426 protein-coding genes, 7 tRNA genes, 1 pseudogene and 1 riboswitch (2 of these 435 running past the window's edge) are annotated in these 461,373 nt (G+C 60.4%); of the genes and pseudogenes, 168 read left to right on the top strand and 266 right to left on the bottom strand.

Features of this window, described 5'->3' with window-relative positions:
* Nucleotides 1-422, bottom strand: partial view of a signal recognition particle protein gene (ffh, locus tag ATO7_RS03235; protein WP_083559466.1) — the 5' end (the start) only. Its footprint begins 940 nt before the window's first position; the window shows 422 of its 1,362 coding nt (coding positions 1-422); its start codon is at nt 420-422; its stop codon lies off the left edge, out of view.
* Between the two features lie 101 nt (nt 423-523).
* Between ffh and ATO7_RS03240 the strand changes: the two genes are divergently transcribed.
* Nucleotides 524-1,312, top strand: coding sequence for a cytochrome C assembly family protein (locus ATO7_RS03240; protein WP_158523018.1), 789 nt, complete (start codon nt 524-526; stop codon nt 1,310-1,312).
* 67 nt (nt 1,313-1,379) lie between these two features.
* Nucleotides 1,380-2,669 (top strand): HlyC/CorC family transporter, encoded by a 1,290-nt coding sequence (locus ATO7_RS03245; RefSeq protein ID WP_330395385.1) that lies wholly within the window; start codon nt 1,380-1,382, stop codon nt 2,667-2,669.
* Between the two features lie 14 nt (nt 2,670-2,683).
* Here the strand turns inward: ATO7_RS03245 and radA are convergent, their stop codons facing one another.
* Nucleotides 2,684-4,042 carry a DNA repair protein RadA gene (gene radA, locus ATO7_RS03250; protein WP_083560988.1) on the bottom strand — a complete coding sequence of 453 codons (1,359 nt, stop codon included), beginning with the start codon at nt 4,040-4,042 and terminating at the stop codon, nt 2,684-2,686.
* A gap of 33 nt (nt 4,043-4,075) precedes the next feature.
* Between radA and ATO7_RS03255 the strand changes: the two genes are divergently transcribed.
* Genes ATO7_RS03255 through ATO7_RS03265 form a run of 3 tightly spaced genes read left to right on the top strand, consistent with a single transcriptional unit; the run spans nt 4,076 to nt 8,301 of the window.
* Entirely contained in the window at nt 4,076-6,733 is a 2,658-nt protein-coding gene (locus tag ATO7_RS03255; protein WP_083559469.1) for a CHASE2 domain-containing serine/threonine-protein kinase, read from the top strand.
* A 3-nt stretch (nt 6,734-6,736) separates the two neighbouring features.
* Nucleotides 6,737-7,570, top strand: coding sequence for a Stp1/IreP family PP2C-type Ser/Thr phosphatase (locus ATO7_RS03260; RefSeq protein WP_083559471.1), 834 nt, complete (start codon nt 6,737-6,739; stop codon nt 7,568-7,570).
* The gene (locus ATO7_RS03265; RefSeq protein WP_083559473.1) at nt 7,567-8,301 is read left to right on the top strand and encodes an FHA domain-containing protein; all 735 of its coding nucleotides are present in this window, start codon (nt 7,567-7,569) and stop codon (nt 8,299-8,301) included. Before ATO7_RS03260 ends, ATO7_RS03265 begins: the two co-directional genes overlap by 4 nt.
* A 10-nt stretch (nt 8,302-8,311) precedes the next feature.
* On the opposite strand, the gene dnaB is transcribed toward ATO7_RS03265, so the two are convergent.
* The 7 genes from dnaB to rnr all read right to left on the bottom strand — a co-directional run bounded on the left by dnaB (nt 8,312) and on the right by rnr (nt 14,688).
* Nucleotides 8,312-9,676 carry a replicative DNA helicase gene (dnaB, locus tag ATO7_RS03270; RefSeq protein WP_083559475.1) on the bottom strand — a complete coding sequence of 455 codons (1,365 nt, stop codon included), beginning with the start codon at nt 9,674-9,676 and terminating at the stop codon, nt 8,312-8,314.
* A 113-nt stretch (nt 9,677-9,789) separates the two neighbouring features.
* Nucleotides 9,790-10,242: a 50S ribosomal protein L9 gene (gene rplI, locus ATO7_RS03275; protein WP_083559477.1), complete on the bottom strand. Its 453-nt coding sequence runs from the start codon at nt 10,240-10,242 to the stop codon at nt 9,790-9,792.
* A 10-nt stretch (nt 10,243-10,252) separates the two neighbouring features.
* Nucleotides 10,253-10,483 carry a 30S ribosomal protein S18 gene (rpsR, locus tag ATO7_RS03280; protein ID WP_083559479.1) on the bottom strand — a complete coding sequence of 77 codons (231 nt, stop codon included), beginning with the start codon at nt 10,481-10,483 and terminating at the stop codon, nt 10,253-10,255.
* Nucleotides 10,484-10,494: 11 nt separating this feature from the next.
* Nucleotides 10,495-10,914 (bottom strand): 30S ribosomal protein S6, encoded by a 420-nt coding sequence (gene rpsF / locus ATO7_RS03285; protein WP_083559481.1) that lies wholly within the window; start codon nt 10,912-10,914, stop codon nt 10,495-10,497.
* Between the two features lie 157 nt (nt 10,915-11,071).
* Complete coding sequence (gene rlmB / locus ATO7_RS03290) at nt 11,072-11,809, bottom strand: 23S rRNA (guanosine(2251)-2'-O)-methyltransferase RlmB (RefSeq protein WP_083559483.1); 738 nt, start codon at nt 11,807-11,809, stop codon at nt 11,072-11,074.
* A gap of 18 nt (nt 11,810-11,827) precedes the next feature.
* A complete protein-coding gene (locus ATO7_RS03295; protein WP_083559485.1) occupies nt 11,828-12,517 on the bottom strand; it encodes an OmpA family protein in 690 nt (229 codons plus the stop codon).
* Nucleotides 12,514-14,688, bottom strand: coding sequence for a ribonuclease R (gene rnr / locus ATO7_RS03300; protein ID WP_083559487.1), 2,175 nt, complete (start codon nt 14,686-14,688; stop codon nt 12,514-12,516). The genes ATO7_RS03295 and rnr overlap by 4 nt, the downstream gene beginning before the upstream one ends.
* A gap of 44 nt (nt 14,689-14,732) precedes the next feature.
* On the opposite strand from rnr, the gene ATO7_RS03305 reads away from it, so the two are divergent.
* Nucleotides 14,733-14,819 (top strand) — tRNA-Leu (locus ATO7_RS03305).
* A gap of 56 nt (nt 14,820-14,875) precedes the next feature.
* Here the strand turns inward: ATO7_RS03305 and ATO7_RS03310 are convergent.
* The 12 genes from ATO7_RS03310 to ATO7_RS03365 form a co-directional block, all read right to left on the bottom strand.
* Nucleotides 14,876-16,174 (bottom strand): adenylosuccinate synthase, encoded by a 1,299-nt coding sequence (locus tag ATO7_RS03310; RefSeq protein WP_083559489.1) that lies wholly within the window; start codon nt 16,172-16,174, stop codon nt 14,876-14,878.
* Between the two features lie 2 nt (nt 16,175-16,176).
* Nucleotides 16,177-17,163: an ATP phosphoribosyltransferase regulatory subunit gene (locus tag ATO7_RS03315; protein WP_083559491.1), complete on the bottom strand. Its 987-nt coding sequence runs from the start codon at nt 17,161-17,163 to the stop codon at nt 16,177-16,179.
* Nucleotides 17,163-17,351 (bottom strand): DUF2065 domain-containing protein, encoded by a 189-nt coding sequence (locus tag ATO7_RS03320; protein WP_083559493.1) that lies wholly within the window; start codon nt 17,349-17,351, stop codon nt 17,163-17,165. The genes ATO7_RS03315 and ATO7_RS03320 overlap by 1 nt, the downstream gene beginning before the upstream one ends.
* 39 nt (nt 17,352-17,390) lie before the next feature.
* Nucleotides 17,391-18,254, bottom strand: a complete 864-nt coding sequence (hflC, locus tag ATO7_RS03325; RefSeq protein ID WP_407938448.1) for a protease modulator HflC — start codon at nt 18,252-18,254, stop codon at nt 17,391-17,393.
* Nucleotides 18,254-19,393 carry an FtsH protease activity modulator HflK gene (gene hflK / locus ATO7_RS03330; RefSeq protein ID WP_083559495.1) on the bottom strand — a complete coding sequence of 380 codons (1,140 nt, stop codon included), beginning with the start codon at nt 19,391-19,393 and terminating at the stop codon, nt 18,254-18,256. The genes hflC and hflK overlap by 1 nt, the downstream gene beginning before the upstream one ends.
* 52 nt (nt 19,394-19,445) lie before the next feature.
* The gene (gene hflX, locus ATO7_RS03335) at nt 19,446-20,750 is read right to left on the bottom strand and encodes a ribosome rescue GTPase HflX (RefSeq protein ID WP_083559496.1); all 1,305 of its coding nucleotides are present in this window, start codon (nt 20,748-20,750) and stop codon (nt 19,446-19,448) included.
* Nucleotides 20,751-21,008, bottom strand: coding sequence for an RNA chaperone Hfq (hfq, locus tag ATO7_RS03340; protein ID WP_083559498.1), 258 nt, complete (start codon nt 21,006-21,008; stop codon nt 20,751-20,753).
* Between the two features lie 69 nt (nt 21,009-21,077).
* The gene (gene miaA, locus ATO7_RS03345) at nt 21,078-22,019 is read right to left on the bottom strand and encodes a tRNA (adenosine(37)-N6)-dimethylallyltransferase MiaA (protein ID WP_083559500.1); all 942 of its coding nucleotides are present in this window, start codon (nt 22,017-22,019) and stop codon (nt 21,078-21,080) included.
* Nucleotides 22,016-23,854 (bottom strand): DNA mismatch repair endonuclease MutL, encoded by a 1,839-nt coding sequence (gene mutL, locus ATO7_RS03350; RefSeq protein WP_083559503.1) that lies wholly within the window; start codon nt 23,852-23,854, stop codon nt 22,016-22,018. Before mutL ends, miaA begins: the two co-directional genes overlap by 4 nt.
* Nucleotides 23,855-23,988: 134 nt before the next feature.
* A complete protein-coding gene (locus ATO7_RS03355; RefSeq protein ID WP_083559505.1) occupies nt 23,989-25,119 on the bottom strand; it encodes an N-acetylmuramoyl-L-alanine amidase in 1,131 nt (376 codons plus the stop codon).
* 197 nt (nt 25,120-25,316) lie between these two features.
* Nucleotides 25,317-25,796, bottom strand: a complete 480-nt coding sequence (tsaE, locus tag ATO7_RS03360) for a tRNA (adenosine(37)-N6)-threonylcarbamoyltransferase complex ATPase subunit type 1 TsaE (RefSeq protein ID WP_169712857.1) — start codon at nt 25,794-25,796, stop codon at nt 25,317-25,319.
* Entirely contained in the window at nt 25,793-27,280 is a 1,488-nt protein-coding gene (locus ATO7_RS03365) for an NAD(P)H-hydrate dehydratase (protein WP_240499414.1), read from the bottom strand. The genes tsaE and ATO7_RS03365 overlap by 4 nt, the downstream gene beginning before the upstream one ends.
* Before the next feature lie 49 nt (nt 27,281-27,329).
* Between ATO7_RS03365 and queG the strand changes: the two genes are divergently transcribed.
* Nucleotides 27,330-28,409, top strand: a complete 1,080-nt coding sequence (gene queG, locus ATO7_RS03370) for a tRNA epoxyqueuosine(34) reductase QueG (protein WP_083559509.1) — start codon at nt 27,330-27,332, stop codon at nt 28,407-28,409.
* Nucleotides 28,410-28,420: 11 nt separating this feature from the next.
* On the opposite strand, the gene pgi is transcribed toward queG, so the two are convergent.
* The 17 genes from pgi to ATO7_RS03455 form a co-directional block, all read right to left on the bottom strand.
* Nucleotides 28,421-29,998 (bottom strand): glucose-6-phosphate isomerase, encoded by a 1,578-nt coding sequence (gene pgi, locus ATO7_RS03375; RefSeq protein WP_083559511.1) that lies wholly within the window; start codon nt 29,996-29,998, stop codon nt 28,421-28,423.
* A 30-nt stretch (nt 29,999-30,028) separates the two neighbouring features.
* On the bottom strand, nt 30,029-30,409 hold the full coding sequence (gene panD / locus ATO7_RS03380; RefSeq protein ID WP_083559514.1) for an aspartate 1-decarboxylase: 381 nt from the start codon (nt 30,407-30,409) through the stop codon (nt 30,029-30,031).
* 101 nt (nt 30,410-30,510) lie between these two features.
* The gene (panC, locus tag ATO7_RS03385) at nt 30,511-31,401 is read right to left on the bottom strand and encodes a pantoate--beta-alanine ligase (RefSeq protein ID WP_146680124.1); all 891 of its coding nucleotides are present in this window, start codon (nt 31,399-31,401) and stop codon (nt 30,511-30,513) included.
* Nucleotides 31,376-32,203 (bottom strand): 3-methyl-2-oxobutanoate hydroxymethyltransferase, encoded by an 828-nt coding sequence (gene panB, locus ATO7_RS03390; protein WP_083559516.1) that lies wholly within the window; start codon nt 32,201-32,203, stop codon nt 31,376-31,378. The genes panC and panB overlap by 26 nt, the downstream gene beginning before the upstream one ends.
* A gap of 50 nt (nt 32,204-32,253) precedes the next feature.
* The gene (gene folK, locus ATO7_RS03395) at nt 32,254-32,766 is read right to left on the bottom strand and encodes a 2-amino-4-hydroxy-6-hydroxymethyldihydropteridine diphosphokinase (protein WP_083560993.1); all 513 of its coding nucleotides are present in this window, start codon (nt 32,764-32,766) and stop codon (nt 32,254-32,256) included.
* A 1-nt stretch (nt 32,767) separates the two neighbouring features.
* Nucleotides 32,768-34,111, bottom strand: coding sequence for a polynucleotide adenylyltransferase PcnB (gene pcnB / locus ATO7_RS03400; RefSeq protein ID WP_240499415.1), 1,344 nt, complete (start codon nt 34,109-34,111; stop codon nt 32,768-32,770).
* A 116-nt stretch (nt 34,112-34,227) separates the two neighbouring features.
* Nucleotides 34,228-35,436 (bottom strand): methyl-accepting chemotaxis protein, encoded by a 1,209-nt coding sequence (locus tag ATO7_RS03405; RefSeq protein ID WP_206044776.1) that lies wholly within the window; start codon nt 35,434-35,436, stop codon nt 34,228-34,230.
* A gap of 8 nt (nt 35,437-35,444) precedes the next feature.
* Nucleotides 35,445-36,512, bottom strand: a complete 1,068-nt coding sequence (locus tag ATO7_RS03410) for a protein-glutamate methylesterase/protein-glutamine glutaminase (protein WP_083559520.1) — start codon at nt 36,510-36,512, stop codon at nt 35,445-35,447.
* Nucleotides 36,509-37,141, bottom strand: coding sequence for a chemoreceptor glutamine deamidase CheD (gene cheD, locus ATO7_RS03415; RefSeq protein ID WP_240499416.1), 633 nt, complete (start codon nt 37,139-37,141; stop codon nt 36,509-36,511). Before cheD ends, ATO7_RS03410 begins: the two co-directional genes overlap by 4 nt.
* Complete coding sequence (locus tag ATO7_RS03420; RefSeq protein ID WP_206044777.1) at nt 37,138-37,959, bottom strand: CheR family methyltransferase; 822 nt, start codon at nt 37,957-37,959, stop codon at nt 37,138-37,140. Before ATO7_RS03420 ends, cheD begins: the two co-directional genes overlap by 4 nt.
* Nucleotides 37,960-38,024: 65 nt before the next feature.
* On the bottom strand, nt 38,025-40,802 hold the full coding sequence (locus ATO7_RS17180) for a methyl-accepting chemotaxis protein (RefSeq protein WP_206044778.1): 2,778 nt from the start codon (nt 40,800-40,802) through the stop codon (nt 38,025-38,027).
* Nucleotides 40,803-40,816: 14 nt separating this feature from the next.
* Nucleotides 40,817-41,329, bottom strand: coding sequence for a chemotaxis protein CheW (locus ATO7_RS03430; protein ID WP_083559528.1), 513 nt, complete (start codon nt 41,327-41,329; stop codon nt 40,817-40,819).
* Between the two features lie 24 nt (nt 41,330-41,353).
* A complete protein-coding gene (locus tag ATO7_RS03435) occupies nt 41,354-43,345 on the bottom strand; it encodes a chemotaxis protein CheA (protein ID WP_083559530.1) in 1,992 nt (663 codons plus the stop codon).
* Between the two features lie 21 nt (nt 43,346-43,366).
* The gene (locus tag ATO7_RS03440; protein WP_083559532.1) at nt 43,367-43,729 is read right to left on the bottom strand and encodes a response regulator; all 363 of its coding nucleotides are present in this window, start codon (nt 43,727-43,729) and stop codon (nt 43,367-43,369) included.
* Nucleotides 43,730-43,731: 2 nt separating this feature from the next.
* Nucleotides 43,732-44,025, bottom strand: coding sequence for an STAS domain-containing protein (locus ATO7_RS03445; protein ID WP_083559533.1), 294 nt, complete (start codon nt 44,023-44,025; stop codon nt 43,732-43,734).
* Nucleotides 44,026-44,033: 8 nt separating this feature from the next.
* On the bottom strand, nt 44,034-44,489 hold the full coding sequence (locus tag ATO7_RS03450) for a DUF2802 domain-containing protein (RefSeq protein WP_083559535.1): 456 nt from the start codon (nt 44,487-44,489) through the stop codon (nt 44,034-44,036).
* A complete protein-coding gene (locus ATO7_RS03455) occupies nt 44,482-44,970 on the bottom strand; it encodes a chemotaxis protein CheW (protein WP_083559537.1) in 489 nt (162 codons plus the stop codon). The genes ATO7_RS03450 and ATO7_RS03455 overlap by 8 nt, the downstream gene beginning before the upstream one ends.
* A gap of 96 nt (nt 44,971-45,066) precedes the next feature.
* On the opposite strand from ATO7_RS03455, the gene ATO7_RS03460 reads away from it, so the two are divergent.
* Together ATO7_RS03460 and ATO7_RS03465 are read left to right on the top strand one after the other, a co-directional pair.
* Nucleotides 45,067-45,297, top strand: a complete 231-nt coding sequence (locus ATO7_RS03460) for a hypothetical protein (protein ID WP_083559538.1) — start codon at nt 45,067-45,069, stop codon at nt 45,295-45,297.
* Between the two features lie 39 nt (nt 45,298-45,336).
* The gene (locus ATO7_RS03465; RefSeq protein ID WP_083559540.1) at nt 45,337-46,509 is read left to right on the top strand and encodes an EAL domain-containing protein; all 1,173 of its coding nucleotides are present in this window, start codon (nt 45,337-45,339) and stop codon (nt 46,507-46,509) included.
* 31 nt (nt 46,510-46,540) lie between these two features.
* On the opposite strand, the gene ATO7_RS03470 is transcribed toward ATO7_RS03465, so the two are convergent.
* Both ATO7_RS03470 and ATO7_RS03475 read right to left on the bottom strand, forming a co-directional pair.
* The gene (locus ATO7_RS03470; RefSeq protein ID WP_083559542.1) at nt 46,541-47,245 is read right to left on the bottom strand and encodes a FecR family protein; all 705 of its coding nucleotides are present in this window, start codon (nt 47,243-47,245) and stop codon (nt 46,541-46,543) included.
* Nucleotides 47,246-47,256: 11 nt separating this feature from the next.
* Complete coding sequence (locus ATO7_RS03475) at nt 47,257-48,720, bottom strand: hypothetical protein (protein WP_146680126.1); 1,464 nt, start codon at nt 48,718-48,720, stop codon at nt 47,257-47,259.
* A gap of 218 nt (nt 48,721-48,938) precedes the next feature.
* On the opposite strand from ATO7_RS03475, the gene ATO7_RS03480 reads away from it, so the two are divergent.
* Nucleotides 48,939-49,502 carry an NnrU family protein gene (locus ATO7_RS03480; RefSeq protein ID WP_083559546.1) on the top strand — a complete coding sequence of 188 codons (564 nt, stop codon included), beginning with the start codon at nt 48,939-48,941 and terminating at the stop codon, nt 49,500-49,502.
* Nucleotides 49,503-49,531: 29 nt separating this feature from the next.
* Here ATO7_RS03480 and creC read toward each other — a convergent pair whose 3' ends face one another.
* A complete protein-coding gene (gene creC / locus ATO7_RS03485; RefSeq protein ID WP_083559548.1) occupies nt 49,532-50,980 on the bottom strand; it encodes a two-component system sensor histidine kinase CreC in 1,449 nt (482 codons plus the stop codon).
* A gap of 2 nt (nt 50,981-50,982) precedes the next feature.
* Nucleotides 50,983-51,663 (bottom strand): two-component system response regulator CreB, encoded by a 681-nt coding sequence (gene creB, locus ATO7_RS03490; protein ID WP_083559550.1) that lies wholly within the window; start codon nt 51,661-51,663, stop codon nt 50,983-50,985.
* 87 nt (nt 51,664-51,750) lie between these two features.
* Here creB and ATO7_RS03495 point away from each other — a divergent pair, with 87 nt between their 5' ends.
* The 3 genes from ATO7_RS03495 to ATO7_RS03505 all read left to right on the top strand — a co-directional run bounded on the left by ATO7_RS03495 (nt 51,751) and on the right by ATO7_RS03505 (nt 56,964).
* On the top strand, nt 51,751-53,790 hold the full coding sequence (locus ATO7_RS03495) for a marine proteobacterial sortase target protein (protein ID WP_083559552.1): 2,040 nt from the start codon (nt 51,751-51,753) through the stop codon (nt 53,788-53,790).
* Entirely contained in the window at nt 53,787-54,353 is a 567-nt protein-coding gene (locus ATO7_RS03500) for a class GN sortase (RefSeq protein WP_083559554.1), read from the top strand. The genes ATO7_RS03495 and ATO7_RS03500 overlap by 4 nt, the downstream gene beginning before the upstream one ends.
* A 103-nt stretch (nt 54,354-54,456) precedes the next feature.
* Nucleotides 54,457-56,964 (top strand): hypothetical protein, encoded by a 2,508-nt coding sequence (locus tag ATO7_RS03505; protein WP_083559556.1) that lies wholly within the window; start codon nt 54,457-54,459, stop codon nt 56,962-56,964.
* A 1-nt stretch (nt 56,965) separates the two neighbouring features.
* On the opposite strand, the gene ATO7_RS03510 is transcribed toward ATO7_RS03505, so the two are convergent.
* A complete protein-coding gene (locus ATO7_RS03510) occupies nt 56,966-57,562 on the bottom strand; it encodes a hypothetical protein (protein ID WP_146680127.1) in 597 nt (198 codons plus the stop codon).
* 28 nt (nt 57,563-57,590) lie between these two features.
* On the bottom strand, nt 57,591-59,366 hold the full coding sequence (locus tag ATO7_RS03515; protein ID WP_083559560.1) for an ABC transporter transmembrane domain-containing protein: 1,776 nt from the start codon (nt 59,364-59,366) through the stop codon (nt 57,591-57,593).
* Between the two features lie 123 nt (nt 59,367-59,489).
* Between ATO7_RS03515 and ATO7_RS03520 the strand changes: the two genes are divergently transcribed.
* Nucleotides 59,490-61,199 (top strand): L,D-transpeptidase family protein, encoded by a 1,710-nt coding sequence (locus tag ATO7_RS03520; protein WP_083559561.1) that lies wholly within the window; start codon nt 59,490-59,492, stop codon nt 61,197-61,199.
* Between the two features lie 13 nt (nt 61,200-61,212).
* Here the strand turns inward: ATO7_RS03520 and ATO7_RS03525 are convergent, their stop codons facing one another.
* Entirely contained in the window at nt 61,213-61,428 is a 216-nt protein-coding gene (locus ATO7_RS03525; RefSeq protein ID WP_083559563.1) for a hypothetical protein, read from the bottom strand.
* Between the two features lie 58 nt (nt 61,429-61,486).
* The gene (locus ATO7_RS03530; RefSeq protein ID WP_158523019.1) at nt 61,487-62,149 is read right to left on the bottom strand and encodes a LexA family protein; all 663 of its coding nucleotides are present in this window, start codon (nt 62,147-62,149) and stop codon (nt 61,487-61,489) included.
* 88 nt (nt 62,150-62,237) lie between these two features.
* On the opposite strand from ATO7_RS03530, the gene ATO7_RS03535 reads away from it, so the two are divergent.
* Nucleotides 62,238-63,761, top strand: a complete 1,524-nt coding sequence (locus tag ATO7_RS03535; protein WP_083559565.1) for a thioredoxin family protein — start codon at nt 62,238-62,240, stop codon at nt 63,759-63,761.
* A gap of 22 nt (nt 63,762-63,783) precedes the next feature.
* Here ATO7_RS03535 and ATO7_RS03540 read toward each other — a convergent pair whose 3' ends face one another.
* On the bottom strand, nt 63,784-64,170 hold the full coding sequence (locus ATO7_RS03540) for a steroid Delta-isomerase (protein ID WP_083559568.1): 387 nt from the start codon (nt 64,168-64,170) through the stop codon (nt 63,784-63,786).
* Between the two features lie 169 nt (nt 64,171-64,339).
* On the opposite strand from ATO7_RS03540, the gene ATO7_RS03545 reads away from it, so the two are divergent.
* The 10 genes from ATO7_RS03545 (at nt 64,340) to ATO7_RS03590 (ending at nt 78,333) form a co-directional block, all read left to right on the top strand.
* Complete coding sequence (locus ATO7_RS03545; protein WP_083559570.1) at nt 64,340-65,548, top strand: helix-turn-helix transcriptional regulator; 1,209 nt, start codon at nt 64,340-64,342, stop codon at nt 65,546-65,548.
* A gap of 170 nt (nt 65,549-65,718) precedes the next feature.
* Nucleotides 65,719-66,843 (top strand): efflux RND transporter periplasmic adaptor subunit, encoded by a 1,125-nt coding sequence (locus ATO7_RS03550; protein WP_083559571.1) that lies wholly within the window; start codon nt 65,719-65,721, stop codon nt 66,841-66,843.
* 10 nt (nt 66,844-66,853) lie between these two features.
* Complete coding sequence (locus ATO7_RS03555; RefSeq protein ID WP_083559573.1) at nt 66,854-69,982, top strand: efflux RND transporter permease subunit; 3,129 nt, start codon at nt 66,854-66,856, stop codon at nt 69,980-69,982.
* Entirely contained in the window at nt 69,982-72,492 is a 2,511-nt protein-coding gene (locus tag ATO7_RS03560; protein WP_083559575.1) for an efflux RND transporter permease subunit, read from the top strand. The genes ATO7_RS03555 and ATO7_RS03560 overlap by 1 nt, the downstream gene beginning before the upstream one ends.
* A 49-nt stretch (nt 72,493-72,541) precedes the next feature.
* Nucleotides 72,542-73,591 carry a branched-chain amino acid aminotransferase gene (locus tag ATO7_RS03565; protein WP_083559577.1) on the top strand — a complete coding sequence of 350 codons (1,050 nt, stop codon included), beginning with the start codon at nt 72,542-72,544 and terminating at the stop codon, nt 73,589-73,591.
* Nucleotides 73,592-73,685: 94 nt separating this feature from the next.
* The gene (locus ATO7_RS03570) at nt 73,686-74,180 is read left to right on the top strand and encodes a Csu type fimbrial protein (protein WP_083559579.1); all 495 of its coding nucleotides are present in this window, start codon (nt 73,686-73,688) and stop codon (nt 74,178-74,180) included.
* Complete coding sequence (locus tag ATO7_RS03575; protein WP_083559581.1) at nt 74,180-74,887, top strand: fimbrial biogenesis chaperone; 708 nt, start codon at nt 74,180-74,182, stop codon at nt 74,885-74,887. The genes ATO7_RS03570 and ATO7_RS03575 overlap by 1 nt, the downstream gene beginning before the upstream one ends.
* 4 nt (nt 74,888-74,891) lie before the next feature.
* Nucleotides 74,892-77,195, top strand: coding sequence for a fimbria/pilus outer membrane usher protein (locus tag ATO7_RS03580; protein WP_083559583.1), 2,304 nt, complete (start codon nt 74,892-74,894; stop codon nt 77,193-77,195).
* Nucleotides 77,183-77,680 (top strand): Csu type fimbrial protein, encoded by a 498-nt coding sequence (locus tag ATO7_RS03585; RefSeq protein WP_158523020.1) that lies wholly within the window; start codon nt 77,183-77,185, stop codon nt 77,678-77,680. Before ATO7_RS03580 ends, ATO7_RS03585 begins: the two co-directional genes overlap by 13 nt.
* 77 nt (nt 77,681-77,757) lie before the next feature.
* A complete protein-coding gene (locus ATO7_RS03590) occupies nt 77,758-78,333 on the top strand; it encodes a DUF2239 family protein (RefSeq protein WP_083559587.1) in 576 nt (191 codons plus the stop codon).
* A 16-nt stretch (nt 78,334-78,349) separates the two neighbouring features.
* Here the strand turns inward: ATO7_RS03590 and ATO7_RS03595 are convergent, their stop codons facing one another.
* From ATO7_RS03595 to ATO7_RS03610, 4 genes are all read right to left on the bottom strand, one after another.
* Nucleotides 78,350-79,999 (bottom strand): tetratricopeptide repeat-containing response regulator, encoded by a 1,650-nt coding sequence (locus tag ATO7_RS03595; RefSeq protein WP_083559589.1) that lies wholly within the window; start codon nt 79,997-79,999, stop codon nt 78,350-78,352.
* Between the two features lie 68 nt (nt 80,000-80,067).
* Entirely contained in the window at nt 80,068-82,146 is a 2,079-nt protein-coding gene (locus ATO7_RS03600; RefSeq protein WP_083559591.1) for a S8/S53 family peptidase, read from the bottom strand.
* An 87-nt stretch (nt 82,147-82,233) separates the two neighbouring features.
* A complete protein-coding gene (locus tag ATO7_RS03605; RefSeq protein ID WP_083559593.1) occupies nt 82,234-83,814 on the bottom strand; it encodes a protein adenylyltransferase SelO in 1,581 nt (526 codons plus the stop codon).
* A complete protein-coding gene (locus ATO7_RS03610) occupies nt 83,814-85,043 on the bottom strand; it encodes a DUF819 family protein (RefSeq protein ID WP_083559594.1) in 1,230 nt (409 codons plus the stop codon). Before ATO7_RS03610 ends, ATO7_RS03605 begins: the two co-directional genes overlap by 1 nt.
* Before the next feature lie 208 nt (nt 85,044-85,251).
* On the opposite strand from ATO7_RS03610, the gene ATO7_RS03615 reads away from it, so the two are divergent.
* Together ATO7_RS03615 and ATO7_RS03620 are read left to right on the top strand one after the other, a co-directional pair.
* Nucleotides 85,252-86,622: a DEAD/DEAH box helicase gene (locus ATO7_RS03615; protein ID WP_083559595.1), complete on the top strand. Its 1,371-nt coding sequence runs from the start codon at nt 85,252-85,254 to the stop codon at nt 86,620-86,622.
* Nucleotides 86,623-86,690: 68 nt separating this feature from the next.
* Nucleotides 86,691-87,416, top strand: coding sequence for an SIMPL domain-containing protein (locus tag ATO7_RS03620; protein ID WP_083559596.1), 726 nt, complete (start codon nt 86,691-86,693; stop codon nt 87,414-87,416).
* An 8-nt stretch (nt 87,417-87,424) separates the two neighbouring features.
* Here the strand turns inward: ATO7_RS03620 and ATO7_RS03625 are convergent, their stop codons facing one another.
* From ATO7_RS03625 to ATO7_RS03640, 4 genes are all read right to left on the bottom strand, one after another.
* Nucleotides 87,425-87,961, bottom strand: a complete 537-nt coding sequence (locus ATO7_RS03625) for a lytic transglycosylase domain-containing protein (protein WP_240499417.1) — start codon at nt 87,959-87,961, stop codon at nt 87,425-87,427.
* 131 nt (nt 87,962-88,092) lie between these two features.
* Nucleotides 88,093-88,659, bottom strand: a complete 567-nt coding sequence (locus tag ATO7_RS03630; protein ID WP_083559600.1) for an RNA polymerase sigma factor — start codon at nt 88,657-88,659, stop codon at nt 88,093-88,095.
* Nucleotides 88,656-89,432: a hypothetical protein gene (locus ATO7_RS03635; protein ID WP_083559602.1), complete on the bottom strand. Its 777-nt coding sequence runs from the start codon at nt 89,430-89,432 to the stop codon at nt 88,656-88,658. Before ATO7_RS03635 ends, ATO7_RS03630 begins: the two co-directional genes overlap by 4 nt.
* Nucleotides 89,432-91,138, bottom strand: a complete 1,707-nt coding sequence (locus ATO7_RS03640; protein WP_083559604.1) for a vWA domain-containing protein — start codon at nt 91,136-91,138, stop codon at nt 89,432-89,434. Before ATO7_RS03640 ends, ATO7_RS03635 begins: the two co-directional genes overlap by 1 nt.
* A 91-nt stretch (nt 91,139-91,229) precedes the next feature.
* Here ATO7_RS03640 and ATO7_RS03645 point away from each other — a divergent pair, with 91 nt between their 5' ends.
* Both ATO7_RS03645 and ATO7_RS03650 read left to right on the top strand, forming a co-directional pair.
* Nucleotides 91,230-92,408 (top strand): acyl-CoA dehydrogenase, encoded by a 1,179-nt coding sequence (locus ATO7_RS03645; RefSeq protein ID WP_083559606.1) that lies wholly within the window; start codon nt 91,230-91,232, stop codon nt 92,406-92,408.
* A 61-nt stretch (nt 92,409-92,469) separates the two neighbouring features.
* Complete coding sequence (locus tag ATO7_RS03650) at nt 92,470-92,886, top strand: MAPEG family protein (RefSeq protein ID WP_083559608.1); 417 nt, start codon at nt 92,470-92,472, stop codon at nt 92,884-92,886.
* 8 nt (nt 92,887-92,894) lie between these two features.
* Here ATO7_RS03650 and ATO7_RS03655 read toward each other — a convergent pair whose 3' ends face one another.
* The 4 genes from ATO7_RS03655 to ATO7_RS03670 all read right to left on the bottom strand — a co-directional run bounded on the left by ATO7_RS03655 (nt 92,895) and on the right by ATO7_RS03670 (nt 100,710).
* Nucleotides 92,895-93,788 carry a GGDEF domain-containing protein gene (locus tag ATO7_RS03655; RefSeq protein WP_083559610.1) on the bottom strand — a complete coding sequence of 298 codons (894 nt, stop codon included), beginning with the start codon at nt 93,786-93,788 and terminating at the stop codon, nt 92,895-92,897.
* 162 nt (nt 93,789-93,950) lie between these two features.
* Nucleotides 93,951-95,327 (bottom strand): cytochrome P450, encoded by a 1,377-nt coding sequence (locus ATO7_RS03660; RefSeq protein WP_206044779.1) that lies wholly within the window; start codon nt 95,325-95,327, stop codon nt 93,951-93,953.
* 172 nt (nt 95,328-95,499) lie between these two features.
* A complete protein-coding gene (locus tag ATO7_RS03665; RefSeq protein ID WP_206044780.1) occupies nt 95,500-98,481 on the bottom strand; it encodes a parallel beta-helix domain-containing protein in 2,982 nt (993 codons plus the stop codon).
* A gap of 78 nt (nt 98,482-98,559) precedes the next feature.
* Nucleotides 98,560-100,710, bottom strand: a complete 2,151-nt coding sequence (locus ATO7_RS03670; RefSeq protein ID WP_206044781.1) for an acetyl-CoA hydrolase/transferase C-terminal domain-containing protein — start codon at nt 100,708-100,710, stop codon at nt 98,560-98,562.
* A gap of 132 nt (nt 100,711-100,842) precedes the next feature.
* Here ATO7_RS03670 and ATO7_RS03675 point away from each other — a divergent pair, with 132 nt between their 5' ends.
* Nucleotides 100,843-102,294: a metallophosphoesterase gene (locus tag ATO7_RS03675; protein ID WP_083559615.1), complete on the top strand. Its 1,452-nt coding sequence runs from the start codon at nt 100,843-100,845 to the stop codon at nt 102,292-102,294.
* Nucleotides 102,295-102,335: 41 nt separating this feature from the next.
* Here the strand turns inward: ATO7_RS03675 and ATO7_RS03680 are convergent, their stop codons facing one another.
* The 4 genes from ATO7_RS03680 to ATO7_RS03695 form a co-directional block, all read right to left on the bottom strand.
* Complete coding sequence (locus ATO7_RS03680; protein WP_083559617.1) at nt 102,336-103,478, bottom strand: acyl-CoA dehydrogenase family protein; 1,143 nt, start codon at nt 103,476-103,478, stop codon at nt 102,336-102,338.
* Nucleotides 103,471-104,784 carry an MFS transporter gene (locus ATO7_RS03685; RefSeq protein WP_083559619.1) on the bottom strand — a complete coding sequence of 438 codons (1,314 nt, stop codon included), beginning with the start codon at nt 104,782-104,784 and terminating at the stop codon, nt 103,471-103,473. The genes ATO7_RS03680 and ATO7_RS03685 overlap by 8 nt, the downstream gene beginning before the upstream one ends.
* A gap of 71 nt (nt 104,785-104,855) precedes the next feature.
* Nucleotides 104,856-107,984: an efflux RND transporter permease subunit gene (locus tag ATO7_RS03690; RefSeq protein ID WP_083559620.1), complete on the bottom strand. Its 3,129-nt coding sequence runs from the start codon at nt 107,982-107,984 to the stop codon at nt 104,856-104,858.
* A complete protein-coding gene (locus ATO7_RS03695; RefSeq protein WP_083559622.1) occupies nt 107,977-109,209 on the bottom strand; it encodes an efflux RND transporter periplasmic adaptor subunit in 1,233 nt (410 codons plus the stop codon). The genes ATO7_RS03690 and ATO7_RS03695 overlap by 8 nt, the downstream gene beginning before the upstream one ends.
* Before the next feature lie 148 nt (nt 109,210-109,357).
* On the opposite strand from ATO7_RS03695, the gene ATO7_RS03700 reads away from it, so the two are divergent.
* Nucleotides 109,358-110,029 carry a TetR family transcriptional regulator gene (locus ATO7_RS03700; RefSeq protein WP_083559624.1) on the top strand — a complete coding sequence of 224 codons (672 nt, stop codon included), beginning with the start codon at nt 109,358-109,360 and terminating at the stop codon, nt 110,027-110,029.
* On the opposite strand, the gene ATO7_RS03705 is transcribed toward ATO7_RS03700, so the two are convergent.
* The 3 genes from ATO7_RS03705 to ATO7_RS16895 all read right to left on the bottom strand — a co-directional run bounded on the left by ATO7_RS03705 (nt 109,983) and on the right by ATO7_RS16895 (nt 114,164).
* Nucleotides 109,983-111,608 (bottom strand): S8 family serine peptidase, encoded by a 1,626-nt coding sequence (locus tag ATO7_RS03705; protein ID WP_146680128.1) that lies wholly within the window; start codon nt 111,606-111,608, stop codon nt 109,983-109,985. The two genes, ATO7_RS03700 and ATO7_RS03705, sit on opposite strands and share 47 nt — an antisense overlap.
* Nucleotides 111,609-111,723: 115 nt before the next feature.
* Complete coding sequence (gene rlmKL, locus ATO7_RS03710; RefSeq protein WP_083559628.1) at nt 111,724-113,853, bottom strand: bifunctional 23S rRNA (guanine(2069)-N(7))-methyltransferase RlmK/23S rRNA (guanine(2445)-N(2))-methyltransferase RlmL; 2,130 nt, start codon at nt 113,851-113,853, stop codon at nt 111,724-111,726.
* A gap of 35 nt (nt 113,854-113,888) precedes the next feature.
* Nucleotides 113,889-114,164 (bottom strand): hypothetical protein, encoded by a 276-nt coding sequence (locus ATO7_RS16895; protein ID WP_158523021.1) that lies wholly within the window; start codon nt 114,162-114,164, stop codon nt 113,889-113,891.
* Between the two features lie 37 nt (nt 114,165-114,201).
* Here ATO7_RS16895 and ATO7_RS03715 point away from each other — a divergent pair, with 37 nt between their 5' ends.
* Together ATO7_RS03715 and ATO7_RS03720 are read left to right on the top strand one after the other, a co-directional pair.
* Entirely contained in the window at nt 114,202-114,783 is a 582-nt protein-coding gene (locus ATO7_RS03715) for a DUF2946 family protein (RefSeq protein WP_158523022.1), read from the top strand.
* A 102-nt stretch (nt 114,784-114,885) separates the two neighbouring features.
* Nucleotides 114,886-115,629, top strand: coding sequence for an outer membrane beta-barrel protein (locus ATO7_RS03720; RefSeq protein WP_083559632.1), 744 nt, complete (start codon nt 114,886-114,888; stop codon nt 115,627-115,629).
* A gap of 51 nt (nt 115,630-115,680) precedes the next feature.
* On the opposite strand, the gene ATO7_RS16900 is transcribed toward ATO7_RS03720, so the two are convergent.
* The 4 genes from ATO7_RS16900 to ATO7_RS03735 are packed head-to-tail and all read right to left on the bottom strand — an operon-like array spanning nt 115,681 to nt 118,427.
* On the bottom strand, nt 115,681-115,845 hold the full coding sequence (locus tag ATO7_RS16900) for a hypothetical protein (protein ID WP_158523023.1): 165 nt from the start codon (nt 115,843-115,845) through the stop codon (nt 115,681-115,683).
* Nucleotides 115,842-116,330, bottom strand: coding sequence for an asparaginase (locus ATO7_RS03725; RefSeq protein ID WP_083559634.1), 489 nt, complete (start codon nt 116,328-116,330; stop codon nt 115,842-115,844). The genes ATO7_RS16900 and ATO7_RS03725 overlap by 4 nt, the downstream gene beginning before the upstream one ends.
* A gap of 19 nt (nt 116,331-116,349) precedes the next feature.
* Entirely contained in the window at nt 116,350-117,657 is a 1,308-nt protein-coding gene (locus tag ATO7_RS03730; RefSeq protein WP_083559635.1) for an adenylate/guanylate cyclase domain-containing protein, read from the bottom strand.
* Complete coding sequence (locus ATO7_RS03735; RefSeq protein ID WP_158523024.1) at nt 117,654-118,427, bottom strand: sensor histidine kinase; 774 nt, start codon at nt 118,425-118,427, stop codon at nt 117,654-117,656. The genes ATO7_RS03730 and ATO7_RS03735 overlap by 4 nt, the downstream gene beginning before the upstream one ends.
* Nucleotides 118,428-118,519: 92 nt before the next feature.
* Here ATO7_RS03735 and ATO7_RS03740 point away from each other — a divergent pair, with 92 nt between their 5' ends.
* From ATO7_RS03740 to ATO7_RS03760, 5 genes are all read left to right on the top strand, one after another.
* The gene (locus tag ATO7_RS03740) at nt 118,520-120,352 is read left to right on the top strand and encodes an AMP-dependent synthetase/ligase (protein WP_083559640.1); all 1,833 of its coding nucleotides are present in this window, start codon (nt 118,520-118,522) and stop codon (nt 120,350-120,352) included.
* On the top strand, nt 120,349-120,966 hold the full coding sequence (locus ATO7_RS03745) for a glycerol-3-phosphate acyltransferase (RefSeq protein WP_146680129.1): 618 nt from the start codon (nt 120,349-120,351) through the stop codon (nt 120,964-120,966). Before ATO7_RS03740 ends, ATO7_RS03745 begins: the two co-directional genes overlap by 4 nt.
* A complete protein-coding gene (locus ATO7_RS03750) occupies nt 120,963-121,931 on the top strand; it encodes a biotin--[acetyl-CoA-carboxylase] ligase (RefSeq protein WP_083559642.1) in 969 nt (322 codons plus the stop codon). Before ATO7_RS03745 ends, ATO7_RS03750 begins: the two co-directional genes overlap by 4 nt.
* Nucleotides 121,918-122,670 carry a type III pantothenate kinase gene (locus ATO7_RS03755; RefSeq protein WP_083559644.1) on the top strand — a complete coding sequence of 251 codons (753 nt, stop codon included), beginning with the start codon at nt 121,918-121,920 and terminating at the stop codon, nt 122,668-122,670. The genes ATO7_RS03750 and ATO7_RS03755 overlap by 14 nt, the downstream gene beginning before the upstream one ends.
* 38 nt (nt 122,671-122,708) lie before the next feature.
* Nucleotides 122,709-122,784 (top strand) — tRNA-Thr (locus ATO7_RS03760).
* 22 nt (nt 122,785-122,806) lie between these two features.
* On the opposite strand, the gene ATO7_RS03765 is transcribed toward ATO7_RS03760, so the two are convergent.
* The 47 genes from ATO7_RS03765 to ATO7_RS03995 all read right to left on the bottom strand — a co-directional run bounded on the left by ATO7_RS03765 (nt 122,807) and on the right by ATO7_RS03995 (nt 157,906).
* Nucleotides 122,807-123,379 carry a hypothetical protein gene (locus tag ATO7_RS03765; protein WP_146680130.1) on the bottom strand — a complete coding sequence of 191 codons (573 nt, stop codon included), beginning with the start codon at nt 123,377-123,379 and terminating at the stop codon, nt 122,807-122,809.
* A 73-nt stretch (nt 123,380-123,452) separates the two neighbouring features.
* A complete protein-coding gene (locus ATO7_RS03770) occupies nt 123,453-126,122 on the bottom strand; it encodes a DUF1302 domain-containing protein (protein ID WP_083559648.1) in 2,670 nt (889 codons plus the stop codon).
* A gap of 208 nt (nt 126,123-126,330) precedes the next feature.
* Entirely contained in the window at nt 126,331-126,717 is a 387-nt protein-coding gene (gene rplQ, locus ATO7_RS03775) for a 50S ribosomal protein L17 (RefSeq protein ID WP_083559650.1), read from the bottom strand.
* 12 nt (nt 126,718-126,729) lie between these two features.
* A complete protein-coding gene (locus tag ATO7_RS03780; protein ID WP_083559652.1) occupies nt 126,730-127,722 on the bottom strand; it encodes a DNA-directed RNA polymerase subunit alpha in 993 nt (330 codons plus the stop codon).
* A 40-nt stretch (nt 127,723-127,762) separates the two neighbouring features.
* Nucleotides 127,763-128,386 (bottom strand): 30S ribosomal protein S4, encoded by a 624-nt coding sequence (rpsD, locus tag ATO7_RS03785; RefSeq protein WP_083559654.1) that lies wholly within the window; start codon nt 128,384-128,386, stop codon nt 127,763-127,765.
* A gap of 9 nt (nt 128,387-128,395) precedes the next feature.
* Nucleotides 128,396-128,788, bottom strand: a complete 393-nt coding sequence (rpsK, locus tag ATO7_RS03790) for a 30S ribosomal protein S11 (RefSeq protein WP_083559656.1) — start codon at nt 128,786-128,788, stop codon at nt 128,396-128,398.
* Between the two features lie 17 nt (nt 128,789-128,805).
* Nucleotides 128,806-129,162, bottom strand: a complete 357-nt coding sequence (rpsM, locus tag ATO7_RS03795) for a 30S ribosomal protein S13 (RefSeq protein ID WP_083559658.1) — start codon at nt 129,160-129,162, stop codon at nt 128,806-128,808.
* A 70-nt stretch (nt 129,163-129,232) separates the two neighbouring features.
* Nucleotides 129,233-129,349: a 50S ribosomal protein L36 gene (rpmJ, locus tag ATO7_RS03800; RefSeq protein ID WP_083559659.1), complete on the bottom strand. Its 117-nt coding sequence runs from the start codon at nt 129,347-129,349 to the stop codon at nt 129,233-129,235.
* Between the two features lie 23 nt (nt 129,350-129,372).
* The gene (gene secY / locus ATO7_RS03805) at nt 129,373-130,695 is read right to left on the bottom strand and encodes a preprotein translocase subunit SecY (protein ID WP_083559660.1); all 1,323 of its coding nucleotides are present in this window, start codon (nt 130,693-130,695) and stop codon (nt 129,373-129,375) included.
* Nucleotides 130,696-130,703: 8 nt separating this feature from the next.
* Nucleotides 130,704-131,135 carry a 50S ribosomal protein L15 gene (gene rplO / locus ATO7_RS03810; RefSeq protein ID WP_083559661.1) on the bottom strand — a complete coding sequence of 144 codons (432 nt, stop codon included), beginning with the start codon at nt 131,133-131,135 and terminating at the stop codon, nt 130,704-130,706.
* An 18-nt stretch (nt 131,136-131,153) separates the two neighbouring features.
* A complete protein-coding gene (gene rpmD, locus ATO7_RS03815) occupies nt 131,154-131,348 on the bottom strand; it encodes a 50S ribosomal protein L30 (RefSeq protein ID WP_083559663.1) in 195 nt (64 codons plus the stop codon).
* Between the two features lie 11 nt (nt 131,349-131,359).
* Nucleotides 131,360-131,878 (bottom strand): 30S ribosomal protein S5, encoded by a 519-nt coding sequence (rpsE, locus tag ATO7_RS03820; RefSeq protein WP_083559665.1) that lies wholly within the window; start codon nt 131,876-131,878, stop codon nt 131,360-131,362.
* Nucleotides 131,879-131,890: 12 nt separating this feature from the next.
* Nucleotides 131,891-132,244, bottom strand: coding sequence for a 50S ribosomal protein L18 (gene rplR / locus ATO7_RS03825; RefSeq protein WP_083559667.1), 354 nt, complete (start codon nt 132,242-132,244; stop codon nt 131,891-131,893).
* Nucleotides 132,245-132,265: 21 nt separating this feature from the next.
* Complete coding sequence (gene rplF, locus ATO7_RS03830) at nt 132,266-132,796, bottom strand: 50S ribosomal protein L6 (protein ID WP_083559669.1); 531 nt, start codon at nt 132,794-132,796, stop codon at nt 132,266-132,268.
* Nucleotides 132,797-132,805: 9 nt separating this feature from the next.
* A complete protein-coding gene (gene rpsH, locus ATO7_RS03835; protein ID WP_083559671.1) occupies nt 132,806-133,201 on the bottom strand; it encodes a 30S ribosomal protein S8 in 396 nt (131 codons plus the stop codon).
* A gap of 26 nt (nt 133,202-133,227) precedes the next feature.
* Entirely contained in the window at nt 133,228-133,533 is a 306-nt protein-coding gene (gene rpsN, locus ATO7_RS03840) for a 30S ribosomal protein S14 (RefSeq protein WP_083559673.1), read from the bottom strand.
* Between the two features lie 9 nt (nt 133,534-133,542).
* Nucleotides 133,543-134,079: a 50S ribosomal protein L5 gene (gene rplE / locus ATO7_RS03845; RefSeq protein WP_083559675.1), complete on the bottom strand. Its 537-nt coding sequence runs from the start codon at nt 134,077-134,079 to the stop codon at nt 133,543-133,545.
* Nucleotides 134,080-134,082: 3 nt separating this feature from the next.
* A complete protein-coding gene (gene rplX, locus ATO7_RS03850; protein ID WP_083559677.1) occupies nt 134,083-134,397 on the bottom strand; it encodes a 50S ribosomal protein L24 in 315 nt (104 codons plus the stop codon).
* Nucleotides 134,397-134,762 (bottom strand): 50S ribosomal protein L14, encoded by a 366-nt coding sequence (rplN, locus tag ATO7_RS03855; RefSeq protein ID WP_083559679.1) that lies wholly within the window; start codon nt 134,760-134,762, stop codon nt 134,397-134,399. The genes rplX and rplN overlap by 1 nt, the downstream gene beginning before the upstream one ends.
* Nucleotides 134,763-134,768: 6 nt before the next feature.
* Nucleotides 134,769-135,035: a 30S ribosomal protein S17 gene (rpsQ, locus tag ATO7_RS03860; protein WP_083559681.1), complete on the bottom strand. Its 267-nt coding sequence runs from the start codon at nt 135,033-135,035 to the stop codon at nt 134,769-134,771.
* A complete protein-coding gene (gene rpmC / locus ATO7_RS03865; protein WP_083559683.1) occupies nt 135,032-135,226 on the bottom strand; it encodes a 50S ribosomal protein L29 in 195 nt (64 codons plus the stop codon). The genes rpsQ and rpmC overlap by 4 nt, the downstream gene beginning before the upstream one ends.
* Nucleotides 135,226-135,639: a 50S ribosomal protein L16 gene (rplP, locus tag ATO7_RS03870; RefSeq protein ID WP_083559685.1), complete on the bottom strand. Its 414-nt coding sequence runs from the start codon at nt 135,637-135,639 to the stop codon at nt 135,226-135,228. The genes rpmC and rplP overlap by 1 nt, the downstream gene beginning before the upstream one ends.
* Before the next feature lie 13 nt (nt 135,640-135,652).
* On the bottom strand, nt 135,653-136,318 hold the full coding sequence (gene rpsC / locus ATO7_RS03875) for a 30S ribosomal protein S3 (RefSeq protein ID WP_083559687.1): 666 nt from the start codon (nt 136,316-136,318) through the stop codon (nt 135,653-135,655).
* Nucleotides 136,319-136,327: 9 nt separating this feature from the next.
* Nucleotides 136,328-136,657 carry a 50S ribosomal protein L22 gene (rplV, locus tag ATO7_RS03880; protein ID WP_083559689.1) on the bottom strand — a complete coding sequence of 110 codons (330 nt, stop codon included), beginning with the start codon at nt 136,655-136,657 and terminating at the stop codon, nt 136,328-136,330.
* 13 nt (nt 136,658-136,670) lie between these two features.
* Nucleotides 136,671-136,940: a 30S ribosomal protein S19 gene (gene rpsS / locus ATO7_RS03885; protein WP_083559691.1), complete on the bottom strand. Its 270-nt coding sequence runs from the start codon at nt 136,938-136,940 to the stop codon at nt 136,671-136,673.
* A gap of 9 nt (nt 136,941-136,949) precedes the next feature.
* Nucleotides 136,950-137,777 carry a 50S ribosomal protein L2 gene (gene rplB, locus ATO7_RS03890; protein WP_083559693.1) on the bottom strand — a complete coding sequence of 276 codons (828 nt, stop codon included), beginning with the start codon at nt 137,775-137,777 and terminating at the stop codon, nt 136,950-136,952.
* Between the two features lie 28 nt (nt 137,778-137,805).
* On the bottom strand, nt 137,806-138,120 hold the full coding sequence (rplW, locus tag ATO7_RS03895) for a 50S ribosomal protein L23 (RefSeq protein ID WP_083559695.1): 315 nt from the start codon (nt 138,118-138,120) through the stop codon (nt 137,806-137,808).
* Nucleotides 138,117-138,722 (bottom strand): 50S ribosomal protein L4, encoded by a 606-nt coding sequence (gene rplD / locus ATO7_RS03900; RefSeq protein ID WP_083559697.1) that lies wholly within the window; start codon nt 138,720-138,722, stop codon nt 138,117-138,119. The genes rplW and rplD overlap by 4 nt, the downstream gene beginning before the upstream one ends.
* An 11-nt stretch (nt 138,723-138,733) precedes the next feature.
* On the bottom strand, nt 138,734-139,378 hold the full coding sequence (rplC, locus tag ATO7_RS03905; RefSeq protein WP_083559699.1) for a 50S ribosomal protein L3: 645 nt from the start codon (nt 139,376-139,378) through the stop codon (nt 138,734-138,736).
* Between the two features lie 120 nt (nt 139,379-139,498).
* Nucleotides 139,499-139,816, bottom strand: coding sequence for a 30S ribosomal protein S10 (gene rpsJ, locus ATO7_RS03910; protein WP_083559701.1), 318 nt, complete (start codon nt 139,814-139,816; stop codon nt 139,499-139,501).
* Nucleotides 139,817-139,882: 66 nt separating this feature from the next.
* Nucleotides 139,883-141,073, bottom strand: a complete 1,191-nt coding sequence (gene tuf, locus ATO7_RS03915; RefSeq protein WP_083559703.1) for an elongation factor Tu — start codon at nt 141,071-141,073, stop codon at nt 139,883-139,885.
* 30 nt (nt 141,074-141,103) lie between these two features.
* A complete protein-coding gene (fusA, locus tag ATO7_RS03920; protein WP_083559705.1) occupies nt 141,104-143,203 on the bottom strand; it encodes an elongation factor G in 2,100 nt (699 codons plus the stop codon).
* Between the two features lie 27 nt (nt 143,204-143,230).
* A complete protein-coding gene (rpsG, locus tag ATO7_RS03925) occupies nt 143,231-143,704 on the bottom strand; it encodes a 30S ribosomal protein S7 (RefSeq protein WP_083559707.1) in 474 nt (157 codons plus the stop codon).
* A gap of 42 nt (nt 143,705-143,746) precedes the next feature.
* Nucleotides 143,747-144,121 carry a 30S ribosomal protein S12 gene (gene rpsL / locus ATO7_RS03930; protein ID WP_083559709.1) on the bottom strand — a complete coding sequence of 125 codons (375 nt, stop codon included), beginning with the start codon at nt 144,119-144,121 and terminating at the stop codon, nt 143,747-143,749.
* 115 nt (nt 144,122-144,236) lie between these two features.
* Complete coding sequence (gene rpoC, locus ATO7_RS03935) at nt 144,237-148,445, bottom strand: DNA-directed RNA polymerase subunit beta' (protein WP_083559713.1); 4,209 nt, start codon at nt 148,443-148,445, stop codon at nt 144,237-144,239.
* Between the two features lie 57 nt (nt 148,446-148,502).
* Complete coding sequence (rpoB, locus tag ATO7_RS03940) at nt 148,503-152,588, bottom strand: DNA-directed RNA polymerase subunit beta (RefSeq protein ID WP_083559715.1); 4,086 nt, start codon at nt 152,586-152,588, stop codon at nt 148,503-148,505.
* 121 nt (nt 152,589-152,709) lie between these two features.
* Nucleotides 152,710-153,096, bottom strand: a complete 387-nt coding sequence (rplL, locus tag ATO7_RS03945; RefSeq protein WP_083559717.1) for a 50S ribosomal protein L7/L12 — start codon at nt 153,094-153,096, stop codon at nt 152,710-152,712.
* Between the two features lie 36 nt (nt 153,097-153,132).
* Nucleotides 153,133-153,660, bottom strand: a complete 528-nt coding sequence (rplJ, locus tag ATO7_RS03950) for a 50S ribosomal protein L10 (RefSeq protein ID WP_083559718.1) — start codon at nt 153,658-153,660, stop codon at nt 153,133-153,135.
* 232 nt (nt 153,661-153,892) lie between these two features.
* A complete protein-coding gene (gene rplA, locus ATO7_RS03955) occupies nt 153,893-154,588 on the bottom strand; it encodes a 50S ribosomal protein L1 (RefSeq protein WP_083559721.1) in 696 nt (231 codons plus the stop codon).
* A 3-nt stretch (nt 154,589-154,591) separates the two neighbouring features.
* Nucleotides 154,592-155,020: a 50S ribosomal protein L11 gene (rplK, locus tag ATO7_RS03960; protein WP_083559723.1), complete on the bottom strand. Its 429-nt coding sequence runs from the start codon at nt 155,018-155,020 to the stop codon at nt 154,592-154,594.
* Nucleotides 155,021-155,174: 154 nt separating this feature from the next.
* Nucleotides 155,175-155,708, bottom strand: coding sequence for a transcription termination/antitermination protein NusG (gene nusG, locus ATO7_RS03965; protein ID WP_083559725.1), 534 nt, complete (start codon nt 155,706-155,708; stop codon nt 155,175-155,177).
* 2 nt (nt 155,709-155,710) lie between these two features.
* On the bottom strand, nt 155,711-156,091 hold the full coding sequence (gene secE / locus ATO7_RS03970) for a preprotein translocase subunit SecE (protein ID WP_083559727.1): 381 nt from the start codon (nt 156,089-156,091) through the stop codon (nt 155,711-155,713).
* Nucleotides 156,092-156,138: 47 nt separating this feature from the next.
* Nucleotides 156,139-156,214: transfer RNA gene (locus ATO7_RS03975), tRNA-Trp, on the bottom strand.
* A 98-nt stretch (nt 156,215-156,312) separates the two neighbouring features.
* Nucleotides 156,313-157,503: an elongation factor Tu gene (gene tuf, locus ATO7_RS03980; protein WP_083559703.1), complete on the bottom strand. Its 1,191-nt coding sequence runs from the start codon at nt 157,501-157,503 to the stop codon at nt 156,313-156,315.
* Between the two features lie 44 nt (nt 157,504-157,547).
* Nucleotides 157,548-157,623: transfer RNA gene (locus ATO7_RS03985), tRNA-Thr, on the bottom strand.
* 104 nt (nt 157,624-157,727) lie between these two features.
* Nucleotides 157,728-157,801: transfer RNA gene (locus ATO7_RS03990), tRNA-Gly, on the bottom strand.
* A 20-nt stretch (nt 157,802-157,821) separates the two neighbouring features.
* A tRNA-Tyr gene (locus ATO7_RS03995) sits at nt 157,822-157,906 on the bottom strand.
* 107 nt (nt 157,907-158,013) lie between these two features.
* On the opposite strand from ATO7_RS03995, the gene ATO7_RS04000 reads away from it, so the two are divergent.
* Nucleotides 158,014-159,330 carry a TolC family outer membrane protein gene (locus tag ATO7_RS04000; RefSeq protein WP_146680131.1) on the top strand — a complete coding sequence of 439 codons (1,317 nt, stop codon included), beginning with the start codon at nt 158,014-158,016 and terminating at the stop codon, nt 159,328-159,330.
* Here the strand turns inward: ATO7_RS04000 and ATO7_RS04005 are convergent.
* From ATO7_RS04005 to ATO7_RS04020, 4 genes are all read right to left on the bottom strand, one after another.
* A complete protein-coding gene (locus ATO7_RS04005) occupies nt 159,323-160,591 on the bottom strand; it encodes a 3-deoxy-D-manno-octulosonic acid transferase (protein ID WP_146680132.1) in 1,269 nt (422 codons plus the stop codon). The two genes, ATO7_RS04000 and ATO7_RS04005, sit on opposite strands and share 8 nt — an antisense overlap.
* The gene (locus ATO7_RS04010) at nt 160,591-161,313 is read right to left on the bottom strand and encodes a 3-deoxy-D-manno-octulosonic acid kinase (protein ID WP_158523025.1); all 723 of its coding nucleotides are present in this window, start codon (nt 161,311-161,313) and stop codon (nt 160,591-160,593) included. The genes ATO7_RS04005 and ATO7_RS04010 overlap by 1 nt, the downstream gene beginning before the upstream one ends.
* Nucleotides 161,314-161,338: 25 nt before the next feature.
* Complete coding sequence (locus tag ATO7_RS04015) at nt 161,339-162,265, bottom strand: branched-chain amino acid transaminase (RefSeq protein WP_083559736.1); 927 nt, start codon at nt 162,263-162,265, stop codon at nt 161,339-161,341.
* Between the two features lie 92 nt (nt 162,266-162,357).
* Nucleotides 162,358-163,245, bottom strand: coding sequence for a glycosyltransferase family 2 protein (locus tag ATO7_RS04020; protein ID WP_146680133.1), 888 nt, complete (start codon nt 163,243-163,245; stop codon nt 162,358-162,360).
* A 241-nt stretch (nt 163,246-163,486) separates the two neighbouring features.
* On the opposite strand from ATO7_RS04020, the gene ATO7_RS04025 reads away from it, so the two are divergent.
* Nucleotides 163,487-164,386 carry a DUF6492 family protein gene (locus tag ATO7_RS04025; protein WP_158523026.1) on the top strand — a complete coding sequence of 300 codons (900 nt, stop codon included), beginning with the start codon at nt 163,487-163,489 and terminating at the stop codon, nt 164,384-164,386.
* On the opposite strand, the gene ATO7_RS16905 is transcribed toward ATO7_RS04025, so the two are convergent.
* The gene (locus ATO7_RS16905; protein ID WP_158523027.1) at nt 164,375-165,292 is read right to left on the bottom strand and encodes a glycosyltransferase family A protein; all 918 of its coding nucleotides are present in this window, start codon (nt 165,290-165,292) and stop codon (nt 164,375-164,377) included. The genes ATO7_RS04025 and ATO7_RS16905 overlap by 12 nt on opposite strands.
* A 93-nt stretch (nt 165,293-165,385) precedes the next feature.
* On the opposite strand from ATO7_RS16905, the gene ATO7_RS16910 reads away from it, so the two are divergent.
* The 6 genes from ATO7_RS16910 (at nt 165,386) to ATO7_RS04060 (ending at nt 171,218) form a co-directional block, all read left to right on the top strand.
* Nucleotides 165,386-166,195, top strand: a complete 810-nt coding sequence (locus tag ATO7_RS16910) for a sulfotransferase family protein (protein WP_158523028.1) — start codon at nt 165,386-165,388, stop codon at nt 166,193-166,195.
* Between the two features lie 12 nt (nt 166,196-166,207).
* A complete protein-coding gene (locus ATO7_RS04040; RefSeq protein WP_083559744.1) occupies nt 166,208-167,092 on the top strand; it encodes a glycosyltransferase in 885 nt (294 codons plus the stop codon).
* A complete protein-coding gene (locus tag ATO7_RS04045; RefSeq protein WP_083559746.1) occupies nt 167,089-167,904 on the top strand; it encodes an FkbM family methyltransferase in 816 nt (271 codons plus the stop codon). The genes ATO7_RS04040 and ATO7_RS04045 overlap by 4 nt, the downstream gene beginning before the upstream one ends.
* Nucleotides 167,901-168,902, top strand: a complete 1,002-nt coding sequence (locus ATO7_RS04050; protein ID WP_083559748.1) for an NAD-dependent epimerase — start codon at nt 167,901-167,903, stop codon at nt 168,900-168,902. Before ATO7_RS04045 ends, ATO7_RS04050 begins: the two co-directional genes overlap by 4 nt.
* Before the next feature lie 72 nt (nt 168,903-168,974).
* Nucleotides 168,975-169,874 (top strand): bile acid:sodium symporter family protein, encoded by a 900-nt coding sequence (locus ATO7_RS04055; protein WP_083559751.1) that lies wholly within the window; start codon nt 168,975-168,977, stop codon nt 169,872-169,874.
* A gap of 90 nt (nt 169,875-169,964) precedes the next feature.
* Nucleotides 169,965-171,218 carry a capsular polysaccharide export protein, LipB/KpsS family gene (locus ATO7_RS04060; protein WP_083559753.1) on the top strand — a complete coding sequence of 418 codons (1,254 nt, stop codon included), beginning with the start codon at nt 169,965-169,967 and terminating at the stop codon, nt 171,216-171,218.
* Here ATO7_RS04060 and glnE read toward each other — a convergent pair.
* Nucleotides 171,127-173,847 (bottom strand): bifunctional [glutamate--ammonia ligase]-adenylyl-L-tyrosine phosphorylase/[glutamate--ammonia-ligase] adenylyltransferase, encoded by a 2,721-nt coding sequence (gene glnE / locus ATO7_RS04065; protein ID WP_083559755.1) that lies wholly within the window; start codon nt 173,845-173,847, stop codon nt 171,127-171,129. The genes ATO7_RS04060 and glnE overlap by 92 nt on opposite strands.
* A 5-nt stretch (nt 173,848-173,852) precedes the next feature.
* Entirely contained in the window at nt 173,853-174,752 is a 900-nt protein-coding gene (locus tag ATO7_RS04070; protein WP_083559757.1) for an alpha/beta fold hydrolase, read from the bottom strand.
* A gap of 366 nt (nt 174,753-175,118) precedes the next feature.
* Between ATO7_RS04070 and ATO7_RS04075 the strand changes: the two genes are divergently transcribed.
* Complete coding sequence (locus ATO7_RS04075; RefSeq protein WP_083559759.1) at nt 175,119-176,249, top strand: GGDEF domain-containing protein; 1,131 nt, start codon at nt 175,119-175,121, stop codon at nt 176,247-176,249.
* Here ATO7_RS04075 and ATO7_RS04080 read toward each other — a convergent pair.
* A complete protein-coding gene (locus ATO7_RS04080) occupies nt 176,246-176,986 on the bottom strand; it encodes a sulfite exporter TauE/SafE family protein (RefSeq protein ID WP_083559761.1) in 741 nt (246 codons plus the stop codon). The genes ATO7_RS04075 and ATO7_RS04080 overlap by 4 nt on opposite strands.
* 32 nt (nt 176,987-177,018) lie before the next feature.
* Nucleotides 177,019-177,531 (bottom strand): ribosome biogenesis factor YjgA, encoded by a 513-nt coding sequence (gene yjgA / locus ATO7_RS04085; protein ID WP_083559763.1) that lies wholly within the window; start codon nt 177,529-177,531, stop codon nt 177,019-177,021.
* 205 nt (nt 177,532-177,736) lie between these two features.
* Here yjgA and ATO7_RS04090 point away from each other — a divergent pair, with 205 nt between their 5' ends.
* From ATO7_RS04090 to ATO7_RS04100, 3 genes are all read left to right on the top strand, one after another.
* A complete protein-coding gene (locus tag ATO7_RS04090; protein WP_083559765.1) occupies nt 177,737-178,435 on the top strand; it encodes an MBL fold metallo-hydrolase in 699 nt (232 codons plus the stop codon).
* 114 nt (nt 178,436-178,549) lie between these two features.
* Nucleotides 178,550-179,914 (top strand): lipase family protein, encoded by a 1,365-nt coding sequence (locus tag ATO7_RS04095; RefSeq protein WP_083559767.1) that lies wholly within the window; start codon nt 178,550-178,552, stop codon nt 179,912-179,914.
* Nucleotides 179,911-181,374 carry a M28 family peptidase gene (locus tag ATO7_RS04100; RefSeq protein WP_083559769.1) on the top strand — a complete coding sequence of 488 codons (1,464 nt, stop codon included), beginning with the start codon at nt 179,911-179,913 and terminating at the stop codon, nt 181,372-181,374. Before ATO7_RS04095 ends, ATO7_RS04100 begins: the two co-directional genes overlap by 4 nt.
* Here ATO7_RS04100 and ATO7_RS04105 read toward each other — a convergent pair.
* The 3 genes from ATO7_RS04105 to ATO7_RS04115 form a co-directional block, all read right to left on the bottom strand.
* Entirely contained in the window at nt 181,371-182,195 is an 825-nt protein-coding gene (locus ATO7_RS04105) for a helix-turn-helix domain-containing protein (protein ID WP_158523029.1), read from the bottom strand. The two genes, ATO7_RS04100 and ATO7_RS04105, sit on opposite strands and share 4 nt — an antisense overlap.
* 61 nt (nt 182,196-182,256) lie before the next feature.
* Nucleotides 182,257-183,072: an SDR family NAD(P)-dependent oxidoreductase gene (locus tag ATO7_RS04110; protein WP_083559773.1), complete on the bottom strand. Its 816-nt coding sequence runs from the start codon at nt 183,070-183,072 to the stop codon at nt 182,257-182,259.
* On the bottom strand, nt 183,069-184,367 hold the full coding sequence (locus ATO7_RS04115; protein WP_083559775.1) for a flavin-containing monooxygenase: 1,299 nt from the start codon (nt 184,365-184,367) through the stop codon (nt 183,069-183,071). The genes ATO7_RS04110 and ATO7_RS04115 overlap by 4 nt, the downstream gene beginning before the upstream one ends.
* A gap of 76 nt (nt 184,368-184,443) precedes the next feature.
* On the opposite strand from ATO7_RS04115, the gene ATO7_RS04120 reads away from it, so the two are divergent.
* Nucleotides 184,444-185,064: a TetR/AcrR family transcriptional regulator gene (locus ATO7_RS04120; RefSeq protein WP_083559777.1), complete on the top strand. Its 621-nt coding sequence runs from the start codon at nt 184,444-184,446 to the stop codon at nt 185,062-185,064.
* Here the strand turns inward: ATO7_RS04120 and ATO7_RS04125 are convergent.
* Entirely contained in the window at nt 185,047-185,814 is a 768-nt protein-coding gene (locus ATO7_RS04125; RefSeq protein ID WP_083559780.1) for a MauE/DoxX family redox-associated membrane protein, read from the bottom strand. The genes ATO7_RS04120 and ATO7_RS04125 overlap by 18 nt on opposite strands.
* A 72-nt stretch (nt 185,815-185,886) precedes the next feature.
* Here ATO7_RS04125 and ATO7_RS04130 point away from each other — a divergent pair, with 72 nt between their 5' ends.
* Nucleotides 185,887-186,267 (top strand): MerR family transcriptional regulator, encoded by a 381-nt coding sequence (locus tag ATO7_RS04130; protein ID WP_083559783.1) that lies wholly within the window; start codon nt 185,887-185,889, stop codon nt 186,265-186,267.
* Here ATO7_RS04130 and ATO7_RS04135 read toward each other — a convergent pair.
* Nucleotides 186,264-187,469 (bottom strand): winged helix-turn-helix domain-containing protein, encoded by a 1,206-nt coding sequence (locus ATO7_RS04135; protein ID WP_083559785.1) that lies wholly within the window; start codon nt 187,467-187,469, stop codon nt 186,264-186,266. The genes ATO7_RS04130 and ATO7_RS04135 overlap by 4 nt on opposite strands.
* 111 nt (nt 187,470-187,580) lie before the next feature.
* Here ATO7_RS04135 and ATO7_RS04140 point away from each other — a divergent pair, with 111 nt between their 5' ends.
* The gene (locus ATO7_RS04140; protein WP_083559787.1) at nt 187,581-190,907 is read left to right on the top strand and encodes an adenylate/guanylate cyclase domain-containing protein; all 3,327 of its coding nucleotides are present in this window, start codon (nt 187,581-187,583) and stop codon (nt 190,905-190,907) included.
* On the opposite strand, the gene ATO7_RS04145 is transcribed toward ATO7_RS04140, so the two are convergent.
* Nucleotides 190,829-191,338: a peroxiredoxin family protein gene (locus tag ATO7_RS04145; RefSeq protein ID WP_146680135.1), complete on the bottom strand. Its 510-nt coding sequence runs from the start codon at nt 191,336-191,338 to the stop codon at nt 190,829-190,831. The two genes, ATO7_RS04140 and ATO7_RS04145, sit on opposite strands and share 79 nt — an antisense overlap.
* Complete coding sequence (locus ATO7_RS04150; RefSeq protein ID WP_083559791.1) at nt 191,331-191,801, bottom strand: cytochrome P460 family protein; 471 nt, start codon at nt 191,799-191,801, stop codon at nt 191,331-191,333. The genes ATO7_RS04145 and ATO7_RS04150 overlap by 8 nt, the downstream gene beginning before the upstream one ends.
* Before the next feature lie 107 nt (nt 191,802-191,908).
* Here ATO7_RS04150 and ATO7_RS04155 point away from each other — a divergent pair, with 107 nt between their 5' ends.
* From ATO7_RS04155 to folE, 7 genes are all read left to right on the top strand, one after another.
* Nucleotides 191,909-192,235, top strand: a complete 327-nt coding sequence (locus ATO7_RS04155; protein WP_206044782.1) for a winged helix-turn-helix transcriptional regulator — start codon at nt 191,909-191,911, stop codon at nt 192,233-192,235.
* Nucleotides 192,236-192,296: 61 nt separating this feature from the next.
* Nucleotides 192,297-192,734: a MarR family winged helix-turn-helix transcriptional regulator gene (locus ATO7_RS04160; protein WP_083559795.1), complete on the top strand. Its 438-nt coding sequence runs from the start codon at nt 192,297-192,299 to the stop codon at nt 192,732-192,734.
* Between the two features lie 6 nt (nt 192,735-192,740).
* A complete protein-coding gene (locus tag ATO7_RS04165; protein WP_083559797.1) occupies nt 192,741-193,487 on the top strand; it encodes a siderophore-interacting protein in 747 nt (248 codons plus the stop codon).
* Nucleotides 193,488-193,567: 80 nt separating this feature from the next.
* Nucleotides 193,568-194,272 carry an RNA polymerase sigma factor gene (locus ATO7_RS04170; protein WP_083559799.1) on the top strand — a complete coding sequence of 235 codons (705 nt, stop codon included), beginning with the start codon at nt 193,568-193,570 and terminating at the stop codon, nt 194,270-194,272.
* 61 nt (nt 194,273-194,333) lie between these two features.
* A complete protein-coding gene (locus ATO7_RS04175) occupies nt 194,334-194,672 on the top strand; it encodes a hypothetical protein (RefSeq protein ID WP_083559801.1) in 339 nt (112 codons plus the stop codon).
* Nucleotides 194,673-194,675: 3 nt separating this feature from the next.
* Complete coding sequence (locus ATO7_RS04180) at nt 194,676-195,116, top strand: DUF2231 domain-containing protein (RefSeq protein WP_146680136.1); 441 nt, start codon at nt 194,676-194,678, stop codon at nt 195,114-195,116.
* Nucleotides 195,117-195,193: 77 nt separating this feature from the next.
* Nucleotides 195,194-195,832 carry a GTP cyclohydrolase I gene (folE, locus tag ATO7_RS04185; protein ID WP_240499418.1) on the top strand — a complete coding sequence of 213 codons (639 nt, stop codon included), beginning with the start codon at nt 195,194-195,196 and terminating at the stop codon, nt 195,830-195,832.
* On the opposite strand, the gene ATO7_RS04190 is transcribed toward folE, so the two are convergent.
* Together ATO7_RS04190 and ATO7_RS04195 are read right to left on the bottom strand one after the other, a co-directional pair.
* A complete protein-coding gene (locus ATO7_RS04190) occupies nt 195,813-196,259 on the bottom strand; it encodes a group II truncated hemoglobin (RefSeq protein WP_083559806.1) in 447 nt (148 codons plus the stop codon). The two genes, folE and ATO7_RS04190, sit on opposite strands and share 20 nt — an antisense overlap.
* 87 nt (nt 196,260-196,346) lie before the next feature.
* Nucleotides 196,347-197,924, bottom strand: coding sequence for a hypothetical protein (locus ATO7_RS04195; RefSeq protein WP_146680137.1), 1,578 nt, complete (start codon nt 197,922-197,924; stop codon nt 196,347-196,349).
* Nucleotides 197,925-198,051: 127 nt separating this feature from the next.
* Here ATO7_RS04195 and ATO7_RS04200 point away from each other — a divergent pair, with 127 nt between their 5' ends.
* Nucleotides 198,052-198,708: a DUF305 domain-containing protein gene (locus ATO7_RS04200; protein ID WP_083559810.1), complete on the top strand. Its 657-nt coding sequence runs from the start codon at nt 198,052-198,054 to the stop codon at nt 198,706-198,708.
* 56 nt (nt 198,709-198,764) lie between these two features.
* Nucleotides 198,765-200,186 (top strand): LVIVD repeat-containing protein, encoded by a 1,422-nt coding sequence (locus ATO7_RS04205; RefSeq protein ID WP_083559812.1) that lies wholly within the window; start codon nt 198,765-198,767, stop codon nt 200,184-200,186.
* Between the two features lie 9 nt (nt 200,187-200,195).
* Here ATO7_RS04205 and ATO7_RS04210 read toward each other — a convergent pair whose 3' ends face one another.
* Nucleotides 200,196-200,627, bottom strand: a complete 432-nt coding sequence (locus ATO7_RS04210) for a hotdog fold domain-containing protein (protein ID WP_206044783.1) — start codon at nt 200,625-200,627, stop codon at nt 200,196-200,198.
* A 122-nt stretch (nt 200,628-200,749) separates the two neighbouring features.
* Between ATO7_RS04210 and ATO7_RS04215 the strand changes: the two genes are divergently transcribed.
* Nucleotides 200,750-201,367 carry a TetR/AcrR family transcriptional regulator gene (locus ATO7_RS04215; protein WP_083559814.1) on the top strand — a complete coding sequence of 206 codons (618 nt, stop codon included), beginning with the start codon at nt 200,750-200,752 and terminating at the stop codon, nt 201,365-201,367.
* Between the two features lie 15 nt (nt 201,368-201,382).
* On the opposite strand, the gene ATO7_RS04220 is transcribed toward ATO7_RS04215, so the two are convergent.
* Nucleotides 201,383-201,793, bottom strand: coding sequence for a hypothetical protein (locus ATO7_RS04220; protein ID WP_083559816.1), 411 nt, complete (start codon nt 201,791-201,793; stop codon nt 201,383-201,385).
* A gap of 237 nt (nt 201,794-202,030) precedes the next feature.
* Between ATO7_RS04220 and ATO7_RS04225 the strand changes: the two genes are divergently transcribed.
* From ATO7_RS04225 to ATO7_RS04245, 5 genes are all read left to right on the top strand, one after another.
* Nucleotides 202,031-202,666: a TetR/AcrR family transcriptional regulator gene (locus ATO7_RS04225; protein ID WP_083559818.1), complete on the top strand. Its 636-nt coding sequence runs from the start codon at nt 202,031-202,033 to the stop codon at nt 202,664-202,666.
* On the top strand, nt 202,666-205,014 hold the full coding sequence (locus ATO7_RS04230) for an efflux RND transporter permease subunit (RefSeq protein WP_083559820.1): 2,349 nt from the start codon (nt 202,666-202,668) through the stop codon (nt 205,012-205,014). The genes ATO7_RS04225 and ATO7_RS04230 overlap by 1 nt, the downstream gene beginning before the upstream one ends.
* Nucleotides 204,995-205,786 (top strand): outer membrane lipoprotein-sorting protein, encoded by a 792-nt coding sequence (locus tag ATO7_RS04235; protein WP_083559822.1) that lies wholly within the window; start codon nt 204,995-204,997, stop codon nt 205,784-205,786. Before ATO7_RS04230 ends, ATO7_RS04235 begins: the two co-directional genes overlap by 20 nt.
* A 6-nt stretch (nt 205,787-205,792) precedes the next feature.
* Nucleotides 205,793-207,046 carry a hypothetical protein gene (locus ATO7_RS04240; RefSeq protein WP_083559824.1) on the top strand — a complete coding sequence of 418 codons (1,254 nt, stop codon included), beginning with the start codon at nt 205,793-205,795 and terminating at the stop codon, nt 207,044-207,046.
* An 85-nt stretch (nt 207,047-207,131) separates the two neighbouring features.
* Nucleotides 207,132-207,656 (top strand): GNAT family N-acetyltransferase, encoded by a 525-nt coding sequence (locus tag ATO7_RS04245; RefSeq protein WP_206044827.1) that lies wholly within the window; start codon nt 207,132-207,134, stop codon nt 207,654-207,656.
* Here ATO7_RS04245 and ATO7_RS04250 read toward each other — a convergent pair.
* From ATO7_RS04250 to ATO7_RS16725, 5 genes are all read right to left on the bottom strand, one after another.
* A complete protein-coding gene (locus tag ATO7_RS04250) occupies nt 207,653-209,080 on the bottom strand; it encodes a class I SAM-dependent methyltransferase (protein WP_206044784.1) in 1,428 nt (475 codons plus the stop codon). The genes ATO7_RS04245 and ATO7_RS04250 overlap by 4 nt on opposite strands.
* 312 nt (nt 209,081-209,392) lie before the next feature.
* A complete protein-coding gene (locus ATO7_RS04255) occupies nt 209,393-209,995 on the bottom strand; it encodes a hypothetical protein (RefSeq protein ID WP_146680138.1) in 603 nt (200 codons plus the stop codon).
* Between the two features lie 5 nt (nt 209,996-210,000).
* Entirely contained in the window at nt 210,001-213,936 is a 3,936-nt protein-coding gene (locus tag ATO7_RS04260; RefSeq protein ID WP_206044785.1) for a YadA-like family protein, read from the bottom strand.
* Nucleotides 213,937-214,253: 317 nt separating this feature from the next.
* Nucleotides 214,254-216,731 (bottom strand): TonB-dependent receptor domain-containing protein, encoded by a 2,478-nt coding sequence (locus tag ATO7_RS04265; protein ID WP_146680139.1) that lies wholly within the window; start codon nt 216,729-216,731, stop codon nt 214,254-214,256.
* A gap of 56 nt (nt 216,732-216,787) precedes the next feature.
* Nucleotides 216,788-217,504 (bottom strand): response regulator transcription factor, encoded by a 717-nt coding sequence (locus tag ATO7_RS16725; protein WP_158523032.1) that lies wholly within the window; start codon nt 217,502-217,504, stop codon nt 216,788-216,790.
* A 226-nt stretch (nt 217,505-217,730) separates the two neighbouring features.
* On the opposite strand from ATO7_RS16725, the gene ATO7_RS04280 reads away from it, so the two are divergent.
* The 4 genes from ATO7_RS04280 (at nt 217,731) to ATO7_RS04295 (ending at nt 220,653) form a co-directional block, all read left to right on the top strand.
* Nucleotides 217,731-218,510, top strand: coding sequence for a response regulator transcription factor (locus ATO7_RS04280; protein ID WP_083559834.1), 780 nt, complete (start codon nt 217,731-217,733; stop codon nt 218,508-218,510).
* A 313-nt stretch (nt 218,511-218,823) separates the two neighbouring features.
* On the top strand, nt 218,824-219,186 hold the full coding sequence (locus ATO7_RS04285) for a TonB family protein (RefSeq protein ID WP_158523033.1): 363 nt from the start codon (nt 218,824-218,826) through the stop codon (nt 219,184-219,186).
* On the top strand, nt 219,183-219,695 hold the full coding sequence (locus tag ATO7_RS04290; RefSeq protein ID WP_083559837.1) for an RNA polymerase sigma factor: 513 nt from the start codon (nt 219,183-219,185) through the stop codon (nt 219,693-219,695). The genes ATO7_RS04285 and ATO7_RS04290 overlap by 4 nt, the downstream gene beginning before the upstream one ends.
* 31 nt (nt 219,696-219,726) lie before the next feature.
* Nucleotides 219,727-220,653, top strand: a complete 927-nt coding sequence (locus ATO7_RS04295; RefSeq protein WP_083559839.1) for a FecR family protein — start codon at nt 219,727-219,729, stop codon at nt 220,651-220,653.
* Here the strand turns inward: ATO7_RS04295 and ATO7_RS04300 are convergent.
* A complete protein-coding gene (locus ATO7_RS04300; protein WP_083559841.1) occupies nt 220,643-221,215 on the bottom strand; it encodes a TMEM165/GDT1 family protein in 573 nt (190 codons plus the stop codon). The two genes, ATO7_RS04295 and ATO7_RS04300, sit on opposite strands and share 11 nt — an antisense overlap.
* A gap of 6 nt (nt 221,216-221,221) precedes the next feature.
* Nucleotides 221,222-221,392, bottom strand: a riboswitch (yybP-ykoY riboswitch).
* A 63-nt stretch (nt 221,393-221,455) separates the two neighbouring features.
* Here ATO7_RS04300 and mtgA point away from each other — a divergent pair.
* Nucleotides 221,456-222,193, top strand: a complete 738-nt coding sequence (gene mtgA / locus ATO7_RS04305) for a monofunctional biosynthetic peptidoglycan transglycosylase (protein WP_083561002.1) — start codon at nt 221,456-221,458, stop codon at nt 222,191-222,193.
* Between the two features lie 11 nt (nt 222,194-222,204).
* On the opposite strand, the gene ATO7_RS04310 is transcribed toward mtgA, so the two are convergent.
* Entirely contained in the window at nt 222,205-224,334 is a 2,130-nt protein-coding gene (locus tag ATO7_RS04310) for a prolyl oligopeptidase family serine peptidase (RefSeq protein WP_083559844.1), read from the bottom strand.
* A gap of 69 nt (nt 224,335-224,403) precedes the next feature.
* Nucleotides 224,404-226,854, bottom strand: a complete 2,451-nt coding sequence (gene hrpB, locus ATO7_RS04315) for an ATP-dependent helicase HrpB (protein ID WP_083559846.1) — start codon at nt 226,852-226,854, stop codon at nt 224,404-224,406.
* Nucleotides 226,855-226,899: 45 nt separating this feature from the next.
* Between hrpB and ATO7_RS04320 the strand changes: the two genes are divergently transcribed.
* Nucleotides 226,900-227,964, top strand: coding sequence for a 3-deoxy-7-phosphoheptulonate synthase (locus ATO7_RS04320; protein WP_083561003.1), 1,065 nt, complete (start codon nt 226,900-226,902; stop codon nt 227,962-227,964).
* Between the two features lie 3 nt (nt 227,965-227,967).
* Nucleotides 227,968-228,603 carry an NAD(P)H-binding protein gene (locus tag ATO7_RS04325; protein ID WP_083559848.1) on the top strand — a complete coding sequence of 212 codons (636 nt, stop codon included), beginning with the start codon at nt 227,968-227,970 and terminating at the stop codon, nt 228,601-228,603.
* On the opposite strand, the gene ATO7_RS04330 is transcribed toward ATO7_RS04325, so the two are convergent.
* Nucleotides 228,600-229,763: a PP2C family protein-serine/threonine phosphatase gene (locus ATO7_RS04330; protein ID WP_158523034.1), complete on the bottom strand. Its 1,164-nt coding sequence runs from the start codon at nt 229,761-229,763 to the stop codon at nt 228,600-228,602. The two genes, ATO7_RS04325 and ATO7_RS04330, sit on opposite strands and share 4 nt — an antisense overlap.
* Nucleotides 229,764-229,927: 164 nt before the next feature.
* Between ATO7_RS04330 and ATO7_RS04335 the strand changes: the two genes are divergently transcribed.
* Complete coding sequence (locus ATO7_RS04335; protein WP_083559852.1) at nt 229,928-230,842, top strand: SPFH domain-containing protein; 915 nt, start codon at nt 229,928-229,930, stop codon at nt 230,840-230,842.
* A gap of 3 nt (nt 230,843-230,845) precedes the next feature.
* On the top strand, nt 230,846-231,301 hold the full coding sequence (locus tag ATO7_RS04340; RefSeq protein ID WP_083559854.1) for an NfeD family protein: 456 nt from the start codon (nt 230,846-230,848) through the stop codon (nt 231,299-231,301).
* A 143-nt stretch (nt 231,302-231,444) separates the two neighbouring features.
* On the opposite strand, the gene ATO7_RS04345 is transcribed toward ATO7_RS04340, so the two are convergent.
* Complete coding sequence (locus ATO7_RS04345) at nt 231,445-231,846, bottom strand: SufE family protein (RefSeq protein WP_083561004.1); 402 nt, start codon at nt 231,844-231,846, stop codon at nt 231,445-231,447.
* Nucleotides 231,847-231,899: 53 nt separating this feature from the next.
* On the opposite strand from ATO7_RS04345, the gene msrP reads away from it, so the two are divergent.
* The 4 genes from msrP to ATO7_RS04365 all read left to right on the top strand — a co-directional run bounded on the left by msrP (nt 231,900) and on the right by ATO7_RS04365 (nt 237,525).
* Complete coding sequence (msrP, locus tag ATO7_RS04350; RefSeq protein ID WP_083559856.1) at nt 231,900-232,850, top strand: protein-methionine-sulfoxide reductase catalytic subunit MsrP; 951 nt, start codon at nt 231,900-231,902, stop codon at nt 232,848-232,850.
* Nucleotides 232,850-233,431 carry a protein-methionine-sulfoxide reductase heme-binding subunit MsrQ gene (locus ATO7_RS04355; protein ID WP_083559858.1) on the top strand — a complete coding sequence of 194 codons (582 nt, stop codon included), beginning with the start codon at nt 232,850-232,852 and terminating at the stop codon, nt 233,429-233,431. The genes msrP and ATO7_RS04355 overlap by 1 nt, the downstream gene beginning before the upstream one ends.
* 125 nt (nt 233,432-233,556) lie before the next feature.
* Nucleotides 233,557-235,695, top strand: coding sequence for an alpha/beta fold hydrolase (locus tag ATO7_RS04360; RefSeq protein ID WP_146680142.1), 2,139 nt, complete (start codon nt 233,557-233,559; stop codon nt 235,693-235,695).
* 15 nt (nt 235,696-235,710) lie between these two features.
* A complete protein-coding gene (locus ATO7_RS04365) occupies nt 235,711-237,525 on the top strand; it encodes a DUF1302 domain-containing protein (RefSeq protein ID WP_083559862.1) in 1,815 nt (604 codons plus the stop codon).
* Nucleotides 237,526-237,545: 20 nt separating this feature from the next.
* Here the strand turns inward: ATO7_RS04365 and ATO7_RS04370 are convergent, their stop codons facing one another.
* The gene (locus ATO7_RS04370; protein ID WP_083559863.1) at nt 237,546-238,346 is read right to left on the bottom strand and encodes an outer membrane lipoprotein-sorting protein; all 801 of its coding nucleotides are present in this window, start codon (nt 238,344-238,346) and stop codon (nt 237,546-237,548) included.
* Complete coding sequence (locus ATO7_RS04375; protein ID WP_083559865.1) at nt 238,343-239,761, bottom strand: mannose-1-phosphate guanylyltransferase/mannose-6-phosphate isomerase; 1,419 nt, start codon at nt 239,759-239,761, stop codon at nt 238,343-238,345. Before ATO7_RS04375 ends, ATO7_RS04370 begins: the two co-directional genes overlap by 4 nt.
* Before the next feature lie 332 nt (nt 239,762-240,093).
* Here ATO7_RS04375 and ATO7_RS04380 point away from each other — a divergent pair, with 332 nt between their 5' ends.
* From ATO7_RS04380 to ATO7_RS04410, 7 genes are all read left to right on the top strand, one after another.
* On the top strand, nt 240,094-242,994 hold the full coding sequence (locus ATO7_RS04380) for a ribonucleoside-diphosphate reductase subunit alpha (RefSeq protein WP_083559868.1): 2,901 nt from the start codon (nt 240,094-240,096) through the stop codon (nt 242,992-242,994).
* Nucleotides 242,995-243,062: 68 nt separating this feature from the next.
* Entirely contained in the window at nt 243,063-244,226 is a 1,164-nt protein-coding gene (locus ATO7_RS04385; RefSeq protein WP_083559870.1) for a ribonucleotide-diphosphate reductase subunit beta, read from the top strand.
* Nucleotides 244,227-244,487: 261 nt separating this feature from the next.
* Nucleotides 244,488-244,976: a GNAT family N-acetyltransferase gene (locus ATO7_RS04390; RefSeq protein ID WP_158523035.1), complete on the top strand. Its 489-nt coding sequence runs from the start codon at nt 244,488-244,490 to the stop codon at nt 244,974-244,976.
* A gap of 21 nt (nt 244,977-244,997) precedes the next feature.
* The gene (locus tag ATO7_RS04395; protein WP_083559873.1) at nt 244,998-245,333 is read left to right on the top strand and encodes a Qac family quaternary ammonium compound efflux SMR transporter; all 336 of its coding nucleotides are present in this window, start codon (nt 244,998-245,000) and stop codon (nt 245,331-245,333) included.
* 188 nt (nt 245,334-245,521) lie between these two features.
* Nucleotides 245,522-246,685 carry a porin family protein gene (locus ATO7_RS04400; protein ID WP_083559874.1) on the top strand — a complete coding sequence of 388 codons (1,164 nt, stop codon included), beginning with the start codon at nt 245,522-245,524 and terminating at the stop codon, nt 246,683-246,685.
* On the top strand, nt 246,663-247,202 hold the full coding sequence (locus ATO7_RS04405; protein WP_158523036.1) for an FMN-binding protein: 540 nt from the start codon (nt 246,663-246,665) through the stop codon (nt 247,200-247,202). Before ATO7_RS04400 ends, ATO7_RS04405 begins: the two co-directional genes overlap by 23 nt.
* On the top strand, nt 247,199-247,933 hold the full coding sequence (locus tag ATO7_RS04410) for a PepSY domain-containing protein (RefSeq protein WP_083559878.1): 735 nt from the start codon (nt 247,199-247,201) through the stop codon (nt 247,931-247,933). Before ATO7_RS04405 ends, ATO7_RS04410 begins: the two co-directional genes overlap by 4 nt.
* Here the strand turns inward: ATO7_RS04410 and ATO7_RS04415 are convergent.
* Both ATO7_RS04415 and ATO7_RS04420 read right to left on the bottom strand, forming a co-directional pair.
* Entirely contained in the window at nt 247,930-248,316 is a 387-nt protein-coding gene (locus ATO7_RS04415) for a hypothetical protein (protein WP_083559880.1), read from the bottom strand. The two genes, ATO7_RS04410 and ATO7_RS04415, sit on opposite strands and share 4 nt — an antisense overlap.
* Nucleotides 248,316-248,552, bottom strand: a complete 237-nt coding sequence (locus ATO7_RS04420; protein ID WP_083559882.1) for a hypothetical protein — start codon at nt 248,550-248,552, stop codon at nt 248,316-248,318. Before ATO7_RS04420 ends, ATO7_RS04415 begins: the two co-directional genes overlap by 1 nt.
* 86 nt (nt 248,553-248,638) lie before the next feature.
* Here ATO7_RS04420 and ATO7_RS04425 point away from each other — a divergent pair, with 86 nt between their 5' ends.
* From ATO7_RS04425 to ATO7_RS04435, 3 genes are all read left to right on the top strand, one after another.
* Entirely contained in the window at nt 248,639-249,586 is a 948-nt protein-coding gene (locus ATO7_RS04425) for an MBL fold metallo-hydrolase (RefSeq protein WP_083559883.1), read from the top strand.
* Nucleotides 249,587-249,591: 5 nt separating this feature from the next.
* Complete coding sequence (locus tag ATO7_RS04430; RefSeq protein ID WP_083561005.1) at nt 249,592-250,263, top strand: M15 family metallopeptidase; 672 nt, start codon at nt 249,592-249,594, stop codon at nt 250,261-250,263.
* Nucleotides 250,264-250,326: 63 nt separating this feature from the next.
* Nucleotides 250,327-251,073, top strand: coding sequence for an enoyl-CoA hydratase/isomerase family protein (locus ATO7_RS04435; protein ID WP_083559885.1), 747 nt, complete (start codon nt 250,327-250,329; stop codon nt 251,071-251,073).
* Here ATO7_RS04435 and ATO7_RS04440 read toward each other — a convergent pair whose 3' ends face one another.
* From ATO7_RS04440 to ATO7_RS04455, 4 genes are all read right to left on the bottom strand, one after another.
* Nucleotides 251,074-251,796 (bottom strand): dioxygenase family protein, encoded by a 723-nt coding sequence (locus ATO7_RS04440; RefSeq protein WP_158523037.1) that lies wholly within the window; start codon nt 251,794-251,796, stop codon nt 251,074-251,076. It abuts the gene before it with no gap.
* Between the two features lie 62 nt (nt 251,797-251,858).
* Nucleotides 251,859-252,323, bottom strand: coding sequence for a periplasmic heavy metal sensor (locus tag ATO7_RS04445; protein WP_083559889.1), 465 nt, complete (start codon nt 252,321-252,323; stop codon nt 251,859-251,861).
* Nucleotides 252,320-252,658: a hypothetical protein gene (locus tag ATO7_RS04450; RefSeq protein WP_206044787.1), complete on the bottom strand. Its 339-nt coding sequence runs from the start codon at nt 252,656-252,658 to the stop codon at nt 252,320-252,322. The genes ATO7_RS04445 and ATO7_RS04450 overlap by 4 nt, the downstream gene beginning before the upstream one ends.
* A complete protein-coding gene (locus ATO7_RS04455; protein ID WP_083559892.1) occupies nt 252,655-253,260 on the bottom strand; it encodes an RNA polymerase sigma factor in 606 nt (201 codons plus the stop codon). Before ATO7_RS04455 ends, ATO7_RS04450 begins: the two co-directional genes overlap by 4 nt.
* 98 nt (nt 253,261-253,358) lie before the next feature.
* On the opposite strand from ATO7_RS04455, the gene ATO7_RS04460 reads away from it, so the two are divergent.
* On the top strand, nt 253,359-254,000 hold the full coding sequence (locus ATO7_RS04460; RefSeq protein ID WP_083559893.1) for a glutathione S-transferase family protein: 642 nt from the start codon (nt 253,359-253,361) through the stop codon (nt 253,998-254,000).
* Nucleotide 254,001: 1 nt separating this feature from the next.
* Here ATO7_RS04460 and ATO7_RS04465 read toward each other — a convergent pair whose 3' ends face one another.
* Nucleotides 254,002-254,961 (bottom strand): beta-ketoacyl-ACP synthase III, encoded by a 960-nt coding sequence (locus ATO7_RS04465; RefSeq protein WP_083559894.1) that lies wholly within the window; start codon nt 254,959-254,961, stop codon nt 254,002-254,004.
* 67 nt (nt 254,962-255,028) lie between these two features.
* Between ATO7_RS04465 and ATO7_RS04470 the strand changes: the two genes are divergently transcribed.
* From ATO7_RS04470 to ATO7_RS04480, 3 genes are all read left to right on the top strand, one after another.
* A complete protein-coding gene (locus ATO7_RS04470) occupies nt 255,029-255,412 on the top strand; it encodes a hypothetical protein (RefSeq protein ID WP_146680143.1) in 384 nt (127 codons plus the stop codon).
* A 127-nt stretch (nt 255,413-255,539) separates the two neighbouring features.
* Nucleotides 255,540-255,821 (top strand): peptidylprolyl isomerase, encoded by a 282-nt coding sequence (locus tag ATO7_RS04475; RefSeq protein ID WP_083559898.1) that lies wholly within the window; start codon nt 255,540-255,542, stop codon nt 255,819-255,821.
* A gap of 17 nt (nt 255,822-255,838) precedes the next feature.
* Nucleotides 255,839-256,063: a SlyX family protein gene (locus ATO7_RS04480; protein WP_083559900.1), complete on the top strand. Its 225-nt coding sequence runs from the start codon at nt 255,839-255,841 to the stop codon at nt 256,061-256,063.
* A 15-nt stretch (nt 256,064-256,078) separates the two neighbouring features.
* Here ATO7_RS04480 and ATO7_RS04485 read toward each other — a convergent pair whose 3' ends face one another.
* Nucleotides 256,079-256,693 (bottom strand): DUF480 domain-containing protein, encoded by a 615-nt coding sequence (locus ATO7_RS04485; RefSeq protein ID WP_083559901.1) that lies wholly within the window; start codon nt 256,691-256,693, stop codon nt 256,079-256,081.
* On the bottom strand, nt 256,693-257,445 hold the full coding sequence (locus tag ATO7_RS04490; protein WP_083559903.1) for a DUF4412 domain-containing protein: 753 nt from the start codon (nt 257,443-257,445) through the stop codon (nt 256,693-256,695). Before ATO7_RS04490 ends, ATO7_RS04485 begins: the two co-directional genes overlap by 1 nt.
* 117 nt (nt 257,446-257,562) lie before the next feature.
* Here ATO7_RS04490 and ATO7_RS04495 point away from each other — a divergent pair, with 117 nt between their 5' ends.
* Nucleotides 257,563-260,208, top strand: a complete 2,646-nt coding sequence (locus ATO7_RS04495; RefSeq protein ID WP_083559905.1) for a serine/threonine-protein kinase — start codon at nt 257,563-257,565, stop codon at nt 260,206-260,208.
* Between the two features lie 13 nt (nt 260,209-260,221).
* On the opposite strand, the gene ATO7_RS04500 is transcribed toward ATO7_RS04495, so the two are convergent.
* On the bottom strand, nt 260,222-260,770 hold the full coding sequence (locus ATO7_RS04500; RefSeq protein ID WP_083559907.1) for an ECF-type sigma factor: 549 nt from the start codon (nt 260,768-260,770) through the stop codon (nt 260,222-260,224).
* 139 nt (nt 260,771-260,909) lie between these two features.
* On the opposite strand from ATO7_RS04500, the gene ATO7_RS04505 reads away from it, so the two are divergent.
* The gene (locus ATO7_RS04505; RefSeq protein WP_083559909.1) at nt 260,910-261,809 is read left to right on the top strand and encodes a recombination-associated protein RdgC; all 900 of its coding nucleotides are present in this window, start codon (nt 260,910-260,912) and stop codon (nt 261,807-261,809) included.
* 16 nt (nt 261,810-261,825) lie between these two features.
* On the top strand, nt 261,826-262,836 hold the full coding sequence (locus tag ATO7_RS04510; RefSeq protein WP_083559911.1) for a hypothetical protein: 1,011 nt from the start codon (nt 261,826-261,828) through the stop codon (nt 262,834-262,836).
* On the opposite strand, the gene ATO7_RS04515 is transcribed toward ATO7_RS04510, so the two are convergent.
* Genes ATO7_RS04515 through ATO7_RS04530 form a run of 4 tightly spaced genes read right to left on the bottom strand, consistent with a single transcriptional unit; the run spans nt 262,826 to nt 266,776 of the window.
* On the bottom strand, nt 262,826-263,809 hold the full coding sequence (locus ATO7_RS04515; protein WP_083559913.1) for a hydrolase: 984 nt from the start codon (nt 263,807-263,809) through the stop codon (nt 262,826-262,828). The two genes, ATO7_RS04510 and ATO7_RS04515, sit on opposite strands and share 11 nt — an antisense overlap.
* Nucleotides 263,806-264,357, bottom strand: a complete 552-nt coding sequence (gene ampD / locus ATO7_RS04520; protein WP_083559915.1) for a 1,6-anhydro-N-acetylmuramyl-L-alanine amidase AmpD — start codon at nt 264,355-264,357, stop codon at nt 263,806-263,808. The genes ATO7_RS04515 and ampD overlap by 4 nt, the downstream gene beginning before the upstream one ends.
* The gene (locus tag ATO7_RS04525; RefSeq protein WP_083559916.1) at nt 264,354-264,992 is read right to left on the bottom strand and encodes a 4'-phosphopantetheinyl transferase family protein; all 639 of its coding nucleotides are present in this window, start codon (nt 264,990-264,992) and stop codon (nt 264,354-264,356) included. The genes ampD and ATO7_RS04525 overlap by 4 nt, the downstream gene beginning before the upstream one ends.
* Complete coding sequence (locus tag ATO7_RS04530) at nt 264,992-266,776, bottom strand: Lnb N-terminal periplasmic domain-containing protein (protein WP_083559918.1); 1,785 nt, start codon at nt 266,774-266,776, stop codon at nt 264,992-264,994. The genes ATO7_RS04525 and ATO7_RS04530 overlap by 1 nt, the downstream gene beginning before the upstream one ends.
* Before the next feature lie 293 nt (nt 266,777-267,069).
* Here ATO7_RS04530 and ATO7_RS04535 point away from each other — a divergent pair, with 293 nt between their 5' ends.
* The 21 genes from ATO7_RS04535 (at nt 267,070) to ATO7_RS04635 (ending at nt 291,130) form a co-directional block, all read left to right on the top strand.
* Complete coding sequence (locus ATO7_RS04535; protein ID WP_083559919.1) at nt 267,070-267,546, top strand: DUF3015 domain-containing protein; 477 nt, start codon at nt 267,070-267,072, stop codon at nt 267,544-267,546.
* Nucleotides 267,547-267,677: 131 nt separating this feature from the next.
* Nucleotides 267,678-269,528 (top strand): Lnb N-terminal periplasmic domain-containing protein, encoded by a 1,851-nt coding sequence (locus ATO7_RS04540; protein ID WP_158523038.1) that lies wholly within the window; start codon nt 267,678-267,680, stop codon nt 269,526-269,528.
* On the top strand, nt 269,525-272,275 hold the full coding sequence (locus tag ATO7_RS04545; RefSeq protein WP_083559923.1) for a M16 family metallopeptidase: 2,751 nt from the start codon (nt 269,525-269,527) through the stop codon (nt 272,273-272,275). The genes ATO7_RS04540 and ATO7_RS04545 overlap by 4 nt, the downstream gene beginning before the upstream one ends.
* Nucleotides 272,276-272,277: 2 nt before the next feature.
* Nucleotides 272,278-272,613, top strand: a complete 336-nt coding sequence (locus ATO7_RS04550; protein WP_083559925.1) for a hypothetical protein — start codon at nt 272,278-272,280, stop codon at nt 272,611-272,613.
* Between the two features lie 3 nt (nt 272,614-272,616).
* Nucleotides 272,617-273,102: a tRNA (uridine(34)/cytosine(34)/5-carboxymethylaminomethyluridine(34)-2'-O)-methyltransferase TrmL gene (gene trmL, locus ATO7_RS04555; protein WP_083559927.1), complete on the top strand. Its 486-nt coding sequence runs from the start codon at nt 272,617-272,619 to the stop codon at nt 273,100-273,102.
* A gap of 86 nt (nt 273,103-273,188) precedes the next feature.
* Nucleotides 273,189-274,652, top strand: a complete 1,464-nt coding sequence (locus ATO7_RS04560; protein WP_083559929.1) for an RNA polymerase factor sigma-54 — start codon at nt 273,189-273,191, stop codon at nt 274,650-274,652.
* 78 nt (nt 274,653-274,730) lie between these two features.
* Entirely contained in the window at nt 274,731-275,060 is a 330-nt protein-coding gene (gene hpf / locus ATO7_RS04565) for a ribosome hibernation-promoting factor, HPF/YfiA family (RefSeq protein ID WP_083559931.1), read from the top strand.
* 118 nt (nt 275,061-275,178) lie between these two features.
* Nucleotides 275,179-275,637, top strand: a complete 459-nt coding sequence (ptsN, locus tag ATO7_RS04570; protein WP_083559933.1) for a PTS IIA-like nitrogen regulatory protein PtsN — start codon at nt 275,179-275,181, stop codon at nt 275,635-275,637.
* A 1-nt stretch (nt 275,638) separates the two neighbouring features.
* On the top strand, nt 275,639-276,142 hold the full coding sequence (locus ATO7_RS04575; protein ID WP_083559935.1) for a hypothetical protein: 504 nt from the start codon (nt 275,639-275,641) through the stop codon (nt 276,140-276,142).
* Nucleotides 276,142-277,017, top strand: coding sequence for an RNase adapter RapZ (rapZ, locus tag ATO7_RS04580; RefSeq protein WP_083559937.1), 876 nt, complete (start codon nt 276,142-276,144; stop codon nt 277,015-277,017). Before ATO7_RS04575 ends, rapZ begins: the two co-directional genes overlap by 1 nt.
* 2 nt (nt 277,018-277,019) lie before the next feature.
* Complete coding sequence (locus ATO7_RS04585) at nt 277,020-277,421, top strand: PTS sugar transporter subunit IIA (protein WP_083559939.1); 402 nt, start codon at nt 277,020-277,022, stop codon at nt 277,419-277,421.
* The gene (locus ATO7_RS04590) at nt 277,418-277,705 is read left to right on the top strand and encodes an HPr family phosphocarrier protein (protein WP_083559941.1); all 288 of its coding nucleotides are present in this window, start codon (nt 277,418-277,420) and stop codon (nt 277,703-277,705) included. The genes ATO7_RS04585 and ATO7_RS04590 overlap by 4 nt, the downstream gene beginning before the upstream one ends.
* Nucleotides 277,706-277,711: 6 nt before the next feature.
* The gene (ptsP, locus tag ATO7_RS04595; protein ID WP_083559943.1) at nt 277,712-279,472 is read left to right on the top strand and encodes a phosphoenolpyruvate--protein phosphotransferase; all 1,761 of its coding nucleotides are present in this window, start codon (nt 277,712-277,714) and stop codon (nt 279,470-279,472) included.
* A gap of 115 nt (nt 279,473-279,587) precedes the next feature.
* Complete coding sequence (locus ATO7_RS04600) at nt 279,588-281,279, top strand: AMP-binding protein (protein ID WP_083559945.1); 1,692 nt, start codon at nt 279,588-279,590, stop codon at nt 281,277-281,279.
* Between the two features lie 124 nt (nt 281,280-281,403).
* Nucleotides 281,404-283,839: a penicillin acylase family protein gene (locus ATO7_RS04605; protein WP_083559947.1), complete on the top strand. Its 2,436-nt coding sequence runs from the start codon at nt 281,404-281,406 to the stop codon at nt 283,837-283,839.
* A 185-nt stretch (nt 283,840-284,024) separates the two neighbouring features.
* Nucleotides 284,025-284,984: a FecR family protein gene (locus ATO7_RS16730; protein WP_146680144.1), complete on the top strand. Its 960-nt coding sequence runs from the start codon at nt 284,025-284,027 to the stop codon at nt 284,982-284,984.
* 31 nt (nt 284,985-285,015) lie between these two features.
* On the top strand, nt 285,016-286,227 hold the full coding sequence (locus tag ATO7_RS04615; RefSeq protein ID WP_083559949.1) for an outer membrane beta-barrel protein: 1,212 nt from the start codon (nt 285,016-285,018) through the stop codon (nt 286,225-286,227).
* Nucleotides 286,227-286,817 (top strand): polysaccharide biosynthesis/export family protein, encoded by a 591-nt coding sequence (locus tag ATO7_RS04620; RefSeq protein ID WP_083559951.1) that lies wholly within the window; start codon nt 286,227-286,229, stop codon nt 286,815-286,817. Before ATO7_RS04615 ends, ATO7_RS04620 begins: the two co-directional genes overlap by 1 nt.
* A gap of 59 nt (nt 286,818-286,876) precedes the next feature.
* Entirely contained in the window at nt 286,877-289,003 is a 2,127-nt protein-coding gene (locus ATO7_RS04625; RefSeq protein ID WP_276206676.1) for a GumC family protein, read from the top strand.
* Between the two features lie 67 nt (nt 289,004-289,070).
* Nucleotides 289,071-289,691 (top strand): hypothetical protein, encoded by a 621-nt coding sequence (locus ATO7_RS04630; protein ID WP_083559955.1) that lies wholly within the window; start codon nt 289,071-289,073, stop codon nt 289,689-289,691.
* Complete coding sequence (locus tag ATO7_RS04635; protein ID WP_158523039.1) at nt 289,688-291,130, top strand: O-antigen ligase family protein; 1,443 nt, start codon at nt 289,688-289,690, stop codon at nt 291,128-291,130. Before ATO7_RS04630 ends, ATO7_RS04635 begins: the two co-directional genes overlap by 4 nt.
* Here ATO7_RS04635 and ATO7_RS04640 read toward each other — a convergent pair.
* Complete coding sequence (locus ATO7_RS04640) at nt 291,059-292,486, bottom strand: undecaprenyl-phosphate glucose phosphotransferase (RefSeq protein WP_083559959.1); 1,428 nt, start codon at nt 292,484-292,486, stop codon at nt 291,059-291,061. The genes ATO7_RS04635 and ATO7_RS04640 overlap by 72 nt on opposite strands.
* Before the next feature lie 227 nt (nt 292,487-292,713).
* Here ATO7_RS04640 and ATO7_RS04645 point away from each other — a divergent pair, with 227 nt between their 5' ends.
* The 3 genes from ATO7_RS04645 to ATO7_RS04655 are packed head-to-tail and all read left to right on the top strand — an operon-like array spanning nt 292,714 to nt 295,096.
* Complete coding sequence (locus ATO7_RS04645; RefSeq protein ID WP_083559961.1) at nt 292,714-293,103, top strand: adenylyltransferase/cytidyltransferase family protein; 390 nt, start codon at nt 292,714-292,716, stop codon at nt 293,101-293,103.
* Nucleotides 293,103-294,299, top strand: a complete 1,197-nt coding sequence (locus tag ATO7_RS04650) for a glycosyltransferase family 4 protein (protein WP_083559964.1) — start codon at nt 293,103-293,105, stop codon at nt 294,297-294,299. The genes ATO7_RS04645 and ATO7_RS04650 overlap by 1 nt, the downstream gene beginning before the upstream one ends.
* On the top strand, nt 294,296-295,096 hold the full coding sequence (locus ATO7_RS04655; RefSeq protein WP_083559966.1) for a WecB/TagA/CpsF family glycosyltransferase: 801 nt from the start codon (nt 294,296-294,298) through the stop codon (nt 295,094-295,096). Before ATO7_RS04650 ends, ATO7_RS04655 begins: the two co-directional genes overlap by 4 nt.
* Nucleotides 295,097-295,109: 13 nt before the next feature.
* Here ATO7_RS04655 and ATO7_RS04660 read toward each other — a convergent pair whose 3' ends face one another.
* From ATO7_RS04660 to ATO7_RS04690, 7 genes are all read right to left on the bottom strand, one after another.
* Nucleotides 295,110-295,967: a sulfotransferase domain-containing protein gene (locus ATO7_RS04660; RefSeq protein ID WP_083559968.1), complete on the bottom strand. Its 858-nt coding sequence runs from the start codon at nt 295,965-295,967 to the stop codon at nt 295,110-295,112.
* A gap of 31 nt (nt 295,968-295,998) precedes the next feature.
* The gene (locus ATO7_RS04665; protein ID WP_146680145.1) at nt 295,999-296,958 is read right to left on the bottom strand and encodes a sulfotransferase family protein; all 960 of its coding nucleotides are present in this window, start codon (nt 296,956-296,958) and stop codon (nt 295,999-296,001) included.
* Nucleotides 296,955-298,349 carry a hypothetical protein gene (locus ATO7_RS04670; RefSeq protein ID WP_206044788.1) on the bottom strand — a complete coding sequence of 465 codons (1,395 nt, stop codon included), beginning with the start codon at nt 298,347-298,349 and terminating at the stop codon, nt 296,955-296,957. The genes ATO7_RS04665 and ATO7_RS04670 overlap by 4 nt, the downstream gene beginning before the upstream one ends.
* Complete coding sequence (locus ATO7_RS04675; protein ID WP_158523041.1) at nt 298,333-298,956, bottom strand: CDP-alcohol phosphatidyltransferase family protein; 624 nt, start codon at nt 298,954-298,956, stop codon at nt 298,333-298,335. The genes ATO7_RS04670 and ATO7_RS04675 overlap by 17 nt, the downstream gene beginning before the upstream one ends.
* 85 nt (nt 298,957-299,041) lie before the next feature.
* Complete coding sequence (locus ATO7_RS04680; RefSeq protein WP_083559975.1) at nt 299,042-299,950, bottom strand: glycosyltransferase family 2 protein; 909 nt, start codon at nt 299,948-299,950, stop codon at nt 299,042-299,044.
* Between the two features lie 2 nt (nt 299,951-299,952).
* Complete coding sequence (locus ATO7_RS04685; RefSeq protein WP_158523042.1) at nt 299,953-300,912, bottom strand: glycosyltransferase family 2 protein; 960 nt, start codon at nt 300,910-300,912, stop codon at nt 299,953-299,955.
* Nucleotides 300,902-302,140 (bottom strand): glycosyltransferase, encoded by a 1,239-nt coding sequence (locus ATO7_RS04690; protein WP_330395391.1) that lies wholly within the window; start codon nt 302,138-302,140, stop codon nt 300,902-300,904. Before ATO7_RS04690 ends, ATO7_RS04685 begins: the two co-directional genes overlap by 11 nt.
* 214 nt (nt 302,141-302,354) lie before the next feature.
* On the opposite strand from ATO7_RS04690, the gene ATO7_RS04695 reads away from it, so the two are divergent.
* The gene (locus tag ATO7_RS04695; protein WP_158523044.1) at nt 302,355-303,371 is read left to right on the top strand and encodes a glycosyltransferase family 4 protein; all 1,017 of its coding nucleotides are present in this window, start codon (nt 302,355-302,357) and stop codon (nt 303,369-303,371) included.
* Nucleotides 303,368-304,183: a glycosyltransferase family 2 protein gene (locus ATO7_RS04700; protein ID WP_083559984.1), complete on the top strand. Its 816-nt coding sequence runs from the start codon at nt 303,368-303,370 to the stop codon at nt 304,181-304,183. The genes ATO7_RS04695 and ATO7_RS04700 overlap by 4 nt, the downstream gene beginning before the upstream one ends.
* Nucleotides 304,184-304,248: 65 nt before the next feature.
* Here ATO7_RS04700 and ATO7_RS04705 read toward each other — a convergent pair whose 3' ends face one another.
* Entirely contained in the window at nt 304,249-306,303 is a 2,055-nt protein-coding gene (locus tag ATO7_RS04705) for a hypothetical protein (protein ID WP_146680147.1), read from the bottom strand.
* Nucleotides 306,304-306,577: 274 nt separating this feature from the next.
* Between ATO7_RS04705 and ATO7_RS04710 the strand changes: the two genes are divergently transcribed.
* Complete coding sequence (locus ATO7_RS04710) at nt 306,578-307,444, top strand: sulfotransferase domain-containing protein (RefSeq protein ID WP_240499419.1); 867 nt, start codon at nt 306,578-306,580, stop codon at nt 307,442-307,444.
* A gap of 28 nt (nt 307,445-307,472) precedes the next feature.
* Here the strand turns inward: ATO7_RS04710 and ATO7_RS04715 are convergent, their stop codons facing one another.
* A complete protein-coding gene (locus ATO7_RS04715; RefSeq protein ID WP_083559990.1) occupies nt 307,473-308,666 on the bottom strand; it encodes an acyltransferase family protein in 1,194 nt (397 codons plus the stop codon).
* 138 nt (nt 308,667-308,804) lie between these two features.
* Nucleotides 308,805-309,929, bottom strand: coding sequence for an acyltransferase family protein (locus ATO7_RS04720; RefSeq protein ID WP_158523046.1), 1,125 nt, complete (start codon nt 309,927-309,929; stop codon nt 308,805-308,807).
* 161 nt (nt 309,930-310,090) lie between these two features.
* Between ATO7_RS04720 and ATO7_RS04725 the strand changes: the two genes are divergently transcribed.
* A complete protein-coding gene (locus tag ATO7_RS04725; RefSeq protein WP_146680148.1) occupies nt 310,091-310,957 on the top strand; it encodes a class I SAM-dependent methyltransferase in 867 nt (288 codons plus the stop codon).
* Here the strand turns inward: ATO7_RS04725 and ATO7_RS04730 are convergent.
* Together ATO7_RS04730 and ATO7_RS04735 are read right to left on the bottom strand one after the other, a co-directional pair.
* Nucleotides 310,954-311,658, bottom strand: coding sequence for a class I SAM-dependent methyltransferase (locus ATO7_RS04730; protein ID WP_083559996.1), 705 nt, complete (start codon nt 311,656-311,658; stop codon nt 310,954-310,956). The genes ATO7_RS04725 and ATO7_RS04730 overlap by 4 nt on opposite strands.
* A 10-nt stretch (nt 311,659-311,668) precedes the next feature.
* The gene (locus tag ATO7_RS04735; protein ID WP_206044790.1) at nt 311,669-312,592 is read right to left on the bottom strand and encodes a glycosyltransferase family 8 protein; all 924 of its coding nucleotides are present in this window, start codon (nt 312,590-312,592) and stop codon (nt 311,669-311,671) included.
* 151 nt (nt 312,593-312,743) lie between these two features.
* Between ATO7_RS04735 and ATO7_RS04740 the strand changes: the two genes are divergently transcribed.
* The gene (locus ATO7_RS04740) at nt 312,744-313,781 is read left to right on the top strand and encodes a putative sugar O-methyltransferase (protein WP_083560000.1); all 1,038 of its coding nucleotides are present in this window, start codon (nt 312,744-312,746) and stop codon (nt 313,779-313,781) included.
* Nucleotides 313,782-313,796: 15 nt separating this feature from the next.
* On the opposite strand, the gene ATO7_RS04745 is transcribed toward ATO7_RS04740, so the two are convergent.
* The 8 genes from ATO7_RS04745 to gmd form a co-directional block, all read right to left on the bottom strand.
* Nucleotides 313,797-314,798: an STELLO glycosyltransferase family protein gene (locus ATO7_RS04745; RefSeq protein WP_083560002.1), complete on the bottom strand. Its 1,002-nt coding sequence runs from the start codon at nt 314,796-314,798 to the stop codon at nt 313,797-313,799.
* Nucleotides 314,795-315,652, bottom strand: coding sequence for an FkbM family methyltransferase (locus ATO7_RS04750; protein ID WP_083560004.1), 858 nt, complete (start codon nt 315,650-315,652; stop codon nt 314,795-314,797). The genes ATO7_RS04745 and ATO7_RS04750 overlap by 4 nt, the downstream gene beginning before the upstream one ends.
* The gene (locus ATO7_RS04755) at nt 315,652-316,395 is read right to left on the bottom strand and encodes a methyltransferase domain-containing protein (protein ID WP_083560006.1); all 744 of its coding nucleotides are present in this window, start codon (nt 316,393-316,395) and stop codon (nt 315,652-315,654) included. Before ATO7_RS04755 ends, ATO7_RS04750 begins: the two co-directional genes overlap by 1 nt.
* Before the next feature lie 4 nt (nt 316,396-316,399).
* On the bottom strand, nt 316,400-317,923 hold the full coding sequence (locus ATO7_RS04760) for a lipopolysaccharide biosynthesis protein (RefSeq protein ID WP_083560008.1): 1,524 nt from the start codon (nt 317,921-317,923) through the stop codon (nt 316,400-316,402).
* A gap of 12 nt (nt 317,924-317,935) precedes the next feature.
* Entirely contained in the window at nt 317,936-318,583 is a 648-nt protein-coding gene (locus tag ATO7_RS04765) for a TylF/MycF/NovP-related O-methyltransferase (protein ID WP_158523048.1), read from the bottom strand.
* Nucleotides 318,584-318,775: 192 nt separating this feature from the next.
* Nucleotides 318,776-319,759, bottom strand: coding sequence for a UDP-glucuronic acid decarboxylase family protein (locus ATO7_RS04770; protein WP_407938449.1), 984 nt, complete (start codon nt 319,757-319,759; stop codon nt 318,776-318,778).
* 9 nt (nt 319,760-319,768) lie between these two features.
* Nucleotides 319,769-320,710 (bottom strand): GDP-L-fucose synthase, encoded by a 942-nt coding sequence (gene fcl / locus ATO7_RS04775; RefSeq protein ID WP_083561007.1) that lies wholly within the window; start codon nt 320,708-320,710, stop codon nt 319,769-319,771.
* 8 nt (nt 320,711-320,718) lie between these two features.
* Nucleotides 320,719-321,828 (bottom strand): GDP-mannose 4,6-dehydratase, encoded by a 1,110-nt coding sequence (gmd, locus tag ATO7_RS04780; RefSeq protein ID WP_083560012.1) that lies wholly within the window; start codon nt 321,826-321,828, stop codon nt 320,719-320,721.
* Between the two features lie 84 nt (nt 321,829-321,912).
* On the opposite strand from gmd, the gene mgtE reads away from it, so the two are divergent.
* On the top strand, nt 321,913-323,244 hold the full coding sequence (mgtE, locus tag ATO7_RS04785; RefSeq protein ID WP_083560014.1) for a magnesium transporter: 1,332 nt from the start codon (nt 321,913-321,915) through the stop codon (nt 323,242-323,244).
* A 26-nt stretch (nt 323,245-323,270) separates the two neighbouring features.
* Here the strand turns inward: mgtE and ATO7_RS04790 are convergent, their stop codons facing one another.
* The 3 genes from ATO7_RS04790 to purD all read right to left on the bottom strand — a co-directional run bounded on the left by ATO7_RS04790 (nt 323,271) and on the right by purD (nt 327,201).
* A complete protein-coding gene (locus tag ATO7_RS04790) occupies nt 323,271-324,608 on the bottom strand; it encodes a S8 family peptidase (RefSeq protein WP_083560016.1) in 1,338 nt (445 codons plus the stop codon).
* Between the two features lie 76 nt (nt 324,609-324,684).
* A complete protein-coding gene (gene prpC / locus ATO7_RS04795) occupies nt 324,685-325,836 on the bottom strand; it encodes a bifunctional 2-methylcitrate synthase/citrate synthase (RefSeq protein WP_083560018.1) in 1,152 nt (383 codons plus the stop codon).
* Between the two features lie 78 nt (nt 325,837-325,914).
* Nucleotides 325,915-327,201, bottom strand: coding sequence for a phosphoribosylamine--glycine ligase (gene purD / locus ATO7_RS04800; RefSeq protein ID WP_083561008.1), 1,287 nt, complete (start codon nt 327,199-327,201; stop codon nt 325,915-325,917).
* A gap of 162 nt (nt 327,202-327,363) precedes the next feature.
* On the opposite strand from purD, the gene ATO7_RS04805 reads away from it, so the two are divergent.
* Nucleotides 327,364-328,182: a UDP-2,3-diacylglucosamine diphosphatase gene (locus ATO7_RS04805; RefSeq protein WP_083560020.1), complete on the top strand. Its 819-nt coding sequence runs from the start codon at nt 327,364-327,366 to the stop codon at nt 328,180-328,182.
* 28 nt (nt 328,183-328,210) lie between these two features.
* Here the strand turns inward: ATO7_RS04805 and ATO7_RS04810 are convergent, their stop codons facing one another.
* Together ATO7_RS04810 and acs are read right to left on the bottom strand one after the other, a co-directional pair.
* The gene (locus ATO7_RS04810; protein WP_083560022.1) at nt 328,211-328,618 is read right to left on the bottom strand and encodes a hypothetical protein; all 408 of its coding nucleotides are present in this window, start codon (nt 328,616-328,618) and stop codon (nt 328,211-328,213) included.
* Nucleotides 328,619-328,667: 49 nt separating this feature from the next.
* A complete protein-coding gene (acs, locus tag ATO7_RS04815; protein ID WP_083560024.1) occupies nt 328,668-330,632 on the bottom strand; it encodes an acetate--CoA ligase in 1,965 nt (654 codons plus the stop codon).
* 87 nt (nt 330,633-330,719) lie between these two features.
* Between acs and ATO7_RS04820 the strand changes: the two genes are divergently transcribed.
* The 5 genes from ATO7_RS04820 (at nt 330,720) to ATO7_RS04840 (ending at nt 335,315) form a co-directional block, all read left to right on the top strand.
* Nucleotides 330,720-331,253: an NUDIX hydrolase gene (locus ATO7_RS04820; protein ID WP_083560026.1), complete on the top strand. Its 534-nt coding sequence runs from the start codon at nt 330,720-330,722 to the stop codon at nt 331,251-331,253.
* Between the two features lie 91 nt (nt 331,254-331,344).
* Complete coding sequence (thiC, locus tag ATO7_RS04825; protein ID WP_083560028.1) at nt 331,345-333,237, top strand: phosphomethylpyrimidine synthase ThiC; 1,893 nt, start codon at nt 331,345-331,347, stop codon at nt 333,235-333,237.
* A complete protein-coding gene (locus ATO7_RS04830) occupies nt 333,234-333,512 on the top strand; it encodes a YcgL domain-containing protein (protein ID WP_206044791.1) in 279 nt (92 codons plus the stop codon). The genes thiC and ATO7_RS04830 overlap by 4 nt, the downstream gene beginning before the upstream one ends.
* Nucleotides 333,513-333,560: 48 nt before the next feature.
* On the top strand, nt 333,561-334,604 hold the full coding sequence (locus ATO7_RS04835) for a GGDEF domain-containing protein (protein WP_083560030.1): 1,044 nt from the start codon (nt 333,561-333,563) through the stop codon (nt 334,602-334,604).
* Nucleotides 334,605-334,664: 60 nt separating this feature from the next.
* Nucleotides 334,665-335,315: an MBL fold metallo-hydrolase gene (locus tag ATO7_RS04840; protein ID WP_083560031.1), complete on the top strand. Its 651-nt coding sequence runs from the start codon at nt 334,665-334,667 to the stop codon at nt 335,313-335,315.
* On the opposite strand, the gene ATO7_RS04845 is transcribed toward ATO7_RS04840, so the two are convergent.
* The 3 genes from ATO7_RS04845 to ATO7_RS04855 all read right to left on the bottom strand — a co-directional run bounded on the left by ATO7_RS04845 (nt 335,306) and on the right by ATO7_RS04855 (nt 336,718).
* Nucleotides 335,306-335,596, bottom strand: a complete 291-nt coding sequence (locus ATO7_RS04845; RefSeq protein WP_146680149.1) for a hypothetical protein — start codon at nt 335,594-335,596, stop codon at nt 335,306-335,308. The two genes, ATO7_RS04840 and ATO7_RS04845, sit on opposite strands and share 10 nt — an antisense overlap.
* Before the next feature lie 101 nt (nt 335,597-335,697).
* Nucleotides 335,698-336,414, bottom strand: a complete 717-nt coding sequence (locus tag ATO7_RS04850; protein ID WP_083560035.1) for a hypothetical protein — start codon at nt 336,412-336,414, stop codon at nt 335,698-335,700.
* A gap of 1 nt (nt 336,415) precedes the next feature.
* On the bottom strand, nt 336,416-336,718 hold the full coding sequence (locus ATO7_RS04855; protein WP_146680150.1) for a hypothetical protein: 303 nt from the start codon (nt 336,716-336,718) through the stop codon (nt 336,416-336,418).
* Between the two features lie 132 nt (nt 336,719-336,850).
* On the opposite strand from ATO7_RS04855, the gene ATO7_RS04860 reads away from it, so the two are divergent.
* The gene (locus tag ATO7_RS04860) at nt 336,851-338,215 is read left to right on the top strand and encodes an alpha/beta fold hydrolase (protein WP_083560039.1); all 1,365 of its coding nucleotides are present in this window, start codon (nt 336,851-336,853) and stop codon (nt 338,213-338,215) included.
* On the opposite strand, the gene ATO7_RS04865 is transcribed toward ATO7_RS04860, so the two are convergent.
* The 3 genes from ATO7_RS04865 to ATO7_RS04875 form a co-directional block, all read right to left on the bottom strand.
* Entirely contained in the window at nt 338,212-340,113 is a 1,902-nt protein-coding gene (locus ATO7_RS04865) for an ATP-binding cassette domain-containing protein (protein ID WP_083561010.1), read from the bottom strand. The two genes, ATO7_RS04860 and ATO7_RS04865, sit on opposite strands and share 4 nt — an antisense overlap.
* A 96-nt stretch (nt 340,114-340,209) precedes the next feature.
* Complete coding sequence (ppa, locus tag ATO7_RS04870; protein WP_083560041.1) at nt 340,210-340,740, bottom strand: inorganic diphosphatase; 531 nt, start codon at nt 340,738-340,740, stop codon at nt 340,210-340,212.
* A gap of 34 nt (nt 340,741-340,774) precedes the next feature.
* The gene (locus ATO7_RS04875; RefSeq protein WP_083560043.1) at nt 340,775-342,043 is read right to left on the bottom strand and encodes a 6-phosphofructokinase; all 1,269 of its coding nucleotides are present in this window, start codon (nt 342,041-342,043) and stop codon (nt 340,775-340,777) included.
* A gap of 189 nt (nt 342,044-342,232) precedes the next feature.
* On the opposite strand from ATO7_RS04875, the gene ATO7_RS04880 reads away from it, so the two are divergent.
* A complete protein-coding gene (locus ATO7_RS04880) occupies nt 342,233-342,877 on the top strand; it encodes an adenylate kinase (RefSeq protein ID WP_083560047.1) in 645 nt (214 codons plus the stop codon).
* Here the strand turns inward: ATO7_RS04880 and rnd are convergent, their stop codons facing one another.
* Nucleotides 342,878-343,945 carry a ribonuclease D gene (rnd, locus tag ATO7_RS04885; RefSeq protein WP_083560049.1) on the bottom strand — a complete coding sequence of 356 codons (1,068 nt, stop codon included), beginning with the start codon at nt 343,943-343,945 and terminating at the stop codon, nt 342,878-342,880.
* A gap of 30 nt (nt 343,946-343,975) precedes the next feature.
* On the opposite strand from rnd, the gene ATO7_RS04890 reads away from it, so the two are divergent.
* Genes ATO7_RS04890 through pmbA form a run of 3 tightly spaced genes read left to right on the top strand, consistent with a single transcriptional unit; the run spans nt 343,976 to nt 347,262 of the window.
* Nucleotides 343,976-344,533: a hypothetical protein gene (locus ATO7_RS04890; RefSeq protein ID WP_083560051.1), complete on the top strand. Its 558-nt coding sequence runs from the start codon at nt 343,976-343,978 to the stop codon at nt 344,531-344,533.
* A 3-nt stretch (nt 344,534-344,536) separates the two neighbouring features.
* On the top strand, nt 344,537-345,901 hold the full coding sequence (gene mpl, locus ATO7_RS04895) for a UDP-N-acetylmuramate:L-alanyl-gamma-D-glutamyl-meso-diaminopimelate ligase (RefSeq protein WP_083560052.1): 1,365 nt from the start codon (nt 344,537-344,539) through the stop codon (nt 345,899-345,901).
* Nucleotides 345,898-347,262 (top strand): metalloprotease PmbA, encoded by a 1,365-nt coding sequence (gene pmbA, locus ATO7_RS04900; protein WP_083560054.1) that lies wholly within the window; start codon nt 345,898-345,900, stop codon nt 347,260-347,262. The genes mpl and pmbA overlap by 4 nt, the downstream gene beginning before the upstream one ends.
* Here pmbA and ATO7_RS04905 read toward each other — a convergent pair whose 3' ends face one another.
* The 3 genes from ATO7_RS04905 to trxA all read right to left on the bottom strand — a co-directional run bounded on the left by ATO7_RS04905 (nt 347,263) and on the right by trxA (nt 351,005).
* A complete protein-coding gene (locus ATO7_RS04905; protein ID WP_146680151.1) occupies nt 347,263-348,858 on the bottom strand; it encodes a L,D-transpeptidase family protein in 1,596 nt (531 codons plus the stop codon).
* 81 nt (nt 348,859-348,939) lie between these two features.
* On the bottom strand, nt 348,940-350,199 hold the full coding sequence (gene rho, locus ATO7_RS04910; RefSeq protein WP_240499438.1) for a transcription termination factor Rho: 1,260 nt from the start codon (nt 350,197-350,199) through the stop codon (nt 348,940-348,942).
* Nucleotides 350,200-350,678: 479 nt separating this feature from the next.
* Nucleotides 350,679-351,005: a thioredoxin TrxA gene (gene trxA / locus ATO7_RS04915; protein WP_083561011.1), complete on the bottom strand. Its 327-nt coding sequence runs from the start codon at nt 351,003-351,005 to the stop codon at nt 350,679-350,681.
* A gap of 337 nt (nt 351,006-351,342) precedes the next feature.
* Here trxA and ATO7_RS04920 point away from each other — a divergent pair, with 337 nt between their 5' ends.
* The gene (locus tag ATO7_RS04920) at nt 351,343-352,641 is read left to right on the top strand and encodes a DEAD/DEAH box helicase (protein ID WP_083560060.1); all 1,299 of its coding nucleotides are present in this window, start codon (nt 351,343-351,345) and stop codon (nt 352,639-352,641) included.
* Between the two features lie 15 nt (nt 352,642-352,656).
* Here ATO7_RS04920 and yrfG read toward each other — a convergent pair whose 3' ends face one another.
* Complete coding sequence (yrfG, locus tag ATO7_RS04925) at nt 352,657-353,328, bottom strand: GMP/IMP nucleotidase (protein ID WP_083560062.1); 672 nt, start codon at nt 353,326-353,328, stop codon at nt 352,657-352,659.
* Nucleotides 353,329-353,456: 128 nt separating this feature from the next.
* On the opposite strand from yrfG, the gene cysQ reads away from it, so the two are divergent.
* The 3 genes from cysQ to ATO7_RS04940 are packed head-to-tail and all read left to right on the top strand — an operon-like array spanning nt 353,457 to nt 355,954.
* Nucleotides 353,457-354,242 carry a 3'(2'),5'-bisphosphate nucleotidase CysQ gene (cysQ, locus tag ATO7_RS04930; protein ID WP_083560064.1) on the top strand — a complete coding sequence of 262 codons (786 nt, stop codon included), beginning with the start codon at nt 353,457-353,459 and terminating at the stop codon, nt 354,240-354,242.
* A gap of 20 nt (nt 354,243-354,262) precedes the next feature.
* Nucleotides 354,263-355,060: a glutamate racemase gene (murI, locus tag ATO7_RS04935; RefSeq protein ID WP_158523049.1), complete on the top strand. Its 798-nt coding sequence runs from the start codon at nt 354,263-354,265 to the stop codon at nt 355,058-355,060.
* A 12-nt stretch (nt 355,061-355,072) separates the two neighbouring features.
* Entirely contained in the window at nt 355,073-355,954 is an 882-nt protein-coding gene (locus ATO7_RS04940) for a DUF4382 domain-containing protein (protein ID WP_083560068.1), read from the top strand.
* Between the two features lie 18 nt (nt 355,955-355,972).
* Here ATO7_RS04940 and ATO7_RS04945 read toward each other — a convergent pair whose 3' ends face one another.
* Nucleotides 355,973-357,259: an ABC1 kinase family protein gene (locus ATO7_RS04945; protein WP_083560070.1), complete on the bottom strand. Its 1,287-nt coding sequence runs from the start codon at nt 357,257-357,259 to the stop codon at nt 355,973-355,975.
* Nucleotides 357,260-357,365: 106 nt separating this feature from the next.
* Between ATO7_RS04945 and ATO7_RS04950 the strand changes: the two genes are divergently transcribed.
* The gene (locus ATO7_RS04950) at nt 357,366-357,794 is read left to right on the top strand and encodes a universal stress protein (RefSeq protein WP_083560072.1); all 429 of its coding nucleotides are present in this window, start codon (nt 357,366-357,368) and stop codon (nt 357,792-357,794) included.
* Here ATO7_RS04950 and ATO7_RS04955 read toward each other — a convergent pair.
* The 12 genes from ATO7_RS04955 to ATO7_RS05010 form a co-directional block, all read right to left on the bottom strand.
* Complete coding sequence (locus ATO7_RS04955; RefSeq protein WP_158523050.1) at nt 357,781-359,358, bottom strand: PAS domain S-box protein; 1,578 nt, start codon at nt 359,356-359,358, stop codon at nt 357,781-357,783. The two genes, ATO7_RS04950 and ATO7_RS04955, sit on opposite strands and share 14 nt — an antisense overlap.
* A gap of 112 nt (nt 359,359-359,470) precedes the next feature.
* On the bottom strand, nt 359,471-361,153 hold the full coding sequence (locus ATO7_RS04960) for a pilus assembly protein TadG-related protein (RefSeq protein ID WP_083560076.1): 1,683 nt from the start codon (nt 361,151-361,153) through the stop codon (nt 359,471-359,473).
* Between the two features lie 30 nt (nt 361,154-361,183).
* Nucleotides 361,184-361,426 carry a DUF3613 domain-containing protein gene (locus tag ATO7_RS17105; protein ID WP_158523051.1) on the bottom strand — a complete coding sequence of 81 codons (243 nt, stop codon included), beginning with the start codon at nt 361,424-361,426 and terminating at the stop codon, nt 361,184-361,186.
* Nucleotides 361,365-362,153, bottom strand: a complete 789-nt coding sequence (locus ATO7_RS04970) for a tetratricopeptide repeat protein (protein ID WP_083560081.1) — start codon at nt 362,151-362,153, stop codon at nt 361,365-361,367. The genes ATO7_RS17105 and ATO7_RS04970 overlap by 62 nt, the downstream gene beginning before the upstream one ends.
* Nucleotides 362,150-363,052, bottom strand: coding sequence for a type II secretion system F family protein (locus ATO7_RS04975; protein ID WP_083560083.1), 903 nt, complete (start codon nt 363,050-363,052; stop codon nt 362,150-362,152). Before ATO7_RS04975 ends, ATO7_RS04970 begins: the two co-directional genes overlap by 4 nt.
* Complete coding sequence (locus ATO7_RS04980) at nt 363,052-363,978, bottom strand: type II secretion system F family protein (protein WP_083560085.1); 927 nt, start codon at nt 363,976-363,978, stop codon at nt 363,052-363,054. Before ATO7_RS04980 ends, ATO7_RS04975 begins: the two co-directional genes overlap by 1 nt.
* Nucleotides 363,978-365,075, bottom strand: a complete 1,098-nt coding sequence (locus ATO7_RS04985) for a CpaF family protein (protein ID WP_206044793.1) — start codon at nt 365,073-365,075, stop codon at nt 363,978-363,980. Before ATO7_RS04985 ends, ATO7_RS04980 begins: the two co-directional genes overlap by 1 nt.
* A 95-nt stretch (nt 365,076-365,170) precedes the next feature.
* A complete protein-coding gene (locus ATO7_RS04990; protein WP_083560089.1) occupies nt 365,171-366,367 on the bottom strand; it encodes an AAA family ATPase in 1,197 nt (398 codons plus the stop codon).
* On the bottom strand, nt 366,364-367,737 hold the full coding sequence (locus tag ATO7_RS04995; protein WP_083560092.1) for a type II and III secretion system protein family protein: 1,374 nt from the start codon (nt 367,735-367,737) through the stop codon (nt 366,364-366,366). The genes ATO7_RS04990 and ATO7_RS04995 overlap by 4 nt, the downstream gene beginning before the upstream one ends.
* Nucleotides 367,737-368,672, bottom strand: a complete 936-nt coding sequence (cpaB, locus tag ATO7_RS05000; protein ID WP_083560095.1) for a Flp pilus assembly protein CpaB — start codon at nt 368,670-368,672, stop codon at nt 367,737-367,739. The genes ATO7_RS04995 and cpaB overlap by 1 nt, the downstream gene beginning before the upstream one ends.
* Nucleotides 368,673-368,784: 112 nt before the next feature.
* Nucleotides 368,785-369,303, bottom strand: a complete 519-nt coding sequence (locus ATO7_RS05005) for a TadE/TadG family type IV pilus assembly protein (RefSeq protein WP_083560097.1) — start codon at nt 369,301-369,303, stop codon at nt 368,785-368,787.
* Nucleotides 369,304-369,336: 33 nt separating this feature from the next.
* Nucleotides 369,337-369,534: a Flp family type IVb pilin gene (locus tag ATO7_RS05010; RefSeq protein WP_083560098.1), complete on the bottom strand. Its 198-nt coding sequence runs from the start codon at nt 369,532-369,534 to the stop codon at nt 369,337-369,339.
* Between the two features lie 134 nt (nt 369,535-369,668).
* Here ATO7_RS05010 and ATO7_RS05015 point away from each other — a divergent pair, with 134 nt between their 5' ends.
* Nucleotides 369,669-370,517: a symmetrical bis(5'-nucleosyl)-tetraphosphatase gene (locus tag ATO7_RS05015; RefSeq protein ID WP_083560100.1), complete on the top strand. Its 849-nt coding sequence runs from the start codon at nt 369,669-369,671 to the stop codon at nt 370,515-370,517.
* Nucleotides 370,518-370,548: 31 nt separating this feature from the next.
* Here ATO7_RS05015 and ATO7_RS05020 read toward each other — a convergent pair whose 3' ends face one another.
* The 5 genes from ATO7_RS05020 to rluD all read right to left on the bottom strand — a co-directional run bounded on the left by ATO7_RS05020 (nt 370,549) and on the right by rluD (nt 378,007).
* The gene (locus ATO7_RS05020) at nt 370,549-372,891 is read right to left on the bottom strand and encodes an efflux RND transporter permease subunit (RefSeq protein ID WP_083560103.1); all 2,343 of its coding nucleotides are present in this window, start codon (nt 372,889-372,891) and stop codon (nt 370,549-370,551) included.
* Between the two features lie 30 nt (nt 372,892-372,921).
* The gene (locus tag ATO7_RS05025) at nt 372,922-373,881 is read right to left on the bottom strand and encodes a WD40/YVTN/BNR-like repeat-containing protein (protein WP_158523054.1); all 960 of its coding nucleotides are present in this window, start codon (nt 373,879-373,881) and stop codon (nt 372,922-372,924) included.
* A gap of 44 nt (nt 373,882-373,925) precedes the next feature.
* Nucleotides 373,926-376,250, bottom strand: coding sequence for a DUF1302 domain-containing protein (locus tag ATO7_RS05030; protein ID WP_083560107.1), 2,325 nt, complete (start codon nt 376,248-376,250; stop codon nt 373,926-373,928).
* Nucleotides 376,251-376,368: 118 nt separating this feature from the next.
* On the bottom strand, nt 376,369-377,133 hold the full coding sequence (gene pgeF / locus ATO7_RS05035) for a peptidoglycan editing factor PgeF (protein WP_083560109.1): 765 nt from the start codon (nt 377,131-377,133) through the stop codon (nt 376,369-376,371).
* On the bottom strand, nt 377,114-378,007 hold the full coding sequence (rluD, locus tag ATO7_RS05040; RefSeq protein ID WP_083560110.1) for a 23S rRNA pseudouridine(1911/1915/1917) synthase RluD: 894 nt from the start codon (nt 378,005-378,007) through the stop codon (nt 377,114-377,116). Before rluD ends, pgeF begins: the two co-directional genes overlap by 20 nt.
* A 101-nt stretch (nt 378,008-378,108) precedes the next feature.
* Between rluD and ATO7_RS05045 the strand changes: the two genes are divergently transcribed.
* Nucleotides 378,109-379,164 carry an outer membrane protein assembly factor BamD gene (locus tag ATO7_RS05045; RefSeq protein WP_083560111.1) on the top strand — a complete coding sequence of 352 codons (1,056 nt, stop codon included), beginning with the start codon at nt 378,109-378,111 and terminating at the stop codon, nt 379,162-379,164.
* Between the two features lie 56 nt (nt 379,165-379,220).
* On the opposite strand, the gene ATO7_RS05050 is transcribed toward ATO7_RS05045, so the two are convergent.
* From ATO7_RS05050 to sucC, 3 genes are all read right to left on the bottom strand, one after another.
* The gene (locus tag ATO7_RS05050; RefSeq protein WP_083560114.1) at nt 379,221-380,819 is read right to left on the bottom strand and encodes an NAD+ synthase; all 1,599 of its coding nucleotides are present in this window, start codon (nt 380,817-380,819) and stop codon (nt 379,221-379,223) included.
* Between the two features lie 61 nt (nt 380,820-380,880).
* Nucleotides 380,881-381,753 (bottom strand): succinate--CoA ligase subunit alpha, encoded by an 873-nt coding sequence (gene sucD, locus ATO7_RS05055; protein ID WP_083560116.1) that lies wholly within the window; start codon nt 381,751-381,753, stop codon nt 380,881-380,883.
* 2 nt (nt 381,754-381,755) lie between these two features.
* Complete coding sequence (gene sucC / locus ATO7_RS05060) at nt 381,756-382,922, bottom strand: ADP-forming succinate--CoA ligase subunit beta (RefSeq protein ID WP_083560118.1); 1,167 nt, start codon at nt 382,920-382,922, stop codon at nt 381,756-381,758.
* A 151-nt stretch (nt 382,923-383,073) separates the two neighbouring features.
* On the opposite strand from sucC, the gene ATO7_RS17225 reads away from it, so the two are divergent.
* The 8 genes from ATO7_RS17225 to ATO7_RS05095 all read left to right on the top strand — a co-directional run bounded on the left by ATO7_RS17225 (nt 383,074) and on the right by ATO7_RS05095 (nt 391,718).
* Nucleotides 383,074-383,235 (top strand): hypothetical protein, encoded by a 162-nt coding sequence (locus ATO7_RS17225; protein ID WP_407938460.1) that lies wholly within the window; start codon nt 383,074-383,076, stop codon nt 383,233-383,235.
* Nucleotides 383,210-384,844 carry a sensor histidine kinase gene (locus tag ATO7_RS05065; protein ID WP_146680153.1) on the top strand — a complete coding sequence of 545 codons (1,635 nt, stop codon included), beginning with the start codon at nt 383,210-383,212 and terminating at the stop codon, nt 384,842-384,844. The genes ATO7_RS17225 and ATO7_RS05065 overlap by 26 nt, the downstream gene beginning before the upstream one ends.
* Nucleotides 384,845-384,920: 76 nt before the next feature.
* Nucleotides 384,921-385,148: a hypothetical protein gene (locus ATO7_RS05070; protein WP_083560122.1), complete on the top strand. Its 228-nt coding sequence runs from the start codon at nt 384,921-384,923 to the stop codon at nt 385,146-385,148.
* Nucleotides 385,149-385,212: 64 nt separating this feature from the next.
* Nucleotides 385,213-386,571, top strand: coding sequence for a sigma-54-dependent transcriptional regulator (locus tag ATO7_RS05075; RefSeq protein WP_083560124.1), 1,359 nt, complete (start codon nt 385,213-385,215; stop codon nt 386,569-386,571).
* Between the two features lie 159 nt (nt 386,572-386,730).
* On the top strand, nt 386,731-387,159 hold the full coding sequence (locus ATO7_RS05080) for a pilin (RefSeq protein ID WP_083560126.1): 429 nt from the start codon (nt 386,731-386,733) through the stop codon (nt 387,157-387,159).
* Between the two features lie 186 nt (nt 387,160-387,345).
* Nucleotides 387,346-387,783: a pilin gene (locus tag ATO7_RS05085; RefSeq protein WP_083560128.1), complete on the top strand. Its 438-nt coding sequence runs from the start codon at nt 387,346-387,348 to the stop codon at nt 387,781-387,783.
* Nucleotides 387,784-387,893: 110 nt separating this feature from the next.
* Nucleotides 387,894-389,819, top strand: a complete 1,926-nt coding sequence (locus ATO7_RS05090; RefSeq protein WP_083560130.1) for a hypothetical protein — start codon at nt 387,894-387,896, stop codon at nt 389,817-389,819.
* A 60-nt stretch (nt 389,820-389,879) separates the two neighbouring features.
* A complete protein-coding gene (locus ATO7_RS05095; protein WP_158523055.1) occupies nt 389,880-391,718 on the top strand; it encodes a tetratricopeptide repeat protein in 1,839 nt (612 codons plus the stop codon).
* A 32-nt stretch (nt 391,719-391,750) separates the two neighbouring features.
* Here ATO7_RS05095 and ATO7_RS05100 read toward each other — a convergent pair whose 3' ends face one another.
* From ATO7_RS05100 to ATO7_RS05120, 5 genes are all read right to left on the bottom strand, one after another.
* A complete protein-coding gene (locus ATO7_RS05100) occupies nt 391,751-392,695 on the bottom strand; it encodes a lysylphosphatidylglycerol synthase domain-containing protein (RefSeq protein ID WP_083560134.1) in 945 nt (314 codons plus the stop codon).
* Nucleotides 392,696-392,700: 5 nt separating this feature from the next.
* Nucleotides 392,701-394,344 (bottom strand): asparagine synthase-related protein, encoded by a 1,644-nt coding sequence (locus ATO7_RS05105; RefSeq protein ID WP_158523056.1) that lies wholly within the window; start codon nt 394,342-394,344, stop codon nt 392,701-392,703.
* A 103-nt stretch (nt 394,345-394,447) separates the two neighbouring features.
* Nucleotides 394,448-395,641: a polysaccharide pyruvyl transferase family protein gene (locus ATO7_RS05110; RefSeq protein WP_083560138.1), complete on the bottom strand. Its 1,194-nt coding sequence runs from the start codon at nt 395,639-395,641 to the stop codon at nt 394,448-394,450.
* Nucleotides 395,641-396,762, bottom strand: coding sequence for a glycosyltransferase (locus ATO7_RS05115; protein WP_083560140.1), 1,122 nt, complete (start codon nt 396,760-396,762; stop codon nt 395,641-395,643). The genes ATO7_RS05110 and ATO7_RS05115 overlap by 1 nt, the downstream gene beginning before the upstream one ends.
* Nucleotides 396,763-396,814: 52 nt before the next feature.
* Entirely contained in the window at nt 396,815-397,666 is an 852-nt protein-coding gene (locus tag ATO7_RS05120) for a glycosyltransferase family 2 protein (RefSeq protein ID WP_169712858.1), read from the bottom strand.
* Between the two features lie 124 nt (nt 397,667-397,790).
* Between ATO7_RS05120 and pilB the strand changes: the two genes are divergently transcribed.
* The 7 genes and pseudogenes from pilB (at nt 397,791) to ATO7_RS17115 (ending at nt 403,265) form a co-directional block, all read left to right on the top strand.
* Nucleotides 397,791-399,512 carry a type IV-A pilus assembly ATPase PilB gene (pilB, locus tag ATO7_RS05125; protein WP_206044794.1) on the top strand — a complete coding sequence of 574 codons (1,722 nt, stop codon included), beginning with the start codon at nt 397,791-397,793 and terminating at the stop codon, nt 399,510-399,512.
* A 45-nt stretch (nt 399,513-399,557) separates the two neighbouring features.
* The gene (locus ATO7_RS05130) at nt 399,558-400,775 is read left to right on the top strand and encodes a type II secretion system F family protein (protein ID WP_083560142.1); all 1,218 of its coding nucleotides are present in this window, start codon (nt 399,558-399,560) and stop codon (nt 400,773-400,775) included.
* Nucleotides 400,776-400,788: 13 nt separating this feature from the next.
* Nucleotides 400,789-401,655, top strand: coding sequence for a prepilin peptidase (locus ATO7_RS05135; protein ID WP_083560144.1), 867 nt, complete (start codon nt 400,789-400,791; stop codon nt 401,653-401,655).
* Nucleotides 401,652-402,260: a dephospho-CoA kinase gene (gene coaE / locus ATO7_RS05140; RefSeq protein WP_083560146.1), complete on the top strand. Its 609-nt coding sequence runs from the start codon at nt 401,652-401,654 to the stop codon at nt 402,258-402,260. Before ATO7_RS05135 ends, coaE begins: the two co-directional genes overlap by 4 nt.
* Nucleotides 402,261-402,315: 55 nt before the next feature.
* Entirely contained in the window at nt 402,316-403,086 is a 771-nt protein-coding gene (zapD, locus tag ATO7_RS05145) for a cell division protein ZapD (protein ID WP_083560147.1), read from the top strand.
* Nucleotides 403,074-403,163: pseudogene (gene yacG, locus ATO7_RS17110) on the top strand (DNA gyrase inhibitor YacG); the annotation flags it as partial. The gene zapD and the pseudogene yacG, both read left to right, overlap by 13 nt.
* On the top strand, nt 403,164-403,265 hold the full coding sequence (locus ATO7_RS17115; protein WP_240499442.1) for a DNA gyrase inhibitor YacG: 102 nt from the start codon (nt 403,164-403,166) through the stop codon (nt 403,263-403,265). It abuts the pseudogene before it with no gap.
* A 6-nt stretch (nt 403,266-403,271) separates the two neighbouring features.
* On the opposite strand, the gene ATO7_RS05155 is transcribed toward ATO7_RS17115, so the two are convergent.
* The 4 genes from ATO7_RS05155 to ATO7_RS05170 all read right to left on the bottom strand — a co-directional run bounded on the left by ATO7_RS05155 (nt 403,272) and on the right by ATO7_RS05170 (nt 409,299).
* A complete protein-coding gene (locus ATO7_RS05155; protein ID WP_158523058.1) occupies nt 403,272-404,234 on the bottom strand; it encodes a Nudix family hydrolase in 963 nt (320 codons plus the stop codon).
* A gap of 2 nt (nt 404,235-404,236) precedes the next feature.
* A complete protein-coding gene (gene argJ / locus ATO7_RS05160; protein ID WP_083560152.1) occupies nt 404,237-405,457 on the bottom strand; it encodes a bifunctional glutamate N-acetyltransferase/amino-acid acetyltransferase ArgJ in 1,221 nt (406 codons plus the stop codon).
* 4 nt (nt 405,458-405,461) lie between these two features.
* Nucleotides 405,462-408,230 carry a preprotein translocase subunit SecA gene (gene secA, locus ATO7_RS05165; protein ID WP_083560154.1) on the bottom strand — a complete coding sequence of 923 codons (2,769 nt, stop codon included), beginning with the start codon at nt 408,228-408,230 and terminating at the stop codon, nt 405,462-405,464.
* 154 nt (nt 408,231-408,384) lie between these two features.
* Nucleotides 408,385-409,299, bottom strand: a complete 915-nt coding sequence (locus tag ATO7_RS05170) for a M23 family metallopeptidase (RefSeq protein ID WP_083560157.1) — start codon at nt 409,297-409,299, stop codon at nt 408,385-408,387.
* 89 nt (nt 409,300-409,388) lie between these two features.
* Between ATO7_RS05170 and ATO7_RS17230 the strand changes: the two genes are divergently transcribed.
* Nucleotides 409,389-409,691 carry a DciA family protein gene (locus ATO7_RS17230; protein WP_083560160.1) on the top strand — a complete coding sequence of 101 codons (303 nt, stop codon included), beginning with the start codon at nt 409,389-409,391 and terminating at the stop codon, nt 409,689-409,691.
* Here the strand turns inward: ATO7_RS17230 and lpxC are convergent.
* From lpxC to mraZ, 17 genes are all read right to left on the bottom strand, one after another.
* Nucleotides 409,660-410,571, bottom strand: coding sequence for a UDP-3-O-acyl-N-acetylglucosamine deacetylase (lpxC, locus tag ATO7_RS05180; RefSeq protein ID WP_083560162.1), 912 nt, complete (start codon nt 410,569-410,571; stop codon nt 409,660-409,662). The genes ATO7_RS17230 and lpxC overlap by 32 nt on opposite strands.
* 313 nt (nt 410,572-410,884) lie before the next feature.
* Nucleotides 410,885-412,081 (bottom strand): cell division protein FtsZ, encoded by a 1,197-nt coding sequence (ftsZ, locus tag ATO7_RS05185; RefSeq protein WP_330395392.1) that lies wholly within the window; start codon nt 412,079-412,081, stop codon nt 410,885-410,887.
* Between the two features lie 34 nt (nt 412,082-412,115).
* Nucleotides 412,116-413,351 (bottom strand): cell division protein FtsA, encoded by a 1,236-nt coding sequence (ftsA, locus tag ATO7_RS05190; RefSeq protein ID WP_083560164.1) that lies wholly within the window; start codon nt 413,349-413,351, stop codon nt 412,116-412,118.
* On the bottom strand, nt 413,348-414,088 hold the full coding sequence (locus ATO7_RS05195; protein ID WP_083560166.1) for a cell division protein FtsQ/DivIB: 741 nt from the start codon (nt 414,086-414,088) through the stop codon (nt 413,348-413,350). Before ATO7_RS05195 ends, ftsA begins: the two co-directional genes overlap by 4 nt.
* Complete coding sequence (locus ATO7_RS05200) at nt 414,085-415,011, bottom strand: D-alanine--D-alanine ligase (protein WP_083560168.1); 927 nt, start codon at nt 415,009-415,011, stop codon at nt 414,085-414,087. The genes ATO7_RS05195 and ATO7_RS05200 overlap by 4 nt, the downstream gene beginning before the upstream one ends.
* Nucleotides 415,008-415,886 carry a UDP-N-acetylmuramate dehydrogenase gene (gene murB / locus ATO7_RS05205; protein ID WP_083560170.1) on the bottom strand — a complete coding sequence of 293 codons (879 nt, stop codon included), beginning with the start codon at nt 415,884-415,886 and terminating at the stop codon, nt 415,008-415,010. Before murB ends, ATO7_RS05200 begins: the two co-directional genes overlap by 4 nt.
* Nucleotides 415,883-417,322 carry a UDP-N-acetylmuramate--L-alanine ligase gene (murC, locus tag ATO7_RS05210; RefSeq protein WP_240499420.1) on the bottom strand — a complete coding sequence of 480 codons (1,440 nt, stop codon included), beginning with the start codon at nt 417,320-417,322 and terminating at the stop codon, nt 415,883-415,885. The genes murB and murC overlap by 4 nt, the downstream gene beginning before the upstream one ends.
* Complete coding sequence (murG, locus tag ATO7_RS05215; RefSeq protein ID WP_083560174.1) at nt 417,319-418,422, bottom strand: undecaprenyldiphospho-muramoylpentapeptide beta-N-acetylglucosaminyltransferase; 1,104 nt, start codon at nt 418,420-418,422, stop codon at nt 417,319-417,321. Before murG ends, murC begins: the two co-directional genes overlap by 4 nt.
* Nucleotides 418,419-419,570, bottom strand: coding sequence for a putative lipid II flippase FtsW (gene ftsW / locus ATO7_RS05220; protein ID WP_083561015.1), 1,152 nt, complete (start codon nt 419,568-419,570; stop codon nt 418,419-418,421). The genes murG and ftsW overlap by 4 nt, the downstream gene beginning before the upstream one ends.
* A complete protein-coding gene (murD, locus tag ATO7_RS05225; protein WP_083560176.1) occupies nt 419,567-420,886 on the bottom strand; it encodes a UDP-N-acetylmuramoyl-L-alanine--D-glutamate ligase in 1,320 nt (439 codons plus the stop codon). The genes ftsW and murD overlap by 4 nt, the downstream gene beginning before the upstream one ends.
* The gene (mraY, locus tag ATO7_RS05230) at nt 420,886-421,968 is read right to left on the bottom strand and encodes a phospho-N-acetylmuramoyl-pentapeptide-transferase (RefSeq protein WP_083560178.1); all 1,083 of its coding nucleotides are present in this window, start codon (nt 421,966-421,968) and stop codon (nt 420,886-420,888) included. The genes murD and mraY overlap by 1 nt, the downstream gene beginning before the upstream one ends.
* A complete protein-coding gene (locus ATO7_RS05235; RefSeq protein WP_083560180.1) occupies nt 421,968-423,320 on the bottom strand; it encodes a UDP-N-acetylmuramoyl-tripeptide--D-alanyl-D-alanine ligase in 1,353 nt (450 codons plus the stop codon). The genes mraY and ATO7_RS05235 overlap by 1 nt, the downstream gene beginning before the upstream one ends.
* Nucleotides 423,308-424,819, bottom strand: a complete 1,512-nt coding sequence (locus ATO7_RS05240) for a UDP-N-acetylmuramoyl-L-alanyl-D-glutamate--2,6-diaminopimelate ligase (protein WP_083560182.1) — start codon at nt 424,817-424,819, stop codon at nt 423,308-423,310. The genes ATO7_RS05235 and ATO7_RS05240 overlap by 13 nt, the downstream gene beginning before the upstream one ends.
* Nucleotides 424,816-426,567, bottom strand: a complete 1,752-nt coding sequence (locus tag ATO7_RS05245) for a peptidoglycan D,D-transpeptidase FtsI family protein (RefSeq protein ID WP_083560184.1) — start codon at nt 426,565-426,567, stop codon at nt 424,816-424,818. The genes ATO7_RS05240 and ATO7_RS05245 overlap by 4 nt, the downstream gene beginning before the upstream one ends.
* Nucleotides 426,536-426,844: a cell division protein FtsL gene (gene ftsL, locus ATO7_RS05250; protein WP_083560187.1), complete on the bottom strand. Its 309-nt coding sequence runs from the start codon at nt 426,842-426,844 to the stop codon at nt 426,536-426,538. The genes ATO7_RS05245 and ftsL overlap by 32 nt, the downstream gene beginning before the upstream one ends.
* Nucleotides 426,841-427,803: a 16S rRNA (cytosine(1402)-N(4))-methyltransferase RsmH gene (gene rsmH, locus ATO7_RS05255; protein ID WP_240499421.1), complete on the bottom strand. Its 963-nt coding sequence runs from the start codon at nt 427,801-427,803 to the stop codon at nt 426,841-426,843. Before rsmH ends, ftsL begins: the two co-directional genes overlap by 4 nt.
* Nucleotides 427,772-428,203, bottom strand: coding sequence for a division/cell wall cluster transcriptional repressor MraZ (gene mraZ / locus ATO7_RS05260; RefSeq protein ID WP_083560191.1), 432 nt, complete (start codon nt 428,201-428,203; stop codon nt 427,772-427,774). The genes rsmH and mraZ overlap by 32 nt, the downstream gene beginning before the upstream one ends.
* Before the next feature lie 366 nt (nt 428,204-428,569).
* On the opposite strand from mraZ, the gene ATO7_RS05265 reads away from it, so the two are divergent.
* Nucleotides 428,570-429,838 carry a GGDEF domain-containing protein gene (locus ATO7_RS05265; RefSeq protein WP_083560193.1) on the top strand — a complete coding sequence of 423 codons (1,269 nt, stop codon included), beginning with the start codon at nt 428,570-428,572 and terminating at the stop codon, nt 429,836-429,838.
* On the opposite strand, the gene ATO7_RS05270 is transcribed toward ATO7_RS05265, so the two are convergent.
* The 6 genes from ATO7_RS05270 to radC form a co-directional block, all read right to left on the bottom strand.
* Nucleotides 429,835-431,703, bottom strand: coding sequence for a CocE/NonD family hydrolase (locus ATO7_RS05270; RefSeq protein WP_206044795.1), 1,869 nt, complete (start codon nt 431,701-431,703; stop codon nt 429,835-429,837). The two genes, ATO7_RS05265 and ATO7_RS05270, sit on opposite strands and share 4 nt — an antisense overlap.
* Before the next feature lie 111 nt (nt 431,704-431,814).
* Nucleotides 431,815-432,309: a hypothetical protein gene (locus ATO7_RS05275; protein ID WP_083560197.1), complete on the bottom strand. Its 495-nt coding sequence runs from the start codon at nt 432,307-432,309 to the stop codon at nt 431,815-431,817.
* A 294-nt stretch (nt 432,310-432,603) separates the two neighbouring features.
* The gene (locus tag ATO7_RS05280) at nt 432,604-433,026 is read right to left on the bottom strand and encodes a GtrA family protein (RefSeq protein WP_083560198.1); all 423 of its coding nucleotides are present in this window, start codon (nt 433,024-433,026) and stop codon (nt 432,604-432,606) included.
* Between the two features lie 4 nt (nt 433,027-433,030).
* Nucleotides 433,031-433,729: a glycosyltransferase family 2 protein gene (locus ATO7_RS05285; RefSeq protein ID WP_083560200.1), complete on the bottom strand. Its 699-nt coding sequence runs from the start codon at nt 433,727-433,729 to the stop codon at nt 433,031-433,033.
* A complete protein-coding gene (locus ATO7_RS05290; RefSeq protein WP_146680155.1) occupies nt 433,726-435,111 on the bottom strand; it encodes an ArnT family glycosyltransferase in 1,386 nt (461 codons plus the stop codon). Before ATO7_RS05290 ends, ATO7_RS05285 begins: the two co-directional genes overlap by 4 nt.
* Nucleotides 435,112-435,571: 460 nt before the next feature.
* Complete coding sequence (gene radC / locus ATO7_RS05295) at nt 435,572-436,075, bottom strand: RadC family protein (protein ID WP_083560204.1); 504 nt, start codon at nt 436,073-436,075, stop codon at nt 435,572-435,574.
* A 302-nt stretch (nt 436,076-436,377) separates the two neighbouring features.
* Here radC and ATO7_RS05300 point away from each other — a divergent pair, with 302 nt between their 5' ends.
* From ATO7_RS05300 to ATO7_RS05320, 5 genes are read left to right on the top strand one after another with little or no spacing between them, the layout of a single operon-like run.
* The gene (locus ATO7_RS05300; RefSeq protein ID WP_083560206.1) at nt 436,378-436,578 is read left to right on the top strand and encodes a helix-turn-helix domain-containing protein; all 201 of its coding nucleotides are present in this window, start codon (nt 436,378-436,380) and stop codon (nt 436,576-436,578) included.
* Nucleotides 436,578-439,850, top strand: a complete 3,273-nt coding sequence (locus tag ATO7_RS05305) for a helicase-related protein (RefSeq protein ID WP_083560208.1) — start codon at nt 436,578-436,580, stop codon at nt 439,848-439,850. Before ATO7_RS05300 ends, ATO7_RS05305 begins: the two co-directional genes overlap by 1 nt.
* The gene (locus ATO7_RS05310; protein WP_083560210.1) at nt 439,850-440,596 is read left to right on the top strand and encodes a DUF4391 domain-containing protein; all 747 of its coding nucleotides are present in this window, start codon (nt 439,850-439,852) and stop codon (nt 440,594-440,596) included. Before ATO7_RS05305 ends, ATO7_RS05310 begins: the two co-directional genes overlap by 1 nt.
* Nucleotides 440,597-440,621: 25 nt before the next feature.
* Nucleotides 440,622-442,505, top strand: coding sequence for a site-specific DNA-methyltransferase (locus ATO7_RS05315; protein WP_083560212.1), 1,884 nt, complete (start codon nt 440,622-440,624; stop codon nt 442,503-442,505).
* Nucleotides 442,506-442,513: 8 nt separating this feature from the next.
* Entirely contained in the window at nt 442,514-445,603 is a 3,090-nt protein-coding gene (locus ATO7_RS05320; protein WP_083560214.1) for a type III restriction-modification system endonuclease, read from the top strand.
* A 23-nt stretch (nt 445,604-445,626) separates the two neighbouring features.
* On the opposite strand, the gene ATO7_RS05325 is transcribed toward ATO7_RS05320, so the two are convergent.
* The 13 genes from ATO7_RS05325 to alaS form a co-directional block, all read right to left on the bottom strand.
* Complete coding sequence (locus ATO7_RS05325; protein ID WP_083560216.1) at nt 445,627-447,561, bottom strand: ATP-dependent nuclease; 1,935 nt, start codon at nt 447,559-447,561, stop codon at nt 445,627-445,629.
* Entirely contained in the window at nt 447,558-450,182 is a 2,625-nt protein-coding gene (locus ATO7_RS05330) for an AAA family ATPase (protein ID WP_083560218.1), read from the bottom strand. Before ATO7_RS05330 ends, ATO7_RS05325 begins: the two co-directional genes overlap by 4 nt.
* Nucleotides 450,169-451,263, bottom strand: coding sequence for a metallophosphoesterase family protein (locus tag ATO7_RS05335; protein ID WP_083560220.1), 1,095 nt, complete (start codon nt 451,261-451,263; stop codon nt 450,169-450,171). Before ATO7_RS05335 ends, ATO7_RS05330 begins: the two co-directional genes overlap by 14 nt.
* 183 nt (nt 451,264-451,446) lie before the next feature.
* Entirely contained in the window at nt 451,447-451,776 is a 330-nt protein-coding gene (locus ATO7_RS05340; protein ID WP_083560222.1) for a hypothetical protein, read from the bottom strand.
* Between the two features lie 141 nt (nt 451,777-451,917).
* Nucleotides 451,918-454,698, bottom strand: a complete 2,781-nt coding sequence (gene mobF, locus ATO7_RS05345) for a MobF family relaxase (RefSeq protein WP_158523059.1) — start codon at nt 454,696-454,698, stop codon at nt 451,918-451,920.
* 1 nt (nt 454,699) lies between these two features.
* A complete protein-coding gene (locus tag ATO7_RS16735) occupies nt 454,700-455,008 on the bottom strand; it encodes a hypothetical protein (protein ID WP_146680156.1) in 309 nt (102 codons plus the stop codon).
* On the bottom strand, nt 455,005-455,241 hold the full coding sequence (locus ATO7_RS05355) for a hypothetical protein (protein ID WP_083560228.1): 237 nt from the start codon (nt 455,239-455,241) through the stop codon (nt 455,005-455,007). The genes ATO7_RS16735 and ATO7_RS05355 overlap by 4 nt, the downstream gene beginning before the upstream one ends.
* Before the next feature lie 208 nt (nt 455,242-455,449).
* Nucleotides 455,450-457,486 (bottom strand): type IV secretion system DNA-binding domain-containing protein, encoded by a 2,037-nt coding sequence (locus ATO7_RS05360; RefSeq protein WP_083560230.1) that lies wholly within the window; start codon nt 457,484-457,486, stop codon nt 455,450-455,452.
* Between the two features lie 254 nt (nt 457,487-457,740).
* On the bottom strand, nt 457,741-458,919 hold the full coding sequence (locus tag ATO7_RS05365; RefSeq protein WP_083560232.1) for a tyrosine-type recombinase/integrase: 1,179 nt from the start codon (nt 458,917-458,919) through the stop codon (nt 457,741-457,743).
* A 158-nt stretch (nt 458,920-459,077) separates the two neighbouring features.
* Nucleotides 459,078-459,170, bottom strand: a tRNA-Ser gene (locus tag ATO7_RS05370).
* Nucleotides 459,171-459,297: 127 nt separating this feature from the next.
* Entirely contained in the window at nt 459,298-459,489 is a 192-nt protein-coding gene (csrA, locus tag ATO7_RS05375; protein WP_083560234.1) for a carbon storage regulator CsrA, read from the bottom strand.
* A 105-nt stretch (nt 459,490-459,594) separates the two neighbouring features.
* Nucleotides 459,595-460,830, bottom strand: coding sequence for an aspartate kinase (locus tag ATO7_RS05380; RefSeq protein ID WP_083560236.1), 1,236 nt, complete (start codon nt 460,828-460,830; stop codon nt 459,595-459,597).
* Nucleotides 460,830-461,373, bottom strand: the final stretch of a protein-coding gene (gene alaS, locus ATO7_RS05385; protein ID WP_206044796.1) for an alanine--tRNA ligase. 2,060 nt of this gene lie beyond the right edge of the window; 544 of the gene's 2,604 nt are visible here — the last part of the coding sequence; its start codon lies beyond the right edge, outside the window; the stop codon is at nt 460,830-460,832. Before alaS ends, ATO7_RS05380 begins: the two co-directional genes overlap by 1 nt.

Here is a 461,373-nt window from a genome sequence, read left to right on the forward strand (position 1 = left end):
GGGCGATAAACGTCGCAACTCACCACCAGCACGCGCTTCTTCTGCTCCAGCAGATAACGCGCCAACTTACCGGTGCTGGTGGTTTTACCCGAACCCTGCAGGCCGGCCATGAGGATGACCGCCGGCGGCTGTGCACGCAGCTCCAGGCCCTGACTCGCGCCACCCAGCTCGGTGATCAGCTCCTCGCGGACAATGCTGATGAATTCCTGCCCCGGCGTGAGACTGGTCCGGACCTGCTCACCCAGCGCGCGTTCTTTCACTCGGTCGATGAAATCGCGCACCACATCCAAGGCCACATCGGCCTCGAGCAAGGCCCGCCGGACCTGGCGCAAAGCATCCTTGATGTTGTCCTCAGTCAGACGCCCCTGACCGCGCAGCTCTTTGAAGGTGGCTTGTAGGTTTTCGGAAAGGCTTTCGAACATCACGGATGCCGGTGCAAAACGAACAGTTTACCTGCCGGACACTCTCGACCCCAAGCGAACCGCCACACACCTCAAGCAAAAGGCGTGAGAAGATAGCGGCCATGCTCATTCTGCTCGACACCCTGGCCGCAACGCTCTACCTGTGGTGTGCCTGGCGCGTTCACAACGCTGCACAATCTGCCCGTGATCAGGGCCTGGTCATGGGCTTGGCCGCTGCTGTGGCCCTGCAGGGCTTGGCATTGGGCCTCGGCGACGCCCTGCAAGGGCAGTGGAAGCTGGGCATCGGTCAAGCGCTGGCGCTGTTTTTGTGGCTGTGCTGCGCCATGCATCTACTGATGTGTCTGCGCATGTCGCTGTGGCATCTGGGACGCTGGCTGTGGCCGGTCGCTGCACTGGCCGTGCCGCTGGCCTGGGTGCTGCCTCAGGGCGCAGCCAACACCGTCACCCTGTCCAGCACACTGAAACTGCACATCCTGGTGTCCATGCTGGCCTATGCCACGCTGACCCTGGCCGCGCTGCAGACGCTCAGTTACGCGTTACTCGACACCAGCCTGCACAAAGGTCAGCATCGCCGCAGCCTGCCACCACTGCAGGTCATGGAAGACCTGGTGTTCAAGCTGGTGCTAATCGGTTTCATCCTGCTGTGCATCAGCATCGGCAGTGGCTTTTTGTTCGTTGACAACGTGTTCGCCCAGCATCTGGCGCACAAGACCGCGCTTTCAATTATCGCTTGTGCCCTGTTCGGCGCTCTGACCGCCGGTCGCGCGCTGCGTGGCTGGCGCGGGCGAACGGCTATTCGCTGGGTCATGGGCGCCTACATCACCTTATTGTTGGCCTATTTCGGGTCCAAGCTGGTGCTCGAGCAATTCCTTGGTCGCAGCTGGACCTGACCCGCACTGACCTTGACAGCGATACTTTTGCCCCTACCTTAGTAGGTTCTGACGAAACTGGGGCGGTGTGTCCACCTTGGACGAATTCTCTATAGGCTTTCTGCTAAGCCTTTTGCTGGCGCTGATCGCGATGTCCGCGTTCTTTTCAGGGTCCGAAACCGCCCTGATGGCGCTCAACCGGTACCGCCTTCAGCACCGCGCAAACAGCGGTGACAAGAGCGCAAAACGGGTCGCAAAGTTGCTCGAACGACAGGATCGCCTGATCGGCATCATTCTGCTCGGCAACAACTTCGTCAATATCCTGGCCTCGGCCATCGCCACCATCATCGGCCTACGCCTATTTGGCGAGCCCGGCATCGCCATCGCCACTGGTGTGCTCACCCTGGTCATTCTGTTGTTCTCGGAAGTCACGCCGAAGACCCTGGCTGCGCTGGAGCCTGAGCGACTGGCCTACCCGGCGGCCTGGGTATACGTGCCTCTGATCAAGCTGCTTTATCCGCTGGTCTGGGGCGTCAGCGCGATCGCGCGCCTGCTGCTGCGCCTGCTTGGTGTCGATCCGGAGCACGCTGCACAACACAGCTTGTCAACCGAAGAACTGCGCACAGTTGTGGCGGAAACCGGGGCCATGATTCCACGTCGACATCAGGCCATGTTGCTGTCGATACTCGATCTGGAAAAGGCCACGGTCGAGGACATCATGGTTCCGCGCAACGAGATCGTGGGCGTGGATATCTCACGCGACTGGGCTGACATCCTGGAGCAAATCCAGTCCAGCCATCACACCCGGTTGCCGCTGTATGACGGCAGCATCGATGACATCCGCGGCATCATTCACCTGCGCCGCATCCTCGGCCTGCTGACCAACCAGTCCTTCAACAAGGACACGTTGCTGGAACAGGCCCGCGAGCCGTATTTCATTCCTGAAGGCACCGCCCTCAACCAGCAGCTGCTGAACTTCCAGAACCAGCGCCGCCGCATCGGCTTTGTGGTCGACGAATACGGTGACATCCAGGGTCTTGTCACCCTTGAGGACATCCTCGAAGAGATCGTCGGCGAGTTCACCACCGACCCCTCAACGCGCATGCGCCACGCCAAACCTAATGGCGATGGCTCCTACACTGTCAACGCCATGACCAATGTGCGCAGCCTCAACCGCGCCATGCAGTGGTCGCTGCCCAGTTCCAGCGCGCGCACGCTTAACGGCCTGATTCTGGAGCAGCTGGAAGATATTCCCGAACCCGGCACCCAGCTCAAATTGCTCGATTACCAGATCGAAATCGAGACCACCAAGGCCAATATGATTCAGCAGGTCAAACTGACCCCGCCCAAAACCAAGGCACGCAGCAAGCGCCGCTGAAGCCCGCAACCCGCTTAGCTAAAGGCGGCATCCAGCGCTTCGGAGAGACTGCGCACGGCCAGCACGTCGGTCTTGGCCGGGGATTTTCGCGGCTTGTTCGACTGCGGCACGATGATCCGCGAGAAACCTTGTTTGGCCGCCTCCGCAATGCGCTCTTCGCCGCCGCTCACGGGCCGCAGCTCACCCGACAGGCCGAGCTCGCCGAACACGGCCAGACCGCCCGGCAGAGCCCGATCGCGAAAGCTCGACACCGCGGCGAGCACCGTGGCCAAGTCAGCCGCGGTCTCGCGCACCTGCAAGCCGCCAACCACATTGATGAACACATCCTGATCCAGCAGGCCGATCTGCGCATGACGGTGCAGCACCGCCAGCAGCATGGCCAGACGATTGGCCTCAAGCCCCACCGCCACACGCCGTGGTGACGAACCACCCCGATCGACCAGGGCCTGAACCTCGACCAGCACCGAACGGCTGCCTTCGCGCGTGACCAGCACAACACTGCCCGCGGCTGGCTCTGCATCACGCGCCAGAAACAGGGCTGACGGATTGCGCACTTCCTTGAGCCCGCTGTCAGCCATGGCAAAAAAGCCGATTTCGTTAACCGCACCGAAACGATTCTTGGCCGCACGGATCATGCGCAAACGCCCGCCCGGATCGGCTTCGAAGTAGAGCACCGTATCGACCATGTGCTCCAGCACCCGCGGCCCGGCGATCACCCCTTCCTTGGTCACATGTCCGACCAGAAAGATCGCCACATTACGCTGCTTGGCAAACCGCACCAGCAAAGCGCAGCACTCGCGCAGCTGGGCAACAGAGCCAGGCGCCGAGCTTAGCTCCCGCGTGTACAGGGTCTGAATGGAGTCAATCACCAGTAGCGCCGGTGGCTCTTGTTCCAGCAAGGCGAGGATGCTCTCCACCTCGGTTTCCGCAACCACACCCAGCGCGGCGTCTTTCTCGCCCAGGCGCTGAGCGCGCATACGGACCTGCTGCAGCGATTCCTCGCCGGTCACATACACCATGCGCTGACGCGACTGCATGCGAATCAGCAGCTGCAACAACAATGTGGATTTGCCGATGCCGGGATCGCCGCCAAGCAGCACCACCGAGCCGGTCACGATGCCCCCACCAAGCACTCGATCGAGCTCCAGAAAGCCACTGTCGATGCGAACTTCGGACTCATCGCCAACATCTTTGAGCATGCGGATACGGTTCTCGCCAGCGTAGCCCCGCGCACCCCGTCCCGACGACTCGGGTGCCGCAGAACTCGCCGCCTCCAGCGAGTTCCAGCTGCCACAGGCCGTGCACTGCCCCGCCCACTGGCTGCTCACAGCACCACATTGCGTGCAACGAAATTGTTTTTTTGTCTTGCTCAACGGCATTGCCACTCATTGCGAATCGGCCATACTATGGCAAAACATCATTTGCGCTTGGGGGGCGGGGTGGCCACAAAAGGCAAGCTGTGGAGTCGGGACTGGTTTGCAGGCGCGGTGTTCTGCGGGCTATTTGTTGTCCTGGCCTATCTCATATTCCCCGGAAGCTCCGGCTCACTGGAACGCATCACCTACGACGCTGGCGTCGGAATCAACGACCGTAAACCCTCAGCCGACATCGCGGTCATCGCCATCGATGACCAGAGCATCGAGAACCTTGGGCGCTGGCCGTGGCCACGCAGCCTGCACGCCGACATGATCGACAAGCTCACCGAGGCGGGCGCCAAGGTGATTGGCAATACGATTTTTTATCTCGAAGCACAGACCGACCCGGGCCAGCTTGAACTTCAATCCCTGCTGCAACAGTTCGAAAGCTCAAGCCTGGCCAGCCAGGCTCGCGAGGAAAGCGTTGCCCTGGAAGCGCTGATGAGCGAGGCCGAACGCCGCCCCGGCAGCGGCCCCAGTGCAGTGGCGCTAGCCAATCTGACCCGGCAGTACCGCGACTCAGCGCTGTTCAACCGACTTCCCGAAGATCTGCAAAACCTCGAAAACGGTTTGCGCAGCGCCATCGCCCGGCTCGACGCCGATGCCCGGCTGGCCGAAGCCTACGCCGACAACGGCCGCGTCGCGCAGGCCTTCGCGATCAGCCCGGGCTATCTGCGCGGCCGCCCCGATGCAGTTCCACCGAGCCTGGCTCGCGCCCGCATCCCGCACGAGCAGGACATCGATGCGCTGCCCGCACAACGCATTTTCGCCACCATCGATACGCTGGCTGAACCGGCCGCGAGCCAGGGCCACCTGACCACTCTGCTGGATGTGGACGGCGTGCAACGCAGCGAAGCCTTGGTTATTCGATACTTTGACGAGTATTACCCGTCGCTGGCTCTGGCTATCGCCATGCAGGCGCTCAACCTCACCCCTGAAGACATCAGCATTGCGCCAGGCCGCCTCGACATGGGGGGGCTGAGCATCGGCACCAGCCCGGACCTGCGCATGCTTAATCACTACTATCAGGACAGCGACCTTCCAGCCTTTGATATCGACTCATTTTTTGACGTGCTGGTCGACAACATCCCCACCGACAAGTACCGCGGCAAGATTGTGATTCTTGGCGCAACTGCCACCGGCGTCGGCGATCACCTGCCTACCCCGTTGGGTGGCTCGACCGCCCCCGCAGAAGTGGTCGCCCACACCGTCGCCAGCATTCTGAGTGAAGACTTCTACATCAAACCGGCCTGGGCAGGACTGGCCACGCTGATCGCACTGCTGCTGGCCAGCCTGTGGATTTGCCTGGGCATCCCAGCGCTTGGCGCCGGCCTGGCAGCGCTGTTGTCGCTGGTCGGCGTTGCAACCTTCCTGTTGGTCAACATCGCACTGATCGCCGGCAGCGCCCTGTGGATTCCGCTGGCGACTCCGGCGCTGCTGATTGTGCTGGGGCATCTGTTCATGACCATCAAATCGCTGCGCGTGACCGAAGCCCTGCGGGCCAGCTCGGAGATGGAATCGGCGGAAAGCAACCGTATGCTGGGTATCGCCTTCCAGGGCCAGGGCCAGCTCGACATGGCGTTCGAGAAATTCCGCCGCTGCCCCCGCGATGAGCAGATCCTGGAGCCGATCTACAACCTGGGCCTGGATTTCGAACGCAAGCGGCAGTTCACCAAAGCGATCTCGGCCTACGAATACGTGCTCGACATCCAGGCCGATTTCAAAGACGCCAAGGCGCGCGCCGAGCGCGCCCGCAAGCTCAATGACACGGTTATGCTCGGCGGCAATGTGGGTGCCGGCACCCTGATGATGTCGGGCGAAGACATCGAAAAACCGATGCTCGGGCGCTACGAGGTCGAACGCGAACTCGGCAAAGGGGCAATGGGCGTGGTCTATCTGGGCAAAGACCCCAAGATTGGCCGCACCGTGGCCATCAAGACCATGGCCCTGTCGCAGGAGTTTGAAGAGGACGAGCTGGACGAGGTCAAGGAGCGCTTCTTCCGCGAAGCGGAAACCGCCGGGCGCCTGACCCACCCGAACATTGTCACCATCTACGATGCCGGCGAGGAACATGACCTGGCCTATATCGCGATGGAGTTCATCAAGGGCTATGACCTGACCGCGCACACCAAGCCCGGCAAGCTGCTGCCGCCCAAAGAGGTGCTGGCACTGATTGCCGATGCCGCCGATGCGCTGAACTACGCCCATTCCAACAATGTGATCCACCGCGACATCAAGCCGGCCAATCTCATGTGGCTACCGGATTCACATCAGGTCAAAGTCACCGATTTCGGCATCGCCCGACTGACCGATTCCAGCAAAACCAAGACCGGCATGGTGCTAGGCACGCCGTCGTATATGTCACCCGAGCAGCTGGCCGGCAAGAAAGTCGATGGACGCTCGGATCTGTTCTCGCTGGGGGTCACCCTGTACCAGATGCTGTCCGGCCGCCTGCCCTTCACCGGCGATTCCATGGCCACCCTGATGTTCAAGATCGCCAACGAACCGCATGCGCCGATCGGCGACAGCGTGGAAGGGATCGACCCGCGCATCGATAAAGTCATCAGCAACGCCTTGGCCAAAGACCGCGAGCGTCGCTACAAGCAGGGGGCTGATCTGGCCCGTCACCTGCGCATCCTGATGAAATAACTCATGGCTCTTCAAGGCAAGATCACAACCTCACTGCACACCGATCCCGGTCAGGTCCGCAAGAACAACGAGGACGCGATCGACGAAGATGACAAGATCGGTCTGCTCATCCTGGCCGACGGCATGGGCGGCTACAAAGCCGGCGAGATCGCCAGCGGCATGTGCGTGGCCACGGTCAAGGACATCATGGGCGGCCAGTGGCCCCTGCTCGACGGCGAGCAGCGCGATGACAAAAGCGGCATGTGCAAGGCCACGCTGATGCTGCGTGATGCGCTGAGCACTGCGCATCAGGCCATCCACGAGGTCTCGGCCAGCCAGCCGCAATGCGAAGGCATGGGCACCACGGCGGTGGCCGTACTGTTTTTCAACAACCGTGCTTCCATCGCCCATGTCGGCGACTCTCGGCTGTACCGCTTAAGAGCCAATCAGCTGGAGCAACTCACCACCGACCACTCGCTGGTCGAGGAGATGGTCGCGCGTGGACTGTATTCGCGTGAAGATGCCCTGAAGAACGTCAACAGCAACATCGTGACCCGGGCGCTCGGCATCGAACCCACCGTAGACATCGACATGCTGGAAGAACCCCTGCAACGCGATGACGTGTTGCTGCTGTGTTCGGACGGTCTCACCGACCTTGTCGACGACGAGCTCATTCGCTTAACGCTCACCCAAAATGTTGCTAACCTTCCTCAGGCGGGGGAGCGTCTCATCCAGCTCGCCAACGAGCGCGGCGGCAAAGACAATATTTCTGTAATTCTGGCAAGAATCGACGGCACGTTTGTGCATAAACCCAGCTGGTTCGACAGCTTGCGCAAGCGCCTTCAGGGGGAACCATGAGTCAACTCACCATTTCCATCGACGGCCGCAACCTGGACGAGATTGAACTCGAAAAGGAACGCGTCACCATCGGTCGTCATCCGGACAATGACATTGTGCTCAAGGACGATCGAGCCGTCAGCGGTCGCCACGCGGTGATCATCACGATCATGAACGACTCCTTCCTGGAGGATCTGGACAGCACCAACGGCACCATGGTCAATGGCCGACAGGTCGGCAAGCACCCGCTGTCCAACGGCGACGTGATCCAGGTTGGTCGGCACAGCCTGAAGTACACCGGCGCAGTCACCGACTACGACGACGATTTCGAAAAGACGATGATTCTCAAACCCAGCGAGATCATCGCCGCGACCAGCTCAGCGCAGGAAGCCAGCAAACCCGCCGCAAGCCCGGCCCCAGCTGCCAGCGCAGCACCAACGCCCGCTGCAGCCCCGGCCGCACCGAGCCGGCCGATGATGGGTAAGGTCATTGTCGACAGTGGCCCCAATGCAGGCAAAGAGCTCAAGCTGACCAAGGCCCTGACCACCCTGGGTAAGCCCGGTGTTCAGGTGGCTGCGATCACCCGCCGCGCAGACGCCTACTATGTGGTTCATGTCAGCCCGGCCGGCAGTGCCAATCGGCCCAAGGTCAACGGCGAGATGATCTCGGCCCAGGCTCGCAAGCTGGCCAGCGGCGACACCGTGGAAATCGCCGGCACAGCGATGAAGTTCGAGCTGTACAGCCCGGAATAGCGCCGCCGCGCTATTCCATGTCGTCATCCATGTATTCGGTGGCGAGATTCTCGAAGCGCGTGTACTGACCAATAAACGCCGCCCTGACCGTCCCGGTAGGGCCGTTACGCTGCTTGGCGATAATCACCTCGGCCACGCCCTTGTCGATCGAATCCGGGTTGTAGTACTCGTCGCGATAGATGAACACGATCAAGTCGGCGTCCTGCTCGATACCCCCGGACTCACGCAAATCCGACATACGCGGGCGTTTGTTATCGCGCTGTTCAACACTGCGGTTGAGCTGTGACAAAGCGATGATCGGCAGCTCCAGCTCCTTGGCCAGGGCCTTCATGCTGCGCGAAATTTCGGCAATTTCATTGGTCCGGTTTTCACGCGAGTTGGGCACCTGCATCAGCTGCAGGTAGTCGACCATGATCAGGCCGATGTCGTGCTCGCGTTTCATGCGCCGCGCCCGCGCCCTCAGCTCGGTCGGTGACAGCGCCGGCGTATCGTCGATGATGATCACCGACTCACGCAGGGTGGTGGCTGCCGAGTTGATGCGGCCCCACTCTTCCGGGCTGAGCTGCCCCTTGCGCAACGATTCCTGATTGATCCGCCCGTGTGAGGAAATCAGACGCTGGGCCAGCTGCAAGGCCGGCATTTCCATGCTGAACACGGCCGCTGGCACTTTCTTGATCATCGCCGCGTGCTCGACCCAGTTCATCGCCAGCGAGGTCTTACCCATGGCCGGGCGAGCCGCCAGAATGACCAGGTCACCAGCGTGCAGGCCAGTGGTACGGTCATCAAAACGGTTAAGACCCGTGGGCAAGCCAGCCGTCTCCAGGCCTTCACTGCGCCGCTGGATTTCCTCCACCGCGGCACCGACCAAGTCCGCAACCTGCACCCCAACTTTGTCATTGTGGCGACGGCGCTCGGCAATCTGGAACACCTCACGCTCGGCCTGGTCCAGCAGATCTCCGGTGTCCGTGCCGTCCTTGGCGTAACCCTGCTCGATGATCACCGCCCCAGCCCGGATGAGCTGGCGCCGTATCGAGTGCTCGCGCACGATATCCGCCCAGGCCAGAATATTGGACGCACCCGGAGTGTCCTGCACCAGACCGGCCAGATACGGCAAGCCACCGGTGTCGTCGATCTTGCCGTTGGCTTCCAGATGCTCGGATACCGTCACCGCATCGAGCGGCTGGTAACGCTTGGCCAGTTCGGACAAGGCCTCATAGATCAGGCGATGTTCGTGACGGTAGAAATCCTCGGGAATCAGGCGGTCGGCCAGGTCATCCCACACGTTGGAATCGTGCATGAGGCCACCGATCACGCTCTGCTCGGCAAGCAGACTGTGCGGTGGTACCTTGGTGCTGGACTCGAAATCTTTATCCATCAGCGATCGACGCAAGCGGGCCTGAAAAAGACAATAAAAAAGGCCGGGCGCGACAACCGCGACCGGCCCTGAAGCTTAACCAAATCCCGGCCTGATCACAGCCGGGCGCCACATTAAGCGGCTTTCTGCGCCTCGACCACCAGCTTGATGCGCGTCTGCACATCGGCGTGGAAATTGAGGGTGACTTCGTATTCGCCAACCTGGCGAATAACGTCGTCAGTGCTGATCTCGCTGGCGTTCAGGTCAATGCCGCGCTCCTGAGCAGCCTCGGCGATCTGGGCCGCGTGGATGGAGCCGTACAGCTTGCCCTCTTCCGAGGCCATAGCCACGATGCTCAGCTCGACGCCTTCACAGCCGTGCGCACGCAGTTTGGCTGCGTTGAGCGAATCTTCCGCCTGCTTGATCAGCTCAGCTTTACGGGCCTCAAACACAGCCATATTGGCTTCGTTAGCCGGCAGCGCCTTGCCCTGCGGGATCAGAAAGTTACGACCGAAGCCCGGCTTCACCTTGACCTTGTCGCCGAGGTCGCCGAGATTGCGGATGCGTTCCAGCAGAATCACTTCCATGTTGTTCTCCTCAGGACGAGTGACGATCGGTGTACGGCAGCAGCGCCAGGTAGCGTGCACGGCGGATAGCAACCGCCAGCTGGCGCTGATAGCGAGCCTTGGTACCGGTGATACGGCTGGGGACAATCTTGCCGTTCTCAGCGATGAACTGCTTCAACAGGGCAAGATCTTTGTAATCGATGGTCTCGATGCCTTCTGCAGTGAATTTGCAGAACTTACGGCGACGAAAATAGCGTGACATGAACTAACTCCTTAAGCCTGAGCGTCTTCGGTGACGTCGGCATCGGCGTCATCATCGCCGTCCGAACCGTCGGCATCATCATTCGCAGCCGGGCGCTTGGCCGGCTTGCTGTCTTCTTCCTTGGCCAGCGGTGAGGTTTCCGTCACCGGTCCGTCCATGCGAATGATCAGATGACGCAGAATCGCATCGTTGAAACGAAAGCCCTGCACCAGTTCTTCAACCACAGCCGCACTGGTTTCCACGTTAAGCATGGCGTAGTGGGCTTTGTGCAGCTTCTGGATCGGGTAAGCCAGCTGACGGCGGCCCCAGTCCTCAAAACGGTGAACCTTGCCACCATCCGCTTCGATGATCCCGCGGTAGCGCTCGACCATGGCGGGCACTTGTTCACTCTGGTCCGGATGAACCAGGAACACAATTTCGTAGTGTCGCATTGTTGTCCTTACGGTTGTTGTCCGGCCTCATTGCCGGACACAGTCCCCCGTCAAAACCCGATGGTCAGCGGTGGGACAAGGAATGTGCGGACCGCCTTGACGGACGCACAGGGCCGCGCATTCTAGAGAAACGCAGGCGCCACGGCAAGTCAGCGCCTCAGGTGGCTGCGCGCTGCCTGACCGCCTCGTACAGCGCCACGCCACAGGCCACCGACACGTTCAGGCTGGAAACGCTGCCGGCCATGGGCAAACTGACCACGGCATCGCAATGCTCCTGGGTCAGCTGACGCAAGCCACGTCCCTCGTTCCCCAGCACCAGGACCAGCGGTCCGGTCAGGTCCTCAGCGTAGAGGCTACGGTCATCGGCATCCGCCAACCCGACAATGAACAATCCCGCACGCTGCATTTCAAGCAAAGCCCGGGACAGGTTCGGCACCACCACCAGGGGCAGGTGCTCCGCCGCACCGGCGGCGGTCTTACGCGCCACATCGTTCAGACCTGCGGCACGGCGTTTGGGAATGACTACACAATCCGCCCCGGCCCCGTCCGCCACACGCAGACAGGCGCCGAGATTGCGTGGATCCTCAATCTCGTCCAGCACCACAACAAGCGGCGTGGACCGCCCTGCGATGCAATCCTGCCAGCGCTGTGCCGGGCCGGCCTGCGAGCTCACCGCAAGCTGGGCACTGACCCCTTGATGCTTGAGACCGTCATGACGCTGATCAAGCACAGTGCCGGCGACCCGACGAACCGGCACGCCATAGCGCTGAGCCTGCTGCTCCAACTGACGGGCCCGGCGATCATGCCGGGCCCGGTCCAGTTCGATGCATACCAGCGAAGCTGTTTTGAGGCGGGATTCCACCGCGTGGAACCCGCCAACCCATTGCTCGCTCAAAGCGTGTTGCCCACGTACTCAGCTACCCAGGTACGGCGGCGGCGCATAGGCCTGCTGCTCCTGACCTTCAACCACGGCCTTGATCACGATGTCGACCCGACGGTTCTGTGCTCGGCCGGCGCTGGTTTCGTTGCTCGCGATCGGCTCACGTTCACCACGCCCTTCGGTACGCACACGGTCATACAGCACCCCGTTCTGGGTGATATAGCTTTGCACCGAATTCGCACGGCGCTCCGACAGCCCCTGGTTGTGGCTGTCGCTGCCAGTGGAATCGGTATGGCCGACAACGTGGATCACGGTTTTGTCGTAGTCCTTGAGCACTTCGGCAATCTTGCCAAAGGTGGCCTGGGCGGTTGCGGTCAGATCTGAACGATCAACCCCGAAACTGGCATCCGACGCCACGCCGATCTTCAACGCATCGCCCGACAGGCGGGTGATACGCAACTCCTGGCGCGCAGCCTCTGCAGCCAGTTCGCGCTCCAGCTCAGCCTGTTGCTTGTCCATGTAGTTGCCAACGGCACCGCCGGCAATCGCACCAACCACGGCGCCGATGTAACGGCCTTTGTCACCGTCGACCTGATGACCGGCAACGGCGCCGATCAGGGCCCCGACCGCAGCCCCGGTCTTCGCCCGTCGATTGGGGTCATCGGTTGCGCACGCCACCAGGCTCAAACTCAACGCACCGACACCGAGAATTTTCCAGTTCATAGTTCCCTCCACTGATTTGCTTGTTGGTCACGGCCTTTGGCACCGATCCCACGGCTGTAGCCTATGAGCGGACGATGGGCCAAGGGTTCAAAGTCTATCTTACGTTCCTGGCTGTCGACGCGCGCCAGACGCACTTTCATGCGATCACCAAGGCGGAACATCTGCCCGCTGCGCTCACCGCGCAGGCGATGGAATTCCGGCTCGTGCTGGAAATAGTCACGCCCCAGACTGGAAATATGCACCAGTCCGGAAATGCGCACCGTATCGATTTCCACAAACAACCCGAAATTGGTCACTCCGACCACCTCGCCTTCAAAGGTTTCGCCAACACGTCCTTCGAGGTACTCGCATTTGAGCGCCTCGACCACGTTCCAGCCCGCCTGTTCGGCATTGCGCTCACGCTCCGAACAATGCACGCCAAGCACCTGCAAGGCCTCACCATCATCAGGCTCGACCGCGCCGGCACCCTCCTTCAACGCCCATTTGATCGTTCGGTGTACATTGAGGTCGGGATATCGCCGTATCGGCGACGTGAAATGCGCGTAATCATCCAGCGCAAGCCCGAAATGACCGTCGGTATCGGGTGAATACACCGCCTGACTCAGGGTACGCAGCAGCGCACCTTGCACCAGCACGGCCTCCGGTTTGCCGGCCACGCTGTCCAGCACTGCCTGATAGTGCTTGGGGCGGGGCTTGTTGCGCCCACCCAGCTTGAGCCCCCATTCCGCCAGGAACTTGCGGAAATCGTCCAGCGCATCGGCCGGCGGCGGCGGATGCACCCGGTTGAGGGCCTGCAACTTACGGTTGCGCAGGAACCGCGCCGCGGCCACGTTGGCCATGATCATGCATTCTTCGATCAGGCGATGGGCGCGGTTGCGTGTCACCGGACGAATCGCACGCAGATGCCCGTCATCACCAATGTCGAAGAACACCTCGCGGCCTTCGAAATCCAGCGCCCCGCGGACCTGCCGCGCCGCGTGCAAAGCCTCGAACAACGAAGACAGCGTCCGCAGTGTATTGATGTGCGGATGACGGCTGTCAGGCGCATCCAACTCGGCGGCAACATCATCGTAGATCAGGCGCGCGCGTGAGCGAATCAGCCCCGGATAGAAGCGACTGGAACGCAGCTGGCCCTCAGCACTGATAACCAGTTCGGCAATCAATGCGTAGCGATCTTCGTCCGGACGCAGGGAACACAGATCGTCCGACAGCACCGGCGGCAGCATCGGAATCACCCGCCCGGGGAAATACACCGAGGTGGCTCGGGCCTGCGCTTCACGATCCAGCGCCGTGCCTGGCCGCACGTAGCGTGACACGTCGGCAATCGCCACCCACAGCCGCCAGCCCTTGGGTGTGCGCCGTGCAAACACCGCGTCGTCGAAGTCCTTGGCGTCGGCGCCATCAATGGTTACGAACGGAATCTCGCGCATGTCGCGGCCATGCTTGTCGAGGCTCGGCCGTGGCAGATTTTCGACCTCACGCAGCACCGCCGCCGGAAACTCGCGCGGCAAACCGAAGTCGGTGATCGCAACATCGATTCGCGTGGCGACATCAAGTTCATCACCCAGCACACGTTCCACCGTGGCCAGCGGCTGGGCGTCACGTTCGGGCTGCCGCGTGATGCGCACCTGAACGATGTCGCCATTGTTGGCGCCATTGCGCTGATCTGGCGGAATCAGCACCTGCTGGCTGATCTGCGGATTCTCGGGCACCAGATAGCTGATCCCCGCATCGATCTTCAAACGCCCGGCCAGAGCCTCGGTGTTGCGCTCCAGCACCTCTACGATGCTGGCCTTCTCGCGACCGCGCCGATCATGCCCGCCCGGGCGGGCCAGCACGCGGTCGCCCGGAAACACCCGGGCCATCTGGCGCGGCGGCAGAAACCAATCCGGTCCTGGCCGCTCAGTTTTGAGAAACCCGTAGCCATCGCGATGGCCCAGCACCACACCACGCAGCAAATCCATCTGCTCGACCACGCCGTAGTCGCCATGACGATTGACCAGCACACGGCCTTCGTTCGCCAACGCCTCCAGCACACCAGTCAACTGACGCTTGTCAGACTTTTCAGTGATCTCCAGAGCGGCGCAAAGCGCGCGAAAACTCATGGGCTGGCCGGCTTGGCGTAACTGCTGAAACACGCGTTCGTAGGTCATTTTCACTGTTGTGCTCATTTGGGCTTGACAGATTCTTCTACATCCTTAGTATTCGCGGCCTTGCCGAGGTGGCGGAATTGGTAGACGCGCTAGATTCAGGTTCTAGTATGGGAAACCATGTGGAGGTTCAAGTCCTCTTCTCGGCACCATACAGGAGCCCGTGGTCACTGACCACGGGCTTTTTTTATGCCTGATTGCGGGGGCCTCAGGCGGCCCCGAACAAGTCCTTCAGCACGATCGTGTCACTGCGATCTGGCCCGGTGGAGATGATCTCGACCGGCGTCTGCAGCAACTCTTCCAGACGGCTCAAATAGGCCCGCGCATTGGCTGGCAGCGCGTCGTATTCACGCACCCCGACGGTCGACTCATCCCAGCCCGGCAGCTCTTCGTAAATCGGCTCTACGGCTTCCAGCGCCTCGGCACCAATCGGCAAGCGATCCGTCGGCTCACCGTTGACCGTGTAACCGGTGCACACGCGAATGCTCGGCAGACCATCCAGCACATCGAGCTTGGTGATGCATAGCCCGCTGATGCTGTTATTGAACACCGAACGGCGCAGGGTCACCGCATCGAACCAGCCGCATCGACGGGCACGGCCTGTCGTGGCCCCCACTTCGCCGCCCTTGGTAGCCAGATGCATGCCCATTTCGTCATGCAGCTCGGTTGGGAACGGGCCGGAGCCAACACGCGTGGTGTAGGCCTTGACGATGCCGAGCACGTGATCAAGACGCAGCGGCCCCACACCCGTGCCCGTGGCCGCGCCACCGGCGGTGGTGTTGCTGGAGGTCACATAGGGGTAGGTGCCATGGTCAACATCGAGCAGCGCGCCCTGGGCGCCCTCAAACAGCACATTGCCATCGCTGTCCTGGATATCACGCAGCAACTCGGTCACATCCGCCGTCATCGGCGCCAGCCACTCGGCATAGGCCAGGCACTGATCAAGAATTTCCTGGAAATCAACAATCTCGGTGCGGAAATAGTTCTGCAATACGAAGTTGTGGAAATCCAGCACCTCGCCGAGCTTGGCCGCGAGGCGCTCACGGTGGAACAGGTCGTCAACGCGCAACGCGCGACGCGCCACCTTGTCTTCATAGGCCGGGCCGATACCGCGCCCGGTGGTGCCGATCTTGGCCTCGCCACGGGCCAGCTCGCGCGCCCGGTCAAGCTTGACGTGATACGGCAAGATCAACGGACAGGCCGGCGAAATGCGCAAGCGCTCGCGCACCGGAATACCGTGGCTTTCCAGCCCCTGCATTTCTTCGAGCAGCGCTTCTGGTGACAACACCACACCGTTGCCGATCAAGCACTGCACGTTGTCACGCAAAATACCCGACGGAATCAGGTGCAGCACGGTTTTTTTGCCGTCGATCACCAGAGTATGGCCGGCGTTGTGCCCCCCCTGAAAACGCACCACGGCAGCACATTTATCGGTGAGCAAATCAACGATTTTGCCCTTGCCCTCATCGCCCCACTGGCTGCCAATAACGACCACACTCTTGGCCATGTTCAAGACTCCTTGAGTCCGTGCCCCAGGGACACCAGACGATTAAGATCGGCACTGAAGCCGGTCGCAGGGCGGTCGGCACCAAAGTTTGCGCCGACGCCGTTGTAACGCCCACCACGGGCCAATTCGCGCCCCTGCCCGGGGCGGTATGCCGCAAACATCACGCCGGTGTGATAGCGGTATCCATGCAGTTCAGCGAAATCCAGATGCACAGGCTGTTTCCAACCCTGTGATTTGAGCGCGGCGCACAGCGTGTCCAGCGTATCCACGGCCTGCATGACTTCAGGCTGCTGCGCGAAGCGCGCGCGCGCGCGTTCCAGCACCTCAGGCCCTCCATGCAAAGTGCACAGCGCAACCAGGTCGTCACTCTGCGCTGAGCTCAAACCCTGCGCGGCACACCAGGCCTGCAAATCTCCCACAGCCTTAAGCTGCAGCAGATCAAACAGCGTCTGTTCATCTTGCGCCTGCAAGCCCAGCTGCCCGGCCAGCGCCCGGAACACGCCGACATGGCCCAGATCCAGATGCACATCCTGCAGCTCGCACAACTGCAACATGGTCAGCATTACACCGATCACTTCGGCGTCAGCCTGCACGCTGTCATCACCAAACAATTCAGCCCCCAACTGCCGGTAACAGCGGGCGCCACCAGGCACATCAGGGCGCGTGCGCATCACGGTGCCGAGATAGCACACCCGCGCGATACCACTGGCCGCCAGGTGGCGCGCATCGATCCGCGCGGCCTGCGGGGTGATGTCAGCGCGCACGGCCAGCTGGCGGCCACTGAGCTGATCGGTGAGCCTAAAAGTCTGCAGATCCAGATCGGAACCAACCCCCGAGAGCAGTGCATCGGCATGCTCGACCAAGGGCGGCAGAATGAGCTCATAACCGCGCTGGCGAAACTCATCCAGCAAACGGCGGCGGATGTCTTCGAGCACCCAGCCGCCAGGCGGCAGGATTTCGTCGACCCCTTCAGGAAGTAACCATTGCATCAGTTTTTCAACAGTTGGAGTGCCACAACGCCCAGCCCGATACTGACCAGCCCGACCGCACGCAGACTGCGCTCATTCAAATGAGCCAGACGCAACATGGTCAGGCGCCAGCGACCGGGCGCGATAAACGGCCCGAGTCCCTCGATGACCAGCACCAGGGCCAAAGCCCGTCCTAATTCATCCCACATCGGGCTTATTCCTCGCGGGGCCCTGCGGCCCCGCTCGCTTTACTTGGCCTGCTTGAAGTAGCGGAACAGTTCCGAGTCAGGCTCCAGGACAAGCATATCGCCCTGCCCCGACAACGCATTGCGGTAGACCTCAAGGCTGCGATAGAAGCGGTAGAACTCTTCGTTCTTACCGAACGCACCGGCGTAGATCTCTGCCGACTCGGCATCCCCCGCACCGCGGGTTTCTTCGGCTTCACGGTAGGCGTTAGCCAGAATGACCTCACGCTCACGGTCAGCCTCGGCACGAATGCCCTCAGCCGCTTCAGCCCCGCGGGCGCGCAAATCTGCGGCGACACGCTGACGCTCCGCACGCATACGTGCGTAGACCGATTCACTCACTGTATCCGGCAGATCAATGCGCTTGACCCGCACATCGACCAGCTCGATACCAAGCTCGTCCACACTGTCCGAGGCCGTACGCACCAGCGCTTCAACGATCTCGCGACGCTCACCGGACACCGCTTCCTGCACCGTGCGCTTACCGAACTCGTTACGCAAGCCACGGTTCATGGTGTCTTCAAGGCGGTCCATGGCCACAGCTTCGATGCCACCGGTCGCACGGTAATAACGGCCTACGTCCTTGATCCGCCACTTCACGTAGAAGTCGACCACCACGTTTTTCTTCTCCGAGGTCAGAAAACGCTCGGAGGGACGGTCCAGCGGCAGAATGCGCCGATCAAAGTAACGTACGCTCTGAATCACCGGCACTTTGAAGTGCAAGCCCGGCTCATGATCCGAGCCCTTCATCTGGCCCAGCTGAAAGACGATAGCGTGCTGCCGCTCATCCACGATGAACACGGAGTCGGCCAGAATGCCGACGGCGACAATGGCGCCGATCAGCCACATCAATGCTTTATTGCTCATTAGCGACTCGCCCTCTCACGTGAACTGGATCGGGAGTTGCGGCTCGAACTTGAGCTGCTGCTGGAACTGGAGGAACCCGAGCTGCTCAGCCCACCACGCTCCATTGACGGCACGCTGGTTGCAGCGCGCCCGCCGCCCATCTTGTCAACCGGCAGGTACAACAAGGGGCTGGACTGCTCCACATCCAGCAACACCTTGTCGGTGTTGCTCATCACCTCATCCATGGTTTCCAGGTAAAGACGCTGACGCGTGACTTCCGGGGCACGCTCGTACTCAGCCAGCAGCTGACTGAAGCGGCTGGCCTCACCACTGGCCTCCTGCACCACGCGGGTCTGGTATGCGTTGGCTTCGGTGATACGGCGCACCGCCTCACCACGAGCCTGCGGCACCACCGAGTTGGCGTAGGCTTCGGCCTCGTTGATCAGGCGCTGTTCGTCCTCACGCGCTTTGATTGCATCGGCAAAAGCGCCCTGCACCGGCTCCGGCGGCTGGGCATCCTTGATGTTGACCTCATTAACCACCAAACCTGTGCGGTAGCTATCGAGGGTTTCCTGCAACAACAACTCGGTCTGTTGCGCGACTTCTTCACGCCCAGCGGTCAGAATGAAATCCATGGTGCTCTTACCCACCACCTCACGCACCGCACTTTTCAGCGCGTGACGCAGAGTCATGTCCGGGTCGCGCACACGGAAGACAAAATCTTCCGCCGAACTCACCCGGTACTGCACCGCCATGTCGACCACGACGATGTTCTCGTCCTTGGTCAGCATCATCTGGGTGTCGCTGACGTTGCGGATACCATCCACATTGACCTTCTCAACCGTCTGCACCGGCCACGGCACACGCCAGTGAGGCCCTTCGCCCACGGTTGAGAGGTACTGCCCAAACTGCAGCACCACGCCGCGTTCGGCGGGCTGCACAATATAGAAGCCGGAGAGCAGCCAGAGGATGCCGGCAATGATCGCAATCATGGTGATCATGCCTTTGGGCAAACCGCCAGAACTGCCACCGCTGCCGCGCTTTCCACCGCCGCCAAAACGACCGCGGAATTTCTTCAGCAGCTCGTCAAGATCGGGCGGACCACCATTGTTGTCCCAGGGGTCTTTATTGCCACCGGGTCCTGGTTCATTCCAGGCCATATCGCCTACCTAGTGATTTGTCGCGTGTGTCAGCCGCATATTATCGGCTGGGCTAAGAAATATCTCCATCCGCCACGGCTTCAGCCACGGTTTGATCAAGCCCGGCGAGTTCGATCAGACGTGTTAACTGCGCTTCTTCCATACGAATGTGCAACTGGGCGCTGCCATCATCATCAAACGCCTCGTCAATGACAGCTTCGAGACGAAAAAGCTCCGCCCGAAGACGACCTTGGTCTGCGGGCAGACGCACCCGCCAATGGCGCACCTGGGCGTATAACCGCTCACCGATCGCCTGGCGCAGCAAATCAAGGCCTGCACCAGTGGCCGCAGAGACCCATACCCTGACCGGCCGCCCATGTTCGTCACGATCAAGGCGCGGCTGGGTATCCTCCAGACTATCGATCTTGTTGTAAACATCCAGGCGCGGCACTTCATCGGCATCGATATCCTCGAGCACCGACTCTACCGCCTCACACTGCACATCCCGCTCTTCATCGGCGGCATCCTGGACATGCAACAGCAATGTGGCCGACGCGGTTTCTTCCAGCGTAGCCCGGAAAGCGGTCACCAGCGTGTGAGGCAGGTCGCGCACAAAACCCACTGTATCCGCCAGGATGACTGCCTCATGCGGCGGCAATGGCAGCTGCCGCAGCGTGGTATCCAGGGTTGCAAACAGCTGGTCGGCCACATAGGTGGCGTTGCCGGTCAGGGTTTCAAACAGGGTGGACTTACCCGCATTGGTGTAGCCCACCAGTGAAACCAGCGGAATATCGCGACGGCTGCGACGCTGACGATTGAGCGCACGGCTGCGCCGCACCTGCTCGATACGCCGGCGCACCTGGCGCATACGATCGTGAATCATGCGCCGGTCCATCTCGAGCTGGGATTCACCGGGGCCGCGCAGGCCAATCCCGCCTTTTTGCCGTTCCAGGTGAGACCAGCCGCGGACCAGCCGCGTGACCAGATGATTGAGCTGAGCCAGTTCGACCTGGAGTTTGCCCTCATGGGTGCGTGCACGCCGCGCGAAGATATCCAGAATCATCCCGGCACGATCAAGCACGCGCGCCTTGACCACCGCTTCCAGATTACGCTCCTGGGCGGGGCTCAAACCATGATTGAAAATCACGATGTCTGCATCGCAGACCGTGACTTGCTCTGCGATCTCTTCAGCCTTACCGCCACCCACGAAATAGCGGGGATCCGGCAGACGCCGGCTGCCTCCGACGAAACCGACAATCTCGGCACCGGTTGAGGCGGCCAGACGACGGAATTCCTCGCGCGCAGGCTCACCGCCTGCGCCGGGCATTTCCAGGGCTACGAGGAGGGCGCGGTTACCACCCTCGGGACGGTCAAACAATTAGGCAGCTGCTTCCGCGGCGTCGTCCTCAGCCGGCGCATCGGAATCAATGCGCACCGGACGCGTCGGTACGATGGTCGAAATGGCGTGCTTGTAAACCATCTGGCTCACAGCATTCTTGAGCAGGACGACGAATTGATCGAAAGACTCGATCTGACCTTGCAGCTTGATGCCGTTGACGAGATAAATCGCCACCGGAATGCGTTCCTTGCGGAGCTGGTTAAGGAAGGGTTCTTGTAGGGTTTGCCCTTTGGACATTTGAAACTCCTGTCTGTCTCTTGATGGACAGTGCGGATGGCACGTGATGACACGCGGCGGCGAAGAATATCACGTCGCCCGCTGGGCGAGAAATGCTTCAACCGCACGCCGAGCAGCCGCGGCACGCAGGTCCGGTAAATGTGGAAGTACCACCAAGCGCCGCTCTCGCCGCAACCAGGTGATCTGGCGTTTGGCGTACTGACGTGTGGCGATGATGCCTCGATTGACCGCATCTTCCAGCGCAAGTTCACCGTCCAGGTGTTGCCAAAGCTGGCGATAACCCACGCTGCGCATCGAAGGCAACGACAAATCAAGGTCATTGCGGGCACGCAAAAGCCGTACCTCTTCAAGAAATCCCTGCGCCATCATCTGCTTGAAGCGCACCGCAATCTCCTCGCGCAGGCTATCGCGCGTCGCCGGAACCAGCGCCAACTTCAGGGCCCGTCCGGCCCACACCGGCTGCCGCGGCGCCTGCCACAGCGCGCTGCGGTTGGCGCCACTGCCACGTGCCAGCTCCAGGGCGCGCTGAATGCGCTGCGCGTCATTGGGGTGAATCAGCGCGGCCGCCTGCGGGTCGCGCTCGACCAGTTCGCGGTGCAAGGCCGGCCAGCCGTGTTTGGCGGCTTCGCTTTCAATATCTTCGCGCAGCTGATGATCCGCAGCCGGCATGTCATGCAGGCCCTCAAGCAGCGCGCGCATGTATAAAAAGGTGCCCCCAACCACCACCGGCAGCGCGCCACGCCCCGCGATCTCATCGATCAGGCGCGCCGCATCCGCAGCGAACTCTGCCGCCGAGTAACGCTCGGCCGGATCACGGATATCCAGCAGGTGATGCGGGCACATGGCCTGCTGCTGCATATCCGGCTTGGCCGTGCCGATGTCCATGCCTCGGTAGATCTGGGCCGAATCCATGGTGATGATTTCCACCGGCCAGTGCGCTGCCAGATCCAGCGCCAGCGAAGATTTTCCGCTGGCCGTCGGCCCCAGAATGAAAACTGCGCGCGCGCTCATCGGCCGCGCAAAAACAGCCGGTCCAGCGCGTCCATGCTGAGCTCGACCCAGGTCGGGCGACCGTGATTGCACTGCCCCGATCGCGGAGTGCTTTCAATCTTGCGCAGCAACGCGTTCATTTCCGCCCGATCCAGCTTGCGTCCGGCTTTGACCGAACCGGATTTGCAAGCCATGTTGCCGAGCACGCGGTCGATCGCGAACTCCACGCGATGCAGATCGACCGCATCGGCGTGGCCCAGATCGCTGACCAGATCACGCACCAGTGCGACCGCATCGAAGTCAGCCAGCAAAGACGGTACGGCGCGAATCTCCAGCTGGGTATCGGATGCGCGACGCAGCTCCAGCCCCATGGTTTCAAGCATCGGCATGGCGTCCTCGGCCCGATCAGCCGCAGCAACCGAGACCTCCAGCGTTTGCGGCACCAGCAAGGGCTGACTGGGCTGGCGCTGACCATGCAGTCGCTTTTTCAGATCCTCCAGCACGATGCGCTCATGAGCCGCATGCATATCGACCAGCACCGCGCCTTTTTCGGTCTGACTGAGGATGTACACCCCGTGAATCTGGGCCAGCGCAAAACCCAGCGGCGGCGTTGCATCCACCCCGTCGCGCTCACCCATGGCCAGCTGCTGGGGTTGCACCGCAGCAGGTACAGCCGCGTCGGCATACAGTGCGCGGGCGCTGTCGCCCTGCAGGCGCACGCCGGACTCGGCCACACGCCATGCAGCAGGCGCATCCGGCGCTGCAGCGGCATACCCCGCGCGATCCGGCGGCGTTGCGGCTGCCGATGCCGGCGATGTATCAGGCGTTGCCGCAGGCGCGGCAGGCGTATACCCGGCCAGCGGCGCCGCAATGGCTTCCTGCACGCTGCGACGCAGGGTATCGAAAACCCGGCGCGAATCCCGAAAGCGTACCTCCTGCTTGGTCGGATGCACGTTCACATCAAGGCTGCCGGGATCCATGCTCAGAAACAGCAGATAGGCCGGATGACGGCTGTAATGCAGCACATCGGCGTAGGCAGCCTTGAGCGCGCTGATCAGCAGGCGGTCACGAATATAGCGACCATTGATAAAGGTGTGCTGCAGGTCGCCCTGAGCGCGGGAGAATGCCGGCCGAGCAATCCAGCCATGCAGCGAGATGCCCTGCGCTTGGTAGTCGATATGCACCGCGTGTTCGATGAAGTCCTCACCAACAAGCTGTGCAATACGTGCTTCTTCGCTGCGCTGGTCATGTGCCGCCGGAGCGTGCCACTGCTCGCGCCCATTGTGGGTCAAACGCATGCCGCGCTGCGGCACACTCAGGGCCAGGCGCCGGGCCAGCGTATCCAGATGCCCGAATTCGGTGCGTTCGGTGCGCAGAAAACGACGCCGCGCCGGAACCTGATGAAACAGGTTGTCGACGGTCACCCGGGTGCCCACCGGCATGGGCTGCGGGCGCGCCTCGGGCATCGGCTCGCCCGGCTTGAGCGAGAGCAGCCAGCCGTGATCTTCACCCGCAACCCGCGATGCCAGTTCGACATCAGCCACCGCCGCGATACTGGGCAAGGCCTCACCACGAAAACCCAGACTGGCGAGCGCTTCCAGATCATCCAGCTGGCGGATTTTTGAGGTCGCGTGGCGGGTCAGCGCCAGCGGCATTTCCGCCACCGGGATACCGCAGCCATCATCCACCACCTCAACCCGCTGCATGCCACCAGCCAGCAAATCAATGTGGATGCGCTGCGCTCCCGAATCGATGGCATTTTCCAGCAATTCCTTGAGCACCGAGGCCGGACGCTCGACGACCTCACCGGCCGCAATCTGGTTGATCAGGTGCGATGGCAGCTGTTGTATGGGCAAAGCAGTATCCGGTTAGCGCAGCGGCGCGCCCAGCCGCGAGCGTCAGGCCGCAGATCAGGCCACTGACGATGCGAAGACGCGCAAAACCCTCATTCTAGCGCGCCCGCAAAGCTAACCGGGCGCGCCGCCCTGCCTCACGGCTGGGCCTGAGCCACCACCCGTTGCGGACGATACGTCTCGAAGTAACTCATGATGCCGTCCCGCATGCTGCGAGCCAGCTTTTCCTGCTGGTTGGGATTGCGCAGGCGCGTTTCTTCATTGGGGTTTGAGATAAACGCCGTTTCGATCAGGATTGATGGCACATCCGGCGCCTTAAGCACGGCAAAACCGGCGCGCTGAACCGTGCGTTTGTGCAGCTTTCCCAAACCTCCGAGCTGACCCAGCATACGGTGCCCCAAATCCAGACTGGCTTCGATGGCCGCGCTTTGCGAGATATCCAGCAACACCGACGCCAGCATGTCGTCCTTGTCCTGGATTTCGATACCACCAACCAAGTCGGCCGCGTTCTCACGGCTGGCCAATACGCGCGCATGCTCGGAACTCGCGCCGCCCTGAGACAGGATGTACACCGAAGAACCATGCACCCGCCGGTCGCGGAATGCATCGGCGTGAATGGACACAAACAGATCCGCACGCTGCCGCTGAGCGATCTCGCGACGCTTGCCCAGCGCGACAAAGTAGTCGCCTTCGCGCGTCAATATGGCCTGCATGCCCGGCTCGGCGTCAATCAGGCGCTTCAGACGCTGGGCAATCTGCAGCGCCACCGTTTTTTCACGCACCCCGCTGGGGCCGATCGCCCCGGGATCCTCACCACCGTGCCCCGGATCTATCGCTACGACTATGTTCTTTTGCGTCAGCGACACAACCTTGCGTGGATTGCGCAGGGCATGCGGTAGCTCAACCACCAGGCGATAGCCAAAATCCCCTGAGGGCGCGAGCAGGTAGCTGCGCGGCTGCGAGGTTTCATTGAGGTCGAGCACCATGCGCAGCGCATCGCCACGCTCACCGAAACGAATCGCCTTGACCACGCCGGCCTGCTCCGGCTTGAGCGACGGCAGATTGCGAATCCCGCGAATATCCACCACCGCGCGGTTCGGGTTGTCCAGCGCAAAGCTGCTGTGTTTGACCGCATCGGAGATATCGAGCACCACACGTGTCTGCTCTGGCTCATCCCAGACGCGCACCTCGGTGATCGAAACCGCCGCTGCGGCCCCGCTGATCAACCATAAGGCGACAGCGAGACTGCTTTTGAGTCCGAATTGCATGTCGTTTCCCCCGCCTATCCACCCTGCCGGGCACTGCGGAACTCCATCTCCAGCCGCCCGCAAAACACGCTGCGGGTGACATCCCGAAATTAAGTTAACGCGGGAACACCAAAGAATGCAAGAATTTTTCTTTTGTTATTAGCAGTCTATAAATGATTATTTATGTAGCACCTGAATGACTGCGCGCAATCGGGTGATCAGAATGATGAATTCGCCCGCCACTTTTCCAGCACATCCACTGCCGACGCGCTGTAAGCCGTCACCGTGGCTGACCGGCCACCCTCAGGCTCGATGCTCAGTGCAATGTGCAGATCCGCTGGCGGCAAAGCCCCCTCGCCGCGCTGCGGCCATTCGGTAATCAGCGTCAACGGCTCAGCCAGCAGATCTCGGATACCGAGATACTCCAGCTCCTGCGCATCACCCAGGCGGTAAAGGTCCATGTGCACCACCCGATGGTTGGGCAATGCGTAGTCCTCCAGCAGGGTGTAGGTCGGACTGCGCACCGCGCCCTGCTCGCCCAAGGCCCGCAGCAGGGCCCGAACCGTGTGCGTCTTGCCTGCCCCCAGACTGCCCTGCAGCGCAATGTAGAAAAAATTCGACGGCAGCACCGCCGCCAACCCTTCGGCCCAGCGATCGGTGGTCGCCGGATCGGCCAGAAACCAGCTGTGCGCGATCACGGGTTCAACACCTCGGGCAAGGTGGCGAGCACGTCGCTCGGCAGCATCCCGCGCATACCGATTCGCCGGGCCACCCGATCGCCGGCGCGGGCATGCGCCACCACCGCCGCTCCAACGGTTTGCAGCAGCGGCTGATCCGGCGCCTGCGCAAGCAAGCCGGCCAGGGCTCCGGTAAGCACGTCGCCCATGCCGCCACAGGCCATACCCGGATTGCCCTGCTCGCACACCAGCATCTCGCCTTGCGGCCCCGCAATCAGGGTGCCGGCTCCCTTGAGCACCGTCACCGCGCCGCTGGCCTCGGCCAGCTGACGGGCTGCGCTAAAGCGGTCTGCCTGCACCTGCGCACTGCTTATCCCGAGCAAGCGGGCAGCCTCCCCCGGATGCGGGGTGATCACACAACGTGACGGCCAGCGCTGCGTCAGATCCATCAGATTCAGCGCGTCCGCATCCAGCACCACAACGCCATCGAACGCGCACGCCCGCTCCAGCCACGTGCGCCCCCAGACCTGGGTATCCAGCCCTGGCCCGATCGCCACCACCGTGGCACGCTCGGCCAGCACATCGAAGGCCTGCAGGTCTTTATCTTCAGCTGCACGCACCATCAACTCGGGCTGATAGCCGGCCACCTCGACACGACACTGCGGGTGAGTCAGCACGCTGACCAGACCAGCCCCACTGCGCAGCGCGGCCCCGGCGCACAGACGGATGGCTCCGCTGTAACCCGGCGCCCCGCCCACGGCCAGAACATGACCGTGATGGCCTTTGTGGCTGTTGCGCTGACGCGGCGGCATCCATGCCAGCGGGGCGTGCGCCGGCATCAGACAGGCTGACGGCTTCTCCTGCGCCGTCACATGGGGCGGCACATCCAGCGCCGAAAAATAAATCTGGCCGGCGTAATCCTTGGCATCGCCGGTGTACAAGCCCTGCTTGCGCCCGATGAAGCTCTCGGTCACATCCGCGCGCACCGCCAGCCCCATCACCGCACCACTGTCGGCGTGGATACCCGACGGCACATCTAGAGCCAGAACCGGCTTGTCACTGGCATTGATGCACGAAATGGCCTCGGCGAACGCTGCACCCACCGTGCGTGACAGCCCAGTGCCCAGCAGACCGTCAACAATCACATCGCAATCAGCCAGCCCTTCATCCAGAGGCCCGGTCTGCAAGCCGATATCGGCATCCGAAAAGCTCAGCCAGGCGCTCTGGGCCTCCGCCCTGAAGCGCGCCGGGTCGGCCAGCAACCAGACCCGCACGGCACAGCCCGCGCCTGCGGCCAGCCGGGCCAGCTCCAGCGCATCACCACCATTGTTGCCCGGCCCCACCAGCACACCCAGCGTGCGCACCTGGGGCCAGTGCTGTCGCAGCCGCAGCCAGGCACTGGCGGCGGCACGTTGCATCAGTTCATAGCCGTCAATGGCACAATCGCGGATGGCGCTGGCATCCAGGTTTCGAACCTGTTGCGCGCTGTACAGTGGCAAGCCCATATCCATCCGCCCATTATCGTCCAGACGCGTGCGTCATAGAACCGCCCGAATGAGTACCTCCTCCACACCCGACCCCGCGCATATCCTTCACGCGCTCAGCCAATGGGCAGGCGAACTGGGATTTTCCGGCCTGGCGGTGAGTCGGGCTGATCTTGAGAAGGACGAGCAGCTGATGCAGCGCTGGCTTGATGAGGGCTTGCACGGCGAGATGGACTATCTGGCACGCAACGCCGAAATGCGCCGAAATCCAGCCGCACTGGTACCCGAAACGCTGAGCGTGATCAGCGTGCGCATGCCCTACTGGCCACAAGCCGCCCCGGCACGCGAAATCCTGCGCAGCCCGCACAAGGCCTACATCAGTCGCTACGCCCTTGGCCGCGACTACCATAAGACCGTCCGCGGGCGCCTGCGCCAGCTGGCCCGACGCCTGCAGCAACAGATCGGACCGTTCGGCTTTCGCGCCTTCGCCGACAGCGCCCCGGTTCTGGAAAAAGCCCTGGCCCGCGATGCCAGCCTGGGCTGGATCGGCAAAAACACGCTGCTGATCGATAAGGACCAGGGCTCGTACTTCTTTCTTGGCGAGCTGTTCACCGACCTGGCCCTGCCCGCCAGTCAGGCCGCAGCTGTGGACAACGGTTGCGGCGCCTGCCAAGCCTGCATCCGCGCCTGCCCGACCGGCGCCATCCTGCCACAAGGCCAGCTGGATGCACGCCGCTGCATCTCCTACCTGACCATCGAGCTCAAAGGCGCCATCCCCGAAAACATGCGCGAGGCCATCGGCAATCGCATCTTCGGTTGTGACGACTGTCAGCTGGTGTGCCCCTGGAACCGCCACGCGCAAACCGCGGTAGATCCTGATTTCGCGGTCCGCCACGGCCTTGACGATGTGGATCTGATCGCACTGTTCGGGTGGACGGAGGAGACCTTTTTGCGCAACACCGAAGGCATGCCACTGCGACGCGCCGGCTACATCAGCTGGCTGCGCAACCTGGCCGTGGCGCTGGGCAATGGCCCGCCGACACGCGAAGCGATTGACGCGCTAAACACGCGGCGTGAGCATCCATCGGACATCGTGCGCGAGCACGTGAGCTGGGCACTTGAACGCCTGACCCAACCAGGAGCGCACTGAGGCGCCGTCGCTCAGGACTTGAGCGCTTGCGCCTGCCTGGCCAGCAATGGGTCGGGCCAGCTCTGGCTCGTGTCACTGAGCGCGGCATCTATCGCGCGAGCCAGCACCTTACCCAACTCAACCCCGAACTGATCAAAACTGTTCAGCCCCCACAGCCAGCCCTGCACGAAGCAGCGATGCTCGTACGCGGCCAGCAGAGCACCCAGTGCGTATGCATCCAGCGTCTCCAGCCAGATCAGACTGGAGGGCCGATTGCCTTCGAACTGACGCCAGGCCGCATGTGCGCCCTCGTAGCCACCGGCCACGCCCTCGCGCCCATGGCTCAGCGCCGCAGCCTGGGCCAGTGCATTGCCAAGCAGCTGGCCCTGCATGTGCGCCTCGCCTCCCGGCACCTCGCGCGGCAGTATGAAATCCACCGGATGGGCTTCGCTGCCCTGGTGCAACATCTGAAAAAACGCGTGCTGCACCGATGTACCCACCCCGCCCCATTGCACCGGACTGGTCGGGTGCGGCAAAGGTTTGCCATCGCGACCTACGGATTTCCCGTTGCTCTCCATCTCCAGCTGCTGCAGCCAGTTCGGCAGATCGGCCAGACGTTCGCTGTAAACCGCCGTGACCTGGCTGCTGGCGCGGAGAAAATTGCGATTCCAGATGCCAATCAGCCCCCAGATCACCGGCAGATTGGCATCCAGCGGCGTGCTGAAGAAGTGCTCATCCATGCTTGCCGCCCCCGCCAGTAGCTGCTCAAAGCGAGCCCAGCCTAGCGCCAGCGCAGCGGACAGCCCCACGCTGGACCACAGCGAGAAGCGGCCACCAACCCAGTCCCACATGGCATAGGTTTGCGCCGCGGCAATACCGAATTCGGCCGCCTTGTCCGGCGCGGCGGTCACCGCCAGACACTGCCGCGCCACATCACCACCACCGGCGGTCAACCAGCTGCGCACATGGCGTGCAACCAGTTGGGTTTCCAGCGTGGTAAAGGATTTTGAGGCGATCACACACAGACAACGACGCGGATCCAGGTCGCGCAGCCGAACATTCAGATCGGCCGCATCCGGATTGCCCAGAAAATGGGCGCGCAGGCCGTCCTGGGCTGGCTGCAAGCCGCTCAGGGCATTGACCACCAAACGCGGCCCCAGATCCGAACCACCGATCCCGATGTTGATGACATCCGTGTAGACCTGGCCTTGCACATTGCTCAGACGCCCGGTCTGAACATCCTCGACCAGCCGACGCATGCGTTGCTGCTCGGCCTGCACCTGCTCGCGCACCGCATCACCGCAACACGCACTGCGCAAGGCCGCGTGCAGGACAGCACGCCCTTCGCTGGCATTGAGTTCATCGCCGCGGCACATGGCCGCCATGGCCTGCGGCAGTTCGCAGACCTCGGCCAGAGCCACAAGATCGGAGACAACCGCTGCATCCAGGCGCTGGCGTGAAAAATCCAGCTGCAGCGGCCCGGCACTCAGGGTCAACTGGGCGCGCGCCTCGGCGTCGCCATCAATGACCTGGCCTAAATGAAGCTTTTCCCAGCGCGCAGCGTGCTCACGCAGAACCTGCGTCGTCGGCGTGTTGCCGACATGCAACATGATCGATCGATCAACCGCGCCGTACGCGGATCAGGCAGCTTGAACCGGAATCGTGTTGCGCGTGTGCGTGACGTGGTTGGTTTCGTCGAGATAAACCAGCTTGGGCTTATGCACCTCGGCCTCGGCATTACTCATGCCCACGTAGGCGCAGATGATCACACGATCACCCACGCGTGCCTTATGCGCCGCAGCACCGTTGACCGAGATGATGCGCGAACCGGCTTCAGCACGAATCGCATAGGTTTCGAAACGCTCGCCGTTGCCCAGGTTGTAGATCTGGATTTGCTCGTATTCGCGAATGCCGGCCGCATCGAGCAGATCACCATCAATCGCGCAGGAACCTTCGTAATCCAGTTCTGCGTGAGTCACACAGGCGCGATGGAGTTTGGCTTTCAACAAGGTGACTTGCATGACGAACCTCTAAAATTCTTTAAATTCAGTGACTTATGTCACATCATATGCGCCAGGGGCGCGAAACGAACCGGCGAGTTTAACGGCCCTTGCCAAGCCTATCAAGCCAAATTCAGGTCAACAGTAACATTGTCGATCAGACGGGTGCCGCCCAGCTTTGCCGCTGCCAGCACCACAAATTGCTGCGTCGCGTCATCCGGTGCTTCCAAATCAGCCTGACGCACCTGGAAAAATTGCGTTTTCAACCCAGCCTGGTCGATGCGATGACACCCGCGCGCCTCCAACGCTGCGATATCGCGGTGCCCCGCGCGCAGCGCATCTGCGGCCTCGCACAAACTGGCGTAAATCACTTCGGCCTGCGCGCGCTCATCCGCACTCAAGTAGATATTGCGCGAACTCATCGCCAGACCGCCGGGTTCTCGCAGGGTCGGCATACCGACAATCTCGACCGGCACGTGCAAGTCACGGACCATGCGCCGGATAATCGTGAGCTGTTGGTAATCTTTGAGCCCAAACACCGCACAATCCGGTTGAACCAGGTTGAACAGCAGGCTGACCACCGTGGTCACGCCTTCAAAGTGCCCGGCCCGGTATTCGCCGCAAAGCAAGCTCGACAACCCAGGCACAGCCACCTGGGTGAGATTGGCCCGACCGTATGGGTAAACCTCCGCTTCTTCTGGCGCAAACACCAGATCGACACCGCAACTCGCCAGCTTGGCGCAATCGGCCTCCAGTGTGCGTGGATACTTGTCCAGATCCTCACCTGCTGAAAACTGCAGCGGATTGACGAAGATACTCACCACCACACGGTCGCCATGCGCGCGGGCCGCCTCAACCAGCGACAAATGCCCGGCGTGCAGGCTGCCCATGGTCGGCACATAGCTGATGCGTTGGCCAGCCTGACGCCAGCCTTGAATGCAGCGACGCAGCTCATCAATGCGATGAACCACGCGCACGGCGCTGGAATCAGCCGCCGAAGGTGTGCTCGACATCGGGATAAGCCCCTGATTTCACAGCTTTAACGTATTCACGAATGGCGCCTTCGACATCACCGGCCTCGGCCAGAAAATCACGCACGAAACGCGGACGACGACCACGACTGACGCCCAAAATATCGTGAAGCACCAAAATCTGCCCATCCACATGCGCACCGGCGCCGATACCGATGACCGGCACGCCGGCGGCCTCGGTGATGGTTTTGGCCAGTGTGTTGGGCACGCATTCCAGCAGCAGCATGTCGGCCCCCGCCTCTTCCAGCACGCGGGCATCCTCAATCATCTCAGCCGCCACGGCCTCATCACGGCCCTGCACCTTGAAGCCGCCGAGCTTGTGGATCAGCTGCGGACGCAGGCCCAGATGCCCACATACCGGCACGCCGCGATCGGTCAGGAAACGCACGATCTCAGCCTGCACCGCACCGCCTTCCAGCTTGACCATCTTGGCAAAGCCTTCCTGCATCAAGCGGCGCGCGTTGAAAATCGCTTCATCCGTGGTGGAGAAGCTCAGGAAGGGCATGTCAGCGACGAGAAAACCACGCTGCAAACCATGCGCCGTGGCACGCGTGTGATAGACGATGTCGTCGATGGTGACGGCAACCGTGCTCGGCTGTCCGTGGATCACCATGCCCAGCGAATCACCAACCAGCACCAATTCAACGCCGGCGGTGTCCTCCAGCTTGGCGAAACTGGCGTCGTACGCGGTCAGGCAGGCGATTTTTTCGCCCTCTTCGCGCATTTTGGCGAAGTCCTGCAAGGTCAGCGGTCGGATGCTGTCGTCAGATGTGGAGGGATACATAGGAGTCTCCGTGAGGGGCGCCTATCATACTGATGTTGAGCGCCGGATTGTCATGCCTGCGATGCCCACAACGGTGGTGCTGGCACCCGCAACGCACGGCGACACGTGGCCACACGTCCCTGCCCCGGAATCATTACGGCGGCACCGATATCGTGCCAAGGCTGAAGCACGAACATGCGCCGCTGCAACTGCGGATGCGGCACGCTCAGCCCCGGCTGTTCAATAATCTGCGCGTCCAGGCACAGTAAATCCAGGTCGAGCACGCGCGCCTGCCAGCGCACCCCGACCTGACGTATCCGACCATGCTCACGCTCAATCGCCAGCAAGGCATCGAGCAGGGGCTCGGCAGCAAGCGCGGTCTGCACCGCAGCAACGGCATTGCAATAGTCTGGCTGCGGCGCGTCTTGCGGATCCGCGGTCAGTGCCGGCGTTCGGTAGAAGGCCGATAGCGCGACAAGCCGGGACTTCGGCAACTGATGCAACGCACATGCGGCAGAACGCAACAACGCAGCGGAATCACCGAGGTTGCTGCCCAAGCCAACCCAGGCGATTCGGGCTCGCATGTCAGCGGCGTTTGCGGCGACGGCGACGTCGACCAGAGCCTGCGCCACCTGGTCCACCAGGCGCTGCCTCCGACATCTGCTTGCGCTCTTCGTGGCTGACATCCTGGAACTGTGTCCACCAATCGACCAGTTCTTGGTCGACCTCCCCGGCCTGTGCACGCAGAGCCAGGAAATCATAGGCCGCGCGAAAACGCTTGTTTTCCAGCAACCGGAATGGTCGTTTGCCACGCCGGAACTCGAAGCGAACCTGCAGATGCCAGATATCGCCCTGCATGCCGGAAAAGCGCCGCGGTATGGCCACCGTGCGGCACTGCTGACCGATCACCTCACTGGCGCCCTGCGCCAAGGCAGGCGATGGCGGCACACCCTGTTCGCGCAAGGCCGCGGCAGCCGCCTGCGCCGGCGCCCACAGCATGGCGGCGAATACAAATGCCGGGGTAACCGGCTTATCGTCAGATATGCGCTGCGCGGTGCTGCGCAGGGCCAGACGAATAAGCGCTTCAACCCGACCACTTTGGTCTTCGTGCATGGCCCGGGCAACCTCGGGAAACAGCACATCGAAAAGGCCGAAATGCATTAAACCGTCGAAATTGCTTTCCGCTTTTTCCGACAGAAACAGTTTCAGCACCTCGTCGAACAGACGCGCGGGCGGCACATCTGTCAGCAAGCCGGTCAACGCCGGGATCGGCTCTGCTGCGGACTCATCGATGGTGAAATCCAGCTTGCTGGCAAAGCGTACGGCGCGCAGCATGCGCACCGGGTCTTCCCGGTAGCGGGTCACCGGATCGCCGATCAGGCGTACGCGGCGCTCGGACAAATCCTGCATGCCGCCCACATAATCGACCACCGCAAAATCGCGAATGTCGTAATACAGGGCGTTGATGGTGAAGTCGCGACGAAACGCATCCTGTTCCATCGAACCGTAGACGTTGTCTCGCAAAATTCGCCCGCTATCGTCGAGCATGTGGGCGGCCTCGTCGGCATCTGACTCATCGTCATCGGCCAACACAGCAGGGTCCACCTCCGCGTCGTCGGCATCACCCTCATCGGGACTTCGCGGCGCGGCGCGAAAGGTCGCAACCTCGATGATCTCACCGCCAAAGCGCACATGCGCGAGGCGGAAGCGCCGCCCGATCAGCCGGCAACGCCGAAACGTCTCCTGCACTTCCTCGGGGCGTGCATCCGTCGCGATATCAAAGTCTTTGGGATTCAGCCCCACGAGCAGATCGCGCACGCCACCACCTACCAGCAAAGCCTGATAGCCGGCGTCTTTGAGCCCATACAAGGTCTGCAGCGCCGCACGACTGAGACGCGAGCGCGAAATAGTGTGTTCCGGGCGTGGCACCCGAATGGGATCGCTAATGGAACTGCTCCGCAAACAAAAGAACCCCGGAACGGGGTTCAGAGGCTCTGATTATAGGGAAAGTCAGCGACTTTTCGCAGCGCGGATTGTGTTGTGCGTCAAAACAGCTCGACTGCCCCGGAGTCCATGGAAACCTGCTCAACCGGCTTATGTGGCTGTTGCTTCCACGCCTCTTGCTTGGGCTCGATACGCGCTCTTGCCTGAGACAGGTCCGCCACATTGACGCTGCCGGCGGATGCATCCCCCATACCACTCTGCAGCGAACGTGCTTCGCCTCCCATGTCGGCAAGACGATCAAGATGGGTATAAGCCGCATTCACGGCCTGGGTGGTGATGTCTCCGAACTGCAGTGAGCGCACCGCACGGTTCACTGCGGAGGCGATACGCTCGCCACAGGCCGAAACCTGACCGATGCCCTCAGCCAGCGCCCGGTTGATCCCTTCGGCCTGGCCAACCAGGGTTTCAACCCGGGTGCGAGCATCCTCGCTGGCGGCCATGTCACGCGCCGCCATGTCCTTGACCGCATTGCGCACCTTGGCCATCGCTTCGCGCGAATCGTGGACCCGTTTGCGAATCTGATCATTAAAACTGGTCGAGCGCTCCGAAAGGCTGCGCACTTCCTCGGCCACCACGGCGAAGCCGCGCCCAGCGTCACCTGCACGTGCCGCTTCGATGGCCGCATTCAAAGCCAGAAGGTTGGTCTGATCGGCAATCGATTTGACGTCTTCCAGCAACTCGAACACGGCATCCAGGTGGCCGGCCATGTCATCAATGCGCTCAACATTTTGGGCGCTGTGATTACTTTCTTGAGCCAGCACATCAACCAGCCGGCTCATCAACTCGCCAGCACGCGAGGCAAACCCGCGCAGATCCAGGGCACCGCTGTCATCGCCGGCCTCGACGATGCGCCGCATCTCGCCCTCCTGCGCATTGGAATGACGTTGAATTTCGTCAAAGCTGGAACTGATGTCCGATACGGCTTCAGCGACCAGATCATGAACCCGCTGCATCTCGGCGCGCAGCTGGGCAATCTCGCCCTCGGCCATGCTCTGGGTGTCTTTCAGCAGCTGGCGGTAGCGGGCAACCTCGACATTATCCCCCGGCTGGGCGATACCGCTCTGAATGCGAATACGCTGGTCGGCGACCGACCACAGCAAATACCCCCACGACGCGCCCATGGCGGCCATCACCATCCACAGCAAAGCCGGATGGACCGGAGCCAGTGCGCTGACGCACACGGCCAGCGTGGTCACCAGCGGCATCATCAAGGGTTTGTAGTCGGCTTTGATCATTGCAGTGTTCTCCATGATCCTAGTCATCGGCAGTTGTGTTTAAGTCTTGAGCCCTGACGGGCAAATTCACCGAGCAGCCCCGGAACCTCGGCCAAGCTGGCTTGTTGGCAAGCCGCATCCAGGCGGTGCGCCGCTCCCGGCATGCCCCACACCACGCTGCTGGCCTCGTCCTGAATGAGGGTGAAGGCTCCCTCGTCGCGCATCTGCTTGAGCCCGCGCGCGCCGTCGTCGCCCATGCCGGTCAGCAACACGCCACAGGCATTGGCGCCGCAATTGGCCGCAACCGAGCGGAACAACACATCAACACTGGGACGATGCCGATTCACTGGTTCTGCCTTGTTCAAGCGGCAGTACCAACGAGCGCCGCTGCGCGCGACTTCCAGATGGTCATCCCCTGGCGCCACATAGGCATGTCCAGGGCGAATTTCCTGCCCATCACTGGCTTGACACACCGCCAGCGCCGAAGCTTTGTTCAAACGCTCGGCAAACGATGCGCTAAAGGCTTCGGGAATATGCTGAGCGATGACGATCGCCGGCGAATCGGCGGATACATGCGCAAGCACTTCACGCACTGCTTCCGTGCCGCCCGTTGAGGCACCAATGGCGATCAGTCGATCCGTGGTCTCGTAACGAATCTGAGCTGCCGCAGGTGCCTGCACCGGCGGCGCATCACTGGCCATGCGCGGCCGGCTGATGGCAGCAATCTTGACCTTCTCGATCAACTCAGCGGCACTGGATTCCAACCCCTGGGCCACCCCCAAGGTGGGCTTGGCCACGAAATCCACAGCGCCCAGCGCCAAGGCGCTCAGTGTGGTTGTCGCGCCTTGCTGGGTCAGCGATGAAACCATGATCACCGGCATGGGGCGCAAGCGCATCAGGTTCTCAAGGAACTTGAGCCCATCCATGCGTGGCATTTCCACGTCCAGGGTCAGCACATCCGGGCTGAGATCCTTGATCTTTTCACGTGCAACAAAAGGGTCCTGCGCGGTACCCACCACCTCGATTTGCGGATCCTGGGTCAGCAGTTCGGTCAGCAGCTGCCGGACCAGCGCCGAATCATCCACGATCAGCACGCGTATCGGCCGGCTCATGTAAACAGCTCCACGCCGCCCTGAGGCTGGCCAACCCGACTCTCCAGGGCGCTTTCCGCCAGTTCGATATCCGGCACATCGGCAACAGCCAGTGTGCGCACCATGACCTGACCGGTCTGTGGAAAGAAATGAATGCGTCGCGGGCTGTCGCCACCCATATCCTGAGCGGTGACGCGAATCCGCTCGCGCTCCAGAAATGCCAGTACGAAATGTGCGTTTTGCTGACCGATCAAACTGCGGGTCATACGCCGGGCCACGTTGCCACCGCCAAAGACTTTGGCCTCGAGCGCCTCTCGGCGAGCCCCCAGCTGCAGCAGGCCGTTGATCAGCAGCTCCATGGCATGCACGCCATAGCGCGCCCCGGCCAGTCCGTCGTCCATACGATTCTGCGGCAGCAGAAAATGGTTCATACCACCGATGCGACGCTGCGGATCATGGATACACGCGGCCACGCAAGAGCCCAGCAAAGTCACGATCATGATGTCGCTGGCCGTGGCGTAGTACTCGCCCGGCAGCACCTTGATCGCCTCGCTGCGAAAATGTCGGTCGCGATACAGAAAATGGGCTGTGCCCACCCCCAGCATTTCGCTATCGCTGGGTATGTCACAGGCTCGCGACAACGCGCTCATGGCGCACGCCTCCGGTAGGTGGTGCGTTCCACCAGATCAAGCACATCTTCGCAATGAAACTGGCTTTCCGAGTGGCCCACGTACAAGTGCCCACCGGGTTTGAGCAACGCCGCAAAGCGACGCACCAGATCACGCTGGCTGGCCTTTTCAAAATAGATCATGACATTGCGGCAGAACACCACATCCAGCGGCGCCTCGATGGGCCAACGACCGGAGAGCAGGTTGAGCTGCTGGAATTGAACGCGCTTGAGCAGCGCCGGGCGCACCCGACAGCGCCCCAGCTTGGGCCCCTGCCCTTTCAGGAAAAAGCGCTGCCGCCGCGCCACACTCAGCCCCTCTATACGCTCAAGCTGATAAATCCCTTGGGCCGCCGTTTGCAAAACCTGGGTATCAATATCGGTGGCCATGATCTCCACCTTGCGCGGTCCCTGCTGACCAACTTCATCGACCACCATGGCGATCGACCATGGTTCCTCGCCGGTGGAGCTGGCACTGCACCAGATACGAAACAGGTCCTGGCCCTTGGCCAGACGTAGCTGCTGCGCCAGATGCTCAAAATGATGTGACTCGCGGAAAAACGCTGTCAGATTGGTGGTCAGCGCATTGGTGAAGTGCTGCCATTCATCCGATTGAGGATTGCCATCAAGCTGGTCCAGGTAGCTCGGCAGCGAGTCCACACGCAATGCGCGCAAGCGCTTGGCCAAACGGCCTTGCACCATGGCCTGCTTGCTGTCACCCAGGGCGATGCCAGCACGCTGGTGTATCAAACCGCGGACCCTCTCAAAGGTCTTGCGATCCAACTGCTGATCTGGGCTCATCATCCGCTCGTGGCGCCGTTGTCAGAGAGTGCGCGGCCGCCCCACGGCTGCCGCGCCTGTAGGTCTTAGAATTCAGTCCAGTGTTCGTCAGCATCTGCAGCTTTGGGCAGCGGGACGCTGGCGGGCGCGCGCTCCTCACGCGCAGCACGCTGACGCTGCACAACCTGCGGATGCGCCTTGGGTGTTTGCGCCGGCTTCTGAGCAACCGGTTTGGCCGGCTCGGAAACCACGATGGCGCGCTCGGCGTCTTCCATGCTGATGCGGAAACGAGCAACCTGACTGGCCAATTCGCCGCCCTGATCGAGCATGGATTTGGCCGATGCCGATGACTGCTCGACCAGCGCAGCATTCTGCTGGGTCGCATCGTCCATCTGGGCAATGGTCTGATTGATCTGCTCGATACCGCTGGACTGCTCCTGCGATGCAGCGGAAATTTCCGCCATGATGTCGGTCACCCGCTTCACCGCCGTAACGATTTCCTGCATCGTCACGCCGGCCTGCTCAACCAGCTTGGAGCCGTCTTCAATGCGCTCGACCGAATTGGAGATCAGCGCTTTGATTTCCTTGGCCGCACCGGACGAGCGCTGAGCCAGCGAACGCACCTCGCTGGCCACCACCGCGAAACCACGGCCTTGCTCGCCCGCGCGGGCGGCCTCCACCGCGGCGTTGAGCGCCAGGATATTGGTCTGGAACGCGATCCCTTCGATCACGCTGATGATGTCTTCGATCTTCTTCGAGGCCTCGGTGATCTCGGCCATGCGGGTCACCACATCGCCGACCACCGCACCACCTTTTGTGGCCACATCCGAGGCGCCAATGGCCAGCTGATTGGCCTGCTTGGCATTGTCCGCATTCTGTTTCACGGTGGAGGTCAACTCCTCCATGCTGGAAGCGGTTTCCTCCAGGCTCGCCGCCTGCTCTTCGGTCCGGCTGGAAAGATCTTCGCTGCCGGCAGAAATGTCAGATGCTGCGGAGTTGATGTCATCCGAAGCCGACTTGATCGACACCACCATGTCGCCCAGTGAATCGATGGTTTGATTCAGGTTGATCTTGAGTTCGGCGAAAGTGCCGCTGTATTCGGCATCCATGCGCTGGGTCAGATCACCCTGGGCCAGCGCGCTGAGTACGCGAATGACGTCGTTGAAGCCGACCTGGCAGGTATCCAGCAGCTGATTGATGCCTTTGGCCAGAGACTCGAAGAAGCCGGTTTTGCCATCCAGGCTGACCCGGTCATCGAACTCGCCGCGGCTGGAGGCCGCCACGATATTGCCGATTTCCTCTTCGACGGCCACTTCGGCGGTGCGGTCGATCCACTCCACAACGGTGCCCGCATGTTCACCGCTTTCGGTCATGATCGGACTGGCAATCAAGCCAAAGGACAGCGGCCCGACCTTGATCTGGGTGCGATAGGTTTCGCGCAGATTGGCCAACATACCGGCCTGATGGGCCGGGTTGCGATGGAACTGGTCAATCGAATTGCCCAGCAGGTTGTCGACATTGAAGCTAGGCAGAACTTTGCGTAACTCTTCCTGATTGCGCCGCATCATGCCCATCACGGCGGCATTCATGTAGGTGATGGTGCGCTCGGCGTTGGCGATCATCACATTACCACTGACATTGTCCAGCGCATTGCGGATCTGCATGTTCTCGGCCGCTACTTTGCGTTCCTGCTCGGCCTTGGCGTCGAGTTCGGATTGCATCTTCAGCTCAGCCGTGCGGTCCTGCCACTCAACCACTGTGCCCAGACGCGCACCATCCTGATCAATGACCGGGCTGGCGATCAAACCAAACGTGCGCCCGCCCAGACAGATGTTGGCACGATGCGGTTGTTTGAGAGCCTCCAGCATCTTGATCTGGTGTTCCGGGTTCTTGTGGAAGGCATCGATATTGCCTCCAAGCAAACCGTCCACACGGAAACCGGGCAACTCTTTCTGGATGTCCGATTCGGCCTCGCGCAGCATCGCCTGAACCGATTCGTTCATGTAGGTGATCTGGCGGCCGTTGTCGGCAATCATCACATTGGTGGTGACGTTATCCAGCGCGTTCTTGATACGCAGATTGGTCCGACCGACCTCTTCCATCTGACGTTGATTGGCGGCGATATCGTCCAGCATCTGATTGATGCCCTGACACAACTCGCTGATCGGGCCTTGTTTGCCGCTGGCATCAATACGCGCGGTCAGATCGCCAGCACGCGCCGCACTCACCACTGTGTTGGTCTGGTGCACCGCATCTTCGATCGCCGCATTGGCCAAAACCTGTGCGCTGATGTCGGTCGCGTACTTGACCACCTTGATCGGGTTGCCCGCACTGTCGAACACCGGGTTGTAGCTGGCCTGAATCCAGATTTCAGAACCATCCTTAGCAATACGGCGATACTGCCCTGCGTCGAACTGACCACGCCCCAGATTGCTCCAGAATGCGCTGTACTCAGGTGACGCAGCATCTGCCGGATCAACAAAAATACGATGATGTTGGCCGACGATTTCATCCAGGCGGTAACCCACCGCCGCCAGGAAGTTGTCGTTGGCATGGCGGATCGTGCCATCCAGTTCAAACTCAATCACGGCCTGCGAGCGGTTGATCGCGGCAACCTGACCTTCAAGATCGGCCAGATGCTCAGCAGTCACCGCCGGCTTCTGGCCTGCAGCTTGATGACGCAGGGCAACCACGCTGCCTGCTACGACCGCGGCCAGGGTCATGAAGGCCCAGACCACAAAGCCGGACAGCGGCATCTGGCCGCTGCCAAAAAGGCCGCCACCAACGGCCAGGGCAAGAGCCGCAAGCGTGGGCACAACAGCCCAGGCATTAAAGCTCGCAGGGGATTGATCGGATGATGTCATTGTGGGACTCCTGCCTAGGCGGCGTTTTCCAGAACGGTCATGTCGGATGCACTCATCAGGCATTCGATATCGACCAGGATCAGCATGCGGTCATCGATGGCTCCGAGACCGGTGATGTAGCGGGTGTCGAGCACACCGTTGAATTCGGGAGGCGGACGAATCTGCGATTCCGCCAGGGTGAGAACGTCCGACACACCGTCAACGATCATCCCGATGACCTTGTCGGCCATATTGAGAATGATCATCACCGTTTGCTGGTCGTATTCGGCCTGCTCAAGCTTGAGTTTGAGACGCAGATCCACAACCGGCACGATGGTCCCGCGCAGATTGATCACGCCTTTGATGTAAGCGGGTGCTTCCGGCAAACGGGTCACGCTGTCGTAACTGCGGATTTCCTGCACTTTGAGGATATCCACGCCGTACTCTTCGGCACCCAGGCGGAAGCTGAGAAACTCGCGGCGCTCACCTTCGAGCTGGCCGGCCTTGTCGTCCGCACTGCTAAGCGCCTGGTCTTGGTTTTCGTTCATGGCTTGTGCCTGTTGTTGGGGGCGCTACGCGGCTGCGGCCAATTGCCGGCTGCGTATGACTTCGCCCACATCGAGAATCAGGGCGACCCGTCCATCGCCCAGAATGGTGGCCCCGGAGATACCGCTGACACGGCGGTAGTTGCGCTCCAGACTCTTGATCACCACTTGCTGCTGCCCAACCAGTTCGTCGACGATCAGGGCAACCTGACGCCCTTCGGCCTCGGCAATCACCACAATGCCCTGATCCAACGGCAGGTCCTGTCCAGCCACGCCGAACAGCTCGCGCAACGACAACAGCGGCAGGAACTCGCCGCGCACCTGCATCAGGCGCGCACTGCCGGCCATGCTTTTGACGTCGCCAAGCTGTGGCTGCAGTGATTCGACCACGCTGTTAAGCGGCAGGATGTAGATCTCCTCGCCAACGCGCACCGACATGCCATCGAGTATCGCCAGAGTCAGTGGCAAACGGATGGTGACGCGGGTTCCGACGTCGGCCTGCGATTCGATATCCACAGTGCCTCCCAGCGACTGAATGTTCCGACGCACCACGTCCATGCCCACACCACGCCCAGAGATATCGGTCACCTCTGCAGCGGTCGACAAGCCGGGCGCGAAGATCAGCTGCCACACCTCGCTGTCGGGCAGATTGTCCGGCAGGTTCATGCCGGCATCGCGGGCCTTGCTCAGAATCTTGTCGCGATTCAGGCCCTTGCCATCGTCACTGACCTGGATGGCGATATGACCACCCTGATGCCAGGCACTCAGGCGAATGCTGGCTTGTGCAGGTTTACCTGCGGCCTCACGCTCGGCCGGCATTTCGATGCCGTGATCAATGGCGTTGCGAACGATGTGATTGAGCGGGTCAACAATTTTTTCGATGACCCCTTTGTCCAGTTCGGCACCCTCACCCGAGGTCTGCAACGCAACCTGCTTGCCCAGCCTGGTCGCGGTGTCGCGGACCACACGGGGGAAGCGGCTGAATACGAAATCAACCGGCAGCATGCGGGTCGACATCACCGCCTCCTGCAGATGCCGGGTGTTGCGCTCCAGCTCTGACAGGCCGCTCAGCAACAATTCGTTGGTGACCGGGTCCAGAGCTCGCGCGGTCTGCTCCAGCATCGACTGGGTGATGACCAGCTCGCCCACCAGATTGATCAGTTGATCGATTTTTTCCGTGGCCACACGAATCGACCCGCCATCCTTGCTGGCCGGCGCTGGACGCGCTGTCGCAGCGGCCTTGGGCGTGGTCGCGGGCGCTGTATCGCCCACAGCGACGTCGGGTTCAAGCTCGGTCTGAGCGGGCGCGCTGTCGGCGCAAGCCTCGATGCTCAGATCACATTCATCCTCAACCCAGGCAAACACCTCGCGGATGTCGTTCTCGCTGACCTCACCTTGCAGACTGACGGTCCAGCGCAGATAGCACTGCTCGGGGTCCACATCCGGGTAGTTGGGCAGCGCCTCGGCATCGACCTCGATCGTGGCTTCACCCAGACGCGCCAGCTCGCGCAATATGCGCAGTGGATCATTGCCGGTCAGCATGATATCGCGGTGCGGCTTGAAGTGGATGGTCCAGCCTGCTGGTGTCGCCTCATCCACCGTCGAAACCGGACGCTGAGCCAGCGCTGCATCCTGATTGAGCATGGTCTGAATTTCAGCTCGCACCGATGCGGCATTGGCGACCTCGTCATCACGCCCATCACGGGCACCTTCAAGCATGTCACGCAGCACATCCACACTGCGCAGGACCAGATCGGTCAGCGCACCATCCGGCACGCGCTGTCCGGCTCGTACCTGATCCAGCAGGGTTTCCAGATCATGCGTGAAGGTCGCGATTTCGGAGAAGCCAAAAGTGCCTGCACCACCTTTGATCGAATGGGCGGCACGAAAAATGGTGTTGACGGTCTCGCTGTCTGCCGTGTCGGGGTCGAGCGTCAACAAAGCGGCTTCCATGGCCTGCAAACCTTCAAAGCTTTCTTCGAAGAAGGTCTGATGGAACTGCTTCATGTCGATGCTCATGGCCGCCGGCTCCGTTTTTGATCAGCTCAGAACGCGATTGACGGTGGCAATCAGCTGTTCCGGGTCAAACGGCTTGACCAGCCAGCCGGTAGCACCGGCCGCTTTGCCTTCCATTTTCTTGTCCTGCCCCGATTCAGTGGTCAGGATCAACAGCGGAGTGAAGCGGTAATCCGGCAGCTGGCGCAGTTCGCGCACCAGGCTGATGCCGTCCATATTGGGCATGTTGACGTCAGCCAGGACCAGATTGAACGCCCCGCTACGCGCTTTACTCAGGGCATCCACGCCGTCTTCGGCTTCGGTCACATCAAAGCCGGCGGATTTGAGCGTGAACGCCACCATCTGGCGCATGGAGGGGGAATCATCAACGGCGAGGATACTGGCCATCGTTATGCCTCTTGATTCGGAAGTTGAAGTTGCAGGGCTTGTGCAAGACCCAGGCCGGCAGCGGCGTCACGCAAGGTTTCGCTTGCGGAATCCCAGTTCAACTCGATCTCCAAGGCCTTGCATTGGCGCACGAATGCGAGCAGCAACTGCAAGCCTGCGGCATCCACGCGCGAGACTTCGCCGCCATCCAGCAACAGGCTCTTCTCACCGCTGAGCGCCGTGTCGAGTGTGGTTTTCAACTGGGCGGCGTGGGCTATGTCCAAAGCCGCCTCCAGCCGCAGATTGTGATTGCTCATCCGCCGGCTCAGTGGGCGTTGACTTGCTGATGAATGCGCTGAAGCAACTCTGCTTCAGCCAGCGGCACGCCGCAGCGACGCGCCACATCGGTTGGCGGAATTCCGTCACGCACCAGTTGAACCGCCTCGTCAAAACCCCGACGCCGACTGAACTGCACCGCCATGTCGTCAAATTTGCGTTGTCGCTGATCAACCGTACGCATGCGCAGCTCCAGATTGGCCAGACAGGTGGCCAGGCCTTCAACGCTGGATTTGAGATCACTCATGGCCGCTTCGGTCGCACCTGCGAAGGCAAGCTCAGCTTGCTGGTGCGCCTGCATGCGCTCACGCATCTGGGCATCTCCGCTGTCCGATGTGCGCTGGCGGCGCAACAGGAGCACCAGCACGGTGGCAAGCACGCCAACCAAACCAAAAATCGCTGCGGTATAGCGATCAAGATCAAGAAAAAAATGGGGGTCAAACATGTGTGTTGTCCTCCAGCCGGCGAACCAGGTCGGCCGGACTCAGCAGAAACAGGGGACCTTGCGGGCGCGTCACCACACCTTCCAGTGGAATCGGCGTTTGATTCATGCGCGGCGTGGCTTCGATCTCTTCATCGGCGATATTGATCAGCTCAAGAACGCGGTCGACCTTGAGGGCCAGCATGGAATCGTCGTAATCGATGACCAGCAAACGGTTGGCCGCACTCGATTCGTCTTGTGCGAGGCCGAGCACCTGACGCAAATCCACCACCGAAACTATGTGCCCGCGCAAGTTGATCACGCCGAGACAGGCGCCAGGCGCACCGGGAACCCAGGCAACCTCGCATGGCCGCAGCACCTCGCGCACACCGCTCACGGCAACGCCGTAGCACTGTCCAGCCAGCATGAAGCAGACAAACCCCGTGCTTGGCCGGGGCTTGGCGCTGGCGGGCGGCTCCGCAGAAGGAAAGTGCAATTCAGTCATGCCCCGCCCGTGCAGGAATTGGGCCGCAAACGGGCGCTGTGGCAGACGGCGTGACTTTGGCGTTTAATAAGTTGGTCAGTAGATGGGAGACACAGCGTGACGCGAACAACAACCAGCATCCTGATCCTGATTGGCAGCAGCATGATCTTGAGCGCCTGTGGCAACCGCGACGGCGACACCAGCAGCAGTGCACAAGGCCGGGAAGAAACCCGCAACATTCGCAACACACAAGCGATTGGTTATTCTGGTGACGCAATCGCCGACAAACTTGATGCCGCGCTTGACGCCAACGATGCACGCAATGACCGTTTGCGTGAGGCCGACTGACAGCCTGCGAACGCCCATCCCTGATTCGGGAGATCGTGCATGGCCAATTCGAAGATCAACCTAGCGGCAAACGAGCTGTTGTTCCGTGAGGGCGAGGCCGGGCAGTTTGCCTACCTGATCGAGCGTGGGCGGATCGCGATTCTGCGAGACAGTGCCGGGGAGTATCAGCTGCTGTCCGAATTGGGCGCCGGTGAATGTCTCGGCGAAATGGCGCTGATCAGTCACGACCCACGTATGGCGTCAGCCATGGCACTGGAAGACACCACCCTCACCGTCATTACCCGCGACCACCTCAAGGAGCGCATGGCGCGATCCGATCCGTTGATCCGCCATCTGCTGCAACTCACGCTCAAGCGTTATCGGCAATCGCTGGGACAGACCTTCCCCGACACCTCCAGCACCCAGGATCTGGATTATCTGGAGGACGAGCAGCAGGCCATGCAACGCATGCGCACTGAGCACGACCTCAGCCATGCCCTGGACAAGCAGGAATTCATCCTCCATTACCAGCCCATCGTTCGGCTGGCTGACCGAATCACCACCGGCTTTGAGGCATTGCTGCGCTGGCGCCGCGACGACGGTCAACTGGTCTCGCCAGACCTTTTTATCGCGGTTGCCGAAGAATCTCAGATCATCGAAAAAATAGGCCACTGGATAATCGATGAAGCGAGTCAAGCCCGCACCCGACTGGCTTCTGCCTACAACGGCAAGTTGAGCGAAGACTTTTACGTCAGTATCAATCTGGCTGCACGTCAGTTCCCAGACCCCGAGCTACCCGGCGTGGTGCAGGAGGCGATTCGCCGGCATGGTTTGCTAGCGCAGCAGTTACAGATGGAGGTGACCGAGTCACAGATTCTGGAAAACCGCGAGCACGCCATAAGCGTGCTGCACAACCTGCAGTCCATGGGCTGTCGCATTGCATTGGACGACTTCGGCACGGGTTACAGTTCGCTGGCCTATCTCAACCGCCTGCCTGTTGATGCGCTCAAAATCGACAAGATGTTTCTCGACGACATGCTCAGCGATCAGGCCAGCCGCACTATTATCGCTGGCATGGCAAGGCTGGCTCGCGACCTGCAACTCAGCTTCATCGCCGAAGGCGCGGAAACCGAACAACAGGTCGAGGCCCTCAGCGCGCTTGGCGTCGAACACGTTCAGGGCTTTTTCTTCGGTCGCCCATTCGCCCTGGAGACAAAAAAAGAGCCGGCATAGCCGGCTCCTGAACACTGTCTGTCGGTGCGATTCACTCGCAGGTTTGCGGATCCTGCATCGGCATCGTGACCAGCACGCCCGGCATACCTGCCAGGGTGTAGAACGAAGTCCCGTTGGTCTGAACAAACTGTCCCGGATCAATATCCAGGGTCTGGCCGTTATTGAGGTTGGTGGCGGTAATACCGCCCTCGTACACCCCGATGACCACACTCGACATATCCTCAGAGCTACCCGGCCCCAGATCACCACATCGTCCGTCTGAGCAGTCCACGTAGACAGCATCGGTCCCGCGAATACCAATCGTCGCGACTGAGGTGCGCACCGCATAATTCTCCCGCCGGTTCTTGCCGATCAAGCCGGTGACGGCACGAAACCCGCCCTTGAGCAAGGAAAATACCGAGCGTCCGGAGTCCGCCTGCGCAACGCCTGCGCCACCGCGACTGCGCGGCCCGCCAGCCGGTGGACGGTAGGTGTAATCCTCGATCTTCAGCTGGGAATCAGGGCCAATCAGCGTGCGCCCTTCATCGGTGTACTCCACATTCACGTAGCTGTGGCGTTGGGTGGTGATGGTTTCTCCTGAATAAACCGCCCCACCGCGCCTGAGAATGCGCTGCGAGCCGTTGGCGTCTGTCACAGCCGCCTGCCCCACCACCAATACAGCGCGTCCGGCCTGGTCCTGAGCGGCCAATGGCAGGCTGACCAGGGTCAGCAGGCATGCAAAAACGAAATTTTTCATGGTCTGCCCCCTTAGAACTTGAAGATCAAAGACAAACGCAACATGTCGGCTTCATTGCCGTTATCGCCGCTTGCCATGGTGTAGCTCACGCTACCTTTGATGAAGCTGGTCACCACTTCGCCTGTGGTGTTCAACTTGCCGAAATTCACGCCGAACTCCTGTGCGTTGTCGGTAAACAGGTCATCGCCGGTGTAACGCGTGTCATTCACGTAGTACTCCACCACCAGATCATTGGCCAACAAGGAGCTTGGCCCGGAGAACAGGATGCCGTTGGTGATCACGGTGTTGGAGATTCCCGGATCGGACTCGTAATCCCCCAGGGTGATTTTCTGGGTCGAGTAGTTACCGATCATGTTGCCGATGTTCAGCGCCCAGCCGCCCAGATTCAGGGTGTAGCTGCTGGCCAGCGAGAACGAGGCCAATGCCGAAGCGCTGGCCAGATCTTCCGAACCGGCCGCCGAGTAACCCACACTCGGCGTCAGGCTCCAGGCCTTGGTGACCGGGTGGTTGTAGGCCAGGCCCAGCGCCACCTGATACGTCGAAGCGCCTTCAGTATCGATCAGGGAGATCGGCATGCGCACGATCACTCGTTTACGCGGGTCATTGTCGAACACCACGGTGTAGGACAGCGGCAGGCTGATCACGCTGGATTCGTGCTCCACCCCACCGTTACCAGCACTCCCGCTGACCTGCGCATAGTCCAGCCCCAGGGTCAGCTTGTTCTCGCCGCGCACGCGGTTGATGCGTGAAAAATAGTCATCGTAAAGACCGACCGCAGCCGCGTCGCTGGCCGGCCCGCCCAACTGCGCGAGCTCAACCGCCGGCATGCGGAAGTTCAGATCGGCCACATCGGTGACACAACCGAAACCGGCTTTGGCCAGCATCACTTTCTGCTCTGCACTGGCACTGGTGCCACAGCCCCAGACCTGCGAAACCTTCTGCGTGAAGGCCTGCTTGAAATCGGTGTCGGCCATACGCGACTGCATGCTCGCCGGATTGCCGGCCACCGGATCACTGGGGGACGAGCGCGCCAGCTCGGCGCTCAACTGTGAAGCGACGCCATCCTCATTGGTCTTGAGAAACTCGATGAGGTCATCGATGTTGCCTTCGCGGGTGTCCTGGTCACCAAAGACCCGCGTGAAATCAATGTCTGGAATCGAGAACAGCAGCGCCGGTGTGCCGACTTCGGTGAAATTGATCGTCATATCAACACCGCGGAAGTTGAGGTCTGCGGCAATGACCTCGTCACCGCTGAACTGTCCACCGGACTGCTGCGCAACCAGCCGCCTCAGATTGTCGCGTTCCAGTGTTTGAAACAGCTCTTCCGCATTGGAGGTGCCGAAAAGGATGTTGTAACCCGGCCCGTCCTGCTCGCTTATCGCCGCATCTATCGTGAAGACATCTGCGGCCTGCACGACACCCGCATACAGCGCGACCGCGCCGACGGCGATCGTCGCGTGGATTCGTCGCATCATGTTTTGCTCCCCAGCATACCGGTGAATATCGGCCACCTGCCCCGCGCCGATGACCCCATTCACCGCACAGATAAACACTTTGCGCCGCGCTGCCAGCGATAGCAAGCCCGCCAATGCGGGTAAAGCCCGCTTGCTGTGACCTGAGTCACGCGAATCGGAGCATTGATTCCCAACCCCTGGCACCGCAGACTTTGGCCACACGATGAGGAGTAATAAAAATGATTTTGGTACTGGGACTCTTGCTGTGGTCTTTTGCCCACCTGTTCGTGGCGGTCATGCCGGCTCAGCGCCAGCAATTATCCGAACGCCTGGGTGTGGGGCCCTATCGCGGTCTGTTTTCACTGGTGATTGTTGGCGCACTGGTGCTGATTGTTATGGGCTGGAAACAATTTCCGGCCGGCCAGCTGTACATTCCGCCAGCCGGCCTGCGGCACGCCACCATGAGCCTGATGCCGATCGCTCTGATCCTGTTCGTGGCCTCGCAGTTTCCCAGCGACATCCGGCGCATGATCCGTCACCCGCAAATGGTCGCGGTCAAGACCTGGGCCCTGGCCCACTTGCTGTCGAACGGTGAATGGCGTTCGGTCGTACTGTTCGGCGGTTTGATGGCCTGGGCAGTGGCCGAAACCATCTTCATCAATCGTCGCGATGGTGCGCGCGTCAAACCCGAACCCACTGGTGTCGGGCGTGTGCTCATCACGGTCGTTGTCGGTATCCTGCTCACCGGCGTGGTCATGTACATCCATCCGTGGATCGCCGGCATACCGCTTCTGCCGCACTGAGCGACGGCATGAAGCCGCTGCTGGCGGGCCTAGTCCGCCAGCAGCGGCAAGCTCAGGGTGGCACAAACGCCACCCTGTTCATGGTTCTTGAGCGTGATAGCACCGCCGTGCAGCTCGGCAATCTGCTTGACGAAGCTCAAACCCAGCCCTGTGCCCTTGCGCCCATCGGCGCGCGGCAAGGAATAGAACCGGTCAAACACCCGGTGCGCGGCGTAATCGGGTAAGCCGCTGCCGTAATCGCGCAGGCTCAGCTCCACCACGCAACCGCTGATGTGCATTTCGATATCGATGTGCCCGCCTTGCGGCGAAAAATCGATCGCATTGTCGAGCAGATTGACCAGCGCGCGATGCAGCAGAAAACGCTCGGCCCGGACCCGCGGTGAACGCTCGCCGCCATGCCGGACCTGCAAATCTTTCTGGTGCAGGCGCGGCGCTACGCTGTCCAGCGCCTCAGCCACCAGTTCGCGCAGGTTCAACACCTGGGCCGCCTTGAGCGCATCACGGTTTTCGATCTCGGCCAGGGCCAGCATACGTTCGACCAGGCGATTGAGCCGGGCCGCTTCGGTGCGGATGTTGTCCAGAAAGCGCGTGCGGTCCTCGGCGGGAATGTCTTCGCCAAGCAACTCAGCCGCACCCGCAATCGCCGCGGTCGGGCTTTTCAGCTCGTGGGTCAGGGTCTGCACATAGTCTTCGACGTAGGCCTTGCCATCCAGGGCCTCGCGCAGACGTGCCATGGCATCGCCAACCCGGCCGATCTCATTGTTGCCGAGTGCCGGCGGCGCAACCCGCGCCCCGGTCTGCAAATCCTCGGCATACTGCTCAAGCCGATAAAGCGGCCGTGTGACCCACCAGTACAGCCCTAGCGAAAGCAGCAGGGCCAAACCCAGCGTACCCATGGCCGCCATGAAAAACCGCGGCATGGCAGAGGCCACGAAGCGCTCCGCGTTGCGCGTGGTCTTGCCCACGCTGACCACACCGACAACCTCGCCGGCAGCCTGTATCGGCGCGGCCACATACATGGTCGAGCCTTCGGGAAAAAGCGGATCATCGGCGGTGCTGCGGGCGCCGTATTGACCGGCCAGCGTCCGCGCAACATCACGCCAGGCCGACATGTCGCGACCCTCGTCACGTCCGGGCTCGGAATCAAACAGCACGATGCCCGCGGCATCGGTCACGTACACGCGCAAATCCACGCTGGTCTTGAGCAGACCGTAAATCTGCGCCTCGAAATACTGGCCACGCAAAGCCTCGAATGCGGCACGCAGATCCCGCGTGTCGATACGCCACTGGCCGTTGTCCTGGCTCAAACCCGAGGTTTCGATCTGGTGCGCCAGCAGGTAGGCCGTGTCGACCATCAGATCTTCCTGCGCCTCCATGTAGCGCGGGCGCAGATCATCGCTCAGCCAGCTGAAAAACCCGTAGCCGCCCAATGCCGTGGCGAGCAGGAAAATCGCCAGAATGCGATTGCGGATCGACACGGCTACAGCCCCTGGGGATCGTAGGAATAGCCCAGCCCACGATGGGTGCGGATCGGATTGACCCGTTCGCCAGCCGCTTTCAGTTTCTGGCGCAAGGTTTTGATGTGCGTATCCACGGTGCGATCAAACGCAGCAGACGGGTCCGTCCAGATCATCTCCAGCAGCTGGTCGCGCGAATACACCCGGCCCGGCGCGCCATGCAGCACCGCCAGCAATCGGAATTCATAGCGTGTGAGATTGAGTTCGACCTCGTCCAGCCGGGCACTGTGACGCTGTTCATCCAGCGCCAGGCGCAGCGCCACCGGGTTCGCCGCCGGCGTGAAGTTGCGCAGCCGGGCGCGCACCCGGGCGGTCAGCTCGCGCGGGCTGAACGGCTTGACCACATAGTCGTCACCCCCAATTTCCAGCCCCACGACCTTGTCGATCTCGCTGTCCCGGGCGGTCAGGAAGATGATTGGCACGGCGGAATGTTGGCGCAGCTGACGACACAGATCGAAACCGCTGATGTCGGGCAGCCCGACGTCCAGCAACACCAGCGCCGGGGGATCGGTCTGGCAGGCGCTCAGGGCCTCGGCACCGGTGCGACACCAGTGCGGCGCAAACCCCTCGGTTTTCAGCGCAAACACGATGTTGTCGGCAATCGAAGGCTCGTCCTCCACAATCAGGATGCGCTGCGCGGACATGGTTATTTCATGGACTTCACACGGACTTCATTCTAAACCCATGTGTGAAGCCGACGCTGAACGCTCCTCAATCCCGGGAGTTCACCCATGCGTCTGTTCATCCACCTGCCCGCACTGTTGCTGTGCGCCCTGAGCCTCTCGCCGCTGCCAGCCAGCGCCAGCCTTGATGATGGCCTGACCCGGCTGTCCGACGTACGCCGTGGCGCCCTGATGTTCCGGGCGGAGGATGAAGCATCCAGCGCCGGCTTCCGGGAAGTGCCCAGCCTCAGCAGCGAGGTGCAGATTCAGGTCACCGGCCCAATTGCCCGCACCGTTGTGACCCAGCACTTTGTGAATCCGAACGAAACCTGGGCAGAAGCGCTGTATGCCTTCCCCCTGCCCGAGAATGCGGCCGTGGATCACCTGCGCATGCGCATAGGCGAGCGCATCATAGAGGGCGATATTCAGGAGAAAGCGCAGGCCCGCGCGACCTTCGAGCAGGCCAAACAGGACGGCAAGCGCACGGCATTGGTCGAACAGCATCGCCCCAATCTGTTCACCAGTGCAGTGGCCAACATTCCGCCTCATGGCGAAATCCGCATCGAGATCGAATACCAGCAGGAGTTGCTGTGGCGCGATGAGGCCTTTTCGCTGCGTTTTCCCATGGCGATCACACCCCGCTATCAGCCGGCCAGTGCAGAACCGATCGAAAATCACAGCCAAGTTGGTCACGGCTGGAGCCTGCTGCCGGGTGAGCTGCCTCAGGTAGCCGACACCAGCGATAGCGGCCGCGCCAGTCACAATCCGGTCAGCCTGACGGTGCAGCTGCAGCCCGGCTTTGAACTGGGCGAAGTGGTCAGCCCGTATCACGCCATCGCCCAGACCCGCGAGGCTGATGTCACCCGCATCACCCTGAGCCAAGGCCGCGTGCCCTCGGACCGCGACTTTGTGCTGCGCTGGCGTCCCAAGGACGGTCTCGGCGTGCAATCGGCATTCTTCACCCAACGCACCGACAACGGCGACTATGGCCTGCTCATGCTGATGCCGCCGCAGGCCGATTTTGCCGCCGGACATGAACGCGCACGCGAAATCATCTTCATCATCGACACCTCTGGCTCAATGGGCGGCGAACCCATCCGTGCGGCCCGCGCCGGACTGCTCGCAGGCCTGGATCAACTCGACCCCAGCGATCGCTTCAACCTGATCGAATTCAACTCCAGTACCCGCGCCCTGTTCGCCAACCCGGTGACGGCTGACGCCGGCCACCTTGATCAGGCCCGCCGCTGGACCCATGGCCTGAAGGCCAACGGCGGCACCGAGATGCGCCCGGCGCTGAAGCTGGGTCTGGGGCAGGCCCAGGATCCGGCCGTCGAACGCCTGCGGCAGATCGTGTTCATCACCGACGGCGCGGTTGGCAATGAAGCACAGCTGCTCAGCCTGATTCACCGCGAGCTGGGCCGCGCACGCCTGTTCACGGTTGGCATCGGCGCCGCGCCCAACGCACATTTCATGACCGAAGCCGCACAGTTCGGCCGCGGCAGCTTCAGCTATATCGCCCACGATGGTGAGGTTCAGCACGTCATGCAACGTCTGTTCGAGCGTCTTGATCACCCGGCCCTGACCGACCTCGACCTCAAGCTGGACCAGGCCAGTGACCGCCTGCCCAACCCGCTGCCCGACCTGTATGTGGGCGAACCGATCAGCGTGGTCATGAAACTGAATGGCCAGGCCGCCAGCGCCGAGTTGCAGGGTCAGCTTGGCAGCCGCCCATGGACGCACCGCCTGAGTCTCAACCAGGGCGCAGCCCAAAGTGGCATCGACGTGTTGTGGGCGCGGCGCAAGATCACCGACTGGTCCCGCCAGGGCCGGCGCGGCGCAAGCGCCGATCAGGTCCGCCAGGAAATCACCACGCTGGCACTGAAGCACCATCTGGTCAGTGAATTCACCAGCCTGGTGGCCGTCGACAAAACCCCGGTTCGAGCCCCCGACGAAAGCCTCGACACGCACGCCCTGAAAAGCAATCTGCCAGCCGGCATGAACACGGCCCAAGTTGGCCTGGCGCGTGGCTCGACACCCTCGCTGTGGCTACTGCTGATGGGTGGCCTGTTCACCGCAACCGGCGTGCTGATGGGGCGCCGCAAAGCATGAAGGGGCGTCGCCTGATCGCTCTGCTGCTCGTCGTCGGCGGTGTGCTGACGGCGAGCCAGGGCTTGTGGATACAGGCCAAGGCCGTGCTCGCCCAGCAACTGCTGGAGCACGCCTGGCGCAAAACCCTTGAGGATGGCGTGGCCCACAAACCCTGGCCATGGGCCGACCATTGGCCGGTCGCCCGCCTGACCCTGCCGGACCACCAGCGCAGCTACATCGTGCTGGAAGGCGACGCCGGCAACGTGCTGGCCTTTGCGCCGGGGCATAACCCGCAATCCGGGTTGTTGCAGGACAACCGCACCAGCGTGATCTCCGGCCACCGCGACACTCACTTCGCGATCCTGCGTGAGCTGGCCATTGGCCACCGTTTGCAATTGCAAACGGCCCAGACCAGCGCCGAGTACGTGGTCCGTGGACGCCGCATCGCCGACAGTCGCACCCAGCAAATCGCGATTCAGCCAGACCGCAATCTGGTGCTGGTGACCTGCTGGCCGTTCGACGCGCTGGCGCCGTCCGGACCCTTGCGTCTGGTGATTGACGCGCAGCGCGTAGTGACGCTGTAACACTGGACCGGACACCTGTGCGCAGGACGCCTGATATGCTGTGGGGATAAAGATAGGCCGGTGGATACCACCGGCAGCACCCCGGTGCGAACAGGAGACCCACATGATGCTGTACACCTCTGCGGCACGCCTCGCGCGTGTCGGCGTGCTGCTATTTGCAGCCTCCGGCCTGCTTGTCAGCGCCTGCCAGGGCGGGCGCGATGGCCACGCCAATCGCGCCACCGACAACGGCCCATCGGCGGCCCCGACCAGCGCCCCTGATGCGGCACTGCCGCCCCCTGCAGCAACGCTTCTGGGCTGCGACCCTCTCGACCCGGCACACTGCCTGCTGCCTTTCCCGAGCAATCATTTCACCCAGGCTGCGGCGCCCGGCAGCGTGCAATCGATCGAAGCGGGTGGGACCGGTTTGCAGGTGAATTTCCAGCTCTTGCAGATGCCGCGCAATATTCTCGGCAAACCCGTTTCGCCGGCCGAGTGGAACCGCAATGACGGCTTTTCGCCCGGCGCCATGCTCATCACCTATGTCCCGGGCCTGGCCGCCAATGACGATGGCACGATCCCCGGCGCCGTGTCGCTGGACCGCCTGAGCGATTATCTGGCCGAAGACGCCAAAGTTGTGGTCATCAATGCGCAAACCGGCGAGCGTCACCCGGTGTGGGCCGAAATCGACCTCAACGCCGGTTACTTCCAGCCCTCACCCGCGCTGGGCCAGCCGATCCCGTATCTGGATGGCCGCGAGCCCATGCCGGCCCTGATCATCCGCCCGGCACGCAACTTCGAGGAAGGCACCCGCTACATCGCCCTGCTGCGTCATTTGAGCGACGCGCAAGGCCAGGACATTGCGGCCTCGGACAGCTTCGCCGCCTGCCGTGACCAGGGCCCCGATGCGTCTGCGCGTTGTGCTGCACTGGAAAGCACGGTGTTTTCCGCCCTACCTGATGACATCGCACGCGAGGAGTTGTATCTGGCCTGGGACTTCACCATCGCCAGCCAGAACAGCTTGGCCGGTCGCCTGCTGCACCTGCGCGATGACGCCTTCGCCAGCCTCGGCGAGAGCATGGACAAGCTGCCCGGCAGTCCGGATTACCAGATCGGCGCCGCCCCTACTTTCAGCATCGAGCAGATCACCGAAAACCCGCGTGAGGGCATTGCCCGGCGCATCGAAGGTCATATCGAGATTCCCAGTTACGTCATCCCGGTTGACCCTTCCCCGCTGGAGGCCCAGCGCAACAATCTGGCCAGCATTTTCCAGCTGCTGCCCGATGTGCTGTCGCCCCTGTACGACGTCTGCCGCGACATCCTGCCACTGAGCGAGCCCTGCCTGGTGTTTCGTCCGGCCGAAGCGATCCGTTTCGCCAGCACGGTCAGTCTGCCGCCTAACCGCTTCTTCTATCGCCCGGACGATGGCCCGCACCCGCTTTACGGCGACAGCTTGCCGGATCGTCTGAGCGCCAACGCGACAATGACCAAACCGTTCACCTGCAACCTGCCCAGCGCGGCCAGCGCCGCTCAACCAACCCGCCCGGCGGTTTACGGGCACGGGCTGCTGGGCTCACGCTCGGAGGTCAACTCCAGCCATGTCACCAACATGGGCGCGCTGCACAACATGATGTTCTGCGCCATGGACTGGTTTGGGTTTTCCGAAGGCGATCTGGCCAACGTGCTGACCATGCTGCTGGATGTGAGCCTGTTCCCAACACTCGCCGATGGCGCGCAGCAGGGCATGCTCAACAAAATGTTCCTGGCTCGCCTGCTGGTCCACCCGCAAGGTTTTGCCGCGCATCCCGCCTTTCAGGATGAGCAGGGCCGCAGCCTGATCGACACCCGTGAAGCGTTTTATGACGGCAACAGCCAGGGCGGCATCATGGGTGGCCCGGTGGTGGCCCTGTCGCGCGACATCCACCGCGGCGTGCTGGGCGTGCCCGGCATGAACTACTCCACCCTGCTGCGACGCAGCGTCGACTTTGATCTGTACTCGGTGCCGATGTACGTCGCCTACCCGGATGATCTGGACCGCACCCTGGTGCTGGCCTTGATCGAAATGATGTGGGAGCGCGCTGAGAACAATGGCTACGCCCATCACATGAACACCGCTGGCACCGACAACACTCCACTGCCCGGCAGCCCGGACAACCAGCTGTTGCTGCATGTGGGCTTTTCCGATCATCAGGTCACCATGTGGAGCGCCGACGTCATGGCGCGCACCCTGCACGCGCCGCTGGACCGGGCCGCGCTCGATCGCAATCCGCTGGAAAGCCAGCCCGAAGGCGAGGACCGTCATCCCGATTTCGAGGAATACTTCGCCCTGGATGATCTGGCCATTGATGACGGCGCCCGCTTTGAAAACGGCGCCTACAACGGCTCCGTGCTCAGCATCTGGGACGAACCCTGGGATGCTGTTGAACCGGAAACACGCTGCTTTGAAGACAGCACAGCGGCCGCACCCATCGGCAATATCCCGCCACGAGACAGCGGCGACGATCCACATGAATGCGTACGCCGCGAACCAGGGGCGCGCTGCCAGAAATCACACTTCCTGCAGCGCAACGGTCAGGTCCTGGATGTGCGTCTGATCCGCAGCGATGCGGCCTGCCCACCCCTGAGGGATTGAATCAGGGGCCAGGGTTGTCGGCGGCCGGCGATTCAGGCTGTGGCGCGGGCACGCGCGGCTCGTACAGCCCGCTGAAGATGCGCTCCCAGGTGGCGCCGTTGTCGCGTGAGATGTCCCACTGCTGAACCACGGTGCCGTCCTCGTACGGAGTCCAGGTGATGCGGTCAAGCAAGGGCTTGTCACGCTCATCACGGCGGTTGTTGCCAGTCAGTACCATCTGCCCCTCGGCGTTGAGCCCCCCGGACAGCTGCAGCACGGTGCCGCTCACATCCACCCAGGTCTGACGCCATTGCATCAATTCCGGGTCGTACCAGTTCAGGCTCTCACCGCTGTAGCCTGAGCTGGTGTGATAGCGCTCCTGCAGCGCGCAACCCTGCATGATCGGAGTGATCGAGTTGTAAGCCTCATCACCCGATTCATCCCCGGCACGCAGCACATTCCATTCCCCCAGCCAGAAATCGAACTGGTGATAGGCCGCTTCGCTGCACGGCGGAACGATCTTGGGCTGGAACAGCGCGCAACCGCTCAGGGCGATCAGTCCAGCGAGCAGCAACAGATAACGCAAGCGTGGGAACATCATGGCAATGGCTTGGGACATGGTGTTGGCGATGATACGAGGCGCGTGCTCAGGCGTCACGAAACTGCAGCTTGGCCAAGCGCGCATACAAACCGCCCTGAGCGAGCAGTTCCTGATGCGTGCCGCTGGCCACCACCTGCCCCTGATCCATGACCACGATGCGATCGGCGCTGCGCACCGTGGCGAGACGATGGGCGATAACCAGACTGGTGCGCTCGCGCGTCAGCTCATCCAGGGCCTGCTGGACGGCCTGCTCGGATTCGGCATCCAGCGCACTGGTGGCCTCATCCAGCAACACCACCGCTGCGTTCTTGAGCAGCGCCCGGGCGATGGCGATACGTTGCTTCTGCCCGCCTGACAAACGCACCCCGCGCTCGCCGAGAAAACAGGCATAACCGTCCGGCTGCGCACGAATGAATGCATCGGCGGCCGCGTGTTGTGCGGCATGCTCGACCTCTTCATCGCTTGCATCCAGACGCCCATAACGGATGTTACTCATGGCCGTGTCGGCAAACAGCACAGGCTCTTGCGGCACGATGGACAGGCGCTCGCGAACCTCGCCCGGCAGACACTGCGCAATGTCCTGGCCATCCAGGCGGATTTGACCGCCCTGGATATCGTAGAAGCGCTGGAGCAGTTGAAACACCGTGCTCTTGCCGGCACCCGAAGGCCCGACCAAGGCAACGGTTTCGCCAGGCCTGATGTGCAGGCTGAAGTCACGCAAAACCTGACGCTGCGGTTGCGAGGGGTAGGCAAAATGCACAGCTTCAAACTGAATGTCACCGCCACAACGCGCCGGCAAAGCTTGCGGCTTCGCCGGCACCTGCAGGGCTAACGGCGTATCAAGCAATTCAATCAAGCGTTCCGTGGCGCCGGCCGCGCGCTGAATTTCGCCCCAGCTCTCACTCAACGCGGCCAGCGCACCACCGGTAAACAGTGCATACAACAGGAACTGCCCGAGCTCGCCAGGACTCATGCGCCCATCCATAACCGCCTGTGCGCCAAACCACAGCACCAGCACGATGGCTCCGAACATCAGCAAAATGGCCAGAAACGTCAGTATGGCGCGGCTGCGTATCCGTCGAAGGGCCGTCGTAAATGCGCTCTCGACCGCACGTGCGTAGCGCGCCGATTCGAAACCCTCGCGGTGAAAAGACTGCACCGTGTTCATCGCGCTGAACACCTCTTGCGCAGTCGAGCTGGTATCGGCCACACGGTCCTGACTGGCCCGCGATAGCTCTCGAACTTTGCGCCCGTAGACCAGAATCGGCACCAGCACGATAGGAATCAGCAGCAGAATCATCATGGTCAGCGGGGGGCTCGTGACCATCAGCATGAGCAAACCGCCGAAAAACAGCAGCACATTGCGCAGCACAATCGAAACACTGGAGCCAATAACCGTTTGGATCAGCGTGGTATCGGTGGTTAAGCGGGACAACACCTCGCCGGTCCGCGTCGTCTCAAAAAACACCGGGCTCATGCTCAGCACATGGGTGTAAACATCCTGACGCAGATCAGCAATCAGGCGTTCACCTATCCAGGTCACCCAGTAGTAGCGCAACGCGGTGGCCACCGCCATCACTGCGGCAACACCGAACATGGCCAGGAACGCAGCGTCGATACGCGCGCTGTGCTGGGCTGAAAAGCCAGCATCAATGAGATAGCGCAAGGCAACCGGCAGGGACAACGTGGCCGCTGCCGCAAAGAGCAAAGCCACGCTTGCGGCCAGCAAAACCCGCTTGTAACGCCACAACCACGGCCATAGACGCAGCAAGGGTTTGAGCCGATTTGTGGACTTGGTCACTTTTTGTGGCGGTTTCGTCACGAATGTCTACCCAGCGGTGACCGACTATTAAACCATCTGACCGACCAGTCAGCGGTTTGTAGCGATGACAATTTTTTGACGCTCTCTGGAAAACCATGTCTCCAACAACTCAGGGAGAGAACGATGGGTTTCCGCAATTTGGCCCGTTCCAACACGATCACTCGCAAGGCTATCAGCGGCCTGATTCTAGGCAGCCTGCTGTTGGCCGGCAGCGCCCAGGCCAGCAATAGCGACGCTCAGGCCAGCTTTGTAAGCCACATGCAGCTGAAAATTCAGGCACTGCGCTCTGGCAGCAGCACCCGCACGGCTGGCATGACCCTGCGCAATCGCCACACCCTGGTGCGCACATATGACCGGACCGGTTATGCAGCCATCTGGACCAGCCCGCAAGGGTGGCAGACCAACGGCCAACGCATGTTCGACTATCTCGCAGCCCTGCCCCGTCATGGACTGGACCCGTCGAACTACCACTACAACACCCTGAAAAGTCTGCGCGACGACGATTCGCTGGCCGGCCGTATCCATGGCGACCTGCTGCTGAGCGATGCCTTTATCTCACTGGTTTCTGACCTGGCGCGTGGTGCCGCTCGATCCAACAGCCTGGGCAGCCGCGCTCAATCTTTGCTGCTGCGGCTGAAGCCTACCGATGACCCAGCGCGCGAGTTTGACGGGCTTTTGCCACAACACCCCGAATACTGGTCGCTCAGCCAGGCCTTGCATCAGCTGCTGAGTAATGATGAAGGTGCTGAACAAGCACCACTGCAGGCCAACCGGATGATCAAACCCGGTGATCATCACCCCATGATTGCCGAGTTGCGCGAACGTCTGACTCGCAGCGGTGACTATCAGCCCACCCATACGAGTGAAACCGGCACGCAGCTGGGGCCGCGCTTGGCCGCCGCCGTGGCTCAATTCCAGGCCCGCAATGGCCTCGACGATGACGGCATCGTAGGCCCGTCAACGCTGGCTGCGCTGAATCGCAGCCGGGCTGACGTGATCGATACATTGAGCCTTAATCTGGAACGCTGGCGTCAGGCCCCGGCTAGCTTTGGCGACAGCCACGTGCGGGTCAATATCGCCGGCCAGAGCCTGGAATATCACCACGCCAACAAGCCATCTCTGCGCATGAAGGTCATCGTGGGCCGTCGCGATCGGCAAACGCCCACGACCAGCAGCGAAATCAACGAAGTCGTTTTCAACCCGGATTGGACTGTGCCTCAGCGTATTGCGGTGGTCGACAAACTGCCGCTGATCAAGCGTGATCCCAACTACCTGCTGGAGCGTGGGTACACGCTGAGTGCGGGCTGGAGCAGCGACGCCGCCAAGGTTGACCCCCTGAGCGTGGACTGGAGCCAAATCAACCGCAACAATTTTCCTTTTGTCCTGCGCCAGCAACCCGGTCCGAACAACGCTCTGGGCCAGGTCAAATTCCTGTTCCCCAATGACTATGCGGTGTACCTGCATGACACGCCGACGCGCAATCTGTTCGACCGTGGTGAGCGCTTGTTCAGTTCAGGCTGTGTGCGCCTGGATCAACCCATGGCCCTGGCCCAGGCGCTGCTGCGCGACCATGCCGATGGCGCATGGGCGGACTACGCCAACAGTGATCAGACCCGCCATGTTCGGCTGAGCAATCGCGTGCCGGTACACCTGCAGTACTGGACCGCCTGGGTTGACCGCGACGGCAGTCTGCAGTTGCGCAACGATGTGTATCAGCGCGATCGAGAGGTGCTCAACGCTTTACGCGATCGTGGCGCCTACAACTCAGCCACCCAGTTGGCCACGCTGTACCAAGGCGAGCAAACAACCCAACTGGCCTCACTGGGTGACTAACCAGCAGATCAAATCAGGCGGCTTGATCGGGCATTGAAACGGGTGACTCCTCGGTCCAGCCGCCCGGCATGCGCGGATCGCAGAACACGCGCGGCGACTCCAAACGCACGTGTGTGCGGTTGCGCAGCGGACGCAACAGGCGACTGGGCCGAACCGCAGCAGATTCGGCGGCACTGCGGGAAAGCGGGCGCGTGAGCACAGCCATGGGAGGACGGGTATTGAAATTCATAATGTGATCCTTGTGAAGTGATTTACTACATTTTCAAGGCAAAAAAACACCGCATGGCCTACAAAGCCATGCCTTTGAAGATGACCACACCACACAGGCGGTCATCTTCTTGCAGCTCCAGAATCGGCTCAGGCCAATTCGGATTGAGCGGCTTGAGGTAACGCCGGGCAACCGGCGTTTCCCCTTCCTGAATCAGTTGCTTGAATGTGGCGGATTGATCGGCCTCGCGACGCACGACCACACAGGATTTGTTTTCCGGCTGGCGCTGAGGATCGACGAAGATCAGGTCACCATCGCTGAAGCTCAAGCGCCCCAGCGGGTTGTACATGGACTCACCCCGCACCCGCAGCACGAAAGTGCTTTCAGAGTGACGGACGGGGCAAGACAACCATTCGGCGGCATCGTTACCACTGCCATCCGGTGTCTCCATGCCATGCCAACTGCCAGCGGCAACCCAGGACAACATCGGGCACAGACCCTGATCACGCGGTGAGGCAGATGTTTCAGCGGTCTGCTCGTGCCGATCCAGCCATCCGCGTGGCTTACGGCATTGCTGCTCAATCTGCCGCGCCACCCGATCACCAAAGCTGCCGACTCCGCGAACCAACTGCCCGACGTAGGACGGCGACTTGCCCAAACGCGCCGCAAACTCGGCTTGATGCCCATCCGCCTGCTCGTCGATCAGGCGCATCAAGTTTTGGCGGCGGCGTTCCTTGTACATGGTTAACCCGAGGAGTGATGTGAAGTAAAATGTAGCAAAACACTTTTTTTGCTGCAAGAGTGCGTTGTGCGCCCCGTATACTCGAAGCATGAAACACCACCTCGTCTGCTGCCTGACCCTTTGTTCCCTGCTCTTGTGCGCTTGCGGACGCAGCGACACTGGCGCGCCACAGGCCACAACAGCCCCCGCGACCAGCGCGGGCATCGAATGGTTTGAAGGTGGTGTCAGCGAGGCTTTTGCGCTAGCCAAAGAACGCGATCAGCCCTTGTTCTTGTACTGGGGTGCGGTGTGGTGCCCGCCGTGCAATCAGTTGCGCTCGACGGTCTTTCGCGACCCCGCTTTTGTCGAAATGACTAGGGCCTTTGTAGCGGTTTACCTGGATGGCGACAGCGAAGGCGCGCAACGCTGGGGTGAACATTTCGGCGCTGCCGGATACCCCACGCTGATCGTTTTTGGCCCCCAAGGTGAGGAGCGTACACGGTTAACCAGCGGCATGGCCCTGGAGCGCTACCCGCAGGCGTTGCAAGCCGCATTGGAGCAAAACGAAAGTATCGCTGCCGTGCTCGCCAGAGGGCTGGAAGAACCGCAGTCGCTGACTGATGATCACTGGCAACTGCTTGCACGCACCGCCTGGGATGCCGACGACGGACGCCTGCTCGGGCAGGAAGACCGCGCCAACACACTGAGCACCCTGGCCCAGCATTGCCCAGCCACCTCACAACCCCACTGCAGGCGATTGAAACTGCTGTCCAGCATCGCCAGCCTTGATCAGGAAAGCCCCCCCACCACGATCGAGAATCTGCAGCAGATTCTCGCCGACCCGCAGCTCACACATGACAATCTCAGCGAGTTGCAGTACCACGCAGTGGAACTAAGCCGGTCCGCACCAGCCGATGTTCGAGCAATCCTTTATGCGCGTCTGCAGACCCTGGCAGAGCGCAGCTTTGCGGATACCCGCTTGCCACTCAAGGCGCGCATGCTGGGAACCCGTTTGCACATGGATTTACGCCGCGACGAAAACGGGCAGTTGCCGCAGGATGATGCCGATTTGCAAGCGCTGGTGCGTGCGCGCGCGGCTTGGGCCGATGAGGCTGCGACCACGCCGGCTGAGCGACAGTCGCTGATCTACAACGCCGCCTGGTATCTGCATGAAGTCGGCCTCAGCGACGCGGCGGTTGAACTACTGCAAGCGGAACTGGGCAATGCCGTGGCGCCGTATTACTACATGTCCTATCTGGCGAGCATCGAGAAGGCTCGCAACAACGCAACGCGCGCACTGGGCTGGTCTGCCCGGGCCTGGCAACTGGCCACTGGACCGGCAACCCGGACCCAATGGGGCACACAACATGTGCTCAACCTGATCGAACTGGCGCCCGATCAGATTGACACGATCGAGACTGTTGCCAACCAGTTGCTTGACGGCGTCGCACAATCACAGGACGGCTATTACCAACGTACCCGTACGCGGATGCAGCGATTGCACGATACGCTCGCACAATGGTCGCAGGACAAGCCCAAACGCGAGGCTGCAGCCTCACGCCTGCGTCAGCGAATCGCTGCACTGTGCGCACAAAGCGCCACCGATTGCAGCGCGCTGACCGGCGCTCAGTAGAACCTGCGCCGGCGACCGTTCATCAGTCTGCGGGCTGGAACGCCATATCGCCAGGGCCCCAGTAGGCTCGCATGCTGGTGAATTTGCCTGCCTCATTGAACGTCATAACGTCGATCACACGAATCAGGCAGGGGCCTTGTTCAAGGGTGACCTGAACATCAAAAGCCATCGCTGCAGAGTTGGCATGCGATGTCCGAATTGGAGCGACCAGAGACAGCTCGGCCCCCAGTCCTACGGAATAACGATAAAACTCCGCGATCGCTTCAATCCCGACCTTGGGCTCTGTGCCCACGGGGTCTTCAACGCTGGCATCATCGGCGTACAAGGCGATAACAGCCTCGGCATCTCGGCGGTTAAAGGCGTCAATGTATTCCTGCATTGCCGCGCGCATTTGTTGTTCTGTACTCATCCGGCTAGTTTCCGCCGATAAATCATGGGTAGAATCATCCGTCCGGATGACAAGAAATCACAACAACCGGACACCACCAAAACTTGGAACACGATGAGGATGACAGACCACAACCGCCAGCCATACGGCATCGCCCCTACACAGAGCGCGCAGCAGCGCGTCTGATCGCATGCAAACGCTGGCATCTGCGCAAGCGTTTCAGGCCCGGCGGTCGAGCTTCGACTCGCTGGAACTGGACGATGGCGAATACCCCATAGGCCAAGCACAGCTTGATCGCCTGCTGGGCGCTATTTATGACGGTCTGAATGAATCCCCGCCGTGGCAGGGAGCACTGGAAATGTTGCGGGAAACCCTCAACGCCGCACACGTCACCTTGATGCTGCGCCCGCCGTCGCAAGAATCCACCGGCGTCATGATCAACACCGGCGTGGTCGATGACAGTGCTACCGAATCCTACGAGCAACGTTTCTTCGCCGTGGATCCGTTTGTTGGCCTGCCGCCCGGTGAGGTCGTCAGCGCCGATGAATTGATGGGCAAAGACCAATGGCGCAAAAGCACCATGTACCAGGAATATCTCAAGCCCCTGGACATCGGCTACCTGCTGGGTGCGGACATCACCACCAAAGACGGTATTGAGTGCCGCCTGCGCGTGACCCGGGCCCAGGACCAGCAAGGCTTCAGCGAAAACGACAAGATGATCTGTCGGGTGCTGCTGCCGCATATGGAGCGCGCCATTCGTCTGCACGCCCGCCTGGACACGCTGGAGTGCGAACGCCAGCTGTACTCCGGGGCGGTCAACCGGCTTCTGCTCGGCATTGCCTACTTCAACCATGAAGGCAGCATCGTGCACCTCAACGATGAGGCCCAGCGCATCCTCGCAGACCGCGACGGCGTCAGCCGCAGCGGCAAAGGGCTGGCAGCGTCCAGTCGCAGCGAGAATCAGGAATTGCAGCGTCTGATTACCGAGTCGATCAGCGGCAGCGTGACAGAAACCGGCCCCGGACTGGCCGAAGCCATGTCAGTAACACGCCCCTCCGGACGGAGCCAGATCGGGATCGTGGTGCGCTCAATTCCGTTTGGCGAGTTTTCAGAGAGCAAACACCGCCCTGCGGCGGTGGTATACCTGCGTGATCCGGACACCTCGCCGGCCCAGCCGTCACAGGAAGTCGTACGCCGTGTCTTCGGCCTGACCCGCATGGAGGCCAATCTGGCCATCCTGCTAGCAGAAGGCAACACCCTGGATGAGGCCGCCGAAAAGCTCAACGTGCGGCGCAACACCGCGCGCACCCATCTACGCTCCATCTTCGGCAAGACCGGCGTCACGCGCCAGACCATGCTCGTGCGCATGCTGCTCAACAGCGTGGTATCCCTGGCCTGAGCTCACACGCGGCTGTCATCAAACAGCCACCTTGCGCGCGTGAACTAATTGACTTTCTGGTGTCTGAGCAAGTCTGACCCGATAATGTGCCCTGCAACGTGCGTGCCGCAATCGCCGCCGCTGCGGGCTCTCACGCGTCAACAAGAAACAAATTCAGGGATAGAAACATCATGACCTTCAAGCGAATGCTCATCATGCTGGGCGCGTGCCTCATCGTTTTTGGCGGGGTTTTTGGCATGAAATTCATGGGCTCCAAAGCCATGAATGACTACTTTGACAACATGCCCACGCCGGCGGTGACAATCCTTAGCGCCACAGTTGAGCGTATGCAATGGTCACGCGATGTGCCTTCGGTGGGCTCCCTGGTCGCGGTGAATGGCACCGATATCACCAGCCAGGCTGGCGGCATTGTTGACACGATCCACTTCACCGCCGGCAGCCAGGTTGAGACCGGCGACCTGCTGGTCAGCCTGGAAACCAGCACGGAAAAAGCCGAACTGGCCCAGCTCAAAGCGCAAGCCGACATCGCCGAGGTCAACCTGCGCCGGGCCCGGGATCTGATCAAACGCAAGGTCTTGTCGCAGTCTGAATTCGACCAGACCAAGGCAGAAGCTGCAGCCGCTCGCGCCGCTGCTGATGCCCAACAGGCCCGCCTGGACCAGAAGGAAGTCCGCGCACCGTTTGCGGGTGTGCTCGGCATCCGCCAGATCAGCGTCGGTGAGTATCTGGCCGCCGGTGCGCCGATGGTCAGCCTGCAGTCGCTCGACCCGATGGAAATCGAATTTGCACTGCCCGAAGCACGCCTGTCCATGGTCGATGTGGGTTTGCCGATTTCGGTCAGCGTGGATGCATGGCCGGGTGAGTCATTCAGTGGTCAGGTCAGCGTGATCGAACCGCGCATCGACAACGCCACACGTAACTTCCGCGCCCGTGGCAGCGTGTCCAACCCCGAAGGTAAATTGCGCGCTGGCATGTTCGGTCGCATCACCATTCAGCGCCCGGGTACCGACTCGGTCCTGGCCATCCCGCGCACCTCAATCAGCTACGACTCTTTCGGCACCTCGGTCTTCGTCATTCAGAAAGCCGAAGACGATGCGGAAAAACAGGTCGTCAACCAGCGTTTCATCCGTATCGGCAAGGCGCGCGGTGATTTTGTCGAAGTGTTGGAAGGCTTGGAAGAAGGTGAACAAATTGCCTCGGGCGGATTGCTCAAACTGCGCAATGGGGCCCCGGTCATCATCGACAACTCGGTACCCACTGAACCGTCGCTGAACCCAGACGTGGCCGACACCTGAGGCCTGCTCAATGAAACTCACTGACATCTTTATTGACCGGCCGGTTCTGGCCACTGTCATCAGTCTGGTCATTCTGCTGCTCGGCATTCGCGCCGGGCTGGAATTGACCGTGCGCGAGTTCCCCGAACTCCAGAATGCCCAGGTCTCGGTTTCCGTGGCCTACCCCGGCGCCGATGCGGCCTTGATGGAGGGCTTTGTCACCACACCGCTGGAGCGTGAAATCGCCACTGCGGACGGTATCGATTTCCTCACCTCCAGCACCGGGCAGGGCATTGCATCGATCACCGCCAATCTGCGCCTGGACAAGGATCCGAACGAGGCGCTGACCGAGATCTCGGCCAAAGTGGCGGCATTGCGCAACCAGATGCCGGAAGGTTCGGAAGATGCTGTGGTGGCGATCGCCGAGGGCGGCGGTACCGCGGCAATGTATATGTCGTTCTACTCTCAGGTGTTGAGCGAAGCCCAGATCACCGACTACCTGACCCGTGTGGTGGTGCCCCAGCTGGATGCCATCGGCGGCGTCGAACAGGCACAGATTCTCGGTGCGCGGACCTACGCGATGCGCTTGTGGCTGAAACCCGACCGTCTGGTCGCCCACAATCTGACCGCCTCCGAAGTCCTGGCCCGGGTACGCCAGCAGAACGTGCTGTCGGCTGTGGGTGAATCCAAAGGCCAGTACGTGCGTATTGGCATGCGTGCCGACACCGACTTACGCAGCGAGCAGGAATTCCGCGACATGGTGGTGTCCGGCGAAGGCGATTCGGTGGTCCGTCTGGGTGACATCGCACGTGTGGAACTGGGCTCGGAAAGCTACGACTACGGCGCCGGCTGGGACGGCGAACCGGCGACCTTCATCGGCGTCAACACGCGCCCAGAAGCCAACGTGCTGGAGGTGATCAATGAGGTCAACAAACTGTGGCCGAGCATTGTGTCGGCCCTGCCTGAAGGGCTGGAAGGCGAAATCGGCTACGACAGCACGATCTATATTCGCGACGCCATCGCCGAGGTACGTGCAACGCTGATTGAAGCGGTGGTCATCGTGGTTGTGGTGATCTTCCTGTTCCTGGGCTCTGTCCGCAGTTCTTTGATTCCGGCAGTGACCGTGCCGTTGTCACTGGTGGGCGCCATGTTCCTGATGCTGACCATGGGCTTTTCCATCAACCTGCTGACCCTGCTGGCGATGGTGCTGGCCATCGGCATGGTTGTGGATGACGCCATCATCGTGCTCGAGAACATCCATCGTCATATCGAAGAAGGTATGGCCCCCTACGACGCTTCGATCAAAGGCGCGCGCGAGCTGGTCGGGCCGGTCATCGCCATGACCATCACCCTGATGGCGGTGTTTGCCCCGATCGGCTTCCTCTCGGGCATCACCGGCAAGCTGTTTAGCGAATTCGCCTTCACCCTGGCCGGCGCGGTGCTGATCTCCGGTGTCGTGGCGCTGACTCTGACCCCCATGATGTGCGCGAAAATTCTGCGAGCCGAGCACAGCGGTGGGTCGGAAGGCGGTTTCGCCGCCTGGCTAGACAGCCGTTTCGAAAGCTGGCGCGAGGCCTACAAACGCCGTCTGCACGGCGCTCTGGACACCAAGATTGTGATCGCCGTGTTCGGCGCGATCGTGTTCGCGTCGTGCTACTTCCTGTTCATCTCGACACCGGGTGAACTAGCACCGGAAGAAGACATCGGCTTTGCCTTCTCGATCAACGAAACCGACGGTTATTCCTCGCGCGAATACCTCGATCAATATTTCGCTGAAGCACAGAAGACCGCCCTGGCGCAGGACAACATCGACCATATCTTCACCTTCGCCTCGAATGAGGGTGGCAGCACCAACACCGGTTTCATGGGCCTGATCCTGCCGCCTTGGGATGACCGGTCTGCCACCACGGGACAGGTTGTGAATCAACTGTTGCCGGAGCTGGAGAAAGTTGCCGGCATCCGCCCCGCGGTGATCGTACCGCCGGCTTTGCCGACCCCGGGTCAGGGTTATCCGGTAGAGTTCGTCCTCAAGTCCACGGCTGATCCGGAAACCCTATATCAGGTGGGCAACGAGATCGTCGGCCGCGCCATGGCGTCCAAGAAGTTCATCTTCCTGGCCCCGCGTCTGCGCATTGACCGCCCGGAAGCGGTGATCGAAGTCGACCGCGACAAGGCCGCCGCCATGGGTGTGGACATGGGCCAGTTGTCGGCCGACCTGTCGGCCTTACTGGCCTCGGGCGAGGTTGGACGATTCGCCTATGAAGGTCGTTCCTACAAGGTGATTCCGCAGCTGCAGCGCAACGCACGTCTCAACCCGGAGCAGCTGGACTACTACTACACCCGCACCAACGATGGTCGTCTGGTGCTGATGTCCTCGGTCATCAATGTGACCCAGCGGGCCACGCCGCGCACGATCGAGCATGCCCAGCAGCTCAACTCCAACACCCTGATCGGGGTGCCGCGCCCGGGTATCCCGCAGGGCGAAGCGCTGGCCATACTTGAGGAGATCGCGCAGGAAGTGATGCCGGATGGTTTCCAGATCGACTTCGCCGGTGCGTCACGTCAGTTCAAGCAGGAAGGATCCGCCCTGCTGGCCACCTTCGGGTTTGCCCTGGTGATTATCTACCTGGTGCTGGCCGCACAGTTCGAGTCGTTCCGCGATCCGTTGATCATGCTGGTGACCGTGCCCATGTCGATCTGCGGCGCCTTGCTGGTGCTGAATATCTTCAATATGACCAACGGCATGCAGCTGTCCAATTTCCCCGGTATGACGCTGAACATCTACACACAGGTGGGTCTGGTGACGCTGATCGGGGTGATTTCCAAGCACGGCATTCTGATCGTGGAATTCGCCAATCAGCTGCAGCAAAAAGGCATGCCCAAGCGCGAAGCGATCGAAGAAGCGGCCTCCATCCGCATGCGCCCGGTACTGATGACCACCGCGGCTCTGGTGGTGGCGATGTTCCCGCTGCTGATGGCGGATGGTCCCGGGGCGGCATCACGCTTCTCCATGGGCCTGATCATCGCGGCCGGCATGACCATTGGTACGCTGTTTACCCTCTACGTGGTCCCGGCGGCGTACATGTACATCGGGCGCGATTACAACCGTGATCGCGCGACCGCCGCCCACACTGCCCCGCCCACACCCGTGCAAACCTGATGCTCAAATCACTCGCTGCGCTGTATGACCGCCTGACCCTGGAGCGGCGCTGGATAACCGGCGCCCTGTTGCTGGCCCTGGCGGCTGGCGCCGTGTGGTTTGCCCAGGATTTCCGTCTTGATGCCTCGGCCGATTCTCTGATCCTGGAGAATGACGAGGATCTGCGTTACTACCGCGAAATCGCCAAGCGCTACGGTGCGCAGGAGTCGGTGGTGGTGGCTTACACGCCACAGGGTGATCTGTTCTCCGACGAGGTGCTTGCCCGCATCAAGGCCCTGCGCGACGAGCTGGAAGCGCTGGAACCGGTCAGCGCGGTCACCAGCCTGCTCGACGTGCCGCTGCTCGACAGCCCACGCATGACGCTGTCTGAAGTGCAGGACGGCACTCGCACCCTGCTGGACCCGCAAACCGACCGCGCGCTGGCACGCCAGGAATTCGCAAACAGCCCGCTGTACAAGAACCTGCTCACCGACCCGGCCGGCGAAACCACTGGCATGCTGGTGTTGCTGAAGACCGACGAGCAAGCCCGCGAGCTGCTGACCCGGCGCGAAGATCTGCGCGAGAAAGCCTACAGCGAGACGCTCAGCGCCCCGGAACAGGCTGAGCTTGAGCGCGTCAGCGCGGCCTACCGCGAGATCAGCGGCGCCCAGCAGGACCGCCAGCAACAGACCATTGCGCAGATTCGCGAGGTCATTCGTCGGCACGAGGACAAGGCCAGCATCGTGCTCGGCGGCCTACCCATGATCGCCTCCGACATGATCGACTTCGTGCGCGCCGACATTCGCCTGTTCAGCGTGCTGGTGGGCGGTTTTCTGATCCTGCTGCTGGCGCTGGCCTTCCGTCAGCTGCGCTGGGTGGCTCTGCCGGTGTCGATCTGCGTGGCGGTCAGCGTGGTCATGCTCGGACAGCTCGGACTGATGCACTGGCCGGTCACCGTGGTGTCGTCCAACTTCACCTCGCTGACCCTGATCATCACCCTGTCACTGGTCGTGCATCTGGTCGTGCGCTATCGCGAACTGCAAGGTGAAAAACCCCAGGCCTCATCCGCCGAATTGGTGCGCGAAACCATTCGCAGCAAGCTCGCCCCGTCGATCTTCACCGCGGCCACCACCATGGTCTCGTTCGGTTCGCTGATCATTGCCGACATCCGTCCGGTCATCGACTTCGGCCAGATGATGGTGTGGAGCGTGGTGTGGGCTTTCGTGCTGACCTTCGTGATGTTCCCGTGGCTTTTGGCCGGCAGCAAACCCAAGGACGGCGGCGCCGGCAACAGCGATGTCAGCGCCCGCATCACCCAGGGGTTTGCCCTGAGCATCCGCAAGGCTGGTGGCCCGGTGCTGGCGCTCTACGCCGTGCTGATTGTCGTCGCCGTGGCTGGCATCGCTCGCCTGGGCGTGGAAAACCGCTTCATCGACTACTTCAAGGACAGCACCGAGATTTATCAGGGCATGGTCCTGATCGACAAGAAACTTGGTGGCACCACCCCGCTGGAAGTGATTCTCGACGCGCCGCCCTCGTTTTTCGAGCAGGATGAGGACGAAGTGGACGAATTCGCCGCCGATTTTGCCGATGACTTCGCCGACGACTTTGCCGACGAATACGCCAGCGACAACACCGGAATTACCGCATCCAGCTACTGGTACAACAGTTTTGCCCTGCAGGACGCCAAGCAGATTCACGCCTATCTGGAAAGCCTGCCGGAAACCGGAAAAGTGCTGTCCATGGCCACAACCATGGAACTGATCACCCTGCTCAACCACGGTGATGCACCCGACGATTTCACCCTCTCAATCATGCACGGCCGCCTGCCTCCGACCATCAAGGAACAACTCTTCGACCCGTACATGTCGGAGGATGGCAATCAGCTGCGCTTTTCCATCCGGGTGATCGATTCCGACCAGAACCTGCGCCGTGATGCCTTGCTCAAGAAGATCCGCAAGGACCTGATCGAGCAATTTGACCTCAAGCCCGAGCAAATTCATCTGGCCGGTGCTCTGGTGCTCTACAACAACGTGCTGCAAAGCTTGTTCGAGTCTCAGATACTGACCCTCTCGGCGGTGTTCGGCGCGATCGTGCTGATGCTGTGGTTCCTGTTCCGCTCGCCACGCCTGGCCCTGATCGGCGTGCTGCCCACGGTGTTCGCCGCCAGCATGATCCTGGGCCTGATGGGCTGGCTGAATATCCCGCTCGACATCATGACCATCACCATCGCTGCGATCACGATCGGTATCGGGGTTGATAACACCATCCACTACACCCACCGCTTCCAGGATGAAATCCACACCGGGGTTGAGCGCTGGCAGGCCATGATCAACACCCACGGCAGCGTCGGGCGTGCGATCTACCTGACCTCTGTGATCGTGACGCTGGGCTTCTCGATTCTGGCCTTGTCCAACTTCGTACCCATCGTGCTGTTCGGGCTGTTCACCGGCCTGGCCATGCTGCTGGCCCTGATCGCTAATCTGACCCTGCTGCCGCTGCTGCTGGTCAAGCTTGGGCCCAAGGCTTAATCGCAGTGCTGAATCCAGCTTTCAGAGCGCATCAAAATAAGAACCACGCATGAATCTTTCGCCCACACTGTCCACCGCTATCAGCAACTTCCAGCTCCCCGACCCGCTCGGTTTTGGCCGCGTCACCGGCCCCGTGATGTTCGTGGCCGACTACATCAACGGCGCTTGGCAGGCCGGCGAACTGATGACCTACGAGCCCATCGCGCTGAACCCCGCTGCCACCTCCTTACAGTTCGCCCAGCAGTGCTTTGAAGGGCTCAAGGCGTTCTGGGTCGAGCAGGATGAACCGGCGCTATTCCGCCCGGACGAGAACGCCAAACGCATGGCACGTTCGGCCGAGCGCCTGTGCATGCCCGAGGTGCCACACACGCTGTTTCTGGACGGGGTCAAAGCCGTGACTCAGGCGATGAAACCGCTGATTCCACGGCGCAGCGGTGAGTCGCTGTATCTGCGCCCGATGCTTTACGGCATGGACACCCAGTACCCCCTGGCCGGATCGGACAACTTCCGCTTTGCCATCGTGTGCAGCCCGTCAGCCGCCTACTTCGCCAAGCCGATCAGCGTGCTGGTCGAGCGCGATGCCTGTCGCGCCGCCGTCGGCGGCACCGGCGATGTCAAAGCCGGGGGTAACTATGCCGGATCGATCCAGGCCACCCGTCGTTGCATCGAACGTGGTTATGACCAGCCGCTGTGGCTGGACCCGGTCGAGCGCCGCCTGATCGAAGAACTATCAGCCATGAACATCTGCGCCATCATTGACGGCGCACTGTGTTCACCGGCCCTGAACGGCACCATCCTGCCGGGCATCACCCGCGCCACCCTGCTGACCCTGGCCGATGATCTGGGCATGCCAGCGCTGGAGCAGCCCATAGACATCAACAGCCTGCTCGACGACATCGACAGTGGCCGTTGCAGCGAGCTGTTCGCCTGCGGAACGGCGGCGATCGTCAATCCCATCGCCGTGCTGGCCGATGGCCAGCGTATCACCCGCTTGCAGCAGGTGGATGCGGAGGCGGCCCGCTTCAAGGCCGCGCTACTGGGCATTCAGGAAGGGCGTAGCGCCGATAGCCGTGGCTGGATGTTCAACAGCGCCGAATAGCTGACGAATGGCATCTTTGCGAGCGCTCGCTTTAACGTTTCTTTGACACGCGCTACGCCAATCTCAGGGCGAATTCCGCAAAAAGGATGTCGCCATGCGATCAAATCGATTCTCAACATCATCCAGGCTGTGGCTTGCTGGTCTGATCGCAGCGGCATCCGGTTCAGCTTTTGCTGCTGATGAAACCACCACTTTCGATGTGACCGCCACCGTCACCGCTGCATGTTCAGTGTCCGCAGCCGATCTGGCCTTTGGTAATTATGACCGCGTATTGGGCACGCTAGGCACGACCACGATCACCAGTAACTGCACGCTGGCCACGCCGTACACCCTTTCGCTGGATTTTGGCGGGGCGGCTAACGTCAGTAGCCGCGTCATGGACGGCCCCAATAGCGAAACCTTGAGCTACCAGCTGACTCAGGATGTCGCCGGCTTGATTCCGTGGGGCACGGTGGCCGATGGCGACGAGGTGTCTTTGCTCGGCACTGGATTGGATATTCCGACCGTGGTTTATGGTCAGATTCCTTCCGGACAGAACGTCGAAGCCGGCAGCTACAGTGACACCATCACCGTCACCCTGACCTACTGATGATCCTGCGCGCCCCCCTCGCGGTTGGCGCGGCCCTGCTGTTCAGCCTGCTGCTGGCCCCGACCGGCGCGCTGGCGCTTGGCCTGCAGGTTTCGCCGATCAAGCTGCACTTCGCGCCTGGCGTGCGGGTGCAGGAGCTGCGCCTGAGCAATGCTGGCGATGCCCCCGTAGTGGTCGAAATCAAGGTATTGCGCTGGTCTCAACGCGACAACCAGGAATTGCTGGTGGCCAGCCGCGATGTGCTGGTGACCCCACCGATCAGTGAGATTGCAGCCGGCCAGCGGCGCTCCGTCCGAGTGGGCATCAGACAGCGCGACGACACTGCCTGCGAAACCAGCTACCGCGTGGAGATCATGGAAGTGCCTTCACAGCACCGGACACCCGCAGCGCCGGTGAACTTCCTGACCCGCATGCTGCTGCCGGCCTTTGTCGAAAGCCGCCATGGCTGTCAGGGCCAGCTACAAGTCCAGGGCAATACCAATGAGTTGGTGTTGCACAACAGCGGCGACGCGCACCTGCAGTTGCACCAGGCCACGCTGGTCGACGGCGAGCAGCGCTGGCCCATCAGCCTGCCCAAAGTGGGCTATCTACTCGGCGGCAGTCAGTACCGCTGGCCCCTGCCAGCCGGGGTCAATCCGGCGGCGGCCCGCCTGATCATCAAGGATCACGCTGGCGAACAGCGCCAGCCCCTTACGCTGGCGCCATGACAGTATGCGCTGGTGCCGCCTTGTCACGGTGTTGCTAGGCATCGCCCTAGCGGTCGGTGCTCACGCGGCATCACCCGAATATGCCTGGGCGCAAGCTCATCTCAACGGACAGCAACGCGGCAGCGTGCTTATCGTGCGTATGCCGGAACGCGACGTGATCTGGCTGGAACAACGCACCTTGCAGGACTGGGGCTTGCTGGATCTCGCCAGCCAGGTGGTACGCGAATTCGACGGAACCGCATTCATCGCATTGACCAGCATCCGTGGCCTGAGCGCCGAGTGGCACGATGCCGAAGCGCGCCTTGATATAAAGATCGACGCCTCCGCACTGCCCTACCAGCAACTGCAGGTGGGCTCACGCCCTATAACGCCCGCGGTGGCCGCACGCAGCCTTGGCGCCCACCTCAACTATGACCTGCTGGGTGCCCACCAGAGCGGCGGAAAGACCAGTGCCAGTGCATTTTTTCACCTCACCGCATTCGGTGCATTCGGCAGCATTTCCAATGGACTCAGCTGGCGCGATGATGCGCTCAACGGACCGAGCTGGTTGCGCCTGGAAACTAGCTGGAATCACGATGTACTGGACCGCGCCTGGCGCATCAAGCTCGGTGACCTGACCAGCGCCAGCGATGCATTCGGCACCCGTTACCGGGTGGCCGGTGTGCAATGGAAAAAAGAGTTCTCCATCCGCCCCAACGAACTGACCTTTGCCCCCCCGGTGATCACCGGTCTGGCCGATGTGCCATCGCAGGTCGAGCTGTTCATCAACGGGGTCCGCCGCTCGCGTCTGCAGGCCCAGCCCGGCCCCTTCGAAATCAATGACGCACCGGTACTGACCGGCGCGGGCAGCGCCGAATTACGCCTGACCAACGTGCTCGGCGAGCAGGTAGTGCAGCAGATCAATTACTACGTCGACCCCAGCCTGCTGCGCCGTGGGCTATGGGATTTTGATCTGTCAGCCGGCTGGCGTCGTGAATCCTTCGGCGTAGAAAGCTTCGACTACGGTGCGGCGCAAGCACAGGCGCTGATCCGCCACGGCGTCACCGACCGGGCCACACTGGAAGCGCGTGCCGTGCTGGCCGAGCGGCAACACCAGGCGGAGCTGCGCTACGTGTTTCAGTTCCTCGACTGGCCGCTGACCGTCACCACCGGCGCGGGCGCTGCCCAACTGCAGTCCGGGGCATACGCGCCATTCGGTCGGTTCGGCCTGTCATGGCGCTGGCAACGGCTGTTTGCCGGCATTCAGGCCCTATCGGCTGACACCAACGCTGACGACAGCAGTCCGCTGCCACTGCAGCGGCAAGTTCTCGCCCGGGCCGGTTTCAATGTGGGCCTTTGGAGTGTGGCTCTCGACACGTTGTACCGGCGACGCAACGCAAGCGACCGTTTCGAACGTCGCAACCTGCGCCTGAGTCGCGCCTTTCGCACCAAGGCCGGACACTTCAGCGTGTACGCAGGCGCCTTCCGCAACAGCGACAGCCAGGCCGAGGACGAATCCGGGCTGCATGCCGGTCTGAGCTGGTCCCCCCAGCACACCCAGCGTGTGGCCATATCCGCTCGTGGCGGCGCCCAGAGTCAGACCTATTCCAGTTACCAGTATCGTTCGCCGCATGATCTGGGACACCAGGCCGAAATCCACAATCTCAACGATGGTGGCAAGGCGACCTGGGTGGGCCAATACACCGGACGTTACAGCCAGGCCCAGGTGCGAGCCAGAGCGCAGACCGACCACTTTGGCGAATCGTTACAGGCCGGCGCGCAAGGCGCGATCGGCCTGATCGAGGGCCGCTGGTTCAGCGCGCGTCCGCTGGGCGCAAGCTACGCTTTGGTCAGCGTGCAGGATCATCCTGGGGTCCCGATCTACATGCACAATCGTATGGTGGCCCGCACCAATGCCCGCGGTCTGGCCATCATGCCGGAATTGCTCGCCTACCAAAGCAACGAGGTCCGCGTTGACCCACTCGACCTGCCGCTGCAGAGCCTGATCGACGACACCGGGGTGCGCTTTACACCCAGCGCCTTTGCTGGCGTGCTGGTGGACATCCCGGTATCCACCGACACCGGTGTGGAGTTGCGCCTGATGCGTGATCCATTCAGCCCGGTGCCGGCCGGCGCGGTGATCTACCGTGACGGCGATGATGCACGCTTTTTTGTCGGCTCCGGGGGCGCAAGCTATGTTGAAGTGCGCCACGCCGAAGAGCACTTCAAGGCCTACTGGGAGGGCGGCCAATGTCGTTTCCAGATCTCCCGCAGCCAGCTGCGCCAAGAGTTGCAGCCCGATCTGGGGGCGCTGCCATGTCGACCTTGATACGCGCCATCGGTTTGCTGTCGATCGTATTCGTCCCGGGGTTGGCCCAGGCCTTCGCCACCTGCGGGGTGAGCGCCCTAGCCTTGAACTTTGGCAACTATGATCACCTGAACCCCTTCGCCAACTTCAGCCAGACCACAATCACGGTGAGCTGCCAGGAGAACGCCCTGATCGGACTCGGTGACACCGTGATTTACACCATCGGCCTGGACGGCGGATCGTCCGGCGACACCAGCAACCGCGCCTTGAGTCAAGGCGGCGACAACTTGCACTACAACCTATACAGCGAACCCACCCACACCCTGGTTTGGGGCGACGATAGCGGTAATCAGGTCGGCGGTGTGCTGGCGGTTCCGCTGTGCGTTCTCGGACTCGGCTGCGCCGTTGTTTCAGCCCCGCACACTGCATATGGACGCATACCAGCAGGCCAATCCGTCAGCCCAGGTTCTTACAGCGACACCATCACCGTGACGGTCACCTATTGATTATTACCCAGATTTAATTGACGACCTATTTTAACCCGGGTAATATTTTGCCACCTTCTTTCGTATGGCATTTCCTCATGGATTCCCACAGCAGCTTTATCCACCACGATCTGCTCATCTCCGGCACCGCGCTGGACAACGCACTGGCGATTAAACGCGCGCTCGCCGCAGACTCAAAAGCGCAAATCCTGAGTTTTGATAACCGCAGCGGAACACAGGTTGATTTTGATCTGCGTGGTAGCGAACAAGACATCGCTGCGCGGCTCGCAGTGGGCGATGCAACCTGCGAGACGAGCGCCAACACACCGCAAAAACGCGGTCGTGGCCGCCCCAAACTGGGGGTGGTGGCACGTGAGGTCACCCTGCTCCCACGTCATTGGGACTGGCTATCTGCCCAACCCGGCGGCGCCTCGGTGACCCTGCGCAAGCTGGTTGAAGAGGCCCGTCGCGCGACCAGCGGAACAGCGCTTAAGCGACAGTGTCAGGAGCGTGTCTACAATTTCATCAGCGCTATTGCTGGCAATCTTCCGGGTTACGAAGATGCCACCCGCGCCTTGTTCCAGGACGACCTGACGGGTTTGCAGACACAAATCGCCAACTGGCCGGCCGCCTTGCGCACGCACACCTTGGCCTTGCTTGAACCCAACCAATGAGGCCGCAGCGTTTTGCTCAGGCCGCCGCCTCAAGTTGTTGCTCCATGCGCTGCATTAAACGAATCAGCTTCTGAAAACGAGACTGTCCGCTGGCCCGCGCGCTGAGTTTCGCCAGCATACTTTGGGTCTGTCGCAGCACACGCCAATTGGCGCCCTCACGCTGCATCAATTGCAGCAGCGCCTGCACCGCGTTGAGATTGATAACGATGTTGTCCGGCATGGCCTGAGCTGCCTGCAAAAGCATCGACACAGCTGCTTTGAGATCACCCTGGCGCGACAATGCGACGGCCTGATTGTTCAGACGAATCACCTCGGCCCGTTCACCGTCAATAAGACGTGCACCTTCTTCACCCATATCAGCCCGGTCAAACAGCTCGCGCGCGCGCGTCAACATGGCTTCATCTTCATGGTGGCCGCGCACCACCTGGCGAATAAGATCGGAAGCAACTTCGGTATGCCCACAGCTCATGCAGTGCTCAGCCAGCATCATGCGCTGCTCTGCACTTAAGACCTGTGCGTGGTCCGTCAACAACTGCTCAGCTCGGGCCACTGCCGCAGCTTGCGCCTTGGTGTTACCTCGCGCTTGCTCAACGTCAGCCTCAACCACCGCCATCTGCAGGCGCGTGGCCGGGTCCGCCTGGGCGTACTCGCGTTGCATGCGCGCCATGGTTTGCCCGGCCCGATCTGTATCACCAGCGCACAGATGCACTCGGGCCAGCCCAGCGAAATCCTCAGGCCCCGAAAACTGCGAGTGCCGGCCTTCGCGGATGGCCTGACGGTAAGCCTGCTCGGCAACCTCCAGATTCTCATTGCCCAATGCCGCCTCAGCCAGAGCACGTTGGCGTCTGGGACTTTTCGGTGACAGCGCCACCGCCTGAGCCAGGGTGACCTCGGCGGCATCGCTTTGCCCCATTTTCTGCTGCACGCGCGCCAACAGATCGAAGGCTGCCACAAAATGCTCGCGCCCTTGAATCGCGGTCCGCAGCAGTGCGTGCGCTTCATCCAGCTGATCCTGGTAGAACAAGGCCTGGGCCAAGCCCAACTGAGCCCATGGCATCACTGTTTCGTTGAGCACCTCGCGGCAAACCGCCGCAGCCGCGGCGTAGTCTCCCAGCCGCGCTAATGCATCTGCTTTAAAACGCAGGAAATCAAGACGGTATCGGGGCACCCGAATGATGGCTTCATCGCACAACCGACAGGCTCGCGAATAGGCCCGGCGCTCCACCGCCAGGCCGACTTCACGAAAATGAGCCTTCTTTTTCTGCAGGCGCCGCAAACGATCCTGCAACACCTCGCGTGTAAAGGGCTTTGCCAGATAGGTGTCGGGCTCGTGTTCGACCGCCCCCATAACCCGGCGCAAGGTGTTCTCCGCCGATATCAGGATGAAGATGGTGGAATACGGAACCAGATCCTGCTCGCGCGCCTGCTCCAGCACCTGCTGACCGTCCTTGCCCTCGCCCAGGTCGTAACCGCAAAGAATGATGTCCGGGCGCTCGGCGGCCATCCATTCGAGAGCGCGCTCTGCGTCGCTCAATGATTCAATCGTGTCCGCACCACAGCGCGTCAACAACTCGCGCAGCATGGTGCGGACTTGCGGTAGCTCATCAATGATCAGAATGGATTGGCCCTGCAAACTCCACAGGGCCGGATGGCGATCAGAGGACACAACAAAGACCAGGACAGGAACATGCTGGTCATGCAGGTTTCATTCCCTGGTCGGAGTAACGAATGCACTCACTGCGGCGCCGTGATATCCGCGTATGCCTGGAGTGCTTGCACCACCGGGGGCAGGGTTTGCGGACACACATCAGCAAGGAAACTGCGGATCGGCCAGGCTGGGTCGGCTGCCGGTGCGTTGCTGCCATCAAAATACCCGTGACTCCAACTGCCCCACAGACTCTGGCGACACGCCGAGTCGGCAATCAGCCAGTTACGCTGTTCTTCGCTGAGTTCGACCAGCAGTGCGCCGCGCACGATATCGATGATGCGCTGAACATCGGCCTCATAGGTTTCGTCACCCAGATAGCGGCCGTAGTAGCTGCCATGCCCTTCTGATACGAACTCCAGTTCCGCGCTGTTGGCTGAATCCGGAATATCAGGCCCACCGATCTGATAGAGCAATGTCGTGCCGCCGGCGCTGTACTGTGCCCCCAGGAACAGTGCCTGCTGCAACTCATGTACGGTCAATTGCCCATCGGCCATGGCACATGCCGGGTTGGCGGCAGCGCAAGCAGCGGCGCCGGTGGCGATCACACCCTCCGACTGGCTGCGGCTTGGGCCGTCAAACAAACGCCGCAAGCGGTACAACACTTCCGAATACAGCCCGGCAATGACCGGCGTGGCATTGGACGTGCCGCTGAAATCGCCCTCGGCGGTCACCGCGTCACCACCACCGGTTGCCGAGGGATAATCCGTGCCCAGACTGGAAATATCCACCGGACGATTGTGTCCGACACTGGAACCTTCAGGTTCTATGGCGCCGACGGTGACAATCCAGTCCGGGCCCTTCTGACTGCTGAGCAAGGTCGAACTCGGCACGGTGAAGGCATTGGCCAGACCATTGCCCGCTGACTGGAACCAGGATTGACCGCGTTCCACGGCCACACGCTGAACCTCGGTGTTGCTTCCGGCATAAACATTGTCACGTACCGGGCCGCCGGTCACCGACAGCCCCCAGGAATTGGTTTGAACATCAATCCAGTCCTGAGCTGCGACCCATTCGTTGGCCCGTTCGGACGGGCCATGCACGTAAACCAGCACGCAATTCGGGCAGGTGCCATGTATGTTGCCGGTGCTGACACTGGCACTGCCGATACCGTGGCTTTCCGCAGCAAAGGTATCAACCGGTCCTGTGCTCGGACCTATCAGGGTGTCCACCAGATTGGAGCTTGTCGGCTCAACCAAGCCGAACGCGCTGCCAAACGCCACATGGCCGATGACCTTGGTACCCGGAATCCAGTACATGTGCACCGCATCGTTACTTGATCCCTCGGAGTACTGGATCTTCGACCACTCCGCGATATCCTGGTCATGCAGCTCGCTGGGCACCGCTTGCGGATCAGCCGCAGCAGCCACCACATCAAGATTCAAGGCCTCATAACTGGCAAAAGCCTGGGCTCCCGGATGCCCCGCGATCCAGGTCGCCGGATCACGTTGCAACGGCAGGTCATCCTGTGACCCGGCATTGTTGTGCTGGGGCATTTTCTCAGCCAGAAAATCCCAGTGATAGGGATTCATGCCGCTGTCGATCACCGCCACCACGACAACATCGTCGATACCTCGGCCCACGCCAGCACTCTCTTGCGGCAAAGGATCAACAGCGTCCTGAGCCGGATCAGAATCAGCGACGACCGTGGCGGTAAAACGACCGCTAAACGCGGTTTGTGCGCTGGTGTAACCGTATACGCGGATCTTGAAATCACCATCGCTGATACCGGACTCAATACTCAGCGATTCCGTGCTTGTTGAGCCCGTTTCCGCGCTGCCACCGCCGCCAGCCGGGAGAAGCACCTGCAAATCCAGGTCCGCGGGCACGGTCCAGCTCACCTCGAAATGAGCCGCTGAATAGGTGCAACCCGGCGGCAAACTCAAGGTCGTGAGATGTTCAGCTTCCGAGACTGCCGTTCCCGCCACAGCAAGACCAACCGTGCCTTCCCAGGTCTGCGTGTACTCGCCCAGGCTCAAAGCACACTCGGCACGTGATCCAACGTTCAGCAAAGGCCCCGACGCATCCGTTGTACGTCCGCCTTGCTGGCACGCCAGCAACATGACAGGCAGCAGCAGCGCTGTGCCCAATCGCCCCCAATTCCCCATGAGTTAACCCCAAATCATTCGAAAAATGCCCGCAGGCTTGGGACTAACGACGTAAAAGTACGGATGAGGGTTCCAATGGGGTAAGCCCTAGGAGCTGCAGGACAACGCAGAGCAGCCCGCCTTGTCACGCGCCCAGTCCGGCCTCCGCTGGGCATAGGCTTCGCAGCCGGGCTGAGCCTCATAGGGCTTGCTGAGGACCTGTTGCAAACGCGCCAGCGGCTCGGCATCGCCCGCACTCATGGCCTCGATGGCCTGATGGGCCAAATAGTTGCGCGGTACATACAGCGGGTTCACCGCCTGCATGCGCGCCTGCCGCGCCACAGCGTCGCCCGCATCCTGCTCGACCCGCGCGCGGTAATCTTTGAACCATGCCTGCCAGGCATCGCGGCTCTCGCCCTGCTGAGCCTGCGTGGTGTAAAACGCCGGCGCCATGACATCCAGGTAGTGCTGCAGCGCCTCACCCTCCGGCGCTTGCGCCAGCGGCAGCTCGGCGAGCAGACGGAAGCTCAGGCAGTAATCGGTTTCGTGTCGGGCCATGCAACGGAACAGGTCGAGCAGCAGCGGATCATCGTGAGTCAGGCTGTGCAGCCCCAGCTTGTCGGCAAACACCCGCCCGTATTCAGCGTGGAACACCTCACCGTAGTGATTGAGGCTTTGCTGCAGCACGTCCACCGCAACGCCAGCGTGGGTCAGCGCCTGGCCCAGCGCCGCCAGATTCCACTGCGCGATCCCGGGCTGCCGGCCAAAGGCATAGCGGCGCCCCTGAGCGTCGGTGGTGTTGGGCGTGAAATCCAGATCGTACGGTTCCAGCCAGCCATACGGCCCGTAATCGATGGTCAGCCCGTGGATGGACATGTTGTCGGTGTTCATCACGCCGTGCACGAAGCCCACGCGCATCCACGCCACCATCAGGCGTGCGGTGCGCGCACAAACTTCGCGATACCAGCCGGCAATGTCGATCGCATCGGCACTGGCAAAGGCGGGGTCATGGGTGCGCACGGTGTACTCGATCAGCGCCTGCAGTAAGCCCGTGTCGCCGCGTGAGGCCGGCAGCTCGAAACTGCCGAAACGCAGAAATGAGGGCGCCGCGCGACACACGATGGCGCCGGGCTCGGCCTCGGGATGACCGTCGTAGAACATGTCACGCATCACCTCCTCACCGGTGGCGATCAGCGACAGCGCGCGAGTTGTCGGCACGCCCAGCGCATGCATGGCTTCGCTGCACAGATACTCGCGCAAGGATGAGCGCAGCACCGCACGGCCATCCGCGCCGCGCGAATACGGTGTCATCCCGGCACCCTTGAGTTGCATCTCCCAATACTGGCCATCCGGCGCCACCCACTCGCCCAGGCCCAGGGCACGGCCATCGCCGAGCTGCCCGGCCCAGTTGCCGAACTGGTGACCGCCGTAGCACATGGCATAGCTGTACATGCCCGGTAGCAGGCGATTGCCGGCCAGGGCCTGAACCCACGGATCATCATCGGATGACGGTCGCTCGAGCCCCAGCACCTCCGCCATGGCCGATGACCAGGCCAGCAGGCGCGGTGCGTGCACCGGCGTCGCCGCCACGCGTGAACAGGCCGCGCCGTAGACCTGGCGCGGCAATGCCGCCGTCTGGGTATCGACCGGCAGCTGGCGCAGGAAACGGTTGTCGAAATGTGGTGCCATCACTGCCCCACCGTGATCCGCATAAGCTGTGCACACATCCATGCGGCGTAGGTTCCCACCGCATAGCCCAGAACCGCCAGCAGCACCCCGACGGGTGCCAGAGACGGATGAAAGGCACTGGCCACCACCGGTGCGCTGGCCGCCCCGCCAACATTGGCCTGGCTGCCAACCGCCAGATAGAAGGTCGGCGCCTTGATCAGCTTGGCGGTGATCAGGATGAAGGCCGCATGCACCAGCATCCAGGTCATGCCCACCCCGAACAGACCGGGGTTGCTGAAGATGCTGCGCAAATCCATGTGCAAGCCGATCGACGCAACCAGCACGTAGAGCATCACCGAACCCAGCTTGGACGCACCCGCCCCTTCGAACTGGCGCAGCCGGGTGAACGACAAGCCGAGACCAATGGTGGTGGCCAGCACGATCAGCCAGAAAAACGAACTGGTCAGGGAAAAGCGCTGGGCCCAGGCAAACTGCTCGAACCAGCTGGCCATGGGCGCCGCCAGAGCGTGCGACAGCGCGGTCACCCCGAATGCGATGCCCATCATGTACATCAGATCATTGAAGCTGGTGATGCGGGCATGCTCGGCCTCAAAGGCCTCAACCCGGCGGCGCAATGCGACCAGACCGGAGACATCAGCCCCGCGCGCCGCATCCAGCCGGTCAGCGCGTGCGGCCATCCACAGCAATGCGGCCATCCACAGATTGGCCACGATCACATCCACGGCGACCATCATGCCGAACAGGTTGCCATCAACCTGAAAAATTTCCTTCATCGACGCCATGTTGGCGCCGCCGCCAATCCAGCTGCCGGCCAGCGCACTCATGCCGCGCCACACATCCCCGGCAACCACCTCCGGCGCAAACAGGGACCACAGGCCGATCGCCACCGGACCACCGATCACAATGCCGGCGGTGCCGGCAAAGAACATGATGACCGCCTTGGGCCCGAGGCGCCGCACGGCGGGCAAGTCGATCGACAATGTGAGCAGCACCAAAGTGGCCGGAAGCAAGTAGCGTGAAGCCACGTAGTACACCTGCGAGGCATTGCCGTCGACCAGCCCGAGCGTGTTGTACAGGCCGGGAATGAAGTAGCACAACAGCAGCGGTGGCACCCAGCTGTAGAAGCGTTTGAACGGCGCATACGAGCTGCTGGCGGTGTAGAAGATCAGTGCCAGGGTCGCAGCCAGCAGGCCGAAAACCACCGCGTCGTTTTGAATCAGTGCATGCATGAGCTTGAAGTCCGGATGACAGGTAGCACAAGTCCGCGTAGAATTTGGGCGGTTGTGCCCGACATCCTCCGGTGATGTCCTGACAGTGACGCCGCCCACGCGGCCCAGCGACCAGTATCGGCACGACATCCCTTTACCGCAATGCGGAATCACCAAGCCTGAACCGGAATCAGGGCGCAAGACGCTCTGGAAGGCTTCAGGAGTAAACATGAATTTCCAGTCCCTGGAGCTGAATTCTCAGCTTCAAGACGCGCTTGCGCGCGCCGCCTACACCCAACCCACCCCGATTCAGGCTCAGGCTATTCCGGCCGTGCTCAGCGGGCGCGACGTGCTCGCCGCGGCGCAGACCGGCACCGGCAAGACCGCCGCCTTCACCCTGCCGATTCTGGAGCGCCTGTCGCGCCGCCAAGACCGCGCCACACGAGCGCGTGTTCTGATCCTGGCGCCCACGCGTGAGCTTGCCGCCCAGATCGGCGCCTCAATTGAAACTTACGGCGCCAGCCTGCCGCATCGCGCGGTGGTGATTTTCGGCGGGGTCAGCGCCCATGCCCAGATCAAAAATCTGCGCAAGCGTCATGACATCATCGTGGCCACCCCGGGCCGCCTGCTCGATCTGGCCGGCAGTGGCGATCTGAGCCTCGCCGATATCGACACCCTGGTTCTGGACGAAGCCGACCGCATGCTCGACATGGGCTTCATCCACGACATCAAGCGGGTCCTGAAGCTGCTCCCGCCGCAGCGCCAGAACCTGATGTTCTCGGCCACCTTCTCGCCGGAAATCCGCCAGCTTGCACAACGCATCGTCAACGACCCGGTCGAGATCGATGTTGCCCCGCGCAACTCTGCCGCACAGACCGTCAAACAGCACAAGATCCGTGTTCCCAAGGACCAGAAGCGCGAGTTGCTGGCGTGGATGATCGAACGCAATGACTGGTATCAGGTGCTGGTTTTCGCCCGCACCAAACACGGTGCCAACCGCCTGTGCAAACAGCTTGAGGCCGAAGGCCTGAGCGCCGCCGCGATTCATGGCAACAAGAGTCAGAACGCACGCACCCAGGCACTGGCCGGTTTCAAGGCGCGCAAGATTCGCGTGCTCGTGGCAACCGACATCGCCGCCCGTGGCATCGACATCAGTGAACTGCCGCATGTCATCAACTACGAGCTGCCGATGGTGGCCGAGGATTACGTGCATCGCATCGGTCGCACCGGCCGCGCCGGCTGTGAAGGCGAAGCCCTGTCGCTGTACTGCGGCGAAGAACTCAAGCAGCTCAAGGCGATCGAGAAGCTACTGGGGCGCGACATCCCGGTCCTGCAGATCGACGACTACCTGATCCGCGAAGACCGCAGCACGCCCGCCGATGCGCCCAAACCGCAACGCGGGCGACAGGCCCCGGGCGGCGGTGGCGGGCGCAACAAGGGTCAGGGCGGGCAACCCGGCGCGCGCAAGAGCGCCGATGGCGCGGCACCCGCAGGCCAACGGCGACGTCGCCGGCGTGGCGGCGGCGGTGGTGGCGCAGGCAGCGGCCCGAACGCACAAAATCGCTCGAACGGCGCAAATAAACCGCGCCGGCCACGCTAGCCCGAGCTCAAGCGGCAACTTGTTGGTCCGCCTGCTGTCTGTATCCCCAACCCATAAGGAGAAACAGCATGCGGACGGCAATCACTGGTCTTTTTCTGGTCGGCCTGGCCGCCACGTCCACGCTCGCCGTGGCCGATGAACAGCCACGCCGACAGATCAATGTTCAGGGCCAGGCCAGCCAGTTGGTCAGCCCTGATCAGGCTACCCTAAGCATCAGCGTTGAAGGACGCGACAAGGATGCCGACGGCGCGATGAGCGCGGCCGGCAGCAACGCCCAGAGCGTGGTCATCACCCTGGCGCGCTACACCGACAAGAACAACATCCGTGCGCTGCAGACGCAGGTGCGCTCGGTGGTCAAAGGCACCGATCGTAGCTGGCGCAAGGACAGCGGTGAACCGATGGAAATGCTCGCCAGCCGACAGATTCAGGTCGAACGTCTGGCCATCGACAAGCTGCCGGATGTGATGCGGGCGCTGGCCAAACAACCGCTGACACGCATCGATCAGGTCAGCCCCAGCGTATCCAACGCGCGTGAGATCGAAGACGAGATCCTGCTTCTGGCCATCGACGACGCCAAAGCACGCGCCGGGCGTGTGGCCAAACGGTTGGGCGTGGAACTGGGTTTACCGATTTCGGTGCATGTCCAGCAGAACTATGCTGCACAGCCCAAGTACGCCATGCGCGCAGTGGCCATGGAAGCGGTTGCCGCCGATGCCGGCGGTGGTTATGCCGCCACGGGCGAAAATGAAATCCAGGCCCAGGTGAACATTTCTTTCGAGCTGGAAGCGCCCTGAGCGAAAGCCTAGATGCGCCCGCCGTACATCTGGTACTGGCGGGCCACGCGCTTCACATAGGCCAGGGTTTCTTTGTAGGGCGGTACGCCGCGATGGCGATCGACCGCGCCCGGCCCGGCGTTGTAAGCGGCCAAAGCCAGTTCCTGATTGTTGTTGAAACGCTTGAGCATGCGCGCCAGATAGGCGGTGCCGCCACGAATGTTTTCCGCCGGGTCAAAGATGTCGCGCACACCCAGCTCCAGCGCCGTGCCTGGCATCAATTGCATCAGCCCCTTGGCGCCGGCGCGTGACACCGCATTGCGATCCAGACAGGATTCGACCCGCATGACCGCAGCCACCAGCAGCGGATCAACCGCGAACTCGCGCGCGTACTGGTCAATGTACGGCTGATAACGGGCGCGGCGCTGCGACATGATGTCGCTGCGATATCCCGCACACGACACACGGTAAGGCGCCCGGCCATAGTGCCCCAGGTACTTGTAACCGGTGTTGGGCCGCTGCTTCTGATCGGTGTACAGGCGGGTGCCATCAGGCTGCTTGTACATCAGGATCGACTCGGCACCGGCCACAGGCGCGGCGCACACACACGCGGCAACCAAAAAACCTCGAATAACTCCCCTCATAGGCGCAGAAATTTAGACGCGGACCGGTCGTGCTGCAAGGTCCATGCCGAAATTTACGACGACTCAAGACCCAGGCACGGCTCCAGATACTCGCGCAGGCGCTTGCGCGTCTGCGACAGAAACTCGCGCGTTGCGCCCGCACTGCGCCCGATCAGCTCAGCAATCTGGGTCGATTTAAGCCCATCCACCGCGGCCCACACGATGGCCTGACCGGCCTCCGGATAAGCCTCGGAAAAGCGCGCCAACTGACCATGAACGCAGTCCTGATAGTTGCTGGTGACGGCGACATCCGCCACCGCTGCGGCCTGCTCATGCGCGCCCTGCAACGGCTCTGTTGCAAGCCGCGAGACTCTCAGATTGTCCAGCCAGGCGGAGCGCGCCACGCGCCAGATCCAGGCTCGCCCCTGCCCCTGGGGCTGAAAGCCTGAAGCCTTTTGCAGCAAACGCACAAAAGCATCCTGCACCGCGTCCTCAGCCGCGGCATGATCCAGCCCGCGTCGGCGCAGGTAATTCATGAAGCGCCGCGCATAGCGCCGATGCAAAATCACGCTGGCCTCACGCGCCCGCTCAGGATCAGCCAGCGCCACAATCAAGACATCATCATCGCTGTGCAGATTCATTCGCGGGCCTCTAGGCGCAGGACCAGTGGCTGGCCCGGCACCAGCGACTGCTCCGCTTCACCCACGCCCTGCAGCCAGTCTTTCAAGGCCTGACAGGCCTGGCGATGAGCGCAGCGCAAGCGCAGGCGTTTCTGCGCATCATCACGCGACAGCGCATCCAGGCCCTCGTGCTTGTCGACCAGGCTGAGCAGCTCCTGCCAGCGTGCAGCGGGATTGTTCAGCCGCAGCACCACATCGGGCTCTGCTCGCGGTGCAGCGAAGGCTTCACGTCGTTCGGTCTGCGCCATAGCGCCCGCCATCGGCGCTGCAACATCAGCCGACGCGGGTGGCGCCGCGGCTGATTTGCGGGCCGACTCCGGGCTGAACGCGCGCGCCTGTGGCGCTTCGGCTGCGGGCGCTGGCGCACTTTGCGCGACGAGCTCCGCGGCGCTGTCATGCGCCTGGGTCGCAACGGTCTCAGCATCCTGAGACCTTAGCGGCGCTGCATCCGGCAGCACACCGCTGATCTGCACCACCACACCAACACACAACACGATGACGGCGGCCTGGGCCAGGCGCGGTGCCCGCCAGCGCGGCGCGGGCCTTACCGGCGCGAGCAGACCTTCGCGCTCAAGCCGGGCCAGCAAGCGCCTTTCGGCCAGGGCATCCGCAGCGCTGTCCTCCAGCTGAACCGCGGCCCGGCGCACCGCCTGCTGCAGAGCCGCATCCGCTGCATCAGCCGGTTCGGCGTGCCCGGCCAGGGCGTCAAACCATGTCTCATCGTCGCTGTGCATCACTGCCCCGGTGAAAATTGTCCCGGCTGATTCAAACCCAGCTGCGATTGTGACGCCACCTTGGCCTGACGAACCAGCCCGACAAATTCGCGGCGCAATGCATCGTCCCCGGCCTGGGCCTCCACCCGGCGCAGCAGGTCATCGTAGTTGGCCTGCGCGCGGTGCTCCGATCCGCGCAGCAGCATACCCAGTTCAGCCACCGCCGCAGCCCAGGCCAGGTTATCGCCCGCCCGCGCAGTGCTGGCAATCACCTGAGTCATCTCCACGCTGCGCTCAGCCTTGGCCGGCTTGTAACGCAACTTGATAAGCCCCAGCTCGGTGGCGTGGGCCGGGCGTGGACGCTGCTCCTGATAGCGCAGCGGCGCGGCTGTGGCGTTTGCGCCGCTGGCCGGGACAACCTCGTACAGCACGGTGATGCTGTGTCCGGCGCCGACATCCCCGGCATCCTTGCGGTCATCGACAAATTCTTCGGCATTGAGCAGCCGGTTCTCATAGCCAATCAAACGATATTCGGCCACCTGCTGCGGGTTCCACTCGAGCTGAATCTTGGCGTCCTTAGCCACCGTATACAGCGTGCCCTGGAGCTTGTCGCGAAACACCCGATCCGCCTCGCGATCGCTGTCGATATAGTGGTGGGTGCCGTTACCGTGACTCGACAACTGCTGCATCTTGGCTTCCTGGTAATTGCCGCTGCCAAAGCCCAGCACGCTGAGAAAGACGCCCTGATCTCGGCGCGATTCGATCAGGCGAATCAGATCGCCCTCGCTGCGCTGGCCGACATTGAAATCGCCGTCCGTGGCCAGGATCACGCGGTTGTTGGCCGCCTCGACGAACTGCTTGGCGGCAACCTCATAGGCCAGCTCCAGGCCCTGCGCACCGGCCGTGCTGCCGCCCGCGCTGAGCCGGTTTAGGGCGGCATAGATGGCCTCCTTGTGTGCCCCGGAGGTGGGCGGCAAAACCAGGCCGGCGCTGCCGGCATAGGTCACGATGGCCACGCTGTCCTGGGCGCGCAACTGCTCGATCAGAATCTGGAAGGAACGCTTGAGCAATGGCAGCTTGTTGGCGTTGCTCATGGAACCGGAGGTGTCGAGCAGGAACACCAGACGGTTGGGCGGGCGCTCGGCGGCATTCAGGTCGCGGGCCTTGACCCCGACCATGACCAGGCGGTGAGCCGGATTCCACGGCGCCGCTGCCGATTCGGTGCTGATCGACAAGGGATGCTCCGAGGCCGTGGCACTCAGTGGGTAATCGAAATAATTGATCAGTTCCTCGATGCGCACCGCATCCACCGGCGGCAGCTGGCCCTGGCTGAGAAAACGCCGCACATTGCTGTAGCTGGCGGTATCCACATCCAGACCGAAGGTCGACAACGGCGACAGAGCAACCTGCTGAAACCTGTTCTCCGCAAGCGGCGCATAGCCTTCACCCGCCGCATTGGCCGCAGGCATGGGCGGCACCGCGAGGCCCACCATCTTACCCATGCTCACCGCTTGATCAGCGAAGCGAGCCTCAGGCATGGCTTGCGCTTGCGCCATTGCTGCCCGTTCTGCGCGCTGCGGCTTGGGCGCCGGCAACACGGCGGCGTCCTGGGTCAGTTCATGCGCCGACGCTGACGATGGCGGCGGCACCGGGGTGCTGGTGTTGTCGCTGCGGGCACATGCGCTCAAGGCGGCGATACCCAGGAAAAACAGGATGTTTGGCTTCATGTCATGCTCTCGGTTTGATGGGGCCTGATGACTGAAACGCAGCAAATTGCAAAGTGTCAGGACGGTCTGCAAAAAATTTTCGGAGTACCGCGTGAGCAAGGCTTCTTTCGACTGGCAGGACCCTTTTCTGCTTGAACAGCAACTCAGTGATGGCGAGCGGCAGATCCGCGATGCCACGCGCGAGTACTGCCAGGAGCGGCTGATGCCACGGATCCAGCAGGCGTTTCGCGAGGAGCACTTTGCAGCGGAGCTGTTCCCCGAAATGGGCGCGCTGGGCCTGCTTGGCAGCACCCTGCCGGTGGAGTACGGCGGCGCCGGAGTCAATCACGTCAGTTATGGCCTGATCGCACGTGAAGTCGAACGTATCGACTCCGGCTACCGCTCGTGCATGAGCGTACAATCGTCACTGGTGATGTACCCGATCTGGGCTTTCGGCAGCGAGGCACAGCGCCAGCGTTACCTGCCGGCATTGGCCCGCGGTGAGTCGATCGGTTGCTTCGGGCTGACCGAAGCAGAATCCGGCTCCGACCCGGCCAGCATGCGCACCCGGGCCGAGCGTATTGACGGTGGCTACCGCCTCAATGGCGCCAAGATGTGGATCACCAATGCACCGGTGGCCGACGTGATGGTGGTGTGGGCCAAACTCGACGATGACATCCGCGGCTTCATCCTGGAGCGCGGTGACGCCGGCCTTAGCACCCCCAAGATCGACGGTAAATTCTCCTTGCGGGCGTCGATTACCGGCGAGCTGGTCCTGCGCGACGTGGACATCGATGAAGATCGACTGCTGCCAGGGGTGCGCGGTATCAAGGGGCCGTTCAGCTGCCTCAACAAGGCCCGCTACGGCATCGCCTGGGGCGCGCTGGGTGCGGCCGAGTTCTGCTGGCATGCCGCGCGCGACTACACCCTGCAGCGCCGCCAGTTTGGTCGCCCGCTGGCAGCCAACCAGCTGGTCCAACTCAAGCTGGCCAATATGCAAAGCGACATCGCGCTGGGTTTGCAGGGCTGCCTGCAGGCCGGGCGCCTGATGGACAACGATCAATGTGCGCCGGAGCTGGTCTCGCTGATCAAGCGCAACAGTTGCGGCAAAGCCCTCGAGATCGCCCGTCAGGCGCGTGACATGCACGGCGGCAACGGCATCGTCGATGATTACCACGTGATCCGTCATGTGCTGAACCTGGAGACGGTCAACACCTACGAAGGCACCCATGACATCCACGCCCTGATTCTGGGGCGCGCACAGACCGGGATCGCCGCGTTCGCCAATTAACCGTTCGGTAAGGCACAATCGGCTCGCTGTATAACCATCACAACAAAACGGGAGCACACACATGGCACCTTCGATTGCTGTACTTCTGGCCTTTACCGCCCTGACCTTCGTGCTGGTCGCGGTTTACGTCAACTACCGCGTTGCCCTGGTTTTCACCGGCAAAGCGCCGGCCAATTCCTGGACCCGCGGCGCGTCAACCTGGAATAACCCGTCCTGGACCACGCGCTTTGAGCACGCACACCTGAACTGTCTGGAAAATCTGCCGGTTTATGCAGCGGTGGTACTGGCAGCCTCACTGCTGGGCCAGCTCACCCTGATCGACCAACTGGCCTGGACCTACTTTGGCTTCCGCCTGGCCCAGTCGCTGGTTCATATCATCAGCACCAGCGCCACTTTCGTCTTTTTGCGCGCCCTGATGCTGACCGGCCAATGGGTGATTCTGGCCTACTGGCTGCTCAAGCTGAGCGGCTTGATCTGAGCGTTACCCTAAGCAGCCTGGGTGGGCGACTTTCCGGCCACCCAGTCTTTAATCTGGACCACACGTGGTGACAACTTAGCGCCTTCGGCCAGGACGCAATCGCGCCCACTCGCCTTGGCCAGATAGAGCGCTTCATCGGCACGGCGCAGCACCGCTGTAGGTTCGGCAACCTCGCCACGCCGCAGGTTGGCCACGCCGATGCTCGCGGTAACTTCGACACGACAAGGCGTGTCAGCGCCGGCACGTGTGGTGACATGCTTCTTAATCGCCTCACGCAAACGCTCGGCCTGCTGGGTGGCCTGATCCAGGCTGGTTTCAGGGCTGATAATGGCCAGTTCTTCGCCACCAAATCGCGCAACAATATCGGCGCTGCGTGACAGGCGCTGAACCAATTCGGCAATTTCCACCAGGACTTGATCTCCGACCTGGTGACCATGCGTGTCATTGACCGCCTTGAAGCGATCAATATCCAGCAACATCAATGACAACGGTTTGTTGTTGCGCACTGCTCGAGCATGTTCAATCAACAGTTGATGATCGAAAAAGCGGCGGTTATAGATGCCGGTCAAACCATCGGTGATGCACTCCCGCTCCAGGCGTACCAGACGGCGGGCATCATGAATGCCGGCGGCAGACAGCTGACTCACCATCAAGATAAACCAGCTGCCAAACAGCAAGATGGTCGGAATGATCAGCTCGTCCGCCAGCTTCACGCTGGTTTTGTGACCCAGCGCATAAGCCGAGTAGCAGCCAATCATCACAACAACCAGGGCGGCGAGCCAGTGCCAACCCCGACGGCTGGCGCCTTTGGGCAGTTCCGTAACCAGCCGGCGCACCGGCAGCAGAGCGGTCAGCAGCAAGCCTGCCGCAGCAATGATCATGGCTGATTTGAGCAGTTCCATCACAGCTCCCCTGAAAGTTATGGGGCCAGTTTTCACCAGCGACCGTCAACTTTCCGTTAACAGGTTCGGGTTTGCTGTGCGTGTGCAAAGCGCGTGCCGCCAAGTCCTCGGCGAGGACTCTGGCGCCATCACGTAAGGCCGAGCCAGGTCGACCGTGCAAGTTTAGTTGCGGTAGCCGTTGACCTTGAGCTTGTAACTCATGGCCGGGCCGGGCGTCGGCGCGGTCTTGGTCTTCAGCTGATAGTCCGGCGACTCCAGGGACAGATCCAGGCGATAGAACAGTCGGGCCATGGTCAGGGCCAGCTGCACCTCAGCCAGGGATTTGCCCAGACAGGTGTGCGGCCCGCGACCGTACGGCGAATACGCGCCGGTCTGGCGATGCTCTGCACGCGGCTTTTCGTAACGATCCACGTCGAAGGTGTAAGGGTCCGGGTACAGCTCTTCCATGAAGTGCGGCACGCAGGTGGCGATGTAGATCATCTCGCCTTCATGGAACTGGTGACCTTCGAACACGAAGTCCTTGTTGGCACAGCGCATTTGCGCCACCGCGATGGGATACAGACGCATGGTTTCCATGATCGCCGCCTGCAGCACCGGTATTTTCTTCATTAGGCCTGCTTCATCGATGTCGCCATCGGCAAACAAAGCGTCGACCTCCGCATGAATTCTGGCCAGCACATCGGGGTTCTTGAGCACCGTGTAGGTGATCGCTGCCGTGGTGTTGGCCACCGTATCCAACCCGGCCACATAGGGTGCAACCAGCTGCAGGCGCAAATTGTGGTCGGGCATGATGTGCGAGCCATTGAGGTTGGCCTGCATGATGTCGTCGATCAGATTGCGGTTTTCTTCGCTGCGCGCATCGGGATTGGCCAGGTACTCGGCGCGCATCTTGTCGCCCAGCTCAAACACGCGTTGCTTGGCCTTGCGATAGGCCGGATTCAGCAACAAAAACCGCGGACGCTGACGCGTGACCAGCACATTCAGAATGTTGAGAATGGTGACGCGGATATCTTCCACGTACTCCAGTGGAGCGCTGCCGGTCAGAATGGTGCCGAGCTGGTCTGTAACCATGAATTGGAAGGCCTGCAGCACCGGCACCTTGGTGCCCGGTTTCCAATCGCGCTCAATCGAGCCATCAGTAATCTTCAGCAGCTGGTTGTAACGGCCTTTGATCGCATCCTTGGAATAACCGTGGCGCAAGATTTCACGCATTTCCTTGTGGTCATCACCGTCGGCACCAGGCAGAGCCAGATGCGCGTCGAACTCCTTGACCAGGCCCTGCCAGAACTCTTTTGAACGCAAGCACTCCTTGCCCTCGCGCGTGCCCATGAAGGTGGCCGCTTCGACCCCGCCCATCACCTTGTATGGCTTGCCCAGAATGTTGATCTTGAACACCGGCCCGTGTTTGCGATAGCAATCGACAAAAAACTTGGCGGGATCCTTGGCCATGTCCAGGGTGTTCCCGATCAAAGGCAGGCCGGCAACCTTAGGCGTGGTTTTGGTCGCGATGTTGTCAGAAATCTCTGCGGTGGCGCTCACAATCAGTCCTTGTCGTTCAAGACGGCACAATTTAAGGAATATACCTCAATTCGTGAGGTGATTCGATCTTACTGAGTTCCCAGCGCAGCCGATTCGGCCATTAGGACTAAGGCCCCAGAGATAAAAAAACCCGCGCCTTAAGCGCGGGTTTTTGGTCATACCGGAATCGAAGCTAGCGCCCGAAAATGCCGCCGCCACCGCTGCTGCAGGCATCGGCATTGGGGTAGGTTTCATCGACCACGTCATTGATCCAGCGCGTGATCAATTCGAAGGCTTCTTCGTCGACCACACTGCGCGCCAACGGCGGCATCTTTTCGGTCAACTTATCGGCCTCGAAGCCAAGGCGGAAGGGCACGATGGAATCCGCGGCGCTTCCGGGCACGATGTCGTACTCATGTCCGCCACGGCCATCACTGCCGGTCGCTGTCGGGCCTTTGCAGATACCGTAGGTGTCGTTCACCGGACGGAATACATCCATGTAGAAACCGGTGTTCTGGGCCATGCCGCGCGGGTTGTGGCAATGCGCACAATTGACCTCCAGATAAGAGCGTACGCGCGCCTCGATATCCTCATCCGAATTGGCCGGATGGCCCGAGTCACCAGGCACATTGAAGATCGGGTTGCGTTCAACACTGGTCACATAGCCCGTCACCGGATTGAGGACGAGCTCCGGACAGTTGCCCATCAAGCCATTCTGGCACCAGTACATCAACTGATTCTGGCCCGCGACCGGATGGGCATCAACGCCATGAGCCAACGGCGATTCACTGGAGAACGGCAGGTTCAGGTTACGCGGCTTGGGACCGATCGGTGCGGCGCCTGTCTCCGCGTCATCGTTGGCATGGCAGGTCAGACACTGATTGGCGTTGGGTAGCAGGTAGCTGTCCGTCGAGCCGGTGTGACGCACACCACTGTGCACATCGGTGTAATCCCAGCTCACCGCCACACTGCCACCGCCCTGGGCCAGATGAGCCACGCGCTGACCATTTTCCTCGCTCCAGATGTACTCAAGACCGTCCCAGTAAACCTGGCCTCCGGAGGTTTTGCGCTTGATCAGCAAACGCGTTTCCGCAGCCACTTCGGTTTGTGCATCCTCATCGGCGAAAGAGAAGGTCTTGGCCAGGATGGTGCCCACCGGGAACAAAATGGTCGCATTGATGTTGTCCTGACCATCGCGGTACAGCGCCTTCTGGCCCTCCGGAATGTAGGCAACGCGATACTTGGTCGAGAAGTCCGAGAACAACTTGGAGTTGAGCACAAACGGAACACCACGTCCGTTGGGCAGGCTCATCGGATCCTGCGGATCACTGAACAGATGGTACTGATCCAGGGTCGGGCAATTGACTTCATAGGCGGCTGCATTGATCTGCCCTGCTGCAACCGTGGCCTCGCACAACTGCTTGACCAACTCGTCGCCAGGTGCCGGGTCGATCGTGCCGGACGGCACGAACGGCGGGATCACGATCGGATCCAGCGGCGGCAGATTTTCACCGTACTCGGCAACACAATCATGCGGTGACATGTCGGTGTCGGATGGGAAATTGGGCAAACTGGCAACGTTATCAAGCACCGCTGCGATCAGATTTGCCGGGTTACCCAGATCCAGGCCAAGCAACACTTCCAGACCATCAAGGCCGTGGAAGTTGGCATAGGTCAGGCTGTCGTCGGCGAATTCATTGTCGCCATCGATGCACGAGGACCACCACTTCGGTTTGATGCGCTCGCCCTGATCATCAAACTTGTAAGCGTTGTAGCGACATTCCGGGTTGGGGTACTGATTGCCCTGGATCGGTTTGCCGTCTTCGTCCTGCGGGATCGGCTGACCCTGATCATCCGTGGGGTACGGGCAATCGCTCAGATCATCGAGATAACCGTCCCAGATAATGTGGCCGCCACGGTACCCAGCCCCGCCGGTCAGGTTCTTAAGACCCACGATCATGGGGAAGGCCGAGGTCACCTGCGAACCGCCGCTGGCCAGAATCGTGGCCAGATCGGGTTGCGGCAAGTCATTGCCGTTGTCGCGGAAGGTGTTGCCCCAGATGTGCACACCCTCGGTGTACAGATCCAGACGCCGATCACCCGGCACGCCCAGCACTTCGTAACTGGTGTGCACGATGCCCGCCGTACCGTGGTTTTCGAACACATTGTCGAACACGTCGATCTTGTCGTAGGCCAAGGTGATCATGCCCACACCGCGCGGCACGTTGGACACGATGCTGCCCGGTTCGGCGAAGTTGTAGGTGTTGTTGTTGCGCGCATGGTTGCGGTACATCCGCGTACGCTGACCGTAGCGGGTCAAACCATCCAGGTCGTACACCAGGAAACCGCCGGTATTACACTCGGCCAGGTTGTCGACGTATTCGCCACCGCGCACGTTTTCGATTTCAAAACCGAATACGTTGAAGGCTGCACGGCTGTTGCGAATGATCGCGTTGTCGGTTTGACCGACATAAATACCGGCGTCGGAAGCGCCCACAGACTCACTGTATTCGACCAGGATGTTCTGCGAGTTGACCGGGTAGATCCCGTAACGGCCTGAAGCCACGCTGACCGTGTAGTCCGGCGAGGTGGTATCGGTTTCCAGCGGATTCGGGTTGGCCGGATTATGCCGCGCCGGATCGGTACAAGCGATGTTCATCTTCTCGCTGTAGTTATCCGCCGTAATGGTGTCTTCTTCATCGGTGTTACGCCCGCTGGACCACAAGGCGCGCACGCGGCGCAAGGTGCCGTGATCAACGCCCTGCAACTTGAAAGCGTCCCCGGGGGTGTCCAGCACGGTCAGATCTTCGACCGTGATACCGCGCACCGTCGAGGCCAGAAAACCCTCTTGAGAACCGCTGTTCTTGAACGACAGTACGGTCTTGTCCATACCCTGGCCACGCACCAGGATGTTTTCCGTACTCGAAATCTGCAGCCCGGTGGCCAGCTCGAAATACCCTTCGGCAAATTCGATGACATCCTTGGGTTTGACCTGGACCATGGCCTCAACCATGTCCGCCGTGGCGTTCACACCCGGCTCGATGACAAACACACGACCTTCGCCGCCCCCAACCGTGCCACCACCTGGCTCATCGCGACCGGCGCCATTGCAGGCGACCAGCAGCACAGCCATCAGGGCGGCAAAAATTCCCCGATACATCATTGTGATATTCACTCAGCAGTTCCCGTTGTCATTAAAGCGAAACGTCCGCCTGGTCTCAATCGTAATTTCTTGCGAGCAACACGCTGCGCCCTACTCCACACCGTCTTCACGCAGGCCATTGACCACCAGCCTACGGGTAACACGGCCAGTGAAGTCTGCGGGTTCCAGCAGGCGCAAACGCTGCAGGTACGGCTTCATGGCGTCACTGATCTGCACCCGCGTGAGCCCCGCCAGCAGCAGCCTCCACTTCGGCAACCGCGCGGCCTGCGCTTTGGCCGCTAGCAAGACACGGGCCAGCACCTGTTCCTGATCGGTAAAGTCACAACCCAGCGGGTATTCCGGAAAGCCGCCTTCGTCTCGGTATGGCATGAGCAACTGCTCAAGTCGCTGCGGGGTGTTGTAGCGGTATGACTCCGGTATGACATAGTCACGCTCAATTTTTCCAGCCTGCTTGGCCTGCTCAAGCAGCCCGTCCTGAAAACGTGAATCGGCGATATTGATCAGCGCCTTGGCCACCTGGGCATCGCTGCGCGAACGCAGGTCGGCAACCCCGTACTCGGTGATCACGATATCGCGCAGATGGCGCGGTATGGTGCAGTGGGCATAGTTGAAAACGATATTCGAAGTCACCGCGCCGTCGGCGCTTTCACGTGTTGCCCGGACCATCAGAATCGAGCGCCCGGTCGGCAACTGATGGGCCATGGCCACAAAGTTGTATTGTCCGCCCACCCCGGACACCACCCGCCCGTCGGCCAGGCCATCCGAAGCCACCGCACCGCTCAAGGTCACCAGCATGCCGGTGTTGATAAAACGGGCCTCGATACGTTGCGCCTTGTAAAGCGCCGGGTTGCGATCCAGCTGATTGATCTTGTCGACACCGGTCATGAAAAACAGACGGCGCTCCGCTTCCGGCATGCGCCTGAGGGTGTCGTAGAAATCGCGCGGCCCGAGAAAGAACCCGCCGTGCAACACCACGCCATTGCGCAGATGCGTGCCCAGACACTTGGCGGCGAGTCGTGCGCGTGACTCGGGAATCGCCAGATTGGCCATGATGCGCTCGCCATCCGGTGCGATCACATGCCCAAGCTCGTAGCGACAGTCGTCACGAAAAACACCGTGGTACTGAAGGATCTCGAACTCATGGGTGCGGATCACGCGCTCGCCTTCCGCCTCCATCAGGTCCAGCACCTGTGGCGTCAGCTGCTCGCTGATCTGCCCCCGGTTAAGCAAAGCCTGCAGATGCTCATCGTCATACACGCGGCGCTTGAGGATGCCGGCCTGGTAGAGCGACATGAAACCGTCGACAAACATCTCGGTCGCCCCGTACAGCCCACGCTCGAAAGCGTCGCGTCCGCCGATTCGCTCGATCAGATGCGCATGATCGCGCTCTGCGCCGGTGTCCTTGAGCAAGGCGCGATAGCGCGTATTGTCCTGATGGCGCAAGCGCAGGGCATGAACAATCGCATCGCCCAGCGCGCCGATGCCGATCTGCAAGGTGCCGCCATCGCGAACCAGGCTGCTGGCATGCACACCAACCAGATAATCCGGCGTGGTCACGGCCAGCTTGGGCGTGGAGAACAGGGTGCGGGTTTGGGCCGGGTGATCCAGCACCAGATCGAATTCGGCTGCCGCCACCTCCGCGTCCTGATACATGTAAGGCAGGTTCTGATTGACCTCGCCAACCACCACATGGGGGCGTCCACTTTCGCGCAGCAAGCGCAGCAGCTCCGGTGAGGTATCGGGATTAGCCGACAGGCTGTAACGTGTCGCCCCATCAACCTCGCGCTTGCTGACCTGCTGGGCCGCCACATTGCAGCCCTGCTCGAACACATCGCGGGCGGCATGGGTGTAGTTGGAACTGATGTAGTGCTGCTGCGCATGAGCATTGCCCATGCGACTGCCAGGCTTGAAGAAGAATTCGTAGACCTCGACATTGGGCGGCAAGCGCCCGGCGCTGAGATCGGCGGCATAGACCAGATCAGGGCAATCGGCGTAAACCCGCGCCACAAACGGCTCGAGAAAGGCCTTCTCCACCGCGCTGCTGCCACGTGGTTTTTCCAGCGTCAGCGCGGTGAGTATGCGCAAGGTGATGCTGGGGTCTTCACAGGCCCGAGCATACAACGCATTGATCAGAGCCGCCGGCTTACCCAAGCCCAACGGCATACCGATCGAGATGGTTTTGCCCACCCGGGCAATGATGTCGCCAACACATGCGTTGACGTCCTTGTGTAGCGTCGGCAAGAGCGCTCTCCTGCAAGCCAGATCGACTGCGCATTGCAGCACGTTCCCGACCTTGTCGCCACGCATGCGAGCGTCACACCAGTGTCATGCGCACGCCCTAAGCTGCCGGGTTGATTCCACAGGTCGCCCAACATGTCCGCATCCACCTCACTGACCCGCCGTCAAATGCTTCGCCGCCTCGGTCTGGGAGCCGGTGCCGGGCTGCTGCTTCCGGGCTGCAATGGTGGCCGCGGATTCGCCCCGCAGCGCAGTATCTCGCCGTTTCAGCCCCGCGGCCTGCACGTCAGTCTGCCGGGTGATGCGCACAGCTCACGCGCGGTGACCTGGTTTACCGATGGCGTCGAAGCCCCACAGTCCGTTGTCGAATATGACGTAGTCACGCCCGGCATGAGCGCCCAGGAGATTCAAACCGCGCCGCTGCGCCATCAGGTTGAGGCCGAGTCTGAACCCACAACAGGCATTGACGCCTACACCCATCGGGCACGTTTCGAGATCGACCCGGAGCTGCCGCTGCGCTATCGGGTGGGCTCCGCCGCGGGTTTCTCGCCGGTCAAGGTCGTGCAGACCACCCCAAGCGACACCTGGCGCTTTGTTCATTTTGGCGATCAGGGCGTCAACCATCGCGCGGAACAGCTGACCCAGGCGCTCAGCCAGGAAGACTACGATCTGCTGCTGATTGCCGGCGATCTGTCCTATGCCAATGGCGACCAGCCGATCTGGGACGACTGGTTTGAGCTGATGTCGCCGATCATGAGCGAGCGCGTGACCATGACCGCGCCCGGTAACCATGAACAAAAGGATTTTGGTGGCGATGCGTTCAAGAATCGCTTTACCCACCCCGGCACCCTAACCAGCGATCTTTTCGGTGCCGAGCCGCCCAACAGCTTCTACAGCTTCGACTACAACCGTGTGCACTTCCTGGTCACCACGGCCGGCGCCCTGATCGGCGATGGCACCCTGCCTGTCGAACTGGCCAATATCGAACTGGATCTGGCCAATGCCGCGTTGCGCCGGGCTGCCGGGCAGATCGATTTCATCGTGGTGATGCAGCATTTCACCATCTGGACCGACCAGGAAGGACGCTCACCGGCCAACCCCACCCTGGTTGCCCTGGAAGAGAATATTTTCCTGCGTTACGGGGTCGATGTAGCTTTGGTGGGCCACGACCACGTCTACCAGCGCTCCGTACCCATGATGCTGGGCCTGCCCAATCTGCTGGGTTACGTGCAGATGATGGTCGGCACAGGCGGCGCCTCGATCCGCCTGTTCGATGACAACGGCCCGCAGAGCTGGTCGGCCAAGGAGTTTGTCGGCATCGGCTATGCCAGCTACGAAGTCGACGGGGACACCATCCGCGGTGTTTTCAAAGGCGCCCCGCCGCTGGACATGAGCGAGGAAGGGCGCCAGTTTGCCGAGGAAGGCTTCCGCGTCATCGACGAATTCGAAATCAAGGCACGCGGTCGCATCCTGGCCCAGCGCTTCGTTCATAAGCCACGCCCGGCCGAGGTCTTACTCGCTGATTTCGATGCCATCGAGCGTCACACCCTGGAGCGCAACGCGCATGCGCTGAAGCACTGCGGCTAGCGCAGCTTGCTGCAAAAACCGTTCTGCCGGGCAGCGCCGGCTTAGCGCCCCAGCACCGAACGGGCGATCACTTCGAGCATGATTTCCGAAGTACCGCCGTAGATGCGCTGGATGCGCGCGTCAACAAAATCACGCGAGATCGGGTATTCGCTCATGTAGCCGTAGCCGCCGAACAGCTGCAGGCACTGGTCGACCACACGCCCTTCCAGTTCGGTGGTGGCGTACTTGATCATGGCCGCGGTCGGCACATCCATCTCGCCACGCTGGTACTTGCCGGAGCATTCGTTGACGTAGGCCTGATGGACCTCGATATCGGATTTCAGACGCGCCAGGGTAAAGCGCGTGTTCTGGAAGCTGGCGATGCTCTGCCCGAATGCCTTGCGCTCCTGCACATAGGCCACTGTGCGTTCCAATGCTCCGCGCGCGTGCGCCACGGCCATGGCGGCCAGCACCAGGCGCTCGCGCGGCAGTTCATCGATCAGATGACCGAAGCCGCCGCCGAGCCGACCCAGTACCTTGTCGGCGCCGACTTTCATGTCCTTGAAGAACAGTTCGGAGGTGTCAGCGGCATGCTGACCGATTTTTTCCAGGTTGCGCCCGCGTGAGAATCCGTCCTGATCGGTGTCGAGCAGAAACAGCGTGGTGCCCTTGGCACCGGCCGCCGGGTCGGTCTTGATCGCGGCAACCACCACACCGGCATTCTGCCCGTTGGTGATGAAGGTCTTGCCGCCATTGACCACATAACCGCCCTGACCATCAGCATCAGCGCGCGAGCGAATGCCCTGCAAATCCGAGCCCGCACCGGGTTCGGTCATGCCGATGGCGCCGATGCATTCGCCGCTGGCCATGCGCGGCAGGTAAAACTGCTTCTGCTCTTCGCTGCCCAGATGCAGGATGTACGGGGCGGCGATATCCGAATGCACGCTGAGATTGCTGGCCAGCGCCATAAACCCCATGCGCGCAGCTTCTTCCAGCACCACCACGGAGAACTCGAACGGCGCGCCGATGCCGCCATATTCTTCTGGTTGATCCACGCACAGCAAGCCGTTCTCACCCATCTTGCGGTAGAACGATTTGGGCACGATGCCGTCTTTCTCCCACTGTTCGTAGTGCGGCTGTGCCTCTTCTTCAAGAAAGCGGCGAACGTTGTCGCGGAAAAGTTCGAGTTCGGCTTGGTCAACCATGATCAGCGGGTTTCCAGTTGATGTTGCGGCAGTATGTTTCTTTCAGGGTGAGGCTGACCAGCAGCCCCATCAAGGCCAGCCCGGCGGAAAGATACAGCCCACGGCGGTAATCGATCCACTCGTACACACGCAGCTGATTGACCAGCTCACCCTGCCACAGCACGTCCATAGCCCACCCAAACAGCGGCTGGGCCACCGCCGCGCCGGCGAAAAGGCCGGTGTTGGCCACGGCGATCGACATGCCCGCAAACAGCGGGGGCGCGACTTCCTTGGCCACCGCGTAAGAGACCGTGCTGCCACCGGCACACAGACCCAGCAGGCCCAGCAACAGCCAGGCCGACCAGCCTGGCGTCCAGGGCAGAAACAGCAAGCCCAGCCAGCTGGCCAGCACGCCCAGCGCGCACACCACCACCATGGGGCGGCGACGCCCCAGCGCATCGGAGACCGTGCCGCCAAAGAACGAACCCACTGCGGTGGCAATCAGCATGACCGTGGCGCAATTGGCCGCGGCCGTGCGCGAGGCGCCGTGCACGTCCTGCATCATGGGCACGCACCACAGACCGACAAACGCCAGGGCGGTGCCGACCAGGCCGAACATGACCAGGAACACCGGCCACACGTGGCGATTGCTCAGCGCCCCGTACAGCTCGCGACTCCAGTGCCGGTGTGCCGGCGGATGCGGGGGCAAACCCTGCAGCGTCTGGATGTCGGGATAGCCGGCATCGCGCGGGTGGTTGCGCAGCAGCAGCAAGGTCGAGGCCGCCAGCAGTGCACCGACCACACCCACCCCAACGAACACCTCGCGCCAGGTTGCGACATTCAGCACCAGGGCCAGCGGCGTTGCGGCCAGCACCGCTCCGGCATTGCCGATCAGCAGCGTCAGTCCGGACACCACCCCGTAGCGATTCTCGGGAAACCACAGGGTGTTGAACTTCATCAGACCAACAAAGGTGAAGGAGACCCCCAAGCCCACCAGCATGCGCCCGATCGAGGCGGTGGTGAAATCCTCGGCCAGCCCGAACATCACGGTCCCCATGGCCGCAATCAGCCCGGCCAGGCCCACGGTGTAACGCGGCCCCAGGGTATCCGACAGGATGCCGGCAGGAATCTGCAGCAAGGTGTAGATGTAGTAATACACCGCCGCCAGAGTGCCCAGCGCAGCGGCTGAAATACTGAAGCTGGCCATCAGGTCGGGCGCCACCACACCCGGTGCGATGCGATGGAAAAAGCCAAGCACAAAGGTGACCGCCAGCAGCGTGAAGCCGGTCCAGCGATGACGGGCAAAACCAGGGGGAAGTGGGCGCATGAACGAAGCCGTTGAAAAAACGTGGGCCACCTTGGACGGTGGCCCACGCTCAGTTTACCGCGACAGTGGGGTCAACTGCCGGCGGTAACGGGCTGGGTCGTGGGGTTTCGACGGCCAGCCCAGCGGGTCACCAGGAGGTAGAACAGCGGGATGAAGAAAATGGCCAGAAAGGTTGCGGCCAACATCCCGCCAAACACCGCGGAGCCTATCGCCACACGGGCCGCGGCACCCGCGCCGGAGCTCAGCGCGAGCGGGGTTACCCCCAAGGTGAACGCCATCGAGGTCATCAGGATGGGGCGCAAGCGTATGCGTGCCGCCTCCAACACTGCTGACAACATATCTCTGCCCTGCTCCTGCAAATCGCGGGCGAATTCAACAATCAGAATGGCGTTCTTGGCCGCCAGACCGATCGTGGTCAGAATTCCGACCTGGAAAAACACGTCGTTGGTCAGATCGCGACTCAATGCCGCCAGCACCGCGCCCAACACACCCAGCGGCACCACCAGAATCACCGCGAACGGGATGCTCCAGCTTTCATACAGGGCGGCCAGCGACAGAAACACCACGATGATCGAGATCATGTACAGGTACGGCGCCATGGAACCTGATTGCTGCTGCTGCAACGACACCCCGGTCCACTCGAAACCGATGCCCGGCCCCAGCGAAGCCACCAGTGCTTCCATCTCCTGCATGGCCTGACCGGAGCTGTAGCCCTCAGCCGGCTCTCCCAGGATCTGCATCGCCGGCACCCCGTTGTAGCGCTCCAGTCGCGGCGAGCCGTAATCCCAGTGCCCGCTGGCAATGCTGCTGAACGGCACCATGTCGCCATGGCTGTTGCGCAGATACCAGTGACTGAAATCCTCGGGCAACATGCGGTACGGGGCATCACCCTGCAAATACACGCGTTTGACGCGGCCATTGTCGAGAAAATCATTGACGTAGCGTGATCCCCAGGCCACCGACAGCATCTGTCCGATCTCGGCCAGCGGGATGCTCAGCGCGCGTGCTTTTTGGTAGTCGATATCGATGCGGTATTGCGGTGTGTCTTCCTGACCGTTGGCCCGCACTTTGGACAATATGGGACTGTCATTGGCCTTTTTGATCAGGGTGTCGCGCGCCTCACTGAGCGCTTCATGCCCAATGCCACCGCGGTCCTGAAGCTGCAAATCAAAACCGGTGGCGTTGCCCAGGCCTCGCACCAGCGGCAGGTTGAACGCGAAGGCCATGCCGTCCTTGATCTTGGAAAATGGCTCATTGGTGCTATCCAGAATGGCCATGGCGCTTTCCGTCTGCGGATCTCGCTCTTCCCAGGGCTTCAGATTGACGAAGGCCAGGCCGACATTCTGGCCACGCCCGGCAAAGCCGAACCCGGCGATGGTGAAGGCGCCCTCGACACTGTCCAGCGCGGCGTAGTAATCACCCACCTCTCCGACGGTTTTCAGCGTGCGTTCCTGTGTTGCACCCTGTGGCAAAACCACCTGGGTCAGCAGCAGCCCCTGGTCTTCCTCGGGCAGGAACGCCGTCGGCAAGCGCATGAACAGAACCCCCAGTACCGCGATAATCGCGACATAAATCAGGGTGTAGCGGCCGGTGCGCTTTGCGATATGGCTGACCGACGCCTGATAGCCACGCGTGCCTTTGTCCATGCCACGATTGAACCAACCCAACCAGCGTTTCAACGGGCCGTGATCTTCCTCCTGCGGCGGCTTCAGCAAGGTTGCGCAAAGGGCCGGCGTGAACACCAGCGCCACCAGCACCGACAAGGACATGGCGGTGACAATGGTGAGGGAGAACTGACGATAGATCGCGCCGGTGGAACCTGGAAAGAAGGCCATTGGCACGAACACGGCCGAAAGGACCACGCCAATACCAATCAGGGCGCCGGTGATCTGGCCCATGGAACGGCGGGTCGCCTCCAGCGGCGGCAGGCCTTCCTCATGCATGACGCGCTCAACATTCTCAACCACCACAATGGCGTCATCGACCAGCAGACCAATGGCCAGCACCATGCCAAACATGGTCAGCATGTTGATCGAAAACCCGGCCACCGCCATGACGCCGAAGGTGCCGAGCAACACCACCGGCACGGCCAGCGTCGGAATCAGGGTTGCGCGCAGGTTCTGCAGGAACAGCAACATGACCAAAAAGACCAGCAGCACAGCCTCGAACAGAGTCTTGTAGACCTCATGGATGGCGGTGCTGACAAACGGCGTGGTGTCGTAGGGAAAACGCACCTCAACCCCTTCGGGGAAGTAGGCTTCCAGCTCGGCGATGCGCTCGCGCACACGCAGGGCGGTGTCCAGTGCATTGGCCCCCGGCGCCAGATTGATCCCCATGCCGGACGAAGGCTGGCCGGCATAGTAGGACTCGATGCTGTAGTCCTCGGCACCCAGCTCCACCCGGGCAATGTCGCCGAGAGTTACACGCGCGCCATCGCTGTCGGTCTTGATCAGAATGCGGCGGAACTGGTCTGCGGATTCCAGGCGGGTTTGCGCCGTGATGGTGGCATTGAGCTGCTGCCCTTGAATCGCCGGCAGACCACCCAGCTGGCCGACCGTGACCTGAGCGTTCTGCACTTCAATGGCCGAGATCACATCGCCCACGGTGAGCTCGTACTGGGTCAGCCGGGTGGGATTAAGCCAGATGCGCATGGCGTACTGAGCACCGAACAGCTGGGTGGTGCCAACGCCGGTCACACGTCCGATCGGGTCCTGCAGATCGGTGGCGATGAAATCAGCTAGGTCGGTGCGGTCGAGGCGACCGTCGGTTGAAATCAGCGCCAACACCATGAGGAAGTTGGAGTTGGCCTTGACCACCTGCACACCCTGGTCCTGCACGGCCTGCGGCAGACGTGGCTCGGCCAGCTGCAGCTTGTTCTGGACCTGGACCTGCGCGATGTCGGGGTCGGTGCCTGGCTCAAAGGTCAGCGTGATGCGGGCATTGCCGGTGGAATCACTGCTTGAGCCCATGTACAGCAGCCCGTCGACACCGGTCATTTGCTGCTCGATGACCTGGGTCACCGAATTGGTCAGGGTCTGCGCTGACGCCCCGGGGTACTGGGCCCGGACCTCCACCGATGGCGGCGCCACCGTGGGAAAACGCTCGACCGGCAACGAGCGCAAGGCCAGGGCCCCAGCGAGCATGATCACAATGGCGATAACCCAGGCAAAGATGGGCCTATCGATGAAAAAATTAACCATTGCTTGCCTCGGTGGCCGCGCTCAGGCGTGCGCCCTGCTCGCCGGCAGCGGCATACGGCTGAATGCCGGCATCCTCGGTAGTGACTTGATCGCCGGGGCTGACGCGCTGCAGCTGATTGACGATGACCTGATCGCCGGCGGACAGACCCTCGCTGATCAGCCAGAACTGGCCGATGGCTTTGTCGGCCTGCAGCACCCGCTTTTCCACCGAGCCGTCGGCGTTGACCCGCAAGGCCGTCGCCTGGCCCTGCCGATCACGGGTTACGCCCTGTTGCGGCACCAGCAAAGCCTGGGTTTGCACCCCTTCGGTGACACGAGCCTGCACGTACATGCCCGGCAGCAACTGATGATCCGGATTGGGGAAAATCGCACGCAGGGTCACGCTGCCGGTGTCGCGATCCACCGTGACATCAGAGAACTGCAGCTCACCGCTGTGGCTGTATTCCGAACCATCCTCCAGCATCAGTCGCACCTGGGTTCGCCCGGATTCGGCCTGCTGCAAACGCCCTTCGGCCAGCGCCTGACGCAACGCCAGCACCTCGGCCGAAGAGCGCGGAATGTCGACATAAATCGGGTCCAGCTGGGTAATCTGAGCCAGCTCGGCCGATTGATTGGCGGTGACCAGCGCACCTTCGGTGACGAAGGAACGCCCAATCCGGCCATCGATGGAGGCCGCAATGCGGGTGTATTCCAGATCTATGCGCGCCGTTTCCAGACGCGCCCTGGCCAGCTCCACGTCGGCCTTGGCTTCGGCCAGCCGCGCGCGTGCGTCGTCAAATTCCTGCTGACTGACGGCGCCGCTGCCAACCACCTCGCGAATGCGCCGGGTATTGGCTTCAACCGACTGTACCGTGGCCTGCGCCTTGTCCAGCTCCGCCTTGGCCTGCTCGACCTGAGCGCGATACACCTTGTCGTCCAGTTGATACAGCAGCTCACCGGCCTCAACCCGCGCACCCTCTTCAAAGCGCCGCTGCTGGATAACGCCGCCAACCTGCGGGCGCACCTGAGCCACCCGGTAAGGCGTGGTGCGCCCCGGCAGATCGGTGGTGACCTCAACCGCCTGGTTGCGCAGGGTGAACACCCCCACCTGCAACTCCGCCGACTCATCACTCGGCGGCGCTGACGAATCGCTGCAAGCGGTCACGCCGGCGACTGCCAGCAGCAGCAGTGCCGCAGGATGGATATGCGACCGAACGCGGCCACGCGCAATCGGAGAACAGGACATGGGCAAGCATCGGGGGGATCGGACGTGTTACTTTATATACATTCATGAATGTATACAAGCAAATTGACCTGCCCCCGAAGACACGCAACCATGTGGCGCCCGGCACGGTTCTCCCGGTCGGCCCCGGCCGCATGACAAAACACCAAAAATGGCCCGAAAAACCAAAGCCGAAGCGCTGGAAACCCGCAATCTGATTCTTGATACCGCCGAACAGGTGTTTCGCAAGCAAGGGGTGTCGCACACCTCCTTGAACGACATCGCGGCGGCCGCCGGCGTGACACGCGGGGCCATCTATGGCCATTTCCGCAACAAGGTGGATTTGTTCAATCAGATGCACGAACGCATCCACACGCCGATTCAGGCGCTGGCGGATGAGTCGGCCAATCCGGATGAACCGGATCCGCTAGGCCAGCTGCGCAATCTGCTAGTGACGGTGTTGCAGCACACCGTGAGCGATCCGCATCAACAGCGCGTGCTCGACGTGCTGTTCCTGCGTTGCGAACAGATCGAGTGCATGGGCCCGATCATCGAGCTGCACAATCAGTACTACCGGGATGGCGTTGCGCGCACCCAGAGAACTTTGGAAAACGCGATACGGCGCGGGCAATTGCCGAGTCAGCTCGACACTCGCACCGCATCACTGGCCGTGCATGCGTGGATACGCGGCCTGCTCACCAACTGGCTGTTCGCTCCCGACCTGTTCGACCTGGAAGCCCAGGCCGAACAGTTGGTTGACGGGTTTCTGGACAGCCTCAAGCTGAGCACTGCATTTCTCAAGCGCGACGACGGCGTCCCAGCAGTACAAAACCAGCCAGGCTGAACAGCCACAGGCCCAAAGCGCCACCACCGCGCACGCCAGCATCACCACGCGCACCACCGGACTGCGGCGGCTCATCGCTGTTGCCGTCGCCCGAGGCCTCATCCAGCATGCCCGGCGCCGCCAGCACCGCGGCCAGCGCATCAATACGACCGCTGCCGAAGACATTGCTCTTTTCGCCCTCGGCCGTGCCGCCACAGTTTTCTTCGGTCTGCAGCGGAATAGCAGTGCTTTCGATGATCTGACGGATCAGCGCAACCTGGCCGCGCAGCGACGGCTCGGCCGAAATCAGCAATGCCACCAGGCCTGCAACATGCGGCCCGGCCATGCTGGTTCCGGAATACGCGGCATATTCTCCATCGATGGTGGATGACAGCACCCCAACCCCGGGCGCCGTCACATCCGGCTTGGTGCGCATGGACAGATCCGACAGCACCGGACCGCGACTGGAAAAGCTCGCCATCTGGTCTTCGAAATCGCTCGCCCCGACGGTGAAGCTGCTCTCGTAGATGGCCAGCGGGAACAACAAGGTGTAGCAGCTCAGGTCTTCGCCCTGGCCATCGTTACCGGCGGAAACAACCTGCACGATGCCGGCCGCCTCGGTGGCTTCATTGGCAGCCTTGAGAATGTCAGGCGGGCAGGCCTCGACACAGCCCCAGGAATTGTTGATCACATCAGGCGCTTGGCTCGGGTCGGCCATGTCCGGCTCACCTGCCGGGTACGGCGCTACAAACCACTGCATGCAATCCAGATAGGTCGGCAACGTGCCCACCCCGACCACCGGATCAAGCAGCGAACGACAGGCCATCCATTGCGCTTCGGGCGCCATGCCGATGCGCATGCCGGCTCCATCATCCCCAACCATGGTGCCGGTGGTGTGGGTGCCATGGCCATGCGAATCGCAGGGCACCGCCGGATCACTGCAGAACGGATCCAGCGCACCGAACGCGTTGTGCCAGTTGTAGCTGTGGTCGGCATTCAGACCATCCCAACCACGGTACTGCCGGATCAGCGCCGGGTGCTCCCATTCCACGCCGATGTCGTGATCACCCACCACCACGCCCTGGCCACGAATACCCAGATCCCAGACCGCCGGAGCGCCAACCAGTTGAATCCCTGGTTCGATGCTCATCTCAAGCTCGTCTTCGTCCTTGGGCGTCATCGGCGCCGGCGCCTGACTGAAATCCGGCTTGGCCACGGCATGGATGGCAGCCACACCCGGCAATGCGGCGAGCTGACGCAGCACAGGCGCAGCCGCGTCCAAATGCACCACATTGGCCAGCCAGTACGACTGGTATGACACACCCGCGGCCTCGAGCACACTGCGAACCGGCGCCTGCGTGCTCTGCGCATGCGTCTTCAGGCGCGAGACCACGAACGCCCCCTTGGCCGCCTTATCGCGGATTGCGGCGGCGCCGGACAGATCGGCCTGATCACGCATTTCCACCACCACGCTGACCGCACCAGTGCTGGCGCGCTCAAGCAATTGCGGCGTCATTTTGTTGTCGTCTGCGGATGCTGCCCCTGCCCACACCAGAGCGCCGGCCAGCAGGGCTGCTCCCCACGGCATTGTTTTCGTCACGGTTTTCCCCAAAGTCTTGTCGTGATGCGCCGGTCATGGCGCGTGCTGACTACACGCAGCAATCCGCTGAAACGTTCCCTGCGCGGCGGTTGCAGATGGGGAGACCGCAGCGCACTCAGGCGCGCTGTATGCGATAGCAGTAGTGGATGCGCGGTCGCCGTTTGAAGTCCTCGGGCAAGGTGGCCGCCGTGATGTCACGGATGACCAGATCGCTCAGCGCCGCCTCGTCCAGCTTGAAACGGCGGAAATTGTTGGAGAAGAACAGCTCGCCTCCAGGCCGCAACAAGGTCACCGCCTGGCGGATCAGGCTCACATGATCGCGCTGGATATCGAGCGTATCCTGCATGCGCTTGGAGCGCGAAAAGGTCGGCGGATCCATGAAGATCAAACCATAGCGTTTGCTCGCCGGGTCCTTGGCCTGTTCGGCCAGCCAGTGCAGACAATCGGCCTGCACGAACTGGTGCTGATTGCCGTGCAGGCCGTTGAGCAGCAGATTGCGCTTGGCCCACGACAGATAGGTGCGCGACATGTCCACCGTGGTGCTCGACTTGGCCCCACCTGCAACCATGTGCAGCGTGGCAACACCGGTGTAGGCGAACAGGTTCAGCACGTGCCGGTCCGGGGCTTGGCGTCCGAGCTCCGCACGCACGCTGCGATGATCAAGAAACAGGCCGGTGTCGAGGTAATCGGTGAAGTTGACCAGCAACTTCAACCCGCCTTCCTGGACCACGTGGAAATCACCATCGCGCCCCAGCTTTTCATATTGCGCCTGACCACGCTGGCGTTGGCGCGTCTTCACCACCACACGCTGCGGCGGCAGGTCCAGCACCCGCCGCACACCATCAACGACCTGCTGCAAACGCTCGGCAGCAACCGCGTCAGGCAGCTTGGCCGGCGCCGCATATTCCTGGATGACGGCCCACAACGCATCGCCGTGATACAGATCGACTGCGGCCGCATATTCGGGCAAATCAGCATCGTAGAGGCGATAGCAATCGACCCCTTCGCGCAATGCCCAGCGACGCAGATGCTTGTGATTCTTGCCCAAGCGATTGATCAGATCGGGGGCCGGCTCGACGGTCGGCTCAGCAAGCGTTTCCGCCACGGGCTGGCGCGGCGCCGGCGACGCCGCGAGGGGTCGCGTATGCGTGCTCAGGTCGAACAGCTGAACCTGCATATAGCGTTTGCCGCGACTGACTTTCAGCACCTGCTGCGCCTTGCCACGCCAGGCCCGCCCCTGGGTTTCGCCGGACTCGCTGCGGTGTACCACCTGCCAACCCTCAAAACGGCTGCGCGCAGCATGCTCGACCGCGGCCTGCTGGGCACTGTCATCACGCGACGGGCAGACCAGCAAAACACCGCTGGCGGCTGGCGGCTTCATCTTCCAGGCGCCCTGATCATGCCACTGCACCCAGGCTTCAAGACCGAGGGCTTTGGCGTGTCGACGCGCCCGCCCCAAACGCTTGAGATCGGGCTCGTAGACATGGATGCGCGGATGCTGCTCATCCGGTGCGGCGTGCTGGGCCTGACGCGCCTCGTCGCACAGGCGCTGCCATCGCGCCGGTACATGGCCGAGCCAGCCAGCAAAACCGAAATCATGTTTGAGCAAGCCGGGCGCGGCCGCCGAGGCGCGCATTGCCGCCTGGGCGATGACATCCACATGGGCGGCTCCGGCGATCACCACGTCGGCCGGCCACTGCTTGAGCACGCCCAGCACCAGCGCCGCATCAATGCCATCGCCCACGGCGCCGGAAGGTGTTTCGGCCTTCCACACGCCGGTAAGGTCAGTGGCCAGCTGGACCGACTGACGGTGCACGAACAGATCAATGCGCAGATCCGGGCTGCGCATCCGAATCGACGGGCGCTGATCAAAGCGCGCGCGAAACTGATCAACAATGGCATCCTTGGCCCGCAAGGCCGCGAAATGCGGCTTGCCCAGCTCGGTGTCACGCAACTTGGCATCAATGCGCAGGGTACCGTCCACCGCCAGGTGCTCCGACCAGTCGACCTGCTGCACCCCGGCATACAGCTCATCCGGGGTGCGCGCCTGAAAACGCCCGAGTATCAGCAGCAAACGCTGATGCAACGCCGAATACAGGCACACCCGGTAAGCCACATCCGCCGCCGTACTGCTGAACGCCACACCACCACGGGTGGGCTGCGGATCATCCACACCCAGGCGCGCCAGCTCAGCCGCGAGCAGCTGCTCAGCACCACGTGGACAGGTTGCGAAATATTCAGACATGGCGCGCACAAAGCGGGGAACAGCGCCTAGTGTAGTCAACGGCACAGGCTATGGCTGAACGTCAGAGGTTGATTGCCACGTTGATAATAGAAATCCTGGCACCGGCACGCGGCCTGGCCACGCGCGTCAACCTCGCAATCGCTGGGGCAACGCATGAACTTCTCGCCACCCACACAGACAATTCTCAGCGGTGCAGGCGTTGGCCCGACAGGGGTGGCTGCGCCAGGCCGCCAGCGCCCGTCCGGCCACAGCAAGACCACCAGCACAAGTGCCGCAATGGCCATCCAGCGCAGCCCCCAGCGTATCTTCACGGTCTACAATACAAGGCCAGCACACAGCCCTCCGGTTATGGACGAACGCGTCAAACGCGCCCTGCAGCAATGGCCTAACGTACCCGATGTCTACGGCTGGCTCAGCCTGACCCGACGCGGCCAGTGGCTGCTGCGCAATGAATCTGTGACCAACCCCAACCTGATTGCGTTCATCAACCGCAATTACGGCCCGCTCGATGACGGTGGCTACGCCTTCCAGAATGGTCCGCAACGGGTGCATGTGGCTCTCGAAGCCACACCGTGGATTGCGCGCATCGCCCAGCCCGAGGCGGACAGACTAGCGTTGGAAGACCATACCGGGCAGCCGCTGGATGTCATTGAGCGCTTCTGGATCAGCGCAGATGGCGATGTCATCGCGCAAACTGCGCGCGGCCCTGCACTGGTTCACGATCAGGACCTGATGGCGCTGACCCGCTGGTTGCGCGACAAGGACGGCCACAGCCTCTCCGACGAAGCCCTGCCTGAGGTGCTGGACAAGCCTGAAAACGCAGGTCTGACGGTGCTTTTGGGCAAAGACCCTATTGCGGTGAAGCATCTGGGCAACACCACGTTGACCGCCCACTTCGGCTTTGAAGCGCAGCCACAAAAACCGGCCTGACCAACTTAGCCCCACGTACGTCAAGTGCAGTATTGCCAAGGTCACAGGACTGCCGCATAGTCAGCGGACCATTTCTCCTCCCAACCACAAACGGATTTGACCATGTTCAAACACACTGTGGCCGCCGCTGCATTGCTGGCGAGCGGCAGCGCACTGGCCGCCGATGACGCGATTCTGTTCAACAGCCTCAACGCCCGTTACATCGACTCCGAGCTGGGCAATTTGAGCGGTGACGGATACGGCATCGACCTCAACGTTGCTTTGACCGAATACCTGTTCGCAACGGTGGATTACTCCACCCGCACCTTTGACGACTCCACCGGCGATGCCGACCTGGAATTCTTCTCAGGCGGTCTGGGCATGAACTTTGCCCTTAACGAAGCGCGCACCGTGCAGCTCTACGCTGCTGCAACCTGGGAACAGATTGACCTCGACGTGGCCACCTCCGCCGGTGGCGGCGATGGCGGCGACGGTGGCGGTAACGCACTGTGCGACAGCCCGCTGGGCGGTTTGCTCGGTTTGCTGGGCATTTGCGACGCCATGGCCGGACAAACCACCTCCAAGGCCCTGGTCCTGCCGTCCAATGGCCGCACCGACGGCTACGGTCTGACCGGCGGCATCCGTGCCCTGGTCTTCGACAATCTCGAAGTCAACGCGCAATACAAGTACCGCGAATACGACAGCGACGAAGAGACCCTGTACGGCGCTGGCGTGGGCTACAACTTCGGTAACTGGGTCGTGTTGGCCCGCTACGAAAGCTACGAAGAACTGGATCTCGACGAGTGGAGCGTGGGTGTGGGCTACACCTTCGGCAAAACCGCCGGCGATTCCGGCAGCATCTGGTAAACCCCAAGACGTAAAAAAACCCCAGCCGGTTCAGCCCGCTGGGGTTTTTTCTTACCAGCGATCGCTGTCTTCGTCGTCATCATCCCAGCGTCGCAGTTTGGCCGGGTCAATGTCACGCTCACGCCGCGACAGTATCTGCAGCAGGCGGTAAGCGGTCACGAAGGTGCCGGCCAGGAACAGGCCGATCAGCAGCAAGACCAGCAAAAACGTGCTCACTGGCTTGCTTCGAAACGGCCCTCGGCCCGATTTTTGACGCTTTTGCGCGGGTCAAAAACCTGGCCGTTCATGGCCACATAAACGCCGGCCGGGTGGCTCATCGCCACGCCCAGCGCAAATCCGACATTGAAAACCGCATCGGTGATGCGAAAACGCGCCGGCTGCATGGCGCCGGTCAGCACCACGGTTTTATCCGCGCAATCGCCCAGAGCCAGAGCGGTATCGATCATGGTGTCGGTGCCGTGGGTAATCAGTATGCGCTGATGGCTATCCTGCTGGACTGCCTCACGAACTCGTGCACGGTCCTCGTCGGTCATTTCCAGACTGTCTTTGCGCAGCAGGGACTGGACCTCAAAACTCAAGGTCACACCGGCTTCCTGCAGTATCGGTTCGATCTGCGGATCGCCGATCTGAAAATCACTTTTGGCGTCGTAGTACACCTTGTCGATGGTGCCACCGGTGGTAAAAATCTTGATGTCGCTCATGCCTGGGCTCAATACGGGTTCACAAGGCGGGCAAAAGCCAGGTCTGGACCGGCTCTACAAAACCTTTCAGGCGCATCAGCTCGCCGCTGACAAAACGCCCCTGGTCCTCAACCTGGGCCAGTGTGTCGTCATCACACAGAATCTCGCCCGGCGCGGCATTCTGGCACAGCCGTGCCGCTAGATTGACCGCGCGACCTACCGCCACGTATTCCAGTCGCTGCTGTCCGATCACCCCGACGCTGACCTGCCCGCTGGCCACGCCGACGCCCAGCCCCAGGGCAATCCCGCGCTGTGCAAAAAGCTGTTCACAACGCCGACGGATACACGCCGCCATATGCAACGCCTGACGCGCATGCCCATCCACCGGCAGCGGGGCGCCGAGCAGCAACAACACGCCATCGCCTGCGTAATCCTTGATGGTAGCGCCGTGGGCCGCCGCTTCGATACCGACCTGATCATAGAAATCCTGCAGCACGGCGATCACTTCGGCGGAATCCCGATTGGACGCGAAATCGGTGTAACCACGCAGATCGCAGGCCACCGCGGCCACCGGCAGCTTCTGCTGCTGCATGGCCCGGACCAGCCCGTCACGACGCACCAGTTCGGCCACCGATGGCGACAGGAAGCGACGCAGAAACTGGCCACGCTGACCCTGCAGCACGTGGTACTGCACCGCCGCGATCAGAAACACCATCAAACCCAGCGCCGAACTGAACGACGCCAGCGGCGGCGGCAGCAACAAGCCGGCCGCGATCAGGGGAGCAGCCATGGCGATGCCGCCCAGCCGCACCACCTCAGCATGATCGGGCTTGCGATTGAGGGTGATCAGTGTGCCGTCAATCACGCACAGCACGGCCAGCACAAAGGGTGTGGCAAACAGCCAGAACTCGGGTTGGGCAACCCATCCCGGCCGGCCCAGAGCACCCAGAAAATACTCCGCACGCAAATCGTTAAACCACATACCCAACAGGGCATAGATCACGGCAAAAACCTGGGCCATACGGAATTGCAAGTCACCAAAGCGGGTACGCAAGGCACCGGCCGGCACGGTGCGTCGAATGCGCAATATCCATTCCGCACCAAAAATCATGCTCAAGGCGCTGGCGCAGGGCGCCAGATAAGACATCCAGGGCAAGTCTTGCGGCGCGTAAGGACGCACGAACGTCACATTCAGAAAGATCGCTGCGCCGATGCTGAGCAGAAACGCCGACAGCATGCGCGTGGTCAACGAGCGCGCATCGGCGACCAAAAAGGCCACCCCCATACCCAGTGCAATGATCACGCAGACCAGCGCGGAGCTGTCCACATTGACCAGCACGCCGCTCACGTCGCGGTGTCGCCCTGCCCGGCCGGCAGGGTGAAGCTGAAACAGGCGCCCTGCCCGGCACTGGACTGCACATCGATGGTCCCGCCATGCCGTTCGATAATGCGCTGGCAGGTGGCGAGACCAATACCGGTGCCCTCAATCTCATCACGCGCATGTAAACGACTGAACATCTGGAAGATGCGCTGCTGATGTTCCGGCGCAATCCCCATACCGTTGTCCTCGACACGGATACGCCACAGGCCAGCTTCACGCTGGGCGCTGATTTTCACCAGGGGCCGCTGATCCGAGCGGTATTTCAGTGCATTGGCGATAAGGTTCTGGAATACCCGGGCCATTTGCATCGCGTCAATCTGCGCCTGCGGCAGCGGCCCGACCTCGATTTCGGCATCGTTGTCGGCGATGAGTTGGGCCAGATTCTGCAGCGCCCGATCCACAGCCGGACGCAAACTCTGGACTTCGGCATCCAGCGCCTGCGCGCGTGAAAATTCCAGCAGGTTGTCGATCAACTGACGCATCCGCACAGTCGCATCCAGCGCCGTACTGAGGTAATCATGCGCCGCATCGTCGAGTTGCGCGCCATACCGGCGACGCAGCAACCCCAGGTAATTGGCCACGATGCGCAGCGGTTCCTTGAGATCATGCGAGGCTACGAAAGCGAACTGCTCCATCTCCTGGCGCTGACTTTCAGCCGCCAGCTTTTCGGCCGCCAACTGATCACGCAGCGCCTGAATTTGCGCCAGCAATTCGGTCTCGCGCGCGTCGTCGCCCAATCCTCGCTCCTGCACCTTTATCCCGTCAGCAACATTAGCAGAACCGGTGCGTGGACAGTTGTTACAATTCGCCATTCCGGCAGGCCCAGACTATGAGCGACAAACCCAAGCAGCTCGACATCTCCAAGATTCATACCCTGGTTGATCTGTTCCAGGCCCGGGTGGCGGCCTCACCAGGTCAACCCGCGTATCGGCAATATCTGCCGGGTTTGAATCGTTGGCACAGCTACACCTGGAATGATCTGGCCAGTCGGGTGAATGCCTGGTCGGCTTCGCTCGCCAACGAGCAGCTGGAACCCGGCGAGCGCATCGCCATCATGGCCAGCAACCGGCCGGATTGGATCGCCGCCGACATCGCCGCGCAAAGCTTGGGGCTGGTGGTGGTGGCGCTGTTCAGTGAAGACACCGCCGGCAGCGCCGGCTCCACGCTGGAGCATGCCGGGGCAAGCCTGCTGGTGGTCGAAGATCCGCAGTGGTGGCAGGCCATCAGCGCCAATCATGCGCTGCCTCAGATCAGGCGCGTGGTCGCGCTCAAACCGGCCTCCGGATACAACGACGATGAGCGCGTCATCGCGCTGTCCAACTGGCTGGACCAGACCGGCGCAGCACCGCGCAGCCGCCACCCGATCCAGGCCGACGATCTGGCCGTGATCTGCTACACCTCGGGGACCTCAGGCCAGCCCAAAGGCGTGATGCTCAGCCATCGCAACATACTCAGCAATGTCAAAGCCTGTCACCAGGTGATTCCCATGGTGGCCGGCGATATCGCGCTGTCTTTTCTGCCGCTGGCGCATATGTTTGAGCGCACAGCCGGCTACTACCATGCGATCCTGGCCGGCGCCGAGGTCGCCTTCAACCGCGATATCAAGCATCTGACCGACGATCTGCGCGAAGTGCGCCCGACCGTGCTGGTCTCGGTGCCACGCGTGTTCGAACGCTTCTACACCATGATCCAGCGTCGCGTGAAAAAACGCCCATGGTTGCTGCGCGTGATGTTCGATCTGGCCCGCGATGCGGGCTGGCGCCACTTTCTGTACGAACAGAAGCGCGGCCCGCGCCCGCCGCTGGATCACCTGGGGCAAATGCTGGCCCGTCAATTCGGAAAAAGCGTGCTCGATGCCCTGGGTGGCCGCGTGCGCCTGGCCGTATCCGGCGGCGCACCGCTGTCGCCGGAGATCGCCAAAACCTTTATCGGACTCGGCCTGCCTATCGTTCAGGGCTACGGTCTGACCGAAGCTTCACCGGTGGTCAGCACCAACCATCCCGACGACAACGATCCGGAAAGCGTGGGCCTACCGCTGCCCGGGGTGGAAACGCGGCGCGGCAGCAACGGCGAACTGCAGGTGCGCGGCCCCAACGTGATGCTTGGCTACTGGCACGATGACGAAGCCACGGCCGCCGTGCTCAGCGCCGACGGCTGGCTGAGTACCGGCGACAAAATCAGCCGCTTGCACAGCGACCGCCTTTATGTGGTCGGGCGTATCAAGGAGCTGATCGTCATGTCGAATGGCGAGAAAGCCGCACCGGCCCTGCTGGAGCAGGAACTGATGCTCGACGAACTGGTCGAGCAGGTGATTGTGATCGGCGAAGCGCGACCGTTCCTGACCGCCCTGATCGTGCCCAATCAGGTGGCCCTGGACGAGTTCTGTCAGACCCAGGGCATGCACCAGAATGATCCGGATCTTCTGCCCGCCCTGCTCGCCCGGCTCAAGCAGGATCTCGACAACCACCCGCGTTTTGCCCAGATTCATCGGGTGGCGCTGCTCGACGAGCCGTGGACCACCGACAACCACATGCTCACCCCAACCCACAAACCACGTCGGCGGCACATTCTGCAACGCTACGCCGAGCGCATCGATGCGCTGTATCGCGGCCACTTCTCGCCCGACGATACGGCGCTCAACTATCACGTGGATATCGGATGAGCGTGCTCGCACTGCTGCTCGCCGCCCTGCTCGGCAGCCTGCTCGGCGGGCAGATTGTCGGCCACCTGCGCGGCCTCGACCTACGCCGCAGCGGTAGCGGCAATCTGGGCGCCACCAACGCCCTGCGCAGCGGCGGCATCAAGATGGGGCTGATCGTGCTGCTCATAGACGCCGGCAAGGCCTGGCTGGCCGCGGCCGGCTTGCCGCAACTGGTCGAGCAGGCGCCGATCTGGCTGCCCTGGGCCTGCGGCAGCCTTGCCGTGCTCGGCCATATCTACTCACCGTGGGCCGGATTCAAAGGCGGCAAAGGCGTGGCCTGCGGCCTGGGTGCGTGCGCAGCCTTGCTCCCGATCGCCCTGCTATGGGGACTGGGCGGTTTTGTCATCGTGCTGGTGCTGAGCGGCTACGTCAGTCTCAGCGTGCTCACGGCGACGGTACTGATAACCCTCAAGGTAGCCTGTTTTTCTGCAGCAGGCCTATGGTCATTGCCGGGCGCATTTGCGCTGGGCATGCTGCTGCTGCTGAGCTGGACCCACCGCGAAAACCTGCAGCGCCTGCTGCGCGGCAACGAAAACCGCTTTGAAAAGGTCATGCTGATCAAACCCCGCTCATGACGCCAGATGATCCGCAACTGATCCTGCTGCACCAACTGGCCGATGGCGAGTGGGTCTCTGGCGCCGATCTGGCACAGACCCTGGGCATCAGCCGCGAAGCCGTCTCCAAACGCGTTCGGCGCCTGTCCGAGTGGCAGCTCGAGGTGGCCTCGCAAAGCGGGCGTGGCTACCAACTGGGCCCCGCCATTGAACTGCTCGACGGGGCAAACATACTTGCAGGCCTGAGAGCCGCCGGCCATGGGGCGTGCGACGTCCGTATTCTGACGAGTGTGGACTCCAGCAACCGCTGGCTGGCCGAGCACGGCGACAATCACATGCTGTGCCTGACCGAACATCAGAGCGCAGGCCGTGGCCGACGGGGCCGCCATTGGCACTCGCCCTTTGGGCAGAACCTGTATTTGTCGCTGCGTGTTGATTTCAATCAATGGCCTGAAAAATTGCCGGCCCTGGGTCTGGTGCTCGGTGTAGCGATCTGCGAGCGGCTGGCGCGATTCAACATCCCCATGCAGTTGAAGTGGCCCAACGACCTGTATCTGAGCGGCAAGAAATGTGGCGGCCTGCTGATCGAACAACGCGGCGAGCTGCACGGTACAGGCACCTTGATCATCGGGCTGGGCTTGAATGTCGCCATGCGCGACGAGCAGGCCATAGACCAGCATTGGACCAGCTTGGCACTGCAGGGCCATGCCATCAGTCGCAATGCTTTGGCGGTGGCCGTTGCCGATACGTTGCTGCACGAGTGCCGAGAACTCGACAACCAACGCATCAGCATGCGCCTGAGTCAATTTTCCGCGCACGACGTTTACCGCGATGCTGCAGTACAAATCGAAAGCGCCCAGGGCATCATTCCGGGTCAGACGCTGGGCATTGATGAATGGGGCCGACTCAGATTGCTCACCGATCGCGGCGAGCAGCTTTTCAGCGTCGGTGATGTCAGCCTGAGAGCTTCGCATGTTGCTGATTGATCTTGGTAATTCGCGCTTGAAGTGGCGCCAATGGGACGGCCAGACCCTGAGCCCAGTGGAGACCGTTCCCCATCAGGACGGCCAACTTGGCAGCGCCTTTGCAGTTCACCTGAGTGCGCTCTCCAATAGCCACAAAGCCAGCGTATCCTGCGTGGCCCGACCTCAATTGCGCGATGCACTCGAACGCGCACTTGACCATGCTGATATTGAATCCGAGTGGCCTGCTTCACCGGCTCACGGCCTGGGCCTGAGCAACAGCTACAGCCAACCCGAACGCCTCGGCGTCGACCGCTTTCTCGCACTGGCCGCGGCTTACTCGGTCGCGGGCAGCGCATGCTGCGTTATTGATGTGGGCACGGCAACCACGGTGGACTTATGCGACGATCAAGGCATCCACCAAGGCGGCCTGATTGCACCGGGCCCCGTGCCGCTCAGCCAGGCACTCAGCCAGCAAACCGCCCTGCCCAGAGCTGCCGATCAAATGCCCTCGCAACTCGGTTGGGCCACCAACACCGAGCAGGCCTTGCAACTCGGAGCTTTGCATACAGCCTGTGGTTTGATCGAACGCTCCTTCAAACTCGCGCAGATTCAATTGGGCTGTGAATATGCGTGGTTGACTGGTGGAGGCGCCGCTTGGTTGGCACCCTACCTCGACATCCCATTGAAACGCGATGATGATCTGGTTTTTCGAGGTCTCATCCTGCACCAGCAAGAGACACACGGCCTTGATCCGTTATAATGCCGCCCCGCGAGAACAGCGGGCCTGATTGAACATACGCCGGCATAGCACAATTGGTAGTGCAACTGTTTTGTAAACAGTAGGTTGGGGGTTCGAGTCCCTCTGCCGGCACCAGTTTCTGGTGCCGCCCGACCAGTCAGCTGTGAAAGTCGCCGGCAACCATGTGCCAGATTTCGTGCCCGACCACGACGGATTCCAGTTCGTCGTAGCTGACTGTCAGCCCCACCAGCCCAAGCAGGCGATCGGGCAAAACGACAGCGAGATTTGCCCATTCCTGGTAGCAACCACCGACAAACTGCTGACCGCAGTCGTCTACGTCTGCATCGTAATCAATCCGAACCAGCTCATCGAGAAAGATGCCATAGTGGCTTGGCAGGCTGAGCAATGTAGGCGCCCGGCCTGACAGGCATTGCGCCACTGCGTCGCCAATATGCTGAAAAACAGGTGCTTGGTCCGGCCAGATAGTGCCCGCCAACTCCGCCGCACCAGGCGGATAAATACCGATCACACAGGCACCGTCAAAGATTCCCGCATTCGCCAGATATCCGACATTCAGGATTTTGACTGAAAGCGCGCTCCAGCCTCTGTCCTGAGCAATATCCGCGATGGCGTCCGCGCTATTACCGCTGCCGCCGCATGCACACAGGCCGCAAACAAGCGCCACTGTTGCAAGCCATTGTCGTGAAATACCCATACCCGCGCGGTGCAAGCCACGGGCCGCAACATCTCAGCCAAAAATGAAAAGGCCCGCTCGTGCGGGCCTTGGATGCGTGTTCGCCTGTTTAGAACTGGTAGCGCACGTAGAACTGCGCCTGGTCCCTGTCGCGCATCAGGTTCTGCGAACCACCCCCTGTCCACCACGTGTAACCGGGGAAAAAGGCCCAATTATTCTTGTAGCGAATCTCGAAGTTGATCGAGAAGTTCTTGCGCCCCTCGACAAAATTCTCACCCGGACCGGGTGAAATCCCCTCAACATCGTGCGCCAGGATAATGAACGGCTGCAGACTGATACCCGGGGCAATCGATTCGTAACGCAGCAAACTGATGATGCGGTAACCCCAGGAGAAGTCGGATGCGTACTTGTTGGTTTCCTGCTGGGGATTAAAACGCAGACCATCGGTGCCCGCCACGCAAATGCCGGTCAAACAGCCCGGATGATCCTGACGGATCTGTTGCGGTGACAAACTGGTATCTGCCGGGTCCACCGTGTCGGTATCCACCACGCCGGCACTGGCATGGCGATGCGTGCCAGGTGCATCAATCTGATACAACCAGCGCTCGGGCGGGTTGAGAATCTGATTGGCCCCGACTTCAAAGAACAAAATAACCTGATCCGCACCGATCGGGTTGGCCGTTTTCCCCAGAATATAGGTCGCGCCCAGGTTGTACTGCAGGGACTTCACGTGTTCCCAACCGCGGATGTAGCCCCCAGGATCATTCTCCCCGACCGTGACACCACGATAACTGGTGATATACGACGGGAAAGACCGTTGTACCGAAGGCGCATCGCCCCCGTTGCCCGTTGTGGAGCCCGTCGCGGGAATTAGATTGAACGTATTCGGACCAGACTGAGACAACAGCCCGGTCGGGTCTGCACATGTCGCACCGGCATAATCCGGGTGCACGGCACGGTGACAACTCGTCAGCGTCGGGCCCAGTGCAGCAAATGTCAGATCTTCCAGATCCACCTGCACTGGCATATTGGGCCGATAGGCAATCTCACCCTGGAAGGACAAGTCACCCGCTGTGGTGTTGAAACTCATCCCGTAGACCTTGAGGTTCTCAGGATACTCCAGACCAAACTCTACCTCGTCCAGCGGAACGGCATCGGTGACAGGTCCGGTCCCAATCAGCTGCAACCCGTTGGATAAATCCACCGGCAAACCGAGCTGCTGTGTGACGTTGGTGATCGGCCCGAGCACACTGCCGGTCAGGTTCTGAATGACCCCGCCAACCGGATCGAGCAAAAGATTATCCAACCCCAGGGCATCCAACGGAATCAGAGCGCCCTGCCCGGCCAGAATTTGTTCCGCCAAAGGCAGATTCGGGCAGGCCAAAAGCAAGGTCGGCAAGTTGACCGCATCCACGCCAAGATTGGCGCCGGTGGGCTCGCCATTCGCCCCATCGTTGGGATGCGTCCGCGCACAGGACAAATCTGAACCCCAGAAGCTCGCATACGGCAGCTTCGAATGGTAGTTCATGAAATAGAAGCCGAAATCGGTACCGTTGTTGAAGTCCGACGCGTAGTACTTGAACGCGACACCAAACTGGCCGCTGTCCGACGGCGTATTGTCGGGCCGGCGCAAAATCGTGGTGCTGGAATCCGTCAGCGCAGACAGCGGGTTATTCAGCGGAGAACCGACCCGTGTTGGGTCCTCTGCCGGACCACCAAAACTGATGCTCGCGGTGTTGCCACCGGCATTCTCGGTGCCCGAATCCACCGTCGAATAAAAACCGCCCGGTGCCTGAGCAACCACCGTTTCCCACTCATACTGATAGTAGGCCTCAATCGACAGATTGTCGGTCAAGCCGGTACTCGCGTAGATCATGCCCACCGGGGTGAACACCTCCTCGGGTACGAAACCGGTGCGGAACAAATTGTTCGCGTTGACCGGGTTGGCCTGGTTGAGCGAATTGATAACCAAAATCGTGGATTCGCCCCAGGATATGCTCTGCCGCCCAACTTTGACGCTTAATTCGCGGTCCCCAATAAAGGGGAAATAGCCGTAGAAATACGCATCCATCAGTTGGAAATCGCTGCCGATCTGTTCAAGAACAGCCGAATCGGAGCGCTTTGAATAATGCGGCCCTGGTGCGCCACCGTAGGTATTGGAGGAAATCGGCAAGCCGGCAATCGCCGGCGGCTCCAGCCCAGGATCGCCCGGACGCAGTCGATTGGGATGGTACTCGTCAAAGTCGTTATTGACGAAATCATAGAAATACAGCCAACGACCAAAGAAACCATAGTCGTTGTAGGTCAAACTCAAATCCTGAGTGACCTTGAACGGCGCCTGAACCATATCGTATCGATCATAGTTCCAGTTGCCATCGTCGAAATTGGGCGAGAACTGGCCTATCCCACCAATGCCATCCAGCGGGCCCTGGCCAATATCGTCGGCAATACCGGACAAGGCCTGTGCCGGAAGAATATCGTTCTGATTGATACCCTGACAGGAATGAAAGTTGACCTCCTCGCCACGGGCAGCGACAAACCGGGTACCACACAAGCTTGGAAGTTGATTGGCTTTGCCGAGCAGATCGCTGGCCCGGTTCTGCATACGCCAGGCGGCACCAAGCGTAGCAGAGGTGTTCAACACGCCGCTCAGGCCATCGCCAATGTCGACTTCAAACTGCACCGCGTGCGCAGCGCCCAGCGGCCCCACCGCGAGCACTGCAAAAAGCGCAGCACGTCCCCATTGCCGCATCGCCAACGGCGCATTCGACATCTGCATATTGTCTCTCCCCAAATATTTTTACTGACCCGCTTACACGGTTATCAGGCGCACACCTCATTGTAATGAAAATTTTCAGCGTGCCAATCTACTTAATATTGCGCCAACTCTTTGAATTATTTAGCCCCCACCACCAGAGCGCTGGCGACGGACAAAAAAAAGCCCCGATCTAATCGGGGCTTTTCGTATTTATTAGCGAGCGCGAAGCTTACTCCGCTGCGGCCTCACCGCCTTCTACCGGGCGATCAACCAGCTCGACGTAAGCCATCGGAGCATTGTCACCACGACGGAAGCCAGCTTTAAGAATGCGCAGGTAACCGCCATTGCGATCCTTGTAGCGCGGGCCAAGTTCATTGAACAACTTACCCACCACTTCCTTGTTACGCAGACGCGAGAACACCAGGCGACGATTGGCCACGGAGTCTTCGCGGGCGCGGGTGATCAGCGGCTCGGCTACACGGCGCAACTCTTTTGCGCGCGGCAGAGTGGTTTTGATCAGTTCGTGCTCGACCAGCGAATTGGTCAGATTCTGCAGCATCGCTTTGCGATGCGATGATTCACGCCCGAGCTGACGGCCGGAATTACGATGACGCATGACGTTTAGTCCTCAAGCCTTGGCTTCGCTGCTCGGCGAAGTCCAGCTGTCCAGTTCCATGCCCAGGCTCAGACCTTGCTGCTCCAGGACATCCTTGATTTCATTGAGCGACTTCTTACCGAGGTTCGGCGTCTTCATCAACTCAACTTCAGTACGCTGGACCAAATCGCCCACGTAGTAGATGTTTTCCGCTTTCAGGCAGTTGGCCGAACGCACGGTCAACTCCAGCTCATCAATCGGCCGCATCAGCGCCGGATTGACTTCTTCACTGGGACCAGCTTCCGGCTGCGGTGCTGCAGCTTCTTCATCGAGATCAACGAATACGGTCAACTGATCGCGCAGAATGCCAGCGGCAACACGAACAGCCTCGCCCGGTGCGATGCCACCATTGGTGTGCACGTCGAGAATCAGCTTGTCCAGATTGGTCCGCTGTTCAACACGCGCTGCATCCACACTGTAGCTGACGCGACGAACCGGACTGTAGGAAGCGTCCAGACGCAGCCCACTGACCAAATCCGTTTCTTCTTCGCTCATGCTGGCACGGCTCGCCGCAGGAACATAACCACGACCACGTGTAACGGTCAGCGTCATGTCCAGGCTTCCACCGGTCAGATTGGCCAGATGCAGATCCGGATTGACGATCTCCACATCATGATCAAGCTGAATGTCGCCAGCCGTCACCGCACCATCGCCGGACTTCTTCAGCGTCAGCTTGGCTTCTTCACGCGCATTCATGCGCACAGCGACGTTCTTCAGGTTCAGCAGAATGTCGAGGACATCTTCCTGAACACCTTCAATGGTGGAGTACTCATGCACAACACCGTCAATTTCCACCTGGGTGATTGCCGCACCGGGGATCGACGACAGCATGATCCGGCGCAGGGCGTTGCCCAGGGTGTGACCGAAACCGCGTTCCAGCGGTTCCAGCACGATTTTCGCGCGGTTGGGGCCGAGTTCTTCGACTTCAACCAGGCGGGGTTTCAAAAGTTCGGAAACGCCACTCATGCGTTCACCTCTTGCTCTGCATCCAGGGAATTGTCAGCGTTTACTTGGAGTAAAGCTCGACAACAAGATTTTCGTTGATGTCTTCAAGGAACTGGTCACGATCCGGTATCGACTTGAACGTGCCTTCCAGTTTCTTTTCGTCGACTTCAACCCAATCCTTCAGACCAACCTGCGTGGCCACATCCAGCGCATCTTTAATGCGAATCTGGTTCTTAGCACGCTCACGCACGGACACGATGTCACCAGCGCTGACCTGATAGGACGGAATATTCACGGTCTGACCATTTACGCTGATGGCTTTGTGATTCACCAGCTGACGCGCCTCGGCACGCGTGGCGGCAAAGCCCATACGGTAAACGACGTTGTCAAGACGACGCTCAAGCATCTGCAGCAGCAACGCGCCGGTGGCGCCCTTCTGCTGGGCTGCTTTCTTGTAGTAGTTACGGAACTGACGCTCCAGCACGCCATACATCTGGCGCAGCTTCTGCTTCTCACGCAACTGCAAGCCGTAGTCAGACAGCCGGGCGCCACGACGCGCACCATGCTGACCCGGAGGAGCGTCAATGCGGCACTTGCCTTCCAGGCTACGACCGCGGCTCTTCAGAAACAGGTCGGTGCCAGCGCGACGCGCTTGCTTACACTTAGGACCGGTGTACTTCGCCATGATATTTCCTTAGACCCGACGACGCTTGGGCGGACGGCAACCGTTATGCGGAATCGGCGTCACGTCCGTGATGTTGGTGATACGAAAACCGTTGGCATTGAGCGAACGAATCGCGGATTCACGCCCCGGGCCAGGGCCCTTTACGCGAACTTCCAGATTTTTCACCCCATGTTCAGCGGCTACGGTGCCAGCCTTCTCGGCGGCGACCTGGGCAGCGAACGGCGTGCTCTTGCGCGAACCCTTGAACCCACTGCCACCACTGGTCGCCCAAGCCAAAGCATTGCCCTGACGATCGGTGATCATAATGATGGTGTTGTTGAAGGTTGCGTGAATATGCGCAATCCCTTCAGGGATGTTTTTCTTGACGCGTTTTTTAGTGCGCGCAGATTTTGGCTGAGCCATTCCTTATACCCTGTGAATCACTTACGAATCGGACGACGCGGACCCTTGCGGGTACGAGCATTCGTCTGAGTCTGCTGGCCGCGAACGGGCAGCCCACGACGATGACGCAGGCCGCGATAGCAACCCAGGTCCATCAATCGTTTGATGTTCATTGACACTTCCCGACGCAGATCACCTTCGACGTCGTACTGGCCTACGCCAGCGCGCAGCGCTTCCAGTTCTGCATCGGTCAGATCCTTGATCTTGGCCGACGGTGCAATGTTGCTGTCTGCACAGATCTTGGCAGCACGGGTCGCCCCAATACCGTAGATCGACTGCAGTGCAATCACCGTATGTTTGTTAGCCGGTACGTTTACACCCGCGATACGCGCCATCTTAAACCCTCCGAGCCGCGAAAACGCGAGAAATCAAACCAGACATTTTAACGTGAGTCATACTCTCAACTCAACCTTGACGTTGCTTGTGACGGGGGTCGGTGCTGCAGATCACGCGCACCGTGCCCTGGCGCCGAACTACTTTGCAGTTGCGGCACATCTTTTTGACTGAAGCACGAACTTTCATGTGTATTCTCCTGCAGGCCGCGACTAGCGCGGAACCCCTGCCTTGCCAGATCCTTTCAGATTGGCCTTTTTCAACAAGCCGTCATACTGGTGCGACATCATGTGCGCTTGCAGCTGCGCCATGAAATCCATCACCACCACGACGATGATCAGCAGCGACGTGCCGCCGAAATAAAACGGTACGTTCCACTCCAGAATCAGGAATTCCGGCAGCAGACATACAGCTGTGATGTACGCAGCACCGCTCACCGTCAAACGTGTCAACACCTTATCGATGTAGGACGCGGTCTGGCGACCGGGGCGTACGCCCGGTACAAATGCACCGGAACGCTTCAGGTTATCCGCGGTTTCCTTCGAATCGAAAACAATCGCGGTGTAAAAGAAGCAGAAAAACACGATCAGTAGCGCGTACAACAGCACGTACAACGGCTGACCAGGCGACAGCGTATTGGCCACGGTTTGAACCAGGCCGCCACCCTCTTCACCGAAGAAGCGAACCATCGAAGCCGGGAACAGAATCAGGCTCGAGGCAAAAATTGGAGGAATCACACCCGACATATTCAGCTTCAGAGGCAAATGCTGCGTCTGAGCCGAGTAGCCGCGGCGCCCCATCTGCCGGCGCGCATGGTGAATCGGGATACGCCGCTGGGCACGTTCTACATAAACCACGAACGCGGTCACCAGCAATGCGAGCACCAGAATCGCCAGAACCTGCCAGCCTTGAATCGAACCGTCACTCACCAGCTGGGCTGTACCGCCCAAGGCTGACGGCAGGCCGGCCACAATGCTGGCGAAGATGATGATCGAAATACCGTTGCCGATACCACGCTCAGAAATCTGCTCACCCAGCCACATCAGGAACATCGTGCCGGTGACCAGCGAAATCGTCGCGGTGAAGACGAAACCCGGCCCCGGGTTAATCGCAATGCCGTTCGACTGCAACGCAATCGTCGCCCCGATCGCCTGGAAGGTTGCCAAAGCAAGCGTGCCGTAGCGCGTGTACTTGGTGATGCGTCGACGACCCGCTTCACCCTCTTTACGCATTTCCTTGAGCTGAGGAATTACCGCGGTCATCAACTGCATAATGATCGATGCAGAGATGTACGGCATGATCCCCAGCGCAAACAGGGACAAACGCTCAAGCGCACCACCGGTGAACATGACACCGAGATCCAAAATGGTCCCGCGCTGCTGTTCAAACAGGGCTTCCAGCTGGACAGGGTCGATCCCCGGCACCGGAATAAACGTTCCGATCCGATAGACCAGCAGAGCACCAAGCACGAACAGAATGCGATTACGCAGTTCTTGCAGGCGTCCGAAATCTGGGAGTGGGCCCTGATTTGCCATGTGTCGTCCTAGTTGACCGAACCGCCAGCAGCTTCAATCGCCGCACGTGCGCCTGCCGTGGCGGGCACACCGTCGACCTTGACAGCCACGCTGATCTCACCGGCCTTGATGATCTTCACCAGGCTGGCTTTGTTACGAATCAAGCCGGCTTTCTTGAGGCTTTCCAGCGTTACCGCTTCATCACCGAAGCGAGCCAGGGCGTCAAGACGCACTTCATCACGCAGCTCGCGCGAAGCGGAGTTGAAACCGCGTTTCGGCAAGCGGCGCTGCAGCGGCATCTGGCCGCCTTCGAAACCGACTTTGTGGTAACCACCGGAGCGGGACTTCTGGCCCTTCACGCCACGACCACAGGTTTTACCCATGTCGGAGCCCGGACCACGACCTACACGCTTGGCGGTTTTTCTGGCCCCTTTGGAGGACCGCAGATCATTCAATCGCATCGTTTCTCGCATGCCGGCTTACGCCGACACTTCCTCTACGTTCAGCAGGTAACGAACCTTGTTCACCATGCCCATGTTTTCGGGCGTGGCTGCACGTTCAACACTGTGATGCATGCGGCGCAGACCGAGGCCACGTACGCAGTCTTTGTGAGACTGCAGACGACCGTTCAGGCTTTTGACCAGGGTGATACGCAGGGTTTTGGTTTCGCTCATGACACCAGTCCTCAGGCAGCGGAGGAGTCGCCAAGCAACTCAGCCACTTTCTTGCCGCGCTTGGCAGCGATGTACTCGGGGTCGTAGATCGAGGTCAGACCGTTGACCGTGGCACGCACCACGTTGATCGGGTTACGCGAACCGTAGGACTTGGCCAAGACGTTCTGAACGCCTGCCACTTCCATAACAGCACGCATCGCGCCGCCAGCAATAACACCGGTACCTTCAGACGCCGGGCGGATAACCACCTGAGTCGCGCCGTGACGGCCGATAACTTTGTGCTGGACCGTGTCGCCCTTCAGACGCACATCCACCATGTTGCGACGAGCTTTCTCCATCGCTTTCTGGATCGCCACCGGTACTTCGCGAGCTTTGCCGTAACCGTAACCAACACGGCCAGCGCCATCACCAACCACGGTCAGCGCGGTGAAACTGAAGATTCGGCCACCCTTGACCACTTTGGCCACACGGTTAACCGCAACCAGCTTTTCCTGCAGATCGCTTTGAGCTTCGTTGTCTGTCTTCGCCATAACTGTGATTCCTTAGAACTGAAGCCCGCCTTCGCGAGCGGCGTCAGCCAGTGCCTGAACACGGCCGTGGTAACGGAAACCGGAACGGTCAAAAGCGACCGATTCAACACCCAGTTCCTTGGCCTTAGCCGCAATCAACGCGCCCACTTTGCGTGCAGCTTCAACATTGCCGGTGTTCTTCAGGCCATCACGCACATCGTTCTGAAGCGTGGAGGCTGAAGCCAGCGTGCGACCGCTTTCCGGCTCAATCAGCTGGGCATAAATGTGACGCGGCGTGCGATGGATGCACAGGCGATGCATTTCCAACTCGTGAATCTTCGCACGTGCCTTGCGAGCACGGCGCTGACGAGCAATTTTCTTGTCCATGTCGACTCAATCCTTCCCGGACTATTTCTTCTTGGCTTCTTTACGGCGCACATACTCATCGGCGTAGCGCACACCCTTGCCCTTGTAAGGCTCCGGCGGACGGTAAGCACGAATTTCTGCAGCAGCCTGGCCAAGCACCTGCTTGTCCGAACCCTTGAGAATGATTTCGGTCTGGCTCGGCGTTTCGGCAGTGATGCCTTCCGGCAGTTCATAAACCACCGGATGCGAGAAACCCAGCGTCAGATTCAGGTTCTTGCCCTGAGCCTGCGCACGGTAGCCCACACCAACCAGCTCCAGCTTACGTTCAAAACCGGCACTGACGCCCTGCGTCATGTTAGCCAGTAGCGCGCGGGTCGTACCCGACATTGCGGCGTTGCGTTCGATGCTCGAATCCGCAATGCGCACCACGTTACCTTCAACTGCCAGTTCGATACCGTCATTCAGCGTCAGAGCCATCTGACCCTTGCTGCCTTTGACGGTGACTTCCTGACCATCGACTTTAATTTCGACGCCCTTGGGAAGTTCAATCGGATATTTTGCAATACGTGACATGTCGACTCCTTACGCCACGATGCACAGGACTTCACCGCCCTGGCCATTGGCGCGTGCCTGGCGATCCGCCATCACACCGGTGGAGGTGGAGACAATCGCCACACCGAGACCGCCCAGAACCTGGGGCAGCTCGTCACGGCTCTTGTAGATCCGCAGCGACGGCTTGCTCACACGTTGCAACAAATCGATGACCGGCTTGCCCTGGAAGTACTTGAGCTCAATGTTCAAAGTTTCCTTGGCGCCGTCCTTCTGACTATTGAAGGCACTGATATAGCCTTCGTCCAGAAGCACCTGTGCAATCGCTTTCTTAACTTTCGAGCTCGGCATGGAGACCGTGGTCAACCGCGCGGCCTGGCCGTTGCGGATGCGGGTCAGCATGTCCGAGATGGGATCAGTCATACTCATAATTTAGTTACCGATATCCCCGGTTGTTACCAACTGGATTTCTTCAGACCGGGGACTTCGCCCCGCATGGTGTGTTCACGCAGCTTGTTGCGCGCCAGGCCGAAGCGACGGTAATAACCGTGCGGACGACCGGTCAGCTCACAACGATTCTGGCCGCGTACCGGAGCGGAGTCGCGAGGCAGAGCCTGCAGCTCCTGAACCGCCTGATAACGGTCTTCAAAACTTGCATTCGGGTCTTTGATCCGTGCTTTGATCTCAGCCCGCTTCGCCGCGTACTTAGCGGCCAGCTTTGCGCGTTTGGTTTCGCGCGCCACCATGCTTTTCTTAGCCATATCTACGCCTTACTTGCGGAACGGGAACTTGAACGCATCAAGCAAAGCCCGCCCTTCTTCGTCGTTGCGTGCCGACGTGGTGATCGTGATGTCCATACCGCGCAGGCGGTCAACCTTGTCGTAATCGATCTCAGGAAAGATGATCTGCTCGGTCACGCCCAGGCTGTAGTTGCCATTGCCGTCAAATGACTTCGGATTCAAACCACGGAAGTCACGGATACGCGGCAGTGCGATCACAATCAGACGCTCGAGAAACTCGTACATCCGCTCGCGACGCAACGTGACACGTGCACCAACAGGCCAGCCGTCACGGATCTTGAAACCAGCGACCGACTTACGAGCCAGACGCACCTGCGGTTTCTGACCGGTAATCTTGGTCAGATCGGCCACGGCGTGCTCGATGATTTTCTTGTCGGCTACCGCTTCGCCCAGGCCCATGTTCACCGTGATTTTGGTGATGCGCGGGGTCGCCATGACCGGGCAGTCCAGCTTCTGCTGGATTTCCGTAGCGAGCTTGTCGCGATAAAGAGTCTGCAAATTCGACATATCTTAGCCCCCGACCACGTCGCCGGTGGAGCGATAAACACGCTGCTTCACCCCGTCAACAACCTTGTAGCTAACGCGGTCAGCTTTTTCGGTCTTGGGGTTGTACAGCATCACATTGGACACATGAATCGGAGCTTCCTGCTGGACGATACCGCCCTGCACACCCTGATTCGGATTCGGTTTGACATGCTTCTTGACGATATTCACGCCTTCAACCAGAAGACGCTCGTCGTCACGCACGCCGATCACCGTACCGCGACGACCTTTGTCACGACCGGCTGTGATGACAACGTCATCACCTTTACGGATACGGTTCATTACAAAACCTCCGGGGCCAGCGAGATGATGCGCATATACTTCTCGCGAAGCTCGCGGGTCACTGGGCCAAAAATACGCGTGCCAATCGGCTCCAGCTTGGAGCTCAACAGCACCGCTGCGTTGGTGTCGAAGCGGATCAACGAGCCATCCGGGCGACGTACACCATGACGGGTACGCACCACGACTGCGTTATGCACTTCACCTTTCTTGACCTTGCCACGCGGGATCGCGTCTTTGACGCTGACCTTGATGACATCGCCAACGTTGGCATAGCGCCGATGCGAACCGCCCAGCACCTTGATGCACTGAACTTTGCGCGCGCCGCTGTTATCCGCAGCCAGCAATACAGTTTCTGTCTGAATCATTTTCCGTTACTCCAGACCAGCACGCTCGACAATCTCGACCAGCTTCCAGGTCTTGGACTTGGACAGCGGGCGGCATTGCACGACCGTAACGCGATCGCCGATCTGGCAGTCATTGCTCTCATCATGCGCGTGCACTTTGTGCGAACGCGAGATGTACTTGCCATACAGCGCATGTTTTTCACGATGCTCAACCAGAACGGTGATGGTTTTATCCATCTTGTTGCTGGTGACCGTGCCCATCAAACGCGGGGCGCCTTTTTCACTCTGGCTCATGCCTGACGTCCTTTCTCATTCAGGATGGTTTTAACCCGCGCGATCTCGCGGCGGACTTCACGCACCCGATGGCTTTTCATGGACTGGCCAGTGGCCAGCTGCAGGCGCAGATTGAACTGCTCGCGGCGCAGAGCTACCAGCTCAGCGGCGAGATCTTCAGCGCCCTTGTCACGAAGTTCACTGGCCTTCATCACAGGATCGTCCGATTAACAAATACAGTCTTGATCGGCAGTTTGGCTGCTGCCAGGCGGAACGCCTCGCGTGCAACGTCTTCACCGACACCTTCCATTTCGTAAAGCATCTTGCCGGGCTGAATCTGGGCGACCCAGTACTCGACATTACCCTTACCTTTACCCATACGAACCTCGATCGGCTTTTTGCTGATCGGCTTGTCCGGGAAAATACGAATCCAGATCTTGCCGCCACGTTTGATGTGACGGGTCATGGCACGACGTGCGGCCTCGATCTGACGTGCGGTCACACGACCACGACCGACTGCCTTGAGTCCGTACTCGCCAAATGACACGGCGTTGCCATTCTGGGCCAGGCCACGGTTACGGCCTTTCTGCTGTTTGCGGAATTTCGTCCGCTTTGGCTGCATCATGACTTATGACTCCTTAGGCGGCCGCTTCGCGGGTGGTGTTTTCGCCCTGGCCTTCAAAGACCTCACCACGGAACACCCACACCTTGATTCCGATGATGCCGTAGGTGGTCTTGGCCTCAGCCAGACCATAATCGACATCGGCGCGCAGGGTATGCAGCGGCACACGGCCTTCGCGATACCATTCAGTACGCGCAATTTCAGCGCCGTTCAGGCGACCCGACACTTCGATCTTGATACCGCCGGCACCGAGACGCATCGCATTGGACACGGCGCGCTTCATGGCCCGACGGAACATGATGCGACGCTCGAGCTGCTGCGCGACCGATTCAGCCACCAGATAAGCATCAAGCTCGGGCTTGCGGATTTCCTCGACCGACAGCTTGACCGGCATACCGACCATGCCCTGCACAGCCTGGCGCAGCTTCTCAATGTCCTCGCCCTTCTTGCCGATCACGATCCCCGGGCGCGCGGTGTGCACGGTCACGGAAACCTTACCAGCCAGACGGTCGATCTGAACTCGGCTGACCGAAGCATTCTTGAGCTTGGCGCGAATAAAATCACGCAGCTTCAGATCTTCGTTCAGATTCTTGCGGTACTCACCCTTCTCGGCATACCAAACGGAGGACCATTCCGAGGTCACTCCCAGGCGAAAGCCTACGGGTTGGATTTTCTGACCCATTTGTCTTCCTTACTCCGCGACCCGGATGGTGATGTGGCTGGATCGCTTCATGATGCGGTCGGCGCGGCCCTTGGCTCGCGTTTTGATCCGTTTCAGAGGCGTCGCGCCGTCAACGAAGATCTCGGAGACCTTCAGCTCGTCAACATCCGCGCCGTCATTGTTTTCCGCATTAGCAATTGCCGAGTCCAACACCTTTTTGATGATGTCGGCGCCTTTCTTGCTGCTGAAGGTCAGCAGCTGCAGTGCTTTCTCAACCGGCATACCACGAATCTGATCAGCAACCAGACGCGCTTTCTGCGGCGAAATGCGGGCGTGTTTCAATTTAGCCTGTGTAGCCATCGCTTATTCCTTCTTAGGACTTGCGATCACCCGAGTGACCTTTAAAGGTCCTCGTCGGTGCAAATTCACCCAGCTTGTGACCGACCATCTGTTCGGACACATACACCGGCGTGTGCTGGCGACCGTTGTGCACGGAAATAGTCAGACCGACCATATCCGGCGTCACCATGGAACGGCGCGACCAAGTTTTGATCGGGCGCTTAACCCGGGCATCAGCGGCTTCCGCCACTTTCTTTGCCAGGTGCAGGTCAACAAACGGACCCTTACGAATCGAACGGGGCATGCTGACTCCTTACTTACGACGACGATCGCGAACGATCATGTTGTCGGTGCGCTTGTTCTTACGGGTGCGATAGCCTTTGGTCGGCATCGCCCACGGGCTGACCGGATGACGGCCACCGGAGGTACGACCCTCACCACCACCATGCGGATGGTCAACCGGGTTCATCGCCACACCGCGAACGGTCGGGCGAACACCACGCCAACGCTTGGCACCCGCTTTACCCAACGACTGCAAACTGTGCTCGCCGTTGCTGCACTCACCGATCACCGCACGGCACTCAACCGGCACCTTGCGCATTTCACCGGAGCGCAAACGCAGGGTGGCATGACCACCGTCGCGCGCAACCAACTGAACCGCGGCACCAGCGCTACGCGCCAACTGCGCACCCTTGCCCGGGCGCAGCTCGATGCAATGCACCACGCTACCCAGCGGGATGTTGGCCAGCGGCATGCAGTTGCCGGGCTTAATCGGCGCGCTGGAACCGGAACGAATCGCGTCACCAGCCTTCACGCCCTTGGGCGCGATGATGTAACGACGCTCACCGTCGGCATACTTCAGCAGTGCGATGTGGGCAGTACGGTTCGGATCGTATTCAATACGCTCGACAACGGCCGCAACCGCGTCCTTGTTACGCTTGAAATCGATCACACGATAACGCTGCTTGTGACCACCACCACGATGCCGGGTGGTGATACGGCCAGCGTTGTTACGACCGCCAGTTTTCGACTTTTTCTCGACCAATGCCTGGTGCGGCCGGCCCTTGTACAGGTCCTGGCCAACCACGCGAACGACGTGACGCCGCCCTGCTGAAGTCGGTTTGGCTTTTTGAGTGGCCATTATAGAGATTCCCTTTACGATCCGGGGCTTACTTGACGCCAGACGTGAAGTCGATTTCCTGGCCCTCGGCCAGCTTCACGTAAGCTTTTTTCCAGTCCGAGCGACGACCGAAGCTACGCCCGAAACGCTTGCTTTTGCCCTTGACATTAACCGTGGTCACGGCAGCGACCTTAACGTCAAAGAGACCTTCAACCGCGCGGCGAATTTCCGGCTTGCTCGCATCACGAGCAACCTCGAACACCACAACATTGCCCTCTTCAGCAACGCGCGAGGACTTTTCAGTCACCAGCGGCGCGAGGAGAACCTGGAAGGCACGTTCTTGTGCAGACTGCGCAGCATTCATGACAACGTCTCCGACAGAGCTTCAGCCGCACGCGCCGTCAGCACCACGTAATCGGCGCCAACCAACGCGGCCGGATTCAAACGCGCCGCTTCGCACAGTTCAACATTCCACAGATTGGACGCACCGCGCTGAAGCTCGGCACCCATCTCGGTATCCACAACCAGCACGCGACCTTCGGCAACACCAGACAGCCAGGCCAGCACGCTCTTGGTCCGATGGTCAGGCAGATTGATCTCCTTGACCACACGCAGACGCTCCTGACGGTTCAATTCAGACAGAATTGAACGCAAGCCGGCGCGCCACTGCTTCTTGTTGATTTTCTGAGAAAAATCACGCGGATGCAGAGCAAAGGCTTGACCACCGCCAACCCAGATGGGCGAGCGGATGGTACCTGCACGGGCACGGCCGGTACCTTTCTGACGCCACGGCTTACGACCGCCACCACTTACTGCAGCGCGGTTTTTGCCAGCCTTGGTTCCAGCGCGACCACCAGCCTGATAGGCCGTGACCAGCTGATGAATGAGATCCTGGTTGAAATCCGCGCCAAACACTTTGTCGCCGACCTCGACCGATCCGTCACCGATATGAAGATTCAACTGCATGATGATTTCGCCTACGCCGCGCCTTTGACCGCCGGACGAATGACCAGATCGCCACCCTTGGCACCCGGCACACCCCCCTTGATCAAAAGCAGGTTTTTCTCTGCATCGACACGCACAACTTCAAGGTTCTGCACCGTGCGACGCGCGTTACCCAGGTGGCCAGCCATCTTCTTGCCCGGGAACACGCGGCCCGGAGTCTGGTTCTGACCAATGGAACCCGGCGCGCGATGCGACAGCGAGTTACCATGAGACATACGCTGGCTGGAGAAGTTATGACGCTTGATGGCGCCCGCGAAACCTTTACCAATGCTGGTGCCGACGACGTCGACCAACTTGGCCTCCGCCAGCGCATCAACGGTAATTTCGCTACCCGCAGCCAGGTCATCGCCTTCGTTCTCGTCGAGGCGGAACTCCCAGAAACCACGACCCGCTTCGACACCGGCTTTGCGGAATTCACCCGCAAGCGGTTTGGTCAAGCGATTTGCCTTGATGTTTCCAGTGGTGACCTGAACAGCGCGGTAACCGTCAGTCTCAGCGGTCTTAACGCGCGTTACGCGGTTCGGCAGCACTTCGATCACGGTTACTGGCACAGATTCGCCAGCTTCCGTAAACACGCGCGTCATCCCGCACTTACGGCCTATCAATCCGATTGGCATGAGTACAACCTCTTGCTTGCCGCCACGTCAGGGCGGTAGTCCAAATGGTTTTTCCGGTCTGCGAATCCACAGACAACGGAAGTAATTTTAAATGGCCGACTTTACGGCCGCCTGTTTGTCTTACTGCAGTTTGATCTGCACATCGACACCCGCTGCCAGGTCCAGCTTGGACAGCGCGTCCACGGTCTTATCCGTGGGCTCAACGATGTCCAGCAGGCGCTTGTGCGTGCGGATTTCGTACTGGTCACGCGCGTCTTTGTTGACGTGCGGCGAAATCAGCACGGTATAGCGCTCCCTCCGGGTTGGCAGGGGAATCGGGCCGCGCACAATCGCGCCGGTGCGCTTGGCGGTATCAACGATCTCACGGACGGATTTGTCGATGAGACGATGATCAAACGCTTTGAGGCGAATGCGAATGGTCTGATTAGCTGTTGTCATTTTCTTTACCGAAAAAAACGAGGGTGCGGAAAACCGCACCCTCGCGTAGAGCCCGCTAGTATAACTTTAATCGAAGATCTTGGCAACAACGCCGGCGCCGACAGTACGGCCACCTTCGCGAATTGCGAAACGAAGACCTTCATCCATCGCGATCGGCGCGATCAACTCAACCTTCATGTTCACATTGTCACCAGGCATCACCATCTCGGTGCCTTCCGGCAATTCCACTGCGCCCGTCACGTCGGTCGTGCGGAAGTAGAACTGCGGACGGTAACCCTTGAAGAACGGCGTGTGACGACCACCCTCTTCCTTCTTCAGGATGTACACCTCAGATTCGAACTTGGTGTGCGGCTGGATGCTGCCCGGCTTGGCCAGAACCTGGCCGCGCTCGATTTCTTCGCGCTTGGTGCCGCGCAGCAGAATGCCAACGTTGTCACCCGCGCGACCTTCGTCGAGCAGCTTGCGGAACATCTCAACACCGGTCACCGTCGTCTTCGCGGTATCTTTGATACCCACGATTTCGATTTCTTCGCCAACCTTGATGATGCCGCGCTCAACACGACCCGTGGCCACAGTACCGCGACCCGAAATCGAGAACACGTCCTCAACCGGCATCAGGAAGGCACCGTCAATGGCGCGCTCCGGCTCCGGAATGTATTCGTCCAGCGCAGCAATCAGTTTGTCGATCGCCTGCGAGCCAATTTCCGACTCGTCGCCTTCCAGTGCTTTCAGCGCACTGCCGATGATCACCGGGGTGTCATCACCCGGGAAATCATAGGTGTCCAGCAGTTCGCGCACTTCCATTTCCACCAGCTCGAGCAGCTCGGCGTCATCGACCATGTCAGCCTTGTTCAGGAACACGACGATGTAAGGCACGCCAACCTGGCGGGCCAGCAGAATGTGCTCACGCGTCTGCGGCATCGGGCCATCAGCGGCCGAGCACACCAGAATCGCGCCGTCCATCTGCGCCGCACCGGTGATCATGTTCTTCACATAGTCAGCGTGTCCCGGGCAGTCCACGTGCGCGTAGTGACGCACGTCCGACTCGTATTCCACGTGAGCGGTCGAAATGGTAATACCGCGGGCTTTTTCTTCCGGGGCATTGTCAATCTGGTCGTAAGCTTTCGACTCACCACCGAACTTCTTACCCTGCACCACCGTCAGCGCTGCTGTCAGCGTCGTCTTACCGTGATCCACGTGTCCAATCGTACCCACGTTGACGTGGGGTTTCGTACGCTCAAATTTTTCCTTGGCCATGACTCTTAACCTTTTTCAAAAAACGGGCGCTCAGGACGCCTTCATCACTGCTTCAGCGACGCTCGAAGGCGCCTCGTTGTACTTACCAAACTGCATTGTGTAAGTCGCACGTCCCTGGCTCATTGAGCGCAGGTCTGTCGCGTAGCCGAACATTTCGGCCAGCGGAACTTCTGCACGGATGGTTTTACCCGTCGGGGTATCTTCCATGCCTTGGACAACGCCACGGCGGCGATTCAAATCGCCCATCACGTCGCCCATGTAATCTTCCGGCGTCACCACTTCAACATCCATGATCGGCTCAAGCAAAACCGCTTTGGCTTTGCGTGCGCCTTCCTTGAAACCCATCGAGCCGGCAATTTTGAAGGCCATCTCGTTGGAATCCACATCATGGTATGAACCGTCATACAGCGTGACCTTGACGTCAACCACCGGATAACCGCAAATCACACCGTTTTGCATCTGTTCCTGGATGCCCTTATCGACAGCCGGGATATATTCCTTGGGCACCACGCCACCCACGATGGCGTTAACAAATTCGTAGCCCTCACCAACCGGCATCGGCTCGATCTTCAGCCACACGTGACCGTATTGCCCACGCCCACCCGACTGACGAACAAACTTGCCTTCCTGCTCCACCGTCGCGCGAATGGTTTCACGGTAGGCCACCTGCGGCTTACCGACATTGGCCTCGACTTTGAACTCACGCTTCATGCGATCAACAATGATCTCAAGATGCAGCTCGCCCATACCGGAAATGATGGTCTGCCCGGACTCTTCGTCGGTATGCACGCGGAACGAAGGATCTTCCTGCGCCAGCTTCTGCAGCGCCAAACCCATCTTTTCCTGATCCGACTTGGTCTTCGGCTCAACCGCAACCGAAATAACCGGCTCCGGAAATTCCATGCGCTCCAGGATAACCGGCGCATCCGGTGAACACAGCGTGGTCCCGGTGGTGATGTTCTTCAGGCCGACACATGCGGCGATGTCGCCTGCGCGAACCTCTTTGATTTCTTCGCGCGTATTGGAATGCATCTGCAGAATGCGGCCGATGCGCTCTTTCTTGCCATCCGTAGAGTTGTAAACCGAATCACCCGCGGACAGCACGCCAGAGTAAACGCGCACGAAGGTCAGCGTACCAACGTAAGGGTCGGTAGCAATCTTGAATGCCAGCGCCGCAAAAGGCTCGTCATCCGACGATTTGCGCAGCATGGCTTTTTCAGGATCATCAGGATCCGTGCCCTTGATGGCCTTGACTTCCAAAGGTGACGGCATGAACTCGACAACTGCATCGAGCAGGGCTTGAACACCTTTGTTCTTGAAGGCCGTACCACACAGGGTGAGCACAACTTCGTTAGCCAGCACACGGGCACGCAGCCCCTGCTTGATCTCATCGACGGAAAGCTCGCCCTCTTCGAGGTACTTTTCCATCAACCCTTCATTGGCTTCAGCCGCCGCCTCGATCATCGCTTCGCGATATTCTTCAGCTTTGGCCTGCAGATCGGCCGGGATATCACGCTCTTCGAACGTCATACCCATGTCATCCTGGTTCCAGTGAATGGCCTTCATCCGGAACAGGTCGACCACACCCTCGAAATCTTCTTCCGCGCCGATCGACAGCTGTATCGGCACCGCATTGGCACCGAGGCGCTTGCGGATCATGTCGATACAGCGGTAATAGTCCGCACCCATTTTGTCCATCTTGTTGATGAACACCATGCGCGGCACTTCGTACTTGTCTGCCTGACGCCAGACCGTTTCAGTCTGCGGCTCTACACCTGCGTTGGCATCAAGCACACAGACAGCGCCATCAAGCACACGCAGGGACCGCTCAACTTCAATGGTGAAGTCGACGTGCCCCGGCGTGTCGATGATGTTGATGCGATATCGCTCCGGGAACTGCTGCTCCATCCCCTGCCAGAAGCAGGTTGTCGCAGCCGAGGTGATGGTGATCCCTCGTTCTTGCTCCTGCTCCATCCAGTCCATCGTGGCAGCGCCATCATGGACTTCACCCATCTTGTGCGACACACCGGTGTAATAAAGGATACGCTCGGTGGTTGTCGTCTTACCGGCATCAATATGGGCCATGATGCCAATATTGCGGTAATGCTCAATCGGGGTGGTACGGGCCACAGCAAGTTTCCTAGCAGCTCGCGCGCTTTACCAGCGGAAGTGGGAGAAAGCTTTGTTGGCTTCTGCCATACGGTGCGTATCTTCGCGCTTCTTGATCGCGCTACCACGCTGCTCGGACGCATCCATCACTTCACCAGCCAGACGCTCCGCCATGGTCTTTTCACCACGTGCACGAGCAGCGTCAATCAACCAACGCATGGCCAGCGTGGTGCGACGCACAGCGCGCACTTCAACCGGAACCTGGTAGGTGGCACCACCAACACGACGAGACTTCACCTCGACGACCGGACGGATGTTGTCCAGCGCTTCTTCCAGAATCGCCAACGGCTCTTCGGTGCTCTTGCGCTCAGCAATACGGTCCAGGGCACCGTAGACGATGCCTTCGGCGGTGGATTTCTTGCCAGAGTGCATGATCATGTTAATGAACTTAGCAAGCTGGACAGATTTGAATTTTGGATCGGGCAGCGGCTGACGCGGCTGTATCTCACGACGACGGGGCATTGTTTACTCTTCTCTTAACTGAAGGGCGCAAGACGAAGGGCGTTAGCCCTTGGGCCGCTTGGCACCGTATTTGGAACGGCCCTGACGGCGCTTCTCGACACCACTGGTATCCAGCGAGCCGCGCACGGTGTGGTAGCGCACACCCGGCAAATCCTTGACACGACCACCGCGGATCAGAACCACGGAGTGTTCCTGCAGGTTATGACCTTCACCACCGATGTAGCTGGTGACCTCAAAGCCATTGGTCAGACGCACACGGGCGACTTTACGCAACGCCGAGTTCGGTTTCTTCGGAGTGGTGGTGTACACGCGGGTGCAAACACCGCGTTTTTGAGGGCAGGCTTCCAGGGCAGGAACTTTGTTCTTGACCGGCTTGTCTTTGCGCCCTTTCCGTACGAGTTGATTGATCGTCGGCACGAAGCGAATCCTTGGATTTTCCGTAAAAAAATGACACGTCGGGCGGGCCGACGTGTCATGAAAGGCCGCGAATAGTAGCGATTTGACCTTAGAGTGTCAAGGTAAAATCGCTGCCTTATTCGCTCTCATTTTCTGGCCCGGCGGACGCGGTCTCTTCAACCACCTCCGGGACCATCGGGATATCCGCCAGCAACGCATTGCGACGGTTCTCACGACGTTGGTTGTGGAACGCCAGACCAGTACCGGCAGGTATCAGTCGGCCCACAATGACGTTCTCTTTCAGACCACGCAGATCGTCACGGGCGCCACGCACCGATGCTTCAGTCAGCACTCGGGTGGTTTCCTGGAACGATGCCGCGGAGATGAACGATTCAGTCGACAGCGACGCCTTGGTGATACCCAGCAGCAGGCGGTCAAACTTGGCCGGCACGCGGTTGTCCGCGACCAGGCGGTCGTTCTCAGCCTTTACGGTGGTGTACTCAAGCTGCTCACCACGCAGGAAGCTGGAATCACCGGTGTCAGTGATCTCGACCTTGCGCAGCATCTGACGGATGATCGTCTCAATGTGCTTGTCGTTGATCTTCACACCCTGCAGGCGGTAGACGTCCTGAATTTCCTTGACCAGATACGCAGCCAGCTCCGACACCCCTTTCAGACGCAGGATGTCATGTGCACTGGGCTCGCCCTCGGAAATGACTTCACCGCGCTCGACGTGCTCACCCTCGAACACACCGACCTGACGCCATTTCGGAATCAGCAATTCGGTTTCTTCGCCGCTGGACTCGACAATCTTGATGCGCTGCTTGCCCTTGGTCGCCTGGCCAAAGCCGATGGTGCCGCTGGCCTCAGCCAGAATAGCCGGCTCTTTCGGCTTACGCGCCTCGAACAGGTCAGCAACACGCGGCAGACCACCGGTGATGTCACGGGTCTTGGACGACTCGGTCGGAATACGTGCGAGCACGTCACCGACGACAATTTCACCGCCATCCTGCACGGTTACAACCGCCTTGCCCGGCAGCTGGTAGGCCGCAGGCATTTCGGTACCCGGGAACATCAGTTCCTTGCCGTTCTCATCAACCAGTTTCACGGTCGGGCGCAGGTCTTTACCGGCACCGGTACGCGCCTTGATGTCGAGCACCGCCAGCGTCGAAACGCCAGTGATTTCGTCGACTTCCTTGGCCACGGACACGCCTTCTTCGAAGTCCACCAGCTTCACGCGACCCGCCACCTCAGTGACGATCGGGTGGGTGTGCGGATCCCAGCGGGCGACCTGCTGGCCAGCTTCCACTTCTGCGCCGTCTTCCAGCGTGATCAGCGCACCATAAGGCAGCTTGTAGCGTTCCTTCTCCTGACCATGCGCATTGATCAAGCCGATTTCACCGGAACGCGAGACCGCGACCAGGTGACCATCCGGATGCTTCACAGTTTTGACATTGTGCAGCTTGATGGTACCGGCCGCCTTGACCGAAATACCGTCAGCAGCAGCAGAACGCGATGCCGCACCACCCACGTGGAAGGTACGCATGGTCAGCTGGGTACCCGGCTCACCAATCGACTGGGCCGCGATAACGCCCACAGCCTCACCGATGTTGACGCGGATACCACGCGCCAGATCACGGCCGTAACATGCCGCGCACACACCGTGCAGCACATCACAGGTGATCGGCGAACGCACCACCACTTCGTCTACGGAATGCGATTCCAGCAGATCGGCCGCAGCTTCATCAATCAGGCTGCCAGCCGGAAGCACCACTTCGTCGCTGCTGCCCGGCTTGAACACGTCCTGTGCGGCAACACGGCCAAGCACACGCTCACGCAGCGGCTCGACAACATCGCCACCTTCGACGATCGGGGCCATCAGCAGGCCCGCCTCGGTGCCGCAATCCACCTCGGTCACCACCACGTCCTGCGCCACGTCGACCAGACGGCGCGTCAGGTAACCCGAGTTTGCGGTCTTGAGTGCGGTATCGGCCAGACCCTTACGGGCACCGTGAGTGGAGATAAAGTACTGGTTTACGTCCAGCCCTTCGCGGAAGTTCGCAGTGATCGGCGTTTCAATGATCGAGCCGTCCGGCTTGGCCATCAGACCACGCATCCCGGCCAGCTGACGGATCTGTGCGGCGCTACCACGCGCCCCGGAATCCGCCATCATGAAGATCGAGTTGAACGAGGCTTGCTTGACCGTGTCGCCCTTGGCGTCGACCACATCTTCGGTGCTCAGGCGTTCCATCATCGCGCGTGCAATGCGGTCGTTGGCACGAGACCAGATATCGACAACCTTGTTGTAGCGCTCACCCTGGGTCACCAGGCCCGAGGTGTACTGATCTTCGATTTCCTTAACCTCGGCTTCGGCCGCATCAAGGATTTCGGCTTTCTCTTCCGGAATCACCATATCGTTGATGCCGATGGAGATACCCGCACGCGTCGAGTGGCGGAAACCGGTGTACATCAGCTGGTCAGCGAAGACCACGGTTTCTTTTGTACCCACGCGGCGGTAAGCCGCGTTGATCACGCCCGACACGGCCTTCTTGGTCAGCTCGCGGTTGATCAGCGAGAACGGCAGGCGATCCGGCAGGATTTCCGACAGGATGGCGCGCCCCACGGTGGTCTCAACCACATGCGTGTACGGCGTGCTGTCAGCAGCATCTTCGGTGTCGACCCAATCCTGGATACGCACCTTGATCTTGGCATGCAGATGCACCTGGCGGCTTTCATAGGCGCGGTGCACCTCTTCCACGTCGGTGAACACAGCCCCCTCACCCGGCGCGTTGACGCGCTCGCGCGACAGCCAGTACAGCCCCAGCACCACGTCCTGGGTCGGCACGATGATCGGATCACCATTGGCCGGCGACAGGATGTTGTTCGAGGACATCATCAGTACGCGCGCTTCAAGCTGAGCTTCCAGCGACAGCGGCACGTGCACGGCCATTTGGTCACCGTCAAAGTCAGCGTTGAACGCGGTGCACACCAGCGGATGCAGCTGGATGGCCTTACCTTCAATCAGCTGCGGCTCAAACGCCTGGATACCCAGACGATGCAGGGTCGGCGCACGGTTGAGCATGACCGGATGCTCGCGGATGCACTCTTCCAGCACATCCCAAACTTCCGGTTCTTCACGCTCGACCATCTTCTTGGCCGCCTTGATGGTGGAGGCCAGATTGAGGCGCTGCAGACGCGAGAACACGAACGGCTTGAACAGTTCCAGCGCCATCTTCTTGGGCAGACCGCACTGATGCAGGCGCAGCGTCGGCCCAACCACGATCACCGAACGACCGGAATAGTCGACGCGCTTACCCAGCAGGTTCTGACGGAAACGCCCCTGCTTGCCCTTGATCATGTCAGCCAGCGACTTGAGCGGCCGCTTGTTTGAACCGGTGATGGCACGGCCGCGACGACCGTTATCGATCAACGCATCCACCGACTCCTGCAACATGCGCTTTTCATTGCGCACGATGATTTCCGGTGCCGACAGCTCAAGCAACCGACGCAGACGGTTGTTACGGTTGATCACACGACGGTACAGATCATTCAGATCAGACGTCGCGAAACGGCCACCATCCAGCGGCACCAACGGACGCAGATCCGGCGGCAACACCGGCAGCACGGTCAGGATCATCCACTCCGGCTTGTTGCCCGAGCTGAGGAAATACTCAACCAGCTTGAGGCGTTTACCCAGACGCTTGATCTTGGTTTCCGAGCCGGTGTTGGCCATGTCTTCGCGCAACTGCACGGTTTCGCGCTGCATATCAATCGAGCGCAGCAGCTCGTAGATGGCTTCGGCGCCCATGCGCGCATCAAACTCATCGCCGTGCTGCTCGACCGCATCGAGGTAGTCCTCTTCGGTCAGCAACTGGCCACGCTCGAGCGGGGTCATGCCCGGCTCGATGACCACGTAACCTTCGAAGTACAGCACGCGCTCGATGGCACGCAACGGCATATCCAGCAGCAAGCCGATGCGTGACGGCAGCGATTTCATGAACCAGATATGCGCGGTCGGCGACGCCAGATCAATGTGGCCCATGCGCTCACGACGCACCTTGGCCAGGGTCACTTCTACGCCACATTTCTCACACACCACACCGCGGTGCTTGAGACGTTTGTACTTGCCGCACAGGCACTCGTAGTCCTTGACCGGGCCAAAAATCTTGGCGCAGAAAAGGCCGTCGCGCTCCGGCTTGAACGTGCGGTAGTTGATGGTTTCCGGCTTCTTGACCTCGCCATAAGACCAGGACCGGATGGTTTCAGGCGACGACAGGCCGATCTTGATGGCGTCAAAATCTTCCTGCGTGTCGCCTGCCTTAAGCAGATTGAGTAAATCTTTCATGTCAGCTCCGCCGACCTATTTAATTCGTAATACCAAGCAAACCCGTCAACAGCCGGATCAGTCGTCCGTATCCAGCTCAATGTTCAGGGCCAGGGAGCGAATTTCCTTGACCAGAACGTTGAAGGATTCCGGCATGCCCGCATCCATGTAGTGATCGCCATCGACAATCGACTTGTACATGCGGGTACGACCAGCGGTGTCATCAGACTTGACGGTGAGCATTTCCTGCAACGTGTAGGCGGCGCCATAAGCTTCCAGAGCCCAGACCTCCATCTCCCCGAAGCGCTGACCACCGTTCTGCGCCTTACCGCCCAGCGGCTGCTGGGTGACCAGCGAGTACGGCCCGGTGGAACGTGCATGCATCTTGTCATCCACAAGGTGGTTGAGCTTGAGCATGTACATGTAACCCACGGTGACATCGCGTTCAAACGGCTCGCCGGTGCGACCGTCAAACAGCGTGACCTGACCGGTTTCGCTCAATCCGGCTTCGCGGAACAAGTTGATGATGTCCTCTTCGCCAGCGCCATCAAAGACCGGTGTCGCCACGGGCAAACCGCCCTGCAGGTTCTTGGCCAGCTCGATGACTTCGTCATCCTGCATGGCTTCGATGCCGGCATCCGGCTTACCGTCACGTGCATAAACGGTCTCGGCCAGGTACTTGCGCAGCTTGCCGGCCTCAACCACGCGCTGCTCTTCCATCATGCGCTGCAGTTTCAGGCCGATGCCCTTGGCCGCATAGCCAAGATGGGTCTCAAGAACCTGCCCGATGTTCATACGCGAGGGTACGCCCAGCGGGTTGAGGACGATATCCACGGTGGTGCCATCGGCACTGTGCGGCATGTCTTCAACCGGAACGATCTGCGAAATCACGCCCTTGTTACCGTGGCGACCAGCCATCTTGTCACCCGGCTGGATGCGACGCTTGACCGCGAGGTACACCTTGACCATCTTGAGCACGCCCGGGGCCAGTTCGTCGCCCTGGGTGATTTTCTCTTTCTTGGTCTTGAAGCGCTGATCGAACTCTTCCCGTTGCTCTTTCAGCTGCTTGGCCATCGCTTCGAGCTGGGTCTGCGCCTCTTCTTCACGCAGGCGGATATCGAACCACTTGTCCTGGTCCAGATCATCCAGGTAGGCCTCTTCGATGGCCGCACCTGACTTCAGCTTCTTGGGACCACCATCAGCCACCGCGCCAATCAGCATGGTGCGGGTACGCGCGAAAATGTCATCTTCGAAGATACGCAGCTCGTCCTGCAGGTCCTTGCGAACCTGGGCCAGCTCCGATTCTTCGATAGCCAGGGCACGCGCATCCTTCTCTACCCCTTCACGGGTGAACACGCGCACATCAATGACCGTGCCTTCGATGGATGACGGCACGCGCAGCGACGTGTCCTTCACATCCGATGCTTTCTCACCGAAGATCGCCCGCAGCAGTTTTTCTTCCGGCGTCAGCTGGGTCTCGCCCTTGGGCGTGACTTTACCGACCAGAATATCGCCAGCCTTGACCTCGGCACCGATGTACACAACACCGGCGTCATCCAGCTTGCGCAGCGCGGATTCGTTGACATTGGGGATATCGTCGGAAATTTCTTCCGGCCCCAGCTTGGTTTCACGCGCGACGCAGGTCAGCTCTTCGATATGGATGGTGGTGAAGCGATCTTCTTCCACAACCCGCTCGGACACCAAAATGGAGTCCTCGAAGTTGTAACCGTTCCAGGGCATGAACGCGACCAGCATGTTCTGGCCCAGCGCAAGCTCACCCATGTCGGTGGACGGACCGTCCGCGATCACATCACCGGCGGCAATCACATCACCGGGTTTCACCAGCGGACGCTGGTTGATGCAGGTGTTCTGGTTGGAACGGGTGTACTTGATGAAGTTGTAGATATCCACGCCCGGCTCGCCCGGCACGGTTTCGTCATCATTCACACGAATCACGATACGCGCAGCGTCAACCTTGTCGACGCGGCCGCCGCGCTTGGCGGTCATGGCCACACCGGAGTCCACCGCCACACGGCGCTCCATGCCGGTACCGACCAGCGGCTTCTCGGCACGCAGACACGGCACAGCCTGGCGCTGCATGTTCGAGCCCATGAGCGCACGGTTGGCGTCATCATGCTCGAGGAACGGGATAATCGAAGCCGCAACCGACACGATCTGTTTCGGCGAAACATCCATGTACTGGATTTTTTCCGGCGACATGATCGTGAATTCGTTCATGTGGCGCACGGCGACCAGATCGTCGGTGAAGTTGCCGGCGTCATCCAGCTGGGCGTTAGCCTGCGCAATGACGTAACGACCTTCTTCAATAGCCGACAGATACTCAATGTCGCTGGTCACCTGGCCGTTCTCAACGCGGCGATACGGTGTTTCCAGGAAGCCGTATTCGTTGGTCCGCGCGTACACCGACAACGAGTTGATCAGGCCGATGTTCGGACCTTCAGGCGTCTCAATCGGGCAGATACGACCATAGTGAGTCGGATGCACGTCGCGCACTTCGAAGCCTGCGCGCTCGCGGGTCAGACCACCTGGGCCCAAAGCGGAGACGCGACGCTTATGCGTCACTTCCGACAGCGGGTTGTTCTGGTCCATGAACTGCGACAGCTGCGATGAACCGAAGAACTCCTTAACCGCAGCTGCAACCGGCTTGGCGTTGATCAGATCCTGCGGCATCAGGCCTTCGGATTCAGCCAGAGCCAGACGCTCGCGCACAGCACGCTCAACACGCACCAGACCGGTGCGGAAGGTGTTTTCGGCCATCTCGCCGACGCTGCGAACGCGGCGATTGCCCAGATGATCGATGTCATCAGTCTGGCCAATACCATTACGGATATTGATCAACTCCTGAATCACATCAAGGATGTCATCATGGGTCAGCACGCCCGGCCCGGTGACATCGTCACGGCCCAGACGGCGGTTGAACTTCATCCGGCCAACAGCCGACAGATCGTAACGTTCTTCGGCGAAGAACAGATTGTCGAACAGACCTTCGGCGGCTTCCTTGGTCGGCGGCTCACCCGGACGCATCATGCGGTAGATCTCAACCAACGCTTCCAGGCGGGTGCGCGTCGGATCAATACGCAGGGTCTCGGAGACGTACGGCCCCTTGTCCAGGTCATTGACGTAAAGCGTATCGATCTTTTCGATGCTGGCCTTACGCAGCTCAACAATGAGCTCTTCGGTCAACTGTGCGTTGGCCTCGGCAATCACCTCACCGGTATCGCCGTCAATGATCGACTTGGCCAGGCTCTTGCCCAGCAGGTAGCTGTCCGGCACTTCCAGGCTATCAAGACCGGCATCAGCCATCTTCTTGATATGACGCTGGGTGATACGACGACCTTCTTCAACCAGGATCTCGTCACCGGCTTTGATGTCGAACGCCGCCAGCTCGCCACGCAGACGCTCCGGAATCAATTCCAGACGTGCGCCCTCAGCGGAGAGGAAGAACGTGTTGGTTTCATGGAAGCGGGCGAGGATTTGCTCGTCGTCCATTTCCAACGCACGCAGCAGGATCGAAACCGGCAGCTTGCGCCGACGGTCGATACGCACGTACACCAGATCCTTGGGGTCGAACTCGAAGTCCAGCCACGAGCCGCGGTACGGAATGATGCGTGCGGAGTACAACAATTTACCCGACGAGTGGCTCTTGCCCTTGTCATGGTCAAAGAACACACCAGGGCTGCGATGCAGCTGCGACACCACGACACGCTCGGTGCCGTTGATGATGAAGGTGCCGTTGTCCGTCATCAGGGGCAGTTCGCCCATGTAGACTTCCTGCTCGCGCACGTCCTTGACGCGTTTCTCTTTGCTTTCCTTGTCATAAATGACCAGGCGCACTTTGACACGCAGGGGCGCAGAGTAGGTCATGCCACGTACGCGGCACTCTTTTTCATCAAACGTCGGCTCACCCAAACGGTAGCTGACGTATTCCAGCGCGGCGCTGCCAGAGTAGCTTTCCATCGGGAAAACCGAACTCAGGGCACCGTGCAGGCCGATGGCCTCGCGGGAGCGGGGTTTGGTATCCCGCTGCAGAAAATTCTTGTAGGACTCGATCTGAGTCGCCAGCAAAAACGGCACGTCGAGCGGCGCAATGCGCTTGCCAAAATCCTTGCGGACGCGCTTTTTCTCGGTGAACGAGTAGGCCATCTGTAACCTCAGTCTTCAGACTAGAATCGCGCGAACGCGCGAATAAACAGCAAAAGGCCGGTGGCTTTCGCCACCAGCCTTGTTACCGGTTTTAATGAAGAGAACCGGATTCAAGTCGGGCTTATTTCAGCTCGACTTTAGCGCCAGCTTCTTCCAGCTGCTTCTTGATGTCTTCGGCTTCGGCCTTAGCAACACCTTCCTTCAGAGTGGAGGGTGCACCTTCAACCGCTTCCTTAGCTTCCTTCAGACCCAGACCGGTAACACCACGGACGGCCTTAATGACCGCAACCTTGTTGTCGCCGAAGCTGGCCAGAACGACATCGAATTCGTCTTTTTCTTCTGCAGCGGCAGCATCACCACCAGCAGCAGCGCCACCAGCGGCAGCAACAGCCACCGGAGCAGCGGCAGAAACGCCGAATTTTTCTTCCATCATGGACACGAGTTCCACCACGTCCATCACGGACATTTCGGCGATCGCGTCGAGTACTTCTTCTTTAGACAGTGCCATTTTCAATAACTCCTAATATCGGTATCCAAACGAGGGTCACGCCGCCTGCTTCTGGTCGCGTACCGCAGCCACAACACGTGCGGTCTGTGCCACCGGCTCTTTGAGGGTACGGACGAACTTGCTGACCGGTGCCTGAATAACACCCATCAGTATCGCCAGTGCCTGCTCGCGAGTCGGCAGATCAGCCAGACGTGCAATGTCGGACGCCGGAAGCAGTTGGCCGCTGACGGATACCGCCGTGACCTTCAGTGCCTCGTTTTCCTTGCTGAAATCTTTGATGACGCGTGCTGCTGCGCCCGGATCTTCCATCGAAAACCCGAGAATCACCGGACCAACGAATGCATCGTTCATGCACTCGAATTCGGTACCGGCCACAGCACGTTTCGCCAACGAGTTCTTGACCACTTTCAAGAATGCACCACCGTCGCGTGCCTTGGCACGCAATGCAGTCATCTTTTCTGCGGACAGACCTCGATACTCCGCAACCACAGCTGAATGCGCTTCAGCCGCGACCGCGTTGATTTCGGCAACGAGGGCTTTCTTGTCTTCAAGCCTGAGAGCCATAATTCCCTCGGTGTGACAGTTGCAACAAAAATGTCAGTGACCGACCATGTGATCTGTCACCAACCCCTACGGCGTCCCGCTAGCGGGAGCACCATCTGCGCAGGCCGGGTATCACCCCATTTGTTCCCTTGCGGGTACCTGCGGTCTTTGACGGCGCAGCAGCAACTGCCACGTCGCAAAGTCCTTGAAACGCCATCCTGCTCGCGCAAGATGACGCTTTATCTATTACGCCTTAACCCAGCGCGCTGACATCAACAGCAACGCCCGGACCCATGGTCGTGGACAGCGTCACTTTCTGCATGTAGATGCCTTTGCTGGAACTCGGCTTGGCCTTCTTGAGATCAGCAATCACGGCGTTCAGGTTCTCGCTCAAAGCCTGGGGCTCGAAGCCGATCGAACCGATCGCGCAATGAATGATGCCGTTCTTGTCGGTGCGGTAGCGCGCCTGACCGGCCTTGAAGTTCTTGACCGCCGTTTCAACATCCGGCGTCACCGTGCCAACTTTCGGGTTCGGCATCAGGCCACGCGGCCCCAGCACTTTGCCCAGCTGACCGACGATGCGCATGGCATCCGGCGAAGCAATCACAACGTTGTAATCGAAATTGCCCGATTTGAACTCTTCCGCCAGTTCGTCCATGCCCACGGCATCGGCACCAGCAGCCTTGGCCTTTTCTGCGTTCTCACCCTGGGTGAACACAGCCACTTTCACGGCCTTACCGGTGCCATGCGGCAGCACGGTGGAACCACGCACAGCCTGATCCGATTTACGCGGATCCACGCCGAGGTTGACCGCCACGTCCACCGATTCGGTGAACTTGGCATTAGCGCATTCCTTGAGCAGGCTGATGGCCTCATCCAGGCTGCGCGGCTGATTGTTGTTGCCGACCTTTTCGCGGATCAGCTTCTGACGCTTGGTAAGCTTGGCCATGAATTAACCCTCCACCTCAAGACCCATTGCGCGGGCGCTGCCGGCAATGATGTTGACAGCTGCATCAAGCGAACCGGCATTGAGATCCGGCATCTTGACGTTGGCGATTTCTTCCAGCTGCGCACGCGTGACCTTGCCCACCTTCTTGGTGTTGGGGGTCGGGCTGCCGGACTTGATACCTGCGGCCTTCTTGAGCAGGATCGCCGCGGGCGGCGTCTTGGTGATGAAGGTGAAGCTGCGGTCGGCATACACGGTGATGACGACGGGCACCGGAAGCCCCGGCTCCATCGACTGGGTCTGCGCGTTGAACGCTTTGCAGAACTCCATGATGTTGACGCCGTGCTGACCCAGCGCCGGACCAACCGGCGGACTCGGGTTGGCCTGACCGGCCTTGACCTGCAGCTTGATATAAGCCTGTACTTTCTTTGCCATGCTAACTCCTTGGCGGGTAATAGCGGCCCTGGCCAGGCCTTCCCTTAATCAAAACGCAGCCGGACTCCTGTCCCGCTACCACGTTGTTGACGATCAATTCGCCAACCACCTGCGCCAAAGGCCCAGGCCAATGCATTGCTGCATTAAATTTATGTCAGGATTTTTCGACCTGCGAAAAATCCAGCTCAACCGGCGTCGAACGACCAAAAATCAGCACCGAGACGCGCAACTTGCTCTTCTCGTAATTGACCTCTTCGACCACACCGGAGAAGTCGGCAAACGGCCCGTCGAGCACACGCACAGACTCACCCGGCTCAAACAATGTTTTCGGCTTGGGCGCCTCAACACTCTCTTCGACCTGATTCAGAATCTTGTCCGCTTCAGCCTTGGTGATCGGCGCCGGGCGATCCGTCGTCCCACCAATGAATCCCATCACCTTGGGCACAGACTTAACCAGGTGCCAGGTGTCTTCGTTCATATCCATTTCCACCAGCACATAGCCGGGGAAAAACTTACGCTCGGTGGTCCGCTTACTGCCGTCCCGAATCTCGACGACCTCTTCTGTCGGAACCAGAATCTGACCGAACTGATCCTCCAGACCGGCGCGCACAATGCGCTCTTCCAGAGACTTCTTGACCTTTTTCTCGTACTGAGAATAGGCGTGGACCACGTACCAGCGCATGGCCATGATCAGCCCCCACGCCCGGTCAGTGCTTCCAGCGCAAGCAGCAGCAGGGAATCAATCCCCCACAACAACATGCCCAGAATCAACACCACGATCAAAATGATCGCCGTTGTCTGAATCGTCTCTGGGCGCGTCGGCCATACGACCTTGCGCAGCTCCGTGCGCGACTCGCGCACCACCAGCCACGCGGCCTTGCCAGGCACGGACTGCAATGCCACAACCACTGCCAACGCACCGCCCACGAGCATGCCCGCCACGCGCACCAGCGCATTGAACTGGGGCTCGAAGTAGTAAAAACCGAAAATGCTGGCGGCCAGGATTGCTACGGCTGCCCATAGCAAAACGGTGTCCAGCGCCGATCCGGTTGTTTCCGTCTGCGCACTCATTGCGTTGCGATAACTCCCCGCGGAACCGCGGCAGTTTCAGTAAGTTATGGCAGGCCAGGAGGGTCTCGAACCCCCAACCTGCGGTTTTGGAGACCGCCGCTCTACCAATTGAGCTACTGGCCTGTTGGGGCAAAAGGGCGCGTATTTTACAGCAGCGCCCCGAGAAATCAAGCGGATAAAACGAAGCCGGCGACCATCAGGTCGCCGGCATCCGCTGATTTTTAGTCGAAGATCTTGGCAACAACGCCGGCGCCGACAGTGCGGCCACCTTCGCGAATTGCGAAACGAAGACCTTCATCCATCGCGATCGGCGCGATCAACTCAACCTTCATGTTCACATTGTCACCAGGCATCACCATCTCGGTGCCTTCCGGCAATTCCACTGCGCCCGTCACGTCGGTCGTGCGGAAGTAGAACTGCGGACGGTAACCCTTGAAGAACGGGGTGTGACGACCACCTTCTTCTTTCTTCAGGATGTACACCTCAGATTCGAACTTGGTGTGCGGCTGGATGCTGCCCGGCTTGGCCAGAACCTGGCCGCGCTCGATTTCTTCGCGCTTGGTGCCGCGCAGCAGAATGCCAACGTTGTCACCCGCGCGACCTTCGTCGAGCAGCTTGCGGAACATCTCAACACCGGTCACCGTCGTCTTCGCGGTATCTTTGATACCCACGATTTCGATTTCTTCGCCAACCTTGATGATGCCGCGCTCAACACGACCCGTGGCCACAGTACCGCGACCCGAAATCGAGAACACGTCCTCAACCGGCATCAGGAAGGCACCGTCAATGGCGCGCTCCGGCTCCGGAATGTATTCGTCCAGCGCAGCAATCAGTTTGTCGATCGCCTGCGAGCCAATTTCCGACTCGTCGCCTTCCAGTGCTTTCAGCGCACTGCCGATGATCACCGGGGTGTCATCACCCGGGAAATCATAGGTGTCCAGCAGTTCGCGCACTTCCATTTCCACCAGCTCGAGCAGCTCGGCGTCATCGACCATGTCAGCCTTGTTCAGGAACACGACGATGTAAGGCACGCCAACCTGGCGGGCCAGAAGAATGTGCTCACGCGTCTGCGGCATCGGGCCGTCTGCGGCCGAGCACACCAGAATCGCGCCGTCCATCTGCGCCGCACCGGTGATCATGTTCTTCACATAGTCAGCGTGTCCCGGGCAGTCCACGTGCGCGTAGTGACGCACGTCCGACTCGTATTCCACGTGAGCGGTCGAAATGGTAATACCGCGGGCTTTTTCTTCCGGGGCATTGTCAATCTGGTCGTAAGCTTTCGACTCACCACCGAACTTCTTGCCCTGCACCACCGTCAGCGCTGCTGTCAGCGTCGTCTTGCCGTGGTCCACGTGTCCGATCGTGCCCACGTTTACGTGGGGTTTCGTACGCTCAAATTTCTCTTTAGCCATTTGTCGCGGTTTCCCTTATCAAGGCGAATTGCAAAGCATGAAAATGGTGCCCAAAGCCGGAATCGAACCGGCGACCTCTTCCTTACCAAGAAAGTGCTCTACCGACTGAGCTATTTGGGCGCTGACTTCTTTCTCGATCCAGCGTCAGCTCGCACTGCCGCCACATCGTCTTTACTAAATTGTGACCCGCCGATGCTGCTGGCGAGCTGGTTCCGGATTTCAGCTGGAGCGGGTGATGGGAATCGAACCCACATCATCAGCTTGGAAGGCTGAGGTTCTACCATTGAACTACACCCGCCTGCCGAAACCAGTAGAATTTGGTGGAGGGAGTAGGATTTGAACCTACGTAGGCATAGCCGGCAGATTTACAGTCTGCTCCCTTTGACCGCTCGGGCATCCCTCCGAAGAGCCGCGTATTGTTGGGATGGGCTAGGCGCTTGTCAACCAATACGGAACAATCCATCGATCTCGCGTTCATATAACGCTGTTTAGTTCAGGGAGAAGAACACTGTGAAGCACCCCCACCGACTCGGCCTGGTGCTGGCATTTGCCGCATTTTCCAGCTCGGCAAACATGCTGGAAGACCTCTACCAACAAGCGCTGGACTATGACGCTCAATACCAGAGCTCGCGCGCAGAATACCAAGCAAATCTGCAAAGTAAGGGCGCTTTGCGCGCTGCCATTCTCCCGCAGTTGACGGCTAGCGGCACTGCACAACGCCAGCGTGATGAAATTACTGCCAGCACAATTCCGCAGTACGTGGGGGAGTCCTACGCAACGTCCTATTCAGCTGCATTACGCCTGAGCCAACCGATCTTCAACTGGGCCGCGTTTGCGCAATACAAGCAGATCGGCGACCGCCTCGGCCAGGCCGAAACCGGGCTGGCAGCGGCCGACCAGGAACTGATTTTGCGCGTCACCAGCGCTTACTTTGACTGGCTGGCCGCAGAAGACAGCCTGCGCTTCGCCAAGGCTGAGAAAGAGGCCATTGGTCAGCAGCTGCAGCAGGCCAAGAGTCGCTACGAAGTTGGCTTGTCAGCGATCACCGACGTACAGGAAGCTCAGGCGCGCTTTGACGCGAGTCGCGCGCAGGAAATTGTGGCAGCTTCCAGGCTACGCTCCGCTCGCGAGGCCCTGCAGGTCATCACCGGGACCCGCCCTGACAGCCCGCAGCCGCTCAGAACGCCGCTAGAAGTTGCCCCGCCCGAGCCCGCCGCTCCAGAAGCCTGGGTTGACCAGGCCATGCAAAACAACCTCAACCTCAAGCAGTTCGAATTCAGCTCACGCATTGCGTATCAGCAAATCCGTGAGAAACAGTCTTCTCAGCTGCCTCAGTTGAATCTTTTCGCCGAACACCAAATCAACGATCAATCGGACACGCCACAAGGGCTGGAATCGGAAACCAGTGTTGTCGGTCTGCAACTGGAGATTCCGCTGTTCCGTGGCGGTGGCGCACTTGCCGCCGTGCGTGAATCACGCTTCCGTTACGAACAGTCCGAAGCCGACCTGCTGCGTGCCCGCCGCGAGACTGTGCAACTGGCCCGCGACGCCTACGATGGCGTGGTCACCGGCGAGGTTCAGGTGTCCGCACTGCGCCAGGCCGTGACATCGGCCGAGACTGCACTGGAAGCCATTGAAGCAGGCTTCAAGGTTGGTTCGCGCACCTCGGTCGATGTGCTCAACGCGCAGCGTGAGCTGTTCGGCGCGCAACGCGATCTGTCCCGTGCGCGCTACGATTACCTGCTCAGCGTACTGCGCCTGAAGCAGGCCGTTGGCGCCCTGGCTTACGCCGACCTGCAGCAGGTCGACGCGATGCTGATCAACTAGGCCCATCCACCAGCGGCGCCAGCAATTCCAGGCTGCGCGCCAAGGCCCCTCGGTTACGCCGGGCAAATGCCTGCCCGGCGTGGCCCATGCGCTGAAGCGCAGGCTCATCATCCAGACACTGCAGCACACGCGCCGCCAGAGTTTGCTCTGCATTCACACGCAGCAGCGCACCCTCCTGCTCCAGCGCTGCGGCGACATCGGCGCAACTGTCCACATAAGCCCCCGTGATCACCGGCGCACCCAGCGCGGCCGGCTCAAGCAGGTTGTGGCCACCAACAGGCACCAGACTGCCACCGACAAAAGCCACATCGCAGGCGGCATAGAACAGCATCAACTCGCCCAGCGTATCGACCAGATACACCGACGCAGCCTCGGGCGTGGCACTTTCACTGCGCAGGCGCCAGTCCTGCCCGGCACCCTGAAGCACAGCCTCCACCTCGGCGCGGCGGCGCGGATGACGCGGCGCCAGTACCAGTAATGCATCGGGATACACCGCACGCACCGCCTGATGCGCCTCCACCACCAGCTCTTCCTCACCCGCATGGGTGCTTGCAGCAAGCCACAGCGGGCGCTCACCGGCACAGTCGCGCCATTGTCGCGCGCGCTCGGTCAGGTCGGACGCAATGTTCAGATCAAATTTGAGTGAGCCGGTCACCTGCACGCGCTCGTCCGGCGCACCCAGGGCTTTGAAACGTTCGGCATCATCCGCGCTCTGCACACCCCACGCCTGGATGCCGGCAAAGGCACGATGCAATAGCGTCTGACCAAATAATTTGTGCATGCCGCTCACCGAGCTGGCGCGCAGACGCCCACTCAGCCAGATCACAGGAACATTGCGTCGGGCACAGGCCTCAAGCATATGCGGCCAGCATTCGGTCTCGAGCACGACCAGTGCGCGCGGCTTGAGCGTGTTCACGAAACGCGCCATGGCGCCCGGCAAGTCCAGCGGCAACAGGCTGACCCGCGCCGCCGGCACCAGCGTGCGCAAACGCGCCACACCGGTCGGGGTGAAGGCCGTGAGATACAGCGGACAGTGTGGCCAGCGTTGCTGCACCTCGGCCAGCAAGGAGGCTGCAGAATTGACCTCCCCCACCGACGCCGCGTGGATCCACAGCGGCGCCTGCTGCGCATCGGCTTGCGGCAGATTGCGCCCCCAGCGTTGCGCCCAGCCCTCACGCCAGGCCGGCTCCTTGCGCCCGCGCCACCACATGAACGCAAGTGCCAGCGGGGTCAGGAGATAGATCAGCAGGCGGTAACGCATCAGCCCGGCCCGCACAGCCCCACGTGCCAGGCCTCCACGAAATCACGCCATTGTTGGCGTGAATAGCGCAGTTCGCCAGCCGCACTCAGCTTGTCCAGCGAGCGCTTGAGCCGACGGATATTCTCGTAGCCCCAGGTCCCCGCCGTGCGCTTGCGCGCGCGGTCGAAATCGATCAACCACCACTGCCCGTCACGGCACAGCAGATTGCGTGCGTTGAGGTCCGCATGCCAGTAACCGGCCTGATGACAACGGGCAATCGCCATGGCCATGGCATCCCACAGCGCCGGCGTCATGCTGCCATCAGCCAGCTTGTCGGCCAGCGAATGCGCCCCGACGATGCGCTGCATGAGAATGTCACCGCTGTAGTTGAGCAGGCTGTGGCGATGAAGCCGCGCCGCCACCGGGCGCGGTACATTGACGCCATCGGCGTGCGCCTGAACCAACACCCGCCATTCACGGAAGGGGCGCGCACGCTCGCGGCCGGGATAGAAATATTTGTCCTTGAACAGCTTACCGGGCAAGCCACCGCGCCAGTAGTGGCGCAGCACCCAGGCTTGCTCCTCGTGCTCAATGAACCAGGCGCTGGAGCGCCCCTCGGCACTGCCCACCACCGCACGACCCCATGCCGCCGGATCGAACGACGCCGGGGTTGGCTCGACAATCAGACCGGGATCAAAAATGATCCAGTCATCGTCGACGGCGACGACACGCTCTTCAATCACGCGTCGTGCCGCCAGCCGAGCCGGTTCAATCGACGTAGGTCAGCCATTCCGGATGATCATCACGCTTGCCGCTGACGTGATCGAAGTACAGGGACTGCAACTTTTCGGTCAGCGGGCCGCGGCTGCCGCAGCCGATGGTGCGACCGTCAAGCTCACGAATCGGGGTCACTTCCGCAGCCGTGCCGGTAAAGAAGGCTTCATCGGCGACGTATAGCTCATCTCGGGTCATACGCCGCTCGACCACCTTGATGCCCAGCTCATCGGCCAGGGTGAAGATGGTCTTGCGGGTGATGCCATCCAGCGCCGACAACAGGGTCGGGGTATGCAGCTCACCATCAAACACCGCAAAGATGTTTTCACCTGACCCTTCGGCCACGTAGCCCTCGGTGTCCAGCAGCAGGGCTTCGTCGTAACCGTCACGCACCGCTTCCTGCAGGGCCAGCATGGAATTGATGTAGTTGCCGTTGGCCTTGGCCCGGCACATGGTCACGTTCACATGGTGGCGCGTGTAGGAGCTGGTGCGGATACGAATGCCGCGCTCCATGTTGTCCGCGCCCAGATAAGCGCCCCAGGTCCAGGCCGCCACGATCACGTGGGTCTTGAGGTTGTCGGCACGCAGCCCCATGCCCTCGGATCCGTAGAACACCATCGGCCGCATGTAAGCGGAAGCCAGTTTGTTCTCGCGCACCGCAGCGATCTGCGCCTGATTGATCTCCTCCACCGAGAACGGAATCGTCATGTTGAGGATACGGGCGGAGTTGAACAGCCGCTTGGTGTGTTCCTGCAGGCGAAAAATGGCCGTGCCACGGGGGGTTTCGTACGCGCGTACACCTTCGAAGACACCCATGCCGTAATGCAATGTATGCGTCAGTACGTGGGTGGTGGCGTCACGCCACGGCACCAACTCACCGTCATACCAGATCAGACCATCACGGTCGGCCATAGATGTCATAGATCGATCCTGCTGTTTTTGCCCAATTCGAGATGGGCGTTTATGGGTAACTGCGTATTGTATCCGCAGTTCCGGCGACGCGGTTAGTCGCGTCAGCCGCGCCCGCTCACGCGCTCGCGCCATTGCCGAAGACCACCGCGGATATGGGCTTGGGCACCGGCTTTGTAGCGTCCTTTTTCAGCGTGCCGGATACGGCATACGCCGGCCAGTTCGATTGGCACGCCCTGGGTCTGCAACAGCCAGCGGAAAATACGATCTTCGTGGCACTTGGCAAAGCTGTCTTCGGGACGCTGGAAGAACGGCGTATCGCGGCAGTAGCCGACCGCCCGGGCGACATCGCCATGGGTGATCTGCAACGGGCCGGTCGCGCGCGAGATATCGCGGCTGTAGAACTGGCTGGTGTCGACATCGCGCAGCGTCCACTGCGCATCTGCGCTGAGCAAAGGATCATCCGCGCGCAGCAGCGTGGTGACCTGCTCCTGACAGGGGAACACCAGAGCATCCCGCCGCCCCTGCAGCTCCTCAGCCAGTTGATCCAGACACCCCGGCGCAAAGACCAGGTCGCAGTCGGTGAACCAGACCCAGTCGGCCTGCGAAGCGAGGGCTGCCCTGTTGCGCCCGATCGAGCGTCGGAACAGTTCCTGCGGCGCCAGCGGCTGCCAGTTCCAGCTGACATTGGGCACGTCATGCTGCTGAATAAACGCCAGCAGCGCCGCCGTGTGCGCATCCTCCGGCGCGTAGAACACGGTCATCACGATGCGTGTGTCCTGCGGCGGGTGCAGGATCAGGGAACTGAGCTGGTAGACCAGCAAATGACTGTACTGCCAGCAATGGCTGACTATTTCGATTTGCAGGTGCCCGGTCATGGCAACCCGCTCGTCTTCGCTGGGCAGGCCGGGCGCAAACCAACGCGCAGGCACCAAGCCACTGGCGGCCAGTTTGTAGAACAGCAGAACGGCTTTATCCAGCAGCTTTTTCATGGGCAGAGAAACGGCGAAAACGTCAGCGCAAATTGGGCATCGCCGCGGATACGGCGTTTTGCAATGATACACTTTGCCCCACACGCAGGCGCCGCCGAGCCCGATGGGCCGGATGCCAATTGGTCATGTTCTGGATGCGCTTTTGAGCACAGCTTCTCGCCCATGCAAACCGCCCGCCAATGCTCCGAAACTGGAGTTGGTTACGGCCACCTGGCGGGGTGACCTGGCACCCTTCCAACTCATGCGCCAGGCATTGTCGTACTCCGCATTGCGTGACATTCCCCACCGCATCGGGGTGCACAGCGAAGATATCGAGCTGTTCGAGCATGCCTCCGGCAACGTGGTGCAAATCCTGCCAACCCGTACCATCCTTGCGGACGATCTCGACCAACAGCGTCAAATGGCCATTGTGCTCCAGCACCGCTACGGTCGAACGCTGACCAAATGGATGACCAGCACCACACGCTATGGCTGGCCGCAATGGGTCCGTGCCATGGGCTGGCAGATGCAGCAGATCACCAAACTCACCCTGGTCGCACAATCTCAGGCCGACCTGGTCGTGGTCATCGATTCAGACGTAATCACGACGCGTCACGCACGCGCTGAGGACTTCATCACGCCTGGCCAGGCCCTGACTTATCATCACCAAGTCAGCGCCGAAAGGCTGCGTGGCAAGACAGCGAAGTGGAATCGCACGGCCCATCGCCTGTTTTCCGAGAGCGGGGCCACCACGCCTTGCGACGATTACTTTGACACCCCGTTTCCGATGTCACCGCAACTGACCCGGGATATGTTCGCCTATCTCGAGTCTCGCTATCGTCAACCCTGGTGGCAGGTGCTGATGAATCAGCCGCCGCGGCGCTGGTCAGAATTCGCTTGCTATCGCGCGTTCGTGCACCACCACGTCACCGCAACACAGGTGTGCTGGCAAGCCCCGCAGCGGGTGCGCTACCTCTACCCCAAGAGCGAAGATCACGCAGCGCTGCAGGCCGGCGTGGCCGGTCACCTCAATGACCCGGGCTGTGCCTTCCTGACCGTGCATTCGCAAAGTACGGGGCGCCGTTTCATTTCACCAACGGATGCAGCCGATCTGATTCGGCCGCTGATCCAGGATCACTACCAGCCGACCTCAGCCGCCTAGGCGAGCCCGCCAGAAGCGCTCCAGCCTGTCCAGATGGCGCAGCCAATTCCGCCCTTGAAACGGATCGTAACGCCAGGGCTCAGGCAATCCGGGCTGACGCAAGCTCAGCCAAGCTTCGGCCTCCGGCAAGCAGGCCGGCTCGCGCGCCTTGAGCCGCACTGCATCCTCCTCGGACAGCGCATTGAACGGATGAAAACCGCATGCGCTCAAATGTTCAGCCCACTGCAGCGCCCGGGTACGCTGCCGCCCGCGATACACCGGCACTGACGGTAACCACATCGCAAAAGGCGCGAAAAGAAATTCCATCGGTGGGAACAGGGCGCGCGCCTGGGCTTCGTTGCCCGACTCGCGCGTCTGGAAGCGCCACCCCTTTTGCTCCAGGCGTCCGCCAAGGGACACCATCACATCCGCGTAGTAAACCCCCGCGCCACGCACTTCGGCTTTGCGAACGTAATACCCGGTGGTCGGATCAAAATGTGTCCTGGCCGCGTCACGCTGGCGATTGCTGCCCTTGAGAAAGCAAGGGTGCAAAAACGCAACATCTGGCCGCTGTACAAGATGCTCGCGCCACTGGGCGAGTTCATCCGGCTGAATCGTTCGGACAATCTGCATGTCATCCTGGATACAGCAGAACAATGCGCTATCAGGCACGGCGTCCACCGCTGCCTGCATATTCGCGTAGAGCCCACCATGGCGGCCGCTGTTGCCCCCCAGATCGCGTGCGCGCACCACCTCATGCTGCGCCTCCAGGCGCTCCAGCACATCACAGGTAGCCGGATCATCACTGTCGTCGTCGTAAATGCGAATACGTGCACCGGGCACATGCTCAGCAATAGAACGCACGCAGTTGTCGAGGAAACGGCCGCGGTTAAACGAAAAAACCAGAAAGTAAAAATTCTGCGACATGGATGCATTCATCAGCGGCGGAACTGCACACCGCGGCGCTGGAACTCAGCCCAGGCCCGCGAAGCGTCAGGTCATGCTATCGCGAACAGGAATATGAAGCGCGAATTGATCGTCGTTACTATATTTTCAAACATCTGCTGTTATTGCCTTGCGTTCACGATATTTCAAAACCACCGATTCGGTATGCAACGTCGCACTCATAAACTGATTTACAACAATTTGCTGGTCCCGCACCGGCCGTTCTATCGAAGCTTTCCCTATCGTGGCGGTGTTTCGGCCGCATCTGCGGATTCCCGTGGATGTGTCGATCTGGACCTGGGATTTTTCTTCAACCGCATTCCCAAAGCCGGCAACTCCACCGTGACGACCACGCTGGCGCGCCTGAAACTGGGTCACGATGTCCCCTCAAAACGCGCGAAAAAGGTTTTCAGCACCCCGGCCCAACTCAATCGGGCGCAACTCGGTGAACTCGATCAACTGTTTGCTTTTACTTTTGTCCGCAATCCTTACACACGGGTGCTCTCCGCCTATCTCGACAAGTTGGGCCGAGGGCAATCACGTGCCGACCAAGTGCGCGGCTTCAGCCACTTTATAAGGCGGCTCGAGACGGGCGCGCTGCACAAAAATGCGCACTGGGCTCCGCAAACCGACCTGCTGCTGTTGCCGCGCGAACGCTTCGATTTCATCGGCAAAACCGAATCGCTAAACCAGGACGTCAACAGCGTACTTAACCGCCTTGGCCGACAAAGCGACCAGGGCATCCAGCAGGTGCTGAGCAACGCAACCGGCGCCAGCAAAAAGCTTGAGCAGTTTTACCAAGGCAATTTGGCCCAGCGCGTTTTGCACCTGTATCGCGACGATTTCGCCAACTTCAATTACTCTCCCGCCTTTCCGCCGACTTAGCCCACCACGCGCATGCAACTGTCCGTCATTGCAACCACATACAATGCGACCGAATGGTTGCAAAAGCTTCTATGGGGCTATGCCGCGCAGACCTTTCGCGACTTTGAACTGATCATCGCAGACGATGGCTCAAAGCCCGAAACCGCCGCGCTCGTCCAGGAGCAAAGCCAGGCACTGGGCTTGAACGTGCAACACGTATGGCAAGAGGATGACGGTTTCCAGAAGTGCCGCATCCTGAACAAAGCCATCCTGCACGCGCGGCACGACTACCTGGTGTTCACCGACGGCGACTGCATACCGCGCGCTGACTTTCTTGAAGTTCATGCGCGCCGTGCGGCGCCGCGTACCTATCTCTCGGGGAGCTACTACAAGCTCCCGATGAGCACCAGCAAGCTGATCAACCGAGAGGACATCGATGCGGGCCGTTGTTTCGACTGGCACTGGCTACGCGATAACGGACTCCCCCGCTCGGCCAAACGTTCGAAGATCGATGCCGGCCCCACCATGGCACGCTGGCTCAATCGTCTGACACCGACCAAATGCAACCTCAAGGGCTCGAACGCTTCAGCCTGGCTTGAAGACGTGATCCGCGTTAATGGCTACGACGAGCGCATGCGCTACGGCGGCCTGGACCGAGAATTTGGCGTGCGCCTGGTCAATGCCGGTGTGCGCCCCGTCCACGTCCGCTACGACGCCATTGTGGTCCACCTTGACCACGCGCGCGGCTACCGCAACCCGGACGAAGTCGCCGCAAACAAAGCAATGCGCGTCGCCGTTGATCGTCAGGGGATCGTTCAAACACCGCACGGACTGAGCCAGCTGGTGCAGGATGGTTACCCCATTCCCTCTCACGCCGCCGCGCTCAAGTACCTGAATCAGACGCCCAGCACTTCATGAAAACCACCGAGCTCTCGCCTGATCTGGCCTTTGGACACTTTGCACCTCGCGGTTTCGCGGCCTGGATTCTGCGCGCCTGCCACAGACTGCCTCGCGACTGGCCAGGGGCACGCACACTCAACAAACTGTTGCGTGGACTGATCAAAAGACCCACCCGCCAGTTCGACATTGAGGTTGACCAGCTCAAGCTGCGCTTGCGCAGCAGCGGCAACTACTGCGAAAAACGCCAGCTCTTTGAACCGCAGTTTTTCGATGTGGATGAAATTCGCTGGCTGCGCGAGGCCCTCGCCGGTGGCGGCGTATTTCTGGATATCGGTGGCAATATTGGGCTGTACAGCCTGCACATCGGGCGCGCCTGCCCTGATGTGCGCATCATCACCGTGGAACCGGACGCCTCGCTGTCGCAGCGCATGCTGTTTAATGCGGCCAATAACAATATCCAGATTGATCTGGCGCCAGTGGCTCTGAGCGATTACAGCGGCACCGGTTATCTCGCCGTATCAGCCGAGCAGCGTGGTGAGAATGCACTGGCTTCAGAGCCCCAGCAAGGCGAGGAAGTCACGGTTTCAACCCTGCTTGATCTGTGCACAGCCAAACAGATCGAACGCATCTGCGCGATGAAAATCGACATCGAAGGTCACGAGCATCTCGTGCTCTCACATTTTTTCGCCAACGCGCCGCAATCCATGTGGCCGCGCTATATCGTGATCGAACATGTTCACGACGAGACCCACATCGTGTCGCGCCTGCAGGCGGAATACGGCTACACCATTGAGGCGCAGACCTCGCGCAACATACTGCTCTCCGCATGAAAGTTCTCGTCACCGGCGTAGCCGGATTCATCGGCGCCTTCGTGGCCAAGGCACTGCTTGAACGCGGCGACGAAGTGGTCGGCATCGACAACCTCAACGACTACTACGACCCTTCGCTCAAACGTGCGCGCCTGGACTGGCTCACGCCCTACCCCGGCTTTCGCTTTGCCGAGGTCGACATTCGTGATACCCAGGCTCTGCACAATGCAGCCGATGGTTGTCAGCGCATTTGCCACCTGGCTGCCCAGGCCGGGGTGCGCTACTCCTTCGCCAACCCACGCGCCTATGTGGAAAGCAATCTGGACGGTTTCTTCAACATTCTTGAGGTCACCGAAAAGCAGCGCATCGAGCATCTGGTGTTCGCCTCGACCAGTTCCGTGTACGGCGCCAACACGGCCGTGCCGTTTCGGGAAAGCGGACCCGCCGACCACCCGATGAGTTTCTACGCGGCAACCAAGAAAGCCAACGAGCTGATGGCCCATGCGTTTGCCCATCTGCATGGCCTGCCGATGACCGGGCTGCGCTTCTTTACCGTCTACGGCCCCTGGGGACGCCCGGACATGGCCCTGTTTCGCTTCACCCGCATGATGCTCGCTGGCGAATCCATCCCGGTTTACGGGCATGGTCGTCAATCGCGTGATTTCACCTACATCGATGACATCGTGGCGGGCGTCATCCGCACCATCGATCAGCCGGCCAGCACCAATCCACAGTGGAGCGGTGATGCGCCCGAACCCTCGAGTTCATCTGCGCCGTGGCGAATCTACAACATCGGCAACCAGGCGCCGGTGCCCTTGATGCGCTTCATAGAGGTGCTGCAAGAGTGCCTGGGCGTGACAGCCGCGCTCGACATGCAACCGATGGTGCCAGGTGATGTCCCAAACACATGGGCAGACACCAGCGCGCTGGATCACGCGGTCGGCTACCAGCCCGACACGCCGATTGAAACCGGCGTAGCACGCTTCGTCGAGTGGTATAGAAACTACTATCAAATCTGATCGCACCCGTTCGCTGACGCCTCAAAGCAAAACCACAGCGCAGCGAGCCGGTGTTTTACAACTGGGGGAGACATGTTCGATTTCTACATCGCGCACGAGTATTGGTTCGCAGCGGTTCAGCTGGCCCTGGCCATGCTGGGCATGGGCGCCACGCTGGCCTTGAGCGATTTCACCCGGGTTGCCACTGACCCGCGCGGCTTCAGTATCGGCATTGCGCTGCAACTGCTGCTGGTGCCGCTGATCGCCTGGGCGCTGATCAGCGTGTCGGATGCCAGCCCCGGCCTGGCCGTCGGTCTGGCCATCTGTGCGGCCATCCCCGGTGGTAGCGTATCCAACATTTTCACCTTCTTCGCCCGCGGCCACATCGCCCTGTCGATTGCCCTGACCTCGATCGCAACCCTGGCCTGTCTGGTTACCACACCGCTGATCCTGGACCTGCTGATCGCCCATCACCTGCCAGAGGGTTTCACCATGCCGGCCGGTCGCATCGCGATGGAAATCGGCCTGTGTCTGCTGCTGCCGCTGGTGCTGGGCATGCTCTACCTGCGCCTGTTTCCGAAAAGCGCGCCGGTGTTGTCGCGCTGGTGTATCCGCGGCTCGCTGTTTGTGATCGGCTTGATTGTGGTGGGCGCACTCGGCGCCGGTCGCCTCGACCTGGAAAGCTTTGGCGGCGACAACATCATCTGGGTTGTGGCCTTCATCGTGATTCTCAGCGCGGTGTCGTTCGTGCTGCCGCGGGTGCTCGGCGCCAACCGCGCCGATGTGGCCGCCATCAACATCGAGGTCACCGTGCGCAATACCAATCTTGGCCTGCTGATCAAGGCATCGCTGTTTCCGGCCGCGGTCGGGGTGAGCGATCCGATCGGCGACAACACCCTGTTCGCCATCCTGCTGTACGGCGCATTGATGCTGCTGGTCAGCAGCTTGATGATCCCGGCGCACCGGCGCGGTAACCCCGCATCGCCCGCCTGATCTGACGTCATGCAAACGTCACGCTGAATTCAAACCGCTGCAATACGTCGGGTTTTCAATCGCGCCCGCTCTCGCCCATCCGAACCCGCGATGACCCGACGTATTCTGTTGCTTCACAACACCCCCAAGGCCCGTCGCTACTTTCATACGCTGGCCAATCACATCGATGCTGTGGATATCCGCACCGATACCATCGGTTTGCGCGGCGGCCCCAGGCTGGCCGATCAACGCTACGCCGAAATGGCGCGCTACAGTATGGAGCGCAAGTGGCAGCGCCACCGCATTCCCGACTGGCGTCTGCGCCGCCTGCAGGGCCTGCACCAGCGCTTCGCCCATTGGCACTACCACGCGGCAGGCGCGGCCATCCGCCGCCATCAGCCGGATGCCATCGGCGTATGGGGTGGCCAATCGGTGGATACCCGCGCCGCACTGGCCGCCGCGCGCGACCATGCCCTGCCCAGCTACGTGTTCGAATGCGGTCTGCTGCCCGACACCACAACCTGCGATCCCCAGGGCGTCAATTTCGACAATGCCATACCGCGTTATCCGCGCTTTTACGCCGACTACGCGCGCAAGGCCGACACGGTTCTGCCGCAGAGCCTGATTGCGCGGCCCAGCCGCCACAGCGATGACGAGATCAGCCTGCCGGAGGACTATCTGTTCATTCCGTTCCAGGTTCGTCTGGACAGCCAAGTGCTGCTCTACTCACCGTGGATACGCGACATGACCCATTTGTTCGATGTGGTCGTTGAAGCGGCACGCCATGCACTGGGGGCCTGCCAGACCCAGCTGGTGTTCAAGCTGCATCCCAGCTGCCGGCAGCGCTACCGCACCCTGCAGGACATTGCCGCACGCGAGCCGCGTATCCATTTCGCCAACGGCAACAGCACCGATGAGCTGGTCCGCAAGGCGCGCGGCGTGATCACCATCAATTCCACGGTGGGCATCGAGGCACTGCTGCTCAACCGCCCGGTGCTGACCGTGGGTCAGGCCTGCTACGCGATACCCGGGGTGTGTGAATCAGCCAGCAGCGTGGCCATGATCAGCCGCTGGATGCAGCAGATCGACACTCAGCGTCCACCCAGCACGCCGCACCGCGAAGCGTTTCTGCACTACCTGGCCAGCGAATATTGCATCCCGCAATCGCACAAGCACCCCGGCGCGGCGCATTTTGCGGCGATGGCTGCGCGCCTGTCCGTGCACCCGCGCCAGAGCCGGGTCAATCCGGCACGCCGCGCAGAGGGCATCACGCTCAGCTCAGACGCGCTTGCAGCCGCTCAACCAGCGCCACCGTTTTCTCCGGTTCGAACGCCTGCAACAGCGTGGTCTGTGTCTGACCGGTAAGGAACTGCTGGTGGGTAATGCTGCGCAATTGACGGTAAGCCTCGGCCAGATGCTCTGCATCGGCGGTATCGATCAGTTCCAGTTGCGCCAGCTGCTCAAGAATCCGGATCACATCGGTGTACCAGCGCACCTGTGGCAGGCTGGAGGCGTGAGCCAGCACCGCGAACTGGCTCAGGAACTCGATGTCGACCATGCCCCCCGGGGATTGCTTGGGATGGAAACTGCCATCACGCGGGGCCAGTGATTCGCGCATCTTTTCGCGCATGTCGCGCACATCACCAAGTAGCTTGAGACGCTCACGCCGTGTGGCCAGAACCTCTCGACGCAAATCCTCGAACTGTTGACGCAGGGCCTCGCTGCCGACCACGGCGCGGGCCCGGATCAGGGCCTGATGCTCCCAGGTCCAGGCTTTTTCGCGTTGATAGCTGGCCAGGCCCTGAATGCTGGTGACCAGCAGTCCCGACTGCCCGGAGGGGCGCAGCCGCGTATCGATCTCGTAGGCGGTACCAGCCCCGGTCGGGGTGGCCAGGAAGTGGATCAGCTTCTGCGCCAGGCGGGTGTAGAACACCTGCGGGTCCAGCGGCAGATCGTCGCTGCCGCCATCGTAGACGAACACCACATCCAAATCCGAGGTGTAGCTGAGTTCCAGCCCGCCCAACTTGCCGTAGGCAATCACCGCAAAATTGGGTTCACCCAAATCGGGATAACGCTGACGCATCTGCGCCACCGCCTCACCCATCGCGGCATCGAGTATTTCTTCGGCCAGCTCCGACAGGCGATCACTGACCCGCATGATCGGCAACGCCGCAGCCACATCTGCAGCCGCAATACGCAGCATGGTGGCGTGACGGGTGCGCCGGATCACGTCCATGCGCGCTTCGATGTCGTCAGCCGGCAGGCTGTCCAGATTGTCACGCAATCGCTGACGCAGCACCGCACGCTCGTCGGGTGCGTAGAGCCGGATCGGATCAAGCAGCTCGGCCAGCACGGCAGGGTAAAGTCGCATCTCCTGGGCCAGCCACGGGCTGCGCTGGCACAGCTGGATCAGCTCGCGCCGGGCCACCGCGTTGTCGACCAGCAAGGTGACGTAGTTGGCGCGCCCGATCAGCGCCTCGAGAATGGCCAGCACCCGTTCGGTGGTTTCGGCCTCCTCCAGGTGCGGCACGATGAGGCCGAGCAGCTCGCCAAAGGCGTCGCGGTCTTCGTCGCGCTTGAACCAGCGTTCCGCCTTGTCGCGCATCTCACCCAGCTGACGCACACCGAATTCGGCCGGCGCGGTGTCGAAATCGCCGCGCCACCAGGCACGCCAGGATTCCCCCACCGACTCATCATCATTGTGATGCGCAAACAGCGCGGCAAACTGCGCATGAACCACGGCGCGGTCGCGCTGCAAACGCGCATCCAGCGCCTGCCAGCTGTCGTATCCCAGGGCGCAGGCCAGCGCCAGGCGCGGTTCTTCGTTGTCCGGCAGCACATGGCTTTGCTGGTCACGCTGGGCCTGCCAGCAATTTTCAACCCGGCGCAGGAACCAGTAAGCCTCGCGCAGGGCATCAACATCCTCAGCCGGGTGCAGCCCCAGCTTTTTCACCGCGGCCATGGCCTGCATCAGGCTGTTGCTGCGCAGCCCGGGTTCGGCCCCGCCGCGCACCAGCTGAAAGACCTGGACCACGAACTCCACCTCGCGGATGCCGCCCCAGCCGAGCTTGATGTCCTGTTCATGCCCGCGCTTGCGCACCTGCTCGTCGATCTGCGCCTTCATGTCGCGCAGCGCCGCAATCGAACCGAAATCCAGATAGCGGCGATAGACAAACGGTTGCAGGGTCTTGATCAGCTGCTCGGCGGTGTCACGATGACCGGCCACCGCACGTGCCTTGACCCAGGCGTAGCGTTCCCACTCGCGCCCGTGTGCTTCGTAGTATTCCTCCAGGCTGGCCAGCGAATGGGCCACCGGGCTTTGCTCGCCGAACGGGCGCAAGCGTAGATCCACCCGAAACACGAACCCGTGCTCGCTGCGGTCGTTGAGGCACGACACCACGCGCTGCCCCAAGCGCACGAAGTACTGCTCGTTGGCCAGCGGCTTTTCGCCATCCGACTCACCCAGACCGGTATAGGCGAAGATCACATCGACGTCTGAGGAATAGTTGAGCTCGCGCCCGCCCAGCTTACCCAGGGCGATCACCGCGAAGTGCGCACTCGAGCCGTCGCGCAAACGCGGCTGGCCGTGACGCCGCTGCATGGCCTTTTCGTGCCAGCTGACCGCCTGCTGCAGACACTCGTCGGCCAGATCACTGAGCGCACCTACGGTGTCCTGAGGCGTAACCAGATCGGCAATCTCCTGCCAGGCGATCCGCACCATGACCTGATTGCGGTAACGCCGCAATGCACGCTCGAAATCCGCCTGCTCGGCCTGTGGGTCAATCTCAGGGCGCCGGTCGGCGAGCATCGCCGCGATGTCCTGGGGGTGGCGCACGCACCACTCCCGCACGAAGGCGCTGGCGGCAAACACCCTCGGCCACTGCACGCGTGCATCGTCATCCAGCGCGTCCAACGCAGCCTGGATATCTGTGGCGGCGCGCTCGACCGCCGGGCGCAGCAAATCGGGCAACTGATCAAGTGTGGGAAACGCCATGAGAGTCAAACGGCTCCGGCGCTGATGTGATCCAGTATCAGTGCGGCCAGACGCGGATTCAGCGTCGGCGGAAAATCGTGGCCCCAACCCTTGATCACTTCCAGCCGGGCCAGCGGAATGGCGCGGGCCAGCGCGCGGCCACCGGACACATTGACCAGCGGGTCATCGCTGCCGTGTATGACCAGGGTCGGCAGGTTCAGCTTCTTCAGGCGCGGTTCGCGATTGGACGCATTCATCACCGCCTGGGACTGGCGCAAAAATCCGGGACCGTTGAGTCCCCGATCCACGCAGGCCTCGACCTGCCGGGTCAGTTCGGCCTCATCGGTGGGATAACCTGCCCCCTGCAAAAGGCTCCACTGTTTGACCAGATGCTTGACCAAAGAAGCACGATCCCGCCCGGCAGGCGGCTTGAACAGCGACTTCAGCACCGAGGCGCGGGCCTGGCCGACCGAACGTCGTCCCGAGGTGGTCATGATTAAGGTCTGGCTGGCGATGCGCTGCGGGTAATGCATGGCCAGTTCCTGGGTGATCATGCCGCCCATCGAGGCCCCCACCACATGGGCGCGCTCGATCTGCAGATGATCCAGCAAGGCCACCGCATCGGCCGCCATATCAACCAGCGTGTACGCCGAAGGCAGGCTTTTTCCCAGACGCCAACGCAGCAAATCCAGTGCGCCGTACTTGTACGGGCGTGGCGCATCATGCAAGCGCGACAGCCCCACATCTCGGTTGTCAAAACGCACCACCTGATAGCCACCGGCAGCGAGCATGTCGACCAGCGCATCAGGCCACTGGATGAACTGGCAACCCAGACCATGAATCAGCAAGACATCGCCACGTTTTTCGCCACGCGGTGGCGTCACGTGGTATTCCAGATCAACTTCAGTGGTGTGCAACTGCGGCATAGTTTTGCTCAAGATAGCGCGGCTCAACGCCCTAGCTTATCGCATGCCGAAAAGCATCCACAGAGCCTGTGGATAAACTTGTGAACGACGCGCTAACAGCGCAGCTAAGTGCTTGCCAGCACACACAAAAGAGCACCCTGATCAGAAAATGACCAAATGGAAATAACCCTTTGTTTTCATTCGCTTACAGAACACCCCCTGACACATGGAAGACGCTTGACAGACCTCACATCAGGCGGGTCCGAAAGCCGCCACTCAGTGAATAACCAAAAGCCCGTCTTTTGGCGATTTTTCAGACCAGAGTCCGGCTCGAACCCCATCGCGCACGCGCAGACACTAAGATAGCGGCTTCGCCATGGGGCTGTTATGACCAATTTTCCTCGCCAAGCGCTCAAAAGCTCGCTCAACAGCGGACTCTCCAGACGCCGCAAATTGCTCTCGCGCATCAGCTGGTTGAGCATCATGGTCTGGCCGGTACTGAGCTACATGGCCTACAAGACCCGGCCACTGGAGATTTACACCATCGCCGGGCTCGGGCTGATCAGTGCCTTTTCGGTGGTCGTTGTGGTGCTTCTGGCCTTCGGCAACGACAAGCACTTCTACCGCGACGCCCGTCTGTTTACCGGCGTCTACATGATCGCCACCGTGGCACAAACCGCCAATGTGCTGTTCGGCTCCACCGAACCGCTTTATCTGAACGGACAGCCACCCTTAATCATCGCCGGCTATCAGATCATCGCGGTGCTGGCCTATGTCACGCTCGACCGCACGTCGGCGATGCGCATGACCCGCGCCTTCACCCTGGCGCTTGCTGGCCTGATCATCGGGCATGCAATCGCACACTGGTCTCAGTTCACCAGCTACTACGCCTTGGCCCTGACCTTCTCCATGGGCTGCCTGCTTCTGCCCGGCACCCAGTTGCTGCTGCGCATTTACCTGGATCTTCACCTCGAGGCATTGAACGAAGCCCAGCAACGCGAAGCCGAACACCGCTCCGAGCTGGAGGCCAGCCATCGCCGCCAGCTTACCGATGGCACAACCGGCTTGCTCAATGAACAGGGCCTACAGGAACGCCTGCACGAATGGATGAACCACACCGAAGAGTTTGGTGTAATCGCGTTCAGGCTGGATGATGAACACACCGTTCGCGAGTTGCTCGGCGAGGCTGCCTACAACGAACTTCAGCGTGAAGCGGCAGCTGCACTGACCCACTGGATTGGACAGCCAGACCAGGTGGCACAGCGCGCTGCAGGCGAACTGCTGATGTGGACCACCAAGGCCGACAGCACAGACAATCTGGAACAGATAGCCCGCCAGTTGATCGAACAGCTGCACGCATTACCCTGCGTGAGCCGCCAGCACAAAGTCACGGTGCGTTTCCATGCTGCCGGCAGCCTCAGTCAGGGGCACCTGGATGTGAGTTTTCTACTCGAGGAAGTCAGCTTTCGACTGTTTATGGCTCGCCTTCGCGACAGCCGCACCTGCTTCGACGCCTAGTAACGCGCCCACAACCCGAGCCCGCCCGAGAAAGCCAGGCGCAGCGCCAGCACGATCAGCACCAGTTTGAACAACAGCGCAAACTGCTTGCGCGAAACCAGCCGCATCAGGCGGCGCCCAAAAAGCGTGCCCACGGCAACCGCGACCATCAACGGCACAGCCAGCGTCCATTGCGCCAGCAAGCCAAACCCGAGCATGCCGAAAGCTGCAATCTTGAGCATATGCCCCACGGTTTGGCACAGCGCCAGCGTGCCCACCGTGGTTTCCTTGCTCCAATTGCGATCAAGAAAGAACGGGCCGATGATCAGCCCGGTGGCGCCGATCACCATACCCACTGCGCCATTCAGTGCCCCCGCAACCAACATTTTGCGCCGGGTTGGCCATTGCGTATGCAGCGCGGAGGACACACCCGGCATTAAAGACAGCGCAATCGCCAGCGCCAGAATCAGCCGGATCACGTCGGCATCGGCACGTGCAATCAAGGGTGCCGTTAAGAACGGCAAAGGCAGGCAAGTGAGCGTGAACCAGGCCGCACTGGGCCAATCGATGTCGTGCCGATAGGCCAGTGCTCTGCTGGCGTTGGACACCGCTTGCACGGCCGCATGCAGGGGCACCGCAACGACCGGAGCCAGCCCGACTGCAAACATCACACCGATGAGCAAGGTGCCACCGCCCAGCCCTGCAATGGCCGACAACGTTGCCCCCACAAAGGCTGCAATCGAGAGTATCCAAACCATGGGCTTATCCCGCGCGCACCACCGCGATCAGATCAGGCTCCTGCAACAATGACCTGCCTCACAAACCGCAGCAGCTCACGCTGCGCCGGCGAGGGTTTGGTTGGGTCAGCTGTCTTGCTCGCCTTACGCAACATCTGCCGCAGCGGCTGAATCTCGACCTGCGGATACTGGTCCACAAATGCCGTCACCGCAGCATTGCCCTCGGCGATCAGCCGATCACACCAACGCTGCGCCGAATGTGTGGCCTGCATCGACAAGCTGCTGCTCGGATCGACTTTGTCCATGGCCAGAGCAACTGCATCCGCGTCGTGTTCGCGCAACAATTTGCCGATGCGTTTCACATGCCGCCGGCGCGCTTCATGTGAGGTGATGCGTTTGTACTCAATCAACGCATCTCGCAAATTTTCCTGCACCGGAAATGCCGCGATCTGAGCTTTGCTGAGGCCGGTCAAGCGCAGTCCAAGCGCCTGCAGCTCGGCATCTTCGCGCTTGAGTTGGCTTTTGCTAGGGCCGTCGTAGGAGGCCTGGTCTTCGGAGTCGGACACGCGTTAAGGCTTGGCAAAGGGGCTGTATTGTAAGGCCACCGGACCGCTTGGCATGGGATAAGCGTTTGCGCTGACCATGGAGAGTGAATAGACAGAAGCTAACGCGTCGTTTTGAACATTCAATTTCATTTTATTAGATCAATCTAATATTATTGATACATGGCATAAGCACACCGCTTCCACATTCCCTGAACAGGAGGACGTCATGATCTTTCGCCAGTTCTTCGAACCCGAATCAAGCACCTACACCTACCTGCTGGCATCCGGCAACGGCCGTGAAGCGCTGATCATCGATCCCGTCAAAGAGATGACCGCGCACTACCTGCAAGCCATCCACGAACTGGATCTCAAACTGGTCCGCGCGATCGACACGCACACCCATGCCGACCATGTCACAGCCCTGGGTGATCTGCGCGACCAAACCGGCTGCGTCACCATCATGGGCGAGTTCACCAACGCCCAGTGCGTGTCGGAGCACGTGCGCGAGGGTGACATCGTGGATATCGACGGCGCCCGCCTGCAGGCCATCTACACACCGGGCCACACCGACGAATCGTTCAGTTTTGTGCTCAACCCCACCGCCCCCGAGGCGGTGTTCACTGGCGACGTGTTGCTCATCCGCGGCACCGGGCGCACCGACTTCCAGAATGGTGATGCTGAAAAATCCTGGGATTCCATCACCAACAAACTGTTCGTGCTGCCCGACACCACCCTGGTCTACCCGGCACATGACTACAAGGGCTGGACAGCCTCGTCCATCGGCGAAGAGCGCCGTTACAACCCGCGCCTTGCTGGCAAGAGCCGCGAGGAATATATCGACATCATGCACAACCTGAACCTGCCGGATCCCAAACAGATGGATGTGGCGGTGCCCGCCAATCTGGCCTGCGGCCAGCCGGGCTGAGGAGACCCACAGCCGACACAAGTCCGTCACTTCATACTATGCCGCCGGGCGGCTCCGACCGTAACGTGTTGCGCCGATCACACAACAACACGAAATCCTCGGAGGAGACGCCCTGTGGTTTTCAAATTCTGCGTGCTGGCCCTGGCCAGCGCAGCGGCCGGCTTTGCCTGCAACGCCTCGGCGCAAAGCGTTCCTGACACCCCGCAAACTGCCGTGCCCCAGGTGCAGACCAGCAACTGGCAGGGTCTGGAACCCGGCGTGCTGGTGGAAACGCATCCTGCCGGGGCCACCAGCCAGGTCGACGGCGCAGCGCAAGCGCTGTTCGTGCGCTACACGACCCGCAATGTGCAAGGTGAGCCGGCGCTGGCCTCCGGCCTGGTGCTGTTGCCACAAAACCAGGCATACCCCGACGGCCAGTGGCCGCTGGTGGTTTACGGCCACATGACCACCGGTGTCGCCGACGCCTGCGCGCCGACTCATGGCAGCGAAGACTCCAGCGAGCTGCGCCGCATGCAGCAGGGCGACAGTCTGGCCAGCGAGCTGCTCGCGCGCGGCGTGGTGGTGGCCCGCCCTGACTACGAAGGTCTTGGCGAAGCCGGCCCACACCCCTACCTGCGAGGCGACTCGCTGGCTCGCGCTATGCGCGACATGGCGTCAGCCGTAGCCGCTCAGTGGCCGCAGATCGGCCCCAACTGGGCAGCCGCCGGACATTCCGAAGGCGGCGTGGCCGCACTGAACAGTGGCAACCGGCTGCACCCGCCGGCCCGCGGCCTGCATCTTGCGGCGGTGGCCGCGATCACGCCGGTGACCCAGCTGGAGAACCTCATCACTGCAGCTGAACCACTGCCGCTGACCGGTCCGGCCATCGACGTGGCGGTCGCTCTGGCTGCACTGGTGCTCAAAGGCATTGCCAGCGTGGACCCGGATTTCGAGCGTTTCCTGCTGCTCGAAGGTGGTCTGTCGGAGCAGGCCATCGCCCTGTGGCCCGACCTCGAACGCCTGTGCCTGCAGGATCTGGCCAGCGCTGAATCCTGGGGCGGCCTGTCGCCACATGCCCTGCAAGGGCCCAATGGCGATCAGGGCGTGGCCGAGATGCGCAGCGCTCTGCGCAAGGATGATGTGCGCCTGCTGCCCATGCGCCGCGATCTGCCGATCCGCATTGATGCAGGCCTGCTCGACAGCGTGGCCTTGATCCCGTTTACCGAACAGCTGGTGATGGAATACCGCCAGCGCGGCTATGACGTGACCTACGCGCGCTGGCCGGCCGAGCACTCGCCGACCGCCGACATGGCCGCCCCGGCGATCGCCCAGTGGCTGATGGAGCAGGCTTTCGACCCGGCCCGCATGGCCACGCCAGCTCACACCGACGCCCTCGCCTCGCGCGGTGGCGTCAGCAGCCCCTTGACCCTGTTCCTGCTCACGCTGACGGCCCTCGCCTCACGTCGCCGTCTGATCACGATTCGGAGGACCGGCGCATGACCCGGCACGCCAGCAAGACCTCACCCACCGCCCTTTCGCGCCGCCAACTGCTTGGCCGCCTATTCGCCGCCGGCGGCAGCCTGGCACTGCCCGGCCTGATCAGCGCCTGCCAGAGTCAGGGCGGACGCGAAGCCGCCATAAACGCACTGAGCGAAATCGACCCCATGTCACCGCAGCGCCTGCATCGCTGGGTCGAAGAGCTGTGCGGCTTTCAGCCCCGCTGGGCCGGCTATCCGGCCGAACGCCTGGCCGCCAACTGGCTGGCCGAGCGCCTGATGGCGGCCGGACTGGACACCCACATTGACGCCTACGCCTTTCGCAAATGGCAGCTTGATGAGTGGTCGGTCAGTCTGCTCGAGGACGCGCAAACGGTGGCGATGAAAAGTTTTCCGCTATGGTCCAGCCGCGCTGGCAGCGGCACCGCCGAACTGGTCGACGTGGGCTTTGGTTCCGAGCTGGAACTGCTGGCCCAGGATCTCACCGGCAAGGCCGTGGTGGTCACCGGCAAAGCCCTGCTCAACGTGTTCGCCACCTATCCCGACACCTACCATCGAGCCGCCGAACTCGGTGCCGTGGCCATGTTCGTGACCTCGGATGCACCGGACAATCTGATCCGTCCGACCAGCACCAGCCAGAACTACCTCGATGACAACCCGATCCCGGCCTTTCAGATGGGCGCCCGGGACCTCGCACGGCTGCGCCAGGCGGCGCGCAACGGCGGGCAGATTCAGTGGAACCTGCAGGCCCGGCACGAAGACGGCCTGACCCACGATGTGATCGGCCACCTGCCCGGCTCCGGCGCACAGGATGGCCACATCCTGATCTGCGCGCACTACGACGCCTGGTTTGCCGGGGCGCTGGACAACGCCACCGGTGTCTCCGGGCTGATCGGCCTGGCCGAACACTTCGCCGCGCTGCCGCAGAGCGAACGACCGCGCGACATGACCTTCCTGGGGGTCACCGGGCACGACGCCGGCTACCCACATGGCGGCATCACGCACTGGCTCAGCACCCACCAAACCCTGATCCCCGAACTTGATCTGTTCGTGAACCTCGATCATCTGGCCGCGCACGGCGAGGAGCACATTTCGCTGGGCGGCATCGTCGACATGCTGGGCCTGAGCCTGGAACGCCCCGGGGATGAAGAACGTGCGCTGTTCACCACGCAGCACCCGGCCTTGCTGCGCACCTTCAGCCCGTATCTGCTGCGCTACGGCCTGCTGGCCGTGCCCCTGCCCACCGTGCCGCAGGTCAATGCCAATGGCGACCTTGAAGGTGCCGTCGGGCTGCTTGATGTGCCCAGCGTGAACCTGACCATGGCCACACCGCACTATCACACCGAGCGCGACACGCCGGACCGCATACCGCCGGAACAGCTCTCACGCGCGGTCCAGGCGCACCGTGATTTCATCAGCGACATCATGCAGATGTCGCGTGCGCAAATCCGTTCGCCGCTTTAGCCAGGCGGGCCGCAGTTCACCAGCGTCACATACTTGGGGTCGACCACGGCCGAGGGGTTCATGCCGAAAAGCTCGTGGAATGCACGATCGGCATGAGCCAGATCATGGAAACCGGCACGGTGCGCCACTTCCGTCATGGTCAGACCACGCTTCCAGAAAAATGAGGCGCGCCAGACGGCGCGCCAACGCGCGTAGTCCGGGATGGTAAAGCCGGTCTGCTGACGGAAAATCTCGCGCAGCCGTGACGCTGACAAATGCACCTGCGCCGCCACCGCAGCCAGGCTGACCTCGTTCAACGGCATCTCGTCCAGCACCTCGAAGGCCTTGATCACGCGCGGGTCCGGTGTGGCCGGCTCGAAAGGCTGCTCGGTCAGCAATTCCATAACCTGGCGCACCAGCGCGTGGATACGCTCGGCCGGCAACACCTCGCGCATGGCCATACGCAGCTCGGGAATGACCGGTGCAAACCGCTCAACCGGCAGTTCCAGCAGTTCCTGATCAGCCAGCATGGCCCGCACCGCGGCGTACTCCGGGCGATCCAGCGGCAAATAGAACAGGGCTATTTCGCTGTCGATCGCGGCAATTCGTTTGCGCGGCGCTTTCGGCGCCACCAGCGACACCCGGGTGGTGATGCGGCGCCCTCCCACCTCAATCATGTAGGGCTTGGCACAACCGATGCGCAGGGTCGCGGCCAGCGGCCCGGTGGGACGATCCAGCAGCAGGGAGCGGGCCAGCAGCAACAGGCTGCAGGGCCAGTAATACAGGGTCATCCCGTGGGGTGCGGGGTGGGCCTGAAAGTTGTCCGGTCCAGGCGTCGTCATCGCCACCATGGCCGGGCACGCCACAGCGTGCGGGAGTCTCCGTGCATACGGAGATTCTAGCTCAGCGTGGGCGCTCCAGCGTGGCCAGATAGCGTTGCCGTCCGCGTTCGCCCAGTCTTTCCATCAGCGGCAGGATCAGCGGAATCAGCCACGGGAAACTGCCAACCAGACGACCCGACAGGCTGTCGCCCCAGGACGGATAGATCTCAACCTTGCGGCTGCGCAGCGCCTTGTCGAAAGCCTGGCCGATCTGCTGGACGGTTTGCGGGGTGCTGACGAAGTTCAGCGGACTGCCATTGTTGCGCGCTTCAAAGCGCAGCATCGGCGTATCCACTCCACTGGGATAAATGCCCGACACGTGCACGCCGTGGCTACGCAGCTCGTTGTGCAGGCTCATCAGAAAACCGCGCAAACCGAATTTGCTGGCCGCGTAACTGGCACTGCCTTTGAGCGCGATGATCCCGCCCATCGAGACCGTGGCGATGATGTGGCCACGCCGACGTGGCTGCATGTGACGGGCAAAAGCACGCAGCAGATGAATGGCGGCGCGCAGATTGACCTCCAGTTCCATGTCCAGCTGCGCCGGATCGGCGTCGACCAGCATGTTGGGAAAAACGATCCCGGCGTTGAACACCGCCACATCGTATGCTTGCGTATCCTGCTCGATGTCCTGGCACAGCTGGCCAAGCGCCGCGCGATCGCTCAGATCGAGCGCACGCAAGCTCGGCGCAGGCAGGAAATCCAGCGCTGCTGCGACGGCATCGACATCGCGATCCACCAGCTCCAGGGCGTAACCCTGGTCATGCAGGCGGCGCGCGATTTCCGGCCCGATCCCGCCACTGGCGCCGACCACGATGGCGCGGCGCATGGCCGTCATGCCGCAGCCCCGATCTCACGCTTCACCTGCCCCAGGACCTTGAGGTAAGCATCAACATCGACATAGTTGGCATGCCGCGGCGTGGCGATGTAGCGATGACCGCCGGTGAGATCAGGCTGATGGCTGCGCTTCTTTTCGCTCAGCTTGCTTGCCAGCGGGGCATCGCGCCCGGCCACCGCGTCGGCAACGATCAGCTCGGCCATGTGGTCGAAGTTGGTGTAGGCCGCCGAGGCGAACTCCAGAAAACCCAGCACCGCCAGATTGTCGTAGCGCTTGGAGAACATGCGCAGATACAGATCCGGACGACCATTCTTGTCGGCCCAGGCGTCGCCCGGCAGGAACGGGCTGGCGTGCTGGTAGCCGGTGGCGGTGATAACCAGATCGATACGCTCGCGCGAACCATCTGCAAACACCACCTCGTCGCCATCGAAGCGCTCCACCGCAGGTTTGGCGATGCAGTCGCCGTGGGTGATGTAATGCAGGATCTGGGTGTTGACCAACGGATGGGATTCGAACACCCGGTGGTCGGGCTCCGGCAGGCCGTATTTTTCCGGCTTGCCGTTGAGCAGGCGCAGGAGCAGACCGAACACCCATTGCTGCAGACGAAACGGCAATTTCGGGCCTTTGGTGGCAATCACGTCGGCGGGGATGCCCATCAGATGTTTGGGCACGAAGTGATAGCCACGCCGGGTGCTCAGAAAAGCCTGGTCGCTGGCAAAGGCCGCATCGCAGGCGATGTCCACGCCGGAGTTGCCACACCCGATCACGAGCACGCGTTTGCCGCGAAATTCCTGGGCCGAACGGTAGCTCACCGCGTGGCGAATCTCGCCGTTGAATTGCCCCGGCCAATTGACCAGATTGGGCTCCCAGGTCACTCCGTTGGCGCAGATCAGATAGCGCGCAGCGAGGCGACGACCGTCGCTCAGCTGCAGGGTCCACACACCGTTGTCATCGCAGCTGGCGCTGGACACCTCGGCATTGAATTGGATGTGCTGGCGCAGATCATGATGATCGGCATAGCTGCGGATATAGCGCAGCAACAGGCGATGACCGGGGTAGTCGGGGTAATCCTCCGGCATCGGAAAATCCGGGAAGCCCGAACAGGTGCGCGAGGAGATGAAATGAGCCGACTCGTACATCGGCGAGCCGGGCGCATCAATATCCCAGATACCCCCCACATCTTGGTGGCGCTCGAGTGTGACGAAGCGCACGCCAGCCTGCGCCAACCGCCGGGTCAGCAACAGGCCACCTGGTCCCGCGCCCACCACGATCACATCCAGCACGTCATCACTCATCGCTCACCCCAATACGTGACCAATAGTCACTTTCATAAAACGTGAGTGTTGGTCACGTTTGCGTTACTGTCAAGCCATGTCCAACGCCCCTCGCCAGACGCTGCGCCGCCAACCTGAACAGGCACGCGCGCGAAAAAACCTCAGCGCCATGCTGGATGCGGCCGCACAACTGATTAACGAATGTGGCACCGATGGTTTTTCCATGGCCGAACTGGCGCGCCGTGCCGGGGTTTCCAAACCGGCGCTGTACCGCTATTTCCCCAACAAACAAGCCGTGCTGCTGGCCCTGGCCCAGGCCAGCTTCGAACAGAATCACGCCCTGGTGCGCGACAGCCTCGAACGCAACCCGGGCGATCTCAACGCGGCCATGCGCGAAGCCATGCACCGCTATTGCGCGCTGCACCGCTCGGAACCTTTTCGTATCCATCTGCGCGCCGCCATGCATGCCGACCCGGAGCTTATGGCCCTGGACTTTGCCGATTCACGGCACAACGCCGGCCTGGTCGAAGAGGCGCTGCGCAGCCAATTCCCGAGCCTCGACGCCGTCGCGCTGCGCCACCATCTGATGCTGATCATGGGCTGCTCCGACGCCGTCGCCCTGATGACCATCCAGGTCGACGACGACGAAGCCGAGCAACTCATCGAGCGCTTTGTGCACATGAGCACCGCCAGCCTGCCGCTAGGCCAGCAGCTTTGAACCCATCCACACGGCCATCGCGATCATCATCAGATTCTCGGTCAGCGATACAAAGCCCAGCGGTACATTGCTGGAGCCGCCGACACAGGCGCATTTGAGGGCCCGCCGGTCGAGGTAAACCGCCTTGAACACCGACACCGCACCAATCGAACCAATACCCAGTGCCAGCGGCACGGACAGCCACATCAGCGCACCAGACAACATCAGCACACCGGCCAGACCTTCGGCAAAGGGATAGATGTAGGAGTAGCGCACCCAACGCTGAGCCAGCAGGTCGTAGTTGAGAAACATGGTTGCGAAGCGCTCCACGTTCTGCAGCTTGAGCAGCGCCAGCACCACCATGCTGAGGGAAACAAACCACTCCGCCGCGCGCACGGTCAGCGCGTTGCCGTACACCGCGAAGCTCAGGGCCAGGGCACTCAGCGCGGTCATGCTGAACAAGGCCACCACCGGGGTGTAGCTGGTCGCATCAGGATCGGCCGGTGCTCGTCCGAGAAAACGACGCAGATCCTCGTAGCCGCCGATGCGCTGCCCGTTGATGAAAACCTGCGGGGTGGTCTTGACCGCATGCTCGGCCTTGAACGCCTCAACCGCCTCGCGCGAACGCAAGGCACGATCATCGACCGTGTAACCGGCGCGCTTGAGCAGATCTCTGGATTTCAGGCCATACGGGCACAGATGCTGATCCATGACCATGCGATAGAGCACCGCATGGCGCGATTGCGACGACTCTGTTTTGCGTAACGACATAAGCACCTCCTGTGTGTGCGAGTGTTGTCCGCCATGCTAAGTTCCGTACCACAGTACGGAGTCAAGCCCAGCATGCTCTCAATCGGAAAATTCGCCACGGCAGGCGGCGTTGGCGTGGAAACGGTGCGCTACTACCAGCGCAAGGGCCTGCTCGCGGTGCCCGACGCGCGCGACGGCATACGCCGCTACGACGCCAACGCTCTGCGCCGCCTGCGGTTCATCCGCAAGGCCCAGGCGGCGGGCTTCACCCTGGCGGAGATCAGCGAACTGCTGGCTCTGGACGCCAGCCGCGATCGCAGCCGGGCGCGCCAGCTCGCCAGCACGCGGATCCGTGCACTGGATGACAAGATCGATGAGTTGCAACGCGCGCGTCGGGCCCTGACCCGCCTGGCCACAGAATGCGCCCAGGGCGATCACGGTCCCTGCCCGATCCTCGAAGCGTTTGAGGTCTAGGCGGTCTGCGCAAGCGCGTGCGCCAGCAGCTGACCGGCACGGTCCTGCGCCGCCGGCTGCCACACGACCTCATCACAGGCGTTGAAGCGCGCCACCTGCCACAGCTTGTCAGCCAGCTTGGCGATAAAGTCATCCAGCGTCTTGAGCGGCTGCTCCAGATGAAAGCTGCGCAGGATCAACTGCCGCTTTTGTCGATCAGCTTTGGGATCCAGCCGCCCCACAAGCTGCGTGCCATACACGATGGGCAGGCAGTAATAACCAAACTCACGCTTGCTGGCGGGCACAAAACACTCGATCTGGTAACGGCTGTCGAACAACTGCTGGATGCGCTTGCGCTGGATCACCGCATTGTCGAAAGGCGACAGCAAATGCACACCGCGGGCCACCCGGGCAGCCGCCAAACGTTCCAGCTGCGCTGGCAGCGCGTACCACACGCCCGGCCGCCCGGCGATGCTCAGGGCAAGCACTTCGCCGGCCTCACACATGCCCGCCAGCATCTGCGCAATCCCCTGCCGGGTGCCTTTGCGCAGGTAACCGAATTCCGGCTCCATGGCCACACCATGGGCGCGCAGCGCGCGTTCGATGAGATAGCGGTAGAAGGCATCGTCGCTGGGCAATGTGGTGTCCAGCCCGCTCGGCAGCAGGCGCTCGGGCAGATCGTAAACCTTGTTGAAGCCCTCACGGTGGCTGACCATCAGCTCGCCCTGGATGAACAGCTGTTCCAGGGCGATCTTGGCCGGCTTCCAGTTCCAGCCCCAGGCATCATTGGCGCGCTGTGCAGGGTGTTCAAAATCCTTGGCCTTGAGCGCGCCCTCGGCGCGTACCCGCGCAAGCACCGCATCCATGGCTTTGCGATCCGGACTGCGCCAGTGGCGCTGACCGCAGGCGATGGCATGCATGTAGCGCCGACAGTAGCGGTAATCCTGCATGGGCAGATAGGCCGCCGCATGGGCCCAGTACTCGAACACCCGGCGCTCGTGCTGAAGCTGATCCAGATGCGCGGACCGGTAGCTCGGCACGCGCGTCCACAAGCAGTGATGATGCGAGCGCTGAATCACCGAGATGGTGTCGATCTGTACGTAACTCAGCTGCTCGATGCAGCGATACACCGCCTCCTTGCCGCGCCCGAACGGCGCCCGCGCATGCAAGCCCTGGCTGACCAGCGCCAGACGCCGCGCATCATGTAACGACAGATTCAACATGGACCGCCCGCAAGCCGTGCATCAAGGCCATACGATACGTGTATCAGCCTGCCGATTGTTGCTAGTCTGAGGCTCGGCCAGGCTGGCCTGTGGCCACAACAAGGAGGGCGGATGCACTGCCCCGACTGCAAGCACGACAATCCCGCAGCATCCCGGTTTTGCAACAACTGCGGCAGCGCATTGCCACTTGCCTGCGCGCAGTGCGCACACCACAACCCGGCCACGGCGCGCTTCTGCAACCAGTGCGGGCATGATCTGTCAGCGCCGAAACAAGCGGACGCGCGCGCGCCCGGCAGCTACACCCCACGCCACCTGAGCGAGCGCATTCTGACCAGTCGCAGCGCCCTGCAAGGTGAGCGCAAACGCGTCACTGTGCTGTTCGCCGACGTCAAAGGTTCGACCGAGATCGCCGAAGCGGTGGGCGACGAGGAATGGCACGAAATTCTCGACCGCTTTTTCGCCATACTGAGCCACGGCGTGCACCGCTATGAAGGCACCGTCAATCAGTACACGGGCGACGGCATCATGGCGCTGTTCGGCGCCCCGATTGCGCACGAAGATCACGCCCTGCGCGCCTGCAAGGCTGCCCTCGACATGCAGGCCGAGCTGCGTCGCTACGCCGACGAGCTGCGCATCAGCAAGGGCCTGAACCTGTCGGTACGCACCGGCATCAACTCCGGTGAAGTGGTGGTCGGCAAGATCGGCGACGACCTGCGCATGGATTACACCGCCAAAGGCCAGACCGTGAATCTGGCCGCCCGCATGGAGCAGATCGCCGAGCCTGGGCGCATCTACCTGACCAGCTACACCGCCAGCCAGATCGCCGGTTATGTGCGCCTGCGTGATCTCGGCAGCCTGCCCATCAAGGGCCTGAGCGAACCCGTCAAGGTGTTCGAACTGGAAGGCCACGGCGCGGCCAAAACCCGCCTGGATGTCTCCCGTGCCCGCGGCCTGTCGCATCTGGTCGGGCGTACACGTGAACTCGAGCAGCTTGAACAGGCCCTGCAACAGGCGCTGGCTGGCCAGGGCCGCAGCATCGCCGTGGTGGGTGACGGCGGCATCGGCAAAAGTCGTCTGTGCTACGAACTGCTGGAACGGGCGCGCACACGCAATATTGCGGTCTACAGCGCCACCGGCGTGCCCTATGCCAACGCCGTGCCCCTGTATCCGGTGCTGGGTCTGCTGCGCAGCTTCTTCGCCATCGAGGAGCAGGACAGCGCCATTGAGCAGCGTCGCAAGATTGCCGGCACCCTGGCCCTGATGGGGCACGACTGTCGCGAAAGCCTGCAGTTGCTGTTCGAGTATCTGGACGTGGCCGAGGCCGACGCGACACCGTCTGCCGTGCCTGCCGAACAACGCCAGCAACACCTGTTCGAGATGATCTGTGAAACCCTGCCGGGGCAGACCAGCATCATCCTGATTGAAGACCTGCACTGGGCCGATGCCGCCAGCGAGGCTTTTGTGCAGGCGCTCAGCCAGGCCATCAGCAACAGCCGCAGTTTGCTGGTGCTGAACTACCGCCCCGACTACCAGGACGCCTGGCTGGCCGGCCAGGCGCATCAGCGCATCGCCCTGCAAGCCCTGGGAACGGCCGAAGTGGCCCAGCTGATCGACCAGTTGCTGGGCCCCGAAGCCGCCCTTGGTCCGGCCCGTGCACGGCTGTGCAAACAGGCGGCAGGCAACCCGTTCTTTGTCGAGGAAGCGGTTCGCAGCCTGGCCGAGCAAGGCTACCTGAGCGGCAGCAGCGGCGCTTACCAGCCCGGCCGCACGCTCGACAGCGTGGTCATCCCCGACAGCGTGCAAGGCCTGCTTGCTGCACGCATAGACCGGCTGGAAGACGCTGACAAAGACGTGCTGGCGCACGCCGCAGTGATCGGAAAATCCTTCAGCGCCACGCGCCTGCAACAGCTCATGTCGATCCCGGAAGAAGCACTGACCCGGAGCCTGCAGACCCTGCAATACGGCGACTTCATCCAGCCCGCCGAATGCCCCCAGGATTATGATTTCTACCATCCGCTGACTCAGGAAGTGGCCTACCGCAGCCAGCTGCGCGAGCGCCGCGCCGATATCCACGCACGTCTGGCCCAGGCCATCGAAGCCGAGCTCGACGGACGTGAGCATGATGAGCGCAGCGTGCTGCTGGCCCATCATTGGGAACGCGCCGGCGACCACGCCAAAGCCACCCAGTGGCAGTTGCAGGCGGCCTTGTTCGAGGGTGTGATGCGCGAGTCACGCGCCGCAGCGCAGCGCTACCGACACGCCATCCGCCTGGCCGACGGCATCGAGGACCCACAACAGCGCCTGCGCCTGTCGGTGCAGGCCCGCGCCGGCATCCTGCGCACGGCCGCCGTGTTCGACGTGCCCGAAGACGAAAGCCAGAGCGCCTACACCGAGGCGCGCGACATGCTGGCTGAACTTAACGATCCCCTGCTCGAGGCCGAGCTGCTGATCGCCCATGGCGGCCTGCAGCTGCAACAGGGCGATGCCGACGCGGCCGTGGCTCAGACCAGCAAGGCCATGGGTATTGCACGAAAGCTCAAACATGCCGGGCTGATCGCACGCTTTCGCATTCCCATTCTGCTCGCCTACTTCTCCGCCGGACGTCTGTCGGAGGGGCTGGAGGTTCTCAACGAGCCCGGCCAGACAGCCTGGTACGAAGGGCCCATCACCGAAAGCAATTTCCTCTCCCGGGCCTTTCGCGCCCTGATGCTGAACTACATGGGCCAACCTCAGGAAGCGCGCCGCCAGTTGCTTCAGGCCATCGCGGTTGAAGGCACCGCCGGACGCACGGTGAGCTGGATGCACGCCAATCTGGTTGATGTGGCGCGCGTGGGCGGCCGCTACGACATGGCCATGCGCGAGGCCCGCCACGCGGTCGAGCGCGTGGAACAGTTCGGCAGCCCGTTCTTCCGCGCAGTGGCCTACCGCGCCCTGGCGGTGGCGCATGGTCTGAATGGCAACTGGCAGGACAGCCGCAAGCTGCTTGAAACCTACCTGCCGGAGGTGCAACGCGGCGGCTCCGCACACCAGTTTGAGGCCGTGCACCTGGCCCACCTGGCTGAGGCCCATCTGCATCTGGGCGAGATCGACAAAGCCCGCGAGCGCGCCGAACAGGCCCTGCGCTCGGCCCTCAACTCGCACAGCCGCATCTGGGAATGTCAGGCCCGCTGGATACTGGCGCGCATCCTGCGCAGCAGCGGCGAACCCGAGCAGGCTCTGCAACATCTGGATGCACTGGATGCCCTGATCCAGACCACCGGCGCCATCAGCTTCCAGCCGTTCGCCCTGCGCGAGCGGGCCGCACTAAGCCACGACCCGGCCCAAAAGCGTGCACTGCTGACGCAAGCCGAGCAGCTGTTTCAGGCCATGGACGCGGATGTTTCGGTGCTGTGCTCACAAAGCAACGCACAGATGGCCGACGACACCGCCATATCTTGAACCGCGCCAAACCAGTGCTTACGCACTTGGCCGCGCCGATCAATCAGGATCAAACTTGGTGTGCCACGCAGCGCATACGCCTGCATGGTTAACGGAATCGGTCCGTGCGCAGCAGCCTGGTCGATTGCAACCGGAAAACTCACCGCATATTCGTGCAGGAACACGCGCAGCGCCTCGGGCGTCATCACCGCATGGTGCTCAAACACACTGTGCAGGCCGATCACCGCGACCTGAGCCGGGTCGAAATGATCAGCGATACGTTGCGCTTGCGGCAGGCCATGCCCGACGCAGCCTGGGCACAACATCTGGAACGCGTGCAGCACCACAACCTTGCCACGTAATGCCGGCAAACATGGTTCTGGCTGCCCAGGCGCAAGACCCAGCCATTGCGAGACTCGCCACACCGGCGCGTTGACGCCTTGCTCAGTCACGCCAACTGCTGAATACGAAATCATCCTGCTCACGCGCAGTGTGGCAGGCATAGCAGGCTTGCGCCGCCTTATCGCCCACCAGCGGCTTCTTCGGGTCTCCACCGGCATAAGCTTCAAACCCCCAGCCGCCGGTCTCGACAAAACGCTTGGAATCTTTCTTCATCAACCCCAGAACCTTGCGCTCACCCTCGATCACGCTGTGGCCGCCAGATTGCGCGGCAAGTAGATCAAAGGCGATGACTGAGCCTTCAGGAAATGTCCCACCACGGCGATAACCCTGCATGGCCGTCGCGTTGGCGTACAGGTGGTGCAAACCGCCAAAGGCTTCGTACAACGCATGGCCGGGTTCAATCAGCATGCTCTTCACATGCGTCCATTGACGGTAATCCGGCGGAAACGCCACATTCGTCTCGGCCTGGGCCGAACTCATCAGAAACAGACTCAGACATACCAAGATGCGCATGACGTACTCTCCAAGAGGTGTGTTCGGCGTACACTAGATCTTGGCCAAGACACTGAAAATACCGAACTTTTCAGTCAGCTACCTGACATTTTGGTAAGGATTGCGAGATGCCGGAGAAAAAACCCTGCCCCAATGCACACGCCATGGTCGAGTCGATCGTCGGCTGCAAGTGGTCGCTGCAGATTCTTGCGCAAATCCAGCACGGCACCCATCGCCCGGGCATGATCGAGAAATCGATAGCCGGGCTGTCCACCAAAGTCATGAATGAGCGCTTGGTCAAGCTTGCTCGTTTCGGCATCCTGCAGCGCCAGGTCTTCGCTGAGGTACCACCGCGGGTGGAGTACCGCTTCACCGATTTTGGCCAGCAGTTCCTTACGGTCCTGCGAGCCATAGACCAACTCGAGGCCCAACGCTCTGATGAATCAGGCGAATAGTTGATATTATCAACCAGTTCATTTAGGTTGACAATATCAACCAAATGCCCGCCGTCGCGCCATGCCCCAAACTCATCTGGACGATGCTTTGCATCAGCTCCTGCACGCCTACAAAAACCAGCTAAAAAAAGGTATCCGTGACCACGGGATTGACCTGCCTGTTACCCACATTCGTGTGCTTAAAGGCGTAGGGCGGCTGGATCACTGCACAGCGGGTCTGATTGCTCAGCGCATGGACCGGGACAAAGCACAGATCACGCGCATAGTGCATAGCCTGCTCGCTGCCGGGCTGATCGAGAAGCGTGACAACCCAGCCGACCAACGCAGTCAGTTATTGGCCCCCACTACCACGGGCCAAAAAATTCTCCACAGCCTGGAGCTCATCGAGGCCAATGCGGTGGCTCAGCTAACCTACAATCTGAGCGACCGCGACCTCGCGGCGTTTCGCCGCATCAGCACCATCATGATCAACAATGCCCCCACAGCGGCGAAGAGATAAGTGCCGATGTCACGCCAAGCCCCCAGAACATTGCAAGTGCTGCGCAGCCAGCTCATAACCCCGCACATGCGACGCATCACTCTCGGTGGCCACGCGATGGCGGAATTCCCCGCCCAACAGCAAAGCGCTTACGTCAAACTGATGTTTCCGCAGACGTCTGAGCAACGCCCCGTGTTGCGGACCTACACCATCCGGGCCCAACGCGAGGGTGAGATCGATATCGACTTTGCGCTGCACGAACGCTCTGGTCCAGCCACCCGCTGGGCTCGCCAGGCGCAAGCAGGTGATCGGATTCTGCTCGGCGGCCCTGGCCCCCGGAAACTGATCAACCCGGACGCTGACGCATTCCTGTTGATTGGCGATATGACCGCGCTTCCGGCAATCGCTGTGAATCTCGAACGTCTTGGAAACGACACCCGTGGTCACGCCATCATCGAGATTCCCAGTGATGCTGACATGCAACCCCTGCAGCATCCGCCGGGCCTGCAGCTGCATTGGGTTGTCAATCCAACCGCCGACCCCAGCGGAACAACCTTGGCCGCCCAACTCTCGCGCATTCCCTGGCCAACAGGGCGGGTTTCCGTTTGGGCTGCCTGCGAATTCAACAGCATGCTGCGCCTGCGCCAGGCACTCCGCCAATCTCATCAGATTCCACGAAGTCATCTGTACATTTCCAGCTACTGGCAGATCGGCCAATCAGAGGACGGGCACAAGTTGATCAAAGCCCAGGACAATGAAAAGCACGTCGCATAAAGGCGTCCAGCATCGACGGGAACGACCATGATCTTCGCGGCATCCAAGGTGTTAAGACTTGCTCGCCGCGCCAACGAATCATGCCCAATGGAACATCAGTAAATCGGGAGGTCAACGCCGATTGCGTGCTGGCCCAACGCATCGCGAACCAAGACCTGGCAGCGCTGGAATGCCTAATGCGTCACTACAACCAGCGCTTATTCCGCAGCGCCCGCAGCATTCTTAAGAACGATCAGGATGCGGAAGAAGCTGTGCAAGACGCCTATTTGAGCGCTTGGCTCAACATCAGCAGTTATCGCGCGGAATCACAGCTGTCGACCTGGTTGACGCGCATCGTGATCAATCAAGCACTGATGCGCAGACGCAAGCAGCAACGCCGTGCTGCAATCGTCCCCATCGTGCCCCAAACCGAGGCCGAGGAGGTGGAGCTCATGCCATACGACACCACCGACACACCCGAGCATCGGGTGGAGCGGGATGATGTTCGACACCTGATTGAACGCAATATTGACGATCTCCCAGATGGTTTTCGCCATGTTTTTGTCTTACGCGCACTTGAAGATCTGAGCGTGGAAGAAACCGCCCAGTGCCTGAATATTCCTGAGGCGACTGTGCGCTCGCGGTTCTTTCGCGCACGCGCACAACTGCGCGAAGCGCTTGCACGCGAGATGGACATGAATGTCTGCAACGCCTTCAGGTTTGATGGACAACGTTGCGACCGGATCGTAGTCAACGTGCTCGCGCGCATCCACAACCAGCTGCGGGAACGCGCGCAGATCTTGTGACATCCGATGTGTTGTGAGGCCTTGCACTCACGCCCTCTTCACAACCCTTCGGACTCATACCATGTTGATCTATGCGATTGGACTTTTCGCCGTTGCCGCCGCCGGCGGTGTGTTGCTGGCCACTAGTGTTCTGCGCAAGCGACTCGCGCCCTGGGCACTGTCGTTGCTTCATGCGCTGCTTGGTGCTGCCGGGCTGATCCTGCTGATCGCCCTGATCGTGCGCGGTGGCGCATCTTCTGCCCTGATCAGCGGCTTCGCTCTGCTGCTGGTGGCCGCGCTGGGAGGCTTCGTGCTAGCCGCCTTTCATGTGCGTCAGAAAGTCGCCCCTAAAGCTTTGGTGCTGACCCATGCCGGGGCTGCCATCATCGGGTTTTTCATACTTCTCAGCCTGACGTTTTGAAACGTGCGCCACCCCACGCATCCTGCCCTGGTGCATCTGCCAATAGCGTGCTGGGTTTTGGTACTGCCGTGTGATCTGGCCACATTCTGGTTCGGCTCAATCGCTTCAACCCTGGCCAGTCTGCTGCTCGCTATCGGCTGCAGCTTTGCACCGTTGGCGATGATCGCCGGGCTGCTCGACCTGGCCCGTATCGTCGAACGCCAAGCTCTACGCATCGCCTACCTCCACATGCTGTTAATGCTCATAACGAGCCTGATTTTCACGCTGCGTCTGGTTGTGGGCCTGGAGCAATGGCAGCCGCGCCCACCTGATCCACAGAGTCTGAGCCTCGACATCTTTGGACTGATCTGCCTGCTGCTAGGGGCATGGCTGGGCGGTGAACTGGTCTACCAACACGGTATCGGCACTGCGCAGCAACGCGACAAACAGGAAACCCACGCATGAACGCGAATGTTCAAATTCCAACACTCAACAAAGAGCACGAGCAACCGGACAGTACAGCTGCGCGCATTCGCGCGCGCTTGCTGGCTGCCGGTCAGCGTTTTCACGCCAATGACAACATTTCTGCTTTCCTGGAACCTGGTGAACGTGAGGCCATATGCAAAGAGGTCGAACACCATGTCCGCAAGACGCTGTGCGCACTGGTGATCGACGTTGATCACGATCACAACAGCCAAGACACTGCACGGCGCATCGCCAGCATGTATATCAACGAACTGTTCTCAGGGCGCTATGAAGCCCCGCCTGCGATGACACGCTTTCCCAACGCCAACGCCCTGGGCGAATTACAGATCATAGGCCCCATCGCAGTCCGCAGCACATGTTCTCACCATCTTTGCCCAATCATCGGTCAAGTTTGGATCGGACTCCTTCCTCAGCCAGACAGCACGCTGATTGGCTTGTCAAAGTACGCAAGGCTGACCCGTTGGATCATGCGGCGTCCGCAAATTCAGGAAGAAGCCGTGGTTCACCTGGCCGATGAACTCGAACAACAACTCAATCCAACCGGGCTGGCTGTCTTGATGCGCGCGCAGCACTACTGCATGCACTGGCGCGGCGTAAGAGATGAAAATGCCATGATGACAAACACGGTCATGCGTGGCGCACTGTTTGAAGACGCCACATTGCGCCACGAGTTTCTCACTCTGATTGGGTCTTGAGGCCCGCTTGCACAGCGCAGCGATCCGTAATCCGCTGGGCCGGCACAGCAAGCTGCTCACGCAAATAGGCGCGCAGTTCATCCGAATACGGTTGCTCGGCCAAAGCCTCGGCCATGCAGTTCAGCCACATGTCGCGCTCGGCGTTGGTAACCGGCAGATGGCCATGCACCTGCGGGATATTGATCGGGCCGTACTTCTCGCGGTAGCGCCGCGGCCCACCCATCCAGCCGCATAGAAACCGGGCCAGCTTGTCACGCGCCTCCGGCACGTTGCGGTGCCAGTGATAGATCCTCGCGTAGGCCGGGTTCTGCCCCATGATGGCGTAAAAGCTGTCGACCAGACGACGGATGCCGGCTTCGCCGCCGGCCGCCTGATAGGTGGCGTCCAAGGTTCCAAAAGCGGCTGCAGGGGGCTTTTGTTCAGACATTTAGTTGCTCCTACGCAATGTTCAGATGCGCTGAAACGCGCACCCTAACGCGCTTCAGCGCCACGCGCGAACGGCCTTAGCCTGAGATCACGGCAAATCAATCGGTGTTGGGCATGCGTAGCCAGGCAACTTTTGCAGCGCGGCGATCACATCGGCGGTCAGATTTCCCAATGCCAACGCACCGGTATCGGCCTCAAGCAAGGCTTCAATGGTGTTGCGAAAACCGAGTACGGCATCGTCCAGATACTCAACTGACAGACGCGTTTCGTCATCGCGCGGTGAATGGTGAAACCATCCGCCACCCGTCATACCAACCACTGGAATATGCATAGCGTAAGGGGCCTGGGATTCGCTGCCATTGAAAATACCTGCGCGCACGGTGCCAATCCCCTGATTGCTCATCAAGCGCTCAAATGCGTCGATCGCAAGGTTCTTCAGATAACGATTTTCCGACACCACTATCCAGCGCCGCATGGAGGGTTCGCCGGTATCAACGGCAACCCCGTTGTCCTCATGGTAACCACGACTGGCTAAGCCGGTGCCCAGATGCACGTAGGCGGTCACACGCTGCGCATCCAGACAGCGCAGCGCCCGCTCCAGACCAAAGCCCATGGTTTCGTGAGCGCCGGTTGCGACGAAGGCCAGAGTGACTGGCGGCGGCCCGAACCGGCGGGCTTGCTCGGCAAAGTAGCGCGCCAGATAAATCAATGCCCCGACACCGGGGCCGCGCTCGGAAGCGGCCTGAAACCACGCGTTCATAGGCGTGCCGATCACAATCATGCGTGAGTTGTCACGCCCGGGGATAAACGCGTAGGTGTTGTAGGAACGACTGGCCTGCACGCTGCCATCAACAATGAGGGTGGCCTGCTGACCTTCCATCGCCATCAGCTGCTCACGGTCCTGCCGCCCGACGATCAGGGTGGGTAACGCCTGCATTCCCAGCGCAGCGTCATAGTTCTGCGCGATGATGTCGTTGTCCGGTCCGGGCAAGGCATAGACCGCCCCCACAGCCCCGGCCCGCTGCAAGGCCGCAAGCTTTTGCTCCGCATTCTCTTCGCTGGCATGGATATGGCGCAGGGAACCGAGAATCGCAATTTTGCCGTCCAGCGAGCCAGCCAACGCGCGCTGCAGCAAAGAGCCATCGACCAGATTGACCAGACGGCCGCGAACACCTTGCGCGCCGGTCACGCCCTGGAAATGCCAGGGATAGGTCGCCGGCGCGAACACGCCACCCTGCCCGTCCTCTACGCTCAGTGCGTAATGCGCAGGTGCAAAGCGTGGCCAGTCAAAACTCTGCTGCTGAACATATTGCACACCCTCAATCTGCTGCAGTTGCCCCAGCATCCAGGCATGCACCGCTTCACCACTTCGGCTACCGGTACGTGCGCCGCTCAGGCACAAGTGAGGTTGGCGTCCAGGGTCAGACGTCAAACATTCGTCAAACCGCTGCGGGTCACGCACCACCGCCATATAGTCCTGCAAATGCGCGTATGCGGTTTTTCCCGGTTCATCCATCGGGTGACTGTAGGGCGGAGGATCCGAAAACCCGTGCTGCGGGTCGCCGCTGCGTCCGCCCTCTTGCTGGCAGGCCACGACTACGACGGCTGAAAACACCACCGCCACATGAAGCCGCCACGCGCCCATCCTTGGCACACAAGTGGTCATGAACAATTCATCAAAGTTATTAGTAGGTGGATTTTCTCACATGCTCATGACAGTTCGGATAGAGCAAAAACGCTGTACCTGACATCCGCCATACTGGCCCAGCCACCTGCAACCACCCACCGCCGCCATGAAACGTAGCTTTGCTGTATTTGCCACCGTGTCCGCGATCGCACTTGCGTTTGCTGTCGGCTGGCTTGGCCTGCAGTGGATATCACCCAAAGATCAGGACATGGCGCGCTCACATGCGATCGATATTGGCTTCGCGCAATTCATGAGCCGGCACCATCAACAGGCTATCGCCATGGCCCAGCTGATGCTGGATGGTCGCCCAAGCCCTTTGCGTCAGATGGCTCAGAACATTGCCTACACGCAACTGCTCGAGCTGGGTGAAATGCAAGCTTGGCTGAAGCTGTGGGGACAGCCTCTGCAACCCACGGGCACGAGCATGACCTGGATGCTGGCCGGCACAAATCCGCCAAGCCCTGAACTCAAGCGCTACCTGATTGAATGCGAACGCGCCCCCAGCGGTATGCCCGGCCTGGCCACGCTGGCGGAGCTGGAGCTGCTTCGTCATCTGGATGGGCTCGAGCGTGACGCACACTTTCTCGAACTGATGCTGGCCCATCATGAAGGTGGCTTGCCGATGGCGCGCTTCGCCGCGCAGTACGCAACCGAAAAAGTCGTCAGAGACCGGGCCAAAACGATCGCGCTCGAGCAGGCACAAGAGATGTATTTGATGCGTCGAACACTGGCCGCGATGCCAGCGCGTGCATCTCGCTCTTAGTCCTCGCGCAAATACGCCAGCGTATGATGACCCGGTGGAACTGGAGAGACAAAACAATGAACAACCACACTTGGACATGCTCACTCATCGCATGCGGCTGCATCCTGATTTCGGCCTGCAACGGCAACGGTGGTCGCGATAACAATGCAAGCATCGCCGATGGTCAGGCCACCCCCAAAGCGATCTGCGGCCCGGGCTCCAACCCGGAAACCGGCATGCAGGGCCGAGTCAGCCGCGAAGATCATGACAGTGGACGTGCCGCCCAAGGTTATACCTGCAACACCGAAGTCATCGGCAGCTACACCACTCCCAATGCCATAGGCACCGTGGGTGGCTTTAAGGTTGAGCGCTACGTCGACACGCAAGGTCGCGAGTGCGCCTACTACGACACCACATTGCTCTACCCAAGCAATGCGCTGGACGCCAATGCCGGCGTCAATGTGCTGGATATGAGCGACCCGACCAATCCGGTACTGACCGCGCGGCTGGTCACCCCGGCCATGCTCTCGCCGCATGAATCGCTGGTCGTTTCTCAGCAAGGTGGCGTGCTCGCCGCCGTTCTGGGTAATCCGGCCTTCTACCCGGGCATCGTCGACGTTTACGACCTGGCCGAAGACTGTCGCAATCCGGTTTTACGATCATCCGCACTGGTCGGCTTTCTCGGCCACGAAAGCGGCATGTCGCCGGATGGAAAAACCTTCTTCTCGGCCTCGCCCAGCACCCCGACGCTGACCGCTGTCGACATATCCCAACCCTTGTTGCCAAGGGTGTTGTGGTCGAGCAATTACACCTCTCACGGCCTATCGATCAGCGCCGACGGCAATCGCGCTTACCTCGCGTCCGGCAATGATCATGGCGTGCTGATACTGGACATCTCGGAGATTCAGGCGCGCCAAGCGAACCCGCAAGTGCGTGAAGTGTCATCGATATCCTGGGACAACCAGACCATTCCACAAAATGCCATACCGTTCACCCGTGACGGCAAACCCTTTCTGCTGGAAATCGATGAGTACTCCACCAATGGCGCAGGTGGCAGCGTGGCCTTCCACGGCACTACGGTAGGCGCCGGGCGGATCATCGACATCAGTGACGAAACCCAGCCCGTGGTGATTTCAGATTTGCGCCTGGAGGTCCACCAACCCGAAAACCGCGACGAAATCGCCAACGATCCCGGCGCACAACTGCCCATCCAGGGCTACGCGGGCCACTACTGCAACGTGCCCAGGCGGGTGGATCCGGATATTGCGGCCTGCAGCATGATCGTTTCAGGCCTACGCATTTTCGACATCCGAGATCCCTACAACCCACGCGAGGTGGCCTACTTCAACGCCCCGGTGAGCCCGCGCATCACGCCCATTTTTGAAGCCAGCAACTGGGCCATGTCCAGCCCCTCATTCGTTCCCGAGCGTAAGGAAATCTGGTACTCCGACGGCTACAGCGGGCTGTACGTGCTGCGCGTAACCAATGACGCCTGGTAACGCACAGCGCTATTTTTTAGCCGAGACCCACATGGCGATTTCCATACGCGCCACCGATACACCGTGAAGATCCTGAATATCGACATGCGCCACAAACTCGCCAGATTCAGGCCAGACCTCCGGCAGTTGGCCTGATGCCTTGGCGCTCAGATCGGTGGTGGCTTTTTTGAGGTATTCAACCTTCATCCCCTTGGGAATCCATCGGTGAGTCGTGGGTATGCTGACATCGGTCATCATGCCCCCGGCAAGCTCCGCCATATTGCACATGGCGATGGCATGCACGGTACCCAGGTGATTGAGCACAGCCCGATGTTTTTTGACCTGGACTTCAGCGGCCCCGGGCCGCAAGTCTGCCATCAGCGGCTTGATTGAACTGAAATAGGGCGCCTTGAAACACAGGGCCTTGCTGAACAGCTGCCGCCCCATAGGCAATGCACTCATTTTCTGGAACAGCGCGAGATTTGCTTGGATGTTATTGCTCATACTCATCAGTGAGGATTGCGAAACTTGCAATAGAATTTAGTTCTAGAACATTATTCTGTCAATGCTGAGGAGAGAATCAGGTGGAGCCAGCCTTTGAACGCGCATACCCCGGAGCCCGAAAAGCCACCAAACGCCAAGTACTGAGTTGTGCGCTGGAGTGCTTTGATGAGGCGGGGTTCGACGCGGTCACCATTGACGACATCCGGCAAAGGTCCGGCAGCAGCACGGGCACCATCTACCACCATTTTGGCAACAAGGAAGGTTTGGCGGCGGCCATTTATCTCGCCGCACTGGACGACCAGCAAGCCGGCTTCGAGAGTGCATTTGAAGCCGCAAACAGCGCACAGGAGGCCATCGCCGCGTGGATCCGGGTTTACATAAGCTGGATCGTGGACAACCCCCGCTTGGCACGTTTTATGTTCCAGTCGCGAAAGAACGTCGCGCAAGGCGGCTCAAAAAGCCACCTGAAAGACCGAAACGACAAGCGCTATGCGGCGCTGCAGGATTTCCTGCGCAGCGGTGTTGAATCCGGACTGATCCGCGCTCTACCGGCCGAAACCTACGCCTCGCTACTCATCGGGCAATCGGAGAACTACTGCCGCGCCTGGCTGTCCGGGCGGGTCAAAACATCACCCAACGAGCACGCAGGTATTTTTGCGGATGCCGCGTGGCGCTCCATCGCGGCTGGCCCGAACTGACTTCAGCCAGGGCCCTCAAACGTGCCGGCTGACGTGATAAACGGAGCCATACCAGGCGACCCAAGACGCCGGAACCGAAATCAGCCCGTATTGCCAGGAGACGCTGTTCAGGCTGCTTTCGAACAAATACATCTCCAAGCCCACGGCGACCAGCTGAACCAGCACAAAAAACAGCAGGAACGATGAAACCAGCCCCAGCTTCAGGAGCGCAACAACAGCCAGCATCAGCGCTCCGCCAGGCAGAGCCACCAGTGCGGCCACAATAAAACTCAGGCTCGCGATCAAAACCAGCTCAAACCCGATTGAACGGGCCGCAATCGCGACCAGCGCCGCGTGAGCTAATGCCGTAAATAAGGACGTCGCCAATGCCGCTGGAACCAGACGCTGGAAAAGGGATGATCTGTCTCGCATGCCATGCGCACTCATCGGTTCACTTTTAGGGTTGTGATCAAGCCAGCCCAAAATACCTCATTGCCCCCTCGTCCTGGTTCAATAGCTGCGCTTCGACCAAGCTGATTGGGCGACCAATGTGACCCGCTCCGCCGAATCCGCGGGCGATTGTCTCAGCCTTCAGGACCGTCGGCGCCATCTGCAGCACGGGCATCGGCAGGTGGCGATGCCAGGTGATTGAAACTGGCGCGATCAACATACATACTAGTCGGTATGGAATCATCGCAAAGCAGCAAACGTCAGCCCGATCAGACCCGCCAGCGCCTGCTGGAATCGGCCTTTGAAGAAATACACCGCAATGGTTTTCGTGGTGCCAGCCTGGAAACCATTCTCAAGGAAACCGGGGTCACCAAAGGCGCGCTTTACCATCACTTCGGCAGCAAATCCAAACTCGGACTGGCGGTGATTGATGAACTGATTCGCCCGTTCGTGGAAGAAAACTGGAAGCCGGTACTGGAAGCGGAAAATGTCATCGATGGCGCCATCGCGCTGACCCGCCGCCTGACCCACGAACGCAACGATCTGGCTCTGCAATTGGGCTGTCCGTTCAACAATCTGATCCAGGAAATGTCACCGATCGACGAGGACTTTCGTGCCTTGCTGAACGGCATTCTTCAGACCTGGCGCAAAGGTGTGGTCGACGCTATGACCCTGGGACAACAGCGTGGTCAGGTTCGCGATGATATCGACCCGGTCGCCACGGCCGATTTCCTGATCAGCGCTATAGAGGGTTGTGTGGGCCTGACCAAAGCCTCGCACAGCGACGCGTTTTACAAGAACGGCATGCAAGGGCTGGAGCAGTTTCTGGAACAGCTTCGCCCGGATCGCCCGCACAACGAGCACGACTGATGAGCAAAGCCCTGGATGCCTGGACCCAACGCTACGCGCAGACCGTACTTAAGCACCGCTATCTGGTGTTGATACTGTCACTTGCAGCCTGTGCGGCGATGATCGCCGGCGCGACCAAACTGACGTTCTCGGCCGACTATCGGGTGTATTTCGGCGCCGACAACCCGCAGCTGAACGCCTTCGAGGAAGTACAGAACGTCTATTCCAAGATCGACACCACGCTGTTTGTGATCCAGCCGCCGGGGGATGACGCTTTCAACCCCGACACGCTACAAATGGTGCGCGAGATGACCGAGCGCGCCTGGCAGATCCCCTATGTGATCCGGGTCGATTCGCTGAGCAATTTCCAGCACACCGAAGCGGTGGGCGATGATCTTCAGGTTGCCGATCTTGTCCCTGAATTCGACACCTTCTCGCCCGACGAACTGGCTCGCATCAAGCATATTGCCACCAGCGAGCCGTTGCTGCGCAATCGCCTGACCTCGCCCAGCGGCCATGTTCTGGCCCTGGCAGTCAATCATCAATTCTCCGACGATGCGGTCAGCGAAGTGACCGAGGCCGTGGCCGCCGAGCGTGCGCTGCGCGACGACATGCAGGCCAAATATCCCGGCCACAAAATCGGCATGAGCGGCTCCAACATGATGAGCAATGCCTTTGCCGAGGCCTCGCAGGATGATGCCGCCACGCTGTACCCGGCGATGTACGCGGTGTTGCTGCTGATCCTGTTCCTGCTGCTGCGCTCCGTCACCGCCACCCTGGTCACCCTGGGCGTGATCCTGCTTTCGGCCGGTGCCGCCATGGGCATGGCCGGCCATCTGGGTTTTGTACTGACCTCACCCTCGGTGATTGCACCGGTGGTCATCACCACCCTGGCCGTGGCCGGCTCGGTGCATATTCTGGTCTCGATGTTTGCCGAGATGCGCGAGGGCAAAGGCAAGAACGAAGCGATGACCGAAGCCCTGCGCCTGAACTTCATGCCGGTGCTGCTGACCTCGGTCACCACCGCATTGGGTCTGCTCTCGATCAACTTTGCCGACTCCCCGCCGCTGGCTGATCTGGGCAACATCTCAGCCATGGGCGCCATCATCGCCTGGCTGTTGTCGATCACCACGCTGCCCGCCCTGATCGCGATGTTTCCGGTCAAGGTGCCGCCGCAGCGCCGCGCCTGGCTGTCGGGCCGCATGCAACGCTTTGGCGAGCTGATGTGCAAACGCCCGATGACCCTGCTGGTGGTGTCATCGGTGGTTGCCCTGGGCATCACGGCCCTGGCCCCGCTCAACGTGGCTAACGACAAGTTCGTGCACTACTTCGACACCAGCGTGGATTTCCGCAACGATTCGGATTTCATGGCCGAGAACATCACCGGACTATATTCCATGGAGTTCTCGCTCAAAGCCCCCGACGGCGTGGCCGACCCGGACTATCTGGCCAAGCTGGATGCGTTCAAGCAGTGGTGGCTGACCCATGACGAAGTCATGCAGGTCTCCAGTGTGTCGGACATTTTCAAACGTCTGAACAAGAACATGCATGGCGATGATCCAAACTGGTATCGCCTGCCGGAAAATCGTGAGCTGGCCGCCCAGTATTTGCTGCTTTATGAATTCTCGCTGCCCTTCGGGCTGGACCTGACCAACACCATCAATCTGGACAAGACCGCCTCGCGTTTCATCGTGGTGTTCGAGCACCTGAAATCGGCTGAAACCCGTGCCCTGGTCGACGAGTCGCTGGCCTGGCTGGAGGCCAACGCGCCAGAAATGGACGGCCACCCGGTCTCACCGGCGGTGATGTTCGCATTCATTGCCGACCGCAATTTCAGCTCCATGGCGATCGGTATTCCGCTGGCCCTGCTGGGCATCTCCATATTGCTGATCTGGGCCCTGGGTAGCGTCAAGTTTGGCCTGATCAGCGTCATCCCCAATTTGCTGCCGATGGGCATGGCCTTCGGGTTGTGGGCGCTTTACAACGGCGAGATCAACTTCGCCATGTCCTTTTCCATGGGCGTGGTGCTGGGTGTGATCGTCGATGACACCATCCACTTCCTGAGCAAGTACCTGCGCGCCCGGCGCGAACTGGGCCTGTCCACCGAGCAGGCCATCGTGTATTCCTTCCGCACCGTCGGCACCGCCTTGCTGGTCACCTCGATCGTGCTGGCCGCCGGTTTCCTGGTTCTGACCACATCGGCCTTCTACCCCACGGTGTCGATGTCCATGATCACAGTCATGGCCATCGTCTGCGCCCTGGTCGCCGATTTCTTCCTGCTGCCGGCCGTGCTTATGCTGCTGGACCGCGACCCCCAACCGAAAAACACCCAAACCGAGGAGCCCTCCGATGACGCTGCTTACGCCTAAGACGCTGCTGGTCACCGCACTGACCGCCCTGCCCCTGCTGGCGCAGGCCCAGACACCGGAAGAACAAGGCCTGGCCATTGCGGTGGAAGCCGACCAGCGCGATGAAGGCTGGGGCGATTCCGAATCGACCATGACCATGGTTCTGCGCAACAAGCACGGCCAGGAAAGCGTGCGTGAAATGCGCAACCGTTCACTGGAAGTTGATGGTGATGGCGACAAGAGCCTGATCATTTTCGACCAGCCCAAAGACGTGCGCGGCACCGCGCTGCTGACCTTCAGCCACAAGGATGGCAATGATGATCAGTGGCTGTACCTGCCGGCCCTCAAGCGGGTCAAGCGCATCGCCTCGAACAACAAATCCGGGCCGTTCATGGGCTCGGAATTCGCCTACGAGGACATCTCCTCGCAGGAAGTCGAGAAGTACACCTACAAGTTCCTGCGTGAAGAGCCCTGCGGCGAGCTCAGCTGCTTCGTCATCGAACGCTATCCGGTGGACGAAAAATCCGGCTACACCAAGCAGATCTCATGGATCGACAGCAGCGAATACCGGGCCCAGAAGATCGACTTTTATGACCGCAAGAAAAGTCACCTCAAAACCCTGACCTTCCACGACTACAGCCAGTATCTGGACAAGCACTGGCGCCCAGCGCGCATGGAAATGGTCAATCTGCAGACCGGTAAATCGACCACCCTGACCTTCTCCGACTACGCTTTCCAGAACGGCCTCTCGGACAAGGACTTCGATCAGGCCAGTCTGGCCCGCGCACGCTGAGTCTTTATGCATCGCATCGCACACATTCTCGCCACCGGCTTGCTGGTGGCGAGCCACAGCGCCGCCGCTGAGTTCTACCAGCAGCTGGATACCGAATGGAGTCTGGAAGCGCGCGCCTTCCCCGACAATGCGGCTTTCGCCAGCCAGAGCGACGGCCAGCTTTCGGTATCCCTGCTGAGCGAGTGGTACGCCGAATGGAACCGCGATTTCAGCGTCACCATTGCCCCGTTCGCACGTTTCGATGCGCAGGACGACGAACGCAGCCATATCGACTTGCGTGAGTTCTACTGGCAAGGCGTGTTCGACCGTGTGGAGCTGCGCCTGGGCATCTCCAAGGTGTTCTGGGGCAAAACCGAACTGCTGCATCTGGTCGACATCATCAATCAGACCGATGCGGTCGAAAACATTGACGGTGAAGACAAACTCGGCCAGCCGATGGTGCGCCTGAACTGGGCGCTGGGCGGCGTCAGCCTGCAGGCCTATGCCCTGCCCTATTTCCGTGAGCGTCCGTTTGCCGGTGAAGACGGCCGCCTGCGCGCACCGCTGCCGGTGCTGCAGGACGATGCGCTGTACCAGTCCTCGGATGAGCAATCGCATCTCGATTATGCCGTGCGCGTGCAGGGCTACGCCGGTGCACTGGATTATGGCCTGGCCTGGTTCAGCGGCACCGCGCGCAATCCGCAACTGCTCGCCGCCAATATCGTAAACACCCCCAATGGTCCGCAACCCACGGCCTTGCAACCGTTCTATGGCTTGCTCGATCAGCTCAGCGTGGATGCCCAGTACACGGTCGGTTCGTGGTTGCTGAAACTGGAAGCCGTGTGGCGCGAACAAGGCCTGCTGGCGCAGCTGCCGGGACAAGCCCCGCAGTTGATTGAGGTCGACTACGGCGCAGCCACCGGCGGCTTTGAGTACACCCGCTATGGCGTGTTCGAAAGCGCCTGGGACATCGGCTATCTGGCCGAATATCTGTGGGACGAACGCAATGATGCGGCGGACAACGGCTTCCAGAACGATCTGTTCCTGGCCACCCGCCTGGCCGCCAATGACGTGCTCGACACCACCCTGCTGGCCGGCGTGGTCATGGACCTGGATCGTGGCAGTCGTTTCATCAGCGTGGAAGCCAGCCGGCGCCTGGACGGCAGCACCAAGTTGAGCCTGGAACTGCGCCTGTTTAGCAACATCGACGCGCGCGACACGCTGTTCTACCCTTTGCGCCAGGATGACTACATCCAGCTTGAGCTGACCCGCTACCTCTAGGGCCGAGGCAGTGAACGACCAGACACTGCGCATCGAGTCGCTGCGCGGCCAGGATATCGCGCGTCACCTTGATGCGCTGGCCGCCATGCGCTGCAGCGTGTTTCGTGAATGGCCGTATCTGTACGCAGGCAGTGCCGCGTACGAAGCCGACTACCTCAAGGTCTATGTGGACTGCCCGCGTGCCTTGTGCGTGCTGGTCTGGGACGGCCCGCACTGCGTGGGCGCCTCCACCGCCATCCCGCTGAGCGAGGCCCCGCGCGACATGCAGCAGCCGTTCATCGACGCCGGCATGGCGATAGCGCAGATCGATTACTTCGGCGAATCGGTGCTGCTGCCCGCATATCGCGGGCGCGGCCTGGGCGTGCGCTTCTTCGAGCTGCGCGAAGCCCACGCCCGCGAGCTGGGTTTGACCGAGTGCGCCTTTTGCGCGGTCGAACGCCCGCCAGCGCATCCACTCAAACCTGCAAACCATGTGCCCAACGACGCCTTCTGGCAGCGTCGTGGCTACCAACGCCAAGCCCGCTTGCGCACCAGCCTGTCATGGCCGGACATTGGCGAGAGCGCCTCCAGCGCCAAGCCGATGACGTTCTGGATGCGGACGCTGGCTTAGGGCGGGGGCATAACCCCCAAGCGCTGCCACAACGGCAGCGTCTGGCCCAGGAACTTCTCGCTGAGCGTCTGAGCGTGCTCAAAGGCCTCATCCGGCACGCTTAAAACCTTGCCGCTCTTGACCAAGTTGCGCCCAGAGGCTCGCAAGCTATCGACCAATGCTGCCGCCAATTGCTTGCTATTCTGCAGCGGTGCCTGGCGTACGATGCGATAGAACGCCATGTCAGTGTCGCTCGCACCCAGGGCTGTAGGGGTATGGGCGCCAACCAAGCAGGTGTATGGCACAAACTCATCAATAACCTGTTGGCTGACCACATCATTCAACGCCTCTACACGTGCTGCCGCCGAATGAGCCAAGGCCAGATAGCCTGCATGCAGCAACATCGTCACCACCTGAATCAGCTCATGCACAGGTTTTTCTGTCATCGGGGCCAGGCTGGCCACATGATCGAGGGTGCGCGGCTGATCTAGCACCGCGGCGTAAATAGCCTGGGCCAGTGTGAAGTCGATTGTCAGATGCCCAAAACTGGTACTGATGCGGCAGACCTCGGTCTCATCCAGAGGCCGCCCAGCCACCACAGAAAAAGCCCCGAGCTGCGCCATGGATCGACGCTGAAGACGTGGGCCACGGCAGTACAAATCACGCCTAAAAGATTGATTCAGCATCAGGTCAATGAGTTCCTGGCGCATCACGTATCCCTCAGCACCATTGACAACCTCAGCCTGTTCCTTGGCCAGCAAGCCCGGCAAGTAGTTCTCCGGCAGAGTCGCGCTGCCGACATAACTCAGCTTGGCGGCCGCCAACTCATCGTGGACCTGAGAAAACCACAACGGATGCCAGTTCTCGTGCAAGTATTCCTGCACCAGATAGGCGCTGCTCTGGGTTTTCAGACTGTCCAGCCTGGCCTTCAAAGGCGGCATGGCTTGAGCAACGCCAGCCCCGGCCTGCACCAGGTTGTCAAACAAAGCGGCTCCCTGCTGAATAATCTGCTCGCCGCTGACTGAGGAAGCCACCTGCAGGCGCCGCAGCATATGTTGCAGAGGGATCGCCGACGTCCAACCCGGCAGCGTGTTGTAAGACACGTAGACCAAGCCACCAGGCTGCAGGGCACGATTCAGCAGCGCCACCAATGCCGCACGGATCGGCTCTGGCACCCAAGAATAAATGCCATGCATCACGGCGTAGTCAAACGCACCGAAATCGGCAGGCCAGTCCTCAGCCAGGACCGAAAAATCGGCTTCCTCGAAACGGATATTGGTCAGACCCGCCGCCTCAGCCAGCCCGCGCGCATGGGCAATATGTTCCGGGTTGAAGTCCACTCCGATGAACTCGCCCTGCGGATAAACGGCGGCCAATGCACACAATCCAAAACCCTGACCTGTGCCCAATTCCAGATAGCGAAAACCGCCAGTCAGTTCCGGCACCCGATAGCCATGAAGTAAGGCACCGAAATTGAGCCAATGAGGCGCTAATTCGCGATAGAAACCATGTGTGTATCCGCTTGATACGTTGTATCCGTGTGACCAGGCCACTGCGCCTTCCTTGCTTGGCAATCTTAAGGCCTTGAATCTAGTTCACACCGCACAAGCCCTTTGTAACGTCAGTAGACATTTCCTCCGCTTGGGTGCGGCCGTTACACAAAAAGAACGCCCCACGGTGGGGTCGCGGGGCGTAAGAGAGCGGTACCATTGATTTCTTTGTGGCGGGAAGCTGGCACCGCCGAGGTTTGCGTTCAGCTAGAGGTTGCGAAAGAACTCAAACAGATGTCCTCCCCAGCTAAAATCACTCAGGACCCAGACCGACTTGCGGCGGTAGAAGTAGAACGTCCAGGGGATCGGCTGTCGCTCGCTGCGCTCTATGTAAGAGAGCCGCATCAACGACTCACTCGGCTGGGTGCTGGTGACGAACTCGAAACCAAGAGTTTGGCCATAACGTTGCACAAAAGCCTCACTCGCACGTTGTTTGGTTGCGTCCTGAAACAATCTGTTTAACTCGGCGGACGACAGCACGGTATGCGGCAACATGGCGCTGTAGGCGGCATGTACATCTGTCTGGCCAATAGCACGCATGACATGGTTGGCCAGCAAACGCACATGCTCATCTGTGTGCAGCACGGCGGGCGGTGCAGACGGCACATCGCGCTGTGGCCATGCCTGCGCAAGTTGAGCAGGCAAACCCAAAGCCCACAGCAACGCGATTGCAAGCGCCCCACACAGCACCCACAAAGCGATCCAGCGCACACGGTCCCTGGTCACGCGGTGCACCGTTTGCGGCAACAAGCCGCCCCCATCACCACCAGAGGCTGGCGATGGGGATGGCGTCATACGATCGTCGCTCACACGCGTCACCAACCAATCGTGAAACCGGCCCCCACCATGGACTCGCCACCCGGGGCATAGGCACCACCAATGCGTACAGCACTGCGCTCGTTAATCAGATGGCTGAAAGACGCACCAACCGCCTGTGTATCACGGTAATGCCCTACCCCCATGCTGAACTGTGTCGTACCACGGACATCATGGGTTGGCGTCGCCAGGTTAAGCGCTGCGCTCATCGCGCCCAAAGCGTTGATTCGTCGCCCCTGCTGATAGAACGCATAATCCAGATCTGCTGTAGCTTCCTTGAGCTGTCCCAGGTTGACGGCATCCGTATCATCAACACCTGGAGCAACATTGGTGATGCGCCGGCGGTTATCCACGCTGCCGACAGAAACTGTATTCGCCTGATCAGCAACCGATCCATTGCCCAACGCAACACTGTTGTTAGCCGTGGCGACAGCATTGTTACCCAGCGCCGTTGAATGGGTGGCGCTTGCCGTTGCGTCATTACCCAAAGCGACGCTCTTATTGCCACTGGCCTCTGCACGGTTACCCAAGGCAACTGCGAAATTGCCACTGGCAACAGCGTTGTCGCCCACTGCCGTCGTATTGGTCCCGGTAGCTTGCGCACCGGTCCCTACAGCAACCGATGATTGGGCCAGTGCGCCGGCTCCAATAGCGACTGAATTGGATTCAACCGCTGTCGCACTGTGCCCCAGCGCAATGCCGCCATCTGACATCGCTCTTGCGTCCGTGCCAATACCAATACCGTTGTCGGCGGTTACGTCATCCTGCGTGTTGTTACCGCAACGCACCGAGTTCTCGCCGGCCCCTTGGCTACAGAACGCGCGGCCGTCAGTCCCGCTAGCCAACGCCAGGGCTTCATCTGCAACCTCATTGAGCTGGCCCATATTGACGGCATCGCCGTCGTCGATACCGGCAGCGACATTGGAAATAACCTGGCCACCAGCATTGTTTCCAACACCACCTCCCGTACCCGGCTCACCCTGCGGCCCCGCGGGTCCCTGAGGACCGGTTGGACCGGCGGGGCCCTGCGGCCCACTCGGCCCTTGAGGGCCTGCAGGTCCTGCGGGCCCTTGCGGACCGGGTGTTAGCGAAATGTTGTCAATCTGATTCTGCAAGTTGTTCAAATCGAGATCGACGGCCGCCAGCGCGCTGCCCACATTGCCATAGGTCGCGCCTTGGATACTGTAGACCGGTGCTACGATGCCACCGCTGCCGTCAATACTCGCCCTACCACCAAATAGATCCACAGCCGCGCGAAGCTGAGATACGTTCACCGCGTCTGTAAGCCCTATCCCCGCTGCAACATTCACAATGCGACGCTCGCTACCCGAGCGACCGACCGAAATCGTGTCCGCTACGTCGGCAAGCGAGTTCGACCCCAGCGCCACCGAGTTGGCTGCCGTGACTGACGCTTTGGTCCCGATCACAACACTATCGGCCTCGGTGGCTCGGGTGCGGGCACCCAGTGCAATCGCCCGATCACCGCTGACCAGCGTATCGACCCCCACGCTGATCGCCTCCTCGCCGCTGGTACGTGCGCCTACAATGTCGCCGTCAGTGGAATCGGCTCCAATCGCAATGCTGTACTTGCCTTCCGCGAATGCGTGGTCGCCCAGAGCTATTGAACGCCCGCCGGAAGCCACTGCAGCATTACCAACCGCGGTGGAACGCGCGCCGGTCACGATTACATCGTTGCCAACCCCCACGGAACCTGCCCCCAGGACAGCAGCACCGCTACCCACTGCGGTTGCCGTGGCCGTTGTGTTGGTATCACCGGTGATGGCATCACCGGTCATAAGCAAGGTAACGCCGGCCGATGTTGTGGTGCCATTTTTTACATCTACGGGCGCCGCACCGGCCCCCATTGCCAACGCGTCATTACCCAAGGCCATGTCCCGCTGGCCATTGCCAATCGCCTGTGCGCCATTTCCAACTGCGACAGCCGAGTTACCGTTTTTGGCACTGGCCATACTGCCAACCGCAACACCACCATTGTTGGCTGAAGCGGATGCGTCTGCGCTACAGGTCAAATCGGCACCGCTGCCAGTGCACAAACCAGCCCCACCAGGTGCAGCATCCAGCGCTGCAAGCGCAGCACCAACAGAGGTGTAGTTCTTGCCGTCCACCGTAAAACTGGTGCCACTCAGTGAGCCCGTTGCATCGACACTGGTACCGCCGCCCAGGACGTTCGCCACACTGCTCATGCTGCCGAACAACTGTGCGCCGTTGATCGCTTCACTGCTGGTCGCGCTCACCATTCCCTGATGGAGATTGCTCAACAAGGTCCCACCGGTCACCCCACCGTCGGTGGTCACTGGCCCGGTGAAGGTCACCTGATCTTTGATCTTGCTGTCGTACAGCACACCGAGCGAGCTGCCGCTGCCGGCCAAGGCTTCAACCGCATCCAGTGCCGAACCCACATCGTTATAAATGTTGCCGTCGATGTCGTAGTTGGGTGCGATGATGTTGCCCGTGCCATCTATGCTGGCACCACCACCGAATACATTGACCGTATCTTTGAGCTGCGAAACGTTAACCGCATCAGTGGCATTGACCCCGCGCGCAACATAGATAATCTGCCGCTGTGCGCTCGCATTGCCAACCGCGACGCTGTCAGCGCGATCGGCCGTCGACCCGGCCCCCAAAGCCACAGCGCTGGTTGCACTGGCTGCAACAACAGCCGATTGGCCAATCGCTACACCCGCACCAGCACCTTCCTTGACATCACTGCTGTAACCCAAAGCCAGCGCGTTGATGTCACGCGCATCGGCGCCGGCACCAACGGCCACCGCGCCATCCTTGTACGCGCGTGCGTTAAAACCATAGGCTGCCGCGTTCTCACCCAAGGCCGCCGCATCACGACCAACTGCCACGGCACTGACTGCAGTGGCCGCAGCGCGCGCGCCCACGGCAACAGCGTTTTCAGCTGAGGCTTCTGTATTGGTACCCAAAGCCATGGAATAGCGCCCAGACGCCCGGGCTGAACTGGCTTTGGTCTGGCCATTGCCGATAGCGATCGCCTCATAGTCTGTCGCCGCCGCATTGGCCCCAATGGCAATCGCACGCTCGCCATCAATGTAGTTTCCCGAACCTACAGCAACGGAATCTTCACTACCGTCGCCAATGCCAGAGACCGCATTGGACACCGCGTTGCCATAGCCCACAACAGTACTGCGCACACCTTCCGTCTTGTTGCCATAACCTGCGGCCAAACTGTGTTCAGATGACACCTCATTCACGGCACCGACAGCCGAGCTATTGCCGGCAGAGACAGTGTTTTGAAAGCCCGCAGCCAAACTCTGGCTCGCCAGCGCCTTGTTTCGGGCACCAACCGCAACCGCTCGATCGCCGGTTACGTGGGTATCAACCCCCATGGCAATGGATTCCTGACCCACAGCATGTGCCCCGACGACACCGGTATCGGTGGAATCCGCACCGATAGCAATGCTGTACTTGCCCTGTGAGAAAGCATGATCGCCCAAAGCGATAGAACGCCCTCCCGAAGCGACTGCTGCGTTACCAACTGCAGTGGCCCGCGCACCGGTCACGGCCACGTCATTACCAATACCAACCGAGCCCGCACCGACCACCGTGGCGCGACCGCCGATAGCCGTCGCGGTAGCTGTGGTCGAGGTATCCGAGGTCACCGGATCACCCGCATTGAGTAGCGTAACACCGGCAGATTTGCTGGTGTCGTTGGACACTTCGGCAGCCACAGTGCCGCCGCCCATGGCCAGCGCTTGAGCACCGACGGCCACCGAGCTTTGACCGCTGCCAACCGCTTGCGCATTGCTACCGTAGGCGGTGGAGCTGAAGTTCCCCTCGTCAGCAACCGCATTGCTACCACAGGCGGTATTGATCTTTGCTCCGCCATCGCTGGCCGCCGCCGCATCATTAGTCTGAGTACAAACAGCTGCTTCAGCTGGCAGCCCCACCATTCCCCCCACAGAAATAGCAGTGACCAACGCTTTTGAGGGCCAAGACATGGCATCTGCATGATGCGGTCGGATCAAGGTTTTAACCGCACAGCGCAGCGGACTCATTGTTGGTGCACTTTGCACCTGCTCAGCACGCAGATGTTTATCCCGCATTTAGCTTCTCCCTGGTTCAGCTAAAGTCAGCCAGCCACAGGCGCCCGCCAGCGGCTAGCTGAATAGAAAGTGATTTTTAACCATCACTCTATGGGGGATCAGCTGGGTTTCTTGTAATGCGGCTTAGAGTTTTGAGCGCTTGTGTAATGCTTTATTAGCCGCTACCAACGCGCACGAACAGACACGCGGTAACGGCGGGGCTCGCCATACAGGTTGGAACCAAAATCGAACTCACGCGCAACGAAGTAATGGCGGTCCAATATATTTTCGACATTCATGCTCACCGACCACCCTCGTGACACCGCCCAATGAAGTCGACCGTCCACGCGTGCATAACCCGGCTGAGACATGGCCGTGCGGATAAGCTGACCTTCGGCTGACATTTGAAAAATATGAAATTGGTTCGATCGACTTTGAGCATGCAGCCCGACGCCGAGCTCCAGGGGCCAGCGCCTGGAAGACCAATTCAGCCAACTCTTAAAGAGATGTTTCGGCACGGACTTATTCGCCGTTGCTCCGTGTTCGTACACATCCGCACCGGCAAACCAATTGCGATTGAACTGATAGTTCGTGGCAATACGCCAACGTGACCCGAGGCGCCCAGCAAACTCAAAGTCCAGACCCTGACTTAAAATGCGGTAGTCAGCGCCGCTGTCGTAACAGCAACTGGGATCGTCCTGTGAACTGCCAATGTATCGGTGTGGGTGGTTCAATTCGACGCGGTACCAAGACAGCATGGCTTGAGCCCGATCATCCAAGGCGGCGAATTTCAGCCCGACATCGAAACTACGCCCGGTCGAGGGTTTGGGTATGTTGCCACTCTCCGTGTGCATGCCCATGTTCGAGCTGTAGACATCAGCAGTGGAGGCAAACGCGCTCCACTTTTGCGTCAATTCGGCATTCAACGCGACGTAAGACAATGCATCGTGGTGATCCTCATCGCGCTCGAAGCTCTGTTGCCCTAAGCCCCGAGCCGACGAGATCTTGTTCCAGCGCCACGCACTTGTCAGCTCAAACCGCGGCCATAGCTTGAGGCTCAGCGCCAGCGTGACGTTTTCACGGTTCAAGGTACTGGTGTACCGATCGACCAGCTGATCCACGCTTGGGCGTGGGATCTCGGACGGCTGGAATTCGAAAAGGTTGAAGGGCTCGCTGTATTCCCCATTGTCGGCGTACACCACATCTTCAAGCTGCTCACGACTGCGTCCTGAACTCAGCACCAGCGCATGCTCCAGCCCCCACAATTCAAACAGGCGTTTGACCTGAATTCGAACCAAGTTTTGTCGACGATCACCGATAATCTGCATGGGGTAGGCAAACTCGAGTCCGTCGCCGGATTCGCCATCCAAATAGCCCACCAGCGAGGCGCTAAGTTCGTCAGTGTCTGTGACAACCTGATCCGCTCTCAACTCGATAAACCACACATCGAGCAGATGCGCATCCAGCGCCGCGAACAAGGTCCTTGAATTCCGATCATCGAATTGCCAAGGAAGCGTGAGCGATTGCGCGCGCGATAACTCGGCCTGATCGAGCTCCTGCCCGCCAAACCCCTCATCGGGCCATGGCGTTGCCCTTTGTCGCAGCCATTGCACGCCGCTGCGCGCCAAGACACCTTGCGCAACATCGGCCTCGGCCACCAGATAGAGACTTTGACGGCTCAGATCGCTGGTCGCATAAAAATAGTCCTTGCTGGTCATAGACAGCACCGAACGACCACGCAAGCGCCGGCTTCGCGTCAAAGGTCCGGTGACGTCGATCGTGACATCTCGAAATGACCATGAGCCCATGCCAGCCTGTATCCCAAGCTGCGGGCTATCGAGGGGACGCTTACGAACCAGATTCAGAAGCCCTCCCGGACCCGCATATCCAATTCCAACGCCATCGGAACCTCGCAAAAGCTCGACCCGATCATAGGCACTAAGGTCGCCCTCCAGCAGGTTATCGAAGCTGTGCAGCAAACCTCCGCCGTCCAGTTGAATGTCTTCCAACGGAAACGCGCGACCATGAGCTATGGTGCGATCAAGCGTGCGCTCATCCAGACTCAAACCGGGCAAGCGGTCCAGCGCGTCAGCCACATCAACGATGTGCTGGTCGCGCATGCGTTGCTGAGTCATGACGCTTACGGCACGTGGAATATCCCGCAAGCGGGTGGCCCCGAAGCCACCCAGTGAAGCGCCAGGCGCGGCGTAATTCACCAACTGCTCTGTTGCGAGAATATCGCTGCTTGCACCAACGCCATCCAACACGCCGGCAACAATTTCCACGGTTCCAATCGCCGCTAGCGGTTCTGGCCCAGGCCCGATCCGCACAGTGTGATCGGCAATTTCAAACATCAAATCCGTGCCACTGAGCAGCTCAGTCAAGGCTTGCGACAAGGAATAGCGACCGGACAGCGCCAATACATCGTGGTTAGCCAACAGCCCAACATCCACGATCAATTGAACATCGGTCTGCGTGGCCAGCTCAATCAACGCGCTGTCCAATGCGCCGGCATCAATCCTCAAATCAAAGACTTGGGCAAAAGCGGCCGAACAAAGCAGCAGCATAAGCGTGGCCAAAGGTCCACGCAGCGCGTTAATCATGATGTGCAACCGCTTGCCAGAATTACCAGCATGGCATTCTTGCACGCCCGCAAGCACAAACGCGCAGGACGTTACCGAAGCGCACAAAACGACATCTAACAAGCGTTTAGGGTTTAAACCACCACGACCCGCCCTGTGAATACATAACCGATGCCCCGCGCCGCCATAACCGGCAAACTCACTGCGCCAGCTCTCGCGGCTTTACGGCGAAGACGCGAGATCACCATATCCAGGTTACGACTGAAAACACGGACATCCTGGCGATCCAGCACGCGCAACAACTCATCACGACGCACCGGCTCACCAGGCTGATCAAGCAGGCGCCCGAGCACAATGTATTCGGCCAGCGACAGCTGAATGCTCTCCCCGGCAGGCGGACATAATGTCCATTGGGCGGGGTCAAACACCCAATGTGCCGGCCGCTGCGGACCCTGATCACTGGCGCGATCAGAAGACGCGTCGCCAAGCATCTGTAAGCGACGCTGAAGATTATCGATCAGCATATCCAGCTCGCGCAGGTCCACTGGCCGGCTGATCACGTGGTCAGCGCCTACCGTGAGCGCGAGAAGCCGATCATCGCGATTGCTATCGGCGGCGATCAAAATGACACCTGCATGACTGTTCATGCGCACCCGAGCCGTAACCGAAAAGCCGTTGTCTTGCGGCAAATCCAACGCGCAAACGACCAGATCAAAGCGCTGCCCGGCCAACAGTGTGTCCAGATCCTCAGCCCCGGGCTGGGCTGACACGGCAGCACCACGCGAGAGCAAATGCTGACGCGTTTTTTCGCGACTCTCTGTGTCGCCATCGATAAGCAAAATCTGGCGCATACCCATAGCCGAGCACCATCCTGGTGATATCTGCTGTCCCTTCGTACCCAACCATAGTCGATGAGCAGGAGGAGCCGGGTAACAAATTTTGCGCTTTTGAGCGTTACAGCACGCCTTGTTTGTGCGTTTTATCGTCCATTTGTGGATTTCACTGCGCTGATTCGTTCTATCTGGGGAACGCCGCACAAAAAGATACGCGGCGGCATCTATCTTGAGGGGAAGAACAATGAATGTGTTGCTGGTTATGGACGACTCGGCACGCGAATCAACAATGCGGCAAATCTTTGGCAAAAGTGCCAATCTCATCATCCGTGTCGCGAGTGCACGCGCGCTCAACGTGGCGCTGGCCGACCACAAGTTTCATGTCGCCATCTGCGATGCACGCCTGAGCAGTGACAACGTCTACACACTCGCAACCCGCCTACGTTTGGCGCAAATCCCCGGCACCATCATGCTCAGCGCACACGCAAGCCGGGAGGAACGGTTGCTGTGCTTATCCATCGGTATTGATCATTGCCTGTGTGAGCCACTCGACACCGTGGAATTGGGCGCGTTAGTTCGCAATCTTTACGATCGCGCGTGCCGCGCACTGCCGCCGGCCTTGTCGTCGACCATCGGCACGCCATCAAGCCGCGAGCTCGCACACAATTCATGGACGCTGGATGTGCGAGGGTGGGTTCTGCGGGCTCCAAACAATCAGACCGCGCAGCTTTCCATGGCAGAGAATCTCGTACTCGGGCAACTCTTTGAGCATGCTGGCGAGGTGGTCTCACGTGAGCACTTAACCGGCCTTCTATCCAAGCACCAGGTTCGTGTCTACAGCCGCAACCTTGATGCCATGATCTCGCGCTTACGCCGCAAAGCGCGTCAGCTTGATGAACAACATCCCTTGATGATTCGCTCGGCCCGCAACGTGGGCTACGTATTCACAGGCAATGGCGCTATCCTCAACCACGACATGGACACGACTTCACCTGGAATGAAACAACGTGCGGGGGCACGCTGAGAGGCGCAGCGCGCGTTCCAAACGGTTAGCGCTGTGGGCACTCAGCGGCACGCTGCTGCTTCACTTGGCAGCGGGCTTATTGCTGCATACGCTGCGCTTTGGAAACACGCCTCAGAGCGCCATGCAAGCGCCGCGCGTGCAGTTTCATATTCGGCCTGCAGGTGGCGCACACGCGCCCAAGAGTGTTGACCACACCGAAGAAGTGTCAGCAGCCTCACCCGCAACGCAAAAAGCACAAACCCAGGTCAGCGAGCGCATAAAAAAAACCACCCGGCGAAGCTCAGGCTTCGTGCTCCCACCTGATATTTCGGCATTGAACGAAATTGATACAGAAGAACCATCAAGCACCATCGACGCCGATGCTGAGGCGATCTGGGAGTCGGCGGTGCTGGCCCATCTTCAACGCCACAAACACTATCCAACAAGTGCCCGGCTGGCCCGCATGGAAGATCGAATTCAAGTGGATTTGAGCGTAGATAGAAGCGGCCGCATTTTGAGTCATCGCATCCGTGCCTCGCAGGGATTCGCAGTGCTCAATCAAGCCGTCAATGATCTCCTGCTGCGTGCCTCGCCCGTGCCTGCACCACCACCCAGCGTCTCACACCAGCGCTTGCAGTTCAGTGTTGTCGTGGAATTCACAACACGGCGCACGCAACCACCCTCGCCCGCTCAATGAACGCGCCAGCCAAAGGCCTGGATCTTGTCGATGTTTTTTTGCGGCTACGCCCTCAGCTGCGTGCCGTTCTAATCGCCCGCCTTGGAGATGCTCAGGCGGCAGATGACCTCCTGCAGGATCTTTTTCTGCGACTTCCGCGTGTCAGTGAAAACTTGCGCAATGCCGAGCAGGCACAACGCTACATGATGCGTATGGCCCGCAACGCGTCGATCGACCTTGCGCGCGGAGAAAGCCGGCGGGCCGAGCTATTACTTGATGCCATTGAATTGTTTGATCATCGCGTCCCCACCCCCGAAGACTACGCGCTGAGCACTGAACAATTAGAAACATTGGATGAAGCCTTGCATGAGCTGCCTGGAAAAACCCGAGACATGCTGATCTTGAGTCGCCTTGATGGCCTGACACACGGGCAGATCGCCGAGCGCCTTGGTGTCTCGCGGAGCTTGGTCGAAAAGCGCCTCGTGCAAGCCGTTCTGCATTGCCGCGCCCGTATCCGTGAGGACGATTGATGAGCATGGCCACCGCAAACGTTTATCCACTATGAGCGCCAAAGCACCTGCATCCGACAACACCGGCCAGGACACTGTCATGAGCCAGGCTGCGACATGGTTGGTTCGCATGACCTCAGGCGAAACCAGTGCAGCTCAACGTCGTGAGTTCGCGCGTTGGCGGGCTGCAGCGCCCGAACATGAGGAGGCGCTGGGCGAACTCAAAGCGCTGTGGGGTGAGTTCGGCCCAGTACTGCAGGAGCAAGCGCCAGCACGCCCCAGACGCATCTGGGCCACATGGGCGATTGCGGCGTCCGTGCTCATCGGCTTAAGCCTGTCATTGGTAAGCTGGTGGCACCCCCCTTACGACGCCGTCACTTCTATCGGACAGCAATACGCTCTCCAGCTTGCTGACGGCAGCTCCGTTACCCTCAATAGCAACAGCGCAATTCGCACACGCTTCAGCGCCGACTCACGCGAGATTGAGCTGGACCGCGGAGAAGTCTACGTTCAGGTCACACCAGACACTTCTCGTCTGTTTCGCGTGCTCAGCGGCGAGAGCACCATTGAAGTGCTCGGCACACGGTTTTCGGTTCAACGCATTGAGGGCGGCTCGCACATAGTGGTCGACAGCGGCAACGTCCGAGTTCGCCACCAGGACGATACGGTCACCCTGCATGCAGGCCAAAGTGTGTTCGCGCACCGCAATGGGTTGGATGCCGTGATCGAAACGGACACAGCGCGCGCGCTGGCGTGGCGCCAAGGCCGACTGATTTTTAAGGACACCCCAGTACCCGAACTCATTGCCGAACTCGATCGATACACTTCAGATCGGCTTGTGGTGTGGGGGGATCATGCGCAAAGCGTGAGGCTCAGTGCAGTCGTGCACATCGAAGATTCCGCGCAGTGGCTGGACAGTCTTGATGGGACTCGAGATCTGCACGTTTCACGCATCGGGCCGCTTGTGATCATTCGTTAATTAACGCAAGCCGAAGCAGCGCCAGCACACCTAGCAGCGCAAAAATCACAGCCGCCAGCGCGTGCACCACGCGTGTGGGGATCTTGCCAGCAACCCGTTCACCGAAATACACCACCGGCGCATTGGCCAGCATCATGCCCAGGGTGGTGCCGGCCACAACCATAAGCGTAGCGTCGTACTGCGCCGCCAGCGCCACCGTGGCAACCTGGGTTTTGTCGCCGATTTCAGCCAGGAAGAAGGCCACCAGCGTGGTGCCAAAAACACCGAAACGGGTGTGGTGGGTGTCGCCGTCGTCGAGCTTGTCCGGGATCAACATCCAGCCGGCCATCAATATGAAGGACAGCCCCAGCAACACATGCAAAGCTTGCGGGCCGAGCAGGCTGGTCAGCCACACACCAAACGCTGCTGCAATGCCGTGATTGAGCAAGGTGGCGAGCAATATTCCAAGAACGATCGGCACCGGCTGACGAAAGCGGGCGGCCAGCAGCAGGGCCAACAACTGGGTCTTGTCACCAATTTCCGCCAGCGCAACCAGGCCGGTCGAGATGAGAAAGGCTTCCATGATCAAACTCCCTGGCCGAACGCACACCTTGACCACACCCTCCTCGGCCAGTCCGAAGTGGTGTAGTCAAAGGTCTTGCTAGGCCCGAGGGCTGCCTGCACCATGGCCTGTGGGCCAAGTCTGTTGACGCAGGCCCCGTCGCGATACGACGGGAAGCTACTCCCCAATGACGCGCGCAACCATAGTCAATCGCCTCAGACAGAGCAAGCCTGCAAGCGCTGATTGCCTACAATGGTCGACATGACCAGGACCACCGCACCCGGCATAGGCGAACTCCGCCCTGGCCGGCTGAAACCCCGACGACAGCTGCCGCCAGCGCCTGCCCGGCCACGAGGCAAACCCGGCCCGCTGCGCTGGGTGGTCTATGCCCTGCTGTTGCTGTGTCTGCCAGCCCTGGTGCTGCTGCCGATGCGCTGGCTGAACCCACCGATCACCAGCTACATGCTGCAGTCACAGGCGCCGCTGCAAAACCGTGACTGGCTGACCTATGCATCGCTTGGCCCCTATCTGCCACTGGCCGCGGTGGCTGCTGAGGACCAGAAATTCCCCCATCATTTCGGCTTTGATCTGCAGGCTCTGGCCGAGGTGATGAATGCGCCCGGTGCGCCGTCACGCGGGGCTAGCACCATCAGCCAGCAAACCAGCAAAAACCTGTTTCTGTGGCCTGGCGGCTACGTGCGCAAAGCGCTCGAAGCCTGGATTACGCTCTGGCTGGAAGCCCTTTGGCCGAAAACCCGCATTCTCGAGGTCTATCTCAATGTGGCCGAATTCGCACCCGGCGTTTATGGCGCCGAGGCTGGCGCCCGGCACCACTTCGGCGTTGCGCCGACACAACTCACACCAGACCAGGCCGGACGTCTTGTTGCGTTGCTACCCAGCCCGCGTCGTTACACCATCCACGACGCCCACGTTCAGGAGCGCAGCCGTTGGATAGTGCAACAAATGGAGCAGCTGGGTAACGCCCACCTGCCCCACTGAAGCTCGGCAGCTCAGCGCGCCACCAGCTTCTGCCAGGGGATCTTGGCCGCGCGCTGCAAGCCGCTATGAAACGCGGCAAAACTCATCTCGTCCGCGGCCTGCTCAATACGCATGTGCGTCGGCATGCCGGCGCCATGGCCGGCACGGGTCTGAATGCGGATGAGTTTCGGTGCGCTGCCCGGATCGGCGTGCTGAAGTGCCGCGGCGAACTTGAACGAATGGCCCGGCACGACGCGGTCGTCGTGATCTGCGGTGGTCACCATGGTGGCCGGGTAATCGTCACCACCGGGCACGTTGTGGTACGGCGAATAGTCGCGCAGCACCTTGAACATGTCCGCATCATCAGACGAGCCGTAGTCGCCGGTCCAGGCCCAGCCTATGGTGAATTTGTGAAAGCGCAGCATGTCCATCACACCCACGCCGGGCAGGGCTGCGGCGAACAGTTCAGGGCGCTGATTGCTGACTGCACCGACCAGCAAACCACCGTTGGAGCGACCTTCGATGGTCAACTGCTCGGGGCTGGTGATGCCAGTCTCGATGAGGCTTTCAGCCGCCGCGATGAAATCGTCGAATACGTTCTGTTTGTTATGCAAGGTGCCGGCCTTGTGCCAGGCCGCACCGTACTCGCCGCCACCTCGCAGGTTGGCCACCACGAAAACCCCACCCTGCTCCAGCCAGGCCAGGCGCTCCGGCTTGAACCACGGCGTCAGTGAAATCGAGAATCCGCCGTAGCCATACAGCCAGGTCGGGCGGGGACCGCCGGGATGGCCGCGCTTGCGCAGGATGAACATCGGCACCCGGGTGCCATCGCGCGAGCTGAAAAACACCTGCTCGGTCACGAAGTCCGACGTGTCGACGGGCAGGCGTGCCTGGTTGAGGGTGGTCACACGCAGGTCGCTCAAGTCGACCTCAAGCTGGCGTGCCGGACTGACGAAACTGGCATGGGTAAAGCTCACGCTGCGCCCATCCGGCGCAGCACGCAGCCCCGAAATACTGCCCAGTTCAGGCAGCACCACCGGGGTGGCCGATGAGCCATCCAGCGGGTAAACCAGCAGTTTGTTCACCGCATCACGCATGACCACGACAGCCAGATGCTGACCGGCCAGGCGCGCATCTTCGATCGGCCATTGGCCAGCCTCGACCACGGTCTTCTGGCGACCGGGGTGGCGCACATCCAGGCGCACGATACGCCCGTTCGGCGCCGCATCGGTGGTCAGTGCGTAGACGTAGGGGCCGTCCACGCCAATGACCTGATATTTGGCCGAAAAGTCATCCACCAGCTTGATCAACCGCCCGCGCACGAACGGGCGCTCGGCCTGATTGAGGTCCCTGACATACAGCGCGTTCTCCTCACGCGCGCCTTCGCGCAAACTGATCAGCAGATAACGGCCGTCGTCGCTGACCCGCGCGTACATATTGCGACGCGGATGTTCGGGATCCGACAGCACCAGCACATCCTGGGCCTGCGCCGAACCCAGCTTGTGGTAGTAGATCGCCTGGTTCTCCAGATCGCTGAACACACCATCAGAACCGGGGTAGCGCGAATAGAAGAAACCTGCGCTGTCGTGACTCCAGCTGATGTTGGAGAACTTGATGTGTTCGAGCACCTCGGCGCGATCCTGACCGGTGCGCAGATCACGCACGTGATAGCGATTCCAGTCGCTGCCGGCTTCGGCCACACCGTAGGCCAGATAACGTCCGTCCGGCGAAACTGCCCAGTCGGTCAGGGCCAGGGTGCCGTCCGCACTCAGGGTATTGGGATCGAGCACCACCTTGCGCTGACCCGCCTGCTCGCGCACCAGCACGCTCTGATCAAGCAGTCCATCGTTGTAGCGGTAGAACAGGGCGCCCGCGACACGCTTGGGCGCGCCGTATTTTTCGTAGTTCCACAGCTGCGCCAGCCGCGCTCGCCAGGCGGCTCGGTCGGGCAGTTGATCGAGGTGCGTACGGGTCAGCGCATTCTGTGCCGCAATCCACTTTTTGACCTGGGGCGCATCCACATCCTCAAGCCAGCGATAGGGATCGGCCACCTGTTCGCCGTGGTAGGTATCCACCACCGTGCCACGCGGTGTTTCGGGATAGTCCAACGCGTGGACAGCGGTGGCGCTCAGCAGCGCGCCAAGAGCGAGCAAAACTCTCATCGGTTCGGATCTCCCTGTGGTGTCTTCAAAGCGGCACCCGAGCCCCAAAACTCAGCACCACCGCCAGGTTTATGACCGACGCTGGTCCAAGACGTTCAGCGCCGCAGGCGCCGGTGCTTCCCAAGGGCGCTCCGGCCATTCATGTTTGGGATAACGCCCGCGCATCTGCTTGCGCACCTCGGGCCAGGCGTTGCGCCAGAAGCTGGCCAGATCGCGGGTCACGGCCAACGGCCGACGGGCCGGCGACAGCAGATGCAGCAGCACCGGTCGCCCCGCCACCTGCGGCGATGCATCCTGCCCGTACATGTCCTGCATGCGCACGGCCAGCACCGGGCCATCCTCGGCCGCATAATCCAGCTTGACCTGACGCCCGCTGGGCAGGCTCACCGCATCCGGCGCCTGCTCACGCACCCGCCGTTGCTGCTCCGCGCTGAGCCAGGCCCACAGCGCGTCGGCCAGCTTGGCCGGGGTAATCTCGGCCACACTGCGCAGACCAAACAACCACGGCCCCAGCCATTGATCGAGCGTGGCGCGCAGGCTGGCATCGTCCATGGTGGGCCAGCCCTCGCCCTGCAGACAGGCGATGCGGGCGCGCATGCGCGCAGCCGGGCCTGACCAGTCAAGCTGGCCAAAGCCTTTGTCCATGAGCCCCGCGACCAGCGCCTCGCAGACCACGCTGACATCCGGCTTGGGTAACGGCTGGCGACTCAGCACCAAACGCTGGAAAACCCGCTCGCGCTGACACTCGACCTGCCCGCTCGCAGGGTTGAAATGCACGCTGTCACGCCAGCTGATGTGCGCAGCAAACGCCGTTTCAAACGCCTCATCATCCAGCGCCGCCGCAAGCCGGATACGCGCCTCACGCTGACCGTCCAGATCGGCCACCACGAGCATGCGCTGAGCCCTCAACGGATCGTTGTCCGGCAGGCGTGCGCCACGCCCGTTGGCCAGCTGGTACTGCGCGCTACCCGGCTGACGCTGCAGCGCGATGCGATCAACAAAACCGTGCGCCAGCAGCAGGCCGGCATCGCGCTCCGCAATAGCATTGCCCACGCCCACACGTTTGCGCCAACGTCGGCTGTCGCGATCCAGAGCCTTGATCTGGCTTGCGCCAGCCCCGCCACGCCGCCAGGCCAGCCAGCGCTGATGGATGTCGACCAGCGTGCCGGCGCGCTCATCCGATTCAAGCAGCGCCGCCAGATCACAGGCCATGGCGCGCTCGGCATCATCACGCGCAGCCAGCAGCATGGCGCCGATACGCGGGTGGGCATGCCAGCCCGCCAGCTTGCGTCCGCGCGCATTGATGCGCCCTCGCGCATCGCTCAGATCCAGTGCCTGCAACACTTCCATAGCCTGGGCCCAGGGCCCCTCAGGCGGCGCTTCCAGCCACTGTGGTTCGCTGCCCCAGGCCGCCACATTGAGAGCCAGCGAAGACAGATCTTCGTGGCGTATGGCCGGTTCGCGGTGCGCAACCAGAACCTCTTCCGATGACCACAGGCGCACGCACACGCCGGGTGCCGTGCGTCCAGCGCGCCCGGCGCGTTGATCAGCGGCATCCCGGCTGACCCGGCGGGTGACCAGATGGGAAAACCCGGCATTGGGGTCGTACACCGGCACCCGCATCAGACCGGCATCCACGACCACGCGCACCCCGGCGATGGTGATGCTGGATTCGGCCACTGCGGTGGCCAGCACAATCTTGCGCTCAGCGTCGCCGGCCGGCGCGATAGCGGCCTGCTGAGCAGCACGCGGCAAACGCCCATACAGCGCATGCACCACGATGCCAGGGCCAAGCGCATCCAGCTTGCGCGCCACCGCGCGAATCTCGGCCTCGCCAGGCAGAAACACCAGGATGTCGCCCGGGTGTTCTTTCAAGGCAGCCCGCACGGCCGTCGCCACGCCCTCATCCAGTCGCGTGCTGCGCGGCTTGGCGTAGCGCACCTCCACCGGGTAGCTACGGCCCTGGGTTTGCACCACGCTGGCGTCCAGACGCGCGGCCAGATTGTCCTGCTCCAGCGTGGCCGACATCAGCAGCACGCGCAGATCGTCACGCAAACCGGCCTGCACATCGCGCACCAGGGCCAGCCCCAGATCGGCATGCAGACTGCGCTCGTGGAACTCATCGAAGATCACCACAGCGACATCCTCAAGCTCCGGCGCATGCTGGATGCGCCGCGTCAGCAACGCCTCGGTGAGAATTTCGATGCGTGTGGACGGACCCACCTGGGTGTCGTCACGCGTGCGCAGCCCGACCAGCTCGCCAAGCGGCTGACCGGACAACGATGCCATGCGCCAGGCCAGCGCGCGCGCGGCCAGGCGACGCGGCTCCAGGACCAGTATCTTGCGCCCCTGCACCCAGGCTTCGTCGAGCAAGGCCAGAGGCACAATGGTGCTTTTGCCCGCGCCCGGCGGCGCCACCAGCAGGCTGGTGTGGGCGCGGCTCAGGGCCTCGCGCAATGGCGCCAAAGCCTGCCAGATCGGAAGCTCGACCTGGTTCGCCTGTAATTCCGACAGATTCATCCCTTACAATATGGGGTTTTCTCAAGCACGGCTGTGCCCACCATCATGCAACGCACCGACAATCTGCGCATCGCCTCAATCACCGAAGTCTCCACACCGGACGTGGTTCGCAACGAAATCCCGCTGACCGACGCCGCTGCTGACACCGTCGATCAGGCCCGCAACGCCATCGCCAAGGTGCTCAACGGACAGGACGACCGCCTGGTCGCCATCGTCGGCCCCTGCTCGATTCATGACACCGCCGCGGCCAAGGAATATGCCAGCAAGCTGGCCCGTCTGCGCGAAGAACTGGCCGATGATATCGTCATCGTCATGCGCGTGTACTTTGAGAAACCGCGCACCACGGTCGGCTGGAAAGGCCTGATCAACGACCCGGATCTGGATGACAGCTTCCAGATCGACAAGGGCCTGCGCAGCGCGCGCAAACTGCTGCTCGAACTCAACGACAGCGGCATGCCGGCCGGTGTCGAATACCTCGACATTCTGACCCCGCAATACATTTCCGATCTGGTCAGCTGGGGCGCCATCGGTGCGCGCACCACGGAAAGCCAGTTGCATCGTGAAATGGGTTCCGGGTTGTCCTGCGCGGTCGGCTTCAAGAACGGCACGGAAGGCAACATCAAGGTCGCTGTGGATGCGATCCAGTCGGCGCGCAATCCGCACCGCTTCCTGTCGCTGACCACCGCCGGCGCCATCTCCATTTTCGAGACCACCGGCAACGACCAGACCCACGTGATCCTGCGCGGCGGCTCAAGCGGCCCGAACTACGAAGCCGAGCACATCGACGCCACCGCTGCGATGCTGGAAAAGGCCGGTCTGCCGAGCAAGATCATGGTCGACTGCAGCCACGCCAACAGCCAGAAAAAACACGAACGCCAGCTGCTGGTGGCTGAAGATCTGGGCAACCAGATCGCGGGCGGCGACAACCGCATCTTCGGTGTCATGGTCGAAAGCCATCTGGTCGCCGGGCGTCAGGACGTTGAACCCGGTGCCACCCCGACCTACGGCCAGAGCATCACCGACGCTTGCCTGGGCTGGGACGACACCGATGTGCTGCTGCGCAAGCTGGCAGAAACCGTGCGTACCCGCCGTCAGAAAAAGGCAGCCTGATCTATGCGCGTCGGCCTGATCGGCGCAACGGGTCTGGTTGGCAACGCCACCCTGAACCAGCTTCTCGCAGATGATGCGGTGAACGAAGTCCGGGTGTGGGCGCGACAGCCGGCGCCCTTTGCGCACCCGCGCCTGCACTGGAATGCAGTTGATTTCGATCAACTGCGCGGCCAGGCCCGCTGTGACGGGCTTGACGCCGTGCTGTGCTGCCTTGGCACCACCACGGGCAAAGCCGGCCGCGCCGGTCTGGTCAGGGTTGATCACGACTATGTCCTTGCCATCGCCACCGCCGCCAAGAGCGTCGCTGTGCCCTGCTTTGGGGTGATCAGCGCGCTCGGTGCCAGCGCCCGTTCACCCTCGCATTACAGCCGGGTCAAAGGGCGTATGGAAAACAGCCTGCAGGCCCTTGGTTTTCCCAGCCTGGAAATTTTGCGCCCCTCTTTGCTCCTCGGCGAGCGCACTGAAACGCGGTGTGCCGAAGATTTGGCACAGGCGTGCGCACCGGTGCTCAATGCCCTGCTGCCCGGCCCGCTCAAACGTTACCGTGCGATTGGTGCTGATCAGGTGGCCCGAGATCTCATCCGGGTTGCCAAGCAGGCCGAACCCGGCATCAACGTGCGCTTTCTGCCGCTAACCTAACGCGCTGCAGATTCAGCGCCGGTGTACTCGGCCAGCAGCAGGGTGATGTCGTCGGTCATGGGCTGGTCGCCACAAAAATCGTAGACATGTTCCAGCACCTGCATCAGCGCGTTGTCGACAGAAGCCGGGTCACTGTCACGCAGCGCGTTATCCAGGCGATCCCAACCGTACTCTTCGCCCTGCGCATTGCGCACCTCGGTCACTCCATCGGTATACAGCAGCACCCGATCACCCGGATTGAGCTGCAGTTCCTGCTGGGTGTACTCAACCCCGGGCAGATCGAACATGCCCAGGGCAAAGCCTCCGGCACGCAGATACTCCAAGGTCTCATGACCGCGCAGAATTATCGATGAGGGATGCCCGGCATGGGCAATCTGGCAGCGCCCGTTGGGGCTGATACGTGCTAGCACCGCAGTGAGGTACACGCCGCTGTCCTGCTCGCTCATCAAATGATTGAGCTCCGACAGAATCTGTGACGGCGTGCGCTCCAGGTTCATGGTTTTCAGTGCTGTGCGGGCCAGAACGGTCATGAAGCCCGCCGCAGCACCGTGCCCCATGGCGTCCCCCACCATCAGGAACAAATCACCATTGGCCCGCAGGTCGACGTGAAACATATCGCCGTTGACCTGATCACGGGCGAAGCTGTTGGCCGCCACGCGCACGTAGTCACAACGAGGCAACTCGGTTTGCATCGCACTTTGCGCCTGCGCCGCCGCTTGCAGGTCTTTCTCCAGCATCTGGCTGTAATTGGCCAGCGACTCCTGCAATTTGCTGCGCTCGCTGATTTCCGAACGCAAGGCTTCGGTGCGCTGCATAATCAGTCGTTGCAGGTGCTCGCGGTTTTCCGTCAGCTGCCGCTCAGCATCCTGCTTGCGTGCAAGCTGGCGATTCAAAATGCCGGTGATGCGCAGCACTTCCAGGCAGCCTACAAACAGCGCTGCAGCGAACAGAACACGTGAGGCACCAAGCATCATGTGCTGAGTGCTGTGCGACATGCCCAGGCTCATCACCGGCGCCAAAGCACCACCCAGAAGCACCGCCAGCACGAAATAGAAAGTCACGTTCTGCAAATGCCTGCGCAGCCTGAACAGCGCCCACAGCGCAGCGGCGCCGAATACGGCAACCAGCACGGCTTCTACGATGTGGAAAAGATCAGGCAAGTGACTGTCCGTTGCGAACATCTGTCATGGTCAGATGGTATAAGCCCTGAGCAGGCTGGCAACCCTTCGCATTTGACAAATAGTCTACACTCCGAAGCGCTTGGACATTCAGCCAACATCACATCAGTTGGGCACAACAAGCCCACATTCATAGGGGAACTTTCATGACCAGTTTCGTTATCGCCATGCTGGTGCTGGCCGTTGTCGGCGTCTTTCTTGGGGTCAAGGTCGTGCCGCAAGGCCATCGTTACACCGTTGAGCGCTTCGGCCGCTTCACCCGCACGCTGGAGCCGGGGCTGCATTTCATCATGCCGATCGTTGATCGCATCGGTCACAAGATCAACGTGATGGAACAGGTTATCGACATCCCCAGTCAGGATGTCATTACCCGCGATAACGCCCAGGTTAGCGTTGACGGCGTGGTTTACATTGTGGTCGCCGATGCCGCCCGCGCCGCCTACGAGGTGCGCGACCTGATGCGCGCGGTGGTCAACCTGGCGATGACCTCGATCCGTTCGGTGCTGGGCGAAATGGACCTGGACGAAGCACTGTCACGGCGTGACGAGATCAACATCAAGCTGCTCAAGATCATTGATGAGGCCTCCGAAGCCTGGGGCACGCAGGTCAAGCGCGTGGAGATCAAAGACATTTCTCCGCCCACAGATCTGGTCGATTCCATGGCTCGACAGATGAAGGCCGAGCGCGAGAAGCGCGCCAATATTCTGGAAGCCGAAGGTCTGCGTGAGGCCGAAATCAAAAAGGCTGAAGGCGAAAAGCGGGCCATGATTCTGGAGGCCGAAGGGCGTCTGGAAGCCGCCCAGCGCGACGCCGAAGCACGCGAGCGCCTGGCCCAGGCCGAAGCCAAGGCAACCCGTGATGTGTCGCTGGCCATCGCCGAAGGGGACGTCAACGCGATCAACTACTTCGTCGCCCAGAAGTACACCGAAGCGCTGCGCGACATCGGTGCGGCGCCCAATCAGAAGGTCATTCTGCTGCCGCTGGAAGCGAGCAATCTGATCGGTTCGCTGGGCGGGGTCAAAGAGCTGCTCGGCTCCATCAACGACAAGCCCAAGAGCTAAACCATGGAATTCGATGCCGACAGTGTGCACTGGTACTGGTTCAGCGCTGGCATCCTGCTGATTGCGCTGGAGGCCTTCGCGCCTGGCGCGGTGCTGCTGTGGTTCGGGGTTTCGGCCCTGGTGACCGGCTTTATCGCCCTGGGCAGCGATCTGGACCTGAACGCGCAGATGATCATCTTCAGCGTGCTGGCGGTGAGCTGCACGGTGGTCTTCAAGGTTTATCAGAAACGCAATCCGCCTTCACCGGAAGATGATGCGGCGAGCCAGCTCAATCACCCCGGCCAGCATCTGGTCGGTCGCAAGCTGCAGCTGGCCACGGCGATCCAGGATGGCGTGGGCCGGGTTAAGGTCGCCGACTCCACCTGGCGCTGCACCGGCCCGGATCTGCCACAGGGCAGCGTGGTCCAGGTGCTGGCGGTCAATGGCACGACATTGCAGGTAGAAGCGGTCGACGCCTGACACCTGTGTCAGGTGCGCTGCGCTGTGTCTTGTCAAACCCGCTCAAGTACGTCCGTGTATCGCTTGTCATCGGCCATCCAGGCCTCTGACAGTTTGCCAAGACACAGCGCAACACATCACATCACAAACGTCGCAAGCTGCGATCAGCTTGATTCGGCCATCTGCCCGACACGCTCGACCATGGCGTAAAAGCCATTGCGGCGATTGGCGCTGATGTGCTGCTCCAGCCCAAGCTCAGCAAACAGGCTCTTGATGTCGATCTGGCCGATTTCCTGCGGCGTCTTGCCCGAGTAGACCATCAGCAACACCGCGATCAGCCCCTTAACGATGTGCGCATCGGAATCACCACGGATCACGATGCGACCGTCAGGCTGGGTCTGCGAGATCATCCAGACTTGGCTCATGCAGCCCCGCACTTTGTTGGCCTCGACATAGGCATCTTGCGGCAACGGCTCAAGCTGGCGTCCGAGATCGATAATCAGTCCGTAGCGCTCTTCCCACGATCCCATCAGGGAAAAACTGGCTTTCAGGTCATCCAAAGTCATGCGCATAGTGTAAGTGATGAAACACAATCCCGAGTTGGCCGGTCTGTATCACCATGAGCTCAAAAATCCCCCAGCTGCCACGCAGCGCCATTACACCGGAAGCCCTGTTCTGGGATCGCCGCCGCTTCATGCAACTGGCCGCCGGATCGCTGGCCAGCCTGGCCGCACCGGCCTGTCTGAGCCGCGCGCCAGAGCCCGAGCCAACCGCAACAGCCAGCACCACGCGTGATGGTCGCGTCGACTATGCCGATGGCGAAGCCTTGAACAGCTTTGAGGACATCACCAGCTATAACAACTTCTACGAGTTCGGCACCGGCAAAAGCGATCCTGCGCGCTACGCACACACCCTCGAACTGAAGCCCTGGACCCTGCGTGTGGATGGTGAGTGTGAAGCCGGTGGTGACTTCGATCTGCATCAGCTGATTGCCACGCTGCCCAGTGAGGAGCGCATCTACCGCCTGCGCTGCGTGGAGGGCTGGTCGATGGTCATTCCCTGGCGCGGCTTCGAGCTTGGGCCTTTCCTGCAACGCTTCGCGCCCACCGACAAGGCTCGCTACGTAGCCTTCGAAACGGCGGTCAAACCCAAGCAGATGCGTCTTAACGCCTCCGGCATCGACTGGCCCTATCGCGAGGGCCTGCGCATGGATGAAGCCATGAACCCGCTGAGCTTCATGGCCACCGGTCTGTACGACAAACCGCTGCCGCGCCAGAACGGCGCGCCCATGCGCTTGGTCGTACCGTGGAAATATGGCTTCAAGAGCATCAAGTCGATTGTGCGTATCCGCTTCACCGCAAGCGAGCCGCAAACCACCTGGAACATGCTGCAACCCCGCGAATACGGCTTTTACGCCAATGTGAACCCCACGGTCGATCACCCACGCTGGTCACAGGCACGCGAGCGCCGCATTGGCGAGCTGTTCAAGCGCGACACCTTGATGTTCAACGGATACGCTGAACAGGTGGCCGGTCTTTACGACGGCATGGATCTGCGCAAGTACTACTGATGCCTGCGTGGCGCCCGTCAACCGGGCATATCCGCTTGCTTTGCTTTGCCCTGTGCGCCATTCCGCTAGGCCAGGCGGCGTGGTGGATCGCAAGCGCTCAACTGGGCGTGAACCCGATCGAAACCCTGACCCATCACAGCGGGCAATGGGCCCTGCGCCTGCTTCTGGTCACCCTGGCGATGAGTCCATTGCAGCGCCTCGCACGCTGGCGCTGGCCGCTACAAATCCGCCGCCAGCTCGGCTTGTGGAGCTTTTTCTACCTGCTCTGTCACTTTGCCGTGTATCTGGTCTTCGACCTGAGCCTGTCGCTGGCGCGCCTGGGTGAAGAAGTCCTTGAGCGGCCGTACATCACCGTGGGTTTTGCCGCCCTGCTGCTGCTGACGCCGCTGGCCGTAACCTCCACGCGCGGCTGGCAACGACGCCTCAGGCGCAACTGGAAGCGTTTGCATCGCCTGGTCTATCCAGCCGCCGTGCTGGCCTGCGTGCACTTCATCTGGAAGGTTAAGGTCAGCGAACCCGAACCGTTCATCTATCTGACCGTGCTTTTGGTCCTGTTTGCCGTTCGCCTGCGCCGAGCGTAGGATTTTTCCTGCGGCTTGACAGCCGTTTTTGTGACATACGACGAGGCTGCCTATTCATATTCTCTTCACGTCGACAACAAGACACTAAAACGTCGACGTACAACATCTCAGCATGGGGAGACACCATGAGAGCACTATTGGTTGCCGGCACGATGCTGGCTTTGGCTGCGTGCAGTCCGGACGACAACGGATTGCGTACTGACGAGGACTTCGGTCCAAAACCGTTGTTCGATCCGGTGGTTCTGCCCACCAACACCTCCGGCGCGATTCTCCCCGTACCCATCGATCTGCTGTTCGGCAGCGAAACCGGTCAGGACGACAACCCCGACAACAATGCCGATGGCACACTCTCGCCAGCCGGCTCGCTGGCCGCCATCCCGGGCTGGGGATTGGTTGATGGCTGGTCCACAACCGCCACCCTGTTCACCAACCTGCAAGGCAAGGTTGATGCCGCGCAAGCTGCGAATGGTGTTCGCATCTTCGACAGCGCGCGCGCACAGGAGCTGATTCCGGGTGAAGACTTTGAGATCACCCTGTCGCCCGTCTCCGTGCTCAGCCCCCGTTTGGTGGTGCACTGGCTCAAGCCGCTTCAGGAATCGACCCGCTATCTGGTCGGCCTGACCCGCGAAATTCGCAGTCCCGCCGGTGCACCGGCCATCCCCAATGAGCTGTTCGACACGCTCAACAGCGACACGCCGTTCAGTCAACAAACCACCAGCACCCTGCTGGCTGCGCTCAATCAGCAAGGCCGCACTGATCTGATTCCGGTGCTTGACCAACTGCAGTCAGCCTTTGTCGCACCGGTGGTCGGAGGCCTGCAACAGCTGTCGGCACTGGCTCCGAACTCACGCGGCGAAATCGCGCGCAAGGATCTGATCCTGGCCTGGTCGTTTACCACTCAGTCGACCACGCCTACGCTCAAGAGCATTGATGCCCAGGCCTCGGCGCAGCTGATTCAGGCCCAGCCCAGCGGACTGACCCTGGCCCAGATTCTGGGCAGCCCGAGCGAACCGCTGCCGCTGCCTGAGGCCAACAATCCGCTGGTTTATGTCGGCGCCTTCAATCTGCCCTATTACCACCAGCCGGGTGCGGAAAATATCAACACCTCGGTGTGGCAAAACGACGGCGTGATCAATGCCGGCGCGGTGCACCCGGGCACCGGCGCCCCGTGCGAGGCGCTGCTGCCGCCCAGCAGCACCACCTTGTGCTACCCGATGCCGGCCCAGCAGTCCGATGAGCTGGTCCCACTGATTCTGGCCCGCCCGCAGGGCATCGCACCTGACGGTGGCTGGCCCACTGTGGTGTTCCTGCACGGCATCACCGGCGACCGCTCACAAATGCTGGGTATCGCTGGCGCGCTGTCAGCCGCAGGCTTCGTCAGTGTCGCAATTGACCAACCTCTGCATGGCTTGCCGCCGGGTCATCCCCTGCGCGTGCCGGGTACCACCGAGCGCACCTTTGATGCCGATCTTGATGGCGATGGTACGGTCGATGCCTCCGGTGCCTACTTCATCAACCTGACCAGCCCGGTAACCTCGCGAGACAACATCCGGCAGTCGGTGTCTGACCAGATTCATCTGGTCCGCTCGCTGGGCAATCTGGTGCTCAGCGCCGATCCCAACGATGTGATCAACACTGACCGTATCCACTTCCTCGGGCATTCCTTGGGCGGTATTGTCGGCACCACCCTGCTCGGCGCCAACGACGACATCAAAGCCGCCAGCCTGGCCATGCCTGGCGGCGGTATTGGCAAACTTCTGGACGCCTCGGAAACATTCGGTCCGGTGGTCGCCGGCGGCCTGGAAGCGGCCGGTGTGGTCAAAGGTACCGATACCTACGAAATGTTCCTGCGCTTCGCCCAGCTTGCGGTTGATCCGGCCGACCCGGTCAACTGGGCCGCAGCCGCCGCCGATGGCCGCGCAGTCCACATGATCGAAGTGGTAGACGACAGCGTCGTGCCCAACACCGCGACAGAGAACGTCATCATTCCGGGGCTGCTGTCGGGCACCGAGCCACTGGCCCGCGTCATGGGTTTGAGCACCACCGACATCAGTCCGCCGGTCGACCCACCGACGGTACTGACCGGCGGACAGGAGCTGATTCGCATAAGCGGCGGCAACCACGGCAGCATTCTGCAGCCGACCACGGCCAACCCGGCCGATGACCCGGTGTTCGTGGAAATTCAGCGTCAAGTGGCCAACTTCCTGGCCAGCGACGGCGCCTGCCTGCCGTTGGGCGGCAACTGCCCGCAAGCTGCGAACTAAGACCGGAGATCCATCATGCACAAAATCAACCATCTGATGGCCGGCCTGATCGTGACCGGCATGAGCAGTTCCGCTGCACTGGCCGCGAGCTTTGACCTGGGCCCGATCAGCGGACGCCTTGATTCCACCGTTACGGCGGGCGCCGCGTGGCGTATCGAAGAGCAAAGCCGGCAAATCATTGGACGTTCCAATACCACCGCTGATGGCGCGTCTGGCCAAGCTTTCTCAACCAATGGGGACGACGGCAACCTGGCCTTCGACAAGGGCGACATGATCTCCGGCGGCCTCAAGCTAACCTCAACCATGTATTTGAACTGGGGTGACTTCGGCGCCCAGGTCCGCGGTAGCTATCTGTACGATATGGTCCTCAACGACCATGACTTCTTCGACGAAGAAGACTACGCCGGCCCACCCACGCGGCTGGCTGGGCCAGACGACCTGAATCGGCGCCGCAGCAAGCTGCACGAACGACTGGGTAACGACGCCGACCTGCTCGAAGGTTTCATTTTCGGCACCGTACAGCTGGGCCGCCGCTACCTCAGCTTCCGCGTTGGTCATCAGGTGCTCAACTGGGGCGAATCTGCGCTGGTTCTGAATGGCATCAACTCGATCATTGCCGCCGATGCCTCACAACTGCGTGTGCCTGGCGTGGACCTGTCGGAAGTCTTTATCCCGGCCGGCATGGTCTGGGCTTCGGCGGATTTGACCGACAACATCTCGATCGAAGGTTTCTACCAGTACGACTGGGTTGCCACCGAAGCTGATCCCTCGGGCAGTTTCTTTGCGACCAACGATTTCGCAGGCTACAGCGGTGAAACCGCAGAGATTGGTTTCGGGCGCTGTCCGGAACTGTCCGCACCGGGCACCTGTGCAGCCGCCGCTGGCGGCTCTGCGATTCCTCGCAAAGCGGATAACAAGCCCGATGAAGGCGGTCAGGGCGGCGTCGCTCTGCGCATCTTCACCCCGGCACTGGGCGGCATCGATCTAGGCCTGTATGCGGCCAACTATCACAGCCGTCTGCCGCTGGTCAGCGGCTATGCCGCACCGCTGGGCTTTGAAGGGGTGGCGCCAGCTGGCGGCTACTTCATCGAGTACCCGGAAGACATCTCCCTGTATGGCATCAGCTTCAATATGTCGCTGCCATTCGGTGGCCTGGCCCTGCAGGGCGAATACAGCCTCAAGCAGGATCAGCCACTGCAGCTGGAGGATGTTGAAGTCCTCCTGGCCGGGCTGCGCACCCCGCTGCCCTCGCAGATCGGCCCGTTCCAGCCGGGTGAGCAGATTCAAGGCTACCGCCGCCTGGATGTCAGCCAGTGGGACATTTCCACGACCAAAATCTTCGGCCCATCGAAATGGCTGAAAAACGATCAGGCGTTGCTGCTGGTCGAGGCCGCCGGCAGCCATATCCACGACCTGCCCGACAACGACGAGCTGCTGTTTGAAGGCCCGGGCAGCTACCTGCCCTACAACCCGATCGTATCGGCCGCTCTGGGCCTGGTTGATGGCAACGGACCACAAACGCAGAAAGGCGGCTATGCCACAGCCTTCTCCTGGGGCTACCGGGTGGCCACGCAGTTGACCTACAACAATGTACTCAACCGCTATGTGGTCTCACCCACCGTGGTGTTCGCTCATGACGTCAACGGCACCTCGGCCACGCCCATTCTCAACTTCGTGCAAGGCCGCAAGTCGTTGATCATGGGGGTCAAGGCCACCTACCTGAGCGTGTGGGAGCTTGGCCTGGGCTACCAGCGTTACTGGGGCGGCGGCAGCTTCAATCTGATCAAAGACCGCGACAACGTATCGATCTCGCTGGGCTACAGCTTCTGATCTGCCTGCGGCGGCGCTGCTTACTCTGGCGCCGCCGCACTGTTGCGATAGCGGTAAAACGAGCTGGGATGAAACGCCAGTGAGCGTATGTCCTCGTCGTACTCCGGCAAGCCCAGCTTGAGTACGGTCTGCGAACCTTTGTCCAGATCATCCATGGTGTAACGCAGCAGTAAGCGGCGCTCACCGATGTTGGTCACCGAGTCCACATCACCCAGCAACCGCTTGGTGACCCCGCGACCGGGCGATTCAAAATCCACGGCCAGCACCACGCAGCTGGACGCATCCAGATCGACAACCATGCGCTGGTAAGGCGATTCCTGCTCCGCCGCCGGAATCAACTCCATGCGCTGCGTGTCCTTGCCGGCAATCTTGCCCGTACCCAGCACCATCGCCTGCCCCTCGCGCAGCGCTCCGTAAATGTCACGGATGTCGCGGTAGCTGAAATCGGTGCCCAGAATGCCCTGGTTGGCCATCCCGCCGGTGATCGGGCGAACCCGCTGCAAAGCCGGCAGGTACATGCGCATATCTTCGCGCCCGGCATCGTTCTGCCGCAGCAACACAGCCGTCCCAGCAACGTCGTTTGGCGCGCTCACCACAATATTCAGGTTGATGCCGTCTGCATCACGCATACCAGCCAGCGCAGCGCCAATACGACGTTGTGCGGCCCCATCCTGCATGACTTCGAATTCCGCCGCTTGGACGAAGCTGTGCGCCGGCACATTGCGCGCGGCACACTCACGCAAGGTTTGCACTTCATCCGTTTGAGCCTGCAAGGGCGTCGCGCCCAGCGTCGCAAGCGCCGCCACCAGAACCCGCCTCATGTTTTGTTCCGCCCGTAATCGTCTTCAAATCGCACGATGTCGTCCTCCCCGAGATAAGACCCGGTCTGCACCTCAATCAACTCCAGCGGAATCGTGCCGGGATTTTCCAGACGATGCGTGGTGCCGATGGGAATGTAAGTGGATTCATCCTCGCCAAGCAGGAAGGTTTCGTCACCGCGGGTCACCCGCGCGGTGCCCTTGACCACGATCCAGTGTTCAGCGCGGTGGTGATGCATCTGCAAGGACAGCTTGGCGCCGGGTTGCACCACGATACGTTTGACCTGATGACGGGCGCCATCATCAACCCCCTCGTAAGAGCCCCATGGCCGGTAAACCCGCGGATGCAGCATCGCCTCCTGGCGTTGCTGGGTTTCCAGCTGTTTGACGATGGCCTTGACCTGCTGCACTTGGGCCGCATCGCTGACCAGCACCGCATCCTTGGTTTCAACGATCACCAGATCCTGCGTGCCGATCGCCGCCACCAGACGGTTCTGAGCCCGCACCCAGGTGTTCCTGGCGCCCTCGAACAAAACATCACCCTGCGCCACATTGCCATCCTGATCGCTCTCGCCCAGGGTGTTCAGATAGGTCCAGGACCCGACATCGTCCCAACCGCAGTCCAGCGGCACGACCACGGCGCCGCGGGTTTTTTCCATCACCGCGTAGTCGATGGAATCCTCCGGGCATGCACTGAAGGCTTCAGCCTGCAAACGCAGAAACTGGCCATCCTCGGCCGCCCCGGCGTGTGCGGCACGACACGCCGCAAGCATCTGCGGCGCATGTTGCGCCAGCTCATCCAGCAAGGTCTGGGCCCGAAACACGAACATGCCGCCATTCCAGAAATAGCCCCCGTCGGCCACATAGGCCTGGGCGGTCGCCAGATCCGGCTTTTCCACAAAGCGCTCCAGATCAAACGCACCCTCGCCTCGCGCGGCACCGACCTTGATATAGCCGTAACCGGTTTCAGGCCGCTCGGCACGAATCCCGAAGGTCACCATCACGCCGGGTTCAGCCGCCGCCGCCGCAATCGCCACGGCATCGGCAAAAGCCTGCACGTCGGTGATCACATGATCCGAGGGACACAGCATCATCAGGGTGTCCGGCCCATGCCGGGCTGCGACCTCCAGTGCCGCCACTGCAGCAGCCGGCGCGGTGTTGCGACCAACCGGCTCGAGCAGGATGCGTGCACCATCCTGGCCCATACGCCGCAGGTGCTCGGCGATGATGAAGCGATGGTCCTCACCGCCTATGGCCAGCACCGGCCCCACATCGGGTGCGCGCATGACGCGCATCACGGTGTTTTCCAGCAGCGACCGTTCGTCAGTCAGCCGCAAAAATTGCTTGGGATGCAATTTTCTGGAGAGCGGCCACAAACGGCTGCCGGAACCGCCGGCAAGCAGCACGGGAATCAACATTTTTAGAGGATTTTTCGTCGTCTTCGAGGGTCTCAGTGTACCGGGCCCCGGAACACTTTGGCGATGCCGGGGCAACTGCTTGTGCAAGCGCATTTTTTCCTGACACGCAGCGATTTTTTCAGGTCTTTCCAACAGCTTGCCCACACTTTTCTACAGGTTTTCCACACAGACTTATAAACACAACATATCGTGTTGACGATGCCGCGAAGCCACTATATGGTGTGTTCACCACGTCATCGAACATACTAAACGCCCTTCAAATAAGGGCGCACGATTGACGTGCAATCTGCTTAGTTTTTGTGCAGTCCTGCTGCACCACCCGGGGAGGGAAGATGGAAGCCCAGATCAGTGAAGCAGCGGAGCGCTCCAGCGCATCGTCTGCAAACCCAGAGACACAATCCGCTGACGTGAGCGCCTCCGCGCCCGGCGGTTTCAAAGTGATTCGCCGTAACGGCAAGGTCACGCCTTTTGATGCGAGCAAGATCAAGGTCGCCATGACCAAGGCCTTCCTCGCGGTTGAAGGTGGCGGCGCGGCGGAGTCCAAGCGCGTCCACGAAGTGGTCGCCAAGCTGACCAAGCAGGTCACCGAAAAAATCACCCGCAACATCGACGTGGGCGGCACCCTGCATATCGAAGACATTCAGGATCAGGTTGAACTGGCCCTGATGCGTGCCGGTGAACAGAAGGTCGCGCGCGACTACGTGCTCTACCGCGAGCGCCAGGCGGCCAAGCGCGAAGCCGAATCGGCGACCAAGAAGCCCAAGAAAGCCGAATCCGGCCTCAACGTCACAGCGGCTGACGGCAGCCGTCGTCCGCTGGATGAAGCGCGTCTGCGCAAGGTCATCGGTGAGGCCTGCGCAGGCATCGACAATGTCGATGAAGCTCTGGTGCTCAAAGACACCCTGCGCAACCTGTTCGATGGCATTGCCGAGAAGGATGTCGGTCAGGCCATGGCCATGAGCGCGCGCGTGCTGATCGAGCGCGAGCCGAACTACACCTATGTCGCCGCCCGCCTGCTGCTCGACACCCTGCGCAGCGAAGCCCTGAGCTTCATCGCCGGCATGCCGGATTCGGCCACGGCCGAACAGATGAGCGGCCGTTACGGCGAATACTTCAATGCATATATCCGTCGCGCCGCTGAGCTGGAGCTGGTCTCTGAAGAGCTGACCCGCTACGACCTCGCCCGTCTCGGCGCTGCGCTCAAACCCGAACGCGACCAGCAGTTCACCTACCTTGGCCTGCAGACGCTCTACGACCGTTACTTCATCCACAGCGAAGACGACCAGCGCTTTGAATTGCCGCAGGCCTTCTTCATGCGCGTGGCCATGGGCCTGGCGATCAACGAGATCGACCGCGAAGGCCGCGCCATCGAGTTCTACGAGCTGCTTTCCAGCTTCGATTTCATGAGCTCCACGCCGACGCTGTTCAACTCCGGCACCCTGCGCCCGCAGCTGTCCAGCTGCTATCTGACCACCGTTCCGGATGACCTCGACGGCATCTACAGCGCCATCAAGGACAACGCACTGCTGTCCAAATTTGCTGGCGGTCTGGGCAACGACTGGAGCGCCGTGCGTGGTCTTGGCGCCCACATCAAGGGCACCAACGGCAAGAGCCAGGGTGTTGTGCCGTTCCTCAAAGTCGCCAACGACACGGCGGTTGCGGTGAATCAGGGCGGCAAGCGCAAAGGTGCGGTCTGCGCCTACCTTGAAACCTGGCACATTGATGTCGAGGAGTTCATCGAGCTGCGCAAGAACACCGGCGACGACCGCCGCCGGACCCACGACATGAACACGGCGAACTGGATTCCCGACCTGTTCATGAAGCGCGTTGCACAGGAAGACAACTGGACGCTGTTCTCGCCCAACGAAACGCCGGACCTGCATGATCTGGTGGGCCAGGCCTTCGAGCAACGCTATGTGGCGTACGAAGAAAAGGCCGCGCGTGGCGAGATCAAGGTGTTTCGCACCATCAAGGCGGTGGATCTGTGGCGCAAGATGCTCGGCATGCTGTTCGAGACCGGCCACCCCTGGGTGACCTTCAAGGACCCGTGCAACCTGCGCTCGCCGCAGCAGCACATCGGCGTGGTTCACAGCTCCAACCTGTGCACCGAAATCACGCTGAACACCTCGGCCGATGAAATTGCCGTGTGCAACTTAGGTTCGATCAACCTGGCCCAGCACATCAACGAAAATGGTCTGGACACAGCCAAGCTCGAGCGCACCATCAGCACTGCGATGCGCATGCTCGACAACGTGATCGACTACAACTACTACAGCGTGCCGCAGGCGCGCCGCTCCAACATGCGCCATCGCCCGGTCGGCATCGGCATCATGGGCTTCCAGGATGCGCTGTACAAACAGCGTCTGCCCTACGCCAGCATGGAAGCGGTGGAGTTTGCCGACCGTTCCATGGAAGCGGTGTCGTACTACGCCCTGCAGGCCTCCAGTCAGCTGGCTCAGGAGCGCGGCAGCTACGCCACCTTTGATGGTTCGCTGTGGAGTCAGGGCATCCTGCCGATCGACTCCATCAGCAAGCTGGAAGAAGGCCGTGGCGGCTACCTGGAAGTGGATCGCAGCCAGACCCTCGACTGGGACAGCCTGCGCGTGCAGATCACGACCCACGGTCTGCGCAACTCCAACACCATGGCGATCGCCCCGACGGCAACCATCTCCAACATCTGTGGTGTGTCGCAATCGATCGAACCGACCTATCAGAACCTGTTCGTCAAATCGAACCTGTCTGGTGAGTTCACGGTCATCAACCCGTATCTGGTCAACGACCTCAAAGGGCGAGGCCTGTGGGATTCGGTGATGGTCAACGACCTGAAGTACTACGACGGCTCGGTGCAGGCCATCGACCGCGTGCCTGAAGACATCAAGGCTCTGTACGCCACCGCGTTCGAGATCGATTCTCGCTGGCTGATCGAAGCCGCATCCCGCCGTCAGAAGTGGATCGACCAGGCGCAGTCCCTGAACCTCTACATGGCACAGCCTTCCGGTCGCGCACTGGACAGCCTGTACAAGCTGGCCTGGGTGCGCGGTCTGAAAACCACCTACTACCTGCGCTCCATGGGTGCGACCCACGCTGGCAAATCCACCGAAGTGGAGCAGACAACGTCCAGCGCCGAGGATTACAGCGCGGCTGCAGTCACCACCGATGCCATGAGCTCAAAGAGCCAGGAAGGCCCCAAGGTCTGCTCCATTCTCGAGCCGGACTGCGAAGCCTGCCAGTAACAAGCCGAACGGCCGGCGCCGCACCGCGCCGGCCCTTTCAAGGCACCGAATTTTAAGGAAAGCAAACGATGTTGAACTGGGATGACCCCTTAAATTCCTCCCCGACGCCGTCACCCGCCTCCGCTCCGGCCGCCAAGCGCGAACCGTCCCCTGCTGAGGCCGCCGTGGCAAGAAGCGCGCTGGAATCTGCACAAACCAACCAGCCCATGCCGGAGTCGGTGATCAGCGCCAAACCGGTGCGCGCCGAGGACAAGCGCATTGTCAACGGCATGGCCGACATCAACCAGCTGGCACCGTTCAAGTATCCGTGGGCGTGGAAGTACTTCCTCAACGCCAACAAGAACCACTGGACGCCGCTGGACATCAACATGGCCCAGGACGTTCACGACTATCACCACAAGCTGACGGTCGAAGAACGCCACGTCTACACCAACGTGCTGGCCTACCTGACCACCGCCGACATCCTGGCCATGCGCAATGTCGCCATTGCGGTGATGGAAAAGATGTCCGCCCCGGAATTGCAGATCTATCAGGCGCGTCAGACCTACGAGGAAGCGTTGCACACCTGGACCTACCAGCATTGCATCGAAACCATCGGCCTGGATCAGAGCGAGATCTACAACCGCTATCGCGTGGTGCCGGAGATCAACGCCAAGATTCGCATGACCCAGCAGCGCCTGGATGCGGTGTGCAGCGCGGACATCGACCTCAAGGATCGTGAGCAGCTGCACACCTTCCTGATGTCCTACATCTTCTTTGCCGCCGTGTTTGAAGGCAGCTGGTTCTACAACGGCTTCAGCCCCATCTTCGCCCTGCAGCGCCGCGGCATGATGAAAGGCACGGCCGAACAGCTGCAATACATCATGCGCGACGAAGTCATGCACGCCAGCTTCGGCATTCGCGTGGCCAAAGCCTTGATGGAAGAGGAAAACATCCGCCCCGACCCGCAGGCTCTGCGCGAGATGTGGGACCAGGCTGAGGCGGCCGAAGCCGGCTACGCCAGCTACATCCTGCGCGACCCGATTCTGGGTTACTCGGCCGAGCAGCACGTCGAGCAGTTCCGCCATATCGCCAATACGCGCGCCGCGCAGCTGGGTGTAGAGAAACCCTTCCCCGGCGCCGAAGAAGCCCTGCCCTGGCTGGCTGAGCAAGCCAATCTGCGCAAGGAGAAAAACTTCTTCGAAACCCGCGTGACCGAGTATCAGACTGGTGGCGCACTGAACTGGGACTGATGCTTAAGGCCGCGCATAGCGTCAACACAAAAACAGCATCTGGTAAGCCGAATGCACTGGCACGCCGGATCTGACAAAGAGCAGCACTTGAACTGCCGGGTCTTTGACTGGCGGTTCTAATTGGCCCCTGACCTCTGGCCAACCCAAGGCTTTAGACATGAAGCCGTAAGGCGACCTCCGATTCATCGGATGTCGCCTTTTTTGTATCCAGCCACACCGGAGTCGTTGTTGATTCGTAACGCACACCCGCATGAGTTACACATGCTCGTCAGCATCGACGATCAAGCCAGCCTGCTCTACGCTCAGGCTGGGCTCCAACTCACATCAGAGCCCGACCATCCTTTCGTACAGGCTGAAGTCGCACGCTGGTCATTGGCAATTGAGCAACAACATGTTCATGTCGCCGTCGACGACAACAACACCCCTATCGGCTTCATCGTCTTGGGATATGTCGATCGTCAGCCGTATCTCGATCAAATCGCGGTGCACCCGCAACACATGCGACAAGGTATCGGCAGCAAACTGCTTGATGTGGCGCTGTGCTGGAGCGGCCGCCGCCGATTGTGGCTCACCACCTATGCGCACCTGCCTTGGAACAAGCCGTACTATGAACGCCATGGCTTCATCACCATCCCACCATCTGAGTGCGGCAGTGAACTCTGCGCGATCGTGCAAAATCAACGTTCTGCATTGCCCGCCCCGAACCAACGCATTGCCATGGTCCACAACCCTCAGGCCCCTGGCATTTAACAACCCGCCGGCAAAAACGACATGAAAAACTGGCTCTTTCTGGCTGTCGCCATCTGCGGTGAGGTCATTGCAACCTCAGCTTTGAAATCCAGTGATGGCTTTACCAAGCTCATGCCGTCAATCGTTGTGGTCAGCGGCTACGCAATTGCATTCTATTTCCTCGCGCTGGCCCTTAAATCCATCCCGGTGGGCATTGCCTACGCTGTCTGGGCGGGACTGGGCATCGTGCTGGTCGCCGCGATCGGCTGGCTGCTTTACGGTCAAAAACTCGACCTATGGGCTTTCGTCGGGATCGGCCTGATCATCAGCGGCGTGGCCGTGCTCAACCTGCTTTCCAAAGTCAGCGCACACGGATAGCGATCTTGGGCTAACGCCCCGATGGGGCAACTTCGGGTCAGGCGGCAAACGCCCACACCAAGCCCGGGCAACGCTTGGTAGTCATTCTCATTTCTATTAGTATTCTCTGATCAGTCACAGGAATGACTGATGAGCCATACGCGATGTATCGCATGGCCTTCCCCACACAAAAACGATGAGGTAAATCCATGATCCACGGTCGCGTGCGCGGAATCACGCTGGGCCTGATGCTGTCTGCCAGCTTCACGGCGGCAGCAAACGATGAGGCCACCCTTGCCGAGCTGCAGGCGCAAATCGAAGCCCAGCAGGCACAGATCGACGCGCTGGCGCAAATCGCGGACGCTCAGTCCAGCGCAAGCTCAAGCCAGAAAGTGCATTGGGGCGGTTATGGAGAACTGCACTACAACAATCTGAGCGCCGACGACAGCGCCAACGACCTCAAGGAAATGGATTTCCACCGCTTTGTCCTGTTCGCCAGCTACGCCTTCAGTGACAAGATTCGCTTCGTCTCCGAACTGGAGCTGGAGCACGCCCTGGCCGGCGACGGCGCCAATGGCGAAGTCGAGCTGGAGCAGGCGTATATCGAGTTCGACCTGAGCGACAACCTGATCGCGCGCGGCGGTCTGATGCTGCTGCCCATCGGCATTCTCAATGAAACCCACGAACCGCCGACCTTCTACGGGGTGGAACGCAACGATGTGGAAAACATCATCGTGCCGACCACTTGGTGGGGCGGCGCGGCCTCGCTGACCGCACGCCTGGCGCCCGGCCTGCAGTGGGATCTGGTGATCCACGAAGGCCTGCAGGTGCCCACCGCCGGCAGCAGCGCCTTCCGCATTCGCTCCGGCCGGCAGAAAACCTCCAACGCCAATGCCAAGGAACTGGCTTACACCACGCGCCTGCGCTATACCGGCGTAGCCGGACTGGAGCTGGCCGCCAGCGTGCAGTACCAGGGCGACATGAGCCAGGTGGCCAATGACGGTCTTGATGAAGGTCTGCTGTACACCGCTCACGCGGCCTGGACCAGCGGCCTGTTCTCCCTGCGCGCGCTGTACGGGGCCTGGGATCTGGCCGGCGATGCGGTCGAGGCGGCTGATGCCGACAGCCAGAACGGCTGGTATGTCGAGCCGAGCTGGAAACCGTGCTGGTGGCTGGGGCTGTACACCCGCTACGAAGATCTCGATGGTGCGCGCAGCCAGGACGAGTTCAGCCAGTGGGAATTCGGTGCCAACTTCTATCCGCATGAGCAGGTCGTGATCAAGGTCGACTACCGCATGCGCGAACACGAGCAGGCTGGCGACAGTGGCCGCGACTTCGATGGCTTCGATCTTGGCATCGGCTATCAGTTCTAAGCGCCCCTGGGCGCTGCTGTGCCTGATCCTGGCCTGTGCGTTTACGCCTTCAGCCTTTGCTGAAGGCGTTTACCTCAGCCAGGATCAGTTTCTCGCCGAATCCTTTGACGGCGAGCCGCCACCTGCGCAACTGATGTGGCTGACCGGCCCGCTGCGCGAGCAGGTCAGCGACATCCTCGGGCATGCGCCCCGAGCCGCGCGTGTGCGCTACTGGTCAGACGCCCAGCGCTCGGCCTGGGTGCTTGAGGAAATCGGCAAGGAACAGCCCATCACCATGGGCTTTGTGGTCGACAACGGCGAGCTGCATGCGACCCGGGTGCTGATCTACCGTGAGAGCCGTGGCTGGGAAATCCGCCATGACTTCTTCACCCGCCAGTTCGAGCGCCTGCGCCTGACCGAGCAACACCGCCTCAGCGGCCCGGTCGACAACATTTCCGGCGCCACCCTGTCGGTTTCGGCCGCGCGACGCATGGCCCGGGTGGCCTTGCTGCTCGATCGTCACCGCCCGCACTCATGAGCCACAGCCTGCGCGTGCGGGTGCGCCGCTGGCACCGCAGTGCCGGCGCCCTGGTCGGCCTCTTCGTGCTGTTGCTGGTGGCCACCGGCATCCTCATGAATCACGCGGCCACGCTGGGCCTGCACCAACGCTATGTGGCGGTCGATAGCATTCTTGATCTTTACGGCATCGACATCACGCCACCGCAGCAAGGCTGGACACTCGGTGGGCACTGGGTCAGCCATGCGGCCGGCCGGATTTATTTCAATGAGCGGGCGATCAGTCCCGCTGAGTCGCTGGTTGATGTGGCCTGGCTGCCCCCCATGATCGTGATGGCCAGCCGCAACACGATCCTGCTGACCACCGCCCAGGGCGAGATCATCGAAAAGCTCGACAGCACCGCCCTGCCCGGCCCGGTTTCGGCACTGCGCGCTCAGGGCCAGCAGCTGTGGCTGCGCAGCGGCCGCCAATGGTGGCTGAGCCGTGACGGCCTGCTCAGCTGGTCGCCCAGTGACGCCCCCGCGCTTGAGCATGCCGCCCCGGCGGCGCTGCCAGCCGAGCTGGGCGCGCGCATTGCACGGCATGCGCGCCACAATGAACTGACCTGGCAACGGGTCATCGCCGATCTTCACAGCGGGCGCATTGCCGGTCGCTGGGGCGTGCTGGTGATGGACATCGCCAGCGTCATTCTGGGCCTGCTCGCCGCGAGTGGGCTGTGGCTGTGGCTGCGCTCCGCGCCACGCAAGCGCTAGTCGTCAAGGATGTCCTGACGGCGCGAACGCAGACGCGGCTTGTCGATCAGCTGATCCAGCCGACTCGGCGTAGATGTCGGCGTGGCGGATTGCGCAGCTGGGCGCGATGACGGCGCCGGGGCGCGCTCCTGAGGCCCGCGCAGCATGCGGCTGAACTCCCAGAACACCCACAGCAAGGCCGCGTACACAATCAGGGTTTTGAGCAACAAGGCCAGCGCCGCCCATTGCGGATGGTGCTGATCTAAAAAACGCGCCACATCCTGATACTGCCAGGCCGTGATGAGCGCAAACAGCGCAGCGAACAGCATGCGAAACAGCTGGCTGCGGTAGCGTCGCAGCAGGCTCAGAATCGCGGTCAGGCGGGCAAAACGGTACAAGGACATCAGAACAGGCTCAGTCCCAGCAAGGCCAAGGTACCGAGCAAACCGGTCTGTTTGATGTCGGCGATGACGTCTTTCTCGGCATCAGCCAGCAGGTATTCCAGATCGTCTTCGCTCAGCTCGGCTTCATTCTTGCCATGCAGGATCAGATCCTTGCGCACCCGCCGCACCGCCGCCATGCGAATACGCCGGCGTATGACGCGATTGGGAAAATACCGACTGAGCTTGTCCAGTTCCACGTGTGTTGATCCTCCGCTGGAGAATGATTGTCGCATGATCCGCGAGCCCGCCCGCGCCCTTGCGTCAGCTGTGCAGGTGCGAAAAGATGCCTGCTTTGCAATCTTCGAGCCGTTTGATGATCGGTCTGCTGCGCTTTGTGTTCAAAACAGCCGTTGTGCTGATTCTGCTGGTGGCCGCCGGCTACTACCCGCTGGTCCTGCACAGCCCGCAACCTGAAGAGCCCGGTTATGACCTGGACATGAACGCGGTGCGTCAGGCTGCAGCCAGCCTGTCCGGCTCCAAAGTGCAAGACATCCGGGTTGAACAGGTGGCGGAGTTCAGCTTTGCCGAAGCCATGGTCATGGCCGGTGAAGCCTGGCGCGGCACCCCCATCCCGATTTACTCCTACAAGCTGGTGTTCCCCAAACGCAGCATCGTGGTGGATACCGCGATGAGCAGCGTCAAGGGCATCCCCGGCTTCATGGTCAACAGCTTTGATGAAGGCGCCTACCAGCGCATGCTCAAAGCCATGAACGATGCCGAGCACATCGTCATCACCCACGAGCATTTCGATCACATTGGCGGCATCGTCGACCATCCGCGGGTAGCCGAGCTGCTGCCCCGCATCCAGCTCACCGAAGAGCAATTCGCCCACCCCGACCGCATGATGCCGCTGCGTTATCCCGAGGGCGTGTTCGAAAATTATCAGCCTCTGCGCTATGACAGCCTGCATGCGCTGGCCCCCGGTGTGGTGCTGATCAAGGCGCCGGGACACACCCCTGGCAGCCAGATGGTCTACATCGAGCTGGCCGACGGACGCGAAGTGCTGCTGCTCGGAGATGTCAGCTGGCAGATGCGCAACATCCACGCGGTGCGCGAACGGCCGCTGTTCATCACCGCCATCGTGCGTGAAAACCGCACCCAGGTGATCGACCAGTTTCAGGCTCTGAACGCCCTGCAAAAGCGCGAGCCGGAGCTGGCCATGGTGCCCGGCCACGATGGCGAGGTGATGAAAACCATGCTGGAGCGTGGTGTCTTCAAAGCCGGGTTTTGAAGCTGTTGGACAAAAAAAACTGGCAAGCGATACCAATTCAGGACTGCGCGGAGCCGCTGGATACGCTGCCTGCGGAGATTGCCCGGGTGGAGCCTCACCCCTATCTGGCGCTGGGCGCCGCCTACCCCGACAGCACGCCACATTGTCTGCGACGGGGTGTCTTGCAGCGGCTGATCCGGGTGCATGAGGCGTTGCAGCGTCGACATCCCGGATGGCGACTGCGGGTGTTTGATGCCTACCGCCCCAACGCGGTTCAACAGTTCATGGTCGATCACACCTACGCCACGATGCGCGCGCAAACCCCGCATGCCAGCGAGGCGCAGATCTGGGAACGGGTCTACACCTTCTGGGCTCAGCCGAGTGACGATCCCGCGACACCACCGCCGCACAGCACCGGCGCGGCCATCGATCTGACCCTGGAAAACGCGGCCGGCGAAGAGCTGGACATGGGCACACCCATCGATGATTTCAGCGCTCGCGCGCATCCGGATTTTTTCCGCGACCAGCCGCAGCATGCCGACATACAAGCACGCAGGACGCTGCTTTTCGACCTGATGCACGCTGAAGGTTTCGTCCAGCATCCCGCCGAGTGGTGGCATTTCAGCTACGGTGATCAACTGTGGGCCTGGCGCCACGGTGCGGCGCAGGCCCACTACGGCCGCGCCGACCTCATCTGAAATGAGCAAGCCAGCACGCCCTGCACACGTTTAACTGCCCCCAACTTTCCATCTGGCCCGAGCATGATCGAACAGACCACCGACAACGACATCGTCACCCTCACCCTCAATCACGGCAAAGCCAATGCTGCGGATATCGAGATGCTTACCGCCCTGTCGCAAACGTTCGCCGAGTTGAGCGAAGCGCGCGCGGTGATTCTGACCTCGAGCGGCAGCATTTTCTCGGCCGGCGTGGACCTGGCGCGTCTGGTCAAGGGCGGCCGCGCCTATGCCGCCGAATTTGGCCCCCTGCTGGATCGCGTGATCCGCGAAATGTTTGCTTTCCCGGCCCCGCTGATCACCGCGGTCAATGGCCATGCCATCGCCGGCGGCTGCATGTTCGCCGTGGCCGGGGATTACCGCATCATGGCCCGTGGCAAAGGCCGCATTGGCGCACCCGAGCTGATGGTCAGCGTGCCGTTTCCAATGGCCCCGCTGGAACTCATGCGCTTTGCCATGCCGCGTCAGCATCTGCAGAAACACCTGTACAGCGGCGAAACCCTGCTGGCCGATGACGCCGTGAGCAAGGGTTTGATCGACGAGGCCTGCGAAGCGGATCAGCTGATGGAGCGGGCCCAGCGCATGGCCGCCAAACTGGGCGGCATCGATCGCAAGAACTTCCGCCTGACCAAAGCCATGCTGCGTGACGAAAGCCTGCAGCGCATGCACGACGCCGCCGAGCGCTTCAATCCTGAGGTGTTCGCACGCTGGGCCGAGCAAGACACCCTGGATGGCATCCAGCGCTACATGGACAAACTGGCCGGCGGCTGATCACAGCACGCTGAGGGCGGCGCTGAGCCGGCCAACATATCCGCCCGCGCCATCGTCTGCCAGGCTCAGGCGTTGGGCCTGATCACCATCGCCGAAAGCTTCGTCCTGCGTATGGTCGGTGGCCGGGGTTGCGGCACTGTCTTCATAGCTGACCCGCGAGGCGTACACCGCTTCGCTGGTGTCCTCGTCAAGCGCCAGCTGGGTGGTGAGCAGAACCTGATTGAGGCTGTCATCACGATAGACGCGCGCGTAGATGTGGGTGGCACGCCCGGCATGACGGCCGGGATAAATGGTGGCGAAGCTCAGGCGACCATCACCATCGCTGATCTGCACGCCACGCAGAAAGCTGGCACTGCGGTGATCGGCCTGATGCAGACCGGCATACGCGGAATAGGCACCGGCGGCATTGCAATGCCACACATACACGGCGGCGCCGACCAGCGGCGCGCAGCCGTCCGCATCGAGCAGCGTCAAATCCAGCTGTAGCGGTGCGCCATCCTGGGTGTTGTCGCCACCGAAATCGGAACGGATGTCGTGACGAAACACCGCCGCATTGGCCAGCACGTTGGCGCTGTCCGAGCCATCAGCCGGATAAGCGCCGGAAGATTCGCCGGGCACGATCAGACAGGCCCGCTGGTCCGGCTCCTCGTCGGTCGAGCCGCCCTCGGCGCTGGATGACGACGAGCCGCAACCGGCCATGAACAGGCCGCTCGAACCCAGCATAGCCAGCGCGGTCCGCCGGCTTACGCCAGGACCGCCCGCCCATCGAAACCTCTTCGCAACCGTCATGGCTGCATCGGTGGCGGCGGAAATCGCCCGGAAATCGGCCCCATGCGCCCGGCTCTGAAGCGGGCCAGATCAGCACGCTCTTCAGCCGTCAACTGTGACGCCAGCTCGGCGATACGCTGCTGGGCCCGGCGCGCCAGTTCGCTCTCGGCTTCACGCAAGGCATCAAACGCCTGCAGCAAGGCTGCCTTGTCAAAGGGCTCGGCGAGCATGGCCGCCTGCACCGCACTGCGGGCCTCACGCGCCGCGGCCATGGCTTCGCCGAGCGGCCCATAGGGCACCTTGCGCAGGGCTCGAAACAGTTCAACCGCTGGCGGTGGCAGCCGATCCTTCATGGGCGGTCCGAAAGGCATCTCCATCGGCGGCTGCGGTCGAATCCAGTGGCTGACCAAAGCCCCGACACAGAACACATTGATCATCAGCGAGGCGACAAGAAGCAGGGCAACAGGACGCTGGATAGTCATAACGCAAACTCCGTATTTTCGCTGAGCTGGCCCAGCTCCCACAGACTCAGGCTGTCACTGCTGAGCGCTGTGGACGCCGTTCCGGCGGGGGCCAGCAACGGCATGACCACCCCCAGGCACAGACTGAACGCCAGAGCCGGCGCAAGCACGCGCCAGCCGCCCAACGCCTGAACCAGCTCATGCAGTGCATGGCGCCAGCCGGGACGAATTTGACCCCGAATCCGGGCACGCAAAGCCGCCGATGCCGGTTCGACACGATAGCTCTCGAGGAGCTGATCCAGGACCTTGTCCGGGTCGTCTGGATCGGGACGATAATCAGGTGGATTCATGCTCATCGTTCACACTTGGAAAGAGTTTGATGCTCGGCCAGCAGGCGCTGGCGCAAACTGCGCCGGGCACGCCCGAGCAAGGATTCAACGGCCTCGACGCTGACTTCAAGGATTTCGGCGGACTCGATATTGCTCATGCCCTGATAATGACTCAGGACCATCGCAGCGCGCTGACGCTCAGGCAGTGTCGCCAGGGCCTGGCGCACCCGCGCGGCCTGCATGTCCGCATCCAGGGCATCGTCCGGTTGCGGCAGCGGGCTGACCAGATCGGCGGACAACTCATCGGTTTGCGGAGTAAAGCGGCGCCAGCGCTGGCGGCAGGCATTCAGCGCCACGGTGTGCAGCCAGGTCGCGAAACGCGCCTGCCCCGGACGCCAGCGACCGGCCCACTGCCAGGCCTTGAGAAACACCTCCTGGGCAACATCCTCGGCGTCTTCACGCGATCCCAGCATGCGCTGGGCGAAAGCCACGATGCGGTCGATGTGACGACTGACCAGACGATCAAAGGCCCGCGTGTCACCCACGGCGATACGCGCCAGCAGCGCCGCATCCGGATCGTCCACGCTGGTGGACGCAACGTCAGGCTGTGCGGAGTCAAGGTGAGACAAGGGCAAGGCTCGATTTCATCGGGTTTCGCGAGCTTTAATGCGGACCTGCGTCAATTCCGTCGCATAATCCGCATGCACCTGACCCAGGCTGATCTGCCATGACCACTCCCGCAACCGTCACCCTGTATGGCGACGTGTATTCCGGCAATTGCTACAAGCTGATTCTGTGCTGTCGGGCGCTCGACCTGCCGTTTGACTGGAAACGCATCGATATTCTCCGCGGCCAGAGCCGTACGGCCGAATTTCTGCATTTGAACCCCAATGGTCGTATCCCACTGCTGGTCACCGCGCAGCAGCAGACCCTGGCCGAATCGAATGCGATTCTTCACTATCTGGCGCGTGGCAGCGCCCTGCTGCCGCAGGATGACTGGGCCCACGCACAGATGCTGCAATGGCAGTTTTTCGAGCAGTACAGCCATGAACCGGCCATTGCCGTGGCCCGCTACATCCAGCGCTATCTGGGCTTGCCGGAGGCTGAGAAGGCCCGTCATGCCGCCTGCCTGCCCAAGGGTTACGCCGCCCTGGATGTGATGGAACAGCACCTGAGCACCCGCGACTTCTTCGTTGCCGAACACTTCAGCCTGGCCGACATCAGCCTCTACGCTTACACCCATGTTGCCGATGAGGGCGGCTTTTCGCTGGCCGACTACCCGCATATTCGGGCCTGGTTGGCACGCGTTCAGGCCCAGCCCGGTCACATCAGCATGGATCAAGCCGCGGGGCTGTACGAAGCGGTCTGATTCAGTAACGCAACAGCACCGCGCCCCAGGTCATACCACCACCAACGCCTTCCAGCATGACCTGATGCCCGCGCTGCACGCGTCCATCGCGCACTGCGGTGTCCAGGGCCAGCGGCACCGATGCGGCCGAGGTGTTGCCATGACGGTGAACCGTGGTCACCACTTTGTCGTCAGGCACGCCGAGCTTGTTGGCCATCGCCTTGATGATGCGCAAATTGGCCTGATGCGGAATGAACCAGTCGAGATCAGCCCCGCACATGTTGTTGTGGCCTAGGGCCTCGTTGGCGACATCGTGCAGCACCCTCACGGCCAGCTTGAACACCGCCTGACCGTCCATTTCCAGAAACGGGTGCCCGGTCAACTCGCCGCGTGACAAACTGGCCGACACGCGCAGGATGTCGCCCTGGCTGCCATCCGCATGCAAATGCGCCGACAGAATGCCCGGCTCCTCGCTGGCCTCCAGAATGACCGCCCCTGCGCCATCACCAAACAAGACGCAGGTGCGCCGATCATTCCAGTCCAGAATGCGGGAAAAAACCTCGGCCCCAACCACCAGGGCGCGACGATGCTGGCCGCAGCGAATCAGGGCATTGGCGGTGGACAGGGCGTAGATGAAACCGGTGCACACCGCCTGCACGTCAAACGCCGCACCCTGACGCACACCCAGTTTGTTCTGCAACAGGCAGGCGGTGGACGGAAAGACCATGTCCGGCGTGGTCGTGGCCACCACGATCAGGTCGATATCCTCAGCCTTGATCCCGCCCGCGGCCATGGCGGCGCGGGCTGCTTTTTCGGCCAGATCACTGGTCATTTCGTCATCGGCGGCGACATGACGCGCCTCTATGCCGGTGCGCGAGACGATCCATTCATCCGAGGTTTCAACCGTTGTCTTGAGATCGGCATTGCTGACCACGCGCGCGGGTAGGTAGCTGCCTGTCGCGACAATTTTCGAATACACCATCGCTTCACTTTTTGTTTGCCATCCGGCTGAGAGCATACCCGCGCATACACCGCATGGGAGGTCTGTCGTGATCGTAACTCACAGCACATTGGAAAAAGCGTTGCTGCGCATCTTCCGCGAGCAGCATATGACCCGCTATTCGTCGCTGCCGTTTCGCGAGCTGCAAGGCTTGTGGGCTTACACCGGATTGCGCCAGAGCGACCTGCGCGATGCCTTGCGCTACATGTTTGAGCAAAACGCCATCGATTTTCAGAACGACGGTCAGGGGTTGTCGGTTGTTGTGACCCCGCACGGGGCCAGCATGATGAACGACAGCGAACTGCATCTGGGCAGCGTGCTGCGCGACACCCGCGACAAGCTCAGCCTGCACAAGGCCAGCCAGCGCCAGGACTCTCGTATCGCCGGCGGCAGCACGCGGATGCGCGCTGAGGATCGTCCTTCAGCGCAGTAGCGCGATAAGCCGTGTGGTTGGCGCAGTGGACCAGGGCGCAGGCATAATCGCCGTCTCTTAATAGATGGAGACGGTTCCCAGCGGTGCCGTCATGCCCATGTTCAAAAACCTTTTCAGGAGAAAGCCCATGCCGACCGCAACGGCCCGTCACATCCTCGTTGCCAGCGAAGAGCAGTGCAACGACCTCAAACAGCGCATCGCCGGCGGCGAAGATTTCGCTGCGATCGCCAAAGAACATTCGACCTGCCCCTCCGGCCGTTCCGGTGGTGATCTGGGCAGCTTCAGCCAGGGCATGATGGTGCCGGAGTTCGACCAGGTGGTTTTCCGCGATGAGCTGAACACCGTGCACGGCCCGATCAAGACCCAGTTCGGCTATCACCTGCTGGAAATCACCAGCCGCAACGCCTGAAGGCCTGCGACACGCTGATGAATCAAGCCGATCTTTCAGACCAGCTGGTTGATCTGCAAGCCCGTGTCGCCCATCAGGACGACACGGTGCTGAAACTCAATGACATCGTCGCCAGCCAGCAGCACGAAATTACCGAACTGACCAAGGCGGTCAAGAAGCTCGCCCGCCAGCTTCAATCACTGCGTGATGTGGGTGGTGGCGGCGGTGGCGAAGCCGCCGACGAAAGGCCGCCGCACTACTGAGGCGGCCTGCGCACCTCAGTTCTCCAGCAGGCGCGCGATCTGCGCCTCCAGCTCGGCCACCCGAGCTTCCAGTGCATCCAGACGTGATGCACTGCCCTCACCACCTCGCCCGCCACTTGCGGCCGGCTCGACGATTGCATCCTCGCCGCACAGCAAATGGGCATAACGGGTGCCTTTGTGCCCGCCCTCACCCAAACGTTTGACCAGCGGCTGGCCGCGGTCCGCCAGATCTTCCAGCGCGGCCGCGATGGCCTCAGGCTCGAACGGCCCGCCCAGATTGGAGGTGTTGGAACGCAGTTCGGCAACGGTCTGAGGCCCACGCAACATCAGCGCGACCAGCACACCGAGGGTGGTTTCATTGAGCAAAAACTGATGTTTGAAACGATGCCGCCAGCGCGGCGCGCGCGCCCCGACCTCCTCGGCCACCAAGTCCAGTTCGAGCAGATCAAGCAAGGCCGAGCCGACTTCACCTTCACGCAGGCTCATCACCGGATGACGGCAATTTTTCTGATTGCACGCGGCCATCAGGCCGTTCACCGTCATCGGGTAGTACTGCGGCGTGCTCAGGGATTTCTCCACCAGCGCGCCGATCACCCGCGCCTGAACCGGCGTCAGTGTCAGTTCGCTCATCAATTCATCCCCGGGAACAGCGGTCGTTCGCTGTAGCCCTCTGGCAGACTCAGACGCGCAGCGTCCGGCGCTGCGGTGTCGACCTTGACCAGGGTGGCCTTGGCCTGCTGCGCGCCCGGCGCGCGATGTTCAACCGGCACACCATCCATCTGATCCAGCACCGCGGCCATGGAGCCAGCCCCGAACTGCGAGGCCATCGCGCTCATGGTTTCGCCCATGCGCTTAAGCAACTTGAGATCGGCGGCTTTAAGCCCCACCGCGCTGACATCGGCCAGACACAGCTCCTCGCTGGCCTTGTCGTTGTCATAAACGGTCACCGGCTGGCAGGTGTAATCGCCGACCTTACGGGTGCCCTGCGTTTTCTCAACGCGGAAGTTGCGTTTGGACATATCCGGCACCTGCGGCAGCATGCCTTTCATCATGTCGCGCTGTTCCGGCGGCAGCATGGCGAGCTGCTGCTCGATCTGTTTCTGCAACGCGGCAACCTGCTTGGCCAGGGCTTCAGCCGCCTGTTCGGTGACCCGGTTGTAGCTGCGCTGCGTGTCATCAACGATGTACAGAGTCTTGTCGGCATCCTGATACAGCAGCCACTGCGGCTGGCCCTGCTGTGACATGCGCACCGCACTGGCCCCGATCTCCAGCTGTTGATGCCCCTCATTTTCCGGGCTGGCATAGGACAGCGTACCGGCCGCGAGCGCCGTAGCGCTGGATGCCAGCAAGGCTGGCGCGAGCAAAAGACGGGACAGATTCATTCAGGTGCCTCCGGCGTGATTTCTGTTGTGGCGGCCAAGCATACGGTCGCCGCGCTGGCGCCGCTATGCACAGCGGCTACACTGAAGGCCTGAGACCCCGACAAGGCCCGCGCGTTCATGAGCACAGATGACGCCGCCCTGTGGCAAGAGATAGAAAGCCTGCTTGATGCGGCGCTGGACCGCGCAGCCTCGCAGCGCCAGGCGTATGTTCACGCGCGCACCGAGAACAATCCGGAACTGCGCAAGCGGGTGCTTGCCCTGCTCGCCGCCAGCGATGATGCCGGTGATTTCATGGAAACCGGCCCGGCAGATCAAGCCAGCACAACGCAAACCACGGCCAGCGAGGAAGCCAGCGGCCAGATTGGCCCCTGGCGCATTCTTGAACTGCTTGGCCGCGGCGGTATGGGCGAGGTCTACAAGGCGCAGCGCGATGACGGGGCATACCATCAGACTGTCGCGCTCAAACTGCTGCGTGGCGACCAGGATGCGATGCTGTCGCGCTTTGAAAGCGAAAGGCAGATCCTCGCCGACCTGCATCACCCCGGCATTGCGCGCCTCATTGACGGTGGCCTGACCCCAGACGGGCGGCCTTATATGGCCATGGAATACATCGATGGCCAACCGCTGGCGACCTGGTTGCACGAGACGCGGCCGAGCCTGGAACGTCGTCTGGCGGTGTTTCTGGAGCTGTGCCCAGCCGTCAGCTATGCCCACAGCCGCCTGGTAGTCCATCGCGATATCAAGCCGGACAACATCCTGGTCGATCGCGATGGTCGCCCTCACCTGCTCGATTTCGGGATTGCCAAGCTCAACCCCGAAGCCTTGAGCGCCAACGCCACACAGGCACTGGCCACGCCCAATTACGCCGCACCCGAACAGTTCAGCGGCGAGACCATCACCACCGCGACTGATGTCTACGGCCTCGGCGCCACCTTGTATTTTCTGCTGTGCGGCCGACCACCGGTGGATCTCGATGGCTTGAGCCTGCCGCGTATGCTCGACCGCATCTGTCATGCCCAACCCAAGCCACCCAGCATGCGGGTCAGCGGACCCGCCATGGCACCGCTGCGCGGCGATCTCGATGCGATTTGCGATAAAGCCCTGGCGCGCGATCCACAGCAACGCTACGCCAGCGCGCAGGCTTTAGCCGACGATCTGCGCCGTCATCTGAACAAGGAGCCGGTCCAGGCCCGGGCGCCCCGATTCAGCTACCGTGCCGGCCGCCTGCTGCGCCGCCACGCACTGGCTGCCAGCGCCGCCCTGGCCGTTCTGGCAAGCCTCGCCATCGGCCTTGCCGCAACCACCTGGCAAGCGCATCAGGCCGCGCTTGAGCGTGACATTGCACGCCGCGAAGCGGCACGCCTGTCGACCATGCGCGGCTCCATACTGCGCCTGTTCCGCAGCGCGGCCAGCGAGCTCGACACCGACCAGCTGACCGCGCGCGAACTGTTTGCCCAAAGCGCCGGCAACATCGAGCGCGACTTCGGCAATGATCCGGCCACCGCGGCTGCGCTGATGCAAATGCTCGGTGAACTGCAACTGTTCACCGAGGACTACGCCGGCGCCCGCGAACTGCTGCAGCGCGCCCAGGCCCTGCCGCAGGATCAGATCGACGCCGAGGTGCGCGCCAGCATCGACATCAATCTGGCCCATCTGGCCTACCGCGATGGTGATTACCTGCGTGCTCGACAGCTCTACGACCAGGCCGTCGCGGTGTGGCAGGTCGCGCCCCAGCGCTATCCCTCGGAGCTGATCTGGGCCGCCACACTGGCCTCACAGCTGGCCCGGGCTCAGGGGCATACCGCCGCCGCGGTTGAGCACTTGCGTGATGCCGCCGGGCGCGCGCGTGCCTACTGGGGTGAGGCGCATGAGGAAACCGGCATCGTGCTGATCAATCTGGCCGTGGCGTTGTACTACGACAACCGCCTGGCTGAGGCGCTTACGGCCTGTGCTGAAGCCTGGACCGTGTGGCAGGCCATCGGCAAGCAGAACTCCCCCGATGCGCTCAATCTGCTGGCCAACTGGGGTCTGTTCGCCCTGCGCCATGGCGACCCTTACGAAGGTGAGAAGCGATTGGCCGCGGCACTGGATTTGCGCACTGCGCTGTATGGCGCCTCGGCAGCCCAGGCCACGCTGATGAAGAATCTGGGCGTGGCTCACCGTATCAATGGTCTGCGTAACGCCGGCATGCGCCTGCTTGAACAGGGCGAATGGATGGCCGAAAAATACGCCGGTGCCGGCGGGCGCCTGCACGCCAGCGCGGTGTATGCGCTGGCCCGCGCCTTGAGCGAGGACGGCCTGATCGAGGAAGCACAACAGCGCCTGCGCGCATCTCTGACGCAGCAGACCACCACACCCACCAGCTGGCATCACCTCAACCGGGCTTTGCTAGCACGCCTCAGCCCCGATGCGGCCAGCGCCGAAGCGCTGTTCTCAACCGCTTTGCAGGGTCTTGCGGCCAGCGGCGATGCCGCGCTCAGCCAATATGCCGATGCCCTCGCGCTGCACGCGACCTGGCTGCAGGAACAGGGCGCAACGGCACAGGCTCTTGATGTGCTGGATCAGGCGATCACACACAAGACCCGGGCTCGCCATGCCGCCCATTACGAAGTGCTCAGCATGAACCGTCGCAAGGTCGATCTGCTGCGTGCGCAGGGTCTGGGCGATGCGGCGCAAACACTGTGGCAGCAAAGCCGTGAGCAGGCGCTGGGCCAACTCGGCCCGCAGCACCCGATCAGCGCGCTGTTCGCAGACCCTCTCTGAACCGCGCCGCCGTTCAGCTCATGGCGTCATACAGCCAGGCCTTGGCCTTGAGCCAGTCGCGCCGGACCGTACGCTCGGTCACATCCAGTGCTTCGGCCGTTTCGGCGTCGGTGTAACCGCTAAAGAAGCGGCATTCCACCACCTTGGCCAGCCGCGAGCTAAGCGCGGCAAGCTGTTCCAGATGCTGGTTCAACTCGAGCAGGAAGTCGGCCCCTTCAGATGGATCCGCCGGCATCAGGCCGAGCCCGGAATCATCCAGCGACAAAGGCTTCTGGCCGCTGCCACGCTTTTCCGCCAGGGTTGCCCGGGCACTGTCAACCAGAACCTGGCGCATGGCCGCCGCCGCGGTGTTCAGGAAATGCGCCCGACTGGCGTAATCCTGATTGCCCGCCGCGAGCTTGAAGAACGCTTCATTGACCAGCGCCGTGGTGACAAAGGTCTGGCCGGCCACCAGCTTGCGTCGCTCGCGATGCGCACGCGTCTTGAGCTCCTGATACAGCGCCTGATAAAGCGCACCTGCCCCCTGCCGGGTCAAATCCCCTGCATTGTGCTGTTGCTCCATGGATCTCCCCCGATATTCATGGAAGCTGCATTACACCACCAGGCGGGCGACAAACCAAGACGGCGGCCCTGCAACGCGACGATGCCCGGTTCGAGCCTGATATGATCCGCGACCGTTTTTTCAAAGCCCGTCCTACACCATGTGGTTCAAGAATCTGTGCCTGTTCCGTCTGGAAAAACCCTGGTCCATCACCCCGGCCGCCCTGGAGGAACAGCTGGCACGCAAGCCTTTGCTGCCGTGCACCGGCCAGGCTGCCCTGAGCCGCGGCTGGGTTGCACCCAAGGACGATGACGGCGCGCTGGTCGAGGCCCTGCTGCCACATCTGATGATCGCGCACGGCAGCGAGGAAAAGCTGCTGCCGGCCAGCGTGATCAACGAAGAAGCCAAGGACAAGGCGCGCGAATTCGAAGCTCAGCGCGGCTACAAGCCGGGGCGCAAGCAGATGCGTGATATCAAGGACGAGATCACGATGACCTTGCTGCCGCGAGCCTTTGTACGGCGCAAACGGGTGCGCGCCTGGATCGACTGCGAACAGGGCTGGCTGATCGTCGACACCTCGACCGCCGCCGCAGCGGAAAACCTGATCGAGCACCTGCGCGCCACGGTCGAAGACCTGCCGCCGGTCAAGCTGGTCGAACCCAATATGGCTCTGGCCGTGACCATGACCGAGTGGCTGGCCAAAAACGCCGCGCCGGGCGCTTTCCTGATCGAGGACGAATGCGAACTCAACGGCAGCGAGGAAACCAAATCCACGGTGCGTTACTTGCGTCATCCGCTCAACACCGAGGAAATCCGCAAGCACATCACCTCCGGCAAGCGGGTCAGCAAGCTGGGCATGTCGTGGGGTGACAAGCTGTCTTTCGTGCTCAACGACACCCTGCAGATCAAGAAGCTCAAGTTCCTCGACATGGACCGCGATGACGGCGCCGAAGGCAGCGACGTCGACGAAGAACAGCGTTTCGAAATCGACTTCACCCTGATGAGCAACGAATTGCGCATGATGCTGGGCGAGCTTTGCGCCATCATTGGTGCCGAATAGCACACGGAGACACCCCATGGATCAGGCCGACAAGCTGCTTGAGGCGCACATCGCCTTCGAACTCAAACGCTGGACATCAAGCAAGATGACCAAGGAGCTCGAACCGCTGCTCGACGGTCTCTGGGCGTGGCTTGAGAACACCCATGTGTCGGCCATGCTGGAGGCGGACACGGCGGTCGACACCGCCCTGCGCTGGCTCGACGACTGGTATCTGCCGGACACCCTGACCGTGCTGGTCGGTTCGATCGCCAAACGCTTGGTGCAGTTGCCGGTCAACACCGAAACCCGCATCGGCGATGTGGTTGACGATGAGCTGTATGAGGCCGGCGTTGAGCTGATCGTGGACATGGATCAGTTGCGTGAGAACCTGATCAAGCAGGCCACCGAAAGCCCGCTTTACGCCATGCTGATTTCCAACGTGCTGTACAGCGGCATCCGCGACTACCTGTCCTCCAGCAGCGGCGCCGTGCAGAAAGTGCCGGGCATGGGTTCGCTGCTGAGCAAGGGCAGCGCGGCGCTGAACAAGCGCATGCCCGGACTGGAATCCGCCATCGAGGACCGGCTGCGTAACTTCATCCGCGGCAACACCGAAAAGAGCATCCGCAACAGTCAGCAGTTTTTGCTCGACGCCCTGGGCCCCGAACAGATCCGCGAACTGTCGGACGAAATCTGGCGCGATGCCAAGGACGCCCGCCTGAGCGTGTCCGATATGGTCAGCGACGAAGACATCGACCGCCTGGCCAGCTTCGGGCTGCAGGTGTGGCACGAATTGCGCCAGACCGAATACATCCAGGAACTGGTGCGCGAAGGCATCCAGGGTTTCTACGAAGTCTATGGCAGCCAGTCGCTGGCCGAACTGCTCAAGCACCTGGGCCTGGATCGCGAGACCCTGGACACGGAAATCCGCACGCTGGCCCCGGACCTACTCAAGCACGCCCGCGACACCGGCTTGCTGGAAAGCGCCTTACGCCTGCAACTGGAGCCGTTTTATCGCTCCAGCGCCTGCACCAAGCTGCTCAAAGCCTAGAGCTCAGCCATGAGCTGATCCGGCGCTCCAGCCAGTAATCCAGAGCGCCTGCCGGGGTACGCGCCACAAAGCCCACATGACCACCGTAGCGGCTTAGCTCCAGCTCAACCTGTGGGGCGAGTTCCTGCGCCGTCGGAATAATCTGCGGCCGCATGAACGGATCGTCCTGGCTGTGCACGATCAGACAGGGTTTTTCGATCGCCTGCAGCAACGGGCCGCACTCGCAGCGCCGGTAATAATCCAGCGCATCCTCAAAGCCGTTGAGTGGCGCCGTCCAGGCATCATCAAAGGCAAAGAAATCCGCAGCGTTCATAGCTGAGGTCAGATCCACATCAGCGGGCAGGCGCACATGCGCAGCCTTGCGCTGAGCCATGGCCTTGAGATCACCGAGCAAACGCCGCTGATAAACCCGCGAGACACCCTCGCGCAGACGCTCGGCGCAAGGCTCCAGCTGAAACGGCACACTCACCGCCACGACCAGATCCGCCGGATGATCAGCCCCGCCCTCGGCTGCCGCCTTGAGCGTAATATTGCCGCCCAGCGACCAGCCAATGTTGGCCACCATGGCATCCGGATATTGGGCCCGCAGACGCCCAAGCAGTGCACGCAGATCCGCGGTATCGCCCTGATGGTAATTGCGCGCCAGCCGGTTGGGGGTATCGCCTGCACCGCGCAGCTGCAGGATCAAGCCCGCCCAGCCCCGCTGCATCAATTGCCGCGCCGTACCGCGCAGGTACTTGGATTCAAAGCCCCCGGTCAGGCCATGCACCAGCACCGCAAGCGGTTGGCCCGGCTGCGGGCGTGCAAACCAGCCGAGGTCGACAAAATCGCCGTCGTCCAGCTCCCAGCGCTCAACATCCAGCGTCAGGGTGGGCAGCGGACGCAGCAGCGTGGGAACAACCGTCTGTGCATGCGCATTGCGCAGCAACGGATGCGGCCTGAAGTCCGATTCGACAATACGTCCGTGGGTCATGCGCAGCGCAAGCCGGCGCGATAACGCGCCCAGTCGAAGCAGGGTCCGGGGTCGGTCTTGCGCCCCGGCGCGATATCGCTGTGCCCGGCAATGCGCTGGGCGGTAATCGCTGGCCAGCGCGCCTGAATCCGCCGGGTCAGGCGAATCAGCGCGCGGTATTGCGCGGCGGTGAAGGGATGACGATCCGTACCCTCCAGCTCGATACCAATGGAAAAATCGTTGCAGCGCTCGCGCCCGTCGAACTGCGACTGCCCGGCATGCCAGGCCCGTGCGATCAGTGGCACGAACTGCTGGATCTGCCCGGTTCGACGCACGAACAGATGGGCCGACACCCGCAGATCCTTGATCTTGTCAAAGAAAGGATGGGCCTGCGGATCCAGAGTGTTGCAGAACAGTTCACGCACATGCGGCCCACCAAAACAGTCCGGCGGCAGGCTGATGGCGTGAATCACCAGCAGGCTGATGTCATCCGGCGCCGGGCGCTCATCACAGTTGGGTGACACGCAGCGCCGCACCCCGGTCAACCAGCCATCAGACAAGATTCTCATGCGCGAAATTCTGCCACAGGGCACGGCAGCGTCGGCTCGAAACACCAGACCCCGTCTTGCGCACGCGCGCTCAGGCAGACCCAATCCAGCGCCTGGACGGCGCTGTGCATCAGATACACACTCACAACCATCTCATCCCACAGCAAAAATTGCTGCAGGCTGTCGGCGTGTCCGGCCGGCAGAGCCCAACGCCCGTCTTGCCAGCGCAGCGACGGGGCCCGCGCCATGCCCACCACGCCCTCGCCGCTGGCCTTGGCCCAGGCCTCCTTGGCCGTCCACAACGCCAGCGCTGCAGATGCGAAGCCCGATGCCGCCTGCGCCTCAAGCTGTGCACATTCGTCGGCATGGAACTGGCGCCGGGCCAGCGCCGCCCAGCGGGCCTTGCGCGCCCGCGGCTCGATGTCGATGCCGGCCGGCTGCTCGGCCAGCATCAGCGCCACCGCATCGCGGCTGTGACTCAGACTCATATGCCAGCCGCCGGGATGCAGCACCTGCGGCTTGCCGCGCGCGTCTGGCGCCCATCGACAATCCTCGCCCAGCACCTCTCCGAGCACGCGATCGCGCAGGGCATGAGCCAGCGGGCGCAAACGCCGCGGCGTCAGTTGCGGCACCCGACAAACCCAGATGCGACGCATCAGAAGTACCTCATCAGCTGAGCCTCGAGCACATCACGCCGGCTGCGGTGCTCGTGCGCAAACTGCACGCGCAGCCCCCAGCGCGGGTTGATCTGCCAGTGCTGGCCCACTCGCAACCAGGTTCGATCATCGCCATCACCCACAATCCGCCCCACCCGCCGCGTGTGCTGCACAGAAATCTGCCACGGCGCGTTGGCATGCCAGCGCTCTCGCAGCACCAGCTCGGCACCATACTCCAGGCCGCGCTGGCCGCCCTCACCCAGCACCGCTGCGGCCTGGCCCAGCAGCGACGCCGATACACCCAGCGTACGGCTCAAGCCCAAACCGCCAGCAAGGCGCCACAGGCCTTGCCCATCGGCCAGATCACGCCGATAGCCGGCCGCCACCTGCCACGACCAGGGGCTGAACCAGGCATCGCGCGGCGGCAGCGAACGCACATCAATCAGGCTCAGCCGCTGCAGCCGCCAAGTGCCACTTCGCACGCTCAACTGGGTGTCCAGAATCGCGATCTCACTGTCCGCGGCAAGCCCGTACGCCCCATCAAGCAGGTCATGCAAGGCCGGACGCCAGTCCAGCACGAGCTGCGAGACACCGTCCAGGGCCAGCCCCCCGGCGCCAAGACGCTGACTCAGATGACTCTGATCAGGCGCTGGCGGTGCTGGCGCAGGCAACCAGCCAGACGCTTGCTGCAACCCGCTGCGCGTACTCAACGCCTGCTCTTCAAGTGCCAGCCAGCGGGCTTTGCGGGCTGCATCCGGTCTGCGTCCCAGCACCCCGACAGCGCTGCGATAGCGGGCCAGATCAGCCACCACATCCAGCACACGCGGCTGCTCGGGCAGGACCGCGCCCGGGCTCTTCAATATGGCCTGCACGGCAGCCTGCTGTTCGGCGTCGAGCTGTTGCAGTCGCCCCTCCAGGGTGTCGCGCAGGGCCGGTCGGTAAGCCACCGCGTCGATCAGGCCATGGGCCTGCAGGCGCCGAATCGTATCCACCGGCGCGGCAAACAGATCAAACCCACGGGTCAGCGGCAACTCCGGCCGGCTGGCCTGAATCAGGGCGAGGAGTTGAAAACTGCAATTCTCGTCAAGAAAAAAATAATCGAAGCCGGCGTGCTGCAGCTCCCACAGGTGGGCAAGCAGGCGATCGAGCGCCGCCGCATCCAACTTGAGGGGGTATTCCCACAGGTTGCGCTGCTCCAGATAGGCGTATTCGGCCACCTTGTCGTAGTACGGCCCCAGGCTGAAGCGCCCGGTGTAGCCCCCGGCCAGCCCCTTGATGGCGTAGCTGGGGCCGGGCTGATCCTGGGTTTGCGCGGCAAAGTTGACGGCCCAGGCCAGCAGCGGGCTGCCGTCTGCATCCAGACGCAAGAAGGTGTGCCCGAAGGTCGACGAGGGATTGCCCAGATAGGCCGACGCCAGCACCAGGGTGACACCCCGGGTTCCAAGCCGTTCACGCCAGCGGGCGTAGTCGGCACATGCGTCAGGCGGCAGATCTGCCAATTGCGGCTCATGAGCCCGCATCAACTGCCAGCGTGCAGGGTAGCGACAGGCCAGCGCTGGATCATCCCGAAAGCCGTCCAGGGTGGCCTGCCACTCGGCCTGAGGATCACGCGCCCCCTCAGCGCTGATGAAGAAGCCCGCACTGTCGATACGACTGTGGCCATCCTGATCGGCATGCAGCAAGGCCAGCCAGGCTGCACTGGATGATGGTGCTGGCGTGGCTGCCACCGAGCACGGCAAAACGAATAGCGCGACAGCCAGCCAGCGGCGAGCGAAGTCCCGCACAAGGCCCGCTGCTGCCCCATGCCAATGTGTGAACTGGGTCACAGCTGCACCCGGCTTCCAAGGCCATCAGCAGCCTTCGCGGCAGCGCTCAAAGCCATGCTCATTAACGAAAGGCCGCCAGACAGCCCCGTAGAACCGGTACAAACGGCAACCGCAGCGCCCGCGCACCACCCCCAATCAGGGGGATCGCGATGCCCCGGCGCAACTTGCGAGCGCCAACACGGCGGGCATAGTATGGCGGCGGACCATTTTTCCGGTTCATTCACTGAATTTCAGTAGGGGAGTTGCAAAACATGAAGAAACTGATCACGGGTGCTGTACTTCTGGGTGCTGCCAGCACGGCTTCGGCTGTGGCACCGGGCGGCCCGAACTGCGGCTGGGGCAACATGCTGTTCGCTGGCCAGTCCGGCATTGTGTATCACTTCCTGGCGTCGACCACCAACGGCACCTCGGGTAACAACACCTTCGGCATGACCTCCGGCACCAACGGCTGTTCCACCGACGGCACCCTGACCTACGGCGGCAAGGCCATGGTCAGCGCCATGCTCGACGAGTTCTCCGAAGACGTGGCACGTGGTGAAGGCGACGCCCTGACCGCCGTGGCCGTGGCTTTCGGCATCGAAGCCGATGACCGCGCCACCTTCGCCCGCGTTGCTCACGACAACTTCGAAGTGATCTTCCCGAGCGCCGACGTCACCGCTGATCACGTCATTGCCAGCCTGGAAAGCCTGATCAAGGCTGATCCGCAGCTGGCCAAGTACGCCGCCTAATTCCTGCGTACAATCAGCGGCCGGCCAAAACCGGCTGATGTCAGGCCCGACATCCGCGTAGGATGCCGGGCCTTTTCATTTTCAACTTCCCGTGCCCCACCATGCGGACATTGACCCTTGCTGTTGGACTGATGCTGTCTTCTGCCCTGCTGGCACAGACACCCACGCTGGAGGACTACCTGCGTCAGGCCAAGGAGCAGGGTCTCGCGCATGAGCCGGTGTGGCTCAACCTGGTCCACTACGACCGCACCGGCCCAGCCGACACACCGCAGTACCGCAGTCAGGTCGATGACGACAAGTTCTTCCTTGCCGAAAACGGCCGCCGTGACAGCGTGGCAGAACTTGAAGCCACCCTGCGCGGCCTGTTCGCCGAGCAGCCGCAAGGCAACCAGCATGCCCGCTGCCGCTTCCCCGCCCGCGCCGCCTGGCTGCAGGCGCAGCTCGCCTTCGGCGCCGAGCAACTGCCCGAGCTCAGCTGCCCGGACTATGCCGAGTGGCGCAGCATCGTCAAAGCGGAGCGGGTCACCCTGATCTTCCCCTCCTACTACCTCAACAGCCCCTCCTCGATGTTCGGGCACACCTTGCTGCGTCTGGACCCGGCGGATGAAAGCCATTCCGAATGGCTCTCGTGGGCGGTCAATTTCGGTGCCGAGGTGGTGCCGGGTGACAACTCCATGTTCTACGCCTTCAAAGGGCTGACCGGCGGCTACCCGGGACGTTTCAATGTGGAGCAGTACTATCGCAAGATCCAGGAGTACAACCGCGACGAGAACCGCGACATCTGGGAGTACCCGCTCAACCTCAGTACGCAGGAAACCGAACGCATGGTGCTGCATCTGTGGGAGCTCAAAGAAATCGATTTCGATTACTACTTCTTCGACGAAAACTGCTCCTACCGGGTCATGGAACTGCTTGAGGTGGCCCGCCCCGGCCTGGAGCTGACCGAGCGCTTCGAAAACACCGCCATCCCCATCGACACCGTGCGTGGCGCGCTGGAAAACGGCCTGGGCAACAGTCGCGTTTACCGTCCATCCAAAGCCAGCGAATTGAAGGAACGGCTGCGTTACATCCCCGAATACCTGCACCCCAGGGTCATCGCCCTAAGCCACAGCACCGATGAAATGCAGCAGGACTGGTTTACCGCACTGGATGCACCAATGCAGGCGCGCGTGATCGAGGCCGCCTACAAATACCTGCGCTACCGTCAGGTCGGTCTTGAACGTGATCCTGCGGCAGCCAAGACCAGCTTCGCCCTGCTCGGCGCGCTGCGCCAGCATGCCCAGGCGCTGCCCCGCGAAGACACCATAGCCCCCGGCCCGCCGGATCTGGGCCATGGCAGTCGCCGTCTCAGCATCGGGCTGGGACAGGCTGAAAACCTGGACTACCTCAATTTTGGCCTGCGCCTGTCGCTGCACAGCCTGGAAGAACGTGGCTACGGTTTCCTGCAAGGCGCGCAGATCAATCTGGGCAATTTCCAGGGTCGCCTGGATGAAGATGGCCACTTGCGTATCGAGCGCATCGATCTGGTCGACATCTTTTCCCTGAGCCCGCGTGACCGATTCTTCAAACCGCTGTCATGGAAGGTCATCACCGGACTTGAGCGGGAATGGATCAATGGCCGCGAACGTCAGGTTGCACACGTCAATGGCGGCGCCGGATACGCCACCGAACTGGCGCCAGGCGTGCAAACTTTTGCCCTGGCCATGGCCCGTCTGGAGCACAACAGCCAGTTCTCCCACGATCTGGAACCCGCTGCTGGCGTGCTCACCGGTTTGCTGTGGCATTTCGAGCAGCACACGGCGCGTCTGGAACTTGGCGCGGAGAAATTTGCCAATGGTGTGTCGCGCCGACGCGCTGTCTACCGTCATGGCATCGCCCTGAGTGCCGCTCACGCCCTCTCGCTGGAGTTTGAGCGCCACTGGGGTGATGTCCATCACAGCACCCGGGCAACGCTGCGCTATCACTACTATTACGCCCCATGATTGCAAAAACCCTGATCCGTCTTGCCGGCCTCACCGCCGTGCTGAGTGTTTCGGCCTGTAGCCTGCTGCCAAGTGCAAACGCACCGGCCGAACTGCCGCTGCCCGACATCGACTACCAGACCTTCGTGCTCGACAACGGGCTGACCCTGATCGTGCACGAAGACCGAAAGACGCCGATTGTCGCGGTGAACGTGTGGTACCACGTTGGCTCCAAGAACGAGCAAGCCGGCCGCACCGGCTTCGCCCACCTGTTCGAACACCTCATGTTCAACGGCTCGGAGAACTACAACGATGAGTTCTTCCGCCCGCTGGAGAATGTCGGCGCCACCGGCCTCAACGGCACGACCAACGCGGATCGCACCAACTACTTTGCCAATGTGCCGACGCCCTCGCTCGACACCCTGCTGTGGCTGGAATCAGATCGCATGGGGCACCTGCTGGGCGCCATCGACCAGGCCAAGCTGGATGAGCAGCGTGGCGTGGTCCAGAACGAGAAACGCCAGCGTGAAAATCAGCCCTACGGCAAGATCTGGGATCTGATCCCGCAGTACAGCTATCCCGAAGGCCATCCCTATTCCTGGAGCGTGATTGGCTCGATGCAGGATCTCGACGCCGCCACGCTGGATGACGTCAAACACTGGTTCAAAACCTGGTACGGCGCGGCCAATGCGGTCATCGTGATCGCCGGTGATATCGACGCGCAGACGGCCAAGGCCAAGGTCGAGGCCTACTTCGGTGACATTCCGGCGGGGCCACGCCTGCAACGCGCCGAGAGCTGGCCCGCGCCGATGACCGATACCCGTGAAGTCACCGTGCAGGACGACGTGCCGCAGGCACGCAGCTACTTTGTCTGGAATGTGGCCCCCAACTTCAGCCGCGACCTGATTCACTTGCAGACCGCTGCCGATGCGCTGGCCAATGGCAAAACCAGCCGTCTGTATCGCAGCTTGGTGCACGAGCAGCAGCGCGCCACCGATGTCGGTGCCTTCGTGCTGCCGCGCGAGCTCGGCTCCCAGTTCATGGTCTGGGTCACCGCACGCCCTGGCGAGGACATTGCCGAGCTGGAGCAACACGTCATTGACGCGGTCGACACACTGATCGCTCAGGGCCCCAGCAGCGAAGAACTGGAACGCAGCCGCACCGGGCTGTATGTCGGCATGCTGCGCGGCATGCAGCAGGTCGGTGGCTTCGGCGGTAAATCCGATCTGCTGGCCAGCGCCGCCGTTATTGCAGGCGACCCGGGCGCCTGGAAAGACGAGCTCAGCTGGCTGCGCGAGGCGACCCCGCACAGCGTTCAGAACAGCCTGAAAACCTGGCTCGGCCAGGGCCACCTGCGCCTGCGGGTCGAACCCAGCACGCCCGGCCGCACCAGCGGCCAAGATGTCGACCGCAGTCGACTGCCCGAACCGGGCCAGGCCAAACCGCTGACCTTGCCGCCGATGCAGCGCGCGCGCCTGTCCAACGGTCTGGAAGTGGTCTTGCTGGAACGCCGCGAGTTACCGCTGGTCGAGGTGCGCCTGCTCAGCCGCGGCGGCTACGCGGCCGATCCCAAAGGCATGGAAGGCCTGGCTACGCTGAGCATGGGCATGCTCGACGAAGGCACCACCACGCGCAGCGCGCTGGACATCGCCAGTGAACTCGACAGCCTCGGGGCGAGCATCTCCAGCGGCGCCTCACTGGATCTGGCCAGCGTCAGCCTGTCGGCGGTCAGCACGCGCCTTGAACCCGCCCTCGACATCTACCGCGACATCATCCGCAACCCGACCTTCCCAGCGGCAGAGATCGAGCGTCTGCGCCCGCGCATACTCGCCGGCATCGCCCAGGAAAAAGCCAGCCCGTTCCAGGCCGCCTTGCGCATCCTGCCGCCGTTGCTCTACGGCGAAGATCACCCTTACGGTGTGCCCATGACCGGCAGCGGCTATGTGCACAGCGTTGAAGCCATCCAGCGCGACGATGTCGTGCGCTTCTACCAGCAGCGCATTGCACCGCAGAACAGTCAGCTGCTGGTGGTCGGCGACATCGATATGGCCCGCCTGCAACCGCTGCTGGAAGCGCGTTTTGGCGACTGGCGCAGCAGCCAGGCCAGCGCACCGCCCAACGCCACCACGCAGGCGCTAGCCTCCGGGCAACGCATCTATCTGGTCGACAAGCCCGGCGCACCACAAACCGTGATCCTGGCCGGCCATCTGGCGCCCTCGCCGCGTGATCCCGACGATCTCGCCATGCAGGCCGCCAACACCGCATTCGGCGGCATGTTCACCTCGCGTATCAACATGAATCTGCGCGAAGACAAACACTGGTCCTACGGGGCTGGCAGCGCGATCTTCAGCGCCCACGATCAACGCCCGTTCATCGTCTACAGCCGGGTTCAAGGTGACAAGACCGTGGCGGCGATGCGTGAAGTCCAGCGTGAACTGCGCGAGCTCACCGGCAAGCGCCCGATCCGTGCTGAAGAGCTGCGCGCGGTGGTCCGCAATGAGACCTTGTCGTTGCCCGGCCGCAATGAATCGCTGGGTCAGCTGGCCGGCTCTGCCTCCCGCATCCTCAGCCTCGACCTGCCCGACGACTACTACAACCAGCTGGTTGATCAGCTCAATGCCATGAGCCTGGACGAAGTGCGCGCCGGGGCGCGCAAACTGGTCCATCCGGATGCCCTGACCTGGGTCCTGATTGGCGATATGGCGGCCCACCGCGAGGCACTCGAATCGCTTGGTTGGGGTCCGGTGACCGAGTTGTCACTCGATTGACCATGGCTGTTGCGCTACTGCTTGCACTCGGCGCAGCCGCACTCAGCGGCCTGTGGGTCTGGCGCCAATGGCGCCAGCAACCCATGCGCATGGACGATGCGCGCATCTTTACCCACGGCGCCGCCGCCGCGCTGGTGCTGGGCCTGCTGGTGCTCGGCCTGGATCAGCACGAGCCGACTCATGGCGCAGGCCTGCTGGTGATCTTCCTCAGCCTGGCCACCGGCATGCTGCTGTTTCTCAAACGCCAGCGTCAGCAAGCCTTTCCCGGCGCCCTGATGCTGCTGCACGGCCTGCTCGGCAGCCTCGCCGTGGCGCTGGCTGCATGGGCGCTGGCCTGACCCATGGCCTGGCTTCACGTCATCCTGTTTCAGCCGGAAATTCCGCCCAACACCGGCAATGTCATCCGGCTGTGCGCCAACACCGGCGCGCGCCTGCATCTGATCGAACCGCTGGGTTTCGAGGTTGATGACAAACGCTTGCGCCGTGCCGGCCTGGACTATCACGAATTCGCCAGCCTGCAGCTGCACCCTGACCTAGAGCACTGCCTGCACGCCATCGAAACCGAACAGGGCCATCCGGCACGCCTGTTCGCCCTGACCACACGCGGCACGGCGAGCAGCCACGCCACCACCTATCAGCCGGGTGATGCGCTGTTGTTCGGCCCGGAAACCCGCGGCCTTGATCAGGCGCTGATCGACAGCCTGCCTGCGGGGCAGCGTCTGCGCATCCCGCTGCGCCCGGACAACCGCAGCCTCAATCTGTCCAATGCCGTGGCGGTGGTGGTCTACGAAGCGTGGCGACAGCAGGGCTTTTGCGGCAGCGCCTGAACCTGCGGTTTGTGCATACAAAAACCTTGCCAACCCGAGCCAGCTGCCCGGTAGAATAGGCTCATGTCCACTCATCTACTGCCTGCATGAAACACGCTCTGGGCCTGAAACTCAGCCAGGGTTTGAGTCTGACCCCGGCGTTGCAGCAAGCCATCAAGCTGCTACAGATGTCGACGCTGGATCTGCAACAGGAGATCCAGGATGCGTTGGAAGGCAATTTGATGCTCGAGCGCGAAGACGCTGATGGCGAGGTCGAAGTCGCGGTCAGCAATGAGGAGCGCGAAGAGCGCCCGAGCAGCGAAACGCGTGACAACGCCGAAGTCGGCGAAAGTGATCAAATCCCTGATGAGCTGCCCAACGACTTCGAGTGGGACGATGTCTACACCGGCTCCAGCAGCGGTGACCGCGAAGCCGATCAGGCCCTTTACGATTACCGTCAGGCCAATATTCACAGCGGCCCGGATCTCAAGACTCATCTGCAGGACCAGGTCGCGCTGGAAGATCTCAGCGACGCCGAAGCGCTGGCCATGGATCATCTGATTGATGCGCTGGATGAGCGCGGTTTTCTGTCCGGTGAAGACATCTCGCTGGACGACATCGCCACCCGCTGCGGTCTGAGCGAAGACGCCATGGATGCCCTGCTCGCGCGCCTGCAGGCTTGCGACCCCTCCGGCGTGGGCGCCCGCGACCTCAGCGAATGCCTGCTGATCCAGCTGGCCAGCCTGCCGGAGTCACCCAGCCGGGCGCTGGCGCGTTGCCTGGTGCGTGATCATCTGGATGCTCTGGGGCAGCCCAATCCTTACCAGCGCCTGCGTCATATCCTGCCCGGGCCGGAGGTCAGCGAAGAGGCGTTTGAACAGGCTCTGAGCCTGCTGCGCGGGCTGACCCTGGACCCGGGTGCCGGTTTTATTCCGCACGAGCAGCAGTATGTCGCGCCGGATGTCTATGTGCGCAAGATCGAAGGCCGCTGGCAGGCCAGCATCAACCCCGACATTGCGCCCAAACTGCGAATCAACGGCACCTATCAAGATCTGGTCAAACGTGCCGATAACAGTCCGGATCAGAAGCTGCTGAAACAGCATCTGCAGGAAGCCCGGTACTTTTTGCACAGTCTCAAGAGCCGCAACGAGACCCTGCTGAAAGTCGCACAGGAAATAGTTGATCGGCAGCGGGGTTTCCTGGAATATGGACCTGAGGCCATGCGCCCGCTGGTGCTGCGTGACATCGCCGGACAGCTCGGAATACACGAATCCACCGTGTCCCGGGCCACCGCGCACAAGTACATGCATACACCGCGTGGGTTGTATGAACTCAAGTACTTTTTCTCTAGCGCCGTGAGCACGGCAGAAGGAGGTAGCTGCTCGGCAACTGCGATCCAGGCCATGATCCGCAGGCTCGTCAATGAGGAAAATCCAGCCAAACCCTTGAGCGACAACCGTCTGACCCAAATATTGAAAGATGAGGGCATTCAGGTCGCTCGACGCACGGTCGCCAAGTACCGTGAAGGCATGAACATTCCTCCGTCGCACGAGCGCAAACGCATGGCCTAAACAGACCGCAGCCGGTTTCACCGGTTGAGCATGACCGGTACTGGTTGCGGAATCCGTCTCGTTACAGGAGAGCAACACATGAATCTGAATATCACCGGTCATCACGTCGATCTCACGCCGCCCATGCGCGAGTTTGTCGAGAACAAGCTGCAGCGCATCGAGCGACACTTCGAGAATATGATTGATGCCAACGTGATCCTCACCGTGGAGAGAGACCGCCACATCGCAGAAGCCACGCTTCATGCCCGCGGTGCCAACCTCCATGCCGAGGCAGAGTCGGACAACATGTACAAGGCCGTCGACAAGCTGATTGACAAGCTCGACCGCCAGACCTGTAAACACAAGGAAAAGCACACCGATCATCATCAGCGTGAAGGCCTGCGCGCCGCCGCTGGACAGCTGCAGTAAGCCGACGCTTTAAAGCGTCATCAAACCGCGACGGTGGACATGGCATCATGTCCACCGTTTTTTATTTCCGATGGCAGAATAAAGCCGTACACAAGATAGCCCGACCGAAGGATCCATCATGAATCTCGCCGAGTTTCTCAAGCCCAGTGCCGTGACTATCAATACGGACATCACCAGCAAGAAGCGCGCACTGGAAGAAGTCAGCCGCCTGCTCACCGCGCACGCCGAGCTGGTCTCGGAAAAGGACGTGCTGACCAGTCTGATCAATCGCGAAAAGCTGGGCAGCACCGGCCTGGGTGCCGGCGTGGCCATTCCGCACGGGCGCCTCAAGGGTCTGGAGTCGGCCGTGGCCGCCTTCGTCAAGCTGGGCCAGCCGATCGACTATGACGCCAACGACGAACAGCCCGTCGACCTGGTCTTTGGTCTGCTGGTGCCGCAGGAGGCGACGGCAGAGCACCTGCAGATTCTGGCCAAGATCGCGGAGATGTTTCGCGATGAAAACAATCTGGCCGCCATCCGTCAGGCCGGCGACAGCGAAACCGTGCACAAATTGTTGACCAGCCCGCAGGGCGCCTGACATGGCCAGCGGCCAGGTGCATGGCGTTCTCATTGAGGTGGACGGTTGCGGCGTGCTGATCAGCGGCCCGGCCGGCGCCGGAAAAAGCCAGCTGGGTCTGGAACTGATCAGCCGTGGGCACGCCTTTGTCGGCGACGATGCCGTGCAGGTCGAACGCGACGGTGAGCAGCTCAGCGGTCAGGGGCTTGAAGAATGCGCCGAATTTCTCGCCCTGCGTTGCGGTGTTGTGGTCAACGTAGCCCGCCAGTTTGGCCCTGAGCGTTTGCGCACGCAGGCCTGCATTGATCTGGTGGTAAGCCCCGGCCCGGCCCTGCTGCCGAGCGAGCCGATTCCGCAATACGACATCCTCGGCCTCAAACGCCCGCATCATTTTCTCGCCACCCTGCCCGGCTCGGCCGAAACGGTCGAAGCGCTGGTGCGCCACTGGCATGACGTGCAGGCCGGTTATGACGCGGCGGCCGACCTCGCCGCCCGCCAGGCCGCACGTCTCAACGCGACCCTCTGATGGTCGATCAACGCCAGGAACTGCTGATCGTCAGCGGCCTGTCGGGGGCGGGCAAGAGCATCGTGCTCGACATGCTTGAGGACCTCAACTACTACTGCATCGACAACCTGCCGCTGAGCATGCTCGGCACCCTGCATCCGCGCGCCCTGGCGCAGACCGATGTGCGCTGCAATCGCATGGCCATCGGTATCGATGCCCGCACCGGTGGACACATCGAACAGGTGCCGGATTTGCTCAGCAACCTGCGTGCGGCCAACCCCGGCTTCCACACCCGGGTGATGTTCCTGCATGCCGACACCGACGTGCTGCTGCGACGGTTCTCCGAAACCCGGCGCAAGCATCCGTTGACCAATGCCCAGACCAGCCTCGGTGATGCCTTGGCAGCGGAACGACAACTGCTTGAGCCGGTGGCGGAAATCGCTGACTTCACGCTGGACACCAGCCTGACCAACCTGCACGAGCTGCGCGAGCGTATCCGCACCACGCTGGCCAGCGACAGCGAAAGCCAGATGATGCTGCAACTGCAGTCCTTCGGCTTCAAATACGGCGTGCCCGACGGGGTCGATCTGGTGTTCGATGTGCGCTGTCTGCCCAACCCGCACTGGGAGCCTTCACTGCGCAAGCTGACCGGGCGTGATCCGGCCATTCGTCAGTGGCTCGAACAACAGGCCCCGGTTCAGGCCATGGCCCGCGACATTCTGGGTTTTCTGCAGAACTGGCTGCCGGCCTATCAGCAACAAAACCGCAATTACCTAACCGTGGCGATTGGCTGCACCGGTGGTCAGCACCGCTCGGTCTATCTGGTCGAACGACTGGCCAGCGAACTGGCCGATGCCGACCTCAAAATTCTCGTTCGCCACACCGAGATTCGATAACCATGGCTGTTGCCGTACTCCTGATCACCCATGGCCGCTTGAGCCAGAACCTGGTCGAAACCGTCACCGAAATGCTCGGCGGGCGCCTCAGCCTGGCCACCGATGTGCTCGAGGTGCGCACGGTTCAGGACCCGGAACTGCTGGTCAAGCAGGGCCTGCGCCTGACGGAGAAGCTCGATCAGGGTGATGGCGTGCTGCTGCTCACCGATGCGTTCGGCTCCACTCCCAGCAATATCGCCAACAAGGTCGCCCAGGCGGGCCGCTGCCGGGTCGTGGCGGGGGTCAACCTGCCGATGCTGATCCGCATCTACAACTACCCCAAACTCAAGCTGGACGCCCTTGCCCGGACCGCCGTCGAAGGCGGACAGCGCGGGGTCATGCTGTGCGAGGACCGGCACCAATGAGCAACCCTACCCCCGCCCTCAGCCGTGAACTGACCATCGTCAACAAGCTCGGGCTGCATGCCCGGGCTGCGGCCAAACTGGTCACCCTGGCCGGACAGTTTGATGCGGACGTGGTGCTGCGCCGCGGCGACCGTCAGGTCAACGGCAAAAGCATGATGGGCGTTCTGATGCTGGCCGCTGCTCAGGGCACTCAGGTTCAGGTCGACGCCCACGGCCCCGATGCCGAGCAGGCGCTCGACGCCATCGCCCAGCTGATCGCCGAGCGCTTCGGCGAAGAGGCCTGATCGCGCATGGGCGGCGGCAACGTGCATCTGCAGGGCATCGGCGTTTCGCGCGGGATTGCACTGGGCCGCGTGCACAAGCTGCATGGCGATGACTTCGATGTCCCCGAACGCCAGCTCACAGCGGCCGAGGTCGAGGATGAGTGCGAGCGCTACACCGCAGCCCGGCAGAAGGCCAAGCTGCAACTGCGCAACATCCGGGAGCGCATTCCGGCCGACACCCCGCGCGACATTGCCTCGTTCATCGACGCCCACCTTTTGATGCTGGATGACCGCACCTTGTCGGATGCGGTCACCGACATGATTCGCAGCGAGCACATCAACGCGGAATGCGCCCTCAACCGGCAGCGCGAAAATCTGGTCGCGGTGTTCGAGCAGATGGACGACGCCTACCTGCGCAGCCGCCGGGACGATGTCGAGCACGTGGTGGTGCGCATTCAGCGCATTCTGCTCAAGGGCGACAAAACCCTGGATGTGTCGACCCAGAACGAAGCCGCCGTGGTGGTGGCCGACGACATCACGCCGGCCGATGTCATTCTGCTCAACCAGCAGGGCGTGGCCGGCTTCGTCACCGAATATGGTGGTCCGCTGTCGCACACCGCGATTCTGGCCCGCAGCCTGGGGCTGCCGGCCATCGTCGGCGTCCACAATGCCCGCCGACAGGTCAACGACGGCGACGAGATCGTTATCGATGGCCAGCGCGGCGAAGCCATCGGCACACCCGGCGCCAGCGAACGCGCCGAGTACGAGGAGCGCCACCGCGCCGAAGCCCGCTTTCGGGCCATTTTGGAGCAGTTGCGTGACGTGCCCTCGGTGACCGCCGACGGTCACCCCATCGAGTTGCTGTGCAATATCGAACTGCCCGCCGACACCGCCCATGCGCACGGCGTCGGCGCCGCCGGCGTCGGCCTATACCGCACCGAGTTCCTGTACATGAACCGCGAGGACACGCCGGACGAGGACGAGCAGTATCAGGCTTACCTCAGCGTCATCCAGGCGGTGCAGGGTCCGATCACCATCCGTACCCTCGACCTGGGCGCCGACAAGCAGGTTGATTCGGGCCGCATCCAGGGCCCGACCCCCAACAATCCGGCATTGGGCTTGCGCGCCATTCGCCTGTGTCTCAAGGACGAGGAGTTGTTCCGGGTCCAGTTGCGCGCGCTGCTGCGGGCCTCGGCGCACGGCAAGGTCAAGGTCATGCTGCCGATGATCTCCAACCTCAATGAACTGCTGCGCGCACGCGCCCTGATCGACGAACTCAAGCAGGAACTGCGCAACGAAGGGCGGGCCTTTGACGAACAACTGCAGGTTGGCGCCATGATCGAGGTGCCGGCTGCGGCACTGGCGGCCAACATGCTGGCCCCACACGCCGATTTCTTTTCGATCGGGACCAATGACCTGATCCAGTACACCCTGGCCATCGACCGTGTGGATGATGAGGTCAACTATCTGTACGACCCGCTGCACCCGGCGGTGCTCAACCTGATCTACATGACCATTGCAGCCGGGCAGCGGCGCGGCATCGCGGTGTCAATGTGTGGCGAAATGGCCAGCGATACGCGCTACACGCGCCTGCTGCTGGCCCTGGGGCTGACCGAGTTTTCCATGCACCCCTCCAGCGTGCTGGAGGTCAAGAAGCTCATCCGCGAATCCAATCTGGCCGAGCTGCGTGCCGTCGGCCAACGCCTGATCGACACCCATGATCCGGATGAGGTGCAGGCGCTGATCGAGCAACTGGCCACGCTGCCAGAAACCACCGATGCGGCCTGAACAGTCCTGACATATGGACAACAACCGCAGCACCATGGCACTTTAGGCGGGTTTCAGTACACGCCGGCGTCACGGCATGTCTATCACTAATTAATATTCAATTCGGGGGATATCCATGGGCACAGCGCTGGAAAACCAGACGCCGCTGGCACGACTCTATCACTGGGAAAAAACCTCAGGCGACAAGGTCCATTTCACCCAACCGGTGGGCAATGGCCAGGTTGTCGAATACACCTGGAAAGAAGCCATGCGCCAGGTGCGCAGCATGGCCGCCTACCTGCAATCGCTGGATCTGCCGGCTGGCTCGCAGATTGCCCTGATCGGCAAGAATTCGGCGCACTGGATGATGGCCGACTGGGCCATCTGGATGGCCGGTCACTGCACCGTGCCGATCTATCCCACGCTGAACGCGGAAACCGTGGCCTACATTCTTGATCACAGCGAATCCAAACTGCTGTTTGTCGGCAAGCTGGATGACTGGGATCACATGAAACCCGGCGTGCCCGAGGGCATGCCGATGATCGACCTGCCGCTGGCACCGCCCAACAACGGTCAGTCCTGGGATGACATCGTCGCCGCCAACGCGCCGTTGCAGGGCGAGCCCGACCGGGGCATGGAAGAGTTGGCCACCATCGTCTACACCTCGGGCTCCACCGGTCAGCCCAAAGGGGTTATGCATAACTTCAACGCCTTGCGCGTGTGCGGCAGCAGCATGACCGACCTGATGGAAACCAAGGGCCTGCGCGTGGGTGAAGATGACCGCCTGCTGTCCTACCTGCCGCTGGCTCACGTGTTTGAACGCGTGTGCGTGGAGAATCTCTCCATCTACCGCGGCTGCCAGGTGTTCTTCGCCGAATCGCTGGACACCTTCGTGCAGGATTTGCAACGTGCCCGCCCGACCATCTTCTTCTCAGTGCCGCGCCTGTGGACCAAATTCCAGGCCGGCGTGTGCGCCAAACTGCCGCTGAAGAAACAGAAAGTGCTGTTCAAGATTCCGCTGCTCGGCAGCAAGGTCAAGAACAAGATCCTGACTCAGCTGGGTCTGCAGCATGTGCGCTTCGCCGGGACCGGCTCGGCCCCGCTGTCGGCCGATACCATCAACTGGTATCGCAGCCTGGGTCTGGAGCTGCTCGAAGGCTATGGCATGAGCGAAAACATGGCCTATTCGCACTTCAACAAACCGGGTGAGGCGCAGGTCGGCACGGTCGGCACCAACAACCCCGGCGTGGTCACCAAGATCGGCGACAACGGCGAGATTCTGATCAAGAGTCCAGCCGACATGGTCGGCTACTTCAAGGACGAGGAAAAAACCCGCGAGAGCTTCACCGACGACGGTTTCCTCAAGACCGGCGACATGGGTCAGATCGACGCCAGCGGTCGTCTCAAGATCACCGGCCGGGTCAAGGAACTGTTCAAGATCAGCAAGGGCAAGTACGTGGCTCCGGCACCGATCGAGAACAAGATCGTCAACCATCCGGCCATTGAGGCCGTGTGCGTGGCTGGGGCCAATCAACCGGCCACCTTTGCCCAGATCATGCTGTGCGAGGAAGCCCAGGCCCAGGCAACCAGCAGCGAAGGGCGCGCCGAGCTTGAACAGGAAATCTCGCAGCTGATCGATGAGGTCAACACCACGCTGGATCATCACGAACGCATGCAGTTCGCGGTGGTGGTGAAAGAGCAGTGGGGTATCGAGAACGGCTTCCTGACCCCGACCATGAAGATCAAGCGCAACGTGCTGGAGCAGCACTACGAGCCCAAGATCGAAACCTGGTACGCGGCCCGTCAAAAGGTCATCTGGGACCAGTAACCCAACCAACGCGCGCCGGGCGGATTCAGGCCTGACGCGCTGCTGCACACGTCGCAGCCCACCGGGCTGCGGCGCATTAAAGTACGCACAAGACCGACCACACAGAGTCGGACGCGAGGAGAACATGTCAAGGACGTCACACGCCGGCCGAGTGCTGGCCATTTCTGCTGTATTTACCCTCGGCCTGAGCGCCTGCAACGGTGGTCGTGATGACAGCGCCAGCAGCGGCGCTTACCACGCCAGCATCAAGCGCACCGAATACGGCATTCCACACATCACCGCGGATAACTTTGCCAGTTACGGCTACGGCTACGGCTATGTTCATGCCGAGGACAACCTGTGCGTCCTGGCCGAGGACCTGCTGACCATTCGTGGCCAACGTGCGCGTTACCTGGGCCGCGACGGCACCTACACGATTCCGGCCAACGGCAATACCAGCAGCAATGTCGAATCCGATTTCTTCTGGTCGCTGGTGGCCACCCCGGAGATCGTCGCCACCATTCGCGCTGAATCAGACCCGGAAGCCTTGCAGGCCACCCGAGGTTTCGTCGCAGGCTACAACCGCTACGTACGCGAATTGCGTGCAGGCCAACATCCGGGGCGCCACGCGAGTTGCCGGGATGCCGAATGGATAGGACCGATTAGCGAAGATGACATGTTCCGGCGTTTCTATCGCCTGGCGGTGCTAGCGTCCTCATCTGTATTTGTCAGCGAAATCGCCACGGCAGCCCCACCGGGACTGAACAACCTGCCGCTGGTGCCGGCCAGCGCAGAACAGATTGGCCAGCTTGACCCGGCCGATGTGCCGTTGGCCGGCGGCTTACCCATTGGCTCGAATATGTATGCGCTCGGGCCGGAAGCGACCCAGGATGGTTCATCCATGCTGTTCGGGAACCCGCACTTCCCGTGGCAGGGCACCGAGCGTCTGTATCTGGCACACGGCATCCTGCCCGAGACCAACATCATGGGTGCCGGCCTGTATGGCGTACCCGCCGCATTGATCGGCTTCAACGAACATTTTGCCTGGAGCCATACGGTCTCGACGGCTTATCGCTTCAGCTTTTACGAGCTCGATCTGAACCCGCTCAATCCGACACAATATTTCTACGATGGCGAACTTCGCGACATGCAGGCCAGCGAGATCAGCGTCGAGATTCTTGAAGACGATGGCAGTCTGAGCAGCGAAACCCGCACGCTGTACAGCTCGCACTACGGCCCGATGCTGGAAATGCAGGTCTCGGGACTACCGATCCTGGAATGGACCCCGCTCAAGGCCTATACCCTGCGCGACGCCAACGCTGAGAACTACCGCCTGATGAACCAGTTCTTCCGCTGGAACCGCGCCAAGAGCCTGGATGAGTTCATCGACCTGCATGCCTCAGTGCTCGGCGTACCCTGGGTCAATACTGTGGCGACTGGCCCGGGCCAGGGCGTGTACTACGGCGACGTCACCGTGGTTCCCAACGTGCCGGACAGCAAGGTCACAAGCTGCGGCGCGCAACCTCTGCAAACCGCACTCGGCCTGCTCATGCCGGGTTTGCCCATCCTGCAGGGTTCACGCTCAGCGTGTGAGTGGGACAACGACGACGACGCCCCCGTCCCGGGCATATTCGGCGCGGCCAATTTGCCCAAGCTCCAGCGCAACGACTGGGTTCACAACTGCAACGATTCTTACTGGTTGAGCAACCCCGAAGAACCCATCACAGGCTACGCGGCGATCATTGGTGATGAAGGCAGCGCCCGCTCAATGCGGACACGCCTGTGCATGCTGCAGGTCCAACGCAGGCTGGATGGCAGCGACGGACTGGATGACACTCCCGGTTTTACCTTTGACCTGCTCAAGGATGTGGTGCTCGACTCTCAGGTGTATACCGCCGAGCTGGGCCTGGATGCCGTACTTGCAACGTACTGCCCGCTAGGCTTTGCCCTGGGCACCAGCGGGCTGGTCAACATCAGCGCGGCATGTGACGTCCTGGCCAATTGGGATCGTAAGAACAATCTGGACTCGGTCGGCGGCCACATCTGGCGCGAATTCTGGCGCAACTCCGATATCCCCTTGCCGGTGGACCTGATCAGTCTTAAGTGGCTCACGCCGTTTAGTGCCAATGATCCGGTCAATACGCCGCGCACGCTCAATGTGCTCGACCCCTTCGTTGAAACGGCTTTCGCTGACGCGGTAGCCAGCGTCACAAACTCATCGTTTGCACTTGATGCACCGATGGGCGACATACAACGCTCCGGCGTCAACGGCCAGATCCCGATATTCGGGGGCGAAGGTTTTGAAGGTTCATTCACGATTGCCTCGTCAGGCGCGCTCGGCGACTCCGGTTATCCGGTGACCTACGGCAACAGCTACATCCAGGCTGTGACCTGGGATTTGCAAAGTGGCGCACCAAATGCCCAAGGCTTCGTCACCTACTCGCAATCAACCGACCCCGCCTCGCCCTACTACAACGACATGACCCAGGCCTATTCCGCCAAACAATGGGTGGACTACCCGTTCACCCCCGAGCAGATCGCCGGATCACGCGTGCTGGAAAGCTATGTTTTGAGCGAATAGCCGCAAGCCATTGATTGTGTCTATACTTAGAATACTTGTGCGAAAAGTCCGACAAAATCTTGAGGATGAGGACTACCGGCGCACAAGGTGCGCTCGCCATCCACAGGGGGAATAGCTAGCGCTGGCGAAGTACTACTGTTGCTGGGCCAAAGGCCTAAAGCAACACGGCGAACAGGAGAGGCGCCATGCGGAAATCGACCAAGCCCACACTGCTGGCTTTGGCCATGCTGGCTTTCAGCACCACAGCATTGGCAGAGATCGGCCAGATTCAAGACGTGTCAGGGTCCGCGACCACTGAACGGGGTGACCGGCTCATGAACAGCGTTGCTGGCATGGCTGTTCAAGTCGGCGATACGCTGACCACCGGAGAGCTCTCAGGCAAAGCACTGCGCCTAAACGACGGAGCCCTCTTCCGAATGAAAAGCGGCAGCATCTTGCGCATTAGTGAGTTCAACTATGTGCCAAGTGGCAGCGACACCGGTTTTGGACAACTTGTTATCGACCTCATTCAGGGCGGGATAAGTGTCATTTCCGGGGCGATAGGCAGTGTCAATCCAGCCAACTTCGTGATCAATACTCCCAGCGGCATGATCAACGCCATGCAGGGCGAGTTCAGCGTATTCGTTTTGAATGAAAGCCTGCCAGGAGGCGCAGAAGTCTCTGGCGCTGACATTGGCACCTACATCAATGTCGCCGGTGGCATTGTGCTGTTCTCAAACAGCTCTGGCACCCACCTGCTGGAACCCGGCGATATCGTTTTCATCCCAAATTCGTCAGCGCCGCCCACCACTGGCGGTACGATCCCGCCCGGCGTCGACATTGACGTCAACATCGATATCCGTGTCCCGGGCACCGGTATTCCTGACCCGGACCAACCCATCGGTGGCCCCACGGCCACACCGCCAGGTATTCCGGTGTCGCCTTCGCCAACTCCGGTGGCCACACCGACACCGACTCCCAGCGCGACACCTACCGCAACGGCTACAGCAACACCGTCACCCACTGTGACACCCAGCGCCTCACCCACGGCTACGCCTAGCGCAACGCCAACAGCTTCACCGCAACCGACAGCAAGCCCAACGCCGACACCCAGCGACCCACCTGACCCGTCACCGTCGCCCGACCCACCTGTAAGCCCGTCGTAACGCTCATTGACGTCTTAGGAGAATTATCACCATGTCACTGGAAAGAGCGTCTCGCTCGCAAGCTCTCGCATGGGCGAAATGTACCGCCGCTGCGTGTGCGGTTGGGGTGGCCCATATCTCCGGCGCCTCGGCTCAGGGCGCCAGTAACATTGAAATCAAACTGGGGCTGGAAGGCACTTACTCAGACAACTTTTATTACGAGTCGAGCAACGAACGTGCTGTCACAGGCGCCATTCTCAGCCCGACCGTCGAGTACACACGCGACTCCGCCACAACCACGATTGGCCTGACCGCCAAAGGTGAGTTCGCGGCCTACAATTACGGCAACGAAGACAACTACTCGGACGGTCTGGGTTCTGCCGCCATTAACTTCAAGCTGCCTCGAAACCTGGTGCTCGGTTTCACCGGGATAGCCGAGTACGGGCATGACCCGTTCGGCACGGCCCGCACCGAAGGCCAGCCGTCACAGAATCAGACCTTGGACGAGTGGTCGCAATACACAGGCTCCGTGGCCCTGGTTGGCGGACAAGCCGAGTCTTCGCATCTCGGGTTTGAACTGGAGTACGCATCACTGATGCGTGAGTATCAAACCAACGAGACCAGCACTCAGTTCCTTGATCGTCAATTCAACTCTGCCTCGGCGACTTTGCTCTACCACTTCAGTCCCAAGCTGTCCGTCCTGGCCCAGGGTACATTCCTGGAATTGGAATATGACCAAGTGCAAGCCGGCACTATTGATCGTTCTGGCGATGCCGCTGTAGGCCTGATTGGTGTCCGCTGGGCAGCAACCGCCAAAACATCCGGCGACATTCGAATCGGTCAAGGGAAGTGGATGCCGGACAGCTCAGCGGTACGCGATATCGATTCGAGTTACTACGACGCATCGATTACCTGGAGCCCGACCAAGCGCACAACCTTGAGCCTAGCCGGGTCTCGCGAGTATACGCCCACTTACCGGTTCGACGCGGTTTACATTGATGCGCAAACCTTTCGTCTGCAGTGGTCGGAAGTTTGGTCTTATCGGTGGAGCACCGCTCTCGTGCTCGCCTATTCCGAACGCGACTTTGTGGGCGCCACAGAGAAACATGATGTTGTCAGCGTGACTGGACGCCTTGCCTATCAATTGGACCGTGGCCTGAATATCTACGTGTCGTCACGTTATCTTGATCGTGATGCGGTTAACGTCAGCGAACAATTCGAAACCAACTCAGCAATGATTGGCTTGGAAGCCAAATTGAATTGATGCCCTTTAAAACCACGTCGCTGCTTGCGGCGCTGGCCTCTTGCGTCGCCTTGCTCGCAGGATGCGCCGGCACGCCGCCACCGCCCTCGCAAACCGCAACTTCTCAAGCTGCGCCCTCATCGTCCTTCCAGGCTGCGGTCTATCGACTCAACATTGGAGATCGCGTTCAGATCAAGGTTTTTCAGGAATCAGACCTGAGCGGCGACTTCACCATCGAATCAGATGGAAAAATCAACTATCCGTTGCTTGGCCGCGTACCGGTATCGGGCACCACCACTGCCGATTTGGAACGCAGCATCAAAAAAGGGCTAGCCCAAGGCTTTCTGGTATCTCCGGACGTTCGCGCCACGGTTGTGGCGTATAAGCCGATTTTTGTCGGTGGTGAAGTCAAATCGCCGGGCGAATATCCCTTTACGCCTGGCTTGACCGCACAGCAAGCCGCGACCGTAGCCGGTGGCCTGACCCGGTTTGCAGCGGAGAAATATTACATACAGCGCAACGCATCGGGGCCAGATCAGCGGTTCCGAGCAACTCCGGACACCTTCGTTTACCCGGGCGACATCGTCACTATTGAGGAGCGCTTGTTCTGAACTCACCCGCGCACGCCTCCGGACAGGTTGGCCACTCACTCTCCACCACCTCAAACCTGATCAGCGTTTCCGATGTGGTTTCGCTGATTCGTCAGAATCTGGTCGGTTTGATTTGTGTCCCGCTGGCTTTCGCATTAATCGGGCTGTATCTGGCACTCAGCCAAACCCCGATTTTTCGTGCCACTGCGTGGCTGCAACTGGACCCCAAACCCGTCAATACCGTCTCGGAAATTAATGAGGTCTATGATCCGGGGTACGGCAGCTACCAGTACTACGTGACCCAATCGCTGATACTCAAATCACGCAAGCTGGCGATCCGGTTGATTGACAGGCTCGAACTGGAGAATGTTGAAGAGTTCTCTGAGCGCGGTCCTAACCTTGCTTACACGCTGAAGACGTGGCTCGGCATGCTGCCGTTTATGCCCCCACCACCGCCATTGGACGCGGAAACCAGCGATGCTATTCGCGAACGGGTGCTGGCACGCGTACAAGAAGCCATTTCAGTTGAGCTGGCGACCTCATCAACACTTTTTCAGGTGCACTTTGATTCACGCGATCCGAAGCTCGCGGCCGATGCGGCCAATGCGCTGGCTGATCTCTATATCGAAGAGCTGCTTGAGGCCCGGCTGGAGATTTACCGTAAAGCCACCACGTGGCTGACCGAAAAGCTGGGCACAATCTCTGGCTCCCTGCGTGATGCCGAAGGCCAACTGCAGTCATTCCGTGACAGCGCAGACATCGTGAATGTCGGCGGCTCACGGGGCTTGCTCGAAGAGGAACTTCGCGACCTCAGCGAACGTTTGCGCGAAGCTCAACGCGAAACCACGTCGCTGGAAAGCACCTTCCGCGAAATTCGCAACGCCGGCGATGATCCAGATGCGCTGACGCGTATCAGCGCTTTGCTGCTCGACCCCGTGGTCAACGATGTCACCGAGCGTTTTCTCACCGAGCAAAACCGTCTGCAAACACTGGAAAAACGTTACGGCGCTCGCCACCCCAGCATGGCCGAAGCACGTGCCAGCCTGGAAACAGCACGTCAGTCGTACTTGGCCCAGTTACAGATCAAAGCGCGCAGTATCGAATCGCAATACAACATCGCGCGACGTAATCAACAACAGTTAGCGAACCAGGTGGCCTCCGTTCGCCAGCGGCTCAAAGAGCTGGATCGCAAGCAGTTCGAGATCGGGCAACTGCAGCGCGAAGTAACCAGCAATCAGCAGCTCTACGACTTGTTTCTTTCGCGCTTTAAAGAGGTCCAGAACAACAGTTCTAGCGCCGAGGTCAATGCACGTATCGCGGACCCAGCCTATCCGCCAACCAAGAAGCACAAACCAGAAACGGCCAAGATCGCGCTGATCGCCGGCGGCTTCGGGCTGATTTTCACCGTTCTGGCTGTATTGCTTAAAGAACTGCTGAACACCCGCATTGAAACGGTTGAAGACCTGGAAGCCTTTGGTCATCACCCCGTGGTTGGTGTGGTGCCGGCCATTCAACCCGCGAAAAAGCTCGACAAAGCGGCGCATTATTTTGCAGCTGATGCCAAGACTCCTTTCGCCGAGAGCGTGCGCAGCCTGAAAACGGCCGTTGCTCTGGGGGGATTTGGCGGCAAACTGCAGTGCATCGTAGTCACCTCCACCGAGCCGGGTGAAGGTAAGACCACACTATCGTCGGCACTTGCTGCAGCGTTCGCAACCAATGACCGCACGCTGATTATCGACACGGATATGCGCCGTTCACGCATTTCCGAGCAGTTCGGACACAAGCGTAACCGTGACCGTCAAGGCCTGACGCACGTGCTCAATCAAATGTGCTCGTTTGAGGACGCTGTGGTCCATGATGAGGTTTCGGGAGTGGACATCCTGCCGGCAGGCGCGGTCCCGGCGAACCCTGCTATGCTGCTCGACTCGGATGGTTTTGTGCAGCTGCTTGACAAAGCGCGCGCTGATTACCGCTATGTGGTCATTGACACCCCGCCTCTGGGGGCCTCCAGCGACGTGTTACACCTGTCTTCGCATGCCGATGCGTTTCTGCTGGTTGCGCGCTCTCATCGCACGCACAAAAGTGCCTTGCAAAGTGCCTTGCGCCAGCTCAACGTGGTCAAAGCACCGGTTCTGGGCTTCGTCCTTAACAGCATTTCCCTGAAGCGTGGTGGCTCTTACTATGGCTACTACGGCTACCGATACTAGACGCAAACAGGACTCTCAGGGCGGCTTCTCCAGCATCCAGTTCGGTCTTGGGCTCGTTGCTCTTGGGTTGGCCCTGGTGCAGATTCTTGGGCACGTGTTTCATCAGAACCTGCTGGACTGGTATCGACAAGACGCAGAACATGCTCGTCAACTCGGCGCCTCAGTCCCGGTCGCACTCGCCTTAGGTCAAGACGCGCTGGACACACGCGTCGCGCTCAGACGGGGTGAAAGTTTTGAAGCCATGCGTGACGCACACTTGGCACGTCTGGCGTTGAACCCCGCCAACGGGCGCTACTGGAGTCGTTATGCCGTTGATTTGCAACGCTACCGGCATCAAGGCGACGCGCTGGAACAGGCCGTTGCGCGCAGTCTTGCGCTGTACCCGCAATCGATTGAGAACGCGATTGAACAGTCCGTGATCGCTGCATACAACTGGTCCAGCGCATCAGAGGCAACGCGCCAATCGTGGAACGCGCACCTCACATTAGCGTTAAGCCACCCACGCTTGCTGGGTTACCACGCCAACCGCAGCGGTGTCGCGAAACCGTTGTGCTCAATCCCCCGCGTTCATGATGAACTCAAAGACTGGTGCGTTCGACTGCCTGCGTATGAAGCCGCATGCCACAGTGCCAACGCCAATGCGGACGTCCGCAAGTGGTGCCAGCAGGCGGGCTTTGCGACACCATGAGCACACGCCTCGCATCATGGATGTTTTACGCCGGACTGCTGATTACACCGATCTATCGCGGCGGCAATGCCGATGCCCCCCCAATGATCCTGCTGGTGTTTTGTGCGCTCAGCTTGATCTTGTCGTCACTGGGCAGCACCAACACCAAGCGCCCAGCGTTACCAACGATGGGCATTATTCTCTGGGCTGCTTGGCTCGGGTGGCTTGTATTCCAGCTTATTCCGCTACCACCTGACCTGCTGGCTCGGCTATCGCCTCAAGCGTTTGCCTACCACCAAGCGGTCGCGCAGGCAGGCGGACAAGCGCATTATTCGCTGTCATTGGTGCCGGCACGTGGCCTCGAGCTGGTCGTGCTGAGTGTGACTTACGCTATCGTCTACCTGACGACGCTCAGCATCGCCCACGACCAAACCAGCGTGCGTCGGGTACTCAGCGTTATCACACTCGCTGCCGCTCTAGAGGCGGTCTATGGCGCTCTGCATCTCTTGGCCGGAATAGGACACCCATTGCTCGACCCGGCCAATGCGCATCAAGGGGTCGCGACAGGAACATTCGCCAATCGCAATCATTTTGCCGCATTCCTATGTTTAGGCTTCTGCGCTGGCTTGGGACTGATTCTGGGACGCAAAAACGATCCCAATAGTGCAGGCAGCATGCGAGCACGGCTACGCGCATTGTTAGACCTGCTCACCAGCGAACTGGTGTTGTTTCGAGTCCTTCTGCTCGTGATTGTGGTCGGTGTCGTTCTCTCACAATCCCGAATGGGCAATGCGGCCCTCGCACTGGCGGTCACCGTGTACGCCTTGGCCTGGTTGCTCAGCACCCGGCGCGCGGCCAGCTTCGGCAAAGGTTTGTTGCTCTTTGTGTCGATTGCTGTCGCAGATGTGCTGCTGGTCAGCGAGCGGTATGGCTTGGAACGGGTGATGGAGCGCATCGAGCAGACGGACTATGAGTCCGAGGTGCGCTTTGTGGCGAACGATATGTCACATCAGCTGATCAACCGCTTCGGGCACATCGGAGCGGGCCTGGGCAGCTACCCTATCCTTCAGGAATCCGTCCGCCCCGAGGGCTTTGAGCGCAGCTTCCGCCACGCACATAACGACTATTACGAATTCTGGATTGAAGTCGGAATTCCGGGACTTGTGCTGCTCGGCGTACTGCTGCTCTATCACGCACTGCGAGCCGCTGCGGCACTGCGCGAACGACGCAGCTGGCGACGCGCAAGCGGTGCCGCTGTGCTGGCCGTCATCGCCGCCGGCCTGCTCCACGCCACCGTTGAGTTCAACTTTCGCATCCCCGCGTACGTGGCATATTTCGTCACGCTGTTGGCGCTAGCGACGCGCCTACAGGGACGTGGCAGCACGCGGTCAATAGGCCGTTGGCTGAAACCAAATCACAAACGCGGTATGAAACAGGATCTTGATATCCAGCGTCAGTGACCAGTTATCGATATAGAACAGGTCGTATTCAATGCGCTTCTCAAGCATCCGCACATCACTGGTTTCACCGCGCAACCCATGCACCTGAGCCCACCCGGTGATACCGGGCTTAACCCTGTGGCGCAGCGCATAGCGATCAATATCATCCCAATAAGTAATGTTCATATTGACCGGGTGAGGCCGGGGGCCAACCAGGGACATGTCGCCCATCAGCACATTAAATAGTTGTGGGAGCTCATCCAAACTGTAACGTCGTAACACCCGACCAACCGGTGTGATCCGTGGGTCATCGCGTGTGGCTTGGCGGTACTTTGGACCGTCGTCACCGCCCACATACATCGTGCGAAATTTCAAGGCGCTAAACGCCTTTCCATCCAGGCCGTGGCGTTGCTGTCGAAACAGCATGCCGCCTGGAGAGCTGAGATAAACCGCAAGCGCACACACCAACATGATCGGCGCGAAAGCCAACAGCGCCAGTATGGAACCAACAATGTCCATCAAACGCTTGAGCGCCAAGTCCAGCCCACGGTGAGGACTGGTGGTCAACCCGATGACAGGCAGACCAAGTACTTCATCGACATCGCGATTGACCAGGTCATACATGAAAATATCCGGAACCATGCGCACGTCTACCAAATGCTCACGCATGGTCCTCAGTACATTGTGAATTTGGCTTTCGCGGGTCACCGGCAAGGCCAGCCATACTTCATCAATGTCTTCTCGGGTCGAAATCACGCTCTCAACATCATCAAGACTGCCCAGACATGGCACATCCTCCGGCATCGACGAACGGTCTCCCTCACAGAGATAACCGATGACACGCAAGCCAGCCCAGGGGTTAACCTGCAAAGCTTTGGATGCGTGAGCGGCCAAAGAGCCGCTTCCGGCCAGCAAAATGCGCCGAACACCTTGACCTCGCTGATGCCGCGCATGGCGTACACGATGCATAACCCATGCTTCCAGCATGAGCAGCAGCCCGACACTGACAAACCAGCTGCCGACCCACAAACGCGAGAATTCAGCCCCACTCTTGGTTACGAACAACATAACCAGCAGCAGAACCACTGAGATCACCCAGGCACTCATGCGGCGACGAATCTGTGGCCACATCAAAGGCTCAAGCACCGGGCGATAAAAGCCCAAGAACTGCATCGTCACCGGATAGGCGAACGCCATGGTCCAAATCAGCACGCGCCACGACTCGGGCGGTGGCCACACGCCCGTTCGCCCGAAAAACGTTGCCAGGACCCACAGCGTTAGCATGCCGCTGCTCCACACAACGACACCGTCCACCAGCACCACTAAAGGCGTCCATGGCGACCAGATACGATTCAACCGCAACGGCCGACTCGTCATCGATTACCCCGAGATGTCATCCTTGTCTCCAGCCCCCGCTACCTCCTGCCCCAAGGGCAGCACCACTGATTCACAGCATGCTGCATAGACGCGGGTTGTGTCAGCATCATACGCGTTTTCGCCGCCTTCCAACCACTAGCAGCATCGCTCAACCGGCGGGCTGCTTGGCGCTGGTTTGCCGCAACCAAGCACGCTAAGCTCAAGGATTATTAAGCCGTGCTGTTTCCATGAAAACTGTCATTACGTTCGGAACTTTCGACGTGTTGCACGTGGGCCATTTACGCATCCTAGAACGGGCCCTCGCACTGGGCGACCGTCTGGTTGTTGGCGTTTCAACCGATGAGCTATCGGCGGAGAAGAAGCAGCGCACGCCCATTTACCCACTGCATGAGCGCATGCGCTTAATCAAAGCCTTGCGCATGGTTGACGACGTGTTCGTGGAAGAGTCGCTGGAGCGTAAGCGTGACTACATTCTCGAACATAGCGCCGCGGTTTTCGTGATTGGCGACGATTGGGCGGGAAAATTTGATGCGTTGCGGGATCTGTGCGAGGTCGTATACCTGCCCCGCACACCTGGCATATCCACCACCGCGACGATCGAAAAGATCCGCGACTAATGCACTCACCTCGCAAGCTGCGCGTCATGCTGGTTCACAGCGGCTATCGCCGCAGCAACCCCAGCGGTGAAAACCGGGTCGTTGAGATGGAACGACAGGTGCTCGCCGAGCAGGGTGTGGAGGTCTCAGAGTTCATCATTCAAGCCGACCAGCACAGCACCATTTCGCAATATTTGAGCGCTATGCTCGCGCCCTGGAATCCGCTGGTTGCGCGACGCTTTAAACGCCATGTCAGGACGCTCAAGCCCGACATCGTGCACGTCCACAATCTCTTTCCAAACATCAGCCCCAGCATACTGCCGCAGGCTCACGCCGCAGGCGCCAAAGTGGTTATGACCCTGCACAACTATCGCTGGTTTTGCAGCAACGCCACGGCGTTTCGTGAACATTCGCCGTGCTACCGCTGCCAGGCCGGGCAGCTCACTTGGGGGGTGCGCTTTCGCTGCTACCGCAAGAGCTTTATCGCGTCCTTGGTGGCAGCCGCCTTTGTGGCAAGCCTGCGACGCCAGAGCCAATTCATAGATCGCTTCCTGGCCTTATCACAGGCTCAATATGCAACCTTGTGCCAGGCCGGCATAGCGACGCAGCGCATGCGCATCAAGCCCAATTTCCGGCCGCCACCAACGCGCACACCTTTGCCCTGGCACGAGCGCACGCGTGATGCCATATTCATTGGACGACTTGATGAGGAAAAAGGCGTTCTCGCCTTGCTGAAAGCTTGGCAGAGCATGGGGGCGCAGGCGCCCTGTTTAGATGTCGTCGGCTCGGGCCCGTTAGAGCCGCAGCTCCACCAGTTGCTCAACACAGACCCGCAGCTGGCGCAGCGGGTGCGTCTGCATGGGCAGTTGGCACGCACCGACACTATGAACATGTTGAGCCAAGCGCGCCTGTTGCTGATGCCCTCTCTTTGGCGGGAAACCTTCGGCCTCTCAGTGCTCGAAGCTTTAAGCCATGGCGTGGGAGTTGTAACGTTTGCTGGCAGTGGCCCTGATGACATGGTCAAACCGCAACTCAACGGTTTGCGCTTGCAGCTCAACCCAGATCAGTGGGGCCCCACTCTGCTTGAGTTGTTTCAACCAACCAACCCGACCTTGGAGCGCTGGGGCGACCATGCCCCAAGCAGTGTTGACCAGCTCCACGAACCAAGACAAAACGCACGGGCACTCACCGCGCTCTATCAGGAGTTGCTGTCTTGAAGAACGCAATCCCGGCGCACAATCTGCTCGGCGTGAACGTTCACGCCTGCGAGCCCGAGCAAGCCATTCAGGCCGTTCTAGACAGCGCTCAGCAACAACAGTATCTAAGCGTTGCATGTCTGGCCAGTTACAGCCTGGTGGCGGCTATCAACAATCCAGACCACCAGAAACGACTGAACGCACTTTCGCTGAAAGTTTGTGACGGACAGCCGGTACGCTGGGCGCTTAACCACTTCTACAGAGTCCGGCTACAGCAACGTGTTTACGGCCCCAAACTGATGAGCGATCTCATCAGTCATGCGGAACAGTTGGGCCTGCCCTGCTACTTTTACGGTGGCAACCCACCAGCTCTTGAAGGCATGCTCGTGCAGCTCGCGGAACGTCACCCTGCGCTCAAGATCGCGGGCATGCACGCCGGGCGCTACGAAAGAATCTCAGCTGCCGAGCAAGCCCACATTGCACAAACCATCCGCGACAGCGGCGCACGTCTGGTCTTTGTCGGTCTGGGCACGCCCCGGCAAGACATCTGGCTGTACGAGCACAGAGACCTGATTCCAGCCCCATGCATTGCGGTTGGTGCCGCGTTCGACTACTACGCCAATCTGCTCACTCCGCCACCGGCCTGGATGGGGCGCTGGGGATTGCAGTGGCTCCATCGGTTGCTCCAAGATCCGCAGCGTTTGTGGCGACGCTATCTGCTCAACAACAGCCGCTATGTCTACGAAATGCTGCGTCAGCAGTTTCGCGGCCCAAGGGCACTACTCCACGGTGAAGCGCCTTATAGAGGAGACGCGTAAGCCACCCAAGGCCTTATAGCGAATATCCCAAGGCCGGGATGATCTTGCTCAACCGCTGGTTGACCTGCTCCAACGTCTGAGGTTTCAGGCCCAGAAACTGTCCAGGATTCCGGTTACGGATGTGGCTACCCTCGCCCTGCGCTGCCTGCCCCAATCCGGATAATGCCCACAAACCATCTCGCCGTTGCTGGGTCAGGGGAATATCCAGGACCTCGCTGAGTGAGCTCGCCCAAGTGTCAAAATCACTGAGCATGCGCTCGTACTGCAATACCCGAAAACCGTGCTGCTGCACCATACGTGCAAAACCGGCAAAGGTATCCTCAACTGTGTTCAGATAGTCGAGCGCGTAAGCATCCAATCCTAACGCCAACGCACGCTCACGAGCTGCAAAAAATCGCGCGCGCGCCCCGGACGCCGCCGGCGCAATATGACTTCGGCTGATCGAATGGTAGTGCGAGACCAGCACATCTCGCGGATCGCGGACGCAGACCAGGCCAGCCTGACCGAGCAACACCTCATCCGGCAGCTCGGACCGTATCGGGCAGTACACGTAGCCCTTTTGTGGATGGAAAATCGCAGGTGCATGTCGCCTCAGATACGGCGCAACCGGGGTTCCTTGCACATTCCACAGATAGCCCTCCAAATCCATGCAGCGAGCCGGATCCTCAACCAGGTAGCGAACCGCCCTGGACAAATACGTCGAGGCCGCTTTGTGGGCACAAAATACGAACGCGCCGGGCTGTTCACTGACCTGTGGGGCATAGCCCTGCAGGTGTCGATGCTCACGCCGATGCACAACCCGTTTGTATGCCCGTTTCAGACCTGGCCAGCGCTGACTTACGCGCTGGCGCCATCTATGCTGAGCGCTCATCTTGACTCAACCCCATAAGCGCATGGAGTACTCAAGACTGGGCCTCATCCAAGGAATGTGCCCATGCTGAGCAATCGAATTCAATCCGTTCTCGAAGTTCGTCAAGGTCGTCTCGCAAAACTTGTACGACCGACGCTGGCAACTCCACATGAGCATCACGCGAAGTATCATCGACAGGCTCGAGCAATTGGGTGCCCAGCGCGGCTTTCAACCGCTTCCTGAAGCCGGCCGCAGGCACGGCCGCCTTTACCCATTTTTTCAACATGTTGGGCTGATACAGCAAACGCGCAAGCAGACCATGCACGCGCGACTTGGGGCGTCCAGAGACATTGAATTTTGTTGACGTATTGAAACGCCAAGGTACCAGCCCCCAGCGCTCGCACAGCTGGTTGCAAATCTCACCAGCATCGGCGGTCAGCAAGTCGTACGGGAAAACCTCGACCGAATCGAAAACTTCTTGGTACGCACGCAACGCTGGCGCATAGGTGCTGACGCCCACGTAATCGAAGCTGAAGTGCCAATTTGCCTGCCGGCGTTTTGCCACCACCTGCGCATCCAACGCAGCTTCAAGAGACAAATTCTCGGTTCCGTTTCTCTGCTTCATACGGTAACTCGAACCTATACGCTTCACCGGATCTCGCAGCAGAACAACGATACGAACTTTATGAACATCGTTGCCAAGCACGCGTTTGAGACTGGCGATCACGTGTTCATAGTCATAGAGATACGCTGGGCAGGCTTCCAGACGAATGGGGGCCTCCGCCTGGGCTGCAAACATCCGAGAATAATCCGCTAGCCCTCGTAAGCATCGCTCACGGTTGGCCTGAGCAGCCCAAGAGTCTGCAGGCCGGTCATGCTGGGACAGCAAATACGTTTCCTTGAAGTAGCTGCCAACAATCTGTGGGTGCTGAGACAAGTAGTAGAACAGCGAGGACGTGCCGGCCTTTTCAGCCCCGATGATCAAAGCATTTGGCAGCAAATTTTCGCTCACCGCACCCGATTCCATTGCCGCCACCTCACTCCCAACGCTATCGCAATCGCGTACATCAAACAGCCGAACTCGTGACTCGGCGGCAAAAGAAAGGTCGATTGGGTAAGACAATAGGTCACCATCACCATGGCAATGACCCTGACCATCAAATGATCAAACCTGTCTGAAAGCTTCAAGGTGGACAAACGTGTGAACAGGGTTGCCATCACAATGCCCGCAACCCAGATTGCACCCAGCCAACCCAATCCGTAGACCAATTCGAAGAATGCGCTGTGCGCACTCCCGATTTTGCTGGGATTGAGGCTTTCCAGCATGAGCCCACGATATTCGCCGATCGACATTCCCTGAAAGTCATGACGAAACCCAGCAACAAAGCCATGCCCAACAAAGACCTCAGCATTGTCCGAAATCCAATCCCAGATCAGCGTTCTGCCACTTAACGTTGACAAGGCCTCTGGCTTGTCGCGCGTCAACGCAGAATAGATATCGTCATAGAAAAAGGCCGCGATCAGGACGCCCAAAACAGGTAGCAACACAGCCGCAGGCCCCAGCAGATTGGTTCTGTAGCCCGCCACCTGAGGCTCAGCAACGCCTCCACGCATACGCAGCGAAAAGAGCAGCATGGCCCCCACACCCAGTGCAGCTGCGGCGTAACCGATTCGCACATCAGGCAGACTCAATGCGATTGCCGCAAAGAAAACCAGCACACCTGACCACAAGACGCGCCCCGTGCGCATGAAGTGATAAGCCGCATATACGAAGGTCACTGCGCCCGCGAGCGACATATTGCCGATATCGTTGCCTTTGACCCGCCAACGCCCCTGACTGTAAACATTCACCGTTTCTGGTGAAACGATGTTCGCTACCAGCACCAACAGGATGAGGATCAGATTCACTTTAAAAAAAGCGGTCAACACAAATTCCAGGCGCAGCTTGTCGGTGCCGATGCACAAACCAACGAAAATCGCTGAACCGAGACCAATCGCAAACAGTGACGACATCACGATGGTCAAAAATGCCGATGGTGCGTTGATCGCCGACATCCACATCAGTGTGGGAATCGACAACAAACCAAGCACCCAAGGGGCGATTTGACGTGGCATCAAACGCTGATCACGCCATTTCAGAACATGCATGACCACAACTGCGGCAGCCAGGCCGTAGACGAGAAGCTGCAGCAACACGAAGACATCAACCCTGCCTGCGGCGCTGGCCCCGAGGCCACGAGAGCCATATGCCCGCCAAACCGGAGGGCCAAAAACCATCAGCAAACTGGGCATCAAGATGACCCACTCACTGGTCGTACCGCCCCACAAGCGCTGGCGACCCATGACCGGATGGCTCGCCTCTTCCTGCCCCCGGGCCGGCCCTAGACTATTGAGCACCGTCAAACCTACGCATTGCGATATACGCGCTGTGCGCCATTCCCAAAGCGCCCAATCCAAACAAAGCCACACTTAGCAGTGTCGTATTTTCACGCAACACGCAGACCAGCAAGGACACCGTCAGGGTATCCGTGAGTGAAACCGCCGAGCGACGCACAAGATGCAGCACACCCGCTGTGCGAAAGCGTTCCTTCGCGGCTTTGCGAAACATCGATGCGGTGAACAAATCCTGGCTACGCCCCACGACCATGACCAGCGCGCCAGCAATCAAAAGCAAAATCTGCTTCGGATCGGCTCCCGCTTCAACGTGGTACCACAGCACCGCGAACGGCACGATGCCAATCACCGCGTAGTCGCAGTAGACATCCAGCCAGCCACCACGCTCGCTGGCCGTTTGAGTGGCGCGAGCAACCTGACCATCTGCGCAATCAAGAAGGTAGGCAAAGGTGAGCAACAACCATGCAATGAACTGTGCCACAACGCCGGCTTCACCCAGCGCGAGAACCCCCGCGCCGGCCAAAGCCAGGGTCAAGGCGGCAAGCGTAACCTGGCTCGCACTAACACCCACGCGAACCGCTGCCCAGGCAATGACACCGGCAATTGGTTGGGCCACAACCCAAGTCGGTGGAGGACCACCAGCCGCATACTCACGATGCCAAAAACGGCCAAGCGACGGCGTGCCCATCAACCAGACCGCCTCAAGACTGGCGCTTGCGCCAACGGCGCTGAAACAAGGCGCTGAGCAGTGGTGCACCGACCACCAATGCCCAATGCCGTGCTCGCATGGGATCACACCTCAGGGCCCGGCATCCTTGTGCCGACGCCGCAACCCAATCGCCTTGCGTAGCCAGAAAACGCCCCAGCATGTAGTGCAGGTTTGACATCAGGTGACTGTCGCCCTGCGGGCGAAATTTGTCCACGAAAATCTGCAAATCGTGAACACGCCGAGATACATCCGCACCGATACCCTGTGGGCTGGGGTGAGAGATCACACCCAATTCCGGCGTGTATTCAACGGTATATGCCTGACTCACACGGAACATCAGGTCCCAGTCATCCCACACACGCAGAGTTTCATCAAATCCGCCGAGCGCGACCAAGCAATCTCGCCGCGCCAGCCAGGTTTGGGTAAATGCAAACAAATGTCTGGCCAGTGCGCACCGCGCATCAGCAGCAAGAGACAAGGCTTTCGGGGGAAACACGAACTGATCGTCGTGGCTGTTGTAACGCACCATCGCGCACGAAGTCAGAGCCAGATTTTTATCGACCGCGAAATACTTGAGCTGCGAGCTCAGACGATCGTACAGCCACTCATCATCGTCATCGTGAAACGCGACGAATTCGCCCGCCGCCGCCCTCAAACCCGTGTTACGAGTCGCCGCGGCGCCGCCATTGGTCTCCCGCCGTATGTACTTCACCCGCGTGTTGTTGGCATAGCGTGACATCACACGGGCTGTGTCGTCACTGGATGCATCGTCCACCACCAGCAGCTCGATATTCTCATGAGCCTGGTGGAGAACACTTTCGATCGCGCGCACGATCAGGTTCGCTCGATTGTAGGTCGGCATCACAACGCTAACCAGCGGCTCGCTTGATTGAATACTCACCCTTACCCTCGATGCGTTTTTGTCGACCAGTGCAGGCGCCTCAAGGCCTGCCGCCACTGGCGTAACTGGCGTACAGTGCTTTCGCCGCCGACCCGGGATGCAAGCAACAGCAAGCGCGCCGCCAACAATCCAGGACGGATTTGCAAGGCCTTTCGCAGCGCGTCATATCCGCGTTGTTTGTCGCCGCAGGTTAATTCGTAACGCCCGATCACGTAATGAAAATACGCCAAACTGGACGGCTGTGCAGCCCAGCGTGCGCCGTGTTTGTCCAAAATACGGCGCACGCCGGCAACCACGCGTTGCTCATTTCCAGCCATGCTTGTGACATGGCGCTGATCCTGGATAAACAGCGGCTCGGGCAGGTATACAAAGCGGCAAACATCACTCAAACGCAGCGCCAGTTCCCAGTCGTTGCGAGCAGGCATCAGCACGTCGAAGCCGCCCAACTCACGCACAAGTTGCGTGCGCACCAACCAAGCGGGCGTCGCGATAGCGCCCATCGAAATCAAACCACGCACTCGGCTGAAATCCACTTCTGCGAAATCCTGGTCGCGGAAGCAGTTGCGCAATCCTTGTGGCACCAGACGGATGTAACCCGCCAAGCACAGCCCCACATCATCAGCGGAGGCGTCCAAACAAGCGATCTGCTTGTCCAGCTTGTCCGGAAGCCAAATATCGTCATCGTCCTGAAACGCCAGCAATTCTGCACGGGCCAGGGCAATCGCCGCATTACGCGCCTCAGAGACTCCGCTGAACGTATCCAGACGCACGGTTCTAACCCGAGCATCACCGATCTGCGCAAGATACTCGCTGGTACCATCCGTGCATGCGTTGTCGATAACTAAAACTTCGATATCAGACACGGTTTGCGCCAACACGCTGGCCAAGGCTCGTTGAAACAGGGCCAGTCGGTTATGAGTGGGCAATACCACGCTCACGCGCGGGGGCGGATCAATGCTCATAGGCATGTTTCATAGCGACCAGCCCGGCATAGATTGACTGCAACCCATCAAGATGCTGGTTCACGGTGAAATTTCGCGCCACATGGTCGCGCCCATGAGCGGCCATCTCTGGCCATTTCGCGTGAGCATCAAGCAGTGCCACCAGCCCTTTATTGACGGCATCTTGATCATCACGCACCACGAAAGCCGATAAACCACTCGCCACCGTTTCGGGAATTCCGCCGTGCTGCGTCGTCAGTATCGGCAAACCACAGGCTTGTGCTTCCAGCAACACGATGCCCTGCCCTTCTTCATCCCCCAGATCCGATACGGTACAGGGAAATAAAAAAAGATGATTATCTGCCAACTGCTGTTTGACCACCTCTCGCGGCACGCCCCCGAGAAACTCAACACAGTGCTCAACGCCCTGTTCGCGGCACAAATTGAGCAGGTTTCGACGACACGGTCCATCACCGATGATGCGATAGCGCACCTCGATGCCCTGCTGCACCAGCGAAGCGACCGCAAGAATGGCGCGGTCCAACGCTTTTTGCGGAACCAGCCGCGCCACCGTCAGCAGATGCAGAGGCTGGCCGGGCATCCAATGCCGCGTTTGAAACACGAAATCTTCAAGCTCAATACCTAGCGGGAGGCGTTGAACCTGCGATGCCCCAAGCCCTATAGACTCGGCCTTGCTCTGCATGAATCCGGTGGTCACGATAACCCGGTCCGCCCCGCCTTTGAGATAGCGATAGTTCGGCATGCACCCGGCCGCAACACGCGTCAAATCATAACCATGCAATGACACAACCAAGGGCTGCTTGAGCAATCCCAGCAAACGCAAACGGGCCAGCAATTCGCCCTGGGGCCCGAAGTGGGCATGGTAGACGTCAGTGTGGCCACCGAGCTGTATCGCAGCCATCAACGGAACCAGTTCGCCGCGCAGATCATCAGCAAGGAGCTGCCAAGCCTGCTTTGGTCGCATACGCATAAGTGCCATGGCGTTGCGCACCCAACGACGCCAGCGCGGCTGCACCGGTTGCCAACTGGTGGGACTAAACTCACTTTCCAAGGCTTGCAGCTGATCCACTGCAGCGCCAGGCCGCCGGCGCAGAACTGTGACGCGGAAGCCACGCGCTTTAAGCCCCCGGACCTGATCGACGACAAAAGTCTCCGACAACTCCGGAAACTGATTGACCACCACCGTTATTGCTTGCTTCCCCAGATCATCCCCCGATCTCAAGCACACTTCCAACTGACGACCAACTTGCGGTTCTCAATCAGCCACCCGGTGGGTATTCTAAATCTTTTGCAGCCTGCGGCAGCCGATGTCCTTGTCATTTGACATGCCTGATTCAAATCGCGCATCAACCACACGCCCCAGGGTTCTGATGACTTGCTCAGCCGGCGTGGTCAACGACCCTCGCACTTGGTCAGGCACGCCGCACGCGCTTTTTGAGGCCATGAACGACACCGCCTTGATTGATGTCGTTCCTGCCGCACCGCCAACAAGCCGACTGCTCAAAAAACTGGCCCGAAAAGCCGACCGGCGACTGCAACAGAACCATCCCAGCATCGACGGCCCACTGAGCCGCCGAGTGCAATGGCAAAACGTACACGCCCAAGCACGCAGCGCCGCGTGCACCGCCACCTTGCATCTGGGCACTTACGATCTCCCCGCACGCCCACAATCTGGTATGCCGGCCTACCTGTATATCGACACCACGTACGATCTGTGGCGCCGGCAGTCGTCGCGGCGCGGAGAAATTTCTGCACGCCAGCAGCGTATTTTCTGGCAACTGGAACAGCGTGCTGTCAAAGCCACAAAGCATATCTTCGCGATTGGCCAGCACGTCGCGAACAACTTGATCAGCGCTTATGGCTTGGCTGAGTCGAAAATCACGGTCGTTGGCACCGGTCGAGGCAACATCGCCCCCTATGCTGGCCCCAAAGATTTTCAGAATGGTCGAATTCTGACCGTAGCCAAAGTACGCCCAGATGACAAAGGCATCCCTTTATTGCTTGATGCGTTTGCACACGCGCGACGACAAAACCCCCGATTGACGCTAACAGTTGTGGGTGGACAAAAAATACCTGGCATAGCGCAAATGGAAGGGGTTGAAGCGACCGGCTGGCTGACCGAAGAGCAGCTGCAATCCTTGTTCGAAAATGCCTCTTTATTCGTTATGCCAGCGCACTACGAACCTTGGGGCTTGGTCTACCTTGAAGCACTCAGCTGCCAAGTGCCGATCATGGGGCTACCACGCAACGCATTCCCCGAACTCAGCGCACATGGAGACCACGGCTTTGCTGCGCGCAGCAACACCAATGAACTGGCACAAGACATTCTAGACGCCCTCGCCGATTCGAAACGGCTGGCCGAAATGGGCCGTAAAGGCTTCGCCTTTGCAAGCCGATTCGATTGGGCGCACACCGGCAGGGCGATCGCCACAACCATTGCATTGGATCAAAACGCATGAAGCAAGCACCGGTTCAGTTCGCCGTTGTCAGCGCTGCACGCAACTGTGAAAGGTGGGTGAGCAAGAATGTCGGATCGGTCATCGAACAAAGCTACCCACATTGGCGAGCCGTGTTAATTGACGATGCTTCTCACGACAATACCTTCGACGTCGCACGCACCACGGCTGGCCAAGACCCCCGTTACACGGTGCTGCGCAACGAATCCCCGCATGGCGCCTTAGCGAACATCGTCCGTGCCAGTGCTCGCGCCGCACGAGCCCCTAACGATGTCATCGTCATTATTGACGGTGACGATTGGCTGGCCGATAGCTTCGCATTGGAACGTTTAGCCGAGCACTACGCCGATCCAAACCTCTGGTTAAGCTATGGCAGCCACAAATTGCTGCGAGGACGCCTGCGCGATCGTCTCCGCGGCCGCCCCAGCAGAGGGCAAGCGCGCCCAATACCTGAATCCGTATCGCGTCTCGGTCTTTACCGCTACCAAAATGGGCCCTGGTGTGCCAGCCATCTGCGCGCCTACCGCAAATTCCTATGGGACGAAGTCCGGGATGAAGACTTGCGTGATGACAACGGTGATTACTTCTGCTCTGCGGCAGACGTGGCCACCATGCTGCCGCTGCTGGAATTGGCTGGCCCCGAGCACATGCGCTACATCAACGATATTTTGTATGTGTACAACAACGACCACGCGCTGAGTGACAACCAGGAACCGGTGCCACCCTTTGAACGACAGCAGTACATCTGCTCGCTGAAAATCAGAGCGAAACCCCGCTATCACGCATTGTCGAATCCATCGGCAATCTCGGCCTGAAATAACAAAACCATAAAAAAAAGCCCGCGACATAGTCACGGGCTTTGATTCAAGATCAGGTTGCTTTAGCGCGGAACGATAACCACCGGCGACCGCGGCCCCTCGTAACCCCTACGGAATGAGTTGTAATAGGGGTAGCAGAACACTTCAGATTGCTGGTCGGCGATATCGCCAGAGGGTGACGGTTTGCAACCGAGCAAATCCTCCGGCGAAAAACGAATATTGGAGTCGTCGACATGCAGGAATTGCTCTGGCGTATCCATTAAATCGGCGATATGAGCCACATCAGCCCCACCATTCTTGAGCAACAACTCCTTACCCAGGAAGTAGTAACTGCCTCGATTGTCATAGCTGTTTCCATGGTCGCCAATATGCGTAGCCACCACCGTGTACAAACCGCCTGAAAACCCCGCGGGCAGATCCAGAACAAATTTATAGGTCACACCGTCGCCAAGCACGACCGGAGGCCGTAATTCAGGGTTGCTCGTAAACGTAAACGATTGCTGCCCCGAAACATCGTAGAACGACAGGATCAAATCATTCGGGCTCACCCCACCCGTTTCGTAGACATGATCCTGGTCAATCGACTGGTTTGTCTTGTAATCACGGTCCCCATCCAAATACGGCGTGACATTGGCGACGATACGACCATTGGCGTCCGGGATAAGGACCACCGCACCGGTGCCATCGACACTCAATTGTTCTTTTGGAAACTCGATCAAGCTGACAAACCCATCAGACTGGACCAAGGCAGCGGGCACTTGTGATGTAGGACTCCAGTCTTGCAAACGCTCGTTAAGGCTCAAATGGTTAATACGGATACCATCCACCCAGACCTCAGCCTGCGGGCTCTCTTGCACAAATCTGATGGTCGTAATCTGATAGTCGGGCCCCAGATCTTCCAAGGCGGCGGCATGCAGGTCTTCTCTGGTCGCATTCACAGCGCGGTCAAACATGATATGGCCGGGCGCCCATTCCGCTTTGCGACCGAGGTAGTTGAGTTCACGCCAGACACCTTGGCTGCATTGGCCTGTCCATTTGACGAAAGCATCCCTGGTCTGTGTTCCCGCGCTGTTGGACATGATCACCCAAAAGTACGGTGTACCAAGGCCTGCGCAGTTCCCGTTTCTGGGGTAGTAGTAGGCGGACAAGTTATCGAGGTCCGCGACCTGGAGGGCATCCTGAACGTAGTAACTGACCGACATCGCATCGGCCGTGTGATCTCCCGTGCGCGAACGTGGCGCATACTGAAGCGCCTCCCCACCTACAGGAGAGAACCGGTCCGGCAGGTTCCAGCGTACGTTTTTGGTTGATTGGAACCAACCGATACCCGTTCCACCACTGGCCGCGCCGGCGCTGAGCAAGTTGCTGACGTCGTCTTCTCCGAAGTTTGCATAGAAGCCGAAATCCTCAACCGCTTCACGTAAAACGGAGGCATTGACGTGGACATTGTCGATCCATGCATCCGGCCCAAAGCCGTTGTACCCCAAGAACTGAATTCGGATACCCCAGATTTTGTAATCGCTACCGAATTCCTGTTTCGCCCAACGGTGCGCATCGCCCCGCTTTGCGAACACTTGGCCATCGGTACTCGACCAATCCACCCAACTCTTGTTGACCAAATCAACCGCATTCCAACGACCTGCGGCACAACCAACACCGGCCTTGAGCGTGGTCCGAACGCGCGGCTGATCGCTGGCATTGCTGTTGATCAGTATTTCCGCGCGCACACTACCGCTCACACAGGCTCCTGCCGTCATCGGCAACAGATCAAACCCCATTTTTTCGAGCTTGCTGATCTGCAGATCGGACTGCGGAAAGTAGCTGATCGACACATAGTCATTGCTTGCATCCACGGCACGCTGTGTCGCGTCATAATGCAAAGCGGAAAGAGAAAGCGCATTCGCCACCGGTGGCTGGCCCCAATACGCGTTGTAGGATTCGAAATAGCCGGTCGGAAGAATACCTTCTGCTGAATTGAGCACGGCCGCGGTTACGGGCTGCAACGCGTCCGAAACAGGTTCCAGCAAATCGCCAAGCTCCCCAAGTTGAGCCTGGGCATTCCAACTTGCCACGCACAGCAAACCAGTGGCAGTCAGGCTGCCAAAAAAACGTCTCATCAAAATAACCCCCAAAAAAGAATGGCATGCACGTTTCTCTACCCTTTGCGAGTTTGCCCAACCATATGCAAAGTGTGAGAAATCTAATTTAAACGCCCATCACATAGCGCGATGGAAGTCAATATATATCACAACTGTGACACTACACGGTCAGTTAAACCTTTTGGTTCCTATAAAGACCACACGCCCGGCACAGAGGCTTGATCAATATCGAAAACACTCAATTGATCGACTACGATGTTCAACCATCAACAAGCTGAATGGATGTAAAGAAGTGCCATCGCATGTACATCGCCCCGACTTCTTGATCATTGGCGCCCAGAAAGCTGGGACGACCTCAGCACACCACGCGCTTTGCACACATCCATCCATCTGGATGCCATCAATAAAAGAGCTGCACGCCTTTGATTCGGGCGCTACGCATCTAAGCCCACAAGAGTTGGAGCGCTATTTCAGCATCTTTAGCGAAGCCCCTGCCGGCTCAACCCGGGGAGAAGCAACGCCGAGTTACCTATATGCGCCGCACGCCGCCGCAAGCATTCACGCGGCTCTCGGCTCACAGGTCAAACTCATCGTGTTGCTCAGAAATCCGGCTAAACGGGCCTACTCGCATTACCTTATGAATCTGCGAAAGGGCTACGAGAAAAAGAGCTTTGCAGACGCGCTGGAAGCCGAAGAGCGCCGTTTGGAACAGGGCACGCAATCCATGCTGCGCTATTCCTACATATCGCGTGGGTACTATCACGAGCAAATTTCCCGCTATCTCGAGTATTTCGACCATTCGATGATGCGGATCTACGTATTTGAGCAGGACATCATCCCGGCCTGGGAAAACGTGTGGACAGGTCTGTGCAGCTTTCTCGATTTACCGCATGACGCCACACCACCGCTGCAGCAATCGAACAGCGCACGTCAGATTCGCTCTCCGTTGGTGAGCTGGGCTATGCGCCAACCTGTTCTTAAGCGAATGAAGAACAAAGTGATCTCTCGAAACGCCAATCTCAAATTGCGCCATGCGCTGAGTCAGCGTGCACCTGCCGCTGACCCCGAGATGATTGCGGCACTAAACGATCGGTATTTCAAGAACGACATTAAAAAACTTGAAACGCTGCTCAATCGTCCGCTCAACGCCTGGCGCTAAAAGACAACGTTCAGCTCAACGCGCTCAATTACTTCTCCCCTGTAGAGAGCGGGTTGGCCTTTTCTGCGCTTTCACCAACCCCTGCCGTGTTGGGCATCCTGGGGGCAAAACGCCGCCCATACTTGATGCTCGGCAATTCAATTAGGCGATGGCACAAATCGGCAAGCAAAATAATCACTGGCAAATAGACCAGCGCAAGCAGCAGGGTGCCCAAAATTCGATGCCCGGTGAGATCATTCAGGGTTGGCAGCAAAGGCAAAAAAACGGCCAGGACAGGATAGTGCAAGAGGTAGCAAGGATAGGAGCGCTTGCCGAGATAATCGAGCACCCGATTGGAGAACAGCCGCCGGGTCTGATCATGATTGATAATCATGCAGATGAGCAGGAACAGGAACAGATTGACCACGGTATAACCCCAAATTGCTTGCCAACCGTGGGGCATATACAAAGGCCAACCCAAAGACAGGTACGGCCCACCTTCAAACATCGGCATGATGCCAATCCCATTCACCGCAACACCAAGCACAAACGCCGCAGCCGCATAGAGCAGCAAATGCACAGGCCTTGGACTCAGAGTTGTGAAATTGATCAAGGCGCCAATCGCGAAGGCATCCAGATAAGACCACGTTAATACATACATGGCGAGAGGCCGCCACGGCTGCGCGTCAGGGGCAATATCAAACGGCCAATTCAGCCAGGTCAACGCACGCAGAACCACACTTAAACCCACCAGCCCAATCAGTAGCCGTCGCAAATTGACCGCGCTGAACCAGTACAAAACAAAGGGCCAAACTAAATAGAACTGCTCCTCCACCGACATCGACCACAGATGATCAAACTGGAAAGAGTGCACCCTGTCCGCACGAAGCGTAAAAAAGTTATACAGATAGGCGAAGCCGTAGAGTAGATGCTCACGCTGTGGCTCATTCATCTCGGTGATCACCAACATCACCGCCAAGTAGCCGTAATACAACGGCAAAATTCGCCACAATCGTCGAATATAGAAGCGTTTAAGGTAGCTTCCGAAGGTCGGCGCTCGATCCCTGTCCATAAGCAGAACACGGGTAATCAAAAAGCCTGACAGGACAAAAAAGCTCTGCATCCCCACCCAACCGATATTGAGCAGGTACAGGTGCGCAATCACCACCATCAGCAAGGCGATTCCGCGCAAGCCATCCAACCCCTCAATATGAGCCTGACGCGCAGCTCCGCTTATAGACATCCCCGTCCCCTGTCATCATTCTTGCGAGGGTTAAGCCAAGCCGCTCTGGCCGCCCCTGTTGTCTGAACAGTTTGCGGTGAGCTCATGGGGCGGTCAAGGCTTTTAAATCAGTCCTTTACACCACAACACCGCACCCGTTCACGCGCGATCCATGCTCGAAAAATGGCGTTTGAGCTTGAGAAAACGAACTTCGAATAAATGATAGCTGAGCGCTGCAAGAGCCAAGGTTAATAAGATCGTGGCCAACCCTGACAGCAGGCTTGCCAGGTTGTAGCCCAGCACAGCCTTGAACGCCCCTAGCACTGGAACTTGAAAAAACTCGATGACGGCTATGTGGATTAAATACATCCCGTATGAGTATCGTCCCAGCGTTGTTAATGCCCGGTTGTGCAGCCACCAGGGCCTGAAATCACGGGTTACGATCAGATAGAGCCCCGCAGCGAACAGCACCGCAGCGGCGCTGGTAATCAGCGCAATGTTCAAACCGCCAGACAGACGCAGACCACCGTTGCTCAAGGCCAAAACAGCGAGCATTGCTAAAGCGGCGCACCCCAAAAACACCGCCGAGCTTGAACGTGGCGGTCTATCGCGCTGCACCAAGCAGGCAATCAATCCGCCAGCTGCTAGCGCGTCCATGCGTGCAGGCATGAACACATAGCCGGCCAGCGGCCAGTCGTGAAAAAGCAGCAAAGCCACTTTGACCATCCAGGCCAGCCCAATCAGGGTCAAACACGCATGTGCGAGCCGTCGCGCGGGTAACAACGCAACAACCACAGGCCAAAACAAGTAGAAGTGTTCCTCAATCGCCAAAGACCACAGGTGATCAAGTCCACGCCATGGCGTACCACTACCAAGCACCAACATATGGATATTCTGCAGGTACAAGGCGCTGGACAAGGCCCAACCGCGCAGCACATCACCATCGACACCTGAAACCGCATACGGCAACAACGCAAACGCGAGAATCAAATACAAGTAATAAGCGGGGAAGATGCGCAGTGCACGACGGGCATAAAAATTAACGAAATAACCACTGTGCTCACGCGTGGATATCAGAATCGAGGTAATCAAATAGCCCGATAGAACGAAGAACAAATCAACGCCCAACCAACCAGCCCGAGCAAATTCGTTGACCACCATGAGTACCTTGGAACCACCCGACTCAAAAGCCAGGCAGTGCACCATCAGCACCAGAAGGATGGCCCAACCCCGCACACTATCTAGAACGGGATTGTGAACAATCCCCCCCTCCGATCCGCTCATTCGATCTCCAGCAAACTCTACCCAGCCCGATACCTGCGACCTCGATGACAGGGACATTCACAGTCGTTTATGTGCTGGCTATAGTAACCAAGCTGTCACCGCCAAATGTGATCCATGCGCAGCCGTGCTGATCCAAAAAACTCAAGGTAGAAAAGCAGACAATGAGCACTCATAAACGCATCGCACGCGCCATCATACCCAGAGCCCTTCGCTCATTCCTCAAACGACTTGCCATCCAAACCGGCCTGATGGAGGATCCCGCACGCATGGATGCGCCCCTGGAGTATCCATTCCTGGGGCCGATGCAAGCCCCGACCCTTCGCCCCAACTACCGTTGGGGAATCCTCGCAGCTGCGCGCATGGCTCAGTCCTTGGGGTTACCCGCGATTTCGGTGGTCGAATTTGGCGTTGCTGGCGGCAACGGCTTGGTCGAGATGGAATCTTTGGCGCGGGAAGCCGCTCAGCGTTCCGGCGTGCGCATCGACGTTTACGGCTTTGACACCGGTACCGGCCTGCCTAAACCCGTCGACTATCGCGACCTGCCGCAAATGTGGCGCGAGGGCTTTTACGGCATGGATGTCGACGCCCTTAAAGCCCGCCTGTCGTCAGCCCAACTGCTGTTGGGCGAAGTCAGCGACACCGTACCGGAATTCATAAAGAGCGCTCCAGCGCCAATCGGCTTCATTGCCTTCGACATGGACCTCTACTCATCAACGGTTGCGGCCTTTCAATTGTTTGAAGACGCTCTCGAATTGGTGCTTCCGCGCGTGGTGTGTTACTTCGATGACATCATCGGATTCTCGCACTCAGACTTTACCGGCGAGCGCTTAGCGATCAGCGAATTCAATCAACGTCACGCCAAACGCAAGCTGTCAAAAATGTATGGCTTGCAGAAATTCTTGAAGCGCACTGATCCATGGCTCGACATGATGTACTTGTTTCACGCGTTCGAGCACCCGCTCTATGGCGAGCCGGATGGCTGGCACACGCTCAGTGAACTACCACTGGTCGACAGCTCCAGCCGTTAGGATGGTTTAGTCGCTCGCACCACGAAAATCATGGCGTCACGCGCGCGCCCCGAGTCCTTGTGCAGACGGTCAGTCCAGCCAATCAAAAGCTGACATAAGCCACACAGCGGCTTGCTGAGCCAGGTTGGCAACCGGGTCCGCACGGCATCCTGAAAAAGCTGAATCGACATTGGCAACAGGCCCATGACGCCGCGCACTTCATTGACCTCAAATCCCTGTTCGGCAACGGTGGCGCGCAGGCCATCTGCGGTCCAGCGCCACAAGTCCAGTGGGGAGGGGTGGTAGACCCATACACCGTGGGTTGAAAGCACCAGGGAACCGCCGGGCTTGAGCACACGCCATGCTTCGGCCAAGTACTTGGCCGGACTCGGCACATGCTCCAGAACCTGGGCAGAGAGCACGATGTCATAACGCTGCTGGTCCAAGGGAATTTCACCGTGTTCATTCAACACGATATCGGCATGTGTATTCCCCGGCATGTCTGCGGCAACGTAGTTTAAATCACACGCTTGAACCACCCCTTGATAGGCTCGATTGCCACATCCGTAGTCCAACACAGGCGCGCCTGACCCGGCCTTACAGGCGGTTAAAGCCTGAACCAGAGCAGCGCGCAGTTTGAAGATCGCCTGACGGTTCCAATACCACCAGGCAATCGACTCCTCAGCCGCATCCATTTCGGTGAAATCTTGCGCCGATGTCATGCCTGTACTCTCAATATTGGGTGGGCTTACGCTCAATTTGCGGCTGCGGAAAATGCTGTGCGTACCAATGATATAAACGGTATGGAAAATGCCGCAGAATGATGTTGCGCCAGAATTTGTTCTCTACTTTGGCCGCTCGCCAGGGTGTTTGACGTACGTGTGACCAATACAAACTGCGCAGCGGATGCCCGCAGGCGTCCATCCAGGGTTTTAGCAAACCGGAAAAATGCACGATGGACGGCTCGCGCCTTGCGTAACGCACGGTGTCGCGATCGAACGGCAACTGCGCCGCACGTAAATCAAACATTACGCTCTGGACATTGAACTGCGGCGGCAGACTCAACCATCGACCTTTAAGCACCGCATTCAGTACGTCCTGATCTGGATACAGAAAACCCTCGTGGTGCTCATCGGCAAACTTCAACAGATCAGCGCACAGCCCTTGGGCCCGCATCACTTCGAGATCCATCAACAAAACGCCGGAATTGAAATAGCGCTGTACTTGGTGAATACCTAGCGACGCCAATCGCTCAAGAGATTGGTGCGGGTAAAGGGGATTGACTACAGCCGCCACCCAGTGGCCATTCAGATCAAGCTTTACAAGCTCATCCAACGGCCTGCACACAATGGTGTCGCTGTCCAAATAGAGTACCCGCTTAACCTCAGGTAACAGCTCGGGCAGCAACATGCGCATCCATGCATGTGTGCCGAAAAATGGGTGTGGTTTAAGCCGCGCAAACTGCTGTGGAGGTACTGTGACCACATGGAACTGCCCGCCCATGGCCTCGACCATACCGCGCAGATCGTCCAGCCTGGGGGCAGCAACGTCGCTGCGCACCAAGTGCACACGTACACCACGCGGATGTTGCTGCAGCAATGAGTGCAACGTCGCCGCAGCGTGCTGCAGGTACTGTGGATCTGCAGCCAATGCCACATCGAACTGCGTATGACCACTTGGGTTCATAAGGCCACTAAAACCATTTTTCCTGAAGAATAAGCCAACTCATGGCCCCGAAATCCAGCGATAGTGGCACACTATAAACTTGCGAGGAGCCGCAGCGCACCAATCAAAAAGAAGCCACAGAATGACACCTGCACCGAACCGACTCAAACGCCTGGTCCGGCGTGCTTTCGCCAAAGCGGGCTTACGAATTTCCCGCATCGACCAGCAATCTGAAGCAGAGACAGCACGCCTCAAGGCGGCCAGCTTCAACGCGGAGCACCCGCTACCAGAAGGCACAGCCGATTATCTGAGGCACGACAATCCGCGGCTGATGGCCTTACGCGAGCGTTACAACGCACTCACCGTCGACGCTGCCGTGCACTCGTTGTGGAACCCACAACGCATGGACCGCCAACTCGAGCTGTCTCATTTTCGCGGCGACAATGTTTACGTCTGGCAACTGCGTAATGTGCGCGAGCAGGCGCGCCTTAAGTACTACCTGTTCATGACTTACGCTCAGGGTATCGACGACTTGGGCCTGCTCGGCAGCCTGACCGAAGACGGCCTGTTTGGCTGCTGGACGTTCGATTACCCGAATCACCCCACAATCAGTCGTGACCTGCTCGATTCCGTTAACGAAATCAATTTTCTGAACCGGCACTTGAATCTGAAACAACGCGACAGCTTCCGGGTGCTCGACATCGGCGCAGGCTATGGTCGCCTACCCCACCGCATGTTGCAGGCCTTGCCCAACATTGATCATTACTACTGCACTGATGCGGTCGCTGAGTCGACCTTTCTCAGCGAGTTTTACCTGAAGTTTCGCGGCTGCGCGGACAAGACCACGGTCCTGCCACTGGACGAGTTCATCACTGCGGCACCCGATCTGGATATCGATTTGGCCATCAATATCCACAGTTTTTCAGAGATGAGTATCGCCGCGATCAACTGGTGGTTTGCCCGCCTCGCTGAAATGCGCCCCAAACACCTGTTCATTATTCCTAACGATCAAGACCGCCTCCTCAGCGCCGAAAGCGACGGAAGCCGGGTCGAGTTCTCTGACCGCATCGCCGCCAGCGGCTACAAACTCATCGCCAACGAACCGATTTACCGCGACCCCTGCATACAGGAACTGATCGGCGTGGATGACCACTTCTTACTTTACAAACGGGTGGACTAAGCAAGGCCGGACGGACTACAAGCCCAGCCGGCTCAACTCATCCAACCAGCTCTTAACGAGAGGCACTTCAGCCGAGTCAACCAAGCCTTCGCCCACCAGGGCTTGGTAGCAACTCAGCAGATCCGTGTGCATATCCCCGCTCAGCGACAAAGCTGACAAGCGTTCACGGATGCGATCGTTGTGCAGGTAACCCGGCACCTCGTCGGCGAAGTCACGCATAAGATCATGCTCATTACGTTCCTGGCGGACAGACGGCGCGACGAAGGTCACCTGCAGCCCCTGAGCCCACAAGCAACGCTGCGCAACAAAGCTGCGCCAGATGTCGGTCATACGAAAACTGCAGTATGAGGGCAGATACATGAGTGGCGCCAAGCGCCGCTGCCACCAAGTGTTCTGACTGTTAAACGGACACCATACGTTCTCCGACAAAACCACGGCGGTCGCCTCCTCGGCAAATCTCACAGGCAGCGGACGGGTCAAACGAAACACCGCATCGACATCCGGGTTGTCCTGAGCAAGCCCCTGAACCAACACCGGCGCGTTGGATGCTTGATGCTCATCAACCTGATCGCAACCCAGCACACGATCCAGCGGCAAGCCACGCGGCCAAACCGGCGCAGTTGGTGCGAAATAGTCGTACACATTGAGCCATGCGTGGTCGTTTTTCGCGCTCAAAACACGGGCTGAGCCCGCTTCAGGGTGATCGAGGAAATTGCCCAAGGGGAAATTGTCGTCATCGGTCTCCACGATCCACTTGGCACCGTCGCGCAGCGCATGCAGGTAACCCACGTTCTTGCGCGCGTAGTGCCCCAGCGGCAGCTGCTGGCTGAACGCACCAAACGCCGTGTGTTGCGCCTCAATATCCATGTAGGTCGCGCCCGGCAGGCTGAAGTCCGTCGGACTCTTGCGATCGCCGACAATGACAAAATCGACCCCCGATTTCTGGCAAGCGCTTAATAGATCGCGCATGACGGGGTTGGGGGCATTAATGGTGGTGACAACCAGAGCGGTGCTCATGATTCAGTGCTCTCCTTCAGAGCCAGCGCCTGCGCCCAAACCTGGCGCAGTGGGGTCGAGGCCGGGCCCAACGCGGCAACATGAATGGCCAATGTGTCGTAGCCATACTCGAAAAATTCATAGCCACACGCACGCAGCAAATCGTGTGCAGCCTGCCGATCCGGAGCAGCCAAATGATGGTGCTCGTATAGCACGAGCTTGGGGCGAAGATGTTCCAGATCAAGGAGCTTGAGGATCTCATAATCATGCCCCTCGGTATCGGTTTGGACGATGTCGACGGCCTGAAAACCATGTCTCTGGCACAGATCGTTAACCGTCATACAGGGCACCATCCGCTCGACCAATCGGTCGTCGATGTCCGGAATGTGCTCCCGGTGCGAAAGCACGACATCTTTATGGAACGAACCCAAGGCGTGATACCACACGGGCAGTCCCGCGGCTGCCGGGTCGTTCTCGTGCGCCAGGTGGTAGAAAGGCTGCTCCCCCGAACGCGCACTAACCGCGACATTTTCAAGAATGATGCGCGGTGCCAGATGGCGGTAATTGCGCTGCAGCCGGGCAAAGATCTCTGGAACAGGCTCCACCATAATGCCGCGCCAGCGGCGTCGATGAATCTGGCGGCGCATTGGATCATACAAGGCGCCATCGTTGGCTCCAATCTGCAAAAAAACCGCCTGTGGAAACGCTTTGCCCATGGCATCCATGACCAGCGATACCGGCGTATCTGGCTGATTGCTCGGCAAATGACTACGCCACGATCGCAAACGTTGGCGTAACGCCCAATCTTTGGGAATCAACGGCCCCACCACGCGACCGATCGCGCTGACCATTCGTCCCGCAGTCAATTGCCCCATTATTGATGCTCCTGTTGCTGAGCTTGCTCTGCTAAAGGTTTGGCTGCGCAGAGCACGAAAACCAAGGCGTTAAGATTACGTCTTTCTCGGTCTATATAGGCATCAGCAAACCCGACCAACCATTGCATGAACATGGCGTAAGGGCGACGCAAACGGCGCCAGATGCGCCCATGCGTTGCATCCTGAAACAGCTGAAGACCACAGGATGCAAGCCCCATTGCCCCGCGAAAAGCGACAAGCTCGAAACCGGCCCGTTCAACCGCCGCTTTCAGGCCCTCGGACGTCCAACGCCAAAAATCGTGGGGATCTGGATGCCACACCATAATCCCGTGGGTGGATAAGACCAACCGCCCCCCTGGTTTAAGAACCCGATAGCATTCGTTTAGATATAAGGCTGGATCGGCGACATGCTCAAGGACCTGGGTCGATAGCACCAGATCAAACTCAGACGCACCGGTGGGTACACTGCCATCGCCATTAAGCTGCATTTGCGCCTGAGGATTGCCACCAAGATCCGCAGCGACCCATTCGCTGGCCTTGGGCAACAGTTCACGATACGGCGAATCGGCGGCGCCATAGTCGAGAACGCGCGGCGCACTGAGCGCATCAGAACTCAGACTCAACATCTGCCCGACGACACGCCGCAGCTGGATCGCAATATATCGGTATGGCTGCCCCCAAGCATCAGGCCGACGCTGATTGTGCCGGGTTTTGAATTGAGCTGACTGCTGTTTATTGTTCACACGGTCACCGTCGCCCCTGCATCGACTGGATGCGCTTAAAAACTGTCTCGGCCAAGGTCTGCATCAGCTGCCTTTGTCCGAACACAAACCAGGCCAACAACAGATATGCGGGACCGAACAGGGCCGTTGCACCAATCAGTTCTGCCCACATCGGCAAGCCCGTTAAACTGGAGAATGTCGCTTTGACCAGCACCGCCGCAACCAAGGCCGCTGCAACCGGTCGACTGGCGCGAAGCAACGCGACCGAAGTCCGCAAAGGCAAGTGACGGTACGCCGCAACAAGACAGGGCACGAGCAACACCCACTGGGTTCCGCTCCACGCCCAAGCCACCCCCAGCGGACCAAAACGCAATGCAACCAAAGCCGCGATTAACATTGCGCCCCAACCGATACAGCCCCAGATCAACATCCCGCGCATATCGCCACGCGCCATGTACAACCATCCGGTGGAGTACATCAACGGTTGCGCGATAAGACCAAAACACAGCACCTGAAAGATCTGTTCAGCCGCTTCCCACTGCTCACCTAGCAGGACGTGTATGACTTGGCTGCCATAAAGCACGCCCATGACCCCCAAGGGTGCTGCAGCCAGCATCATCACACCGGTCGCTTTGTCGTAAAAACGCACAAACCGCCGCGGCTCTGAAATCAGTCGGCTCAGCATAGGCAACGCGACCTTGCCAGCAGGCTCGTTTACATAGCCGCTGGCCATATTAGTCAGCATGTGCGCACGCGTGAACTGGCCCGCCGCGGCAAACCCCATATTGCGGCTAAGCAATAACAAATGAAGGTTTTGAGCAAAATGCCCAAGCACACGAAACATCAAAAAGCCACCGCCGAAATGCAGCAGCGAAGCAACGCCGGCGAAATTTTTGGGAATCCCGGGATGGTAGCGTGCGGCCGCCCAGCTGATAATCAAAGTCACAGCGTCAGCAACAACCATCATCAGCACCAGAGCCCACGGCCCGGCCCCTGCGACGGCAGCCATGACCGCACATGCCCCGCCAATCAACGTGCCACATACACTGGACAAGGCAATCGCACCAAAGCGCAACTCACGCTGCATCAACGCACGATGCTGCGCCGATGCGCTGGGAATCAACACCGCGACCAGCAGCACCTGGATTACGCCAACCGAATCTGGCGAGCGCAACCATGCGGCAATGTAAGGTGCAGACAATAGCCCCAGCCCGGCAACGCAACCGCCCAACAGCAGGTTGAGCCAGTACAGCGCATGAATTTGCGCCTCAGAGATATGCTTACGCTGCAGGGTCGCAGCGCTCAGCCCCATATCCTGAAGTAGCACCGCTAGGCCGGTAATCACCTGAACAGACGCTACCAAACCGTAATCTTGCGGGGCAAGAATACGCGCGAGCACAACCGTAAAAGCCAATCGAATGAACTGGGCAGCCAAACGTGCAGCGAGGAGTTTGGTGCCCCCGCTGATTGCGCGTGCGGCGTTGATTTCGCCCGCGACGGAAGCCCGATGATCGGCTTGCTCGCTCAGTGACCGCCCCCCGTCTGCCACATCACGCGCCGTTCACGGCTTGCGCTTGACGGCCAAGCGGCCGGTGTAGTCGATACGACTCAGCAACGGAGCGTGCGCTGGACCCAGCTCGGAAAAATACTCATCCACTGCCGTTGCGCAACCATCCCAATGACCGTAGTCGTCAATAATGACGACCCCGTGGAGACGCAGGCGCGGCCATAGATGAACAAGTTCATGACGGGTGGATTCGTACCAATCCGTGTCCAGCCGCAAGAACGCGACATGCTCGGGTGCCGCCTGCGGCAAAGTGTCTTCGACGCGCCCTTTCACGAAATGCAACCGCTCAGGCGGATATCCGGTCGCCAGCAACGCCTCTCGGACCAAATCTTCGTTGAAGAATTCGGCATCGAACAGCCCCTGCCAAGGGCGCTGCCCACGCCCGACACTCTCTTGCCAATGATCCATGGCTTCGCCGTCATAGCGCGAAACATCCTTGGCCGTCGGTGGCGTCATACCTTCAAAGGTATCGAACAGGTAGATATCGCGATCCGAGACACCCAACTGCTGCAAACGCAGAATCATGGCCAGCACCGACCCGCCTTTCCAAACGCCACATTCAACGAATGCCCCGTCGATCTGCGAGTGAATGGTGTAGCTTACGGCATCGACCACAGCCAGAAGACGCTCTTGGCTGGTCATCGTGAATGGCAAACACGCACGAAGTATTTCCGCCTCGTGCTGAGTACAACCCAATGCAACGTCCAAAGGATCGTCAACACGTTGCTGGGGATTTGCCCCTCCGAAAACACGTCGTTTGAGCCGCCGCAATACCCGAATCGGTCCTGGCGCTCTGGTCAGTTTCTTGGACATCTGTGTATTCCTGATACCGGACTAGTCAGCCCCGGCAAGCAAGTTCCTGAAATAACCGATGGTGTGCTCCAAGCCTTGATCCAGCGGCACTTTAGGAGCCCAACCCAACATCTCGCGCGCCAGCCCGATATCGGGCTGACGTTGGCGCGGATCATCCTGCGGCAAAGGTTTCTGCTGCAGCTCAGAGTCGCCTCCGACTTGCTGCAAGACCTTCTCAGCCAGCTGCCGCACGGTGAATTCGCCCGGGTTGCCCAAGTTGATCGGGTTTGGCGTTGTCGACGGAGAGTTCATCAAGCGAATCAAACCATCAACCAGATCATCGACATAACAAAACGAGCGTGTTTGCGAACCATCGCCGTATATCGTCAACGGCTTGCCGCTAAGCGCCTGCACAATGAAATTGGACACCACGCGCCCGTCGTCAGGCATCATGCGCGGACCGAAGGTATTGAAAATACGTGCCACCTTGATATCCAACCCATGCTGGCGCTGATAATCGAAGAACAAGGTTTCGGCGCACCGCTTGCCTTCGTCGTAGCAAGACCGGGGACCAATTGGATTGACGTTGCCCCAGTAGCCTTCGGTTTGCGGATGCACCGCCGGATCGCCGTAGACTTCACTGGTTGAGGCGAGAAGAATCTTAGCTTTGACCCGCTTGGCCAAACCGAGCATGTTGATCGCCCCCAGCACGCTCGTCTTGGTGGTCTGAACCGGGTCGTGCTGGTAGTGAATGGGTGAGGCCGGACACGCCAAGTTGTAAATTTCGTCGACTTCCACATACAGCGGAAAACAGACATCGTGGCGCATCAGCTCGAAATAAGGGCTCTGCATCAAGTGGACCACGTTGCGCTTTGCCCCGGTAAAGAAGTTATCCACGCAGATCACTTCGTTACCTTCGCGCAATAGGCGCTCACACAGGTGGGATCCGATAAAGCCCGCGCCACCCGTAATCAGTATCTTCTTCAATGTCCACTCCATGGCCGCCGTGAGGCGGGTGTTCTCCATCGAGCTCAGCTATAGCCGAGCCTCGGCACGATTTTTCTTATACCAGGCGTAGGTCTCAGCCAGCCCCTCGCCCAGGGTTATTTTGGGACGCCAGCCCAGGGCCGTCGCACGTGAAGTATCCAGCAGCTTGCGCGGCGTGCCATCGGGTTTACTGGCATCAAATTGCAAGAGGCCATCATACCCCACGACCTGCGCAACCGAATCAGCCAGATCGGCGATGGAAATATCCTCGCCCCAGCCGATGTTCACGGTCATCTCATCAGCATACTCGTGCATGAAAAACAGACACGCTTGCGCCAGGTCGTCCACGTGCAGGAACTCGCGCCGCGGGGTCCCGCTGCCCCACACCTCAACGCTGGCCTTATTATGCTCACACGCTTCATGAAACTTGCGTATCAGGGCTGGCAAGACATGCGAGTTGTGCAGGTCGAAATTGTCACCCGGCCCATACAAATTAGTCGGCATCAGGGAAATGGCGTCAAAACCATATTGGCGCCGGTAGGCCTGACACATCTTCAGCCCGGCGATCTTGGCAATCGCATACCACTCGTTGGTCGGCTCGAGCGCACCACTCAGCAGGTACTCCTCCTTGAGCGGCTGTGGCGCCAGTTTGGGATAGATGCATGACGACCCCAGAAACAGCAGCTTGCGCGCCGCGTGTCGCCATGCGGCGTCGATGACATTGGTCTGAATCAGCAGATTGTCGCGCAGGAAATCAGCGGGATACTCGTTGTTGGCGAGGATGCCACCGACCTTGGCCGCGGCCAAAAAGACGTACTCGGGCTTGTGCTGCTCGAACATCGCTTCCACCGCGGCACGCTCACGCAGATCCAGGGCTTGGCGATCGAGCAGCAACAAGTTGTCATAGCCTGCGGCGCGCAGCGCGCGAACGATGGCGGAACCGACCATGCCACGATGACCAGCGACAAAAATGCGACTGTCGGGCTGCATGGTGGTGCTCACTCGTGGTAGTCGAAGGCTTTGAAGCCCGCCGATTTGATCAGATGATCACGCTTGGCCAGGCTGAGGTCTTCATCCACCATTTCGTTGACCAATTCCTCGAAACTGGTGGTCGGCTCCCAGCCGAGCTTGGTCTTGGCCTTGCCCGGGTCGCCCAGCAAGGTGTCGACCTCGGTCGGACGGAAGTAGCGTGGATCCACCTCCACGATGCGATCACCGGCTCGCACTGCAGCCTGTTTGGGGGCCGCACTGACAACTGCATGCTCGGCACGGCCTTCACCATGCCACTCCAGTTCGATCTCCAGACGGCGCGCGGCGCGGCTGACAAAGTCACGCACGGTGTGCTGTTCCCCGGTGGCGATAACGAAATCCTCCGGCGCCTCCTGCTGCAGCATCATCCACTGCATGCGCACGTAGTCCCGGGCGTGACCCCAGTCCCGTTTGGACGACAGATTGCCCAGGTACAGACAGTCCTGCAGACCGAGAAAAATACGCGCCAGGGCCCGTGTGATCTTGCGCGTGACGAAGGTCTCGCCACGCACCGGCGATTCATGATTGAACAGAATCCCGTTGCAGGCATAAAGCCCGTAGGCCTCACGGTAGTTGACCGTGATCCAGTAGGCGTAGAGCTTGGCCACGGCATAAGGCGAACGCGGATAGAACGGCGTGTCCTCGGTCTGCGGTATCTGTTGCACCTTGCCGTACAACTCGGACGTGGAGGCCTGATAGAAGCGGGTCTTGTCTTCCAGGCCGAGGATGCGGATAGCCTCCAGCAGACGCAGGGTGCCCATGGCGTCCGAGTTGGCCGTGTATTCCGGGCTCTCGAACGAGACCGCCACGTGACTTTGCGCACCGAGGTTGTAGACCTCATCCGGTTGCACTTCCTGCACCACGCGAATCAGATTGGTCGCATCGGTGAGGTCACCGTAGTGCAATATGAAGCGCCGATCCTTGACGTGCGGCTCTTCATAAAGATGGTCGATACGATCGGTATTGAATGACGAAGAGCGGCGTTTGATGCCGTGTACCTCGTAGCCTTTCTCGAGCAGAAACTCGGACAGGTAGGCTCCATCCTGACCTGTGGTCCCGGTGATCAGCGCGCGCTTCATCTCTCCCCCGCCTCGCCAAATAGGCAACTATAGCGCAGCCCTCTACAATAGCGAGCACGCCGCCCACCCCATCGCTGAGGACTCATGACCGACCAAATCGACCATCTCCGACAAGCGCTGGACAGCGGTCGCCAGGGGCCGGTTCAGCGAGTGCTGTCCTCCCTGCACCCGGCGGAAATCGCGGTACTGATCGAATCGCTGCCCTTGGGCGAGCGCGAGATCGTGTGGAATCTGGTCAGCGATGAGGATCGCGGTGAAGTCCTGCTGCACCTCGGCGAGGAGCTGCGCGCCTGGCTGATCAAAGCCATGGACGTGGAAGCGGTCATTTCAGCCTCCGAAGGCCTGGAGATCGATGACCTCGCCGACTTCATCGATGACCTGCCGGAAACTCTGACCCAGCGGGTCATGAGTTCGATGGACGAGGCCCGACGCACCCGCGTCGAAGCGGTGATGTCGTACCCCTACGACACCGCCGGCGGCCTCATGAACACCGACCCGGTCAGTGTGCGGCCCAATGTGACACTGGAGGTGGTGCTGCGCTATCTGCGCATGCTCGGCGACCTGCCCAGCCACACCGACATGCTGTTCGTGGTCGACCGCTACGGTCACTTCCTCGGCATCCTGCCGATGAACAAGGTGGTCACCATGAATCCGGATGTCACGGTGAGTGACATCATGGACCGTGAATTCCAGGCCCTGTCGGTCGACCTGACCGCCGGCGAGGTGGCCAAGCGCTTCGAGGACCGCGACCTGATTTCAGCGCCGGTGGTGGATGAACGCAACATCCTGCTCGGCCGTATCACCATCGATGACGTGGTCGACGTCATCCGTGATGAAGCCGAGCACAGCCTGCTGGCCCCTGCCGGTCTGGACGAAGAAGACGATATCTTCGCGCCGGTGCGGCGCAGCGCACGGCGTCGCGCGGTGTGGCTGGGGGTCAATCTGATCACCGCCTTCATGGCCTCCGCCGTGGTCGGCATGTTTGAAGCCACGCTGGATCAGGTTGTCGCGCTGGCCGTACTCATGCCCATCGTCGCCAGCATGGGCGGTATTGGCGGCAGCCAGACACTGACCCTGATGATTCGCGGTCTGGCCCTGGGTCAGATCAGCACCGCCAACGCCGTCGCCCTGCTCAAGAAAGAGGTCGCCGTGGCCCTCATCAATGGCCTGCTGTGGGCGGTGGTGGTCTCGAGCATCGTACTGGCCTGGTTCCGCTCACCGATGCTGGCGCTGGTCATCGGCATGGCCCTGATCCTCAATCAGATGTGCGCCTCAGTGGCCGGGGTGGGCCTGCCCCTGCTGCTCAAGAAACTCGATATCGATCCGGCCCTGGCCGGCAGCGTGGTCTTGACCACGATCACCGATGTGGTCGGTTTCTTCGCCTTTCTCGGACTGGGCGCTGCGCTGCTGCTTTAGCCGCGCAGCACCCACAGTCGAACGCCTTAGCGCAGCAAACCACCCAGCGGAGACTTGGCCTTGGATTCGGCCGGCGGCGCGCTGTCTTCGCTGTCGTTGTCACCCTCGTCCGGAGCCTCGGCGGCTGCGGCATGCACCTGCAGCAGGCGGTTGGCGGAACCCTTCAAACCGGACAACTTGCCACTGGCGCTGCCTTCCAGCAGGGCTGCGGTGATCTCGGCCGGGCTGGCCTGCGGGTTAGCGGCCAGCAACAGCGCAGCCGCACCGGCGACATGCGGCGCGGCCATGGAGGTGCCCTGCAGCGACTTGCTGGCGCTGTCACCGGTGTGCCAGGCCGAATCAATTTCGGCACCTGGCGCAAGCAGATCAACGCACTCACCCCAGTTGGAGAAGTCGGCGCGCTGATCCTGACGCGTGCTTGCCCCCACGGTGATCGCGGCCTTGGTCCGCGCCGGTGAGGTCTTGCACGCATCACTGTCTTCGTTGCCAGCGGCCAGCACCATCACAATGCCCTGCTCGATGGCGTTCTCGACCGCTTCATCCAGAGAGCGACTGGCGCCACCGCCAAGACTGAGATTGGCCACCGCCGGTTTTTCGGCATGCTTGGCCACCCAGTCCACACCGGCAATCACGCCCGACATGGCGCCACCGCCATCGCAGCCGAGCACGCGCACCGGATGCACCGTGGCGCGCTTGGCCACGCCGTAGCGTGTGCCGGCAACCGTGCCGGCCACGTGGGTACCGTGGCCATTGCAATCGGCATAGTCGGGCTGATCGCTGTCGCCATCATCGTCGCCGCCACCGCCACCAAGCAGGCCGCCCACGATCTTGCCGACACCGCCGAGCAGACCGCCACCGGGTGCGCTGCCGCCTTCACCGGCAAAGTTGGCCCCTTCGCCGATGCGATCTCGAAACTCTTCGTGACTGACCCGCACGCCGGTGTCGACGATATAGGCGTGCACACCTTCGCCTTCATTCGGGTAGCTGTAGCGGCGATCCAGGGGCAGCGTCGCCTGATCAATCCGGTCCAGCCCCCATACCGCGCCGGCCTGCTCTCCGAACGGCATGACCTTGCCGTCCTGCTCGACGTAACGCACATTGGGGTTGGCGATCAGGGCGGCCACCTGATCCACCGAAAAGCGCCCGGCGAAGCCGTTGAACGCGGTGTCGTAGCGGTGCAGCAGCGTACCGCCGGTGGCCTGCACGATGCTGTCGACCACGCCGCCGGAGCGGCCTGGCTTGAGTGCCACGATGTATTGCCCCGGCAGGGCGTCACGCACGGTCTGCAAGGCTTCGGGCAGGGCGCCCTGCGCCAAGGCAGGGCTGCCCAACAGGATACTCAGGATGGCTACGATGTGTTTCATGTCATTCCCCTTTTCATTTCAGGTGGATTGAATGCGGGCCATCCGTGTCCCGTGAGTGGCTGTAATCAGGCCCCGATCAGGCGCGCTGATCCATGGGCACGAACTCAAGATTTTCCGGCCCGGTGTAGTTGGCGCTTGGGCGAATAATCTTGCCGTCCATACGCTGCTCGATGATGTGCGCACTCCAGCCAGCAGTGCGCGCGATCACGAACAGCGGCGTGAACATGGCCGTCGGCACGCCCATCATGTGATAACTGACCGCGCTGAACCAGTCGAGATTGGGGAACATCTTCTTGACGTCCATCATCACCGATTCAAGGCGTTCGGCAATGTCGTACATCTTCATGTTGTTCTGTTCCGCCGACAGGTCCTTGGCGACCTGCTTGATGACCTCGTTGCGCGGATCGGAGATGGTGTAAACCGGGTGACCGAAACCGATGATCACTTCCTTGTTGGCGACCCGCTCACGGATATCGGCTTCCGCCTCGTCCGGGCTGTCATAGCGCTTCTGAATCTCGAAGGCGACTTCGTTGGCACCGCCGTGCTTGGGCCCGCGCAGCGCACCGATGCCGCCGCAGATGGCCGAATAGATGTCAGAGCCGGTGCCGGTGACCACACGGGTGGTGAAGGTCGAGGCATTGAATTCGTGCTCGGCGTACAACACCAGCGAGGTGTGCATGGCCTTGACCCAGGATTCGCTGGGCGCCTTGCCGTGCAGCAGGTTGAGGAAATGGCCGCCAATCGAGTCATCGTCGGTTTCTACTTCAATACGACGACCGTTGTGGCTGAAGTGATACCAGTACAGCAGCATCGAACCCAGCGAGGCGAGCAGACGATCTGCGATGTCGCGCGCATCCGGATGGTTGTGATCATCCTTCTCCGGCAGCACAGTGCCGAGCACCGAAACGCCGGTGCGCATCACGTCCATCGGATGAGCATTGGCCGGGGTGGCTTCCAGCGCAACCTTGACCGCCGCGGGCAGACCGCGCAGAGCTTGCAGCTTGGTTTTGTACGCTGCCAGCTCGGCATCGGTCGGCAACTTGCCGTGGATCAGCAGATGAGCGACTTCCTCGAACTCGCAACTGGCCGCCAGATCCAGAATGTCGTAACCGCGGTAGTGCAGGTCATTGCCGCTACGGCCGACCGTGCACAGGGCGGTATTTCCTGCGGCAACACCGGACAGGGCAACCGATTTCTTGGGTTTGAACCCGGCTTTGTTCTCGGACATCTCACTCACTCCTTAACGTTCGGTTAATTGTTCATTGCACCACAGGTGGGTGCGAAGCCTATCACTCAAACGGACGGCTCAGGATGACGTACGCGCCAACCCCTTGGAGCCAATATCACGTCGATACTGCATCTGATCCCAGGAAATCGCCGGGATTGCGCGGTACACCTTGTCGCGTGCTTCAGCCAGATCCTGGCCCAGCCCGCACACGCACAGCACACGCCCGCCGGCGGTCTTGACCTGCCCGCCGTCCAGCACGGTACCAGCGTGGAAAACCTTGGTGTCGGCCTCGAACGGCGCGTCCAGGCCGGTGATGCTGTCGCCCTTGGCATAGCTGTCCGGATAGCCACCTGCGGCCAGCACCACGCCCACACTGCTGCGCGGGTCCCAATCCAGCTCGATCTGATCCAGACGCCCATCCAGAGCGGCTTCGATCACGTCCAGAAGGTCGGAGCGCAGGCGGAACATGATCGGCTGAGTTTCCGGGTCGCCCATGCGCACGTTGAACTCGACCACACGCGGTGCCCCCTGCTCGGAGATCATCAGTCCCGCATACAGGAAGCCGACGAAACGGCGCCCTTCGGCGGCCATGCCGCGCACCGTCGGCAACATGACCTGCTGCATCACGGTCTGGGCCACCGCATCGGTCAGCACCGGTGCCGGGGAATACGCCCCCATGCCGCCCGTGTTGGGTCCCTGATCACCATCGAAGATACGTTTGTGATCTTGCGACGAGGCCAGTGCCAGCACGTTCTCGCCATCAACCAGGGCGATGAAACTGGCCTCTTCACCATGCAGAAATTCCTCGATCACCACCCGGTGACCGGCATTACCAAAACGATTGCCCTGGAGCATGTCGCGCACCGCGGCTTCAGCCTCGGCGCGATCTTCGGTCACGATCACACCCTTGCCGGCGGCCAGACCGTCGGCCTTGATCACGAACGGTGCCTGCATGGTCGCCAGATAAGCCAGCGCCTCGTCCAGCTGGGTAAAGTTGCCGTAGGCCGCAGTGGGGATCTGATGACGGGCCAGAAAGTCCTTGGTGAAGGCTTTGGAAGCTTCCAGCTCGGCAGCCGCCTGACTCGGCCCGAAGGCACGAATGCCGTCAGCCTGAAGGCGATCGACCAGACCAGCCGCCAGCGGCGCCTCAGGCCCAACCACAACCAGATCGACGGCCTCATCACGAGCCAGCGCGCAGACCGCGTCAACATCTTCAGCAGCCACGGCCACGTTGCGGACCTTGACTTCGGTCGCGGTGCCGGCGTTGCCGGGTGCCACCAAGACCTCGGCCACACGCTGAGATTCGGCCAGCTTCCAGGCCAATGCATGCTCGCGGCCACCGCCGCCCACTACCAATACTTTCATCATCTTGTCTGTTGTTAACAGGGTGTCGCCAGCGCCGCAGCCGTGGCGAAAAAGCGCCATACGATAGCAAACCCCGCACCCCGGAGCGCTTCGGCGCTGCTGTCACATTGCCGTCATGCCACTGTCACAAACGCTTCACCGGGCCGGCGTAGGCTCAAAGCCATGAAAAAAGACAGCAAAAGCAAGAGCAAGCGGAAAGTGCGCAGCATCTGGGTCTCGGATGTGCATCTCGGCACGCCGGGCTGCCAGGCCGAAGCCCTGGCCGATTTTCTCGGCCAGCATGAGTGCGAGTATCTCTATCTGGTCGGCGACATCATCGACGGCTGGCAACTGCGCAAGAGTTTTTTCTGGCCGCAGGAACACACCAACGTCATACGCAAGGTGCTGACCCGCGCCAAGCGTGGCACCAAGGTCTTCTATGTGACCGGCAACCACGACGAGTTCCTGCGCAAATTCGTCGATTACAAGCTGGAGATCGGCAACATCCAGTTGACCAACGAAGTCATCCACACGACTGCGGACGGGCGTCGCCTGCTGGTGCTGCACGGCGACATGTTCGATGTGATCACGCGCTACCACCGCTGGGTCGCCCTGGCCGGGGATGTGGTCTACAACGGCATGATGAAAGCCAACCGGCATTTCAACAGCCTGCGCCGTCGCGCCGGCATGCCGTATTTCTCGCTGTCGGCCTACGCCAAACAGAAGGTCAAATCGGCGGTCAATATCGTCACCGAATTTGAAGAGTCCGTGGCCCGTGAGTGCGAGAAACGTGGACTCGACGGCGCGGTGTGCGGACACATTCATCATGCCGAAATCCGCGAAATCGGCGACGTGCTCTACCACAACTGCGGAGACTGGGTGGAATCCTGCTCAGCCCTGGTTGAGGACGACGACGGCCGCATCAGCATCATCCACTGGCCCAATGCCAACATTGGGCGCAACGAAAGCAAACTGATCGAATTTCAGCCCCGCGCGGCCTGAGCTCAGGCGCGACGCCGGGCACTGACTTCTAACTCGCCAGATTGCCGGCGCAGTGCCTGACCATAAGCTGTATGGCATCGTCTGCTGACTGAAAGCGACGATCGTCGCGCCCTGGTTCACGACACCAGATCGCCAGCGTGGTGTTGTACATGCCTTCCGGATGATCCCGATAGAACGACATCAAGTTTGAGCTGGCCGCGTTGGTGCGAAAGCTGATGGCGATCTCCGAGCCGTCACGCGCGATACTGAAATAACGCAGCTTGGGATTGTCCTTGAGCTTGCCACGCAACTGTGTGGCGGCGTCCAGCAATTGCTGCCACGCCGCGCGCAGCTTGGCCTCTTCCTCCGCGCGCTGCTTGGAGCGCCAGTCACGGTGCTCCTCGATCGCATTGATCGTGCTGTCGAGTTGCTGAAGGATGTCCTTTTCGGAAGACATGGCAGGATGAGGCTGATACCGGAAGGCGTAGTTTAACCGTTTGCAGCGCTCAGGAGTGACCCTGCAACTGGGCCACGATCGCCGGGTTTTCCAGTGTTGAGATGTCCTGCGTAATCTCTTCACCCTTGGCGATGGTCCGCAGCAGCCGGCGCATGATCTTGCCGGAGCGGGTCTTGGGCAGGTTGTCAGCAAAGCGGATGTCATCCGGCTTGGCAATGGCGCCGATTTCCTGCGCCACCCAGTCGCGCAGTTCGCGGGTCAAGGCCTCGGCCTCATCGCCGATCGGTCGCTCACCCTTGCAAGTCACATAGGCGCAGATCGACTCGCCCTTGGTCTCATGCGGACGCCCGACCACGGCCGCCTCCGCCACCCGCGGGTGGGCCACCAGGGCGGATTCGACCTCCATCGTACCCATGCGGTGACCGGACACGTTGAGCACGTCATCAATGCGCCCCATGATCCAAAAGTACCCATCGGCATCACGATGGGCCGAATCACCAGCCACGTAATAGCGGTTATCGAACTTGGCCCAGTAGGTGTCGATATAGCGCTCGTTGTCGCCCCATACCGTGCGCAGCATCGACGGCCATGGCTTGGTCACCACCAGGTAACCGCCAGCGTCGCGATCCTCGATCAATTGGCCTTCCTCGTCGACGATGGCCGCGGCGATGCCGGGCAGCGGTTTGGTGCACGAGCCCGGCTTGGTCGCGGTCACGCCGGGCACCGGCGACATCATGATGGCGCCGGTTTCGGTCTGCCACCAGGTGTCCACGATGGGGCAACGCTCCTGGCCAATTACCGTGTGGTACCACATCCAGGCTTCCGGATTGATCGGCTCGCCAACGCTACCGAGCAGGCGGATGGCGGACAGGTCGGACTGTGCCGGCCACTCGTCACCCTGCTTCATCAAGGCGCGAATCGCGGTCGGTGCGGTGTAGAAAATGCTGACCTTGTGCTCTTCACAGATACGCCAGAAACGTCCGGCATCGGGCACGGTCGGCGCGCCTTCATAGACCACGATGGTGCTGCCAGCCGCAAGCGGGCCGTAAGTCACATAGCTGTGCCCGGTAATCCAGCCCACATCCGCTGTGCACCAGAACACATCGCCATCCTTGAGATCGAACACCCAGCGGTTGGTGCATATGCCGTTGAGCAGGTAGCCGGCGCTGGCATGCTGGATACCCTTGGGTTTACCGGTCGAACCCGAGGTGTACAACAGGAACAGCGGATGCTCGGCCTCGACCCACTCCGGCGTGCAATCTTCCGGCTGTCCGGTCACCGCATCGTGCCACCAGATGTCACGCGCCGGATCCATGGCCACATCGTGGGCCGTACGCTGGAGCACCACCACGCGCTCCACCGAGCCGCCCGACTGGGCCAGCGCATCGTCGGCGGCCTGCTTGAGTTCGACGATGCCACCGCCGCGGCGGCCACCATCGGCGGTGATCAGGAAACGCGCCTGCGCGTCATCGATGCGATCGCGCAGCGAAGCCGCGGAAAAGCCACCAAACACAACGGAATGGACCGCCCCAATGCGCGCGCAGGCCTGCATCGCGATGACCGCCTCGGCCACCATCGGCATGTACACGATGATGCGGTCACCTTTGCGGGCGCCCAGTGCTTTGAGTGCGTTAGCAAACTGACAGACTTCGGCATGCAGCTGGCGATAACTCAGGTTGCGTGTGTCGCCTTGCTCACCTTCGAAGCGAATCGCGATCTGGTCACCGCGGCTGTCCAGATGGCGGTCAATGCAGTTGTAGGAGACATTCAGGCGCCCATCCGTGAACCAGCGGTAGTTGGGCGCATCGGTGGCGTCCAGGCCAACCGTAAACGGGGTGTGCCAGTCCAGCTCCTCGCGTGCCCGCGCAACCCAGAATGCTTCATTGTCCTCAGCCGCTTCGGCGTATAGCGCCTCGAGCTTGTCGGTGGGGTAGCAGGCCTGCTCGGCAAACGCCGACGGCGGCGCAAACAAACGGTTTTCCTTGAGGATGGATTCGATATCCTGATTGCTCATGGGTGGCCTCGTGGTCTGTCTTCTCGCAATAGCCACAAGGATACTCGCCAGACCATGTCCTTCATACCGCCATTCGGATCACCTGCTATGCCCCTGCCGCAAGACGCTGAAATCCTCCACACCGCACGCTTTCTTGAGCTGCGCCGCACGGGCCGCTGGGAATATGTGCAGCGCTGCAACACCGGCGGCGGCGCCGCCTTCATGATCGCCACCACCGCTGAACAGGAACTGGTGCTGGTCGAGCAGCTGCGCCCGGCGGTTAACCAGCGCGTGATCGAATTGCCGGCCGGAGTGGTCGGCGATGAGCATCACGGCGAAGCCCCGATCGAAGCGGCGAAACGCGAGCTGGAAGAGGAAACCGGCTTTCGCCCGGGGCGTGTTACGTGTCTGCATGACAGCCCCACCGCCGCCGGGCTGACCAGCGAATGGGCCTGGTATTTCCGCATGACCGAGCTGACCCGGGTCAGCGCCGGCGGGGGCGTGGATGGCGAAGACATCACCACCCATGTGGTCCCGCTGGGCGAGATCAACGCGTGGCTGAGCCAGCGCAAGACCGCAGGTTGCGCAGTTGACTGGCGCATCTTCGCTGCACTGCACTGGATCGAGCACGGCGAGCACTGAGCACTTTGGCGCACCGCGCTTGCGCCATGCGGATGCCCCGAGGCGGGCAGAGGCACTACACTAGGCGTTCAGATCACATCACGGATTCGTCATGAGCGCCGTCGCCAAGGACATCATCGACAAAACCCGCAGCCTGCGCAGCGAAGTCACCCAACCGTTCACCGCCTCCAAGCGGGTCTACGTGAAGGGTTCGCGCGACGACCTGCGCGTGCCCATGCGCGAGATTCAGCTGCAATCCACCCGCAGCACCAGCGGCCTGGAACGCAACCCGCCGGTCACCGTTTACGACACCGCCGGCCCCTACCAGGACCCGGACACCCAGATCGATCTGCTCAATGGCCTGACACCGCTGCGCCAGAGCTGGATCGAAGAGCGTCAGGACACCGAACATCTGAGCGGCCCGAGCTCGCGCTTTGGTCAGGACCGGGAGAGCGACCCGGCGCTTGCGCCGCTGCGCTTCGAACATATTCGCGCTCCGCGGCGCGCCCGCGCCGGGGCCAACGTGACCCAGATGCATTACGCCCGTCGCGGCATCATCACCCCGGAGATGGAATTCGTCGCGATCCGTGAAAACTGCCGCCTGCAGGAATTGCGCGAGACCTACGCCGGCGCCGGCTACCTGAAAAATCGCCACCCGGGCCAGAGCTTTGGCGCCATGCTGCCGGAGGAGGTCACTGCCGAGTTCGTGCGCCAGGAAATCGCAGCCGGGCGCGCCATCATCCCCAACAACATCAACCACCCGGAATCCGAACCGATGATCATCGGGCGCAATTTCCGGGTCAAAATCAATGCCAACATCGGCAATTCCGCGGTAACCAGCTCGATTGCCGAGGAAGTCGAGAAAATGGTCTGGTCGACCCGCTGGGGCGCCGACACCATCATGGACCTGTCGACCGGCAAGAACATCCATGAAACGCGTGAGTGGATCCTGCGCAATTCACCGGTACCGATCGGCACCGTGCCGATCTACCAGGCCCTGGAGAAAGTCGACGGCAAAGCCGAAGAGCTGACCTGGGAAATCTTCCGCGACACCCTGATCGAGCAGGCCGAACAGGGGGTGGACTACTTCACCATTCACGCGGGTGTGCGCCTGCAATACGTACCGCTGACCGCCGACCGCCTCACCGGCATCGTCTCGCGCGGCGGTTCGATCATGGCCAAATGGTGCCTGGCCCATCATCAGGAATCCTTCCTCTACACCCACTTCGAAGACATCTGCGAGATCATGAAGGCCTACGACGTGGCCTTTTCGCTGGGTGACGGCCTGCGCCCGGGCTGCCTGGCCGATGCCAACGATGCGGCCCAGTTCGGCGAACTGGAAACGCTGGGCGAGCTGACCCAGATCGCCTGGAAACACGATTGCCAGGTCATGATCGAAGGGCCGGGTCATGTGCCCATGCAGCTGATCAAGGAGAACATGGACAAGGAGCTGAAAGATTGCTTCGAAGCGCCGTTCTACACCCTGGGCCCGCTGACCACCGACATCGCCCCCGGTTACGACCACATCACCAGCGCGATCGGCGCAGCCCAGATCGGCTGGTACGGCACCGCCATGCTGTGCTACGTCACGCCCAAAGAGCACCTCGGCCTGCCCGACAAGGACGATGTGCGCGACGGTATCGTGACCTACAAGATCGCCGCCCATGCCGCCGACCTGGCCAAGGGACACCCCGGCGCCCAGGTACGCGATAACGCCCTGTCCAAAGCGCGTTTCGAATTCCGCTGGGAGGATCAGTTCAACCTGGCCCTGGACCCGGAGCGAGCCCGCGACTTCCATGATCAGACCCTGCCCAAGGAAGGCCATAAAGCGGCCCACTTCTGCTCCATGTGCGGTCCGAACTTCTGTTCCATGAAGATCACCCAGGACGTGCGCGACTACGCCGAACAGAAAAAGATCGACGCCGCTGACGCGCTGAACAAAGGCATGCAGGAAAAAGCCGCCGAGTTCCGCGATAAAGGCGCCGAGATCTATCACGAGTCGTGAGCACGGCGGTGGTGAAATGCCGCGTGCTGCGCTGCGCGCGTCAGGACGAGATGTACATCTACCTGCGCGATGACCTCAGCGAGGACGACATTCCGGAGGCGCTGCGCAAGCGCACCGGGCGACTTGAGGAGGTCATGCAGCTGGAACTCAGCGCCGCGCGCAAGCTGGCCCGGGTCAACGTGCTCGACGTGATGCAGAAGCTCGAATCCGACGGAGTGTTCCTGCAAATGCCACCCGACGGGCGCATCAACGCGCCCCTGCATTTCGGAGACTGACGGCACAACGCTTGCACGACTGCGCGGACACCCATCCGTGATGGTCCGATGGCGCAAGCTGCTCAATACAACAATCCGACGCTACTGCCGGCCCTGCAACCCGATTGCCCGGCAGTGCTCAACGCCATGTGCGAAATGACGCGAGTCGACAGTACCGAGCTGATGCGCAGGCGCTTCGCAGAAAATCTGGCGCACCTGTTCCCCATCGCCTCGATCAGCTTTCTCACGCCAGACAAGAACGGGCGCCTTAACGAACCACTGCGCTGCCAGGTACCCAACGCGCAACAACCGTCTACGCTGGAATGGGAAAATCGCCCACGCCGCGGCATCGTGCCCACCGGCGCACTGGCACGCTGCGTCAGTGAACAGCGTCACCAGTTTCCGGCGCACAGTCAGAATATTGACTATTTCCCGATCTCCGACGATACCCATCTGTTCGAGGTCATCGAGATCCACCGCCGCACACTGGATGCGTCGTGTCGCGACACGCTCAGTCGCATTCTGGCCATCTATGGCAATTTCGTTCGCATCCTGCACCAGCAGGAGCTCGATGCCCTGACCGGGGTGTACAACCGCGGCGCCTTCGACTCGCAGATTGCGATGGTCGCGCAGAGCGTACGCCAGGCCAAACCGGGCGACGAACACTGGTGGCTGATGATGCTGGACGTTGATCACTTCAAGCAGATCAACGATCGCTACGGACACCTGATCGGTGACGAGGTGCTGCTGCTGATCGCACGGGTGATCCGCAACACCCTGCGCACCCTGGATCGCATCTACCGTTACGGCGGCGAGGAATTCGCCGTGCTGCTCAGCCCCTGCCAGGCACACAATGCGCTGGCGCTGGCCGAGCGCATTCGCGGCAAAGTCGAGAGTTCGCATTTTCCGCAGGTCGAGCACATCACCTTAAGCGTTGGCCTGGCGCCGATCGATCGCTTTGATCACGTGGCCAATATTGTCGGGCGCGCCGATCAGGCGCTGTATCAGGCCAAACGCGGCGGGCGTAACCAGGTTCGTGAATATGTGGCCCGCCCAACTGGCCCGATCGGCCCCGGCTTGCAGGCCCCAGGCGCGCTGGAGCTGTTTTCCTGAGGTTTGCTGACCTGCAGGGCTGTGCGATGATCGGCGGCTGATTTTGTCGATTTTCCGCCCATGTCACTTGGCATCAAAATACTTCCGGTTACTCCGTTTCAGCAGAATTGCAGCCTGATCTGGGACAAGAACAGCATGCGCGGCGCGCTGGTTGATGCCGGCGGCGAACCCGAGCAGCTGCTCGCTGCCGTCGAAGCCGAAGGTGTCACGCTGGAAAAGCTGCTGGTGACCCACGGCCATCTTGATCATGTCGGGGTGGTCGCCGAGCTGGCCGAACGCCTAAACCTGCCCATTGAAGGCCCGCACAAGGACGACAAATTCTGGATCGACATGCTGCCGATGCAGGCCCAGCAGATGGGCTTCCCGGCCAGCCGCGCATTTACCCCTGACCGCTGGCTCGAAGATGGCGACACAGTGAGCGTCGGCGAGATCCACTTCGATGTCATCCATTGCCCCGGCCACACACCCGGGCATGTGGTGTTTCACCAGCCCGACTTGCAGCTGGCCCTGGTTGGCGATGTGATTTTCCAGGGCTCGATCGGGCGCACCGACTTCCCCCGCGGCAATCACGCCGATCTGGTCCGTTCGATACGCGAGAAACTGTTTCCGCTGGGTGACGAGGTGCAGTTCGTACCCGGCCACGGGCCGCTGTCACGCTTCGGCATCGAACGTGTCAGCAACCCGTTTGTGAGTGACAACGCCTACGGCTGAAACCCGCTCGCCTGCGGATACACCGTCGAGGCCTCGTTGAGCCGATTCAACTCATCGCATTGCGGGGTGGAATTCTCCTGGGCCTCAAGCACCTCGCAGCTGGTCTCGGCGATGCTTTTGAGACAGGCCAGCGAGGCGCGATAGCTCGGGTGCGTGGCATTAAACCCGGGAATCGTGTCGCTGCTGGGCAGATAGGCGCACATCGATTCCAGCCCCTGGGTGAACATGTCACGGTACTCTGGCGGCACATCCTGCATGTTACGCAGCGCGCAGCTTTTCATGCGTTCGCAGGCTGCTGCAGACACCGTGTCGTACGCATCCTGGGCTATAACAGTCGCACTCCAGGGCAACAGCGCCAGGGCTACAACACAGCGCCAGCGCCTCACTGACAGCCCTCGATCACGGCTTTGGCCAACTGCACGCTGTCCGCAATCACCTGAGGCTCCTCGTTGCTGCGCGTCATGCGCACCTGAAAAGCCATTCGGCCGGCGCGCACCGCCAGCTGCTTGAAGCGTCCCACCCCGCCCCAGGCGGCGGCATCGCCCACACCGTCGATCGCCTTATACTCGATGGCATTGACAAACTTGCTGGCCAGATCCGTGGCCATGTCCTTGTGCTGATCACCGACCTCGTTACGGGCCGCTTCAGCCGCAGTCTCGGCCAGACGGGCTTTTTCCTCGTCGCTACGCGTTCGATGCTGGGCCGCGAACATGTTGCTCGCGCGCTCCAGATCATCCGACAGCTCGCGGATGCCATTGAGTTCAACGGTGTCATCCACCGGCCCGGAGAATGTCATCGCGCCAGCCTTGATCTCCTGTTCACGGCCAGCACTCCAGGACGCGGTGCACGATACCTGCCCGCCATATTCCTGCGGGGTGAACGTCAGATCGTCCGGGTACAGGCCCTCAGCGCCAGCGTGCTGCAGCAATGTGCAAGGCTCAGGCATGGCCTTGCGCAGGCAAGCCTCCACCTTGCTCGATGCTTTGCTGGACGCTTGGGCCGCACCCCCGGATGACGCACTGTCATCACTTCCGAAACAACCACCAAGTCCACATGCCGCGAGCACAAGCGCGGCGCTGCTGATGCGCAATACAGTCATATCAATTCCCGAAAATCTTGTTGAAAACCTTGTCCATGGTTTTGTCCACGGCGCGATCCGAGGCCTGATCGGCCTCATTGTCCGCGCGCTGCCCGACGCGCTCTTTCTGGCGTTCGAGCTTGCGCCCGAACAGACCGGAAAGCCTTGAGGGTTTGCTGTCCTGGGACGCCGCAGGGGCATCACTGCGCATGCCTGCCAGCGTTGCGCTGACATCCTCATCAGCCGCCAGCGCGGGATTGGCCGCCACCACCGCTGACGCCATCGCCAGACCCAGCAAACTGTGCCGCAATCGGATTGAATCCATGCCCGCTCTCCCAGCCTCCGCAGATGCTTGTAAACCAGGCGAAAATAGTGCGGCGTGCGCTGCCTGTTGCCCATACCCCAGCTGGGGTATCGTGCGCCGTACACGTGACCCGCATCACATATTGACCAGGCCATGCCACGCGCCCCCGAGAACCCCAGCGATCTGCACCAGCTGATCGAGCTGTGTTATCGCAGCAGTCTGAGCAGCGACGGTTTCCCCGCGCTGATCGACGCGCTGCAGCAGGTTCTCGCCCATCCCGCCACACCGGCGCCGTGGAGCGATCTCATCGCCCAGCACCTGCGCGCCTGCAGCGACATCGCGCAGACGTTGCCGCAAGCCGCCCCTGCGCCGAAGCACGCACGTGAGTTAAGCGCCTACTGGACCCCCGCGCTGGAGCGCAGCCTACGCCTCAGCTTCGGCCTCAGTGCCAGCGAGCTGGCCATTCTTCAAGGGCTGGTTGACCGCCAGTCCAGCCAGGACATCGCGCGCGCACGACGTCGCTCGGTCCACACGGTACGCACCCAGATCAAGCAACTGCTGCACAAAACCCAGTGTCACAGCCAGACCGAACTGGTCCAGCTGGCAACCAGCGTGATGCTGCTGCCCGCAGCGCAGGCCGACAGCTGCACTAACGCGCCAGCAGCACCAACCGATGCAGTGCTGGGACATGTCGAATATGGCAGCGCCAGCGGCGAGCCGTGGGTGTTCCTGCACTCCGCGATTCTCGGCCCGCAGCTGCCGCCGGCCTTTGATCGCGCCCTGGCCAAGGCCGGCCTGCGCCTGCTTACGCCCGCGCGCCCCGGCTATCCGGGCAGCACCACCGCCCCGACACTGAACCAGCCGGATGAGCTCGCGCCGCTGCTGTGCCGCTGGCTCGACCAGCTTGGCCTGGATCAGGTCAAGCTGCTCGGATCGGTGGTCGGCGCCATGCATGCCCATGCCCTGGCTTATCGATGCCCACAACGTATTCAGAGACTGGTGCTGTGCGCCGGGACCCTGCCCCTGCCTCAGGCCGACAGCCTCAACGCGCTGCCCGCATCACGCCGCTTCTGGGCGGAACTGGCGCGCGACCGGCTCAATGTACTGACGCCGCTAAGCGCGCTGGGCGAACGCTTTTTTGCCGATGAACAGCGCGCCGGCACCTGGTTGAACCTGGCCTATCGCAAGCACCCGCGTGATCTGGCCAGCGTGCAGTCCAGCGCACTGAGGCCAACGCTGCTTCAGGCGGCTCGCTGCGCCATCAACGCCGGTGGGCCAAATTTCGTGCGCGAAGCGCACTGGCAGATGAGCGACTGGCACCACTATCTGGACCACGGTGTTGCGACCACCGTGCTGCATGGTGATGAGGACGACATCGTGCCCTACTCAGCGGTGCAGCAGTGCTATGCCGAGCATCATCATTGCCAGCTTGTACGGGTCGCCGAGGCAGGCCAGTTGCTGCTTTACCAGCACCCACAGACCGTGATCCAGCACATGCGCGGCGACAGCCCCGGCTAGTCGTCGCGGCTGGCCTGTTCCAGCGCTTCGGCCGCCTCCAGCCAGTCGGCCTCGGCCACCTCCAGCTGTTTGCGCAGACCGCCCTGTTCGCGCATCAAGGTGGCCGCCCGCTCCGGTTGCTCCTGATACAAGGCGGGATCGGCCAGCGCATCATCGAGCTTGGCCAGGGCCGCCTCCAGGCGCTCCATCTCGCGCTCGCAGCGTTTGAGCTCATCTCGCAAGGGCTTGAGGGCCGCACGGCGATCCGCGGCCGCACGACGCTGATCGCGGGCTGATACCCGGCCCGGCCCGGCGCTTTCGCTGACCACATCGTCGCGGCTGCGCTCGCGCAGCATGCGCGCGTAATCATCCAGATCACCATCAAACGCGGCACAGCGCCCCTGACCAATCACCAGCAACTGATCTGCACAACTGCTCAACAGGTGGCGGTCGTGCGAAACCATCACCACCGCACCCTCGAAGCCCTGCAAGGCGACTTCCAAGGCGTGGCGCATGTCCAGATCCAGATGGTTGGTCGGTTCGTCGAGCAGCAGCAGATTGGGTTTCTGCCAGACCAGCAGGGCCAGTGCCAGACGGGCTTTTTCCCCGCCCGAGAACGGCGCAATGGCTTCGAAGACGCGATCACCATGAAAGTCGAAGCCACCCAGGTAATCGCGCATCTCCTGCTCGCGCGCGTCGCGGCCGAGTTGTTTGCGCAGGCGCTCCATATGACCCATCGGGCTGTCATCCAGATGTAAGCTGTCGAGCTGATGCTGGGCAAAGTATCCGACGGTGAGATGGCGATCACGAAACTGATGCCCGCCCAGCGCCGGCTGTGCGCCGGCCAGGGTGCGCATCAAGGTCGACTTGCCGGCCCCGTTACGGCCCAGCAAGGCCACCCGGTCGCCGGGGGCCAGGGTCAGATTGACGCCGGACAGCACGGCCTGCCCGTCGTAACCGGCGCTCAGCTTTTCCATCTGCAGCAAGGGTGCGGGCAGCCGCGCGGGCTCGGCAAAGCTGAAATCAAACGGCGTGTCCCAGTGGGCCGGCGCCACCAGCTGCATCTTTTCCAGCTGTTTAACCCGGCTCTGGGCCTGACGCGCCTTCGAGGCCTTGGCCCGGAAACGATCGATGAACGACTGCACATGGGCCACTTTGCGCTGCTGCGCGGCAAACTGCGCAGCCTGCTGCTGCATCTGCTCGGCACGCTGCTTTTCGCTGGACGAATAGTTGCCGGTGTAGGCGCGCGCGCCGCCGCGCTCCAGATGCAGAATGTGGGTGGTCACCGCGTCCAGAAAATCGCGGTCATGCGAGATCACCAGCAAGGTTCCGGCGTAGCTGGTCAACCAGTCCTGCACCCACACCACCGCGTCCAGATCCAGGTGATTGGTCGGCTCATCGAGCAGCAACAGATCTGAGCGACACATCAAGGCCTGGGCCAGATTCAGACGCATACGCCAGCCGCCGGAGAACGTCGCCACGGCGCGGCTTTCATCCCCGCTGGAGAAGCCCAGACCGTTGAGCAAACGGGCCGCCCGCGCCGGGGTGGTGTAGCCGTCGATGCGGTGCATATGCTCGTGCAGGGCGGCGATGCGCTCACCCGCGCCGTCCGCTTCGGCCTGCGTCAGTGCGCCGCTGACCTCACGCCATTCGGCATCGCCATCGAGCACATAGTCGAGCGCGGAACACGCCAGCGCCGGCGTGTCCTGACGCACATACGCGATGACCAGATCAGCCGGCAGATTCAACTCGCCCTGATCCGGCGCCAGCTCACCACGCACCATCTCCAGCAAGCTGGATTTACCGGTGCCATTGCGCCCGGTGATGCCGGCGCGCTGGCCGGCATAGACCGTCCAGCTGAGGCCTTCGACCAGCACGCGGGGCCCGCGGCGCAGGGTGATGTCAGTGAAATTCAGCATGCCATGCACAGACGAAAAAGCCCTTCCATCAGGAAGGGCTTCAAATCATAGGGCGTCACGCTCGCTCGTGCGTGACGAACAATCCGCGGTTGCGGATCAGCCTTTGTAGGCGTCGATCGACTTCTGGATTTCTTCCTTGGCCTTGTCCACGCCAAACCAACCGGTGACCTTGACCCACTTGCCCTCTTCGTTGTCTTTGTAGCGCTCGAAGAAGTGGGTAATTTCGTTCTGCAGGCGCTCCGGCACATCGGCCAGATCCTGCATGTCCTTGTAATAGCCGGTGGAAACCTTGTCGGTCGGCACGGCCAGCACCTTGGCGTCCAGACCGGATTCGTCCTCGGTCATCAGCACGGCCACAGGGCGGCACTTGATCACGCAACCCGGCACGATCGGATACGGGGTCAGAACCAGCACATCGACCGGGTCGCCGTCGTCGTACAGGGTTTTGTTCACGAACCCATAGTTGGCCGGGTAATGCATCGACACGTTCATGAAACGATCGACATACAAGGTGTTGGAATCCTTGTCGACTTCGTACTTGACCGGATGACCGTGGGCGGCGATCTCGATCACCACGTGGATTTCGTCCGGGGCCTTGTCACCCGGGCCGATTGCTTCGTAACCCATTGAATACTCCTGATAGTTCATGCCCGACCTAAGGTCAGGCGACGGTAAACTCACGGCCGGTCTTTTTCTCGACCGGGGTATTTTCCAGCTGCACGTAGGCCGGCAGACCGTTGCGGTAAGGCGGATGATCCTCACCGGCGATCAGCGGCGCCAGATAGCGGCGGCAGGCTTCGGTGATGTGGAAGCCATCCTCGCTGATGAACTCGGCCGGCATTTTCTTTTCCACGTTGGCCACCTGATCCAGCGGCGCTTCGCCCACGGTCCAGGTGTAAGGCTCATCGGCCTGCCGTTCGATCGCGACCATCACGCCACCCTTGCCGGCCACGGCAAACTCGACGGCCGCCTCGCCCACCGCATAAGCCTGCTCGACGTCGGTCTTGGAGGCCACATGACGCGCTGCGCGCATCAGGTAATCGGCGATCGCATAGTGGTATTTCAGACCAAGCTTGGTCTTGATCATGGTCGCCAGGGTGCTGGCCACGCCGCCAAGCTGGGTGTGACCGAACGCATCCACGCTGCCCGCATCGGCCACGAATTTGCCTTCGGCATTCTTGATGCCTTCCGAGGCCACAATGGTGCAGTAGCCGTAGGTATCCACGCTGTGTTTGACCCGCGCCAGGAACTTGGCTTCGTCGAACACCACTTCCGGGAACAGGATGATGTGCGGATCGTCACCTTCGTTTTCCGCCGCCAGGCCGCCCGCAGCGGCGGTCCAGCCGGCATGCCGCCCCATCACTTCCAGAATGAACACCTTGGTCGAGGTCTTGCACATGGATTTGAGGTCAAAGCCGGCCTCTCGAATCGACACGGCGGTGTACTTGGCGACCGAACCAAAACCCGGGCAGCAATCGGTCAACGGCAGATCGTTGTCCATGGTCTTGGGAATGTGGATGGCCTGGATGGGGTAATCCATCTTTTCGCCCAGCTGACTGACTTTCAGGCAGGTGTCGGCCGAATCGCCGCCACCGTTGTAGAAAAAGTAGCCAATGTCATGCGCCTTGAACACTTCGATCAGGCGCTCGTATTCCGCCAGATTCTTGTCGAAACCCTTGAGCTTGTAGCGGCACGAACCGAAAGCACCGGCCGGCGTGTGCTTCAGCGCGGCAATCGCCGCAGGTGATTCGACCGAGGTATCGATCAGGTCTTCGGTCAGCGCGCCGATGATGCCGTCGCGGCCGGCATAGACCTTGCCGATTTTCTCAGGGTAACGTCGGGCCGTTTCAATCACCGCGGCGGCCGACACATTGATAACGGAGGTGACCCCGCCAGATTGCGCATAAAAGGCGTTTTTGGGGCTGGACATTGCCGCTCCCGATAATGTCGTGAAAAGGAGGGTTTATCTGGCCTTGGACGGCGCAGTAGGCGCGAAATTGTACTGAATTTACCCCGATTGCGCTGCCACCAGCCTGCGATCGTCTCATTGACGGCTCTGCCAGCAAAACGCTAGGGTTCGCGCTCCCGGCCCGCTTTCAGAGGCCAAACGGATAGATTCATGCGTATTGTTCTGCTCGGTGCGCCCGGCTCAGGCAAAGGCACCCAGGCGAAAAAGCTGATGGACGCTCATGGCGTCCCGCAAATTTCGACCGGTGATCTCTTGCGCGCCGCCGTGGCTGCCAACACTGAACTGGGCCAGAAAGCCAAGGCAGCAATGGATGCTGGCGAGCTGGTAGCCGATGAGATTGTGATCGGCATGATCCGCGAACGCCTGGGCGAGAGCGATACCACCAACGGCTTCATTCTGGATGGCTTCCCACGCAGCACCGCGCAGGCCGAAGCCCTGGACACCATGCTCAACGAGCTTGGTCAGCCGCTGCAAACGGCGCTGCTGATCAAGGTCGAGTTCGGCAACCTGGTCAAGCGTTTGACCGGTCGCCGCACCTGCAGCGCCTGCGGTCAGATGTACAACGTGTATTTCAGCCCGCCGCAGACCGACGGTGTCTGCGATCGCTGCGGTGGCACCGATCTGGCCCACCGCGCTGACGACAACGAAGAGACCATTTCCAATCGTCTCAACGTGTATCAGCAGCAGACGGAGCCTCTGGTCGCCTACTACGATACACAGGGCAAGCTGGCCAGCGTCGAAGGTGAAGGCCCGCTGGATGAGGTCTTTGCCCGCATCGAGACGGCCCTGGCCTGATCAGCCCAGAGCGGCGCGCAAAGGCGCGCCCACAAGCTCGCGACGCCAGCCCTGATCAATCCGCGCACTGCTGCCATCCAGCACCAGCGCGTTGAGATCTGCGCGGGTCGCAAGCAGGGTGGTATCCAGATTCAGCTCAGCGCCAATGCGCTTGAGCGCGCCTTGCAGCTGCTTGATTGCGGCCTTGTCCGGCATGCGCTGGTCCAAGGCAGGGATCGGCGCCGCACAACCGGCCTCTACCGCTTCCAGCAAGGCCTTGCCCTGGCGCTGAACCACGCCGTCCGGCACGCCTTCGACCTCAGCCAGCGCGCTCACCGAGCCGGGCTGAGCCTGCGCCAGCGCCAACAAGGCCTCGTCCGCCAGCACCCAGCGCCGTGGCCGGTTGCGTGACTGAGCGCGCTGCTCGCGCCAGGCGGCCAGCGCCTGCAACACCGCCAGCGCACGGCCCTGCAAATGGCCCTTGCCCTTGACCTTGAGCCAGGCATCCTCGGGCGCCACGTCCAGCGCAATGCGCTCCTGCTGACGCATGTCCTCGGCAAACCAGTCCTGGCGCCCCAAGGCCTGCAAACGCTCCAGCAACATCTCGCGCAGGGCCAGCAGGTAGCGCACATCATCGGCCGCGTAGGCCAACTGTTTGCCGCTCAGCGGGCGCCGCGTCCAGTCGGTACGGGTTGAGTCCTTGGGCAGCTCCACATCGCAGAACGCCTTGACCAGCGCCGCGTAGGACCATTGTGGCGGGTGCCCGCACAAGGCCGCCGCATGCTGGGTATCAAACAGCGGCGTGGCGGCGCATCCCAGCGCTGCAACCAGCACTTCCTGATCTTGCCGCGAGGCATGCAGAATCTTGTCTGCCGGCCCGCTCATCAGCGCGCGCAAAGGGCTTAAATCGATCTCCGCAAGAGGATCGATAAGCACGATCTGCTCGGGCAAAGCTGCCTGAATCAGGCACAATTCGGGATAATAGGTGCGCTCGCGCATGAATTCGGTATCCAGGGCCAGTGCCTCGGCACCGGCGGCCTGTTCGCACACATCAGCGAGCGCGTCGCTGCGGGTCAGCAGTTCAGTCATCAATTCATCATACGGACAAACCGCCGCTCCATGTTCAACGCCGTCGCCTCGCGCATCACCCAGATCATGCTGCTCAAGGCCGGTCCTCAGGACCTGCCCACCTCGCCCAGCTTGTTGCAGCTGGCCACCGCGCTGTTTCTGGCCACCGCCATTGCACGCCTGCTGCTGGTCAGCGACCTGACCGTAGCCCTGGTCCAGTCCGCGCTCAGCATTGTCATCCTGGCGGTTTTCGTACGGGCGCTGCTCAACTGGAAACGCACGCCAGAGCGTTTCGTGCAGACCATGACGGCGCTGTTCCTGACCAGCGCCGTCATCGGCCTGCTGCTGTTACTGCCGCTGGATGCCCTGCAGCCGCTGCTCAAGGCCCTGACCGAGAACCCCGACATCTCGCCGGAACAACTCGAAATCCCGGCCATGGCCATGTATGCCTGGGCCGGTCTGAGCATCTGGGGGCTGGTGATCAGCGCGCATATCTATCGCCACGCGCTGGACATCAGCTTCGGCTTTGGCGTGTGCGTGGCCCTGCTGTACGAGATCCTGCTGATCTTTATCGTCGGCTTCCTGTCCAGCCTGTTTGGCGGCGTCTAAGCCATGCACATTCACATACTCGGCATCTGCGGCACCTTCATGGCCGGCATTGCCGCACTGGCGCGCGAAGCCGGATATCGGGTCACCGGCTCGGATGCCGGTGCCTGGCCGCCCATGAGCACCCAGCTCGAAGCCCTGGGCATTGAGGTCATGCAGGGCTACAGTGCCGAACATCTGGAACCGGCGCCGGACATGGTCGTGGTCGGCAATGTCATCAGCCGGGGTAATCCGGCGATCGAGCACGTTCTGGACCGCGGCCTGCCCTATGTCTCCGGCCCGCAATGGTTGGCCGAGCACCTGTTGCGCGATCGCTGGGTGCTGGCGGTGGCCGGCACCCACGGCAAAACCACCACCAGCAGCATGCTGGCCTGGATACTGGAAGACGCCAAACTCGATCCGGGCTTTCTGATCGGCGGCTTGCCGGGCAACTTCCCGGTCTCGGCGCGCATGGGCAGTGCACCGTTTTTCGTCATCGAAGCCGACGAATACGACACCGCCTTCTTCGACAAGCGCTCCAAGTTCGTGCATTACCGCCCACGGACCGCGATTCTGAACAATCTGGAGTTCGATCACGCCGACATTTTTGAGGATCTGTCCGCCATCGAGCGGCAGTTCCATCATCTGGTGCGCACGATTCCCGCCAGCGGCCAGATCATTGCCCCGGCCCAGGATGCTGCTTTACAGCGCGTGCTTCAGCAAGGCTGCTGGTCGCAGACCCAGTTCACCGGCGCGGCCGACGGCTGGCAGGTCCTGGCGCTGGCTGCCGACTGGAGTGCCTTTCGTATCGTTCACGCCGGCGAGACCGTGGCCGAGGTGCACTGGTCGGTTCGCGGCGAACACAACGCCCACAACGCGCTTATGGCCTGTCTGGCCGCACGCCATGCCGGCGTCACCCCGGCGATCAGCGCCGAAGCATTGGGGCGCTTTGAAGGGGTCGCCCGTCGTCTCGATCTGAAGGGCGAGATTGATGGAATACGCATCTACGACGACTTTGCCCACCACCCCACGGCGATCGAAAAAACCATCGCGGCGATCCCGCCCGCTGCCCGCAGCGGACGCCTGATCGTGGCTCTGGAGCCGCGCAGCAACTCGATGCGCGCCGGCGCGCATGCCGCGGCCCTGGGGCCGTCGCTGGCAGGCGCCGACAGCATTCATGTGCTGGCCCGACCGGAACTGCCCTGGGACACCGCACGCCTGCATGAGGTGCTTGGTGACAAACTCCGCACACATGCCGATGTCAGCAGCCTGAGCGCTGCCCTGTGTCAGGATGCCCGCCCTGGCGATGTCATCGTCCTCATGAGCAACGGCAGCTTCGATGGCCTGCCCGCCAGCCTGCCCACCGCATTGAAAAAGGCCCGTCACGCATGACTCAAGCATTGTCCACCACTGCCCTGGACCAGGACCTGCCAGACGAACAAAGCCTGTATGAGCTAGGCCAGCAGGCCCTGGACCACGCCCGCGCCTGTGGCTCCAGCGATGCGGTTGTGGCACTTGGCAGCAACTGCGGGCTGACCACATCCCTGCGCAACCGCGAACTGGAGTCGGTTGAGTTCCAGCGCGACAATGATCTGGCGATCACCGTCTATTTCGGTCAGAAGCGCGGCCATGCCAACACCGGGGATCTGAAGCCCGGCTCCATCCGCGAGATTGTTGAAGCCGCCTGCACCATCGCGCGCCATACCCAGGATGACGATGCCGCGGGCCTGCCTGAGCCGGAGCATCTGGCCAGCACACCGATGGACCTGGCGCTGGATCATCCGGCTGCCCTGTCGGTCAGCGCCAGCCGCGACTGGGCGCTGGCCTGCGAGGACGCCGCCTTCGCCGTCGACCCTCGCATCAGCAATTCCGAAGGCGCCAGCGTCAACGCCCACCGCAGCCGCGATGTGCTGATGAACAGCATCGGTTTTGCCGGCTGCCGCACGGCCACCGACTACAGCCTGTCGCTGGCCATCATCGCCAAATCCGATAGCGACATGCAGCGCGACTACTGGTATGCCCGCGCCATGCAGGCCGATGCGCTGAGCCGCAGCGACGAAGTGGGCCGCACGGCGGCCGCACGCGCGCTCGGCCGGCTCGACCCACGCAAACTCAAAACCCAGCGTGCGCCGGTGGTGTTTCCGCCACAGCTAGCACGCGGCCTGATCGGCCACATGATCGGTGCAGCCAGTGGCAACGCGCTGTACCGCCGGGCCAGTTTCCTGCTGGAAAAACGCGACACCCAGCTGTTTCCCGACAACATCAGCATCGTGCAGAGACCGCATGTGCCAGGACGCTACGGCGCCGCCTGGTTTGATGCCGAAGGGGTGGCCACGCGCGAGCAGGCCATCATCCAAGACGGCTATCTGCGCAGCTGGCTACTGGGCAGCTACTCGGCACGCAAGCTCGGGCTGAGCACCACCGGCAATGCTGGCGGGGTCAAAACTCTGGAAGTGTCGCCGACCACGGATCAGGACCAGGACGCCCTGCTGCGTGAACTGGGCTCAGGACTGCTGGTTACCGAACTGATGGGGCAAGGCGTCAACGGCAGCACTGGCGATTACTCGCGCGGCGCCGCCGGCATCTGGTACGAAAACGGCGAACCCGCCTACCCGGTGGCCGGCATCACCATCGCCGGCAATCTGCTCGACATGTATCGCGCTGTCGGGGCCATCGGCAGCGACATCGACCCGGCGTCCGGCATTCTGTGCGGCTCAATCCTGGTGGACGGCATGACCATCGCCGGCGACTGATCAGTTCGGCGCCGGCTCGCGCAGTGCACGCAGCACACGCGCGTCGCGTTCATACACATCGGCGCGCTGATGCAGGCGCCCACCTTCATCCACCCAGGCGGTCCAGTACTGCAGATGCACCGGCACCGGCTTCGCCAGCGGCACCACCTTGTCCACCGGCTGCAGCGCGCTGTCTGGCCAGGCGGCATCCGTGCCGGTCAGCCAGGTGGCCAGATCGCGCGGCTTTTCCACCCGCACACAGCCTGAACTCAGGGTGCGACGTGCCTGGGCAAACAGCTCGGGCGCCGAGGTGTCATGCAGGTATACGGCAAAGTCGTTGGGGAACATGAATTTGACCCGCCCCAGCGCATTGCTCGGACCAGGCCGCTGACGCAGGCGGTAGCCAAAGGTTTTGGGGCTGTAACGCCGCCAATCGACCTGGTTCAGCGGAATCTGTTTGTGCTGCTCGCCCCAGCCCGATAACACTTCGAAGCCCATGCGCTCGGCAAGCCCCGGATCGGCCTGAAACTTGGGCAGCAAATCATTCACCACAATCTTGTGTGGCGCTTCCCAGTAGGGGTTCATCACCAGGTAACGGATACGGTCGCTGAATACCGGCGTGCGACGGTACTCGCGCCCGACGATGACACGCATGCGCAAGGCCTCGCCCGGGGCATCAAAGGCGACCAGTTCGAAAGCCGGGATATTGACCTCGACACGGCGTGCGGCCAGCGCTTGCGGCATCCAGCGCCAGCGCTCCATATTGACCTCCAGCCGCTCAATCACCTGCTGCGGTGTCTGATTGAGCATCTGGCGTGTTTGCGGCCCCACCACAGCATCTACGTTCAGCCCGTATTCGGCCTGGAACGCGCGCACGGCTTGCGCGGTGTGCTCATCAAAGATGGCCGGCTCCGGCGCCAGCCCCAAGCGCTGACGCAAGGCCGCTACCGCGGCGCCCTGCTGACCCAATTCCAGCCACCGCCCATCCGGTATCGGCGCCACTGCGGGGGCTGTGGCACGCTCACGCCATTGTGCCAGCGCCGTCCTGAGGCGCTGATAGCGTGCATCCTGGGGGGCAAGCTGCGCGTACGCGGCCACCAACCGCCCCTCACCCAGCGCTGCCGACAACGCCGCCACCACGTCCGTACCCCGCATCTCGGCAAACCATTCCGCATCAATCGATGCAGGATTGACCCGCCCGGCAACCAGATGACTGGCAAACAGCAATGCGCCATCGGCCAGCAGCAATTCCGTATCCACGGCCTGTCCCGGCTGACTCAGCGGTTGAGCCGTCAGCCGTGCAATCGCATCCAGGTGATAATCCTCGGCACGCAAACCGTGTGTGGTGGCACTGTCCAGCACCGCCAGCAGGTCGCGCCCGGCACGGCTCAGCCCGGCTCCGGACACCCACACCGGCTGGTACAGACGTTCAAGATAAAAGCGTTTGAGCGCCGCCGTGGCATGCAGCCGCTGGCCGCCTGCACTGGCCACGGCGCCCGGCGTCGAATTGACCAGACGCGCCCTCAGGCGCTGATCCAACCCCGCTTCTGCGGCCTGTACGCCCAGGTTGAACAGGATGCCGACGAGCGCCAGCAGCACTTGAATTCGGACGGACATGATCACCTCTCCTTGAGCTGGCGACTTTAGCACCAGCCACAAAAAAGCCCGGGCTAGCCGGGCTTTTTCACGCACAAGAGCTTAGTTGCGCTTCATCGCGGCGAAGAAATCGCCGTTGTTCTTGGTCTGCTTCATGCGATCCAGCAGCAGCTCGATCGCTGCAACCTCGTCCATGGAATGCAAAAGCTTGCGCAGAATCCACACACTTTGCAGTTCGGTCGGATCGGTGATGAGCTCTTCGCGGCGGGTGCCCGAACGATTGATGTTGATCGCCGGGAAGATGCGTTTTTCGGCGATACGGCGATCCAGGTGCAACTCCATGTTGCCGGTGCCCTTGAACTCCTCGTAGATCACTTCGTCCATGCGCGAACCGGTGTCGACCAACGCCGTGGCGATGATGGTCAGACTGCCGCCTTCCTCGATGTTGCGCGCCGCGCCGAAGAAACGCTTGGGTTTCTGCAAGGCATTGGCATCCACACCACCGGACAGCACCTTGCCCGAAGACGGCGCCACCGTGTTGTAGGCACGCGCCAGACGGGTGATGGAATCCAGCAGAATGACCACGTCACGCTTGTGCTCGACCAGACGTTTGGCTTTCTCGATGACCATTTCGGCCACCTGTACATGACGCTGGGCCGGCTGGTCGAAGGTTGAGGACAACACCTCGCCACGCACCGTGCGCTGCATGTCGGTGACTTCCTCGGGGCGCTCATCGATGAGCAACACCAGCAGGAAATGATCCGGGTAATTGCTCGCAATGCTCTGCGCGATGTTCTGCAGCAGCATGGTTTTACCCGCCTTGGGCGGCGCCACAATCAGGCCACGCTGACCACCGCCGATGGGCGAGCACAGGTCGACAATACGCGCGGTGATGTCTTCGGTCGAACCGTTGCCCTGCTCCATGCGAATGCGCTCATTCGGGAACAGCGGCGTGAGGTTTTCGAACGGCACCTTGCTGCGCGAATTCTCCGGCGGCTCGAAGTTGATCGAATCCACCTTGAGCAGCGCGAAGTAGCGCTCACCTTCCTTGGGCGGACGAATCGAGCCGGTGATGGTGTCGCCGGTACGCAGTGAGAAACGCCGGATCTGGCTCGGCGACACGTAGATGTCATCCGGGCCGGAATCGTAGGAATCATCCGTGTTGCGCAGGAAGCCGTAACCGTCGGACAGAATTTCCAGCACACCGGTGACATCGATCTGATGACCGACACGGGCAAAGCCTTTGAGCAGCTGGAAGACCAGATCCTGCTTCTTGATCCGCGAGATGTTCTCGATCTGCAGTTCATGCGCAATCGTCAGCAGTTCTTCGCCGCGCTTGCGCTTGAGCTCTACCAGATCGATAACCGGCAATTCTTCGTTGATGACATAACGCGGCTCGTTGCCGCCTCCGCCGCCACTGTTGCCGTTGCCATTGCCGTTACCACCACCGCCGCCACCGCGATTGTTGCGGTTGTTGCGACGATTGCGACCACGCTGACGATTACCGCGACTGTTGTTGCCCCGGTCGTTATCGCCATCGTTGGCATCACCGCCACCGGAAGCCTGATTGCGCCCCTCGTTGCCCCCCTGATCCTCGGAACCGGCCGACGACGACGTGCTGCCACTGTCCGACGCAGCCGGTGCGGAATCACCGCCAGATGCGGAAGACTCTTTGCTGGCAGCGTCGTCTGGCGCGGCTTGCTTGGGCTTACGCGGCTTGCGCGCAGCTTTGGGTTTGGGCGCATCCGCAGATGCGTTTTCCGACGCAGCGGAGCTTTCCGCCGGCGGCGCTGCCACCACGTCTTCAGGGGTTTCGTTCGACACCATCAAATCCTGCGTAATTAAATTGCGGAATCCACAAATTGTGCGAGTTGCGCTTTGGACACCGCGCCAACCTGAGTACCCGCAACTTCACCGCCCTTGAACAACAGCAGCGTGGGAATCCCGCGCACGCCGAATTCAGCGGTCTTGTCCTGGTTCTCATCGATGTTCAGCTTGCCGATCTTCAGCTTGCCGGCATATTCCGGCGCCAACTCTTCGAGGATCGGCGCGATCATGCGGCACGGGCCGCACCACTCCGCCCAGAAGTCCACCAGAACGGGGATCTCGGAGTTGACCACTTCCGCTTCAAAGTTTGCGTCAGTGAGTTTGACAATCTGGTCGCTCATGTTGCTCATCCTTGTCAATAAGAATCTTGATGAATCAATGGATTAAGAACCACGGCATGGCATAAGGCGTGACGTGGAACTCAGGGTTTCCCGACCTGCAAAAAAGGCCTGAGAGAGGTGGGAAAAGGAATCTCTTCAAGTCGATACCCGAACCTTCCATGCGGATTAAGCATCGGACGGAGAGGAACAGTGGTATCGCCTGCTATGATTGCGAATGGCTTCGATCCATGTGCTCTGTTCAAGCACCGGGCGCGGTCATGCACCTGAGGCATGCGCGACGCGATTCGCGTTTCGGCTATTGTCGACCCAAACTTCCAACAAATGCAAGCACCTGAAAATGACTAAACCGACCCATCTCACCGATGTCCGCCTAGACAGTCTCGACCTGCACCCGCAGCTCAAGTCTGGTCTGGCCGAGGTGGGCCTGGAATATTGCACCCCGATCCAGGCACAAACCCTGCCGATCGCGTTGTCGGGACGGAACGTCGCAGGTCAGGCTCAAACCGGTACGGGTAAGACCGCAGCCTTTCTCCTGGCGACCCTGAACCGCCTCATGCAAAGTCCGGGCCTTGAGGGACGCAAACCCAACCAGCCGCGCGCGCTGGTGGTCGCACCAACCCGTGAACTGGCCCAACAGATCGCCGCCGACGCCAAGCCGTTGTGCGAAAAAACCGGCATCAGTTACACCGTGGTTTACGGCGGCACCGCCTATAAATCGCAGCAGCAGGCGGTCATTGACGGCGTCGATTTGCTGATCGGCACACCGGGCCGATTGATCGATTACCACAAGCAGCACAACTACGATCTCAAAGCCCTGGAAGTGGCCGTACTGGATGAGGCCGATCGCATGTTCGACCTCGGCTTCATCAAAGACATCCGCTTTCTGTTCCGCCGCATGCCCGCACCGGACAAGCGCCTCAACCTGCTGTTCTCGGCAACCTTGTCGCAGAAAGTCATGGAACTGGCCTACGAGCATCTGGGCGAGCCCGAATGGATCAAGACCGAGAGCGACAGCGTGACTGCGGAAAAGGTGCGCGAACAGCTCTACCACGTCGAAAGCCGTGACAAGATCTGGCTGCTGCTGCATCTGCTCAAAACCCATGAGCCACACCGCACCATGCTGTTCGTCAACACCCGCCGCGCAGCCGAAGATGTCACCGACATGCTGGACCGCGCCGGCTACAAGGTTGGTGCGCTGTCAGGTGATGTACCGCAAAACAAGCGTGAGCGCCTGTTGCAGGATTTTCGCGACGACAAGCTGCCACTACTGGTGGCCACGGATGTGGCAGCGCGTGGCCTGCATGTGCCGCGAGTGAGTCATGTGATCAACTACGATCTGCCGCAGGATGCGGAGGATTACGTCCACCGTATTGGCCGTACCGCCCGTGCCGGCGAGGACGGTGACGCCATATCCTTCTGCTGCGAACGCTACGTCTATTCGCTGCCGGACATCGAGCAATACGTGGGCTACAAACTCAGCGCCGACCATCCGGAGCCAAGTTGGCTGACCCCGCAGGATCTGCCGCCCAGCAAGCGCAAAAAACGCTCCAGTGGCGGACCGGACAAATCTCGTTCAGGACGCGGCGGAGGACGTCATCGCTCTTCGGGCGGTCGCCGCAGATCAAGCAACTCCTGAATCAGCCACTGCGGCTCAACGCGTACTCACGCTGATGTCACCCAGGCCGTGCACATGCGGCCAGTCACCAAACGGCTGACGGGCCGGCGTGGACGTATCCGGCGCAAGGATGCCGCACACCTGACTCACGCCGCCCGCAACAGCGCCGCGCAGCACGGCCTCGCTGTCGTCGACAAACAGACTGCGGGACAGATCGACATCACAATCCTGCGCAAAATCGGTCCAAAAGCTGGCGTCTTCCTTGGGCCGCCCCCAGCTGTGGGAGCTGTGCAAGCCCTCAAAGTACTCGTGAATCGGGCACTGGGACTGTTTCAGTGCCAACGCATCCGGGTGAGCATTGGTCACCAGTAACAAGCGCCGCCCGCTGGCGCGCACCTGCTGCAGAAAGTCCTGGGCCCCAGGCAGAAACCGGATCATGTCACGACACTCCTGCTTGAGCGCCACAATGTCCATCTCGAGCAGCTCGCTCCAGTGATCCAGGCAATACCACAGCAAACTGCCGCGTAATCCAATGAAATGCGGCATCAATGCCTGCATGGCCTGATCTGGCGCAAGACCACGTGGTTTGCCCCAGGCCGCCGGCAAATGGGTCAGCCAGAAATAGTTGTCGAAGGCCAAATCCAGTACCGTGCCGTCCATATCCAGTAGCACGGTGTCGATACGAGCCCAATCAAGCGCGTTACTCATGCGCCTTATGCTACTCCGGCGGCCACAGCCCGTGCCATCTCGTCCCAATGGACCTATACGCAGTGGCAAGGTGTGAGAAGATCAGCGCCTTTCGCAACACAGTCACGCGCCGGCGGCGCGCAAAATATATGGATTATCCCAAGATCGAAACCCTGCTGACCCTGGCTGAGCGGGCCGGCGACGCCATCATGAAAATCTACAATGGCGCGATCGAGGTCGAAGAAAAAGACGACAAATCGCCGCTCACGCAGGCCGATCTGGCCGCCCACAAAGTGATCAGCGAGGGCCTGGCATCACTCACGCCCGATATTCCGGTGCTGTCCGAAGAAGGTGGTATCCCGGACTACGCTGTGCGCCAGGGCTGGCAGGCCTACTGGTTGGTGGATCCGCTCGACGGCACCAAAGAGTTCATCAAGCGTAACGGTGAGTTCACCGTGAATATCGCCCTGATCGAGAACGGCAAGGCCGTGCGCGCTGTGGTCCTGGCCCCGGCGCTGGGCACGGCCTACTGGGGCAGCAAAGACGGCGCGTTCAAGCGCGATGCTGAGGGTCAAGTGGAAGAAATCCGCTGCCGCCCGCTTCCTGAAGCCGATTGGAAAGTGCTGGTCAGTCGCAGCCACCGCGCCCCGGAAGTGGACGCCCTGCTCGACAAGATTCCGCCACACGAACCGGTTTCCGCCGGCAGCTCCCTGAAGTTCTGTCTGATCGCCGAGGGCAGCGCCGATTTCTATCCGCGCCTGGGTTTGACCTCCGAATGGGACACCGCCGCTGGACAGTGCGTGCTCGAAGCGGCGGGCGGCGCCGTCATCAAGACCGATGGCAAAGTTCTGCGCTACAACACCAAAGACGAATTGCTGAACCCGTATTTTCTGGCCGTCAGTACCGCCAAGTACGACTGGGTTAGCCTGCTCTAGGAGGCACGCGCTTGGCTTGCGTGGGCATATTTGATTCTGGCCTGGGCGGCCTGACGGTGTGGTCTGCGCTACGCCAGCACTTACCGCAGCTGCCCTGCCTGTACTTGGCCGATCAGGCCCACCTGCCCTACGGGCCGCGCAGCACTGACAACATCCAGGACTTGTGCGTAGCCGCCACACATGCGCTGCGTAGCCAGGGTGCCGAGCTGATCGTTGTCGCATGCAACACCGCCTCGGCAGCGGCGCTGGAGCATCTGCGTACGACCTTCCCTGACCTGGCTTTCGTGGGTATGGAGCCGGCGGTCAAGCCGGCTGCGCTGCAAACCCGCAGCGGGGTCGTCGGCCTCATGGCCACGCGCGGCACCTTGCAAGGTGCTTTGCTACGCAACACCGCCGCACGCTTTGCTGGCCACGTCGAAATCGTGGCCAGCGACTGCCCCGGCTTGGCCGAAGCCATCGAAACGGACGCCAAAGACCTGGATGCGCAGCTGCGCAAGCACCTGGAGCCGATGCTCGCGCGCGGCGCGGACACGGTGGTTCTGGGCTGCACCCATTACCCGCTGGCAATGACACTGATTCGACGTATCGTCGGGCCCGATGTGCACATCATCGATCCCTCTCCGGCGATCGCGCGGCAAGTGGGCCGGTTGTGGCAAGGGGCCAGTACGTCTATGGCAACGCGCTTTGCAACCACTGCCGAACCCACCCATCTGGGGAACTTTCTGCGCCAGCGCTTTCAAACCGACGTTGTGATTGAACACTGGCACTGGCGCAACCAGACGCTGGTCGCCCAGGATCACAACGCCCCTTCGAATTAAACTGTACCTATCATGCTCTTGCGCCCTCTGCGTCTTATCCCCGTTCTTGCCCTGCCTGCGCTGGCAGCCTGTGAAGGCGCTGTCACCATCGACATCAGCGCGACACCACCTGAGGATGTTGAATCCGCCATCCTGCGCATTCAGACCCTGCGCCTGAGTCGTGAAGATGGCACCACGCAAGACATTGATCTGGGCGATGACTTCGAAGTGGATACGCTCGACCTCAGCCAGGGCCGCACCCGCGCCTTGATCAGCAACGAAGAACTCAGCACTGGCAACTACACTGGCGCAACGCTGTTGTTGGAAGCCGAATCCGACACACTGGATTCGCGCTTGATTCTGGATGACAACAGCGAAGTGTCGCTGGTGCTGCGCTCGGGCAGCAGCCTGACCGCACAAAGCAACTTCAGCGTGAACGAGGACGACGACACCAACGTCACCCTGCACGTCGATTTACGCAGCTCGCTTCTGGTCGACGCAAACAGCGCCGGCGACCGCATCATCGCCCCGCGTATGCGCATGATCGAGAACAGTGCGGCGGGCAGCATTGCCGGCAATGTGGATGATCAGGTCCTGACCGATGGTGGTTGCGACAGCGACAACCAGCCGGATCTTGGCCGCGTGATGTACGTATTCTCCGGCGCCAATATTTCACCCGAAGAAATCGACGGCTCAGTGCCCGACCCGATTACAACAGCCTTGATCAACCGCGATGCCGTGAATGCCGACTACGTGGCGGCATTTTTGCCGGCCGGCGACTACACCTTGGCGCTGACCTGCAGCGCCGATCTGGACGACCCTCTGCGCTTCGACGGCATTCTGTTTGTAACCACGCGTAATGCCAGCGTCAGCGCCGGACAAACCACCACGGTCAATTTCAGCCTGACCGAATAAAACGCAGCGATCTGGGTATCAATGCATCAGCTGAATGCGTGAATCGTCAAATGGCGAGAGATTCGGCGCCAGCAACTGAATATAACGATCAAAGTACAAAAGCTGCTTGAGAAGTAGCGCAAACTCCTTGGGGAAGCGCACGCCATGCTTGCGCCCAAGATCGACAATGGCGAGCATGAAACGCTCGGCCTCGTCGGTGTCCATGTCTTGCTCCGCGGGCCCTTCGATCATGCTCTGCGCCGACTCGATCAAATCACGCAGATCACGCGCCAGATCGTTCACGTTGACGTTATCGGAGGTGACACCGATGGTCAGCATGCATTGCGCCATCAAGAGGTAGTTGCCGCTGGCTCGCCCTTGCATGAAATCGATCAGCGCCTGCCACGTCTCCTTGCGGATGTGTCCGACAATCCCGAAGTCGATAAACCCAACGCGGCCGTCTTCCAGCACCATCAGATTGCCGGCATGCACATCGGCATGGAAAAACTGGCAACGCACCAGAGAATCCATCCACGTGTTGAGCGCGTTGATCAGCGTGAACTCGGGCCGAGGTGAGTATTTGCGGATCGACTCCAGATCCGTGAACGGCACACCGTAGAAACGCTCCATGGTCAGCACCCGGCGCGTCGTAGCCTTGTGGTACACCTTGGGTGCAAGCGCGAACTGGTTTCCGGAATCACGCAGAAAGTCACGGAAAATCTCAATGTTGTTGGCTTCCGCCAGGAAGTCACACTCTTTGAGCATGGTGGCCTGCACGTCGCCGATCACGTCGCCCAGCGAGGCTCTGTCGACCCCTGGCACCAGGCGCTCAAGCACACGCGCCGAGGCGTACAGCACATTGAAATCGGTGGCCAGTACGGTCTCGACACCCGGCTTCTGCACCTTGATCACCACATCCTCGCCGCTGACCAATGTCGCCGCGTGCACCTGTGCTATTGAGGCCGACGCCAATGGCTGCTCTTCAATATGGCTGTAAATCTCGCTCAAAGGACGCTCAAACTCTTCTTCGAGTGTCCGGCGGATGTAATCAAAAGGCAGCGACGGGACGTCGTCCAGGCAGCCTTGGAACGCATCCACGTACTCACGCGGAAACAGTGACGGTGCGCTGGCAATGAACTGGCCAAGCTTGATGTAGGTAGCGCCAAGTTGTTCAAAGGTCTGGCGCATCAGCACCGGTGCCGGCGGACGCCGTCCGAGCAGCCAGTTGACCCCCGTACGCCCAACCACACTGGCGGTTTGCCCGATGCGCAGGCTGCTGCCGACAACATCACGGACCAATCTGACAGATTTATTGCGTTGCAACATTTTCGATCCCGAAAAAGACCGCCACGAAACACTCGGGCGGTCGTATAGCTGCGCTATTATAGTGCATGCGCCCTTGATGACACACCGCTGCGCCCGGAGGTGATTCGTGTATCAATCGATACTGTGCTTGGTAGCCTTGAACGAAAACAGTCGTCGCGTCGTCAAACAGGCCAAAGCGCTGTCTGAGCGTTTTGATGCCCAATTGCGACTACTGCATGTGGTGGAATACGTCCCCCTGACCGGCACCGAAGATGCGATGCTGACGGCCCCGATTCCAATCGCCGAAGAACTCGAATCGCAGGCCCGCGCATTTGTCACTCAACTGGCAGACGATTTCGCCCTCGCCCCGGGCAGCATCAGCGTGGTTAACGGCGATCTCACAACCGAACTGGAAACTCACATACAGCGCGACAAGATCGATCTGGTGGTTATCGGCAACCATTGCCGAAGTGGCTTGGCCGCACTGTTCAATCACGCCGAAGACACCGTACTGCACCGCTGCGCCTGCGACATGCTTGCGGTCAGTCTGGACTGATACGCTCGGAAACCACGGCCAGCAGAACTGGCGGTTCTTCGTCGGCCGAGTAAAACAGGCGCAGTCGCACCGCACGCGCCGTACCCGCAGTGTCACGCCACACGACATCACGCTCCAGACGCACAATATGGCCGTCACGCAAGGCCTTGATACCAGCCTCCAGATCTTCGCGGTGCGCCACCGGCAGCAAGTGCATCAACGTCATACGCCGTAAACGTTCAAGGTCGTGCCCGACCCAAGCACAGGCCTGAGCATTGGCCTGATTGATGTATAGCGTATCGGGGTCGATCTCCAGCCAGGCCGAGCCACCGTGTTCACGCAGGTAGTGCAGACGCAAAGCCAGATTGTCGCGCTCCAGACGCTCACTGCGGCTGCGAATCAGCAAGAGATAGGCATAGCTGTCATCGAACAGTTCGCGCACCTGCAGATCAACGGGCACGGTGCTCGCGTCCTTGCGCCATCCAACCACCGCCGGGGGGTGTTCCTCACGTCCCTCCACGTATTGCTGCAAGCTCACGTCCGGTTCGTTCAAAAAGGGCACCGGCAGCAGCTTGGCCACGGTCATACCGGTCAATTCGTCCGCGGCGTAGCCGAACATGTCACGCAAGGGTTGATTGCCCCAACGAATACGCCCAAAACGATCGCTCACAGCAACCCCGTCGTGGATGAAATCCAGGGTGCGACTGGCTAACTGGGCCTCGCGCTGCAAGCTGTTGAATTGCTGCCTCTCTCGTGCGATGTCGCGCAACAACAGCAGCATGGCGCCGGGTTCGCCGCTGCGCCGCGCCACCGGCAGGCGCTGCACTTCGACCCACACCCCGTCGGCATGACGCCCAGCCAAGCGCCATTCCTGCCGAGCCGGGCCGCGTGCATCGGCAAACCAGCTCTCCGAAACAGGCAGAGCCTTATCGGTGTTGTCGGGTCGCAATACCGACAAGGCTGGCAGATTGCGTGCATCAGCCCACGCCCAACCGGTCATGCGCTGGGCCGCAGGATTCATGTAAACCACCTGACCCTGCGCATTGAGCATGAGCACGCCCAGGTCCAGACCGTTGAGTGCTTCGCCCAAACGCAAGCCCAGGCGTTCCACCGTTCCAGGGCGTTCACGCAAGCTCGGCGCGATGCGCGTAACGGGCGCATCAAGCCGTCGACTGCGCGCCAGACTGATCAAAGCTGCTAGCGCCAGCAAGCTGGCGAGCACGTACAACCACCCCGCCACAGGCAAGCCCCACAAGCCGCGCAGCTGGTAGATCGTCAGCTCCCCCAGCATGTTGGCCTCGCCGCGTACAAGCGAGCGGCGGGGCTGGGTCAGCAGGTCCGTCAATGCGTCACGGGCCTGCTCCAGTGGCGGACTCAGAAAACCCCAGCTGTGTGACAGCGGACGCGGCCAAGTGGCAACCAACCGCCCGTCGCGATCGTGCAGCTGGACTCGCCAAGCCATCGTCGGCCGCTGATCACGCAGTAGATCGACATAGCCTGTCTGATCACCTCGCGCCAGTCGCGGCATCACGCTTTCAAGCAGAGCCTGCGTATCGCGCGTGCCAGAGTCCGCCCAGCTGCGCACGACGCCGGCCAAGCATAGGCACAATAAAAGCATCGCTGCGGCTACTGGCAGGGCCGTTCGCATCTAGTTTCCCAATGAGTGGTGCAAGCCCCGCGGGCTCACGGAAGCGTCGCTACTGGGTTGCGATCAGCGCAGGCGGAGGCATATAAACCTCGCGCACTACAACTTCACCACCCGCGACATCCAGCCCAATGATACCCAGCAGCGGGTCGAGAATGCTGTCGAGCACCCCTGTTACCGGCCCCAACACGCCCGACAGCACCAAAGAAAGCAGCGAGTCTTCGTTACCCAGCCCCAACAGGAACAGCAGTACATTGAGGCTCCCCAAGGGGCCACAGAGCTGGGGCGGATGCTGGATCACCAGATCGCTGAGCGCGTTGGACAGCCCAGCCCCCAGGGAGGTGGAAATCTCCTTCGGTTGCGGGTTATCCGGATCAAAAGGTCCGGTGAAGGTCAACGGCACTGACTCCCCTGAACCGACTTCGACGGCCCCCACCCAGCACACTTTGATCAAGCCCAGCACGTTGACCAGAGGGTCATTGGTGGGATTGTTCACCTCCAGTCGCGCAACCGATGTGGTCACACCAATGTCCACCTCATGATGCAGACGGTCGCGCCCCGCACAGCGAATCGCTTCCAGGTCGGCCTGCGCCCGGGCCAAATCCACATGCAGATTGACCGACGCCAGATTGCCCAGCAAGCCGCCCAGCAAAGGCACCTTGATCGAAGCATCAATCTGACCCTGCGCAGTGGACGCCGTGGTCATGTAATTTTGCAGCTCGTCACGAAACGCTGGACCTGCGCCCAGCTGCGGCGACTCACCAACGGTCAGTTCGATTTCCGTTTCCAGCACACCAGGAATGACAATTTCCGGCGTCAACGCCAACACCGGCTCCCCAAGCTGGAAGGCCACCGCACGCACCAGATCCAGAGCACCGATGGCAACGCTGCCGACGCTGCTGACAAATCCGGACGGGCTGCCTACGACATCCCCCAGAATAATGCTCTCGTCTGGGGCGATGGCCGCAATCGCGTCAATCGCTGAGGCCGCGAGCGTTTCACCGGTATCAAACAGCGCGTTGGCCACGGCGGTCAGCAGGCCGGGGGCACTGGTGGGTTCAGTCAACAACTGCTGCAGCGTAACCCCGAGCAGCTCATCGGCAACATCCAGCAGCTCCACCGAGGAACCGATCAACCCCTGGTAATGCAGCAAGTCCAGCGACAAAGGGCTGCCCAGCAAGCTTGAGAACAGCGCATTAAGCGCTGGCACATCCGAGGTATCCAGGCTGACCAGCGCTGAGCCAACATCAAACACCGCCGCTGGCGCCATCGTCGATGAGGCACGGGCCTGCATCACCGCGCCATCCGGATTGCCCGATGGCAAGGGCAAAAGCAACGGAGGCAGAGCCCGCTGCAGCGTCAGGTCAAAAGCGTAGGCCTGACCGATCTGCTCGACCATGGTCGATTGAAAATGGCGCACGTTATTGGCATCAACCGACACCTCGCCGAGCCTGACACTTCCCCCTTGCAGCCAGTCACTTTGCCCACCCAGGCGACCGATCGTGGACAAAGCCGTCATATTGGCCATGGCCTGACGGTCAAGTTCAGGAGCCAAACACCCACCGGCGGCTCGCGCCACATCCAAGGCCGCCAGATTCGCAGCATTCTGCAGCTGTCGCTTGGCCACGTAGAGTTGGGCCAGATCAATCGCGAATGCTGCGGCAATCAGCATCCCGATCATCCCGACCGCAGCAAAAATGGCCGCGGCGCCACGTTGGCGTGATCGCGGGTGCATCGGGCGCAGGGTCGTGTTCACCGTCGCCGCCTAGCGCAGGCTCGATTCGGTCTCAAACTGTTCCGGAACTTCCTTTTCGAAACTCTTGAGATAACGTTGATAGGTGCGCTTGGCGACATCGCCCTGCATCGGCCGATCATCGGCTGGCGCTTCTACGCCGGATTTTTGCAAGTCGATCCACTCCTGTGTCGTCGTGCCAACGCGGGGCGACTCAGCGAGTGTTGCTGTACAGACCAGGAATAGACTGGCGCTGAGCAGGGTCTTTGCGGTCATGCGACTTCTCCTTCGCCGCGGCCGAAGCGGCCAGCGGTTGTTCAAATTCATCGGCACGCTGTGCCATCAAGCGTTGGATAACCCGGCTTTCCGCCTCAAGCTGGCGAAAGTCGGCATCACTGATTCGGAAACTGCGCGCCAGCCTGCGCGCCCTGTCCTGCTGCGCTTCCAACAAGAAGCTGAGCACCAGGTTGTTTTGCGACTGAGCGTCATCGGTAACCAACTCCGTTGCGGTGGCCAGGTGATGGCGCGCTTCAGCCAAACGTCCGGCCAGCATCAGGGTGTAGCCCAGGTCGTTACGAATTTGCGGGTCTGTGGGACGTGCACTGACGGCGCGATTGAAATAGGTCACGGCCTCGCGCAAATTGCGCTGGGCTGCAATCAGCCCCAGGCCGTGCCAGGCCTGACCGGCATAGTCCGTCTCGGTCAACATACGGTAATTGTTTTCGGCGGCCTCCAACTCTTCGAGCTGGTACTGGGCCGAGGCGCGCAAAAGACGCAATTGATCCTTGTCGGTACGCCCTTCCCGCTCAAGCTCCTCAATGTGCGCCATCGCCGCATAATTACGCCCTTGAGCCAACATGCTGCTGATCAGCTCAGCATGCATCCGCGGCTGGTCCGGTCGCTCACGCAGTGCCGCTTCTTCCGCGCTATTCGGGATCGACGCGCATGCGCTCAGGCACAGCGCCGCGAGCGTACCGAGCAACGGTTTATGTTGCATGATCATGAGCCCAGTGCCCGCGCGATCGACAGAAACGCCGGCCCTGCGACAAAAATCAGCAATGCCGGGAAAAAGAACAACACCATCACGACCGTCATCCGACCAGACAAACCATTGACCTTCTCGCGCAGGCTTAGCTGGCGACGCTCTTCGACCACAGCCAACGCTTCCATCAACGGCTCACGCAATTCGCCGCCATAGCGGTCGACCTGTCGTAAAACACCAAGCACTGCGTTCAGCTCCGCCACATCCAGACTCTTGCCCATCGCATGCAGGGCTTCGGCCGGATCGGCCCCTGCTTCCAGCTGACGCAGGACCAGACGAATTTCCTGGCCGATCACCGGCAGCACACCGTGGCCTTCACGCACCAGGCTGGCCAAGGCCTGACGCAGACTCAGCCCGGCATCGAACAATAACGCCAGCAAGTGGATGAACATGGCCACTTCGCTTTTGACCTGAACCTGCCGCCGCCCGGCGCGCCGACGCAGCCAGATACGTGGCGCCAGCAGAAACCCACAGGCCACGCCGAAACCAAGAATGAAGCCCATCGGGCCTTCCAAGCGCCCGAGCAGAACCGCCACGATCACGACCGCTACACCACTGAGCGGCAGCAAGGCTTGCGTGGCGAAATAAGCACCGCGCTGCATCGCGCTGCGCAGCCCCGCCTGGACCAGCAGACGGTCGGTCTCACCGTTTTCGTCAAACCACGCATCAACGCGCTGGCCGGGTTCGGCAAACAAGGCCCACCAGCGATCATCGTCGTCACGCGGCGTATGCAGCACATCGGTTTTAACGCGCTGTGTAGCCCGCTGCGATTCGCGCACCGTGGCAATCCACCACCCGCCCAGAAACAGCGCCAGCACCGCAAGTGCGCTGGCCAGCCCCAACAAGATCGGCCCGGTCATCAGCCCTCCCGCTCGGCAACGCGCAACATGCGCCAGATCACCATCACGCCGCTGGCCTGTAGGAACACCGACAAAAGCAGCAATACTCGCCCGGTCGACTGGTTCCACATATCGACGTAGTAGTCCGGATTCTGGCTCAGGATGTACAGACTCAGGCCTATGGGAACGATGGCCAGGACCACGGCGGAAAAACGCGTTTCGGCCGTCAGCGCGCGCAGCTCACGGGCCGCAGCGTCGCGTTCGCGGATGGCCTGCACGAGACTTTTGAAAATGCGTCGCAAGCTACCACCGTAGCGACGATTCACACGGGCCGCCATGGCCATGACACGCACATCGTTCACATCATGGATCAGCGCGGCCTCATCAAGCACATCCTCGATTGGCGCGCCTAACCGCACCTGCCGAGCCACACTGAGGAACAGCCCTCGAATCGGTTGCTCCGCATCCGCGGTTGCACTGTAAAGGGCTTCCTCCAGACTGTTACCGGCGGCCAGTGCACGCACCATGTGCTCGACAAAATCCGGCAACTGCTCAAGAATTTTTGCGCGCCGCTTGCTGATGCGATTCATCAGCCACAACCACGCCCCGCAGCCCAGCAGAGCCAAGCTGACGACGCCGGGCAATACGCCGGCCGCCAGTGTGATGACAACAACCAAAACAGCGAATATGACCAGCCAGCGAACCGGGCCAGCCGCATCAGGGTCGAGGCCGGCGCGTTGCAGTTGGCGGGCATACCAACTGTCGGTAACGCCAAAGCGGCGTCCGCCGCTGTCGGCATCGGATTCGGGCACGGTGGAGCTGTCGCCAACAATGCGCGCCTGCCAGTCGATCTCGACCCTGCCGGCCTGACGGCTGCCCAACCAAAGGAAAACGGCGGCCAGCAAGAGCAAAGCCACAGCACTCAGCATGATGATGACTATGCCCATCACACGCGCTCGAAACTGTCGTTGTCTAGCACATGACGAAACAGCGGCCGCGTGGTCAGCTGGTCGTCCTCCATACGCAATTCACACACCTCAGTAACGCGACGCCGTCCGTCCGGCAGACGCGCCAGTTGCACCAGCAGATCCAAGGCGCTGCCGATCTGACGCCCCAGCATGCGCTGGTCGCCATTGAACCCGGCGAAACCAGCCAGCAACTCCAGGCGGTGCAAAGCATCTTTGGGGCTGTTGGCATGCAGCGTGGTCATCGAGCCTTCGTGCCCGGTATTCATGGCCTGCAACATGTCCAGCACCTCATCACCACGAACCTCGCCCAACACGATTCGGTCCGGCCGCATGCGCAGTGCATTGCGGACCAGATCGCGGGCGCTGACCTCACCGTGGCCTTCAAGGTTGGCGGGGCGCGTTTCCAGCCGCACCACATGCTCGTTTTCCAGGCGCAGTTCCGCCGCATCCTCAATGGTGATCACGCGCTCTGCGTGCGGAATCCATTGACTCAGAAGGTTCAGAAAGGTGGTCTTGCCCGAGCCCGTGCCACCGACCACGATCAAACTGCGGCGGTTTGCGACGGCTTCGCTGAGAAAATCGAGAATATCGCGGCTGACTGAACCGTAGCGAACCAGATCGTCCGCATTGAGCGGCTCGCGGCGAAATTTCCGGATCGATACGCATGGGCCGTCCAGCGCAACCGGTGGGATGATGGCGTTCACCCGGCTGCCATCGGGCAGACGCGCATCCACCATCGGGTTGGACTCATCAATACGCCGACCAATCGGCGCCAGAATGCGCTGCACAATACGCGTGACGTGAGCGTTGTCGGCGAAGCGCACCGGCGCTGCCGAGAGCCTGCCATCACGCTCAACAAAGACCTTGTTGGGCCCGTTGACAACTATGTCGGCAATGCTTTCATCGTCAACCAGCGACTGCAGCGGACCGAAGCCAATCAACTCATCTTCAACATCCTGCGCCAGCCCGCTGGCCTCGCGCGTGTTGACCGGCAACCGCTGCTCAACCACGTAGCGCCGCACATGTTCGTCAACGAACTGACGCAGTTTGGTGCGGGGCCAATCGGCGATTTGCAAGTCCCGCTCTTCGATCTGCCCGATTAGGTGGCGATGCAACCGACTTTTCAGTTGCAAATACTGATCAGAGAGTCGGAATCCGGTCTGGCCTTCCATCACGCGTCACCGAACATCCTTTGCAACAACCCACGCCGCTCGGTGTGCTGGCCCAGCGTTTTGACGTCCTGGCGTGCCAATCGTTTGGCCAAATCACGGATGGCGCTGCAGTACGCATCCTTGGGCGCCAGCTTGTACAGTGCATCGCCGGCATTCATCGCTTGCAGGCGGGTTTGATAGTTAACCGGCATCACCGCCCACAGGGGCAGCTCAACCAGCTGTGCCAGATTTTGTGCATCCAACCCGCGCGCGATACCGTCGCTGTCCACAACCAGCCCCAGACGATCCAGCGGGCAATCTTCCAGCTGCAGGGCTTTCAGCAAATGCTTGTTGGCCCGACTGTTGAGAATGCTGCCATCACTGATCATGAAACTGGCATGGGCGCGAGACAGGATGCCGGCCTGGGCACGCAGCGGCAGATTCGCCGCTGTACACAACACGATGCTGTGGAAATGACGGGCCAGCACATCAAGCAACGCCAGCAGATCCACATCATCCAGATGGGTCGGCTCGACCAGGTCTTCCGGCATGGTGAGCACGTTCAGACCTGATGCGTGTTTGGCAAACGCCGTGTCAATCAACGTCTGGTCGCAGCGATGCACATCGGCAACGGCATCGAGCAGGGAATACGTCTGGGCGATGTTCATGAACACCAGCGAGGCACCGTGCGGTGTGGCCAGATCAATGACCAGCACGCGCTCGCCGGCACGGCAATTTTCCTGCAAAGCCAGCGCCAGATGCTCGGCGGTCCAGGCCAGCGCAGGACCACCTGTAGCTGAGTGAATCGAATACAAACGGCCGCTGCGCTCAACCCCACCCTGCTGGGTTGCTGACTTGCGCATCAACTTACGTAGACGCTCGGCCAACTGCGAATCGTCGCGGCCCATGACAAAGAAATCACGCGCACCGGCGCGCATCGCTTCGATCACGGCCTCGGTTGGACTGTCGGCGCCGATCGCTACAACCAGCACGCCGGGCTGGGTATCGGTCAGTTCTTCCAGCAGATCGCTACCGATCTGCGGATCCGCTTCAACAAAAGCAATCTCCAGGCGCTCGATGCCCAGCAGCTGCGCTGTGACCGGCTCTGCGGAATCGTCCGGGCGAATCCAATGCAGCTCGACACTGGTGCCAAGCGTCTCTTTCAGCCAGGTGAGATATACCGGATCGGACGCAATAACCGCAGCCTGACTTTTCATCGGCTATACCCGGTCTTGAAACGGCCGGTTTCGCCGAAAATGAGATCGAAGGAATCCGGCTTGTAGTTGTCGTATTGCTGGCCCGGCAGATCCGGCACTTTGGCTCCGGCTTTGAGCGGCTCGACCAAATGCGGCGTGACGACCATGATCAATTCACGCTCATCGCGGTCATAGCGACTCGACTTGAAGAACGCACCGAGAAAGGGAATGGAGCCTAGGAAGGGCACCTTATCAACGCTGGTGATCATGTTGCGGCTGATCAACCCGCTGATCACGAAGCTCTCTCCGTTGCCCAGCTCAACCGTGGTGTCGGTGCGTCGCACCGTCAACGCCGGCACTGAGGTACCGCTGACCTGAACCCCCGCAGAGAAATCCAGTTCACTGACTTCGGGAGCCACTTTAAGGGCGATGCGGTTGCTACCCAGCACCGTGGGGGTCAGTGCCAGACGCACACCGAACTCTTTGTATTCGATGCTGATCCCCCCGGTTCCGCCCTGCGAGACGGGAATCGGAAATTCACCACCGGCCAGGAATGTGGCGGTCTGGCCGGTCATTGCGACCAGACTGGGTTGTGCCAGAGTCCGAACCAGGCCCTGGTTTTCGAGCATGCTCAAATACCCGAGCACGTTCTTGGTGGCGTTGCCCAGAACGATATTGAATGCATTGCTCAGCGGTAGGAACCCTGCCGCACTGGCCAACTCAACCGCGCTGGGCACAACATCACCATCGGAGTTGGTACTGGATGGTGTCAGCGTGGCCGAGTTGAGGGTGCCAGGGCGAGTCACCGCAATGGTGCCGTCCAGACGATTGAGCAAGAAATTGAACCCGAATTGACGCAGGGTACTGCGCGACAACTCGGCAATCTTGATTTCGGTCAGCACCTGCGTGCCAACGTTGACCGTGGAGCGGTCTGCGCTATCGTCGCCGGCCTGCTGCACCGCGCGGCTGTGCGCTTCCAGGTTCGGCAGCTCGCCCGACAACTGCCCCGGGTTGATCTGCGCCTGCCCCAGTTCAGCATCCTGTGGCTGCGGCCCGTTCAACGGATTTTCGATGTCCTTGATGACCAGACGATAAGCGCGCGTCTGCTTGGTTTCCTTGTACCAGACCAGCAGGCTGGTCACCCCGTTGCTCTTGCCGGTGATCAGCAACTCATTGCGGTTGATCACGTTGACATCGGCAACCGCCGGATCACCCACTGCAATCCGCGACACGCTCAAGCGTTCGCGCAGCAATTGGTGCGTGCCCATCTCGACGATGACCACATCTTTGGACGTCACCGCAGCCTGTGCCGATGGCACAAGCAAGGCCAGCACAGCAGCAGCCACCATGCGCCCCAGTCCCCAACGTCGGAGCATGATTTGAACGGTCATTATTCAGACACCTTTTGCATATCACTGCCGCGGAAGACCTGCACGGTGTAAGCCGGCGGTTTCGGGCGTGACGGTTTTTTCTCAGCCAGTCGGGTCAACTCTTGCAGGGTTATAGCCTGCTCGGCCGCCAGCCGCTCCTTGTCTGTTTGTGCGGGCGACGGCGTTGCCTCGGGTTGCGCCGGCGGCAGCAGACTGTCGCTGTCGGCGGGCTCAGAGCCTGCCAGCATCTGGCGATGCAGCGCCAGCCGGATTTCTCCCAGGCTCGCGCCGAGCATCACCTTGGTTGTTTGCTCATCGGGAATGGCCACCACTGCGGTCCGCGTACGCGCCCGCCGGTCATTGCGACCCTCTTCCTTGCTCAATCCCTGCGGGCGTTCAATGATGCGGTCCTCATAGGCCAGCACCAGCACACGTGGCAACAAAATGCGGCTCTGCGGGGGACCATCACTGCCGCGCACAAAGAGCAGCAGGTCAACCTCGTCGCCTGGCCGAACAAAACCGCCCACAGCTACGATGTCCGAAATTTCCAGCGACATGGCCTTGTGCCCGTCAGGTATCAGGCGAGCCAGCACATTGGAATCACGAAAATAGCGCGGCGTCACCGGAGCGCCCGCATCGATGTCAATCAAAGGCTCGCGCCCGACCACATCCTCAACCCGGCTGAAGTAACGCTCCGGAACAACCGCAACGGGCTTCAGTGCCACGTCGTCAACCCCGATGACCTGCGTTGCTGCAAGTGAGCGCAACGCCACAACCGCCAATGTGGTCTGCTCCTGTTCTACATCGTTGACCTGCTGCTGAGCAGCGATCTCAGCGCGCGCCTGCTCTCTCGCCTGATCGGTCATCGACATACTCATGCGCCATGCCAGCACCCCGAGCACGATGGCCAATACAACGGCGGCCAACGCCGCATATTTGAGCCCCTGATTTCCCATGCAATTCTTTCCTTTGCTTCGGCGGACCGACCGCTGCCTGCCGCAGTACCGATGTTATCAGGTCTACTGACGCAGCCGAGGCCCGGCATACCGACGGACCTCACGCTCGCGCCTAGGCCTCGCCGACCAATGCCGTGCCGGATCCGACCAGCGTCGTGGGCATGGGCGGCAAACTGCCGAGCAACGGGAAATCGAGCTTGGGGAATATGCCCTCAACCCGGAACCGCGCTGTCACCGTGACCACATTGGTGGCCTCGCACACACGCACCACGGTACCGATCTGCTCTTCTGGCGGCGGCTGAGTGGAACAGCTGACTTCAACCACAGCTGGTGAATTCACACCAAGATGAGAGCGCTGGCTGGTGGACAGCCACGCCAGTGCCTGCGGCAATCGGCCACTGACCTGGGTTGCCACGTCACTGTTGAAGTTCTCGTTGCCCACGGGGTTCACCCGATGAGCTGCCGCCGCGGCCTCCTGGGCCGCGTAGGTAATGCTCTCCTGCAAGACAAACAGGTAGGAATAAACCACCATGCTGTAGAACAGGATGAACAGCAGCGGGAACACCAGGGCAAATTCAATCGCCGTGGCGCCCCGCTGGTTTCGAGCTAGAACTTTACGAGCAGCATCCATGCGTCACGTATCTCGACAAGGTGATCTGCGAAATCAACCGCCATCCGAGCCAAAGTTACATTCCTGGCCGGTGATGCAGTTGCCGATTTCGGTAAACGCATTGGTAAACCCGCCAGACAGCAATGCAATTGCACCGATCAACATCGCCGCCAGCAGACCTGCAATCAACGCATACTCAATCGCCGTCGCGCCCTTCTGGTATTTCGCTTGAACCATTTGCATCCATTCCATGTTCAATCTCCTTTCAGATTGATGTTCGTCATCATTGGTCAGACAAACTGTATTTGCAAGTTGCCGACAAGCCTTTCAAATCGAAGATTTGGGCGGCTTAAAATACAGTTTTTCCGAACCTTCGTGAAAGAAGCGTGAACACTTTTGCCGTTGGCGATGTACAAGGTTGCGCAACCGAACTGGAACGGTTGCTGGACGCGGTTCAATTTGAGCCCGGCACGGATCGTCTGATCCTGCTTGGTGATCTGATCAATCGGGGACCACGCTCGCTCGATACCCTGCGTCTGGCGCGGAGTCTGGGCGACAGCTGCTTGGCCCTGTTGGGCAATCACGACCTGAGTGTCCTAGCACGCTTGAGCATGGCCGACCTTGGTCGCCCGCTCAATGCCACCGCGCAGGAGATCGCGGCGGCGCCGGACGCCGAAGCACTCCGCGATTGGCTACGCCAACTGCCCCTGGCCATTGACCACCCGCGCGCCTTGATGATTCACGCAGGCCTGCCCCCGCAATGGACTCGTACAGATGCGCTGCGTTTGGCCGGTGAGGTGGAACGCGCGCTACGCGGGCCCGATCACGCCGAGTTTCTGCGTCAGATGTACGGTGATGAACCAACCCGCTGGAGCGAGCAGCTGAGCGGCTTTGAGCGCTTACGCTTCATCACCAACTGCCTTACGCGACTGCGCTATTGTCGCGCCGATGGTCAACTGGCATTGAGCGAAAAATTGAGCCCACAGCAGACGATGCAAGGCGACTCCCAAGCCGCTCTGGTGCCGTGGTTTGCCATGCCGCAACGGGCCAGTGCGGGCGAACGCATCCTGTTTGGCCATTGGTCCACGCTGGGACAGGTTTACTGGCCCAGGCACCGGGTGTGGGGGCTGGACACAGGGTGCGTGTGGGGCGGACGCCTCACCGCCCTGCACTTAGAAACCTGGCGCCTGATCCAGGCCCCAAGCGACGGACACAAAAAACCGGGTGCCGGTTAGACCGACACCCGGTAACAATCAGGCTGGCCGCCTATTCGCTGGCGCGATGCGCGAAGGTTTCGTGCTTGACCAGATAACGGGCCAAAGCCGGCATCACTAGAATGGCGCCGAACATGTTCGCGGTGAACATGAACACCAGCAGAACCCCCATGTCGGCCTGGAACTGCAAGTCGGACATCAACCAGGTCGACACCGAACCACCCAGCGCGATACCGGTGAAAATCACCGCCTTACCGGTCTTGTGCAACGTGTCGTAGAACGCCTCTTCCAGACTGCGTCCCTTGCCCAGTCCATCCACAAGCGTGGAATAGATGTAGATCCCGTAGTCGACACCGATACCGACCGCCAGCGCCACCACAGGCAGGGTCGCCACTTTGAGGCCGATGCCCATGACCGCCATGACGGCGTAAGCCAACGAGGACACCAGCGACAGCGGCAACACCACACAGAGCACGCCACAGACGCTGCGGAACGACAGCCACATGAAGACCAGAATCACCAGGTAGACATAACCGACAACCTGCAACTCCTGAGCTTTGACCACCTCGTTGGTTGCCGCCATAACCCCGACGTTGCCAGTGGCCAGCGCGTAGTTCACGTGCTGTGCATCCTGCTCATTGAATGCCTTGACCCGCTCAACAATCCGGCTGATGGTCTCGGCCCGGTGATCTTCGGTGAAGATCAGCACCGCCATCGCCGAGCAGTCCGGATTGAGCAAGCCCGAGGACGTCGGGATCGGGGTGATCGCCTGCACCAGAATGAACTGATTGCGTTGCAGCACCTGGAACTTGGGTGTGCCTTCGTTGAACTGCCCGTTAACCACTTTAGCCACCTGCGGCAGCGATATGGTCGAGTTCACACCATCCGTATTCGCCATATGCCAGGAGAAGCGATCGATCTCTTCCATCACCTCGTACTGGATGCACGACTCCGGCGGCGCTTCGGCAATCACCTTGAGAATGTCCACGCCAATACTGAAGTTGCTGACAATGGCATGCGAGTCACGGTTGTAGCGCGAATCCGGACGCAGCTCCGGCACACCTTCTTGCGAATCACCAACCTGCAGATCGCCGTACTTCCACAAGGACCAGCCAAGCAGCAACGCGCAGATAATCAGCGTGACCATGGCCGGCACCGGGCGGGTGATCTTGGCCAGGAAACGCCACAAACCATCACCGGCATGCTCGCGCCGCAATTGCTTCTCGCGGAACGATTCAATGTCTTTGATCCGGATATAGGTCAACCAGATCGGGGCCAACACCTTGTTAGTGATGATGATCGCCAGCATGCCGAACGCGGCATTGATCGACATTTCACGGATGATATCGATCGGGATCAGATAGATCGTCGCAAAACCGGCCACGTCGGTGATCAGTGCGGTGGTCCCCGGAATGGCCAGGCGACGGAAGGTTTCCAGCGACGCCTCAAACGGCTCCGCCCCCTTGTCGACTTCCCCCACCCAGGCGTTGACGTACTGCACGCCATGACTGGTCGAGACAGATAACACCAGGAACGGAATCAGGATGGCGAATGGATCGAGACCGAAGCCCGCCACAGTCAGCAAGCCGAACTCCCAGATCACGGCGACCAGCGAACACACCAGCACCACCATGGACAGCTTGAACGACGCGGTGTACACCCAAAGCAGCACGGCCGTCATCAGCAAGGCCAGCGCAAAGAAGAACACCACCTCGGCCGCGGCATCGGTGACATCACCGATAACCTTGGCAAAGCCGACAATGTGGATGTTGATGTTCTCGGTCTCGAACTGCTGTCGAATCTGCTCCAGATTCTTGGCCACTTCGCGGTAGTCGAGCTTCTCACCGGTGACCGGGTCGGTCTCCAGCAACTCAGCAAAGACCATCGCACCGGACTGGTCGTTGGTCACGTAACGCCCAATGATCCCGGCCTTGCCCACATTCTGGCGGACCAGATTGAACATTTCCTCGGTCGGCGCATATTCAGCAGGAATGACGTTACCGCCGGCAAACCCGCCCTCGACCACTTCGGTGAAGCGCACATCCGGCGTGAACAGCGAGCTGACCCGTGAGCGATCCACCCCCGGCAGGAAGAACACCTCATCGGTGACTTGCTTCAGGGCCCCCAGGAATTCACCGTTGTAGATGTCGCCGTTTTCCTGAATCAACGCCACCAGGACGGTATTACCGCCGCCGAAATCGCCCTGGTACTGCTTGAGCGTTTTCATATACGGGTGTTCCAGCGGAATCGATTTATCGAACCCCGCGTCGACCTGCGTCTGTGACGCTTTCCAACCAAAAAATACGGTCAGGGCCAGCAGCACCAACAGCGCGACAACACGCTGCCCATATACGATAGGTTCGACAACCTTAAGAATTCTATCCGTTGCAGTCATGTCACTCCTGCACCTTGCGGCGCCGCCCCCTTAATTGTTTTGAATCAGTTGTGCGCCCGCTTCACCAACGACCACCAGACCACCCTTGACCGGCTCGACGCTGGCCAGCGTGATACCGGCAGGATTGGCCCGCCGTTGCACATCACTGGCGCCGTTGATGGATTCGAAAATGATGCCGTTAATGCCAACCATGACCGCTTCGCCATTGGGCAAGCTGGCAGCACCAATCAGCGAGTTTTCGCTGTCCAGATTCAGTTGCCGCCAGTTGAGATCATCCGCATCCGCAGCAACATAGGCATTGCCTCGCAGGCCAACGATCAAAACCCCCTTCTCGCCCACCGGCACCACATCGAACATGGTGCTTTCATAGGGTGATTCGAGACTTTCCCAGCTCGCACCGTTGTCCCGCGACATGGCCAGCGTGCCAGCCTCACCAGCGATGAACAGATAGCCGTTATTCAACTTGGTAATGGCGTTGAAATGCCAACCGTCTTCCGTGATCGGCGTGTCGACGGCCTCCCAGCTGTCACCCCCATCGCGGGTTTCGTAAATCAGCGCATAAGCGCCAACCGCGAAACCGTGCTGCGCATTCAGGAACAGTACGTCAAGAAACGGTTGCTCCAGTTCCGGCTCGAAATTCTGCAACACCCAACTGCGTCCGCCGTCACGGGTGCGGATGATCACCGCGTCATGACCAACGGCCCAGCCATTTTCGGTATCGGCAAATGTTACGGCTGTCAGCGCCGCGCGCGTGGGCGTCGGCACCTGAACCCAGCTCTGACCATCTAAAGAGCCGATCACATGACCACGCGCGCCGACGGCAATCAGACGTTTACCGGTGTCGGCAACGTCCAGCAACATCGAATGGCCAGCGGCCAGCGGCATCATTTCAGCTGACTGCGGCTGAATCTCGTCGGTGTTCAAACCCTGAGCCATGGCCAAAACAGGCAACAGCATCCCCGCCAGCGCGGTAAGTCGACGTGTTCTCATTCCAGTACTCCGGTGTGCCCGGCCATTGCGACCGGGCCCTGCCATCAAAACGTGTATGACACGGTGAACGACAACGTGTCGCGGTCTTTAAGCGGGTTGTAGGTCCCGCCTTCAAATGAGTAACGCAACTCGGTCAACCATTGGTTGAGGTAGCTGAAACGCAAACCGACCAGACCGCTCAACTTACCTTCCTGGAAGTTCTGGCCCAGGCCCGGAGCAATCCCGTCAATGTCGTAGAACAACGCCACCACCGGGAGGAAATTCCAACCGCGGAAGAAATCGTTGTAGGTGATCTGAGACACCACGCGAACACCGTAGGCCAAATCATCGCCGAACTGGTCGGGATCCTGCGCCGTCGGGTTCTGGCGGCAAGGCTCAGCTTCCGCACCGTCAATCGTCGAGTAGGTCTGTCGTACACAGCGCGCATCGCCATCACCATTGGTATCCGCACCACTGGTCAAGGCGGAGCTGTCGGCGATGCCATTGGTCGTACCATCGGCCCCGCTGCTGGCGTGCGTATTGGTTTCCGCACCCTGGAACTGAATCTCGTTCAGGCTGGGCATGTCGATGATGTGGGTCAGACCAAACTCTGCCAAGAGCAGAATCTGATCCGCCTTGACCGGATTCTCGGTCGCACCGAAGGTGCGCAACAAGGACGTCACCAACTGACCTTGCTTGAGCTCCTCATAACCACGGATATACATGCCCGGGGTTACTTCTTCCTTGCGGTAGACGCTCTGCACATAGTCCGGCACCGCCATACGGCGCCCCGGCAGCACTGTGGCTGGCACACCCAGTCCAAGCAGCGGCTCGACCAAGCCGGACAGACCGGCTGCAATCAGATCGGCCGCCGGCGGCACACCGATATTGATGTTGTTGCGCGGGAAGGCCGGCTGCAGAGCGGCGAAGATCAGGTCAACGGTGTGAATCTGCACCGGATGGTTGGGTCGGAAGGTGTACTCACCGGCCCAAGCCCAGTTGCCCACGGTGGTGTTGAAGCTGACCCCGAACAAATGGCGGTTTTCCGGATATTCGACAAACAACCGTGCCGTATCGATAGGCAGCGGCTCATCGATCAAGCGCAAGGTGCCAATGTCACCGACAAGCGCGCCGCAACCCGCCAGCAATCCAACGATATTGGTGGCGTCAGCAGCGCAGCTCTCCTGTGCGGCCAGGAAGCTGACCAACGGCAGGCGTGAATGGGTGTTGTGGTAGTAAAAACCGAACTCGGTGCCGTTGTTGAAGTTCTCAGCAAAGTACTTCAGGGCCAAACCGAACTGACCGCCATCGCGCGGCTTGCGGTCCGGCAAGCGATAGATGGTGCGTCCGCCAGCAGAGCCCAATGAAAACGGATCTTCAGAGTTGTCCTGCGAGGAGTAGATGTTGCCCGGATCTTCAGGTGCCTTGCCGAACGACAGCATGGCGTGCTGACCACCGGCATCGTCGCCGCCCAGAATGTCGCTTACCGAGAAAAAGGTCCCAGGTGCATCGATACGGGCCGGCAGCCACTCGTACTGATAGAACGCTTCGGCATACAGATTGAGCGACAGATCCACCCCGGCATAGACCATACCCAGCGGCTGGAACAACTCAGCCAGGTCAAAACCGGCGGTACGCTGACGCACCAGATCCGGCGGGTTGACGGTGTTCACGCTGTTCAGCGGCAGCGCGCTGGCTTCGCCCCAGACAAAACCCTGGCGACCCACGCGCAGATTTACGTTCTTGCCCAGCAGCGGGAAGTTGGTCGACACAAAGGCATCTTGCAGCTCGAAGTGTGAGCCAAACTGGTTCATCGCTTCGCCGCTGAGACTTGAACTCGGGCGCTGCAGCGTCGTATCCGGATGGCTCTGATCGAAATCCAGATAAGTGTTGTTGAACAGCCAGATACCGCTGGTCTGGAAATTCAGATTCTTCCAGCTGAATTTGAGCTTGGTGTTCATTTTGAACGCCGCTGACACCATGTCGCCGCGATCAAAGTTGAGGTTCCCGTCGTCGCCGTTGATGTTGTACGAACCCGGCGAGTTGACGTAAGCGAGGTTCAGTGCCGGATCGCTGGTGTTGTTACAGGTACCGCCGATCAGCCCACGATCTTCGTATTCCTGCGCATCCGCGTATGTGATCGGCTGACTGAAATCCGGATTGTCGGTGTAATTGGTAAGGGTACACAGGCCAGGCTGCAAGTTGATCTTCGCGACGAGGTCATCCGCGCGCTCTTCCATGCGCCAGGCTGCACCGACCGAAATCGTGCTGTCCCAGGAACCGTAAATTTCACCAAAATCGAATTGCAGCGCCAGGGCCTGCGGCACAACCAAAAATGAGCCAGCCGTCACCAATCCTGACAGCCCCCTGACTACTGAAGTCTTCAGCACAACATTCTCCCCAAGTTATCTCACACCCGCAGCCCGCTGCTGATCCATTCTACGTCGGCAACTTCTTGTCGCCTGTTTGCGGGTTCCAACAGACGAGTTTGTAACAGACGGCCTGTTCTCAGGCAAGCGAAGAAGGCTTGTCGGAGGTCCGCCAGATCAGTGCGGCCATCCGCCCGGTAACCGAATCCCGTCTATAGGAGAAAAAACTCTGTGCGTCGCTGTGTGTGCACCAGCGCCCTCCCCAGATCTCGTCCACACCGCATTGCGCAAGCTGAATACGCGCCAATCGTGGCAAATCGGCAAACCAGCGCCCTTCACCCTTGGCGACAAAGGCCTCCTGGCTATGCGCCCAGCGCTGAATAAATGCTGCGCGCACGTCCGGCCCGACTTCAAAGGCTGCAGGCCCGATACACGGCCCAAGCCAGGCCTGCCAACGCGCGCCGCCATGTGATTGCGCCAGCATCTGCAAACTCTGCTCGATGATGCCAGCGGCCAGCCCGCGCCAGCCGGCGTGGATGGCGGCCACGCACTGGCCCGTGGTGTCACGCAACAGCACCGGCAGGCAGTCGGCCACCATGACCGCGCAGACCCGGCCGGGTTGCCGCGTCCAGATCGCATCGGCGCGCGGCACCTGCCAGCTTGCCGTGGCCTCGACCATGCGCGTGCCGTGCACCTGTTCCAACCAGCACGGCTCAGCGGGCAGGCTCAGACGTTCGCATACACGTCGGCGGTTCGCGTGCACGTGCGCAGGGTCGTCGCCGACATGCGCGCCCAGATTCAGGCTGTCCCAGGGCGCCTGACTGACCCCACCTCGGCGCAGCGTAAAGGCGGCGCGCACCCCCGGCAGCGCCGGCCAGTCGGGCTCAAGCCAAGTGCTCGTCATCACGCCACTGCTCGACCACGGCCTGCATATCTGCAGGCAGCGGCGCCTGGAAAACCATGCGTTCGCCGCTGGCCGGATGGGTCAGAGCCAAACTCTGCGCATGCAAAGCCTGGCGCCCCAGGGTGTGGCGGTAGGGATCGCCTCGCCGCCCGTACAGCGCATCCCCGATCAGCGGATAGCCGGCATGCTGCATATGCACCCGAATCTGGTGGGTACGCCCGGTTTCCAGACGCACCTGCAGCACGCTGTGCTTGGCAAACTTCTCGCTCACCCGGTAGTGGGTGACGGCCTCGCGCCCACCGGCGCTGACGGCGAAGCGCAGACGCTCGCGCGGATGCCGCGCCAAAGGCGCATCAACGGTGGCTCCGGCCACCGGCACACCCCACACCAAAGCGCAATATTCACGCTCGATCTCGCGCGCTTGCAGCTCCCGAACCAGATGAGTCTGGGCCTGCGGCGTCGCAGCCACCACCATCAAACCGGTGGTGTCTTTATCAAGCCGGTGGACGATGCCGGCACGTGCCACCGCCGCAAGCGCGGGGCGGTAATGCAGCAAGCCATTTTGCAGCGTGCCGTCACGCTGCCCCGCCCCGGGGTGCACCGTGAGTCCGGCCGGTTTGTTGATGACCAGCAGTTCGTCGTCCTCATAAACCACCTCGAAATCGATGGCCTGCGCGACAACCTCGCTGTCCAGCGTTTCCACCAGCGGCCACACGTCGATGCGGCTGCCGCCCTGAATCTTGGCCTTGGGCGCCAAGATCTCACCATCCACACGCACACGCTGCTGGCGAATCCAGTCCTGCAGACGTCCGCGTGAATGCTCGGGCATCAGCCCGGCCAGCAACTTGTCCAGACGCTGTCCGGCATCGGCCATGGAAACTTCAAAGCTCAGACTTGTCTCATCCGCGCCGGGGGCGCATTCGGATGCGTGGTCTGGCTTCGCTATACTAGGTGGTTCGCTCAAGGGAATAACTCATGTCTCGGCTGCAATTCCGAATCCTACCGCTGGGTGCATTGTGCACGGCAGTGCTGCTCGCGTCCTGTGCCAGCAACAACGAACCCGGCATAGGCTCTCTGCGCGACGACCCTCTGACCCCCGGCTCACTGGACGAACAGCGCGTCGCGCGGCTCAACGCAACGCAGCTCTACGATTCCGCTCGTGAGGCCCTGGACTCCTCCGACTACGCCACCGCGATGCAGCTCTATGATCGCCTGGATGCGCAATACCCGTTCTCGGAGTTCGCCACCCAGGCGCGCCTGGAAAGCATTTATGCGCAGTATCGTTCCTACCAGCCGGAACTGGCCCTGAGCGCAGCGGACCGCTTCATGCGCTCTAACCCGCGCCACCCGGATCTGGACTACGTGCTCTATCTGCGCGGGCTGATCAACTTCGACCGTGGCGCATCCGACATTCTGGACGCCCTGGACATCGATTCCTCGACCCGCGACCCGATCAATGCGCGCCGCGCCTTCGAAGATTTTGGCCGCCTGGTCCAGCGCTTCCCCAACAGCATCTACGCCCCGGACGCACGGCAGCGCATGGTCTACCTGCGCGAGCGCATCGCGCGGCACGAAATGGCCATTGCGCGTTTCTATGAAACGCGTCGCGCCTGGGTGGCAGTGAGCCGTCGTACGCAAGACATCATTGCCAAGTATCAGGGCAGCGCAGTGATCCCCGAAGCACTGGCCATGCTGGAGCGAGCCTACGCCGAGCTGGACCTGCCCGACCGCGCCATGCAGGTGATGGCGGTGCGTGAAGCCAGCTTCCCGGCCGACATGCAGCTTGCCGAGCCGCCCAAGCCTCAGGCAGCCGTCGCCGAGTCCAAGCCGCCCAAGAAAGACAAGCGCAAGGAAAGCGACGCGCCGGCCCCAACGGCAGCACCAGCGGCCACTCCGACGCAGCCGGCAGCCCTCGAAACCAGCCCTGCTCCCACGCTAGCACCAGCTGCCACGCCGGCGCCTGCACGCTCTGAGGAGCCAAGCTTTGGTGAGGACGGCGTGCTGATGCCGCAGCTGCCCGAAGGTTTCTGAGCTGCGTCTGAATCACGCTTTCGGGCTGCGGCAGCCAAGCCACAGCCCGAAAGATCTCACAGCTCGCCGTATTGCGCCGTCAGCGGATAACGCCGCTCACGCCCGAAGGCGCAAGACGAGACTTTAGGCCCGGGCGCGGCCTGACGCCGCTTGTACTCCGACAACCGCACCAGCCGCACCACCCGATCAACATCGGCCTTGGCGAAACCCTGCGCGTACAGCTCGCCAACCGACGCCTCGTGCTCGATGTAAGCCTTGAGCATGGCATCAAGCTGATCGTAGGGCGGCAATGACTGATCATCACGCTGATCCGGGCGCAGCTCGGCCGATGGCGGCCGCGTGATAACCCGCTCCGGAATCACCGCAGAGCACTGGTTGCGATAACGGGCCAGGGCATAGACCTGCATTTTGTAGACATCCTTGAGTGGCGCAAAGCCACCGCACATGTCGCCATACAGGGTGCAATAACCCACCGCCATCTCGCTCTTGTTGCCGGTGGTCAGCACCACGGCGGAAAACTTGTTGGCCAGAGCCATAAGCAGCGCACCACGAATGCGTGCCTGCAAATTCTCTTCTGCGGTATCCGGCTGGGTCCCGGCAAACGCATTCGCCAGCATCTGCTCATAGGCCTGCATGGCGGGCTCTATCGCGATGCTCTCGCATGCCACCCCCATGGCATGCGCCTGTTCAAGGGCATCATCCCGACTCATGGCCGCACTGTAGGGCGACGGCATGGCCACGCCACGCACCCGCTGCGCGCCCAGCGCATCCACTGCCAGGGCCAGCGTCACCGCCGAATCAATCCCGCCCGACAGGCCGATGTAGGCCAGGGGAAAACCGTTGCGATCAACATAATCGCGTAGCGCCCGCACCAGCGCCTGATACAGCACCGCCACCCCCTCGGGGTCAGCGAAGTCAGGATGCCCCTCAATGCCAAACACGCCCTCAACAAAGGCCGGTGCGCGCAGCACCCGATGTCCGCTGCTGTCCCAACACTGCGAGTCGCCATCGAACACCACATCATCCTGCCCGCCGACCGCGTTGACATAGGCGATCGCCAGTCCGGTCTCGGCCACCCGCTGACGGATCACTTCGGCGCGCTGTGCACGCTTGTGCTGGTCGAACGGCGAAGCATTGATATTGAGCAGCACCTGAGCACCCTGCGCTGCAGCCTGCGCCGCAACATCCGGCGACCACAGATCCTCGCAGATGCTCAGCCCATAACGTGTGCCATCAACCTCGAAGATGCAGGGCGCAGTGCCGGCGCGAAAATGGCGCAGCTCGTCAAACACCCCGTAGTTGGGCAGTTTCTGCTTGCGGTAGGTGTGTCGCACCACACCCTGGTGCAACACCGCTGCGGCGTTGTAACAGGTCTGGCCGGTGAATTCCGGGTAGCCGACCACCACGTGGATATCGCCCACCTCGGCAGCCAGCTCGAGCAGGCTGCGCTCGATCAGCTGCGGCAAGCTGCGCCGCTGCAGCAGGTCATCCGGCGGGTAACCCAGCAGGGCCAGCTCCGGGCACAACAGGATGCGCGCACCGGCGGCACACGCCTCACGCGCGGCCTCGGCGATACGCCGTACATTGCCGGCCACATCGCCCACATGCACCGGCAGTTGAGCCAGCGCGATTGTATTCAGATTGACTGAGGTCATAACCAAAAAGGGCCCGGCGCAAACCGGGCCCTTGAGAGCATGCGTTGAAAGATCGCGAGCTTTAGCCCAGCGCCTCACTCATGGCTTTGCCCAGATGGGCCGGCGAACGCACCGTTGACACCCCGGCGGCTTCAAGCGCGGCGAACTTGTCATCCGCGGTGCCCTTGCCACCGGCGATGATCGCGCCCGCGTGGCCCATGCGCTTGCCAGGAGGCGCGGTCACACCGGCAATGTAGGCCACGACCGGCTTGGACACATTGGCCTTGATGAACTCGGCGGCCTCTTCTTCCTTGCTGCCACCGATCTCGCCAACCATGATGATGCCTTCGGTCTGCGGGTCCTTTTCGAAACGCTCGATCACGTCGATAAAGCCCAGGCCATGCACCGGGTCGCCACCGATGCCGACGCAGGTCGACTGACCCAGGCCGTTGTTGGTGGTCTGGAACACGGCTTCGTAGGTCAGGGTGCCGGAACGCGACACGATGCCGACCTTGCCCGGCTTGTGAATGTGGCCCGGCATGATGCCGATCTTGCATTCGCCCGGCGTGATGGTGCCCGGGCAGTTGGGGCCGATCAACACGGCGCTGGGATAATCCTTCAGTGCTGCCTTGACCTTGACCATGTCGGCCACCGGGATGTGTTCGGTGATGCACACGATCACTTCGATGCCCGCATCGGCCGCTTCCAGAATGGCGTCAGCTGCAAACGGCGCCGGCACGTAGATCATGGACGCGGTTGCGCCGGTTTCGGCGACCGCGTCATGGCAGGTGTTGAACACCGGACGGTCCAGATGCGACTCACCCACACGCCCCGGCGTGACACCACCAACCAGCTGGGTGCCGTAGGCAATCGCCTGCTCGGAATGAAAGGTGCCTTGCTTGCCGGTGAAACCCTGGCAGATGACCTTGGTGTCTTTGTTGATCAGAATGCTCACGCTCAGGCTCCTTTGGCCGCGGCGACAACGCGCTCGGCAGCATCGGTGAGGTCAGTGGCGGCGATGATGTCAAAGCCGCTGTTGGCGAGAATTTCGCGCCCTTTTTCCACATTGGTGCCTTCCAGACGGGCCACCACGGGAATGTTCAGACCGACTTCCTTGACCGCAGAGACAATCCCCTCGGCAATCAGGTCGCAGCGCACGATGCCGCCGAAGATATTGACCAATATCGCCTTGACGTCGGCGCCGGAGGTGATCAGCTTGAAAGCCTCGGCCACGCGCTCCTTGGTGGTGCCTCCGCCAACGTCCAGGAAGTTGGCCGGCTGACCGCCGTGCAACTTGATGATGTCCATGGTCGCCATAGCCAGACCCGCACCGTTGACCATGCAGCCAATGTCGCCATCCAGGGTCACGTAGTTCAGACCGTGAGCGGCCGCTGCACGCTCCTTCTCATCTTCCTGCGAAGGATCACGCAGCTCGGCGATGGCCTTCTGACGGAACAGGGCGTTGTCATCCATGTTGACCTTGCCATCGAGCGGCAGCAGATTGCCGGACTCGGTCACGATCAACGGATTGATTTCCACCAGCGAGGCATCGCACTCCATGAAAATGCGATACAGACCGTTGAGAATTTTGAAGAACTCACCGATCTGACCTTTGTCCAGGCCCAGGAAGAAACCGACTTCGCGGGCGTGGTAGCCCTGCAGGCCGGCCGCCGGATTGATGTAAACGGTCTTGATCCGTTCCGGCGTTTCTTCGGCCACCTCCTCGATGCTCATGCCGCCGTCCGGCGACGCGATGATGGCAACACGCTCGGTCGCACGATCCACCAGCATCGACAGGTACAGTTCGCGCGCGATCGGTTGCGGCGACTCCACGTAGACCGAGTTGACCGGCAGACCTTCCGGCCCGGTCTGAATCGTAGCCAGATGCGTTCCGAGCATGGCCTCAGCGGCTTCTTCCACCGCCTCGATCGAATCAACCAACTTGACCCCGCCGGCCTTGCCGCGGGCGCCAGCATGAATCTGGGCCTTGACCACCCAGCGGTTGCCGCCCAGCGACTTGGCCTTTTGCCGGGCCTCATCAATCGAACTTGCCAGTTCGCCTGTCGGCACAGGAATGCCGTAACGGGCAAACAGGTCTTTAGCCTGATACTCGTGTAAATTCATCAGTGGTGTTCCCAGGATTGAGGCCCCGCGGGCCGGTATGTGCGGCGCAGTACACTAGCTCATCCGCCATGGCGGGGCAAAAACGCAACGTTACGTGACGATGATACTACTGCGCATACTGCTTCTGGGTGGGATTGTCTGGCTGGTCTGGATGGCGTGGCGGCAGCTGCGCCCCTCACAGCCCGAACCGCCGTCCGACGCATTTGAGCCTATGCTCAAGTGCTGTATTTGCGAGGCTCACGTGCCTCGCGCTCAGGCCATTGATATTGAAGGTAAAACATATTGCCGTGAGCACGCCCCGACAGGAACCTGAGCGGCCCATACAACGCTCGCGCATCTCCGGCATCGACCCATGGCGAACACTTGAGGCCCTGAGTTTTTACCGCGCGGCCCTGTGTGTCGCCCTGCTTGCACTAAGCGCAAGCGATTATCGACCACCTTATTTTGATGGCCCACAGGCAGAAATGCTTGATGGCCTGCTGTACGTTTATCTGTTCCTGTCTGCGCTGCTTTTGATCATCGTTCGGGGCCAACAGCCGACGGCAAAATGGCAAGCTGCCGTGCACATAGGCAGCGATCTCGGCATCCTCATTGCCCTGGTGTTTTTCAGCCAGGGGGTCGCCAGCGGAATCGGGGCCCTGCTGGTAACACCAGTGGCCGCAGGCGGACTACTGCTCAGCCGCCGCTTTTCCGTCGTCCCGCCAGCGATCGCCACCATTGCCCTGCTGGGCACCGAGATTTACCTCAACTGGAAATTCCCGGTTTACGCCGAGAACTACACCCAGACCGGAATGCTCGGCGCCGGCTTGTTCATCATCGCCATAACCGGCAACGCCCTGGCACGCCGCGCGCGCGAGTCCGAAGCACGTGCAAACCGCGCCCAGAGCGACATCGCCAAGCTGGCCATGTTGAGCGAGAACGTGATCCAGAAGTTGCAAGCCGGCGTTTTGGTCGTCAACGCCGACGGGCAAATCGAACTGCTGAACAGAGCGGCGCGCAATTTGCTGGGGGCTGGCGCGGCGTCCGGACGCCACCTGTCAGCCTGCGCACCGACCGTGTGGCAACGCTTAAATCATTGGCGCCAAGACCCCAGCGCACTGACCAATACAGCATTGTCACTGAGCAACCATCAATCCGCGTGGGCCCAGTTCACACGCCTGGGCGCCGGCAGCGAAGCCTCAGCACTGATTGTTCTGGATGATGCCAGCCGGGTTGCCGAGCAAGCGCAATCCATGAAACTTGCGTCTCTCGGACGCCTGACCGCAAGCATCGCCCACGAGGTCCGCAACCCGTTGGCCGCCATCCAGAATGCGGCGGAACTGGCATCCGAGTCGGACACGCTCGGCTCCGAGGACCTGGCTTTGCTCGACATCGTGAAGCGACAGTCGCGCCGCCTTGAGGACACCGTCACCAGCGTGCTCAACCTGTCACGCAAAACTACCACACCGGCCAGCAACACGGAACTGCGCCCCATGATCGACGATGCGATTCACGATTTCGCTCAGCGCTGCGAAGCGCCTTCACCGCATATCAGCTGCAGCATCACACCGCCCAATCTGGCCATAGCGATTGAGCCAGTGCAGTTCGCTCAAATCATGAACAACCTGCTCGGCAACGCTCTGACCCATGCAACAGAACCCGGCAAAGCGCTAGAGATCAACATCGAGGCGCGCATCTCAGCCGACGGCAACCAGGCACTCATCGACCTTTTTGACAATGGCCCCGGCATTGACCGGGAGGCGGCAAAGCACATCTTCGAGCCCTTCTTCAGCACGCAGCACAGCGGCACCGGACTGGGTTTGTTCATCACCCGCGAACTGTGCGCCGCGGCTCATGGTGACCTGCAACTGATCAACCACCGCGAGGCCCAACGCGGCGCTTATTTCCGGCTGTCGTTTCCCGCCGCACTCACCGGCCCCTAACCGGCACGTTGCGGCAGCATGTCCGGACCGCCGCCACCGCACCGTATGTAAAGACACCCACATACGGAGACCCGACATGCTGCTGTACCAACACACGCAAGGCCACTATCTTGCCGTTGCACCGCACATGCGCTTTGCGCCCGCCGCCGGCTACGCTTTGTGCTTTGATGGCCGCAATGTGCCGGATGTGATTTGCAGAGCTTATGTGACAGAACACGGCGGCAATGTCATTGATGATGTCGACACCATTGTTTTGAGCGATGAGCCACGGCGCCGGTGCACGGCAGCCGCCCACGCGTGCTGAGAACATTTGGAGCACGGCGACAATCACTTACACTGAAGACCGCGCCCGTTTCGCCTAACGCCACATGACCGCCCGAGCCCTGATCGTCGACGATGAAGCCGATATTCGAGCCCTGCTCGAGATCACCCTGTCCCGCATGGGGCTGGAAACTCAGGCGGCGGCCTCACTGGATGAAGCGCGGCATGCCCTGGCCAGCAATAGCTATGCCCTTTGCCTGACCGATATGCGCCTGCCTGATGGTCTCGGCATTGAGCTCGTACGCGACATTCAAATCCACCACCCGGATCTGCCAGTGGCCGTCATCACCGCTTACGGTAACGCCGAAGACGCCGTAGAAAGCCTCAAATCCGGAGCCTTCGACTTCGTCACCAAACCGGTCGATATCAGCACTTTGCGCAGGCTGGTCAACAGCGCATTGCAGACCAGCCAAGCCCCTGCCCCGCCGCAAGTTGAAGCCGCCACAGATCAACCTCAGCTGACCGGCGAAACGCCAGCCGTTGAGGAACTGCGCCGCATGATCGCCAAGCTGGCCCGCAACCAGGCGCCCGTGCACATCCGCGGTGAATCCGGCACGGGCAAAGAACTGGTCGCAAAAATGATCCACGCGCAAGGGTCACGCGCCGAGAAACCTTTTGTACCGGTCAACTGTGGCGCGGTGCCCACAGAACTCATGGAAAGTGAGTTTTTCGGCCATAACAAGGGCAGTTTTACCGGCGCGGTAGCGGACAACCCGGGCCTGTTCCGCTCAGCGGATGGCGGCACGTTATTTCTGGATGAGGTGGGTGACCTGCCCATTCACATGCAGGTCAAGCTACTGCGCGCCATACAGGAGCGCAAAATCCGTCCTGTGGGTCACAGCCAGGAAATTGATGTTGATGTCAGGATCATCTCGGCGACCCATCGCGACCTGCAACAACTCATCGCGCAAGGCCAGTTCCGCGAAGATCTGTACTACCGACTGAACGTCATTGAGATTGATGTACCCGCACTCCGCGATCGGCGTGCCGACATCCCCACGCTGGCAAAAACCCTGCTGACGCGTATCAGTGAGCGACACGGATTGCCACAAAGCGAACTCAGCCAGGACGCCCTGCGCACCCTTGTCAGCTATGACTTTCCCGGCAATATCCGCGAGCTTGAAAACATACTCGAACGCGCCGCAGCACTGGCCGAGAACGAACAGATCGAGACCACCGATCTGCGCCTACAGCCTAGCGCCCGGATTGATCCTGCCAACGAAGAAGAACCCACAACAACCAAAAGCCAGCCCGCAAATATTGACGATTCGCTGGCACAGGCTGAGAAAGCTCGCATCATCGATGCATTGGAGCGCACGCGCTACAACAAAACCCGCGCCGCCGAACTGCTGGGCATCAGTTTTCGCTCTTTACGCTATCGCCTGAAGAAGCTCGGGATCGATTAAGCACCTGACAAACTTTGTCAAAAAGACAGAGAAATTGTCAGATCAAACTCGCCACCCCGCCACCAAGATATCTCTACCACACTGTAATTAAAAACAATTTCCGCATGGCACTTGTGTTGCATTGGCTAGCTTGAGAGCCATTCGCACGATGGGGGTATCATGCGAAACATTCAAAAAGGGTTCACGCTGATCGAATTGATGATCGTCGTGGCCATCATCGGCGTCCTGGCCGCCATTGCCATACCGGCCTATCAGGACTACACCATACGGGCGCAAGTGTCGGAAGGACTGAGCTTGGCTTCAGGCGCAAAATCCGCGCTGTGGGATTACATCTCTGAAACTGGCCAGCTTCCACCCAGCAACGCCAGCGCCGGCCTACCGCCTCCCGCCTCGATCAGCGGCAACTACGTGAGCGCGGTTGATGTTGCTGGAGGGATCGTTGAAGTCACCTTCGGAAACCGGGCCAATGTGCAAATCAACGGGCAAACGCTGCAGATGTCCGTAACTACCGGCAACGGCAGCATAAAATGGAACTGCACCGGCGGAGATCTTGCAGCACGCCACCGCCCCACCAGTTGCCGCAATTAGATTGGCGACATTTTTTGTCAGTTTTCGACAAAAATACTCACTTCCCGACCATTCGCTTTCGAAAATGAAGGCGTGGGGCTCACAAAATTCCAACCTGAAATGCAGTGGCACGAAGGTTGCGAATCGAACCCGGCGGACTTGCTCCGCAAAGGTTCGAACCTTTCTAAAATTTTAGGAGAATTTCAAATGCAGAAGGTACAACAGGGCTTTACCTTGATTGAACTGATGATCGTTGTTGCGATCATCGGCATTCTGGCCGCGATTGCGATCCCGGCTTACCAGGATTACACCATCCGTTCGCAGGTTTCTGAAGGCCTTTCGCTGGCTGCCGGCTCCAAGACGGCTGTTGGTGAGTTCTTCACCGACCGTGGCACCTTCCCGACCAACAACGCCTCTGCAGGCGTTGCTGTTGCAGCCTCGATTGCTGGCAACTACGTCAGCCAAGTTGCTATCGCGGCTGGCCTGATCACCGTTACCTATGATGCCGCCAATGGCGCTAGCCCGAACACCAAGATCGCTGGCGATACCCTTCTGCTCTCACCGATCGACAATGGTGGCAGCCTGAAGTGGACCTGCAAGACGAGCACCTTGGAACCGAAATACGTTCCGTCGTCCTGCCGTTAATTAGCTGATTTCAGCTTCTGAAAGGCCGCATAATGCGGCCTTTTTTATACTCCGAAATTTTGTCGAGACCAGCCAGTCAATTTGCTCTCCGCGCGTTGCTTTGCACCGCTTTGCTGATCGCCACCGTCTGGGCCTATCTACCCGGCTTAGCTGGTGACTTCCTGTTCGATGACTACGCCAACCTTAGCGCACTGGGCGCTTATGGCCCCATCGATTCCGGCCCTGCATTCTGGCGTTACATCACATCCGGCATCGCCGACCCTACCGGCAGACCCATCGCGTTATTAAGTTTTCTATTGGATGCCCGCGATTGGCCCGCCGATGCCCACGCTTTCAAACGCAACAATCTTGCGTTGCACGTGTTCAACAGTGTCCTGCTCCTTACTGCTCTGTGGCGCATTCTCGCCACGCCGCAATTCCGCGCTGCGCAACTTACTCATGCCTTTCCCATCGCGCTGATGGCCACCGCTTTCTGGGCACTTCACCCGCTGATGGTTTCGACCACGCTGTACGTCGTGCAGCGCCAAGCCATGCTGCCCGCCACATTCTTCCTACTCGCGTTGCACGGCTGGATCAGCGGACGCCTATGCTTGCACGCGGGCCGAGCCCTCAGCGGTTTTTTGTGGATGAGCCTCAGTGTCGGTTGTGCCACCACATTGGCCACGCTGAGCAAGGCAAATGGTGTGTTACTTCCAAGCCTGATCGGTGTCGTGGAAATCACCTTGCTGGGACAACGAGGCAACGCCGCTGCTCAAACCAGGGGATTGAACAGCGCTCGAATCGCCCTGCTCCTGGCGCCGTCGATCGCTGTTCTAGCTTACCTACTGGGGCAAATTCCCAGCGCAGTCGAATCCAGCAACCTGTCGCGTCCTTGGACGCTGACCCAACGGTTACTCACCGAACCTCGCGCGCTGTTCGACTATCTTGGGCTGCTGGTTCTTCCACGGCCCTTCACAAGCGGACTTTTCAACGATAATTATCTACTGTCTAGCAGCCTCAGCACACCATGGAGCACACTCCCAGCGCTTGGCGGGATTATTGGCTTGTGCTGGTTTGGGTTCGCCAGCAGATACCATCGTCCACTGCTAGCCTCAGCACTGATGTTTTTCTTTGTCGGCCATGCACTTGAGTCAACCGTGATTCCACTCGAGCTGCACTATGAACATCGCAATTACCTGCCCGCACTGCTGCTGTTCCTGCCGTTAGCTGCGCAATTGCGCCCCGCAGGCAAACGCGCACATATCACGACCGCCGTAGGACTCATACTGACTATGACCCTGGCCTTCATGACCCATGCGCGCAGCACCCTTTGGGGCAACCCACACGAACAAGCACTGGTCTGGGCAGCCTTGAACCCTGACTCACCCAGGGCTCAGACATTTGCCGCAGCTCACGAAATGCGCACCGGACAAGCCCATGCGGCATACGCCAGACTCTCCAAAGTCCTACAAGATCATCCGAACGAAATTCAACTCTCGCTGAACAGCATAAGGGCAGCATGTTTATCGAGGCAGTTCACCAGCCATGATCTTCAGAGCGCTGTCGATTCGATTACAAACGCAACGCATGGCGGTCACTTTCTGTTCACCTGGCTCACATCCGCTCTGGAATCATCCGACCTCGCCGATTGTGAGGGTCTACCGTGGGACTGGGCTTCACGTTTGCTGGATGCGGCCCATGAGAATGGCAAGCTTTCAGGTCTCAACATCCGCCAACAGGAGCTGCTAAATCTTCAAGGGCAACTGGCTCTGAGCAGAGGAGATGGTGACCGCTCCCTGAGCCTTTTCAATCAAGCGCTGGAACTGCATGCCACACCTGCGACAGCTTTGGCTCAGGCTGCGGCGCTGGGTAACGCCGGTTTCGCCAATCACGGCTTGCTGCACTTACAGCATTTTGAGGAACTGCCCCGCATCCAATCAAGCAAACATCTGAGCATGACCAATCTCCACCAGTGGATCCTGCAAAACCAGGGTTACTGGAAAAACGAACTCACAAACTTACGCATGGCTCTGAAAACCGATGCACAAAACTATTGATTGAGTATGAGGATTCACATTGCAAAACCATATCAAGCGACCACACTTGTAGTCGCCAGTATGCTGATCACTGTGGCGGCCTATTTTCCAGGTTTGAACGGTGGTTATCTGTATGACGACTTCCCCAACATCGTAGACAACAGGTCCATCCACCAGACCGAGTTCACGATCCCGGCCCTAATGGACGCGGCCACCTCATCGCCCTCAAGCTTTTTGCAACGGCCGCTCGCATCTATCAGCTTTGCTGTTAACCATATTTTCACTGGTCTTGATCCATTTTGGATGAAAGCAAGCAATCTGTTCATACATCTGCTGAACGGGTTTTTGCTTTACCTGCTCGGACGCTTGCTCCTTCAGCAGCTGCGCATCAGCAATCATCAAGCCTCACTCTATGCCGCATTGATAGCTTCGATGTGGCTGATTCTCCCAATCAACATCAGCGCCGTGCTCTACGTCGTCCAAAGAATGGAATCGTTGGCGCAGGTATTCGTAACGCTCGGCTTGCTTGGATATTGCCACGGCCGACTGCGGATGCTGCAAAACCAACGTTTCGGCCTTGCACTCGCTGTTATCAGCGTCAGCGTGTGCACGATATTGGGTGTTCTAGCCAAGGAGTCAGCTGCCCTACTACCGCTTTACGCGTTCGTGATCGAGTGCTTCCTGTTTCGGATCAAAGACCAGGCAGGCCGCTACGACATGCGCGTGATGATGCTCTTTACGGTTTTTCTAGTAGCACCCTACATGCTGGGCTTCATATGGCAATTTGGCAAAATAGGGAGAACCTCGGCATGGGCTGCTCGAGACTTCAACATGCTCGAACGCCTGCTCACCGAACCACGTGTTCTTGTAAGTTACCTCAAGTGGACCATACTGCCTTTGCCCAGCGACCTGTCGTTCTATCATGACAATATCGAGGTCTCCCGATCACTGATATCGCCCTGGACAACCGGACTTTCGATACTGGTACTGATTGCTTTGGCAGCCTGTGCAGGCTTGCTTCGCCAGGGTCTTCCCCTGATCAGCCTTGGCATCGCACTGTATCTTTGCAGTCATACGCTGACTGCGACGATTATCCCGCTTGACCTCGCTTACGAACACCGCAACTACTTTGCCAGTTTCGCGGTTCTGTTAGCTGTGGTCGCAGGGATCATACATTCACACACTCACAGAGCCGCCAGGCTGATTCTGGTCGTGCTCACAAGCTATTGGCTGCTCTTCACAGCCTGGACTGCGACAGCGTGGAGCCATCCCGTCACATTAGCTCAGGAGCTTGCCATTCGCGCCCCGGATTCACCTGGCGCTCAATATTCGTTGGCTCAGACTTATATCGTTGCTTCAGAATATGAGCTCGATTCACCTTACCTGCCACTGGCGTGGAAGATTTTGGAGAAGACCGCGACCTTGCCTAAGGCATCGATCCTGCCGGAAAGCGCTCTCATTTTTACCCATGCGAAACTGGGATTGCCTATTAAGGATTACTGGTGGGACAACCTGCTCGCAAAGCTTTCCAACCAGAACCCGGACTCCGAAGATCAAGCGGCCATAATGTCTCTTGCGCAGTGCACAAGAAACAAGATCTGCGCTCTAGACTCGCAGCGCATGATTAGTATGTTCCTGAGCGCGCTGGATCATGAGACCAAACAACCTCGGGTTCTAGCCGCTTACGGAGACTATGCCTGGAACATATTGCGCGATACTGAACTTGCCCTAGATCTGGCAACAGAGGCCGTCGATCTAAAACCACGGGAGCCCGAGTACCTGATTACACTCTACAAAATGCAGAGCGCGCTCAGGCTAGAGTCAGAAGCACTAGAGACATGGCAACGACTGATTGACCGAAACCACTTGGGACAGCTAAACGAACGCCTATCTCTTCTCTCCTCCCCAACAGGCCAATAAGTAATCTTTGCCCCCTGCCATTGCCACCCACTCTACGACAAGCGTTCGTAGCGAAAAATGCGCTTTATAATCAGATAGAGGCCGGACAATACCCCTCCAACAACCGCTGTTACGATCATCGCCAACCGATCTAGAACCAGAGCCAACATTCCGGCCTCAAAAGAGAAACCCAACGCTACAGAAAGTGATGCCGTAACGACCTCGCGTACTCCCATCCCCCCCGGCGTAATAGCCAAAACTGAGAGTAAAGTTCCCACAGGTGCCAAAATCATCAAATCCTTATAGCCAACATCTAAGCCGGAAAAACTGAAACAGATGTGCATACGAACAGCCACAAGGGTGAACTGAACCACGATTAGGATCGCCAGAGCTGCAACTAGGCTGGGGCGCCCGCGCATTACGGACACGGAACAAATGAATGTGTCCAGCCAGTGTCGGACATTACCGCCACTATGATCACGCCAGATCTTCACCCATGGAGCGAAAAGCAGAATCAGGCCCAACCCTGCCAAACCGACAACCCACACCTGAAAAAAAACTTGCCCAGCCCATTTTGACGACCACAATAGACCGCCCAAGATTACAGTGACCGCGGAAACAAAAAGCAATAACAGCAGGCGGAAATATGTGACCGCAGAAAACTCCGCAAAGCCAACGTCTCTATAACGTTTCAGGTACAACGCTCTGAAAGCAATTCCGAAACGCACGGGCGAATAATTAATAAGAATCCCGAGAAAAAAAACCGAGAGGTATTCCAGAATTGGAGGAGGTCGAGATACAACCGCGATCGACAGATAGCTCTGGACATAAACACTCAACCAGCCAAGAAAGGTCAATCCGCTGAGCAACGCCAACAAGCCGAGCGGGACATCTGTCATCGCCGCCATGCTTTGCGGGCTGAGTACGATGAACAGCATCAGCAAGCCCAACGGCACGATCACGGAGAGCGCACGAAGCAAACCCGAATAGCGTGCCATACCGCTCAATCAAGCCCCCGACCAAAACGCGCATAGCTGGCAAGTAGTCCGAGCTGCTGTGAGGTGAATTTATCGATGGTGGCGTAGCGGCGGTATAACCGATGGGCCAATGGAAAACCGAACAACGCGGCACCCGCGCCCGGCTTGCACTCAAACGGCAGATCCAGAAAGAGTTCTTGCACTGAAGATCTCAGCTCCCGTCGGTACCAAAGATCAACCGGCGCATGCACAGGCGAGCGCTTTTCCTGGTAGATCACATCAGGTTGGAGCAGCCCTCGCCGGTTGCAGAAATCGAGCAGGACAGCCTTGCCCAAACCCAGCCGTAGAGATGACTGGTCACGCATCAGATGTTCGGGCACCTTGGCCGCCACCGACGCCATGGCTTCGTGCATGAATGGTGCACGAATTGACAAGCCGCTCGCAGCCGCAGCACCAGCGAGTTTGCTGCGATTCAGACCTACTGAGCTTTTTGCGGAATACGCGCGTTTCAGAGGCGTCATGGACCGTGTGTGTTCGGCGAGCTGAGCCAGCACGCTTTCCACATCCATCACGTCGGCCGGAGCGTGCCGGCGCAAATTGCGTAGCGAAACCGGGTCGAATGTCCTCGCTGCCAGATAGCCTCGGACGATTTCATCCCGCTCAAGCAGCGACATGATGTTGCGCAAGACCCGCACAGGGTGCCCCAGCATGCGCTCAGCACGAGAGTTTGCACAGGCGGCATAGACCGTTCGGCGCAATACGCTTGGTAACCGGGCCAGCAGCTGCAACAAATGCACCCGCCGCGCCACTGTCGGATAACCAAGAAACAACCCGTCGCACCCATCGCCGGTGAGGCAATGCGTAATGCCATCCGCCGCCACCTGCTGGCAGGCATGGGCCGTAAACACCAGGTAATGTGCTTGCCCGGCAGGCTGTCCAAAATGCCGGGCATAATCGGTCAGACCACGCAGCAGAACATCAGGGGTCAAGTCCACCCAGTGGTGCGCGATACCGAGCTGGTCAGCCACCTCGGCCGCCAGCGGCTGAGTGAAGCCGGGTTCCTGGTAACGAAATGTGTAGGTCGACACATCATGCCCGCGGCGCACCAGCAAGCTCGCCAGCAAGGCGGAATCAAAGCCTCCCATGAGCACAGCGACACGCTCCGGCAAACCCTTGAAAGTACTTTCGAACGCCTGCTCCAGTGCCGTATCGACCTCCAGACTCCCGCTGAAAACGTCACCTGCATCATCGCCGCTGTCTGCCACGCCGGAGTCGCCGAATGAGCAAGGCATCGCCCCCTCAACCAGCGGCACGCCCGGCATGAGCGAGGAAACCCCTTGGTAAACGGTGTCCTGACCCGGGATAAACTCATAAGACAAGAGAAAGTCTTCCCAGCGACGGTCGAGCGCATTCGTTCCGGCCTCCCGTGCAACAGCAGCAAGGCAAGTGCCGATAACCACGCTCCGGCCAGCTCGATGCCGGTACAAAGGCCGGTTCCCGGCACGATCGCAAACGGCCACCAGCCCTTCGGGAAATTCAATCACGGCCGCAAACGCACCCGACAGGTTGCCTACCCCCCCCAGACCGGCGTCAAGCAGCCGCTGCAACAGAAACTCGGCAGCGCTGCCAGCACCCTGGATGTCGCAGTGCCCGACGCAATTCAAACGCACCCCCGACGCTTGCGCAGAGCTGAAATCAGGGCCAGTCGGCAGTGCGAGTCGGCGCACGCCTTCGTGGTGCGAATCCGACCTGACGATCAGTAGACCCGGCATATCAGGCACTAGCCTCACCTGTCGATAGCATCCGTACCGAGTGCAGGGCGCGACGGCGCAATGCCACGCGAGAAAACATCAGTGATCGGGACACCCGCTGCCCGTTGCGCAGCACATACTCGCATGCATCGACGATCTTCTGCGCGTTTACGTCGCCAATAGGTAAGGCCAGCTGCGACATGCCCGCCTCTTGCATCAGCCCGGTCGATTTGTGCTCGTAGCACAGCGCAACCACTGGCGTGGCCGCCCCGATAGAAAAGACCTGGTGGTGATAACGTGTCGCCAAAGACATGCAGGCCTCACCAATCAGCTTCCGCTGTGCGGCCACATCGGCAGCCCGAGGCATCACCCGCCAGCGCACCTGCGTATCCAGCCTGCTCCCGACGTCAGTCAGATAGTCAAAGTCTGAGTGAACCTTGCCACATAGCTGAGGCAGAAACACCACCTCAAGATCGTGCCGCAAAGCCAGATGATTGAGGGCATTGATGACCGACGCTTCATACGCCCGTTGACGCTCGGGCTCGCGCTGCCACGCCCGATGCTTGAGCACCGTCGCCGTGACAACCTTCTTCCTGGCCGCAGGCTCGATGACAGCCTGCAAGGGCGCCAGGAATGCCGAATCAGCCGTGACTTCAACCGCTGCCCCCGTCAGACCTTTGAGGTATTGCGCTGACACAGGCTCACGGAGACACACACCTGAAAACCAGCCAAACATGCGCCTCCTTATGGGATTCATGAGCCGATTTCCGAAGGGGCCGCACGAGGGCGCAAAAAGAAACATGCGCTTTTTGTGGATGCGTCCCAACCACACCAGAAAGACATGAACAAACTCGTGGTTCACATAGAGGTCGCCAAAATAAGGTCCTCCTGGCGCCGAAATCACCATGTCGCACTGCGTGTAAGCTGCCCAGATTGCCTTGGCAACCCGTGGCCCCCGTGTGAGTGCAAAACCGCGATAAACCCAGGCCCGAAGACATGCCGCGCCGGCAAGAAGAAACGCATCAAAAAGCGGCATGACGATGGGCAGGCAGGTCACCCCGGATGGCGCTGGCGGCAGGTGTGATCTGTCCTTGTGCTGGTAGAGCAGTGTTACCTGCGCACTTGGGTACTTCCTAGCCACGGCTCCCAGCATGCCCTGCATCGCAGCCTCATCGCCCCGATTTTCACCGTGTTGGTTAATTATCAGTATGTGCATTATTTTTCCAGCAGCTCCTTGATCAAGCGAAGCTGCGCTTTTGCCGAGAAGTTCGACTCAAACAATTCGCGAGCCAGGGCTGAATTATCACGCTGCGGCGCGTTGGCGCGCTGCTCAATCGCATCCGCCAGCGCCGCAGCCGAGCCCGCCGGAACCCGCTCCAACGCGACGGAGTGCTGAAAACCTCGGACCGCTGGTGAATCGGCGGTGATCACCTCCCTGCCCGAGGCCAATGCGTGGATCACCTTGTATGGGACGACACACTGGGTTTTTGCCGAGGTACCAAAGATTCCCAGGCAGATGTCTGCCCAAGCCGCCAAACCCTTCAGCTGCTCCTCTGTCTGGATACTCCGGTCCCACTGCACGGCCTGCATGGCCTGCGCACTCAGTGCCGCTGCAAACGCATCCGCGTCCTGACCATCCCCGACCACCCTGAAGACGACTTGCGACGGGCAGCGCTCAACCACAAGATTTACGGCCTCAGCGATGACCTTAGCCCCATGCAACGGCACGAAAGTGCCCCAGAAGGCAACCCGCAGCACATCGCGGTCAGCGCGGACCGGACTGGCTGCCCAAACGGTTTCGTCAATGGAGATGGGAAGAACGAAAACCCGATCGCAATCCACTTCGAACTTGTCACACAGCAAAGCCCGGTTCTGCTCGGTATCGACCACCAGACAGTCAGCTCGCCGCAGTAAAAAACGTTCAAGCCTAAACAATAAACGGTGCAATCGCCCCCCGCGTTTCAGCAACTTGCGGTCTTCAACAACCGTCTCGGTAAGGCAGATCATGGCGTCGTAGATAACCCGGCTGCCATACAGGCGCCTGAGTATCAGCGCAGGCATGATATCGAGCAGTGCAGGGTATCCAATCCACAACAAGTCGGGCCGCAAGCGCCGTGCTGCCCAGCCTCCCGCCCCCCACGAGGCGAGCATGTCAAGCATCAACCTGATCGCAACAAAGGGATTACGAAAAGCGCCCACACGCGCCGAACTCGAAGCTGCCCGCTCGCGCAGCTGGTTGTGCACATCAACGCCAAGCTCCCGCATGCGTGCAACGACCTGTTGCGTCCGCGCGTAGCGAGGCGAACTTTCAGCCGAGCCAAAGAAAACGATGCGCATAGTCTGTCCTGCCAACCCCCGTCACTTCAGGCCGTCACCACAGCGCAAAGCTTTAGCTGTCACGCCGGTACATCAGAGACGTAATCTGCTCCGAAACCAGACCTATCAGAAACACAATCACGCTGGCTGAGAACAGCAACATGCTCATGTTGGTGAAGCGCCCCATGGTGAAGAAGGTATACAGGTAGTAGGCCAGCGCAGTGAGGAAAAACACGCCGGCGGTCGGCAAAAACAACTTCAATGGCGAATACAGGGTGGCAATCTTGAAAATGATCAACAGGAAGCGGATGCCATCACGCACGGGTTTGATATGGCTGCTGCCAATTCGCGCCAGCACATCCACAGGCACGTATTTCACCGGGTAAGCGCTGCGAAAGAACGCCATGGTGGATGTGGTCGGGTAGGAAAACCCATTAGGTAACAGATAGAGAAACTCACGAAACTTATCCGCACGTACGGCGCGGAAACCGGAGGTCAAGTCGTAGATGCGATGTCCTGTAATCAGGCTTGCCAGCCTGTTGTAGAGCGCGTTGGCAAGGCCGCGGCTCACATTGGCCTGCCCTTCGCTGTCGCGGTAGCCCACCACCATGTCGTAACCTTCATCCAGCGCGTCCAGCAAGCGTTGAATCTCACTCGGCTGATGTTGCCCATCGCCATCCATCATCACCAGAACGTCATAACTGGCCGCTCGCGCACCGCGCTTGATGGCAGCACCATTGCCCATGCTGTAAGGGCTGGACGAAACACGTGCACCGTGACGCTCCGCAACCTCTGCAGTCGCATCCGTTGAGCCATCATCCGAGACGATAACTTCAGCCTGCGGATAGAGGCGCTTGATGTCCGGGAGGATTTTCTCCAGGCCTTCGGCCTCATTCTTCGCTGGGATTATGATGCTGAATGACAAACCTGAACTCTCTGTTGGCGACAACACACGAAGCGGAGCTTACTGGATACACGTCAGCACGTCGCAGTGAGCTAACTGAATCGGTATTATCGTTATTTTCCATGCGCACGTTCTGGGGATAGCAATGGGAGACGCGAAGGGCTCGGGCGGCTACCTGGGTGGGTTGGCTCGCCGCCTGGTCAAAGATGGCCTGCTGGATGAGGGCAAAGCGCGCGAAGCTCAGCAGGCCGCGCTCAAAAGTCGACGACCGCTGGTCACCTATCTGGTCGAGAACAGCCTCGCAAACTCAGCGGCTCTGGCTGCAGCAGCCAGCGACGAGTTCGGCTTACCGCTGTTCGACATCAACACCTTACGCGCAGACCCCAAACTTCTGGAGCAGGTCGATTCCAAGCTATTGGAAAAGCACCGCGCGCTACCGATTTTTGTACGTGGCAAAAAACTCTTTCTGGCCGTATCGGACCCTACCAATCTCGAGGCCATCGACGAGTTCAAGTTCAACACCGGCATGCCCACAGAGGCCGTGCTGTGTGACGAGGCAAAGCTGTCCAGACAGGTTGACGCAGCCATTGCGGCCGCCGACTCGGCGAGCATGGATCTGGGCGATGCGGACCTCGACAATATTGATGTTGACGAGACCACAAGCAGTGGCACCACCGACATCAGCAAGGCCGATGCGGACGACGCCCCAATTGTCCGCTTTGTGAACAAAATTCTTCTGGATGCCATCAATCGTGGGGCATCGGACATCCATTTCGAACCTTACGAATACAAATACCGCATTCGCTATCGCCTTGATGGCATTCTCCAGGATGTGGCCTCACCGCCGGTTTCGCAGGGTGTACGCATTGCCGCCCGCGTGAAAGTGATGTCGCGCCTGGATCTGGCCGAACGACGCATTCCCCAGGACGGCCGCATCAAACTCAAGCTGTCCAAGAACAAAGCAATCGATTTTCGCGTCAGCACCTGCCCGATTATGTTCGGGGAAAAGATCGTGATGCGTATTCTCGATCCCTCCAGCGCCAAACTGGGCATCGACGCACTGGGCTACGAGCCGTTCCAGAAAGACCTTTACATGCATGCGCTGTCCAAGCCCTATGGCATGATCCTGGTCACCGGCCCGACAGGTTCGGGCAAAACGGTTTCGCTCTACACCGGTGTGAATATCCTTAACACTCCGGATCGTAATATCTCCACCGCGGAAGATCCGGCGGAAATCAACCTGGAAGGCGTGAATCAGGTCAACGTGAACCCGAAGGTGGGACTGACCTTCGCATCAGCGTTGAAAGCGTTCTTGCGCCAGGACCCCGATGTCATTCTGGTGGGTGAGATCCGTGATCTTGAAACAGGGGAGATCGCGATCAAGGCGGCACAAACAGGTCACCTCGTGCTTTCGACCCTGCACACCAATGATGCTCCGCAAACACTCACCCGCCTGCTGAACATGGGCGTGCCTGCATTCAACATCGCAACATCTGTCACCCTGATCATCGCCCAGCGCCTGGCGCGTCGCCTGTGCAAAAACTGCAAAGCGCCAATTGATGTCCCCAAAGAAGAATTGCTCAAAGAAGGCTTCTCAGAGGAAGACATCACAAGCCCGGACTTCACCATCTACGAGGCGGTGGGTTGCGATCAGTGCAACAACGGCTACAAAGGGCGTGCCGGTATCTATCAGGTTATGCCGGTCAGTGAAGAAATCGGCCGCATCATCATGGCTGAGGGCAATGCTATGCAGATCGCAGAACAGGCCGCCAAGGAAGGCGTATGGGACCTGCGCCGCTCCGCATTGGAGAAGGTCAAACAAGGGATTACCAGTTTGACCGAAGCCAATCGGGTCACCATCGATTAGTGTAGGATCAAGCGGGATAACTCAGCGGGGGCGAGTACAAAAGCCATGGCGACAAAAGAAGCCAAACTCAACACTTACAGATGGCAAGCCATCAACAAGTCCGGCAGCCGGACCAAAGGCATCATTCAAGCCAGCAGTGATGCTGCTGCCAAGGCTGAACTGCGCAAGCAACAGCTCACCAACATCAAGCTGAGCAAGGAAATTCAGCTTTTCGGGCCCAGCAAGAAGAAGATCACCAGCGGCGACATCGCGGTCTTCAGCCGCCAGCTGGCCACCATGATGGAAGCCGGTGTACCGCTGGTTCAAGCGCTTGAAATCGTAGCCAAGGGGCATGAAAACCCGTCCATGGCCGAGCTAATTACGGCCCTCAAGATGGACATCGAAGGCGGCGCTTCGCTCGCTGAAGCGCTGTCAAAGCATCCGCTCCACTTCGACGATCTATTCGTCAATCTGACCGCCGCCGGTGAAGCGTCAGGTGCCTTGGAAGCGCTGCTGGACAAGATCGCCACTTACAAAGAGAAGACCGAGGCGATCAAGAAAAAGGTCAAGAAGGCGCTGACCTACCCCATCGCAGTCCTCGTCGTGGCTTTTATCGTTACAGCCATTCTGCTGATTTTCGTCGTCCCAACGTTTGAAGAGCTGTTTCAGGGTTTCGGCGCCGACCTGCCTGCCTTCACCCAGTTCACGATTAATATGTCGAACTGGATGCAGAGCAACTGGTTGTTCCTGTTTGGCGGCATTGGCGGCGCTTTTTGGGTGTTTAGCCAAGTCAAGAAACGCAGCCCTGCCTTCCGCCGCATGCTCGACCGCATCTCGCTCAGACTGCCGGTTATCGGCGACATTCTTGAAAAATCGGCCGTAGCACGCTTCGCTCGCACCCTTTCCACCATGTTCTCAGCCGGTGTCCCACTGGTCGAATCACTGGAATCTGTCGCCAAAGCCTCTGGCAACATCATCTTTGAAGAAGCCATCCTGGAAATGCGCGATCAGGTATCAACTGGCACCCAGCTTCAGCTGACCATGGCACAAGCGGGCATATTCCCCCCCATGGCCACGCAAATGGTCGCCATCGGGGAAGAATCCGGCGCCCTGGACTCGATGTGCGCCAAGGTGGCGACGTATTACGAGGAAGAGGTCGACGCACTGGTCGACTCCCTGTCCAGCCTGCTCGAACCGATGATCATGGCCATACTCGGGGTGCTCGTAGGTGGCCTGGTGGTGTCCATGTACCTGCCCATCTTCAAACTCGGCGCCGTGGTCTGACGTAAAACCACTGATGAATATTTTCGAACTGCTGGAGAGCTCTCCAGCAACATGGCTGGTCCTCAGCAGCCTTGTCGGGCTGTTGATTGGCAGCTTTCTGAATGTGGTGATCAGCCGCCTGCCGCGCATGATGGAAGCAAGCTGGAAGCAGGAGTGCGCCCTGTTGCTGGATGTCGAACAGCCGGCACAGGACGCACTGACCCTGTCTCGCCCGCGCTCGCATTGCCCACAGTGCAAAACGCCGATTCGGGCCTGGCAGAACATCCCGGTGGTCAGCTTTTTGCTCCTGCGCGGGCGCTGCAATCACTGTGCAAACCCCATCCCCTGGCAATATCCGCTGGTCGAAATTGCCGCAGGCCTGATTGCGCTCTGGGCCGCATCTCACTTCGGCTACGGCTGGCAAGCCGCAACCGCAATGCTGCTGGGGTGGAGCCTGATTGCCCTGACGGTGATAGATGCACGCACACAGCTGCTGCCTGATGCGATTGTGCTGCCGCTGCTGTGGCTGGGCTTGCTGGTCAACCTTTTTGAGGTGTTCGTACCCATTGAACAGGCGGTGGCCGGGGCAATGGCCGGTTACCTCAGCCTGTGGCTGGTCTACCACGCCTTCAAGCTGCTCACCGGCAAGGAAGGTATGGGCTTTGGCGACTTCAAACTGTTCGCAGCACTGGGCGCCTGGATGGGCTGGCAGCAGCTGCCCTGGATCATTCTCGCCTCCTCTGCCGTAGGCGCCACCATTGGCATTGCGCTGATGGCGACCAAGCGCCTGCAGCAAGGGCAGCCCATGCCCTTCGGCCCTTACCTTGCAATCGCCGGCTGGCTGGCCTTTCTGTATGGCCAGGATTTCGCCGTGTGGTACTTCGGCAAGATGGCGGCATGAGCCTGTGCGTCGGTCTGACCGGCGGTATCGCCAGCGGTAAAAGCACGGTCGGAAAGCTGTTTGAGACCCTCGGCGTGCCGGTTATCGATGCCGACCAGGTGGCGCGCGATGTAGTCGCTCCAGGCTCACCGGGTTTGCGCGCGGTCGCCGAGCACTTCGGCGCCGCATTCATCACCCCGCAAGGTGAGCTGGACAGGCGACGCATGCGTGAGCATGTGTTCGCAGCCCCCGATCAGCGCAAAGTCCTGGAAAGCTTGCTCCACCCTCTCATCAGAGAGGCCTTGCGCGCGTGGCGCGATGCACTCATGACGCCCTACGGGATTCTGATGATCCCCATTCTGCGCGAGGGGGGCTTCGACAGCCTGGTCGAGCACATCGTTGTGGTCGATGTTGCGCGCGAAACGCAGCGCGAACGCCTCATGGCACGCGACGATATTGATGCGTCTCTGGCCGACAACATGCTCAATGCGCAAGCCGATCGTGCAGACCGCCTAGCCATGGCCGACGACGTGATCGACAACAGCGGCGCGCCCGACAATCTGCCCCCGCAGGTCGAAGCCCTGCATCACAAGCTGCTGAGCCTGGCCCACGCACGTCAGGTTTGATCGCAGGCCGGCGAATGCGGACAATGGCCGGACGTCCCGCACCCTCAGAGCTTTCGTGAGCGACACCGACATCGTCTTCGAACAACCCGTCAGCGAGCGGGTTCGCACCATGCTGCGACTGGAGCATCTGTTTGCCCAGCTCGACCATCACCGGCAGGACGAAAGCCCCTGGGGCATGCGTGCCAGCATCGTGACGCTGATCGACATTCTGAGCCTGTTCAGCCGCAATGATCTGAAAACCGAAATCTCCCGCGAACTGGGCGAACGGCGTCAGGCACTGCTGCCTCTGCGCGATCGACCGGGTGTTGATGAGGGCCTGCTGGATGAAGCGCTGGGGCAACTGGAATCGACCATCAGCGACATCCAGGGCTGCTCCTCGCAGCGCATCAGTCAGACCCTCAAGGACAGCGACTTTCTGCTTGCCATCATCAACCGCAGCACGATCCCCGGCGGCACCTGCCATATCGACCTGCCACAGTTCCATCGCTGGCTTGAAGCCTCACCAACCACCAGCAGCAACGACATGGACAGCTGGCTGGGCAATCTGCGTATCTTCGAGAATGCAGTGGCGCTGTACATGCGCCTGCTGCGTCAGAGCAGCCACTGGAAAGACACCGATGCGGTTGACGGCATGTATGTGCACAGCGGCCAGGATAAATATCATCTGATTCGCCTTGCGCTGCCCCGGGGCCGCCATCTGTATCCGGAAATCAGCGCCGGCCGCCAACGTTTCTCGGTGCGTTTCATGCAGCAGGACTCGGCGCGCTCGGCAGCCGTACATCAAACTCACCCGATCCGCTTCAAACTCAGCTTATGCAGCCTGTAGCCTGCCCCCAGTGCGGCGAACCCGCCAGCCTGACGAATGACAACCCGTGGCGTCCGTTCTGCTCGGAGCGGTGCAAGATGATCGACCTGGGTGAGTGGTTCGAAGAAACCCGCAGCATTCCCAGCGAATCCCCGGACTGGGGCGATCACGGCGACGGCGAACCGCCGTCCTATCAGTAGCCTGAGCTAACGCGGGTGCTGATACGCGGAAATGCCGGCAACGCCCTGCCCACCGTGCTGAAAAACCGCCTCAGCATCCGACACCGCAAGCCCGCCCAATCCATAGCAGGGGCGGTTGGCCTGCGCCGCAAGTTGCGCGAAACCGTCCAGTCCCAGGATCTGGGCGCCCGGATGGGTCGCGGTTGCATGCACGGGGCCAATGACCAGCGCCTGGGCCCCCAGAGCGCAGGCACGCTCAAGCTCTGCTCGGTTGTGACAGGAAGCGAATAACCAGCCAGCGTCGGGCAATGCGCTGCGCTCGATGCGCTGCGCAGCAGCCGCAGTGAGATGCACACCTGCGATGCCTGCTGTGCCTGCGGGCACGCCCTGCCAGCGATCAATCAGCAAGCCTGATCCAAGCGCGTGAAGCCTTGGCCCGGCCTGCATCGCCAGCGCCGTGTAAGCCTCCTCGGACAGACGCGGCGCACGCAAACGGATCAGCCGGTGCCCATCCGCAGCCAGACGCAGCAGATCAGCCAATAGCGCATCAGCGTCCGCTCGATCAGCCGTAATGGGCAACGCGCACGGCAGTTTCAGGGCATCGATGATCGGCCCATCAGCCTCGAGCACATCGTAGCTTTCCATTTCGGCGGGCTGCACCCAGGCCAGGGCCTGATTTTCCAGCCCTTCGGCCTGCCCCGCCCAGGCCTCGACCAGCCAGGTATCCAGTTCCACGGTGCGCTCGGTGTAGGCGTGGCGCAAACACAGCAGAGGCCGGGCACTTTGCACACGCACGCCGATTTCCTCAGCCAGTTCGCGCTCCAGCGCCTCACGCGGTGATTCTCCGGCCTCGATTTTTCCGCCGGGAAATTCCCAGCGTCCTGCCGCAATTTTGCCCGCCGGGCGCTGGGCCAGCAGCACCGCACCATCGGCACGACGCAACACGCCTGCCGCCACACGAACCACCGACCGTGGAGCCCCGGCTGCCACGATCAGCTGCGGTATTCGGCGTTGATCTTGACGTAGTCGTAGCTGTAATCGCAGGTCCACACCGTGGCGCTGCTGTCGCCTCGCCCCAGGACCACCTGAATGCAATACTCCGACTTGCCGGCCACTGCGGCGCCGCGCGCCTCGCTGTAGTCCGGATCGGGTTCGCCACCACGAATCAGACACACGTCATCGAGGTACAGGTTGACCAGGCTCAGATCGAGCGCCTCAAGGCCACTGCGACCGACCGCTGCCAGAATGCGCCCCCAGTTCGGATCACCCGCAAAGGCGGCGGTTTTCACCAACGGCGACTGCGCCACGGTGTACGCAACCTGGCGTGCTTCCTCAACGCTGGCCGCCGCCCCCACCTCAACCCGGATAAAACGGGTCGCGCCCTCAGCATCCCTGACGCAGGCCTGCGCCAACCACACGCAGACCTCACGCAATGCATCGCGCAGTACCGGCAATGCCGAACTTTCGGCCGTCAAAGGCGCATGCCCGGCTGTGCCGGTGGCCGCAACGATGCAGGCATCGTTGGTCGAGGTATCCCCGTCCACGGTGATGGCGTTGAATGACTCGGCCACAACTTCATTGAGCAATGCCTGCAGGACACCGGACTCGACCACGGCATCCGTCGCCACAAAGGCGAGCATGGTGGCCATGTCAGGCCGGATCATGCCCGCGCCCTTGGCGATACCGGTGACGGTGACCGTGCGCCCATCGATCTGGCACTGCCGCGAAATCCCTTTGGGCACGGTATCGGTGGTCATGATCGCGCGGGCGACCGCGTCCCAGCCGTTGGCGTCCAGCGCGCCAGCCAGTATCGGTAATGCGCGCGCAAACGGCTCGACCGGCAGTGCCTGACCGATCACCCCGGTGGACAACGGCAGTACCGCCTCGGTATCCACATCCAGCGCATCCGCGGCCAGCGCGCAACTGCGCCGCGCGGCATCCAGACCGGCCTGACCAGTCCCCGCGTTGGCGTTGCCAGCGTTGATGAGCAGCGCACGCGCCTCGGCTGTGCCGGCCAGATGCTCGCGGCACACCACCACAGGCGCGGCGCAAAAGGCATTGCGCGTAAACACACCGGCGACCTGACTGCCCGACGCCAGATGAATCAAAACCAGATCATCGCGACCGCGATAACGAATACCCGCAGCCGTGCAGGACAAGCTGACCCCGGGAACCGGTTTGAGCCCCTCGGCAGGCTTCAGATTGACCGGCATATGATCAGCTGAGCTTGCCGTGGCACTGCTTGTATTTCTTGCCCGAGCCACACGGACACGGCTCATTGCGCCCGACCTTGCGCTCCTGCCGCTCGAAGGTCTCCGGCTTGGCCGGTGGCGGCGGACGACGCTGCACCTTGACGCGCTGCTGAGGCGCTGCACCCGGCGCCGCTGCCTGGCCCGGCTGTGGCGCAGGCGCAGCCTCACCACCACTCAGGGCACTTTCGGCCTCGGCATGCTCGAAATGCATCTCGCGCTCACGTCGTGCCTGCTCAACCCGCTCGATATCTTCCGGCTGCTGAATGCGCACCTTGCTGACGATGCTCACGACCTCTTGCTTATAGCGATCAAGCAACTCGGTGAACATGCCAAACGCTTCACGCTTGTATTCCTGCTTGGGATCCTTCTGCGCGTAACCACGCAGGTGAATACCCTTGCGCAGGTAATCCATCGCTGCCAGATGCTCGCGCCACAAGGTATCAAGCACCTGCAGCATGATCGCTTTCTCGAAGTTGTCGAGCGACTCATCACCAGCCTGCTCACGCTTGCTGCGGTATTCCTGATCAAGCAGATCCAGGATGCGCTTGATCATGCCTTCGTCGGAGAGGGATTTGTCCTCATCCAGCCAGGCCTGCAAATTGACCTCGCAGGCGTACTCACGGGCCAGCACATCCTGTAATTCATCCAGCCGCCACAGTTCTTCGGCGCTGCCACGCGGCACGTAGGTGCGCACAAGCTGCTCAATCACATCTTCGCGCAGCTGAGTGATCATCTCGCTGAGCGATTCGTCACCCAGCAGCGACTCACGCATGTCGTAAACCACACGACGCTGGTCGTTGGCAACGTTGTCGTATTCCAGCAGGTTCTTGCGGATATCGAAGTTGTGCGCCTCAACCTTGCGTTGCGCCGTTTCGATCGAACGGGTTACCCAGCGGTGTTCGATGGCTTCGCCCTTTTCCATGCCCAGGCCCTGGAGCATGCCGCGCAGACGCGGGGGCGTGAAGATGCGCATCAGGTTGTCGTCCAGCGACAAATAGAAGCGGGTGCGCCCCGGATCACCTTGACGCCCGGATCGACCACGCAGCTGGTTGTCGATACGGCGTGATTCGTGCCGCTCGGAACCGACCACAAAGAGCCCGCCGGCAGAGATCACCTTCTCGTGACGCTTGCGCCAGTTGCGCTCGGCCTCTTTACGCTCCTCCGCCGCATCTGGCGACAGGGCGTCGAGCTCTGAATCGAGATTGCCGCCCAGCACGATGTCGGTCCCGCGACCGGCCATGTTGGTGGCAATGGTGACCACGCCGGGACGTCCGGCCTGGGCCACGATATCGGCCTCACGCTCATGTTGCTTGGCGTTGAGGACCTCATGTTTGATCTTGCGCCGATTGAGCTCGGCCGAGAGGATTTCCGAGGTTTCGATCGATGCGGTACCCACCAGCACCGGCTGTCCGCGATCGCAGGCATCCTGGATGTCCTGGGCAATCGCGTCGTACTTTTCCGCAGCCGTCATGAACACCTGGTCGGGCAGGTCTTCACGCACCATGGGCTTGTTGGTCGGAATCACGACCACTTCCAGACCGTAAATCTGCTGGAACTCGAAGGCCTCGGTGTCGGCGGTGCCGGTCATGCCGGACAGCTTGTCGTAGAGGCGGAAATAATTCTGGAAGGTGATCGATGCCAGGGTCTGGTTTTCCTGCTGGATCTGCACCCCTTCCTTGGCTTCTACCGCCTGATGCAGCCCATCGGACCAACGCCGCCCCGGCATCATGCGCCCGGTGAACTCATCGATGATAACGACCTGGCCGTTGCGCACGATGTATTCGACATCGCGGTGGTAGCAGGCATGCGCCCGCAACGCGGCCATCGCATGGTGCATCAAAATGATGTTCGAGGCGTCGTAGAGCGAGCCTTCGCTGAGCAAACCCGCTTTCTCGAACAGCTCCTCAAGGGCCGCGTGGCCGTCCTCACTGAGCTGGATCTGCTTGGTTTTCTCATCGACGAAGTAGTGGCCCTCGGCCTCTTCGTCGTCCTGGCGCTTGAGCTGCGGCACCAGGGTGTTCATCTTGCGATAAACCTCGGGATTGTCGTCGGTCGGCCCGGAGATGATCAGCGGCGTACGCGCCTCGTCGATCAGGATGGAATCGACTTCATCGACAATGGCGAAGGCCTGACCGCGTTGCACGCGATCTTGCAGGCGAAACGCCATGTTGTCGCGCAGGTAATCAAAGCCGAATTCGTTATTGGTGCCGTAGGTGATGTCGGCGGCGTAGGCAGCACGCTTTTCCTCGTTGTTCTGGCCATGCACCACCACGCCGGTGGTGAGTCCGAGAAATCCGTACAGCCGCCCCATCCAGTCAGCATCACGCTTGGCCAGATAATCATTGACCGTAACCACGTGAACGCCGTCACCGGGCAAAGCATTGAGGTAGGCGGCCAGCGTCGCAACCAGGGTCTTACCCTCACCGGTGCGCATCTCGGAAATCTTGCCCTGGTTAAGCACCGCTGCGCCGATCAGCTGCACGTCGAAATGGCGCATGCCCAGGACACGTTTACCGGCCTCCCGCACCACGGCGAAGGCTTCGGGCATCAAGGCGTCGAGCTTCTCACCCTTGTCGAGCCGCTCACGAAACTCCTGAGTTTTCGCTTTCAGCGCATCGTCGCTGAGTTGGCGGATGCTGTCTTCCAGGGCATTGGTCTTGTCGACCATGGGCTGCAGGCGGTTCAGCAAACGCTGGTTGCGGCTGCCGAATACCTTGCTGAAAAAATTGGCCATGAGAGTCTTTGCTGAAAACGCGAAAGGCCCGCCAAGGAATGACCGGCCCTAAAAAGGGTCAATGATAACGTGGATTTGCCGACGTCACCGAACGTGAACCTCGGAGCCAACCATCATTGGGGTGAATTACGCCCAGGCAAGCCCGGCGTGGGCGCTACTTCTGGCTGATGTACTGATACGGGTCGATGCGCCGGCCATCCACCAGCACTTCGAAATGCACATGCGAGCCTGTTGCGCGGCCGGATTTGCCGACCAGGGCAATGGCCTGACCTTTAACCACGCGATCACCAATACGCACTAAATTACGGCTGTTGTGCGCGTATCGCGTGACGTAGCCGTTGCCATGATTGATTTCGACGATACGCCCGTACCCGGAGCGCTGACCGGAAAACGAAACCACGCCTCCGGCCACAGCCAGAATGTCCGTGCCCGACAGGGCAGCGAAATCCATGCCGGTGTGCCGGGTGCGCCGGCCCGTGAACGGGTCGGTACGGGTGCCGAACAAGGACGAGATGAAGCCACGCTTGACCGGCCATCCTGACGGATACTGCTGAGAATGCAGCTGACTGACCAGGAGCAGATGCTCAAGAATATCCAACTGCCGCTCTTTCAGCTCCAGCTGCATATCCAGGTCATCCAGTGCCACATGCTCCGGCGCGATCACCTCGTCACCGGGATCTGCCGGACCACCCAGAGCAGGCTCGGCATCAAAATTGAATTCATCGCTGCTGAGTTGCGCAATTTCAGTCAGCTTGCGCCCGGCCGCGTTGAGACGCGTGATTTCAGCCTGCATGCGCCCCAGCCGCCGTGCGACCGCCACTTGATTGGCGGCCATCTGGCGGCGGCTTTCCTCAAGCCGCGCGCGCTGCTCGGCAAGCGCAGGTCGCAAATCCTCGATGTGGTCCAGCGAAAGCCCGGTGTGGGCAACGGCGGGTGCGCTTGCGCGCCCCAGCGTGAAGGCCGCTGCCACGAGCAACACCAGTACCACCGAGGCACTGACAATCAAGGCACGCGACGACAGACCGCCCAGGCCTTCGACCTTGATTTGTTTAACCGATACACTGCTCATTGTTGCGGGTATCTCCCGAACCCTTCATTTCAGCAAACAGGACCACGTTGGCACGTCAACACCAATTCTCTGATCTCACACGCCTTGCGATGTCAGATCTTTGGTCAAAGGTGGACCTGCACTGCCGCATCCAGTCCTTGCTGGAAACACGCTTGCCACGCGCCTTTATTGGCCATGTGCAGGTAGCGTGCATAGACGGCGACCGGTTGGTGCTATGCACCGATTCCCCCCTGTGGTCGTCTGATTTACGTTATCGAAGTGCCCTTATCCTCAAAAGCGTAAATTCTTGCTACGGGCTTAATTTAAGCCAATGCAAAATCCTCGTGCGCCCCCAAGCCTTTCGACATAACCCGGTGCCCTCTAAACCGCCGCCAAACCCGGCGCGTAGCTGATTGGTGCGGTTTCCAGGTCGTCGTATGTGACGATGTCAAAAGCCTGCTGGTCAGCAAGCAATGCCTGTGCCAGCTGATTGTTGAGGCCATGCCCGGACTTATAGCCGGTATAAGCCCCAACGATGCCATACCCCATGAGATAAAGGTCACCAATGGCATCAAGAATCTTATGACGAACAAACTCGTCGTCGTAACGCAAGCCGTCTTCATTCAGAACACGGTAGTCATCCAGCACGATGGCATTGTCCAAACTGCCTCCGAGTGCCAAATTGTGTGAACGCAGATATTCGATGTCGCGCATGAATCCGAAGGTGCGCGCACGGCTGACTTCGCGCACATAACTGGTGCTACCGAAATCAATGCTGGCGCGCTGAACACCATCGGTGAATACCGGGTGGTCAAACTCAATCGCGAAATCCACCTTGAAACCGTCATACGGCTCAAAGCGTGCCCATTTGTCACCGTCGCTTACCGTGACCGGGTTTTTGATGCGAATCAGCTTTTTGGCCGCGGCTTGCTCGGCAATGCCCGCGGACTGAATCAGGAATACGAATGGACCGGCGCTGCCGTCCATGATCGGCACTTCCGGCGAAGACAATTCGATATAGACATTGTCGATGCCCAGCCCGGCCAACGCCGACATCAGATGTTCGATCGTGGCCACGCGCACACCGCCGTGATCCAGCGCGGTGCACAGGGTCGTGTCTTTGACCAAGGTGGCATCGGCCGGCACATCAACAACCGGATTGAGGTCCATGCGACGGAACACAATCCCGGTGTCCACCGGTGCGGGCTTAAGATGCAGTGACACTTTGTCACCCGAGTGCAAACCCACGCCCGTTGCGCGAATGTCACTTTGCAAAGTTCGTTGTTTGAGCATCGGGAATGATCTCCTGGGTCGACCGCCTGCCGGCCGATTTTCGCCCTGCGCGCTACGCCAATAGACGCGGCGCGCAGAGATTTGGTTCCGAGCATACTATATAATTTGTTGTGCATCGCAACAAATCAAGCATTTTCGAACGCGCAATCAGGTAGTTATGCGGAACATCTCATCCGCTTTCCTAACCACGCGCCCCAAATTCGGGCAGCCGCGCACCTTAGCACAATAAAAAAGCCCGAAGCGTGACAAACACGTCGGGCTTGTGCAAAGCGACGGGCGGCGGGGTTAACCCGCCACCTGATCTTGGCCTGGCTTAGTCTGCCTGGGTGCGCAGGAACGCCGGCACATCCAGCCAATCGTCATCACGCAGGCTCGGCGCGGCACTGCCATGATCCATGGAACGACCACCCGCGGCAGCACGCTTGGGCACGGCAACCTTGTTGAGTTCCTCAAGTGCGGACGGGGCCTCACTCTGAACCTGCGGCTGCTTGCCGTGGCTGATCGGCGTCACACGGGTCGAGGCCGGCTCCGGCATGACCTTTTTGAGCTGCGAATCCAGTCCGGTGGCAACCACGGTCACGCGCAGACCTTCGCCCACCGAATCGTCTTCCACCGTACCCACGATCACTTCTGCGGACTCGGAAGCCGCCTCGGTCATCAGTTCCATTACCTGGGTGTACTCATCGATGGTCAGGTTGGCGCCGGTCACGTTGACCAACAGGCCTTCGGCACCCTGGATCGACAGCTCTTCAAGCAGCGGGCATGACAACGCCGCCTGAGCCGCTTCCTTAGCGCGGTCTTCACCCTTGCCGGTGCCGATGCCGATCATGGCCATGCCCTGCACGCCCATCACCTTCTTGACGTCGGCAAAGTCGACGTTCATCTCGCCTTCGCAGCTGATGATCTCGGCAATACCCTGCACCGCGTTGTGCAGCACGTCGTTGGATGCGGTGAAAGCTTCCTTCATCGACACGCCCTTGCCCAGAACCGGCAGCAGACGCTCGTTGGGGATCACGATCAGCGAGTGCACATGCTTGTTGAGCTCATCAATACCGTGTTTGGCCACGGTCATGCGCTTGGCCCGCTCGAACTGGAACGGCTTGGTCACCACGGCAACCGTGAGGATGCCCATTTCACGCGCAATCTCGGCCACCACCGGGGCGGCCCCGGTGCCCGTGCCACCGCCCATACCGGCGGTGATGAACAGCATGTCAGTGCCTTCGATCAGCTCGACAATACGGTCGCGGTCTTCCAGTGCGGCCTGACGACCCACGTTCGGATCGGCGCCAGCACCCAGGCCACGGGTGATCTGCTGACCGATCGGCAGCAGCACATCGGCGGAACAACGCCGCAGATGCTGGGCATCGGTGTTGGCGCAGATGAATTCCACACCCTTGATGCCGGCCTGAACCATCTGGTTGACCGTGTTGCTGCCGCCACCGCCGACGCCTACAACCTTGATCACCGCTTCCTTCGTCTGTGTTTCCATCACTTCAAACACTTCGCCCATGACTATCTCCTTGAAACCAAATCCGTTGAAAAACCTAAAAATTGCCCTGAAACCAGCTCTTCATGCGTGCCAACATGTTCGTGAAACCGGAGTCCCCGACCTTTCCTGGTGTTTGCGGCTGACTTTGTGCCCCGAACCGCAACAGACCCACTCCGGTGGCGTGCCCAGGATTGCCCGCCACATCTGATAAACCCTGCACCTCGGACGGCACGCCCAGGCGCACAGGAACCTCGAAAACCTCTTCCGCCAGCTCAACCGCGCCGCGCAGCTGTGCGCAGCCACCGGTGAGCACAACCCCGCCTGCCGGCATGGTGTCGAAACCGCCACGCCGCACCTCGCGCAGGATCAGCCGGAACAGCTCCTCCATGCGCGCGCGGATCACCTCGGTGAGCACATGCTTGGACATGCTGCGGTTGGGGCGATCACCCACCTCGGAGACGTCGATCATCTCCTCACCTTCGATCAGCTCGGGCAAAGCGCAGCCGTGCTTGATCTTGATCTCGTCGGCGTGCTTGGGCGGCGCACGCAGCGCCACCGCAATGTCATTGGACACATGGTCGCCACCAATCGGGATGACCGAGGTGTGGCGGATCGCACCATGCTCGAACACCGCGATATCGGAGGTGCCGCCACCGATATCGACCAGACAGACACCCAGCTCCTTTTCGTCATCCATGAGCACCGCATAGCTCGACGCCAGCTGCTCAAGAATCAGCTTGTCGGCGGTCAGCCCGCAGCGCTCGATGCACTTCTTGATGTTCTGCGCCGCGCTGACGCTGCCGGTGATCATGTGCACGCGCACTTCCAGGCGCACGCCGGACATGCCGATGGGTTCGGTGATGCCACCCTGATCGTCGACGATGAACTCCTGCGGGAGCACATGCAGCAACTCCTGATCGGCTGGAATGGCCACCGCACAGGCCGCATCAATAACCCGGTCAACATCGTGTTGGGTCACTTCGCGCGACCGCACCGCCACGATGCCGTTGGAGTTAAGGCTGCGCACATGGCTGCCGGAGATGCCAGCGAACACCGACTGGATCCGGCATCCGGCCATCAGCTCGGCTTCCTCCACGGCGCGCTTGATCGATTGCACCGTGGCCTCGATGTTGACCACCACGCCCTTCTTCAGGCCACGCGAGGGGTGAGTGCCAAAGCCCACCACGTTGACCTGCCCTGCAGGACTGACTTCCCCCACGATGGCGGCGATCTTGGAGGTGCCCACGTCCAGGCCCACCAGCAGATCGTTGCGCTCGCTGCGTTTCGTCATTGTTTGAATTCCTCAGCCTGGCCAGACGCTGTCCAGCGCACGGCAAAACCATTGCGATAGCGAAGATCGATGGCCGCAACATCCAGCAGTCGCGGCTTGAGCACCGGCAACACCACATCGGCCAGCAGGCGGAACTTCTCTTCCACCGGCTCGCGACCGAACTCGAGCACGATCACCTGCTCACCCACCGTGACCTCGGCCTTGCGGTCTCCGGTTGCCGAGACATCCCAGCCGCGTAGACCCCAGCCAAGCGGCAAGGCCGGCACCACCACCGCCAGATCCGCAAACACGGCCTCGGCCTGTTCCGGCGGCCCTTGCACATGAAGCACCGCAGTCGGTTGTTCGTCCGGCCAGATCAAATGGCCATCGGCGGTCAACACCGCATCCTCACCCCAGGCGGCAACCGCCTGATGCGCTTCGATGCGCACCGCCAGACGGTCTGGCCACAAGCGCTGCACCTGAACATCGCGGACCCAGGCCAGATCACTCAGGCGCTGCTCCAGATGCTCCACGTCGATACCGAAAAAGCCTTCGCCCAGATACGGCGCAACAGCCTCGCGCACATCCAGCGGATCAACCGGCCCCAGTTCGCCGTAGATATCCATGCTCATGGGCACCTTGGCGCCACCGGCCAGCCCCACGCCGATCAGCCCGGCGACCAGCACAGCCACACCAACGCCTACACCCCAATCCAGTGACGGCAGCGATTTGCTCATGATGGCCTGGGCACTGCTCATGCCCCCTCCTCGCTGGTCAGCAGAATGCGCCAGATCAGCTGATCGAAATCGATCCCCGTCGCGCGCGCCGCCATCGGCACCAGCGAATGGGTGGTCAGACCCGGCACGGTATTGACCTCAAGCAACCACGGCTGACCCTGCTGATCAACAAACAGATCGACCCGGCCCCAGCCACGCCCGCCAACCGCATCAAACGCTTCCAGGGCAAGTGCTGCACAACGCTGCTCCTGCTCCGCGGGCAGGCCGCAAGGGCAGTGATAGCCAGTGTCTTCGGCCTGATACTTGGCGTGATAGTCGTAAAACTCGGCCTGGGGCTGCACACGAATCAGCGGCAGAACCTCGCCATCCAAAATCGTGGCGGTGTACTCCAGACCATCAATGAATTGCTCGGCCAGAACCTGTTCATCGAATTGGGCCGCGGCCGCGTAGGCCGCAGCCAGATCTTCGACGCGGCTGACCTTGCTCATGCCGATGCTCGAGCCTTCACTGGCCGGTTTGACGAAGATCGGCAGCCCCAGCTCGGCAACCACGCCAGCCGGATCAAAACCGGCCCGCAGCAACACGCTGCGCGGCGTTGGCAGCTTCTCGGCACGCCAGATGCGCTTGGTCTGCGCCTTGCTCATGGCCAGTGCCGAAGCGGCCACACCACAGCCGGTGTAAGGCAGCCCCTGCAAAGCCAGCGCGGCTTGCACCGTGCCATCTTCACCACCGCGACCATGCAGGGCAATGAACACCCGGTCGAAACCGGCTGCCTTGAGACCCAGCACTTGCTCGGGCGTCGCATCGATCAAGCTGGCGTCCACGCCCAGACGCTGCAGCGCGGCGAAAGCCTCGGCACCGCTTTGCAGCGACACTTCGCGCTCGGCTGACCAGCCACCGTACAGCACCGCCACGCGGCCCATATCCTGTGCACTGCGCGTCATTGCAGCGCCTCCCCAACAACCCGAACTTCCGGAATCAGGCGCACCTCATGGGTGCGCTCAACGGTGTGTGCCACATGCGCAATCAGCTGCTCGATGTCTGCCGCGCTGGCCGTACCCGTGTTGATGATGAAATTGGCGTGCTTGGGCGACACCTGAGCACCGCCAATGCTGTGCCCCTTGAGCCCGCAGGCCTCGATCAAACGCGCGGCATGGTCACCCGGCGGGTTGCGGAACACCGAACCGCAACTCGGCTGCCCGACCGGCTGACTGGCCCGCCGCTGACGCAGCAGCTGCCTGACCTTGTCCGCCTCGGCTTCGCCATCGCCCGCACTGAACTGGAACTCTGCCGCCAGGAACAGCCCACCTTCGATCGGCGCGGTCACGCTGCGATAGGCGTAGTCGAAGTCCGCCGCATCCAGGCTGCGCACCTGGCCGGCGCCATCCAGTATCTCGACACGGCGCACATGCGGCCAGGTCTCGCCACCGAATGCTCCGGCATTCATGGCCAGTGCACCGCCCACGGTGCCGGGAATCCCGGCGAAGAATGCGGCACCGGCGAGCCCTTCGGCGGCGCAGAACTTGGCCAGCCGGGCACAGTGTGCTCCGGCTTCCACATAAACGCGGTCCTCGTCGCGACGGACCATGGTGCCGAGCGCGTCATACACGGTCACCGCGGCGCCGCGAATACCGCCATCGCGCACCAGCAGATTGCTACCCAGCCCAAGCCACAGCACAGCGCCCTGATGGCCGGCCAGAAAACCCTGAAGGTCCGCGCGGTCGCTCGGGCGGTACCAGATGTCCGCCGGGCCACCGACACGCCAGCTGGTGTGCCGGCTCATCGGTTCGTTGCGCCGCAGATCACCGTGCAAGGTCATGCGCTCACCCCCGGCAAACCGTCACGTGCCATGCTCTGGGCCAGATGCCCGATGTTGCCGGCCCCCAGCGTAAGCAGCAGATCGCCATCGGCCAGCACGCTGGACAAGCGGTGCGGCAGCTCATTCAGATCGGCCACGAAAATCGGCTCGACATCGCCACGCAGACGCACCGCGCGGGCCAGCGCCCGCCCGTCGGCATTGGCAATGGGCGCTTCACCAGCGGCATAGACCTCGGTCAGCAGCAGCACGTCGGCAGCGCCCAGCACTTCGGCGAAGTCATCCAGCAGATCCCGCGTGCGGCTGTAGCGATGGGGCTGGAAAGCGACCACCAGACGGCGCTCCGGCCAGGCGTGGCGCATGGCCTGCAGGGTGCAGGCAATTTCGCGCGGATGATGACCGTAATCGTCGACCAGATAGGCCTCACCGGTGTTGAGCTGAAGATTGCCCAAACGCTCGGCGCGACGCCCAATGCCGGCAAATTGATCCAGCGCCGCCTGGATCGCCTCCGGCGCCACATCCAGCTCGCGGGCGATTGAAATGGCGGCCAGCGCATTGAGCACGTTGTGCTCGCCCGGCAGATTCAGGCGAATCTGGAAATCCTGTGCCGCTGCGCCAATCACCGTGAAGCGGGTTCCGCCGGCATCGGTTTTAAGATCCACCGCGCGGATATCGGCATCAGAACCGAGGCCGTAACGCACCACCGGGCGCGCCACTTCAGGAATCAGCTTGCGCAGATTCACATCATCAGTGCACAACACGGCCAGCCCGTAAAACGGCAGAAAATGCAGAAACTCGACGAAGGCATCACACAAGCGGTTGAAATCACCCCCGTAGGTTTCCATGTGATCGGCGTCGATATTGGTCACCGCGGCGATCATCGGGGTCAGATGCAGGAACGATGCATCCGACTCGTCCGCCTCAGCCACCAGATAGGGCCCGGCGCCCAGTTGTGCATTGCTGCCACTGCTCTTGACCAGGCCGCCGACCACATAGGTGGGGTCGAGGCCGCCAGCTGCCAGCACGGCCGAAGTCAGGCTGGTGGTGGTGGTCTTGCCATGGGTCCCTGCGATGGCGATGCCGATGCGAAAACGCATCAGCTCGGCCAGCATTTCAGCGCGTCGGATAACCGGGATGCGGGCTGCCTGAGCGGCCTGGATTTCCGGGTTGTCCAGGGCAATCGCGGTGGAACGCACCACCACATCGGCGCCGGACACCGCCGCAGCGCTGTGCCCCTGGGTGATCGTTGCGCCTAGGCTGATCAGCCGTCGCGTCACGCTGGTGTCACCCAGATCGGTACCGCTGACCTGATACCCCAGATTGAGCAGTACCTCGGCAATACCGGCCATGCCGGAGCCGCCGATGCCGACAAAATGTATGCGCCGCACCTTGCCCATGCGCAAGGCCAGCATCTGCTTGAGACCATCGGCGTTCATCATGCGGCGACCTCATCAAGTTGCGGCGGCAGGCCCAGATAGCGGCGACAGACGTCGGCGATCTGGGTGGTTGCCAGCGGATGAGCGCACTGACGCGCAGCACGCGCCATGTCCTGCAAGCGCGCACGGTCGGCGAGCAGGCTTTCGACCTGCTCTCGCAGCCCCGTCGCGCTGAGTTGTGCCTCCGGCATCAGCACGGCGGCGCCAGCCGCCACCAGATGCTCCGCATTGCGGGTTTGATGGTCATCGATGGCATGCGGGAACGGCACCAGGATTGAGCCCACACCGACCATCGCAAGCTCGGCCAGGGTCAAGGCGCCGGCGCGACAGATGAGCACATCGGCCCAGCTCAGCGCCTCGGCCATGTCATCGATGAAAGCGCTCAGCGCGACCGCTTCGGGATCAGCCACATCGGCCTCATCCCAGGCCTGTTGGGCCGCAGCCAGCGTGCGACCAGCCTGATGCCGGATGTGCACCCGGTCAGTCAGACCGGCCAACGCCGCCGGCACGGTTCGGTTGAGTGACAGCGCACCGCCGCTGCCGCCCAGAATCAGAATGCGCAGCGGCTCATGCGTGCCGGTGCCCCGCTCATCCGGCTGCGCCAGTGCGCTGAGTTCAGCACGCACCGGATTGCCAACCGTGCGAGCACGCGGCAGCGAGGCAAACGCCGACGGATAAGCCTGCAGAACCTGCGTCGCCATGCGCGACAGCAGTTTGTTGGTGGTGCCGGGCGCCGCGTTCTGTTCGTGAATCACCAGCGGCACACGCAACAGGCCCGCAGCCAAGCCACCCGGTCCGGCGGCATAACCGCCCATGCCCAGCACCAGTCTGGGCTGGAACGCACGAATGATGCGCTGGGCCTGCCACACGGCGCGCAGGATACGCAGCGGCGCCGCCAGCATAGAGCGCCAGCCCTTGCCGCGCACGCCGGCCACATCGATCCATTCGATGTCGAACCCTGCCGCTGGCACGGCACGCGCTTCGAAACCGTTGCGCGTCCCCATCCACAGCACATCAACGCCCTGTTCACGCAGCGCCTTGGCAACCGCCAGCGCCGGGAACACATGACCGCCGGTTCCACCGGCCATGACCAGCATCTTCATCGCCCGGCCTCCTTGCGCGCAGTCTCCAACGCCACACGCAACATCAGCCCCATCGCCGCGCAACTCATGACCATGGAACTGCCGCCGTAGCTGACAAAAGGCAGCGGCAGCCCTTTGGTCGGCAAGACACCCATGTTGACGCCGATATTGAGCAGCGCCTGCAACACCATCCAGAAACCGATGGCGTAGGCCAGGTAGCTGCCAAACAGCTGCCCCTGTTCGGCCGCGGCACTGGCAATACGCATGCTGGCGCGCAGAATCAGGCCGAGCAGCACCAGCAGGCCAACCACGCCGAGCAAACCAAACTCTTCGGCAAAAATCGCAAAGATGAAATCGGTATGCGTTTCAGGCAGATAAAGCAGCTTCTGCACGCTGTTGCCCAGGCCCACGCCAAACCACTCGCCGCGGCCAATCGCAATCAGCGACTGGGTCAGCTGAAAACCGCCATCAAAGGCGTGCGCCCAAGGATCGCGGAAGGTCAGCAAGCGCTCGACACGGTAGGGCGCCGCCACCATCAGTGCGCCGAACGCACCCAGAGCCAGCACGCCGACCACGGCCAGATCACGCAGGCGCGCCCCGGCCATGAACAACATCATGAAGCTGACCGCCATCAGCACCGCGGACGCGCCGAAATCGGGCTCCAGCAGCAACAGCATGACCGCCGCCCCCAGCGGCAGCAAAGGCTTGGCCAGACCGGTCCAGGACGAACGCAGCTCGCTCGCGCGACGCACCGCGTAGGCCGACAGATACATGAACAAGGCCAGTCGTGCCGGCTCCGAAGCCTGCAGCTGCACAAAGCCCAGATTCAACCAGCGCCGCGCACCGTTGACCTCATGCCCGATGCCAGGGAACAGCACCACCGCCAGCACTAGCAGGGCTGCCGCCAGCAGCACGAAACTGCTGCGCTCCCAGATGGCCAGCGGAATGCTCAACAGCAGCCCAGCCGCAGCCAGACCAATGCCCATGAACACCAGCTGCTTATAGAGGAAATGGAAACTCTCACCGGTGTAGCGCTCGGCCACCGCCACCGAAGACGACGCCACCATGACCAGCCCCAGAGCCATCAGCAGCCCCAGCGGCCAGAGCAAACCATGATCCAGATCGGCCGGCCGAAAACCCAGCGGAGCCAGATTCAGACGCAGATTCATGCCAGCCCCCGTGCCAGCGCGGCGAAACACTCGCCCCGCTCTGCATAACCGCTGAACTGATCAAAGCTGGCGCAACCCGGTGACAGCAGCACGCTGTCGCCCGGCTGAGCCAGGCTGTCGGCCTCGGCTACGGCCTGGGCCAGCTCACCCACATCACGCATCACGATGTGCGCACCCAGGTCGTCCAGGTCGCGCGCGATCTGCGCCGCATCCTGACCAAACAGCAGCACCGCCCGCCCCTTGTCCTTGAGCGGTGCGCGCCACGGTTTGAAATCACCACCTTTGGCCTGGCCACCGGCCAGCAGCACAACCTTGGGTTCAATACCATCCAGAGCCGCCAGGGTGGCCCCGACGTTGGTGCCTTTGGAATCGTTGATCCAGCGCACTCCGTTGCGCTCCGCCACCCACTGACAGCGGTGCGGCAGACCGGGAAAGGCCGCCGCAGCGGCGGTCATCGCATCGCGCGGCAGCCCCGCGGCCATGCCCAGCGCAAATGCCGCCAGCACGTTGGCCTGATTGTGACGCCCGACCAGCTTCAGCTGCGCCGCCGGCAACCAGGGCTGACCACCCACGCACAAATGCGTGTCGCGCAGATCGAAATCTGCCGCCTGCAAGACCGAGAAGTCGCTCGACGGCAGTTCGTCCGGGGCCAGTGTGGCCGCATCCGGGTCGTCCTTGTTGATGATCGCGTGCGCGGCATGGGCGAAGATGCGCGCCTTGGCTGCGCCGTAAGCCTGCAAAGAACCGTGGCGATCCATATGATCGGCACTCAGGTTGAGCACGCAGGCGGCAACGCATTGCAGGCTGTGCGTCAGATCCAGCTGGAAGCTCGACAGCTCCAGCACGATCAGATCGGCATGACGCTCCAGCAGGTCCAATGCCGGGGTGCCAATGTTGCCGCCGACCAGCACCTGCAATCCGGCCCGCTCAGCCATTTCGCCGAGCAACGTAACCACCGTGCTCTTGCCGTTGGAGCCGGTCACGGCCACAACCGGCCGCGTATTTTGCCGCGCGAAGATTTCGATATCGCCGATCAGCGGCAGACCGCGCTGACGCGCCCGCGCAAACAGCGGCAGGTTGAGATCAAGGCCAGGCGAAACCACCAGCTCATCCACACCGTCGAGCGAAACCGCGTCGAGATCGCCGCTGTGCAGGGGCACCTCCGGATACTGCTCGGCCAGGGCCAGCGCATAGGGCGGCTCGCCGCGGCTGTCGCACACCCGAACCTGCGCGCCCTGGGCCACCAAGAAGCGCACGACCGACCAGCCGGTCAGGCCCAGACCGACCACCAGACACTGACGTCCGGACCAGTCCATCAGCGCACCTTCAGCGTGGCCAGACCGACCAGCACCAGGATCAGGGTCACGATCCAGAAGCGCACGATGATCTTGGGCTCTGGCCAGCCCTTGAGTTCGAAATGATGATGCAGCGGCGCCATGCGGAAGATGCGCCGCCCGGTCAGCTTGAAAGAGCCAACTTGCAGGATGACCGACAGTGTCTCAGCCACGAACACCCCACCCATGATGAACAGCACCACCTCCTGACGCACGATGAGCGCCACCACCCCGAGTGCGGCGCCCAGCGCCAGCGCACCGACATCGCCCATGAACATCTGTGCCGGATAGGTGTTGAACCACAGAAAACCCAGTCCTGCGCCGCAGATTGCCGTGCAGAAAATCAGCACCTCGCCAACCCCGGCGATGTACACGATGCCCAGGTACTCGGCGAACTCGAAATGACCGGTGGCGTAGGCAAACACGCCAAGCGCCGCCGCGACCATGACGCACGGCATGATGGCCAGACCATCCAGACCGTCGGTGAGATTGACCGCGTTGCTGCTGCCGACCACCACCAGGTAACCCCAGATCCAGAAGAAGGCGCCCAGCGGAATCACCACATCCTTGAGCAGCGGCAGATACAGGCTGGTGTTAACCGGCGAATCGGCAAATGCCCACAACGCGCCGGCGGTGAGCAGACCGGCCAGACTCTGCCAGCCGTACTTCTCTTTGGCCGACAAGCCATCCGAGTTCTTGTACTTGAGCTTGCGATAGTCGTCGACGAAACCGATCGCGGCGAATGCCAGCGTGCACAGCAAGGCCACCCAGACATAGATGTTGCGCAGATCCGCCCACAACAGGGTTGAAACGCCTACCGCAGCGATGATCAGCGCGCCGCCCATGGTGGGCGTGCCAGCTTTGGAAAAATGGCTCTTCGGGCCATCGTCACGGACCGGCTGGCCGATCTGTTTTCGCACCAGATAATCAATCAGGTATGGCCCCAGGAACAGGCTGAAGCCCAGCGCGGTCAGCACCCCCATGATGGCGCGCAAGGTCAGGTACTGGAACGCATTCAGCGGTGAAAAATACGGCGTCAGCCATTCAGCCAGGTGATACAGCATCAGGCCTCTCCCTTGAGCTGATGAACGACGCGCTCCATGCCGGCGCTGCGCGAACCCTTGACCAGCACGGTGCCGTGATCCCCCAGCACACTGGCCAGCTCGCCAGCCAGCGCCAGCGGTTCGTCAAAATGCCGAGCGCCATCACCGAAGGCCTCGACTGCATGGCGGCTCAACGGCCCACAGCCCCACAGCCACTCGATACCTCGCGCACGCGCGGCTTCACCCGCATCGCTGTGCGCACGCGCCGCCCCGGCGCCGATTTCGGCCATGTCACCCAGCACCAGATGGCGCGGCGGCGCGCTGGCCGCCAGCACGTCAATCGCGGCCAGCAATGAAGCCGGATTGGCGTTGTAGGCATCGTTGATGAGGCTCACCCCACCGGGCAGCGTGTGCGCCTGCAAACGTCCGGACACCGGACTGACCCGAGCAAGCCCGGCAGCGATCGTCGCCACATCCAGCCCCAGCGCATGGGCCACAGCAGCAGCGGCCAGCGCATTCATAACGCTGTGCCGACCGGGCAATGGCAAACACACATCGGCGCCCTGCCCGCCCACCGTCAGAGTAAAACGCTGCTCGGCCAAGGCATTGTGTTCGTCGGCGGCGCGCACATCGGCACTCGCCGCACGCCCGAAGGTCACGGCCGTGCGTTGCCCGGCCAACTCACGCCACAGCGGGTTATAGGGGTCATCCGCATTGATCACGGCGACACCCTCAGCGCCCAGCGCAGTGAACATTTCACCCTTGGCCGCAGCCACACCATCGCGTGAACCAAAGCCTTCCAGATGCGCATCGCCAGCATTATTGACCAGTCCGACGTCAGGTTTGGCCCAGCCTGCCAGCGCGGCAATTTCGCCGGCATGATTGGCGCCCATTTCGATCACCGCATAGCGATGCTCGGGGCGCACATTCAGCAGACACAACGGCACACCAATGTGGTTGTTGAGGTTGCCCGGGGTGGCAAAGGTTTTGGCGCAGCCGCCAAGCACGGTCGCAAGCATGGTTTTGACACTGGTCTTGCCGTTCGAGCCGGTCACGCCGACCAACTGGCCCGCCCCCATCCGTGCCCACTCCTGACGCCAGGCCACAGCCAGCGCCTGCAGCGCAACCAGTACATCCGGCACGACGAGCTGCGGAAAATCGATATCCAGAGGTCGACTGACCAGCGCACCGCTGGCCCCTAGCGCCGCCGCCTTGCGCACAAATTCGTGACCATCGACCCGCGACCCAGGCAGCGCGATGAACAGCTGCCCCGGCTGCAACACGCGGGTGTCGATGCACGCGCCGGTGACCGCCTGATCGCGCCCCTGCAGCACGGCGCCGATCCAGTCCACCGCCTGGCTCAAGCGTTGCATGCCCAACCCTCCTGCGCGGACGCGCTGTGCAGGCGCCGGGCTACATACTCACGATCGGAGAAAGGACGGCGCTCCAGCCCGATCTGCTGATAATCTTCGTGGCCCTTGCCGGCGATCAGCACCAGATCATCTGGCCCCGCCTGGCCCAGGGCATGATCGATGGCCAGCGCGCGATCATGGATGATGCTGTAGGCCTGATCAGCTGAAAGCCCCTCAAGCATGTCGGCAATGATGTCCTGGGGTGACTCGGTGCGCGGGTTGTCATCGGTCAGGATCAGCACGTCGGCATGCGCCGCTGCCGCCGCAGCCATCTGCGGGCGCTTGCCACGATCGCGATCACCACCACATCCGAAAACGCAGAAGATCCGCCCACCTGGCTTGCGGTGCTGATGCAGCGCACGCAGCACCTGAATCAGTGCCCCAGGGGTGTGGGCGTAATCCACCACCGCCAGCGGCTTACCTTCGGCACGGAAGGCCTCGATCCGTCCCGGCACGGTTTTGACCTCACGCAGGGCGGCCAGCACCTGCGCCAACTCCAGCCCGGCCGCACGCCAGGCGGCCGCAACCGCGAGCAGGTTGTAGATATTGAAATGGCCGATCAGACCGCACTCGAACGCATGGCGCTCGTGCGCAGTCACCACGTCGAAACTCAGCCCCTGAGGCTGCTTGCGGATGTTCTCCGCGCGCAGCCAGTCGGCCTGCTCCGGCTGGGCGTCGACGGCATACGCGACCACCGGACGCTGGTCTGCCAGCTCGCGCGCCCACTGGCGACCGTAGTCGTCGTCCACATTGATGATCAGAGCCTTGAGCCCATCCGACTCAAGCAGGCGACGTTTGGCCCGGGCGTAGTTGTCCAGATCGCCGTGATAATCCAGATGATCACGACTCAGGTTGGTGAACACCGCCACATCCAGATCAACCCCGATGATGCGCCCCTGATCGAGCGCGTGGGACGACACTTCCATGGCCAGCGCATCCGCGCCCTCAGCCGCCAACCGGGCCAGACCGGCCTGCAACTGCACCGGATCCGGGGTGGTGTGGGTGGCCTTGGCCAGATCGTCGAGGAAGCCGACGCCCACGGTCCCCATCAAGCCACAACGCCGCTGTAGACGCGCCGCGGCCTGAGCGAACAGGTGGGTGCATGAGGTCTTGCCGTCGGTGCCGGTCACCCCCACGGTAAACAGAGCTCGACTGGGCGCCCCAAAGAAGCGCGAGGCGATCAGACCAACCCGCCGCGAAAGATTGTCCACGGCCACGCAAGGCACATCCGCTTGCGGCGCTTCGACGCCCGGGCTGGGCTCCCACGCCAAGGCGACGGCGCCGCGCTGCAAGGCCTGCTCCAGATGCGCCAGACCGTGTGACTCGGTGCCTCGGCAGGCCAGGAACAATGCCCCCGGCTCAACCTGACGGCTGTCCATGGCCAGGCCGGAGATCAGCGGATTGCTGCCGCACAGGCTGGCATCCAGCTCCAGCAACTCATTCAGGTGCCAGCTCGTCATGAGTGCGAATCCCCAACCGCCACACGGGCTATGGAATGATCGCCTTCGGCTGGCGCGATCTGCAGCAAGCGCGCAGCCGAACTGGCCACGCGGGAAAACACCGGCGCAGCAACCAGACCGCCGTAGTAAACGCCGGAGCGCGGCTCGTCGATTACCACCAGACTGAGCAGGCGCGGCTGATCAGCCGGCAACATGCCAACAAACAGGGATTGGTGCCGATCCTCAGCATAGCCGCCCCCCTCTGCCTTGCGCACTGTGCCTGTCTTACCGGCCACCCGGTAACCTGGCACCGCGGCGCGGGTGCCCGTACCGCCGGGCTGCACAACCGCGGTGAGCATTTCACGCACCTGGGCCGCAACTTCGGCACTGATGATCCGCTCATCCTCGAACTGCGACCCACCCTTGACCAGCGACAAGGTGCGACGCACCCCGTCTGCCGCCAAAACCATATAGGCCTGCGCGAGTTGCAGAGCGGTCACACTCATGCCGTAGCCATAGGAGGCCGTGGCAGTACCGACATCGCCCCACTCATAGGGGCTGGTCAGCTGCCCGGCGACCTCACCGGGGAAACCGGAGGCCGTTGAATAGCCGAACCCGAACGCCCGGTAGGCATCGAACAGGCGATCAGCCCCCATCAGCATGCCGACTTTGACCGCGCCGACGTTGGAGGACTTGGCCAGCAGCTCGGTTAAACCGATCTGACCATAGCCACGGTAGTCACGCACCTGCAGGCGTCCGATCTTGATCCAACCATTGCCGGTATCGACCTGCTCGGACGCATCGATGATGTTGTTCTGCAACGCAGCTGCCAGCATCAACGGTTTGACCGTTGAACCCGGCTCAAACTGATCCAGCGCCGCGCGATTACGCCAAGCCGCCCGGTTTTCGCCCAGACTGTTGCGGTTATTGGGATTGAAGCCTGGCTGCGTGGCCAGCGCCAGAATCTCACCGGTCTGCACGTCGGCAACCAGAATCACCCCACCCTTGGCATTGTGCGCCGAGACCGCCGCCTTGAGCTCGCCGTACGCGTAGTGCTGCAGGCGCAGATCAATGGACAGGTCCACATCCTGGCCGGGGCGCGAGGCGCGAAATTCATCCAGATCATCAACCACGCGACCAAGCCGATCCTGGATCACCAGACGCTGCCCCGGACTGCCCGCCAGCAAGCTGTCAAAGCCACGCTCCAGACCTTCCTGGCCGACGCCGTCGATATTGCAAAGACCGACCAGCTGGGCGGTCACTTCGCCAGCCGGGTAATAACGCCGGTACTCGCGCTGGCTGAATACGCCGGGCGCATCCAGATCAAGAATGCGCCGCGCCTCGGACGGCGGCAACTGCCGCTTCAGGTAATAGAACTGGCGCCCGCGGCGCTTTTCCAGCTCGGCCTGCAGTTCACCGCGCTGCATCTCCAGCAAATTGGCCAGCGGCGCGATGTAAGCCGGCTCGGCCAGCAGGGCCGAGGGCACCACCCAGATGGATTCCACCGGCGCACTCAAGGCCAGCGGCGCACCATGACGGTCGCGCACAGCGCCACGCCCACCCGGCTCCAGCAAGGTTCTGACATGGCGACGCTCGCCCTCTGCCAGCAGGAAATCTCGGTCGCGCACCTGCAACTCGAAGGCACGCAAACCCAGCGCCACAAAACCCAGCACCAGCAAGCCGACCAGCACATGCTGACGCCATGCAGGGGCCAGCCCGGCGGGCACTTCGGCGGGCTTATTCCTGGCCTGGGACTTGGACAATGACATAGTCGTCCGGCACCTTCATGCCCAGTTGTTTTTCGGCCAGTTCACCGACCCGCGAATGCGCGCCGACATAACCCCGCTCCAGCCGCAGCTGGTTGAACTCGACCTCGAGCTGCTCACGCTCGGCGGCCAGTGCTTGCGCCTCGGTCTGCAGCGCACGGCTGTGGTGCTTCATGCCCACCACGCCAATCGCGCTGACGATCAGCAAAGGCAGCGCCAGATAACGCAGCGGCGGCGCTGACAGACGCGACAAGTCGAGCTTGCTCATCACCCGCGTCATGCGCACTTCTCCGCCCAGCGCAACACCGCACTGCGCGCCCGCGGATTACGCTGAGCCTCAGCTTCATCGCACAGCCGTCGTGTCACCTGCCGGACCCGCGCCGGCGGCGCCGGCGACACCGGATCAGGCGCCGGCGGGCGTGCCTGGGCACGCAGGAACTGCTTGACGATGCGATCTTCCAGCGAATGAAAGCTGATCACCGCCAAGCGCCCACCAGGCCTGAGCACGTCCAGCGCCTGAGGCAAAACCTCCGCAAGCACATCAAGCTCACGATTCACCGCGATGCGAATCGCCTGAAAGCTACGCGTGGCCGGGTGTATACGCTTGCCACGACGTCCGCCCACTGCACGCTCGATGAGTTCCGCCAGCTGCAAGGTGGTGGTGATCGGCGCCTGCTCACGCGCGCGCTCGATCGCACGCGCGATGCGCCCGGCATTATTTTCCTCGCCGTATTCACGCAACACCCGGCGCATGTCGTCGTAGCTGGTGTGCGCAACCCAATCCGCTGCACTGAACCCGGCCAGCGGATTCATGCGCATATCCAGCGGGCCATCCTTACCAAAACTGAAGCCGCGCTGCGCATCGTCGAGCTGCGGGCTTGAGACGCCCAAATCAAACAGGATGCCGTCGATCTGACCAATCAGACCTCGCGCCTCGATACTCTTATATAGATGAGAGAAATTGAACGGCTCCAGCGCCAGACGCGCTTCCTGCCGCATCCAGCCCTGCGCGACCGCCTGCGCCTCGGGATCCTGATCAAAAACTACCAAACGGCCCGCATCATCAAGCCGTTCGAGCAAAGCTTTGCTGTGCCCACCACGGCCGAAGGTCGCATCGACGTAGACGCCGTCGCCGCGGATGTTCAGTGCATCCAGGGAGGCGTCCAGCAGCACCGATTCATGCGACAGCATCACGCGGAAACCGCGCTCAAATCCCGATACTGGCAAGGAATTCAGCATCAAGCTCAACCTCGTCCTGATATCGGCGCCACGCATCGGCGTCCCACAACTCGAATTTCTCACCCTGACCAACGAAAACAGCCGAGCGATCCAGCCCTGCGCGGGCCCGCAGGTAGGGCGTCAACTGCACGCGCCCCTGCTTGTCCATGACCACGTCTTCAGCAGCACCCAGAAAATGCCGCTGCAATTTTTTGGCCTGCGGCGTCAGCGACGGCAGCGCCATCAGCTTGGCGGCAAACACCTCCCACTCGGGATAGGGGTAGACCAGCAAGCAGGCATCCAGGCTGAGGGTGAGAATCAGACGGCCAGCGCAGCTGTCTTGGAGCGACGCACGATAACGCGCCGGGACGGCCAGGCGCCCCTTCACATCAATCGCAAGTTCTGTCGTTCCGCTGTACACGCTGGCCTTTTGGGTGGATTACTCCACGACACTCCACTTTTCACCCTTAAAGCCCACTATAGGCTTGGCCATTTTTCGTGTCAAGAAAGTTTTATAAGTAAAAACAGTAACTTATGACGTGTTTTGCGGAAATTTTCACACCACCAAATCGGCCTGTAAACAACAACTTACAGACAGCTCTTAGAGATGTTTGTGAAGGAAATTGGTCAATTCAGGGGGCAAGGTGGGGAGATAGGGCAGAAAATTTCCGACAAACGGTTTATTGAGCACCAAATGGCGCCAGGCTGCAGCCCGGCCGCACAGGATGGCGCTTCAAGGACATTGGATTAAACTGCAAGACATTCATCCGTCGGCCCCAGCACGCACGTGACGCCCAAGCCCGCCCGCAACACCTTATTTACTGCCAGCGCAGCGCTGCTGCTGTGCGTCGCGACCGTTGCGCTGGGCCAGCATGACGATGCCCTGGGCATGCTCGAGCCGCACACCTCAGCCCTGGTCATCAGCGCCGCCCTGTTCAGCATCGTCTGCGGCTTCTCACACCCCGACCATGGCTATGTGTCATTCGACCGGGTCACCCAAGTGGCCAGCATACTTTTGCTGGGCCCCGCGCCAGCCGCCCTGCTCAACGGCCTGGCCTCACTGCTGTATCCCTTGCATCGGGTGCTGCGCGGCGAATCCTGGCGCAGCGCGGTGGACGCCGCCATGGCCAATGCAGGCATGATGATCCTCATCATTCTGGCCGCAGGCAGCGCCTACCAGAAGGCTGGCGGCGACACCCCGATCGGCGCCCTGAGCACACCGGCATGGATCCCGTTGTTGGTCATGATGACCGTGCTGCACCTCAGCAACGAACTGTGCATGGCCTGGTTCCTGTGGCTACGCGAACGCAAACCGTGGCGCAGAATCGCAAGCTTTTCCTATGCGGTCGAAGGCTTTTCCATACTCATCGGGATCTCGGTGGCCGCCATCCTGCCGCAAATCCCGTTACCGGAAGGCATCCTCCTGCTGATCATTCTGGCCACCGGCATGGTGGTGGTCCGCCAGTTGGCCATGCTGCGCCAAACCCTGAGCCGCCAGATTGCAGAGCGCACCCAGGAACTTGAAGCCAAAACCGCACAGCTTGACCGGCTGGCCAAGGTGGACGCGCTCACCGGCCTGCCCAACAGGCGCTCGCTTGAAAATCGACTGGACACCCTGTTCGACGGCCCTGCAGAAGCACGTGAAGGGCTGTACGTCGCCATCCTCGATATTGATCACTTCAAGCAGGTCAACGATCAGCACTCTCACGCCCTGGGCGATGAAGTGCTGCGCGAGCTCGGCAACATGATCCGCAGCAACCAGTTCAGCCAGGACAGCGCCGGACGCTATGGCGGCGATGAATTCATCCTGTGCCTGCAACGCACACAGCGGCATGCCGCCCGCGACACCTGCCAGGCCCTGCTGCAACAGTTCAGCCAGCACCGCTGGTCAAGCACCAACCAGCCGGTACATGTGTCTGCCAGCATTGGCCTGACGGCGGTTCGGGCCGAGGACTCACGCACCACCGCACTGGCCCGCGCGGATCGGCGCCTGTATGCCGCCAAAAGCGCCGGTCGCAACCAGTTGCGCGCCGACGACGATGCGCATGCGGCCTAGGGCGCAGCCACCTCAGCAGACAGCGCCCGCTCCACCACTGGCAGCACCACATTCGAGGGGTGCTCGGCATCGCTGTAGATCGTCAGCAATCCGGTTAAACCGCTGAGCAGATCCGGCAAGGGCGGTAGGCCATGCGGCAAATCGCTGGCACCGACCGCCACGCGCAGGGCGTGACCTGGCTGAATCACGAAGCTGCTGGGAAAAATTTCCACATTCACTTCAACGATATTGCCCATGCCGGGCGCCTGCTTGTCCGCCTCAATAAAGGTGTGCCACGGCTGGATCATCTCGCCGTCGAGATAACGGCTGCGCAGCGGGTCCAGCGCACGCATGGACGCGGTCTGGATCCCGTTGGTCAGCTCGCGTGAGACCCCGTTGGGCGCCACATCCGTCAGCCGCACAACCAGCCCCGCATCCAGGGCCGTGGTCGACATCCAGATGTTGGCCTGAATCGGTCCGTTGACGTACAACGGCTCATCCATCACGGGCGTGGTGTAGGTAATTTCCAGCACCTCGGTCAGGCGATTGTCGTCACCACACACGGGCAGAAAACCAATGATGCCGGCGGTCCACTGGCTTGCGCTGGTCGAGCACACACCGTTGACCGGCTGTTGCAGGATCATGTTGGAGGCCTCGTCCGGCCCTGCCGGCTCGCCCGACAAACTGCGATCGCCACGCAGACTCAGACGCACAGCCTGGGCCTGCGGGTGCGGCCAGTCCGGTTCCACCACATAGCGCTCTTCGCCGTACACATACTGCGTAACGTCCGGCTGCTGTTCAGCGCCGCTGTCCATGTCCTTCAGATAGCGGTCAAACCACTGCAGGGCAATGGCATCCAACGAAGGCACACCATCAGCCGGCAAGCCCTCGCCACTTGAGCCGCCAAGGTGGGTCCATGGGCCAATCAGCAATTTGGCCTCGACCTGATCCTTGATCGCCTCATACAGCATGGGCGTACCGCGCTGAAACAGATCGTTCAGCCCACCGACCAGAAAGGTCGGCACCTGAACCTTGTCCGCCACCTCCAAGGGGGAGCGAATGCGCCAGAATTCGCTGTCATACGCCCGCGCCGTACCGAGCACCGACTCCGCAATGGTGGGCACTGCGAACTGGGCCAACGAACCGCTGATGTGATCCAGCAAAACGCTGACACCGTCGGCCGGATTGCTCTGCAAACTTGCTACCGGCAAGGCGCCCAGCCCGCTGACCAGGCCCATCCACAACGGAATGAAACCGGCGTTGACCTGACCGCCCGAAAACACGATGTCGCGGTAGGCATCCCCCATGGGCACAATCGCGAACATGGCCTTGTGTGAGGGATGCTGGTGCTGCGCGGTAAAGAACTGGGTGATGCCCATGTAGGACGCGCCCCAGGTGCCGACATTGCCATCGCTCCAGGGCTGCTCATCAATCCAGTTCAGGACATCCAGGAAATCAGCCTGCGCCTGTTCACCGAAGGATTCCCAGGTGCCCCCCGAACTGCCGGTTCCGCGCTCATCTACGTACAGATGCGCATAACCACGCTCAACAAAGTGATTGCCGCTCAGCGCGGTGCTGATCAGGCGGGCGTTGTAGCCGGTAATCGTCAGAATCACCGGCAATGGCTCGCTCACCGCCTCACCGTCGTCGCCCGCAGGACGGGTCAGCCGTGCAGCCAGCTGCGTACCATCGGCCGTGGTAATAAAGACATCCTCGGCCACCACGCCGGTGTATTCCGCCGGGCGCTGGTAGTCACTCCAGACCTTGGCCGGGTCGACACTGACATCCTGGGCAAGCGACGATTTCCCTCCGCCACACGCCGACACAGCAGCCGCCGCAAACATTGCCCCCACCACCGCAGCTGCGGGTTTACGCATCTTCATCATCCTTGCATCTCCTCAAGCACCGCATCCTGCAGCGCATTGGCGGTCACATCACGCGCTGTGATGTGACTCTTGTCAATTATTCAGCACGGCGCGAAGTATAGCGCATGGGCACTACTCGAAACCGCTCAACACCCGATAACGAACAGCCAATGAATTGAGTTCCAGAATCTCGATACGCGCCCCCTCGATGCCGACCACCGGATCATCAGCGATATCAAACCGCACATCCTTGCGCTGCACCGCCGTGGTATCGCCAAGCACTTGCGTGTATTGCAGGAACAGCTGCGATCCCGAGCGACCGGTGAAGACCAGTTCCTGCCGGCGCGCATCGTCGGAGGCCGCCGTGTGACGCACCGCGGTCAAGTTCACCGTCTCGGGACAGACCACATCATTGAAGTACAGCGACCAGCGGCCATCCCCAACAGGCTGAAGGCATTCATCGATCACTGTCCTTTCCTGGCCAGCGAAACGATTAACCCATTCCAGCTTGCCACAGTACAGGACCGAGCGACCTTCAACCCGGCTGCGGACTAGTTCAGCACCAACTGGCACCTCAACGCGCTTGGACAGGTCCTCGCAAAGAACTTGGACTTTGTCAGCACGCATTGCTCTACCTGAAAATCCATGGATGGCAACAACCATGACCTCACCCACCTCGGCTCTGTGCTCCTGGCCCACCGCAGGTGAGGATAACGACTTGAACTCTAGCTCGGGCTTGGGCAACGCCCTAGGCTGCAACCCAGTACACGCACATAACAGAAGCAATGCGGACGCTGCACAAATGGAAACTTTCAGCATGACACTCAGCTTGGCGCAAATATGTTGCAACAAGCAATAACAACGCCAAACTCGCTCAACTCAACCAAGCAAGTGCTTTACTCGAGCGAAACAACAGACAACCTACTTGAAACCTGCAAAAACCCAGAACCTGCGCGCACCGAAATTCCATGCAAAGACCGCCGCGGTAGCCAAAACCTTCGCCAGCATCGGGTGCATAAGCAATAGCTTCATGAGCGCGAACAGCGCCGCAACGTTGAGAAGCAACCCAAACGCACTCACGAGAAAAACCAGGGAAACCTCAACTCTTTGCTCGTGGCGCCCGCCAACGAAAACAAATCTGATTGATAGCAAGTAATTAATAAGCGTCGCCACCAAAAAACTGATCACCGCGATCGGAATGTAGTCAAGACCCAAGCCAATCGCAAAAAATGCAAAAATTGCCCAGTCAGCAAGCGCCGCAATTCCACCAACGAAGAGATATCTAAGCAGCGCGCTATCGGCAATAGCACTAAGCCCCTGATCTACTACGCCGCCCCGAGACATCCGCTCAGCCTTGTCGCCGCCAGATGTTGTACTTCAAGATCGCGTAGAAAGCACGAACGCCATCACGCCAGCCTATCTTCTTTCCCTCGGCATACGTTCGCCCGTAGTACGAAATGCCAACTTCGTAGATCACGCACCCCAACCGCGCAACCTTGGCCGTCACTTCCGGCTCAAAGCCAAAGCGATCTTCTTCGATTGTGATGCGCGTCAAAACATCTGCACGAAAAACCTTGAAGCAGGTCTCCATGTCCGTCAGGTTGATGTTAGTAAGCATATTCGAAGCAAGCGTAAGAATGCGGTTTGCCACCATATGCCAGAAATACACCACTCGATGGGGTTGACCACCAGCAAAACGTGAGCCAAACACCACATCGGCTTTACCGGCGATTATGGGCGCAAGAAGTTTGGGGTATTCCTGAGGGTCATACTCAAGATCGGCATCCTGAACAATCACGACGTCACCCGTCACTTCCGCGAAACCGCTACGCAGAGCCGCCCCCTTCCCCTGATTCCGCTCATGAAACACCACACGCTCAACCTGGGAGGCCAGTTCGCCTTTGAGCAGTTGAGCACTACCATCTGTTGAACAATCATCCACCACAATGACTTCAAGCCCATCAACCGGAGCCTGGCGCACACGATCAATTATTTCTTGTAACGTCTTGCTCTCGTTGTAGCAGGGGATAACGACTGAAACTTTCACGACCCCCTATTCCTTCTGTTAACCCAATTGAGACGCCACACTCCCACCGCAGACAGCGTCGCCCACAACCCGACTGCCGACATGATGTACATGAGCGGCCGAAACGGAACGCTGTAGCGAGGAAACGGCGCGCCAATCATGTGCAAGGCCGTGTAGTAAACAATTAGCAAAGAAAATACGCGCACGATCAACAACGAATGTTCGCGAAAGCACGCCTTAGAGCACGGCAACCACACTACGACACTTCCGATCAACGCCAAGATCACAGATGGCAAATGGGTCCATGCCGAAATCGCATGAGTTATTTGAAACAGAACCGATTCCACATAAGGGGACTTAAGCACCGGGTAGACAAACGCATCACCAGCGCCCTGGACAATACTCCAAGACCACAGAAAGGCTGGCTTCTCACAAAAATACCACCTCAAATAGAGAAGCGGATCACTCAAAACGCTGGAGAAAATATGCTTGAGGACTGATGACACGCTCTGAGCAATAACATGAGAGTCAGGGTCATACCTGTATGGGAAACCAAAAGTCGTCGAATCTCCGCCATAAACAAAAGAGGGGTACATGCCATGGTGCAAAAAATTGATCATCAAATGCGGATCGCTCATCTGCCCCAAAACAGCAATATTTCTGAGCACCCAAGGCAACATCAACGCCAAAAAACCTAGAACCATTGACAATGCATAGCGCCACGCTGCTCTCTTCTCAAACTGAAAAAACAAAAAACAGGCCAGAAGTGGCGGAAAGTACTGGAATGCGGGGCGCACCAATGCGCACACACCCAAAAAAGCCCCAACCAGAAACCAGAAAAATAAGCTTCGTCGCTTTGCTGCGCAAACCACACCCACCGTAAAAACCATCAGCACAAAAGTCGCCATGGACTCTGTCAAGATATAAACGTTTGCATTGATTAAATGCGGGCTAATCGCAACAAAGAATGAAACCGCTATGGCAAGCCACCACGAAACAAGCTGCGCACAGACGAAATAGGTAATCAAAACAACCGTGGTGCTGGCCAGTGCTTGTATTGACGTAACCTTCGCGAGTTCAGAGAACGTAATCTGATCAATCAACAGCGACAAGAATAAGGGATAGCCTGGCGCACGAACCGCATCCGGCTCCACCCGCCCACCCGGGTCAGCAATTCCTACTTCTGATCTGGAGTAAACGCCATGATGCCTGATATTGTAGGCGTAAATTACATAAGCCCTAGCATCCGCGCGAACCGGATTATCAACCGTTGTATTAGCCACTGCGCCAAATCGCAGTTGTGCTGCTAACACTACAACCAAACCAATCAATAGCACCTTGCACAAGGTCGTTACGGCACTGCCCGACACCCCAGCACGCGCTGCAGTAAATCTGTTGATCAAATAGCCCCCCAGTACTCTTGGCTAGAGTAGACCTCCAATGCACATGCTAAGCGTCAGCCATTTCATCGCCCAGCCGCGGAATGTTTGCACCTGCCTCCCCCACTCCGGATAGTGGCACAAAAACCATGAGCAAGCTGCCACATGCAACCACTCTTGGGCGCAACTCTTAGACACCCGAGCATAAAAAAGGGCTGCGAGAAAACTCGCAACCCTTGAATTTGGCGGAGAAGGAGGGATTCGAACCCTCGCCATATTTACTTGTTTTTCCTCTTGTTTTTCATTTCCGCAAACACACAACCCACACCACACCCCACACAAAAGTGGTGACCTCGCACCCTTTGCCGCCAGTCATCCCACTGACTTCGAGGCGCGCAAAAACGCGCCCGATAAGAACCCAGCGGTGACGCCCTTGCTCGAACGCCACCGCCGGTATCCACAAGTGGATCTAGTCGGGCGCAGGCTATAAGAGCCCGCGCTGCGAGAAGGACACATAATCTCCACCCGCGACAACCAGGTGATCCAGCACCCGGACATCGACCAGGGATAGCGCGTCCCGAAGTCTTTCGGTTAAGCGACGGTCTGCCGAGCTCGGATCTGGAACACCGGATGGGTGGTTATGGGCGAAGATCACCGCACTGCTGTTTCGTGAAAGCACCGACTTCACAATCTCGCGGGGATAAACACTTGCGCCGTCGATGGTGCCAACCGCCGCCTCCTCGATGCCGAGCACACGGTGACGAGTATCCAAGTGGACCACCACAAAGGCTTCCCGCTCGTAGCCGGCAAAGTGTGAGACCAGGTAGCGCGCCGCATCTGACGGCTGGGAGATACCCACCTCGCGCTGGATAGCCTTCTCAAGGCGGGTTCGTGTTGCTGCGAAAAGCTCAGAATCGGAAGCAGCTCTGTACTGCCCCTGATGATCACGGACGTAGAGCTCGTCAGAAAGAAGAGATTGCTGAAGCATGATGGAATCCGGTAACACGGCGATATTGCCGCCTCACCGCAGGCACGCCGCAGCGCAGTGCTCAAGGCTGGCCCTCAGGGCCACTTGCAGCGCAGGATGCGCCGGCCTTGAACACGAGAACGGTGTGACACTCTAAAAAGGCAATAGCGCGAACCCCACCCCCAACACCTCCACCATTACATTTGTTGATCTTTTTACGAAGCGCACTTGCGTTTTGTTCGAGAACTGCCGGGCACCGGCAATCGCGACCCTTGAACCGGAGTTGGTGCTACTCTTCAGGGCATAACGCCCTGGAGACTGACATGATGCGCTGCCACCTCTCCCGCCTGATGGGAGAGCGAAAGATGAAGATCATGGATGTCGCCCGCGCGACGGGGCTGCACCGCAACACCGTCACCTTGCTATACAAGGAAACTGCAACGCGTATTGACCTCGAAGCAATTGAAAGTCTCTGCCGGCTGTTCGATTGTGGTGTCGGCGATCTGTTCGAGGTGGTTGATTGATGAAAATCATCGACAACACAGCCAATCTGCTAGGAGATGATCTCAAGGCCACGCTGCACCAGGGCAGCAGACTCAAGATCGCTGCCTCGTGCTTTTCCATTTACGCATTCGAGGCGTTGAAAACTGAACTCAGCAAGCTCGAAGAACTGGAGTTCATATTCACCGCGCCGACTTTCGTCGCAACTCAGGCCACAGACCGGTTTAAGAAGGAACGCCGCGAGTTCTTCATCCCCAAGCTCGAACGCGAAAATGGCTTGTACGGCACGGAGTTCGAAATCCAGCTCCGTAACAAGCTCACCCAAAGAGCAGTAGCCCGCGAATGCGCGGAGTGGATACGTCGCAAGGCCACGTTCAAATCCAACATCACGAAAGCGCCGATGCAGCAGTTCATGCATGTCGGCAGCGCTGGCGGAAGCACCGCCTACATGCCCATTAGCGGCTTCACGGCGGTGGATCTGGGTTATCAGAAAGGCGATGCCGTTTCGAACTTCGTCACGCGCTTCGACGACCCCATGCAAACCCAGATGTATCTGCAGCTGTTCGATCAGATCTGGTCCGACCCGGACAAGGTGAAGGACGTCACGAACGCAATCTGCGAGCACATCGAGTCGGTCTACCAGGAGAATTCGCCGGAGCGCATCTATTTCATGATGCTCTACAACATCTTTCACGACTTCCTGGACGAGATCGATGAGGATGTGTTGCCGAATGACCTCACAGGCTACCGTGACAGCCTGGTCTGGAACAAGTTGTTCAACTACCAGCGCGACGCGGCCACCGGCATCATCAACAAGCTGGAGACCTACAACGGCTGCATCCTGGCGGACAGCGTTGGCCTCGGCAAAACCTTCACCGCTCTGGCCGTCGTCAAGTATTACGAACTGCGCAACCGCTCCGTGCTGGTTCTGTGTCCGAAGAAACTGGCGGACAACTGGCGTAACTACAACACCAACCTCACCACGAACATCTTCGCCAAGGATCGCTTCAACTACGACGTGCTCTGCCACACGGATCTGTCACGCACGACGGGTGAATCCTTCGGCATTCCTCTCAACCGGGTGAACTGGGGCAACTACGACCTGGTGGTGATCGACGAGTCCCACAACTTCCGCAACAACGATGTCTACAAAGACCGGGAAACCCGTTACCAAAAGCTGATGAACCAGGTCATCCGCGCCGGCGTGAAGACCAAGGTGCTGATGCTCTCCGCCACGCCGGTCAATAATCGCTTCACGGACTTGCGCAACCAGCTGGCGTTGGCCTACGAGGGCGAATCCGACGCGCTCAGCAAGCGCTTGAAGTCCGGCGGAGACATTGAAGAAATCTTTCGTCGTGCGCAGCGGGCGTTCAACGTCTGGTCGTCCCTGCCGCCCGAAGAGCGCACCCCGGCGTCCATCCTCAAATCGCTGGACTTCGACTTCTTCGAGTTGCTCGATGCCGTCACCATCGCGCGCTCGCGCAAGCACATTGAGACGTTCTACGACACTACGGACATCGGCCAATTCCCCGAGCGGTGCAAGCCGCTGTCCTTTCATTGCCCGATCACGCAGCGCTCCGATGTGGTGGGCTTCGATGACATCTTCAAGCAGCTGTCCGTGCTCAAGCTGGCGGTCTATGCGCCCATCAGCTACATCCTGCCCAGCCGCCTGAAGAAGTACGAAGAGATATACGACACCCAGGTCGAGGGCGGACGCGGCAAGCTGCGCCAGGCGGATCGTGAGCGCAGCCTGCAAGCCTTGATGACCACCAACCTGCTCAAACGCCTGGAAAGTTCGGTGGAAGCCTTCCGCCGGACCTTGCGTGCACTGGCCGGCAACATCACGCAGACCCTGGAAGCCATTACGGCCTTCGAAGCCAGCGGCCGCTCCGCTGCCGTCGGCGACTACCTTGGCAGCGCCAGCGAGTTCGATCCCGAAGACGATGATCTGGCGGGTCTGGATGAATTCAGCGTCGGCAAGAAAGTGCAGATCAGCCTGGCCGACATGGATGTCCCCTCCTGGAAGCATGACCTCCAGGCCGACCTCACCCTCATCGACGACCTCATCGCCAGCATGGACAACGTCAGCCCGCAGGATGACGCCAAGCTGCAGCACCTGATGTCCATCATCGGCAAAAAGCTGGAAACGCCACTCAACCCTGGCAACCGCAAGATTCTGATCTTCACAGCCTTCGCCGACACCGCCAATTACCTGTACGAAAACCTCAGCGAGACAGCCAGCAAGTTGGGGCTGCACATGGGTAAGGTCACTGGCTCCGGGGCGCCCAAGACCACGCTGAAGAAAGCCTACGATTTCCAAAGCGTGCTCACGTTGTTTTCGCCCCGCTCGAAGGAAAAAGCCACTGCGCTGCCCAATGAACCCGGCGAGCTGGACATTCTCATTGGCACGGATTGCATTTCCGAGGGCCAGAATCTCCAGGACTGCGACTACCTGGTCAACTACGACATTCACTGGAACCCGGTTCGCATCATTCAGCGCTTTGGCCGTATTGACCGTATCGGTTCACCCAACACGCAAATCCAGCTGGTCAACTATTGGCCGGACATCTCGCTCGATGAGTACATCAACCTCAAAGAGCGTGTCGAAAACCGCATGATCATCACGGACATCACCGCCACCGGCGATGACAACGTGCTCACGGCCAAGTCCAGCGATATTGCCTACCGCAAGGAACAGCTTCAGCGCCTGCAAGACGAAGTGATCGAGCTGGAAGACGTCAAAGCCGGCATCTCCATCACCGATCTGGGCCTGAATGATTTCCGCATGGACCTGCTCAACTACGTGAAAGACAACGGCGAGTTGGATCACGTGCCCTTCGGAATGCACGCCATCGTGCCTTCCAAACCCGAGCTGGGTCTGCAGCCAGGCGTCATCTTCGCGCTGAAAAACATTCACCAAAGCGTCAACGTCAACCAGCAGAACCGCCTTCATCCGTACTACCTGGTCTACATCGGTGACGACGAAGAGATCATCGCCGACCACACCGAGGTCAAACGCTTGCTGGATCTGATTCGCTCCAGCTGCAAGGGTCAGGTGGAACCAATCCGTCCTGTCTGCCAGATTTTCAATGAGCGCACCGACGACGGCCGCAACATGGGGCGCTATTCTGAACTGCTCAGCAGCGCCATACAGTCCATGATTGAGGTAAAAGAAGAAAAGGACGTGGACAGCCTGTTTAGCGGTGGCCGCACCAGTGCGCTAACCCACACAATTGAAGGGCTGGACGACTTTGAACTTATCGCCTTCATCGTCATCGAGGGTGAGAGCGCCTGATGCCGATGTACGACTGGCCCAAGGGGGGGCGCTTCGGCCGCGTCGTCCCCAAGAGCAAGATCTACGAGCATGCCAAGGCCAGCAACCAACTCAAGGAGCTGTTCATCCGCGACGTGGAGCGAATCGAATGGGCCTACAAACTCGCGCCCGAGACCTTGAATCTGAGCGCCACCGAGCGGGTCACGGAAGTCCAGGTGTTCGAATTACGCTGTCACACAGCCAACCTGCACCAGGACATCCTGCGCGCGATAGACCGCGCCATACCATTTCCCCTGATCTTCGAGCTTCAGCACGGCGGCAAGACCAAAATGGCCGCCGCACACAAGCGCCGCAGTGAAGCAGATAGCACCAAGTGGGTGCTCAGCGATTATTTCGAAAGCCCTTGGTCGCCGGATACCAATGCGCGAGCGGCGCTGCCGGTGGCTCTGAACCTGGAACGCCTGTACGAAGCCTTGCTGCAGCCACTGGTCGCCACCCACACCTCACAGCTGACCCAGGCAAGACGAAGCGCCCAGGAGAAGGAAGCAACGCTGACAGGAGTAGCCGAATCCAGCGCCCGCTACAGTGCGTCTCTATGCGCTCAGATCGAGCAGGCAGCTGCCATTGAAGCTCAGACCCGAGAGATCAAACGAATTCAGGCTCGGCTGAGCCGAGAGAAACAGTTCAACAAACGCGTAGCCATCAATGCAGAGCTGCGTGAAGCCCAACAAGAACTCGAGCGCCTGAGCTCGAGTTTGTCCGAATAGACAGAGAGATTACGTAAGAGAACCCATGGACAAGTTGAAAATGCACAGCCGGGATTTGACCTTAGAAAATATCGCAAAAATTGGCGAGTTGTATCCAGGTTGTGTCACAGAAGGTCGTGACGGCGAAACAGGTCGCACTCGCCTAGTCGTAGATTTTGAACGGCTAAAACAGGAGCTGAGCGACCATATCGTGGATGGCGACCCGGAACGCTATCGAATTGACTGGCCTGGAAAGAAAGAAGCGCTTGTCGTTGCCAATGGTCCCATTGCGAAAACATTGCGCCCATCAATTCCAGAAAGCGAGGACTTTCACAATACGAAAAACTTATTCATTGAAGGCGACAACCTCGAAGCGCTAAAACTGCTTCGGGAGACCTATTTAGGGAAAATCAGGGCGATCTATATCGACCCACCATACAACACAGGGTCAGATTTTGTTTACGACGACGATTTTGATCAAGGATCGTCAGAGTACTTGATGAAGACTCTGCAAAAAGACGATTTAGGCAATCGATTCTTGGCCAATTTGGATTCGGGCGGCAAGTTTCATTCTGACTGGCTTTCCATGATGTATCCGAGACTCAGAGTAGCACGATCATTATTGTCCCGTGACGGAATGATTTTCATCAGTATCGACGATAATGAAGTTGCTCCATTGCGTCTCATCTGCGACGAAATTTTTGGAAAGCAAAACTTTATAGAATGCTTCGTATGGAAGAAAAGCTACGGCGGTGGACCCAAGGAAAAATATGCAGTAACACAGCACGAATACGTGTTGATGTATGCAAAGAGCAAAGAGGAATTTTTGCCTTTTTCTCTCCCCTATGATCCGAAAAAGGTCGAGAGATACTACAAAGGCAAGGACGAGCATTTTTCAATTCGTGGACCCTATCGACTAAAGCCACTCGAAGCGACTAAAAGCATGGACGCGCGCCCAAACTTAGTGTACGACATCCAGCTTGCGGACGGAGAAGTCGTAAGGCCCCAACGCCAATGGCTATGGAGCAAACAACGCGTAGAGGAAGGGTTGAAGAATAATCACGTTATTGTCGTTAGGAACAACGATCGCGTGACACTCAACTATAAGCAATATTTACGGGATGAGGATGGCGTCGAGCGTGGGGAAAAAGCATTCAGCGTGATTGATGAGATTTATACCCAACATGGAACAGCCGACCTTAGCAAGCACTTTCCGGATCAAGTTTTAGTTCAATTCCCAAAGCCGGTACTTCTGATCCAAAGACTTATCCAAATTGCGACCTCCAATTCTCCCGACGCAATTATTTTGGATTTTTTTGCAGGAAGCGGCACAACCGCAGAAGCCTGCTTCAGGCTTCCGGAGAATGTACGCAAACATGTCAAATTTATTCTCGTCCAGATCCCGGAGGAAACTCCTGAAGCATCTCCTGCGCGTAAGGCTGGATTTGCGAATATCTCGCAAATTGCAAAAGAACGTATTCGTAGATCTGGCAGAGAGATCGCGAAAAGTGAAGCCAAGGGCGACTTCGGATTCCGAGTTCTAAAAGTTGATTCTTCGAACATGAAAGATGTTTTCTACCAGCCCGACGCATCTAACCAGCAAGACCTTCTCGAAGCTGTAGAAAACGTCAAGGAGGGCCGTTCGGCTGAAGACCTTCTGTTCCAGGTGCTGGTTGATTGGGGCGTGGATCTCACGCTACCGATTCGCAGCGAGACGGTTCAAGGGAAATCGGTGTTCTTTGTTGACGACAATGCACTTGTCGCATGTTTCGATTCTGGCGTGTCTGAGGAACTGGTCAAGGAGCTCGCACGTCACGAGCCTTTACGTGTCGTATTCCGAGACAACGGCTTCGCTTCCGATGCCGTGAAGATCAATGTCGAGCAAATCTTCCGTCAGCTGTCGCCATCGACTGAAGTCAAATCCATCTGAGGCCGGCCATGAAGCTCAAATTCAAGGTTCAGCCTTACCAGACCAATGCCGTCGAAGCTGTGGTGGATTGCTTCGCCGGCCAGCCGAAAGTCGATGCCCTGAGCTACCGCATGGACCCTGGTCGGCAGGCGCAGGTCAGCGCTTTTGATGAAGGGTTCAAAAATGCGGATCTGGTCCTGAGCGAGCCACAGATTCTGGAAAACATCCAGGCCGTGCAGCGCCGCCAGAATCTACCGTTGTCCAGCTCGCATACCGAGTTCACCACGTTTGATAAAAAGGGAAACACAACACCGGTTCCTGCAGGCTATAAACGGGACGCCCTCGCGGCAACGCGCCTGCACCTTGATGTGGAGATGGAAACTGGCACAGGCAAAACCTACTGCTACATCAAGACCATCTTCGAGATGAACAAGCTCTATGGCTGGTCCAAATTCATCATCATGGTGCCGTCAATCGCTATTCGGGAAGGCGTGTACAAATCACTGGAAATCACGGCGGACCACTTTACCGAGAGCTACGGCAAGAAAGCCCGCTTCTTCATTTACAACTCCAAGCGCCTACACGAGCTGGAGAGCTTCTCGTCCGACGCGGGCATCAACGTCATGGTCATCAACATCCAGGCGTTCGCGTCACGCGGGGCGGACAACCGGCGGATTTACGACGAGCTGGACGATTTTCAGTCGCGTAAGCCGATTGACGTCATAGCCTCCAACCGGCCTATCCTGATTCTTGATGAACCACAGAAGATGGAAGGGCCGGCAATGCTGGAATCCCTACCCAAGTTCAAGCCTCTGATGATTCTGCGGTACTCCGCGACCCACCGAACCCAGCACAACCGTATCCATCGCCTGGATGCCCTGGACGCCTACAACCAGAAGCTGGTCAAGAAAATCGCCGTGCGCGGAATTCAGACACGCGGCCTCGCGGGCACCAACGCCTACCTCTACCTGGAAAGCATCGAGATATCCAAGAAGGCACCCGTTGCCCGAATTGAGCTGGAGGTCAAACTCAAGTCAGGCGAAATCAAGCGTCAACTCTGCCGGCTGGAGTTTCAGGACAATCTCTACACGAAGTCCGGGGATCTGGATCAATACCGCGAAGGCTTCACCATCTCGCAGATCGATGCCAACAACGACACGGTGGAATTCACCAATGGCATTGTGCTGCATGCCGGTGAGGCGACCGGCGACGTCTCAGAGGGCGACATTCGACGCATCCAGATCCGCGAGACGATCAAGGCCCACCTGGACAAGGAAAAACAGCTCTTCGGCCGGGGCATCAAGGTGCTGTCCTTGTTCTTCATCGACGAAGTCGCCAAGTACCGCGACTACGACGAGGCCGACGAGAAAGGCGAATACGCCCGCATCTTTGAGGAAGAGTACGAGCAGCTGAAGTCGGAGTATCTCTCCGAACTCGCCATCGACAACGAGGCTTACCGCAAGCATCTCGCCGACATCAACGCCGCCAAGACGCACAACGGCTATTTCTCCATCGACAAGAAGACCAACCGCCTTAAAAACCCGAAGGTCGGTGCGCGTTCGGTGGATTCCGATGACGTGGATGCCTACGACCTCATCCTGAAAGACAAGGAGCGCCTGCTGTCCTTTACGGAACCGACCCGATTCATCTTTTCCCACAGCGCTCTGCGCGAGGGCTGGGACAATCCCAACGTGTTCGTGATGTGCATGCTCAAGCACAGCGACAACACCATCTCACGCCGTCAGGAAGTCGGCCGTGGGCTGCGCATCTGTGTTGATCAGCACGGTGACCGCATGGATCACCCTGCCGTGGTCCACGACATCAACGTGCTCACCGTTGTCGCCAGCGAAAGTTACAAGGATTTCGTTAGCGGCCTGCAGAGTGAAATCGTCGAAACGCTGTCTTCACGCCCGCGCCAGGCCACCGAGGACTACTTCGCCGGCAAGGCGATGCAAACCGACCAGGGCGAAGTGGAAGTCACGGCGGCCATGGCCAAGCAGATCTATCGCTATCTGCTGAAGAACGACTACACCGACGATGCCGACCAGATCGCCCAGCCTTACCACGACGCGAAGGAAACCGGATCACTGGCGGAGTTGCCGGAAGAACTCAAGCCCTATGCCGAGCAGGTCTTTCAGCTAATCGACAGCGTATTCAGCGAGGCACAGCTGCCGAAGGTCGATGATGGGCGCAAGCCAAAGATGAACCCGCTGAACGCCAACTTCGAGAAAAAAGAGTTCCTGGCCCTGTGGGAGCGCATTAACAAGAAGGCCGTGTACCGCGTCGATTTCGACTCCGACGAGCTGATTCGTAAATGCGTCTCCGCTCTGGACAAGTATCTGCGTGTCACCAAGCTGCAGTACACCGTCTACTCCGGCATCCAGCGTGATGGCCTCACTCACACTCAGTTGGAAGGAGGCGAGGCTTTCGACCAGACCCACTCCGAAACTGAATATGGCAAGTCGGCCCACTCGCGGGTGAAATACGACCTGATTGGGAAAATTGCCGACAACGCGAAACTGACGCGCAAGACTACAGCGAGCATCCTCAGCCAGATCGAAGCTCCGGTCTTTGGCCAGTTCAAAGACAATCCCGAACACTTCATCGCCGAAGCATCGCGGCTCATCAATGAGCAGAAAGCCGCCATGGTCATCGAACGCCTGACCTACGACGAAACCCAAGACCGCTACGACACCCAGATCTTCACCGATAACCAGACCGGCCAGGATTTCTCACGCGCGTCAGCAAGGCTCAAGAACCACGTCTACGACTACGCCATCACCGACTCAGAGATCGAAAAGAAATTCGTACAGGAACTGGACACCAGCAGCGAAGTCGTCGTCTACGCCAAACTTCCTCGAGGGTTCCTCATCCCCACACCCGTCGGCGACTACAACCCCGACTGGGCCATCTCCTTCAAGGAAGGCAGCGTGCGCCACATCTACTTCGTCGCAGAAACGAAGGGCACCATGTCATCCATGAAGTTGCGGGACATCGAGCACAAAAAAATCGAATGCGCCCGAAAATTCTTCGACGAGCTTGCGAGCCACCAGGCCAACGAATGCATTAAATATGACGTGGTCACCGACTATGCGAAGTTGATGGATTTGGTGGCGTAAGGCTCAGTACCGAGGGATATTTCTCAGTTTGACTGGCCGATCGTTCCCTCTGAGAACTTTATGATGTTTTCGACCAACTTCACGAGCGACGGCGATCGTTCGCCCGCATCCCAGGCACCCTTGAGCGCTCGCGAAACCGCAAGGGGGTTCTTCGTTAGACCTCCCGGCTGTCCATAGTGGGCGGCTGCTTCGTCTTTATGATGAGCCCAATTGTCCCCAAGCTCCGACACCACGAGCTCGGTTAGATTCGTCTTCCACATCACAAAATCTGACTCCCATACATGATCATCAGGCCAATTGCTGTGTGACGAGTAACCCATCAGGGCTGAAATTGAGGCGTTTTCTTTCTTGTGCTGGTCAATGTGGCACTGCTTTTCGGTGTTGGTGTCAGAATCAATGACTACAAAAGCGGGAATCCCCAATTTTTTCGCCATGGCGAGTGGCTTTATGATCTCGCTCTTGCCGCCGACCGGCACGATGTGACATCCGAATCGGCGGAACGGGGTCATCAAGTCAAGAAATGTGAGATATGAGCTGATGTGCGCAACGTCTTCAATTCCTTCCACCAGCACCAATACTTTGCAGAAGAACATCTCGTTTATGGTGGGATTGAGAGTCGGGTACAGCTTCGCAAGCATTCCCTTTTCCTGAAGCAGCTTTTGACCAACATCCTTAAGTGATTTGGCTAAATCCTTATAAGTGAGCTGTTGGACCTTTGAGCAAGGGGGGGCACCAAATTCTCGCACTACACGAATGGCTTCAAAGTCGTCGCCAGGAACAAACAATGGGCTGTGCGAGCAAACAACTACTTGGTTTTCGCTCTCCGCCAGATCGTGCAGCACTTCAGCTAGATATTTCGCTTGCGGAGGGTGTTGATAGAGCTCAGGCTCCTCAATTGCAAGAATGAGAGTGGGCGCAGATTCATCCGTTGACGTCGCCAGCTCCTGGAGAAGCGTCAGCATGAAGGATCGTTGCATTCCATGGCCGAACCTTGCCAGCTCACCTTCAAACCCCCTTTCACCGAGCTGAATGTATGCCCAAGGCTCGTCAACCTTGACCGACCTTTCAGGGTCCTGGGTCCACAGAACCTTGGCAGTGGCAGCAGGATGGGCCCAGTTCTGGAGCTTTGACTCCAGTGACTTGGAGAGATCATCCAAAACAGACTGTTCGGCATCGAGCATGCTTTGGTAATTAGTCCGAAGCGTTTCGCGAAGTTCCGACACTTTTTCGGAAAAGTCGACTTTAGTCCGAATAGTCCTGGAAAGGAGTTGACCAAGTCCCGAGGTCTTTGATTCCTGACTTTCCTCTGTTATGTCCTTGACCGCCGGGACAAACACCCACTGTAAGTGCGGAGCGAGGCGATTTGTCCCCCTTGTTGCACCGTAGAATTGGTCCTCGCTCGGAATCAGCGAACACTGGTCTGGATGGCTTGCTTCGTATTCTTGAAGGGCCGTTGCCATTGCTTCTTTTGTACCGGCACCCGCCAGGTCAGGATATTTTGACTTGAGCTCGGCGAAGATGGCCTTCAACTCACCCGCCTTGCCCCCAGCCTTGTCCGCCTCAAAATATGTCCGGAAATCGTCCATTCCGAGCCGGTTCCCGAACTGCTTAACTTCGGCCCGCTCAGCATTTGCATCGTATTTGGCAATGGCTGAAACAATAAGTTTGTCCTGTCTGACGTAGTCGGCCAGACCCTCTTTTGCAGCATCAGAAAGGTCTATAAATGTGACCGTGATCCGAATTGGATCGCTCACGTTCTTGTGATGAAAATCATCCGCGGATAGCTTGCTAAGGTCCGTCTTCGAATCCTTGTACTGCCGAAAAAATACGTTTAAAGCAGCCAACACTGTTGATTTACCGGCACCATTGGGCCCTACCAGGCAACAGTAGTTGCCGAAGTAGATGGTTTCATCTTTGAAGGCCCGAAAATTCTCGATATGAACTGATTCAATTTTCATGCGGGGTGCCTTGTTGCTGGTAGTCGGTGGTGGAAGTCGGCCCCAAGAGCATCAAACAGCACTTCGTGGCATGTGAACACGATGATTTGGAGCTTGTTCGATGCACGATCCAACACTCGATGAACGAGCTTGATCCTCTCGGGATCAGAGTTCACCAGGCTGTCATCCAGAATCAGCGGAAGTCGATCATCGCCGGCCAGTACTTCGGCCAGACCTATACGGGTCATCAAGGAGAATTGTTCCTGCGCTCCTCCGGATAGGGCTTCAAACCCTTCTTCAATGTTGCTGCTTTGAAGCCCCGTGAAATCCAGCTTGTCTCCGTGCTGCAATGACGATCCAGGAAAAATATCCGCCAAGTACGGCTGGATACGTTTGGTAACTGGGGCGGTTAAGCGGTCGACAAGGGCCTGCTGTTTCTCTGCAAGCACGTCGTAAAGCCGTTTGGCTGCGCGAGCATCACGTTCAAGCCTGGTCAGTTCGGTTGTTGCGAGTTCCAGCTCGGCCTCGCAGTCCTGTACCTGTTCATAGCTCCCGGCCTGAACCAGCATCCGCAGCGACCCCTGTAACTCATCGAGCTTGGACTTGGTTTCTGATTGACGCTGTTCAAGCTTTGCGGCCGCGCGCTCCAGGCGCTTTGCGTCATCGTCGACCTGCTCCCCACCCAAGGCATCGAATCGCTGAACGGCATCATCGAAAGCCATCTGTGCCAGTCCCAGTGCCCGCTTCATCTCTTCGTGAGTGGATTCAAGGTCTGCACGTGCAGGCGTCGCATCGAGTTTGCTGAGACGGTCCTTCTGCTGATTCGCCAAATGATCCACTGTGGCTTTCACCGTGGCGAGTTCGGTCCTATGCTGAGTAACAAGCTTATCGACCGCATTCCGCTCGCTTTCCGCATTTTCTAGTGCTTGCTGCGCGGCTTCGTGGGCGTCGGTTGCTGATGGCAGATCGATACTGTCATCAACTTCGCCCAACTCGGCGGACTTGATCCGCAACCTTTCCAACTCTTCCTTCAGTGCCGCGAGTGGTTGTTTGGAAATCAGCCCGGCTTCGCGTTCCAGGGCCTGAATCTCCCGAGTCACTCGAGACCACTCCTGCTCCGCTTTTACGGCTGCCGCGACATCGGTGACACCCAGCGATTCGAGCGTATCTTTTAATGCGTGCTCAGCGTCATCGACGGCGGCCCTCAGATCATCAAGGGTCCCCTGTTGCGGACGAACTTCGATGTCAGCAATTCCGTCCAGCGTGATGCGCTCGCGGCCAGTGACAAGAATTTCGCGCTGACCGCCGGTTTCTAAAGGTTCGCCATTGACCTGGACGTGCTGCCGGGCGGTGATGCCAATACGCATCGCGGCACCATCGAGCTGCGCCTTGGCCACTTTGCATTCCTGCTCCAAGGTTCGCAATGAAGTCAGATTATCCTCGGCGACCTCGACAAGGTTGACCCGTTGCTCGCGAAGCTGACGAACCTTGGCTTCGTTTTCTTCCAGTTGCTTTACCGTTTCCTGCAGCGCATTTATCTGCTCGTTGGTTTGACGTGCCTGCGCTGCTTTCTGGGCAGCCTTGTATCGCTCCCTCGCAGCCTCACGCTGTTCAAGGGCCAGTTGGACCGCCTGTTCTTTCTGTACCAGGTCATCGACCAGTTGCTTCTCCCGCCCGAGAAGCTCGTTCACCCTCTGCCGGGCAGCTACTAAGACGTTTTCAGCCACTTCAATTTCAGATTCCAGGACGATTCGGGCACTCAACGCATTCTCGGCGTTCTCTTTACGATTCGCTGCCAGGTCCCTGCTCGCCTGTTTGTTGTCGCGGTCATTGCGCGCATCTCGCGCAGCCTCTGCTTTTTGCTTAGCGACCTTGGCCTCATTACGCGCCAAATCCAACCTTGGAGCCAAGTCGGTCATCTGCCGGCGAATGTCGGCGAGCTCAGCGGCTGTACTGGCTTGCCGCTTGTAATTCACCTCAGCTGTATCGAGATCGAGCCGTGCTTTTTCGCACCGTGTTCGTGCTTGCTTCAGCTGCGTCTTTTCCTGCCCGGACGGCGTGAAAAAGCGATCCCGTTCCAACGCCGCCAACTCGAGCAATTTTTTGCCCGACGCAGATATCGCCGCGGTGCCGATCTCTCCTGCCAACAAATCCTGCAGTCGAGCGTGACTATCGCTGTTCAAAGAACTGCTGGCTGCGTCGCGAGATTTCCCTTGTTCGACCAGTAACAATGGCCAGATCCCCATGGCATCGTCCGATGTTTCACCACGGCCCGTGGCTTCTCGACCACCAATCAGCGACATCAGCTTTTCTTCGGCATCAGCATCCTTGATCGTCTTGCCTCCACCCGAAAGCTCCGCATACCCCCCTTTCAGGAAGCGTTTCGACAACTGGTATGTGACGCCTTCATTTTCAAAGATCAGCCGCACCGTTGGCGATTCAGGACTCGTCCAGCTTTGCAGGCTCTGCTTGTGCTGCGCGGTGCCTTTATACGACTCAAACAAGGCGTATCGAATCGCCTGGAAAAACCGGCTCTTCCCGGCCTCGTTTGGGCCACAAATCAGGTTCAACGTTGTGGAAAACGGCCCCAGCTTCCCCGTTAGGCCACGCCAGTGTTCAACTTCAACTTCAAGCAGACGCATCTGACGCCTTCCTTTGCAGCCGATACATCAAGCGCACGGCATCTTCGTCTGCTGGATCTGTATTCTGTCGGAGTTCTTCCAGGGCGCTGGCTAGAAAGCCTTCGGCCGACATACTCGCGAGATCATCATCGGTAGGTTGGGCATGCAAGTTGTCGGCGCTCGTTCGGAGAAACACCACGCGCTGACCGTAGTCCTCCAAGAATTCATCCAACTCCTCACGAGCCCCCATCGATAAGGCCCCGTCCAAGCTAAGCTGGACCAAGGTTTTCGAAATTGATGGCGTCGCATTAAGCCGGTCGCGCAACATCGCGACCTGGCTGTCATCGGAAAAACTCACCCCAATGGAATTCCAGTAGGTTTGGCCGACGAGGACAGGCTCCACCTTGGGTTCGTCGCCAGACGATTCAATGTCTACGACCAAGGCGTAACCTGGTTTCTTTTCCTTGAAGCGCGTCGCCTCGTGAGCACCGGAATACCAGATTCGAGGCCCCATGTTCAGAAGTCCGTGCCAGTCGCCCAAGGCTAAATAATCGAAGCCTTTGGCGATGACCGATTGGGCGTCAATCAGATTCGGGGTTTCGGAATCCGCACTGTCGTCGAAGTTGATGATACCGCCGTGGGCGACAGCGACACGGACTCCATCGTCATCGCCGCGTTCTGGAAGCCATGATGTCGGATCCTCCGACTCGTGCCGCCGAGTCAGCGGGCACGGAATGAGCGTGCCACCGGCAACGCTGATTGGCTCACGTTTGTGCAAAACACGCACATTACTCGGAAGATCCAACCGAAGCAGAGCGCAATCTTCAGTGCCAGCATCGTGGTTGCCAGGAAGCAGGAATACAGGAATGTCACCAAACGCCTTGAGGGCGTCTGATGTCTGCTGCAGAGCGTCTTTGCCGAGTGCGTTGTCATCCAGCACATCCCCCGCAACGACAACAAAGTCGACCTCGCGATCCTTCGCAAGCTCTGCAATTTTTTCGACGGTTTGAAATCTGAGCAACCGCATTTGTGCTGCGCGCTCAGGATCCAAGTATCGAAGCTTCAAGCCAAGTTGCCAGTCAGCCGTATGTATGAATTTCACACCCCTCCCTCAGCTGCGCTTGACCGCGCGGCTATAGGATCGATGCTACAACAACTTGCATCCAGCAAACTGAATTGCCTCGCACAGCCCGTCCGCCGAAAACCAAGCTCAGCAGAACTGCCACCATGGGCATGATCCAGTTTGCACTCTTGGTTCGGCACTCAGCTTCAGGGCGGAGTCGTTTTATTGCATCCCCACGAAGTCACGGACACGAATAGCTCTTTTTGTTTCGGCAGCTGAGGCAGGGCGCACATCGCCCAACCCGTTTTCACATTGGCAGACTTGCTGACCGTTTGAGTCGGTGAGTGTAAATACTCGTAACGCATCGGGATCGGGCAACTTAAGTCCCTGTCGCTCGCAGTCGTCATACATCGCAATGAGTATCTCCGGCACCCATGTCCCGACACACGGGACTTCATCATTCGGGTCATACAGATAAAGCGTATTAGGGGGCTCAAAGATAAAATTAAAAAATTTCTGACGAACCTTAATTTTCCCAGGAATCAGCTCCATTGCATTACCACTTCTTTAATTGAAAGATTTTGCAAATCTCGCTTAGCGTCGCGCGGCACATCCATGATCGGAAAAGTGCTCAGCCCTCTTTCTGACCTCGAGGTCAGTACCGCCCCAAACGCCTTGGAGCGCGATGCTGCCTTAAATGCGATATTCCTCATGAGCACTGCTGTCTAGCTCCTTTTCAAGTCCATCAATAAACCTCTCAAGCCTTGATCTTTGGCCTAGGTCTATGACACAGGATTCGGATTCAATCTGAGTTAGCCCTTGAGATTTTTCACCGCTGTTGAACTTGAGACTGGAAGCAAGCTTTTCAACAGAGTCGGTCACAATCTTCGCCTCCTCCCTGGCACGTGAAAGACAAACGTAAGCTGTTCGCTGACTGCTCAGACTCGATGTGCTGGGCAAATGAGCAATGACACGATCAACCGTTTTACCTTGGGCTGCATGTGCTGTAACGGCATATCCAAGCCGCAGATAGCGATTAAACGGATTGGCCAGATCAAGCCAGATTCGCCGTTGGTCGACCGTTTTTATGAGCAAGCGGTCACCGGCCTCCGAGTAGTCCTCGAGGGTCACCAGATCTCCATTCACCAGCCTATGCATCCTGTGGTTAGCAGTGACCTGCAACCGACATCCTTTTGCAAGCTTCATTGGAACAGTGCGCGCCACCCGAACATGCGACGCATCAGCGCCTTCCGGTGACCACCAAGTTTCAACTCCGTTACTCGCTCGAAGTAGGACTTCTTTCCGCGCCAATGACACGTCTGCCACTTGATATTCCGCCAGGGGGCGTAGCTGGCTGCTTGCTTTCGGCCTGGAAAAGCTCACCATCACCCCCTTGCTGTAGCTGGATGTTGAGCATTTTTCCCGAGCCGTCCAGTCAACGTTCTCACGCATATCCAGTTGCCTGGCGTCCGACAGCCCACCACGTTCCAGCAGCTTGTTGAGCACCACCTCATTGATGAGTGACCGTCCTCGACGCGACGGTTCGATGACAAGACACCCTTGCCGCTGTGTCGCATTCAGGTCCAGGTACGCCCCAGCGATGACCTCGAATCTCCGCTCCTCGTCTTCATCCTCGGTAACGCACTCTTCGTTTGCGAGCATCTGAACGGCGCGCGACGCCATGCCCCTGGCAGCGTGATCCACCACCTCACGCAAGCTCTCCTGTTTCTGTCGCAGGATCTTTGTGAGCTGGAAGGTTTGCATGCCGGCATCCTGCAATTGGGCGAAACTGCGGCCGGCACTGACACTGCCGATCTGCTGCCGGTCGCCCACCAAGATCATTCTGTCGCGCGGGCCAACCCTCGACATCAGGCCGGTAAGTTCCGCCGTTGACAGCAGGCTGGCCTCATCCACGATGAAACAGCGATCGGCCGTGGGGGTTTCGTTTGTGCGCGCAAGAAAGCCCGCCACCGTGTCCGCTCGATCAAGCCCTGCCCCGTTCTGGAGTTCTCGAACCGCCGAATGCGTCGGAGCCAGGCCCACCACCTGAACCCCGCGATCTCCAAATCGGGACGCGAGGAACTTGAGCACGCTCGACGTCTTTGCCGTCCCGGCCAGCCCCTGCAGCCCGACAATCCGGTTGTCTGACGCCAAGATTCCGATTGCGGCACGTCGCTGCTCGGCAGTCCACTCCTGATCACTGGCCGCAGCACACTCTTCGACGGCTCGCTCAGCCGATGCGACATCTTCTGCGGGAGCCAGCTGATCTCGGCCGGCTAACTCCAGAGCAAGAACCTGGCGCTCGGCGGCCACGACGCCCGGCGTCGTCCAGGCGCTTTGACCGTGCCATTCGCGCTGAAGCAATTGCCCCGCACGCGCCCGCTCATTGATTTCGTGTAGGACCTTATCGGGATGGACACCGCGCTTCATCGCCTCAACACATGCACGGCGGACAAGGTCCTTTTGCAGGACGCGGGCCTCGCGTTCGAACAGCGTATCGACCGCCACATCAACACTGGCCGTAGGCTCCCCGGCCCAAGTGGGCTCCGGAGTGCCCAATGCGGATGAGGTCACGTCGAATTCAACCGATGCGGCGTCCAACTCCGACTGCCAAACCGTCCTGAGCTGCGCCGGACTCACCTCAATTTTGGCTTTTCGCGTCTCCAGGTTGGCCACCTGCTTTTGCCGCGCCGATGCGTTCTGGATGGTGACACCGTGTTGCGCCAGCGCCTGAACAATCGACTGCCGTCGCTTGCTAAACACGTCGCGGACCTCATGAGGCACGGACGCGATTTCCACGTGCGGCGCATCGTGCGCACCTTCGGCACACACGTCGTAGCCCAGCGATCGGAGGCGAGCACCCAGCGCCGCCTGATAGATGGCATCGGCGGCTTTCTGCTGCCTGAAGAACTCTCGGCTTTCGAGGCTTCTTGGATTCTCGCCTCGGCAATTCGTGACATTGAAGATCACACAATGCGTGTGGAGCTGCGGATCCAAATCACGGCTTGTCTGATGCGTGAACAGTGCCGACGCGAATCGGCCGGTGCGAACGTGATTCACGGATGTCCCGCACCGGAATCTCGTCGTCGTTTGTTGCTGCAAATAGGCCAGTGCGATTCGCACAGCCGCACGATGTGCCTGAGCCACAGCATCATCGCCATACACAAGCGCCAACACTGAAATGGATTTCGGAGCCGAGAATGTCACGTCATATCCAGGCCGATGTCGCAGCCTTTGCGGCCTCGCGGAATCAACACCCGTCTGGCCAACACTCGCATCCGACGTGACGATACCGTTCAGCAGATCTTCAAAATCCGGACGATCGACTTCTCCGCGTAAGCCGAGGTCTTGCGCCAGGGCACCAAACCACTCGGATTCATACTGCGCCAATGGCGGTATGTAGTAGTCGTCAACGTGCTCGACGAAGTAGGCGGTGGCATGGGCCGCCGACCGCACCGGACTGATGGTCAGCATGTCATGACTTCGGTAGTCGTTGAATGATGGCCTTGCCCAATCGCCCGACCCATTCCGCAACTTCATCGTGACGATTGCGGCTGGTTTGCTCGGCTCTCTGGAAGGCCCCTCTCACCATCACCTCCACCCTCTCTTCGAAGGCTTCCAGGCGGCTGGCGAGCGCAGTCGTGATCTGATCGGTGACTGCATCGACAACGGCCTGCGACTGGATGAGGAGGCGGATTTTTTCGGTCGTGGTCTCGCCCGGCATCGCTGACAACGTGTCGAGCTCATCCGGACCGAGCCGCACAGCGATCACGCGCGATTTCATTCGCCGCCCTCGCCGCCGGTCTGTGCGCCCCGCCCATGGCGAAGACGCTCAACGACCACAGAAAATTCCTTTTCAAGCACCGGACGAGACAGCCCCAGCGCCAGCAAGCCGCTGCTGCGTGCGGCCAGCTCAACGGCCCTAGCGCGCCGCCTTTCTTCGATGCGCTCCTCTTCCTCCAACTGCGCCTGCAGGGCCGCAATCTTCTGGTTAATCCGATCAATTTTTTTGGTCATATCCAAACAGCCTCTGTTTACGGCATGTATCGCCGTGAAATGGGGCGATGGCACCGGCGAAGCGCAGTAGGTGTAAACACCTGTTTACGCGGCTACTAATTGTTTTTACAGGGTATTTATCTTCTTTGGCTCAGCACCACCGTGCGTGGTGTGTGGACTCTGGACAAGCGGCACGCTTGTCCAGAGTCAATCCTAAATATCTATCGACCTAGCGGGAGCTGTTGTCGCTAGGGGCACTGGTGGGACCAACAATATCGTCCGGGTCGATCCAGTCCGGTTTGTCACGGTTAGCGTTGTGACAATCATCTGCTGACGCAGAATGTTGCCTGGACGACTCGGCACTGTTGTCATTCTGATTCGCAACAAATGTCCTGAAGCGCTGGCGCCCCAAGTCCACACGAGGAACTCTGATCGCCCGATAACCGGTGACACCCGGCTGAAGCACGACACACGTCCAGTCTGGAAGCCCTTTGAAAAAAGATGTCGACACAACGTCCTCAATCCTTGAGCTCGACTGTTCCGATTCTGATCGCGATGGAGACGCACCAAAAGATGACGACTTACTGGTGCTGACGCGGGTTATCTCCTCAGTTCCGACGAGGCTCACCAGCCACTTGAGATGTGTAGGCTCGCCAGACCGAAATAAAAACTTGTTGCCGAGACCCTGCACAATAGCTGCAGATCGATGCTCACCCCAATGCTCATGTAACTGTCCAATACTCTGAAAGCTAACCGCACTTACCAAGCTGAATTTTCGACCTAGCGATAGCGCCTTGGGAATCGCGTCTTGAGCGGGAATTTGCCCAAATTCATCGAGCAGCATCCAAAAGCGCGTCGCTGATTCGCCCAGCTCCATTTTGGCTGAGACCACCATTGCTGAAACAAACGAGGCCAGTGCAAAGGCCTCATCTTCATGCATCTCGTTCACGACGCAGTACAGCCATCGGCCAGTCCCTTGTGAGTCACGCACAAATTTGCGCACTGAGAAAGCATCAAACCCAGCCATTGGATCCAATCCATCGATCGCGGCGAGCGCAAAGCCCCCGACCCCCCGGACAGATTCGAGAAAACGCGCCGCATCTTTGGCCAATACGCTTCTGAGTCGATCACTCTCTGGCAGATTTTGCTTGAAGAATTCGGCATCAGCTTCGTTCAACAACTGAACCAAGGACCGGTTGGTCACTTCCAGACCCGAACGCCTCTGACGAAAACAGATCCGCAGACAACTTGCGACCAATAGACGGCCCCTTTGAGCCCATTTTCGCTCCTCACTTGAACCACCAGACACAGGCACGAGGGCATTAGCGACACGTTTGCAGTCTGACTCCGCATGAATCTCCGCTAGCGGGGAGTAGCTAATGCTGCGGCGGTCGTATGAGGACAGAAAAACGTCATGTGATTTACGAAAATAGCGAGAGAAGATCTCGCCTTGATAGTCGACGATCAACGCGTTCTCGGACAGCGAACGCACATGTTTGGCGAGCGTCTGCAGCAACGTGGACTTGCCAGCCCCCATGTCTCCCACTGCCATAAAGTTTCGTCGCGCCAGCCGTCCTGAAACGCGTACGGGCCCCAACCACAAAGTACGCCCTGGAAACATGAAGCGCTCGACCTGTCGTGCAAGAGCCATGACCCATCGAGCCAGCAGAATCAAAAGCAAGATCACGACTGGAAGCAGCCCAGCGCTCACGAATCCGATCACCCCACCCTGAAACCAACGGCTTAGGAATGGTGTGCCCACTGCCTGTAAAGGCCAGGCACCGACCCGACGCACTTCTGGCCAAGTTATCTTCCAGCTCTTCTGAACTTCGCCCAGCTGCGAGGTGAGTGCTTTTCCCGGGGCTATCGCCACTACCATCGTTGACGCACGAAATGCCGTTGCGCTTACGAGCTCGGGGTGCTCACCTCGAGACGTTGGCCGGGTATCGGAAAGAAAAAGCCCGGCGCCGAATCCCAAGATCCCCAGAAGTACGGCTCCCAACACCAGGCTAACAAATCCAAATTGTGCCGCGCCTCGCTGAGAGCGACGCGCACATACAGCCTGAGGCCGGTCAGACATCCAATTTTCGACATCTTTGAGCGCCCAAACGATGCGACGAGCATTGGGCATATTTCCGGTTGCAAGAGGCTGTGGAAAATCATCTACGGCAATTCGCCGATAAATCGTCGAGCGCGAGAGTCCCGTGAGCTGAATTACCTGCGAAAGGGAGAGAAATCGCGACGTTGTGCTGGTGATGGAATCCATCTGAACCGTCCTGATTTTGCGTGAGACGGTTTCTTATTAAGCACAGCAATTTTTCGAGGTCAATAAGTTCCGGCAGCGGGAGCACGGCCACCGGTTTTTTTAACACACACCCCCTGTAACATATTGTTTATCAAGACATAACTACGTCTTGCTAAGTGGCCACAAAAGCGAGACACCTTATTATGTAAGGTGAATTTTCCACCACGCCAAAAGCCCGAACTGGCCCTCGGGCGCGAGCGGCTTTAGATAAGCCACTAAGCCACAAATTGGCCCCAGCTTTTTGCAAGCTCAACACGTTGGTCCCAGTAATCTGCGCGGGAATACGCAGCTTTGACGGCGTTTAATTCCCGGTGAGCAAGCGCGGCTTCAATCACCTCACTTCGTGCATGTGAGCTTTCATAAGCCCACGTGGAAAACGTGCTTCGAAAACCGTGAGCGGTGACCTTGCCCCGCAATCCCATCCGATCGAGCGCCGAAAGGAAGGCATTGTTTGAGATCGGCTGCACACGGCGCTGAGGAGATGGAAACAACCAGTTCCAGCGTTCACCACGCTGCACGGACATCGCTTCAAGAATCTCGATCGCTCGTCCACACAGTGGCACATCGTGGGACTCAGCCGCCTTCATGCGCGACGCCGAAATGGTCCACACGCCGCTATCCAGATCCACCTCGTCCCAAGTCGCATGAATAACCTCGCTGGTGCGTGACGCCGTCAGAATGAGGAACTCAAAGGCTAATCGCGTGGACTGGCTTAAATCGCTGTCTCGGAGCCTTTTCACAAAGCCTGGCGCATCCTTCCATGGCAAGGATGCAAAGTTTTGCTTTTTTGCCGGCGCTGGTAGATGCCCCCTTAGGGCAACCGCAGGATTATGCTTGACCGCACCGCGGAGCATTTCGCGGTTATAGACAGCTTCGACGCGTTGGCGAATGCGCGTCGCGGTTTCGTGCTTGTGAACATTCAAAGGCTCGAGGACCGCAAACAATGCCGGGCTTTCGATAGCCAGCATCGGCTGATCGAAGAGCGCTCCGAGGTGCTCCAAGCTATTGAGCCACTGCGCCGCATGTTTGTCATTGCGCCAGCTGTGCCGTTTGAACTCGACAAAGTCGATCGCGGCTTTGCGCAGCGTGAGGGCTTTATGCGCTTCTTGCTGCTTGGCCGCCGCCTTTAGCTCATCGCGAACGTCGATCGGATCGCGCCCCTCGGCGATGACCGCGCGCCATTTCGATGCGCGCTCATTGACGAAGGCCAAGGTGACCTGAGGGTAGACGCCAAGCGACATATCGCGTCGACGCGCCGTTATTGGCGACACATAGCGAAACAACCAGGACGGGCGTCCGCGCGCTTTCACATCCAGGTAAAGATTGTCGTCGACATGGTGCCGACCTGCCTGCTTGGCGAGGCGCTCGACTTGCGCGGCAGTGATGCGTTTCATGATGACGCTGTGGGGGAACAATTTCTGGAGAGCTGTCTCCCCACACTGCGCCCCTCATGGAAATGAGACTCCATGATATTCAGCGAAACGCCAAGAAGAAAATTTTTCTTTAAATTCAGAAAGTTTGGGACGTCCTGAGACGTCCCGAAACTCTTAGATGGCGGAGAAGGAGGGATTCGAACCCTCGATGAGGCTATAAACCCCATACTCCCTTAGCAGGGGAGCGCCTTCAGCCACTCGGCCACTTCTCCGGAACTCGTCTTGATCCGCGCAGCAACCGCAGCGCGGCCATGCACGACCTCGCGCGTTCGGTGATCGAAAACTGCGCGAAAGGCCGCGTAGGATACCGATTTTCAGCGCCGGGTCAAAGCACTTGCGTCATTCGTCGCTGGACGACGCCACGCCGCTGGTTTCGCGGTTGCGCTCCAGCACCTCTTCACGGTGCACAGCAACCTCGCGCGGTGCATTCACACCGATACGAACCTGATTCCCTTTAATTCCCAAAACTGTGACAGCAACATCGTCCCCGATCATCAGGGACTCCCCAACCTTTCTCGTCAGAATTAGCACGTGAGTTCTCCATTGCTCACTGTAGGTGATCGCCGATCTCCGCCGGCGCCCCGCATGGCGATTTCAGTCTAACGCGCGACGACCACAAAAGGTTCCGTTGCGCCGCTACAGCGCTTCGTCCTGCGGCTCGCGATCCAGCGCGAAATCCTTGTGCAGGGAACGTACGGCCAATTCGAGGTATTTGCTGTCGATGACCACCGAGATCTTGATCTCCGAGGTTGAGATCATGCGAATGTTGATATTTTCGCGAGCCAGAGTCGCAAAGGTCTTGCTGGCCACCCCGGCGTGCGAACGCATACCCACACCCACCAGGGAAACTTTAACGATGTCATCGTCACCACGCACGTCCTTGGCGCCCAATGAACCGGCCACCTCACGCATGATCTGAAGCGCCGTGGCGAAATCACGCTTGTGCACGGTGAAGGTGAAATCGGTCAGACTGTCGGAACCGACGTTCTGAACAATCATGTCGACTTCAATATTGGCCGCCCCAATCGGCCCGAGTATGGCCGAGGCGATACCCGGATGATCGGGTACACCGACCACGGTGAGCTGGGCTTCATCGCGGTTGAACGCGATGCCTGAAATGATGGGATCTTCCATCTCGCTTTCCTCAAGACTGATCAGTGTGCCGGGGCCTTCGGCAAAGCTCGAAAGCACCCGCAGCGGCACGGCATATTTTCCGGCGAACTCAACAGCGCGAATCTGCAGCACCTTGGAACCGAGGCTGGCCATTTCCAGCATTTCCTCGAAGGTGATGCGCTCCAGCCGACGTGCATTGGGCTCAACCCGCGGATCGGTGGTGTAAACCCCGTCCACATCGGTGTAGATCTGGCATTCGTCAGCCTTGAGCGCCGCCGCCAGAGCGACCGCCGTGGTATCCGAGCCGCCGCGCCCTAGCGTAGTGATGTTGCCGTGCTCGTCGGAGCCCTGAAAACCGGCCACGATGACCACACGCCCCTGCTCAAGATCAGCGCGCATGCGTTCACCATCGATCTTCTTGATGCGCGCCTTGGTGTGCACATCGTCGGTCAGTATGCGCACCTGAGAGCCGGTGTAGGAGCGCGCCGGCTGACCGATGGCATCCAGTGCCATGGCCAGCAAGGCAATCGTGACCTGCTCACCGGTCGACAGCAGCACGTCCATCTCGCGCGCCACCAGCCTGCTACTAATCTGATTGGCCAGCCCGGTCAGGCGATCGGTTTCCCCGCTCATCGCCGAGACAACCACCACGATGTCGTCGCCTCTGGCACGCGCAGCGGCGACCTTGGCAGCGACGTTTTGAATGCGCTCGACCGAGCCGACGGACGTACCGCCGTACTTCTGAACTATAAGGGCCATTAGTTTGCGAGTTTGCCTTGAACGAAATCGGTCACGCTGGCCAGCGCGGCAGGCAGGTTTTCCGGCTGATTGCCACCGGCCTGGGCCATGTCCGGACGACCACCACCCTTGCCACCGATCTGCGAGGCGACGTGATTCACCAGTTCGCCGGCCTTGATCAGCTTGGTCTGGTCATCGCTGACACCGGCAACCAGGGCGACCTTGCTGCCGTTGACCGCGGCCAGCACGATGACCGCGCTGCCCAGACGGTTCTTGAGGTCATCAACCATCTCCCGCAAGGCCTTGCCGTCAATCCCGTCCAGACTCGCGGCAACCAGCTTGAGCGGACCAATGCTTTGCGCCGATGCGGCCAGATCGCCGCCCTGTTGAGCGCCCATTTCCTGCTTAAACTTCTTGAGTTCTTTCTCCAACTCGCGCTGACGTTCAAGCACCTGGTCGATGCGTTCGCCCAGACCATCCGGCGCAGTTTTCAGACGCGCCGCCAAACCGTTGACCAGGCCATCAAGATCGCGCGCCCAGGCCAGCGCTCCGCGCCCGGTCACC

This window comes from Oceanococcus atlanticus, from assembly GCF_002088235.1.
GTDB lineage: Bacteria > Pseudomonadota > Gammaproteobacteria > Nevskiales > Oceanococcaceae > Oceanococcus > Oceanococcus atlanticus.

Bases quoted from the DNA above. Each gene is read 5' to 3' on its own strand.
- ATO7_RS03240 (WP_158523018.1), top strand. From the start codon at position 524: ATGCTCATTCTGCTCGACACCCTGGCCGCAACGCTCTACCTGTGGTGT.
- ATO7_RS03255 (WP_083559469.1), top strand. From the start codon at position 4,076: ATGGCAAAACATCATTTGCGCTTGGGGGGCGGGGTGGCCACAAAAGGC.
- ATO7_RS03260 (WP_083559471.1), top strand. From the start codon at position 6,737: ATGGCTCTTCAAGGCAAGATCACAACCTCACTGCACACCGATCCCGGT.
- ATO7_RS03265 (WP_083559473.1), top strand. From the start codon at position 7,567: ATGAGTCAACTCACCATTTCCATCGACGGCCGCAACCTGGACGAGATT.
- dnaB (WP_083559475.1), bottom strand. From the start codon at position 9,676: ATGGATAAAGATTTCGAGTCCAGCACCAAGGTACCACCGCACAGTCTG.
- rplI (WP_083559477.1), bottom strand. From the start codon at position 10,242: ATGGAAGTGATTCTGCTGGAACGCATCCGCAATCTCGGCGACCTCGGC.
- rpsR (WP_083559479.1), bottom strand. From the start codon at position 10,483: ATGTCACGCTATTTTCGTCGCCGTAAGTTCTGCAAATTCACTGCAGAA.
- rpsF (WP_083559481.1), bottom strand. From the start codon at position 10,914: ATGCGACACTACGAAATTGTGTTCCTGGTTCATCCGGACCAGAGTGAA.
- ATO7_RS03295 (WP_083559485.1), bottom strand. From the start codon at position 12,517: ATGAACTGGAAAATTCTCGGTGTCGGTGCGTTGAGTTTGAGCCTGGTG.
- rnr (WP_083559487.1), bottom strand. From the start codon at position 14,688: ATGAGCACAACAGTGAAAATGACCTACGAACGCGTGTTTCAGCAGTTA.
- ATO7_RS03310 (WP_083559489.1), bottom strand. From the start codon at position 16,174: ATGGCCAAGAGTGTGGTCGTTATTGGCAGCCAGTGGGGCGATGAGGGC.
- ATO7_RS03315 (WP_083559491.1), bottom strand. From the start codon at position 17,163: ATGCAATGGTTACTTCCTGAAGGGGTCGACGAAATCCTGCCGCCTGGC.
- ATO7_RS03320 (WP_083559493.1), bottom strand. From the start codon at position 17,351: ATGTGGGATGAATTAGGACGGGCTTTGGCCCTGGTGCTGGTCATCGAG.
- hflC (WP_407938448.1), bottom strand. From the start codon at position 18,254: ATGAGCAATAAAGCATTGATGTGGCTGATCGGCGCCATTGTCGCCGTC.
- hflK (WP_083559495.1), bottom strand. From the start codon at position 19,393: ATGGCCTGGAATGAACCAGGACCCGGTGGCAATAAAGACCCCTGGGAC.
- hfq (WP_083559498.1), bottom strand. From the start codon at position 21,008: ATGTCCAAAGGGCAAACCCTACAAGAACCCTTCCTTAACCAGCTCCGC.
- miaA (WP_083559500.1), bottom strand. From the start codon at position 22,019: ATGAGCGCGCGCGCAGTTTTCATTCTGGGGCCGACGGCCAGCGGAAAA.
- ATO7_RS03355 (WP_083559505.1), bottom strand. From the start codon at position 25,119: ATGCAATTCGGACTCAAAAGCAGTCTCGCTGTCGCCTTATGGTTGATC.
- ATO7_RS03365 (WP_240499414.1), bottom strand. From the start codon at position 27,280: ATGGGCTTGCCACTGTACAGCGCGCAACAGGTTCGAAACCTGGATGCC.
- queG (WP_083559509.1), top strand. From the start codon at position 27,330: ATGAGTACCTCCTCCACACCCGACCCCGCGCATATCCTTCACGCGCTC.
- pgi (WP_083559511.1), bottom strand. From the start codon at position 29,998: ATGTTGCATGTCGGCAACACGCCGACGACGCAGGTTCTGCGTGAGCAC.
- panD (WP_083559514.1), bottom strand. From the start codon at position 30,409: ATGCAAGTCACCTTGTTGAAAGCCAAACTCCATCGCGCCTGTGTGACT.
- panC (WP_146680124.1), bottom strand. From the start codon at position 31,401: ATGTCGAGCACACCTTCGGCGGCTGATTCCAGCGCCGTGCGCGTGGTT.
- panB (WP_083559516.1), bottom strand. From the start codon at position 32,203: ATGTATCCCTCCACATCTGACGACAGCATCCGACCGCTGACCTTGCAG.
- folK (WP_083560993.1), bottom strand. From the start codon at position 32,766: ATGCGAGCCCGAATCGCCTGGGTTGGCTTGGGCAGCAACCTCGGTGAT.
- ATO7_RS03405 (WP_206044776.1), bottom strand. From the start codon at position 35,436: ATGGAGAACACTGCAATGATCAAAGCCGACTACAAACCCTTGATGATG.
- ATO7_RS03410 (WP_083559520.1), bottom strand. From the start codon at position 36,512: ATGAGCCGGCCGATACGCGTGCTGATCGTGGATGATTCGGCGCTGGTC.
- cheD (WP_240499416.1), bottom strand. From the start codon at position 37,141: ATGAGCGCGTTGTCGCGAGCCTGTGACATACCCAGCGATAGCGAAATG.
- ATO7_RS03420 (WP_206044777.1), bottom strand. From the start codon at position 37,959: ATGAGCCCAGATCAGCAGTTGGATCGCAAGACCTTTGAGAGGGTCCGC.
- ATO7_RS17180 (WP_206044778.1), bottom strand. From the start codon at position 40,802: ATGACATCATCCGATCAATCCCCTGCGAGCTTTAATGCCTGGGCTGTT.
- ATO7_RS03430 (WP_083559528.1), bottom strand. From the start codon at position 41,329: ATGAACGAAAACCAAGACCAGGCGCTTAGCAGTGCGGACGACAAGGCC.
- ATO7_RS03435 (WP_083559530.1), bottom strand. From the start codon at position 43,345: ATGAGCATCGACATGAAGCAGTTCCATCAGACCTTCTTCGAAGAAAGC.
- ATO7_RS03440 (WP_083559532.1), bottom strand. From the start codon at position 43,729: ATGGCCAGTATCCTCGCCGTTGATGATTCCCCCTCCATGCGCCAGATG.
- ATO7_RS03445 (WP_083559533.1), bottom strand. From the start codon at position 44,025: ATGAGCAATCACAATCTGCGGCTGGAGGCGGCTTTGGACATAGCCCAC.
- ATO7_RS03450 (WP_083559535.1), bottom strand. From the start codon at position 44,489: ATGTTTGACCCCCATTTTTTTCTTGATCTTGATCGCTATACCGCAGCG.
- ATO7_RS03455 (WP_083559537.1), bottom strand. From the start codon at position 44,970: ATGACTGAATTGCACTTTCCTTCTGCGGAGCCGCCCGCCAGCGCCAAG.
- ATO7_RS03465 (WP_083559540.1), top strand. From the start codon at position 45,337: ATGGCCAATTCGAAGATCAACCTAGCGGCAAACGAGCTGTTGTTCCGT.
- ATO7_RS03470 (WP_083559542.1), bottom strand. From the start codon at position 47,245: ATGAAAAATTTCGTTTTTGCATGCCTGCTGACCCTGGTCAGCCTGCCA.
- ATO7_RS03475 (WP_146680126.1), bottom strand. From the start codon at position 48,720: ATGATGCGACGAATCCACGCGACGATCGCCGTCGGCGCGGTCGCGCTG.
- ATO7_RS03480 (WP_083559546.1), top strand. From the start codon at position 48,939: ATGATTTTGGTACTGGGACTCTTGCTGTGGTCTTTTGCCCACCTGTTC.
- creB (WP_083559550.1), bottom strand. From the start codon at position 51,663: ATGTCCGCGCAGCGCATCCTGATTGTGGAGGACGAGCCTTCGATTGCC.
- ATO7_RS03495 (WP_083559552.1), top strand. From the start codon at position 51,751: ATGCGTCTGTTCATCCACCTGCCCGCACTGTTGCTGTGCGCCCTGAGC.
- ATO7_RS03500 (WP_083559554.1), top strand. From the start codon at position 53,787: ATGAAGGGGCGTCGCCTGATCGCTCTGCTGCTCGTCGTCGGCGGTGTG.
- ATO7_RS03505 (WP_083559556.1), top strand. From the start codon at position 54,457: ATGATGCTGTACACCTCTGCGGCACGCCTCGCGCGTGTCGGCGTGCTG.
- ATO7_RS03510 (WP_146680127.1), bottom strand. From the start codon at position 57,562: ATGTCCCAAGCCATTGCCATGATGTTCCCACGCTTGCGTTATCTGTTG.
- ATO7_RS03520 (WP_083559561.1), top strand. From the start codon at position 59,490: ATGGGTTTCCGCAATTTGGCCCGTTCCAACACGATCACTCGCAAGGCT.
- ATO7_RS03525 (WP_083559563.1), bottom strand. From the start codon at position 61,428: ATGAATTTCAATACCCGTCCTCCCATGGCTGTGCTCACGCGCCCGCTT.
- ATO7_RS03530 (WP_158523019.1), bottom strand. From the start codon at position 62,149: ATGTACAAGGAACGCCGCCGCCAAAACTTGATGCGCCTGATCGACGAG.
- ATO7_RS03535 (WP_083559565.1), top strand. From the start codon at position 62,238: ATGAAACACCACCTCGTCTGCTGCCTGACCCTTTGTTCCCTGCTCTTG.
- ATO7_RS03540 (WP_083559568.1), bottom strand. From the start codon at position 64,170: ATGAGTACAGAACAACAAATGCGCGCGGCAATGCAGGAATACATTGAC.
- ATO7_RS03545 (WP_083559570.1), top strand. From the start codon at position 64,340: ATGCAAACGCTGGCATCTGCGCAAGCGTTTCAGGCCCGGCGGTCGAGC.
- ATO7_RS03550 (WP_083559571.1), top strand. From the start codon at position 65,719: ATGACCTTCAAGCGAATGCTCATCATGCTGGGCGCGTGCCTCATCGTT.
- ATO7_RS03555 (WP_083559573.1), top strand. From the start codon at position 66,854: ATGAAACTCACTGACATCTTTATTGACCGGCCGGTTCTGGCCACTGTC.
- ATO7_RS03560 (WP_083559575.1), top strand. From the start codon at position 69,982: ATGCTCAAATCACTCGCTGCGCTGTATGACCGCCTGACCCTGGAGCGG.
- ATO7_RS03565 (WP_083559577.1), top strand. From the start codon at position 72,542: ATGAATCTTTCGCCCACACTGTCCACCGCTATCAGCAACTTCCAGCTC.
- ATO7_RS03570 (WP_083559579.1), top strand. From the start codon at position 73,686: ATGCGATCAAATCGATTCTCAACATCATCCAGGCTGTGGCTTGCTGGT.
- ATO7_RS03575 (WP_083559581.1), top strand. From the start codon at position 74,180: ATGATCCTGCGCGCCCCCCTCGCGGTTGGCGCGGCCCTGCTGTTCAGC.
- ATO7_RS03580 (WP_083559583.1), top strand. From the start codon at position 74,892: ATGCGCTGGTGCCGCCTTGTCACGGTGTTGCTAGGCATCGCCCTAGCG.
- ATO7_RS03585 (WP_158523020.1), top strand. From the start codon at position 77,183: ATGTCGACCTTGATACGCGCCATCGGTTTGCTGTCGATCGTATTCGTC.
- ATO7_RS03590 (WP_083559587.1), top strand. From the start codon at position 77,758: ATGGATTCCCACAGCAGCTTTATCCACCACGATCTGCTCATCTCCGGC.
- ATO7_RS03600 (WP_083559591.1), bottom strand. From the start codon at position 82,146: ATGGGGAATTGGGGGCGATTGGGCACAGCGCTGCTGCTGCCTGTCATG.
- ATO7_RS03605 (WP_083559593.1), bottom strand. From the start codon at position 83,814: ATGGCACCACATTTCGACAACCGTTTCCTGCGCCAGCTGCCGGTCGAT.
- ATO7_RS03610 (WP_083559594.1), bottom strand. From the start codon at position 85,043: ATGCATGCACTGATTCAAAACGACGCGGTGGTTTTCGGCCTGCTGGCT.
- ATO7_RS03615 (WP_083559595.1), top strand. From the start codon at position 85,252: ATGAATTTCCAGTCCCTGGAGCTGAATTCTCAGCTTCAAGACGCGCTT.
- ATO7_RS03620 (WP_083559596.1), top strand. From the start codon at position 86,691: ATGCGGACGGCAATCACTGGTCTTTTTCTGGTCGGCCTGGCCGCCACG.
- ATO7_RS03625 (WP_240499417.1), bottom strand. From the start codon at position 87,961: ATGTACAAGCAGCCTGATGGCACCCGCCTGTACACCGATCAGAAGCAG.
- ATO7_RS03630 (WP_083559600.1), bottom strand. From the start codon at position 88,659: ATGAATCTGCACAGCGATGATGATGTCTTGATTGTGGCGCTGGCTGAT.
- ATO7_RS03635 (WP_083559602.1), bottom strand. From the start codon at position 89,432: ATGCACAGCGACGATGAGACATGGTTTGACGCCCTGGCCGGGCACGCC.
- ATO7_RS03640 (WP_083559604.1), bottom strand. From the start codon at position 91,138: ATGAAGCCAAACATCCTGTTTTTCCTGGGTATCGCCGCCTTGAGCGCA.
- ATO7_RS03650 (WP_083559608.1), top strand. From the start codon at position 92,470: ATGGCACCTTCGATTGCTGTACTTCTGGCCTTTACCGCCCTGACCTTC.
- ATO7_RS03655 (WP_083559610.1), bottom strand. From the start codon at position 93,788: ATGGAACTGCTCAAATCAGCCATGATCATTGCTGCGGCAGGCTTGCTG.
- ATO7_RS03675 (WP_083559615.1), top strand. From the start codon at position 100,843: ATGTCCGCATCCACCTCACTGACCCGCCGTCAAATGCTTCGCCGCCTC.
- ATO7_RS03680 (WP_083559617.1), bottom strand. From the start codon at position 103,478: ATGGTTGACCAAGCCGAACTCGAACTTTTCCGCGACAACGTTCGCCGC.
- ATO7_RS03685 (WP_083559619.1), bottom strand. From the start codon at position 104,784: ATGCGCCCACTTCCCCCTGGTTTTGCCCGTCATCGCTGGACCGGCTTC.
- ATO7_RS03690 (WP_083559620.1), bottom strand. From the start codon at position 107,984: ATGGTTAATTTTTTCATCGATAGGCCCATCTTTGCCTGGGTTATCGCC.
- ATO7_RS03695 (WP_083559622.1), bottom strand. From the start codon at position 109,209: ATGTCCTGTTCTCCGATTGCGCGTGGCCGCGTTCGGTCGCATATCCAT.
- ATO7_RS03700 (WP_083559624.1), top strand. From the start codon at position 109,358: ATGGCCCGAAAAACCAAAGCCGAAGCGCTGGAAACCCGCAATCTGATT.
- rlmKL (WP_083559628.1), bottom strand. From the start codon at position 113,853: ATGTCTGAATATTTCGCAACCTGTCCACGTGGTGCTGAGCAGCTGCTC.
- ATO7_RS03715 (WP_158523022.1), top strand. From the start codon at position 114,202: ATGGACGAACGCGTCAAACGCGCCCTGCAGCAATGGCCTAACGTACCC.
- ATO7_RS03720 (WP_083559632.1), top strand. From the start codon at position 114,886: ATGTTCAAACACACTGTGGCCGCCGCTGCATTGCTGGCGAGCGGCAGC.
- ATO7_RS03725 (WP_083559634.1), bottom strand. From the start codon at position 116,330: ATGAGCGACATCAAGATTTTTACCACCGGTGGCACCATCGACAAGGTG.
- ATO7_RS03740 (WP_083559640.1), top strand. From the start codon at position 118,520: ATGAGCGACAAACCCAAGCAGCTCGACATCTCCAAGATTCATACCCTG.
- ATO7_RS03745 (WP_146680129.1), top strand. From the start codon at position 120,349: ATGAGCGTGCTCGCACTGCTGCTCGCCGCCCTGCTCGGCAGCCTGCTC.
- ATO7_RS03750 (WP_083559642.1), top strand. From the start codon at position 120,963: ATGACGCCAGATGATCCGCAACTGATCCTGCTGCACCAACTGGCCGAT.
- ATO7_RS03755 (WP_083559644.1), top strand. From the start codon at position 121,918: ATGTTGCTGATTGATCTTGGTAATTCGCGCTTGAAGTGGCGCCAATGG.
- ATO7_RS03770 (WP_083559648.1), bottom strand. From the start codon at position 126,122: ATGCAGATGTCGAATGCGCCGTTGGCGATGCGGCAATGGGGACGTGCT.
- rplQ (WP_083559650.1), bottom strand. From the start codon at position 126,717: ATGCGTCATCGTAATTCCGGCCGTCAGCTCGGGCGTGAATCATCGCAT.
- ATO7_RS03780 (WP_083559652.1), bottom strand. From the start codon at position 127,722: ATGAGTGGCGTTTCCGAACTTTTGAAACCCCGCCTGGTTGAAGTCGAA.
- rpsD (WP_083559654.1), bottom strand. From the start codon at position 128,386: ATGGCGAAGTACACCGGTCCTAAGTGTAAGCAAGCGCGTCGCGCTGGC.
- rpsK (WP_083559656.1), bottom strand. From the start codon at position 128,788: ATGGCTCAGCCAAAATCTGCGCGCACTAAAAAACGCGTCAAGAAAAAC.
- rpsM (WP_083559658.1), bottom strand. From the start codon at position 129,162: ATGGCGCGTATCGCGGGTGTAAACGTACCGGCTAACAAACATACGGTG.
- rpmJ (WP_083559659.1), bottom strand. From the start codon at position 129,349: ATGAAAGTTCGTGCTTCAGTCAAAAAGATGTGCCGCAACTGCAAAGTA.
- secY (WP_083559660.1), bottom strand. From the start codon at position 130,695: ATGGCAAATCAGGGCCCACTCCCAGATTTCGGACGCCTGCAAGAACTG.
- rplO (WP_083559661.1), bottom strand. From the start codon at position 131,135: ATGCGATTGAATGATCTGCGGTCCTCCAAAGGGGCCAGAAAAACCGCC.
- rpmD (WP_083559663.1), bottom strand. From the start codon at position 131,348: ATGAGCGAAACCAAAACCCTGCGTATCACCCTGGTCAAAAGCCTGAAC.
- rpsE (WP_083559665.1), bottom strand. From the start codon at position 131,878: ATGGCGAAGACAGACAACGAAGCTCAAAGCGATCTGCAGGAAAAGCTG.
- rplR (WP_083559667.1), bottom strand. From the start codon at position 132,244: ATGGACAAGAAAATTGCTCGTCAGCGCCGTGCTCGCAAGGCACGTGCG.
- rplF (WP_083559669.1), bottom strand. From the start codon at position 132,796: ATGTCACGTATTGCAAAATATCCGATTGAACTTCCCAAGGGCGTCGAA.
- rpsH (WP_083559671.1), bottom strand. From the start codon at position 133,201: ATGAGTATGACTGATCCCATCTCGGACATGCTGACCCGCATCCGCAAC.
- rpsN (WP_083559673.1), bottom strand. From the start codon at position 133,533: ATGGCTAAGAAAAGCATGGTGGCGCGCGAAACCAAACGCGCAAAGCTG.
- rplE (WP_083559675.1), bottom strand. From the start codon at position 134,079: ATGTCGAATTTGCAGACTCTTTATCGCGACAAGCTCGCTACGGAAATC.
- rplX (WP_083559677.1), bottom strand. From the start codon at position 134,397: ATGAACCGTATCCGTAAAGGTGATGACGTTGTCATCACAGCCGGTCGT.
- rplN (WP_083559679.1), bottom strand. From the start codon at position 134,762: ATGATTCAGACAGAAACTGTATTGCTGGCTGCGGATAACAGCGGCGCG.
- rpsQ (WP_083559681.1), bottom strand. From the start codon at position 135,035: ATGAGCCAGAGTGAAAAAGGCGCCCCGCGTTTGATGGGCACGGTCACC.
- rpmC (WP_083559683.1), bottom strand. From the start codon at position 135,226: ATGAAGGCCAGTGAACTTCGTGACAAGGGCGCTGAAGATCTCGCCGCT.
- rplP (WP_083559685.1), bottom strand. From the start codon at position 135,639: ATGATGCAGCCAAAGCGGACGAAATTCCGCAAACAGCAGAAAGGCCGT.
- rpsC (WP_083559687.1), bottom strand. From the start codon at position 136,318: ATGGGTCAGAAAATCCAACCCGTAGGCTTTCGCCTGGGAGTGACCTCG.
- rplV (WP_083559689.1), bottom strand. From the start codon at position 136,657: ATGGCTACACAGGCTAAATTGAAACACGCCCGCATTTCGCCGCAGAAA.
- rpsS (WP_083559691.1), bottom strand. From the start codon at position 136,940: ATGCCCCGTTCGATTCGTAAGGGTCCGTTTGTTGACCTGCACCTGGCA.
- rplB (WP_083559693.1), bottom strand. From the start codon at position 137,777: ATGGCCACTCAAAAAGCCAAACCGACTTCAGCAGGGCGGCGTCACGTC.
- rplW (WP_083559695.1), bottom strand. From the start codon at position 138,120: ATGAATGCTGCGCAGTCTGCACAAGAACGTGCCTTCCAGGTTCTCCTC.
- rplD (WP_083559697.1), bottom strand. From the start codon at position 138,722: ATGCAGTTGAATCTTCATATCGGTGACGGATCGGTCGAGGTCGGCGAC.
- rplC (WP_083559699.1), bottom strand. From the start codon at position 139,378: ATGCCAATCGGATTGATAGGCCGTAAGTGCGGGATGACGCGCGTGTTT.
- rpsJ (WP_083559701.1), bottom strand. From the start codon at position 139,816: ATGACAACAGCTAATCAGACCATTCGCATTCGCCTCAAAGCGTTTGAT.
- tuf (WP_083559703.1), bottom strand. From the start codon at position 141,073: ATGGCCAAGGAAAAATTTGAGCGTACGAAACCCCACGTCAACGTGGGT.
- rpsG (WP_083559707.1), bottom strand. From the start codon at position 143,704: ATGCCCCGTCGTCGTGAGATACAGCCGCGTCAGCCGCTGCCCGATCCA.
- rpoC (WP_083559713.1), bottom strand. From the start codon at position 148,445: ATGAAAGATTTACTCAATCTGCTTAAGGCAGGCGACACGCAGGAAGAT.
- rpoB (WP_083559715.1), bottom strand. From the start codon at position 152,588: ATGGCCTACTCGTTCACCGAGAAAAAGCGCGTCCGCAAGGATTTTGGC.
- rplL (WP_083559717.1), bottom strand. From the start codon at position 153,096: ATGGCACTGTCTAAAGAAGAAGTACTCGACGCGATCGCCGAAATGTCC.
- rplJ (WP_083559718.1), bottom strand. From the start codon at position 153,660: ATGGCTCTCAGGCTTGAAGACAAGAAAGCCCTCGTTGCCGAAATCAAC.
- rplA (WP_083559721.1), bottom strand. From the start codon at position 154,588: ATGGCCAAGCTTACCAAGCGTCAGAAGCTGATCCGCGAAAAGGTCGGC.
- rplK (WP_083559723.1), bottom strand. From the start codon at position 155,020: ATGGCAAAGAAAGTACAGGCTTATATCAAGCTGCAGGTCAAGGCCGGT.
- nusG (WP_083559725.1), bottom strand. From the start codon at position 155,708: ATGGCCATGCGCTGGTACGTGGTCCACGCCTATTCTCAGTACGAGAAA.
- secE (WP_083559727.1), bottom strand. From the start codon at position 156,091: ATGAGTGCGCAGACGGAAACAACCGGATCGGCGCTGGACACCGTTTTG.
- tuf (WP_083559703.1), bottom strand. From the start codon at position 157,503: ATGGCTAAAGAGAAATTTGAGCGTACGAAACCCCACGTAAACGTGGGC.
- ATO7_RS04005 (WP_146680132.1), bottom strand. From the start codon at position 160,591: ATGCGTTACCGCCTGCTGATCTATCTCCTGACCCCGCTGGCACTTGCG.
- ATO7_RS04015 (WP_083559736.1), bottom strand. From the start codon at position 162,265: ATGACATCTATGGCCGACCGTGATGGTCTGATCTGGTATGACGGTGAG.
- ATO7_RS04020 (WP_146680133.1), bottom strand. From the start codon at position 163,245: ATGAAAAAGCTGCTGGATAAAGCCGTTCTGCTGTTCTACAAACTGGCC.
- ATO7_RS04025 (WP_158523026.1), top strand. From the start codon at position 163,487: ATGCGCCAGGCATTGTCGTACTCCGCATTGCGTGACATTCCCCACCGC.
- ATO7_RS16905 (WP_158523027.1), bottom strand. From the start codon at position 165,292: ATGTCGCAGAATTTTTACTTTCTGGTTTTTTCGTTTAACCGCGGCCGT.
- ATO7_RS16910 (WP_158523028.1), top strand. From the start codon at position 165,386: ATGAAGCGCGAATTGATCGTCGTTACTATATTTTCAAACATCTGCTGT.
- ATO7_RS04040 (WP_083559744.1), top strand. From the start codon at position 166,208: ATGCAACTGTCCGTCATTGCAACCACATACAATGCGACCGAATGGTTG.
- ATO7_RS04045 (WP_083559746.1), top strand. From the start codon at position 167,089: ATGAAAACCACCGAGCTCTCGCCTGATCTGGCCTTTGGACACTTTGCA.
- ATO7_RS04050 (WP_083559748.1), top strand. From the start codon at position 167,901: ATGAAAGTTCTCGTCACCGGCGTAGCCGGATTCATCGGCGCCTTCGTG.
- ATO7_RS04055 (WP_083559751.1), top strand. From the start codon at position 168,975: ATGTTCGATTTCTACATCGCGCACGAGTATTGGTTCGCAGCGGTTCAG.
- ATO7_RS04060 (WP_083559753.1), top strand. From the start codon at position 169,965: ATGACCCGACGTATTCTGTTGCTTCACAACACCCCCAAGGCCCGTCGC.
- glnE (WP_083559755.1), bottom strand. From the start codon at position 173,847: ATGGCGTTTCCCACACTTGATCAGTTGCCCGATTTGCTGCGCCCGGCG.
- ATO7_RS04070 (WP_083559757.1), bottom strand. From the start codon at position 174,752: ATGCCGCAGTTGCACACCACTGAAGTTGATCTGGAATACCACGTGACG.
- ATO7_RS04075 (WP_083559759.1), top strand. From the start codon at position 175,119: ATGACCAATTTTCCTCGCCAAGCGCTCAAAAGCTCGCTCAACAGCGGA.
- ATO7_RS04080 (WP_083559761.1), bottom strand. From the start codon at position 176,986: ATGGTTTGGATACTCTCGATTGCAGCCTTTGTGGGGGCAACGTTGTCG.
- ATO7_RS04090 (WP_083559765.1), top strand. From the start codon at position 177,737: ATGATCTTTCGCCAGTTCTTCGAACCCGAATCAAGCACCTACACCTAC.
- ATO7_RS04100 (WP_083559769.1), top strand. From the start codon at position 179,911: ATGACCCGGCACGCCAGCAAGACCTCACCCACCGCCCTTTCGCGCCGC.
- ATO7_RS04105 (WP_158523029.1), bottom strand. From the start codon at position 182,195: ATGACGACGCCTGGACCGGACAACTTTCAGGCCCACCCCGCACCCCAC.
- ATO7_RS04110 (WP_083559773.1), bottom strand. From the start codon at position 183,072: ATGACGGCCATGCGCCGCGCCATCGTGGTCGGCGCCAGTGGCGGGATC.
- ATO7_RS04115 (WP_083559775.1), bottom strand. From the start codon at position 184,367: ATGAGTGATGACGTGCTGGATGTGATCGTGGTGGGCGCGGGACCAGGT.
- ATO7_RS04120 (WP_083559777.1), top strand. From the start codon at position 184,444: ATGTCCAACGCCCCTCGCCAGACGCTGCGCCGCCAACCTGAACAGGCA.
- ATO7_RS04125 (WP_083559780.1), bottom strand. From the start codon at position 185,814: ATGTCGTTACGCAAAACAGAGTCGTCGCAATCGCGCCATGCGGTGCTC.
- ATO7_RS04130 (WP_083559783.1), top strand. From the start codon at position 185,887: ATGCTCTCAATCGGAAAATTCGCCACGGCAGGCGGCGTTGGCGTGGAA.
- ATO7_RS04135 (WP_083559785.1), bottom strand. From the start codon at position 187,469: ATGTTGAATCTGTCGTTACATGATGCGCGGCGTCTGGCGCTGGTCAGC.
- ATO7_RS04140 (WP_083559787.1), top strand. From the start codon at position 187,581: ATGCACTGCCCCGACTGCAAGCACGACAATCCCGCAGCATCCCGGTTT.
- ATO7_RS04150 (WP_083559791.1), bottom strand. From the start codon at position 191,801: ATGCGCATCTTGGTATGTCTGAGTCTGTTTCTGATGAGTTCGGCCCAG.
- ATO7_RS04155 (WP_206044782.1), top strand. From the start codon at position 191,909: ATGCCGGAGAAAAAACCCTGCCCCAATGCACACGCCATGGTCGAGTCG.
- ATO7_RS04160 (WP_083559795.1), top strand. From the start codon at position 192,297: ATGCCCCAAACTCATCTGGACGATGCTTTGCATCAGCTCCTGCACGCC.
- ATO7_RS04165 (WP_083559797.1), top strand. From the start codon at position 192,741: ATGTCACGCCAAGCCCCCAGAACATTGCAAGTGCTGCGCAGCCAGCTC.
- ATO7_RS04170 (WP_083559799.1), top strand. From the start codon at position 193,568: ATGCCCAATGGAACATCAGTAAATCGGGAGGTCAACGCCGATTGCGTG.
- ATO7_RS04175 (WP_083559801.1), top strand. From the start codon at position 194,334: ATGTTGATCTATGCGATTGGACTTTTCGCCGTTGCCGCCGCCGGCGGT.
- ATO7_RS04190 (WP_083559806.1), bottom strand. From the start codon at position 196,259: ATGTCTGAACAAAAGCCCCCTGCAGCCGCTTTTGGAACCTTGGACGCC.
- ATO7_RS04195 (WP_146680137.1), bottom strand. From the start codon at position 197,924: ATGACCACTTGTGTGCCAAGGATGGGCGCGTGGCGGCTTCATGTGGCG.
- ATO7_RS04200 (WP_083559810.1), top strand. From the start codon at position 198,052: ATGAAACGTAGCTTTGCTGTATTTGCCACCGTGTCCGCGATCGCACTT.
- ATO7_RS04205 (WP_083559812.1), top strand. From the start codon at position 198,765: ATGAACAACCACACTTGGACATGCTCACTCATCGCATGCGGCTGCATC.
- ATO7_RS04210 (WP_206044783.1), bottom strand. From the start codon at position 200,627: ATGAGTGCATTGCCTATGGGGCGGCAGCTGTTCAGCAAGGCCCTGTGT.
- ATO7_RS04220 (WP_083559816.1), bottom strand. From the start codon at position 201,793: ATGAGTGCGCATGGCATGCGAGACAGATCATCCCTTTTCCAGCGTCTG.
- ATO7_RS04225 (WP_083559818.1), top strand. From the start codon at position 202,031: ATGGAATCATCGCAAAGCAGCAAACGTCAGCCCGATCAGACCCGCCAG.
- ATO7_RS04230 (WP_083559820.1), top strand. From the start codon at position 202,666: ATGAGCAAAGCCCTGGATGCCTGGACCCAACGCTACGCGCAGACCGTA.
- ATO7_RS04235 (WP_083559822.1), top strand. From the start codon at position 204,995: ATGACGCTGCTTACGCCTAAGACGCTGCTGGTCACCGCACTGACCGCC.
- ATO7_RS04240 (WP_083559824.1), top strand. From the start codon at position 205,793: ATGCATCGCATCGCACACATTCTCGCCACCGGCTTGCTGGTGGCGAGC.
- ATO7_RS04245 (WP_206044827.1), top strand. From the start codon at position 207,132: ATGCGCTGCAGCGTGTTTCGTGAATGGCCGTATCTGTACGCAGGCAGT.
- ATO7_RS16725 (WP_158523032.1), bottom strand. From the start codon at position 217,504: ATGCGCCAGATTTTGCTTATCGATGGCGACACAGAGAGTCGCGAAAAA.
- ATO7_RS04280 (WP_083559834.1), top strand. From the start codon at position 217,731: ATGAATGTGTTGCTGGTTATGGACGACTCGGCACGCGAATCAACAATG.
- ATO7_RS04290 (WP_083559837.1), top strand. From the start codon at position 219,183: ATGAACGCGCCAGCCAAAGGCCTGGATCTTGTCGATGTTTTTTTGCGG.
- ATO7_RS04295 (WP_083559839.1), top strand. From the start codon at position 219,727: ATGAGCGCCAAAGCACCTGCATCCGACAACACCGGCCAGGACACTGTC.
- ATO7_RS04300 (WP_083559841.1), bottom strand. From the start codon at position 221,215: ATGGAAGCCTTTCTCATCTCGACCGGCCTGGTTGCGCTGGCGGAAATT.
- mtgA (WP_083561002.1), top strand. From the start codon at position 221,456: ATGACCAGGACCACCGCACCCGGCATAGGCGAACTCCGCCCTGGCCGG.
- ATO7_RS04310 (WP_083559844.1), bottom strand. From the start codon at position 224,334: ATGAGAGTTTTGCTCGCTCTTGGCGCGCTGCTGAGCGCCACCGCTGTC.
- hrpB (WP_083559846.1), bottom strand. From the start codon at position 226,854: ATGAATCTGTCGGAATTACAGGCGAACCAGGTCGAGCTTCCGATCTGG.
- ATO7_RS04320 (WP_083561003.1), top strand. From the start codon at position 226,900: ATGCAACGCACCGACAATCTGCGCATCGCCTCAATCACCGAAGTCTCC.
- ATO7_RS04325 (WP_083559848.1), top strand. From the start codon at position 227,968: ATGCGCGTCGGCCTGATCGGCGCAACGGGTCTGGTTGGCAACGCCACC.
- ATO7_RS04335 (WP_083559852.1), top strand. From the start codon at position 229,928: ATGACCAGTTTCGTTATCGCCATGCTGGTGCTGGCCGTTGTCGGCGTC.
- ATO7_RS04340 (WP_083559854.1), top strand. From the start codon at position 230,846: ATGGAATTCGATGCCGACAGTGTGCACTGGTACTGGTTCAGCGCTGGC.
- ATO7_RS04345 (WP_083561004.1), bottom strand. From the start codon at position 231,846: ATGACTTTGGATGACCTGAAAGCCAGTTTTTCCCTGATGGGATCGTGG.
- msrP (WP_083559856.1), top strand. From the start codon at position 231,900: ATGAGCTCAAAAATCCCCCAGCTGCCACGCAGCGCCATTACACCGGAA.
- ATO7_RS04355 (WP_083559858.1), top strand. From the start codon at position 232,850: ATGCCTGCGTGGCGCCCGTCAACCGGGCATATCCGCTTGCTTTGCTTT.
- ATO7_RS04360 (WP_146680142.1), top strand. From the start codon at position 233,557: ATGAGAGCACTATTGGTTGCCGGCACGATGCTGGCTTTGGCTGCGTGC.
- ATO7_RS04365 (WP_083559862.1), top strand. From the start codon at position 235,711: ATGCACAAAATCAACCATCTGATGGCCGGCCTGATCGTGACCGGCATG.
- ATO7_RS04370 (WP_083559863.1), bottom strand. From the start codon at position 238,346: ATGAGGCGGGTTCTGGTGGCGGCGCTTGCGACGCTGGGCGCGACGCCC.
- ATO7_RS04375 (WP_083559865.1), bottom strand. From the start codon at position 239,761: ATGTTGATTCCCGTGCTGCTTGCCGGCGGTTCCGGCAGCCGTTTGTGG.
- ATO7_RS04380 (WP_083559868.1), top strand. From the start codon at position 240,094: ATGGAAGCCCAGATCAGTGAAGCAGCGGAGCGCTCCAGCGCATCGTCT.
- ATO7_RS04385 (WP_083559870.1), top strand. From the start codon at position 243,063: ATGTTGAACTGGGATGACCCCTTAAATTCCTCCCCGACGCCGTCACCC.
- ATO7_RS04390 (WP_158523035.1), top strand. From the start codon at position 244,488: ATGCTCGTCAGCATCGACGATCAAGCCAGCCTGCTCTACGCTCAGGCT.
- ATO7_RS04395 (WP_083559873.1), top strand. From the start codon at position 244,998: ATGAAAAACTGGCTCTTTCTGGCTGTCGCCATCTGCGGTGAGGTCATT.
- ATO7_RS04400 (WP_083559874.1), top strand. From the start codon at position 245,522: ATGATCCACGGTCGCGTGCGCGGAATCACGCTGGGCCTGATGCTGTCT.
- ATO7_RS04410 (WP_083559878.1), top strand. From the start codon at position 247,199: ATGAGCCACAGCCTGCGCGTGCGGGTGCGCCGCTGGCACCGCAGTGCC.
- ATO7_RS04415 (WP_083559880.1), bottom strand. From the start codon at position 248,316: ATGTCCTTGTACCGTTTTGCCCGCCTGACCGCGATTCTGAGCCTGCTG.
- ATO7_RS04425 (WP_083559883.1), top strand. From the start codon at position 248,639: ATGCCTGCTTTGCAATCTTCGAGCCGTTTGATGATCGGTCTGCTGCGC.
- ATO7_RS04435 (WP_083559885.1), top strand. From the start codon at position 250,327: ATGATCGAACAGACCACCGACAACGACATCGTCACCCTCACCCTCAAT.
- ATO7_RS04440 (WP_158523037.1), bottom strand. From the start codon at position 251,796: ATGCTGGGTTCGAGCGGCCTGTTCATGGCCGGTTGCGGCTCGTCGTCA.
- ATO7_RS04445 (WP_083559889.1), bottom strand. From the start codon at position 252,323: ATGACTATCCAGCGTCCTGTTGCCCTGCTTCTTGTCGCCTCGCTGATG.
- ATO7_RS04450 (WP_206044787.1), bottom strand. From the start codon at position 252,658: ATGAGCATGAATCCACCTGATTATCGTCCCGATCCAGACGACCCGGAC.
- ATO7_RS04460 (WP_083559893.1), top strand. From the start codon at position 253,359: ATGACCACTCCCGCAACCGTCACCCTGTATGGCGACGTGTATTCCGGC.
- ATO7_RS04465 (WP_083559894.1), bottom strand. From the start codon at position 254,961: ATGGTGTATTCGAAAATTGTCGCGACAGGCAGCTACCTACCCGCGCGC.
- ATO7_RS04475 (WP_083559898.1), top strand. From the start codon at position 255,540: ATGCCGACCGCAACGGCCCGTCACATCCTCGTTGCCAGCGAAGAGCAG.
- ATO7_RS04480 (WP_083559900.1), top strand. From the start codon at position 255,839: ATGAATCAAGCCGATCTTTCAGACCAGCTGGTTGATCTGCAAGCCCGT.
- ATO7_RS04485 (WP_083559901.1), bottom strand. From the start codon at position 256,693: ATGAGCGAACTGACACTGACGCCGGTTCAGGCGCGGGTGATCGGCGCG.
- ATO7_RS04490 (WP_083559903.1), bottom strand. From the start codon at position 257,445: ATGAATCTGTCCCGTCTTTTGCTCGCGCCAGCCTTGCTGGCATCCAGC.
- ATO7_RS04495 (WP_083559905.1), top strand. From the start codon at position 257,563: ATGAGCACAGATGACGCCGCCCTGTGGCAAGAGATAGAAAGCCTGCTT.
- ATO7_RS04500 (WP_083559907.1), bottom strand. From the start codon at position 260,770: ATGGAGCAACAGCACAATGCAGGGGATTTGACCCGGCAGGGGGCAGGT.
- ATO7_RS04505 (WP_083559909.1), top strand. From the start codon at position 260,910: ATGTGGTTCAAGAATCTGTGCCTGTTCCGTCTGGAAAAACCCTGGTCC.
- ATO7_RS04510 (WP_083559911.1), top strand. From the start codon at position 261,826: ATGGATCAGGCCGACAAGCTGCTTGAGGCGCACATCGCCTTCGAACTC.
- ATO7_RS04515 (WP_083559913.1), bottom strand. From the start codon at position 263,809: ATGACCCACGGACGTATTGTCGAATCGGACTTCAGGCCGCATCCGTTG.
- ampD (WP_083559915.1), bottom strand. From the start codon at position 264,357: ATGAGAATCTTGTCTGATGGCTGGTTGACCGGGGTGCGGCGCTGCGTG.
- ATO7_RS04525 (WP_083559916.1), bottom strand. From the start codon at position 264,992: ATGCGTCGCATCTGGGTTTGTCGGGTGCCGCAACTGACGCCGCGGCGT.
- ATO7_RS04535 (WP_083559919.1), top strand. From the start codon at position 267,070: ATGAAGAAACTGATCACGGGTGCTGTACTTCTGGGTGCTGCCAGCACG.
- ATO7_RS04540 (WP_158523038.1), top strand. From the start codon at position 267,678: ATGCTGTCTTCTGCCCTGCTGGCACAGACACCCACGCTGGAGGACTAC.
- ATO7_RS04545 (WP_083559923.1), top strand. From the start codon at position 269,525: ATGATTGCAAAAACCCTGATCCGTCTTGCCGGCCTCACCGCCGTGCTG.
- ATO7_RS04550 (WP_083559925.1), top strand. From the start codon at position 272,278: ATGGCTGTTGCGCTACTGCTTGCACTCGGCGCAGCCGCACTCAGCGGC.
- trmL (WP_083559927.1), top strand. From the start codon at position 272,617: ATGGCCTGGCTTCACGTCATCCTGTTTCAGCCGGAAATTCCGCCCAAC.
- ATO7_RS04560 (WP_083559929.1), top strand. From the start codon at position 273,189: ATGAAACACGCTCTGGGCCTGAAACTCAGCCAGGGTTTGAGTCTGACC.
- hpf (WP_083559931.1), top strand. From the start codon at position 274,731: ATGAATCTGAATATCACCGGTCATCACGTCGATCTCACGCCGCCCATG.
- ptsN (WP_083559933.1), top strand. From the start codon at position 275,179: ATGAATCTCGCCGAGTTTCTCAAGCCCAGTGCCGTGACTATCAATACG.
- ATO7_RS04575 (WP_083559935.1), top strand. From the start codon at position 275,639: ATGGCCAGCGGCCAGGTGCATGGCGTTCTCATTGAGGTGGACGGTTGC.
- rapZ (WP_083559937.1), top strand. From the start codon at position 276,142: ATGGTCGATCAACGCCAGGAACTGCTGATCGTCAGCGGCCTGTCGGGG.
- ATO7_RS04585 (WP_083559939.1), top strand. From the start codon at position 277,020: ATGGCTGTTGCCGTACTCCTGATCACCCATGGCCGCTTGAGCCAGAAC.
- ATO7_RS04590 (WP_083559941.1), top strand. From the start codon at position 277,418: ATGAGCAACCCTACCCCCGCCCTCAGCCGTGAACTGACCATCGTCAAC.
- ptsP (WP_083559943.1), top strand. From the start codon at position 277,712: ATGGGCGGCGGCAACGTGCATCTGCAGGGCATCGGCGTTTCGCGCGGG.
- ATO7_RS04600 (WP_083559945.1), top strand. From the start codon at position 279,588: ATGGGCACAGCGCTGGAAAACCAGACGCCGCTGGCACGACTCTATCAC.
- ATO7_RS04605 (WP_083559947.1), top strand. From the start codon at position 281,404: ATGTCAAGGACGTCACACGCCGGCCGAGTGCTGGCCATTTCTGCTGTA.
- ATO7_RS16730 (WP_146680144.1), top strand. From the start codon at position 284,025: ATGCGGAAATCGACCAAGCCCACACTGCTGGCTTTGGCCATGCTGGCT.
- ATO7_RS04615 (WP_083559949.1), top strand. From the start codon at position 285,016: ATGTCACTGGAAAGAGCGTCTCGCTCGCAAGCTCTCGCATGGGCGAAA.
- ATO7_RS04620 (WP_083559951.1), top strand. From the start codon at position 286,227: ATGCCCTTTAAAACCACGTCGCTGCTTGCGGCGCTGGCCTCTTGCGTC.
- ATO7_RS04635 (WP_158523039.1), top strand. From the start codon at position 289,688: ATGAGCACACGCCTCGCATCATGGATGTTTTACGCCGGACTGCTGATT.
- ATO7_RS04640 (WP_083559959.1), bottom strand. From the start codon at position 292,486: ATGACGAGTCGGCCGTTGCGGTTGAATCGTATCTGGTCGCCATGGACG.
- ATO7_RS04645 (WP_083559961.1), top strand. From the start codon at position 292,714: ATGAAAACTGTCATTACGTTCGGAACTTTCGACGTGTTGCACGTGGGC.
- ATO7_RS04650 (WP_083559964.1), top strand. From the start codon at position 293,103: ATGCACTCACCTCGCAAGCTGCGCGTCATGCTGGTTCACAGCGGCTAT.
- ATO7_RS04660 (WP_083559968.1), bottom strand. From the start codon at position 295,967: ATGAGCGCTCAGCATAGATGGCGCCAGCGCGTAAGTCAGCGCTGGCCA.
- ATO7_RS04685 (WP_158523042.1), bottom strand. From the start codon at position 300,912: ATGAGCATTGATCCGCCCCCGCGCGTGAGCGTGGTATTGCCCACTCAT.
- ATO7_RS04695 (WP_158523044.1), top strand. From the start codon at position 302,355: ATGAACGACACCGCCTTGATTGATGTCGTTCCTGCCGCACCGCCAACA.
- ATO7_RS04700 (WP_083559984.1), top strand. From the start codon at position 303,368: ATGAAGCAAGCACCGGTTCAGTTCGCCGTTGTCAGCGCTGCACGCAAC.
- ATO7_RS04705 (WP_146680147.1), bottom strand. From the start codon at position 306,303: ATGAGACGTTTTTTTGGCAGCCTGACTGCCACTGGTTTGCTGTGCGTG.
- ATO7_RS04715 (WP_083559990.1), bottom strand. From the start codon at position 308,666: ATGTCTATAAGCGGAGCTGCGCGTCAGGCTCATATTGAGGGGTTGGAT.
- ATO7_RS04720 (WP_158523046.1), bottom strand. From the start codon at position 309,929: ATGAGCGGATCGGAGGGGGGGATTGTTCACAATCCCGTTCTAGATAGT.
- ATO7_RS04725 (WP_146680148.1), top strand. From the start codon at position 310,091: ATGAGCACTCATAAACGCATCGCACGCGCCATCATACCCAGAGCCCTT.
- ATO7_RS04730 (WP_083559996.1), bottom strand. From the start codon at position 311,658: ATGACATCGGCGCAAGATTTCACCGAAATGGATGCGGCTGAGGAGTCG.
- ATO7_RS04740 (WP_083560000.1), top strand. From the start codon at position 312,744: ATGACACCTGCACCGAACCGACTCAAACGCCTGGTCCGGCGTGCTTTC.
- ATO7_RS04745 (WP_083560002.1), bottom strand. From the start codon at position 314,798: ATGAGCACCGCTCTGGTTGTCACCACCATTAATGCCCCCAACCCCGTC.
- ATO7_RS04750 (WP_083560004.1), bottom strand. From the start codon at position 315,652: ATGGGGCAATTGACTGCGGGACGAATGGTCAGCGCGATCGGTCGCGTG.
- ATO7_RS04765 (WP_158523048.1), bottom strand. From the start codon at position 318,583: ATGACCAGCCAAGAGCGTCTTCTGGCTGTGGTCGATGCCGTAAGCTAC.
- ATO7_RS04770 (WP_407938449.1), bottom strand. From the start codon at position 319,759: ATGGAGAACACCCGCCTCACGGCGGCCATGGAGTGGACATTGAAGAAG.
- fcl (WP_083561007.1), bottom strand. From the start codon at position 320,710: ATGCAGCCCGACAGTCGCATTTTTGTCGCTGGTCATCGTGGCATGGTC.
- gmd (WP_083560012.1), bottom strand. From the start codon at position 321,828: ATGAAGCGCGCGCTGATCACCGGGACCACAGGTCAGGATGGAGCCTAC.
- mgtE (WP_083560014.1), top strand. From the start codon at position 321,913: ATGACCGACCAAATCGACCATCTCCGACAAGCGCTGGACAGCGGTCGC.
- ATO7_RS04790 (WP_083560016.1), bottom strand. From the start codon at position 324,608: ATGAAACACATCGTAGCCATCCTGAGTATCCTGTTGGGCAGCCCTGCC.
- prpC (WP_083560018.1), bottom strand. From the start codon at position 325,836: ATGTCCGAGAACAAAGCCGGGTTCAAACCCAAGAAATCGGTTGCCCTG.
- purD (WP_083561008.1), bottom strand. From the start codon at position 327,201: ATGAAAGTATTGGTAGTGGGCGGCGGTGGCCGCGAGCATGCATTGGCC.
- ATO7_RS04805 (WP_083560020.1), top strand. From the start codon at position 327,364: ATGAAAAAAGACAGCAAAAGCAAGAGCAAGCGGAAAGTGCGCAGCATC.
- ATO7_RS04810 (WP_083560022.1), bottom strand. From the start codon at position 328,618: ATGTCTTCCGAAAAGGACATCCTTCAGCAACTCGACAGCACGATCAAT.
- acs (WP_083560024.1), bottom strand. From the start codon at position 330,632: ATGAGCAATCAGGATATCGAATCCATCCTCAAGGAAAACCGTTTGTTT.
- ATO7_RS04820 (WP_083560026.1), top strand. From the start codon at position 330,720: ATGCCCCTGCCGCAAGACGCTGAAATCCTCCACACCGCACGCTTTCTT.
- thiC (WP_083560028.1), top strand. From the start codon at position 331,345: ATGAGCGCCGTCGCCAAGGACATCATCGACAAAACCCGCAGCCTGCGC.
- ATO7_RS04835 (WP_083560030.1), top strand. From the start codon at position 333,561: ATGGCGCAAGCTGCTCAATACAACAATCCGACGCTACTGCCGGCCCTG.
- ATO7_RS04840 (WP_083560031.1), top strand. From the start codon at position 334,665: ATGTCACTTGGCATCAAAATACTTCCGGTTACTCCGTTTCAGCAGAAT.
- ATO7_RS04845 (WP_146680149.1), bottom strand. From the start codon at position 335,596: ATGAAAAGCTGCGCGCTGCGTAACATGCAGGATGTGCCGCCAGAGTAC.
- ATO7_RS04850 (WP_083560035.1), bottom strand. From the start codon at position 336,414: ATGACTGTATTGCGCATCAGCAGCGCCGCGCTTGTGCTCGCGGCATGT.
- ATO7_RS04855 (WP_146680150.1), bottom strand. From the start codon at position 336,718: ATGGATTCAATCCGATTGCGGCACAGTTTGCTGGGTCTGGCGATGGCG.
- ATO7_RS04860 (WP_083560039.1), top strand. From the start codon at position 336,851: ATGCCACGCGCCCCCGAGAACCCCAGCGATCTGCACCAGCTGATCGAG.
- ATO7_RS04865 (WP_083561010.1), bottom strand. From the start codon at position 340,113: ATGCTGAATTTCACTGACATCACCCTGCGCCGCGGGCCCCGCGTGCTG.
- ppa (WP_083560041.1), bottom strand. From the start codon at position 340,740: ATGGGTTACGAAGCAATCGGCCCGGGTGACAAGGCCCCGGACGAAATC.
- ATO7_RS04875 (WP_083560043.1), bottom strand. From the start codon at position 342,043: ATGTCCAGCCCCAAAAACGCCTTTTATGCGCAATCTGGCGGGGTCACC.
- ATO7_RS04880 (WP_083560047.1), top strand. From the start codon at position 342,233: ATGCGTATTGTTCTGCTCGGTGCGCCCGGCTCAGGCAAAGGCACCCAG.
- rnd (WP_083560049.1), bottom strand. From the start codon at position 343,945: ATGACTGAACTGCTGACCCGCAGCGACGCGCTCGCTGATGTGTGCGAA.
- ATO7_RS04890 (WP_083560051.1), top strand. From the start codon at position 343,976: ATGTTCAACGCCGTCGCCTCGCGCATCACCCAGATCATGCTGCTCAAG.
- mpl (WP_083560052.1), top strand. From the start codon at position 344,537: ATGCACATTCACATACTCGGCATCTGCGGCACCTTCATGGCCGGCATT.
- pmbA (WP_083560054.1), top strand. From the start codon at position 345,898: ATGACTCAAGCATTGTCCACCACTGCCCTGGACCAGGACCTGCCAGAC.
- ATO7_RS04905 (WP_146680151.1), bottom strand. From the start codon at position 348,858: ATGTCCGTCCGAATTCAAGTGCTGCTGGCGCTCGTCGGCATCCTGTTC.
- trxA (WP_083561011.1), bottom strand. From the start codon at position 351,005: ATGAGCGACCAGATTGTCAAACTCACTGACGCAAACTTTGAAGCGGAA.
- ATO7_RS04920 (WP_083560060.1), top strand. From the start codon at position 351,343: ATGACTAAACCGACCCATCTCACCGATGTCCGCCTAGACAGTCTCGAC.
- yrfG (WP_083560062.1), bottom strand. From the start codon at position 353,328: ATGAGTAACGCGCTTGATTGGGCTCGTATCGACACCGTGCTACTGGAT.
- cysQ (WP_083560064.1), top strand. From the start codon at position 353,457: ATGGATTATCCCAAGATCGAAACCCTGCTGACCCTGGCTGAGCGGGCC.
- ATO7_RS04940 (WP_083560068.1), top strand. From the start codon at position 355,073: ATGCTCTTGCGCCCTCTGCGTCTTATCCCCGTTCTTGCCCTGCCTGCG.
- ATO7_RS04945 (WP_083560070.1), bottom strand. From the start codon at position 357,259: ATGTTGCAACGCAATAAATCTGTCAGATTGGTCCGTGATGTTGTCGGC.
- ATO7_RS04960 (WP_083560076.1), bottom strand. From the start codon at position 361,153: ATGCACCCGCGATCACGCCAACGTGGCGCCGCGGCCATTTTTGCTGCG.
- ATO7_RS17105 (WP_158523051.1), bottom strand. From the start codon at position 361,426: ATGACCGCAAAGACCCTGCTCAGCGCCAGTCTATTCCTGGTCTGTACA.
- ATO7_RS04970 (WP_083560081.1), bottom strand. From the start codon at position 362,153: ATGATCATGCAACATAAACCGTTGCTCGGTACGCTCGCGGCGCTGTGC.
- ATO7_RS04975 (WP_083560083.1), bottom strand. From the start codon at position 363,052: ATGACCGGGCCGATCTTGTTGGGGCTGGCCAGCGCACTTGCGGTGCTG.
- ATO7_RS04980 (WP_083560085.1), bottom strand. From the start codon at position 363,978: ATGGGCATAGTCATCATCATGCTGAGTGCTGTGGCTTTGCTCTTGCTG.
- ATO7_RS04990 (WP_083560089.1), bottom strand. From the start codon at position 366,367: ATGAAAAGTCAGGCTGCGGTTATTGCGTCCGATCCGGTATATCTCACC.
- ATO7_RS04995 (WP_083560092.1), bottom strand. From the start codon at position 367,737: ATGACCGTTCAAATCATGCTCCGACGTTGGGGACTGGGGCGCATGGTG.
- cpaB (WP_083560095.1), bottom strand. From the start codon at position 368,672: ATGGGAAATCAGGGGCTCAAATATGCGGCGTTGGCCGCCGTTGTATTG.
- ATO7_RS05005 (WP_083560097.1), bottom strand. From the start codon at position 369,303: ATGGATGCTGCTCGTAAAGTTCTAGCTCGAAACCAGCGGGGCGCCACG.
- ATO7_RS05010 (WP_083560098.1), bottom strand. From the start codon at position 369,534: ATGGAATGGATGCAAATGGTTCAAGCGAAATACCAGAAGGGCGCGACG.
- ATO7_RS05020 (WP_083560103.1), bottom strand. From the start codon at position 372,891: ATGACTGCAACGGATAGAATTCTTAAGGTTGTCGAACCTATCGTATAT.
- ATO7_RS05025 (WP_158523054.1), bottom strand. From the start codon at position 373,881: ATGAGAACACGTCGACTTACCGCGCTGGCGGGGATGCTGTTGCCTGTT.
- pgeF (WP_083560109.1), bottom strand. From the start codon at position 377,133: ATGACGAGCACTTGGCTTGAGCCCGACTGGCCGGCGCTGCCGGGGGTG.
- rluD (WP_083560110.1), bottom strand. From the start codon at position 378,007: ATGGCCGATGCCGGACAGCGTCTGGACAAGTTGCTGGCCGGGCTGATG.
- ATO7_RS05045 (WP_083560111.1), top strand. From the start codon at position 378,109: ATGTCTCGGCTGCAATTCCGAATCCTACCGCTGGGTGCATTGTGCACG.
- ATO7_RS05050 (WP_083560114.1), bottom strand. From the start codon at position 380,819: ATGACCTCAGTCAATCTGAATACAATCGCGCTGGCTCAACTGCCGGTG.
- sucC (WP_083560118.1), bottom strand. From the start codon at position 382,922: ATGAATTTACACGAGTATCAGGCTAAAGACCTGTTTGCCCGTTACGGC.
- ATO7_RS17225 (WP_407938460.1), top strand. From the start codon at position 383,074: ATGGCGTGGCGGCAGCTGCGCCCCTCACAGCCCGAACCGCCGTCCGAC.
- ATO7_RS05070 (WP_083560122.1), top strand. From the start codon at position 384,921: ATGCTGCTGTACCAACACACGCAAGGCCACTATCTTGCCGTTGCACCG.
- ATO7_RS05075 (WP_083560124.1), top strand. From the start codon at position 385,213: ATGACCGCCCGAGCCCTGATCGTCGACGATGAAGCCGATATTCGAGCC.
- ATO7_RS05080 (WP_083560126.1), top strand. From the start codon at position 386,731: ATGCGAAACATTCAAAAAGGGTTCACGCTGATCGAATTGATGATCGTC.
- ATO7_RS05085 (WP_083560128.1), top strand. From the start codon at position 387,346: ATGCAGAAGGTACAACAGGGCTTTACCTTGATTGAACTGATGATCGTT.
- ATO7_RS05095 (WP_158523055.1), top strand. From the start codon at position 389,880: ATGCTGATCACTGTGGCGGCCTATTTTCCAGGTTTGAACGGTGGTTAT.
- ATO7_RS05100 (WP_083560134.1), bottom strand. From the start codon at position 392,695: ATGGCACGCTATTCGGGTTTGCTTCGTGCGCTCTCCGTGATCGTGCCG.
- ATO7_RS05110 (WP_083560138.1), bottom strand. From the start codon at position 395,641: ATGCACATACTGATAATTAACCAACACGGTGAAAATCGGGGCGATGAG.
- ATO7_RS05115 (WP_083560140.1), bottom strand. From the start codon at position 396,762: ATGCGCATCGTTTTCTTTGGCTCGGCTGAAAGTTCGCCTCGCTACGCG.
- pilB (WP_206044794.1), top strand. From the start codon at position 397,791: ATGGGAGACGCGAAGGGCTCGGGCGGCTACCTGGGTGGGTTGGCTCGC.
- ATO7_RS05130 (WP_083560142.1), top strand. From the start codon at position 399,558: ATGGCGACAAAAGAAGCCAAACTCAACACTTACAGATGGCAAGCCATC.
- ATO7_RS05135 (WP_083560144.1), top strand. From the start codon at position 400,789: ATGAATATTTTCGAACTGCTGGAGAGCTCTCCAGCAACATGGCTGGTC.
- coaE (WP_083560146.1), top strand. From the start codon at position 401,652: ATGAGCCTGTGCGTCGGTCTGACCGGCGGTATCGCCAGCGGTAAAAGC.
- ATO7_RS17115 (WP_240499442.1), top strand. From the start codon at position 403,164: ATGATCGACCTGGGTGAGTGGTTCGAAGAAACCCGCAGCATTCCCAGC.
- argJ (WP_083560152.1), bottom strand. From the start codon at position 405,457: ATGCCGGTCAATCTGAAGCCTGCCGAGGGGCTCAAACCGGTTCCCGGG.
- secA (WP_083560154.1), bottom strand. From the start codon at position 408,230: ATGGCCAATTTTTTCAGCAAGGTATTCGGCAGCCGCAACCAGCGTTTG.
- ATO7_RS05170 (WP_083560157.1), bottom strand. From the start codon at position 409,299: ATGAGCAGTGTATCGGTTAAACAAATCAAGGTCGAAGGCCTGGGCGGT.
- ATO7_RS17230 (WP_083560160.1), top strand. From the start codon at position 409,389: ATGTCAGATCTTTGGTCAAAGGTGGACCTGCACTGCCGCATCCAGTCC.
- lpxC (WP_083560162.1), bottom strand. From the start codon at position 410,571: ATGCTCAAACAACGAACTTTGCAAAGTGACATTCGCGCAACGGGCGTG.
- ftsZ (WP_330395392.1), bottom strand. From the start codon at position 412,081: ATGGGCGAAGTGTTTGAAGTGATGGAAACACAGACGAAGGAAGCGGTG.
- ftsA (WP_083560164.1), bottom strand. From the start codon at position 413,351: ATGACGAAACGCAGCGAGCGCAACGATCTGCTGGTGGGCCTGGACGTG.
- ATO7_RS05195 (WP_083560166.1), bottom strand. From the start codon at position 414,088: ATGAGCAGTGCCCAGGCCATCATGAGCAAATCGCTGCCGTCACTGGAT.
- ATO7_RS05200 (WP_083560168.1), bottom strand. From the start codon at position 415,011: ATGACGCGCAGTGCACAGGATATGGGCCGCGTGGCGGTGCTGTACGGT.
- murB (WP_083560170.1), bottom strand. From the start codon at position 415,886: ATGACCTTGCACGGTGATCTGCGGCGCAACGAACCGATGAGCCGGCAC.
- murC (WP_240499420.1), bottom strand. From the start codon at position 417,322: ATGATGAACGCCGATGGTCTCAAGCAGATGCTGGCCTTGCGCATGGGC.
- murG (WP_083560174.1), bottom strand. From the start codon at position 418,422: ATGAAGATGCTGGTCATGGCCGGTGGAACCGGCGGTCATGTGTTCCCG.
- ftsW (WP_083561015.1), bottom strand. From the start codon at position 419,570: ATGAATCTGCGTCTGAATCTGGCTCCGCTGGGTTTTCGGCCGGCCGAT.
- murD (WP_083560176.1), bottom strand. From the start codon at position 420,886: ATGGACTGGTCCGGACGTCAGTGTCTGGTGGTCGGTCTGGGCCTGACC.
- mraY (WP_083560178.1), bottom strand. From the start codon at position 421,968: ATGCTGTATCACCTGGCTGAATGGCTGACGCCGTATTTTTCACCGCTG.
- ATO7_RS05235 (WP_083560180.1), bottom strand. From the start codon at position 423,320: ATGCAACGCTTGAGCCAGGCGGTGGACTGGATCGGCGCCGTGCTGCAG.
- ATO7_RS05240 (WP_083560182.1), bottom strand. From the start codon at position 424,819: ATGACGAGCTGGCACCTGAATGAGTTGCTGGAGCTGGATGCCAGCCTG.
- ATO7_RS05245 (WP_083560184.1), bottom strand. From the start codon at position 426,567: ATGTCATTGTCCAAGTCCCAGGCCAGGAATAAGCCCGCCGAAGTGCCC.
- ftsL (WP_083560187.1), bottom strand. From the start codon at position 426,844: ATGACGCGGGTGATGAGCAAGCTCGACTTGTCGCGTCTGTCAGCGCCG.
- rsmH (WP_240499421.1), bottom strand. From the start codon at position 427,803: ATGCTGAATTCCTTGCCAGTATCGGGATTTGAGCGCGGTTTCCGCGTG.
- ATO7_RS05270 (WP_206044795.1), bottom strand. From the start codon at position 431,703: ATGATGAAGATGCGTAAACCCGCAGCTGCGGTGGTGGGGGCAATGTTT.
- ATO7_RS05275 (WP_083560197.1), bottom strand. From the start codon at position 432,309: ATGCGTGCTGACAAAGTCCAAGTTCTTTGCGAGGACCTGTCCAAGCGC.
- ATO7_RS05280 (WP_083560198.1), bottom strand. From the start codon at position 433,026: ATGTCTCGGGGCGGCGTAGTAGATCAGGGGCTTAGTGCTATTGCCGAT.
- radC (WP_083560204.1), bottom strand. From the start codon at position 436,075: ATGCTTCAGCAATCTCTTCTTTCTGACGAGCTCTACGTCCGTGATCAT.
- ATO7_RS05300 (WP_083560206.1), top strand. From the start codon at position 436,378: ATGATGCGCTGCCACCTCTCCCGCCTGATGGGAGAGCGAAAGATGAAG.
- ATO7_RS05305 (WP_083560208.1), top strand. From the start codon at position 436,578: ATGAAAATCATCGACAACACAGCCAATCTGCTAGGAGATGATCTCAAG.
- ATO7_RS05310 (WP_083560210.1), top strand. From the start codon at position 439,850: ATGCCGATGTACGACTGGCCCAAGGGGGGGCGCTTCGGCCGCGTCGTC.
- ATO7_RS05315 (WP_083560212.1), top strand. From the start codon at position 440,622: ATGGACAAGTTGAAAATGCACAGCCGGGATTTGACCTTAGAAAATATC.
- ATO7_RS05320 (WP_083560214.1), top strand. From the start codon at position 442,514: ATGAAGCTCAAATTCAAGGTTCAGCCTTACCAGACCAATGCCGTCGAA.
- ATO7_RS05325 (WP_083560216.1), bottom strand. From the start codon at position 447,561: ATGAAAATTGAATCAGTTCATATCGAGAATTTTCGGGCCTTCAAAGAT.
- ATO7_RS05330 (WP_083560218.1), bottom strand. From the start codon at position 450,182: ATGCGTCTGCTTGAAGTTGAAGTTGAACACTGGCGTGGCCTAACGGGG.
- ATO7_RS05340 (WP_083560222.1), bottom strand. From the start codon at position 451,776: ATGGAGCTGATTCCTGGGAAAATTAAGGTTCGTCAGAAATTTTTTAAT.
- mobF (WP_158523059.1), bottom strand. From the start codon at position 454,698: ATGCTGACCATCAGTCCGGTGCGGTCGGCGGCCCATGCCACCGCCTAC.
- ATO7_RS16735 (WP_146680156.1), bottom strand. From the start codon at position 455,008: ATGAAATCGCGCGTGATCGCTGTGCGGCTCGGTCCGGATGAGCTCGAC.
- ATO7_RS05355 (WP_083560228.1), bottom strand. From the start codon at position 455,241: ATGACCAAAAAAATTGATCGGATTAACCAGAAGATTGCGGCCCTGCAG.
- ATO7_RS05360 (WP_083560230.1), bottom strand. From the start codon at position 457,486: ATGGATTCCATCACCAGCACAACGTCGCGATTTCTCTCCCTTTCGCAG.
- ATO7_RS05365 (WP_083560232.1), bottom strand. From the start codon at position 458,919: ATGAAACGCATCACTGCCGCGCAAGTCGAGCGCCTCGCCAAGCAGGCA.
- ATO7_RS05380 (WP_083560236.1), bottom strand. From the start codon at position 460,830: ATGGCCCTTATAGTTCAGAAGTACGGCGGTACGTCCGTCGGCTCGGTC.